The sequence below is a fragment of the Pseudomonas sp. C9D1 genome (assembly GCF_056491235.1).
Genome location: NZ_JBSZIE010000002.1, coordinates 3,562,304 through 4,014,325, shown reverse-complemented (window position 1 = coordinate 4,014,325; position 452,022 = coordinate 3,562,304). Strand labels below are relative to the sequence as shown.

Here is a 452,022-nt window from a genome sequence, read left to right as displayed (position 1 = left end):
TACATGCATGGCGAGCCGCACGGCCGGCGGAATCATTCGGCAAACGCGATCTCCGTCCGCCCGCCGAGCGCGACGCAGCGCACCTCGACCTGCTGGTAGCTGGGGTCGTCCGGATCCTGTTCCGGCAGTTGGTAGTCGACTCGACAGGCCTTGTCCGGCCCTTCGCCCCAACGGACGATCAGCACACCCTCACGAGACAGCCCGCGCAGGAATGCCCGCCCCCCCTGCCCCACCATGGCCAGGGAAACGCCCTGGGCATCGATGACGTCGGAGCCCAGCGGCGCGATCTGGCCGTCCTCGCGAAGGATGCGCAGCAACACCGGCACGCCGGTGATGGTCGGGTAGCTGAGCATCACCACGGCACCATGGCGCGGGGCCACCGCCTGCTCGGTGATCTGCAACTCGACGTTGCGCAGGGTACCGATCGGGTCGATCGCCACCTGGTTGTGGCGATAGGGGGCGAGGCCGCCGACCACCGCGTAACCGTTGCTGCCGACACGGGCGTTCATGTCGTTGCTGACATAGGCCCCTTCCGCCCCCTTGGCCTCGACGACGGCAAAGGTTTCGCTCTGGCTCTGGGTGAAGTTGATCCCACCCGGGTGGGCCACCAGGCTGCCACCAATGCCGACGCTCTGCTGGCGGTAACCGGTGCCTTCGCTGTAGCTGGCGTTGAGCGACGCCGCCGGTGCGAAGTAGTGGACGCTGCCGCCGGCGTTGCTCGACCGGTCGCCCTGGTCGCTGCTGCGCGAGCCGTAGAGGCTGTAGTTCATCTGCGAGCGCTCGCCCGCGACGCCGCTGAGGCTGGCCTGGGTGTTGCTGCGCTTCCCGGACTGGCTGACCGAGCTACTGAGGAAGGGCGAGCGTACATCGCGCCCCAGGGGCACGCTGAAGGACAGCAGGTACTGGTTCTCGTATCCCGAGCCCAGGCGCGTCCTGCCGGCCGAGGTGCTCATGGTTCCCCAGTTGAAGCCGTTGGAGTAGCCGGCCTGGAAGGTCATGTCGCTACGCTGTCCGGCGTTCCAGTAGTTCTGTGCCGAACCGCTCAGGTAAAGGCTGCCGAAGTTCGACCCCAGGGGCTGACTGATGTTGGCCTGCAATCGGCTGCGCTGGCGGTAGAGGCGGCTGTCGGGGTTGCCGACGGACTGCGCGTAGTCGCCGAACTCGAGATATCCCTCGCTGGAGAAGCGGTAGGCAGCCAGGGTGAAGTTGGTCTGGGTGCTGTCCAGCAGCTTGCTGTAGGTGACCCGGTAGCTCTGGCCGCTCCTGGGGGCGGAGTCGGCGACGGGACGCTCGGCGACATGCGAGCGGGTGACATCGAACGCGACGGCCCCCAGCCCGGTACTGATCGCGACACCACCCTGGGCGGCCATGTACTTCTCGGCCACGATGCTGCCCAGGTAGCCGGTGAAGGCGTTGGTCACTCCGCGCTGGTAGGTACCCATGACGAACTTCGGCGATGCGTCCAGGCTGCGGTCCCGGTACTCGCCGGCAGTCACGCTGAAACGGGATACACCGGGGCGCAGCAACTGCGCCACCGAGGCATAGGGCACGACGAAGGAACGCTGGCGGCCGTCGGCCTCGGTCACCGTCACCTCGATGTCACCGGAGTAACCCGAGTCGTAGAGGTCGTCGATGCTGAAGGGCCCGGGTGCCACCGTCGCCTCGTAAAGCACCGATTGCCCCTGGCGCACGGTGACCTTGGCGTTGGTTTCCGCAACGCCCCGGATCACGGGGGCGAAACCGCGCTGGGAGTCGGGGAGCATGCGGTCGTCGGAACTGATCTGCACACCTCTGAAAGGCACGCTCTCGAACAGCTCGCCGGGCGTGTAGTAGTCACCGACCGTGAGTTGCGAGCGCAGGCCGGTGAGGTCGCGCTGGGCATAGGTGCTGGCGTTGCTGTAGTGGCTGCGGGTAGGCCCGCCATCCTGGCTGGAGCGGTTGTAATAGCCGTTGGAGCGCAGGCGCCACTCACCGATATTGAGACCGTTGTTGAGCCCCAGGGACAGCTGGTTCGAACCGACGCCGCCGCTTTGGCTGCGGTAGCCGCTGGCGTTGTAGCCGATGAAGCCGGCCGTGACGCCGGCATCCCAGTCACGGGGGTCCACGTGCCCGCGTGCCTGTCGCCCCAGGTACGCCTGCGGGATGCTCAGCTGGGCGCGCAGCTCGGACAGATCAACCTCGACCTGCGCCTGCGGCACCAGGCGATCGAGTTCGACACAAGCCTCGTTGTCCATAATCGACTGCCGTGCGGCCTGGGGGTCCGGCAGGTTCGCCAGCTCGATGCCGAAGGTGCCGACGTGCTCGGGCTTGAAGCAGTAGCGCTGGATGACCGCAGCGCCCTCGCCCTCGCTGAGCACCCGCAACTCGTGCCGCCCCTTCCAGGCCTGGTTGACGTAGATATCCAGGAGATAGGTGCCGGGAGGCAGGACGTTTGCGTTGGCGAAGCGTGACAGGTCGACGGCCTCTTCCGCACCGCTACCGAAGAACGCCGGGTTGAAGACGGCATAACGGGCCGGGGAAACGCCTTCGTCCGCGTCCACCTGGCTCCAGTCGCTGAGCGCCAGGGAGGCGGCAAGGACCACGGCCGTGACCTTGAGCCGTCCACTACCGCGCGCGAGACGCACCCTGCGGGTGCCGCGCGTAGCCGATCCCGGATACCTGTCTGAAAGAGCTTTCATAGTCGTACCTGGCGCATCGATGAATGGCGCGCGAACGATCGAGCGGCATCAGCGCCTTGCGCGCACGAGCCGCCGGCTCACGGCTCCAGCCTCGCCTCGTGCCCAATGGATGAGCCGTAGTCGTTGATCCACTTCGTCACCACCGTGGCGGCCGATCCCCGCTGCACCGCACCCGGCAGGGGGAAGTCGCGGCTCCCGAGCGGCGGCACCATCCCATCGCCGGCCTCGTGCGCCCGCCCGCCGACATTCAGCGAGACGTCGCTGAACGACACATGGAAGGCGCTGGGGTTGCTCGCTCGCAGCACGCTTTCCGCGCCGTTCTGCACCAGCCGCCAGCTGATCTGCTGGGCCGCTCCGGACGCGCTACCCGGCAAGCCGGACGGCCGATAGAAGAGTTTCAGGCGGGTGCGGATGGCGAACTGCATGGAGTTGCCGCTGTCCGCCGTGGGTTGTGGCGGGACATCCAGGAGGTTGAGCCAGAACACCGTCTCGCGGTCAGTGGGCAGTGCCTCGCCCGTGAACGCCAGGCGCAGGCTCTGCCCCTTGCCCGGGTCGAGACGGAAGATCGGCGGCGTGAGCAGAAAAGGCGCATCGGCCTGGTCCGGCTTGCTCGACGGGTCGCCGCGATCGATCCAGGCCTGCACCAGGGAAGGCTCCGTACCGTCGTTGCTCACCCGTACGCTGATTTCCTGCTGCTTGGCGGGATAGATGAAACGGGTGCCGTTCACCACCATGCCGGCCTGCACGCTCGGCAGGAAGGTGGCGATGAAGAGTGCGGCGATCAATCGGGTGATCCTAGCAGTGGGATGCATCGGTTTTTCCTGAATGGCCGCCGCCCGGGGCGGGCCGGGCGGGTGGCGATTGGTCCTGATTCGTGGCGGGGAAGGCGGGAACGAAGGCCGCAGTGGCGGCGTGCCTTTTCCCGGGGGAGGATGATATCGAGCGACACACCCGCCATCCGGCTTCGAGCACCAGGGAAAACCGTAGGAAAAGTCCTTAAAAAGCCAGGAAAAAGCCGTCAACTGCAAAAATGAGGCAGGGGTCGAATCAGCGGACGCGCAAAGTCAGAGCGCGGGAGTACGCAGGGGAGGCCCTTCACCAGGGAAGGACCCCGGCTAGGAAGCGGTGCTGTTGGCCAGGTCGTTGCGCCGGGCGAATTCGATCAGCTCCAGCAACGAGCCGAGGTTGAGCTTCTGCTGGATGCGACTCTTGTAGGTACTGACGGTCTTGTTGCTGAGCAGCATCAGGTCGCCGATCTGCTTGTTGGAGAGACCCGACGCCAGGTACTGCAGCACCATCAGCTCCTGGTTGGACAGACGTGCGACCAGCTCGGCCTCGCTGGTCAGGGCGGTCTGGCCCGCCTGCAACGCATCGGCTGGGTAGAAGGAAAACCCCGCGCTGATCGAGTTGATCGCGATGACGAGGTTCTGCAGGTCCTCCTCCTTGCTGACGAATCCCTTGGCGCCCGCCTGCATGCAGCGCTGGCAGAAGCTCTCGGCGGGTTGCGACGTGAGCACCAGCACATGGCTGTCGAGCTCCAGGGCGCGGATGCGGGCGATCACCTTGAGCCCGTCCAGGCGCGGAATGCCGATATCGAGGATGACGATGTCGGGCTCGTGCTGGCGAATCAGTTGCAGCGCATCGACACCGTTGTCCGTCTCCGCAAGCACCTGGATGCCATTGCGTTCCAGCAGCATGCGCACGGCGAGGCGGATGACGGGATGATCGTCGACTATCAGGGCACTTCTCATGTCGATATCTTCCGAGGGACACGGGCACAACGCCAAGGCACGGCAGGTGGGGCTGCGCGCTGGCGTTGATGAACTTTCCTACAAGCCAAGGGGAAGGTTCGCCTAGCTCGGCGACCGCCCCCCTAAGTAACGTAATCGGCCACGCGATTCTGCCGAGTAAAACCGATGAAGAACATAAGCATTCTGGTTCTGGAAGACGAACCCTTCCAGCGTCTGTTGGCCATGGCCGCCTTGAAAAAGCTCGGCCTGAAGGACATCTGCGGCGCCGGGGACGGCACCGAAGCACTGGCCATGCTTCAGGAACGCGGTGGCGTCGATATCGTGCTTTGCGACCTGCGCATGGCCGGCATGGACGGCCTGGCCTTCCTGCGCCACGCCAGCCAACGGGGCCTGGCACGCGCTGTAGTACTGAGCAGCGCGGTGGAGCCGGTGCTGCGCCAGGCCACCATCTCGATGATCCGCTGCCTGGGTCTGGAGTTCCTCGGCGACCTTGGCAAGCCCTTCGATATCGGTCGCGCCAACCAGTTGCTGCGCGCCTTCGATCCCGCCGTAGAACTGCCACCCGGTAAACCGGAGGTGGTTGAGATCCCCTCCCTGAGCGACTTGCTCGACGGCTTCGAGCGCGGCGAGTTCGAAGCCTGGTTCCAGCCAAAGTTCGATATGCGCAGTGGTGCACTGCAAGGTGCGGAGCTGCTCGCCCGCTGGCGCCACCCGCAATACGGCGTCCTCAGCCCGGCGCACTTCCTGGCCCAGGTCGAAAGCAATGGCCTCATCGACCGCCTGTTCTGGCAGCTCTTCGAGCAGGGCCTGACACTACAGCGTGACCTGGCCATCGTGGGGCAGCGCATCGAGTTGGCGTTCAACATCCAGCCCAGCCAGTTGAGCGACCAGAAAATGGTCGAACGTATCGCCCGCCGCCTGCAGGAAAGTGGCCTGCCCGCCGATGGGTTGAACTTCGAAGTGACCGAAACGGGCCTGCTGCGGGCACCCGCTGCCAGCCTTGAAAACCTCGTCAGGTTGCGCCTGATGGGCTGCGGCCTGGCCATGGATGACTTCGGCGCTGGCTACTCCTCGCTCGACCGCTTGTGCGAACTGCCCTTCAGCCAGATCAAGCTCGACTCTTCATTCGTGCGCAAGCTGCAGAGCCACCCACGTTGCGCCGCGGTGGTCAGAAGCGCTGTAGCCCTGGCTAGCACGATGGACATTTCCCTGGTGGTGGAAGGGGTAGAAAGCAAGGAGCAGAAGACGCGCCTGCTGGAGCTGGGCTGCTCCCTGGCGCAAGGGTTTCTCTTCGCCCGCCCCATGGACGGCGCCGCCTTGAAGCGCCATATCGCGCAACGATGAACCGCGCTGCAGCGCAGCTCAAGCCTCCTGCAGGTGCTCGCGCAGCCCGCTCTCCAGCTCTGTCAGCGCCCGCGCAAGCGCATCGCCCGCCTGCCGCAGCCGAGCCCCATCGGGCGGCGCATCGGCAGTGGCCGCCATCAATTGCCGGCAGGCCGCTATCACCCCCGCCGCCTTGACGACCCGCGCCGCGCCGATCAGCCGGTGAGCCAGCTCGGCAAGCCCCTCGGCATCGCCCGCCTCCAGCAACGGGGCCAGGGCCACGAGATCCTTGCGGTTGGTCGCCAGCAACTCACCCAGCAGGTTTCTCACCAGCGCTTCATCGCCCCCGGTGAGTGGCTGCAGGGGGGCCAGGTCGAACAACGCCCCCTCATCCAACGGTTCCGCGCCCTGCTGGCGCTCCCGGGCATGGACCCCAAGCGCCCGCTGCAGGGCATCCAGGCCGATGGGTTTGATCAGGCATTCATCCATGCCGGCGGCCAGGCCCCGCTCGATCTCCTCGGGCTGAGCGTCGGCGGTCAGCCCGATGATGCACACCGCCGCCAGGCCCCGCTCGCGTTCCTCCAGGCGTATGGCAGCCGCCAGCTCGGCACCGCTCATGCGCGGCATGTGGCAGTCGGTGGCCACGGTATCGAAGTGCCCTTCGCGCCAGCGCTGCAAGGCTTCTTCGCCATCGCCCGCTTCCTCCACCTCATGGCCGAGGAAGACCAATTGCTGCTGCAGGATCTGCCGGTTCACCGGGTGATCGTCCACCACCAGTACGCGCAACCGCCGTGAGGCCACCACTGCAGCGACCGGCGCCGCCTCCATGGGCGGTACGGGGTCCAGGCGGTGCAGGCGCAAGCTCACATCCACCCGAGTACCGCGCCCCGGGACGCTGTCGAGGCTCAGACGCCCGCCCATCATTTCGCAGAGCGAGCGGCAGATGACCAGGCCCAGCCCGGTACCGTCCACCGGCTGGCCTGCCCGCTCGATGCGGGAGAAGGGCCGGAACAGGCGCGCCTGGTCCGCTGGCGAGATGCCGATGCCGCTGTCCTCGATGCTCAGGCTGACCCTGAGCATCCCCGCCTCCGAGGTATCTCCGTCAACGCGAACGCTGACCCGCCCATGGGTGGTGAACTTGATGGCGTTGCTCACGAGGTTGGACAGGATCTGCTTGAAACGCTGCCCATCCACCAGCACATCACCCTGGATGCTGCCGTCGATCTCCAGCGCCAGCTCCAGGCGCTTCTGGCGCGCCAGGCCATCGAACACCCGGGCCACCGACTCGACCAGTTCGCGCAGGTTGGCGCGCCCGGGCGCAAGGCTGAGCCGCCCCGACTCGATGCGCGCGATATCGAGGATGTCGCCGATCAGCGTCAGCAGGCTCCTGGCGGAGCCGTAGGCGACCTGGATGCCGGCCGGGTCGATGGGCCCGCTCTCGGCGCGTTTCAGGGCCAGCTCGAGGATGCCGATCACCGCGTTCATCGGCGTGCGGATCTCGTGGCTCATGGTGGCGAGGAATGCCGTCTTGGCGCGACTGGCGTCGTCGGCCTGGCGCTTCGCAGCCTCCAGCTCGCGGACCAGGTGATGGTGCTCGGTAATGTCCAGCCAGCCGCCAATCACACCCTTTATCGCGCCGGTGGAGTCCTGGAAGGGCTGGATCCAATGCTCGATCCACAGCCGCCGACCACCCAGCTCCAGTTCGTGCGTGCCCTGGATCAGACCCCCGCCCTCCATAGCCTGGAGGTAGCTCTCGTGGAAGAGCGGCGCGGCCTCGAAGGTCAGTGGCAGCTCCGCCACCGTGCAGCCCAGCACCTGCTCCCGCTCCAGGCCAAGGGTCTGCAGGTAGCTGCGGTTGCAGGACAGCATCCGGCCAGCCGTGTCACGCACATAGACAGGGGGCGGCATGCTGTCGATCAGGGTTTCGATGAAGCGCAACTCGTCGTTGAGCTGCCGCTCCGCTGCCCGCCGCTTGCGCACCTCACGACGCAGGCGCAGTCCCCAGGCGAGCACCAGCCCCAACAGCACCAGGGCACCGATGACGATCTGCAGGATCAGTTGGTTGTAGTCGCGCCAGGTCTGCGCGCTCATGGCCGGGCTGCCGCGCCAACGATTGGCGGCGGCATTCAGCTCATCCGGCGCCAGGCTGCCGAGCGCCTTGTCGAGGATCGACTGCAACTCGACATCGCCGCGGCGCATCGCAAAGTTCGCGGTGGCCGGGTCGATGGGCACCAGGGACGACACCGCCAGCCGATTGCGGAACAGCCGCACCACGTAGTAGCGAGCAGTGGGCAACGACACCAGCGCCGCATCGGCGTCGCCGCTGTAGACCAGGTTCATGGCATCCAGCGACGAGGCCGCCGCCAGCAGCTCCGCGCCTGGGTAGATGCCCCGGGCCTCCTCGGTCGCCACATGCCCAGCGGCGATGGCCAGACGCTTGCCATCGAGGCCGTCGAGCGGCTCGGCAAGGCCGTCTTGCGCCCTTCTCGCCACCAGCACGAAGGGATTGGTGACCACCGGCCGGGTGAAGCGCAGCGTGCTTTCACGTTCACGTCCCTGGGTGAGGATGGCCAGATCGAAACGCCCCTGGCGCAAGCTCTCCATCTGGTCGGCAAGGCTGCCCCGGCGGCTGACCGCCTCGAACTGCAGGCCGGTGCGCAGGGACACCATCTCCAGCAGGTCGGCGGCGATGCCGCGGAACTGGCCCTGGGCATCGAAGAACGCCATCGGCGCCATGTCGTCGTCGATCACCAGACGCACGCGCGGATGGCGCTCCACCCAGCGCCGCTCCTCCGCCGTCAGCGGCAACGGCTCCAGCGCCGGCATCACGCCGCTGCCCACCCAGCGCTTGGCGATGCCCTCCAGGCGCGAGCGGCCCAGAGCGCGCAGGGCCGCATCCAAGCCGCGAAGCAATTGCGGGTCCCCAGGGCGAACGATGAAGGCCACGCCATCGGCCTGGAGCTCGGCGAAGCGCTCGAAGCGCACCAGACCATAGAAACCCCGGTTGATCCGGTAGTAAGCGGTCAGCACGTCGCCCAGGTACAGATCGGCCTTGCCGAAGGCCACCGCGGCCAGTGCCTCATCCACCGAGCCCGCCGCCACCAGGTGCGCGCCGGGGAAGCCCTGGCGCAACGCGGGATCGGTGAGGTATTCGGTGGTGGTGGCGATGGTCAGCCCGGCCATGTCGGCCGGGAATTCGCGGCCATCCTCCTGGCGGCGGAACAGCGCGGCGTGCTCGATGGCGAACGGCTGGCTGCGTGCCACGGCAGCCCCACGCAGGCCGTGACTGGATGCGCTGGCCATATCGATCTCGCCCTCCTCCAGCGCCCGGGCCACGGCGGCCTGGTCGGGCAGCCTGCGCAGGACGACGCGCATGCCGAGCATCTGGCCGACCAGCGCCACCACATCCGCCGTCATGCCCTCGAAACTGCCATCGCGCTGCAGCATCGCCAAGGGCGCCTCGATGTCGCCCGCCACCCCCAGCACCAGCTCGCGCTTCTGCCGCAGCCAGTGCCAATCGCTTTCGCCAAGAGTGAGTTCCTGCTGGTCCACCCGCAGCTGGCTGGCCAGGCGCAGGGGGATGGTTTCCTGGGAAGCGGCCCGTGCCGACAGGGCGAGCGGCAACAGCCAGAGGCTCAGGCAGAAGTACTGCACAAGTACGCGGAGTGAAATATGACGGAACACCGGGCCGACCTGTTTCTAGGCGTTGGATGAAAGGAACATTAGTTGAAGAGCGGCAGGTCGTTAATCGTCTGAGTGCATTTAAAACTGCCTACATAGGCTGTAGGAAACTTCCCAAACACCCGGACCCGGCCTTCACCGCGAATATACTTCCCGCCTCACGTATTCAGCCAACTCCCCAGGCGTCACGGCCAAAAGACCCGTGGCCGCTGGCGTGACCCACTGGGATCACGTCAGGAATATTAGGAATTGTCTGAAAGACTTCAACATAACTTCCGAAGAAATATCCCATAGCGTCGGATCGACCTACAGCGGTTATTGATCCGCCTTGGGTAACTTGTTTGCGCTGCGCCCACCGGCAATTGCGCAAACACTCACCACGAAAACTTGCCCTTTAATCGAACGGCTTTGCGTGCGCGCCGTAGACCATTGGGAAACTCGCTAAGGAGTACTGAATAGATGAGTAAGATTCTGCTTATCGACAACCAACCGATGATCCGCTTCGCCACCCGCGTGCTGCTGGAGCGCGAGGGCTACGACATGGTCGGCGAGACCGAGAACGGTGTGGAAGGGCTGAGCCTGGCCCGCTCGCTCAAGCCGGACCTGGTCATCCTCGACATCGCCATCCCCAAGCTCGACGGCATGGAAGTGCTGACCCGCCTCGCCGCCATGGACGTCAACCTCAAGCTGCTGGTACTGACTTCGCTGCCCGCCGCGCTCTACGCCAACCGCTGCCTGCAGGCCGGCGCCACGGGCTACCTGTCCAAGCAGGAGCAGGCGGTCAGCCTGATCGCCGCGACCAAGTCGGTGCTCTCCGGCTACAGCCTGTTCCCCAGCACCGTGCACCTGCCGGTGCCGTCCCAGGCCGGCGAAGACACCCAGTTGCTGGACAGCCTCTCCGACCGTGAACTGGCGGTGCTGCAGAACCTGGCCAATGGCAAGAACAACAAGGAAATCGCCGAGCAGCTGTTCATCAGCCACAAGACGGTGAGCACCTACAAGTCGCGCCTGATGGACAAGCTCAAGACCCGCAACCTGGTCGACCTGATCGACTTCGCCCGCCGCTACGCCCTGCCCACTCCCTGACCGCTCCCTGACCGCTCAACCCGCCGCTCGCGCGGGCGGCAGGCCGATCACCCGTGCCACATGCACGGGTGGCGGCAGCTGCCGATGCGCCGCCGCCAGCCCGCCGACCCTCTCGGCGACCGTGCTGGCGAACGGCGCCGAGCGCGCACTCGCACTGTCCACGTTCATCAGCATCTGCTCACTGGCCGCCAGCAAATCATCGCCACCCTCGGGGTACAGCCCGTGGTGGATGTGCAGGCGCTTGGCGTCGTGGGCGAGCACCTGGGTGCGCACCTCCACCCCGGCACCGAGCTTCACCTCGGCGAGAAAGTTGAGGTGGCACTCCAGCGTGTAGAGGGTGTGACCGCTGCTCGCCCGCCCCGCCTCGTCCAGGCCGATATGGTCCATCAGCGCATCGGTGGCGTAGCTGAAGATCAGCAGGTAGAACGCGTCGCGCAGGTGGCCGTTGTAGTCCACCCATTCGGCGGGAATGGCGGTGCGGTAGGTGGTGAGGGCTTGGCTCATGGCGATTCCTGGCGATGGCCCTCTCCCAGGGAGAGGGCCGGTTCGAAGTAGCGGGAGGTCCGTGGGGCGTCAGTCGGCGAAGGCGAAGCCGTGCTTCTCCTTGGTCGCCTTCACCGCGTCGAGCACCGCCAGCAGGCAGTCATCACGATAGCGCTCCAGCTCGGCGATGCTGCGCGAGCCCTGCTGCTCGCTGGTGCCTTCCACCACGCTGTCGATCAGCGCTTCGGTCAGCTCCGGGGCCGGCAGGTAGGTCCAGGGCAGCTGCAGCGCCGGGCCGAACTGCGCCATGAAGTGGCGCATGCCGGCATTGCCACCCGCCAGGGTGTAAGTGAGGAAGGTGCCCATGAAGGACCAGCGCAGCCCCGCGCCAAAGCGAATCGCATCGTCGATCTCGCCAGTGCTGGCAACGCCGTCGTTGACCAGGTGCAACGCCTCGCGCCACAGCGCTTCCAGCAGGCGGTCGGCGATGAAGCCGGGCACTTCCTTGCGCACGTGCAGGGGGCGCATGCCCAGCGCGGTGTAGATCTTTATCGCTGCCTGCACGGCCTCCGGCGCGGTCTTCTCGCCGCCCACCACTTCCACCAGCGGCAGCAGGTAGACCGGGTTGAACGGGTGGCCCACCACGCAACGTTCCGGGTGCACGGCGTCGGCGTAGAACTCGCTGGGCAGCAGGCCCGAGGTGCTGGAGCCGATGATCGCCTCCGGGCGCGCCGCCGCGCTGATGCGGGCGTGCAGGTCGAGCTTCAGGTCGAGCCGCTCGGGCGCGCTTTCCTGGATGAAGTCGGCGTCACGCACGCACTCCTCGACCGTCTCGACGAAGCGCAGGCGCTCCTGGGAGGCGCCCGGCGCCAGGCCCTGCTTCTGCAGCGCCGGCCAGGCGTTGGCGATGCGGGTGCGCAGGGCGGCTTCGGCACCGGGCGCCGGGTCCCAGGCGACGACGTCGAGGCCGTGGGCCAGGGCGCGGGCGACCCAGCCGCTGCCGATGACGCCGCTGCCGAGGGCGGCGAAGGTCTTGATGTGGGTGATGAAGGCCATGGTGGCTCCTGGTCCTGTGTCCGATATGGGGGGTTCCCGGGCTGAAGCCCGGGCTAGGGGAGAAACGTCAGCCGCGGCGCTTGAGGTTCATCTTCTCGCGGCCCTCGGCCGGGCTCAGGGCACGGCCACCAAGGCGCTCGATGATCTCCACCGCCCGCTCCACCAGCTGGCCGTTGCTGGCGTGCACGCCACGGTCGAGCCAGATGTTGTCCTCCAGGCCGACGCGCACGTTGCCGCCCAGCAGCATGGCCTGGGCGACCATGGGCATCTGCGAACGGCCGATGCCGAAGCCGGCCCAGGTGGCGCCCGTCGGCAGGTTATCGGCCATGGCTTTCATGGTGGTGGTGTCCGCCGGGGCGCCCCAGGGGATGCCCAGGCAGATCTGGAACAGCGGGTCGTCCAGCAGGCCTTCCTTGAGCATCTGCTTGGCGAACCACAGGTGCCCGGTGTCGAAGATTTCCAGCTCGGCCTTCACCCCCAGCTCGGTGATGCGCTTGGCGCCGGCGCGCAGTTGCGCGGGGGTGGAGACGTAGATGAAGTCGCCATCGCCGAAGTTGAGCGTGCCGCAGTCCAGGGTGCAGATCTCCGGCAGCAGCTCTTCCACATGCTTGAGCCGCTCCAGCGGGCCCACCAGGTCGGTGCCGGCGCCGAACTCCAGGGGCTGCTCGCCCTTGCCGATCTCCAGGTCGCCGCCCATGCCGGCGGTGAGGTTGATGATCACGTCGGTGTCGCTTTCGCGGATGCGCTCCACCAGCTCGCGGTAGAGCGCCACGTCGCGGCTGGGCTTGCCGGTGCGCGGGTCGCGCACGTGGCAGTGGGCGACCGTGGCGCCGGCCTTGGCCGCTTCGATGGCGGCGGCGGCGATCTCCTTCGGCGTGACCGGGATGGCCGGGTGCTTGCCGATGGTATCGCCGGCGCCGGTTACCGCACAGGTGACGATGACTTCATGGTTCACGGTTGCAACATCCTTTCTTGGAGGCGATCGGGTGCCGTGCGCGGCGAACCGCGCACGGGAGGAAGCGAAGCGTTGGTAACGGCAGCGAAGCTGCAGGAGCTACTTGAGCGAGGCGATGGCCGTCTCGGCGCCGTTCTTGCCGTCGAAGGTGGTCACCCCGGCGAGCCAGGCCTTGACCACTTCAGGGTTGGCCTTGATCCACTCGCGGGCAACCTTGGCCGGCGCCTCGCGCTCCATGATCGGCTGCATCAGGCGGCTCTCCTGCTCGCTGGTGAAGCGCAGGTTGGTGAGCAGGCGGTCGGCGTTGGGGCAGCGCTGGGCGAAGTCCGGCGCGGTGACGGTGGAGACGGTGGCGGCGCCGTCGTTGGGGCCGAACACGTCATGGCTGCCGGTGAGGTAGGTGATCGGCATCTGGATGTTCATCGGGTGCGGCTTCCAGCCGAAGAACACCACCGGCTTGTGGTTCTTCACCGCCCGCGACACGGCGGTGAGCATGGCCGCTTCGCTGGACTCCACCAGCTTGAAGCCGCCGAGGCCGAACTGGTTCTCGTCGATCATCTTCTTGATCGCCATGTTGGCCCCGGAACCGGATTCGATGCCGTAGATCTTGCCGTCCAGCTGGTCCTTGTAGCGGGCGATGTCGGCGAAGGTCTTCAGCCCCTCCTCCGCCGTGTAGGTGGGCACCGCGAGCACGGCCACGGCATCCTCCAGGGACGGCTTGGGCGCCACCTTCACCGACGCGCTGTCGAGGAAGGGCTGGATGTTGTCGTCCATGATCGGCTTCCAGTAGCCGAGGAACACGTCCACCTGCTTCTTCTGGATGCCGGCGAAGATGATCTGCTGCGACGCCTGGGTCTGGGTGGTTTCGTAGCCGAGGCCGGCCAGCAGCTCGGACGCCACGGCGGTGGTGGCGACCACGTCGGTCCAGCCGACCGCGCCGATGCGGATCTTCTGGCAACTGACGTCGTCCGCCGCCAGCAGGGTGGAACTGAACAGGGTGAGAAGACAGCAACCCGCGAGTGCGTTGAGACCTTTCATCGAATGCTCCCCTACAGCCATACGGTTATCGGGCCACGCGGCCCGTCTGTTGTTGTGCCGGGGCTCTTGGCGCCCCGCCGTTCGCGGGCCCTGTTGCGCCCGTGGCAGCCAGATTACGCAGCGCCAAACCGGCCAAATCGAACTAAAACGACCGAATGTTGAACGGGAGCGACCTCCTGCATTGCCTTGCGCGCCATCCTGCCTTCTAGTGTGGCGATGCCCCGAGAGGATGCCTTCCATGCCCCAGACCCTGTGGTTCCTCCTGCTGCCCGGTTTTTCCATGATGGGCCTGATGTCCGCCATCGAGCCGCTGCGCGTGGCCAACCGCTTCCGTGGCGAACTCTACCGCTGGCGCCTGCTGAGTGTGGACGGCGGTGCGGTGCAAGGCAGCAACGGCATGTCCCTCAACGTCGACGCGGGGCTGGAGCGCCCCGGCGCCAGCGACAGCCTGTTCGTGGTGGCCGGCTTCGAACCCCTGGCCAGCTTCACCCCGCGCCTGGCCCACTGGCTCAAGCGCACCGACCTCGACGGCGCCACCCTCGGCGGCATCGACACCGGCAGCTTCGTGCTCGCCGAGGCCGGCCTCTTCGCCCGCCAGCGCCTGACCCTGCACTGGGAAGCCATCGACGCCTTCCAGGAACGCTACCCCGGCCTGTTGCCGACCCAGGAGCTGTTCGAAATCGATGGCCGTCGCATCACCAGCGCCGGCGGCACCGCCACCCTCGACCTGATGCTCACCCTGATCGGCCGCGACCACGGCGACGAACTGGCGGTGGGGGTCTCCGAGCAGTTCGTCCTCGGTCGCATCCGCACCCGCCAGGATCACCAGCGCATGCAGATCACCCGCCGCTACGGCGTGCACAACCGCAAGCTGGTGCAGGTGATCGGCGAGATGGAGCGCCACAGCGAGCAGCCCCTGGGCTCCGCCGAACTGGCCGCCCTGGTGGGCGTCACCCCGCGCCAGCTGGAGCGCCTGTTCCGCCTGCACCTGGATGACACGCCGTCCGGCTTCTACCTGGCCCTGCGCCTGGAGAAGGCCCGCCAGCTGCTGCGCCAGACCGACATGGGCGTGCTGGAGATCGGCCTCGCCTGCGGCTTCGAATCCTCGTCCTATTTCTCCCGCTGCTACCGCAACCGCTTCGCCGCCTGTCCCAGCCAGGACCGCCACGAACACCCGGCCAGCGAAGCGACGCCACCCGGCACGCACACGCAACGCCCGACACGATCAACGACGGATCAGCGCATCTGAGCGCAGATCGGCGCCGTTCACCTCGCACTCCCCATCGCATCCAAGCGCATCGGCCAGCCCCGCTGCCAACCGTCTTGCCCATCCACGACCCCGCATTGACGCTTTCGGCAATACCCCGGTCGTTTTTGCGCGATAGCGCCGAAAGCCCCGGCGATATGCTCGGTTCAAAGCGCCGGCAGAAGATTCGGCGCGCCAAGAATCAAAAGGGGACAGCCTGATGAGCCCAGCCGAATTGCACGCCGACAGCATCGTCATCGATGGCCTGATCATCGCCAAATGGAACCGCGAACTCTTCGAGGACATGCGCAAGGGCGGCCTGACTGCGGCCAACTGCACCGTCTCCGTCTGGGAAGGCTTCCAGGCCACGGTGAACAACATCGCCGCCAGCCAGAAGCTGATCCGCGAGAACAGCGACCTGGTGATGCCCGTGCGCACCACGGCGGACATCCGCAAGGCCAAGGAACAGGGCAAGACCGGCATCCTCTTCGGCTTCCAGAACGCCCACGCCTTCGAAGACCAGATCGGCTACGTCGAGGTGTTCAAGCAGCTCGGCGTCGGCATCGTGCAGATGTGCTACAACACCCAGAACCTGGTGGGTACCGGCTGCTACGAGCGCGATGGCGGGCTCTCCGGCTTCGGTCGCGAGATCGTTGCCGAGATGAACCGCGTCGGCGTCATGTGCGACCTATCCCACGTCGGCTCCAAGACCTCCGAGGAAGTCATCCTCGAATCGAAGAAGCCCGTCTGCTACTCCCACTGCCTGCCGTCGGGCCTCAAGGAACATCCGCGCAACAAGTCCGATGAAGAGCTGAAATTCATCGCCGACCACGGCGGCTTCGTCGGCGTGACCATGTTCGCGCCCTTCCTCGCCAAGGGCATCGACTCCACCATCGACGACTACGCCGAGGCCATCGAATACACGATGAACATCGTCGGCGAGGACGCCATCGGCATCGGCACCGACTTCACCCAGGGCCACGGCCAGGACTTCTTCGAGTACCTGACCCACGACAAGGGCTACGCCCGGCGCCTGACCAACTTCGGCAAGATCATCAACCCGCTGGGCATCCGCACCGTGGGCGAATTCCCCAACCTCACCGAAACCCTGCTCAAACGCGGCCACAGCGAACGCGTGGTGCGCAAGATCATGGGCGAGAACTGGGTGAATGTCCTGAAGGACGTCTGGGGCGAGTAACGCCAGCCCGAACCGAACACGAACGTAGGGTGGATGACGCACTTTTCATTCACCCATCCACCGCACGGTGGCTCATCTCTGCGGTGGATGAATGAAGCGCCATCCACCCTGCATCTGACCTGAATTCGGAGTTATCCACATGGCCAAACACGCCCCCGAACTGCCCATCGAAGTCGACAGCGAAACCGGCGTCTGGACCAGCGACGCGCTACCCATGCTCTATGTGCCGCGGCATTTCTTCGTCAACAACCACATCGGCATCGAAGAGGTGCTGGGCGCCGACGCCTATGCCGAGATCCTCTACAAGGCCGGCTACAAGTCCGCCTGGCACTGGTGCGAGAAAGAAGCCGAATGCCACGGCCTGGAAGGCGTCGCGGTGTTCGAGCACTACATGAAGCGCCTGTCCCAGCGCGGCTGGGGCCTGTTCAAGATCCAGGACATCGACCTCGACAAGGGCACCGCCAGCGTCAAGCTCGAGCACTCCGCCTTCGTCTACGTCTACGGCAAGGTCGGGCGCAAGGTCGACTACATGTTCACCGGCTGGTTCGCCGGGGCCATGGACCAGATCCTGGCCGCGCGCGGCAGCAGCATCCGCACCGTCGCCGAGCAGGTCTACAGCGGCTCGGAAGCAGGCCACGACGATGGCCTGTTCACCGTCAAACCCCTCTGAGGCGAGGCACGGCATCATGGCGTTCGAAGCAATGTTCCAGCCGATCCAGATCGGCAAACTGACCATCCGCAACCGCGTGCTCAGTACCGCCCACGCCGAGGTCATCGCCACCGATGGCGGCATGACCACCGAGCGCTACGTGAAGTACTACGAGGAGAAGGCCAAGGGCGGCATCGGCCTGGCCATCTGCGGCGGCTCGTCCGTGGTCTCCAGCGACAGCCCGCAGCAATGGTGGAGTTCGGTGAACCTCTCCACCGACCGCATCATCCCGCACTTCCAGAACCTCGCCGACGCCATGCACAAGCACGGCGCCAAGATCATGATCCAGATAACCCACATGGGCCGGCGTTCGCGCTGGGACGGCTTCAACTGGCCGACCCTGATGTCGCCTTCCGGTATCCGTGAGCCCGTGCACCGCGCCACCTGCAAGACCATCGAGATCGAAGAGATCTGGCGCGTCATCGGCGACTTCGCCCAGGCTGCGCGCCGCGCCAAGGCCGGCGGCCTGGACGGCGTCGAGCTGTCCGCCGTGCACCAGCACATGATCGACCAGTTCTGGAGCCCGCGCGTCAACAAGCGTACCGACGAATGGGGTGGCACCTTCGAAGGCCGCATGAAATTCGGCCTGGAAGTGCTCAAGGCGGTGCGCGAGGAAGTCGGCCCCGACTTCTGCGTGGGCCTGCGCATCTCCGGTGACGAATTCCACCCGGACGGCCTGTCCCACGAGGACATGAAGCAGATCGCCAAGTACTACTGCGACACCGGCATGCTCGACTTCATCGGCGTGGTCGGCTCCGGCGCCGACACCCACAACACCCTGGCCAACGTCATCCCCAACATGAGCTTCCCGCCGGAGCCCTTCCTGCACCTGGCGGCCGGCATCAAGGAAGTGGTCAACGTCCCGGTGCTGCACGCGCAGAACATCAAGGACCCGAACCAGGCCACGCGCATCCTCGAAGGCGGCTACGTCGACATGGTCGGCATGACCCGCGCCCACATCGCCGACCCGCACCTGATCGCCAAGATCAAGATGGGCCAGGTGGACCAGATCAAGCAGTGCGTCGGCGCCAACTACTGCATCGACCGCCAGTACCAGGGCCTGGACGTGCTGTGCATCCAGAACGCCGCCACCACCCGTGAGTACATGGGCCTGCCGCACATCATCGAGAAGACCACCGGCAAGAAGCGCAAGGTGGTCATCGTCGGGGGCGGCCCGGCCGGCATGGAAGCGGCACGCGTCGCCGCCGAACGCGGCCACGACGTCACCCTGTTCGAGAAGAAGGACCAACTGGGCGGGCAGATCAGCATCGCCGCCAAGGCACCGCAGCGCGACCAGATTGCCGGCATCACCCGCTGGTACCAGCTGGAGATCGCCCGCCTCGGCGTCGACCTGCGCCTGGGCACCGGTGCCGATGTCGACACCATCCTCGATCTGCGCCCGGACATCGTCGTCCTGGCCAACGGCGGCCATCCCTTCATCGAGCAGAACGAACACTGGGGCGCAGCGGAAGGCCTGGTGGTCAGCGCCTGGGACATCCTCGACGGCAAGGTCGCGCCCGGCCGCAACGTGCTGGTCTACGACACCATCTGCGAGTTCGGCGGCATGTCGGCGGCGGACTATCTTTCCGAGAAGGGCTCCCAGGTCGAGATCGTCACCGACGACACCAAGCCCGGCGTCGCCATGGGCGGCACCACCTTCCCCACCTACTACCGCAGCATGTACCCCAAGGAAGTGATCATGACCGGCGACCTGGTGCTGGAGAAGGTCTACCGCGAGGGCGACAAGCTGGTGGCGCTGCTGGAGAACGAATACACCGGCGCCCGCGAGGAACGCGTAGTCGACCAGGTCGTCATCGAAAACGGCGTGCGCCCCGACGAGAGCCTGTACTACGCGCTCAAGCAGGGCTCGCGCAACAAGGGCCAGATCGACGTCGACGCACTGTTCGAGATCCGCCCGCAGCCCTGCCTGGCCGAAACCGGCGACGGCTACCTGCTGTTCCGCATCGGCGACTGCGGCGCACCGCGCAACGTGCACGCGGCGATCTACGACGCCCTGCGGTTGTGCAAGGACTTCTAAGAAGCTTGAAGCTGGAGGCCTGAAGCCTGAAGCCAAGAGCGGCACACACCGCTTCCAGCTTCCAGCTTCCGGCTTCCAGCTCCCCAACCGGGTGAGCTGCAATGCTGAACACTATTCTCCCCATCCTGCTCTTCGTCGCCCTGGCACTGGCCGTACTCGGCGCCGCCAAGCGCTTCCTCATGTGGCGCCGGGGCCGGCCGGCGAAGGTCGACTGGCTGGGTGGCCTGCTGGCCATGCCGCGCCGCTACCTGGTGGACCTGCACCACGTGGTCGAGCGCGACACGTACATGTCCAAGACCCACGTGGCCACGGCCGGCGGCTTCGTCCTGGCGGCGCTGCTGGCGATCCTCGTGCATGGCTTCGGGCTGCACAGCCGCATCCTCGGCTTCGCCCTGCTGGCGGCCACGGCGCTGATGTTCGTCGGTGCCCTGTTCGTGGCCAAGCGTCGGCGCAACCCGCCGGCGCGGCTGTCGAAAGGCCCGTGGATGCGCCTGCCGAAGAGCCTGCTGATGTTCGCCGCGAGCTTCTTCATCGCCACCCTGCCGGTGGCCGGCATCCTCCCGGCCGGCTTCGGCGGCTGGTTCCTCGCGGCCATCCTCGCCGTCGGCGTGGCCTGGGGCGTGTCCGAGCTGTTCTTCGGCATGACCTGGGGCGGGCCGATGAAGCACGCCTTCGCCGGGGCCCTGCACCTGGCCTGGCACCGCCGCGCCGAACGTTTCGGTGGCGGCCGTTCCACCGGCCTCAAAGCCCTGGACCTGGCCGACCCGAGCGCGCCCCTGGGCGTGGAAAAGCCCACCGACTTCACCTGGAACCAGCTGCTCGGCTTCGACGCCTGCGTGCAGTGCGGCAAGTGCGAGGCCATGTGCCCGGCCTTCGCCGCCGGCCAGCCGCTGAACCCGAAGAAGCTGATCCAGGACATGGTCATCGGCCTGGCCGGCGGCAATGACGCCAACTTCGCCGGCAGCCCTTACCCAGGCAAGCCCCTGGGCGAACACAGCGGCGGCCCGCACCAGCCCATCGTCGCCCTGCAGGGCAAGGCCCTGGTGGACGCCGAGACGCTCTGGTCCTGCACCACCTGCCGCGCCTGCGTCGAGGAGTGCCCGATGATGATCGAGCACGTCGACGCCATCGTCGACATGCGCCGCCACCTCACCCTGGAAAAGGGCGCCACCCCGAACAAGGGCGCCGAGGTGCTGGAAAACCTCATCGCCACCGACAACCCCGGCGGCTTCGCCCCCGGCGGGCGGCTCAACTGGGCGGCGGACCTGAACCTGCCGCTGATGAGCGAGAAGAAACAGGCCGACGTGCTGTTCTGGGTCGGCGACGGCGCCTTCGACATGCGCAACCAGCGCACCCTGCGGGCCTTCGTGAAGATCCTCAAGGCCGCCGAGGTCGACTTCGCGGTGCTCGGCCTGGAAGAGCGCGACAGCGGCGACGTGGCCCGTCGCCTGGGCGACGAAGCCACCTTCCAGCAGCTGGCCCGGCGCAACATCGCCACGCTTTCGCAGTACCGCTTCACGCGCATCGTCAGCTGCGACCCCCACAGCTTCCACGTGCTGAAGAACGAATACGGCGCCCTCGGCGGCCACTACCAGGTGCTGCACCACAGCACCTTCATCGACGAACTGGTACAGGGCGGCGCGCTGAACCTCGGCCAGAGCAAGGCCGGTGCCGTGACCTACCACGACCCCTGCTACTTGGGCCGCTACAACGGCGAGTACGAAGCCCCGCGCGCCGTGCTCAAGGCCATCGGCATCGAGGTGAAGGAAATGGCCCGCTCCGGCTTCCGCTCCCGCTGCTGTGGCGGCGGCGGTGGCGCACCGATCACCGACATCCCCGGCAAGCAACGCATCCCCGACATGCGCATGGTCGACATCAAGGAGACCGGCGCCGAGGTGGTGGCCGTGGGTTGCCCGCAATGCACCGCGATGCTCGAAGGCGTGGTCGCGCCGCGCCCGGAGATCAAGGACATCGCCGAGCTGGTGGCCGAGGTGCTGGTCGAGGCCCCGGCAGAAGCGAAGAAGCCGGCAGCGGCGAAACGCGAAGCCGTGGCGGAGGTGCATTGATGCAACACCTTGCCCACCTGCGCCCCTCCCGCACGGAGATACAACGATGAGCGACATCATCCGCCGCGACCCGCGTGCCGAGCGTATCGCCCGCAATCGCCTGCACCCCCTGCACGCCGCAATGCAGCAGCAGGGCCAGACCCGCTGGATGGGGCCCAACGGCGTCATCCGCAAGAACCCCCACGCCATCGCCGTCGGCTTCATCGGCCCCGCCGGGATCAAGCGCATAGACCGCAGCGGCGCCCAGCAGGGCACCAGCGGCAAGCGCAGCGGTGCCAGCGAGGCGGTGCAACTGCCGCTGCATGTGGTGGCGCAACCGGCGTTCTACATCGCCGTGGTGCCGGACATGGTCGGCGGCCGACTCGGCAGCCACGACAAGGACCTGCTCGGCCTGGCCAGCAAGCTCGCCGGCCAGGACGGCGCGGTGGTCGCGGTGCTGTTCGGCGACGACAAGGAAACCGCCTTCGACAGCGCGGGCGTCGACCGCATCCTGCGCATCCAGGGCGAGGCCTTCGACGGCTACGCGCCGGAAGCGCGGGTGCTGGCCCTGAGCGCCGTGGAAAGCCAGCTCGCCCCGCGCCACTGGTTGCTGCCCGACAGCCGCAGCGGCGGTGGCGAACTGGGCCGGCGCCTGGCCGCCAAGCTCGGCGAGCGCCCCGCCACCCGCGTCTGGCAGGTGGATGGCGAGCACTGCAGCGGTCGCGCCGGTGCCGGTCGCGAGGACCTGGTGCGCGCCACGCCGCGGCTGATCCTGGCCGCCGCCGAGTGCGCCGAGCCGGTCAGCGAGACCCGCCACGAAGCCAGCCCCATCGAGCTGCAGGCCAGCATCGCCCGCAGCCTGCCGCGCATCGAGGACCTCGGCGCGGTGGCCGTGGACCCGGCGCAGATTCCCATGGCCGAGGCCGAATTCATCCTGTCCGGCGGCAACGGCGTGAAGGACTGGGCGCAGTTCCACGAAGCGGCCAAGGTACTGGGCGCCACCGAGGGCGCCTCCCGCGTCGCGGTGGACGACGGCCACATGCCGCGCAACCGCCAGGTCGGCGCCACCGGCACCTGGGTCACCGCACGGGTCTACCTGGCGGTGGGCATCTCCGGCGCCATCCAGCACCTGCAGGGCATAGGCGCCTGCGACAAGGTGATCGCGGTGAACATGGACCCGGGCTGCGACATGATCAAACGTGCCGATCTCTCGGTGATCGGCGACTCCGGCGCCATCCTCGCCGCACTGATCGAACGGATCACCGCACACCGTCAGGGAGGCGCACGCGATGCCGCATGACGCACTGAACATCGTCGCCCTGGTCTCGGTCGGCGCTCACCCCACCTCCGGCCGCCCACGGCGTGCGGAGCAGGACGCGCGGGCCGTGGAACTCGGCCTGCGCCTGGGTGGCGAACGCCTGCAGGTGCTGCACGCCGGCAACCCGCGCGAGGAGGCCCTGCGCGCCTACCTGGGCATGGGCCTGGCGCAGATCGCCGTGCTCGAACAACCCGCCCAGGCCGACGCGCTACCCGCCCTGGCCGATTACCTCGCCGAGGCCGGTGCGCAACTGGTGCTCACCGGCAGCCAGGCGGAAACCGGCGAAGGCTCGGGCATGCTGCCCTTCCTGCTGGCCGAGCGGCTCGGCTGGCCGCTGGTGGTGGGCCTGGCCGAAGTGGAGAAGGTGGAGAACGGCGTGGCCCAGGTGCTGCAAGCCCTGCCCCGTGGCCAGCGGCGCCGCCTGCGGGTGCGCCTGCCGTTTCTCGCCAGCGTCGACAACGCCGCCCCGGTGGGACGCCAGAGTGCCTTCGGCCCGGCGCGGCGCGGCACGCTCAAGGCCTGCGACGTCGAGGTGGTTGAAGACGCGCTGCTGGCCGAGGCACGCTTGCAGCCGGCACGGCCCAGGCCCAAGCGCCTCAAGGTGATCAAGGCCAAGACCGGCGCCGAGCGCATGAAGGCGGCCACGGCCAAGGCTTCAGGCGGGGGCGGCAAGGTGCTCAAGGACCTGTCGCCAGACGAGGGTGCCGAGGCTATCTTCAAGCTGTTGATGGAAGAAGGAGTGCTGCGCTGACGCGCAGCCCGATGACCGGAGGAGACAGGCCATGATGCATGCCGATCTGATCGACCAGGAAGATTTCCGCGAGCGCCTGGTGGCGCTGGGGCTGGCCATTCCCTCGGGGGTGAGCGCCGAACAGGCCTGCGAACACGCCGTAAGCGGCCTCAGCCCCGAACGCGCCGTGGCCCTGCGGCGCCTGGTGGAGGAACTGCTGGGAGGCCGCGCCACCCTGCTGCCCAACGTGCGCGAGGCCATCTCCCGTACCCTGCTGCCGGCGCTGGTACCGCGCTGATCCACCCGCAACGAAAAAGGGCGCCGATGGCGCCCTTTTTCATGCCCGGAACCCATGCACACAGCCCCGTAGGATGGCGTAGAGCGAAGCGAAACCCATCACTCTCGGGCACAGACATGACCCTGGCGCTGGCCGGGCAGCATGGGTTTCGCGGAGCTCGCGGAACGCCGCCCGACCCATCCTACGAATTGCGCTCGGAACTGGCCTCCGGGGTAAAAGGGGCCGCTGTGCGGCCCCGGGAGGTTTTACAACCGCACGCTGGCGAAGGTGGACTCACCCTGGGCGCGGGTGAGGGCCGCCATGGCGGTGGAGGACGAAGGCCGCATCAGGTCCTCGGGCATGGGCACCAGGGCGACCACGTTGGCGTTCTGGTTGGCGCGCTCGTCACGCGGCGGGATGCCGAAGTACTCGCGGTAGCACTTGGAGAAGTGCGGCGTGGAGACGAAGCCACACACCGAGGCCACTTCGATGATCGACATCGCCGTCTGCTTGAGCAGCTGGCGCGCGCGGATCAGGCGCAGCTTCAGGTAGTAGCGCGAGGGCGAGCAGTGCAGGTACTTCTGGAACAGGCGCTCCAGCTGGCGGCGGGACACGTCGACGTAGCAGGCCAGTTCGTCCAGATCGATGGGCTCCTCGAGGTTGGCCTCCATCAGCGCGACGATTTCCTGCAGCTTCGGCTGGTTGGTGCCGAGCATGTGCTTGAGCGGCACGCGCTGGTGGTCCTGCTCGTTGCGGATGCGCTCGTAGATGAACATCTCGGAGATCGCCGCCGCCAGTTCGCGGCCGTGCTCGCGGGCGATCAGGTGCAACATCATGTCCATCGGCGCGGTGCCGCCGGAGGAGGTGTTGCGGTTGCGGTCGATGGAGAACAGGCGGGTGGTAATGGCGGCGCGGGGGAAGGCCTCCTGCATCGCCGCCAGGCATTCCCAGTGCACGCTGCAGTCGTAGCCATCGAGCAGGCCGGCCTTGGCCAGCGCCCAGCTGCCGGTGCACACGGCGCCGAGTTGGCGGCCCTGGCGCGCCTGGGATTGCAGCCACTGCAGGTGTTCACGGGTAACGCTGTGCTGGATATCGACTCCGCCGCAGACGATCACCGCATCCAGTGCCGGGGCGTTCTCCAGGCCCGCATCGGGAGTGATCTGCAAGCCATCGCTGGCGCTTACCGGCAGGCCCGTCTGGGTCAGGGTGAACCAGCGGTACAGCTCCTTGCCGGACAGCTGATTGGCCATGCGCAGCGGTTCCACTGCCGAGGCCAGGGAGATCAGGGTGAAGTTGTCCAGCAGCAGGAAGCCGATGGATTGGGGTGCGCGGTTCTGGGGCTGGGAGCCCTGGTTGGACTGTGACATCTGAAAACCCTCACGCTAAACACGCTGTGAACCTTCGTTGCGAGGTTCTCTTCTTATGGTTCTGGTACGACGACTGACCCAGACGGTTGCCCCTGATACGAGGCAAAGGTCATGCCTAAATTGTTCAGCCGTTCAATAAAAATGCATAAGCGCATCCAAACCCCATGCCAGCGGGGCTAGGCGAGAGCGACAGAAATATTCTGTTAACGACCGCCAGGCCGCGTGACTCCTGGGGTCTGGGGCATTAGGTAGCACCCGCTGGTGGTGCCGTTGTCACCCCGCTACATCCAGGAATACCGGGCGTAACAGACGGACGGCAGCGCAGGTGACCGAATGGTCACGCGGGGCGCTGGCAGCGCCCCGGAGCGTCGCACCAAAAGCTGGCAAGGCGACGCGCCGGGGAGCGAAAGCGGGTCAGCATTCGATGGCGCTGACGGCCAGGCCGCCGCGCGAGGTTTCCTTGTACTTGTCGTGCATGTCCGCGCCGGTATCGCGCATGGTGCGGATCACCTGGTCGAGGGAGATGAAGTGCTCGCCGTCGCCGCGCAAGGCCATCTGTGCCGCGTTGATGGCCTTCACCGCTGCGATGGCATTGCGCTCGATGCAGGGCACCTGCACCAGCCCGCCCACCGGGTCGCAGGTGAGCCCGAGATTGTGCTCCAGGCCGATCTCGGCGGCGTTCTCCAGCTGTTCCGGGGTAGCACCGAGCACTTCGGCCAGGCCGGCGGCGGCCATGGCGCAGGCCGAGCCGACCTCGCCCTGGCAGCCCACCTCGGCGCCGGAGATGGACGCGTTCTTCTTGCACAGGATGCCCACGGCGGCGGCGCCCAGCAGGTAGTCCACCACGTCGCCGTCGGAGGCCTCGGGGTTGAACTTCATGTAGTAGTGCAGCACCGCCGGGATGATGCCCGCCGCGCCATTGGTGGGCGCGGTGACCATGCGCCCGCCGGCGGCATTCTCCTCGTTCACCGCCAGGGCGAAGAGGTTGACCCACTCCATGGCGCTCATGGTCGAGCCGATGACATTGGGTTTGCCCAGCTCCTGCAGGCTGCGGTGCAGCCTGGCGGCGCGGCGACGCACGTTGAGGCCGCCGGGCAGGATGCCTTCCTGGCTCAGGCCGTTGTCCACGCATTCGCGCATGGCGTCCCACAGGCGCAGCAGCCCGGCGCGGATATCCGCCTCGCTGCGCCAGGCCTTCTCGTTGGCCAGCATCAGTTCGGAAACCCGCAAGCCATGGCGCTTGCACAGCTGCAACAGCTCCTCGGCGCTGGAGAAGTCGTAGGGCAGCCGGGTGTGATCCTGGTCGAGCTGGCCGGCGGCGGCCTGCTCGGCGTCGACGACGAAACCGCCGCCGACGGAATAGTAGGTGTCGCGGTGCAGCTCGCCGCTCTCACCGAAGGCCACCAGGGTCATGGCGTTGGGGTGGTAGGGCAGGTTCTCGTCGAGCAGGCGCATGTCACGCTGCCAGTCGAAGGGCACCGGCAGGCGACCATCCAGCGGCAAGGTGCCGCTGGCGAGCAGCTCGGCGATACGCGGGGCAATCTGCTTGGGGTCGATGCGGTCCGGCCACTCGCCCATCAGGCCCATGATCACGGCACGGTCGGTGCCATGGCCGATGCCGGTAGCGGAAAGCGAGCCGTAGAGGTTCACCTCCAGGCGCGTCACCCGCTCCAGCAGCTGGCGCTCACGCAGAGCGCCGACGAAGAGCACCGCAGCGCGCATGGGGCCGACGGTATGGGAACTGGAGGGACCGATACCGATCTTGAACAGGTCGAACACGCTGATAGCCACGATGGTCTCCGCGACGGGTGATGGGGCGTGGCCGACATCATCTGCATTTCCACCGCGAGCCGGCGTCCCACACCGACCCGCTCGTGTCCAAATACGCCGCGGCGTCATGGATGAAAAAGCGACAGCACCTTCCTGCTTGCGACCTGCTTCGTAGAAGCCCGCCCGACTTCGTCACATGATCCGGGCGCACCCGCACCGGCCAGCAGCAGTCCGTTCGCCGCGCGGACAGGCGATCGCCATCCCCTCGACTCTGCTGTGGAAGTCCCCATGAACCCATTGATCCCCCGGTTCCTGGCCGTAGCGCTCTGCACCCCGCTGCTGGCACAGGCCGCCGTTGAACCGGAATCCTGCAAGACCGTCCGTTTCGCCGATGTCGGCTGGACCGATATCACCGTCACCACCGCCGTCACCCGCTACGTGCTCGCCGAGCTCGGCTACAGCACCCAGGTCAAGCGGCTCTCGGTGCCCGACACCTACAAGGCGCTGTCGGAAAAGAAGATCGACGTGTTCCTCGGCAACTGGATGCCGAGCATGGAAAACGACATCGCGCCCTACCGCGAGAACGGCAGCGTGGACACCCTCGGTGCCAACCTCAAGGGCGCCAAGTACACCCTGGCGGTCAACCAGGCCGCCTATGACGGCGGCCTGAAAAGCTTCGCCGACCTGGCAAAGTTCAAGAAGGAACTGGGCGGCAAGCTCTACGGCATCGAGCCTGGCAACGATGGGAACAAGTTGATCCAGAAGATGATCGACGACAAGGCGTTCGGCCTCGCCGACTTCAAGCTGGTGGAGTCCAGCGAGAGTGGCATGCTGGCCCAGGTGAAGCGCGCCGAACACCTCAAGCAATGGGTGGTGTTCCTCGGCTGGGAGCCGCACCCGATGAACAACCAGTTCCAGATGCATTACCTGGCTGGCGGCGACGATTACTTCGGCCCCGACTTCGGCGGCGCCACTGTCTACACCAACACCCGCGCCGGTCTGGCCAAGGAATGCCCCAACCTCGGGCGCCTGCTGGGCAACCTGGAGTTCAGCCTGGATATGGAGAACCACCTGATGGGGGCCATCCTCAACCAGAGCACCAACCGCCGGCGCGAAGCCAAGGCCTGGCTGAAGGCGCATCCGGAGCAATTGGAGAAGTGGCTGGTGGGCGTCACCACCCGCGACGGGAAAATGGCGAATGCCGCCCTCGGGCTCGCCGCAGCGCCATGAATTTCGCTTTTTCTCGAATCCGCTGTAGCCCCCGGCAGCTCTTGCCTGAGGCCGTGTCAACCCCTGAAACCCGCGCCCTGCGCGGGTTTCAGCATCCCCAACAGGTGAAAAATTTCTGTTATGGTTTTTTTCGGCAACCGGCCTTGTGTCGTCGCCCAACACGTCAGGGTCGTAAACCGACAATTGCCCGGCTACCGAGGCTATATCGTTGACTCAGCCGATTTCGTCGCTGTCCTTTCAAGCCTGAACTGACAGACCTGGGCCCTCAGCCCTGGACCGAAGAACAGAAAACGGCGGAGCCAATGTCTAAGGCGCCCGCCCTACAAGAAATTTCGGATGTACGCACACCTCAGGACGAGGTGTTGATCGACCCAAGGACAGGGTTTCGTAGCACTGCCAGAGGGTTTGGAAAGCGGTTTGCAAAACAGCGGAATGATGGTTAGGAACTCAAGGAATCGAACGCTCGTCCATACACCCCAGGTGTCATGGCGAATCCTCGAATCCGTGCAGTGCCTAGCCCGCTCCGCCGGTCGCGCGATTCTCCTGCCAAGCCCTGGAACCAGTAAACCCACACAGGCAATAACAGTCGGCATCGCCTGTCGGCGCGTCCCCGTGGCGCCCGTCCGGTCCCGTGTAGCTGATCTGGATGTCTACTGAAGGGGAACCATCCCATGCAGTCTGGAAAAATCGTTGTCCAGAACCTCTACAAGGTTTTCGGCCAACAGCCACAAGAAGCCATCGACTTGCTCAAGCAAGGCTGGAGCAAGGAAAGGATCCTCGCCGAACGTGGCGCGGTGATCGGCGTCAGCGACGTGTCGTTCAGCGTCGAGGAAGGCGAGATATTCGTGCTCATGGGCCTCTCCGGTTCGGGCAAGTCCACGCTCATCCGCCTGATCAACCGGCTGATCGAGCCCACCGCCGGTGACGTGTTCATCGACGGCCAGAACGTCGCCAAGCTGCCCAAGGCGCAACTGATCGACCTGCGTCGCCGCGACATGAGCATGGTCTTCCAGTCCTTCGCCCTGATGCCTTCGCGCACCGTGCTGGACAACGCCGCCTTCGGCCTCGAAGTGGCCGGCAAGGGCAAGAAGGAACGCGAGCAGCGCGCCATGGAGGTGCTGGAGCAGGTGGGCCTGGCACCCTTCGCGCAGAAGTACCCCCACGAGCTGTCCGGCGGCATGCAGCAGCGCGTCGGCCTGGCCCGCGCCCTGGCGGTCGACCCCTCGATGATCATCATGGACGAGGCCTTCTCGGCCCTCGACCCGCTCAAGCGCCGCGAGATGCAGGACGTCCTCCTGGCGCTGCAGAAGACTCACCGTCGCACCATCATCTTCGTCTCCCACGATATCGAGGAGGCCATGCGCATCGGCACCCGCATCGGCATCATGGAAGGCGGCAAGCTGGTCCAGGTCGGCACCCCGCAGGAGCTGATCGAGAAGCCCGCCAACGACTACGTGCGCAACTTCTTCGACACCGTCGACACCAGCCGCTACCTCACCGCTGGCCAGCTCAAGTCCGATAGCGTCCCGCTCTACGTGCATAACGGCAAGGCGCCCAACGCCCAGCAGGTGTGCCAGGAGCTGCAGGCGCTGGACAAGCACTACGCCTTCATCGTCGACGAGGACAACAAGTTCCGCGGCTCCATCAGCCTGGAGAAGATCGCCCTGCTGGTGGAAGAAGGCCAGAACAAGTGCCTGGAGCCTGAACTGCTCAAGCACATCGTGCCGGTACCCGAGGACCTTCCGCTGGAACAGGTGATCGAACGCCTGGTGGACAACGAAGGCCCCATCCCTGTCGTCGATCAGGACGGCCATTACTGCGGCGCCATCAGCAAGGGCCGCCTGCTTAGCCGTCTGCAGGGAGAATGACCATGAGCGAGAAACTGGATCTGGGCAGCTGGGTCAACGACGTCGTCCAGCACCTGCTGGATAACTACAGCGGTGCCTTCGAGAACATCGGCGCGGTGGTCAGCGGCTTCTCCGAGCTGATCGAACGCTTCCTCATGTGGCCGCCGGCCTGGCTGGTGATCGCCGTCTTCGTCGGCCTCGGGCTGTGGCGCATCGGCGTCAAGTTCGCCCTGTTCACCGCCGCCGCCTTCGTGCTCATCGTGCTCACCGGCTTCTGGGAACAGACGGTGGTCACCCTCGGGCTGACCTTCTCCTCCACCCTGATCAGCCTGTTGCTGGGCGTGCCCCTGGGCATCTGGGCGGCGAAGAGCGAACGGGTCGCCTACATCATCCGTCCCATCCTCGACTTCATGCAGACCATGCCGGCGTTCGTCTACCTGATCCCCGCCGCCATGCTCTTCGGCCTCGGCCGCGTGCCCGGGATCATCGCCACGGTGATCTTCGCCATGCCGCCGGCGGTGCGCCTCACCAGCCTCGGCATCCGCCAGGTGAACAAGGAAATCGTCGAGGCCGGGCAATCCTTCGGCTGCACCAGCTGGCAGCTGCTATACAAGGTGCAGCTGCCGAACGCGATGCCCTCGATCATGGCCGGGGTCAACCAGACCATCATGATGGCGCTGTCGATGGTGATCATCGCCTCGATGGTCGGCGCCGGCGGCCTGGGCAACGACGTGCTCGCCAGTATCCAGCGCCTGGACATCGGCCTGGGCTTCGAAAGCGGCATGGCCGTGGTGCTGCTGGCGATCATCCTCGACCGCATCACCGAAAGCTTCGGCACCCCGCAAACCGCTTCCCGCGGCCGTCTGTTCGGCTGGCTGAGCGCGCGGGCCAAGCTGCAACGGCAATAACGTATACCTAGAAAACAGAAGCCATCACTTTCCAGTAGCAGGGAGTTGCAGATGATGAACATGAAGAAGATCGCGGGTGCCGGCTTGCTGGCCTGCGCGCTGGTGCAAGGCGCGTGGGCACAGGACCCGGAGAGCTGCAAACAGGTGCGTTTCGCCGAGATCGGCTGGGCCGACATCTCCGCCACCACCGGCGTCGCGATGGTCCTCACCGAGGGCCTGGGCTACACCCCGCGCAAGATCATGGCCTCTGTACCGATCGCCTTCACTGGCGTGAAGAACAAGCAGATCGACGTGTTCCTCGGCTACTGGGCGCCCTCCATGGACGCCGTGATCGAGCCTTTCACCAAGGGCAACGGCGTGAAGGTGCTGCCGACCGCCAACCTCGAAGGCGCCAAGTACACCCTGGCCGTGCCCACCTACGCCGCCGAAGCGGGCCTGAAGAGCTTCCAGGACATCGCCAAGTTCAAGGACCAGCTGGGCGGCAAGATCTACGGCATCGAGCCGGGCAACGACGGCAACCTGCTGATCGACAAGATGATCAAGGGCGACCAGTTCGGTCTCGGCGGCTTCCGCATGGTCGAGTCCAGCGAGGCCGGCATGCTGGTCCAGGTGCAGCGCGCGGTGAAGAAGAAGGAGCCGGTGGTCTTCCTCGGCTGGGCCCCGCACCCGATGAACACCCAGTTCGACCTCACCTACCTCGCCGGTGGCGATGACGTGTTCGGCCCGGACTTCGGCGCCGCCAAGGTCTACACCGTGGTACCGCCGGATTACGAGGCGCGCTGCGGCAACGTCGGCAAGCTGCTGAACAACCTGCAGTTCAGCGTCGAGATCGAAAGCCAGCTGATGGACCGCGTCCTCAAGAAGGAAGACCCGGTCGTGGTCGCCAAGGACTGGATCAAGGCCAACCCGGCGATCCTCGACAAGTGGCTGGCCGGCGTCACCACCCTCGATGGCCAGGACGGCGCCGCCGCCGTCAAGAAACACGTCGGCCTCTGATTTTCCGCTTCCCGTCTCCTGCCGCCACGGCCCCGTCGGGCCGTGGCGTGCAGCGCCACCCAGCCCGCCCGAGAACGGGCCCGTGGCATCCAACGTAGCTAGCTGCCAATCCCACCTGATGGAGCATTACGTATGCGAAAGCTGAAGTCCCTGTGTCTGCAATCCATCGGCATCGCCGCCCTGGCCATTGGCCTCGGCGCCCACGCCGCTGACAAACCCACCCTGAAGATCGGTTACGTCAACGGCTGGGACGACAGCGTCGCCGCCACCCACGTCGCCGGCGAGATACTCAAGGAGAAACTCGGCTACGGCGTCGAGCTCAAGCCGGTGGAGCCCGCCATCATGTGGCAGGGCATCGCCCGCGGCGACCTGGATGGCACCCTCTCCGCCTGGCTGCCCGCCACCCACGGCGAATACTTCGAGAAGCTGAAAGACAAGGTCGTGGTCCTCGGCTCCAACTACAAGGGCGCCAAGATCGGCCTGATCGTGCCCGACTACGTGCAAGCCAAATCCATCGAAGACCTGAACAAATACAGCAAGGACTTCGACGGCAAGATCACCGGCATCGACGCCGGCGCTGGCGTGATGCGCCGTACCGAAGACGCCATCAAGCAGTACAACCTCGACATCAAGCTGATGCCCAGCTCCGGCCCGGCCATGGCCACCGCCCTGACCCGCGCCGAGAAGGCGCAGAAGCCCATCGTCGTCACCGGCTGGATTCCGCACTGGATGTTCGCCAAGTGGAAACTGCGCTTCCTCGAGGACCCGAAGAAGGTCTTCGGCGACGACGAGCACGTCGACACCGTGGTCAACCCGGGCCTGGAAGCCAAGGCGCCGGAAGCCACCGCTTTCCTCAAGAAATTCTCCTGGAACGGCGAGGAAGTGGGCGCCGTGATGCTGGCCATCCGCGAGGGCGCCAAGCCCGAAGAGGCCGCCAAGGCCTGGATCGCCAAGAACCCCGAGCGCGTGGCCGAATGGCTTAAATAAGCGCTGGCAACCTCTCGACGGCGATGCGTGCCCCCGGTGCGCATCGCCGTTTTTCGTTATGCCTCCCGCCTTTTCCAACGCTTCACGGCGCATGTCTTTGACCGACGGGTCATCCCTGAAGCGACCTTCTTGATTGATCGATCAATTTGATACGCCCTAGACTGCGCGCTTTCCTTCGTCCGAATTCGTCGTCTGGAGTGCCTGATGCCCAAGGTCGGAATGCAGCCGATCCGCCGTTCGCAACTGATCAACGCGACCCTCGAAGCCGTCGACCAGGTCGGCATGGGCGATGCCAGCATCGCCTACATCGCCCGCCTCGCCGGTGTCTCCAACGGCATCATCAGCCACTATTTCAAGGACAAGAACGGCCTGCTCGAAGCCACCATGCGCCACCTGATGCAGGCCCTGAGCACGGCCGTGCGCGAACGTCGCGCGGCCCTGGGCGACGACTCCGCCCGGGCGCACCTGCGCGCCATCATCGACGGCAACTTCGACGACAGCCAGGTCAACGGCCCGGCCATGAAGACCTGGCTGGCATTCTGGGCCACCAGCATGCACCAGCCCGCCCTGCGCCGCCTGCAACGGGTCAACGACCACCGCCTCTACTCCAACCTGTGCTGCGAATTCCGCCGCGTGCTGCCCCAGGAACCCGCCCGCGCCGCCGCCCGTGGCCTGGCCGCGCTGATCGACGGCCTGTGGCTGCGCAGCGCCCTCACCGGCACCACCTTCAACGCCCGGCAGGCGCTGCAGATCGCCTACGACTACCTCGACCTGCAGCTGGCCAAGGCGACCGGCTGACGCGCGTAATGGCGGCGCTGCGCGCCGCTTGGCGATTGAAATCGCCCCTACGAGTCATCCTTCATCCGCCACAAACGAAAACGCCCCGGGGTTTCCCCTGGGGCGTTGCTCATTGCGGGCCGGTCAGACGGGGCCGGGCGCGATCACCGGTGAGTGCCGGTTCATCTCCTGCGCCTCCAAGTCGGTGCGCATGGCCTTGAGCAGGGCGAACATGTAGAGCAGCAGCACCACCGAGAACGGCAGGCCGGCCAGCACCACCACCGTCTGCATGGCGGTGAAGTTGCCGGCGAATAGCAGGCCGATGGTCACCAGGGTGATCAGCACCGACCAGAAGATGCGCAGCCAGTTGGGCGCGTCCTCGTCCAGCTCGCCCCCCTTGCGCGACAGGTTGGCGAGCATCACCGAGCCGGAATCCGCCGGGGTCAGGAACAGCACGAAGCCCACGCAGATCGACAGGCCGATCACCGCCTTGGCCCAGGGGTAGTGCTCCAGCAGCAGGTAGATGGACATCGCCGGCTGCTCCAGCGCGGCCTTGCCCAGCTCGGCCGCGTTCTGGTCCATCACCAGGTCCAGGGCGCTGTTGCCGAAGATCGACAGCCACGCCAGGGTGAAGCCCAGGGGGATCAGCAGCACGCCGCAGACCAGCTCGCGCACCGTGCGGCCGCGGGAGATGCGGGCGATGAACATGCCGACGAAGGGCGCCCAGGAAATCCACCAGGCCCAGTAGAACAGGGTCCACAGGCCCATCCACGCCTCGCTCTTGCCGGACTGGCCGGTGTAGACGTACAGGTCGAAGGTCTTCAGCACCAGGCCGTTGAGGTAGTCGCCGAGGTTCTGCACCAGGCCGTTGAGCAGGTGCAGGGTGTCGCCGGCCAGCAGCACGAACAGCAGCAGGCCGCTGAACAGGATGATGTTGAGGTTCGACAGGCGGCGGATGCCCTTCTCGATCCCCGACACCGCGGCCAGGGTCGCCACCGCGCTCATCACCAGGATCACCGTCAGCAGCGCGCCCTGGCTGTGGGGATAGCCGAACAGGTACTCCAGGCCCGAGGAGACCTGCAGCGAGCCGATGCCGAGGTTGGTCACCAGGCCCAGCAAGGTGACGAAGATGCCGAAGCAATCCACCGCGTTGCCCACCGAGCCCTTCATCAGGCGCTCGCCGAACAGCGGATAGAGCGCCGAGCGCAGCGCCAGCGGCTGCTTGTGGCGGTAGGCGAAGTAGCCCACAGCAAGGCCCACCAGCGCGTAGATAGCCCAGCCGTGCACGCCCCAGTGGAGGAAGGTCAGCTGCAACGCCTGGCGCGCCGCGTGCTCGGTGCCCGCCTCGCCTTCCGGCGGGTTGTACAGGTGGTCGATGGGCTCGGAGGCGGCGAAATACAGCAGCGAGATGCCGATGCCCGAGGAGAACAGCATCCCCGCCCAGGCGCCGTAGCTGAAGTCCGGCCGGTCACCGTCCGCCCCCAGGCGCAGGTTGCCATAGCGGGAGAAGGCCACGTAGAGCACGAAGAACAGGTAGGCCCCGATGGCCAGCATGTAGTACCAGCCAAAGCTGCGCGAGAGCCAGCTCTGCGCCTTGTTCAGCCAGAGCCCGGCCCCCTCGGGGAAGAGGATCAGGGCGACGGTGAGGATCAGGATCAACGCGGTGGAACCGAAGAACACCACGGGGTTGAGCCGCGCACGCGACTCGGGATGCAGCGCAAGGGAAGCGGTACTCATGTGGAGAAGAGCTCCAGGGCAGTGAAAGCACGCGCCTGACGGCGCAACGACAGACCCGCGCCGCCCTGCCGACCCGCTCATGTAACCCGGCGAAGCCTCTGCAATGCGGCCTGAAGAGGTGCGGCGAACTGCCGCAGCCCCGTTCATGGAGCGCAGCTTATTCTTTGTTGTTTGAACGTTCAATAAAAATAAAGTAGGCTCGTTTTCACGCTTCCGGGCACCTTCGCCGTGCCCGGGATTCCGACAAAGGGCCCGCCCCGAGCGCGGCCCGCCTTGCGCAAACGAGACCTGAGAGGACGAACCCCATGGCCCGATTCGAAGACCAGAAGCTCTACATCGGCGGTCGCTACGTCGACTCCACCAGCGGCGCCACCTTCGAGAGCATCAACCCGGCCAACGGTGAGGTCCTCGCCAACGTCCAGCGCGCCGGCAAGGAAGACGTCGAGCGCGCCGTCGCCAGCGCCATCGAAGGGCAGAAGGTGTGGGCGGCGATGACCGCCATGCAGCGCTCGCGCATCCTGCGCCGCGCCGTGGAGATTCTCCGCGAGCGCAACGACGAGCTGGCCGCCCTGGAGACCCTGGACACCGGCAAGCCCCTGGCCGAGACCCGCGCCGTGGACATCGTCACCGGCGCCGACGTGATCGAGTACTACGCCGGCCTGGTGCCCGCCATCGAGGGCGAGCAGATCCCCCTGCGCGAAACCAGCTTCGTTTACACCCGCCGCGAACCCCTGGGCGTGGTCGCCGGCATCGGCGCCTGGAACTACCCGATCCAGATCGCCATGTGGAAATCCGCCCCGGCCCTGGCCGCCGGCAACGCGATGATCTTCAAGCCCAGCGAAGTGACCCCGCTGACCGCCCTCAAGCTGGCCGAGATCTACACCGAAGCCGGCGTGCCGGACGGCGTGTTCAACGTTCTCACCGGCAGCGGTCGCGAAGTTGGCCAGTGGCTGACCGAGCACCCGCAGATCGAGAAGATCTCCTTCACCGGCGGCACCGCCACCGGCAAGAAGGTAATGGCCAGCGCCTCCAGCTCCTCCCTCAAGGAAGTGACCATGGAACTGGGCGGCAAGTCGCCGCTGATCATCTTCGAGGACGCCGACATCGACCGCGCCGCCGACATCGCCGTCATGGCCAACTTCTTCAGCTCCGGCCAGGTCTGCACCAACGGCACCCGCGTGTTCATCCCGCGCGTGCTGCAGGCCCGCTTCGAGGCCAAGGTGGTCGAGCGCGTCAAGCGCATCCGCCTGGGCAGCCCGCAGGACGAGAACACCAACTTCGGCCCGCTCACCAGCTTCCCGCACATGGAAAGCGTGCTCGGCTACATCGAGTCCGGCCGCAAGGAAGGCGCGCGCCTGCTGATCGGCGGCGAGCGCGTCACCGACGGCGAGTACGCCAAGGGCGCCTACGTGGCCCCGACCGTGTTCACCGACTGCACGGACGAGATGACCATCGTCCGCGAGGAAATCTTCGGCCCGGTGATGAGCATCCTCGTCTACGACACCGAAGAAGAAGCCATCCGCCGCGCCAACGACACCGACTATGGCCTGGCCGCCGGCATCGTCACCCGCGACCTGGCCCGCGCCCACCGGGTTATCCACAAGCTGGAAGCCGGCATCTGCTGGATCAACACCTGGGGCGAGTCGCCCGCCGAGATGCCCGTCGGCGGCTACAAGCAGTCCGGCGTCGGCCGCGAGAACGGCCTCACCACCCTCGCCCACTACACCCGCATCAAGTCGGTGCAGGTCGAGCTCGGCGACTACTTCTCCGTCTTCTAAACGGCAACCCGAAGCGGGAAGCCAGGAGCCCTGAGCCCTGGCTTCCAGCCCCCAGCCATTTAAAGAGAGAGCCTCATGTCTCAAGAATTCGACTACATCATCATCGGTGCCGGCTCAGCCGGTAACGTACTGGCCACCCGCCTGACCGAGGACGCCGGCACCAGCGTCCTGCTGCTCGAAGCCGGCGGCCCTGACTACCGCCTGGACTTCCGCACCCAGATGCCCGCCGCCCTCGCCTATCCGCTGCAGGGCCGCCGCTACAACTGGGCCTACGAGACCGACCCCGAACCGCACATGAACAACCGCCGCATGGAATGCGGGCGCGGCAAGGGCCTGGGCGGCTCCTCGCTGATCAACGGCATGTGCTACATCCGCGGCAACGCCCTAGACTTCGACAACTGGGCCAAGGCGCCCGGCCTGGAAGACTGGACCTACCTCGACTGCCTGCCCTATTTCCGCAAGGCCGAGACCCGCGACATCGGCCCCAACGACTACCACGGCGGCGACGGCCCGGTGAGCGTCACCACGCCCAAGGCCGGCAACAACCCGCTGTTCCACGCCATGGTCGAGGCCGGCGTGCAGGCCGGCTACCCGGCCACCGACGACCTCAACGGCTACCAGCAGGAAGGCTTCGGCCCGATGGACCGCACCGTGACCCCGGAAGGCCGCCGCGCCGCCACCGGTCGCGGTTACCTGGACCAGGCCCGTGGCCGGCCCAACCTGACCATCGTCACCCACGCCACCACCGACCGCATCCTCTTCACCGGCAAGCGCGCCAGTGGCGTCGCCTACCTGCACGGCGACGGCAACGAGCCAATCACCATCAACGCCCGCCGCGAAGTACTGCTGTGCGCCGGCGCCATCGCCTCGCCGCAGATCCTCCAGCGCTCCGGCGTCGGCCCGAGCGCCCTGCTGCGCGAGTTCGACATCCCCCTGGTGCACGACCTGCCCGGCGTCGGCGAGAACCTGCAGGACCACCTCGAGCTGTACCTGCAGTACGCCTGCAAGGAGCCGGTGTCCATCTACCCGGCCACCAAGTGGTGGAACCAGCCCGCCATCGGCGCCAACTGGCTGTTCCGCGGCAAAGGCCTGGGCGCCAGCAACCAGTTCGAGGCCGGCGGCTTCATCCGCACCCGCCCCGAATTCGCCTGGCCCAACATCCAGTACCACTTCCTGCCGGTGGCGATTAACTACAACGGCAGCAAGGGCGTGCAGGAGCACGGCTTCCAGGCGCACATGGGCTCCATGCGCTCGCCGAGCCGCGGCCGCATCCGCCTCAAGTCCCGCGACCCGCGCGAGCACCCGAGCATCCTGTTCAACTACATGGCGTCCGAGCAGGACTGGCAGGAGTTCCGCGACGGCATCCGCATCACCCGCGAGATCATGGCGCAGCCGGCCCTGGACAAGTACCGCGGCCGCGAACTGAGCCCCGGTGCCCAGGTGCAGACCGACGCCGAGTTGGACGACTTCATCCGCAACCACGCCGAAACCGCGTTCCACCCTTCCTGCTCCTGCAAGATGGGCAGCGACGAGATGGCGGTGGTCGACGGCCAGGGCCGCGTGCACGGCATGCAAGGGCTGCGCGTGGTGGATGCGTCGATCATGCCGGAGATCATCACCGGCAACCTCAACGCCACCACCATCATGATCGCCGAGAAGATCGCCGACCGGATCCGTGGCCGCCAGCCGCTGCCCCGCAGCACCGCCAGCTACTACGTCGCCGGCGACGCCCCGGTACGCACCCAGCCGCAGCGCAAGGCCGGCTGAACCCCAGGGGCGGCCAGTACCGCCCCTTCATTCCCACAGACCGGGCTCCGGCCCGGGAGCCCCGCCCTACTCCGGCAGCTCCTGACGGATCATCCAGTGCCCACCCGGCGGCATCAGCCGGCTGATATCGAAATGCTCCAGGCTTTGCCGGTCCAGCATTTGGATGCGCGGGCTGACCCAGCGCGCCTCACCCTTGCCCTCCAGCGCCCGCACCGCCAGGTCGATGGCGATGCGCGCCTGGATCACCGGCGAATCCGTCGGTGCCGCCAGCACCAGCCCCTGGCGAATGTCCTCCACCACCCGCTCGGTGGCATACAGCGAGACCACCTGGGTCTGGAAGCGCGACGGCGACCCCTTGACCAGTTGCGCGGCGAAGGCGGCCGCTTCGGCATTGGCCAGCAGGTAGTCCAGGCGTGACTCACGCCCCAGCAGCCCGCGCACCAGCGCCGCCTGGGTCGAGCGGTCCACCGGCCCGTAGCCGCCATCGGCCAGGCGCACCGACGTGCCGTCCATGGCCGTGCGCAAGCCGCGCTCGGCGTCCAGCACCCAGCCCGCGTCCCTGGGGCCCGGCAGCCAGCCGAGGTTGATCGGCCCGCCCCCCGCCCTCTCACCGATGTAGCCCAGGGCCTCCCGCGCCATATCGGCGAAATCCACCCGCGCGTGCGCGGTCACGCCATCGCAGTCGATGCCGTTCACCAGGTCGATCACCGGCGTGCCGTTTCTTTTCAACTGCTCGATCTCGTGGCACAGGCCACGGGCCTCGATGGCGCCGATGACGAAGGCGTCGGCACCGAGCTGGATGCAGCGGGCCAGCTGGGCGCGCTGCATCGCCGGGAACTGGTAGCCGCCCGCTTCGTAGATGCCCAGCTGCACGCCCTGGCGCCGGGCTTCCTCGTCCAGCCCCCAGGCGACGCCCCACCAATAGCGGTCGATGCCATGGGGCAGCAGGGTGCAGATGCGCCAGGGCCGGCTGGCATGGTCGAGGGGCACGTAGTCGCGGGCCTGCCCGTCGGCGATCACCGGTACCGGGAACCACTGCGCCCCATGGCAGGGCGCCAGGACCAACAGGGAAAGCAGCAGCGCACAGCAGATCCGCATAGGGGCCATTCCGCAGCAAACGCGAGGGGGGAGTGAACCAAGCCTAGCAGCCGTCGCCGCTCGCGGCGGGATGACAGCCCGGCCGGCGGCGCCTAAAGTCCGCAAGGTCGCACGCCCAAGGAATCCCATGGCCGATCTGCCCAGCCTCGACGCCCGCACCGCCCGCCTGCTGCCCTGGCTGGTGGCCGTCGCCTTCTTCATGCAGGCCCTGGACGGCACCATCCTCAACACCGCCCTGCCGGCCATGGCCCGCGACCTGGCCGAAGACCCGCTGCGCATGCAGTCGGTGATCATCGCCTACATGCTCACGGTGGCCCTGTTGATTCCCGCTTCGGGCTGGATCGCCGACCGCTTCGGCACCCGCCGGATATTCTTCGGCGCCATCGTCCTGTTCAGCCTGGGCTCGTTGTTCTGCGCCCTCTCCGCCACCTTGCCGCAGCTGGTCGCCGCCCGCGTGGTGCAAGGCCTGGGCGGTGCGCTGATGATGCCGGTGGGGCGCCTGGTGGTGCTGCGCGCCTACCCACGTACCGAGCTGGTGCGGATCATGAGCTTCATCACCCTGCCCGGCCTGTTCGGCCCGCTGATCGGCCCCACCCTCGGCGGCTGGCTGGTGGAATACGCCACCTGGCACTGGATCTTCCTCATCAACCTGCCCGTCGGCCTGATCGGCGGCTGGGCCGCCTGGCGCTTCATGCCCGACCTGCGCTCCAGCGGCCCGGTGCGCCTGGACGTCTACGGTTTCCTGCTGTTCGGCACCGCCATGGTGCTGATCACCATCGCCCTGGAGGGCCTGGGCGAACTGCACCTGCCCCATGTGCGGGTGATGCTCCTGCTGCTCGGCGGCCTCGCCTGCCTGGCCGCCTACTGGCTGCACGCGGTGCAGGTGGAACAGCCGCTGTTCGCCCCCTCGCTGTTCCGCACCCGCACCTTCGCCGCCGGCATCCTCGGCAACCTCTTCTCGCGCCTGGGCAGCGGCGCCCTGCCCTTCCTCACGCCCCTGTTGCTGCAGGTGGCGCTGGGCTTTCCGCCGGCCCAGGCGGGGATGACCATGATCCCTCTGGCGCTCTCGGCGATGATCGCCAAGCCCCTGGCCAAGCCACTGCTCGACCGCCTCGGCTACCGCCGCCTGTTGCTGGGCAACACCCTGCTGCTCGGCGGCATGATCGCCAGCCTGGCGCTGATCGACGCCGACACGCCCTACCCGCTGCTGCTCCTGCACCTGGGCGCCCTGGGCGCGGTGAACTCCATGCAGTTCACCGCCATGAACACCGTCACCCTGCTCGACCTCGACGACCACCAGGCCAGCAGCGGCAACAGCCTGCTCTCGGTGGTGATGCAGCTGTCCATGAGCCTCGGCGTGGCGGTGGCCGCGGCGCTGCTGGGCGGCTTCGGCAAGCCCGATGCGCCCTCGGTGCTGGCGGCCTTCCAGGCCACCTACCTGTGCGTCGGCACCCTCACCTTGCTGGCGGCGGCGATCTTCTTCCAGCTGCCGCCGGACAGCGGTCGCGCCGTGCGTCGGGTACCCGACGATATCGGCCACTGATAAGGCGCTGCGACACCGGGACGGCAAGGTGGCCCGGCGCCATCCTGCTAAACTGCGCGCCTATCCGATTGCCAGGCCCCGCCCGTGACCACCAACGCCTTTTCCGCCCTGCCCCTGTCCGCCGCCATGCTGGCCAACCTCGACGCCCTCGGCTACCACGAGATGACGCCCATCCAGGCCCTGGGCCTGCCGGTGATCCTCAAGGGCCAGGACCTGATCGCCCAGGCCAAGACCGGCAGCGGCAAGACCGCCGCCTTCGGCATCGGCCTGCTCGACCCGCTCAACCCGCGCTTCTTCGGCTGCCAGGCCCTGGTGCTGTGCCCGACCCGCGAGCTGGCCGACCAGGTGGCCAAGGAAATCCGCCGCCTGGCCCGTGCCGCTGACAACATCAAGGTGCTGACCCTCTGCGGCGGCGTGCCCTTCGGCCCGCAGATCGGCTCCCTGGAGCACGGCGCGCACATCATCGTCGGCACCCCGGGGCGCATCCAGGAGCACCTGCGCAAGGGCACCCTGAAGCTCGACGGCCTCAACACCCTGGTGCTGGACGAAGCCGACCGCATGCTCGACATGGGCTTCTACGACAGCATCGCCGACATCATCGAGCAGACCCCGGCCAAGCGGCAGACCCTGCTGTTCTCCGCCACCTACCCCAAGGGCATCGCCGAACTGGCCGGGCGCTTCCTGCGCAACCCGCAGCAGGTGAAGGTCGAGGCCCTGCACGACGACAGCCAGATCGAGCAGCGCTTCTACGAGATCGACCCCAACCAGCGCATGGACGCGGTGGTCCACCTGCTGCTGCACCATCGCCCGCAGTCCAGCGTCGCCTTCTGCCACACCCGCCAGCAGTGCCAGGAGCTGGTGGAACACCTGCAGGCCAACCGCATCTCGGCACAGACCCTGCACGGCGAGCTCGAACAACGCGACCGCGACCAGGTGCTGACCATGTTCGCCAACCGCAGCTGCAGCGTGCTGGTGGCCACCGACGTTGCCGCACGCGGCCTGGACATCGCCGGCCTGGAAGCGGTGATCAACGTCGAGCTGTCCCGCGACCCGGAAATCCACGTGCACCGTGTCGGCCGCAGTGGCCGGGCCGGCGAGAAGGGCCTGGCCCTGAGCCTGGTGGCGCCCGCCGAAGCCAGCCGCGCCCAGGCCATCGAGGACCTGCAGAAGGCCCCGCTGAACTGGCAGCGCCTGGATGAACTGGTCTTGAAGAACCGTGACCCGCTGCTGCCGCCAATGGCTACGCTGTGTATCAACGGTGGACGCAAAGAGAAGGTGCGCCCGGGCGACATCCTCGGCGCGCTGACAGGTGAAGCTGGCATTCCGGGTGCACAGGTTGGCAAGATAGCCATCTTCGATTTCCAGGCTTTCGTGGCCGTGGACAGGAACATCGTCAAACAGGCCTTGAAACGCCTGAGTGACGGCAAGATCAAGGGCCGCTCGTTCAAGGTGCGCGCCCTCTAGTAACGCCCCGGAAAGGTTCGCCCTGTATGACAGCGCTGGCGGGAGGCCCCCGCCACGCATCAATGGAGTAGGTCGTGCGCAATATTCTGGTCGTCGAAGACAGCCCGCTGGTCCTCAAGATCCTCGAACACCTGTTCCGCCAGGAGCCGGACCTGCAGCCCGTGTTCTGCGCCTCCTGCGCCGAGGCCGAGGTGCTGCTGGAAACCTCCGCCGCCTTGTTCTTCGCCGCCATCGTCGACCTCAACCTGCCGGATGCGCCCGACGGCGAGATCGTCGACCTGGTGCTGCGCTACGAACTGCCCTGCGTCGTCCTCTCCGGCTCCTACAAGGAGCAGCGCCGCGACGAGCTCCTGCTCAAGGGCGTGGTCGACTACGTGCTCAAGGAAAGCCAGCACTCCTACGAATACGTCTTCCGCCTGCTGCACCGCCTGGTGCGCAACTGCGGGGTGAAGATCCTCGTCGCCGAGGACTCCGAGGCCACCCGCAACTTCGTACGCCGGGTGCTCACCCCGCACCTCTACCAGATCATCGAGGCCCGCGACGGCGACGAAGCCCTGCACATTCTCCAGGAGCAGCCGGACATCGACCTGCTGCTGGTGGACCACGGCATGCCCGGCATCAGCGGCTTCGACCTGGTGAAGATGCTGCGACAGAAGCTGCACCGCACCGAGCTGATCATCCTCGGCCTCTCGGCAGACCAGAAAGGCTCGCTCAGCGCCATGTTCATCAAGCACGGCGCCGACGACTTCCTGCGCAAGCCCTTCTGCACCGAGGAGCTCAATTGCCGGGTGATGTCGACCCTGGAGCGCCGCGACCTGATGCGCGCACTGAAGCAGGCGGCGCTGTTCGACTCGCTGACCAACCTCTACAACCGCCGCGCCTTCTACGAACAGGGCCTGCAGCTGTTCCAGCAGGCCCAGCGCGCCGGCCAGGAGCTGAGCGTGGCGATGCTCGACCTCGACTTCTTCAAGCTGATCAACGACAAGTTCGGCCACGCCAGCGGCGACACCGCCCTGGTGATGTTCTCCCGGGTGCTGGCCCACGCCCTGCCCGACGCCCTGCTGGGCCGTCTAGGCGGTGAAGAGTTCGCCGTGGTCAGCAAGAGCGACGCGACCACCCTCAAGGCCACCCTCGACCAGCTGCGACGCAACTGCGCCCGCCTCAAGTACGCCGCCGATGCACCGCCGCTGTCATTCAGCGCCGGCATCTACCAGGGGCCGCCGGAAGACCTGGAAAGCCTGCTTCACGAAGCCGACCAGCGCCTCTACCAGGCCAAGCACGAAGGCCGCGGGCGGACCATCGCCAACCGCTAGAAGCCGTGGCGCTCGAAGATGCGCTGGTAGGTCCCGTCGTCGCGCATCGCCTGCATCGCCCGGTCGAAGTCCTCCACCACCTGGCGATGCATCGGGTGGCTGCGCCGCACCAGGATCGCCAGGTTGTTCTCGCTGAGCGGTCGCGGCAGGAACTCCAGCTGGCCCTTGAGCTCCTTCAGCTCGCGGTTGAGGTGATAGCGCGCCACCAGTTCGTCCTCCAGGGTCAGTTGCACGCGCCCGGCGGCGAGCATGCGCGCGCCCATCTCGAAGCCCATCACCGGCACCCGGTCGAGGGTCGGGTCATGGTCGAACTCGGCGGAGTAGGCATAGCCCCGCACCACGGCGATGCTGTAGGGGCGCAGGTCGGCCAGGGTCTCGAAATTCACCTTCGCGCCGCGATGACGGAGGAAGCGCACACGGTTGACCAGGTAGGGCTTCGAATACAGGCCGTAGACAGCGCGAGCCTGGTCGTACCAGGCGTTGACCACCACGTCGTAGTCGCCCACCTCTAGCCCGCGCAGTGCCCGCGCCCAGGGCACCTCCACATACTCGGAGGTGTGCCCGGCGCGCTGCAGCGCGGTCACCACCAGGTCCACCGCCAGGCCACCCTGGGGCAGGTTGGCGTCGGTGAACGGCGGCCAGGTGTTGGCCACCAGTCGCAGGTGCTCGGCACGCAGCGGGCCCGAGCACAGCAGAACGAGCAACAACAGGACACTGCAGGTCTTTTTCATCCATGGCTTCCACTGGGGCGGGGACGGTCGGCATCGCCGGACTGCACGCATTTCCCTTGCCAGCCAGCGGAGAGCGCTGGTCGCGGCACCTCCATAGGGTAGACTTCGCCACCGGCGCGCGCCTTGGCCGATTCGACTTCTGAGGGTGGTTTCTTGTTCGTGACTGATGTGGTGATTATCGGGGCCGGCGCCGCCGGTTTGTTGTGCGCCTCCAAGGCCGCCGCGCGCGGTCGCAAGGTGCTGCTGCTCGATCACGCGAACAAGGCCGGCAAGAAGATCCTCATGTCCGGCGGCGGCCGCTGCAACTTCACCAACCTCTACACCGAGCCGGCCAACTTCCTCTCCGCCAACGCCCACTTCTGCAAGTCGGCCCTGGCCCGCTACACCCAGTGGGACTTCCTCGAGTTGGTGAACAAGCACGGTGTCGCCTACCACGAGAAGAAGCTCGGCCAGCTGTTCTGCGACCACAAGGCCAGCGACATCCTCGCCATGCTCCTGGCCGAGTGCGACGAGCACGGCGTCGACCTGCGCTTGGACACAGCCGTCAGCGCCATCGCCTGCGACGAGGCCGGCTACGCGCTGCAGACCGCCATCGGCCCGGTGCGCTGCCAATCCCTGGTGATCGCCACCGGCGGCCTGTCGATTCCCACCCTGGGCGCCACCGGCTTCGGCTACCAGGTGGCCCGCCAGTTCGGCCACGAAGTGCTGCCGACCCGCGCCGGCCTGGTGCCCTTCACCATCACCGATCAGCTCAAGGCGATGTGCACCGAACTCTCCGGCACCTCGGTGGACGCCCTGGTGAGCTGCAACGGCGCCAGCTTCCGCGAGAACATCCTGTTCACCCACCGCGGCCTCAGTGGCCCCGCCATTCTGCAGATCTCCTCCTACTGGAACCCCGGCGAGGCGATCTCGATCAACCTGCTGCCCCATCTCGACGTGCCCGCTTGGCTGGTGCAGCAGCAGGGCGAACGCCCCAATGCCGAGCTGAAGACCCTGCTGGGTGAACTCTTCACCCGCAAGTTCGCCACCCTGCTGGCGGAGCGATGGTTCGCCTCGCGGCCGATGAAGCAGTACAGCCTGGCCGAGTTGCAGGCCATCGCCGAAGCCCTCACCGACTGGCAGCTCACGCCATCGGGCACCGAGGGCTACCGCACCGCCGAAGTCACCCTGGGCGGGGTCAGCACCCACGAGGTGTCGTCCAAGACCATGGAATCGCAGAAGTCCCCCGGGCTGTACTTCATCGGCGAAGTGCTGGACATCACCGGCCACCTCGGCGGCTTCAACTTCCAGTGGGCCTGGGCCTCGGCGCACGCCGCCGCGCAGTTCGTCTGAGCCCGGGGCATGCCTGAGGGCGGCAGCACCTGTGCATTCCCGCCAGCGGGTGTAACCCGCCTCGCCCGGGCGGCATCCAAACGGTAACCTCTTGCCGATCGGCCCCCGCACACCCGCGCGGGCCGAGCCCCTGGAACGCACGCCCACAAGGCCGCCATGTCATCGACCTCGCTCCGTCATTCCCTGCGCCGTCTCTGGGCCCAGGACAAGTTCAGCTACAGCCTGCGGGTGTTCGTCGCCCTGACCGGGAGCATGGCGCTCTGCTGGCAGCAGGACCGCATGGACCTGCTGATCCCGCTGTTCCTCGGCATCATCGCCAGCGCCCTGGCCGAGACCGATGACAGCTGGCAGGGCCGCCTCAACGCGCTGCTGGTGACCCTGGGCTGCTTCAGCGTCGCCTCCTTCTCGGTGGAGCTGCTGTTCCCCTACCCCTGGCTGTTCGTCTCTGCCCTGGCGCTGGCGGCCTTCGGCCTGACCATGCTCGGCGCCCTGGGCGAGCGCTACGCCACCATCGCCTCGGCGACGCTGATCCTGTCGATCTACAGCATGATCGGCGTCGACCAGCGTGACGGCATCGGCCATGACCTGTGGCGTGAACCGGCGCTGCTGGTGGGCGGCGCGGCCTGGTACGGGTTGCTCTCGGTGATCTGGCAGGCGCTGTTCACCCACCAGCCGGTGCAGCAGAGCCTGGCCCGGCTGTACCGCGAGCTGGGGCGCTACCTCAAGCTCAAGGCCAACCTCTTCGAGCCGCTGCGCGAGCTGGATGTGGAAGCCAAGCGCCTGGAACTGGCGCAGCAGAACGGCAAGGTGGTAGCGGCGCTGAACGCGGCCAAGGAGATCATCCTGCACCGGGTCGGCAATGGCCGCCCCGGCCCCAAGGTGAGCCGCTACCTGAAGCTGTACTTCCTCGCCCAGGACATCCACGAACGCGCCAGCTCCTCGCACTATCCCTACAACCAGCTGGCCGAGGCCTTCTTCCACAGCGACGTGCTGTTCCGCTGCCAGCGCCTGCTGCGCCAGCAGGGCGGTGCCTGCCAGGCCCTGGGCCAGGCCATCCAGATGCGCCAGCCCTTCGACTACAACGACGGCACCCAGGCCCTGGACGACCTGCACCGCTCCCTGGAGCACCTGCGCATCCAGAGCAACCCGGCCTGGCGCGGCCTGCTGCGCTCGCTCAACGCCCTGGCCGGCAACCTCTCCACCCTCGACCGCCTGCTGACCGACGCCAGCAACCCCGACGCCCTCGCCGAAGCCCAGGACAGCAGCCTGCTGGACCGATCGCCCAAGGGCCTGAAGGACGTCTGGGAGCGCCTCAAGCAGAACTTCACCCCCACCTCCCTGGTGTTCCGCCACGCCCTGCGCATGGCCATCGCCCTGTCCACCGGCTACGGCGTGCTGCACCTGATCCACCCCAGCCAGGGCTACTGGATCCTGCTCACCACCGTATTCGTCTGCCAGCCCAACTTCGGCGCCACCCGGCGCAAGCTGGTGCAGCGGATCATCGGCACCGTCATCGGCCTGGCCCTGGGCTGGGCGCTGTTCGACCTGTTCCCCAGCGCCCTGGTGCAATCGCTGTTCGCGGTGGTGGCCGGGGTGATCTTCTTCGCCAACCGGGCCACGCGCTACACCCTGGCGACGGCGGCGATCACCCTGATGGTGCTGTTCTGCTTCAACCAGATCGGCGACAGCTACGGCCTGTTCGTGCCGCGTCTGGTGGATACCCTGCTGGGCAGCCTGATCGCCGCCCTGGCGGTAATCTTCATTCTCCCCGACTGGCAGGGCCGCGGCCTGCACCGCGTGGTCGCCAACACCCTGGCCTGCAACGCCCGCTACCTGCGCCAACTGGTGCAGCAGTACAGCGGCGGCAAGCGCGACGACCTGGCCTACCGCCTGGCCCGGCGCAACGCCCACAACGCCGACGCGGCGCTGTCCACGACCCTGGCCAACATGCTCATGGAGCCGGGGCACTTCCGTAAGGAGGCGGACATCGGCTTCCGCTTCCTGGTGCTCTCCCACACCCTGCTCAGCTACCTCTCCGCCCTCGGCGCCCACCGTTCCAGCGAGCCCATGGCCCTGGAAGGCAACCTGCTGGGCGACGCCGCCGAACGCATCGCCACCGCCCTGGAAGAAATCGCCACCGACCTCGCCGCGCGCAAGCCGGTGACCATCCACAGCGACCCGGAAGAAGCCCTGGCCAAGGAGCTGGAGCAACTGCCCGAGGACATGGACGAACGCGCCCGCCTGGTACAGACCGAGCTCGGCCTGATCTGCCGCCAGCTCGGCGCCCTGCGCACCCTGGCGGCGCACCTGGCGAGTGGGAAGAAGGTGGAGTGAGGGCCCCTGCCGCCCAAGGAACCCTGCGCTCGGACAATCGCGAATGAATTCTCCCACAGAAAAGCACGGTGCCCCGTGGGAGCGAATTCATTCGCGAAGCAGGCCTCAGGACTGCCACCCGCTCACAGCCACACCGCGTCCCAATGCGGGTAATCACCAAGGCGCCGCACCAGCCCCGCCCTCAGCGGATTGGCGACCACATAGCGCGCAATCGGCAGCAATTCATCCTCGCGCCTCAGCGCCCGGTCATGGAACCCTGGCTGCCAGACCTTCCCTCCAGCGTCCAGCGACAGGCCCAGGCGCCTTGCGGTGCGGCCCTTCAGCGCCTTGACCACCGATGACAAAGGCATTGGCCCGCTGAGCCGCATCAGCCAGTGGAAATGATCGGGCATCAGCACCCAGGCCAGTGACTGCGCCAGGTTGTTCTGCTCCAGGCGCCTCAGCTCGTCGACCAACAACCAGGCACGTGCAAAGTCGGCGAAGAGCGGGCGCCGCTCGGCCGTGGTCGCAGTGATGAGATAGACCCTGCCGAGTTCGGAAACGCGCCCTTTGCGCAGATCGCGACTGCCCATGAGCCTGCCCTCCTTCCATGGAAAGCAGGGACTCTAACCAGCGGTGGCAAGCATGGCCGCGCGAGCGTGCCCAGGAAAACGCCGGTCTATGGGTAGCCGAAGACCGCCGAGTTCAAAGCATCGCGAATGAATTCGCTCCCACGGCCGTCTCCGCCGCCATCTCCGCCATCAACGCCTTCACCGTCTCGCCCACCTTGCGCACGGCGGCTTCCTGCTCGGCATCGGGCTTGCGCGAGTAGTTCATGCGCAGGCAGCTGCGGTATTTGCCGGAGGCGGAGAACAGGCTGCCGGAAGCGATCTGTACGCCCTTGTCGAGCAGGGCGCGATTCAGCCGCAGGGTGTCGAAGCCCTCGTCCAGCTCCACCCAGAGCATGAATCCACCCTGGGGCCGGCTGGCGCGGGTGCCTTCGGGGAAGTACTTCATCACCCAGTCGATCATCTGGTCGCGGCCGTTCTGGTACTGGCTGCGCATGCGCCGCACGTGCGGCTCGTAGGCGCCGCTGGCGAGGAATTCGGCCAGGGCGATCTGCGGCTGGGTGGCGGTGGCGCCGGTGGAGATGTACTTCATGTGCAGCAGCCGGTCGAAGTAGCGGCCGGGGGCGATCCAGCCGATGCGGATGCCCGGCGCCACGGTCTTGGAGAAGGAGCTGCACAGCAGCACGCGGCCGTCCTCGTCGAAGGACTTGATGGTGCGCGGGCGCGGGTAGCGATAGGCCAGGTCGCCGTAGACGTCGTCTTCGATGATCGCCACATCGTAGCGTTGGGCCAGGGTCAGCAGGGCGCGCTTACGGGCCTCCGGCATGATGTAGCCGAGGGGGTTGTTGCAGTTGGGGGTGAGCTGGATGAGCTTGATCGGCCACTGCTCCAGGGCCATTTCCAGGGCCTCCAGGCTGATGCCGTTGATCGGGTCGGTGGGCAGTTCCAGGGCCTTCATGCCGAAGCCCTTCAGCGCCTGCATGGCGCCGTGGAAGCTGGGCGAATCCACCGCGACTATGTCGCCCGGCTGGCAGATGGCGCGGATGGAGGCGGACAGCGCCTCGTGGCAGCCGGTGGTGATGATCAGGTCGCTAGCGGGAATCTGGCAGCCCGCATCCACCAGCAGCCGCGAAACCTGCTCGCGCAGCGGCAGCGAGCCCTGGATGGCGTCGTAGTAGAGGCCCCCCAGGTCCGGGCGCCGGGCGACCTGCGCGAGGCTGCGCAGCAGCGGCCGCAAGGTGGGGCTGGAGACGTCGGGCATGCCACGGCCCAGTTGCACCAGGCCGTCGCGGGCGCCGCGCTTGACCAGCTCCAGCACGTCGCTCCACTGCGACACGTCCACCGGGCGCTGCGCCGCGCGGGTCATGGCCGGCAGCGCCGGGGCCTCGCGGCGGGGCGGTACGAAGTAGCCGGACTTCGGCCGTGGCACGGCGAGGCCGCCGTCCTCCAGCAGGCGATAGGCCTGCTGCACGGTGCTGAGGCTGACGCCGTGCTCCTGGCTCAGGGCGCGCACCGAGGGCAGGCGGTCGCCCGGGCGGTAGTAGCCCTGCTCGATGCGCTCGGCGAGGGTTTCGGCGAGCTGGGTGTAGAGCTTCATGACAGTTCCCCTTGCGCAGGGCGGGTTGCGCACAGACCGGTACAGATAACGGGTAAATTGTGGATTCAGACGCACAGCCGCGCAATCTGTATGAAAAAAATATCAGCACCGTGAATCTGTAATGCTTTTCGTCGCCCATTCATCATGTTCTCCATACACCCGCCCCCCAGCATGAGGAGAACGACATGAACGGCCTGAGCGATACGCGGCTGAGCCTCCACGGGAAAGAACTGGAGCTGGAGCACCTGTGCGTCCGCGCCAATGCCAGCTTTGCCGAAGACGGCCGCTGGCATCGCTTCTGGCGCCGCCTGCACACCCGCAAGGCGCTGCTGGACCTGGACGAGCAGGCGCTGCGCGATATCGGGCTGACCCGCGAACAGGCCCTGGAAGAGGCGCTGAAGCCGTTCTGGAAGCTGTAAGGAAGGCCGGCCGCCCGCAGGCGGCCGGTTGTCCGGCGATCAGGACAGGCGGAAGCGCGCGGTGTTCTGGTTCAGCGCCTGGCTGCCGCGATGCAGTTGCTCGGCGGCGGCCTGCACCGACTGGGCACCATGCAGCAACAGGCTGGCAGCCTGGTCCACCTGCTGGATATTGCCGCTGACCTCGTCCGCCGTGGCGGCCTGTTCTTCGGCGGCGGTGGCGATCTGCGCCAGGCGATCACTGACCCGCTGTACCGCATCGGCGATGCCGGAGAGGTCGTCGCCCATGCTCAGCACACTGCCCACATCACCCTCGGCCTGCTTGAACGCGGCCTCCATCAACGCCACGGCCTGGCCGACCACCCCTTGCAGGCTGGCGACGGTGTCGCCGATTTCCTTGGTCGAGTCCTGGGTGCGCTGGGACAGGCTGCGCACCTCGTCGGCGACCACGGCAAAACCACGGCCCTGCTCGCCCGCGCGCGCGGCTTCGATGGCGGCGTTGAGCGCCAGCAGGTTGGTCTGCTCGGCGATGCCCTTGATCACATCCACCACGCGGTTGATCTGCTGGGCCTGGTCGCGCAGTTGCTGCAACGAGGAGACGGTGTCCCCCAGGCGCGTGCTCAGCTCACGCATGCTGGCCCCGGTGCGGGCGCTGCGCTGGTTGCTCTGCATGGCGATTTCGCGGGTCTGCTGGGCATCCTGGGCGGCGCCCTCGCAGCTTTCGGCCACGCTCTGGGCGGTGGCCGCCAACTGGTGCGCGGCGGCGGCGATCTGGCTGACCTGGCCCTGCTGCTGCTCCACCGAGGTAAGGGTGTCCTGGGCCTGGGCATTGAGTTGCTGCACGGTGCCACCCAGTTGGCCGCTCTCGAGGTTCACGCCCTCCAGCGAACTGCGCAGCTGCGCCAGCGCGGCGTTGAGGGCTTCGGCGATCTGCGCCAGGTCGTCGCTGCCATGCACGGTGGCGGCCACGCGCAGGTCACCGGCACGCAGGCCTTCGGCGGCTTCGGTGATGGCGGCGGTACCCCGGCGGATGGCCGCGTTGAGGCATAGCAGCATGTACAGGGCCAGCAGGGTGAGCAGGCTGAAGCCGCCGATCACCTGGACCATGCTGCGCAGCGCCTGGGTACGGAAGTCGCCGAGGCGCGCCTGGAAGCGCTCGGTCAGCGCCTGTTGCAGGGCCACCAGTTGGCCGTCGAGGCGCTCCACCTGCTGGATGAACTCGGCGGTGCCGAGGGTGAAGGGGTTGGCTTCGAACATGCCCTTGTCGACCCGGGCGAGGAAGTCGTTCATGGCCTGGTCGGCCTGGCGGAACGGGGCATCCAGCGCGGCGTTGACGTCGGATGCCTGGGCGATGGCGTCCTGGGCCTTGCGCAGTTGCCGCGACGTGTCATCGAGGGAGCGGCGCAGGTCACGCACGGCGACCCGGCTCTGCAGGGTGAAGTGCTGCGACACCACCGCGCCATGGGCGTTGGCGGCGAAACTGCCGAGCAGCTCCTGGGCGCGCGGCTGCACGTAGGTGAGCTGCTCCATCATCAGGTAGGTGTCCATGCCCGGGTCGAGGATCAGCCCGGTCTCGGTGGCCACCTGCTCACGCAAGGATTGCAGGCTCTGCAGTACGTCCTGGAAACGCTCCAGTGCATCCGGCAGCGCCAGCGGCGCCAGGGCCTGGAAGCTGATGCGCTCGCTGCGCGAACGGGCTTCCTCGAACAGCTTGCGGCTCTGCTCGCCGAGCTGCTCCGTCTTCAGCTGTGCATCGACCTTGGCCAGGGCTTCCTGCAGGCGGCCGCTGCGCTGCTCGAGCAGGGACTTGGCGGCACCCTCGGTGCCCTTCCAGCGGGCCAGCAGCAGACGCTGGGTGCCGACCTCATGCTGGGCATCGGCCAGCGTGGCGATCACCCGCATGCCACTGAGCTCGCCCTCCACCAGGCCGAGGCGGTCCAGGTAGGAGGTGGTGATCACCCACAGGGCATAGCCTAGGGGCAGGATGAACAAAAGGAAGAGCAGCTGGAATTTCCGCGCGAAGCTGAACCCTTCGAGCAGACGCACGCCCGGCGTGAGTAATGCTGTCATGACGACACCTCATTGGACCCGGATCGGCCAGGAGGCCGAAAACAAGCCCCATGCAAAAGCCGAACCTGGGGGTTACCCCTTTGTCGCCGGCAGCACCCCGGGGTGCTGCACGACGCATGGCGAGGCACTCCGGCCAGCAGAACCCCGCAGCGGCCCTGCGACGGGAAGGCATTGCACCAGAACGGTGCGACTACTGAAGCAGCGACTCCACCCGCTGGATCTCGGCGCGCTGGCTGGCCACGAGGGCCAGGCCATTGCCGCTGGGGTCCAGGGCATTCAGGGGGGCCTGCAACTTACGATAGGCGACAAGATCCACCAGCGGTGGCAGCAGAGCGGTAGGGCCGGCATCACGCAGGGCGTGGAACAGGCCGAGGTTGATCAGGTCGGCCAGTTCGACGCCCGGGCCTGAGGACTCGTCCCAGGCGCCCAGGTTGCGCACCACGGAGATGTAGCTTTCATCCACCGACCATTTCTTCAGCACGATCACCCCGAGGGATTTGCCGTATTCCCGGCACAGGCGGGTGTAGAGCTCGGGGGATGGGATCTGCTGGGCATCCTTGAACGCCGAGAGGATGGCCAGGGCGCCGATGTCGCTGAGCACGCTGGCCAGCAGCACATGGTCGGACGAGGCGTGGCCGATCAGCCGCGCCAGCACGGCGCTGATGCTGCCGCGCCGGGCCAGGCGGCCCCAGGTGTCGACGAAGAGCTTCTTGTGCGCGGCGCTGTGCAGGGTGAACAGGCTCTTGATGCTGTGGACCATGGTGATGCGGTCCACCTCCAACATGCCAAGGGTGCGGATCACATCATCCAGGGTCTTGGGCGGCGGCGCGGTGCGCAGGCGCGTGCTCGCCGCGTGCTTGACCAGGGTGGCGCTGAGGGCGGGGTCCTTGTTGATGACCCGCGCCAGGGTAGCGGTGCTGGCATCCGGATTGGCCAGCACGCGGCGAATTTCCAGGGTGATCATGGGGAGGCTGGGGAGCTGCTCTTCACCGCTCATCAACTGTGAAACCAGACGCCTATAGATCGAATAACCCGACTCTTCAGTACTCACGACAGTCCCCACATGGCCTTGTGCCAGTGTAGCCATCGCCAAGGTCGGCAAACAGTGCCGCGACGCTCTGCCGACGAGCGACATGCGGGCGCGGGGAACCGAACCCGGGCCGCCAGGCTCCACTCTAGTGGCGAACACCATCCCGCTCCCCATTCCGATGCGCAGAGGCCCTTCCGTGGAAACCGAACGACTGTCCAAGACCCTGAACTTCATGCGCACGCAGCTACTTCCCCTTGGCTTTTCCGGCCACATGGACAGCGACCGCAGCCTGCACGTGCTGATCTACGACCAACGCACCCGCAAGACCATCCTCGAGACCGCCGGCATCCCGTTTTCCGCCACCTGCGGCAAGGCCGAGGCGCTGCACCTGGTGCAACGCCTGAAACGCGATATCGACGAGCAGTTCATCCGCACCCACCCCTGAACCGCCTCAGGGGATGGTGACGCCGTGCCGGGTCGCCATCTCATCCAGCCGGCCGTCGCTGATCAGGCTGGCGAAGGCGCGGTCGAAGTCGGCACGCAAGGCCGCGTGGTCCTCGGTCCTGGGGAAGGCGAAGTAGCCATCCTGGATGTCGATGATCGGGAGCAGCTGGTGCACGGTGCCGCGCTCCAGGGCTTCGATGCGCGGCCGGGTGTTGCGCTCGTTGCTGGCCAGCAGGTCGATGCGCCCCAGCACCAGCATGCGCAGGGCGTTGTCGACGCTCTCGATGCTGTGCAGGTCCATCGCCTCGCGGCCTTCGTCGAAGTGGGGGCCGTAGGTCCAGCCACGGATGATGCCGACACGCCGGCCGGCCAGCGTGGCGTAGTCCCCTTTCCAATCGACATCCACGCCATCACGGGCATAGAACACGATGCGATCGCGATAGAAGGCGTGCTGGCTGAAGAGGAAATGCTGCTCGCGCTCCGGCGTGCGGTAGGGGCCGATCAGGATGTCCGCGCGCCCCTGCGCCACCATCTTCTGCGCCCGCGCCCAGGGGTAGACCTCGAAGCGCACCGAGTCGCCCATGCGCTGCGCCACCTCGCGCAGGACATCAGGGCCGAGGCCGATGAAACGGCCATCCAGGGTCTGCCCGAACAGGCGCGGGAACTCGGCTCCCACGGCCAGCCATTCGCGGGCCGACGCGAACGGCACGACCACCAGGCACAGCAGCACTGGACACAGCATCCGTAGGTAGCGGCTCATGCCCGCGAATACTCGACGACAGGAATGGGGCTTGAGCCTAGCAGGCTTTTTCTGCGCCAGGTGAGCCGGCAAAGCGGGGCTGCGGAGGGCCGACCGGAGCATTCGCCAAGGCCTTTGGGACACCGCCTACAGATGCACCCTGGAGCCGGGGCTATAGTCGGTCCCGTCATGCCCGCCTCAGGACTGCGCTTATCCTGCAGCCCTCCACAGCTGGGGTTGGGCATGACCCCCTCCCTCCTTACTCTCTCAATTCCCCTCGCCCAGCTCGCGCCAGATCAGGTAGAGCCGCAGATCGAACTCCAACTGGTGGTAACCCGGCAGCATGTGTTCACACAGCTGGTAGAAGGCCTTGTTGTGGTCGCGCTCGCGCAGGTGCGCCAGCTCGTGCACCACGATCATCCGCAGGAACTCGGGCGCCGCCTCCTTGAACAACGAGGCCACGCGGATCTCCTTCTTCGCCTTGAGCTTGCCGCCCTGCACGCGGGAGATCGCGGTGTGCAGCCCGAGGGCCTTCTGCACGATATCCAGCTTGTTGTCGTAGATCACCTTGTCGATGGCCGGCGCGTTGCGCAGGTGCTCCTGGCGCAGGGCATTGGTGTAGCCGTAGAGCGCCTTGTCGCTCTGCACCTCATGCCGCTCCGGGTAGCGCTTGGCGAGGTACTCGCCCAGGCGGCGCTGCTCGACCATCAGGCGCACCTGGTCCTGCAAATGGGCGGGGTAGGACTGGATGTAGCGAAGCGGGTTCATGGCAGATCGAAGCGGCAGAAAGAAAGCCGACATTCTACCGCCGGTGACACTATGCGACGCAGCCTGTCAGCGCAGCGGCAGACGCCCGGCGACCGTTCATCGGATGCCCTCGAAGCCCCTGCCCGCCCCCAGCGAAACGGGGTTGCCGCTGCGCTTACAAAAAAATGACGCCAATGATTCGGCGCAAGCCGCATTCCACCTGAAGGCGGCATTCCGGACATGAACCATCCGGTTAGTTTTTGCGATTGCACCTTGATGGCAAAGCTCGGTCCAGACGGCTTTTTGACAGGCCCGACGGCGACGATCGGTGATTAACAAGGGGCTTGCGCAACCCTATAAAGCGTTCCGCGAGACGGCGTAAATGCCTTCGGACGACACGGCAGCCCCCTGCCACTCCCTAGCTTTCACTTTTAGTTCGTGTGCAGTTGGCCGGATGCCGCAGTAAGTGATTACGTCTCGTGGATGAGATAGCACCCGACTGAAAGTTCTCTTAGAGAACTCAGTCAAAATGATCGATCTCGGAACCTGGAACCTCACCATCCCCGTCGGTAGCCCTTCGGTGACCATCGAAACCCCCGCCCTGATGGGCGGCTATCAGGACAACTACTTCAAGGCGGCCAACGGCACCCTGTTCTTCTGGACCCCGGTGAACGGCAGCGCCACCGCCAATGCCGTCTACCCGCGCAGCGAGCTGCGCGAGACCTACGCCAACGGCAAGCTGCGCAACTGGACCTATGGCGCCGCCGACAACTACATGAGCGCCAACCTGGCGGTCGGCCAGGTCCCGTCCACGGGCAAGATCGTCATCGGCCAGATCCACGCCTACGGCAGCACCAGCCCCCTGCTCAAGCTGGAGTACCAGTTCAAGACCAAGACCGGCACCGGCAACATCGTCGCCAAGGTGCGCAACACCCCCACCGACGAGGACGGCGCAGTGGTCACCCTGCTCAGCGGCGTGAAGCTCAACCAGCGTTTCACCTACGTCATCAACATGTCGCCCACCGGGCAGTTGAGCATCCTGGTCAACAGCACCCTGTTCACCCAGCAACTGGCTTCCAGCTGGGCGCCCAAGCCGCTGTACTTCAAGGCCGGGGTCTATGCCCAGGACAACGTCGGCGACGCCAGCGAAGCCGGCAGCGCCACCTTCTACAACCTGAAGCTCGAACACCGAGCCCTGGCGACCACCGCCCAGTAAGGAAACAGCATGTGGGTTCCAGGCCCCGAAAAGCAGAAAGCCCCGCGAATGCGGGGCTTTCCGTTTACAGCGAAGGGAAGACTCAGTTGACCTTGGCGGTCAGCTCACCCTTGGCGTAGCGCTGGTACATGCCTTCCAGGGAGATCGGCTTGATCTTCGAGGCGTTACCGGCGGTGCCGAAGGCTTCGTAGCGGGCGATGCAGATGTCACGCATGGCGACGATGGTCTTGGCGAAGAACTTGCGCGGGTCGAACTCGCTCGGCTGCTCGGCCATCATGCGGCGGATAGCACCGGTGGAAGCCAGGCGCAGGTCGGTGTCGATGTTGACCTTGCGCACGCCGTGCTTGATGCCTTCGACGATTTCCTCGACCGGCACGCCGTAGGTTTCCTTGATGTCGCCGCCGAACTCGTTGATCACCTTCAGCCACTCTTGCGGCACCGAAGAGGAGCCGTGCATCACCAGGTGGGTGTTGGGGATGCGCTTGTGGATTTCCTTGATGCGCTCGATGGAGAGCACGTCGCCGGTCGGCGGCTTGGTGAACTTGTAGGCGCCGTGGCTGGTGCCGATGGCGATGGCCAGGGCATCGACCTGGGTCTTCTTGACGAAGTCCGCAGCCTCTTCCGGATCGGTCAGCAGCTGGCTGTGATCCAGCACGCCCTCGGCGCCGACGCCGTCTTCTTCGCCGGCCATGCCGGTTTCCAGGCTGCCCAGGCAACCCAGTTCGCCTTCCACGGACACGCCGCAGGCGTGGGCGAAGGCTACGGTCTGCTGAGTCACGCGGACGTTGTAGTCGTAGTCGGCCGGGGTCTTGCCGTCTTCACGCAGGGAGCCGTCCATCATCACCGAGGAAAAGCCCAGCTGGATGGAGCGCTGGCACACGTCCGGGCTGGTGCCGTGGTCCTGGTGCATGCACACCGGGATGTGCGGGAATTCTTCGATGGCCGCGAGGATCAGGTGGCGCAGGAAGGGCGCGCCGGCGTATTTGCGGGCACCGGCGGAAGCCTGGACGATCACCGGGGAATCGGTCTTGTCGGCCGCTTCCATGATGGCGCGCATCTGTTCCAGGTTGTTGACGTTGAAGGCCGGGACGCCGTAGCCGAATTCGGCGGCGTGGTCCAGCATCTGGCGCATGCTGATGAGTGCCATGGTGTTTCAGTCTCCCGAGTGGGTGGGCATTCGAAATGCGAAGCCTGCCGCAGGGGCAGGCCATGTTCAAGTTCCATGAAGGACGGCGAACGTCCTCCCGTAAAAACCGGCCGGCGATGAAGCCGGCCCGGTGAAATCATCGGCGCCGGTTCAGGGCGCCTTGCAGCCGCGGCCGATCAGGTCATCGGTGGCGACCCAGTAGACCAGCCCTTCGTCACCCTTGGTGTGGAAGGCCAGGCGGCTGTCGCTATAGAGCACGCCGGACCCCGAAGGTTCTCGGGTCAGGCGGTAGACGATATCGCCACCGCCCAGGCGCAGGTCCACCTGCTCCTGGTTGGCATCGGCGAAGCGCCACAGCACCTCGGCCTGGCTGTCGCAGACCCAGCGGGTCCACTCGTCGGCCGGCGCCTGGGCGCCCGCACAGCCGCCCAGCGCCAACAGCGCCGCGAGGGCGAACATGCCTTTCATCCTTTCACTCCCTTGGCCAGAAGGCCGTTCACCCGCAACGGGTCATGGACAGTGCTGCTCCTGGCTGCCGTTGACGGTGGGGTCACCGCTGCTCTGGGCCTCGACGCGCTGGTCATCCTGGGATTGCGGCAGGATGACCTGGGGCGGGCTCATCACCTCGCAGGTGGACGGCGCGGAAGCACCGCCCGCACAGCCGGCGAGCATCGCGAACAACGACAGCAGGATCAGGTTGGTACGCATGGCGGCAACTCCTTTTCTCGGGTCCTGTTCAAGGGACCACGAGCCACCGCCATGGTTTAGCCGCTATTTCAGGCCCTGGTTCAGGCCTTGGCGCGTTGCTCCAGCACTTCAACGGCCGGCAGCACCTTGCCCTCGACGAACTCGAGGAACGCACCACCGCCAGTGGAAATATAGGAGATGCGCTCGCCCACGCCGTACTTGTCGATGGCGGCCAGGGTGTCGCCACCGCCAGCGATGGAGAAGGCCGGGCTCTCGGCGATGGCCTGGGCCAGTACCTGGGTGCCGTTGCCGAACTGGTCGAACTCGAACACGCCTACCGGGCCGTTCCAGAGGATGGTCTTCGACGACTTCAGCAGCTCGGCGAACTGGGCGGCGGTCTGCGGGCCGATGTCGAGGATCATGTCGTCGTCGGCGACGTCGCCGATGGCCTTGACGGTGGCTTCGGCGGTTTCGGCGAATTCCTTGGCCACCACCACGTCAACCGGCAGCGGCACGCTGACCTTGGCGGCGATGGCGCGGGCGGTTTCCAGCAGGTCGGCTTCGTGCAGGGACTTGCCCACCTTGTAGCCGGCAGCGGCGAGGAAGGTGTTGGCGATGCCGCCACCGACGATCAACTGGTCGCAGATCTGGCTCAGCGAGTTGAGCACGTCGAGCTTGGTGGAGACCTTGGAGCCGGCGACGATGGCCGCCATCGGGCGGGCCGGGTTGCCCAGGGCCAGGCCCAGGGCTTCCAGTTCGGCGGCCAGCAGCGGGCCGGCAGCGGCGACCTTGGCGAACTTGGCCACGCCGTGGGTCGAGCCCTCGGCGCGGTGGGCGGTGCCGAAGGCGTCCATCACGAAGACGTCGCACAGGGCGGCGTACTTCTGCGCCAGCTCGTCGGCGTTCTTCTTCTCGCCCTTGTTGAAGCGCACGTTCTCGAACAGCACCACCTGGCCGGGGGCGACATCGACGCCGTCCAGGTAGTCGGCCACCAGGGGCACGTCACGGCCCAGGGCCTTGGCCAGGTACTCGGCCACCAGCGCGAGGCTGTTCTCTGCGGAGAATTCACCTTCGGTGGGACGACCCAGGTGCGAGCAGACCATTACCGCCGCGCCCTTCTCCAGTGCCAGCTTGATGGTCGGCAGGGAGGCGAGGATGCGCGCATCGCTCTTCACGACACCGTCCTTCACCGGGACGTTGAGGTCTTCGCGAATCAGTACGCGCTTACCCTGGAGGTCGAGGTCGGTCATTTTCAACACGGTCATGGGGGTCAGTCCTTCACGGGGCTGGATGTTGTGGAAGCAGCGGAAACCCGCAGATAGTGGCCTGCGGTGTCGAGCATGCGGTTGGCGAAGCCCCATTCGTTGTCGAACCAGGCCAGCAGGTTGACCAGGCGCGGGCCGGACACGCGGGTCTGGCTGCCGTCGACGATGGCGGAATGGGGGTCGTGGTTGAAATCACAGCTGGCGTGGGGCAGCTCGGTGTAGGCCAGCAGGCCCTTGAGCGGGCCGCTTTCGGCAGCCTCGCGCAGCACGCGGTTGATCTCGGCGGCACTGGTGTCCCGCGCGGTCTGCAGGGTGATGTCGAGGCAGGACACGTTCACCGTCGGCACGCGGATGGCCTTGGCCTGGATGCGCCCGGTCAGTTCCGGCAACAGGCGCTCGATACCCCGGGCCAGGCCGGTGGAGACCGGAATCACCGACTGGAAGGCCGAACGCGTGCGGCGCAGGTCTTCGTGGTGATAGGCGTCGATTACGGGCTGGTCGTTCATCGCGGAGTGAATGGTGGTGATGGAGACGTACTCCAGACCCACCGACTCATCGAGAAGTTTCAGCAGGGGCACACCGCAGTTGGTGGTGCAGGAGGCGTTGGAGACCAGGGTCTCGGTGCCGACCAGGCTGTCCTGGTTGACGCCATAGACGATGGTGGCGTCGATATCCGCCTCGCTGGCCATGGGCTGGGAGAACAGCACCCGGGGCGCGCCGGCCCGCAGGAAGCGCTCGGCCTGGGCACGGTTGGTGTACTGGCCGGAGCACTCGAGCACCAGGTCGACGCCCAGCGCCGCCCAGTCGATCCCCTCGGGCGATGGGTTGCGCAGCACCTTCACGCAGTCGCCGTTGATGTGCAGGCAGTCGCCATCGACCTTCACGTCACCTGGGAAGCGGCCGTGGGTGGAGTCGAAGCGCGTCAGGTACTCGATGCTGGCCTGATCGGCCAGGTCATTGAGGGCGACGATCTCGAAGCCATCACGCCCGCCGCGCTCATGCAGGGCACGCAGGACGCAACGACCGATACGACCGTAGCCGTTCAGGGCAACGCGGAAGGGAGTGCTGGGCATCTGATCGCGAAGAGCTTGAAGCCGGAAGCTTGAAGCCGGAAGAAGAGCACACGGGGCACTCCAGCTTCCAGCTTCCGGCTCTCGGCTTCCGGCTCAGTCCTCCAACAGTTCTTCAGCAGTGGCGACGACGTTCTCGACGGTGAAGCCGAAGTGCTCGAACAGGGCCGGGGCCGGGGCGGATTCGCCGAAGCTGGTCATGCCGATCACGCGGCCTTCCAGGCCCACGTACTTGTACCAGTAGTCGGCATGGGCGGCTTCGATGGCGATGCGCGCACCGACTTCCAGCGGCAGCACGGACTGCTTGTAGGCGGCGTCCTGCTGGTCGAACAGGCTGGTGGACGGCATGGAGACGACGCGGACCTTGCGGCCAGCGGCGGTCAGTTGGTCGAACGCCTGCACCGCCAGGCCGACTTCCGAGCCGGTGGCGATGAGGATCAGTTCCGGCTCGCCGTCGCAGTCCTTGAGCACGTAGCCGCCACGGGCGACATTGGCCAGCTGGGCCGCATCGCGTGCCTGGTGAGGCAGGTTCTGGCGCGAGAAGATCAGCGCGCTCGGGCCGTCCTTGCGCTCGATGGCCGCCTTCCAGGCCACGGCGGATTCCACCGCGTCAGCGGGGCGCCAGGTGTCCAGGTTCGGGGTGCTGCGCAGGCTGGTCAGCTGCTCGATCGGCTGGTGGGTCGGGCCGTCTTCGCCCAGGCCGATGGAGTCGTGGGTGAAGACGTAGAGCACGCGCTGCTTCATCAGGGCGGACATGCGCACGGCGTTGCGGGCGTATTCCATGAAGATCAGGAAGGTCGCGCCGTAGGGGATGAAACCGCCGTGCAGGGCGACGCCGTTCATGATGGCGCTCATGCCGAACTCGCGCACGCCGTAGAACATGTAGTTGCCGGCGGCGTCTTCGGCGGAAACGCCCTTGCAGCCTTTCCACAGGGTCAGGTTGGAGCCGGCCAGGTCGGCGGAGCCACCGAGGAACTCGGGCAGCAGCGGGCCGAAGGCGTTCAGGGCGTTCTGGCTGGCCTTGCGGCTGGCGATGGTCTCGCCCTTAGCGGCGACTTCGGCGATGTAGGCGGCAGCCTGGGTGGCGAAGTCGGCGGGCAGCTCGCCCTTCACGCGGCGCTGGAATTCAGCGGCCAGCTCGGGGTGGGCGGCGGCGTAGGCGGCGAAGCGCTCGTTCCAGGCGGCTTCACGGGCGGCGCCGGCTTCCTTGGCGCTCCACTCGGCGTAGATGTCGGCCGGGATTTCGAAGGGCGCGTGGTTCCAGCCCAGGTTGGCGCGGGTCAGGGCGATCTCGTCGTTGCCCAGGGCAGCGCCGTGGCACTCTTCCTTGCCCTGCTTGTTGGGCGAGCCGAAGCCGATGATGGTCTTGCAGCAGATCAGGGTCGGCTGCGCGCTCTTGCGAGCGGTCTCGATGGCGGTGCGGATCTCGTCGGCGTCATGGCCGTCGACATTGCGGATCACCTGCCAGCCGTAGGCTTCGAAGCGCTTCGGGGTGTCGTCGGTGAACCAGCCATGGACTTCGCCATCGATGGAGATGCCGTTGTCGTCGTAGAAGGCGATCAGCTTGCCCAGGCCCAGGGTGCCGGCCAGGGAGCAGACCTCGTGGGAGATGCCTTCCATCATGCAGCCGTCGCCGAGGAAGGCGTAGGTGAAGTGGTTGACGATCTCGTGGCCTTCGCGGTTGAACTGCGCACCCAGCACCTTCTCGGCGAGGGCGAAGCCCACGGCGTTGGCGATGCCCTGGCCCAGCGGGCCGGTGGTGGTCTCGACGCCGGCGGTGTAGCCGTATTCCGGGTGGCCCGGGGTGCGGCTGTGCAGCTGGCGGAAGTTCTTCAGGTCGTCGACGGTGACGTCATAGCCGCTGAGGTGCAGCAGCGAGTAGATCAGCATCGAGCCGTGGCCGTTGGACAGCACGAAACGGTCGCGGTCGGCCCACTGCGGGTTGTTCGGGTTGTGCTGCAGGTAATCCCGCCACAGCACTTCGGCGATATCGGCCATGCCCATGGGGGCGCCGGGGTGGCCGCTGTTGGCTTTCTGCACCGCATCCATGCTGAGGGCACGAATGGCATTGGCACGCTCACGACGGCTGGGCATCGCTGATCTCCTGCGGGTCTGAAAAGACGCTGAACGAAAAAAGGCGGCTATTTTCGCCCAGCGGGCAGGCATCGGGCAATGACAGATGGTCGAAGATGCGCCTCCTTGTCCTTTCAGCCCCGCGCCGGGCCCGTCAGCGGGCACAGGCAGGGCGCGCGGAACAGCTCGCCATGCCAGGCACCGGCCAGGGTGCGACGCATCACCAGCAGCCAGACGGCGGCCAGTTGCAGCGCCAGCAGGGCACCGACGGCGCCAAAGAACACCAGGCCGGTCTGCCGCTGCAACTCGAAAGTGGCCAGGGCGAACACACCCAGCGGGAAGGTAAAGCCCCACCAGCCCAGGTTGAAGGCCATGCGCTGGCGAATGTAGCGGCGGGTGAACAGGCAGGCCGTCACCCACCACCAGAAGCCTGCGCCCCAGAGCGCCAGCCCGCCCACCAGGCCGATGCCCGGCAGCAGCTCAGCCAGGCCCTGCAGGGGCGAACCGGCGAGTGCGTCCGGCGCTGCATGCCCTAGCGCCAGCAGCCCCAGGCAGCCGGTGGCCAGGGGGCCCAAAGGCAGCCAGCTGGTGGCGGCGAAATCGGTATCCGGCAGCTTGTGCAGGGCCAGGCGCAGCAGCACCAGGGTGATCAGCGAGAAGGCCAGGGTCATCGACAGGCCCCACAGCAGGTAGCCCATCACCAGCAGCAGGCGCGCGTCGGCGGCATCCAGGTGCGGGGCGATGACGCCCGCGCTGGCGGCAGCCACCTCGGGCGCGACGATGGGCAGCAGCCAGACGGCGGTGAGCTTCTCAAGCGCATGCTCCTGGCGGGTGAACATCAGGTAGGGCACCAGCAGCGCCGCGCCCAGGGCCAGGGCCACGTCCAGCCACCAGAGGCCATGGGCCACGGCATAGGCGGTGGCGCCCCAGTGCGGGCCGCCATAGAGCACCAGGCCGTTGACCAGGGTGGCCAGGCCCATGGGGATGGCGCCGAGGAACATCGACTGCACCGGGTGCGCCAGCATCGGCTCGATGGTGTCCGGGTGCAGCAGCAGGCGCGCCAGGAACAGCCCGGCACAGGTGGCGAACAGCAGGGCATTGAACAACCACAGGGCCTCGCCGAGGCGGTGTAGCAGCGGCACCTGCCAGGGCAGCGTGCCCAGCACCAGGGCCAGCACACCGGTGCCCATGGTCACGGCGAACCAGCCGGGGATGAAATGGCGCACCAGGGCGCGAGGGTCGGAAAGGCGGGTCATTGGGCGAGGCATGGTGGCTCCGGTCGGGTGGTCCCGTTGCAGACGATGACTGCACAGTAGATCCGCCACGTGCTATACGAAAAATACATCCTTGATATGCACGACATGCCTTTTATTTATGAATCTCCATCACCTCAAGGTTTTCCTCGCCGTGGCCGAGAGCGGCAGCATCAGCGGCGGTGCCGAGCGCCTGCACATCAGCCAGCCGGCGGTCACCCGTGAAGTGCGTGAACTGGAAGCCCGCCTCGGGATCACCCTCTTCGACCGTCAGCCCCGCGGCGTGACCCTGACCGAAGGCGGCCTGCGCCTGCACCGCTATGCGCAACGCATCTTCGCCCTGGAACAGGCCGCCGAGGCGGACCTGCGCAGCTTCGCCGGCCTCGACGACGGCGAACTGCGCCTGGGCGCCAGCGCCACCCTGGGCAGCTATCTGTTGCCCGACCTGATCGCCCGCTTCCATGCCCGGCACCCGGAAATCCGCGTGGATCTGCAGGTCAGCAACACCCGCGAGATCACCCAGGCGCTGGCCGACGAACGCATCACCCTGGGCTTCGTCGAGGGCGACTTCGATCGCACCACCCATGCTTTCCAGCTGCTGGAACGCGATCGCCTGCTCCCGGTCTGTAGCCCCACCCACGCCCTGGCGGACCGAGGCTGCCTGGCCGCGGCCGAGCTGGCCGGCCAGGCGTTGTACCTGCGCGAGGAGGGCTCGGGCACCCGCGCCAGCATCGAGCAGGCCTATGCCCAACAAGGCTTGGAGGTGCGGGCGCGCATGGCCATCGCCAGCACCGAAGCGCTGAAGCGCCTGGTGCGCGACGGCCAGGGCATCGCCTGGCTGTCCCAGCGGGTCATCGACGACGACCTCGCTGCCGGTCACCTGGTCGCCCTTGAGGTGGAAGACCTGCGCATCGAGCGCGAACTGCACCTGCTGTGGCACCCGACCCGCACCCTGAGCCCCGCACCAGCGGCGTTCCTGGCGGCGATCCTGGACAAAAAATAACCACCTATCGGCAATATCAAAACTTTTTGATATTGCCGTTGCGAGCGGTTGGAGCGGGGACTAGACTGCGCTCCCTATGAACCTGCGCGTACCCCAGATCCGCCACGACGACTGCGATGAGCTGGCCGCACTGTGCAAGGCCGGGGGCGACCCCCTGCGCCTGAACGTGCTGCGCGCCCTGGCCAACGACTCATTCGGGGTGCTGGAGCTGGCGCAGATCTTCGCCACCGGTCAGTCCGGCATGAGCCATCACCTCAAGGTGCTGTCCCAAGCAGGGCTGGTGGCCACGCGCCGCGAAGGCAACGCAATCTTCTACCGCCGCGCCATCGCCCGGGGCGAGCGCTTCGGCGGCACCCTGCACGGGGCGCTGCTGGACGAGGTGGACAGCCTGCAGCTGCCACTGGACGTACTGGCGCGGATCGCCGAGGTGCATGCCCAGCGCGAGGCGGTGAGCCGCGAGTTCTTCGCCCGCTCGGCGGAGAAATTCCAGGCCCAGCAGGACCTGATCGCCGGCCTGCCGCAGTACCGCGACAGCGTGCTGGCCCTGCTGGATGCACTGAACCTGCCGGCCAGCGCCTGCGCCCTGGAAGTGGGCCCGGGCGACGGGGGTTTCCTTCCCGACCTGGCCCGACGCTTTGCCCGCGTCACCGCGCTGGACAACAGCCCGGCGATGCTGGAACTGGCGCGCAGCCGTTGCGCCACCGAAGGATTGGGCAACGTCGAGCTCAAGCTCGCCGACGCCCTGGATGACGAACACGAGGCCGCCGACTGCGTGGTGCTGAACATGGTCCTGCACCATTTCGCCGCCCCGGCCGAGGCCCTGAAGCAGCTGGCTCACCACCTCCTTCCGGGGGGCAGCCTGCTGATCACCGAGTTGTGCAGCCACAACCAGAGCTGGGCCAGGGAGGCCTGCGGCGATCTCTGGCTCGGCTTCGAACAGGACGACCTGGCCCAGTGGGCCGGCGCCGCAGGGCTTGCGCCCGGCGAGAGCCTCTACATTGGTTTAAGAAACGGCTTTCAGATTCAGGTGCGGCACTTCGCCAAGCCGGATTCGAGAAGCGAACTCACCCACCGGTATTAAAGGAACCGTTAGATGAGCGAATACTCCCTCTTTACCTCCGAATCCGTCTCTGAAGGCCATCCGGACAAGATTGCCGACCAGATCTCCGATGCCGTCCTCGACGCCATCATCGAGCAGGACAAGCACGCCCGCGTGGCTGTGGAAACCCTGGTCAAGACCGGTGTCGCCATCGTCGCCGGTGAAGTCACCACCAGCGCCTGGGTCGACCTCGAGCAGATCGTCCGCGACGTCATCTGCGACATCGGCTACACCAGCTCCGACGTCGGCTTCGACGGCGCCACCTGCGGCGTGATGAACATCATTGGCAAGCAGTCCCCGGACATCAACCAGGGCGTCGACCGCGCCAAGCCGGAAGACCAGGGCGCCGGTGACCAGGGCCTGATGTTCGGCTACGCCAGCAACGAAACCGACGTGCTGATGCCGGCCCCGATCCGCTTCTCCCACGCCCTGGTCGAGCGCCAGGCCGAAGCCCGCAAGTCCGGCCTGCTGCCGTGGCTGCGCCCGGACGCCAAGTCCCAGGTCACCTGCCAGTACGCGAACGGCAAAGTGGTCGGCATCGACGCCGTGGTGCTGTCCACCCAGCACAACCCGGAAGTCTCGCTGGCCGACCTGCGCGAAGCGGTGATGGAACTGATCATCAAGCACAGCCTGCCCGCCGAGCTGCTGCACAAGGACACCCAGTTCCACATCAACCCGACCGGCAACTTCGTGATCGGCGGCCCGGTGGGCGACTGCGGCCTGACCGGTCGCAAGATCATCGTCGACTCCTACGGCGGCATGGCCCGTCACGGTGGCGGCGCCTTCTCCGGCAAGGACCCGTCCAAGGTCGACCGCTCCGCTGCCTACGCCGGCCGCTACGTCGCCAAGAACATCGTTGCGGCCGGCCTGGCCGAGCGCTGCGAGATCCAGGTCTCCTACGCCATCGGCGTGGCACTGCCCACCTCCATCTCGATCAACACCTTCGGCACCCACAAGATCGCCGAAGAGAAGATCATCCAACTGGTGCGCGAAGTGTTCGACCTGCGTCCCTACGCCATCACCAAGATGCTCGACCTGCTGCATCCGATGTACCGCGAAACCGCGGCCTACGGCCACTTCGGCCGCACCCCGGAGCAGAAGACCGTCGGCAACGACAGCTTCAGCACCTTCACCTGGGAGAAGACCGACAAGGTCGACGCCCTGCGTGCCGCCGCCGGCCTGTAAGGTCCCGCGATACGAAAAAGCCCGGCCCAGTGCCGGGCTTTTTCATGTGCACGGCCCCACTCTGGCGGCCCCGGATGGAGTGGCACGCCAACCACTTGCCGCATTCGTGAATCGGTCGAGTTTTCCCCTGCCCCCCGCATAGGCACCGCTGCTAGAATCCGCGCCCTCTCGCCCCTCCCTCACGGATGACTCAAGCGCCCGGGGCGAGCAAGCATTGGCGCTGGAGCCCAAGGAGATACCCATGCGCATCACGTCCATTCTTCCCGCCGCCCTGTTCGCAGCCCTGTTCGCCGCCCAGGCGCAGGCCGTCGACCTGGGCAACCCCCTGGGCGACAAGCTCAGCAAGGGCTGCGAGGAAAAGAGCGCGGAAGCACAGGCCAAGCTGGATGAGGCCAAGAAAGAACAGAGCGGCCTGGGTTCCAGCCTGCTCGGCTCGGTGGCCGACAAGGCCGAGAAGCAACTGTCCGAAGGCTGCGAGAAACTCGACGAAGCCCAGAAAGGCTGAGTCGCGGGGGCCGGCGCGAGTCGGCCCTTCCTGTCAGCCAGCGCCCCACGCCCACCTTCCCCGACGCAACGCCCACCGCTCGGATCCGCCGCTTTAGCGCCCCGCCCTATGCCGCCGCCCATCACGGTAGCCGGCTCCAGTCCCGCCAGTTTTGTTCCCATCCAGGCGCCCTGCCGCCTTCCGTGGCTCAACACACACCCGCCTGCCGCCCAGGCACTCGCCCAAAGCGAAGCCACCAAGGATGTTCTGCTACCTCCTTTCGGGCATGGAGCCCGTCCCACCCGCACGGAGGCCCGCATGCCCACTCCCCTGCCCACCCGCCTGCTCACCCTGATCCTTTGCCTGCCCGTCTTCGCCCTCGCTGATTGCCCAGTCTGGAGCGATGCCCGCGCCGAGCGCGAACTGCTTGCCCTGCACAAACAATTGACCGGCTGGGAACACAGCTACCACCGCGACCGCCTGTCACCCATCCCCGACGAAATCTACGACCAGGTGCGTGCGCGCTTCGCCGAACTGCGCCAGTGCTTCCCCGCTGCCGCCGTGGAAGACACCAAGCCATTGGCTGGCGTCGATGGCAAGCACCCGCACCCCGTGGCCCAGACCGGCCTCGACAAGCTCGCAGGCGCCAAGGCCCTGCAGGACTGGATGCGCACCCGCAACGACCTGTGGGTGCAACCCAAGGTGGACGGCGTGGCGGTCACCCTGGTCTACCGGGCCGGGCGCCTGCAGCAGGCCATCAGCCGGGGCGACGGCGAGCGCGGCGAGGACTGGACCGCCAACGCCCGGCGCATCCCCGCCATTCCCGAGCGCCTCACCACCTCCAGCGACCTGTTGTTGCAAGGCGAGCTCTACTGGCAGCTCCCCGGGCACATCCAGGCCCAGGCCGGCAGCCGAGGCGCACGCGGCACGGTTGCCGGGCTCATGGCCAGGCACAACCTGGGCGCGGAGGAGGCCCGGGGCATCGGCCTGTTCATCTGGGACTGGCCCGGTGGGCCGGAGGGCATGCTGCAGCGCCTGGACGGCCTGGCGCGCCTGGGCTTCACCGATACCCAGCGCTACACCCTGCCGGTACGGGACGCCGAGCAGGTGGCCCAATGGCGCGAACGCTGGTACCGCAGCGCCCTGCCCTTCGCCAGCGACGGCGTGGTGATCCGCCAGGGCGGGGCGCCTGCCGCGCACACCAGGCAGGCGCGACCTCCGCACTGGGCCATCGCCTGGAAATACCCCTTCGCCCAGGCCCTGGCCGAGGTGCGGCGGGTGGAGTTTCTCGTCGGTCGCACCGGCCGCGTTACCCCGCGCCTGCTGCTGTCAGCGGTGACCCTGGATGATCGGCGCATCCAGCGCGTCAGCCTGGGTTCACTGGAGCATTGGCGCGACCTGGATATCCGCCCCGGTGACCAGGTGGCCATCGCCCTGGCCGGGCTGACCATTCCGCGCCTGGAATCGGTGGTGCTGCGCGCCAGCGAGCGTGTGACCCTGGAGGTGCCGGACCAGACGGCCCTGCACGCCCTCAGCTGCTGGCGGCCAACACCGGGCTGCCAGGCGCAATTCCTCGCCCGGCTGGAGTGGCTGTCCGGCCGCGGTGGCCTGGCCATGCGCGGTGTCGGTCCGGGCACCTGGGAGCGCCTGCTGGCGGCCGGCAAGCTGGACGGCCTGCTGGATTGGCTGGAGCTGGAAGCCGAGGAGCTGCAGGGCATCCCCGGGTTTGCCCAGCGCAACGCCGCGCGCTTCAGCCAGGCGAGCGCCACGGCGAAACGCCAGGGTTTCCAGCGCTGGCTCAAGGCCCTGGGCCTGCCACCCAGCGGCGATGCGCCACTGGATGGTGGCTGGGAGCAACTGGCACGCCGCACACAGGCCGAGTGGCAAGCCACCCCGGGCCTGGGACCGGTCCGCGCACAGCAGCTGGAAGCGTTTTTCCGCCACCCGGAGGTGCAGGCCCTGCGCGAACGCCTGGCGGCGGCGGGCGTCGAGGGCTTCGCTCCGCCTCAGTAGGCGCGGAATTCCTTGTGGCACGCCTCGCAGGCGTCCTCAGCCTTCTGCACCAGCGGCGCCATGGCGTCCGGGTCCAGCGGGCGGGTTGCACTGGCGGCGGCGAGCTGGCCGGTGGCGGCTTCCAGTTCGCGGGCCAGGGTCTGGAAACGCTCCTGGCGCTGCCAGACTTCGTCACGGGCGTCGCTGTCGCCTTCGTCACGCACCTTGGGGAAGTGCTGCCAAGGCTGGTGGGACAGCTGGTCGAGCTTCACCGCGTTCTCGGCGAATTTCTGCTCGTTGAAGTCGACACGGCCACGCAGCATGCCGCCCATGTCTTCACTGGTGTGCAGCATCTGCTTGAAGATCGCCTGGCGTTTGCCCAGGGGCGAATTGGGGTCGACACCGCCGCAAGCGGCGAGCGTCAGGCAGGCGGATAGCAGGATCAGGACAGTCGTTCTTTTCATGGCGAATCACGGGGTACTACGGCGGGCGGGGCGCACAGTATCGGTAGATGCCTGGCAAATACCAAGGGTGGCGACAGTTTGTCGCAGATCATTGCAAGGCTGATAAGCCGGGCGCGAGCGCCCATCCGCAACCACAATGACAACCAACCGAAACCACCCGAGCGAGGCGATTCCATGCACCTGCCCACCCTGCTTCTAGCCACTGCCGGCCTCGCGCTGGCAGGCACCGCCGCTGCCGCCGACGCACCACTCACCGGTTGCGCGGCCAAGCGCCAGGCCATCGAATCACGCATCGAACAGGCCCGCACCCACGGCAACGATGCACAGGTCGCCGGCCTGCAGAAAGCCCTGGACGAAGTGAAGGCCCACTGCACCGACGCCGGCCTGCGCCAGCAGCGCGAGGACGACATCGCCAAGCGCCGCGCCGAGGTGCAGGAGCGCGAAGCCGACCTGCGCGAAGCCCAGGCCAAGGGCGATGCCGGGAAGATCGCCAAGCGCGAGGCCAAGCTGACCGAAGCGCGCCGGGAACTCAGCGCCGCCGAGGCGGAACTGCAGCGCTGACCCCGGCACCCGCCTCAGGCGGAGACGAAGAAGAAGCTGGCGATCAGCCCCATGCCGGCGAACCAGACCAGCGAGCGCAGTGCCGCCCAGTCGGCCAGGTAGCAGACAAAATAAGCGATGCGACTGGCGACGAAGGCCATGGCCAGGGTGTCCAGGGTGCCTTGCTCGGCGCCGCTGGCGAGGTGGCCGATGACCACGGCGATGCCGAATGCCGGGGTGACTTCGAAGGCATTCAGCTGGGCGTTGTTGGCGCGCTTGCGCCAGCCCTCCAGGCCCGCGAGGAAGGTGCGCGGGTCATGGTTCTGCCGGGGGCCGAAATCCCCTCCGGTGAACTTCGCCGCGGCAGTGGACAGGTAGGGCAGAAACAGCGCGACCAGCACGCACCAGTAGGCTAGGGTCATTGAAGGCTCCAAGGGGACAGGGAAAGCCCCGAGGCTGCGCCAGGTACCGTTCGTCGTCCATGGCCGATAAAAACGTGCCGATCGGCACATCGGCCAATGGCCACGACTGTCCGTCGACGAGGTCGCCTGTTCTAATCACCCCTTTTTCAAGGACGAGAAAAGCCCATGCCCCGCCTTGCCATCCTCCTGCTCACCGCCCTGCTGCTCAGCGGCTGCGGCTATAACGCCATGCAAAGTGCCGACGAACAGGTCAAGGCCGACTGGTCCGAGGTGGTCAACCAGTACCAGCGCCGCGCCGACCTGATCCCCAACCTGGTCAGCACGGTGAAGGGTTACGCCGCCCACGAACAGGCCGTGCTCGCCCAGGTGGCCGAGGCCCGCGCCCAGGTCGGCAGCGTTCGGCTCGACGCTGGCCAGCTCACGGACGAGCAGGCGGTGAAGAACTTCCAGAACGCCCAGGGCCAGCTCAGTTCCGCGCTGTCGCGCCTGCTGGCGGTCAGCGAGAACTACCCGCAGCTGAAGGCGGACAGCCTGTTCCAGGACCTGCTGGCGCAGCTCGAAGGCACCGAGAACCGCATCACCGTGGCACGCTCGCGCTACGTCAAGTCCGTGCAGGCCTATAACGTGCTGGTCCGCCAGTTCCCCGGCAACCTCACCGCCATGGCCTTCGGTTACCAGCCCAAGGCCAATTTCAGCGTCGCCAACGAGGCCGAGGTGTCGGTGGCACCCAAGGTGGACTTCAACACCGCTCCGCACCGGGAGGGCTGACCATGCGCGCCCGCCTGGTCGCCCTGCTGCTGTCGTTGGCCTGCCTCTGCGCCAACGCCGACCAACCGGTACCCGCCCTCAAGCAGCGGGTCACCGACCTCACCGCCACCCTGGACGCCAGCCAGAGCGCAGCCCTCGACGCACAGCTCGCGGCCCTGGAGGCGGAGAAAGGTGCACAGGTCGCCGTGCTGATCGTCGCCAGCACCGGCGCGGACAGCATCGAGGCCTATGCCACGCGCGCGTTCGAGCAATGGAAGCTGGGGCGCAAGGGCGTGGACGACGGCATCCTGCTGCTGGTGGCCAAGGACGACCGCGCGTTGCGCATCGAGGTGGGCTACGGCCTGGAAGGCGCGGTGACCGATGTGCAGGCCGCGCGGATCATCCGCGAGCGCATCACCCCGGCCTTCCGCGAGGGCGATTTCTTCGGCGGCATCCAGGCCGGCACCGACGCCCTCTCGGGCCTGGTGCGTGGCGAACCGCTGCCGGAGCCCAGTGCACGGGAGCGCCAGCCGGACACCATCAACCTGTTCAGCCTGTGCCTGTTCTTCGCTCAGTTCTTCATCGTGCCGGCACTGGTGAAACGCATCCCCAGGCCCTGGGCACGCCAACACAGTGGCCGTCGCTACTTTTCCTGCGTCGGCCTGGTGACCGTCGCCACCCTGGTCTACTGCCTGGCCACCGGCACGGCGCTCGACCTGCTGCTGTTCTTCACCCTCACGGCGGGCTTTATCAGCCTGTTCGTGTTCATCTTCATCGTCGCGCCGCTGTCCACCTGGAAGGTCAGCACCGGCTCGAGCGGCTCGTCCGGCTACTCGTCCAGCAGCGACTCGAGCAGCTCGTCCAGCAGCTCCGGCGGAGGCTTCAGCGGGGGTGGCGGTTCCAGCGGCGGGGGCGGAGCCTCCGGGCGCTGGTAGCCGGTCAGTCCTTGAACTGGTCGCGGATGTAGCTGATCTCGGTCTTGCCATGGGGGGCGGGCTTGCCGTCCTCGCCGAGGTTGACGAAGACCATGCGGTCGATGGTGAGGATGCTCTTGCGGGTGATCTTGTTGCGCACTTCGCAGCGCATGGTCAGGGAGGTGCGGCCGAATTCGGTGGCGGTGATGCCCAGTTCGATGATGTCGCTCTGGCGCGCCGAGCTGACGAAGTTGATCTCCGACATCAGCTTGGTCACCACGCGCTGGCTGCCGAGCTGGATGATGGCGTAGATCGCCGCCTCCTCGTCGATCCACTTCAGCAGGCTGCCGCCGAAGAGGGTGCCGTTGGGGTTCAGGTCCTCGGGCTTGACCCATTTGCGCGTATGGAAATTCATCTGTCGTTCTCCTCGCTTCGTTGACGCGAAGGATGATGGCAGAGCCCCGTTGCGCTGTCCCGGCAGCGAAATCAATCACGTCGATAGCGTGCTCGCCGCACGACGGAAAGCCTTGGGCAGATCGCCTCACACGGCTATAATCCCCCGGTTTCACGCGGCTTCATGGCCGCGCCCGCCACCTGTCCGAGGGGCGCTGCAGCAGACCTGTTCCAGAAAGGGTCTGTCAGGCTCGGATGGGGCGTTACCCAAACGCATCAACGGCGCCCATTCGCACACAACGAATGGAGAGTTCGCATGAGCGCTGTTATCACGCCTGCCGATTTCAACGATTACAAAGTCGCCGACATTTCCCTCGCTGCCTGGGGCCGTCGCGAACTGATCATCGCCGAATCCGAAATGCCCGCCCTGATGGGCCTGCGCCGCAAGTACGCCGCCAGCCAGCCGCTGAAAGGCGCAAAGATCCTCGGCTGCATCCACATGACCATCCAGACCGGCGTGCTGATCGAGACGCTGACCGCCCTGGGCGCCGAAGTGCGCTGGTCCTCCTGCAACATCTTCTCCACCCAGGACCAGGCCGCTGCCGCCATCGCCGCCGCCGGTACCCCGGTATTCGCCTGGAAAGGCGAGACCGAGGAGGAGTACGAGTGGTGCATCGAGCAGACCATCCTCAAGGACGGCCAGCCCTGGGACGCCAACATGGTGCTGGACGACGGCGGTGACCTGACCGAGATCCTGCACAAGAAATACCCGCAGATGCTCGAGCGCATCCACGGTGTCACCGAAGAGACCACCACCGGCGTGCACCGCCTGCTGGACATGCTCAAGGCCGGCACCCTGAAAGTCCCGGCGATCAACGTCAACGACGCCGTGACCAAGAGCAAGAACGACAACAAGTACGGCTGCCGTCACAGCCTCAACGACGCCATCAAGCGCGGCACCGACCACCTGCTGTCGGGCAAGCAGGCCCTGGTGATCGGCTACGGCGACGTGGGCAAGGGCTCCGCCCAGTCCCTGCGCCAGGAAGGCATGATCGTCAAGGTGTCCGAAGTCGACCCGATCTGCGCCATGCAGGCCTGCATGGACGGCTTCGAGCTGGTCTCCCCCTACAAGAACGGCCTCAATGACGGCACCGAAGCCAGCGTCGACGCCGCCCTGCTGGGCAAGATCGACCTGATCGTCACCACCACCGGCAACGTCAACGTCTGCGACGCCGGCATGCTCAAGGCCCTGAAGAAGCGCGCCGTGGTCTGCAACATCGGCCACTTCGACAACGAGATCGACACCGCCTTCATGCGCAAGAACTGGGCCTGGGAAGAGGTCAAGCCGCAGGTGCACAAGATCCACCGCACCGGCGCCGGTTCCTTCGACCCGGCCAACGACGACTACCTGATCCTGCTGGCCGAAGGCCGCCTGGTGAACCTGGGCAACGCCACCGGCCACCCGAGCCGCATCATGGACGGCTCCTTCGCCAACCAGGTCCTGGCACAGATCTTCCTGTTCGAGCAGAAGTACGCCGACCTCTCCGCCGAGAAGAAAGCCGAACGCCTGACCGTCGAAGTACTGCCGAAGAAACTGGACGAGGAAGTGGCCCTGGAAATGGTCAAGGGCTTCGGTGGCGTCGTCACCCAGCTGACCAAGCAGCAGGCCGACTACATCGGCGTCACCGTCGAAGGCCCGTTCAAGCCGGACAGCTATCGCTACTAACCAATCAAGCCAGAAGCTGGAAGCCGGAAGCTGGAAGCGCACATGCTCCACTTCCGGCTTCAGGCTTACGGCTTCAAGCTTGGAATTCTCCATGTCTCAAGAACGCCGCTACAGCTTCGAGTTCTTCCCCACCAAGACCGAAGCCGGGCATGAAAAACTGCTGAACAACGCGCGTCAGCTGGCTGCCTACAAGCCGGACTTCTTCTCCTGCACCTACGGTGCCGGCGGCTCGACCCGTGACCGGACCCTCAACACCGTGCTGCAACTCGATGGCGACGTGAAGGTGCCGACCGCGCCGCACCTCTCCTGCGTCGGCGACAGCAAGGCCGACCTGCGCAGCCTGCTCGAGCAGTACCAGGCCGCCGGCATCAAGCGCATCGTCGCGCTGCGTGGCGACCTGCCGTCCGGCATGGGCATGGCCAGCGGCGAGCTGCGCCACGCCAACGAGCTGGTGGAGTTCATCCGCGCCGAGACCGGCGACCACTTCCACATCGAAATCGCCGCCTACCCGGAAATCCATCCGCAGGCGCGCAACTTCGAGGACGACCTGGCCAACTTCGCCCGCAAGGCCAAGGCCGGTGCCAACAGCGCCATCACCCAGTACTTCTTCAGCGCCGACTGCTACTTCTACTTCGTCGACCGCGTACGCAAGCTGGGCGTTGACCTGCCGATCGTCCCGGGCATCATGCCGATCACCAACTACAGCAAGCTGGCACGCTTCTCCGACGCCTGCGGCGCCGAGATCCCGCGCTGGATCCGCAAGCAGCTGGAAGCCTACGGCGACGACCTGGACAGCATCCAGGCCTTCGGCGAGCAGGTGGTGACCGAGATGTGCGAACGCCTGCTCCAGGGCGGCGCCCCGGGTCTGCACTTCTACACCCTGAACCAGGCCGAACCCAGCCTGGCCATCTGGAACAACCTCAAACTGCCACGTTGAGGCGAAGGGCCGGCGGCAGGATGCGCCGGCCCCTTCACTCAAGGAAGAGACCATGACGATCACGCCACGCCTCGCTCCGCTCGCCCTGCTCATCGGCTTCGCCAGCCCCAGCGCCTTCGCCAGCTTCGACTTCGTCTGCAGCCCCACCTGGGCCATCGCCGGCGACCGCCTGCTGGGTTGCAGCAACCTGCCCTTCCTCAGCCCCGGCAACGACAGCCGCGCCAACCTGCAGCTGCTGCTGGCCGATGCCGGCCGCCTGCGCCTGCCGGAAACGCTGAAGTCCACCAGCGGCTACGAGGACGGCTACGCCCAGGTGCCCTTCACCCTGGAGATGCTCGACCCGGGCAATGCCGAGGCAGCCGCCAGCGAGAGCAGCGGCGAAGGCGAAGAGAGCAATGCCGAGAACACCGAGGCCGAGCAGAAGGACCCGCGCAAGGAGAACCTCACCCTGGCTCTCGAGCAGGTAGGCGTGCAACTGGAAGAGAACGGCCTGGCCGAGCATTACTTCGCCGAAGGTGAGGGCAACCGCTGCCGCACCAACGACCTCGACAGCACCCAGGCCTTCGTCGACCAGCTGGCCGGCACCGAGGCGCTCTCAGCCGCCGAGCGCAAGGCCCTGGCCGATGCCCGGGTCAACCTGATGACCATCTGTGGTGAAGGCGACCCGCAACCCGAGGACGTGCTGCCCGCCGCTGGCGCCCTCACCTCCCCGGTCGCCCAGGCCTTCGGCGCCTACCTGACCGGTGCCGACGCCTTCTACCGCGGCGACTTCGCCGGTGCCGGCCAGCAGTTCGCCGGCCTCGCCTCCAGCGACCAGCCCTGGCTCAAGGAAACCGCCCTGTACATGCAGGCGCGCGTCGCGCTGAACCAGGCCCAGCAGGACGCCTTCGACGAGTACGGCATTCCCGACCTGGCGAAGATCGACCGCAACGCCATGACCAGCGCCGAGTCGGGCCTCAAGGCCTACCTGCAGGCGTACCCGGAAGGGCTATACCGCGCCTCCGCCCGTGGCCTGCTGCGCAAGGTCTACTGGCTGCTGGACGATCCGCGCAAGTTCGCCGCCGAATACGCCTGGCAGTTCGCCCAGGACGAGGACAGCGACCAGCGCAACATGAGCGCTCGCGACCTGATCGAGGAGCTCGACGTCAAGCTGCTGCCGGCGCTCAAGCCCGACGATGTCCAGGACCCGACCCTGCTCGCGGTGATGGACCTGATACGCCTGCGCAAGCCCGGCAGCGACCTCAGCCCGACCATCACCCTGGAACAGCTGCAGGCACAGAAACAGCGCTTCGCCAGCCAGCCCGGCCTGCACGACTACCTTGTCGCCTCCTGGCACTTCTACCGCGGTGGCGATGCCGCCAAGGCCCTGGCCGCCCTGCCGGCCGCAGACAACCAGGCGCCCATGGGCCTGCTGGTGTTCAGCCAGGAAACCCTGCGCGGCCTGGCGCTGGAAGCCACCGGCAAGCCCGATGCGGCACGCGAGCTCTGGCAGCAACTGCTGGCCCGCCAGCCTTCCGCGCTGCAACGCGGCCAGCTGGAACTGGCCCTGGCCCTGAACCTCTCGCGCAACGGCAAGGTGGCCGAGATCTTCGCCGCCGACTCGCCAATCCGCACCGCGCCCATCCGCGAGATCGTCCTGCGCAACCTCGCCTCCGCCGACCTGCTGCGCCAGCAGGCCAAGGACAGCGCCGCCCCCGCCGCCGAACGTGACAACGCCCTGTTCACCCTGCTCTACAAGGAGCTGCTGTTCAGCGACTACGCCCACTTCCGGCAGGACCTGGCCCTGCTGCCGAACCCGGCGCCCAAGGTGGAAGAAGGCGATACCTGGGCAGTGGGACGCTTCGCCTGGGCCGGCCAGTCCGCTCCCGGCGAGTACGCCTGCCCGCCGCTGGCCAAGGTGGCCGAACGGCTGGAGGAAAACGACGGTGATGGCCTGGCCCTGAACTGCCTGGGCGACTTCGTCCGCACCAACGGCCTGGACGGTTTCAGCCTCAACAGCCAGCCACCGGCAGACGAACTGGGCGGCTCGACCACCGACTTCCCCGGCCAGCCCTGGTCGCGCCTGGTCGGCTACCAGCGGACCATCGACGACCCTCACGCCAGCGCCGACGAGATGGCCTACGCACTGTTCCGCGCGGTGAACTGCTTCGCTCCCGCCGGCTACAACACCTGCGACGGCCAGGACATCGACAAGGCCCAGCGCAAGCAGTGGTTCCAGGACCTGAAGAAGGACTACCCGGGCAACCCCTGGGCGCAGAAGCTCAAGTACTACTGGTAAGCGACGCGTGATCGCCAGGGCACTGGCCCTGCTGCTGGCCCTGGCGAGCCTCCCCGGTATCGCCGGGGAGCGGGTGGATGCTGCCGACTACGACGCCTTCTGGGTCTGGAGCGGCGTGCGCTCCCAGGCGGTGCTGGCCGAAGCCCGCACACTGTACATCCTCCAGGGCCAGATCGACGGGCCACGCCAGCCCGGTGACCCGCAGGCGCGCTTCATCGCCCAGGGCATGGCAGTGCCGCGCCTGTCCAAGGGTGAAGTCTGGGTGGTCTACCGCGCCCATACCCTGCGCTGGACCGAGCCCATCTACGCCACCCTGCTCGCCCAGCTGGAACGCTGGCGCCGCGCGGGCAACCCGGTGGTCGGCGTGCAGATCGATTTCGATGCCCGCACCCTGCACCTGGACGGCTACGCCGACTTCCTCGAACAGCTGCGCCAGCGCCTGCCCCGGCAATACCGCCTCGGCATCACCGGGCTGCTGGACTGGGGCAGCAACGGCGACCCGGCGGTGCTCAACCGCCTGGGCAAGGTGCTCGACGAGGTGGTGGTGCAGACCTACCAGGGGCGCCACAGCATTCCCGACAACGCCCGCTACCTGCCACGGGTCGCGAAGCTGCAACTGCCCTATCGCATCGGCCTGGTGCAGAACGGCGAGTGGGAGCCACCGGACTACCTGGAAGACAGCCCCTGGTTCCGCGGCTACGTGGTGTTCCTGCTCAATCCCTGACCAGCCGAACGGCACGCCGGGTCACTTCCCAGCGTGGGGGCCCCCGCGTATTCTGGCCCTATGCCAGCATCCCGCCGCCTCTTCGTCCTGTTGCTGTTCACCTGCCTCGGCGCCTTCGCCCACGCGGGGCCGCTGCGCATCGTCACCGATCCCTGGGCGCCCTATGTCTTCGTGGAGAACGGCCAGGCACGCGGCCTGGACTATGACGCCAGCGTCGAGGTGTTCAAGCGCCTGGGCGTGGAGGTGCACTGGGACTTCATGCCCTGGAAGCGCTGCCTGATCGAGATGGAGAACGGCCAGGCCGACGCCGTGCTGGATATCTTCATGACCGAAGAGCGCCGTCCCCGCCTGCATTTCGCCGACGAGCCGCTGTCCAGCGCCGAGTTCGTGCTCTTCTATGACCGCGCCCGCGCCTATCCCTTCAACCGCCTGACCGACCTCCAGGGCCTGAAGGTCGGCACCTCACCGGGCTACTGGTACAGCGACAGCGACTTCCGCACCTCCGAGCTGTTCACCCGCGAGCCGGCGCCGAGTCACGAAGCCAACCTCGGCAAGCTGGTGCGCGACCGCGTCGACCTGGTGGTCAACGACCGCCGCGCCGGGCTGTGGCTGGCGCAGCACCTGGGGCTCGCCGAACAGGTCGCCCACCACCCCCGTCCGGTGGGCGAAGACCCGCTCTACCTGGCCTTCCGCCGCACCCCCGAACTGGGCGAGTTGGCCCAGCGCTTCGCCGAGGAACTGCGCCGCTTCAAGCGGGAGCCGGCCTACGCCACGCTGCAGGCGCGCTACCCGGTACGCGAACAGGCCTGGGCCGACGGCCTGGATCGCAGCACACCGTTGAGCAGTCGATAGGCTGCACGCCGGAAATGCTCTGTTATACTCCCGGCTCCCGCCAGGTATACGCCCGGATGTTGGCCCCCCAAGCCAGCAGGACCGGACGGGAATCGCGCCTCCCCGCTGCGATTTTCTAGCCAGGCAGACACTCCCCCGGGCCAAGCCCTAACTAGACAGGATTTCCCATGTCCTTTGCCTCCCTCGGTCTCTCCGAGGCTTTAGTCGGCGCTGTGGAAGCAGCCGGCTATAACCAGCCCACTCCGGTGCAACAGCGGGCCATTCCCGCCGTGTTGCAAGGTCGCGATCTGATGGTTGCGGCACAGACTGGCACTGGCAAGACCGGCGGCTTCGCCCTCCCGGTTCTCGAGCGCCTGTTCCCCAATGGTCACCCGGACAAGTCGCATCGCCATGGCCCACGCCAGGCCCGCGTCCTGGTCCTGACCCCGACCCGCGAGCTCGCCGCCCAGGTCCACGACAGCTTCAAGGTCTATGCCCGTGACCTGCCGCTGGCCAGCGCCTGCATCTTCGGCGGTGTCGGCATGAACCCGCAGGTCCAGGCCATGTCCAAGGGCGTCGACGTCCTGGTCGCCTGCCCCGGTCGCCTGCTGGACCTGATAGGCCAGGGCAGCATCGACCTCTCCCACGTGGAGATCCTGGTACTCGACGAAGCCGACCGCATGCTCGACATGGGCTTCATCCACGATGTGAAGAAGGTCCTCGCCCGCCTCCCGGCGAAACGCCAGAACCTGCTGTTCTCGGCGACCTTCTCCAAAGACATCACCGACCTCGCCGGCAAGCTGCTGCACAACCCCGAACGCATCGAAGTGACGCCGCCGAACACCACGGTCGAGCGCATCGAGCAGCGGGTGTTCCGCCTCCCGGCCAACCACAAGCGCGCGCTGCTGGCCCACCTGGTCACCGTCGGCGCCTGGGAACAGGTCCTGGTGTTCACCCGCACCAAGCACGGCGCCAACCGCCTTGCCGAATACCTCGACAAGCATGGCCTGCCGGCCGCCGCGATCCACGGCAACAAGAGCCAGAACGCGCGCACCAAGGCCCTGGCCGACTTCAAGGCCAACAGCGTGCGCATCCTGGTCGCCACCGACATCGCCGCCCGCGGCCTGGACATCGACCAGTTGCCCCACGTGGTCAACTACGAGCTGCCCAACGTCGAGGAAGACTACGTGCACCGCATCGGCCGTACCGGTCGTGCCGGTCGTAGCGGCGAAGCCATCTCCCTGGTCGCCCCGGACGAAGAGAAGCTGCTCAAGGCCATCGAGCGCCTGACCAAGCAGCGCATTCCCGATGGCGACATGCAGGGCTTCGACGCCTCCGCCGTCGAGGCCGAGCGCCCCGAAGTACGCCCGCCGCAGCCGGCCCGCCAGCCCCGCGCCGACCGTCCGAAGCGCGAAGCGGCCACCCCGGCCGCCGCCGATGGCGAAGGCAAGCCGCGTAAGAGCCGCAACCGTCGCGGCAAGGGCAAAGGCAAGGACGGCGAGAACGCCCAAGCCACCGCCTCCGCCAACAACAACCAGCAGCAGGCTCGCCCGCAGCGTCCGCCGCAGCCCGCGCGTGATCGCGACCCGGAAGAGTTCCTCGACGACGACGTGGACAACTTCGGCAACCGCGCCGATTACGTCAGCCCCTACCCGGACAAGACCCAGAGCCGCAACCGCCGTGGCGGTCAGGGCCAGGGTCAAGGCCAGAACCAGGGCAGAAGCCAGGGTCAGGGCCAAGGCGCCGGTGCACGTGGCCAGGGTCAAGGCCAGGGCCAGGGCAAGAGCCGCAGCGGTGGCGGCGGTGGCGGCCAGGGTGCTGGCAACGGTCAGCGCCGTAGCGGTGGTGGCCAGGGTCGCAGCAACGGTGGCCAGGCCCGCCGTGACGAGCCCCGCGCCTCCCGCGGCCGCGAGGAGCCTGCCGTGCAGGAACCGCGCAAGCCGCAGCCGAAGATCATCCACAAGGAATCCAAGGGTGATCGCTTCCCCACCGCGGAGCAGTTGGACCAACTGTCCAACAGCAACCGCCCCCGTGGCGAGAAGCCGGCGCTGCTGACCCGCAACCGCTGAGCTGCAACGCCATGAAAAACGCCGGCCCCAGGGCCGGCGTTTTCATTTGTGCCTCGGAGCACCGCATCGTAGCCCGGGAAGAGGCACCCAGTTCCGACACGGCACTGCGTTGTGCCGGAAATGAAAAACGCCGGCATCAGCCGGCGTTCTTCGTCATCCGCGCAATCTTACTTGCGCACACCCTCGAAGGAGATGATCAGCTCGACTTCCTGGGAAGCCGGGCCGAGGTCCTTCTGGATGTCGAAGTCCTTCAGCTTCAGGGTGGTGGTGCCTTCGAAGCCGGCACGGTAGCCGCCCCACGGGTCGTCGCCTTCACCGATGAACTTGGCCTTGACCACGACCGGCTTTGTCACGCCGTTCAGGGTCAGGTTGCCGGTTACGTCGGCGGTGCCGTTGCCGGTGGATTTCACGCCAGTGGACTCGAAGGTGGCGGTCGGGTTCTTGCTCACATTGAGGAAGTCGCCGCTCTTGATGTGCTTGTCGCGCTCGGCGTGGTTGGTGTCGACACTGGCGGTCTGCAGGGTGACCTTGATCTTGCTCGCTTCCGGCGCCTTGGCGTCGAAGCTGAAGGAGCCGTCGAAGTCCTTGAAGGTGCCGTACAGCCAGCTGTAGCCCAGGTGGCTGATCTTGAAGTTGACGAAGGCGTGCTGGCCTTCTTTGTCGATGGCGTAGTCGGCGGCCATGGCCTGGCCGGCGAACAGGGCGGCACCGAGGGTCAGCGCGGCGAGGGATTTCTTCAGCATCGGTATTTCTCCTTGTGAGGGTGCAGCTTATTTGGCGGCGCGCCCGAACATGCGGGTCAGGGTGGCGTCGCGATCGATGAAGTGGTGCTTGAGCGCAGCGAGCGCATGGACGCCCGCGAAGATCACCAGGCCCCAGGCGAGGTATTCGTGAATGACGCCGGCGACGTCTTCCTGGTCGGGAATGCTGGTCAGGGTCGCCGGCACTTCGAACAGGCCGAACACGGCAATGCCGCGACCGTCGGCGGTGGAAATCAGGTAACCGGAAACCATGATGGCGAACAGGCCCAGGTAGAGCGCCAGGTGACCCAGTTTGGAGCCCAGGCGGGTGAGCTGGCCGTGGTTGGGCAGGGCCGGCGGCGGCGGGCTGACGAAGCGCCAGAGCACGCGAGCGAGCATGACTAGGAACAGCAGGATGCCGATGCCCTTGTGGATGTCAGGGGCGGTCTTGTACCAGCCGCTGTAGTAGTCGAGGCCGACCATCCACAGCCCCAGCCCGAACAGGCCGAAGACGACCAGGGCAACGCCCCAGTGCAGGACGATGCTGACGAGGCCGAAGCGGTTGGGAGTATTGCGCCACTGCATCAGGAGGTTTCCTTGAAAAACGGATGGGCCAAGCCTAGCGGCAAAAATATCGAAGAAAAGTAGAAAATGTCGCTTTGAAATATCGGGCAATACGATAGGTAGGACGAATTGGCCCGAGCGGGAATTAGGCGTGGGAAGGGGCTTTAAGTTCTGTCCGAGGTGCACGAACGGCACCCCGGAGGCGACTGGAGGTCACGGGCATTGCGCCCGTGGCGCCATCAGTTGAACAGGCGGGAGAAGAAGCCCTTCTTTTCTTCCTTGGCATCGGCCTTGGCCGGAGCCGGGGCGGCGGCAGCAACCTGCTCGACCGGTTCCAGGCTCTTGCCGGCGAACAGGTCACGGGCCTGGCTGGCGGCGCGCTGGCCACTGCGCAGGGCGCCTTCCAAGGTGCCCGGGTAGAGCGCGTCGGTGTGCTCGCCGGCGAAGATCACCCGGCCCAGGGGCTTCTCCCACATGCGCCAGTAGAGGCTGATTTCGCCCGGGCCATAGGCCAGGTAGGCGCCGCCCACCAGGGAGTCCTTGCCGTAGCGGCGCAGCTCGTAGCCGGTGAACTGCTCGCGGGCGCCGGGGAACAGCTTGTCGAAGCGGATCAGCACCTGGTCGACCATCTGCCGGTCACCGAAGGCCTGCAGCAGGCGCGCGTTGTCGCCGGAGATATTCACCAGCAGGTTGGCACCGCCCTTGAGCGCGGGCTCGACCCACATCATGCCCAGGCCCTGGTCGCTATAGACCTCACCGGAGAGGCGCGACTTGCCCCACACGGGCTTCTTGAACTTGAGCAGCATCTGGTCGCGCCAACCGTAGTTGATGTCCTTCAGCGAGCGCAGCTGCAGGGCAGACAGCGACGGGGTGAGGCTGATTTTGTCCAGCGCCGGCAGCGGCACGGCGAGCACCACGTAGTCGGCGCTGTAGCCGGCGCCGCCCACTTTCACGGTGACGCTGTCCTTGTCCTGGACGATGGCGGAGACCCGCGCATTGGTCTTGATGGTCTTGATCTTCTTGGCGAAGGCCTGGGCCAGGGCCGCACTGCCACCCGGCAGGCGGGCAGCGCGCAGGTCGCCTTCCGGCAGGCCGCGATAGACCCGGCCCTGCTGGGCGAGGTAGAGCAGCGACAGGCGCGAGGGCTCGTCGTAGCGCGAACGGATGCGCTGGTCCACCAGGGCGCGGGAGGTGGGCGGCAGCGCCAGCTTGTCGAGCCAGCGCGCCACGCTGATGGAGTCCAGGGTCTGCAGGGTGTGGTTGACCAGCGGCTGCAGCGGATCCTCGATGGAGGCGGCGAGATCATCCAGGCTCTTGTCGAAGCGCTTCAGCCCCTCGACAGTGCTGGGCGCTTCCTTGAGCAGGTCCGCCTCGTTGAAGTAGCGCCCGGCGATCAGGTAGCCCGGGGTGCGCACGTACTCGGGCGCGGCCACGGTCGCCAGCTTGAACCCCTTGAGGTAGGCATTCAGGGTCGGCTGCAGCTTGTCGGAGCCGATCCACTCGGTGCTGGCCAGGCCGGAGCGCCCGCCGATGCTCGGCTTGGCCTCCAGCAGGGTCACCTGCCAGCCTTGCTGCTGCAGCTCATAGGCCGCCGTGAGGCCGGCCATGCCACCGCCGACCACGATGGCGGCCGGTTGCTTTTCCTTGCCCTGCGCAACGGCACTGAGCACTCCCAACACAACAAACGCACAGATGCGCAGCCAGGCAGCAGACATTGGATTCCCCCGAGGAACGGTCGTATTTCTTGAATGGCGCGCAGGATACGCCAGGCACCCGGCAGCCACCAGAGATGCCCGTCGGCGCCGGCCATTGTGCCGGCGCGGCGCGCTTGTCCATCTCACCCCTATTGCATAGTCTTCCCCGACCCTTTCCGGAGACCACCCCATGGGCCTCAACGCCGACTGGATGAAGCGCGACCTCGACGTGCTCTGGCATCCCTGCACCCAGATGAAAGACCACGAACGCCTGCCGGTGGTGCCCATCCGCCGTGGCGAAGGCGTCTGGCTGGAGGATTTCGAAGGCAAGCGCTACCTGGATGCCGTCAGCTCCTGGTGGGTCAACGTCTTCGGCCACGCCAACCCGCGCATCAACCAGCGCATCAAGGACCAGGTCGACCAGCTCGAACACGTGATCCTCGCGGGCTTCAGCCACCAGCCGGTGATCGAACTCTCCGAGCGCCTGGTGAAGCTCACGCCCGCGGGGCTGGACCGCGTGTTCTACGCCGACAACGGCTCCTCGGGCATCGAGGTGGCGCTGAAGATGAGCTACCACTTCTGGCGCAACCAGGGCCGCGAGGGCAAGACGCGCTTCATCACCCTGACCAACAGCTACCACGGCGAGACCATCGCGGCGATGTCGGTGGGCGACGTGGCGCTGTTCACCGAGACCTACAAATCCCTGCTGATGGACACCCTCAAGGTGCCCAGCCCCGACTGCTACCTGCGCCCCGAAGGCATGTGCTGGGAAGAACACTCGCGCACCATGTTCGCCCACATGGAGCGCACCCTCGCCGAGCACCACGGGGAGGTCGCCGCCGTCATCGTCGAGCCGCTGATCCAGGGTGCCGGCGGCATGCGCATGTACCACCCGGTGTACCTCAAGCTGCTGCGCGAGGCCTGCGACCGCTACGGCGTGCACCTGATCCACGACGAGATCGCCGTCGGCTTCGGCCGCACCGGCACGATGTTCGCCTGCGAACAGGCCGGCATCGCACCGGACTTCCTCTGCCTGTCCAAGGCCCTCACCGGCGGCTACCTGCCCATGGCCGCGGTACTCACCAGCGAGGCCGTCTACCAGGGCTTCTACGACGACTACCAGACCCTGCGCGCCTTCCTCCACTCGCACACCTACACCGGCAACCCGCTGGCCTGCGCTGCCGCCCTGGCGACCCTGGACATCTTCGAGCAGGACAAGGTGATCGAGGCCAACCGCGCTCTGTCGGTGCGCATGGCGCAATCCACCGCCCACCAGGTGGATCACCCCCATGTCGCCGAAGTGCGCCAGACCGGCATGGTGCTGGCCATCGAGATGGTCCAGGACAAGGCCAGCCGCGCGCCCTACCCCTGGCAGGAGCGCCGTGGCCTCAAGGTCTTCCAGCACGCTCTGGAACGCGGCGCGCTGCTGCGCCCGCTGGGCAACGTGGTGTACTTCCTGCCGCCCTACGTGATCACCCCGGAGCAGATCGACTTCCTCGCCGAAGTGGCCAGCGAAGGCATCGACATCGCCACCCGCGACTCGGTGAGCGTCAGCGTCGCCAGCGACCTGCATCCCAATCACAGGGATCCGGGCTAGAGGAGCAGCCGGAAGCTGGAAGCTGGAAGCGCCGCACGGGTAGACTTCAGGCTTTCAGCTTCAGGCTTCCAGCTCCCATGCGCCTTTCCCGCTTCTTCATCGACGCCCCCCTTTCCATCGGCCAGCACGAGCTGCCGGAAACCCAGGCCCATTACATCGGTCGCGTGCTGCGCCTGGCCGTGGGCGATGCCGTGCAGCTGTTCGACGGCTCCGGCCAGGAGTACCTCGGCGAGCTGGTGGAGGTGGGCAAGAAGAATGTGCGCGTCGAGCTGCGTGAGGCCTTCGCCGGCCAGGCCGAGTCGCCGTTGCGGGTGCACCTGGGCCAGGGGCTGTCGCGGGGCGAGCGCATGGACTGGGCGATCCAGAAAGCCACCGAACTGGGCGCCGCCGAGATCACCCCCATCGTCAGCGAGCGCTGCGAAGTGCGGCTTAAAGATGAGCGCGCCGACAAGCGCCTGGCCCACTGGCGCCAGGTGGCGATCAGCGCCTGCGAGCAATGCGGCCGCTCGGTGCTGCCGGTGATCCACGCCCCCGTCAGCCTCGCCGACTGGCTGAAGCAGGTCGACGCCGACCTCAAGCTGGTGCTGCACCCGGTGGCCGAACCCCTGGCCAGCCACGCCAAGCCCGGCACCCTGGCCTTCCTCATCGGCCCCGAAGGCGGCCTCAGCGACGCCGAAGTCGCCCAGGCGCAAACCGCCGGCTTCCATTCGGCACGCCTGGGACCCAGGGTGTTGAGGACGGAGACAGCGCCGGTGGTGGCGCTCAGCGTGGCGCAGCAGTTATGGGGGGACTTCTAGCTGGAAGTGTTTTTAGCTTGAAGCTGGAAGCAAAAGCCAAGGCACCGGCCACCGCTTCCAGCTTCCAGCTTCCAGCTTCCAGCTTCCAGCTTCCAGCTTCCAGCTAGATGATCCCCGCATCCTCGAGCATCTGCTCGAGCGCGATGAGGTCGGGGATGCGCGCGATGTCGTTGCCCAGTTGTACGGCGTCCAGCTCCAGGGGAGCGAGGGGGACGGCGGCGCGGGGGAGGTCTGAGTCGACCTTGAGCGAGCGCGGGATGCCCTGCACCAGCAGGGCGATGAACTTGACGTGACCACGGCCGCCCAGGGCGTTGAGCACCACCACGCGGGCGCCGGCGCCGGTCTGGGGCTGGCCGTCGGAGGCGGCTTCGAAGGACAGCAGCGGCAAGCGCAGGTCACGCCAGGCCACCTGGCCGAGGAACCAGGCCGGCATGCCCGCCGATACCTGCGGCGCGCGATAGGGGATCAGCTCGGCCACCGCCACGTTGGGCACCAGCAGGGTGCGGTCGGACAGCGGCACCAGCAGGCCGGTGAGGCTGTTGGCGCTGTTCGGGTTGGTGACGGCTTGGCTCATGGTTCTTCCTTCAACGATTCTTCATTCCCGGCGTTGTCGCCCTGGGCCCTCGGGCCTCAGGCGCACTGCTCCGCCAGGTGGTTCACCAGCGCCTGGGCCAGCTCGCGGGGATCGGCGCTGAAGGTGCTGTAGCCACCCTCGCGCAGGCTGTCGGGCATGCTGGCGCAGGCGCAGCTGTCGCCACGCTGGGTCCAGATCGGCGCGCCCTGGCGGCGTACATAGGCGGCGGCTGCACTGCCGTCGCTGCCCATGCCGCTGAAGGCAATGACCCCGCACTGGGCACCGTAGTGCTGGGCGAGGTTGAGCATCACCTGGTCGATGGACGGGCTGTAGGGCTCCGGCCACGGGCGTTCGCCCACCAGCATGGCGCCGTCTTCGGCAAAGCTGAGTTCATGGCTGATGGGCACCACCACCACTTCACCGGCACGCACCGCATCACCGGGGCGGGCCAGGTTGACCGGCCACTGGCTGTGACGGCCGACGGCCTGGGGCAGTGCCGTTTCGAAAGTCGGGTCGATGTGCTGGGCGTATATGAAGCCGACGGGCAGGCCGCCGGGCAGGGCGTCGAGGAAGGCCTTCACCGCAGCCGGGCCTCCGAGGGACGCCGCCAACAGCCACACCTGGCGTGCCGGCTCGCCGGCCACCAGCGGCGTGTCGGCCAGGGCGCGGGGCAGGTCCAGGCGCGCCGGGCGCTGTGCATCGCTGAGCAGGGCTTCGAGGCTGGGACCGACAGCCACGGCCGGGTCGCCCACCAGGCGCTTGAGCTTGCCGAACAGGCGACGCTCCCAGCGCGGGTAATTCTCCGAGTGGCGCTCGGGGGCATGGCCCTCGCCGAACAGCACCGGTGCGCTGGCGCGTTCCATCAGGTTGTCGACCAGGGGCGAGTCGTCCGACTGCGCCAAGTCCACCAACCACAGGTCCACTTCGCAGGCGCTCAGGGTTTCTTCATCCAGCCGTGCCGGATCGCTGTTGAGCACCACCTGGTAGCCGTTGCCCGCCAGCGCCTGCTGCAGCACATGGCGCTGCAGCGAGGTGTCGGCGATGACGGCGATACGCGCAGAGGTTTTCTCAGTCATTTCCCTTGACCAGTCGCTGGATGGTTTCAAGCAGCAGGGATTCCTGGTACGGCTTGCCCAGGTAGTCGTTGACGCCGATGGTCATGGCCCGCTCACGGTGTTTCTCACCGGTACGCGAGGTGATCATGATGATCGGCAGGTCTTTCAGTCGCTCGTCGTGGCGCACCAGGGTGGCCACTTCGAAACCGTCCATGCGCGGCATCTCGATGTCCAGCAGCATGATGTCCGGGCGGTGTTCCTGCAGTTGCGAGATCGCGTCCACCCCATCCTTGGCGGTGAGTACGTTCATGCCGTTGCGTTCCAGCAGGCGGCTGGTGACCTTGCGCACGGTGACCGAGTCGTCCACCACCATCACCAGCGGCGGACGGTCGTGGTCGAGCTCCGCCGGCAGCGCGGCCTGGGTCGCGGAACGCGGCAGCATCTGCACCAGGTGCGCATGCATGGCGCGGATGGTCGCCAGCAGGTCGAGGATCACCACCACGCGGCCGTCGCCGAGGATGGTCGCGCCGGAGATGCCATGCACCCCGGCGAACTGCGGGCCGAGGCTCTTCACCACGATTTCGCGGGAGCCCGCCAAAGAGTCCACCTGGACCGCCACGGCGTGATCGGTGGAGCGCACCAGAATCACCGGCAGCGGCAGGCTCTGGCCCACCAGCTTGGGTTGCTGGCCGTTGTTCAGCAGGTCGCCCAGGTACTTCAGTTCATAGGCCTGGCCGGCGTACTCGAAGCGCGGTGCGTCCGGCTGGTAGTAGGCCTCCAGCTCGTACGGGGAGACCCGCACGATACCTTCGATGGTGTTCAGCGGGATGGCGTAGAGGTCCTCGCCGGAAAGCACCATCAGCGCACGGTTCACCGACACGGTGAACGGCAGGCGGATGAGGAAGCGGGTGCCCTCGCCCGGCGTCGAGTCGATGCTCATGGAGCCGCCGAGCTGTTTCACCTCGGAGTGCACCACGTCCATGCCCACGCCACGACCGGATATCTGCGTGACCTTCTCGGCGGTGGAGAAACCGGCCTCGAGGATGAACTGCAGCACGTCGTAGTCGGAGAGGTCGGAATCGGCGTCCATCATCCCGCGTTCGATGGCCTTGCGGCGCACGGCGTCGAGGCGGATGCCGCCGCCGTCATCGGCCAGGGCGAGGACGATGTCGCCGCCCTCGCGGCCGAGGGTCAGGCGGATGGTGCCAGCCTCGGACTTGCCGGCGGCGCGGCGCACCTCGGCCGGCTCGATGCCATGGTCGACCGCGTTGCGCAGCATGTGCTCCAGCGGCGCGACGATGCGTTCGAGCACGGTACGGTCCATCTCGCCCTCGGCGTTGCCGACGACGAATTCGACCTGCTTGCCCAGCTCGCTCGCCACCTGGCGGACGATCCGGCGCAGGCGCGGCACCAGGCGGTCGAAGGGCACCATGCGTGTGCGCATCAGGCCTTCCTGCAGCTCGGTGTTCACCCGTGCCTGTTGCAGCAGCAGGGTTTCGGCGTCGCGGTTACGCGCCGCCAGGGTTTCCTTGAGGTCCAGCAAGTCGGACGCGGACTCGAACAGCGCACGGGACAGCTGCTGCAGCTGCGAGTGGCGGTCCATCTCCAGCGGGTCGAAGTCCTCATAGCCGGCACGCTCGGCCTCGGCCTGGTAGCGGCTGAGGATCTGCGCCTGGGTCTCGGTGTCGAGGCGGCGCAGCTGGTCGCGGACCCGTTCGATGGTGGCTTCCATCTCGCTCAGGGTGAAGCTGAAGTCGCTCACCTGCTGCTCGACACGACCACGGAAGATCGAGGTTTCACCGGCCAGGTTGACCAGGCCTTCGAGCAGGTCCGCCGGTACCTTGACCAGCTCCTGGGGTGCGCGGCGGGAGGCGGCGTCCAGTGCGGCTTCCTGGGCCTTGCGGACGAAGGGCAGGACCTTGTTCTCGGCCACGACCTGCGGCACGGCGCTGGCAGCGACCATGGGCGCGGCGAGGGTGGGCACGGGGGCAGGAGCTGCCGGGGCCGGCTCGTGGGCTTCCGGTTCCTGGGTTTCTTCGGCGAGCACCGCGTTCAGGCGCTCGCGCAGTTGGTCGAGCTCGGCCTGCAGGCCTTCGAAGCCGGACTGCACGTCGAGGAACAGGCTGTCCGGCCAGGGCGCCCCTTGTTGCTGCGCTTCGGTCAGGTGCTGCTCGAGGTCATGGCTGAGGTCGCCCAGGCGTTTCTGCCCGGCCAGGCGCGCACCACCCTTGAGGGTGTGCAGCAGGCGCAGCAGCTCGTCGATCTGGGCACCGTCCTCGCGCTGCTCTTCCCAACGACCGATGGTGCGCTCCATGGCTTCGAGCAGGTCGTCGGCCTCTTCGAGGAAGATGTCGAGGATGTCGTCGCTTTCGCTGGCATCGTCATCGACCACCTGGGCAGCCGGCTGCAGGTGCACGCTGGAGGGCATGCTCAGCTGCTCGTCCGGGTTGGCCCGGAAGCGCTTGATGGCGTCGATCAGGGCATCGCCGCTGGGCACGCCACGCTTGTCACGCACCGCTTCGAGCATCTCGGCGAGGCGGTCATGGCAGGCCTGGAGCAGGGCGAACAGACCCGGGCTGGCGCGCAGGCGCCCGCCGCAGAGGCCTTCATAAAGGAATTCGAGTTCGTGGGCGAGGTCGCCGATCTCACGGATCTCGGCCATGCGCGCACCACCCTTGAGGGTGTGCAGGTCACGTTGCAGAGCTTCGACTTCGAGGATGTTGTTGACGTCGTCCATCCAGCGCTGCAGCGAGGCGCCGGCGCTGTCGATGATGTCGAAACCTTCCTCGAGGAAGATTTCCACCAGTTCCGGATCGCGATCATCGAAGGCGCTGGAGACGGGCTCGACGGCGCGGGGGGCTTCGATCACCGGTGCCGGCACGAACTCGGGCTCGATGGCAGCAGGCACTTCGACCTCGGACAGGTCCAGCACTTCCGGCTCGGCTTGCAGCTCGATCACGGGCTCAGCTTCAAGCTCGGCTTCGGCTTCGGCCGGCGCGCTTTCCTGGGCCTCGTCAACCAGCCACTGGTCGAGCTCGGGCTCGTCGTCGCTCACCGGTTCGGCGTGCAGCACGTGCAATTCGGGGTCGACGTCCTGAGGGGCGCCGGGCAGCAGCTCGGCCACGGCTTCCGCCGGCAGCTCCTCCGCCACCGCGTCGATGGTTTCGATGGTCACCAGGGTGTCCAGCGGGTCGGCTTCGTCGATCAGCGCCAGGGGCGGCTGTTCTTCGTCGATGACGATGCTCTCACCGAGTTCGGCGCTTGGGGCGTCGTCAGCCAACTCGATCGCGTCGACCTCGGCGAGGTCTTCGATGTCGTCGAGCGGCAGCGCCACCGCTGCTGCGGAAAGGCTCAGCCCACCGTTCTGGCGAAAGGTGCGGATGGCCTGGATCAGTTGCTGCGGATCGTTCAGCGGCAGGCGGGCCTGCAGCTGGTCGAGCAGCACGGCGAGGCTGTCGTGGCTCTGCTGCAGCAGGCCGCCGAGAGCCGGCGAATAGCTGAAGCGGCGATCCACCAGGCCTTCGTAAAGGGATTCGAGTTCATGGGCGAGATCACCGATGGGGGCGATCTCGGCCATGCGCGCACCACCCTTGAGGGTGTGCAGGTCACGCTGCAGCGACAGCAGCGAGCCATGGTTGTCGGGCTCGCCCAACCAACGGTCGAGGGATTGCCCGGCGCTTTCCAGGATATCCACCGCCTCTTCGAGGAAGATGGCGACCATTTCCTCGTCGAGGGATTCATAGACGCTGGGCGTGTGGGCCGCAGGAGCCCCCACCACCGGCTCCGGCTCGACGGTCGGCGAGGACAGGTCCTCCTCCAGGCCGGCAGCGGTCAGCTCGGGCAGGGTCACCTCGTCGAACGGTGCGGGCTCTTCCATCAGCTCCGCCAAAGGCGGCAGCTCGGCGTCGGTGGCGTTCCAGTCGATCAGGCCTTCCAGGTCCGTCTCATCGAGTTCCTCGATGGTCAGCCCGGTGGTCAGCTTGGGATCGAGCAGCGCCAGGGCAGCGGGGTCGACCGCTTCCTGCAGCAGCTCGCGCAGGGCCTGCACGCGCTCGGGCTGGGGCGTGACCTGAAGGGCCGCGGCCACCTGGTCCATCATGCCGATCAGCGCTTCGTGGGCACGCTCGGCTTCGGCGAAGAAGCGCTCGCTGACGGCGAGGCTGCCTTCTTCCACGGAACCGTAGGTGTCGAGCAGGGCTTCGCAGAGCTCTTCGATCTGCGGCAGCTCGGCCATCTCGGCACCGCGGCCGAGGGTGTTCAGCTCTTCCAGCAGGGCACCCAGTTCCTGGCGCTCGGACGGGTGCTCGCGCCAACGGCGCAGCAGGTCTTCGGCATCCAGCAGGATGTCCATGCCTTCAGCGAGGAAGATGGAGATCAACTGCGGGTCGCGTACCGCCTCGCCCCGCTCACCCAGGCGCGCGGCTTCGGCGGCGCCGAGGCGATCCTGATGCAGCTGCTGTACACGCTCGAGGAACTCGGCGGTGCCGGGGATCCCCCGCCAGCGGCGTGGTTTCCAGTTGCTCCAGCCCGGCGCGGAACAGGTGTTCGGCGTCGCGCAGCAGCTCGGCCTCGGCCAGGTCCATCTGCACCAGGTTGGTCTTGTATTCCTTGGCCAGCTTTTCCAAGGGCGTAGCGATCTCGGCGATCGGCAGGATGCCCGCCATGTGCGCACTGCCCTTGAGGGTGTGCAGGGCACGCTGGAGGCTGTCGGTGACCGGCTGCGGCAGGGACTGGGCGCAGTCGGCGAGGAAGCCCACCAGGCTGTCGAGGTGCGTCTCGGCCTCGTTGCGGAAGATCTCCAGCAACTGCGGGTCGAGCGGCTCTTCGTCGCTTTCGACGGCGACGGGGGCTTCCGCGATGACGGTTGGCTCCGCGACGACCGGTGCTTCCGGCTCGCCCTCGGGCTCGACTGCCTGTGCTGAGTCCGGGGCTTCAGATTTTGGGAGTCGTTGCCCCTTCGCCAGGGCGTGCGCCTCGGCGGCCAGGTGGTCGACATCGTCGCGCTGGCGCTGGGCTTTGGCGGCGAATTCGTCGACCAGCTGCGGCAGCAGGGCGACCACGTCCTGGATTACGCCACGGACATCTTCGTCGGGCTGGATGCTGCGATCCAGCACGCGGTTGAGCAGGTTCTCGATGGACCAGGAGAGTTCGCCGATGACCAGCGCGCGCACCATGCGACCACTGCCCTTGAGGGTGTGGAAGGCGCGGCGGATTTCGGTCAGGGCTTCCTTGTTGTCGGTGTCGGCCAGCCACTGGGGCAGGAAGTCACCGATGGTCTCCAGGACTTCGCCGGCCTCTTCGATGAAGACTTCCAGCAACTCGTCATCCACCGGCTCTTCGTCGGCGGGCGGCGGCAGCAGGCTGGGCGGCACGTCGCCGGCAGGCGGGTTGATGGCCTGGGTGGGCGCGGCCATGACATCGGCCATGGACAGCGGCTTGTGCTCTTCGACAGCGGGCGCCTGTGGCTCGACGGGCGCAGCGGGCAGCTCGACCTCGGGGAGGTCGAGGCCGGTGAGCTCCATGTCGTCCCAGCTCATCGTGGACTCGGGCAGCGGTTCCAGGCTGAGGACTTCGCCTTCGAGCGGTTCGAGGCTTTCCAGCGGCGTGGCGTCCGGCAGCGGCTCCAGGTCGTCCAGATCGAAGCTCTGCAGAGGCTCCAGGCTCTCTTGGGGTTCCTGGGCAGCATGCAGCTCCAGCGGCACATCGAGGCTGAAGTCGATGACTTCGGGCGCTTCGGTCGGCAGCTCGCCGAGGTTCCAGTTGTCGTCGGAGACCAGCAGCTCGGCGTTGTCGGCAGCGGGCGCTTCGAGGCTCAGTTCGTCCAGGGCCGGCAGGGCGTCCAGCTCGCCGAGGGCGGCGGGCTCGGTGAGCGCGTCCAGTTCGGGCAGCGGGTCGAGGTCCGGCAGTTCGTCGAGGTTGGCGACAGGTTCGGCAACCCGCTCGGGCTCGGCGTCGATGGCCGGTTCCAGCTCGGCGAGGGGCTCGAGCTCGGGCAGCGGCTTGAGTTCCGGCAGGGCGTCGAGGGCGGCTGGCGGTGTTTCCCCGGTGCTCTCGGCGGCGACCGGCTCGGCAAATTCGGCGGCGACCAGTACGTCGTCACCAGCGGCCAGGGGCTCCAGGTCAAGCGGCTCGACCAGCTCCGATTCCTCGGCGGCCAGCACTTCGATTTCCTGCAGCGGGTCGGCCAGGGGCAGCGGTTCTTCTTCCGGCTCAATGCGGTCGAGGATCGAGGGCTTTTCCTTCAGCGGGTAGCCCAGTGCTTCCAGGCTTTCCTCGGCCACGTCGAGAATCAGGTCGCCCTGGGTCGCGTGGTCTTCGGAGAGACGCTCGAGGTAGTACTCGACGCTGGTGATGGCGTCGGCGAGGGTGTCCAGGCTCTGCCAGTTGGGCACGGCCTTGCGCGCCAGGAGCTGCTCCTGGATATAACGATTGCAGGCTTCCAGCAGGGTCGCGGCACGGCTCAGCGGGATCATCGCCAGGCCACCACGGACCTGGGTCAGCAGCTCGGGGACGCGAGCCAGGTGCTCGTGGTTCCACTGCGAGGCGATGAACTCGATGATCGCGTCCTTGGCCTGTTCCAGGCCATTGCGCGCTTCCTTGATCACCAGCTGGTGGATCTGCGCCACGTCGGTGGTGGGCAGGTGGCTTTCTTCGGCGCGGCGGTCATCGGCCGGGCCGACCATGCCATTGAGCGTGGCTTCGACATAGAGCAGCGCACCGGCGACGTCCATCACACGGCGTCATTGGGTTCGCGCTGGCCGAGGGACAGGCTGTGGACCACGTCGATCTGGTCGAGGATGACCCGGCGCGGCTGGCCGAAGCCCAGCACGGCGAGGGTGTCGGCGATCTGCTTGAGGGGGGCCAGCAGGGAATCCAGCTCGGCGACGCCACGGCGATCGCTGCGCACGAAGATGTCCAGGCTGTCCTTGACCCGTACCAGCTCCTCGCAGAGGGCGGTGACCACCCAGCGCATGGCGTCGCGGTCGGGGCCGGCGAGGCGGGCGCGCCCCCGTCCACCACTTCGGTGTCGGGCAGCGCTTCGTCGAGGCGGTACTGTTCCTTCAGCGCGCGGATACGCGGCGACTGGGCCGGGGCCTTGGCGATGTAGAACAGCAGGTTCTTGACCAGCTCCTCGGGAGCCGGCTGGTTGATGCCGTCGGCGCCCTGGTCGAGCAGGCGCTTGAGTTCCTTGTCGATCTGCCGCAGCAGGGTGCGCACGGAAGTGCCGTTGACCACGCTGCCGTTGGCCAGGCCTTCGACCATGCCGGAGGCGATCGGCCAGAGCGTGCCGAGGGGCGCTTCCTTGCACAGGGATTCGAGGCGGGCGAAGACGCGCGCCATGTAGCCGAGGTTGGTGGCCAGGTCCTGGTTGCGGATGATCCCCACCAGGGCCAGCTGCAGCATCTGCCGCAGCTTGCGCAGCAGCACCGGCAGTTCGGCGGTGCGCATCTGCGCCAGGGCGTCCATGGACAGCGCGGGCAGGCGGCTGGAGAGGTCCGGGGAGAACAGGCTGGTTTCCGACAGCAGTTTCTCGCCCCGCGCGGCGCGCAGGTCGTTGAGCAGCGGCAGCACCACCATGGGCAGGTCGCGGCGCGCACTCTGGATGCGGTCGAGGTAGACCGGCAGCTGCAGGATGGCCTGCATCAAGCACTTCCAGGGCTTCGCCCTGGTTGGTCACGCGACCTTCCATCAGCGCCTGGGCAAGCTGTTCCATTTCTTCGGCGAGCAAAGCCGCGCCGTAGAATTCGACCATCTGCAGGGTGCCGTGGACCTGGTGCACGTAGGTCAGGCAGAAACGCATGCGCGTCGGGTCCTGGGTGTTCTCGACGAACGCCTCCAGAGCCTGTCGCGCCTGCTTCAGGGTTTCCGCGATCTCGCCCTTGACCCACTCAAGGGCGACATAATCGTGCCGATCACTCATAGCCGTCTGCTATCCCTTCCGGGTGAATGCCAGAACCTGATCGTTGGCCACCGGAACCAGGTCCGGATGGTGCCAACCCACTACTTCGCCCACGCCCACCACCATCAGGCCTCCCGGCGCCAGGCGCTCGGCCAGGCGGTTGAGGATTTCACGGCGACGCCAGCGGCGAAAATAGATCAACAGGTTCTGACAGAAGATTACGTCCATGCCGGACATTGGCGCCTTCGCCAGTTCCAGCACATTGAGCCGGGCGCAGCAAACGCGCGCGGCCAGGCTCTCAACAACTTTGAAGCGGCCATCGTCCATGACCTGGAAATAACGTTCGCCTTGGTCAGCATCCAGCTGTTCCAGGCGGCGTGCCCCGTACACCCCTTCCCGCGCCTTGTTCAGGGCGCTGAGGCTGATGTCGGTACCGGTCACACCGAAGAATTCCGGCCGGTCGCTGTCCTGCAGCGCCTCGGCGGCGGCAATCGCCAGCGAATAAGGCTCCTCGCCGCTGGAACAGCCGACGCTCCAGAGCGCCAAAGGGCTGTCCAGGCCCGCAGCGACCCGCTCACGCAAGTAGGCGTCGAGCAGGTCGAAGGAGGGGCGATGGCGAAAGAACCGGGTTTCCTGAACGGTGAGGCGGTCCAGCAGCGTGGACCACTCCACAGCACCACGCGGGCCGTCTGTGACCTGGCGGTAGTAGATGCTGTAGTCGTCAACGCCCAGTTCGCGCATCCGTGCAGTGAGATTGGTCTGCAGGAAGGCGCGACGCTGTTCGTTGATCACCACACCCGTGCGCTCCTCGAGCAGTGACTGCCAGTCGTGGAACTGCGCGGGCGTCATGTCGGCCAGGGGTTTCAAGGCCCACACGCCGCTTGGCTGCATGTCGTGCCTCTCGCTCATGGCCGCTGCGCCGCGGCGTCAAGCCGCGGCATCTCCCTTGGTCAGGCCTGTTCCGGAGTGTCCGGCAGGTTGAAGCCGGATACCGATTTGCGCATCTCGCTGGCCATCTTGGCCAGGTTACCAATGCTCTTGGCGGTAGCAGTGGTACCTGCGGAGGTCTGCGAGGTGATCTCCTGGATCACGTTCATGGTGTTGGAGATGTGGCCCGCCGAGGACGCTTGCTGACGAGCGGCGTTGGAGATGTTCTGGATAAGGGCCGCGAGGGTCTTGGATACCTTCTCGATCTCTTCCAGTGCCACACCGGCGTCCTGCGCCAGACGCGCACCACGTACCACCTCGGAGGTGGTCTGTTCCATGGAGATAACCGCTTCGTTGGTGTCGGTCTGAATGGTTTTTACCAGGGCCTCGATCTGCTTGGTCGCGGCGGAGGAACGTTCCGCGAGTCGCTGGACCTCGTCCGCTACCACGGCGAAGCCGCGGCCCGCGTCACCGGCCATGGACGCCTGGATCGCGGCGTTCAGTGCGAGGATGTTGGTCTGGTCGGCAATGTCGTTAATCAGGCTAACAATGTCACCGATCTCCTGGGACGATTCACCGAGGCGTTTGATCCGCTTCGAGGTGTCCTGGATCTGCTCACGGATGTTATCCATGCCGGTGATGGTGTTGTGCACCACTTCGTTGCCCTTGTTGGCGATGGCTACGGAACGTTCCGCTACCGCGGAGGATTCCGAGGCGTTCGCCGATACCTGGTCAATCGACACCGCCATCTCGTTGATGGCCGCCGAGGCGCCGGCGATTTCCTGCGCCTGGTGCTCGGACGCTTCGGCGAGGTGCATTGCAGTGGCCTGGGTTTCCTGGGCCGCCGCCGCTACCTGCACGGCTGTCAGGTTGATGGTCTCTACGAGGTCGCGGAGCTGGTCGATCGAGTAGTTGATGGAGTCCGCGATCGCACCGGTGAAGTCCTCGGTTACGGTCGCGGCCACTGTCAGGTCACCGTCCGCAAGGTCGGCGATTTCGTCGAGCAGTCGCAGAATCGCCGCCTGGTTACGTTCGTTCTTCTCGGCGGTCTCGGCCAGTCGGCTGCGGGTTGTCTGAACCATGACCAGGCCGATCAGGATGATCGAACCCAGGGCCAGGGCGCCCAGCAGGTAACCGGCGAGGGTGTTGAAGCTACGGCCTTCGGCCTGCTTCTCGAAGCCGCCGGCCAGGGTGGAGGCCTTGTCCAGCAGGGTCTGCGAACCGGTGAAGATGGTGTTGGCGGATTCACGGACCTGGAACAGTTCGGGCGAGGTTTCGAGAATCTCGTCCACGGAACCGGAAACGAACTCGAACAGCTCGGAGATCTCCTGCAGACGCTCCAGGGCTTCGTTGTCGGTCACCTTGGAGATTTCCATCGCCGCGTTGCCTTCCAGCATCGCGTTCAGTACGCGGCCGAAGAGGCTGGCGTCGCGGCCGAACATGTCGGCGGCCTGTACGGAGTCTTCGTCACCGGCCAGTACCTTGTTCACCGAGCCGAGGATACGTTCGGCCAGCAGCGACTGGCGCTGGGCTACCGAGACCTGGTCGGCGGGCGCGCCGCTTTCCAGCAGGATGTCGACCACTTCCTCGTACTCGACCTGCAGCTGCGGAATGGTTTCCGCCAGGGTCGCGGCTACCTGGTGCAGGGAGAGAACGGTCTGTTCGCTGGCAAGGATGGCGTCGGAGTTCTGCCGCAGGCTGTTCCAGTCGGCCTGCACGGCGTCCATCTCGGCCTTCACGCCTTCCGGAGCGGGCGGCAGACCGGTGTTCTCGTCGCCATTGACGAGGATGTTCCAGCGCTTCTCGAAGTCGTTACGGGCGTCTTTCAACAGGGCGAAGGCCTCGGCCTTGCCCGCCGCCGCTTCGGTGGCGTTCTTGGCGATACGCTGGGACAGTACGCGCAGCTCACCGGAGTGGCTGAGGTATTCCTTGTCGTAGTTCGCCTGGGTGTTCAGGTATGCGAAGTTGGCGAACAACAGCACGATGGACACGATCAGGACCACGAACAGCCCTGCGATCAACGTACTACTGCGCGTTCCCGCAAGTAGATTGCCTGCGTTAAGTTTTTTCATTATCGGGCCCCCGCCTGGACCAACAACACAACGATTTCCATGTAACGCCAAAGGGCCGGCATGAACCGGCCCAACCTTGAATCAACGGCACCACCGGCGCCGCATGCGTACCGGGGAATCGCCCCGCCACGCTGAACCGCCCCTCCCGGAAACGGCCCGCCGCACCCGGCCCTGAGGCCGGATGCGGATAAAGCTATACCGCCACGTCGAGGAACACCTGGTGCTGCGCCAGCACGTGAGGGCTGAACACCAGCCAGGGTTGCTCGCGCTGGAACACACCGTGGATGAACGGCTGGATCGCCGCCTCCAGGGGAGGCAGTTCCTCGGAGAACGAATCCACCGGGAAATGCTGCATGCCGTAGACCTCGTCGACGATCAGCCCGGCGAAGATTTCCTGGTGGTCCACCACCAGCACCCGGCGCTGCTTGCGCAGGGGCGACAGTTCACCACCGAAGAACCCGCACAGGTCCATGATCGGCAACAGCCGGCCACGCACGTTGGCCACGCCCTTGACCCAGGACTTCACGCCCGGCAGCAGCGTGTGCCGCGGCTCGTGAAGCACCTCGCCGACCTCGCCCATGGGCGCCACGAACAGACGCTCGCCCATGCGGAAGCCGATGCCGCTCCAGGTCTGTACGGTTTCCTGCTGCGCAGGGAGGCCCGCCGCCAGCGCACGGCAGCGCTGGTCGATCTCGAGGAGAAGCTGGAAAGGGGTCTGCGCGTCCGACATGCCGGCCAGGGCCTTCTTTCTTCTAGTTATCGACGGACTGTTCCGGCATCAGCCGGCCAGTACTGCGTTGAGGGTTTTCAGCAGGGTGTCTTCGTCGATCGGCTTGGTCAGGTAGTCTTTCGCGCCCTGACGCTTGCCCCAGACCTTGTCGGTTTCCTGGTCCTTGGTGGTGACGATGATCACCGGAATGTGGCTGGTCTCGGCGTCCTTGGTCAGCTGACGCGTGGCCTGGAAGCCGTTGAGGCCGGGCATGACGATGTCCATCAGCACGGCGTCGGGTTTTTCCTGGCGAGCCAGGGCAACGCCATCGGCGCCATTCTCGGCCTTGAGTACCTGATGGCCGTGCTTCTCGAGCATGGCGGTCAGTTTGTACATCTCAGTCGGCGAGTCATCAACAATCAGAATACGAGCCATGTTTGTCCCCAAAACGGAAAGGCATCACCGGCCATGGGAGGCCGGACTTCAGGAGGCTTGTTCCACCGGGGTGAAATCAGGCACGTGAGTCTTGATCGCGCCGAGCAACTCTTCCTTGCTGAAAGGCTTGGTGAGGTATTGATCGGAACCAACGATGCGACCCTTGGCCTTATCGAACAGGCCGTCCTTCGAGGACAGCATGATCACCGGGGTGGACTTGAAAGCACTGTTGTTTTTGATCAGGGCGCAGGTCTGATAGCCATCGAGCCGCGGCATCATGATGTCGACGAAAATGATATTGGGGTGAGTATCGGCGATCTTGGCCAATGCGTCGAAGCCGTCGACGGCCGTAATGACCTCGCAACCCACCTTCTTCAGCAGAGTTTCAGCGGTGCGACGAATCGTTTTCGAATCGTCGATCACCATGACCTTCAAACCCTCGGAATGCTGTTCCATGTTCGCCCTACCATCGCCTCGGTGAGTCGTTATTTTGCTTAGTTCAGTGCGCCTGAGGCCCTGTCAGCGACGGGCTACGACCCAATCGTCGGGCCTTTTTAGCACACTCTCCGGACGCAAGCTACAAAGCGCCAGCCTCCGGGAATCCTAGTCCATGCGGCGAGGTTTCCCTTGACCGCGACAACCTCCAGCGCCAACCTGAGCGCCTCGTTACCGGGCCCGGAATTCTCCAGTGCCCCTCTTTATTAAACAGTCGCGGAGAACACACCCATGAGCGTTCGCCTCGGGATCGTCATGGACCCCATTGCGCACATCTCCTTCAAGAAGGACAGCTCCCTGGCCATGCTGCTGGCAGCCCAGGCCCGCGGATGGTCCCTCTACTATATGGAGCAGCAGGACCTGTACCAGAAGGCCGGCGAAGCCCGCGCCCGCATGCGGCCGCTGAACGTGTTCGCTGATCCTCAACGCTGGTACGAGCTGGAAGACGAGAGCGACGCCCCGCTGGCCGAGCTGGATGTGATCCTGATGCGCAAGGACCCGCCCTTCGACAACGAGTTCGTCTATTCGACCTACCTGCTGGAACAGGCCGAACGCGCCGGCGTGCTGGTGGTGAACCGCCCGCAGAGCCTTCGCGACTGCAACGAGAAGTTCTTCGCCACCCTGTTCCCTCAACTGACCCCACCGACACTGGTCAGTCGCAGGGCTGATATTCTGCGCGAGTTTGCGAAAGAGCAGCGTGACATCATTCTCAAACCCCTTGATGGCATGGGCGGATCGATGATTTTTCGCCACCGCGAGGGCGATCCGAACCTTTCCGTCATTCTCGAGACCCTGACCCGTCACGGCGCCGAGCAGATCATGGCCCAGCGTTACCTGCCCGCGATCAAGGACGGCGACAAGCGCATTCTGATGATAGACGGTGAACCGGTACCCTACTGCCTGGCTCGCATTCCCGCCGCCGGCGAGACCCGGGGCAACCTGGCGGCCGGCGGCCGTGGCGAGGCGCGACCACTGTCCGAGCGCGACCGCGAGATCGCCGCCACCGTGGGCCCGACCCTGCGCGAACGCGGCCTGCTGTTCGTCGGCCTGGACGTGATCGGCGACAGCCTCACCGAAATCAACGTCACCAGCCCGACCTGCATCCGCGAGATCGACGCGGCCTATGACACGCGCATCGGCGACCGCCTCATGGATGTCATCCAGACCAAGCTCGCCGAGAACGGGCGCAAGCCCCAAGCTTGATGCAGCTAACAGCTTTGGACATGCAACTTGCAGCCTGCCGCCCCAGTTCGGCAGACTGCGCGCCATCCTGAGCAGACCCGATGTGCGATGAACGCAGCCGCTGATTTTTCCGACTTCCCCTCCTCCGGCGTGCGCCCGGCGGACCGGCTGGGTTTCACCCTGTTCCTCGCGGCCGTGCTGCACATCGCCTTCATCCTCGGGGTAGGCTTCACCTTTGCCGACCCCAGCCAGATCAGCAAGACCCTGGAAGTCACCCTCGCCAGCTTCAAGAGCGACAAGAAGCCGGAGAAGGCCGACTACCTGGCGCAGATGAACCAGCAGGGCAGCGGCACCCTGGAACACAAGGACACGCCCAAGACCACCGAGCAGGCGCCCTTCCAGGACCAGGAGATCAAGAAGGTCACGCCGCCGGCCGCGCCGCAGCAGGCCGCGCGCCAGGAAGCCCCCAAGGCCGCCGTCGCCACCACCGCGCCCAAGGTGCAGAAGACCCCGGTCAAGCACGAGGAAGCCAAGCCCGAACCCGAAGCCCGCCCGGCACCGGTGTTCGACAGCACCCAGCTGTCCTCGGAGATCGCCAGCCTGGAGGCCGAGCTGTCCCAGGAGCGCCAGCTCTACGCCAAGCGCCCGCGCATCCACCGCCTCAACGCGGCCTCGACCATGCGCGACAAGGGCGCCTGGTACAAGGACGACTGGCGCAAGAAGATCGAGCGCGTCGGCAACCTCAACTACCCCGAGGAAGCCCGCCGCCAGCGCCTCTACGGCAGCCTGCGCCTGCTGGTGTCGATCAACCGTGACGGCACCCTCTATGAAGTGCAGCTCCTGGAATCCTCCGGCCAACCGGTGCTGGATCAGGCCGCCATGCGTATCGTCCGCCTCGCCGCCCCCTTCGCCCCCTTCACCGGCGACCTGGCCGACATCGACCGCCTGGAAATCATCCGCACCTGGCGTTTCGAGCGCGGCGACCGCCTGTCGAGCAACTGACCGGGCGGGTGCGGCGCAACCGCGCTTGAAGCTTGCGGCGCGAAGGTCGAAACTAGCGCCCATGAAAAGCACCGCGCCCACCTACCTCAAGCACCACTTCCTGATCGCCATGCCGCACATGGACGATCCCAATTTCGCCCAGACCGTCACCTACCTCGTCGAACACAACGAGCAGGGCGCCATGGGCCTGGTGATCAACCGCCCCAACGGCCTCAACCTCAGCGATGTGCTCGAGCAGCTGCGCCCGGAGATCGACCCGCCCGCCCGCTGCCAGACCCTGCCGATCTACGCCGGCGGCCCGGTGCAGACCGACCGCGGCTTCGTCCTCCACCCCAGCGGCCTGACCTTCCAGGCCACCCTGGAGCTGGGCGACCTGGCGCTCTCCACCTCCCAGGACGTGCTCTTCGCCATCGCCGAAGGCCAGGGCCCGGAAAAAAGCCTGATCACCCTCGGCTATGCAGGCTGGGATGCTGGCCAGCTGGAAGCCGAGCTGGTGGACAACGCCTGGCTCACCTGCCCGGCCGACCCGGCCATCCTCTTCGACACCGCCGCCGACCAGCGCCTCGCCGCTGCCGCCGCGCGCCTCGGGATCAACCTCAACCTGCTCACCACCCAGGCCGGGCACGCCTGATGGCCGCCAAGCCACTGCGCCTGCTGCTGGGCTTCGACTACGGCACCAAGCAGATCGGCGTCGCCGTCGGCCAGGCCGTCACCGGCCAGGCCCGCGAACTCTGCGTGCTCAAGGCGCAGAACGGCGTACCGGACTGGCAGAAGGTCGAGGCCCTGCTCAAGGAATGGCAGCCGGACGCCATTGTCGTCGGCCTACCCCTGAACATGGACGGCACCCCCAGCGACATGAGTGAACGTGCGGAGAAGTTCGCGCGCCGTCTCAACGGTCGCTTCAACCTGCCGGTCTTCACCCATGACGAACGCCTGACCACCTTCGAAGCCAAGGGCCAGCGGCTCGCCCAGGGCCAGCGCGGCGGTTACCGCGACAACCCCGTCGACGCCCTGGCTGCCGCCCTCCTGCTGGAAGGCTGGCTGGCGGAACACCCCGGACACGAATAGCGAGGAACGCCCATGACCCTGCCCAACCCGGCCGAACTGCTGCCGCAGATGGCCAGCGCGCTGAACGCCCACCTGGCCGCGCGCGGCATCGCCAACCCCCGTTTCATCGGCATCCGCACCGGCGGTGTCTGGGTTGCCCAGGCCCTGCTGGCGGAGCTGGGCAGCGAAGAGCCCCTGGGCACCCTGGACGTTTCCTTCTACCGCGACGACTTCACCCAGAACGGCCTGCACCCGCAGGTGCGCCCGTCCGAGTTGCCGTTCGAGATCGAAGGCCAGCACCTGATCCTCATCGACGACGTATTGATGAGCGGCCGCACCGTGCGCGCCGCCATGAATGAGCTGTTCGACTACGGCCGCCCGGCCAGCGTGACCCTGGTCAGCCTGCTGGACCTCAACGCCCGCGAGCTGCCGATCCGCCCCGACGTGGTCGGCGCCACCCTGTCGCTCGCCGCCGATGAACGGGTAAAATTGCTCGGCCCCGCGCCGCTCGCCCTCGAGCGCCAGGTCCTCACCCCCGCTTCCTGAAACTCCCGACCCCCAGGGCCTGCCCCATGCCGACAGACGCCAAGCGCCCGCTGCAGCTCAACGATCAGGGCCAGCTGCGCCACTTCCTCTCGCTCGACGGCCTGCCCCGCGAGCTGCTGACGGAAATCCTCGACACCGCCGACTCCTTCCTCGAAGTCGGCGCCCGCGCCGTGAAGAAGGTCCCGCTGCTGCGCGGCAAGACCGTGTGCAACGTGTTCTTCGAGAACTCCACGCGCACCCGCACCACCTTCGAACTGGCGGCCCAGCGGCTGTCCGCGGACGTGATCACCCTCAACGTCTCCACCTCCTCCACCAGCAAGGGCGAGACGCTGTTCGACACCCTGCGCAACCTGGAGGCCATGGCCGCCGACATGTTCGTGGTGCGCCACGCCGACTCCGGCGCCGCCCACTTCATCGCCGAGCACGTGTGCCCGGACGTGGCCATCATCAACGGCGGTGACGGGCGCCACGCGCACCCGACCCAGGGCATGCTCGACATGCTCACCATCCGCCGCCACAAGGGTGGTTTCGAGAACCTCTCGGTGGCCATCGTCGGCGACATCCTGCACTCCCGCGTGGCGCGCTCGAACATGCTCGCGCTCAAGGCGCTGGGCTGCCCGGACATCCGCGTGATCGCCCCCAAGACCCTGCTGCCCATCGGCATCGAGCAGTACGGCGTCAGCGTCTACACCGACCTGGCCGAAGGCCTCAAGGACGTCGACGTAGTGATCATGCTGCGCCTGCAGCGCGAGCGCATGCAGGGCGGCCTGCTGCCCAGCGAAGGCGAGTTCTACCGCCTCTACGGCCTCAGCACCCAGCGCCTGGCGCTGGCCAAGCCCGATGCCATCGTCATGCACCCCGGCCCGATCAACCGTGGCGTGGAGATCGAATCGGCGGTGGCCGACGGCGCCCACTCGGTGATCCTCAACCAGGTCACCTACGGCATCGCCATCCGCATGGCCGTGCTGTCCATGGCCATGAGCGGCCAGAACACCCAACGCCAGATCAACCAGGAAGCCGAGGTGCAGAACTGATGCGTACCCACATCATCGGCGCCCGCCTCATCGATCCCGCCAGCGGCACCGACCAAGTCACCGACCTGTACCTGGAAGCCGGCAAGGTGGCCGCCATCGGCCAGGCGCCCGCCGGCTACGAAGCCGAACACAGCATTGACGCCAAGGGCCTGGTGGCCGCGCCCGGCCTGGTGGACCTCAACGCCGCCCTGCGCGAGCCGGGCTACAGCCGCAAGGGCAGCATCGACAGCGAAACCCGTGCCGCCGCCGCCGGTGGCGTCACCAGCCTGTGCTGCCCGCCGCTGACCCGCCCGGTGCTGGACACCCCGGCCGTGGCCGAGCTGATCCTCGACCGCGCCCGAGAAGCCGGCCACACCAAGGTCTTCCCCGTCGGCGCCCTGAGCAAGGGCCTGGCCGGCGAGCAACTGGCCGAGCTGGTGGCCCTGCGCGACACCGGCTGCGTGGCCTTCTCCAACGGGCTGGCCAGTTTCGACAGCAACCGCACCCTGCGCCGCGCCATGGAATACGCGGCCACCTTCAACCTGACGCTGATCTTCCACGCCCAGGACGCTTCGCTCGCGGACGGCGGCATGGCCCACGAGGGCGCCACCGCCGGCTTCCTCGGCCTGGCCGGCATTCCCGAGAGCGCGGAAACCGTGGCCCTGGCCCGTGACCTGCTGCTGGTGGAGCAGAGCGGCGTGCGCGCGCACTTCAGCCAGCTCACCAGCGCCCGGGGCGCACAGATGATCGCCGAGGCCCAGGCCCGCGGCCTGCCGGTGACCGCCGACGTGGCGCTGTACCAACTGCTGCTCACCGACGAGGCGCTGATCGACTTCTCCAGCCTCTACCACGTGCAACCGCCGCTGCGCACCCGCGCCGACCGCGACGGCCTGCGTGAAGCGGTGAAAAGTGGCGTGATCGGCGCCATCGCCAGCCACCACCAGCCCCACGAAGCGGACGCCAAGCTGGCCCCCTTCGCCGCCACCGAGCCGGGCATCAGCAGCGTCGAGCTGTTGCTGCCGCTGGCCCTGAGCCTGGTGGAAGACGGCCTGCTCGACCTGCCGACCCTGCTCGCCCGCCTCACCGCCGGCCCGGCCCGCGCCCTGCGCCTGCCGGTGGGTCGCCTCGCCGTGGGCGCCCCGGCCGACCTGGTGCTGTTCGACCCGCAAGCCCGCACCCGCGCCGGTGAGCAATGGCTGTCCAAGGGGCGCAACAGCCCCTTCCTCGGCCAGGACCTGCCCGGCAAGGTGCGCTACACCCTGATGGACGGGCACATCACCTATCAGGCCTGAGCCGCCCGGTCACGAAAAAGCCCGCCAGATGGCGGGCTTTTTCATGCCTGGCCGCAGGCTCAGCGACGGGCGTTGAGCACCGAGACCTGGGTGTTCAGGGTCCAGAAGTCGTAGAGCACGCCGAGCAGGAAGAAGCCGCCGGTGAACAGGTAGAGGATGCCAGTGATCCACTTGCCCTGGTACATGCGGTGCACGCCGAAGACGCCGAGGAAGGTGAGCAGGATCCAGGCGACGGTGTAGTCGTGGGAGCCGGCGTTGAAGCGCAGCGAGGCTTCGCGGTCCATGGACGGGATGAGGAACAGGTCGATGATCCAGCCGATGAAGAACAGGCCGAAGGTGAAGAACCAGAGGGTGCCGCTCACCGGCTTGCCGTAGTAGAAGCGGTGGGCTCCGAGGAAACCGAATATCCACAGCAGGTAGCCGATCAGCATGTTGTGGGTGTCAGGGCGTTGCATGCGTACTCCTTCAGATCACGACCATCCGTCGACGACGGACTTGCGCAGGCTTCAGGGCCGACAAATACTGTATGCACATACAGCTATTCGCAGCCCTTTCCATGGAACTCATCGACAAACTAACCGTGCTGGCCGACGCCGCCAAGTATGACGTTTCCTGCGCCAGCAGCGCCGCCCCCAAGCGCAGCTCGGCGGGCAAGGCCGGCGTCGGCGCCACCAACGGCATGGGCATCTGCCACAGCTTCACACCCGATGGCCGCTGCGTGGCGCTGCTGAAGATCCTGCTGACCAACTTCTGCCTCTACGACTGCCAGTACTGCGTCAACCGCCGCTCCAGCGACGTGCCCCGGGCGCGCTTCACCCCCGAGGAGGTGGTGACCCTGACCCTGGATTTCTACCGGCGCAACTGCATCAGCGGGCTGTTCCTCAGCTCCGGCATCATCCGTTCCTCCGACTACACCATGGAGCAGTTGATCCGCGTGGCCCGCCTGCTGCGCGAAGAGCACCAGTTCCGCGGCTACATCCACCTGAAGACCATCCCCGACGCAGCGCCGGAGCTGATCGCCGAGGCGGGGCGCTACGCCGACCGCCTCAGCGTCAACATCGAGCTGCCCACCGAGGACGGCCTCACCCGCCTGGCCCCGGAGAAGCGCGGCGCGCCGATCCGCCGCGCCATGGGGCGCATCCGCCTGGGCGTCGAGGAGGCCAGCGCGGAGAAGCACGCCCCGGCCTTCGCCCCCGCCGGGCAGAGCACGCAGATGATCGTCGGCGCCGACGACACCGACGACCGCACCATCCTCGACACCGCGCAGACGCTGTACGGCGCCTATCGCCTCAAGCGCGTCTACTACTCAGCCTTCAGCCCCATCCCGCAGAGCCCGAAGACCGTGCCCTTCGAAGCCCCGCCGCTGCTGCGCGAGCACCGCCTGTACCAGGCCGACTTCCTCCTGCGCGGCTACGGCTTCGCGGTGAACGAGCTGATCGCCACCCCCGGCAACCTGCCGCTGGACATCGACCCCAAGCTGGCCTGGGCCCTGGCCAACCGTGCGCAGTTCCCGCTCGACCTGAACCGCGCGGAACCCGCGATGATCGCCCGCGTGCCCGGCATCGGCGTGCTCAGCGCCAACCGCCTGGTGGAACTGCGGCGCGAACGGCGCATCCGCTACGCCGACGTGGCCCGCCTGCGTTGCGCCATGGAAAAGGCCAGGCCCTTCATCGTCACCCAGGACTACCGCCCCCGCGACGCCACCCTGGAGTCCGCCGTGCTGCGCCAGCGCCTGGGCGATGCGCCGGCCCAGCAGATGGCGCTCTGGTGATGCGTGCCATCCGCTTCGACGGCAGCTTCGCCGGCTGGCGCGAACAGGCCCGGCAGCTGCTGCTAGAAGGCGTGGAGCCCCAGGCCGTCGACTGGGCGCCCGGGTTGTTCGACGGCGTCGAGCCGACGCCCGCTCCCGCCGGTGCGGCCACGGTCTCCATTCCCCGCGAGCTGCCGGGGTTGCTGGCCGATGCCGCGCGCTTTCGCGCGGGCGACCGCTGGGCACTGCTCTACCAGGTGCTCTGGCGCGTGGCCCAGGGGGATCGCAGCGCCATGCTTGCCGGCGATCGCGACGGCTCCGAGCTGCAGCGGCGGATCAAGGCGGTGCGCCGCGAGGCCCACCACATGCACGCCTTCCTGCGCTTCCGCCCTGGCGACAAGGGGCAAGGCGCCCCGGATTACCTGGCCTGGCACGAACCCGCCCACGACGTGCTGGACCTGGGCGCCGAGCACTTCGTGCCGCGCATGGGCCGCCACAGCTGGCTGATCGGCACGCCGGAAGGGCTCGCCCACTTCGACGGCGAGCACCTGGCCTACCAGTCGCCCTGCCCGCCTGGCCTGCGCGAGGCCATCGAAGGTCACCACGACCCGAGCGAATCCCTGTGGACGGCCTATTACCGCAGCACCTTCAACCCGTCCCGCCTGAACCCCGAGGTGATGCGCAGCCATATGCCGGCACGCTTCTGGAAGCACCTGGCGGAAGGCGCGCTGATCCCCGAACTGGTGGCCGACGCCCGCACCGGCCGGCAGCGCCTGGCCCAGGCGCCGGAGGTGGGCGCCCGCCAGGGCAAGGAGGTGCTGATCGCCAGCGACGCCGCGCAACCGGAACGGGCACCCGACACCCGCCTGGACCAGTGCCGGCGCTGCGATATCTGGCGCAACGCGACCTGCGCCGTGCCGGGCGAAGGTCCGGCGCAGGCCCGGATCATGCTGGTGGGCGAACAGCCGGGTGACCAGGAGGACCTGGCCGGGCGCCCCTTCCTCGGCCCCGCCGGGCAGGTGCTGCAGCGCGCCCTGGCAGAAGCCGGGCTGTCACGCCAGGCGGTCTACCTGACCAACGCGGTGAAACACTTCAAGTGGGAGCCCCGGGGCGGCGCACTGGGCCGCGCGGCGACGCGCTGGCACGCCACGCCCAAGCCGGCGGAGATCCGCGCCTGCCACCCCTGGCTGGCCCGTGAACTGGAGGAGCGCCAGCCGCAATGGGTGGTGGCCCTGGGGCGCACCGCGCTGGCTTCGCTGCTGGGCCTGCATGACCCACAGCGCATCCGCCTGGCCGATTACCTCGGCAAGCCGTTGCGTCATGAAGGCCGGTGGATTTCAGTGGCACCGCACCCGGCGGCGGTGCTGCGCAACCGCGACGGCGGCGAGCAGCTCTACCGGGAGCTGGTGGACGCCCTGCGGCAGGCGCAGCAGGGCGAAGGGGCGGTCAGCGGAAGCGACGGCCCGGGTCTTCCTCGGACACTTCCAGCGACAGGCCACCGCTCATGCTCGTGAGGTGGTCGCCGTCGGTTTCGGAACCGAGCTTGATCATCAGGCGCAGGTCGTTCGCCGAGTCGGCGTAGAGCAGCGCGTCTTCGTAGGTGATTTCGCCCTGGGAGTAGAGGGTGTACAGCGCCTGGTCGAAGGTCTGCATGCCCTGCTCGGTGGAGCGCTTCATCAGCGGCTTGAGCTCGTGGACCTCGCCCTTGCGGATCAGGTCGGCGGCCAGCGGGGTGTTGATCAGCACCTCGATCACCGCGCGGCGACCCTTGCCGTCCGGGGTCGGCACCAGTTGCTGAGCGACGATGGCCTTGAGGTTGAGGGACAGGTCCATCCACACCTGCTGCTGACGGTCGGCAGGGAAGAAGTTGATGATCCGGTCCAGCGCCTGGTTGGCGTTGTTGGCGTGCAGGGTGGCCAGGCACAGGTGGCCGGTTTCGGCGAAGGCCACGGCATGGTCCATGGTTTCGCGGGTCCGCACCTCACCGATGAGGATCACGTCCGGCGCCTGGCGCAGGGTGTTCTTCAGCGCCACCTCGAAGGACTCGGTGTCGATGCCCACTTCACGCTGGGTGACGATGCAGCTCTGGTGCTGGTGGATGTACTCGATCGGGTCCTCGATGGAGATGATGTGGCCGCTGCTGTTCTTGTTGCGGTAGCCGATCATCGCCGCCAGGGAAGTGGACTTGCCGGTACCGGTGGCGCCGACGAAGAGCACCAGGCCGCGCTTGGTCAGTGCCAGCTTCTTGAGGATTTCCGGCAGCTTGAGGTCATCCAGGGTGGGGATGTTGGTCTCGATGCGGCGCAGCACCATGCCCACCAGGTTGCGCTGGTAGAAGGCACTGACGCGGAAACGGCCGATGCCCCGGGCGCTGATGGCGAAGTTGCACTCGTGGTTCTCGGCGAAGTCACGGCGCTGCTGCTCGTTCATCACCGCGAGAACGGTTTCACGGGTCTGCTCCGGGGACATGGCGTTCTTGGTCACGGGCATGATCTTGCCGTTGACCTTCATCGACGGGGGGACGCCGGCGGTGATGAACAGGTCGGAGCCGCCCTTCTCGACCATCAGGCGCAACAGTTTCTCGAATTCCATGGTCTTTCTCGCAGTGAACGTGCCGGTCGCCTGGGGCGACGCCGAAAGCCCCGATGACCGGGGTTGCCGTCGCGGCATGGCGCCGCGCTACGGCGAAACGGGCACCCCGACCGGGGCACCCGCCGCTGGTTAGAAGTTTTCCGGGCTCTTGGCCTTTTCGCGCGCGCTTTCGCGGCTCACCAGGCCCTTGGCCACCAGCCCCTTGAGGCAGCTGTCCAGGGTCTGCATGCCGAGGCCGCCGCCGGTCTGGATGGCGGAATACATCTGCGCCACCTTGTCCTCGCGGATCAGGTTACGGATGGCCGGGGTGCCGATCATGATCTCGTGGGCCGCCACGCGACCGCCGCCGATCTTCTTCAGCAGGGTCTGGGAAATGACCGACTGCAGGGATTCGGAGAGCATCGAACGGACCATGGACTTTTCCTCGGCCGGGAACACGTCGACCACGCGGTCGATGGTCTTGGCGGCGGAGGTGGTGTGCAGGGTGCCGAACACCAGGTGACCGGTTTCCGCGGCGGTCAGCGCCAGGCGGATGGTCTCCAGGTCGCGCATCTCACCCACCAGGATGATGTCCGGGTCTTCCCGCAGTGCCGAGCGCAGGGCTTCGTTGAAGCCGAGGGTGTCGCGGTGCACCTCGCGCTGGTTGATCAGGCACTTCTTCGATTCGTGAACGAATTCGATGGGGTCTTCGACCGTGAGGATGTGGTGGTACTTGGTGCCGTTGAGGTAGTCGAGCATCGCCGCCAGGGTGGTGGACTTGCCCGAGCCGGTGGGGCCGGTCACCAGCACCAGGCCGCGCGGCACGTCGGAGATCTTCTTGAAGATATCGCCCATGCCCAGGTCTTCCATGCTCAGTACCTTCGAGGGAATGGTACGGAACACGGCGCCGGCGCCACGGTTCTGGTTGAAGGCGTTGACCCGGAAACGCGCTACGCCGGGCACTTCGAAGGAGAAGTCGGTCTCGAGGAACTCCTCGTAGTCCTTGCGCTGCTTGTCGTTCATGATGTCGTAGATCAGCGCGTGCACCTGCTTGTGGTCCATGGCCGGCAGGTTGATGCGGCGCACGTCACCGTCGACGCGGATCATCGGCGGCAGGCCAGCAGAGAGATGCAGGTCCGACGCGCCCTGCTTCGCGCTGAAGGCAAGCAGCTCAGTAATATCCATGGGACTCCCCAATTCCAAGCGGTTAGAATGCCGCAGACCCACTCAGGCCGGGCTGTAGAGCGCAGGTAATGTCCACGATAGCAGAGAATATTGCAAAGGTTCGCGCGCGTATCCGTGAGGCGGCGCAAGCCTCGGAGCGTGATTTTTCCGCCATCGGCCTGCTGGCCGTGAGCAAGACCAAACCGGCGGCCGCGATCCGCGAGGCCCATGCCTGTGGCGTGGTCGATTTCGGCGAGAACTACCTGCAGGAGGCTCTGGCCAAGCAGCAGGAACTGGCCGACCTGCCGCTGACCTGGCATTTCATCGGCCCCATCCAGTCGAACAAGACCAAGCCCATCGCCGAGCACTTCCACTGGGTGCACTCGGTGGACCGGCTGAAGATCGCCGAGCGCCTCTCCGCCCAGCGCCCCACCCACCTGCCGCCGCTGAACATCTGCCTGCAGGTGAACGTCAGCGGCGAGGCGAGCAAGTCCGGCTGTGCCCCCGAGGAGCTGCCGGCCCTGGCCGCCGCCGTGGCGGCCCTGCCCAACCTGCACCTGCGCGGGCTGATGGCCATCCCCGAACCCACCGAGGACCGCGCCCAGCAGCACGCTGCCTTCGCCCGCCTCCAGCAACTGTCCCATTCACTGAACCTGCCGCTGGACACCCTGTCCATGGGCATGAGCCACGATCTCGAAGCGGCCATAGCTGAGGGCGCCACCTGGGTCCGCATCGGTACGGCCCTGTTCGGCGCCCGCGACTACGGCCAGCCCGCACAGCAATAAGAAGGAAGCATCCATGAGCACTACCCGCATCGCGTTCATCGGCGCCGGCAACATGGCCGCCAGTCTGATCGGCGGCCTGCGCGCCCAGGGCGTACCGGCCAGCCATATCCGCGCCAGCGACCCCGGCGCCGAGCAGCGCGCCAAGGTGGCCGCCGAGCACGGCATCGAGGTGGTGGAAAGCAACGCCGAGGCGGTGCGTGACGCCGACGTGGTGGTGCTGGCCACCAAGCCCCAGGTGATGAAGGCCGTGTGCGAAGCGCTGGCACCGAGCCTGTCCGCCGGCCAGCTGATCGTTTCCATCGCCGCCGGCATCCCCAGCGCCAGCCTCGCGCGCTGGCTGGGCGTCGACTCCATCGTGCGCTGCATGCCCAACACCCCGGCACTGCTGGGCGAAGGCGCCAGCGGCCTGTACGCCACCGCGGCGGTCAGCGCCGAGCAGCGCCAGCAGGCCGAGCAGTTGCTCAGCGCCGTGGGCATCGCCCTGTGGCTGGACGAGGAAAAGCAGATCGACGCCGTGACCGCCGTTTCCGGCAGCGGCCCGGCCTACTTCTTCCTGCTCATGGAAGCCATGACCGCCGCCGGCGAGAAGCTCGGCCTGGCCCCGGACGTCGCCGCCCGCCTGACCCTGCAGACCGCCCTCGGTGCGGCGCGCATGGCGGTGGCCAGCGATGTCGGCCCGGATGAGCTGCGCCGCCGTGTGACCTCGCCCAACGGCACCACCGAAGCGGCCATCAAGTCCTTCCAGGGCAACGCCTTCGAGTCCCTGGTGGAGCAGGCGCTGCAAGCCGCCGACAACCGCTCCGCCGAACTGGCGGAACAGCTGGGCCAGTGACCGCCATGCGCCCGTCGCCGACGCGTTGCCCGCGCTCCCCGCTGGAGCGCGTCGCTGCGGGCGCCACCCTGCTTGCCCTCATGCTCGCCGGCAGCGCCGCCCGGGCGGCCGAATGCCCCGTTCCGGTGACGCTGGAGCACGCGGTGGCCAGCGCGCAGCAGGAACTGCAGCGTCGCCTCGACGAACGCACGGGCGAGATGGACGACAGCCTCGCCCCGCCCCTGGTGGCAGCGCTGGACGCCTATAAGGAAAGCCTCGCCGCCGCCATCGACGCACAGCTGGCATGCAGCGACGAAACCGTCGCTGCCGACGCGCTGCAGGCAACGCTGGCCGCGCACCTGGCGCCGAGCAATGGCGCCCGCGAAGCCGGCGACGACAGCCTCCGCCTGGTGGTGCGCCGCGAGGACACCCCCGATCCCATGCTGCTGGTCAACGCCGGCTTCGACATCCCCTGCGGCGATGACAACCTGCTGCTCGGCTACAGCCGCGAGAACGGCCACTGGGTGCGCAGCCTGGACTGGCGCAGCAAGGGCTATACGGAGATTTCCGGGGCCAACGGCGACTTCTTCCGTCACCTGCGCCTGCCCGGTGGCCAACTGGTGATCGCCCATGGCACCCCCTGGTGCACCTCGCGCTGGAGCCGCCTGAGCATCGACATCGTGCAGCCGCGCCAGGGCGACACGCCCCAGCGCGTGCTCGACCATGTCGAGCACGGCTATGTGCGTGACGAAGTGGAAACCCGCCTCAAGCCCAGCCCGGGCGGTTTCGAGCTGCGCACCGAAGTCGGCATGCTGGATGTGGACCTCCTCACCCGCCCCGGCATCCTGCGGTACCGCCTGGATGGCGAGGCGCTGCACCGCGTGCAGCCCGCCGCCAAGAGCGGCCGCGACTTCGTCGACGAGTGGTTGCAGGTCGGCGCCGACACCGCCCGCGAATGGAGCGAGCCGGACAACGCCAGCGAATCCCTGCTCGCCCGCGAGCACCTGCTGGCCCTCGAAGCCCGCCGCGACGTGACCCTGAACTACGGCGCCGTGCGCGGCTGCCAGGCCGAGCCGGAGCGCTTCCAGGTGGAACTGGAGCTGACCAGCGAACAGCCCCTGGAAGGCGGCGCCCATCGCTACCTGGCGATCCGCCAGGAGCCCGGTGGCTTCACCCTGCTCTCGGTAAGCGATGCCGCCGACCCGGCCTGTCAGGGCCCGGACCTGATGGCCAGGCGCTGAGGAAACCACCGTGCATACAGCCCGCAACAGATTTCCGCGACCGCGCGCCCCGAATTCCCTACATTATCTCCACGCAACGCCGTCGCCCGCCGACCGCGCCAAGCGCCCCGTAGCGAGCCCCGACTTCGCGACCGGGGTCCCAACGCCCACAAGGAACGCCTAATGACCGGACTTTCCACCGCCGCCATCTACGTCATCCAGACCCTTGGCAGCCTCTACCTGCTGATCGTGCTGCTGCGCTTCATCCTGCAGCTGGTGCGCGCCGACTTCTACAACCCGCTCAGCCAGTTCATCGTGCGCGCCACCAAGCCGCTGCTGAACCCGCTGCGCAAGGTCATCCCCGGCTTCGCCGGGCTGGACGTGGCGTCCCTGGTGCTGGCCATCCTCATTCAGCTGCTGCTGATGATCGTCACCCTGGTCCTCATGGGCTACGGCGTCGGTGGCTACCTGCTGCAACTGCTGGTGTGGGCGCTGATCGCCGTGACCTCGCTGTTCATCAAGGTGTTCTTCTTCGCCATGATCATCAGCGTGATCCTCTCCTGGGTCGCCCCCAACAGCTACAACCCCGGCGCCCAGCTGGTGAACCAGATCTGCGAGCCGCTGCTGGCGCCCTTCCGCAAGCTGCTGCCCAACCTCGGCGGCCTGGATATCTCGCCGATCTTCGCCTTCATCGCCCTGCGCCTGATCGACATGCTGGTGATCGGCAACCTGGCGGTGATGACCGGGATGCCGAAGATCCTCAGCCCCTTCATGTAATGAGCTTCTTCCGCTGGGACGGCGAGGACCTGATCCTCGACGTCCACCTGCAGCCCAAGGCGAGCCGCGACGAGTTCGCCGGGCTGCATGGCGAGCGCCTGAAGATCCGCCTCACCGCGCCCCCGGTGGAAGGCAAGGCCAATGCGCACCTGCTGGCCTTCCTCGGCCAGGCCTTCGGCGTCGCCAAGAGCCTGGTGAGCCTGGAGAGCGGCGAGCTGAACCGGCAGAAACGCGTGCGCATCCGCGCCCCGCAGAAGCTCCCGGAGCTCCCCGGACTGACCGCTCGGTCGCCCTGACAGACCTTAAGGCGGGACCGCCGAGCGGGCCGATTGACGGCGCCGTTGGGCCCCGGATAATGCGAGCCATTCCTCCGCTCGCGCCACCACAGGCGGCGGGCCCGCCCGGCCAGGGCAAACGGCAGCCGCCAGGTCGCCGTCGCATCGATGTCGAGTTCCCACATTTCTGTACGCAGGACGCGCTACCGGAAGGAGAGCCAGGATGAGCATGGAACGTCTCAGTCAACAGGTTGACGCCTACGTCGCCTGGAAACGCGAGCTGATGCGCGAGATCACCCGCTATCGCAGCTGGCTGGAACACAACCGCCTCAATTCCGATGCGGTGCAGGACAAGCTCGAGCGCACCCTGCGCCTGCTGCGCACCGACCACATCACCCTGGCTTTCGTCGGCGAGTTCTCACGGGGCAAGACCGAGCTGATCAACAGCCTGTTCTTCTCCGAGTTCGGCCAGCGCATGCTGCCGTCCCACGCCGGCCGCACCACCATGTGCCCCACCGAGCTGTTCTTCGACCCGCGCTCGGAGCGTTCCTACATCCGCCTGCTGCCTATCGAAACGCGCACCGCCTCGGCCAGCGTCGCGCAGTTCAAGCGCATCCCCCGGCACTGGGTGAACATCCCGCTGGATATCAGCGACCCGGACAACATGGTCCAGGCCTTCACCCAGGTGGCCAAGACCAAGCCGATGCCGGTGGAACAGGCCATCCAGCTCGGCTTCCACCCCGACACCCTGGAATCCGCCGGCCGCCCCGGCATGGTGCTGGTGCCGGCCTGGCGCCACGCCATGGTCAACTTCGACCACCCGCTGCTGCGCCAGGGCCTGCGCATCCTCGACACCCCGGGCCTGAACGCCCTGGGCAGCGAGCCGGAACTGACCCTGTCGATGCTGCCCAGCGCCCAGGCGATCATCTTCCTGCTGGCCGCCGACACCGGCGTCACCGCCAGCGACATGGACATCTGGCAGCAGCACATCCGCCAGCTCGACGAAGACACCCAGACCAGCCTGTTCGCCGTGCTGAACAAGGTCGACGTGCTCTGGGACGACCTCGCCGGCGAGACCTTCGTGCAGAACGCCATCCGCCAGATCCAGGAATCCACCGCCCGCCAGCTCGGCATCCGCCGCGAAGACGTGCTGCCGCTGTCGGCCAAGCAGGCCCTGCTGGCCAAGGTGCGCAAGGACCACGAGCTGCTGGAACGCAGCCAGATGGCCAACCTCGAGACCCTGCTCTGCGAGCGCATCGTCGCGCAGAAGGAACGCCTACTGCAGACTCGCGTGGTCAACCAGGTGCTGGCCCTGCTGCAGAACAGCCAGCACGTGCTCAACCTGCGCCTGGAGAAGGTGCGCGAGCAGCAGGAACTGCTCAGCAACCACCAGCAGGACAACGGCCAGATGCTCTTCGAGCTGACCGCCCGCACCAAGGAAGACCACGCCCGCCACCATCGCCGGCTGCTCGGCCTGAAGACCAACCAGCGCCTGCTCAAGCGCCAGGGCGACATGCTCCGCGCCGCCGCCCGCCCCGAACGCCTGGAAGAACACCTGGCCCGGGTGCGCCGCAACCTCACCAGCAGCTGGACCACGGTGGGCATCAACCAGGCCATCCTGCACTTCTTCCGCTCGGTGGAAGCGGACCTGCACAGCCTCGAACACGAGGCGGACACGGCCAACAAGATGGTCTCGGCCGTCTACCGCCGGCACAACGAGGAAAACCCGCTGCAGGGCGTCGACGCCCCGCAGTTCGATGTCACCCGCTACCAGCGCGAGCTGCGCCAGCTGCGGGGCAAGGCCGACCAGTTCCGCCTGCACCTGAAGACCCTGCTCACCGAGCAGCGCCTGCTGACCCGCCGCTTCTTCGCCACCCTGGTGCAGGAGGTGATCGGCATGCACCAGCGCCTGCGCCAGGATGCCGCACAGTGGGCCAACGAAGCGCTGATGCCGCTGATGCAGAACACCCTGGAGCACAAGCAGCTGCTGGAAACCCACATGCTGCGCCTCAAGGCCCTGGCCCAGGACACCCAGCAGGCGCGTCAGCGCGTGCTGCAGCTGTCGCGCTACACCGGCGAGCTGGAAAAGCAGCTGGCCCAGGCCAACGACATGCTCCGCGTGCTGCGTCGCCCGGCGCCCATCCAGCGCCAGGGCAAGGTGGTCAGCCTGCCCGGGCTGGTACGTCAGCAACACGAAGCCTGAGCCTTTCCATTCAAGGGTTTGGCCACCGTTCCGCCTGTTGCCGGGGGGGACGGTGCTCTTTAGACTGGCGCCCTTCCCAGATAAAGAGCAGCGGCTGCGATGCCCACCGTCATCCCCGAAGATTCCGTCGGCCTGGTCACGCCCCAGGTGCAGCGTTTCAGCGAACCGCTGCCGCTGGCCTGCGGTCGCAGCCTGGCCGAGTACGAGCTGGTCTATGAAACCTACGGCGAGCTGAACGCCAGCCGCAGCAACGCCGTGCTGATCTGCCACGCCCTCTCCGGCCATCACCACGCCGCCGGCTACCACAGCATGGAAGACCGCAAGCCGGGCTGGTGGGACAGCTGCATCGGCCCCGGCAAGGCCATCGACACCCGCCGCTTCTTCGTCGTCAGCCTCAACAACCTCGGCGGCTGCAACGGCTCCACCGGCCCCTCCAGCACCAACCCGGCCACCGGCAAGCCCTTCGGCGCCGACTTCCCGGTGATGACGGTGGAGGACTGGGTGCACAGCCAGGCACGCCTGGCCGACACCCTGGGCATCGGCCAATGGGCCGCCGTGGTCGGCGGCAGCCTCGGCGGCATGCAGGCCCTGCAATGGACCATCAGCTACCCCGAGCGCGTGCGCCACTGCCTGGCCATCGCCTCGGCGCCCAAGCTGTCTGCCCAGAACATCGCCTTCAACGAGGTGGCGCGCCAGGCCATCCTCACCGACCCGGAATTCCATGGTGGCCATTTCCAGGACCAGGGCGTGATCCCCAAGCGCGGCCTGATGCTGGCGCGCATGGTCGGCCACATCACCTACCTCTCCGACGACGCCATGGGTGAGAAATTCGGCCGGGGCCTGAAGAGCGAGAAGCTCAACTACGACTTCCACAGCGTCGAATTCCAGGTGGAGAGCTACCTGCGCTACCAGGGTGAGGAATTCTCCGGCCGCTTCGACGCCAACACCTACCTGCTGATGACCAAGGCCCTGGACTACTTCGACCCGGCCGCGGCCCACGACGGCGACCTGGCCAGGACCCTGGCCGGCGCCACGGCGGACTTCTGCGTGATGTCCTTCACCACCGACTGGCGCTTCTCCCCGGCCCGCTCGCGGGAGATCGTCGACGCCCTGACCGCCGCGCGGAAGAACGTCTGCTACCTGGAGATCGACGCGCCGCAGGGCCACGACGCCTTCCTCATGCCGATCCCGCGTTACCTGCAAGCCTTCAGCGGTTACATGAACCGCATCGCCGTCTAAGGGAGCCACCGTGCGCGCCGACCTCGAAATCATCCAGGACTGGATCCCCGCCGGCAGCCGTGTGCTCGACCTCGGCTGCGGCGACGGCGAACTGCTGGCCTGGCTGCGTGACCACAAGCAGGTCACCGGCTACGGCCTGGAGATCGACCCGGACAACATCGCCCAGTGCATCGGCAAGGGCGTCAACGTCATCGAGCAGGACCTGGACAAGGGCCTGGGCAACTTCGCCAGCAACAGCTTCGACGTGGTGGTGATGACCCAGGCACTGCAGGCCGTGCACTACCCCGACCGCATCCTCGAAGAGATGCTGCGCGTCGGCCGCCAGTGCATCATCACCTTCCCTAACTTCGGCCACTGGCGCTGCCGCTGGTACCTCGCACGCAACGGCCGCATGCCGGTGTCCGAGTTCCTGCCGTACACCTGGTACAACACGCCGAACATCCACTTCTGCACCTTCAAGGACTTCGAGGCCCTGTGCCGGGACATGAAGATGAAGGTGCTCGACCGCCTGGCGGTCGACCATGAGCACCGCCACAACCTGGGAAGCCGTCTATGGCCTAATCTCCTGGGTGAGATCGGCATCTATCGCGTCAGCGGCCCCAGCGTGCTGGAAAGCCGTATCGCGATCTGAACCGGAGGACCCCCACCATGCGCCGCCTGACCCTTTTCCTCCTCGCCCTGTGCCTGGCCCTGCCGGCCGTGGCCGAACGCAAGCAGACCTTCGGTGACCTGGACGTGCACTACAGCGCGTTCAACTCGAGCTTCCTGCAGCCCGATGTCGCCGCGGCCGTCGGCCTGATCCGCAGCAAGACCCAGGGCGTGGTCAACATCGCCGTGCTCAAGGCCGGCAAGGCCAGCACCGCCCAGGTCAGCGGCCAGGTCAAGGACCTGCTCGGCAAGGTCACCCCGCTGGCCTTCAAGCAGATCAACGAAGGCGGCGCCATCTACTACCTGGCGCAGTTCCCCTTCAGCCAGCGCGAAATGCTCAACTTCACCCTGACGGTGCAGCAGGGCGACAACGCGCCCAATACCTTCAACTTCGACCAGGAATTCTTCCCAGACGAATGATGCCCTTCAAAGAACTGGTGCTGGCCAGCCACAACGCCGGCAAGCTCAAGGAACTCCAGGCCATGCTCGGCGACAGCGTGCGTGTGCGCTCGATCGGCGAATTCAGTGACGTCGAACCCGAGGAAACCGGCCTGACCTTCGTCGAGAACGCCATCCTCAAGGCCCGCAACGCCGCCCGCGTGTCCGGCCTGCCGGCCCTGGCCGACGACTCCGGCCTGGCGGTGGACTTCCTCGGCGGCGCCCCCGGCATCTACTCGGCGCGCTATGCCGACGGCCAGGGTGACGCGGCCAACAACGCCAAGCTGCTGGCGGCCCTCAAGGACGTGCCGGAAGCCCAGCGCGGCGCGCAGTTCATCTGCTCCCTGGCGCTGATGCGCCACGCCGACGACCCGCTGCCGATCCTCTGCGAAGGCGCCTGGCGCGGCCGCATCCTCTTCGAGGCCCGTGGCGAGCACGGCTTCGGCTACGACCCGCTGTTCTGGGTGCCCGAAGGCGACTGCTCCAGCGCCGAGATGCCGCCCGCCGAGAAGAACCGCTTCAGCCATCGCGCCCGCGCCATGGCTCTGCTGAAGCAGCGGTTGGGGATATGAAAGCCGAAAGCCGGAAGCTGGAAGCTGGAAGCGACTTCAAGCTTCAAGCTTCGGGCTTCGAGCTGCCTCCCCTGGCGGCTTACATCCACATTCCGTGGTGCGTGCGCAAATGCCCGTACTGCGACTTCAATTCCCACGCTGCCGGCCCCGAGCTGCCTGAAGAGGCCTATGTCGATGCCTTGCTGGCAGACCTCGACGCCGATCTGCACCACGTCCATAGCCGCGAGCTGACCTCGATCTTCTTCGGCGGCGGCACCCCCAGCCTGTTCAGCGCCAAGGCCCTCGGCCGCCTGCTGGAGGGCGTCGAGCGTCGCGTGCCCTTCGCCCGCGACATCGAGATCACCCTGGAAGCCAACCCGGGCACCTTCGAGCAGGCCAAGTTCTCCGCCTACCGGCAGCTGGGCATCAACCGCCTGTCCATCGGCGTGCAGAGCTTCCAGGAGGCCAAGCTCAAGGCCCTGGGGCGCATCCACGACGGTGGCGAAGCGATCCGCGCCGCCGATATGGCCCGCCAGGCCGGCTTCGACAACTTCAACCTGGACCTGATGCACGGCCTGCCGGACCAGTCCATCGAGGACGCCCTGGGCGACCTGCGCATCGCCATCGACCAGGGGCCGACGCACCTGTCCTGGTACCAGCTGACCATGGAGCCGAACACGGTGTTCTGGACCCAGCCGCCGGAGCTGCCCGAGGACGACATCCTCTGGGACATCCAGGAAGCCGGGCAGGCACTGCTGGCCGAGCACGGCTACGCCCAGTACGAGGTTTCCGCCTATGCCCGCGAAGGCCGGCGTGCGCGGCACAACCTCAACTACTGGACCTTCGGCGACTTCCTCGGCATCGGTGCCGGCGCCCATGCCAAGCTCAGCGACCCGGCCGGGCACATCGTGCGCACCTGGAAGACCCGCCTGCCCAAGGATTACCTGGATGCAGCCAAACCCTTCCAGGCCGGCGAGCGGGTGCTGGATGCGGGCGAGCTGCCCTTCGAATTCCTCATGAACGTGCTGCGCCTCACCGATGGCGTGCAGGCCGAGCTGTTCACCTCGCGCACCGGCATGCCGCTTTCCGGCCTCGCCGAGGCGCGCAGCGAGGCCCAGGCCCGCGGCCTGCTCGATACCGACCCGGCGCGCCTGGTGGCGACCCGGGAAGGCCAGCTGTTCCTCAACGACCTGCTGCAACACTTCCTGCCCTGAGGGCTAAGGACAACGGATGGACCTGCTTCTGGACCTGGTCGCGACCCTCTCCCGCTGGAGCCGCAGCCACCTCTACGACATCTCCCTGGCGATCATGGCAACCCTGCTGGTCTTGCTCGGCCCCGGCATCAACGCCTGGGTCCAGCAGCGCATCGGCGGCCTCAACTTCCTCTTCCGCACCCTGCTGTTCGTCGCCCTATGCGCCCTGGGCTACGGCCTGGCGATGATCTTCCTCACCCCCTGGCTGGCCAAGGGCCTGGGCTACTTCAACAACTACACCCTGGCCCCCGTCCTGCTACTAGTCTTCTTCCTGATCGGCGTCCTCGCCGACCGCAACTGAGGCCCAGGCCCGCTCCGGCGGCCACTGGCCGCCACGTCATCGACAAGGAGCACGCCATGAAGCCGATCAAGCACCTCTACCTGCACTTCCAGGACGGCCAGCGTCTGGCGCTGCGCTTTCCCCAGCAGTCCAGCGACCCGGTGGAGGTCGCGCGCGGCCTGCGCAAGCAGATGGAATCGGCCTTCGTCAGCATCGAGGTGGACGGCGACCTGCTGCTCATCCCTCGCGAAAGCATCAAGTACATGCAGATCAGCCCCGCGCCGCCGGCCCTGCCGGAGCAGACCATCCTCGGCGCCGAGATGATCAACTAGAAAGGGCCCACCCCTACCCGCATCGCAGGATGGGTAGAGCGAAGCGAAACCCATCACCTCGACGCACATGCCACCCAGCCGACGCTTTTCCCGCGCCCAATAAAAAGCCGCCCCGAAGGGCGGCTGGAGTGGCCAGGCAGGCCGGAATATCAGTTGCCTTCGCGGCGCAGCGCCTGCGGCGTGAAGTCACGCGGGCCCAGCGGGGCGTTGAAGTCGTACATGGGCTCGTTGTTGTCGAGGCCATCGGCGAAGTAGCGGCCGCCCTTGAAGTCGTAGATGGTTTCCAGGGTGCTGCCGAACATCGGTACATCGTAGTAGCTGATCGGGTGGCTTTCCTGCAGGCCGATCAACTGACCGTCCTTGTCATACAGGTCCACCGCGAGGATCTGCCAGCTGTCTTCGTCGATGTAGAAGCGACGCTTGGCGTACGGGTGGGAGAAGCCCTTACGCAGGTTCGCCTCGACCACCCAGGTACGGTGCAGCTCGTAGCGCAGCAGGTCCGGGTTGACGAACTTGGTCTTGAGGATCTGATCGTAGGGGATGCCTTTCTGGTGCACGGCATAGCTGTTGTAGGGGACCAGGGTCTCCTGCTTGCCCACCAGCTTCCACTCGTAGCGTTCCGGCGCGCCGTTGTAGGAGTCGACGACGTCGGCGGTGGCCATGCCGTTGGTATCCGGCTGCAGGGTGTCATAGGCCAGCATCGGCAGGCGGCGCACGCGGCGTTCGCCACGGTTGAAGCGCCAGGCCTTGCGGATCGACAGCACCTGGTCGAGGGTCTCCTGCACCACCAGCGCGGAACCGGCCAGCTTGGCCGGGGCCACGACCGCGTACTTGTAGTAGAAGATGGTGTTTTCCAGGTCCTTCGGCTGCACGCCATCACGGCCGTAGACGAAGTAGATGTTGCGATCCAGCTTCTGCAGGTTGTAGCTGCCGTTGGCCAGTACCGCCGCCTGGTTGGTGACGAAATGGATCTGGTCGCCACGGTAACGCAGGATGTGGTTCCAGATGACTTCCAGGCCGCTGGAGGGGATCGGGAACGGAATGCCCGCCGCTACGCCCTGTACGCCGTTGCCGCCGGCGATCAACTCGCCGTTGACGGCATTGGCACGGGTCGCCTCATAGATGCGCTGCGGAGCGGCGGCGCTGCGGTGGGTGGGGAAGACGCGCACGGAGTAATCCGGGTAGGTCTCCACCAGTGCCTTGAGGCCTGCCGGCATCTGCGCCGCATACTGGCCGGCGTTCTTGCTGGTGATGATGTACTTGGGCGCTTCGCCAGCGAAGGGATCGGGGTGGTGCATGCCGGGCTGGTAGCTGGCCGGCGGAGTCGCCAGGCCGCCGTCCCAGGCCGGAATCGAACCCTCGGCATTGCCCGCACGCTCGCCGCCCAGCGGCGTGAGCTCCCCGCCCAGGCGCGCAGCATCGTCAGCACCGACCTTGGCCTGCGCCTGCAGGGCACAGGAGGCCAGAAGCAGAATTGCAAACTTTCTCAACACAGCCTTCTCCTCGCGGCGCGCTCGGGTCGCGCCGCTATTGTTCTTGTGCCACCACCACTATAGGCGGGGCTCTTTATTTCCGTCGGATCAGGTGAGGGGGCCGTCCTGGCGCCGGGTGGTCCCGGTCTATGGTTGTGCTCGTCCGTGGCATTCGCGGCCGGGGCCGCGAAGGGTGGATCAGTCGACGCGTTGGAACTTCAGGTCCCACACGCCATGGCCGAGACGCTCGCCACGACGTTCGAACTTGGTGATCGGGCGCTCTTCAGGGCGTGGCACGTAACGCCCATCCTCTGCCAGATTGCGGTAGCCGGGGGCGACGTTCATCACCTCCAGCATGTGTTCAGCATAGTGCTCCCAATCGGTGGCCATGTGCAGCACGCCGCCGATCCGCAGCTTGCTGCGCACCAGCTCGGCGAAGGCCGGCTGGACGATACGGCGCTTGTGGTGACGCGACTTGTGCCAGGGGTCCGGGAAGAACAGCAGCACGCGTTCGAGGCTGGCGTCGGCCACGCAGTCGCGCAGCACTTCCAGGGCGTCGCAGCTGTAGACGCGGATGTTGCTCAGGTTCTGGGTCATGGCGCCGTTGAGCAGCGCGCCGACGCCGGGGCGATGCACCTCGACGCCGATGAAGTCCTGCTCCGGCGCGGCGGCGGCCATCTCCAGGGTGGCGTGGCCCATGCCGAAACCGATCTCGAAGGTGCGCGGCGCAGTGCGGCCGAACAGGGCATCGAAATCACGAGGGCCGTCGGCCAGCTCGAGGCCGAATTTCGGCCAGCCCTGGTCGAGCCCGCGTTGCTGGCCTTCGGTCATGCGCCCGGCGCGCATCACGAAACTCTTGATGGTGCGGTGACGCACTTCGCCGGCTTCTGCCGGCGAGTCCTGCTGTTCAGTCATGGTTTATCTCAGCGGATCAGACCATCCAGCGGCGACGAGGCGCTGGCGTAGAGCTTGCGCGGCATGCGCCCTGCCAGGTAGGCGAGGCGGCCGGCGACGATAGCGTGCTTCATGGCCTCGCCCATCATCACCGGGTCCTGGGCATGGGCGATGGCGGTGTTCATCAACACGGCCTCGCAACCCAGTTCCATGGCGATGGTGGCATCGGAGGCGGTGCCCACACCGGCATCCACCAGCACGGGAACCTTGGCTTCCTCGAGGATGATGCGCAGGTTGTAGGGGTTGCAGATGCCCAGGCCCGAGCCGATCAGCCCGGCCAGGGGCATCACCGCGATGCAGCCGATCTCGGCCAGCTGGCGGGCGATGATGGGGTCATCGCTGGTGTAGACCATCACGTCGAAACCTTCCTTGACCAGCACTTCGGCGGCCTTGAGGGTTTCGATCACGTTGGGGAAGAGGGTCTTCTGGTCGGCCAGTACTTCCAGCTTCACCAGGTTGTGGCCATCGAGCAGCTCACGGGCCAGGCGGCAGGTGCGCACGGCTTCCACGGCGTCATAGCAGCCGGCGGTGTTCGGCAGGATGGTGTAGCGGCTCGGCGGGATCACGTCGAGCAGGTTGGGCTCGCCGGGGTTCTGGCCGATGTTGGTGCGGCGCACCGCCACGGTGACGATCTCGGCGCCCGAGGCTTCGATGGCGCGGCGGGTCTCGTCGAGGTCCTTGTACTTGCCGGTGCCGACCAGCAGGCGCGACTCATAGGTACGACCCGCCAGGGTGAAAGGCTTGTCGATCGGCGTTTGGCTCATGAGGACTCCTAGCGGGCGGCCTAGCCGCCACCGATGGCGTGTACCACTTCGACCTGGTCGCCTTCGCTGAGCGCGGTGGCGGCATGCTGGCTGCGCGGCACGATATCGAGGTTGAGTTCGACCGCGACGCGGCGGCCAGTCAGGTCCAGGCGCACGATCAGGTCCGCGACGGTCTGGCCGTCGGGCAGCTCGAAGGGTTCGCCGTTCAACTGAATGTGCATGACGATGCGGTCACAACTTGAGGGGTCGGCATTCTAGCCCGATCCATGCCGATGACCAAGGCTGAATGGCGCCATTCGTCCTCATTTTTGACGCCAGGGTCAGACTTGGGACGATCAGCGTGCCGACAGTTGCCAAGCCGCCAGACCCAGGCACAGCCAGCCGCCGAGGAAGGCCACGCCGCCGAAGGGCGTGATGATGCCGAGCTTGCTGACACCGGTGAGGGTGAGCACGTAGAGGCTGCCGGAGAACAGCAGGATGCCGAGGGCGAACAGCCCGCCGGCGGCGTTGACCAGGCGCCCCGGCAGGTGCAGGGACAGCAGCCCGACGCCGAACAGCGCAAGGGCGTGGATCAGCTGGTAATGGGTACCGGTCTGGAATACCGCCAGGTGCTCGGGGCTGAGGCGGGCCTTGAGGCCATGGGCGGCGAAAGCGCCGAGGGCGACGCCTGTGAACCCGGCGAAGGCGGAAAACAGCAGGAACAATCGGGCCATCGAAGACTCCAGACAAGTAGGAAGCGCCCGCTATAATGGCGCGCAAACCAGTCTCCGGCCAGCCCACGCATGTTCCGATCCCTCAGCCGTCGCCTGTTCAAACTGCTGCTCTGGTTCGCCGCCGGCTCGGTGCTGCTGGTGCTGGTTTTCCGCTGGGTGCCGCCACCGGGAACCATGCTGATGGTGGAGCGCAAGATCGAGTCCTGGGTCGACGGCGAGCCCATCGACCTGCAACGCACCTGGCGCCCCTGGAAGGAACTGCCGGACGACCTGAAGATCGCGGTGATCGCCGCCGAGGACCAGAAGTTCGCCGAGCACTGGGGCTTCGACGTCCCGGCCATCCGCGCCGCCCTCGCCCATAACGAGCGCGGCGGCTCGCTGCGCGGCGCCAGCACCCTGAGCCAGCAGGTGGCCAAGAACGTCTTCCTCTGGTCCGGCCGCAGCTGGCTGCGCAAGGGCCTGGAAGCCTGGTTCACCGGGCTGATCGAACTGCTCTGGTCGAAGCAGCGGATTCTCGAGGTCTATCTCAACAGCGCGGAATGGGGCAACGGCGTGTTCGGCGCCGAAGCCGCGGCCAAGCACCACTTCGGCATCGCCGCACCCTACCTGTCACGCCAGCAGTCGAGCCTGCTGGCCGCCGTGCTGCCCAACCCCCGCGAATGGAATGCCGGCCGCCCGGGGGGCTACGTCGCCCGCCGTGCCGGCTGGATCCGCCGGCAGATGGCCCAGCTGGGCGGCACTCACTACCTGGAGCAGCTCAAGCCGGCCACGCCGATCTGAGTCAGTGTTTCATCGCGCTGCGGGGCACCACGCGGACCAGATGCAGCTGTTCGTCCAGCACATGGGCGGTCAGCCCCTCGGTCGGATAGACCCAGGCTTCCCCCTCCCCCAACTGCAGGCGCAGGCGCGGCTGGCCGATGCTGGCGGCGAGGCGCTCCGCCGCCGGAGGCTGCTGCGGGCGTAGCTCCAGGGCGGCGATGCGATGGCCGGCCAGCTGCTCCAGCAGCTTCGGGCTCAGGGGCTGTTCGCCCTGGTTGCCGCCATCGCCCAGCGCCTTGAGCAGGCTTTCCCGCTCGCCCTCATCCAGCGCCAGCTCGGCTTCCAGGTTGCAGGCATCGGCACCCGCCCCCGTACTGCGGAACAGCAGGCGCGGCCCGGTACTGGCCGACTGCAGCCACAGCTCACCCGGAGCCTGGCCGTTCAGGGCGCCCAGGGTCAGGTTGCCCTCGGCCATGGGCTCCAGCAGCGGTTGCTGCCAGGCCGCGACCCAACCCAGGGGCTCCGCCGGGCCGGTGCTGCGCTGCAACCACAGCGCCAGGGAGAAGAACAGCAGCGCCACGGCGGTGAACAGCAGCCAGTGTTTCGGGCGGAAGGCGGGCATCGGCATGGTTTGCTCCGGGCAGAAAAAAGCCGCCCGTGGGGGCGGCTTCGGATGGGTCGCTGGCTTACGCCTGGATGAAGCCCTTGAGCTTGTTCATCGCATTCTTCTCCAGCTGGCGGATACGCTCGGCGGAGACGTTGTACTTGGCGGCCAGGTCATGCAGCGTCGCCTTGTCCTCGGCCAGCCAACGCTGCTGGAGGATGTCACGGCTGCGCTCGTCCAGGCCTTCCAGCGCTTCGTGCAGGCTGGCGGTGGAGCTGTCGCTCCAGTCCGCTTCCTCCAGCTGGCGAGCTGGGTCGTAGCGATGGTCTTCCAGGTAGTGGGCCGGCGACTGGTAGGCAGCGTCGTCGTCGGCATCCGCCGCCGGGTCGAACGCCATGTCATGACCGGTCAGCCTGCTTTCCATCTCCCGCACTTCACGCGGTTCCACACCCAGGCTCTCGGCCACGGCATGGACTTCGTCATTGTTCAGCCAGGCCAGACGCTTCTTCTGGCTGCGCAGGTTGAAGAACAGCTTGCGCTGCGCCTTGGTGGTGGCGACCTTGACGATGCGCCAGTTGCGCAGGATGAACTCGTGGATCTCGGCCTTGATCCAGTGCACCGCGAAGGACACCAGACGAACGCCCATTTCCGGGTTGAAGCGTTTCACGGCCTTCATCAGGCCGACGTTGCCTTCCTGGATCAGGTCGGCCTGTGCCAGACCATAGCCGGAATAGCTCTTGGCGATATGTACAACGAAGCGCAGGTGCGCCAACACCATTTGCCGCGCCGCTTCCAGATCCTGTTGGTAGAAGAGGCGTTCGGCCAATTCGCGCTCCTGCTCGGGGGTCAGCAGCGGAATGCCGTTGACCGCATGCACGTAGGCATCCAGGTTCGCACCGGGAGCCAGGGCATAGACAGGTTGCAGGGAAGTGGTCATGCGAATCCTCCGATTCACTAAGCTCGCGCAGTTTAGCACTGGCTTTTATGACTGCAAGGGGGCGTAAAAGTTTCGTTACACCCCATCCATGGGCAGCCTTTAACAAGGGGTTTCTAGCGCGGCGCCAATTCGCTGAGATGACGCGCCACGGCCAGCCAGGCGCCAATGTATCCCAGCAGCACGGCCCCCAGAAGCAGGGATAGACCATCGGCTAATGGCACGCCGCCCAGGGCGAAGTCGCTGCCGTACAGGCCGGCCAGGCGGACAACTGCATCGTTCAGCCAGTTCAGGCCGAAGGCCAGCACCAGCCAGGACAGCAGCCCGGCGCCGATGCCATAGAGCGCGCCCATATAAAGGAAGGGACGCCGCACGTAGGCATCGGTTCCACCGACCAGCTTGATGACTTCGATCTCGGTGCGGCGGTTCTCGATGTGCAGGCGGATGGTGTTGCCGATCACCAGCAGCAGCGCCGACACCAGCAGCAGGGTCAGACCGAAGACGAAACGCTCACCCAGCTTGAGGATCGCCGACAGGCGCTCCACCCAGACCAGGTCGAGCTGGGCCTGCTGCACCTTGGGCAGCTCGGCCAGGCGCAGGCGCAGGGCTTCGAGGGTGGTCTTATCGACTTCCTTGGGCGTCACCAGGATCACCCCGGGCAGTGGGTTCTCCGGCAGCTCCTTGAGCGCCTGCCCCAGGCCGGACTGCTGCTGGAACTCGTCCAGCGCCTGTTCACGGCTGATCCACTCGACCTCGGCGACATCCGCCATACCGGTGATTTCTTCGCGCAGCCTCTGGCCGTCGGCTTCGCCGGCGTCCATCTGCAGGAATAGCGAGATCTGCGCGGCGCGCTGCCAGGAGCCACCCAGGCGCTCGACATTGTTGAGCAGCAAAGACAGGCCCATGGGCAGGCTCAGGGCGATGGCCATCACCAGGCTGGTAAAGAAACTGCCGATGGGCTGGCGGCCCAGGCGGCGCAGGCTGTCCACCAGGCTGGCGCGGTGCGCTTCCAGCCAGGCGTGCAGCAGGGCACTGAAATCCGGGCCTTCCTCGCCGTCTTTCTGCGGTTCGGTCGGCTTGGCGGTGGCGCCCACGCGCTCGGCGGGTTTGGGCGGCGGCATGCGGGTGGCACTCATCAGCCGGCCTCCCCGTCGCCGATCAGGCGGCCACGTTGCAGGGTGAGCATGCGGTGGCGCATGCGCGCGATCAGTGCCAGGTCGTGGCTGGCGATCAGAACCGTGGTGCCCAAACGGTTGATGTCCTCGAAGACGCCCATGATCTCGGCCGCCAGGCGCGGGTCGAGGTTGCCGGTGGGTTCGTCCGCCAGCAGCAGGGCCGGGCGATGCACCACCGCGCGGGCGATGCCGACGCGTTGCTGCTGGCCGGTGGAAAGGTCGGCCGGGTACAACTCGGCCTTGTCGGCCAGGGACACCCGCTCCAGTGCCACGCCGACGCGCTTGGCGATCTCGGGCTTGGCCAGGCCGAGGATCTGCAGCGGCAGGGCGACGTTGTCGAACACGGTGCGGTCGAACAACAACTGGTGGTTCTGGAACACCACGCCGATCTGCCGGCGCAGGAAGGGGATCTGCGAGGTGGTGATCTGCGACAGGTCCTGGCCGGCCAGTAGCAGCTTGCCGGTGGTCGGGCGTTCCATGGCCAGCAACAGGCGCAGCAGGGTGCTCTTGCCGGCGCCGGAGTGGCCGGTGACGAAGAGGAACTCGCCGCGACGCACGCGGAAGCTCAGTTCATGCAGGCCGACGTGGCCATTGGGATAGCGCTTGCCCACCTGCTCGAAACGGATCATGCGCGCTCCCGCTCCGCGAATAGCGCACGCACGAAGGACTCGGCTTCGAAGTCGCGCAGGTCGTCGATGCCCTCGCCAACGCCGATATAGCGGATCGGCAAGGCGAACTGCTTGGCCAGGGCGAAGATCACCCCGCCCTTGGCGGTGCCGTCGAGCTTGGTCAGCGCCAGGCCGGAGAGGTTGACCGCCTGGTGGAACTGCTTGGCCTGGTTGATGGCGTTCTGGCCGGTGCCGGCGTCCAGCACCAGCAGCACCTCGTGGGGAGCGCTTTCGTCCAGCTTGCCGATCACGCGGCGCACCTTCTTCAGCTCCTCCATCAGGTTGTCCTTGGTGTGCAGGCGGCCGGCGGTGTCGGCGATGAGCACGTCAATGCCACGGGCCTTGGCGGCCTGCACGGCATCGAAGATCACGGAGGCGGAATCGGCACCGGTGTGCTGGGCGATCACGGAGATATTGTTGCGCTCACCCCAGACCTGCAGCTGCTCCACGGCAGCGGCACGGAAGGTGTCGCCCGCAGCGAGCATGACCTTCTTGCCCTCCAGCTGCAGCTTCTTGGCCAGCTTGCCGATGGTGGTGGTCTTGCCGACGCCGTTCACGCCGACGACGAGGATCACGTAGGGGCGCTTCTCGGCCTCGATGCGCAGGGGCTGCTCCACCGGTTTGAGCAGCGCGGCGAGTTCGTCCTGCAGGGCTTTGTACAGGGCATCGCTGTCGGCCAGCTGCTTGCGCGCGACCTTCTGGGTCAGGCTCTGGACGATGGCGGTGGTGGCTTCGACGCCGACGTCGGCGGTGAGCAGGCGGGTTTCGATCTCGTCCAGCAGGTCGTCATCGATGGCCTTGCGCCCGAGGAACAGGCTGGCCATGCCTTCGCCCAGGCTGGCGCTGGTCTTCGACAGGCCCTGCTTGAGGCGGGCGAAGAAGCCGGCCTTGGCGGTCTCGGCCACCGGCTGCGGCTGGGCCGGCGCGGCGACGGGGGCTTCGACTACGGGCTCTGGAATGGGCTCGGCAACCGGAGCGGGAACAGGTACTTCGACCACCGGTGCCGGAGCGGGCGCTTCGACGACGGGCCCAGGCGCGCTGGCGATCGGCTCGACCGGCGCCGCAGGTGCAGGTGCAGGTGCAGGTGCAGGTGCAGGTGCAGGTGCAGGTGCAGGTGCAGGTGCAGGTGCAGGTGCAGCAGGCTCGGCGAGAGCCGGCGCCACGTCAACCGGCGCTTGCGGCGCAGCGGGTGTCGCCTGGGGCTGCGGCTCTGCCACTGGGGCAGCGACCGGCGCGACCTCGGCAACGGGCTCGACCACCGGTGCAGGCGCAACCGGCTGAGCCTCGGCAGCGGGCAGCTCGGGCTGGGTGGGTTCTGCGGGCGGCACGGGGGCCGCTTCCTGCGGTTTCTTGCGCAGCCAGCCGAACAGGGATTTTTTCTCAGCGGCCTCGGCCGGCGTCTTCTTGTCGTCGTTGGAACCAAACATGGGTAGCTTGTATCTCAAGGAGCGGCCGCTCTGGGCCTGGCCCGGTAGCGTCGCCGTGCCGGAAAGGGATGGAGTATCCTAGCACCTCTTCGCCCGCAGGCGGTACGTCCGCCGGGGCCGTCCGAAAGGTCAAAATCATCGATGAAAGCGATTGCCCGCCACGCCGCCGGCCTGCTGTTCGGCGCCCTTTGTCTGCCGATGGCTGTCCATGCCGCAGAAGCTCAACCCACCCATGAATACACCCTCGAAAACGGCCTGAAAATTGTCGTCAGAGAAGACCACAGAGCCCCGGTAGTAGTTTCCCAGCTCTGGTACAAGGTCGGCTCCAGCTACGAGACGCCCGGCCAGACCGGCCTCTCCCACGCCCTCGAACACATGATGTTCAAGGGCAGCCGCAAGCTCGGCCCGGGCGAGGCTTCCCTGGTGCTGCGCGACCTCGGCGCCGAGGAAAACGCCTTCACCAGCGACGACTACACCGCCTATTACCAGGTCCTGGCCCGTGACCGCCTGAACGTCGCCTTCGAACTGGAAGCCGACCGCATGGCCAGCCTGCGCCTGCCGCCGGAAGAGTTCGAGCGCGAGATCGAGGTGATCAAGGAAGAGCGCCGCCTGCGCACCGACGACCGCCCCACCGCCAAGGCCTTCGAGCGCTTCAAGGCCATGGCCTATCCCGCCAGCGGCTACCACACTCCCACCATCGGCTGGATGGCCGACCTGGACCGCATGAAGGTCGATGAGCTGCGCCACTGGTACGAATCCTGGTACGTGCCCAACAACGCCACCCTGGTGGTGGTCGGCGACGTCAAGGGCGAAGAGGTCAAGGCCCTGGCCCAGCGCTGGTTCGGCGGCATCCCCAGCCGCGCCGTGCCGCCCTCGAAGAAGCCCCTGGAGCTCGCCGCACCGGGTGAGCGCCGCATCGTCCTGCACGTGAAGACCCAGCTGCCGAGCCTGATCATGGGCTTCAACGTCCCCGGTCTCGCCACCGCCAAGGAGCCGCGCCAGGTCCACGCCCTGCGCCTGATCTCCGCGCTGCTCGATGGCGGCTACAGCGCCCGCCTGCCCAGCCGCCTGGAACGTGGCGAGGAGCTGGTCAGCGGCGCCTCGGCCAACTACGACGGCTACCCGCGCGGCGACAGCCTGTTCATGCTCAGCGCCACGCCCAACGTGCAGAAGGGCAAGACCCTGGAGCAGACCGAAGCCGGCCTGTGGAAGGAGCTGGAAGACCTGAAGAACAACCCGCCGAGCGAGGAGGAACTCAAGCGCGTGCGCGCCCAGGTGATCGCCGGGCTGGTCTACGAGCGCGACTCCATCACCAGCCAGGCCACCACCATCGGCCAGCTGGAAACCGTCGGCCTGTCCTGGAAGCTGATCGACCAGGACCTCGCCGCCCTGGAAGCCGTCACCCCGGCCGACATCCAGGCCGCCGCCAAGACCTTCTTCACCCGCGACCGCCTCAGCGTCGCCCACGTCCTGCCCGAGGAGGCTAGCCATGAGTGAGCGCAACGGCCTGCGATACGGCCTGCTCGGCCTGGCCCTGATCGCCCTGCTGGGCGTCCTGCTGTTCATCGTCGTCGACCGCACCCCGCCGGCGCTGGCCGCCGAGGCCGATGAGCCGCCGAAGCTCGAATCCATCACCGAGCTGGACGGCAAGGCCCCGGCCCGCCGTGACCTGGACATCCAGACCTGGGAAACCGCCGAAGGCGCCAAGGTGCTCTTCGTCGCAGCCCCCGAGCTGCCGATGTTCGACCTGCGCCTAACCTTCGCCGCCGGCAGCAGCCAGGACGGCGACACCCCCGGCCTCGCCACCCTGACCAACGCCATGCTCAACGAAGGCGTGAAGGGCAAGGACGTCACCGCCATCGCCGAGGGCTTCGAAGGCCTCGGCGCCGACTTCAGCAATGGCGCCTACCGCGACATGGCCGTGGCCGGCCTGCGCAGCCTGACCGACCCGAAACTGCGTGACCCGGCCCTGGAACTGTTCACCCAGGTCATCGGCGCGCCGACCTTCCCCGAGGACTCCCTGGCGCGGATCAAGAACCAGATGCTCGCTGGCTTCGAGTACCAGAAGCAGAACCCTGGCAAGCTCGCGGGCCTGGCGCTGTTCGACAAGCTCTACGGCAAGCACCCCTACGCCCACTCCAGCGAGGGTGACGAGAAGTCCATCCCCGGCATCGGCGTCGCCCAGTTGCAGGCCTTCCACAAGAAGGCCTACGCCGCCGGCAACGTGGTGATCGCCCTGGTCGGCGACCTCTCCCGCGCGGACGCCGAAGCCATCGCCAAGCGTGTGTCCGAAGCCCTGCCGAAAGGACCGAAGCTGGCCAAGGTGGCCACGCCCGAAACGCCCAAGCCGGGCACCACGCACATCGAGTTCCCCTCGGCGCAGACCCACCTGATGCTGGCCCAGCTCGGCATCGACCGTAACGAGCCCGACTACGCCGCGCTCTACCTGGGCAACCAGATCCTCGGCGGCGGCGGCTTCGGCACCCGGCTGATGGAAGAGGTGCGCGAGAAGCGCGGTCTGACCTACGGCGTCAGCTCCGGCTTCACCGCCATGCAGGTCGCCGGCCCCTTCATGATCGGCCTGCAAACCCGCGCCGAGCTGAGCGACGGCACCCTCAAGCTGGTCAAGGACATCGTCCGCGACTACCTGGCCAAGGGCCCAACGCAGAAGGAACTGGACGACGCCAAGCGCGAACTGGCCGGCAGCTTCCCGCTGTCCACCGCGAGCAACGCCGACATCGTCGGCCAGCTCGGCGCCATCGGCTTCTACGGCCTGCCGCTGACCTACCTGGAAGACTTCATGAAACAGGTGCAGGGGCTCGATGTCGAACAGGTCAAAGCCGCCATGGACAAGCACCTGAACCCGGACAGCTTCGTCATCGTCACCGCCGGCCCGACCGTTCCCCAGAAGGAGCTGCCGGCACCGACCGAGAAGCGTTTCAAACCCAGCTTTGGCATCCCGGAGCACTGATGGCCGCACGTTCGCCGAAGAAAGCCCCAGCCCCCCACGGGGGCCAGGGCCAGTTGCGCATCATCGGTGGCGAGTGGCGTTCGCGCCGCTTCGCCTTCCCCGACGGCCCGGGGCTGCGCCCGACGCCCGACCGGGTGCGCGAGACCCTGTTCAACTGGCTCGCCCCCTACGTGGAGGGCGCGCGGGTGCTCGACCCCTTCACCGGCAGCGGCGCGCTGTACCTGGAGGCGTTGTCCCGTGGTGCCCAGGAAGCCCTGGCCCTGGACCTCAACCCCGACTCGGTCGCCGCCCTGCGCACCACCCTCGACACCCTCGGTTGCGGTGCCGGCCAACTGCTGCAGGCCGACGCCTTGCGCTACCTGGCCACCCAGACGCCGCGCCCCTATGACCTGGTGTTCCTCGACCCGCCCTTCAACCTCAACCTGCTGCAGCCGGCCTGCGCGCTGCTGGAGGAGAACGGCTGGCTGGCCGCCGACGCCTGGATCTACACCGAGAGCGAGAGCGCCCCGTCCAGCCTGGACCTGCCCGGCAACTGGCGCCTGCACCGGGAGAAGAAGGCCAGCACCGTGCACTACGCCCTGTGGCATCGTCAGGCGTGAGCGATTTCAACCCCGCCTGGTGGCTGCCGGGCCCGCACCTGCAGACCCTCTGGTCGCCCTTCTGCCGCAAGCCCCCGCAGCTGGAACGCCGGCGCGAGCGCCTGTGGCTGGAGGATGGCGACTTCCTCGACCTCGACTGGCACGGCCCCCACGGCGCCGAGGCGCCGCTGGTGCTGGTGCTCCACGGCCTCACCGGCTCGTCCAGCTCGCTCTATGTGCTCGGCCTGCAACAGCAGCTCGCCACGCGCGGCTGGCCCAGCGTGGCGATCAACTGGCGGGGCTGCTCGGGCGAGCCCAACCTGCTGCCCCGGGGCTACCACTCCGGGGCCAGCGAAGACCTCGCCGCCACCGTCGAACACCTGCGCCGCGTGCGGCCGCTGGCACCGCTGTACGCCGTCGGCTACTCCCTGGGCGGCAACGTGCTGCTCAAGTACCTGGGTGAAAGTGGCGAAGGCTGCGCCCTGAGCGGTGCCGTCGCGGTCTCGGTGCCCTTCCGCCTGGACCAGTGCGCCGACCGCATCGGCGCCGGCTTCTCGCGGGTCTACCAGCGCCACTTCATGCGCGAAATGGTCGCCTACGTGCGCGACAAGCAGCGCCTGTTCGCCCATCAGGGCCAGGCCGACCGCCTCTCGGTGCTGGAGAAGCTCGGCCCGCTGGACGGCATGCGAACCTTCTGGGACTTCGACGGCCGCATCACCGCGCCCCTGCACGGTTATGCCGACGCCGACGACTACTACCGCCGTGCCTCCAGCCGCTACTTCCTCGGCGAGATCCGCGTGCCGGCGCTGCTGATCCAGGCCGCCGACGACCCCTTCGTGTTCCGCCACAGCATCCCCGAGACCCACGAGCTGTCCGCCAGCACGCGCCTGGAACTGCATGAGAAAGGGGGTCATGTCGGCTTCATCGGCGGTACGCCGGGTACGCCCGACTACTACCTGGAACGGCGCATCCCGCAGTGGCTGGCGGGGCTGGCCCGCTAGCCCTGCACCACCAGGTCGAGGGGCACGTAGAGCTTCTCGTAGAGCGCCGCCACCGCCTCCTGCGCCTCGGCGGCGATATAGCCCCCCTCCAGCGCCAGCACCTGGTAGATGCCACGGCGCAGCATCTCTTCGTTGAGGTCGCCCGGGTCGCCCCGCGTGGTGCAGAGGAAGCGCACCCAGGAAGTCATGATGATCCAGCTGTTCAAGGCCAGCGCCTCGATCTGCGCGTCGTTCATCAGCAGGATGCCGACCTCGACGAAGCCCCGGTAGATGGCCTGGGCATGCCCCAGGCAGCGCTGGGCGAAGACCCGGTAGCGCGCCGCCAGCTCGGCGTCGGACTCCAGCAGGTGCTCGAGGTCGCGGTGCAGGAAGCGGTAATGCCACATCGCCGCCAGCAGCGCCTCCAGGTAGAAGGTCTTGTCCTCCACCGTCAGGGCGCGGTCCTGGGGCAGGCGCAGGAAGGCGTCGACCCGTGATTCGTACTCGGCGAACAGCTCGGCGATGATCACCTGCTTGTTGCGGAAGTGGTAATAGAGGTTGCCCGGCGACATCCCCAGGTGCGCGGCGATGTGGTTGGTGGTGACGTTGCGCTCCCCCTGGGCGTTGAACAGCTCCAGGCTGGATTGCACGATTCGCTCGCGGGTCTTGATACGTGGGGCCATGCGCGGATCGGTCTCACTGCTGCCGGAAGTCGGCGAGGGTAACAAAACTACACAGAGTCCCGGAACAGACAGTACTTCTGCAGCGTTCCGCGTGCCGTTTCGCGCCCTGTTTGTGTGGTCTCCGCGCCCCGTGCCCAGGCCGTCTGGAGGTCAGCCCAACTTTTCGTTTGGTAGGCAGGCCGGCCCTGTCGCGGCATGCTATTTGACACACTAGAGCAATTACTCTAAAAATCCAGCACCGGTTCTCAACAATAACTAGAGAGGTGTCGTTCATGGTCGCCGACGTAGCTTATCTGCAGCAGGCCCAGCAGCAGATCAACCAGCTCGAAGAGCTGTTCGCCCGCCAACGTGCCGCCTATGGCGACAATCCGATGCCCAGCGCCGACCAGCGCATCCAGTGGCTCAAATCCCTGCGTGATCTGATCTTCAACGAGCAGGACGCGCTGATCCGCGCCATCAGCCAGGACTTCAGCAACCGCTCGGCGGACGAAACCCTGCTGGCCGAGATCATGCCCAGCCTGCACGGCATCCATTACGCCAAGAACCGCGTGCGCCGCTGGATGAAGCCCTCGCGCCGCTCCGTCGGCATGGCCTTCCAGCCGGCCTCCGCCAAGGTCATCTACCAGCCCCTGGGCGTGGTCGGCGTCATCGTCCCCTGGAACTACCCGCTGTTCCTCGCCCTCGGCCCCCTGGTGGGCGCGCTGGCCGCCGGCAACCGGGTGATGGTGAAGATGAGCGAATCCACCCCCGCCACCTCCCAGCTGTTCAAGGAGCTGATGGCGCGCATCTTCCCCGAGGACCTGGTCGCCGTGTGCCTGGGCGAAGCCGATGTCGGCGTCGCCTTCTCCAAGCTGCCCTTCGACCACCTGCTGTTCACCGGCGCCACCAGCATCGGCCGCCATGTGATGCGCGCCGCCGCCGAGAACCTCACCCCGGTGACCCTGGAGCTGGGCGGCAAGTCGCCGGCCATCGTCTCCCAGGACGTGCCCCTGGACCACGCCGCCGAGCGCATCGCCTTCGGCAAGACCATGAACGCCGGGCAGACCTGTGTCGCCCCCGACTACGTGCTGGTGCCCAAGGACCGCGTCGAGGGCTTCGTCGAGGCCTATCGCGCTGCGGTGAAATCCTTCTACCCGCAGCTGCAGAACAACCCGGACTACACCGCCATCATCAACGAGCGCCAGGTGCAGCGCCTCAACGGCTACCTGCAGGACGCCGAAGCCAAGGGCGCGCGCCTGGTCCCGCTGTTCCCCGAAGCCCAGGGCCGGCGCCTGCCGCACACCGTGGTGCTCAACGTGAAGGACGACATGAAGCTGATGCAGGACGAGATCTTCGGCCCGCTGCTGCCCATCGTCCCCTACGAGCGCCTCGACCAGGCCTTCGCCTACATCAACCAGCGCCCCCGCCCGCTGGCGCTCTACTACTTCGGTTACGACAAGCGCGAGCAACAGCGCGTTCTGCATGAAACCCACTCCGGCGGCGTGTGCCTCAACGACACCCTGCTGCACGTGGCCCAGGACGACATGCCCTTCGGCGGCGTCGGCCCCTCGGGCATGGGCCACTACCACGGGCATGAAGGGTTCCTCACCTTCAGCAAGGCCAAGGGCGTGTTCATCAAGCAGCGCTTCAACGCCGCCCGGATGATCTACCCGCCCTACGGCAAATCGATCCAGAAACTGGTCTACAAGCTTTTCGTGCGCTAAAGCCCCCCTAAGGATTAGACGGGTACATAACAACAATGACCGAGACCACCCTGAACGCGCCGGGACTTTCCCGGCGCAGCCTGCTGAAAGTCGGCCTGTTCGGCTCTGCCTTCCTCGCCACGGCCGGCGTCACCGCCACCCTTTCCGGCTGCTCCGCCAGCGTCCCGGCCAACGGCCTGGCGATCCTGCGGGACTCCGACCTGCCGTTCCTGCGCGCCCTGATCCCGGTGATGCTCGATGGCGCGGTCAGTGCCGAACAGATGCCGCAAGCCGTGGCCGGCACCATCCAGAGCCTGGACTACGCCCTCGATCGGCTGTCCCCGGAGATGCTCAAGCTCACCGTGCAGCTCTTCGACGTGCTTGCCCTGCCCATCACCCGGGGGCCGCTCACCGGCGTCTGGGGCAGCTGGGAAAACGCCAGCGCCGAGGACGTGAGCAACTTCCTACACCGCTGGCAGAACAGCTTCATCGGCCTGCTGAAGATGGGGCACGCCTCCCTGCTGCAGCTGGTGATGATGGCCTGGTACAGCAGGCAGGAAGCCTGGGCGCATTGCGGCTACCCCGGTCCGCCGACCGTCTGACCGCGCGCCCCCACAACGACAAGAAACACCACTCGACCCGGCGCCGGCCATCACCGGCCGCTGTCGGCGAGACCGAGGATTGACTGATGCCCGTACCCGATCTGTTCGCCGAAGGCATGGCCCGCGGCTGGAAAACCCACAATGGCTCGCGACTCGAGCAGGACCTGACCCTGGAGGCCGACGTCGCCATCGTCGGCTCCGGCGCGGGCGGCGGCACCACCGCCGAAATCCTCAGCGCCGCCGGCTACAAGGTGCTGATCATCGAGGAAGGCCCGCTGAAGACCAGCAGCGACTTCAAGATGCAGGAAGCCGAGGCCTACCCGAGCCTCTACCAGGAAGGCATCGGCCGCATGACCAAGGATGGCGCGGTGACCGTCCTCCAGGGCCGCGCCGTGGGCGGCACCACCCTGATCAACTGGACCTCCAGCTTCCGCACCCCCGACCCGACCCTGGAACACTGGGCCAAGGAGCATGGCGTCAAGGGCCACAGCCCAGCCGAGATGGCGCCCTGGTTCGAGAAGATGGAGCAGCGTCTCGGCGTCGCGCCCTGGGCCATCCCGCCGAACCCCAACAACGACGTGCTGCGCAGCGGCTGCGAGAAGCTCGGCCTGCACTGGAAGGTCATCCCGCGCAACGTGCGGGGCTGCTGGAACCTCGGCTATTGCGGCATGGGCTGCCCGACCAACGCCAAGCAGTCGATGCTGGTCACCACCATCCCCGCCACCCTCGAGAAGGGTGGCGAACTGCTCTACCTCGCCCGCGCCCACCGCCTGCTTATCGACGGCGACAAGGTCACCGGCATCGAATGCCAGGGCATGGACGAGCGCTGCGTGGCGCCCACCGGCCGCACCATCACCGTCAAGGCGCGGCACTACGTGCTGGCCGGCGGCGGCATCAACACCCCCGGCCTGCTGCTGCGCTCCGACGCACCCGACCCCCACGGCCGCACCGGCAAGCGCACCTTCCTGCACTTGGTGAATTTCTCCGCCGCGCAGTTCGAACAGGTGATCAACCCCTTCTACGGCGCGCCGCAGTCCATCTACTCCGACCATTACCAATGGGACGACGGCACCACCGGGCGCATGTCCTACAAGCTCGAAGTGCCACCGCTGCAGCCCGCGCTCACCGCCACCCTGCTCGGCCGCTTCGGCATCGACAACGCCCTGCGCATGGAACAGCTGCCCCACACCAACGTGATGCTCGCCCTGCTGCGCGACGGCTTCCACCCGGACAGCGCCGAAGGCACGGTGGAGCTGCGCGGCGACGGCAGCCCGGTGCTCGACTACCGCATGACCGACTACACCTGGGATGGCGTGCGCCGTGCCTTCCAGGTGATGGCCGAGATCCAGTTCGCCGCCGGGGCCAAGGCCGTGCTGCCGCTGCACGCGGACGCCGGCTACGTGAAAACCGCCGCCGAGGCCCGCACGCTGATCGACGGCCTGTCACTGGAGCTCTACCGCACACGCCTCGGCAGCGCCCACGTCATGGGCGGCTGCGCCATGGGCGAGGATCCGAAGCAGGCGGTCACCGACAGCCTCGGGCGGCACCATCAGCTGGCCAACCTGTCGATCCACGACGGCTCGCTGTTCCCCACCAGCATCGGCGCCAACCCGCAGCTGTCGGTCTATGGCCTGACCTCGCAGCTTTCCAGCGCACTCGCCGAGCGCCTCAAGAGCGCCTGAGCGAGATAAACCGGCATGCTCCGGCGTCTTGGCCGCTGGAGCATGCTGCGCTACCATCCGATTCCCTTACGGACCCCTGCCAGGACGTAGCGATGAACCGAGTGTTGTATCCGGGTACCTTCGACCCGATCACCAAAGGCCACGGCGATCTGATCGAACGTGCCTCCCGCCTGTTCGATAGCGTGATCATCGCGGTCGCCGCCAGCCCCAAGAAGAACCCCCTGTTCTCCCTGGAGCAGCGCGTCGAGCTGGCCCGGGAAGTCACCAAGCACCTGCCCAACGTCGAGGTGGTGGGCTTTTCCACCCTGCTGGCGCATTTCGTCAAGGAGCAGAAGGCCAATGTCTTCCTTCGTGGCCTGCGCGCGGTCTCCGACTTCGAATACGAGTTCCAGCTGGCCAACATGAACCGCCAGCTGGCGCCGGACGTGGAGAGCATGTTCCTCACCCCGTCGGAAAAGTACTCCTTCATCTCCTCCACCCTGGTGCGCGAAATAGCGGCCCTGGGCGGGGACATCACCAAGTTCGTCCACCCCGCGGTGGCCGACGCCCTGGCCGAGCGCTTCAAGCGCTGAGCCCCGCGATACGGCGGTCGGCGCGCGCAAAAGGTGCGCCGATCGCGCCATTCCGGCACAATTCCGCCATTGTCTGCTGAACACCGCCGCCGCACGGCGACGGTAGGAGTTGTTCCATGTCCCTCAAGATCACCGACGACTGCATCAACTGCGACGTCTGCGAACCCGAGTGCCCCAACGGCGCCATCTCCCAGGGCGAAGAGATCTACATCATCGACCCGAACCTGTGCACCGAGTGCGTCGGCCACTACGACGAGCCGCAGTGCCAGCAGGTCTGCCCGGTGGACTGCATCCCCCTGGACGACGCCCGCGTCGAAACCCGCGACCAGCTGATGGACAAGTACCTCAAGCTCACGGGCAAGGCCTGACGCCATGGGCCGCCAGCTCCGTGACACGGCCTGGCGCCCCGCCCTGCTCGCGGCGCTGCTGCTGTTCAGCGTCGCGCTACGGGCGGCGCCTCCCCAGCAGGCCGCGGTAGCCAGCGCGCAACCCTCGGCCACGGTCGCCGGCCTGGAAACCCTGGCCATGGGCGGCAACGCCTTCGACGCTGCGGTGGCCATCAGCGCCGCCCTGGCAGTGGCCGAGCCCCACGGCTCCGGCCTCGGTGGTGGCGGCTTCTTCCTCCTGCGCAAGGCCGGCGACAAGCAACCCACCTATCTGTTCCTCGACGCTCGCGAACGCGCGCCCTTGGCCGCACGCCCCGATCTCTACCTGCGCGACGGCAAGGTGCAGCCTCAGCTCTCCATCAACGGCCCGCTGGCCGCCGCCATTCCCGGGCTACCCGCCGCGCTGGTGGACCTGGCCCAGCACCACGGCCGCCTGCCCCTGGGCGACTCCCTGGCCCCGGCCATCCGCCTGGCCCGCGACGGCATCTCGGTCGACCGCGTGTACATCGAGCGCGCCGGCTTCCGCATCGCCGCCATGCGCGACGATCCCGAGACCGCGCGCATCTTCCTCGACGACAAGGGCGAAGTGCCCGAAGAGTTCAGCCTGCTGCGCCAGCCCGACCTGGCGCGCACCCTGGAGCGCATCGCCCGCTACGGCAAGGCCGGCTTCTATGCCGGCGAGACCGCCGACAAGCTGGTCAAGGGCGTACGCGCCGCCGGCGGCATCTGGACCCAGCAGGACCTGGACAGCTACCGGGTGGTGGAACGCCAGCCGCTGCGCTACACCCTGGCCGATGGCCGCGAGCTGATCGGCGCACCGCCGCCCTCCGCCGGTGGCGTGGCCCTGGCCCAGAGCCTGGCGATGCTGCAGCAGCTGCCCTGGCGCGAAGGCGACAAACTGCAGCGCACCCACTACGTAGTGGAAGTGCTGCGCCGCGCCTACCGTGACCGCGGCCTGCTGGGCGACCCCGACTTCATCGCCAACCCGGTGAGCCAGTTGCTGGCGCCCGACTACCTGAAGGGCCTGGCCGCCGGCATCGCCCCCCAGCGCGCCACGCCCAGCGCCAGCCTGCCGCCCGCCCCCGCCTGGCGCGAAGGCGACCACACCACCCATTTCGCGGTGATCGACAAGGACGGCAACGCCGTCGCCGCCACCCTCTCGGTGAACCTGCCCTTCGGCGCCGCCTTCGTCGCCCCGGGCACCGGCGTGCTGCTCAACGACGAGATGGACGACTTCGCCGCCGATACCCACGGTGCCAACGCCTACGGCCTGGCGGGCAGCCAGGCCAACGCGGTGGCCGCCGGCAAGCGCCCGCTGTCGAGCATGAGCCCCACCTTCATCGAGAGTGCGAAGGAATTCACCGCCTTCGGCACCCCGGGCGGCAGCCGCATCCCCAGCATGGTGCTGCTGTCGATCCTCGAATACCTCGATGGCCAGCCCGTGGCCCGCTGGCCGGCGGTGCCGCGCTATCACCACCAGTACCTGCCCGACGTCATCGAGCACGAGCCGAGCACCTTCAGTGACGCCGAGATCGCCGCCCTGCAAGCACGCGGCTACAGCCTCAAGCGCGTCGAGCGCGGCTATGGCAACCAGCAGGTGCTGTTCTGGGACAAGGACGGCGGCCGCGTCGAAGCCGCCAGCGACCCGCGCGGCGTGGGCCTGGCCAAGACCCTGCCGGAGCAGCGCTGAGCCACGCAGTGGCTCAGGACAGCTCGATCAGCCCTTCGTCTTCCTGCGCCAGGTCCTTGCGGAACATCCCCTGGCCCTGGCCGATCATCAACACGTTGCGCAGGCTCTGGATGATGCGGCTGGCATAGCCCAGGTCGTTCATCAGCGAGCTCATCTGCAACCCATCCAGCTGGCCGCTGCGTACCGCCGCGAACAGGCGATTGCGGAAGTCGCCATCGAAATCCGCCGCCTTCTCGTCCAGCCATTGCAGGTGCTGTGACCAGACTTCGTCCGGCAGCTCCGAGCGGCTCAGCTCGCGCACCTGGTGCAGGGTCGCCAGCAGATGCCGGCGCAGCTCCACGTAGGCATCCCGCGTAGCCGACGGCCCGCCTTCCAGGTAGTGGCCGAGGTTCTTCTGCAGGTGCTTGGCATCCTTCACCGCATCCACCAGTTGCAGCGCCGCCACCTGGCAACTGACCCAGAACTGCTGGTGCGCCTCGTCCAGCGTCACTTCCAGGCGCCCCATGAAGCTCAGCAGGTCGCCGTACACGCCCTTGATGTGGCGCTGGTAGAGCGTCTCGGCATCCAGGTGATGACGCACCGGCGGCGCCTGCAAGGCGGCCTCGTCGGGGCGGTCCTTGCTCAGCAGGTCCACCGGCAGGAACAGCGCGTGGCAGATCACCTCCAGGCTCAGGCGCCCGAGGTGGCGCAGCTCCTGCACCACCGCGCTGGCCGCTGCATCGGCGGAATCCAGGGCTCGCTCGCTGAGGTAGCGCGCGCGCACCCGTTCCGGTTCCGCCGGCCCGGCCGCCAGCTCGGTGATCAGCACCTGGGGCTCGCTGCGCTCGGGGAGCCAGCGCACCAGCAGGGTCGCCAGGCGCCCCTGCCAGGGCCAGAACAGCGCCACGCCAAAGGCGTTGAACAGGGTGTGGAACATCGCCAGCTGGATCAGCGGGTTGCCGCCCAGGCCCATCGGCTCCGCCAGGGCATGCACCAGCCAGGTCAAGGGCCCGAGCAGGATGAAGGCGAGCACCCCGGTGACGACGTTGAACAGCACATGGGCCAAGGCCAGGCGCTGGCCGCTGCGGTTACCGCCGAGGGAGCCGACGAAGGCCGTAGTGACGCTACTGCCGACGTTGGAGCCGATGGCGATCGCCAGGCTCTGGCCCAGCTCCAGTTGGCCGCTGGCCAGGGCCGCAAGGGTCAGCATCAGGGCAGCGTGGCTGGACTGCAGCACCACGGTCACCAACATCCCCACCGCCACGAACAGCAGGCTGCCGAGCAGGCCATCGACCTGCAGGCCGGTCATGTCGAAGCCATCGTCAAAGGTCGAAAAGCCGTCCTTGATCTGGTCGATGCCAAGGAACACGAAGGCAATGCCCAGCACGATGCGCCCAGCGGCCTTGCTGCGCGGACCGACGAAGCCGGCGAGCACGCCGAACACCAGCAGCGGCAGGGCCAAAGGCGAGAGGCTGAGGTTCTGCCCGGCCATGGCCAACAGCCAGATACCGCTGGTGGCGCCCAGGTTGGCGCCGAACAGAATGGCGATGCCTCCGGCCAGCTGGATCAGCCCGGTGCTGATGAAGGCGATGGTGAGCAGGGACACCAGGGTGCTGGATTGCAGCAGCAGAGTGCCGCACACACCGAACATCAGGCCCTTGAACGGCGTCGCGGTGCTGCGCCCCAGCAGTTGCTCCAGCTTGCCGCCGGCCAGGTCGCGCAGCCCTTCCTCCAGGCACTGCATGCCAAAGAGGAACAGCGCCAGCCCCGCGCAGAGCTGCAACCAGCCCGCGCTCATCCAGAAGCTCCCGGCCAACCCGGCCGCCGCCAGCGCCACCAGCGCGATCAATGGAAAGCCTTTCACGTCATCCCCCTTCCCTGGCAGGCACCAAAAAGGGCGCCCCAAATGCAAACGGCCCCTTGCTCATCACTGGGCAAGGGGCCGTTTCCGGCTCGAGGAGCCGAGAATAGCGCGATCAGTCTTTCTGGTAACCGCTGGTGGTGCAGCCCAGGCAACGCACGAAGGCTTCTTTGCCCGGATCGACCACCAGGGCCTTGCCGGCGGCGCCGACATTGCCGCCCAGGGCGCTGAAGGGCAGGCTCACCACGAACAGGCCGGCACCGACGACGGTGGCGCCGATCAGCAGCGGGCGGGCGATCAGCAGGTCGCCGACCATGGAGTACGCAGGCGGCGCATCGGCGGTGTACATCGGGTCGCCACTGGAGTTCTGCTGCACAACCTCAGCCTGCGTCGGCAGCGCCATGAGGCCAGAGGTCAGCGCCAAGACAGCAGCGGAAGTGCGGAACAGGTTCATGATGCAATCCTTCGGCTATTAGAGGAGTAATGCGGCTAACTATAACAGTGCTCGTGCGCTTTTCAGCGTGACGGCCTTCAATCGCCGTTAAAAGCGTAGTCGGGTTTTTTCGGCTCGTACGGCAGGTAGAACGCCAGCAGCCGGCGCAGGTCGGCCGTGGCATCGCCGGTGGTGTGGAACGGCTCGCCGATGACGATGCGCCGATTGCGGTAATCCAGCGCCGCCGGCACCACCGGAACGCCCGCGCCCCGGGCGATGTGATAGAAGCCCATCTTCCAGCGCTCCACCCGCTTGCGCGTGCCCTCCGGCGACAGCACCAGGATGAATTCACGGTTCTCGGCGAAGGCCTGCACGGCCTGCTCCACCTGGTTGAGCGTGAGGTGGCGCTGGATGGGAATGCCGCCCCAGCGCCGCATCAGCCCGGCGAAGGGCCAGCGGAAGATGCTGTGCTTGCCGAACCAGCGGGCGTTCAGGCGGAGGATGAACTTGACCGCGATGAACAGCACGAAATCCCAGTTGGAGGTGTGGTGGGCGCCGATCACCACGAACTTGTCGAGGGGCGGCAACTGCCCCTCGATGCGCCAGCCCATGAGCCGGAAGACCCCATGGCCGATGGCCTCCGCAACCGCGTTGCGGGGCAGGTAGTTGCCGGACATCCTTCACCTCTTCTTATTGTTCTCGGCATTTCTCGACGTTCGCGACCGCAGGCCGACAGGGCCTCGCCGGCTTAGCGCTGGCAGCGCGGGCAGTAGACGCTGGCCCGCTGCCCCAGCTTCACCTCGCGCAGGGTGGAACCACAGGTCTTGCAGAACTCGCCGCCACGCCCATAGGCGAACAGCTCCTGCTGGAAGTAGCCCGGCTGGCCGTCGCCGCCGACGAAGTCGCGCAGGGTGGTGCCGCCACGCTCGATGGCATGAGCGAGAATGCGCTTGATCTCCTCGGCGAGCTTCAGGTAGCGCGCCCGCGACACCGTGCCCGCCTCGCGGCGCGGGTCGATGCCGGCAGCGAACAGCGCCTCGGTGGCGTAGATGTTGCCCACGCCCACCACCACGGCGTTATCCATGATGAAGGGCTTCACCGCCATGCTGCGCCCGCGGGACAGCTGGTACAGGCGCTCGCCATCGAACAGCCCGGTCAGCGGCTCGGGGCCCAGGTTGCGCAGCAATTCATGGTTGTGCGGGTCCTGGCTCCAGAGCATGGCACCGAAGCGGCGCGGGTCGGTGTAGCGCAGCGAAAGGCCCGACTCCAGCTCGATATCCACATGCTCGTGCTTGGCCGCCGCCGTACCCGTTTCCACCAGGCGCAGGTTGCCGGACATCCCCAGGTGGCTGATCAGCGTGCCCGCCTCGGCCTGCAGCAGCAGGTACTTGGCGCGGCGTTCGACGACCACGAAACGCTGGCCGGAGAGGCGCACGTCGAGGTCTTCGGGGATGGGCCAGCGCAGGCGGCGCTCACGCACCACCACGCGGCTCACGCGCTGGCCTTCGAGGTAGGGCGCGATGCCCCGCCGCGTGGTTTCGACTTCAGGTAATTCAGGCATGGGGGTCTCGGCGTGAAGCGCTGCGGGCGATCAGTGGGCGCCCAGTTCGCGGATGCTTTCCTTGAGGTTCTCGAAGTCGTACTCCGACAGACCGACATAGTCGAGCACCAGCGCGCGGATGCTGTTCCACTCGTGGTCGTCGGCCTGGTTGCCCAGCACCAGGTGCGAGGCGCAGACGTGCTCGGCCATCTTCAGGATCGCCAGCAGCGTCTTCAACGGCGCATCGCGGCCGGAGTCGTCGCTGAAGATCGACAGCGCGTTGTGGTGGTTGGCGATGGCCTCGCAGAGGTGCTCCGGCAGGCGCCAGGAGCGCGCGGTGAAGTAGCCCACCACCGCATGGTTGGTGTTGAGCAGGCGGTTCTCGGTGTCGACGATGCGGCGCTCGACGCTGGCGCTGGCATAGGCCTCCTCCAGCACCGTCATGTAGTCGGGGAAGCGCTTGAGCATCAGCGGGATGCCGCAGTTGTGGAACAACCCCAGCGCATAGGCCTCGTCGGCCTGCTGGTGGCCGATGCGCTTGGCCAGGGTCAGGCAGGTCATGGCCACGTCCTGGGCGGTGTCCCAGAAGCGGTTCAGGGTGACGATGGTCTCGTCGGTCATCTCGCCCTTGATCGACTGCGCGTTGATCAGGTTGATCACCGTGTTGCAGCCCAGCAGGTTGACCGCCTGCTGGATCGAGGCGATGCGGTTGGTCAGCCCGTAGAACGGCGAGTTGACGATCTTCAGCAGCGCGCCCGACAGGCCCGGGTCCTGGCTGATGAGCTTGGCGATGGTGCGCAGGTCAGGGCTGGGCATGACCTGCTCCATCTGCAGGTCGACCATGATCTGCGGCTGGGGCGGCACGCTGATGCCCTGGAGGAAATGACGGATCTGTTCAGCAGAGAGTTCTTGGGCCATGACAGCGAGACTGGGACGGAAAATAAGGCTGACAGTCTAACCCCAGGCAGCGGCGAACTGGCCAGCGTTTTAGCTGAACTTTCGCCTAACGGTCGGCTCGGAAAGCGACCGATTCGCGACTGCGTCGGCACTGCTGTGCCAGCACCGGGAAAAGCACTCGCGGGTGGTGCGGAGAACGCCCGCCGGTAGCAGGTTCGGCGGGCGCCTTCGGTTATAATCCCGCTCTTTTTCCGGAGAGCGACCCATGTCCCTGCCCAGCCTGCGCCTCAAAGCCAACGCCGATCGACGCCTGCGCGCCGGCCACCTGTGGGTCTACAGCAACGAGATCGACGTGGTCGCCACTCCGCTGAACGCCTTCCAGCCCGGCGACCAGGCCATCCTCGAAGCCGCTGGCGGCAAGGCCCTGGGCGTGGTCGCGCTGAGCCCGAACAACCTCATCTGCGCGCGCCTGGTGTCCCGCGACGTCAAGCACAGCCTCGACAAGTCGCTGCTGGTGCACCGCATCAACGTGGCCCTGAGCCTGCGCGAGCGCCTGTTCGACAAGCCCTACTACCGCCTGGTCTACGGCGACTCCGACCTGCTTCCGGGCCTGGTGGTGGACCGTTTCGGCGACCATATCGTGGTGCAACTGGCCTCCGCCGCCATGGAGCGCAACAAGGACGCCGTGCTCGAAGCCCTGGTGCAGGTGCTCAAGCCCCGTGGCGTGCTGTGGAAGAACGACTCCGCCGCCCGTGACGCCGAAGGCCTGGAGCGCTACGTGGACACCGCCTTCGGCGTGGTGCCCGAGTGGGTCGCCCTGGAAGAGAACGGCGTGAAGTTCGAAGCCCCGGTACTGGAAGGCCAGAAGACCGGCTGGTTCTACGACCACCGCATGAACCGCGCGCGCCTGGCGCCCTACGTCAAGGGCAAGCGCGTGCTCGACCTGTTCAGCTACATCGGCGGCTGGGGCGTGCAGGCCGCGGCCTTCGGCGCCAGTGAAGTGTTCTGCGTCGATGCCAGCGGCTTCGCCCTCGACGGCGTCGAGCGCAACGCCACCCTCAACGGCGTGGCCGAGCAGGTCACCTGCGTCGAAGGCGACGTCTTCGAAGCCCTCAAGGAACTGAAAGCCTCCGAAGAGCGCTTCGACGTGGTGGTGGCCGACCCGCCCGCCTTCATCAAGCGCAAGAAGGACCTGAAGAACGGCGAAGCCGCCTACCGCCGCCTCAACGAACAGGCCATGCGCCTGCTCAACAAGGACGGCATCCTGGTCAGCGCCTCCTGCTCCATGCACCTGCCCGAGGACGACCTGCAGAACATCCTGCTCGGCAGCGCCCGCCACCTGGACCGCAACATCCAGTTGCTGGAACGCGGCGGCCAGGGCCCGGACCACCCGGTGCACCCGGCCATCCCGGAAACCCGCTACATCAAGAGCATCACCTGCCGCCTGCTGCCCAACAGCTGAGGGTCCGACGGCGCCCCGGCCCTGGTGCCGGGGCGCCCGTCATCCGCCTGCCGCAAACCTTTCACCAAAACTTCATCCCCTCCCGCCCCGCTGTCATTCCCCCGCAACTCGGCCACGCTGGTATAGACCACCGCGAGGCAAGCCCGTCGTCTGCGTCGCATCGCTGCAACCACAACAATCAAGGATGCGTCATGACAACAATGAAACGCGCGGGGCGCCTGCTGGCCCTCGCTACCGCCTCGCTGCTCGCCTTGCAGGCCCAGGCCGGCACCAACAAGGTGCTGTTCTTCGGTATCGACGGCTTCAAGGCCGATGCCATTCCCGCCGGCAACATGGTCAACCTCGAGCAACTGATCGCCAGCGGCGTCTACACCGACGGTGGCTGGTCGCCGGACACCTCCATGAGCGGCCCAGGCTGGTCGACCCTGTTCATGGGCGTCGAGCGCGACAAGCACGGCGTGCGCGACAACAACTTCACCGGGCAGAACTACGCCCAGTACCCGCACTTCCTCACCCTGCTGGAACAGCGCAAGCCCCAGCTGGTGACCGCCTATGCCTACAACTGGTCGCCGCTCTACGCGCAGATGAAGCCCCGGGCCGACCTCAAGTTCGACGGCCCCGAAGCCAATGACCCGGTGCTGATCGCCCAGGCCGAGGACTGGCTGCGCAACCGCGCCGACCTCGACGTGCTCAGCGCCTACTACTACGGCGTCGACGAAGCCGGCCACAGCCACGGCTTCCACTCCGACACCCCGCAATACGTCCAGGCCATGGGCCAGGCCGACGCCGCCCTCGGCCGCCTGCTGCAGGCGATCAAGTCGCGCCCCACCTACGCCCAGGAGAACTGGCTGATCGTGGTCAGCACCGACCACGGCGGCAGCAGCACCGGCCACGGCGCCAACCGCCCCGAACACCGCAAGGTGGCGGTGGTGCTCAGCGGCGCCGGCATTCCCGCCCTCGGCCGCAACCGCCTGGCCACCCCGCTGCGCCAGGTGGACGTGGTGCCCACCCTGTTCGAGCACCTGGGCGTCTCCACCCAGGGCCTGGCCCTGGACGGCCGCTCGCGCCTGCACCCCGTGGCGCGCACCTTCGCCTTCGGCCAGAACCTGCTGGCCAACCCCGGCGCCGAGTACGGTGCGGCCCACACCGACCTGGCCTACGACCCGGACATCGCCGGCTGGACCAAGGGCGGCCTGCAGACGGTGATGCGCTACGGCGCCCGCAGCGAACTGCCCGCCGGCCAGGGCCAGCTCTTCGTCGGCCAGGGCAAGGGTTCCCTGACCCAGCGCATCGAGCTGCCGCCGGAGGCCGCCGGCCGGCCCTTCCAGCTCGACGCCCTGCTCGGCGCCAGCGCCGGCAGCAGCCATGACGCCCGTGTGCTGGTGCGCTTCCACACCGCAGAGAAACGCAGCTCGGTGTACTGGAACGACGACACCGGCTACTTCTTCGCCGGCGACCGCTACTACCGCTACAACTACCGCGACGACAAGGTCGACGCCGGTTATCCACAGCCCATCGCCGGCAACTGGATCGGCTTCGAAGGCTTCGAGGGCGGCGCACGGGATATCGACGCCGGCTTCAACGCCGGCAACGGCAAGGCGTACTTCTTCAAGGGCACCCAGTACGTGCGCTTCGACATCGCCAGCGACCGCGTCGACCCCGGTTATCCCAAGCCCATCGCCGGCAACTGGGCCGGCCTGGAACGCTTCAGCGGCGGCGCCCGCGACATCGACGACGTGCTCGAGGTCAGCGGCTCCAAGCTGTACTTCTTCAAGGGCAGCCAGTACATCCGCTACAACCTGACCACCGGTGACAAGGCGGACAAGAACTACCCGCTAGACGTCTCCGGCGCCACCTGGTCCGGCGTGCAGCAGTGGCCCCTGGGCCTGGACGCGGCGGTCAAGCGCAACAGCTCCATCGCCTACCTGTTCAACGGCGGCGAGTACGTGCGCTACAACCTGATCACCGACAAGGCCGAGAGCGGCTACCCGCGCCCCGTGGACGGCGCCACCTGGCCGGGCCTAACCGGCTTCGTCGAAACGGGCACCGCCTTCGCCACGCCGGCCCTGACCGCCGCCGAGCGCAACGGCCAGCCGCTGGCCCGCAACCTCTACGGCACGGTGCCGGCCGGCGCCACCTCGGTGGAAGTGGAACTGCGCTTCGAGAAGGGCAGCGGCGCCGGCTTCCCCTTCGCCGATGAGCTGAACTTCCGCGTCGACTGACCCCCGGTCACCCAGGTGCGCGCCGACCGCTCGGCCCCCGGCCTTCCGCCCGGAGCGCACCTGGGATTAGAATCCGCTCTTCCCTGCCACACCCTCAGGCGGGCCAGTGAGCCCCGGCCGAGCGCGCGGTGATCCCGCGATGCCCTCACGCCACCCCCGGACGCAACGACCACATCCGTTTGCCAACGGCACCCACCACGCTCACGATACGACCTATAACCTGATCAGCCTGCAGGACAGAAGACATGCCTGATTACCGCTCGAAGACCTCCACCCACGGCCGCAACATGGCCGGCGCCCGCGCCCTCTGGCGCGCCACCGGGATGAAGGACGAAGACTTCAAGAAGCCGATCATCGCCATCGCCAACTCCTTCACCCAGTTCGTGCCCGGCCACGTGCACCTGAAGGACCTGGGCCAACTGGTCGCCCGCGAGATCGAAAAGAACGGTGGCGTGGCCAAGGAATTCAACACCATCGCGGTCGACGACGGCATCGCCATGGGCCATGACGGCATGCTCTATTCCCTGCCGAGCCGCGAAATCATCGCCGACTCCGTGGAATACATGGTCAACGCCCACTGCGCCGACGCCATCGTCTGCATCTCCAACTGCGACAAGATCACCCCCGGCATGCTGATGGCCGCCCTGCGCCTGAACATCCCCGTGGTGTTCGTCTCCGGCGGCCCGATGGAAGCCGGCAAGACCAAGCTCGCCAACCACGGCCTGGACCTGGTGGACGCCATGGTGGTCGCCGCCGACGACTCCTGCTCCGACGAGAAGGTCGCCGAGTACGAGCGCAGTGCCTGCCCCACCTGCGGTTCCTGCTCCGGCATGTTCACCGCCAACTCGATGAACTGCCTGGTCGAAGCCCTGGGCCTCGGCCTGCCGGGCAACGGCTCCACCCTGGCCACCCACTCGGACCGCGAGCAGCTGTTCCTGCGCGCCGGCCGCCTGGCCGTCGAGCTGTGCCAGCGCTACTACGGCGAAGGCGACGATTCCGTGCTGCCGCGCAACGTCGCCAGCTTCAAGGCGTTCGAGAACGCCATGACCCTGGACATCGCCATGGGCGGTTCCACCAACACCATCCTGCACCTGCTGGCTGCCGCCCAGGAGGCGGAGATCGCCTTCGACCTGCGCGACATCGATCGCCTGTCGCGCAAGGTGCCGCAGCTGTGCAAGGTGGCGCCGAACATCCAGAAGTACCACATGGAAGACGTGCACCGCGCCGGCGGCATCTTCAGCATCCTCGGCGAGCTGGCCCGTGGCGGCCTGCTGCACACCGACGTGCCCACCGTGCACAGCCCGAGCATGAGCGACGCCATCGCCCAGTGGGACATCACCCAGACCGCTGACGAAGCCGTGCACACCTTCTTCAAGGCGGGCCCGGCCGGCATCCCGACCCAGGTCGCCTTCAGCCAGAGCACCCGTTGGGACACCCTCGACGACGACCGCGCCGAAGGCTGCATCCGCAGCGTCGAGCACGCCTACTCCCAGGAGGGCGGCCTGGCCGTGCTCTACGGCAACATCGCCCTGGACGGCTGCGTGGTGAAAACCGCCGGCGTGGACGAATCCATCCACGTGTTCGAAGGCACCGCGAAGATCTTCGAAAGCCAGGACAGCGCCGTGAAGGGCATCCTCGCCGACGAAGTGAAGGCCGGCGACATCGTCATCATTCGCTACGAAGGCCCGAAAGGCGGCCCGGGCATGCAGGAAATGCTGTACCCCACCAGCTACCTGAAGTCCAAGGGCCTGGGCAAGCAATGCGCCCTGCTCACCGACGGCCGCTTCTCCGGCGGCACCTCGGGCCTGTCCATCGGCCACGCGTCCCCGGAAGCCGCCGCCGGTGGCGCCATCGGCCTGGTGCAGGACGGCGACAAGGTGCTGATCGACATCCCCAGCCGCAGCATCAACCTGCTGGTTTCCGATGAAGAACTGGCCACCCGCCGCGCCGCGCAGGACAAGAAAGGCTGGAAGCCCGCCGCCCCGCGTACCCGCAAGGTGACCACCGCCCTCAAGGCCTACGCCCTGCTCGCCACCAGCGCCGACAAGGGCGCCGTGCGCAACAAGGCGATGCTGGAAGACCTGTAAGCGCTAAGCGCGAACGAAAAAGCCCGGCCATGTGCCGGGCTTTTTATTGAATGCTCCGTCAGCTCGGCAGCTTCACCCGCACACACCGTAGGATGGCGTAGAGCGCAGGGAAACCCATCACCGCCCCACGCAGACACCGCAAACGTCGGGTTGCACCCGACCTACACGCTGCTCATAGGAGCTCGCCAGACTTCATGCAAAGCCTGAAGCTCGAATTCGAAGAGAGTGCCGCCGAGTTCTACATCGCCTCGCTTGCGAGGGGAATTCTCGAAGGCATCAAGAGCGGCGCCCTGACTGCCGAGACCGGCATCTGGTCCCTGGGCCGCCCCGTATTCCGCAACACCCTCACGACCCTGCCCATCAGCGCAGAGTTGAAAGAGGTTCTGGAAAGCTTCGACGAGCTCGATGCCCTCACAGAACTCGGTATCGACCTGCAACCCAGGCTACAACGCATGATCGACACGCTGGACCGCTGTCAGCGCTCGATCAATGTCGACACGAGCCTGATTATTCGCGCCATCAGCCCGTAGGGCGGGTGAAACCCGCAGCGGCCCTGCACCGCACATGTCGGGTTACACCCGACCTAGGTCTTCGCAGCGCCCGCCAAGCCACTGACCAGCGCCCCTCGCCGCCCCCGGCCATTCAGGTAGAATCGCCGCTTTTTTGCGGACCATCGCCATGAGTTCACTGGAAAACCCGGCCACTTCCACCTCCCGCAACGAGCTGGTCTACGGCCTCGACGACAAGCCGCGCCCGCTGGTGGCGCTGCTCGCTGCACTGCAGCACCTGCTGGCGATCATCGTGCCCATCGTCACCCCCGGCCTGCTGATCTGCCAGGCCATCGGCGTCTCGGCGCGCGACACCAACCTGATCGTCTCCATGTCACTGGTGATCTCCGGCATCGCCACCTTCGTCCAGTGCAAGCGCTTCGGCCCGTTCGGCGCCGGGCTGCTGATCGTCCAGGGCACCAGCTTCAACTTCGTCGGCCCGCTGATCGCCGGCGGCGCGCTGATGGTCAAGCAGGGCACCCCAGTGGAAGCGGTGATGGCCGCCATCTTCGGCGTGGTGATCGCCGGCTCCTTCGTGGAGATGGGCATCTCGCGCATCCTGCCCTTCGTCAAACGCCTGATCACCCCGCTGGTGACCGGCATCGTGGTGCTGATGATCGGCCTGACCCTGATCAAGGTCGGCCTGATCAGCATGGGCGGCGGCTTCGGCGCCATGGCCAACGGCACCTTCGCCAATGGCGAGAACCTGCTGCTGTCCGGCACCGTGCTGGCGATCATCGTGGTGCTCAACCGCATTCCCGTGGTGTGGATGCGCAGCTGCGCCATCGTCATCGCCCTGGCCGTGGGCTACGCCCTGGCCGGCTACCTGGGCCGCCTGGACTTCACCGGCATGCACCAGGCCGAGCTGTTCCAGGTGCCGATGCCGCTGCACTTCGGCCTGGGCTTCTCCTGGAGCCTGTTCATCCCGATGCTGGTGATCTACCTGGTCACCTCGCTGGAAGCCATCGGCGACGTCACCGCCACCAGCAAGGTCTCGCGCCAGCCGGTGGAAGGCCCGCTGTGGATGCAGCGCATCAAGGGCGGCGTACTGGTGAACGGCGCCAACTCGCTGCTGGCCGGCGTGTTCAACACCTTCCCCAGCTCGGTGTTCGCGCAGAACAACGGCGTGATCCAGCTCACCGGCATCGCCAGCCGCCACGTCGGCCTGTGGATCGCCGTGGTGCTGGTGATCCTCGGCCTGTTCCCGGCGGTGGCCGGCGTGATCCAGGCAGTGCCCGAACCGGTGCTCGGCGGCGCGGCCATGGTGATGTTCGGCGCGGTGGCCGCCTCGGGCATCAACATCCTCGCCGGCATCGAACTGGACCGCCGCGCGCTGCTGATCATCGCCGTGTCCCTGGCCCTGGGCCTGGGTGTGTCGCAGGTGCCGGAGTTCCTCGCGCACATGCCGGCGGCGCTGCGCAACGTGCTGGAATCCGGTGTCGCCACCGGCGGCATCTGTGCGCTGCTGCTGAACTGGTTCCTGCCGGAATCCCCGCGCCACGCCGAGTGATGCAGAATGGGCCTCGCATTCCAACGAGGCCCCTTCCATGACCCTGCGCATCGGCCTGATCGCCGACACCCACGGCCTCCTGCGGCCCCAGGCGCTGGCCGCCCTGCAAGGCTGTGACCACATCCTCCACGCCGGCGACATCGGCAAGCCCGAGATCCTCGACGCCCTGCGCCGCCTGGCACCCCTGACCGTGGTACGCGGCAACAACGACACCGAGCACTGGGCGCAACGCATCCCTCACGACGCCACCCTGCGCTCCGGCGGCACCTGCCTCTATCTGGTCCACGACCAGGCGGACATCCCCGCCGACCTCGCCACGCGCGGCATCGACGCCATCATCACCGGCCACTCCCACAAGCCGCTGATCACCCACCGCGACGGCATCCTCCACATCAACCCGGGCAGCGCCGGGCCTCGGCGCTTCAAGCTGCCGATATCGGTGGGGTTGCTGTTGATAGGGGACGATGGGGTGCGGGCGGAGCTGCGAACCCTGAGTACCTGAGGCCACGTACTGATGCAGAATAACGCCGTCACCCACCCACCACCGATACGACGCCCATGAATCCTGCCGTGCCCCTGGAGGACCTGCCCGCCACTGCCCGGGCGATTCTCTACCAGTTGGCGCTGTGCCCCGAAGGCCGGGGTCGGACCGCTTTGCATAAGCACCTGCAACAGTGCCCTTTCGCCCGCACCGAATCCCGGGCCCTCTCGGTCGATGAAGTGGACGCCTGGCTGGATAGCCTCGAACGATCACATTGGCTGACGCGCGAGCAGACCTCACGCGGGCGGACCAACCGGCTTGAGCTCACCCGGCGCAACAACGTGCTGTTGCACCTGTTCAATGCGCCGGAAGCGCCCCTCTGCCTCGGCCTGACCCAACACCACCTCGCAACGCTTAACATCTGGTATGACCCGAAACCGGAGTTCATTCTGCAAGCCCTGTGGTGCACCCTGCTCGACGGCAACCCGGATGAACTCAAGCGCCTCTTCACCCGTTACCCGCACCACACCTATTCGTCCGGCATGCTGCACATGCATCCGACCCACCAGTTGCTGGAAACCGACGAAGCCGGCAAGCAACTGTTCCAGCTGCTACCCGACCCCATACAGCGCTGCTTGCTGACCCACTATCTGCAGCAGACCAATCTCCGCCTCGCCCCGGCCACGACAGCCTATGAGCAGGGCCTGGCTCTGGCCCGCCAGCAGCGCGACGACGAACTGGCCCTGGAACTCCTGCTGCAAGCCCTCTGGCGCGGTCACTGGTCCAGCCTGGCTCACCTCCGCCAGCCCACGCTCGTGATGTTCGAGAAGGTCATCACCCACTGCATCAAGGGAGAGACGCCCGCAGCGCTGAGTCATCTGGAAACCTGGCGCGCCCATCTGCGCAAACAGACCGGCCAGCGCAACCCGTTGTGGCACCCGGTGTTGAATGGTCTCTACAGCCTCGCACTGATCAGCAACTATGAGCCGTCCCGGCGCAACGCCCTCAAGCAGGCGCTAGTCCAGAACGAGAAGGAAGATTGCGGCCAGGCCTACCTGGTGCTCCGGGTGCTCCACGAACGCCTGCAAGGCACAACCCCCAAGCACAGCATCTACCGTCCCGCCGCCCCCGAGGGCCTGGACGGCCTGATGCTGGCGCTGGGGCTCTACTGGCTGGATGAATCCAACACCTCCACATGGCGGCAGACACTGAGCGACTACCGTCAGTCCCTCACCGAGGCGGGCTATCTGTGGCTGGCGGCTGAGTTCGATGCCCTGTTGGAAAAACAGTTCGGACAAATCCGCCAGCTCACCTGGGTCCACCAGGAGGCGGGGCTACGCCCCCTGGTGGAGTCGTATCAGCGCCAGGAATCCTGGCAACTGGCCCTGCAGGCACTGCTGCAACTGAAGGCCCCCAATGGGCAAGGCAAGCCCGCGTCAAGAACAACTCGCCTGGCCTGGTTGATCAGCCTGGGCGGCTACTACGACCAGGTCGAGCCACGGGAGCAGAAGCTCAACGCCAAGGGCCAGTGGAGCAAGGGGCGAGTCGTCGCCCTGCAGCGCCTGGTGACAGAGCTTGGCAGCCTGGACTTCCTCAATGATCAGGACCGTCAGGCCATAGGCCATATCCAGATCACGACCGACTACTACGGCCGTGAACGCTATGAGTTGCCGGTGCACGAAGCGCTGCCTGCCCTGGTCGGCCACCCGGCCCTGTACCGCGCCGAGCAGCCCGACCTGCGCCTCGACCTGGTCCTCGGCCAGCCCGCCCTGCACCTGGACGTCGGCAACGACGGGCGCCTGCATCTGCGCCTCAGCCCCTGGGAGGTGGATACCCACAATCGCGTGGTGGTCGAGGAGGAAACGCCGACCCGGGTGGTGGTGTATCCGATCAGCCCGGGTATCCGCCAGGTGGCCGCGATCATCGGCACGGGCCTCGTCATGCCGATGACGGCCAAGCCACAGCTGCTGGACGCCATCGGCAATCTCGCGCCGTTGCTACCGATCCACTCCGACCTGCCGGAGCTGACCGCGCAGATCCCTGCGGTGGAGGCGGATGGCACGCTCTACGCACACCTGGTGCCGCTGGAACAGGGGCTGCGCCTGCAACTGCTGGTACGCCCGCTGCCGGATGGCAGTTGGCTGCGCCCCGGGCAGGGCAGCGCCAACCTCCTGGGCGAGCAGTCCGGACAGACGATCCAGGCCCGGCGGGACCTCGACGCCGAGCGCAAGGCCCAGCAACGGGTGCTGGACGGCTGCCCCGGACTGGCCCAGGGCAACACCGATGGCGTGGAGTGGCGCCTGGTCGACCCACAGGATGCGCTGCAGGTACTCGATGAATTAAAGGCGCTGGAAGGGCAAGGCCTACAGTGCGTCTGGCCCGAAGGCGGGCAGATCCACCACAAGGGCCGCGTCGGCTTCGGGCAAATGCGCCTGGGGCTCAAGCAGCAGGGCGATTGGCTGCTCCTGCAGGGCCAGCTCACGCTGGACGATGGCAAGGTCGTGGAACTGCGCCGCCTGCTCGACCTGCAGCAGGCCTCGCCAGGCCGTTTCGTCCACCTGGGCGAGCGCGACTGGCTGGTCCTGGACGAGCGCCTGCGGCGTCAGTTGGAAGAACTGCAGCACCTGGCCGACCGTTCATCCGACACAGGCCTGCAGCTCACATCCCTCAGCGCGCCCCTGCTGGAAGCGCTGGCCGAGGAGGTCGCCGACTTCAAGGCCGATCACCACTGGCAAGGCCACCTTGAGCGACTCGCGAGCATGCGGGCCCACCAGCCGACGCCCCCCAGGACCCTGCTCGCGCAGCTGCGCGACTATCAGCACGAGGGGTTCTGCTGGCTGTCCCGCCTCGCACACTGGGGCGTAGGGGCCTGCCTGGCCGACGACATGGGCCTGGGCAAAACGGTGCAGTTGCTCGCGCTGTTGCTGGAGAGAGCCGGGCAGGGACCACAACTGGTGGTCGCCCCCACGACGGTCACCCTGAACTGGCAGGCCGAATGCGCCCGCTTCGCCCCCAGCCTGAAGACCCGCCTCTACCATGAAGATCGCCGTCTGGACGCGCTTGGCCCCTGCGATCTGGTGATCGTCAGCTACGGCCTCCTGCACCAGGACAGCGAGGCCTTCGCGGCCCAGCGCTGGACCAGCGCGGTGCTGGACGAGGCACAAGCCATCAAGAATGCCCAGACCAAGCGCTCCCAGGCTGCAATGGCCCTGCAGGCCGACCTCCGCGCCGTGGCCACCGGCACCCCGCTGGAAAACCACCTGGGCGAGCTGTGGAACCTGTTCCGCTTCATCAACCCCGGCCTGCTGGGCAGCCAGGAGAGCTTCAACGCGCGCTTCGCCATCCCCATCGAACGGGGCGACGGTGCTGCCCGCCGCACCTTGCGCAAACTGATCCAGCCCTTCCTGCTGCGCCGCCTGAAAAGCCAGGTGCTGGAGGAACTGCCGCCGCGCACCGAGATCACCTACCGCGTGCCCCTGTCCTCGGAAGAAGCACACCTCTACGAAGCCCTGCGCCAGCAGGCGCTGAGCAATCTCGAGCCTTCGCCAAGCGGCAGCGCCAACCCCGTCCAGGTACTGGCGGAAATCACCCGCCTGCGGCGCTTCTGCTGCCACCCCTCACTGTCGGTACCGGGCAGCACGCTGGAGGGCAGCAAGCTGCAGGCTTTCGCCGAAATCACCGAGGAGCTGCTGGCCAACGGGCACCGCGCGCTGGTGTTCAGCCAGTTCGTCGATCACCTGCAGATCGTCCGGGCATGGGTCGAGCAGAACGGCATCGGCTACCAGTATCTGGATGGCTCAACCCCGGCCAAGGATCGTCGTACCCGGGTCGATGCGTTCCAGGCCGGGGAGGGTGAACTCTTCCTCATCAGCCTGAAGGCGGGGGGCACTGGCCTCAACCTGACGGCGGCCGACTACGTGATCCACCTCGACCCCTGGTGGAACCCGGCCGTGGAGGACCAGGCCAGCGATCGGGCACACCGTATGGGGCAGCAACGGCCCGTTACCGTCTACCGGTTGGTGACGGAACAAACCATCGAGGAACAGATCGTCGCCCTGCACCAGAAGAAGCGCGCCCTGGCGGACAGCCTGCTGGAAGGTGGCGAGATGAGCGCCCGGCTGGACGCCGAAGCGCTCCTCAAGCTATTGCGCGGAGAAGAGCTGAAGCGGCCTTAGCGCCGCTCCCACACCTGGAAGGCATAGGCAGGGCTGGTGTCGCTGGCCTCATGCTCGATGCTGGAAGCCAGGTGCCAATCGGCATCCGGCACTTCCGGGAAGAAGGCGTCGCCTTCCGGGGCCAGTTCGACGCGGGTCAGGTAAAGACGGTCGCCGTGCTCCAGGCCCTGGGTGTAGAGCTGGGCACCGCCGATCAGCATCACTTCCTCGGCCTCTTCCTCGCGGGCCCAGGCTTCGGCGCGCACCACGGCCTCTTCCAGGCTGGCGAACACCTCGGCGCCCTCCAGTTGCAGGCCGGCCTGGCGGCTGACCACCAGGTTGAGGCGCCCCGGCAACGGGCGGCCGAGGGAATCCCAGGTCTTGCGGCCCATGATGATGGGCTTGCCCAGGGTCAGGGCCTTGAAGTGCTTGAGGTCCGCCGGCAGGTGCCAGGGCAGTTGGTTGTCACGGCCGATCACGCGGTTCTGCGCGAGGGCGGCGATCAGGGAGAGGGGCAGGGTCTTTTTCATGGCGGCGAGAATACCAGAGCGAAGCGGCCAGGCCAGCCGGCCTTTCTTTCTGTCCGTCGGGCCGGTCACGCCTCGCAACACTTGCCGCGCGGCGCACCACAAACCGTCATCTATCCTGCGGCAGGCTTGCGCTTCCCCTACCGCAAGGAGACGCCCCATGGCATCCATTTCCACCCTGCGGCATTGGCTGGCGGTCTGCAGCCTGACGTTGCCCCTCTGTTCATTCGCCGCGCCGGACCCGGTGCAATCCGCCATCGACTGGGCCGCCCAGCAGCCCCGCGCCGCCAAGGGCCATGCCCAGGGCGAGGGCAAGCCGCTGGTGGTCGGCCATCGCGGCGCCAGCGGCTACGTGCCGGAGCACACCCTGGCCTCCTACGCCCTGGCCGCCCTGCAAGGCGCCGACTTCGTCGAGCCGGACCTGGTGATGACCCGCGACGGCCAGCTGGTGGCCCGCCACGACAACGAACTGGGGCTGACCACCGACGTCGGCAAGCACCCCGAGTTCGCCGACCGCAAGCGCACCCAGAACATCGACGGCGTGGCGCTCACCGGCTGGTTCAGCGAAGACTTCACCCTGGCCGAGCTGAAGACCCTCAAGGCCATCGAGCGCATCCCCCAGGTGCGCCCGGGCAACGCGCGGCTGGACGGCGCCTTCGAGATTCCCACCCTGCAGGAGATCATCGACCTGGTGAAAAGCCTGCAGCTCAGCCAGCAGCGGCGCATCGGCCTGTACATCGAGACCAAGCACCCCACCCACTTCCAGCAGCTCGGCCTGGCCATGGAGAAACCGCTGCTGCGCACCCTGCAGCGCAACGGCTACACCGACCGCCGCTCGGCGGTGTACATCCAGTCCTTCGAGGTGGACAACCTGCAGCGCATCGCCCGGCAGAGCAGCATCCGCCTGATCCAGCTCTACGGCGCCGGCCAGCCCTATGACCAGCAGGTGCTGGGCACTGGCCTGACCTACGCCAAGATGGCCAGCGCCGCCGGCCTCAAGACCGTCGCCCGCTATGCCGCCGGCGTCGGCCCGGACAAGGCCTACGTGATCCCCCGCGACGCCGCCGGCAACCTGGGCCAGCCCACGCGCTTCGTCGCCGACGCCCACGCCGCCGGGCTCAAGGTGCACCCCTACACCTTCCGCGCGGAGAACGCCTTCCTCCCCACCAACCTGCGCAACGGCAGCGACCCGCAGGTGCGCGGTGATATCGAGGCGGAGATCAACGCCTTCCTCGACGCCGGCATCGACGGCCTGTTCATCGACCAGCCGGACATCGCCGTGCGCGTCAGGGAGCAGCGGGCCACCCACTGACCCGCACGCCGCGACACCCCGGCCCAGACGGCCGGGGTTCCACCTTCCCGCCGTTCAGCGGTTATGCTTCTGCCTCGTCCCACCGGAAGAGAACCCGCGTGACCGAGAGCCCACCGCCGAACCTCACTCCCCTGCAACGCCTCTGGCTGACCGAAGCCGTGCGCCTGCGCGAAGAACACGCCGGCCCGCTGGAAGACGGCGAAGCCAACCGCCGCGCCAATGCCGCTGGCGGCGACCTCGCCCAGCGCATCCAGACCCGCGCCCTGTGGCTCGCCGAACGCGACGGCCAACTGGCCGCCCTGCTGCACTGGTTGCAGGGCGCACGCCTGGCCTTCGCCGCGTTGTTGCTGGTGGCCCTCGCCGCCGGCAGCGCCATGGCAGTGGCCGCACTGGGTGACGGCCAGCGCCCGGTCAATGTGTTCTGGGCCCTGGGCAGCCTGCTCGGCCTGCACCTGTTGATGCTCCTTGGCTGGCTGCTGGGCCTGGCCTTCGGCGGCCACGCCAGCGTCCTCGGCCGCCTCTGGTGGTGGCTCAGCGGCAAGCTCGCCCGGGACGCCGCCGCCGCGCAACTGGGCCCGGCGCTGCTGGTGCTGCTGCAACGTCGCCGTCTCGCCCGCTGGGGCCTGGGCGCACTGGTCAACGGGCTCTGGAGCCTCAGCCTAGGCACTGCACTGCTCTGCCTGCTGGCGCTACTGGCCACCCGGCGCTACGGCTTCGTCTGGGAAACCACCATCCTCGGCAGCGACACCTTCGTCGCCCTGACCCAGGCCCTGGGCGCCCTGCCCGCCCTGCTCGGCTTCGCCCTGCCGGACGCCGACACCATCCGCGCCAGCAGCGACGTGGTGGCCGCTGCCGATGCGCGCCAGGCCTGGTCCGGCTGGCTGCTGGGGGTGTGCCTGGTCTACGGCCTGCTGCCGCGCCTGGCACTGACGCTGCTGTGCCTGTGGCGCTGGCGCGGCGGCCGCGAACGGCTCGACCTGGACCTCGCCCTGCCCGGCTACGGCCTGCTGCGCGAGCGCCTGCAACCGGCCAGCGAACGCCTTGGCGTGCTCGACGCCGACCCCGGCCTGGCCCCGGCCGACGCCGCCCAGGCCCACCCCGACAGCGGCAGCGGCGCCTTGCTGGTGGCCATCGAGCTGGACGATAGCCGCCCCTGGCCGCCGACCCTGCCGCGCGGCGTGGGCGATGCCGGCATCCTCGACAGCCGCGAGCAACGCCAGCGCCTGCTGGAGCAGCTCACCCGCTTCCCGCCGCAACGCCTGGCCATCGCCTGCGACCCGCGCCGCTCGCCGGACCGCGGCACCCTGGCACTGATCGGCGAACTGGCGCGCTGCGCCGCCGCCACGCGCGTCTGGCTGCTGCCGGCCCCACCGGGCGCGGCGCTGGACAGCCTGCGCCTGGGCGAATGGCACCAGGCCCTGTCGCGTCTGGAGCTGGAGCATGCCGACAGCTCGCCCCTCGCCTGGCTGGAGAAGGGCCATGACTGATGCACTGAAACTGGCCGTGGTCGGCCACACCAACGTCGGCAAGACCTCGCTGCTGCGCACCCTGCTGCGCGACCGCGGCTTCGGCGAGGTGTCCCACCGCCCCAGCACCACCCGCCATGTCGAGGGCGCGCGCCTGTCGGTGGACGGCCAGCCGCTGCTGGAGCTCTACGACACCCCCGGCCTGGAAGACGCCATTGCCCTGCTCGACTACCTGGAACGCCTGGAGCGCCCCGGCGAGCGCATGGACGGCCCGGCGCGGCTGGCACGTTTCCTCGACGGCAGCGAGGCGCGCCAGCGCTTCGAGCAGGAAGCCAAGGTGCTGCGCCAGTTGCTGGCCTCCGATGCCGGCCTCTATGTGATCGACGCCCGCGAGCCGGTGCTGGCCAAGTACCGCGACGAGCTGGCGGTGCTAGCCATGTGCGGCCGGCCGCTGCTGCCGGTGCTGAACTTCGTCGCGGTGAACAACCACCGCGAAGCCGAATGGCGCGATGCCCTGGCACGCCTGGGCCTGCACGCGCTGGTGCGCTTCGACAGCGTGGCGCCGCCCCTGGATGGCGAGCGCCGCCTCTACGAAAGCCTGGCCCTGCTGCTGGAACGGGCACGCCCGCAGTTGCAACGGTTGATCGAGGACCACGAGGCCCAACGCGGCCTGCGCCAGCGGGCCGGGGCACGATTGATCGCCGAGCTGCTGCTGGATGTCGCCGCCTGCCGCCGCAGCGTACCCGCCGACGAGGCCAGCCTGGCCCGGGCCACCGAGGCCCTGCGCCAGCAGGTGCGCGCCCGCGAACAGGCCTGCGTCGATGCCCTGCTGCGCCTGCATGCGTTCCGCCCGGAGGATGCCGCCGCCGGCGACCTGCCGCTGCTGGACGGGCGCTGGGGCGATGACCTGTTCAACCCCGAAACCCTCAAGCAGCTCGGCGTGCGCCTGGGCAGCGGCCTGGCGGCCGGTGCCGCCGCCGGGGCTGGCGTCGACCTGCTGGTGGGCGGCCTGACCCTGGGCGCCGCGGCAGCCCTGGGCGCCATCGCCGGGGGTGCCTGGCAAACCGTCGGCCACTACGGCGAGCGCCTGCTGGGCAAGATCCGTGGCCAGCGCGAGCTGACCGTGGACGATGCCATCCTGCGCCTGCTCGCCCTGCGCCAGCGCCAGCTGCTGCAAGCCCTGGACGCACGCGGGCACGCCGCCGTCGACGCCATCCGCATGACGGCGCCGGAGGAGAAGCAATGGCGCCAGGGCAAGTTGCCCCCGGCATTAGGCAAGGCGCGGGCGCACCCGGAATGGTCATCGCTCAACCCCGGCGCGGAGCTGGAGCAGGCGGAGCGGCAGGAACAGGTGAAGGCGCTGGCGGCGGAGTTGGGGTGATTTGGGCAGGCACGGCGAAGAATGCCTGAGGCTCCGCGTGATGGGTTTCGCGTAGCTCTACCCATCCTACGAAAGCAGCCGCCACGTAGTGTGTGCCGCGCGCCTAGAGGTGATGCGCACATCGATGCGGGGACTCGGGCGAGTCAAAGTTGGAGCAGCCGCCAAACGCCCCTTTCAGAAGGCCGAGCGAATCGTCGTGGAGGGGGTTGAGCGACATGGATGTCGCGAGAGCCGCGATGGGCCAGGGATGGCCCTTCGCGGCGTGCCCCTGGAACGATGATGGAGCGAGGGAAGTCTGGCTTCAGCCAGACCCGTATGGAGGGGCAAGCCCTTTTGGTTCCTTTTCTGGCGATTGAGAAAAGGGACTCGCCCGGGGGGGCGAAACCAGAAGCACCAGCAAAGCTCGGCAATCAGCTGGACTCCACTCTTCTAGCAACACTTAACGCAGACAGAGCCAATGAATTCGCCCCTCAAGAGCCACGCCCCCACGGTATCCATGCCCGGGCTTCAGCCCGGGGATCGGGGTAAATTCTTCGCGAATGAATTCGCCCCCACCCGGCGGGCGACCACAGGTAGGTGCCTGGGGCCGCGCCTGGGGGAGCCCGAGCGGGTCAGACCGCGACCGGCGCCTTGATGTGCGGGTGCGACTGGTAGCCCACCAGCTCGAAGTCCTCGAACTTGAAGGCCAGCAGGTCCTTCACTTCGGGGTTGAGCTTCATGGTCGGCAGGGGCAGCGGCTCGCGGCTGAGCTGCAGGTCGGTCTGCTCGATGTGGTTGGCGTAGAGGTGGCAGTCGCCGCCGGTCCAGACGAAGTCGCCGGGCTCCAGGCCGCAGACCTGCGCCACCATCAGCGTCAGCAGGGCGTAGCTGGCGATGTTGAAGGGCACGCCGAGGAAGATGTCCGCCGAACGCTGGTACAGCTGGCAGCTGAGCTTGCCGTCGGCCACGTAGAACTGGAACAGCGCGTGGCAGGGCGGCAGGGCCATCTGATCCACCAGGGCCGGGTTCCAGGCGGAGACGATCAGGCGGCGCGAGTCCGGGTTCTTGCGGATCATCTCGATCAGCTTGCCGATCTGGTCGATCGACTCGCCATTGGGCGCCGGCCAGCTGCGCCACTGGTAGCCGTAGACCGGGCCCAGGTCGCCGTTCTCGTCGGCCCATTCGTCCCAGATGGAGACGCCGTTTTCCTTCAGGTAACGGATGTTGGTGTCGCCCTGGAGGAACCACAGCAGCTCGTGAACGATGGACTTCAGGTGGCACTTCTTGGTGGTCACCAAGGGGAAGCCATCGGCCAGGTTGAAGCGCATCTGGTGGCCGAACACGCTGTAGGTGCCGGTGCCGGTGCGGTCGCTCTTGAAGGTGCCGGTCTCGCGCACCAGGCGCATCAGGTCGAGGTACTGTTTCACGAGGCGACTCCTTGGACGGGCTGGCGACGGTGGGCCCAGACGATCAGGCCGAGGCCGCCGAGGATCATCGGCACGCAGAGCACCTGGCCCATGGTCAGCCAGCCGAAGGCCAGGTAACCGAGCTGGGCATCCGGTACGCGGACGAACTCGACGATGAAGCGGAAGATGCCGTAGCACAGCGCGAACATGCCGGAGACGGCCATGGTCGGGCGCGGCTTGCGCGAGTAGAACCAGAGGATGGCGAACAGCGCCACGCCTTCGAGGGCGAACTGGTACAGCTGCGACGGGTGACGCGGCAGCGGGCCGCCATTGGGGAAGATCATCGCCCAGGGCACGTCGGTGACCTTGCCCCAGAGCTCGGAGTTGATGAAGTTGCCGATGCGCCCGGCGCCCAGGCCGATGGGCACCAGCGGGGCGATGAAGTCCATCAGCTGGAAGAAGCTCTTGCCGTTGCGCCGGCCGAACCACAGGGTCGCCAGCATCACGCCGATCAGGCCGCCGTGGAACGACATGCCGCCCTTCCACACCTCGAGGATCAGCAGCGGGTTGGCGAGGTAGGCCGACAGGTCATAGAACAGCACGTAGCCGAGGCGGCCACCGGCGATCACGCCCAGGGCGACCCAGAACACCAGGTCGGAGAGCTTCTCGCGGCTCCAGGTCGGGTCGAAGGCCTTGAGGCGGCGCGAGGCCAGCCACCAGGCACCGCCGATGCCGATCAGGTACATCAGGCCGTACCAGTGGATTTTCAGGGGTCCGAGGCTCAGGGCCACCGGATCGATCTGGGGATAAGCCAGCATCACGACTCCTTAGATCAGAAAACTCAGCCCGACCGAGAACAGCAGCAGGGCGAACAGGCGCTTGAGCAGACGCGGCGACAGGCGGTGAGCCAGGCGGGCGCCGAAGCGGGCGAAGAACATGCTGGTCAGCGCGATGCCGGCCAGCGCGGGCAGATAGACGAAACCGAAGCTCCACTGCGGCAGGTGCGGCTCGTTCCAGCCCAGCACCATGAACGACAGGGCGCTGGCCAGGGCGATGGGCAGCCCACAGGCGGAGGACGTGGCCACCGCCTGCTGCATGGGCACGCTGCGCCAGGTGAGGAAGGGCACGGTCAGCGAGCCGCCGCCGATGCCGAAGATCGCCGAGGCCCAGCCGATGAAGGCACCGGCGACGGTCAGCCCCGGCTTGCCGGGCACGTCGCGGCTGGCCTTGGGCTTGAGGTCCAGGGCCATCTGCAGGGAAACGAAAATGGCGAAGCAGCCGATGATCTTCTGCAGCATGGGCCCCTGGATCGCCTTGGCGGTCAGCGAACCCAGCGCCGCGCCGAGGAGGATGCCGAGGGTCATCCAGGCGAAGATGTGCCAACGCACCGCACCCTTGCGATGGTGCTCGCGTACGGCGTTGATCGAGGTGAAGATGATGGTCGCCAGGGAGGTACCGACGGCGAGGTGGGTCAGGATGCTGGGGTCGAATCCCTGGGCAGTGAAACTGAAAACCAGCACCGGCACGATGATCATGCCGCCACCGACGCCGAACAGACCGGCGAGCACGCCGGCGCAGGCGCCGAGTACCAGGTAGAGCAGGAATTCCATCGACACCCCCGAAAACAAAGCGGCATGTTAACGGAAGCCCGCCCGAGGCTCCAACGACTCGATGGCGAGCCGCCGAGCGGCTGCTAGACTCGCGACAACAAAAAGGAGACGACTCCAGATGTGCCTCATCGCATTCGCCTGGCAACCCGGACAGGAAGTCCCGCTGGTACTGGCTGCCAACCGTGACGAGTTCTACGCCCGCCCCACCCAACCCCTGGCCCACTGGCCAGACGCCCCCGGCCTCTACGCCGGCCGCGACCTCGAAGCCGGCGGCACCTGGCTGGGCCTCGGCCCCGACGGCCGCTTCGCCGCCCTGACCAATATCCGCGACCCGCGCCTGCCCCCGGTGGGGCGCTCCCGTGGCGAGCTGTGCGTGCAGTTCCTCAACGGCACGCTGGGCCCGGCCGAGTTCCTCGCCGACGCCCAGCGCCGCGCCGCCGACTACGCCGGCTTCAACCTGCTGGTGGGCGACAGCCGCGAGCTGTGCTTCCTCAACCCCCGCAGCGGCGGGCCGAGAACGCTGGCCGCCGGCATCTACGGGCTGTCCAACGCCGACCTCGACACGCCATGGCCAAAGGTCGAGCGGGCCAAGGCGGCCCTGGCGGAGTGCCTGCAAGGCGTCACCACCGACACCCTGCTCAACCTGATGCACGACCCCGAGGCGGCGCCGGACGCGATCCTTCCCGATACCGGCGTGGGCCTGAACACCGAGCGCATGCTGTCCCCGGTGTTCATCGCCACCCGCACCTACGGCACCCGCGCCAGCACGGCGCTGATCGTCCATGCCAACGGCCGCCGCGAACTGGTGGAGCGCAGCTACGGCCCCCACGGTGAGCAACTGGGGCAGGTGGAGATGGTGCTCTAGGGCAGACCCCTGCCGTGCGCCGGGGATGCCCACGGCACAGCAAGGCACCCGCGCGGGTTGATCGCGGGTGCTGCCATGGGAAGGAAAACGAGATGCAGCGTGGCCAAGCCCCGGAAGCGGGGCTCAGGCCTGGATGGTGGCGGCCGGGTTGATCACGCGGCCCAGGCCCAGGTTGCGCAGGGCCAGGTGCAGGGAGCTGTGGATAACCTGCGGGTTGTCGATGCCCATCAGCTGCTCCAGCAGCTCGCGCGCCTTGCTGATGCTGACCTGGCGCAGCAGCCACTTCACCTTGGGCAGGTTGGTGGCGTTCATCGACAGGCTGTCGAAGCCCATGGCCAGCAGCAGGACGGCAGCGGCGGGATCACCGGCCATCTCGCCGCAGATGCTCACCGGCTTGCCTTCGGTGTGGGCATCGTTGACCACCTTGACCAGCGCTTGCAGCACCGCGGGGTGCAGGTAGTCGTAGAGGTCGGCGACGCGCGGGTTGTTGCGGTCCACCGCCAGCAGGTATTGGGTCAGGTCGTTGGAGCCCACCGAGAGGAAGTCCACCTGGCGCGCCAGCTCGCGGGTCTGGTACACGGCCGCGGGGATCTCGATCATCACGCCCACCGGGGGCATGGGAATGTCGACGCCCTCGTCACGCACCTCGCCCCAGGCGCGGTGGATCAGGTGCAGGGATTCTTCCAGCTCCTGCACGCCGGAAATCATCGGCAGGAGGATGCGCAGGTTGTTCAGGCCTTCGCTGGCCTTGAGCATGGCGCGCACCTGCACCAGGAAGATTTCCGGGTGGTCGAGGGTGACGCGGATGCCGCGCCAGCCGAGGAAGGGGTTGCTTTCCTTGATCGGGAAATACGACAGCGCCTTGTCGCCACCGATGTCCAGGGTGCGCATGGTCACCGGCAGCGGATGGAAGGCGGCGAGCTGCTCGCGGTAGATGGCGAGCTGCTCCTTTTCGCTGGGGAAGCGCTCGTTGATCATGAACGGCACTTCGGTGCGATACAGGCCGACGCCTTCAGCGCCGCGCTCCTGGGCACGGGTCACGTCGGCCAGCAGGCCGGTGTTGACCCACAGCGGCATGCGGTGGCCGTCCAGGGTTTCGCAGGGCAGGCTGCGCAGGGCGTCGAGCCCCTTGACCAGCTGGCGCTCCTCCTCGACCACTTCGCTGTACTGCTTACGCAGCTCGGCGGAGGGGTTGGTGAAGACTTCACCGTGGTAGCCGTCGACGATCAGCTCGATGCCGTCGACCTTCGAGTACGGCAGGTCGACCACGCCCATGACCGTGGGCACACCCATGGCGCGAGCGAGGATGGCGACGTGGGAGTTGCCGGAGCCGAGTACCGAAATCAGGCCCACCAGCTTGCCTTCGGGCACTTCGCCGAGCATGGCCGGGGACAGTTCTTCACTGACCAGGATGGTGTTGTCCTGGTACACCAGGTTCTGCTTGCGCTCTTCCTGCAAGTAGGCGAGCAGGCGGCGGCCGAGGTCCTTGACGTCGGAGGCGCGCTCGCGCAGGTAGGCGTCGTCCATCAGTTCGAAGCGCTTGACGTGCTCCATCACCACCTGGCGCAAGGCACCCTGGGCCCACTGGCCGGAGCGGATGACCTTCTTCACTTCCAGGCCGATGGAGGCATCGTCGAGCATCATCAGGTAGACGTCGAACAGCGCCCGCTCCTCGGGGCGCAGCTGGCTGGCCAGCTTGCTCGACAGGCGGCGCATGTCTTCGCGCACCGCTTCCAGGGCCTGCTTGAAGCGCTCGACCTCGGCCTCGATGTCATCGACGGCGCGGTCGGGCACCACTTCCAGGTCGGCCGGCGGCAGCACCACCACGGCGGTGCCCACGGCAGCGCCCGGCGCACCGGGCACGCCGACGAACTTGGCTTCCTGGATACCCTTGCCCTGGCGGCCCAGGCCACGGATCGAACCGGTGGCCTCGGCATGGGCGATGACGCCCGCGAGCTGGGCGCTCATGGTCACGAGGAAGGCTTCCTCGCCCTCGTCGAACTGGCGGCGCTCCTTCTGCTGCACCACCAGAACGCCCATCACCCGGCGGTGGTGGATGATCGGTGCGCCGAGGAAGGAGGCGTAGCGTTCCTCGCCGGTTTCGGCGAAATAGCGATAGCGGGGGTGGTCGGCGGCGTGTTCCAGGTTGAGCGGCTCCTCGCGGGTGCCGACCAGGCCGACCAGGCCCTCGTTGGGGGCCATGCTGACCTTGCCGATGGAGCGTTTGTTCAGGCCCTCGGTGGCCATCAGCACGAACCGGTTGGACTCGGGGTCCAGCAGGTAGACGGAGCAGACCTGGCTGCCCATGGCTTCCTTGACCCGCAGCACGATGATCGCCAACGCCGCCTTCAGATCCTTGGCGGCGTTCACTTCCTGGACGATCTTGCGCAGCGTATTGAGCATGGCCTTGTAGCCTTTCTCCGGGTCAGTCTTGCGCCAGCAGGCGCGGGGCTAATTCCTTGAGGGCACGGCGGTAGACTTCTCGCTTGAAGGTCACGACCTGTCCCAGCGGGTACCAGTAGCTGACCCAGCGCCAGCCGTCGAACTCAGGCTTGCCGGTCAGGTCCATGCGAACCCGGTTCTCGTCCGATTGCAGGCGCAGCAGGAACCACTTCTGCTTCTGCCCGATGCACAGGGGTTGGCTATGGGTCCGCACCAGACGCTGCGGCAGACGATAGCGCAACCAGCCCCGGGTGCATGCAAGTATTTTCACATCCCGTTCCTCGAGCCCGACCTCTTCGTTCAGCTCGCGGTACAGCGCCTCTTCCGGCGTCTCACGGGGGTTGATGCCCCCCTGGGGGAACTGCCAGGCGTCCTGATTGATACGCCGAGCCCACAGCACCTGCCCGACCTCATTGGCGAGAATGATGCCGACATTGGGGCGAAAACCATCGGGATCGATCACGGCGAACAACCTCGCATACGCATGTTCCGGCATTGTTCCATAAAGCCTGTAAACGCGGCAATGCGGGCTTTTAGCGCAATGGGCAGGCCGGGGAAAAGTGGTTATTCTGGCCGCCCTCCGTAGTTTCGATTCAAGGTAAAAGACGTGCGCCTGGCCCTTTTCGATCTCGACAACACCCTCCTCGGCGGCGACAGCGATCACGCCTGGGGCGACTACCTGTGCGAACGCGGCATTCTCGACGGCGATGCCTACAAGAGCCGCAACGACGAGTTCTACCAGGATTACCTCGCCGGCCGCCTGAACATCACCGACTACCTGAACTTCAGCCTGGAAATCCTCGGCCGCACCGAGATGGCCCAGCTGGAGCAGTGGCACCGCGAGTTCATGCGTGATTGCGTCGAGCCGATCATCCTGGCCAAGGGCGAGGCCCTGCTGGCCGAGCATCGCGCCGCGGGCGACAAGCTGGTGATCATCACCGCCACCAACCGCTTCGTCACCGGCCCCATCGCCGCGCGCCTGGGGGTCGAGACCCTGCTGGCCACCGAATGCGAGATGGAGAACGGCCGCTACACCGGGCGCACCACCGACGTGCCCTGCTTCCGCGACGGCAAGGTCACCCGCCTGGAGCGCTGGCTCGCCGAAACCGGCCTGAGCCTGGAAGGCGCCAGCTTCTACAGTGATTCGCTCAACGACCTGCCGCTGCTGGAGCGGGTGACCCGCCCGGTGGCGGTCGACCCCGACCCCAAGCTGCGCGCCGAGGCCGAGCGTCGCGGCTGGCCGGTGATCTCCCTGCGCTGAGCCGCCTCAGAGCGAGAGCGGCTTGGCCACCATCAGGAAGAAGATGCCGACGAAGGCGATGAAGGCCGGCCAGCCCAGGATGAACCAGACCTTCATATAAAGGTGCGCCCTGGCCGGCAGTTCCCCGCCGTCGGCCAGCGCATCGCGCGCCATGTCGCGCACGCGGATCTGCAGCCACACCACCGGCAACCAGCAGAGCCCGGCGAACACGTACAGGCCCACGCTCCACAGCAACCACACCTGGTTCAAGGGCCAGCCCGCCAGCTTGGCCAGGGCCAGGCCGCTGAACGGCTGGAACACCGCCGTGGTGGCGATGAACAGCCAGTCGGCGGTGACCAGGTGGCGGAAGGTCACGGCGATCACCTCCAGCCGCTGGCTGCGCCAGGCGCGCAGGGCGTAGTAGGCCGAGCCCAGCCCGGTGCCGAACAGCAGGGTGGAGGACATGATGTGCAGGGTCTTCAGCAGCAGGTACAGGCTCATCCGGTTTTCCGTTGCGAGGGCTCCAGCCACAGCACCCAGAGGGTGGCGACCATGAGCACGAGGTTCTTGCCGACCGCAGCATAAGGGTCGGCCCAGTAGTGCGGAAGCAGCAGGCTGATCAGCAGCGTATAGGCCAGCATCAGGCCCAGCTGCGCGAGCAGCGCGTGGCGCCGCCAACGCCGCAGCAGCAGGCCGATGCCCAGCAGCGCATCCAACAAGGCACCGCCCACCACCGCCAACGTGGCCAGCAGGCCGGAAACACCCATCTCCGCCATGATCCGCAGCCCCCAGTCGAACCCGGGGCCGAGGCAGACCAGCGCGGTGCCCAGCCAGATCAGCACCAGGGCCGCCAGCATCAGGGGATGCAGCCAGCCGTTCACCGCCCGGGCCTTCTGCGGCCAGGTGGAATCCAGGCGCTGGCCTAGCGCTGCCGGGCGATGGCCACTGAACTGTTCCAACGGTGCGGCATCGCCCAGGTTGTCCTGCCGCGCCAGGGCCGGCAGTTGCGGGTCCAGCAGGTGCAGGCGAGTGGCGATACCCGCCAGCATGGGCGGCAGTCGACGGTAACGCGCGGGGCTCCAGCCCATGTGGGCGCGCAGGCGGTCAAGCAGCTCGCCCTGGGTCAGCGCTTCGGGGCCGACCAGCTCCAGCACCCCGGGCTGTTCGGGCCAGTGCCGCAGCACGGCCGACACCGCGCCGACCAGGTCATCCACATGCAGCGGCATGCTCCGCGCCCGGGTATCCAGCAGGGGCGCCAGGGGCAATGCGGCGAGGCGCTCCAGCCAGGCGCTGCTGGCGCCACCCTCGCCCAGCACCAGGGACGGCCGCAGCACCACGGCGGGAATGCCCAGGGCCAGCAGGTGTGCATCCGCCCGCGCCTTGCTGGCGAGGAAGGGCAACCCGCCCGCCTCACCCGCGCCCAGGGCGGACACCTGCAACACCGCCGCGCCGTGGCGGGCGGCAAGGTCGAACAGGGCGCAGGCGCCATCGGCCTGCACACGGGTTTGCCGCGCCAGGTCGCTGTCCAGCACGCCGGCGGCGTTGATCACCAGGTCGATGCCATCGGGCCAGGGGAAGAGCTCGGGCTTTTCAGCCAGGCACTCCAGGTCCAGCGGCTGCCAGGCGACGCCGGGCAACTGCGGCCCAGTGCCCGAGCGGGAGGTGGCGACCAGGCTGTGGCCGCCGGCAGACAGGGCGCGCAGAAGGTGACGACCGATAAAGCCGCTGGCACCGACCAGCAGGATGCGCCTGGCCAAGCTCAGGCCGGCTTGGCCAGGGTCAGCACGAGGATGATCAGCAGCAACAGGAAGCCGACCGCGCCGTAACCCAGGCTGAAGCCGAGGAAGCGGCTGCGCGGGTCGGCGCTGGGCGCATCCCCGGCATGCAGCACCAGCAGGCGCCGGGTGAAGGCCAGCCAGGCGATGCCGGCCAGCAGGTAAAGGATGGCGCTGCCCAGCACCCAGGTCAGGCCGAAGGGGATTTCCGCCAGGGCCAGCAGCCACCAGCCGGTGATCGGCAGGGCCACGCCCAGGGCCAGCAGCGCCGGCACGCCGAACAGCACGGACTGGCGCAGGCTCGGTGCCCAGCCACGCAGGCCGCCGTGCCAGGCACGCAGCACGAACCACAGCAGGCCGCCGGCGACGACGAACAGGAGGAAGGTCAGCAAGCCGTGAAGTATCTGCAGCATCAGGTAGTCATCCATTCCTTTTCACTCCATCCGGGCGACGAGCAGAGTGTAGATGGCCGCCATCGCGGGCGGCCGCCGCCGTCAACCGAGGAACAGCCGATAGGCCGGGTTGTCGCTCTCGTCCCAATAGGGGTAGCCGATCTCTTCCAGCGCCGCGGGGATCAGGTGGCGCTCGTCCGCCGGCACCTGCAGCCCGGCCACCACGCGACCGTCGGCGGCGCCGTGATTGCGGTAGTGGAACAGGGTGATGTTCCAGCGCCCGCCCAGCTTGTTGAGGAAGTTGAACAGCGCGCCGGGGCGCTCGGGGAATTCGAAGCGGAAGACCGACTCGTCCTCCACCCGCGCCGCGTGGCCGCCGACCATGTGGCGGATGTGCAGCTTGGCCAGTTCGTTGTCGGTCAGGTCCAGCACCGGGAAGCCCTGGTCGCGCAGGCTCTGCACCAGCACCTCGCGCGGATCGTTCTCCGGGTGGGTCTGCACGCCGACGAAGATGTGCGCCTCGGCATCGGTGTTGTAGCGGTAGTTGAATTCGGTGATCTGGCGCTTGCCGATGGCCTCGCAGAAGGCCTTGAAGCTACCCGGGCGCTCGGGAATGGTCACGGCGATGATCGCCTCGCGCTTCTCGCCCAGTTCGGCACGCTCGGCCACATGGCGCAGGCGGTCGAAGTTGATGTTGGCGCCGGAGTCGATGGCCACCAGGGTCTGCCCGCTGCTGCCTTCGCGCTCCACGTACTTCTTGATCCCGGCCACGGCCAGGGCGCCGGCGGGTTCGGTGATGGAGCGGGTGTCGTCGTAGATGTCCTTGATCGCCGCGCAGATCTCGTCGGTGCTGACGGTGATCACCTCGTCCACGTGCTCGCGGCAGATGTCGAAGGTGTGCTGGCCGATCTGCGCCACGGCCACGCCGTCGGCGAACAGCCCCACCTGGCCCAGCACCACGCGCTCGCCAGCGGCCATGGCGGCCTGCAGGCAATTGGAGTCGTCCGGCTCGACGCCGATCACCTTCACCTCGGGGCGCAGGTACTTCACGTAGGCGGCGATGCCGGCGATCAGGCCGCCGCCGCCCACCGGCACGAAGATGGCGTCCAGGCGGCCCGGGTGCTGACGGAGGATCTCCATCGCCACGGTGCCCTGCCCGGCGATCACGTGCGGGTCGTCGTAGGGGTGGATGTAGACGAAGCCCTTCTCGTCCACAAGCTTCAGCGAATAGGCCAGCGCCTCGGGGAAGGCGTCGCCGTGCAGCACCACCTTGCCGCCCCGGGCGCGCACGCCCTGGACCTTGAGCTCGGGGGTAGTGCGCGGCATCACAATGGTCGCCTTGATGCCCAGCTCGCGGGCCGCCAGGGCCAGGCCCTGGGCGTGGTTGCCGGCCGAGGCGGTGACCACGCCGCGCGCCAGTTCCTCGGCGCTGAGCTGCGCCAGCTTGTTGTAGGCGCCGCGAATCTTGAAGGAGAACACCGGCTGCAGGTCCTCGCGCTTGAGCAGCACCTGGTTGCCGAGGCGTTCGGACAGGCGCAGCGCGGGTTGCAAGGGGGTTTCCACCGCCACGTCATAAACGCGCGAGGTGAGGGTCTTCTTCACGTAGTCTTCGAGCATCACGGCTTCACTGGCGGGGCTTGCGGGGATGGGCGAGTCTACCCCAGGGCTTCGTCGCCCGACCACAGAGAATGCGGGGTTTTGCCGCGCTGAACGGCTATAATCCGCGCCCTCGCATTTCCTTTCATACGTGGACCACCAGCATGACCCAGGACCAGCTCAAGCAGGCAGTCGCCCAGGCCGCAGTCGACCATATCCTCCCGCTGCTCGACAGCAAGAGCGTCGTCGGCGTCGGCACCGGCTCGACCGCCAACTTCTTCATCGACGCCCTGGCTCAGCACAAGATGGCCTTCGACGGCGCGGTCGCCAGCTCCGAAGCCACCGCCCAGCGCCTCAAGGGCCACGGCATTCCGGTCTATGACCTGAACGCGGTGGACGCCCTGGAGTTCTACGTCGACGGCGCCGACGAGAGCGACGCGCACCTGAACCTGATCAAGGGCGGCGGCGCTGCCCTGACCCGCGAGAAGATCGTCGCCGCCGTGGCACGCACCTTCATCTGCATCGCCGACGGCAGCAAGCTGGTGCCGGTGCTCGGCGCCTTCCCGCTGCCGGTGGAAGTCATCCCCATGGCCCGCAGCCACGTGGCGCGCCAGCTGGTGAAGCTGGGCGGCGACCCGGTCTACCGCGAAGGCGTGGTCACCGATAACGGCAACATCATCCTCGATGTGTACAACCTCTCGATCACCGACCCGGTGACCCTGGAGGCGCAGATCAACGCCATCGTCGGCGTGGTCACCAACGGCCTGTTCGCCGCCCGCCCCGCCGACCTGCTGCTGCTCGGCACCGCGGAAGGCGTGAAGACGCTGAAGGCGTAAGAAACCGAGCCCGGCATGCAAGGTGCCGGGCTCCTGTCCTGCGACAACCCACCGCTCCCCGACACCTAAGCATCAAAATGCCATCAGGCATTCGCCTCTGATAGGCTCTGCGCCGCGAAATACCCTCCCCCCATCAAGGAATGCCATGAAGAAGGAAGCCTTCATCACGCTGTCGCTGTGCCTGCTGCTCAGTGGCTGCTTCGAAACCCCCGTCGAGAAGACCGACAAGGCCATCGGCCTGTACCGCCCCGAGACCACCGCACCGCAGCAGATGCAGGAAGCCCACGAGCTGCTGGAAAGCGCCGCCGAGGACAAGGAGCCCCGCGCCCAGTACATGCTGGCCAAGATGTACGAACGCGGCGACGGCGTCGCACAGGACTTCAACAAGGCCTTCGAGCTCTACACCCAGTCGTCCCTCAACGGCAACGGTGATGCCTCCTACATGCTGAGCCGTTACCTGGAAGACGAGCAGTTCGGCCAGAAGGCCGATCTGCAGCAGTCGAAGGGCTTCCTGGAGAAAGGCGCCGCCCAAGGCTCCTACACCGCCAAGCTGCTGCTGGGCCTGGCCCTGCTCAACGGCAATGCCCCCTTCCAGCAGGACCTCGACAAGGCGGAGAGCCTGCTGCAGGAAGTCGCCGAGAAAGCCACCGTCGAAGGCCATCGCCTGCATGCCCAGCAGGGCCTTGCCACCCTGTATGGCGATGCCACCCTGGGCAAGCTCGACCAGGAAAAGGTCGTGAAGGCCTACGAATACCTGGCGCAGCACGGCCCTTCCGGCTACCCGTCGGTGCTGATGGGGCTGTTCGACGGCCACATCCCCACACTGGAGGATCCGGCCCGGCGCAAGGCGGTCTACGAGCAATACGGCCAGAGCAACGCCCAGGTGAAGATGCTTTATCTCGCCGGGGCCTTTGGCGAGGGTGAGGGTGCGCTCATCAGCGAGGCGGACTACCGCAAGCTGCTCGCTGACGCGTCCGCCAAGGGCGATCGCCTGGCATCGAGCCTGGGTTGCCGCATCTTCGCGCCGGGCCTGAAGCGCAGGAATGGTGGCGGGGACCCCGCACAGGCCGCGCAGGTACTGGCCTGGTGCGAAGCCGAAGCCCGGACAGGCGCCCCCTTCGGCCAGAGCAATACCGCCGCCCTCTACCTGCTCAAGGGCGAGCACAAGCAGGCGTTCATCTGGGCATCCATCGCCTTGGCAGAAGGCAACCGGGAGGGCGCGGCGATAGCCGTCCTGCTCGCCACTGCCGGATTCAAACCCACCCAGGCAGAAGTGAACGACCTGGTGCTGGAAGCGAAGGCACTGCATACGGACATCAAGGCCGCCCAGGCCAACTACCGCGACAAAACCCTCAGCCTGCCCCTGGTCGAGCGTCCCTGGTATTGATCCCGGGCCACGGGGCGCGTCGTTTGCGAAGCGCCTCGTGGAACATCGAGCGTCACTCCCCCGCCGGCTTGCTGAACCTGTAGAACAGGTTCGGCTCGCTGACCAAATACAGATTCCCCTCGTTATCCATCGCCACGCCCTCGGCCTGGGGCACGCTGCGTTTCAGGCCGTGCATGCCGCGCAGCAGCGACAGGCTACTGATGGGCTTGCCGTCGGCGTTGATCTCCAGCACCAAGCGTGACTCGTCGGACAGCGCCAGCAGGTGGCCGCTGCGGTCATCGTATTGCAGGCTGGAGAGGTCGCGGACGAAGAGCCCGGCATCACGCTCGGGGTCGTCCACCACGTGCACCGCGAAGGGCTTGTCCGGGTTGCTGTGGGGGAAGCCGTGGATCTCGTAGATGCGCACCGGGTCGCGCTCCTTGGCCACGAACAGGCGCTGGCCGGCAGGGTCGTAGGCCAGGCCCTCGAAACCCTTGTTGCCGTTCAGACCGATGCCCAGGGACAGTTGCTGCGATTCGCTGGCGTCCAGCTGTTGGGTGTCCTCTTCCAGGCGCACCTTGACCAGGCGTTGCAGGCGCTCGTCGGTGATGACGTAGACGCCCTTGCTGACGTACTCGATGGCTTCCGGGTCGCCGAAGCCCTGCAGGTCGATGCGCCGGACTATATGGCCGTCCAGGGACATTTCGATGATCTGCGGGCGCTGGTTGGTGACCGTCAGCAGGCTGTGGCGGTCCGGGTCATAGGTGAGGGCCGAGACATCGTCGTCCAGCCCCTCGATGGGCTGCGCCTCGAGGGTCACCCGGTAGTCCGGCAGCCAGATCGAACGTTCGCGCCATTCCGAGGCGTGGCGCCATTCTTGCACTATGAACCAGCCACGCTCGAACAGGCGGAACTCCTGTGCGGCGATGCCGAGCACCAGCAGCACACAGAACAACAGGCCGGAAACCAGCCAACGGGGAGTCAGGAAGGATCGCATCGGGTCAAACTCTGGGATTCAGGGGCGCGCCGAGAATACAAGAGTGCGCCATTCTGATGCCTGAATCGAAACTTAATGCACAGGCCCATGCATTCTCCCGGCACCCCACCGTTACCAAAGGGGACGAACCATGGCGGCGCCATTGCTACCCGAACGGGTCATGACCACCCTACACACCATCGCCCTGGCGGTGGAGAGCCTGGCCGAGGAAGTGCCGCGCCCGCGCCTACTCGACGGCAGCGGCGTGGCCTGCAGCGACCTCGACACCCCGGACAAGCTCATCAGCCACGCCCAGGAGCTGCGGGTGTTCGCCAACGCCCTGAGCTGCACCCGCGACCCGGCGCTGGGCCTGTCCCTGGGCCTGCGCATGCACGTCTCGGCCTACGGCATCCTCGGCTACACCATGCTCGCCAGCCGCACCCTGCGCGATGCACTGAACATCGCCCTGGCCAACGCCTCGCTGCTGGGCAGCTACTTCACCCTGACCCTGGAAGAGGACGGCGCCGAGGCCCGCCTGGTCGCCACCGGCTACCGCTACGCGCCGGAGCTGATGGTGTTCAACAGCGAGCTGTGCCTGACCTCGCTGCTCACCGTGATCCAGGACCTGCTCGGCGAAGCCGTGCGCCCGCGCCGGGTACGCCTGCCCTACCGGCCGCCCCTGCACGCGGCGGCCTACACGGAGAAGCTGGGCTGTCCGGTGGATTTCGGCGATTCGCGCACGGCCCTCTGCTTCAACGCCGCACTGCTCGACCGCCCCCTGCCCCTGGCCGACCCGGTGACCTGCCACCACGGCCTGCAGCAGTGCCAGAAGCTCGATGCCCAGCTGACCAGCCGCCACGACGTGCTCGACCAGATCCGCGAGCACCTGGCCGGGCACCTGAGCGAGGCCAGCAACCTGGATCGCGTGGCCCGCAGCCTGCACCGCTCCGAGCGCACCCTGCGCCGCCACCTGCAGCGCCTCAACACCAGCTACCAGCGCCTGCTGGACGAGGTGCGCTACGACAAGGCGCGCCAGTTGCTGCTGCAGACCGACCTGCCCATCTACCTGATCGCCGAGCAGCTCGGCTACGCCGAGACCGCCAGCTTCCGCCACGCCTTCCAGCGCTGGAGCGGCCAGCCGCCGAGCCAGTACCGGCGCTGAACCGAGCGCTTCAGCGGTAGTAGGCGTCCCACAGCTTGTTGCGGAACTTGCCGGTCGGGTCCACCCGCTGCTTGAGGGCGAAATACTCCGGCGCCCGCGGGTAGGCGGCGAGGAACTGCTCGCGGGTGGCGTGGATCTGGTACGGCAGGTAGTAGGTGCCGTCGCTGGCCAGGGCCGCGTCGATCAGCTCCCGCGTCCAGGTGCCCACCGCCGCGCGCGCCTCCTCCGAGGTGCCCTGGCGGTAATAGAGCACCAGGGCGAAGGTGTCCCCCCGGGACCAGGCCAGCAGCGTGCCCGGGTCCGCCTTGGCATGGCGGATGGAGATGTTCGCCACCTTCACCCCGTGCTTCTGCAGCACGTCGCGCATCCGGGCGATGAACACCTCCAGCTGAGCCTCGGGCACGAAGTATTCCTGCAGCACATAGCTGTAGTCGGCCCCGGAGATGGGTTGCAGCTCGCGCACATCGAGGCTGGCCTCGTGGTTGCGCCACTGCACCTGCTCGCCCCGGAAGTTCAGCGGGTCAAGCACCGCCTCGCGCAAGACGGCGCCGCTCTTGCTGGAGGCCGCACCGAGCGCGGCGCGCATGACCTTGTAGTTGCGCCCGGCATCCACCAGCCGCTCTTCCACCGTGAGCGGCGCATCGGTGCGCAGGTAGGAAACGGCACGCACCGTCCTGTAGTCGTCGGTGTAGAGGATGCCGTTGTGCATGACCATGTCCGGGTTGCCCCGCACCTGCTCGGCGAAGAAGCGCCGGTATTGCTCCACCGGCATCACCTCGGTCTTGCGCGCCAGGCGGGTGTTCTCGGTCAGCGCCAGGGTCGCCTCGGCGATCACGCCGATACCGCCATAGCCGCCAATGGCGCCGTAGAAAAGTTCACTGTTCTGCGTGGGGCTGGCCTCCACCGTACTGCCGTCGGCCAGCACCAGCAGGATGGACTTCACTGCCAGCACCAGCGGCCCCTGGCCGACATAGCGGCCATGGGCATTCACGCTCAGGGAGCCGCCCACGGTGAAGTTGGCGTAGGACTGCATGATCTGCGGCGACAGGCCGTGGGGGTCGATGTACTCGAGCACCTGCCGCCAGGTGATGCCCGCCTGCACGCGAAGGGTCTTCTGCTGGGGATCGAAGGCGAGCACCCGGTTGAAGCTGCGCATGTCCAGTTGCAGCGCACGTTCGGTGGCGGTCTGCCCGCCCATGCTGAAGCGCCCGCCGCCAATGGCGATGGGGCCATCGTGCTCACGCACGGCGCGGCTGATCTCGTCCAGGGTGGTGGGCGCCAGCACCCGCTCCACCTCGATGGGGTTGAGGCCGGTGACGTCGTTGACGGTTTCGCCGGCCAGGGCGGGCCCCGCCGCCAGCAACAGGAGCAGCAACAGTCTGTACATGGGAAATCCTTCTCCGTGGTTCGCTTGCACCGTGCCGGCCCGGGGGCCGGCACGGTTTGCATCAGGGCCTGGGCACCAGCTTCAGCGTGCCCTGGGTGTTGGCTTTCACATCCTCTTCGCTCATGTGCATGGGCACGTACTCGCCCTCGACGTAGCGCTTGGCCTGGTCGTCGTAGTGGCGGTCGAAGACCACACCGCTCTGCCCCACCGGGTTGATGCCGATGCCGTGGGCCGGGTCGGCCATGTCGATCAGGCGACGGGTGGAGGGGCCATAGGCCACTTCCCAGGGTGCCGGGCCGACGCGGTTGGACAGGTTGTTGGGCACCTCGTGGCCACCGGGGGCGGCGAAGGGGCCGACGTTGAACAGCTTGTCCAGGGGCTTCTGCATGCCCAGCGGGTGCCCGTGGGTGAGCGTGTGGGCGCGGCCCCAGGCCCATTTGGCGCTGTCGTCGCCGAGGGTCTTCTTCAGGTGGGCGAGGCTCGCCTGCCAGGCAGCCTTGACGGTGTCGGCGCGGGTTTCGCGGGCATCGGTGCTGCGGTCGTCCCACCAGGGCGAGTCGGCGTCGGCGGCCAGGCGCGGCAGGGCCACGTCGAGCACGCGGGTGGACAGCAGGCTGTCGAAGAAGGCATCGCCCAGCTCGTCATGGAAGGCGCTGCGGGCCAGCTCGTAGACCAGTTGTTCGGCGACGGTGGCGGCGGTGGAATCCAGCGGGTGGTCGCCCTGCCAGGCGGCGAGCTGGTCCACCAGGGCACGCTCGGCATCGTCCGCCGCCGCGGCCCGCAGGTCGTCCAGCAGCGGGGCGAGCAGGCGCGGGCCGTAGCCGGTGGCGGTTTCCAGCTGCAGCGCACGGCTGTTGTCCTGGTCCCACTTCACGTCCTTCTGCGCCAGCAACTGGTCCAGGCGCTGGCCGCGGTCCGGCAGGTTGTAGTAGCCGGGGATGGCCACGCCTGTGGGCGACAGCGGCTGGAAGTTGGCCGAGACGATGTAGCCGCGCTCCGGGTTCTCCTCCTGGGGGTTGGCGCTGAAGGGCAGGTAGCCGGGCTTGTCCGCCTCGGCGCTGCTGCCGTCGAGGATGAAGGCGGGGTTAACCCCGTCCGGGCGCTGCGGCAGCTTGGCCGAGGCCCACCAGCCGATGTCGCCGGCGGCGTTGGCCCAGACCACGTTGAGGCCGGGGGCGTGGATCTTCTCGGCAGCGCTGCGGGCCTTGTCCAGGGTGTCGGCGCGGTTCAGCTGGTAGAAGGCGTCGAGGATAGGGTTCTCGGTTTCGAGGAAGGCCCACCACATGGCGATGGGCGTCTTGCCGGGGGTGGCACCGAGGGCGTCGTTGACGATGGGGCCATGGGGCGAACGGCGCAGGGTCAGCTTCACCGGCTCGGCGTCCTTGACCTGGATGGTCTCCTCGCGGCTCTGCATGTCCGCCCACTGGCCCTGGTACCAGACCTGGTTGGGGTTGTCCGGGTTGACCTTCTCGGCGACCAGGTCGAGGTCGTCGTTCTGGAACATGGTCAGGCTCCAGGCGAACTGCCCGTTGTGCCCCAGGGACGCGGTGGGGTTGAGCGCCTGGTAGTGACCGTAGAGCTCGAAGCCGGGGTAGGAGGCCTGGGCCTCGTACCACACCGCCGGCACGGCGAAGCGGATGTGCGGGTCGCCGGCCAGCAGGGGCTTGCCGCTGGCGGTGCGGCTGCCGGACACGGCCCAGGCGTTGCTGCCCTCGAACTGCGGCAGGCCGGCTTCCACCAGGGCCTGGTGGCTGAGGCGGGCGAGGCCGTTGAGGGCCTGCCAGTCGCTGGCGGCGAGCTTCTGCCCGACCACGCCCTCGGGGTGCCAGTCGAGGTCGAAGACCTTGAGGTAATCGGCGCCCAGCTCGTCACGCACATAGGTCAGCACCGGCTCGGTGCGGAAGGCAGCGGCAAAGCTGTAGGCCATGTAGCCGGCGACCGAGAGGGTGTCTTCCACCGTGAAGGGGCGCTTGGGGATGCCCAGCAGGTCGAACTCCACCGGCGCCGGGCGGCTGTCCTGGTACTGGTTGATGCCATCCAGGTAGGCGGCCAGCGCCTTGGCGGAGGGGCTGTCCATGTCCATCTTCTTCGCATAGACGGCGGCGTGCTGGCGCAGCTCCAGGGTGCGGAACATGCGGTCGGTATCCACCAGGCGGGCGCCCAGCACCTCGGCCAGCTCGCCACGGGCCAGGCGGCGCAGCATTTCCATCTGGAACAGGCGGTCCTGGGCATGTACGAAGCCCAGGGCGCGGTACATGTCGGCCTCGTTGGCGGCCTGGATGTGGGGCACGCCACGCTCGTCATAGCGGACGCTGACCGGGGCCTGCAGGTGGGCGATGGCCAGTTCGCCGTCGCGCAGGGGTTTCTTGCTCTGGGCGTACCAGGCGCCACCGGCGGCCACGGCGGCAACCACCACGGCAAGGACAGTCAGGGTGCGTTTCATGAAGGGATTCTCCTTGTTCTAGTGCCTGGCATTTTCCTCAGCGCCATGGAACTCGGCATTGACCAAATACCGCAGAGCTGAAAGTCTTCGGTCAATTCAGAGAAACTCCCGATGCCCACGCCCGACGCCGACTCCGCCACCGCGCTGCCCCTGACCCATTCCCCCACCCTGCGCCGCCTGCTCTACGAGGCGCTGGGCGATCTCGGGCTGGACCCTGCCGATATCTACCGCCGCGTATTCCAGCACCGCCGGCATCTGTTCATGCCCGCCGACGGGCGCCTCAAGCACGACGATGCACCGCTGTTCTGGGAGGCCGCCGAGGCCATCACCGGCGACCGCGACATCGGCCTACACCTGGGCGAGCAGATGAAACCGCGCATGCTCGACGTGGTGGGCTACCTGCTGCTGGCCAGCCGCGACCTGCGCGAGGCGCTGGACAGCTTCGTGCGCTTCCAGCACATCCTCTCCGGCGGTTTCGTCGCCCAGCTGGACGTGCGGGGCGAGCAGGCGCGCCTGGTGATCGACCTCAACTACACCGGCGTCGCGCCGCTGCGCCAGCAGATGGAGTGCCTGGCGCTGCTGTTCATCAAGCTGATGAAGTCGATCACCGACGACGAGTTCAAGGTCGACGCCCTGGAGTTCCGCCACGCCCAGCCGCGCCGGCTGGTGGAGCACCGCCGCCTGTTCGGGCTGCAACCCACCTTCGGCTGCCCGCACGATGCCCTGCTGTTCCCCAGCAGCCTGTTGCGACGCCCCTCGCGCACCGCCAACCCGCAGATGCATGCGCTGCTCTGGCAGCACGCCGAGGCGCAGCTGGGCGAGCTGGCGGAAAACCAGCTGCTCAACCGCCTGCACTACCTGCTGGGCGTGCGCCTGGGCCAGGCGGACTGCTCCCTGGCCGCCTGCGCGGCGGAGCTGGGGCTGGCCCCCGGCGCCCTGCAGCGGGCCCTGGCCGAACAGGGCAGCAGCCTGCGCAAGGCGCGCGATGCGGTGCGCCAGTCCCGCTCGCTGGAACTCCTGGCCGGGGGCATGCCGATCCGCGAGGTGGCACGGGCCTGCGGCTTCGCGGAGCTGTCGCCCTTCTACCGGGCCTTCCGCCGCTGGCACGAGATGACGCCGGAAGCCTATCGGCAGCGGCTGCAGGGCACGACCGGCACCGGAACCCGTGCGATTCGCCACGGCTGATCTAGCCTTGGGGAGGGCCTGGAGGTGCGATGAACAGAATCATTGCGGGGTGCCTGCTGGCAGGATGCTGCGGGGTGGAAGCGGCGGAGCCCGTGAAGATCTGTCTCGGCGATGGCAACGAGTGGCCGCCCTATACCTACTGGGAGCGCCATGACGGCAAAATCGACCACACCCGCCTCAGCGGCTCGGCGACCACCCTGGTGCTGACGGCGCTGCAACGCCTCGACCTTCCCTATGAGCTGCACTACCTGCCCTGGGCGCGGGTGCAGCAGGAGCTGGCCGACTTCGCCCGCTCCGGTCACTGCGAGGTGACCTGGGACGCCAGCTACACCGAGGAGCGCGCAACCTTCGCCCACTACAGCGAGCCGCTCTACCGCACGCGCCTCGGCCTGTTCTATTCCACCCAGCGCTTCGCCGAGGCACCGGCGGTCACCGACGCCACCAGCCTGGCCAACTACCGGGTGTGCGGGGTCATCGGCTACAACTACGCGCCCTACGGCATCACCCAGGACGTCCTGCGGGTGAAAAGCGTGCAACAGAACCTGGGGTTGCTGCAGCTGCAACGCTGCGACTTCTTCCCCAGCGAGATCGAACCGCTCTACGGCGGGCTGTCCCTGGGGGCCTACCAGGGCGACGAAACGCTGCGCCATCTCGAGCTGCCGGCGAGCAAGGCCTTCTACCTGCTGGTGAGCAAGGGTTCGCCACGGGGGGCGTCGTTGAGCCAGGCGCTCGACCGGGAGTTGCAGACCCTGCGTGACAGCGGCGAGGCCGAGGCCATCTTCCGCCGCTTCCAACCGTCCGCGCTAAGTGCTCAGCCCGCCGGCGCCCAGTCGCAGTAGCAACCCACCGCCAGGGTGTGGGTGGCGTCCACCGGGCGGCCATCCTGCAGCGCCTCGAGGATGGGTTCGATGAAGCTGTTGGCCGAGTTGCACACCGCCCCTTCGCTGTAGGGGCCGAAGTAGGCCAGGCGGCCTTCGCGGTCCCAGATGCCGACGGCGGGCGTGGCCGGGATGGCCGCGGCACCGGGCAGCTCGGCGAGCAGGGTCATGCGTTGCAGGTTCTGCGGCAGCTGGCCCTTGCTCCCCGGTTTCTGCACGGCATAGAAGGCCACGCCCCGGTCGGCGAAGCGCTCGATCAGCTCGCCCAGGTGCTGCTGGTTGCCGACGTTGCAGGGGCAGGCGGGGTCGAAGAAATGCACCAGGCGGATCGGCCCCGGCCCGGCCAGTTCAGCGGGCAATTGCAGGCCATCGCCGGAGAACAGCGTGGTGCGCTCGCTGAACGGGCGGACGAAGCGCGCGTCGTACCAGCGGTAGGCGGCGACCATGGCGATGATCCAGGCGATGACGAGCAGGCTGGCGAACAGGGTTCTACGGGAAGGCGAGCGCATGGGGAGAGACCTTTTGCAGGACGCGTAGCTTGCCACGGCGCGCCCCGCAGCTGAATATCGGCAACCTTTATCGCCGGCCGCCCGGCCCCCCGGCCACTGCCCCGTTCGAATGGATACCCCCGATGCCAGACGCCTTCCAGCCCGATCAACTGCGCTCGCTCCTGCGACCCTTGGCCGCAGCGGCACCCGACCTGCAGTTGGCCGGCCTCTACCGGGCCTTCTACGGGCTGGACTTCTCGGCGCGGATTCCCGGCGTGCAGACGCGCCTGGGGGTGATGCAGGTGGAGTCCTACACCCTGGCCACCCAGGCCTGGTGGCCGGCACAGCCGCGCGCGACCCTGGTGCTGCTGCACGGCTACTACGACCACATGGGCCTGTACCGCCACGTGATCGAGTGGGCGCTGGGGCTGGGCCTGGCGGTGATCGCCTGCGACCTGCCGGGACACGGGCTGTCCAGCGGCGCCCGCGCCAGCATCCTCGACTTCGCCGAATACCAGGCGACCCTGCGCGGCCTGCTGGCCGAGGCGCGGACGCTGGACCTGCCGCAGCCCTGGCACCTGGCCGGGCAGAGCACCGGCGGCGCGATCATCCTCGACTACCTGCTGACCGGCGCCCCCGAGGCCTGCATCGGCGAGACCCTGCTATTCGCCCCCCTGGTACGCCCGCGCGCCTGGGGCTGGTCGAAATTCAGCTACCGCATGCTCAAGCCCTTCGTCGAAAGCATCCCGAGGCGCTTCAGCGTCAACTCCAGCGATGCCGAGTTCATCGACTTCGTCCACCACCACGACCCGCTGCAGCCGCAGAACCTGCCCACCGCCTGGGTTGGCGCGCTGTCGCGCTGGGTGCCGCATATCGAGGCCGCACCACGCTCATCGCGCCGCCCGCTGGTGATCCAGGGCGACGGCGACATGACGGTGGACTGGCGGCACAACCTCAGGGTGCTGGACGATAAGTTCGCCCAACCCGAGGTGCTGATGCTGGAGGGGGCCGGGCACCACCTGGTGAACGAGGCACCGGCCTATCGGGAGCGTTACTTCGCCTTCCTGCGGGAACGCCTGGGGTACTGAGCCAGGCCCGCAGCGCCGGGCTAGTAGCTCTGCTGCGCGGGCGCCAGGCTCGCGGCATCCTGCCCCACAGCCAGGCCCGCACGCACGGCGGCCAGGGCGGCCTGGTAATAGGCCTTGCCCTCGCCGGACTCGGCGAAGGTGACGAACTCTTCCAATTCCGGATCGGACAGGTCGCGATAGACATACAGCAGGGTGTTGTCGAGATCGTTGCTGATCTGCTCCATCACCCGCTGGCGCTGGCTGTCGAGCAGGCCCTGGGCCTGGCCGCCACCGAGCAGGCCGGGGAGCATCTGGCTGAGGCTGTCGGCTGCCACGCCCGCCAGGGCCAGGCTGACCTCGGCACCGGCTTCCTTGGCCGGCAGCGCCTGGGCCAGGTGGCGCACCTGCAGGCGGCGGGTGGCGCTGGCGTCGATGCGCGGCAGGCCGTTGGCGTTCTTCGCCAGCTGGTCGCGGCGGGTAGCGAGCACTTCGGCGGCGATGATCTTGCGCCCCAGCGGCGACTGGAAGAAGCCCAGGGCCGGGCGCGGGTCGTTCAGTGCGTTACGCAGGGCAGCCTGGGCGCGCTGGTCGATGGCCTGGGCCTGGAAACGCTGGTTGCTGTTGTTCACCAGGGCCTGGTACACGGCCGGCGGCAGGGTCTTCTGGTAGCGCTGCTGGGCCGCCGTCAGGGCATCGTTGAAGTGCGCCCGCTGTTCCGGCCAGCCCGCCGCCTGGTACAGGCTGGCGTGGTCGTCGGCCAGCGCCGGCAGACCGATGAGCAGGAAGGTGACGGCAAGAAGCAGGCGCATGGTGACTCCTGGAGGGCGCGATCCGGTGTTGTTCTAGACCCGGGGCTGCGGGTTCGGTTCGGTCGGGGTGCGGGCTGCATGGGCGGAGGGCACGGCGGCTGGGGCTCCGGCCATGGTGGCGCGGGGGCTATTCTCCGTGCTGGCGGGCGGGCTTGTCGAGGAGCTGAGAAGGCCTCGTCATAAATTTAACCGAACGCTGTAGGCGGCATTCTGCGGCCTGATTAGAATGCGCCGATCATGCCGAATCCCGACGCGTTCATCCCCTTCGAGCCCATCAGCGACGACGTTGCCCAGCGCGGCTGGTCGTTGCAGCCCGGCGCCATCGCGGCCGACCTGGTCGCCGCCCTGGCGCGGGAATGCCGCGCCCGCGCGGCGGCCGGCGAGCTGAGCCCGGCGGGCATCGGCCGGGGCGATGGCCAGCAGGTGCGCGAAGGCATCCGTGGCGACCGCATCGATTGGCTGGAACCCGGCCAGGCCGCGCCCTGCGACCACTACCTGGAACTGATGGATGAGCTGCGCCTGCGGCTGAACCGCGAGCTGTTCCTGGGGCTGGAGGATTTCGAGGCGCATTTCGCCCTCTATCCGCCGGGGGCGTTCTACCAGAAGCACCTGGACCGCTTCCGCGACGATGATCGCCGCGCGGTCTCGGCGGTGCTCTACCTCAACCCCGACTGGCAGCCCGGCGAGGGCGGCGAACTGCGCCTGTACCTGGCCGACGGCGCCACCCACGACGTGCTCCCCGAAGCCGGCACCCTGGTGGTGTTCCTCTCCGGCGACCTGCCCCACGAGGTGCTGCCGGCCAGCCGCGAGCGCCTCTCCCTCACCGGCTGGTTCCGCCGCCGCGGTGACGGCCCGCTCTGAGCCGCCCGGGGCCTTAGTGGCCCCAGACCTTGAAGGTGCCGCGCAGGTCGACGATGTCGCGGATCTCGATATTGCCCAGGCTGCTGTCGCCCACGTACATGTCGCTGCTCACCCGCATGCGGATGCGCTGGGCGGGCAGGCCCGACTGGATCAGTTGGTCGTTGATGGTGGTCAGGTCCGGCAGGGTGAGAACCAGCTGGTCCTTGCCGCTGGCGTTCTTCACCACATCGACCATCAGGGTCGGCTGGTCGATGTTGAAGATCGGCAAGGTCAGGCCGAGCTGCGCCGGGCCCAGGGCGAAACTGCCGCCGGCGCCATTGGGGCAGGCGCTGGGGCTGTCGCAGCCGTTGTCGATGCGGATATTGCGCAGCGAGACGCTGTTGCCGCTGTCGGTCCAGCTGAGCTTGTCGATGCGCGCCATCACGTCCAGGCGGATGCTGATGCCGGCCTGGCCGGTGACGTCGGAAAGCTGCTGGTTATCGAGTGTTTCCATGGCTGCCTGGCTGGAGGCGCAGAACAGCAAGGCGGTGCAGGCGAGGAGCGGGATCGTTCTTGTTATGGGCATGGCGGCTGTCCTTCGCGGGTTGGCCGCCGCAGTCTGGGGAGCCCCTTGCCGCTGCGCCAGTGCCCCTCGCCGCTTCCCGCCTAAGGATGGGCCAGCCAAAGACTGGTGCGGCGCAAGGAACTTCACGGGTGTTACGCGCGGTGACCCTGGCAGCGACGCGGAGTAGGCTGGCAGCCTTCGAGGAGTGATTCATGCAGAAAATTCTGGTCAGCCGCTGCCTGCTGGGGCAACGGGTGCGATACGACGGCGGCGCCCACGGCCCCTATGACCTGCTGCAACGCTGGCAGGACGAGGGGCGCATCATGCCGGTGTGCCCGGAAGTCGCCGGCGGCCTGCCGACGCCCAGGGCGCCGGCGGAGATTCCGGGCGGCCAGGGCACGCAGGTGCTGGAAGGGCGAATACCGGTGGTGACCGACAGCGGCGAGGACGTCACCGCCGAGTTCGTCGCCGGCGCGGGCATCGCCCTAGAGCTGGTGCGTCGCCATGGCATCGGTGTTGCGGTGCTCAAGGCACGCAGCCCTTCCTGCGGCAACGAAGAGGCCTATGACGGCACCTTCAGCGGCACCCGCGTGCCCGGCGAAGGCGTGACGGCGGCGCTGCTGCGCGCCGAAGGCGTGCGGGTGTTCAACGAAACGCAGCTTGAGGCCGCAGCCGCCTGGCTGGCGGTGCGGGAAGCCGCAGCAGCCGGCTAGGGCTGCTCGGGGTCCGCTTCGGGCTTGGATTCGGGCTGGGGCGACGGCTGCGGTTTCTCGCCCTCCGACGCCGCCTGGGAAGGCGCCTGGCCCTCCAGCCATTTGCGCGACAGCTCGTCCAGGCGCCCGCTGCTCTTGAGCTTGTTCAGGGCATTGTTGAGGGCACTGCGGAACGCCGGGTTCTCCTTGAGGAAGGGGATCGCCTGCTCCTGCGGGCCCTTCTCGCTGCCCTCCGCGCTCTTGTCCTGGGCCTGGCTGGGCGCCAGCGACTGGGTCAGCCCGCCGCTGTCGGTGCCGCCGGCGATCTGCTGGCCGCCACCGACGCCATAGGGCTCGCTGAACTCCAGTTGCTGATCATCACGGGCGGCCTGGGCCTCGCGGCTGAGCACGATGTCTACACTGCCACTGCGCAGGCCATCGAGCAGCTTGTCGCGCGGCACGGGAATGAAGTCCGCCTTGACGTTGAGCTCATCGGCCAGGGCGTGGCCAAGCTCCACCTCGTAGCCGGTGAGCTTGTCGTCCTGGCGGAAGCTGTAGGGCGGCGCGTCGTCAACCAGGGCAATCCGCAGGCTGCCACGCTCCCAGACATCGTCGATCAGGTCGGCCCGGGCCAGCGGCGCGGCGACCAGGGGAATGAGGGCGAGCAGGCAGTGCAACAGGCGCATTTCAGGTAAACCTCTGGTTCTTCTTGATCGATGACCCGGGACGGTGGGTTCAGCGTAGACACAACCGGCAACGTCGGCCGCTGAACCTAACCCCCCATGCAGGGTCTGTGTGTTGCTTACCAACAAGGAGTCAGTCATGAAGCTTGCGTACGCTCCCCTGGGCCTTGCGGCCCTGCTGGCGGTGGTTTCCACCGCGTCGTTCGCCGAGATGCCACGCACCCCGGCCCCCGAAGGCGCCAAGGTCTATTTCATCGAGCCCGCCGACGGCGCCACTGTGGACAAGACGTTTAGCGTCAAGTTCGGTTTGCAGGGCATGGGTGTAGCACCCGCCGGGGTCGATTCCCCCGCCACCGGCCACCACCACCTGCTGATCGATGTCGACAAGGAACCGGCGATGAACATGCCGCTGCCGATGACCGACAACCTCAAGCACTTCGGCAAGGGCCAGACGGAAACCCAGGTCACCCTGCCGCCGGGCAAGCACACCCTGCAGCTGCTGGTGGGCGACAAGAACCACGTGCCGCTGGACCCGCCGGTCATCTCCGAGAAGATCACCGTCACCGTGAAATGATCGTGAAATCGCGGGCATGAAAAAGGGAGGCCGAGGCCTCCCTTTTTACTGTCCAGCTTCGTCGTCAGGGCCCTAGGGCACGCATTCATCCTGTCGAACCTCAGCTCGAATCGTTCAGATGAACCTGAAATCCCAGGCATGAAAAAGGGAGGCCAAAGCCTCCCTTTTTACTGTCCATCTCCATCGTCAGGGCTCGCGAGCCAGAGCGAGACAAGGCGGGAATGGCCGAGAAGCGCGGAGTTCACATCTGTGAATGAGCACGTCGAGACCGTTCCCAACGCCGTATCGCCGACGCGCAGCAGCCCTGGGTTAGAAGAGGACGCGGCTGCGAATGGTGCCGTTGACGTGCTGCAGCTTCTCCAGCGCCAGATCCGAGTACTCGGCGTCGACGTCGATCACCACGTAGCCGACCTTGGCATTGGTCTGCAGGTACTGGCCGGAGATGTTGATGCCATTGTCGGCGAACACCTTGTTGATTTCGCTCATCACGCCGGGAACGTTGGCGTGGATGTGCAGCAGGCGGTGCTTGCCGGGGTGCGACGGCAGGGCCACTTCGGGGAAGTTGACCGAGGACACGGAGGTGCCGTTGTCGCTGTACTTGACCAGCTTCTCGGCCACTTCCAGGCCGATGTTGGCCTGGGCCTCGGCGGTGGAACCACCGATGTGCGGGGTCAGGATCACGCGATCCAGGCCACGCAGCGGGCTTTCGAACTCTTCGTCGTTGGACTTCGGCTCGACCGGGAACACGTCGATGGCGGCGCCGATCAGGTGCTCGTCCTTGATGGCGGCGGCCAGGTGGTCCAGCTCGACCACGGTGCCGCGCGCGGCGTTGATCAGGATGCCGCCCTTCTTGATGGCGCGGATTTCCTTCTCGCCGATCATCCACTGGGTGGAGGGCAGCTCGGGAACGTGCAGGGAGACGATGTCGGACATGCCCAGCAGCTCGTGCAGGCTACCGATCTGGGTGGCGTTGCCCAGCGGCAGCTTGGTCAGGGTGTCGTAGAAGAACACCTGCATGCCCAGGGCCTCGGCCAGTACCGAGAGCTGGGTGCCGATGGAGCCGTAACCGACGATGCCGAGCTTCTTGCCACGGATCTCGAAGGAGTTGGCCGCCGACTTGATCCAGCCACCACGGTGGCAGGAGGCGTTCTTCTCCGGGATGCCGCGCAGCAGCAGGATGGCTTCGGCCAGAACCAGCTCGGCGACCGAGCGGGTGTTGGAATAGGGGGCGTTGAACACCGCGATACCGCGTTCGCGGGCGGCGTTCAGGTCGACCTGGTTGGTACCGATGCAGAAGCAGCCCACGGCGATGAGCTTCTTGGCGCAGTCGAACACTTCCTCGGTCAGCTGGGTGCGGGAGCGGATGCCGATGAAATGGGCATCAGCGATCTTTTCCTTCAGTTCGTCGTCCGAGAGCGCGCCCTTGAGGTACTCGATGTTGCTGTAGCCGGCGGCCTTCAGGGTGTCCACGGCGTTCTGGTGGACGCCTTCGAGGAGAAGGAACTTGATCTTGCTCTTGTCGAGGGAGGTCTTGCTCATCTGCGTACCTATTTGTCCCGGTAGAAAAGTTCAGAAGGCTGTGCTGCAGCTACCCCGCAAAACGCCTGTAAGGCATGATTCACGGGGTGCGTATGCTAGCATGTTCTCCTTTTTCCTTGCTCGGTTGCGACCTGAAACGTTCTCAGGGCGACCATGAATGATTCGAGAGTTCCCTTGATGACCAATGTTGCCCTGATCGAAGAGCTGAAGACCCTGGTTGAGCCTGGCAAGGTGCTGACCGACGCTGATTCCCTGAACGCCTACGGCAAGGACTGGACCAAGCACTTCGCGCCAGCGCCTACCGCCATCGTCTTCCCCAAGACCACCGAGCAGGTGCAGGCCATCGTCCGCTGGGCCAACCAGCACAAGGTCGCCCTGGTGCCCTCGGGCGGCCGTACCGGCCTCTCCGCTGCCGCCGTCGCCGCCAATGGCGAGGTGGTCGTGGCCTTCGACTACATGAACCAGATTCTCGAATTCAACGAATTCGACCGCACCGCCGTGTGCCAGCCGGGTGTGATCACCGAACAGCTGCAGAATTTCGCCGAGGACAAGGGCCTGTACTACCCGGTGGACTTCGCATCCGCAGGTTCCAGCCAACTTGGCGGCAACATCGGCACCAATGCCGGCGGGATCAAGGTCATTCGCTACGGCATGACCCGTAACTGGGTCGCCGGCCTCAAGGTCGTCACCGGCACCGGCGAGCTGCTGGAGCTGAACAAGGACCTGATCAAGAACGCCACCGGCTACGACCTGCGCCAGCTGTTCATCGGCGCCGAAGGCACCCTGGGCTTCGTGGTCGAGGCCACCATGCGCCTGGATCGTGCGCCGAAGAACCTCACCGCGATGGTCCTCGGCACCCCCGATTTCGATTCGATCATGCCGGTGCTGCACGCCTTCCAGAGCAAGCTGGACCTCACCGCCTTCGAATTCTTCTCCGACAAGGCCCTGGCCAAGATCATGGCCCGTGGCGACGTGCCGGCGGCCTTCGAGACCGAATGCCCCTTCTATGCGCTGCTGGAGTTCGAAGCCACCACCGAGGAAGTGGCCAACGACGCCCTGGCCACCTTCGAGCACTGCGTGGAGCAGGGCTGGGTGCTGGACGGCGTGATGAGCCAGAGCGAGCAACAGCTGCAGAACCTGTGGAAACTGCGCGAGTGCATCTCCGAGACCATCTCCCACTGGACGCCCTACAAGAACGACATCTCGGTGACCGTTTCCAAGGTGCCGGCCTTCCTCAAGGACATCGACACCATCGTCGAAGCCAACTACCCGGACTTCGAAGTGGTCTGGTTCGGCCACATCGGCGACGGCAACCTGCACCTGAACATCCTCAAGCCGGATGCCCTGTCCAAGGACGAGTTCTTCGCCAAGTGCGCGACCGTCAACAAGTGGGTGTTCGAGACCGTGCAGAAATACAACGGCTCGATCTCCGCCGAACACGGCGTGGGCATGACCAAGCGCGACTACCTCACCTACAGCCGCTCGGAGCCCGAGATCGCCGTCATGAAAGCCATCAAGGCGGTGTTTGATCCGAACGGGATCATGAACCCCGGCAAGATTTTCAATTGAGCAGGCAGGCGGTGGAGCGATCCCCCGCCTGTTTTGCATCCACACCGTTCAGGAGTCGGTAAATGAGCTATCAGCACCAGTACGTCGACGGCACCCGCATCCATTTCCCCCTCGGCAAGGTCGTGTGCATCGGCCGCAACTACGCCGAGCACGCCAAGGAACTGAACAACCCGGTGCCCACCGAGCCGCTGCTGTTCATCAAGCCGGCCTCCAGCGTGGTGCCCATCGAAGGCGGCTTCTCCATTCCCGAGGACCGTGGCGTGGTGCATTACGAAGCGGAGATCGCCGTGCTGATCGGCAAGCCGCTGTCGCGCAACCCCAGCCTGGAAGAAGCCCGTGACGCCATCTCCGGCTTCGCCCCGGCCCTGGACCTGACCCTGCGCGACGTGCAGGCCAAGCTCAAGGAGAAGGGCTGGCCCTGGGAAGTCGCCAAGGCCTTCGACGGCGCCTGCGTGCTGGCGCCCTTCGTGCCGGGCGATGCCATCGAGGAGCTGAGCGACATCGGCATCCGCCTGACCATCAATGGCGAAGTGCGCCAGGACGGCAACAGCAGCGACATGCTCAACCCGGTGCTGCCGCTGCTCCAGGCCATCAGCCAGCATTTCAGCCTGCAGCCGGGCGACGTGGTGCTGACCGGCACCCCGGTGGGCGTCGGCCCGCTGAACAAGGGCGATGCCCTGGTGCTGGAACTGGTCGGTCATTCTTCGTTCGACAGCGGCGTCATCTGAAGCCGCCAGGGAACTTCGGCGGTGGCAGACGATCTTACCGCCACCAGCCGAAGCCGTAGCCAATGGCCATGACCTTTCCCCGCCCCAATCTCCGCACCTGCACCCTCCTGGTCCTGTTCGCGGCCTGCGTCGCCTCCATCCGCTATCTGCACCTCGACGATCGCGCCTCCCTCTGGCTCAGCGAACGCAACCTGAGCAAGGGCGAGCGCGCCGCCAGCATCTGGCTGCCGGGCTACAAGGCGGTGCTGCAGGGCAAGCCCCTGGCGGGCCTGGAGAACGACGAAACCTCCGACCTGGCCTACAACCCGGTCACCGGCACCCTGTTCACCGTCACCGGCAAGGTGCCGCAACTGGTGGAGCTGACCCGTGAAGGCGACGTGCTGCGGCGCATTCCGCTCAAGGGTTTCTCCAACCCCGAAGGCGTGGCGGTGCTGGAGAACGGCAACGTCGCGGTGACCGACGAGCGCCGCCGCAGCCTGTCGATCTTCCGCCTCGACCCGTTGACCCGCGAGCTGGACGTGACCCAGGGCGACGAGTTCGACCTGGGCTTCCCAGATTCCGGCAACAAGGGCTTCGAAGGCATCGCCTGGGACCCGGCGCAAAGCCGCCTGCTGCTGGGCAAGGAACGCACGCCGGAGATGTTCAGCCTGAACAGCGACGGCAGCCGTCGCCTGGAAGGCGCCCTGCGCCCGCTCCCCGGCTACGGCCTGGGCATGCGCAACCTCTCGGCCCTCAGCGTCGACCCGCGCACCGGCCACCTGCTGGTGCTCTCGGCGCAATCGAACCTGCTGCTGGAGCTGGACGAGACCGGCGAGCCGGTGAGCTTCATCAGCCTGCTGGGTGGGCTCAATGGCCTGGCCAAGCGCATCCCCCGGGCCGAAGGCGTGGCCATGGACGAGCGCGGCGACATCTACATGGTCAGCGAGCCCAACCTCTTCTACGTGTTCCGCAAGGCCGACAACGCCGACGCTCCTGAGCGTGGCTAACGGCATTCAGCTTCGCTTAAGGCTGTTTTAAGCCTGGCTTCAGCGCCGCGCCATAGCCTGATCCCGTCAACCACATCGAACGGGATCAACCCCATGAACGCCAAGTACCTCGCCCTGCTCATCGCCCCGCTGTTCTCCACCGCCGCCCTGGCCTCCAGCTACACCGGCCCCGGCTCCACGCCCCAGGTCACCACCGTGGCCGCCGCCATGGAAGCCGCCGACGACGCCGCCGTGGTGCTCCAGGGCCAGATCGTCAAACGCATCAAGGGCGATATCTACGAATTCAAGGACGCCACCGGCACCATCAAGGTCGAGATCGACGACGAAGACTGGCCGCCCCACGCCATCGACGACAAGGCCCAGGTCAAGCTCACCGGTGAAGTGGACCGCGACCTGATGGGCCGCGAGATCGACGTCGAGTTCGTCGAGCGGGTCAACTGATCCAACCCCCGCCCTCCAAACGGCCCCATTGCGGGGCCGTTTTTCGTTGGGGATTTGCTGTTGCGAAAGAGAGGAGGCGCATGCCGGGTAGGACCCAACGTGCCTGTGCATGATGGGTTTCGCTTCGCTCTACGCCATCCTACGAAAGCGATCATCCGGGGCCCTAGCCGCGACGACCTCACGCCACCCCATCGAACCCCTGCAACACATTGATCGCGTTGATGCCGATCTCCTCCACCGCATAACCCCCCTCCATCACGAACAGGGTCTGCAGGCCGAGCTGGCCGATGATCTCGCCCATGCGCAGGTAGTCCGGGCTGTCGAGCTTGAACTGCGAGATGGGGTCCTCCTTGAAGGTGTCCACACCCAGGGACACCACCAGCGCGTCCGGGGCGAAGGCGGCGATCTGCCGGCAGGCGTCGGCCAGGGCCTGGCTCCACACCGCCCAGTCGCTGCCCTCGGCCAGCGGGTAGTTGAAGTTGAAGCCCCTGCCCGCGCCCTCGCCCTTCTCGTCGGCGAAGCCGAGGAAGTAGGGGTACTCGAAGCGCGGGTCGCCGTGGATCGAGGTGAACAGCACATCGGCACGGTCGTAGAAGATGTCCTGGGTGCCGTTGCCGTGGTGGTAGTCGACATCGAGCACCGCCACGCGCTTGGCGCCCTTGTCCAGCATGGCCTGCACGGCGATGGCGGCGTTGTTCAGGTAGCAGTAGCCGCCCATGTAGTCGGCGGCGGCGTGGTGGCCCGGCGGGCGGCACAGGGAGAACACCCCGCGCGCGCCCTTAGCCAGTTCGGCCTGGCCGCTGAGGGCGACATTGGCCGAGCTGATGATGGCCTGCCAGGTACCGGCGGTGATGGGCGCGCCGGCGTCGAAGGAGTAGTAGCCCAGGCGACCGTCGATGTCGGTGGGCTCCACTTGGCGCAGGCGCCGCGTCGGCCAGGCGATGGGCAGCATGTCGTGGCTGCGACCCTTGGCCTGCCAGTCGGCCCAGGCGTTCTGCAAAAAGCGTACGAAGCCTTCACCGTGTACCCGCAGGATCGGCGCCAGGCCGAAGTCCTGCGGCGCCTGGATGGCGCCGAGCTGCACGGCCTTGGCGCGGTCCAGGACCATGTCGGCGCGGCTGGGCTTCTCGAAGCAGGGGGTGAACTGGCCGCCGATGAGTTCGTGCTTGCCGTGGTGCAGGTGATGGTCGTCGCTGTAGAGGGTCAGCATGTCCGGCTCCTTGGGAGGCTTGGTTGGAGGGTCGATTCGATCAGTGTTCGGAGAACTGCACCTGGGGCGCCGGCCGCCTGAAGCCGCCGGTGTGCCAGGCCAGGTAGATGAAGCCTGTGGCGAACCAGGCCAGGCCGATGCCCAGGGTCAGCGCCGAGAGGCTGGTCCACAGCCAGGCGATCAGGCCGAAGCCGATCAGCGGCATCAGCCCGTAGCGCAGCCTGTCGCCGAGGCCGTGGGGCTGGCCGTCCAGCAGGTGGCTGCGGATCACCGCCAGGTTCACCACCGAGAAGGCCACCAGGGCGCCGAAGCTGATCATCGAGGCCAGGGTGGTGAGGTCGATGACGATGGCCAGCAGCGAAACCAGGGACACCAGGAGGATCGACAGGGCGGGCGTGCGGTAGCGCGGCGAGAGGCGGCCGAACACGCGGCGCGGGAGGATGCCGTCGCGGCCCATGCTGAACAGGATGCGCGACACCGAGGCCTGGGACGCCAGGGCAGAACCGGCGGCGCCGGCCACGTAGGCCGCGGTGAACAGCGCTTCGAGTAGGCCGCCGCCGGCCTTGAGCATCACCTCGGTGGCGGCTGCGTCCGGGTCCTTGAAGGCGCTGCCGGGGAACACCAGCTGGCTCACCAGGGCCAGGAGGATGAACAGCAGCCCGGCGGTGACGGTGGTCATGACGATGGCGCGGGGAATATCGCGGCGGGGGTCGCGGGCCTCCTCGGCCAGGGTGGACACCGCATCGAAGCCGAGGAAGGACAGGCACAGCACCGCCGCGCCGGCCATCAGCGGCGCCAGGCCGGGCTGGGTGCCATCGCCCAGCAACGGCGCCATGAGGTCCACCTCGCCGCCGCCCAGGCTGCGCACGGACATCGCCAGGAACACCACCACGAACACCAACTGCGCGCCGACGATGGCGTTGCTCATGCCCGACACCGAGCCGATGCCGCGCAGGTTGAGCAGGGTGACCAGGGCCACCGCCGCCACCACGAAGGCCCAGGCCGGCACGGCGGGGAAGGCGATGTTGAGGAACAGGCCGATCACCAGGTAGTTGATCATCGGCAGGAACAGGTAATCGAGCAGCAGCGACCAGCCGGCGAGGAAGCCCACCGCCGGCCCGAAGCTCAGGCTGGCATAGGAATAGGCCGAGCCCGCCACCGGGTACTTGCGCACCATGAAGCTGTAGGAGAAGGCGGTGAAGATCATCGCCGCCAGCGTGGCCACGTAGGCCAGCGCAGTGCGCCCGCCGGTGATCTCGGTGACCACGCCATAGGTGGTGAACACCGTCAGCGGCACCATGTACACCAGGCCGAAGAACACCAGGGCGGGCAGGCCGAGGATGCGCCGCAGGTGGGTGCCCTGGGCACTGTGGGTGAAATCGTCGAAGGCTTTGCTCATGGAAATACCTCGCGGGCACCTGCCAGGCAGGCGCTCAGGGGTGGATCGTCGGGCGCGTCGTGCGTCGAGGGGCGGGCCGTATCGGCCCCGGGTCAGCTGGCGGGCAAGCGGCCGCTGCGGGGGATGGCGCTAAGGCAGGTGATGCGGGGCATGGCGGTTCACTCTCTTGTTCTTGTGCATGGGCGCCGGAGGGCGCAGGTGGCCGGCGCGTCGCTCCCGTCGACGCGCCAGGGGGCTCGGGGTGGTCCGGCCCGCCCGGCGGCGGGCCGGAAGCCGGTCATTTCTTCAGTTTGGTCCACACCTTGCTGCGCAGGCTCAGGGCCTTGGGCGAGCAGAGCTTGAAGGTCTTCAGGCGCTCCAACTTGTCCTGCGGGGTGTTGATCGCCGGGTCGTCGAACAGCTCCTTCTCCATGAAGGTGGCCGAGCCCTCGATGGCGTTGTTGTACTTGGCGAAGTTGGAGGCCGCGGCGATGTTCTCCGGCAGCATCATCCAGTTGATGAAGGCGTGGGCTTCCTCGACGTTGGCCGCGTCCTTGGGGATCACGAAGTTGTCGATGAACACGTGGATGCCCTCCTTCGGGTAGACGTACACCAGGCTGTCGCGCTGGGCGTGGGCGCGGTGGTAGGCGCCGTTCCACTGCATGTGCATGGCCACCTCGCCGGCGGCCATGCGCTCGATGGTGCCGTCGCTGTTGTACATGGCCAGCAGCGGTTTCTGCGCCAGCAGCAGGTCCTGGATCTTCTTCGCGTCCTTCGGGTCCTCGGTGCACTGGTCGATGGCCAGGTAGTGGGACGCGGCGATGTACAGGTCTTCAATGGAGTTGAGCGCCACCACCTTGCCCTTGAGCTCGGCCGGCGGTTCGAAGAAGGGCTTCCAGCTCTCCTCCAGGCTGCCGCCGGGCACCTGCTTGCTGTCGTAGCTGTAGCCGGTGGTGCCCCAGAGGTAGGGCACGCTGTAGTCGTGGCCCGGGTCGAAGTCGAGGTTCTGGAAGTTGGCCTTGAGGTTCTTCAGGTTGGGCAGCTTGGTCTTGTCGAACTTCTGCAGCAGGCCGTCGGTGGCCATGATCTGGATGAAGCTGTCCGAGGGCACCACCACGTCGTAGGCGCCGCCGCCGGCCTTGAGCTTGGCCAGCAGCGTCTCGTTGCTGTCGTAGGCGTCCAGGGTGGCCTTGATACCGGTGTCCTTCTCGAATTTCTTCAGCAGTTCCGGCGGGAAGTAGTCCGACCAGTTGGCCAGGTGCAGGGTGCCGGCGGCCTGGGCGGTGCCAGACAGGCCCAGTGCGAGCAGCAGGGAGAGCGCGAGCGGTGTGGTACGGGTCATGACGGGCTCCTTGGGGCTCAGCGCTTGCGCTGGCCGATGTAGTAGGACAACGCAACGAACGCTATGGAAATCACCAGGATGATCGAGGAAATCGCATTGATCTTCGGCGAGATGCCCATCCTGATGGAGCTGAAGATGTACACCGGCAGGGTGGTCGCGCCGGCCCCGGCAACGAAGTAGGTGATGACGAAGTCATCCATGGAAATGATGAACGCCAGCATCGCCCCCGAGAAAATGCCGGGCATCAGCAGGGGGAAGGTGATCTTCCAGAAGGCTTTCCAGGGCGAGGCGTAGAGATCGGCGGCGGCTTCAGCCAGGCGCGGGTCCATGCCCTCCAGCCGCGCACGGATCGGCAGGTAGGCGAAGGGGATGCAGAACACCACGTGGGCGATGAGGATGGTGAACAGCGACAGCTTCAGGCCGATGAAGGCGAAGAACATCAGCGTGGCCACGGCGGTGACGATCTCCGGCACCAGCAGCGGCAGGCCGAGCACGCCGCTCATGGCGGTCTGCCCACGGAAGGCGCGGCCGCGCATGCCCAGGGCGGCGAGGGTGGCCAGGGTGGTGGCGATCAGGGTGGCGAAGGTGGCCACCAGCAGCGAGTTCTTCGCCGCGCGGACGATCTCCGGGTCGTTGGCCACCACCGCGTACCACTTGAGGCTGAAGCTCTCCCAGATGGTCGCCGACTGGCCGCCGTTGAAGCTCAGCGCCACCAGCACCAGGATCGGCACGTAGAGGAAGGCGAAGAACAGCCAGGCAGTGGGGCGCACGCCGGTGAAGCGCCAGAGCGGGCCTTGCAGGTTCATGGGTGGCCTCCGGCGGTGCCCGGCTTGAAGCGCAAGCTGTAGAGCAGCATCGCCAGCAGCACGAAGCCGAGCAGGGCGAAGGACAGCGCCGCGCCCAGCGGCCAGTTGTGCGAGGCGCCGAACTGCAGCTGGATGAGGTTGCCGATCATCAGCGACTTACCGCCCCCCAGCAGCTCGGGAATGATGTAGTTGCCCAGGGAGGGGATGAACACCAGGATCACCCCGGCCATCACCCCCGGCATCGCCAGCGGCAGGATGATCCGGCGCAAGGCCTGGAAGCGGTTGGCGCCCAGGTCGAAGGCCGCCTCCACCAGGCGCCAGTCGAGCTTCTCCAGGCTGGTGTAGATGGGCAGCACCATGAACGGCAGGAAGGTGTAGAGCAGGCCGATGATCACCGCGCCGTCGGTGTAGAGGATGCCCAGCGCCTTGTCGGTCAGCCCCAGCCCGTGCAGGCCGCTGTCCACCAGGCCGCCGTTGCGCAGCAGCAGGATCCAGGCGTAGACCCGCACCAGCAGGTTGGTCCAGAAGGGCACGGTGACCAGGAACAGCAGCAGGTTGCGCTTGCGCTCGTTCTGCAGCGCCAGGTACAGGGCGGTGGGGAAGCCGATCAGCAGGCAGCCGGTAGTGGTCATCACCGACAGCCAGAAGGAGCGCTGGAAGATCTGCAGGTAGTCGGTGTTGAACACCAGGCTGTCGTCCAGGTCGCGCTCGTAGAGGAAGTTGACGTAGGCCTCCAGCGAGTACTGGCCCCACTTCACGCCGCCGTAATCCCCCGATTGCAGCAGCGAAACCAGCAGCATGATGCCCAGGGGCAGCAGCAGGAACAGGCCCAGGGTGAACATGGCCGGCGCGGCCAGCAGCAGGCGCCGGCGCAGCTGGCGGGCCTCGGCCTGGGCGCGCAGGCTGCTCATCGCGGCAGCACCCGCACCGCGCTGGCGGGTACCTGCAGGCGCACCCGGGTGCCGGCCTCCAGGCAGCCACCGGCGCCGTCGCGGTTCTGCCGGCGCACGCGGAAGCCGCTCTGCCCGGCCACGCGCAGCAGGTAGAGGGTGTCGGTGCCGACGTAGACCACCGTCTCCACCTCCCCTTCGAGGTTGCCGTCCAGGTCGATGGCGATGCGCTCGGGGCGGATGGCCAGGGTCACCGGGCCACGGCGCTCGCCGGGAGCATCGAGCACCTGCCCGTCGGCCAGGCGCACGCCGCTGTCCAGCGCCTCGGCATCGAGGAAGTTGGTCTCGCCGATGAAGTCGGCCACGGTGCGGTCCACCGGTGCTTCGTAGATCTCGGTCGGGCTGCCGACCTGGAGGATGCGCCCCTTGTGCATCACCGCGATGCGGTCGGACATGGTCAGGGCTTCTTCCTGGTCGTGGGTGACGAAGATGAAGGTGATGCCGGTCTCGTGCTGCAGGCGCTTGAGCTCGATCTGCATGTCCTTGCGCAGCTTCTGGTCCAGCGCCGAGAGGGATTCGTCCAGCAACAGCACCTTGGGCCGGCTGGCCAGGGCGCGGGCCAGGGCGATGCGCTGCTGCTGGCCGCCGGAGAGCTGGTCGGCGCGGCGCCGGCCCACGTCCGGCAGCTTCACCAGCTCCAGCATGCGCTGCACCGTGGCCTCGATCTCGGCCTTGGGGCGGCCCTGCATCTCCAGGCCGAAGCCGATGTTCTGCGCCACCGTCATGTGCGGGAACAGCGCGTAGCTCTGGAACACGGTGTTGACCGGGCGGCGGAAGGGCGGCAGGCCCTGCATCTCCTCGCCGTACAGGCGGATGGCACCGGAGCTGGGCTGCTCGAAACCGGCGATCAGGCGCAGGAGGGTGGTCTTGCCGCAGCCGGAGGGGCCGAGAAGGGTGAAGAACTCGTTGGCGCGGATTTCCAGGGAAACCTCGTCCAGGGCGCGGACGCCCTGCCCCGGATCGCCGAACTCCATGCAGACACGGTCGATGCTGATCGCACTGGACATGCTTATCGCAAGCTCTAAGAGATTGTTCTTATTGGGCTTTTTCGCATGACGCAAAGGCCCTCGACGCCTTTGATTCTGTCAGCGGGGGCGAAGGGGCAGAACGATATAAACGGACAAAAGGGGATAATTCCGGACAACTTGCGCAGCCACCCCCGGCTGGGCGCCAGCCGGGGTGAGCCGTGCCCGGCTCGGGCAACCGGGGTATCAGGTGCGGTACAGCTGCAGGCTTTCCACCCGTGCGCGATAGGCGCCGAGGCGCTCCTTCAGCTCGCCCTTGCGCTGGGCGGCGACGCAGTGCAACAGCACGTTGAGGGCACTGGTGAGGCCGCCGGTGGATTCGAGGATCAGCCCCGTCTTGGTCTTCATGGTGACGATCCAGGGCGTGGAGATGTGCCGGGCGATGCCGTATTCGTCGGTGAACACCACCAGGTCGGTGTCCTCCTTGAGGGTGTTGGCGAAGGCGATGCCGACATCGGCATAGGGCGCGATATCGATCAGCACCACGCAGCAGCGCTCGTCGCGGCTGTCCACCCACTGGCCCAGCACGCCGCGGTAGAGGTCGAGAAACTCCACCCCCGAACGCACCAGGGACAGGCGGCTGGCAAAGTCCTCGGCCAGGCCGCGGATGGTCTGGAAGCCGCAGACGAACACGCGCTCGGCGCCGGCCACGCGGGTGACGATGTCCTGCCAGTGCTGGCTGTTGAGCTGGCTGCCGAAGCTGACCAGCGCATCGATCTCCTCGTTGAGGTGGGCGAGCAGGTCGTCCGGCTGCTTCTCCACCCGCTCGATCAGCGTGGTGTTGAGCAGCGACTGCACGCGGATGTCGTCGCGCAGCTCTTCCTTAAGGCTCTTCAGCCCCTTGTAGCCGAGGCGCCGCAGGAAGCGGCTGACGGTGTTGGGGCTGACCCCGCTCTTCTCCGCCAGGCTGGCGCCGCTCTCGAAGGCGATGGTCTCCAGGTTCGCCTGGATATAGGCCCACAGGGTGCGTTCGTTCGGCGTGAGCTTGCCGTCGATCTGCTCCACTTTGCTGTCCAGCATGCCCGGTTCCCTGTCGATTATTGGAAGATTAATGTCAACGTATTGATCAATGGAAGAAACATACTTTATGCTCCACGGCGAGGCAAAAAATAAAAACACCGATTCTTCCGCTTTCACTTCGGCCGCAAGGCCATGCAAGAGCTGCCCCAGCCAGGCCCGAGCCAAACCGCGCAGGGCCCAGAACGGAGAACAGGAACATGCCCGCTCCAACCTCGCGCCACCCCCTGCGACGCCTCGCGTCACGCCTGCTCGCAGGCTCCCTGCTGCTGGCCGCCGGCAGCAGCCAAGCCGCCGAAGAACTGCACCTGTACAACTGGGGTGACTACATCAACCCCGAAGTCCTCAAGCGCTTCACCGCCGAAACCGGCGTCAAGGTCTCACTGGACACCTACGGCAGCAACGAGGAGATGCTCGCCAAGCTGCAGGCCGGTGCCACCGGCTACGACATCGTATTCCCCTCGGTGCACATGCACGACACCATGTCCGCCCTGGGCCTGCTGGAGAAGACCGACATCGGCGCCAGCCCGGCCTTCGCCAACATCGACCCGGCCTTCCTCCGCGCCAAGTCCGACCCCAAGGGCGAGCAGTGCCTGCCCTACGCCTGGGGCACCGTCGGCATCTTCTACAACAAGACCAAGGTGGATCGGCCGATCGAATCCTGGGCGGATTTCTTCGCCCTGGCCGAGTCCGGCAAGAAGGTCATCATGCTCGACGACATGCGCGAAACCCTCGGCGTCGGCCTGATCGTCAACGGCAAGTCGGTGAACACCACGGACGCCGCCGACCTCAAGGTCTCCGAGCAATGGCTGCTGGAGCGCAAGCCGCTGGTCTCGGCCTTCACCTACGACAGCGTGCCCATGGTGCAGTCGGGCGACGTGGCCGCCGCACACTACTTCGTCGGCGCCATGATGTACGTGAAGCAGGACCCGAAAAACCTCGCCTACGTCATCCCCAAGGAAGGCGCGACGATGTACCAGGAAGACATGTGCGTACTCAAGAGCGCGCCGAACAAGGCCAACGCCAAGCGCTTCATGGAGTTCTTCCTCACCCCCGAGATCGCCGCCCTCAACACCCAGCAGCAGATGAACGGCACGCCCAACCGCGAAGCCCTGAAACTGCTGCCGGCCGAGCTGCGCGACAACCCGCAGGTCAACCCGCCGGCCGACGTCATGGCCAAGCTGCAGATCTTCAATGACCTGGGCAAGGACCTGAAGAAATTCGACCGCGCCTGGACCCGCGTGCGCACCGCCAACTGAGCCAGCAAGAGAGCGGGTGCGCCAGCACCCGCCGGAGTTCTCCATGACCTGCATCGTCAACAGTGCACCGGTGGTCCAGATCACCGCTGCGGTGAAGCATTACCGTGCCCCGGAGGGCCACGCCGTGCGCGCCCTCGATGGCGTCGACCTGTGCGTCGGCGGCAATGAATTCGTCACCCTGCTGGGCCCCTCCGGCTGCGGCAAGACCACCCTGCTGCGGGTGATCAGCGGCTTCGAGGCCCTCGACGGTGGCGAGCTGCGCATCCAGGGCCAGCTGATGAACGAGGTGCCCCCGCACCTGCGCCCGGTGCACACGGTGTTCCAGAACTACGCCCTGTTCCCCCACCTCAGCGTCGGCGACAACGTCGGCTACGCGCTGGACATCCGTGGCGTCGCCAAGGCCCAGCGCAACCGCCAGGTGGCCGACGCCCTGGAGCTGGTGGGCATGGCCGGGCTGGAGAAGCGCAAGCCCGGCCAGCTCTCCGGTGGCCAGCAGCAGCGCATCGCCCTGGCCCGCGCCATCGTCAACAAGCCGGCCCTGCTGCTGCTCGACGAGCCGCTCTCGGCCCTCGACCGCCAGTTGCGCCAGAGCATGCAGCGCGAGCTGAAGAACCTGCAGAGCGAGCTGGGCATCGCCTTCGTCTTCGTCACCCACGACCAGGAAGAAGCGCTGACCATGTCCGACCGCATCGTCGTGCTCAACGGCGGCCACGTGCAGCAACTGGGCAGCCCGGAAGACATCTACGACCGCCCGGCCAACGCCTTCGTCGCCGGTTTCATCGGCGAGAGCAACCTGTTCGACGGCAGCGTCACCCGCCACCACGGCGACGCCGTGGAATTCCTCACCGCCCAGGGCGACACCCTGCGCCTGCGCCGCGCCGACCTGGCACCGGGACAGAAGCTCCAGGCCATGCTGCGCCCCGAGCAGTTCCACCTCACCTGTCCGGGCGACCCGGCACGCCACGCCTGCCTCGAAGGCCGCGTGCTGCAACAGGTGTTCATCGGCAAGGACTTCGAACTCAGCGTGCGCACCCAGCACGGCAGCCCGGTGAAGGCGGTGCTGCGCGCACCCTCGCGGGAGCTGATGGGCACGCTCGAAGCCGGTGCCCGGGTGCAGCTGTGGTACGCCACCGACGCCCCGCACCTGCTGCTGGCCCAGGAGAACCGCCCATGACTTCGTTTTCCCTCGCGGCCCGCACGCGCCTGCGCCTGGTCGGCCTGCTCAGCCCGGCGACCCTGGTGATCGTCGGTTTCTTCCTCGTGCCCATGGCCATCATGGCGCTCTACAGCCTGCTGGAGCCGGGCCTGTACGGCGGCGTGGAATGGTCCTTCTACCCGGACAACTTCGGCCGCATCCTCGGCTGGGCCGACGGCAGCAACGAAGAGTTCGACATCGTCTACCTGGAGATCCTGCTGCGCTCGTTCAAGCTGGCGGCGATGACCGTCGTGCTGACCCTCGCGGTCTGCTACCCGGCGGCCTTCTGGGTGGCGCGGCAGCCGGAACGGCGGCGCAACTTCTTCCTCTTCCTCATCACCCTGCCGTTCTTCACCAGCCTGATCGTGCGGCTCTACGCCTGGGTGCTGATCCTGCGGCCCACCGGCTTCCTCAACCTGGCGCTGCAGGCCCTGGGCCTGGCCGACCAGCCGCTGAACCTGATCTACAGCGAAACCGCCGTGCTGATCGGCATGACCTACATCTTCATCCCCTTCATGTTCATGCCCATCTACGCCAGCGTGGAGAAGCTCGACCGCAAGCTCCTGGAAGCCTCCGCCGACCTCGGCGCCAGCCGCTGGCAGAGCTTCTGGCGCATCGTCTTCCCGCTGACCCTGCCGGGCATCGCCGCCGGCTCGATCATCGTCTTCATCCCCAGCCTGGGTAACTTCATCGTGCCCTCGCTGCTGGGCGGCGCGCGGGTGGTGATGATCGGCAACCTGGTGGAGCAGCAGTTCCTCGCCGCGCGCAACTGGCCCTTCGGCGCCGCCCTGGCGATGCTGATCATGGCCGCGATGCTGGTGTTCCTGCTGCTCTACGTGCGCTGGCAGTCACGCGCCCAGGGCAGGGAGGGTCTGGTATGAATGCCCTCATCGCCCGCCTGGGGCGCGGCCTGCTCGGCGGCTACAGCCTGGCCTTCTTCGCCTTCCTGTACCTGCCCATCGCGCTGATCGTCGCCTACTCGTTCAACGCCAACCCGGTGAACATGATGATCTGGAGCGGCGCCAGCCTGGACTGGTACCGCACCCTGTTCGGCTTCTCCAGCTCGCTGAACGAGAACGCGCTCTACGTGGAATCCACCGACCAGCTGGTGGCCGCCCTGCGCACCAGCCTCACGGTGGCCCTGAGCACCACGGTGATCTCCACCCTGATCGGCACCCTCACCGCCCTCGCCCTGGCGCGCTACCGCTTCCGCCTACAGGGCTTCTACCGGGTGCTGCTGTTCCTGCCGATGCTGATGCCGGACATCGTCCTCGGCATCGCCCTGCTGATCTTCTTCGTCAACAGCGGCATCCCCCTGGGCAAGACGTCGATCATCATCGGCCACTGCACCTTCCTCATCAGCTACGTGTTCCTCATCGTCAGCGCCCGCCTGGCGGGGATGGACACGCGCCTGGAAGAAGCCTCGGCCGACCTCGGCGCCTCGCCCTGGACCACCTTCCGCCGCATCACCCTGCCGCAGATCCTCCCCGGCGTGCTCGGCGGTGCGCTGCTGGCCTTCATCATCTCGATGGACGACCTGGTGATCACCTACTTCATCTCCGGGGTCGACTCCACCACCTTGCCGGTCTTCATCTACGGAATGATCCGCCGCGGCATCAAGCCCGAGATCAACGCCATCGCCACCCTGCTGCTGATCGCCTCGCTGGTCATCGCTTCCCTCGGGCTCTACCTGCGCAACCGCAAGCCCGCCACTTCCCCTGCCGAGAATGCCCATGGCTAAACCACGCGCCCGTGAACTCGGGCTGGCCGTCCCCGGCCGGCCCGGCCCCAACAACGCCATCACCGACGTACCCGGCGTGCGCGTCGGCTATCGCACCCTCGACGGCGTCGCCGCCAACGGCAAACCCATCAAGACCGGGGTCACCGCCATCCTCCCCCGTGGCCTGGAGCCCGAGCCGCAACCCGTGTGGGCCGGCTTCCACGCCCTCAACGGCAACGGCGAGATGACCGGCACCCACTGGATCGAGCACGGCGGCTACTTCGTCGGCCCGCTGTGCATCACCAATTCCCACAGCGTCGGTATCGTCCACCATGCCGCCGCACGCTGGACCATCGACCACTACGCTGGCGCCTGGGAGGCCAACCACCTGTGGGCGATGCCGGTGGTGGCCGAGACCTACGACGGGGTGATCAACGACATCAACGGCCAGCACGTCACCGAGGCCGATGCCCTGGCCGCCCTGGCCGACGCCCGCGACGGCGCCATCGCCGAGGGCAACGTCGGCGGCGGCAACGGCATGATCTGCTACGGCTTCAAGGGCGGCACCGGCACCGCCTCGCGGGTGCTGGAGATCGACGGCCAGGCCTACACCCTGGGCGCCCTGGTGCAGGCCAACCACGGCCAGCGCGACTGGCTCAAGGTGCTCGGCGTGCCGGTGGGCAAGGCCCTGGGCGAGCAGCCCCAGGGGCTGGACCGCGAGCGCGGCTCGATCATCGTCGTGCTCGCCACCGACGCCCCGCTGCTGCCCCACCAGCTGCGCCGCCTGGCCCAGCGCGCCGGCCTCGGCGTCGGCCTGGGCGGTACCCCGGGGGGCAACAACTCAGGGGACATCTTCCTCGCCTTCAGCGTCGCCAACCCGCGCGCCCTGCCCCAGCTCACCCCCGGTGGGCGCTTCAGCCTGGAATGCCTCAACGACGAGCACATCGACGCCCTCTACCTGGCGGCGGTGGAAAGCACGGACGAGGCCATCCTCAACGCCATGCTCGCCGCCGAGGATGCCGTGATGCAGAAGCCGCAAGGCATCTGCCCGGCGCTGGATGGCGAGCGGTTGAAGGCGTTGCTGGAAGATGCGGGGCGGGTTGAGGCCTAGCCCCAGGCACCGGCGCTCTTCGTAGGATGGGTAGAGGTACGAAACCCATCAATGCGGAGTGCGCCCGGCCGTCAATCCGGGGAGGGCACCGGCGCGCTGCCGCCGGGCAGGTGTTCCTTGCAGTAGTCGACGAACATCTGCGCCGGCTTGGTCAGCTGGGCGCGCTTGAGCCAGGCGGCCACCAGGCCGGAGCCGGTCACGGCTTCGGCGATGTCCACCATCACCACCTTCTTGCCGTCGTAGGTGCATTCGGAATGGGGCCGGGTGACCAGCACCGAGAAGCCGAAACCCTGGCCGACCATGCCGCGCACCATCTCGATGGAGGGCGAGCTGAAGCCGATATTCGGGGTCAGGCCGAGCTCCTCGAAGAGGCTGACGAAGTAGGTCCGGCTGGGCTGCACGTCCAGCAGGATCATCGGCTCCAGCACCAGGTCACGCAGGGAAACCTCGGCCTGGCGGGCGAAGCGGTGGTTCTCCGGCAGCAGCGCATAGGGCCGCTGCGGCGGCATCAGCGGGTCGGTCTCGATGGTGGCGTCGAGTTCGTGCTGGTAGAGGATCGCCAGGTCGAAGCGCCCGGCGGTGAGCCCCTGCACCAACTCCTGCTGCTCGCCGTCGCCGATGCGGATCTCCACCCCCGGGTAGCGCTCGCGGAAGCCCGCGATCAGCCCCGGCAGGTACAGCGGCGCCACCGTCTCGAAGCAGCCGATGTCGATCTGCCCGGCCACCACGTCGTTCACCGCCAGGGCGTTCTGCTCGAACTCCCAGGCCATGCGCAGCAGGTCCTGGGCCTTGCGGTAGAAGCGCGAGCCGCTGGGGGTCAGCGACACGCCCTGGGCGTGGTGACGGATGAACAGCTGCACGCCGAAGCTTTCCTCCAGCCCCTTGATGGCGGTGGAGATGGACGGCTGCGCGATGTACAGCTTGCGCGAGGCCTCGGCCACGCTGCCGCACTCCACCGTCGTCACGAAGTACTTGAGTTGTCGCAGGGTGTAGTTCGCCACGGGGCACCTCGGCATGTCGCTCGCCGCCTCGGTCATGGCCGTGCGGCTGGTTCTTATGGGTGGGAGCAATCCCTCGGTGAAACATACCCCAGGCGCCGCTGCGGAAGGGTCTGCCCTGCCGAGCTTTTTCTTATCCAGCGAGCATATTTTTAATAATTTTCCTCGGCACCGCTCTATCGCACCATCCACTGCACTCGACTCACAAAGCCTGGACCGCGCAGACGGTCGACGAGGACGTGCAGCATGCCCCCCACCCGCGCCCCGTCGTTCCTCCCGCCCCCGGCCCGCGTCACCGTCGAACCCGCTTCCGGCACTGAACAGCGTGCACGCAGCACCGACCCGACCACCGCGAATCGCCTGCAGAAGGACAGAGACATGACAGTTGAAACCATAGAAATCGATACGCTCGTGGTTGGCGCGGGCCAGGCCGGCGTGGCCATGAGCGAACACCTGGGCAAGCTCGGCGTGCCGCACCTGGTGCTGGAGCGCAAGCGCATCGCCGAAGCCTGGCGCACGGGCCGCTGGGATTCCCTGGTGGCCAACGGCCCGGCCTGGCACGACCGCTTTCCGGGGCGCGAATTCGACGTCGGCCCGGACGACTTCCCCGGCAAGGAGCAGGTGGCGGACTACTTCGTCGCCTATGCCCAGCAGATCAACGCGCCGATCCGCACCGGCGTCGAGGTGAAGAAGGTGGTGCGCAACCCCGACCGCCCCGGTTTCACCGTCGAGACCTCCATCGGCGTGATTCAGGCCAACCGCGTGGTCTCCGCCACCGGCCCCTTCCAGCGCCCGGTGATCCCCGCCATCGCACCGGCGGAAGGCAGCATCCACCAGCTCCACTCGGCCGCCTACTACAACCCGCAGCAGCTGCCCGCCGGCGCCGTGCTGGTGGTGGGCGCCGGCTCCTCCGGCGTGCAGATCGCCGACGAGCTGCAGCGCGCCGGGCGCCAGGTCTACCTCTCGGTGGGCGCCCACGACCGTCCGCCACGTTCCTACCGCAACCGTGACTTCTGCTGGTGGCTGGGGGTGCTCGGCCTGTGGGACGCGGAAGCCGCGCAGCCGGGTCGCGAGCACGTCACCATCGCCGTCAGCGGTGCCCGCGGCGGCCACACCGTGGACTTCCGCGCCCTGGCCCAACAAGGCATCACCCTGGTCGGCCTGACCCAGTCGTTCGCGGGCGGCAAGGTGCGCTTCCAGGCGGACCTGGCGGAGAACATCGCCCGGGGCGACGAGAACTACCTGTCGCTGCTGGACGCCGCCGACGCCTACATCGCCCGCAACGGCCTCGACCTGCCGGAAGAACCGGAGGCGCGGCGCACGCTGCCGGACCCGGAATGCATCACCCGGCCGATCCTCGAACTGGACCTGGCCGAGGCCGGCATCACCTCGATCATCTGGGCCACCGGCTACGCCGTGGACTTCAGCTGGCTGCAGGTGAACGCCTTCGACGACAAGGGCAAGCCCAAGCACCAGCGCGGCGTCTCCAGCGAGCCGGGCGTGTACTTCCTCGGCCTGCCCTGGCTGTCGCGCCGGGGCTCCACCTTCATCTGGGGCGTGTGGCACGACGCCAAGCACATCGCCGGCCACATCGCCACGCAACGCAAGTACCTCGAATACCGCGACGCCTCGCAGCGCCAGGCAGACGCCGGCCTCAACGGCAGCAGCCAGGACGGCTACCGCGAGCCGCAACCCTCTAAAGCCAGCATCATGGGAGTCAGCTGATGCCCACCCACACCCGCATCCGCATGTTCAACACCAAGGACACCTACCCCAACCAGACCCTGGACAACGACCTCTGCCAGGCCGTGCGTGCCGGCAATACCGTGTACGTGCGCGGCCAGGTCGGCACCGACTTCGAGGGCAACCTGGTGGGCCTGGGCGACCCGCGCGCCCAGACCGAGCAGGCCATGAAGAACCTCAAGCAGCTGCTGGAGGAAGCCGGCAGCGACCTCTCGCACATCGTCAAGACCACCACCTACCTGATCGACCCGCGCTACCGCGAGCCGGTGTACCAGGAAGTGGGCAAATGGCTGAAGGGCGTGTTCCCCATCTCCACCGGCCTGGTGGTCTCGGCCCTGGGCCAGCCCCAGTGGCTGATGGAGATCGATGTGATCGCGGTGATCCCGGACGACTGGCAGCCAAAGGGCTGAGGAGCGAACCATGACCTTCTCCATCGTTGGCCGCTGCGCGGAAACCGGGCAGCTGGGCATCGCCATCAGCTCCTCCAGCATCGCCGTCGGCGCGCGCTGCCCCTGGGTGCGCGCCGGCGTCGGCGCCGTGGCCACCCAGAACATCACCCTGCCGGCCCTGGGCCCGCAGATCCTCGACCTGCTGGAGCACCAGCACCTGGAGCCGCAGGCGGCCCTGAGCAAGGCGCTCGGGAGCAACGGCTGGAGCCAGTACCGCCAGGTGACGGTGATCGACGGCACCGGGCGCACCGCCCTGTTCAGCGGCAAGGAGGCCCTCGGCCTGCACAACGCCGTGGCCGGCGAACAGTGCGTGGCGGCCGGCAACCTGCTCTCCGGCACCGAGGTGATCGACGCCATGGTCCACGCCTTCGAGCAAACCCCGGGCCTGCTCGCCGAGCGCCTGCTGGCGGCCATGCACGCGGCGATGGCCGCCGGTGGCGAAGCCGGGCCGGTGCACTCGGCGGCGCTCAAGGTGGTGGACGACCTCACCTGGCCCATCGTCGACCTGCGCGTGGACTGGGCCGACGAAGACCCCATCGGCCAGCTCGACGGCCTCTGGCAGGCCTACCGCCCGCAGATGCAGGACTACGTGACCCGCGCCCTGGACCCCACCGCAGCGCCCAGCTACGGGGTGCCCGGCGATGAATGAGACGAACAGCCGCGACCTGCTGGAGCGGCTGATCGGCTTCGCCACCGTCAGCCGGGACTCCAACCTGGAGCTGATCGCCTTCATCCGCGACTACCTGGCCGCGCACGGGGTGGAGAGCGAGCTGTTCCACAACCCCGAAGGCACCAAGGCCAACCTCTTCGCCACCCTCGGTCCCCGCGACCGGGGCGGCGTGGTGCTGTCCGGCCACACCGACGTGGTGCCGGTGGATGGCCAGGCCTGGACGGTGGAGCCGTTCCGCCTCAGCGAGCGCGACGGCCGCCTGTACGGGCGCGGCACCGCCGACATGAAGGGCTTCATCGCCTCGGTGCTGGCGGCGGTGCCGCGCTTCCTCGAACGCCCGTTGAAGCTGCCGGTGCACCTGGCCTTCTCCTATGACGAGGAGATCGGCTGCCTCGGCGTGCGGCCCATGCTCGCGGAGCTGGAAAAGCGCCCGCACAAGCCGCTGCTGTGCCTGATCGGCGAGCCCACCGAGCTCAAACCGGTGCTCGGCCACAAGGGCAAGCTGGCCATGCGCTGCCAGGTGCGTGGCGCGGCCTGCCATTCCGCCTATGCGCCCTATGGGGTCAACGCCATCGAATACGCCGCGCGGCTGATCGGCAAGCTGGGCGATATCGGCACACGGCTGGCCCATGTCGAGCACCATGACCCGCGCTTCGACCCACCCTTCTCCACGGTGCAGACCGGGGTGATCAAGGGCGGCCGGGCGCTGAACATCGTCCCGGCGGAATGCGAGTTCGACTTCGAGGTGCGCGCCCTGCCCGGCTTCGATGCCCAGCAGGTGGCGGACGAGTTGCAACGCTACGCCGAAGGCGAGCTGCTGCCGCAGATGCAGGCCGTGCAGGCCGACACCGGCATCCAGCTGCAGCCCCTGAGCGCCTATCCCGGCCTCGCCACCTCCCCCGACAGCGACGCCGCGCGGCTGCTGGCGCGGATCGCCGGCTCCAGCGCGTTCGGCACCGTCGCCTTCGGCACCGAGGGCGGGCTGTTCGACCAGGCCGGCATCCCCACCGTGGTCTGCGGGCCCGGCAGCATGGACCAGGGGCACAAGCCCGACGAATTCATCAGCCTCGAACAGCTCCACGCCTGCGACGCCATGCTTCTGCGCCTGGCCGACTACCTGGAGAACCCGGGCTGACCGCCAGCGACCGTAGGGTGGGCCGGGCGGCGGGCGAGTGAGTTGTCCACCTCCACCGCGTGGGTTTCGCTCCGCTCTACCCACCCTACGAAAGCCCATGCGCACCGCGTGATGATGCGCCGGGCGAATAACGTTGGAGCAGCCGCCAACGCCCCTCCAGGCCCCCTTTTTTCCGGTGTTTCTGCACCCCGATGGCGCACCCTGCAGGCCCGCCGCCCCAGGCTGGAGCCAAGGGCGGGAGGGTGCTGCGCGCGTGGTTCCGCTACTGAGCTTTTTCTTATCCACCGAGCATATTTTTAATAATTTTCCTAAGCCGAACTCTGTCGCACCATCAAGCCCAGTCACGAATAACAACCAGACCGCGAAGACGGTCGAGTGGGAGTGCAGCGTGTTCGATCTCGATTACTGGCAGCAGCGAGCTGCCCGGCAGGCATTCATCGACAAGGCACTGATCGGCGGCCATCAGGTCTCGGCCGCATCCGGTGCCACCTTCGACTCCATCAACCCCGCGACCAACCAGCTGCTGGCCCGCGTCGCCGCCTGCGGCGAGGCCGAGGTGGACCTGGCCGTGCGCAGCGCGCGCCGCGCCTTCGACCAGGGCCCCTGGGCACGCATGGCGCCGGTGGAGCGCAAGAAGGTGCTGCTGCGCCTCGCCGAGCTGATGATGGCCCACCGCGAGGAGCTGGCCCTGCTGGACTCCCTCGACATGGGCAAGCCGGTGATGGACGCCTACACCATCGACGTGCCCGGCGCCGCCAACGTCTTCGCCTGGTACGGCGAGGCCCTGGACAAGCTCTACGACCAGGTGGCCCCCACCGCCCCCGGCAGCCTGGCCACCATCACCCGCGAAGCGCTGGGCGTGGTCGCCGCCGTGGTGCCCTGGAACTTCCCCCTCGACATGGCCGCCTGGAAGCTGGCCCCGGCCCTGGCCGCCGGCAACAGCGTGGTGCTCAAGCCCGCCGAGCAGTCGCCCTTCTCCGCCCTGCGCCTGGGCGAGCTGGCCCTGGAGGCCGGCATCCCCGAGGGCGTGCTCAACGTGGTGCCGGGCCTGGGCGAAAGCGCCGGCAAGGCCCTCGGCCTGCACCCGGACGTGGACTGCCTGGTGTTCACCGGCTCCACCCAGGTGGGCAAGTACTTCATGGGCTATTCGGCCCAGTCCAACCTCAAGCAGGTGTGGCTGGAGTGCGGCGGCAAGAGCCCGAACCTGGTGTTCGAGGATTGCCGCGACCTCGACCTCGCCGCCGAGAAGGCCGCCTTCGGCATCTTCTTCAACCAGGGCGAGGTGTGCTCCGCCAACTCGCGCCTCTACGTGCAGCGCTCCATCCAGGACGAATTCATCGAACGCCTGCTGGCCAAGGCCCGTGACTGGATGCCCGGCGACCCGCTGGACCCCGCCAGCCGCGCCGGCGCCATCGTCGACGCCGCGCAGACCGGCCGCGTCATGGGCTTCATCGAAGGCGCCCAGGGCGAGGGCGCACGCCTGCTGGCCGGTGGCCGGCGCCTGACCTTCAACGGCTCGAGCAATTTCGTCGAGCCCACCCTGTTCGCCGACGTGCGCGGCGACATGACCCTGGCCCGCGAGGAAGTCTTCGGCCCGGTGCTGGCCATCAGCGCCTTCGACAGCGAGGAGGAAGCCATCCGCCTCGCCAACGACAGCGTCTACGGCCTGGCCGCCTCGCTGTGGAGCGACGACCTGCACCGCGCCCACCGTGTCGCCCGCGCGCTCAAGGCAGGCACCGTATCGGTGAACACCGTGGACGCGCTGGACGTCACCGTACCCTTCGGCGGCGGCAGGCAATCCGGCTTCGGCCGCGACCTCTCGCTGCATTCCTTCGACAAGTACAGCCAGCTGAAGACCACCTGGTTCCAGCTGCGCTGAGGTCGCGATGACGACCCGGCCGCGCCTCGCCGCGCGGCCGCCATGACAAGAAAACCATCCGCGCCCGTGCACGCGCGGATACCCGGCCACCAGGCCACAACTGCCTCGACAACTGAACACAACTGAAAAGTAGTGAGGGAGTTCTCATGTCCAGATCCTTGCGTACCACCCTGCCCGCCACCCTCGGCCTCGCCCTGCTGACCACGGTCGGCGCGGCCCAGGCCCAGCCCGGGACGCTCACCGTGATCTCCTTCGGCGGCGCCACCAAGGCCGCCCAGGATGCCGCCTATTTCCGCCCCTTCGAACAGAGCGGCGCGGCCAAGGTGGTGGCTGGCGAATACAACGGCGAGCTGTCCAAGGTGAAGGCCATGGTCGACATCGGCCAGGTCAGCTGGGACCTGGTGGAAGTGGAAAGCCCCGAACTGCTGCGCGGTTGCGAGGAGGGCCTGTTCGAGCCCATCGACCCGGCCCTGCTCGGCGATGCCGCGCACTTCATCCCCGGCACCCTCAGCGAGTGCGGCGTGGCCAGCTACGTGTGGTCCATGGTGCTGGCCTACGACGCCGGCAAGCTGGCGGCGGCGCCCACCTCCTGGGCCGATTTCTGGGACGTGCAGCGCTTCCCCGGCAAGCGCGGCCTGCGCAAGGGCGCCAAGTACACCCTGGAAGCCGCGCTGCTGGCCGACGGGGTGAGGCGCGAGGACCTCTACACCGTGCTGGCGACCCCGGAGGGCGTCAGCCGCGCCTTCGCCAAGCTCGACCAGATCAAGCCGAACATCCAGTGGTGGGAGGCCGGTGCCCAGCCGCCGCAGTGGCTGGCGGCCGGCGACGTGGTGATGTCCGCCGCCTACAACGGCCGCATCGCCGCCGCGCAGAAGGAGGGCTCCAAGCTCGCCATCGTGTGGAACGGCAACCTCTACGACCCGGACCACTGGGCCATCGTCCGTGGCAGCCCGAACAAGGCCCTGGCCGAACGCTTCATCGCCTTCGCCAGCCAGGCCGAGCCGCAGAAGAGCTTCTCCAGCCAGATCCCCTACGGCCCGGTGCACAAGGACGCCCTGGCGCAGCTGCCCGCCGCCACCCAGGCGCAACTGCCCACCGCGCCGGCGAACCTGGCCGAAGCCCAGTTGGTGGATGCGGAATTCTGGGTCAACCACGGCGAGGAGCTGGAGGAACGCTTCAACGCCTGGGCGGCGCGCTGAGCCATGGTTCCGTCCGCGCCGGGGAAGCCGTGCGCGGGCGGGGCTGAACGACGGGTGCACCCCGTCACACCAGCCGGCGGCCCCTGAGCCGCCGGCGGATAACAAGAAAATCGGGAGAGCGTCATGAGTGCGAGTGTTTCCATCCCTGCCACGGGGCAAACCAGCGGCCTGCGCCGCGTTCTCGGGCTGGGCCCGCTGGTGGCGGTGGCCGTCGGCCTGGTGGTGTCCCAGGGCGTGATGGTGCTGATGCTGCAAGGGGCCGGCCTGGCCGGGCTGGGCTTCATCATTCCCCTGGGCATCGCCTACCTGCTGGCGCTGACCTATGCCCTGTCGTTCTCCGAACTGTCACTGATGATCCCCCGCGCCGGCAGCCTGAGCAGCTACACCGAGGTCGCCATCGGCCACTTCCCGGCCATCCTCGCCACCTTCTCCGGCTACATGGTGGTGGCCATGTTCGCCCTCTCGGCGGAGCTGCTGCTCCTCGACCTGATCATCGGCAAGGTCTACCCCGGCGCGCTCCCGCCCATGCTGGTGGCCTATGGCGTGCTCGCCCTGTTCACCGTCTTCAACCTGCTGGGCATCGACGTCTTCGCCCGCCTGCAGAGCGCCCTGGCCCTGGTGATGGTGGTGACCCTGCTGGCCCTCGGCCTGGGCGCCATCAGCAGCGACCTGGCCACCCTGGCCACGCCCCTGGACCAGGGCTGGAACCCGCTGGAAGCCGGCGCGCTGACCCTGGCGGCCATGGCCATCTGGGGCTTCGTCGGCGCCGAGTTCGTCTGCCCGCTGGTGGAGGAAACCCGCCGCCCGGAGCGCAACATCCCGCGCTCGATGATCATCGGCCTGACCCTGATCTTCGGCATCATCATCCTCTACTGCCTGGGCGCGCTGCTGTGCATCCCCCGCGAGCAACTGGCCGCCGACCCGCTGCCACACTTCCTCTTCGCCACAACCGTGTTCGGCGAGGCCGGCAAGCTGTTCCTGGTGGCCGCTGCGGTGACCGCCACCTGCAGCACGGTGAACTCCTCCCTCGCCGCCCTGCCGCGCATGCTCTACGGCATGGCCCAGAACGGCCAGGCCTTCCCGCAGTTCAAGCGCCTCAGCCAACGCACCCGCACGCCCTGGGTGGCGGTGCTGTTCATCGCCGGCATCACCGGCCTGCCGATCCTCCTGCTGGGCCAGGACCCGGACTCCATCAGCCTGTTGCTGCTGGCCGCGGCACTGGCCTGGCTGCTGGCCTACATCATCGTGCACATCGACGTGATCGCCCTGCGCCGCCGCTACCCGCACATGGCCCGGCCGTTCCGTTCGCCCTTCTACCCCTGGCCCCAGGTGCTCGGCATCGTCGGCATGCTCTTTGCCATCTACCACGTCTCCCCGGCCCCGGAGATGACCGCGAAGATCTTCGGCACCGCCGGCGTGGTGCTCGGCCTGATCTCGGTGATCGCCATCGCCTGGATCAAGCGGGTGATGCGCAAGCCGCTGTTCGTGCCCGAGCCACTGACCCCTTCCGAGCCGGCGCCAATCATCCGCGCCGCCCTTTCCCCCGAACCTCTTTGACGAGCAGGAGAAGACCATGACCGCTCCCATCACCCCGCCGCGCAGCACCGAGGACTACCAGGCAGCCGATGCCGCGCACCACATCCACGCCTTCCTCGACCAGAAGGCGCTGAACGCCGAAGGCCCGCGCGTGATGGTGCGTGGCGAAGGCCTGCACCTGTGGGACAACGACGGCAAGCGCTACCTCGACGGCATGTCCGGCCTGTGGTGCACCAACCTGGGCTACGGCCGCAAGGACCTGGCCGCCGCCGCCAGCGCCCAGCTGGAGCAGCTGCCGTACTACAACATGTTCTTCCACACCACCCACCCGGCAGTGGTGGAGCTCTCCGAGCTGCTCTTCAGCCTGTTGCCGGCCCACTACAGCCACGCCATCTACACCAACTCCGGTTCCGAGGCCAACGAGGTGCTGATCCGCACCGTGCGCCGCTACTGGCAGATCCTCGGCAAGCCGCAGAAGAAGGTGATGATCGGCCGCTGGAACGGCTACCACGGCTCGACACTGGCGGCCACCGCCCTGGGCGGCATGAAGTTCATGCACGAGATGGGCGGGCTGATCCCCGATGTCGCCCACATCGACGAGCCCTACTGGTTCGCCCAGGGCGGCGACCTGACCCCGGCCGAGTTCGGCCTGCGCTGCGCCCGCCAGCTGGAGGAGAAGATCCTCGAACTGGGTGCCGACAATGTCGCCGGCTTCATCGCCGAGCCCTTCCAGGGCGCGGGCGGGATGATCTTCCCGCCGGAAAGCTACTGGCCGGAGATCCAGCGCATCTGCCGCCAGTACGACGTGCTGCTGTGCGCAGACGAGGTGATCGGTGGCTTCGGCCGCACCGGCGAATGGTTCGCCCACCAGCACTTCGGCTTCCAGCCCGACACCCTGTCCATCGCCAAGGGCCTGACCTCCGGCTACATCCCCATGGGTGGCCTGGTGCTGGGCAAGCGCATCGCCGAGGTGCTGGTGGAACAGGGCGGCGTGTTCGCCCACGGCCTGACCTACTCCGGGCACCCGGTGGCCGCCGCCGTGGCCATCGCCAACCTCAAGGCGCTGCGCGACGAGGGCGTGGTCACCCAGGTGAAGAACGACACCGGCCCCTACCTGCAGCAATGCCTGCGCGAGGTGTTCGGCAAGCACCCGCTGATCGGCGAGATCCAGGGCACCGGCCTGGTGGCGGCCCTGCAGTTCGTCGAGGACAAGGCCACGCGCAAGCGCTTCGACAACGAGAACGACATCGCCTGGCGCTGCCGCACCCTGGGCTTCGAGGAAGGCGTGATCATCCGCTCCACCCTGGGCCGGATGATCATGGCGCCCGCCCTGGTGGCGACCCGCGCGGACATCGACGAGCTGATCGACAAGACCCGCCGCGCGGTGGAGCGCACGGCCCAGGAGATCGGCCGCAGCTGACCTCCAGGTAGCACCTTAGGGTGGGCCGGGCGGCGCTCCGCTTCAGCCCACCAGCGATGCAGCAGATGAACCGGGGGCATCTCCAGGCCCCGGTGCAGGAGGTGGCGGTGGGCTGAAGCCCACCCTACGACTGGGAACCCACGCAGGTGGCGGCCAAAAGGGGCCGGCGCCGCGATGACCCGGTCCCGCTCCACGGCGATACGCCGCATCAGACGCACCCAACGACACAGGGCCCATGGAAGGGGCCGCAGCAGAACAGGACCCCGAGCCCACGCAGGCCCGGGGCGCGGAACGAATTCGGCCAATGGCCCGTACTGCCCAGCAATTCCAACAACTAATGCGGGAGTGTTCCATGATCAAGTCCTTGCTACGTCGCTTCACCCTTCCCCTCACCTGCACCGCGTTGGCGGTCGGCGCCGCCGGCGCCCAGGCGGGCACCCTGTCCATCGGCCATACCACCTGGGTCGGCTACGGCACGCTGTACCTGGCCCGCGACCTGGGCTACTTCAAGGAGCTAGGCCTGGACCTGGAGCTGACCACCATCGAGGAAGCCTCGATGTACATGGCCGCCCAGGCCTCCGGGAAGCTGTCCGGCTCGGCCTCCACCATCGACGAGGTGCTCAAGTACCGCTCCAAGGATTTCTGCTTCAAGGCGGTCGCCGCGCTGGACGAAAGCTACGGCGGCGACGGCGTGCTGGTGGGCAAGGAGGTCACCAGCCTGAAGGACCTCAAGGGCCAGTCGGTGGCGGTGAACGAGGGCTCGGTCTCGCAGTTCTGGCTGTCCTACCTGCTCAAGCACAACGGCATGACCATGGCCGACCTGGATATCCAGAACATGACGGCCGACGACGCCGCCACCGCCTTCATCGCCGGTCGCGTGCCCGCCGCCGTGACCTGGGAGCCGCACCTGTCGCTGGTGCGCCAGAAGGGCGAAGGCAAGGTGCTGGTGGACAGCAGCACGACCCCCGGCGTGATCGTCGACGTGGTGGCGCTGTCCTGCGATGTGATCGACAAGCAGCCCGAGGACGTGAAGGCGCTGATCAAGGGCCTGTACAAGGCCGTGCAGTTCACCCAGGACAACCCCGAGAAGGCCCACGAGATCATGGCCAAGGGCGTCGGCGGCTACCTGGCCGACCCGGTGGAGCTGGCCAACGCCGCCAAGGGCGTTCGCTTCTACGATCAGGCCATGAGCGAGAAGCTGCTTGGCGTGCCCGGCAAGCCCGGTGACATCAAGGGCGTGATCCGCCTGGCCAACGAGACCTGGAGTGCCCTGCAGGGCAAGCGCTACGAGGTCAGCTACGACGACCTCGTCGACACCCGCTTCGTCAGCCAGTAAGGGAGCCGACCATGCCTTCTCGACACTCCTGGCTGAACCGCTGCCTGACCCCCAAGGTCGAGCTGCCGGCGAAGCTGATACTCGGTGCGGGCAGCCTCGGCTGGCTGCTGGTGCTCGGCCTCTGGGCCGGGCTTTCCTACGGCGGCGTGGTGCCGGCGATGTTCCTGCCCACCCCGGGCGCGGTGCTGGAGGCGGCCGCGCGCCTGGCCGGCGACGGCACCCTCGGCAAGCACGTGCTGGCGAGTGTCGAGGTGGTGCTCATCGGCTTCGCGGTGTCGTCCCTGGTGGCGGTGCCGCTGGGGCTGCTGATGGGCAGCTTCCGCATCGTCCAGGCCTTCCTCGAACCGCTGGTGAACTTCGTCCGCTACCTGCCGGTGACCTCCTTCGTGCCGCTGTTCATCCTGTGGATCGGCATCGGCCTGGAGCAGCGGGTGACGGTGATCATCTTCGGCGTGTTCTTCCAGCAGCTGGTGATGATCGCGGACGTTTCCAAGGGCGTCTCGCGGGACCTGATCAACGCCTCCTACACCCTGGGTTCGAGCCGCCGCGACGTGGTGCTCCATGTGCTCGGCCCGGCCTCCCTGCCCGGCGTGCTGGACACCCTGCGGGTGACCATGGGCTGGGCCTGGACCTACCTGGTGGTGGCCGAGCTGGTGGCCGCCAGCAGCGGCCTGGGCTACATCAGCCTGAAGGCCATGCGTGGCTTCCAGGTGGACGTGATCTTCCTCGCCATCGCCATCATCGGCCTGCTCGGGCTGGTGACCGATCAACTGTTCCGACTCCTCCGACTGAAGGTGGCCTCATGGGCGCAGTAGCAGCCATGCACGATCAGACCCTGGCCGCCCCCGCTGCGGCCGCAACCCCCACTGAACGCCTGCGGGTGGAGAACGTCTGCCTGCGCTACCAGAGCCCGGGCGGCAAGACCTTCGCCGCGCTGGAGAACGTCTCCCTGAGCGTGCCGGACCAGCAGTTCGCCGTGCTCGTGGGCCCCTCCGGCTGCGGCAAGTCGAGCCTGCTGTACCTCACCGCCGGCCTGGCCGAACCCACCTCGGGGGAGATCTACGTCGGCGGCAAGCGGGTCGACGGGCCCGGCGCCGATCGCGGCATGGTGTTCCAGGGCTACACCCTGTTCCCCTGGCTCAACGTGCGCGAGAACATCGAGTTCGGCCTCAAGCGCAAGGGCATGCCCAAGGGCGAACGCCAGGAGATCGTCGACTTCTACCTGGCCGAAGTGGGCCTGGCGCCCTTCGCCGGGCATTACCCCAAGCAGCTTTCCGGCGGCATGATGCAGCGCGTGGCCATCGCCCGCGCACTGGCCAACGACCCGCAGATCCTGCTGATGGACGAGCCCTTCGGCGCCCTCGACAGCCAGACCCGCATGCAGATGCAGAAGCTGTTGCTGCGGGTGTGGGAGCACAGCAAGAAGACCGTGGTGTTCGTCACCCACGACATAGACGAAGCCATCCTGCTGGGCGACCGCATCTACGTCATGGGCGCCCGCCCCGGCCACATCAAGCGCGAGCTCGACGTGCCCATCCCCCGCCCGCGCGAGCTGGACATGGTGATGGACCGCGCCTTCATCGAGATGAAGCGCGAGATCCTCGGCCTGCTCCACGACGACCTTGAAGAGATGCACTGACCGCCCTGGGGCGGCGCGCCCGCCCCGGCACCATCGCAAGGAGGGCCCCATGCCCGCTTCGACTCCATCCCCCCAGCGTTACGACTACCTGGTGGTCGGCGCCGGATCGGCCGGCTGCGTCCTGGCCAACCGCCTCAGCGCCGATCCCGGCGTGCGCGTCTGCCTGATCGAGGCCGGCGGCAGCGACGCCAGCCCGCGCGTGCAGACGCCGGCCGGCACCATCACCCTGTACAAGAGCCGGCGCTTCAGCTGGAACTTCTTCTCCGCGCCCCAGCCACGCCTCAACGGCCGCCAGCTGCACTGCCCACGGGGCAAGGCACTGGGCGGCTCCAGTTCGATGAACTCGATGATCTACATCCGTGGCGACGCCTCCGACTACGACCGCTGGGCCGAACTCGGTTGCGACGGCTGGAGCTGGCGCGAAGTGCTGCCGCTGTTCAGGAAATCCGAGGGCAACCGCCTGGGCCAGGACCTGGCCTACCACGGCACCCGGGGCGAGCTGCTGGTGGACCGCGCCCGCGATCCCAACCCGCTGTCGTCGCTGTTCATCAAGGCGGCGGAAGCCATCGGCCTGAAACGCAACGACGACTTCAACGGCGGCCAGCTGGAAGGCGTCGGCCTCTACAACCTGACGCAGAAGGACGCACAGCGGCTGTCCAGCTACCGCGCCTTCGTCGCGCCGGTGCGCGAGCGGCCGAACCTGCAGGTGCTGACCGGCTGCAAGGTGCTGTCGCTGCTGCTGGAAGACGGCGCCGCCAAGGGCGTGCTGATCGAACGTGACGGCGTGGAGCAACGCCTGGAGTGCGGGCGCGAGGTGATACTCGCCGCCGGCGCCATCGGCTCGCCGCAGGTGCTCCTGGCTTCCGGCATCGGCCCCAGGGCGGAGCTGGAGGCCGCCGGCATCGAGGTGCGTCACGACCTGCCCGGCGTCGGCAAGAACCTGCAGGACCACCTCGACGGCCTGGTCACCGTGCGCTCGCCGAGCCCGCTGACCCTGGGCTTCTCCTGGGGCTCGCTGCCCAGCGTGCTGCTGTCGCCCTTCAAGTACCTGGCGCAGCGGAAGGGCTGGCTGACCACCAACTACGTGGAGGCCGGCGGCTTCGCCCGCACGCCCCTGGCCGGTGCGCTGCCGGACGTGCAGTTCCACTTCGTGCCGGGCTACCGCAGCCACCGCGGCCGCCTGTTCGAGTGGGGCCACGGCTACGCGGTGCACACCTGCGTGCTGCGCCCCGGCAGCATCGGCGAGCTGCGGGTGAAGGCGCGAGGGGAGATCGAGATCGACTACAACTTCCTCGCCGACCCCCAGGACGCCCGGGTGCTGGTGGAGGGCATCCGCCTGGCGCGGCGCATCCTCGCCGGTGCCGCCTTCGATGGCCTGCGTGGCCAGGAGATGCTGCCCGGCGCCGAGGTGCAGAGCGACGAGCAGTTGCTGGCGTACATCCGTGAGCACGCCGCCACGGTGTTCCACCCGGTGGGCACCTGCAAGATGGGCGTGGACGCCATGAGCGTGGTGGACCCGCAGCTGCGGGTGCGCGGCGTGAGGGGCCTGCGCGTGGCCGATGCCTCGATCATGCCGACCCTGGTCAGCGGCAACACCAATGCGCCGTGCATCATGATCGGCGAGAAGGCCGCGCAGATGATCCTGCAGGGTGGAGCGGCCGAGGTGGAAGCCGTGGAGGATGTCGCGGTGGCGGTCTAGGCCGTGCCGGTGGTTCCCGGGCTGAAGCCCGGGCTACGGCTGGCGCTGCGAACGGAAATGAAAAGGCCACCCGAGGGTGGCCTTTTCCGTTACCGCGAGGCTCAAGCCGGTTGGCTGGCCCCACCGCGCTTGTTGCTGGACGCGGCTTCGGCAGCCATGGATTCCATGGCCTCCTGGATGGCGCGCTTGCGGCGCTCTTCGGCCTGGCGGCTGAAGTACCAGGCGAAGAAGGTGAACAGCGACACGGTCAGCAGGATCAGGCTGGCCACGGCGTTGATCTCCGGTTTCACCCCCAGGCGCACGGCGGAGAACACTTCCATCGGCAGGGTGGTGGAACCGGGGCCAGAAACGAAGCTCGCCAGCACCAGGTCGTCCAGGGACAGGGCGAAGGACATCATGCCGCCCGCCGCCAGCGACGGCGCGATCATCGGGATGGTGATCAGGATGAACACCTTCCACGGACGCGCCCCGAGGTCCATGGCGGCCTCCTCGATGGACAGGTCCAGCTCACGCAGGCGCGCCGACACCACGATGGCCACGTAGGCCGAGCAGAAGGTGGTGTGGGCGATCCAGATGGTGACGATGCCACGCTCCTGGGGCCAGCCGATCAGTTGCGCCATGGCCACGAACAGCAGCAGCAGCGACAGACCGGTGATGACCTCGGGCATGACCAGCGGCGCGGTGACCAGGCCGCCGAACAGCGTGCGGCCACGGAAGCGCGGGATGCGGGTCAGGACGAAGGCCGCCAGGGTGCCCAGCGCCACCGCCGCGATGGCGGTGTAGCAGGCGATCTCCAGGGAGCGCATCACCGAGTTCATCAGCTGGGAGTTGTCCAGCAGGCCGACGTACCACTTCACCGACCAGCCGCCCCAGACCGTTACCAGCTTGGAGGCGTTGAACGAGTAGATGACCAGGATGAGCATCGGCAGGTAGATGAACAGCAGGCCGACCCAGAGCATCACGTTGGAGAAACTGAAGCGCTTCATACCTTGCCCTCCAGTTCCTTGGCTTGGTTACGGTTGAACAGGATGATCGGGACGATGAGGATCGCCAGCATCACCACTGCCAGCGCGGACGCCACCGGCCAGTCGCGGTTGTTGAAGAACTCCTGCCACAGCACCTTGCCGATCATCAGGGTCTCCGGGCCGCCGAGCAGTTCGGGGATGACGAACTCGCCCACCACCGGGATGAACACCAGCATGCTGCCGGCGATGATGCCGTTCTTGGACAGCGGCACGGTGATCTTCCAGAAGCTGTTGAAGTTGCTCGAACCGAGGTCCGATGCGGCTTCTAGCAGGCTCTGGTCGTGCTTCACCAGGTTGGCGAACAGCGGCAGGATCATGAACGGCAGGTAGGAATAGACCACGCCGATGTAGACCGCGGTGTTGGTGTTGAGGATCTGCAGCGGCTCGCTGATCAGGCCGATGCCCATCAGGAAGCTGTTGAGCAGGCCGTTGTTGCTGAGGATGCCCATCCAGGCGTAGACGCGGATGAGGATGGCGGTCCAGGTCGGCATCATGATCAGCAGCAGCAGCACGGTCTGGGCTTCCTTGCCGGCACGGGCGATGGCGTAGGCCATCGGGTAGCCGATCAGGAGGCACAGCAGGGTGCTGAAGAAGGCCATCTTCAGGGAGCCCAGGTAGGCGGCCAGGTAGAGTTCGTCCTCGCTCAGCATGAAGTAGTTGCCGAGGTTGAGGACGATCTGCAGCTGGTTGTCGGCCCAGGTGTAGATCTCGGTGTAGGGCGGGATCGCCACGTCCGCTTCCGCGAAGCTGATCTTCAGCACGATGGCGAAGGGCAGCAGGAAGAACAGGAACAGCCAGAGGAACGGGATCCCGATCACCGCGTGCCGGCCCGTGGGCAGGCGTTTCTTCAGTCTGGAGATTTTCATGAGCGCAGCACCACCCCGCTGTCGTCCTCCCACCATACGAAGACTTCATCGTCCCAGGTCGGACGCGCGCCGCGACGCTCGGCGTTGGCGACGAAGGACTGGACGATGGAGCCGCCGGGCAGCTTGACGTAGAACACCGAGTGACCGCCGAGGTAGGCGATGTCGTGGATCTTTCCGCGCGACCAGTTGTACTCGCAGGTGGGCTGCTCGGTGGTGACCAGCAGCTTCTCGGGGCGCAGGGCGTAGGTGATGCGCTTGTCCTGCACCGAGGTGGTCACGCCGTGGCCGACGTAGATCGGGCGCTCCAGCTCGGGGCAGGCGATCAGGGCGTGGGCCTCGAGGTCCTCCACCACTTCGCCGTCGAACAGGTTGACGTTGCCGATGAACTCGCACACCAGGCGGCTGATGGGGGTCTCGTAGATGTCCACCGGGCTGCCGATCTGCTCGATGCAGCCCAGGTGCATGATGGCGATGCGCTGGGCCATGGTCATGGCCTCTTCCTGGTCGTGGGTCACCATGACGCAGGTCACGCCGACGCGCTCGATGATCTCCACCAGCTCCAGCTGCATCTGCGAACGCAGCTTCTTGTCCAGGGCGCCCATGGGCTCGTCGAGCAGCAGCAGCTTGGGACGCTTGGCCAGCGAGCGGGCCAGGGCCACGCGCTGACGCTGGCCACCAGACAGCTGGTGCGGCTTGCGCTTGGCGTACTGGGTCATCTGCACCAGCTTGAGCATCTCGCTGACGCGCTCATCGATCTCGCTGCTGGAGAGGCGATCTTGTTTGAGTCCGAAGGCGATGTTCTGCGCAACAGTCATATGCGGGAAGAGCGCATAGGACTGGAACATCATGTTGATCGGCCGCTCGTAGGGCGGCATGTCGGTGATATCGACGCCGTCGAGGAAGATGCGACCTTCAGTGGGACGTTCGAAACCCGCCAGCATGCGCAGCAGGGTTGACTTGCCCGAGCCGGAACCACCCAGCAGGGCGAAGATCTCGCCCTTGTTGATGGTCAGCGAGACGTCGTCCACCGCAAGGGTCTCGTCGAACTGCTTGGTCACCCGGTCGATCTTGACCAGCACCTCTTTGGGTTGCTGGTTGCCCTCGAGGGCTTTCTTGTAGGCACCGGAGGCTATTGCCATTACCACACTCCCAATTCTTGCTAGCCGACCATTATGGCCGGTTGCGTTGAGTATCGCTCGTTAGGCGCGAGACGCGCGTCCAGACCCGCTCGTCGCCCGCTCTGGCGCAAGCTGCGCGAGCCCTGCCCGCGCGGCTCGCCCCCGATCACTTGCCCGACTTGACCTTGGTCCAGCTCCGGGTCATCAGCCGTTGCACCTTCGGAGGCAGTTCCTCCGAGACATACAGCTTGTCCAGCACCGCTTGTGGCGGGTACACGGACGCGTCGTCACGCACTTCCTGATTCATGAATTCGCCCGACTTGGTGTTCGGGTTGGCGTAGCCCACGTAGTCGCTGACCTTGGCGATGACTTCGGGGCGCAGCAGATAATCGATGAAGGCGTGGGCTTCCTTGGCGTTGGCAGCATCGGCCGGCACGGCGACCATGTCGAACCACAGGTTGCCGCCCTCTTTGGGGATCGCGTAGGCGATTTCCACGCCCTTGCCGGCTTCCTCGGCGCGCGCGGCGGCCTGGAAGATATCGCCGGAGAAGCCCGCCGCGACGCAGATGTCGCCGTTGGCCAGGTCACCGATGTACTTGGAGGAGTGGAAATAGGTGATGTAGGGACGAACCTCCATCAGCTTGGCCTCGGCTTTCTTGTAGTCGTCCGGGTTCTTGCTGTTGGGGTTCAGGCCCAGGTAATTGAGCATGGCCGGAATCATTTCGTCGGCCGAGTCGAGGAAGGCCACGCCGCACTGGCTGAGCTTCTTGATGTTCTCGGGTTCGAAGATCACCGACCAGGAGTCGATCTTGTCGACGCCGAGCACGGCCTTGACCTTCTCGGCGTTGTAGCCGATGCCGTTGGTGCCCCAGAGGTAGGGGACGGCGTACTGGTTGCCGGGGTCATTGGCTTCCAGGCGCTTGAGCAGCACGGGATCGAGGTTGTCCCAGTTCTTCAGCTGGCTGCGGTCCAGTTTCTGGAAGGCGCCGGCCTTGATCTGCTTGCCGAGGAAGTGGTTGGAGGGGACTACCACGTCATACCCGGTGCGACCGGCCAGGAGCTTGCCTTCGAGGGTTTCGTTGGAGTCGAAGACGTCATAGACGGGCTTGATGCCGGTCTCTTTCTGGAAGTCCGCCAGGGTGGTCTCGCCGATGTAGTCGGACCAGTTGTAGATGTGCACCGTCTGCTCGGCGTGGGCCTGTGAAGCCAGGGTCAGCACGGCGGCGGTGATCAGGGTTTTGCAGAAGGAAACTCGCACACTTTAATCCTCTTGATATGCCGGGCCGCTGGCGCACCGGGGCGCGCTGCGGAGTGTCTTATCGGGTTGTCGCTTCAACGACCACTTTTTATCCGGGTCCAGTCACGGGTCAGCCAGCGCTGGACATCGCGCGGGCGCTCCCGGGCCACGTAGAGCTTGGCCATCACTTCCGGCGAGGGGTAGACGCCGGGGTTCTCGCGCACGCTGGCATCCACCAGCGCGGTCGCATCCTTGTTGGCATTGGCATAGGAAACGTAGTCGCTGATCTTGGCGATCACATCCGGGCGCATCAGGTAGTTGATGAAGATATGCGCCTCTTCCACGTGCTTGGCGTCCCGGGGGATGGCCAGCATGTCCGCCCACATGGCGGTGCCTTCCTTGGGGATGACGTAGATGATCTCGTCCTTGCGCCCGGCCTCTTCGGCGCGGCTGGCGGCCTGGAGCATGTCGCCGGAGTAGCCGAAGGCGATGCAGATGTCGCCGTTGGCCAGGTCGCCGATGGACTTGGAGGAGTGGAAGTAGGTGATGTACGGGCGCACCTTGAGCAGCTGGGCGGTGGCCTTGTCGTAGTCGGCGCGCTCGTGGGTGTGGGGCGAGCCGCCGAGGTAGTTGACCATCTGCGGCATGACTTCATCGCCGGAATCGATCAGGGCGACGCCGCACGGGGTGAGCTGCTTGACCACCTCGGGGTCGAACAGCAGCGACCAGGAGTCGAGCTTGGCATCGGCACCGAGGATGGCGCGCACCTTGGTGGCGTTGAGGCCGATGCCGTTGGTGCCCCACATGTAGGGCACGGAGTATTCGTTGCCCGGATCGCCGCCCGCGAGGTTCTTCAGCACGGCAGGGTCCAGGTGGGAGAGGTTCGGCAGCTTGGACTTGTCCAGCTTCTGGTAGGTGCCGGCCTTGATCTGCTTGGCCAGGAAGTGGTTGGTGGGGACCACCACGTCGTAGCCGGATTGCCCGGTGGCGAGCTTGCCGTCGAGGGTTTCGTTGGAGTCGAAGACGTCGTAGACCACCTTGATCCCGGTTTCCTTCTGGAAGTTCTCCAGGGTGTCCGGTGCGATGTAATCGGACCAGTTGTACACGTGCACGACACGCTCCTGCGCCTGTGTCATGGACACGACGAAGAAACTGGCCAGCAACCCGTACAGCCAGGGGCGATTGCGCATGAGGAGGTCCTCTTGGGGTGGTTCACCCTCCGGCGAGCGCCGGAGGGTGGGTGGCGGCTTACTTGCCCGACTTGATGGTGGTCCAGGTACGGGTCATTACGCGTTGCACCTTGGCCGGCAGGTCCGGGAAGGCGTAGAGCTTGGCCATGGTCTCCTTGCTCGGGTAGATGCCCGGGTCGGTGCGGATCGCCTCGTCCACCAGCGGGGTGGCGGCGGCGTTACCGTTCGGGAACTGCACGAAGTTGGTGATCTCGGCCATGATTTCCGGCTTCATCAGGAAGTTCATGAAGGCGTAGGCGGCGTCCGGGTTGGCGGCGTCGGCAGGGATCGCGACCATGTCGAAGAAGGTGCCGGCACCTTCCTTCGGAATGTTGTACGCGACCTTCACGCCAGCCTTGGCCTCGTCGGCACGGGACTTGGCCTGGTACACGTCACCCGAGTAGCCCACGGCCACGCAGAGGTTGCCGTTGGCCAGGTCGGAGATGTACTTGGAGGAGTGGAAGTAGGTCACGTGCGGACGGATCTTGAGGAACAGCGCCTCGGCTTCCTTGAGCTGCTTGGGGTCCTGGCTGACCGGGCTGTAGCCCAGGTAGTGCAGGGCGATCGGCAGGATTTCGGTCGGCGAGTCGAGGAAGGAAACACCGCAGGATTTCAGCTTCTCGATGTTCTCGGGCTTGAACAGCAGGTCCCAGGAATCCACCGGGGCCTTGTCGCCGAGCACGGCCTTGACCTTGTCGACGTTGTAGCCGATGCCGATGGAGCCCCACATGTAGGGGAAGGCGTACTGGTTGCCCGGGTCGGAGACTTCGACGGTCTTCAGCAGGTTCGGGTCCAGGTTCTTCCAGTTCGGCAGCTTGGACTTGTCCAGCGGCTGATAGACCTTGGCCTTGATCTGCTTGGCCAGGAAGTTGTTGGACGGCACCACGATGTCGTAACCGGATTTGCCGGCCAGCAGCTTGGCTTCAAGGGTTTCGTTGGAATCGAAGACGTCGTAGACGACCTTGATGCCGGTTTCCTTGGTGAACTTCTCGACGGTTTCCGGGGCGATGTAGTCAGACCAGTTATAGACGTGCAGCACCTTGTCTTCTGCCTGCGCCACACCAGCCACAGCGCCAGCGAGCGTCATGGCGAGCAAGGTCTTGCCGAAGGTTTTGAACATGCGGGTAGCTCCATTTGTTGTTTAAGTGTCCGAGCGGCGTCGCCACCGCCCGGTGAGCCTGGCCAACGCACTGGCGCAGTCTGGCAAGGTCAGGGGCGCGCTTACAACAGCTCGCGGGATGCGATTGTTTGCAAACTCGCCCAATTGCTCAACCCAGAACTGCACTCGCGGTGAGGTCGAGGCACTTGCGAGCCTTGGTCACCAGTTCGTCGATCTCGTCCTTACTGATCACCAGCGGCGGCGACACAATCATAGTGTCCCCAACCGCACGCATGATCAGGCCATTGCGGAAGCAGTGCTCGCGGCACTGCATGCCCACGCCCAGATCGGTGAAACGCTCACGGGTCTTCTTGTTCTTGACCAGTTCCAGGGCGCCAACCATGCCGACCCCACGCGCTTCGCCAACCAGGGGATGGTCAGCCAGCTCCTGCCAGCGTTGTTGCAAATACGGTGCCGTTTCCGCCTTCACTTTCTCGACGATCTTCTCTTCGCGGAGGATGCGGATGTTTTCCAGTGCCACCGCGGCGGCCACCGGGTGACCGGAGTAGGTGAAGCCGTGGTAGAACTCGCCGCCCTGGTTGAGCACCTCGACCACCTCGTCACGGACAATCACGCCGCCCATGGGGATGTAGCCGGAGGTCAGGCCCTTGGCGATGGGCATCAGGTCCGGGGCGTTGCCGTAGTACTGGCTGCCGAACCACTCGCCGGTACGGCCGAAGCCGCAGATGACTTCGTCGGCGATGAACAGGATGTCGTAGCGGGCGAGGATCTCGCGGATCTTCGGCCAGTAGGTTTCCGGCGGCACGATCACGCCGCCCGCGCCCTGGATGGGCTCGGCGATGAAGGCGGCGACGTTCTCTTCGCCGACTTCGAGAATCTTCTTCTCCAGCTGCTCGGCGGCCCAGACGCCGAACTCCTCGGGGGCCATGTCGCCACCCTCGCCGAACCAGTAGGGCTGGGCGATGTGGGTGATCCCCGGGATCGGCAGGTCGCCCTGCTCGTGCAGTGCCTTCATGCCGCCGAGGCTGACGCCGGCGACGGTGGAGCCGTGGTAGCCGTTCCAGCGGCCGATGACGACTTTCTTCTTCGGCTGGCCCTTGGTCGCCCAGTAGTGGCGGACCATGCGCAGCACGGTGTCGTTGGCCTCGGAACCGGAACCGGTGAAGAACACGTGGTTCATGCCCTCGGGCGCCAGCTCGGAAATGGCCTTGGCCAGTTCGATGACGGGCGGGTGGGCAGTCTGGAAGAACAGGTTGTAGAAGGGCAGCTCGCGCATCTGGCGGGTGGCCGCCTGCACCAGTTCCTCGCGGCCGTAGCCGACGTTGACGCACCACAGGCCGGCCATGGCGTCGAGGATCTTGTTGCCCTCGCTGTCCCAGATGTAGACGCCGTCGGCTTTGGTGATGATCCGCGCGCCCTTGGCATTCAACGCCTGGTAGTCGGTGAACGGCGGCAGGTGGTGGTCGCGACTGAGTGCCTGCCACTCAAGGGTCTGGGGGTTGGTCACTGGGCTCTTCATTATCTACACCTCTATGCAAATCTGGGTTGGCGTGCCGCGCCACGAACGCGGCACGCCGTTTGGATCAGACGGAAAGCAGCAGGAACTCACGCTCCCAGGAGCTGATGACGCGCTTGAAGTTCTCGTGCTCGGCGCGTTTCACCGCGACGTAGGCACTGATGAACTTGGTGCTCAGGTACTTCTCCAGGGGCTTGCAGTTCTCCAGGCGCTCGAGGGCGTCCTCGAGGGTCAGCGGCAGGCGCAGGTTGCGGCGCTCGTAGCCACGGCCCTTGACCTGCGCGCTCGGCTTGATCTGCTCGACCATGCCGATGTAGCCGCACAGCAGGCTGGCGGCGATCGCCAGGTAGGGGTTGGCGTCGGCACCGGCCAGGCGGTTCTCCACGCGGCGGTTCTGCGGGGTGGCGTCCGGCACGCGCAGGCCCACGGTGCGGTTCTCCTCGCCCCACTCCACGTTCACCGGCGCCGAGGTATCGGGCAGGAAACGGCGGAAGGAGTTCACGTTCGGCGCGAACAGCGGCAGCAGCTCGGGGATGAACTTCTGCAGGCCGCCGATGTGGTGGAGGAACAGCTCGCTCATGGAGCCATCTTCGTTGGAGAAGATGTTCTTGCCGGTCTTGATGTCCACCACGCTCTGGTGCAGGTGCATGGCACTGCCCGGCTGGTCGGTGATCGGCTTGGCCATGAAGGTGGCGGCGACGTTATGTTTCAGCGCGGCCTCGCGCATGGTGCGCTTGAACACGGTGATCTGGTCGGCCAGGGACAGGGCTTCGCCGTGACGGAAGTTGATCTCCATCTGCGCCGGGCCTTCCTCGTGGATGAGGGTGTCCAGGTCGAGGTCCTGCGCCTCGCACCAGTCGTACATGTCCTCGAACAGCGGGTCGAATTCGTTCGCCGCGTCGATGGAGAAGGACTGGCGGCCGGTCTCGGGGCGACCGGAGCGGCCGATCGGGGCCTGCAGCGGGTAGTCCGGGTCGTCGCTTCGCTTGGTCAGGTAGAACTCCATCTCCGGCGCGACGATCGGGCGCCAGCCCTTGTCGGCGTAGAGCTTGAGCACTTTCTTGAGGATGTTGCGCGGCGACAGCTCGATGGGGTTGCCCATCTTGTCGAAGGTGTCGTGGATCACCATCGCGGTGGGTTCCAGCGCCCAGGGCACGAGGAACACGGCGTTCTCGTCCGGGCGGCAGACCATGTCGATGTCGGCAGGGTCCAGCAGCTCGTAATAAACGTCGTCCTCGACATAGTCGCCGGTGACAGTCTGCAGCAGCACACTCTCGGGGAGGCGCATGCCCTTCTCGTCGAGGAACTTGTTGGTCGGCGAAATCTTGCCCCGGGCAATGCCGGTAAGATCGCTGATCAAGCATTCAACTTCGGTGATTTTGCGTTCTTTCAACCAGCTTGTGAGCTGGTCCAACTTGGTAGTCATAAAGACCTCAGGGTGTGAGAGCTGCAACTGGTATAGCTGAGCTCAGCGTTGCCCCGCCCTCTTCCTGCAAGCCTCACCAAAGGCCTGGAAGATGGCGAGATAATCGGGATTGGAACGAACCTGCCACTCGGGGTGCCACTGTACCCCGAGCGCGAAACTCTTCGCGCCGACGACCGAGCAGGATTCGACCAACCCGTCAGGCGCCAGCGCTTCTACGTGAAGGCCCGGCGCCAGACGTTCAACGCCCTGGCCATGAATGGAATTTACGAGAATCTCCGCGGGCAAGCCGATGCCCGCGAGGATGCCACCCGGCTGGATCTGCACGGGGTGGCGGGGTGCATACTGCACCTCGAGCGGCTCATCGGCCGGCTCGCGGTGATCCATGAGGCCTACGACCGCATGCACCTTCTGGTGCAGGGTGCCGCCGAAGGCCACGTTCATTTCCTGGAAGCCCCGGCAGATGCCGAGCACGGGCACACCGGCGGCCACGGCGGCGCGCATCAGCGCAAGCGTGGTGCCATCGCGCTGCGGGTCGTGGAGGGTGCCGGGCTCGCTGGCCGGGCCTGAATAAAGATGGGGTTCGACGTTGGAAGGTGAACCGGTGAACAGCAAGCCGTCTAGACTGGCCAGAAGGGATGTCGTGTCGAGGAGCTCGCCGAGAGCCGGAATAATCAGCGGAACCCCGCCGGCGCCAAGGGCTACCGCACGAAGATACTTGTCACCCGCTATATGGTAGGGATGCAGACCGATCTGCTTGGTGCAGGCGGTGACGCCGATGAACGGCAGGCGAGACATGAGACACCCGTTTTATTGCTGTTATGGGTTGCGACCGAGCTTAGCGTTGTTCATTTTTTTACACAATAGGGCTGTAAAAAATCGAACACACCTCGCTGAGCGCCGCGTGCGCCATGGCCCCGAGAGGGGTCAGATGCCCCTCAAACGCCCCAAAATTGGCCATATGGCCCTGTTTTAGGGCAAAATGGGGCGCTATTGACATCGTTAGGGGATTCCGATTGACTCTCACCCTAGCGAACGTGTGATTGATATTTTTAACAAGAAAGGTGTTGCATCATGTCGGTACCCCCGCGTGCCGTTCAGCTTCAAGAAGCGAACGAGTTCCTTAAGGAACATCCTGAGGTCCAGTTCGTCGACCTCCTGATCGCAGATATGAATGGAGTAGTCCGAGGCAAGCGAATCGAACGCGCCAGCCTCCACAAAGTTTACGAAAAAGGCATCAACCTCCCCGCTTCCTTATTCGCCCTCGATATCAACGGCTCTACCGTTGAAAGCACCGGCCTCGGCCTGGACATCGGCGACGCCGATCGTATCTGCTACCCGATCCCCGGCACCCTGTGCGACGAGCCCTGGCAGAAGCGCCCCACCGCGCAACTGCTGATGACCATGCACGAGATGGAAGGCGAGCCCTTCTTCGCCGACCCGCGCGAAGTGCTGCGCCAGGTCGTCGCGAAGTTCGACGATCTCGGCCTGACCATCTGCGCCGCGTTCGAGCTCGAGTTCTACCTGATCGACCAGGAGAACGTGAACGGCCGTCCGCAGCCGCCGCGCTCCCCGATCTCCGGCAAGCGTCCGCAGTCCACCCAGGTCTACCTGATCGACGATCTCGACGAGTACGCCGACTGCCTGCAGGACATCCTCGAAGGCGCCAGGGTCCAGGGCATCCCGGCCGACGCCATCGTCAAGGAAAGCGCCCCGGCCCAGTTCGAGGTCAACCTCCACCACGTGGCGGACCCGATCAAGGCCTGCGACTACGCCGTGCTGCTCAAGCGCCTGGTGAAGAACATCGCGTATGACCACGAGATGGACACCACCTTCATGGCCAAGCCCTACCCGGGTCAGGCCGGCAACGGTCTGCACGTCCATATCTCGCTGCTGGACAAGCATGGCAAGAACATCTTTGCCAGCGAGGATCCCGAGCAGAACGCCGCATTGCGCCATGCGCTCGGCGGTGTGCTCGAGACCCTGCCCGCTTCCATGGCCTTCCTCTGCCCGAACGTGAACTCCTACCGCCGCTTCGGCGCGCAGTTCTACGTGCCGAACGCACCGAGCTGGGGTCTGGACAACCGTACCGTCGCCCTGCGCGTGCCCACCGGCAGCGCGGACGCAGTGCGTATCGAACACCGCGTAGCCGGTGCCGATGCCAACCCGTACCTGATGATGGCGTCGATCCTGGCGGGCGTGCACCACGGCCTGACCAACCAGATCGAACCCGGCGCCCCCATCGAAGGCAACTCGTACGAGCAGTTGGAGCAGAGCCTGCCGAACAACCTGCGTGATGCCCTGCGCGAGTTGGACGACAGCGAGATCCTGGCCAAGTACATCAGCCCGGATTACATCGACATCTTCGTCGCGTGCAAGGAAAGCGAGCTGGAGGAGTTCGAACACTCCATCTCCGACCTCGAATACAACTGGTACCTGCATACCGTGTAAGCGAGTCGAAAGACGCCGGCCCCAGGGCCGGCGTTTTTTTGTCTGCGATTCATCCCTTCCTCCCACCCGCGATCTCGGAAGGGCGCTGTGAGAACCGCGCAAAGGCCCGTTCCAGAGAGGCCCAGCCGATGACATGCATCAACCTGCTGAAACATTTGCGCCGCAATAATGCGGCGTCAACCATCAGGGAGGACTCCATGCCCCGCTTCCTCGCACCGCTGCTGTTCGCGCTGCTGCCGACCCTGGCCAGCGCTGAAGACACCATCCGCGTCTACAACTGGAACGACTACATCGCCCCCCAGGTGCTCAAGGACTTCGAGCAGCAGACCGGCATCCGCGTGGACTACCACACCTTCTCCAGCGCCGAAGAGCTGCAGAAGATCATGGCAAGCGGCGAGGCCATCGACATCGTCGTGCCCTCCCACAACAACCTCCCCGAACTGATCAAGGCCGGGCGCCTGCAGGCCCTGGACTTCAGCCGCCTGCCCAACCGCCAGCACCTGGACAAACAGCTGCTGAGCAAGCTCGCCGCCGTCGACCCCAACAACCAGCACGCCGTGCCCTACCTCTGGGGCGCCGTGGGCCTCGCGGTGAACACGCCCCAGGCCGAGAAGGCCTATGGCGGCCCGCTGCCGCCGAGCTGGAGCGTGCTTTTCGAGCCGGAGCAGAGCAAGCGCCTGGCCAGCTGCGGCATGAGCGTGCTCGACGCCCCGGACGAAGCCCTGTCCATTCTCATGACCTACCAGGGCCGCACCCTCGCCCGCACCGCCCCCAGCCGCCTCAAGCGCTCCGCCGAACTGCTCACCGGCCTGCGCCCGAACCTGCGCTACATCGACAGCGAGCGCTACATCGAAGACCTCAACAAGGGCCGGCTGTGCGTCGCCATGGCCTGGGTCGGCGACGCCCTCAACGCCGCGGCCGCCGGCCAGCCGGTGCGCTTCGTGGTGCCCGACGAGGGCTCGGTGCTGTTCATCGACAACCTCGCCATCCCCACCAGCGCCAACCGCGCCGACCTCGCCCACCGCTTCATCGACTTCATGATGCAGCCCAAGGTCGCCGCGCAGATCACCACTGAAACCCTCTACCCCAACGGCAATGCCGACGCCCGCGAATTCCTCGCCGCCGGCCTGCGTGACCAGCCCGGCCTCTACCCGGACAAGGAAACCAAGCGCCGCCTGTTCGCCCTGGAATCCCTGCCCGACAAGCTCGGTGCCACCCGTGACCAGGTCTGGGCCGAGTTCCGCGACGGCCACTGATCCCGTCAGCGCAGGCAGGCGCGCAAGCCGCTCTCCAGCGCCTCGCGCCCGGCGAACCCACGCCGGGCGATGAACACCAGGCGCATGCCGTCGTCCACCGTCCCGCTCACCGGGCTGAACTGGCTGCGCCGGCCCACCTGCTGCAACCACAGCGGCCCCTCGCCAGCCTCCAGGCGCACCCAGCCCTTGAGGCGGAACAGCGCATCCGGCAGGCCCGCCAGCCAGGCCCTCAGGCGCTGGGCCTCGAAGCGCCCCTCGCCTTCCCAGACCCAGGACTCGAACAACTGCCCATGGTCCGCCGTCGCCACCGGCGTCAGTGCGCCGGGCGTACGGCTCGGCGCGCCAGCGTCCAGCCACAGCGCATCCGGCAGATCGGCCTGCACCCCGACATGCAGCAACGCCCGCGCCGGCAACGCCTCGCGCAGGCGTTCCAGTTCCTCCGCATCCACCAGGTCGGTCTTGTTCAGCAGCAGCACATCGGCTGCCGCCACCTGGGCGCGGGCCAGCCGCGCGTATTCGCCGTCCAGCTCCAGGTGCCGGGTGGCGTCCACCAGGGTGATGACCAGGTCCAGCCGCAGCAGGCTGCGCAGCTGTGGATAAGCCAGGGTCTGCACGATGCGTTGCGGGTCGGAGACGCCGCTGCACTCGATGACGATGCGCTGCAGGCGCGGCTGCAACCGCGCCAGGCTGGCGAGCTGGGCCAGCAGGTCCTCCTGCACCGTGCAGCAGATGCAACCGTTCTGCAGGCTGTACACCGCATCGGTGACCTCGGCCACCAGCGCCGCATCGATGTTCAGCGCGCCGAAGTCGTTGACGATCACCGCCAGCCGGCTATCCCCCGCGCGCTGCACCATGCGATTGAGCAAGGTGGTCTTGCCGGCGCCGAGAAAGCCCGCCACCACCGTGACCGCGATGCGCTCGTCCATCATGGCTGTGCCTCGATCACCGGCGGCTCGCCGCTCCACACCGCCTTCAGGCCAAGCCCGGCCAGCGCCTCCTCGCGGTCATAGACCAGCTGCCCCTCGACGAAGGTCAGCTGCACCTGGGTGCGGTGGATGTAGTTGCGCGGCGGCTGGGCGAACAGGTCGCGGTCGAGCACGATCAGGTCCGCCGCCTTGCCCGCTTCGAGGCTGCCGGTGCTGCCCTCCAGGCCCATGGCGATGGCACCGTTGCGGGTGGCCACGCGCAGCGCCTGCTGCAGGGTGATCGGCTCGCCGAAGCAGGCCGGGTCGTCGTTCCAGGGGTTCTGCCGGGTGACCATGGTTTCCAGCGCCAGCCAGGGGTCGATGGACGCCACCGGCCAGTCGGTGCCGAACACCGCCGTACCGCCCGCCTCCAGCACGCCCTTGAAGTCGTAGATGCGCTTGAGGCGCTCCTGCCCATAGCCCGAACGGGCGCCGGTGGCGAAGGGCGTCGGGTACCAAGCAGCGGGCGAGAACTCGGCGATCACCTGCAGCTCCTGGAAGCGCTTGAGGTTGCCGGGGTGCAGCAGCGTGCTGTGGGCGCACTGGTGGCGCACGCCACTGAAACCGTTGCGCCGCCGCGCCTCGGCCACCGCATCGAGGAACACATCGGAGGCGCCGTCGCCGGTGCAGTGGGCGATGACGCGGATGCCCCGGCTGTCCATGTCCACCAGCATGTCGGTGATGTGCTCGGGGGTGAGGTTGAGCTTGCCGCGCCAGTCCGCTTCGTTGGGCCAGGGCGTGAGCAGGAAGGACGAGCGCGGCTCCACGGTGCCGTCGAAGTGGAACTTCACCGCGTTGGCGCTCAGCCGTGCGCTGCGGTAGTAGTGACGCTCGCCGCTGAGCAGCTCCCAGCGCCGACGCACCGGGAAGATATCGTCCTGCCAGCTGATCGCCGCCTCGATGCGCACCGTCAGCTCACCGGCGTCATCCAGTTCCTTCAGCGCCTGCAGGCGATGCTCGCAGACGTGCACGTACTTGCTCGCCGTCACCCCCCGCGTGCTCTGGAAATGCACGCCATCGCGGTAGGCCCGGCGCAGTACCGCCACCGGAGTCGGCGGCATGGCGGCGTGGATCATCGCGTAGGCGCCGTCGATCATCAGGCCGGTGGGTTCGCCGGTGAGCTCATCCCGCTCCAGGTAGCCGTTGCGCGGGTCGGGGGTATGGCGATCGATGCCGGCCAGCTGCAAGGCCTTGGAGTTGACCATCATGGTGCCCCACATGCGGTCCAGCAGCGCCACCGGGCGGTCCGGCATTACCTGGTCGAGCCAGGCCCGCCCGGGCACCAGCCCCGCCTCGCGGAAGGTGTAGCGCACCCAGTACTGGCCGTGGATCCAGCCATCGCCGGGGTGGGCGTCGGCGTAGGCATGGATCGCCGCCTCCAGCTGCGCGGGCGTCGGGTCTTCGATGCCGACGTCCAGGTCATCGCTGTAGCGCGGCGCCAGGGCCAGGTCCGGGTGGGTGTGCATGTCGTGCAGCCCGGGCATGCAGAAGGCGCCGCCGAGGTCATGCACGCGGGTGGCCGGCCCCTTGAAGGCCTGCACGGCGGCGCGGCTGCCCACGGCGAGCAGGCGGCCATTGCGGATGGCCACCGCCTCGGCCCAGGGCTGCGCCGGGTCCATGGTGCAGATGCGACCGTTATCGAGGATCAGGTCGGCAAAATGGCCAGTGGCCGAATGGGTCGAGGTGAAGTTGTCGGCGTCAGTCATGGCGGCACCTTGTGATTTTCGGGCGTGGCCAGGCCCGACGCAGAAATGCGCCGTGAGCCTGGTTCGGTCAGGGGTTGCGGTGGGTCAGCGCTGGCGTTGCAGGCGCTCGATGAAGCCGGCGATGCGTCGGCAGGCCTCTTCCAGCTCGGCATCGGAGACGGTGAACGAGAGCCGCACGAAGCCCCGGCAGCTGGCGCCGAAGGCTTCGGCGTCGAGTACCGAGACCCCGGTCTCGCGGAACAGCTGCCAGGCGAAGTCCATTCCCGAGAGGCCGGTGCCGCGCACGTCCACCAGCATGAACATGCCGGCCTCCGGCACCTTGCAATGCAGCAGCGGCACATCGGCCAGCGCGCTGGCCGCCAGGTCGCGGCGGCGGCGATAAAGCGTGCGGGCCGCACCGACGATCTCCTCGTCCAGCTCCAGGGCCTTCAGCGCGGCGGCCTGGATGAAGCCCGGCAGGCCGTAGATCATGCACAGCATCAGGTTGTCGAGGTGGCCGATCAGCTCGCTGGGGGCCACCACCCAGCCCACACGCCAACCGGTCATGGCGTGGGACTTCGACAGGCTGTTGAGCACCACGGTGCGCTCGGCCATGCCGTCCAGGGTGGCGATGCTGCGGTGCGGGCGGTCGTAGGTGAGCTGGCCGTAGACCTCGTCGGACAGCACCCAGAGATCATGGCGCCGGGCGACCTCCGCCACCGCCTCCAGCTCCTCCAGGGTGTAGACGTTGCCGGTGGGGTTGTTCGGCGTCGCCAGGGCGATGCCCCGGGTGCGTTCGGTAAGCACCGCCTCCAACGCCTCGACGGTAAGGCGGAAGTCCCCCTCCGCCGGCTGCGCGATGCTCACCAGGCGCGCGCCGGATGCCTGGATGCTGGCGGCGTAGGTCAGGTACATCGGTTCCGGCACCAGCACCTCGTCACCGCCCTCGAACAGGCACATGGCGGTGGCATAGAGGCCGTTCTGCGCCCCGGCGACCACGGCGACGTTGTCCACTTCCACGGGGATGCCCAGCAGCTGGCGTTGCTTGGCGGCGATGGCCTCGCGCAGCGGCGTGCGGCCGATCACCGCGCTGTAGTGGGTGTCGCCCTGGCCCAGGGCCTCGACGGCGGCGGCGCAGATCGGCTCGGCGGTGGCGAAGTCCGGGTCGCCGATGCTCAGCACGATGGCGTCCTCGCCCCGCTCCTGGGCTTCGCAGGCGGCGTAGTGGATATCCCAGGCGCTGACGGTTTCGCCACTGATGCGCTGGACCAGGGATGAGTAGTTCATGCAATGCTCCTCGCCGGCTCGCGCCGGCGTGCAAATGGGTTCAGGCCTGGCGCTGCGGCGTCCTGCCGACGCGCGCGAAGCCCTGTTCGATAAGGAAGGCCAGGACGATGTAGACCACCGCCACCACCAGCAGCGGCTCGTAGACGCGCAAGGTCTGCGAGCGCACCAGGTTGGCCGCGCCGAGCAGGTCGGTGACCGCCACGGTGGACGCCAGGGCGGTGGACTTGAGCAGCATCACGCTCTCGCCAGCCAGGGTCGGGCGCAGCATCTGCAAGGCGCGGGGCATCCACACCCGGCGCAGCACCTGCCAGGGGCGCATGCCATAGGCCCGCGCCGCCTCCAGCTCGCCCCGGGGCACCGCGCGCAGGCCGCCGCGCAACACCTCGCCGACATAGGCGCCGACGCTCAGGGTCAGGGCGAAGGCGACATACCAGAAGCCCTCGCGCAGGTAGGGCCAGAGCAGGCTGTGGCGGATCAGCGGGAAGGTGGCGAAGACGCTGCCGACGCCGTAGTAGAGGATGTAGATCTGCACCAGCAGCGGCGTACCCCGCAGCACGCTGGTGTAGAAGCGCGCACCACCCGACAGCAGCGGGTTGCGCGACAGCCGCGCCAGGGCCACGGCCATCGCCAGCAGGAAGCCGAAGAAGGCCGAGATCAGCAGCAACTGCAGGGTCAGCACCGCGCCGCGTGTCAGCTCACCGGTAAAGCCATTCAACCAGGTGAAATCCATGAGCCCTCCTAGGCGAGCCGCGGCATCCAGCGTTCGAAGCGAGCCTCGAAGCGCCGGAACACCAGGCTGGAGACCAGCGTGATGAGGTAGTAGAAGGCCGCCACCGCCAGGTAGAACATCAGGTAGTGCTTGGTCGACGCGGCGGCCTGGCGACCGGCGCCCAGCAGCTCGCTATAACCCACCACGCTGATCAGCGCGCTGTCCTTGACCAGCACCAGCCACAGGTTGGACAGGCCGGCGACCACGTGGGGCAGCATGCTCGGCACCAGCACCCGCCGCAGCACCATGAAGGGCTTCATGCCATAGGCCCGCCCGGCCTCGATCTGGCCCACGGGGATGGCCTCGATGGCGCCACGGATGATCTCCGCCGAATAGGCGCCCTGGACGATGCCCAGCACCACGATGGCGGCGAGGAAGCCATTGACCTCCACCGGCGGCTGGCCCATGGAGGCCATCAGCAGGTTGAGCAGGTCGGAGCCGGCGTAGTACAGCAGCAGGATCAGCAGCAGCTCGGGCACCGCGCGGTACAGCGTGGTGTAGCAGTTGGCCCAGATCACCAGCCAGCGCGGCCCCCAGAGCTTGACCAGGGCGACGACCAGGCCCAGGGACAGGCCGAGCACGAAGGCCCCGACCGAGATGCCCAGGGTCTTCACCGCACCCTGGGCCAGGGCCTGCAGCCAGCCATCGGCGAACAGCAGCCGTTGGATTTCGATAGCGGTCATGAATGCACCTGCGAGGAAAAGGACCGAGTGCGCATCACTGCCGGGCCGAGATGTCGGCCTTGAAGTAGCGCCCGCGAATGGCGTCGTAGGTGCCGTCGTCGCGCAGCGCCTGCAGGGCCTGGTTCAGGCGCTCGCGCAGGGCGTCGTTGCCCTTGCGCACCGCAGCGCCCACGCCCTCGCCGAACAGCGGGTCATGGGGTGCCACGCCCTTGCTGGCGAGCATCGAGTTGTCCGGCAGGTCGAGCAGCGGCTCCACGGCCAACTGGTCGGCGAGCATGATGTCGATGCGGCCGCTGCGCAGGTCGGCGAGGATATCGTCCTGGTCGTTGTAATAGCGCACGGTGGAGTCCTTGCCGAAGTACTGCTTGGCGTAAGCGGAGTGGGTGGTCGAGCCCTGCACACCGATGATCAGGCCCTTCAGGCCTTCGGGGGTGGGCTGCACGTCCAGGCTGCTGTCGGCGACCCATAGGGCGGGCGTGAAGAAATAGGGCTCGCTGAAGTCCACCACCTGGCGCCGCTCGGGGGTGATCGACAGCGAGTTCAGCACCACATCCACCTGCTGCGCCTTGAGCGCGGGGATGAGGCCGTCCCAGGCCATCTCGTTGAGCGGGCACTGCGCCTGCAGGCGTTCGCACACGGCCCGGATCAGCTCCGGCTCGAAGCCGCTCCACTCACCCTTGCCGCTCTTGAAGGAGAAGGGTGGGTAGGGCTCCAGGGCGATGCCGAAGACGATCTTTTCCTGGGCCACGGCGGCACTGGCGATGCTGGCCAGCAAGGCGGCCTGTAAAAAAGCGAGAAGGCTGTTTTTCATGGTGGGTCCCTCGTTGTGTTTTTTGTATTGGCTAAGGGTTCAGCGGTTGTCCTGGGCCATCACGAACTGCCGGCAGCGCTCGCTGCGCGGGTCCAGCAGCACCTGGGAAGGCGGGCCCTGTTCCTCGATGCGGCCCTGGTGGAGGAACACCACCTGGCTCGAAACGTCCCGGGCGAAGGCCATCTCGTGGGTCACCAGGATCATGGTGCGGCCCTCTTCGGCGATGCCGCGGATCACCCGCAGCACATCGCCCACCAGCTCGGGGTCGAGGGCCGAGGTCGGCTCGTCGAAGAGCAGCACCTGCGGCCGTACCGCCAGCGCCCGGGCGATGGCCACGCGTTGCTGCTGGCCGCCGGAGAGGAAGGCCGGGTAGACGTCGCGCTTCTCCGCCAGCCCCACCCGCTCCAGCAGTTGCTCGGCGTGGCCGATGGCGTCCTGGCGCTTTTCGCCGAGCACATGCACCGGCGCCTCGATGACGTTCTCCAGCACCGTGCGGTGCGGCCACAGGTTGAAGTTCTGGAACACCATGCTCAGGCGGGTGCGCAGGCGCTCCACCTGGCGCGGGTCGCCGATGCGACCGTGGCCGGCGCGGTCACGCTTGAGCGCCACCTTCTCGCCGTTGATGTGCAGACTGCCGGCATCCGGGATCTCCAGCAGGTTGATGCAGCGCAGCAGGGTGCTCTTGCCCGAGCCGCTGGCGCCGATCAACGACACCACGTCGCCCTCGCGGGCCGCCAGGGAAATGCCCTTGAGCACATGGTGCTCGGCGTAGCTCTTGTGCAGGTCGTCAATGGCGACCACGGGTGAAGTCGGCGCCACGGCGGCGGCAGGTATCGGGTTCATCTCGTTGCTCCCCATCATTCGTCGTCCCGTGCGGGAATCCACCACTCTTCGCCCCGCACCGTGCGGATGTACTCCGGCCAGCGGAAGCGATGGGGTGCCTGGAAGTCCTTCGGCAGCAGCGGCGCCTGCCACTGCTCGCCACCGATGCCGCCGCCGGTGCGCTGCTCGAACTCGGCCCTGGCCGCCGCCAGCAGCTCGGGCCGGGTGAACAGGTCGACCAGGGTCGCGGCGATGGTGCTGGCGGCCACCTGGACCATCGGGTCGATGGTTTCGCGGATGCCGCCCAGGGCATTGGCGACCCAATCCGGGTAGACGTAGCCCGCGGGGGCCGAGAGCATCGGCCGGGCCACCAGCAGGCGCACGGTGGGGCAATGCCAGGTGTATTCGGGGTAGTCGTCCGAGGTCAGGTGCTTCTGCCAGGCCGGCATCTGCAGGCGCAGCTGGCGCTCGCATTCCTGGGGCTCGATCAGTTCCTCGGTGGCCGGGAGGAAGGGCCGGTCCATGGGCTCCAGGCCCAGGTTGGCCTGGATCTCGCGGCCCACGGCTATGGCCTCCTCGCCCCAGCGCGGCGCGCCGATGGCGGCCAGGTTGTCGTAGGTGGCCTGGGCCAGCACGTGGTTGGCCAGGCCGCCACGGGACTTGCACACCCAGGTCTTCTTCCACTGGCAGCCGGTGGCCAGCGCGGCAGCGGCGGCGTTGTTGTCCATCACCTTGGCGACGGTCTCGGCCTGCTCGATGGAGTCGCAGCGCAGCAGGTACTGGATCTGCGCCAGGTGCGGCGGCAGGTTGTCGGCGGTGGCCTGGCCGGCGGTGAGGATCGCCTCGTTGTAGCTCCACAGGCCGGTGAACGGCAGGGTCGAGCGGCGCAGGCTCTCGTTCAGGGTGTAGAAGTGCACCAGCGCGTCGTTGGCGCCGGGCGCCCGCGCGGCCAGGTGGTTCTGCGGGATCGGGCTGTAGCTGTCGGCGGCGATCCAGTTCTGCGGGTCAGCGCAAGTGAAGCTGTAGATGTAGGCGTAGGCGATGCCGCAGTGGGTGTCCCAGGTGGTGGTGTTGTTCAGCGGCAGCATGTAGGTGGGGTGGAAGCTGATGGCCGCGTCGAGGTCGTCGTAATAGCCCTTGGCGGCGTGCACCGGCTTGGAGGCGCGCAGCTTTTCCGCCGGCTCGCCGAAGAAGCGGAGGGTGCCCTGGATGCCGAACTCCAGCATCGCCGCCTTGGCCGCCAAGACTCCGCCCAGGGCACTGATGCCCAGCGCCGAATGCGGGTCGGTGTGGCCGGGGGCGAAGCGCGACAGGCCATCCCTGGGCATCTGCCGGGTGGTGGCGGCCTGGCAGTTGCCCGGCACCGCGTCGTACTCGGCGTAGGTCGCCAGCAGCGGGCCCTCGCCATTGCTGAAGGTGGCGCAGAAGGCGGTGGGCATGCCGCCGCTGCCCTCTTCCACGGTGAAGCCTTCCTCGCGCAGCTTCTCGACGTACCAGGCGCAGGACTTGTACTCACGGAAAGCCGGCTCGGCGAAATGCCAGATCACCTGGTGCCAGTCGGACAGCTGCTGGCCGTGGCGCTCGACCCAGTCCAGGGCGAACTGCTTGTGGGGCATGTGCGGAATCCTCGTTGTCAGGGCGACGGGCTCAGGCCGGCAGGAAGTCGGCGGCGTCGAGCTCGATCAGGTGCGGTTCGCGGGTGTCGGCCAGGCTGCCGAGCAACTCGCGCAGGCCATCCAGGCTGCGCACCGCGTGGTGCTGCACGTGGCAGGCCCGGGCCAGGGCGGGGAAGTCCGGGGCGAGGATGTCGACGCCCAGGGGCGGCACCTCGCGGGCCACCATGTAGTCGCGGATTTCGCCGTAGCAGTGGTTGTTCCACAGCACCAGCAGCACCCCGATCCCCGCCTCGCGGGCGGCGATCAGTTCGGCGCTGGAGAACTGCACGCCACCGTCACCGGCCAGGGCCAGCACCGGGCGCGCGGGCAGCGCCAGCTTGGCGCCGATGGCCGCCGGCAGGGCGTAGCCGAGGGTGCCGTAGCCGGTGCCGGCGTTGAACCAGCTGCCGGGAGCCGGGGCGCGGTAACCCAGGGCGCCCTGGTACACCGGCTGGGTGGAGTCCCCCACCAGCACCGGTGCCGGCAGGCTGTCACGCAGGGTATCGAGCAGCGCTTGCATGGCCCGCTGCCGGGGGCTCCAGCCCTCCCGTTCGGCGGCATTCACCCGGCGCACGCCGGCAAGGGCCCAGTCGCTGTCGCGCAGGGTTTCGGGCAGCGCCTCCAGCAACGCGTGCAGACCGAGAGCGGCATCCCCCAGCAGGCCGACTTCGGCCCGCTGCACACCGAGGATCTGCAGCGGGTCGATGTCCAGGCGGATCACCGGCACAGCGAGCGAGAAGGGCCCGAGGCCGAAGAAGTCGTAGTCGGTCTCACCCAGTTCGGTGCCCACCGCCAGCACCACGTCGGCCTCGGCGAACAGGGCACGGCCATGGGCGGATGACTGCACGCCATCGAGCAGCAGCGGGTGGGTCGGCGCCAGCAGACCACGGGCATTGGTGGTCAGCGCCACCGGCGCCTGCAGGCGCTCCGCCAGGGTGCGCAGGGCCTCACCGGCACCGCGCGCGCCACCGCCGGCGAGGATCAGCGGCTTGCGTGCCTGCTGCAGCAGGGCAGCGGCTTCGGCCACGGCAGCGGGCGCCGGGGCGGCGGCCTGGGGTAACGCGCGGGGGCGCAGGTCGAGGCCGTCGGCGGGCAGCTCCAGCACATCCAGGGGGATTTCGATATGCACCGGGCGGGGCCGGGCGCAGCGGAACAGGGCAAAGGCCCGGGCCAGCACTTCCGGCAGCTCCGCAGGGCGCTGCAGGGTGTGGCTGAAGGCGCAGACGCCGGCGACCATGGCGCGCTGGTCCGGCAGCTCGTGGAGGAAGCCGTGGCCCAGGCGCTGGTGCTCGCGGCGGCTGGTGGTGGAGATCACCAGCATCGGCACCGAGTCGGCATAAGCCTGGCCCATGGCGGTGAGGATGTTGGTCATGCCCGGGCCGGTGATGATGAAGCACACCCCCGGCTTGCCGCTGGCACGGGCGTAACCATCGGCCATGAAGCCGGCACCCTGTTCGTGGCGCGGGCTGATATGACGCAGGCGACTGCCGTCGAGGCCGCGATAGAGCTCCACCGTGTGCACGCCGGGGATGCCGAAAACGGTCTCCACGCCATAGCCTTCGAGCAACTGGACGAGCGCCTGGGCGCAACTGGTCATGCGAGCACCTCTTGTTATGGGTATGGGCTCCCGACGCAGGGCCGGAGGGCAAGCCGGGCCAAAAAGGCGCGGCGGAATGGCCCCCAGTATTGGTGAATCTCGCGCTACAACAATCGAATTGTTTTTGCCGTATTGTTCAATTCAGCTCAACATTCGAACCCCTGGCCACGCTCCCGGAAGGAGACCCCATGCGCTTCCCCTCGATGACCGCCATCCGCGCGCTGGACGCCATCGCCCGGCTGGGCAGCGTCTCCGCCGCCGCCCGCGAGCTGAGCCTCACCCGCAGCGCCATCAGCCACCAGGTCAGCAGCCTGGAGCAGAGCCTCGGCTTCGCCCTGACCGAGCGCATCGGCCGCGGCATCGGCCTCACCTACCAGGGCGTGCGCTACGCCCGGGAAGTGCACCGGGCGCTCTCCACGCTTCAGGAGGCGGCCCTGGGGCTCGACGAGCAGCAGGTCTCCGGCCGGCTCTGCGTGAGCTGCAACCCGGGCTTCGCCACCTACTGGCTGTGCCACCACATCGGCGCCTTCCACCGCCAATACCCCCAGGTGCAGTTGCAGGTGATCTCGCCCCGGGCGCCAGACGACACCAGCAACACCAGTGCCGACCTGTTCATCGCCTACGGCATCGGCGACTGGCCGGACCAGTGGGTGGAGCAGATCGTCGCGCTGCGCTTCTTCCCGGTGTGCAGCCCGCGCCTGATCAACGCCCAGGGCGGGCTCAAGAGCCCCCAGGAGCTGGGTGCCCTGCCCTTGCTGCACATGAACGATCACACCGACTGGCGGGTTTGGCTGGCCACGGCGGGCGCCTCGAACATCGACGCCTCCACCGGCATCGTCTTCTCCGATGCCCACTGCGCGCAGTCGGCCTGCATCGCCGCCCAGGGCGTGGCCATCGGCGACAACCTGCTCAGTGGCGACGCCCTGGCCCGTGGCCTGCTGGTGCGCCCCTTCGAAACCAGCATCGACTCCCACCGCGGCTATTACCTGGTGGCCGACCCGCTGAAAGCCGAACGGCCTGCCGTGCAGGCCTTCAGCAACTGGGTGAAGCACCAACTGCAGGTCAGTATCCCGGGGCTGAAGAAACGCAATGACGCGCTGCTGGATCACGCCCGCTGAGGCAGGCCGGGGCACAGGGGGAGGCGCAGCGGTTGCGCGGGATGGGCGGGCGGGTTACCAGAGCACCGAGGACCAGAACACCTGCCCGATCACCTGGATTCCGGCCAGGGGGCGCTCTTCGTCGGGGTATTCCTCGCGCTTATAGCTGCGCAAGCGGATCTGCCCGGCCGGAAGGCGGTGCAGGACCTTGATCCTCAGCATGCCCTCGTCGACCAGGGCATAGACCTTGCCATCCACCACCTCGCAACGCCCACGGTCGATGCCGAGGACCGCGCCGTCGGGAAAGACGGGTTCCATGCTGTCGCCGCTGACGATGACGCAGGCCACCTGTTCCGGTTCTATCTGGCGCTGCTTCAAGGCATGTCGGCTGAAGCGAATTCCCGAGTAGTCCAATTCCTCCAGCGCGGAGGCCGGGTCCGGATCGCCCTCGGCCTCGCGCAGCAGCGGAAGCTCGATCTCGTACTCGTAGCGGGATGAATCCGATTCTCTGATGGTCATAGGGGCCACGCCATCCGGGGCGTCTGCGTCCTGCCTGCCATCGTCGGGCGCCATGGACGACTGCACGGCCTGCCCGCCGATGCTCAGCGGAGGCATGTGCAGCGCGCCGAGTATCTGGTTGATCCGGTTCAGCCCGGGCTCCCGGCGCCCTCCCAGCCAGTGCGCCACGGCGCCCTGGGTCACGTGCAGGCGTTCGGCCAGTTGCTCCTGGGTGACACCGAGATCTTTCATCCTGGCCTTGGCCAGCAGGTTCCATTTCTTCATGGGCGCGACATTACGCGCCGTATTGCCGGCGGCCAGTAACCCAATGTAATACAGGCTATAGGACGTAATTACTATATGTAGTATGCGCACCCAGGGCACTCCTCTGCGCCAGCGTTCGGACGCCACTCCGACGGTGGCTCGCGGGATGCCCCGGGTTTCCCTCCCTCCGCCCGAGCGCGCGGCCATGATCCACTTGTGGCCCGGCCGCCAGAACGGCCAAGCGCCAGGAAGAGCGCAGGCCGTCGGCTCGGTCCAATGGCCCCCACATGGACGCGCAGGGCGGGGGGAGGTTTTTCACGTGCTATCGGCCCGGATGGGCAGGTGCCCGAAGGCACCCTCGCGCAATAAGGAGATGCGACATGCAGTTTCAACTCACCGTTCTATGCCTCGGTATCTATCGTCACGTCGTCGAGGGGCAGGACCAGTGTTATGCGGTCATCGCCAGGCAGCCTGAGAACGAGGATGAGCGTGACCAGCATCGGGGCTACCTGGTGCAGCAGGTGACCGCCGAACCCCGCCTGTTCGAGCAGATGACCTGGCTGAACGCCCCGGCCACGCTGAGTTTCCTCTGCACCATCAGCGCAGAACCCGGCAGCCACTACCGGCCGCACCTGCTGGGCCTCTGCCACTGAGCGTCGCCCTGGCCGGCAAGGAAGGCAGGGCGCCAAGCGGCGCTGGTTTGACAGCTTCGGGCGCATTCACGGAAGCTGCGTGCTTCCGTGAGTCCATGCACCACAGCGGACGTCTGCATGCCGAAACACCCGAACGCCCCCGATTCCCCCGCGAGTCCGCCCAGCCGCCCCAGTTACGTCCTGCCCGTGCTCGCCGCGCTGCTGTTGCTGGTGGGCCTGGGCGGCTGGCTGTGGGTGCAGGGCGGCAAGCCCTACGTGCCGACGCGGGGTCCGGGGCCGAGCCTGGCGGACCAGGGGCCGGCGCAGATGGTCGACGAGCAGCAATGCGGCACCTGCCACGCGCCCCAGGCGAAGGCCTGGAAGGGCTCGCACCATCAGCTGGCGATGCAGGACGCCTCGCCGCGCTCGGTGCAGGGGGACTTCGACGACGCCCGCTTCGAGGCCGAAGGGGAAAGCACGCGCTTCTTCCGCAAGGACGACGGCTACTGGGTCAACACCCCCGGCCCCGACGGCCAGCCGGCGGACTTCAAGGTGGCCTACGCCTTTGGCGTGGAGCCGCTGCAGCAGTACCTGCTGGAACTCCCCGGCGGGCGCCTGCAAGCCTTCGGCATCGCCTGGGATACGCAGAAGAAGGCCTGGTTCCACCTCGCGTCCGGCCAGGGCATCGACTTCCGCAACCCGCAGCACTGGAGCAAGCCGTCGCAGAACGCCAACTTCCAGTGCATCGACTGCCATAGCACCGGCTACGTCCGTGGCTATGACGACGCCACCGGTACCTACGCCAGCCACTGGGCCGCCCCCGGCGTCGGCTGCCAGGCCTGCCACGGCCCGGCCTCCCTGCACCTGGAATGGGCGCGTTTCAAGGGCCTGCACTCCCAGGCCGGCTTCACCCTGGACCTGGCCCGCACCAGCAACCGCCTGCAGGTGGAAACCTGCGCCCGCTGCCACGCCCGCCGCGTGCCCCTGGATGGTGACCACGCCTTCGGCAAGCGCCTGATGGACGACTACCTGCCCAGCGCGCTGACCCGCGAGCTGTACGAGCTGGACGGCAAATTCAAGGAGCAGGTCTACGAGTACGGCTCCTTCACCCAGAGCCGCATGTACGCGCGCGGGCTCAGCTGCAGCACCTGCCACGACCCCCACAGCGGCGGCGTGCGGGTGGAGGGCAACGGCCTCTGCACCCAGTGCCACAACCCCAGCGGCAAGAGCACCGTGGCCGGCATCGACGACAAGGGCCTGAAGGCACGCGACTACGAGGCCCCCGAACACCTGCACCATGCCGCCGGGCAACCCGGCTCCCAGTGCGTGGACTGCCACATGCCGGGCAAGACGCTGCTGGGCAACGACTACCGCCACGACCACGGCTTCAGCCTGCCCAACCCGGGCCGCGCGCTGAAGCTGGGCACCCCCGATGCCTGCCTGGGCTGCCACAAGGATGTCGCCGGCCAGGCCGTGGCCGAGCAGTTCGAACACTGGTACGCCCAGGGCAAGGACCCGGCACCCCGCTACGACGAGAGCCTGGCGCTGATCCGCAACGGCCGCCCGGGCGCCTCGCGGGCCTTGTTCCAGCAACTGGAGCGTGGCGACCTGCCGGCCATCCGCCGCGCCACCCTGCTCGCCGAGCTGCCCGGCTACCCCAGCGAGCGCGCGCTGAACCTGGCCGCCAACGACCTCAACCACGCCGCGCCCCAGGTACGCGAAGCGGCGGTGCGCGCGGTCAACGCCCTGTTGCCGCCCGAGCAGCGCCGCGACCTGCTGGCGCCCTTGCTCACCGACCCGGTGCGGGCCGTGCGCATCATCGCCGCCCGTGGCCTGCTGGGCATGGGCAGCACCGGCCTGGGCAACTACGAGAAGGCCTGGGACAAGGCCATCGCCGAATACGAGGCGGTACAACTGAGCCTGGCCGAGCGCGCCGAAGCCAACCTCAACCTGGCGTCCCTCTACCAGAGCAACGGCCGCGCCGACCAGGTAGAAGGGCGCCTGCGCACCGCCATCGAACGCGACCCCGACTTCCTCCCCGCGCGGGTCGCCCTGGTGCAATGGCTCGACGCCAACTACCGCTGGGAAGAGGGCCAGAAGGTGCTGGCCGAGGCGCTGCGCGAACACCCCGAGGCAGCCCTGCTGCACCACGCCCAGGGGCAGGCGGCCCTGCGCAAGGGGGAGCGCCAGGCCGCCATCGCCGCGTTCCGCGAAGCGGTGCGCCTGGAACCCGGCAACGCCCGCTACGGCCACGCCCTGGCGGCCGCGCTGCACGATGACGGCAAGCTGGAGGAAGCCTGCCGCCGCCTGGAGCTGGTATTGGAGAGCAACCCCGTCAACCGCGAGGCACGCCTGGCGCTGATCGGCTACTGGCGCGAAGCGGGGCAGATCCAGAAGGTGCAGGCCCTGCTCGCCGAGCTGGAGCAGCTCAACCCCGACGACCCGGCGCTGAAGCGGGAATAGCGGCCGCTGGGCCGAACCACTGGCCAGCTGCCATGACCGGTCGGCGGCCACTTGGCCTGTATACGGAACTCCCCGGGGCCGCCCGGAATCTCAGTTGCAGGTCCCCCACAACAACCTGGAGTCATCCCATGCGTACCACAGTAGCTGCCGCTGTCATCGCCCTGGCCGCCATCCCTGCTGGCTCGGCCATGGCGGATACCTTCTGGCGCAACGTGCTGTCCTCCGGCGCCACCACCGCCTCCACCTACGTGACCTTCAAGGACCACAAGCTGATCGTCGCCGCCCGCGAAGATGCCAGCAGCTTCGTCGCCAGCGACGGCGCCATCCGTGGCCCCTTCCTGGAAGCAGCGCTGAAGCAGGTGCGTGCCGACAACCCCGGCATCCAGGCCAGCGACGAGGAACTGGCGACCGCCATCCTCGCCAACGAATAAAGGGAAACCCGCAGGCGTGGGCGCTTGCAGCGCGGCATGGAATGCATCGAGGGCCCCCAGCCCGGCCAGGTTGGGGGCCCTTTCTTGTCCGGGGTTCGAAAGCGCTACCCAGGCCGCATCCAGTGAACGCCGGGCTTGCGGGAAGTCCGGCGCTCGGGCACAACCTTCCTGCCGGCGTCACCGCTACCGGCCCCCTTCTTCTCACCTACAAGGACGTCCCCCATGGGTAACCCCATCCCCACGCTGAAGATCGTGCTGATCCTGATGATCGTCATCGACCTGTTCTGGTTCAGCGAGCGCGTGCTCTCCCTGATCGACTTCAGCGTCTTCGATTTCCTCCCGTCCAAGCTGATCAGCGTCGTCGGCCTGGCCAGCAGCCTGCTGCTGATCGTCTTCAACGTGCTGCTGATCGGCCTGCTCGGGCGCCTGCAGCTCAAGGCCGAGTGAACTCCGCGCCCAGGAGTGACTGCTGGGCACCTCTAAAAGAGATGCCCTACTCGCGATAGTCCTCCAGGGGCACGCAAGCACAGAACAGGTTGCGGTCGCCGTAGACGTTGTCGACGCGGTTTACCGTCGGCCAGTACTTGTGCGCCCGGGTGTGGGCGGTGGGCGTCACTGCCTGCTCGATGCTATAGGGCCGCTCCCAGAGGCCCACCACGTCGGCCAGGGTGTGCGGCGCGCGCTTGAGCGGGTTGTCCTCGGCCGGCCACTCGCCGGCCTGCACCTTGGCGATCTCCGCGCGGATGCCGAGCATGGCTTCGATGAAGCGGTCCAGCTCGTGCTTGGACTCGCTCTCCGTGGGCTCGACCATCAGGGTGCCCGGCACCGGGAAGGACATGGTCGGTGCGTGGAAGCCGTAGTCCATCAGGCGCTTGGCCACGTCCTCCTCGCTGATGCCGGTTTCCGCCTTGAGCGGGCGCAGGTCGAGGATGCACTCGTGGGCGACCCGCTCGTTGCGCCCGGTGTAGAGCACCGGGTAGGCGCTGCCGAGGCGCTTGGCCAGGTAGTTGGCGTTGAGGATGGCCAGCTCGGTGGCATCCGCCAGCTGCGGGCCCATCATGGCGATATACATCCAGCTGATGGGCAGGATGCTGGCGCTGCCCCAGGGCGCCGCGCTGACCGCGCCATTCTCCGGGTTCGGCCCCTTGAGCTCGATCACCGGGTGGTTGGCGACGAAGGGCGCCAGGTGCGCGCGCACGCCGATCGGCCCCATGCCCGGGCCACCACCGCCGTGGGGGATGCAGAAGGTCTTGTGCAGGTTCATGTGCGAGACGTCGGCGCCGATGTCCGCCGGGCGCGCCAGGCCGACCTGGGCGTTGAGGTTGGCGCCGTCCATGTAGACCTGCCCGCCCTGGGCATGGATCACCTCGCAGATCTCGCGGATGCCCTCCTCGTACACGCCGTGGGTCGATGGGTAGGTGGCCATCAGGCAGGACAGCTGCGTCCCCGCCTCCGCCGCCCGGGCCTTGAGGTCGTCGAGGTCGACGTTGCCGGCCTTGTCGCACTCGACTATCACCACGCGCATGCTCGCCATCTGCGCCGAGGCCGGGTTGGTGCCGTGGGCCGAGGCGGGGATCAGGCAGATGTTGCGGTGCGCCTCGCCCCGGCTCTCATGGTACTTGCGGATCGCCAGCAGCCCCGCGTATTCGCCCTGGGCGCCGGAGTTGGGCTGCATGCAGATGGCGTCGAAGCCGGTGATCGCCCGCAGCCATTCCTCCAGCTCGGCGATCATCGCCTGGTAGCCCTGGGTCTGCTCCAGCGGCGCGAAGGGGTGGATGGCGGCGAACTCCGGCCAGGTGATGGGGATCATCTCGCTGGTGGCGTTGAGCTTCATGGTGCAGGAGCCGAGGGGGATCATCGACTGGTTGAGCGCCAGGTCCTTGTTCTCCAGCTGCTTGAGGTAGCGCAGCATCTCGGTCTCGCTGTGGTGGGTGTTGAACACCGGGTGCTGCAGCACGGCCGAGCTGCGCGCCAGCTCCGCCGGAATGCCCGGCACCAGCACCCCGGCGTCCAGCTCGTCCACCGACAGGCCGTGGTCGGCGCCGAGGAAGACGCTCCACAGCTGCTCGACGGTGGCGGCGTTGCTGGTCTCGTCGAGGCTCAGCCCGAGCCGGCCACGACCGAGGATGCGCAGGTTGATGCGCGCCGCCTTAGCCGATTCGATGATCGCCGTCTGGCTGCCGCCCACCTCCAGGGTGAGGGTGTCGAAGTAGTGCTGGTTGAGCCGCTGCATGCCCTTGCGTGCCAGCCCCTCGGCGAGGATGGCGGTGAGCCGGTGCACGCGCTGGGCGATGCGCTTGAGCCCTTCCGGGCCGTGGTAGACGGCGTAGAAGCCGGCGATGTTGGCCAGCAGCACCTGGGCCGTGCAGATGTTGGAGTTGGCCTTCTCGCGGCGGATGTGCTGCTCGCGGGTCTGCAGCGCCATGCGCAGGGCGAGGTTGCCACGGGCGTCCTTGGAGACGCCGATGATGCGCCCGGGCATGGCGCGCTTGAATTCGTCGCGGGTGGCGAAGAAGGCCGCGTGGGGGCCGCCGTAGCCCATGGGCACGCCGAAGCGCTGGGCCGAGCCGAACACCACGTCGGCACCCAGCTCGCCGGGGGGCGTCAGCAGCAGCAGGCCGAGCAGGTCGGCAGCCACGCAGGCCAGCGCCTGCTGGCTGTGCAGGTGCTCGATCAGCGGGCGCAGGTCGCGGATCTCGCCGTGGGTGTCCGGGTACTGCAGCAAGGCACCGAACACCTGGTGCGAGGGCAGGTTCTCCACCGCGTCCACCACCAGCTCGAAACCGAAGGCCTCGGCGCGGGTGCGCACCACGGAGAGGGTCTGCGGGTGGCAGTTCTGGTCGGCGAAGAACAGGTTGCTCCTGGCCTTGGCCACGCGCTTGGCCAGGGCCATGGCCTCGGCGGCGGCGGTGGCTTCATCCAGCAGGGAGGCACTGGCCAGCTCCAGGCCGGTGAGGTCGATGGTCATCTGCTGGAAATTCAGCAACGCTTCCAGGCGGCCCTGGGCGATCTCCGGCTGGTAGGGCGTGTAGGCGGTGTACCAGCCGGGGTTCTCCAGCACGTTGCGGAGGATCACCGCCGGGGTCAGGGTGCCGTGGTAGCCCATGCCGATCAGGCTTGTCCACACCTCGTTGCGCTGGGCATGGGCGCGCAGTTTCGCCAGGGCAGCCTCTTCGTCCAGGGCGGCGGGCAATTCCAGGGGGCGGTTGAGGCGGATCGCCGGTGGCACCGTCTGCACGATGAGCTCATCACGGTCGGCGAGGCCGAGGGCTTCGAGCATGGCCTGCTGTTCGGCCTGGTCCGGGCCCAGGTGGCGGCGGAGGAAGGCGTCAGGCTGTTGCAGCTGGGACAACGGGGGGATGTGCGACATGGGATCGGCCTCTGGAAATGGCCCAATAAGCTTAGGCAAGCATTTCCAGGATGGCCGGCCGGCTGGTCGGAGGACCGGCCGGGCGAGCATCGGCCGCCACCCCGGGCGGGGCGGCGAGCCGTTGTAGCGTCAGGCGTCGGAGTCGGCGGATGCCTTGTAGGCGGCGGCGTCCAGCAGCTTGTCCAGCTCGGCGGTGTTGGCCGGCTTGAGCTTGAAGAACCAGGCGCCGTAGGGATCGTTGTTGACCTCTTCAGGGGAGTCGGTCAGCAGCTGGTTGACGGCGATCACCTCACCGGAAACCGGCGAGTAGATGTCGGAAGCGGCTTTCACCGACTCGACGACACCGGCTTCCTGGCCCGCAGCCAGGGTCTTGCCGACATCCGGCAGCTCGACGAAGACCACGTCGCCCAGGGCTTCCTGGGCATGGTCGGAAATGCCCACGGTAACGCTGCCATCGGCTTCCAGGCGGGCCCACTCGTGGCTGGGGGCGTAACGCAGATCGGCGGGGATATTGCTCATTGTTCAGGCTCCTCAAGGACGGCGGCGGTCGGCCCGCCAGGAAAATTTAGATCAAGGCTTTGCCATTGCGTACAAAGTTCGGCTGGACGACGCGAACCGGGTACCACTTACCGCGAATTTCCACTTCGGCGCGCTCGCAGGTCCCCGCCGGCAGGCGGGCCAGGGCGATGGACTTGCCCAGGGTGGGCGAGAAGCTGCCACTGGTGATTTCACCGTCGCCCACGCCTTCCACCCGCACCACCTGGTGGGCGCGCAGCACGCCGCGCTCCTCCAGCACAAGGCCGACCAGCTTGGGCTGGGCACCACCGGCGCGCTGGGCCTCCAGCACGTCACGGCCGATGAAGTCGCGGCCGGCGGGCTCCCAGGCGATGGTCCAGGCCAGGTTCGAGGCCAGGGGCGAGTTGTCTTCGTCCATGTCCTGGCCGTAGAGGTTCAGGCCCGCTTCCAGGCGCAGGGTGTCGCGGGCGCCGAGGCCGATGGGCGCGATACCGGCACCCACCAGCTCGTTGAGGAAGCCGGCCGCCTGGTCACGGGGCAGCATGATTTCCAGGCCATCCTCGCCGGTATAACCGGTGCGGGCGATGAACCAGTCGCCCTCGGGCAGGCCCTGGAAGGGCTTGAGTTCGTGGATCAGGGAGGCGCGGGCGCTGCTCACCAGCTCGGCGGTGCGGTGGCGGGCGGCGGGGCCCTGGATGGCGAGCATGGCCAGTTCACTGCGCTCGTCGAGGCGCACGTCGAAGCCGTCGGCCTGCTTGTGCATCCAGGCCAGGTCCTTGTCGCGGGTGGCGGCGTTGACCACCAGGCGGTAGCCGCTGGTGGTGAGGTAGACGATGAGGTCGTCGACCACGCCGCCACGCTCGTTGAGCATCGCGCTGTAGAGGGCTTTGCCGGGGGTCTTGAGGCGCTCGACGTCGTTGCTCAGTAGGCGCTGGAGATAGGCCTGGGCCTGGCTGCCGGCTACGTCCACCACCGTCATGTGGGACACATCGAAGACGCCGCAATCGGTCCGCACCTGATGGTGCTCATCGACTTGCGAGCCGTAGTGCAGCGGCATGTCCCAGCCACCGAAATCGACCATCTTGGCCCCCAACGCCAGGTGCAGATCGTAGAGGGGGGTACGCTGTCCCATGGGTTTCTCCTTCCGGGCTTGGCGAAGATGCGGACGGGCGCTGGAACCCTTGTCGGGCCTGGCTTTCCGTGGCCTCGACGGCAGGTCGTGGCGCCCTTTCAGGCAGACGCGCCGCAACGAATGGCGCGCATTGTAGCCGCAAGGCGGAAGACTGGACACCCGACGGCTGACCCAGCGGTCACGTCATGTTTCAGCGCCCGAAGCCCCGGGCGGAACGGCGGATCAGGCCGATGACCGGCAGCAGCCCGACCAGCACCAGGCTCAGGGCCGGCAGCGACGCGCGGGCCCATTCGCCTTCGCTGGTCATCTCGAAGATGCGCACCGCCAGCGTGTCCCAGCCGAAGGGGCGCATCAGCAGGGTGGCGGGCATTTCCTTGAGTACGTCGACGAACACCAGCAGCGCCGCACTCAAGGCGCCGGGCACCAGCAGCGGCAGGTAGACCCGCAGGAACAGGCGCGGGCCACCCACGCCGAGGCTGCGCGAAGCCTCCGGCAGCGACGGCCGGATGCGCGCCAGGGCACCTTCCAGCGGCCCGTGGGCCACCGCCATGAAGCGCACCAGGTAGGCCAGCAGCAGCGCCGTCAGGCTGCCCAGCAGCAGCGGCTTGCCGGCGCCACCGAGCCAGCCGGAAAGCGGCACCACCAGCTCGCGGTCGAGCCAGCTGAAAGCCAGCATGATGGCCACCGCCAGCACCGAGCCCGGCAGCGCGTAGCCCAGGTTGGCCAGGCCCACGGCGGCGCGGATCGGCCGGGTCGGCTCCAGGCGCCGGGCGAACACCAGCAGCAACGCCACCGAGACCGTGATCAGCGCGGCCATGGCGCCCAGGTAGAGGCTGTGCAGCACCAGCCCCAGGTAGCGCTCGTCGAGGTCGAAACGGCCGCGCTGCCAGCACCAGGCGAGCAGCTGCAGCAGGGGGATGACGAAGGCGCAGGCGAACACCAGGCCGCACCAGGCGCTGGCCGCCCAGGCACGAACGCCGCGCAGGTGATACAGGGCGGCGCCACGGGGCCGTTCGCTGGCCGGCCGGGTCACGCCCCGAGCGCGGCGTTCGCCGTAGAGCACCAGGCACACGCCGAGCAGCAGCAGGCTGGCCAGCTGGGCTGCGGTGCCAAGGCTGAAGAAGCCGTACCAGGTCTTGTAGATGGCGGTGGTGAAGGTGTCGAAGTTGAACACCGAGACGGCACCGAAATCGGCCAGGGTCTCCATGATTGCCAGGGCCAGCCCGGCGCCGATGGCTGGCCGCGCCATGGGCAGGGCCACGCGCCAGAACGCCTGCCAAGGGCTGAGCCCGAGGGTGCGTGCAGCTTCCATCAACCCGCGCCCTTGGGCCAGGAAGGCGCTGCGCGCCAGCAGGTAGACGTAGGGGTAGAACACCAGCACCAGCACGGTGATCACGCCGCCGGTGGAGCGCACCCGGGGCAGGCGCACGCCGCTGCCGAACCACTCGCGCAGCTGGCTCTGCACCGGCCCGGAGAAGTCGAACAGGCCGATGAAGACGAAGGCCAGCACGTAGGCGGGGATGGCGAAGGGCAGCATCAGCGCCCAGTCCAGCCAGCGCCGGCCGGGAAACTCGCAGAGGCTGGTGAGCCAGGCCAGGCTGACGCCCAGCAGCGTGACCCCAAGGCCGACGCCGAGCACCAGCACCAGGCTGTTGCCCAGGAGGCGCGGCAGTTGGGTGTCCCACAGGTGCGCCCAGATCTCGCGATCCACCTCGTGCCAGGACAGCACCAGCACGCAGAGCGGCAGCAGTACCAGGGCGGCGATGGCGAAGGTGACGGGGTACCAGCGGCACTGGGCGGGACGCTTCAAGCGGAACTCTCGGGCAGAGCGGGAAGGGGGATGACACGGGGCGCCCGGGTGAGCGCCCCGTGGAGGGGTCAGTGCCAGCCGACCCGGTCCATCATGCGGATGGCTTCGGCCTGGCGCTTGCCGGTGACTTCCACCGGTACGTCATCAGCCTTGAAGGCCCCCCAGGCGGCCACTTCGGCCGAGGGCTTCACCGCCGGGTTGGCGGGGAATTCCTGATTGACCCCGGCGAACAGGCTCTGCGCCTCGGGGGTGGTCATCCACTCCACCAGTGCCTTGGCCGCTTCGGGATGGGGCGCGTGGCGGGTCAGGCCGATGCCGGAGAGGTTGACGTGCACGCCCCGGTCGGCCTGGTTGGGCCAGAACAGCTTGGCGCGCAGTTGCGGGTTCTGCTGGTGCAGGCGCCCGTAGTAGTAGGTGTTGACGATGCCGACGTCGCACTGGCCGGCGTCCACCGCCTGGATCACCGCGTTGTCGTCGGCGAAGGGGTCGGTGGCCAGGTTGTTGACCCAGCCCTTGAGCACCTTCTCCGCCTCGGCGGCGCCGCGGGCCTCGATCAGGGTGGCGGTCAGCGACTGGTTGTAGACCTTCTTCGAGGAGCGCAGGCACAGGCGGCCTTCCCAGTTGGCGTCGGCCAGGGCCTCGTAAGTGGAAAGTTCTTCCGGCTTCACCCGGTCGGTGGAGTAGACGATGGTGCGCGCGCGCAGCGAGAGGCCGGTCCAGCTGTCGCTGCCGGAGCGATATTGCGCGGGGATGTTGGCCTTGATGGCGGGGGAGCTGAAGGGCTGCAGGATGCCCATCTGTTCGGCCTGCCAGAGGTTGCCGCCGTCCACGGTGAGCAGTAGGTCTGCCACGCCGTTCTCGCCCTCAGCCTTGATGCGCTGCATCAGCGGGGCTTCCTTGTCGGTGATGAACGTGATGGGGACGCCGGTCTTCGCGGTGTAGGCGTCGAACACCGGCTTGATCAGCTCGTCGATGCGTGACGAATAGACCACCACTTCATCGGCCGCCTGGACGGAGGTGGCACCCAGGCCGATGGCCAGGAGCGTGAGCAGGGAGTTGCGCGCCTTCATTTGCGAATGCCTCGCGGTAGCCAAAAAGGAGCCAGATGATAATCAACCTCAGTTGGCATCCGGCTCCGCTTTGTATGACGAGGTGTTTCGCCCGGGCCGCGAGCGCGGCCCGGGATCAGACGCGAGCGAGCTCCGGCAGGTCGCCGGACAGGCCCAGGGCCTGGCGCACGAACAGCGCCTTGGCCTCGGGCAGGCCGTCCACCAGGCCCAGCCCGGCGTTGCGCAGCCAGCGCAGGGGCAGCGGGTCGGCCTGGAACAGGCGCTGGAAGCCTTCCATCGCCGCCATCATCCCCAGGTTGTGCGGCATGCGTCGGCGCTCGAAGCGGCTGAGCACACGTTCATCGGCCAGGCGCTCGCCACGTCCATGGGCGTGCAGCAGCACCTCGGCCAGCACGGCGGCGTCGAGGAAGCCGAGGTTGACGCCCTGCCCGGCCAGCGGGTGGATGGTGTGGGCAGCGTCGCCGACCAGTGCCAGGCCCGGTTCCACGTAGCGCTTGGCGTGGCGCTGGCGCAGCGGGATGCACAGGCGCGGGTCGGCGGCCTCGATGCGGCCGAGGCGATGCTCGAAGGCCTTGCCCAGTTCAACGCGGAAGGCCTCGTCGTCCAGCGCCATGAGGCGCGTGGCCTGCTCGGGCGTGGTGGACCAGACGATGGAGCACCAGTGCTCGTCGCCCTGGCGGTCCAGGGGCAGGAAGGCCAGCGGGCCGTCGTCGGTGAAGCGTTGCCAGGCGGTGCGGCGGTGCGGTTGCTCGCAACGCACGCTGGTGACGATGGCGTGGTGCAGGTAATCCCACTCGCGGGTGGCGCAGCCGGCCAGGCGGCGCACGGCGGAGTTGGCGCCGTCGGCGGCGATCACCAGCGGGGCGCGCAGTTCGCGGCCGTCCACCAGGGTCAGCAGCCAGTCATCGCCGGAGCGGCGCAGGTTTTCCAGGCGGGCATTGGGCAGCAGGCCGACGCCGCTGTCGTGCAGGGGCTCCAGCAGGGCCTCCTGGATCACCCGGTTCTCGACGATGTGGCCGAGCACCTCGGCATGCACGCTGGCGGCGGAGAAGTGGATGTTGCCGGTGCCGGAACCGTCCCAGACCTGCATCTCGCCATAGGGGCTGGCGCGGCGCGCGGCGACGCCGTCCCAGGCGCCGAGGCGCTGGAGGATGCGCTGGCTGGCGACGGACAGGGCGCTGACCCGGGGCTCGAAGGCGGCCTCGGCGTCGAAGGGCTTGATGCTCAGGGGGCTGCCGTCGATCAGGATGATCTCCAGGCCGCTGTCCTTGAGCGCCAGGCCGAGGGCACTGCCCACCATGCCGGCACCGACGATGATCAGATCCGCTTGCATGTGCATTCCTTAGGCGGCTTGCCGCGCGCGCGGCTTGAGCCGCACATAGAGTGTCTTGTGCACCCTGGCGACCAGGGTGCCTTCGCCGTCGTGCACGTCGACGTGCAGCTCGGGCAGGTATTTGTCACCGTCAGCGGTGTGCTGGCGGATGCGTTCCAGCAACCCGTCGTCGACCCGGAACTCGGCGTAGACCGGGCCTTTGCCGGGGGAGACGAAGTCGATGCTGGCGGCCTTGTCCCAGACGATGTAATCGCGCCCGAGCAGGTTCATCAGCATCAACATGAAGAAGGGGTCGGTCATGCTGTAGAGCGAGCCGCCGAACTGGGTGCCGACGTAGTTGCGGTTGTACCAGCCCAGCGCCAGTTTGACTCGTACCAGACGGAAGTCTGCGCTGATCTGCCGCACGCGAACACCCGCCCCGAGGTAGGGCGGGTAGATGTTCAGCGCCCAGCGCAGGAAGCGCGCCTTGCGCGCCATTGAACGGTCGTGCATGACGCGGCTCAGATGGGGCGGGTGCCCAGGCCCATGGCCTGGCGAGCGAACCAGCGCTTGGCGGGCGGTAGCAGGTCGAGCCCGAGCAGCCCCAGGTTGCGCCCGCTGGCCAGCAACGGCTCCTTGTTGGAAAACAGGCGGGTCACCTGGTCGGAGAAGCCGACGGTGAGGTCCTGGTCCAGGCGCTGGCTGTCGAGGTAGCGCTGCAGGGTGGCGAAGTCGCCCAGGGGCGCCTCGCTGGCCAGCAGCGTTTCGGCCAGGGCCACGGTGTCACGCAGGGACAGGTTGTAGCCCTGCCCGGCGATGGGGTGCAGGCTGTGGGCGGCGTTGCCCAGCACCACCAGGTTGGCGCGCACCTGCTCCTCGGCTTCCACCAGGGTCAGCGGGTAGAGGTGCCGCGCCCCCACCTGGTTGAAGGCGCCCAGGCGGTAGCCGAAGGCTTCCTGCAGCTCGGCGAGGAAGGCACGGTCGTCGAGGCGCGACAGGCGCTCGGCGTCCTTGCCCGGGCGGGTCCAGACCAGCGCGCAGCGGTTGTCCGCCACCGGCAGCATGGCCATCGGGCCTTCGTCGGTGAAGCGTTCGAAGGCCTGGCCGCGATGGGCTTCCATGGGGCTGACGTTGGCGATCAGCGCGGTCTGCCCATAGGGGTTGCGCTTGACGCCGATGCCCAGCTGCTCGCGCAGGCCGGAGCGGCCGCCATCGGCCAGCACGGCCAGGTCGCAATCGAGCTGGGTGTCATCGTTGAGGCTGAGGCGATAGCCGTCCGCCAGGGGCTCCATGCGCACCACCTCGGCGGGGCATTGCCAGGTGACCACATCGGCATCCAGCGCCTGCCACAGGCACTGGCCGAGCCAGGCGTTCTCCACCACGTAGCCGAGCGCCGGGACGCCCTCCTCGATGGCCGCCAGGCGCGCGGCGCCGAAGCGGCCGCGATCGGACACGTGGATCTGCAGGATCGGCTCGGCACGGCGGGCGATGGCCTGCCAGAGGCCGAGGCGCTCGTAGATCTGCCGGGTGCCGAAGGACAGCGCGGAGGAGCGGGCGTCATAGCTCGGCTGGTAGCTGTCGCCCGGGGCGAAGGGTTCGATCAGGGTGATCTTCCAGCCCCGCGCCTTGGCGCCTTCCTGCAGGGCCAGGGCCAGGCTGGCGCCTACGAGGCCGCCGCCGATGATTGCCAGTTGGGTGCGTTGCATCATGCGGCCTCGGTACGTGCGGCGGCCATCAGGGCCTCGATTTCGGCGACCGTCTTGGGTACGCCACCGGTGAGGATCTCGCAGCCCTTCTTGGTCACCACCACGTCGTCCTCGATGCGCACGCCGATGCCACGCCACTTCTTCGCCACGTTCTGGTTGTCCACGGCGATGTAGATGCCGGGCTCGACGGTCATGGCCATGCCGGGCTCCAGCACGCGCCACTCGCCGCCGACCTTGTATTCGCCGACGTCGTGCACGTCCATGCCCAGCCAGTGGCCGGCACGGTGCATGTAGAAGGGTTTGTAGGCTTCGCTGGCGATCAGTTCGGCAACATCGCCCTGGAGCAGGCCGAGTTCCACCAGCCCGGCGGTGATCACCCGCACGGTGGCTTCATGGGCTTCGTTCCAGTGCTTGCCGGGGGCGATCTCGAGGAAGGCGGCTTCCTGGGAGGCCAGCACCAGCTCGTAGATGGCCTTCTGCTCGGGGCTGAAGCGGCCGCTGACGGGGAAGGTGCGGGTGATGTCGCTGGCGTAGCAGTCCAGCTCGCAGGCGGCGTCGATCAGCACCAGGTCGCCGTCCTTCAGCTGCGCGTCGTTCTCGCGGTAGTGGAGGATGCAGGCATTGCGGCCCGCCGCGACGATGGAGCCGTAGGCCGGCATCTTCGCGCCGCCCTTGCGGAACTCATATTCCAGCTCGGCTTCCAGGCTGTATTCGTAGAGGCCGGCACGGGCGGCCTGCATGGCACGCACATGGGCACGGGCAGAGACCTCGCCGGCCTCGCGCATGACCTTGACCTCGGCGGCCGACTTGTACAGGCGCATGTCGTGCAGCAGGTGGTCGAGGGCGACGAATTCGTTCGGCGGCTGCGCACCCTGGCGCGCCTTGGAGCGGATCACGTTGACCCACTCCATCAGGTGCTGGTCGAACTCGGGGTTGGTGCCGATGGAGTAGTAGACGCGCTCGCGGCCTTCGATGAGGCCGGGGAGGATGTCGTCGATATCGCCGATGGGGAAGGCGTCGTCGGCACCGTACTCGCCGATGGCGCCGTCCTGGCCGGCACGCAGGCCGTCCCACAGCTCGCGCTCCGGGTCACGCTCGCGGCAGAAGAGCACGTACTCGCCGTGCTCGCGACCGGGGATCAGCACCAGCACCGCCTCGGGCTCGGGGAAGCCGCTGAGGTACTGGAAGTCGCTGTCCTGGCGGTACACGTGCTCGACGTCACGGTTGCGGATGTGAACCGGCGCCGCCGGCAGGATGGCGATGCTGTTGGGCACCATCTGCGCCATGAGGGCCTTGCGACGACGGGCGAATTCGGACTTCGGGATACGGGTCATGCGCGCTCCTTACCAAGGGGCGCCCATGCGCCCGTGACGCGGGTTCAATGCAGAGAGGTTTTCGGCGCTGGAGCCACCGGCGCGGGCTTGCGGGCACACTCGCTGAACAACAGCAGGGGCGCCACGCGCAGGTACTCCATCACTTCCATGTAGTCGGTCTCGCCGTCCTCGGAATCTTCCAGGGCGCTTTGCACCTGGGCGATGGAGGCGAGGTCCTGAAGCACTTCGACCGCCTCGCCGGACAGTGCGCCTTCGCGAGCGGTCAGGCCGAAGCCGCCGAGGAAGCCCTGGCACCACTGGCCAAGGGCGGCGGCGCGATCGGCCAGCGGCGTTTCGTCGTCGGGCAGCAGCAGCACGACAGCCATCTCGCTGCCGGTGAGTTCGTCCTTGACCATCTCCTGCAGGCCGATCAGGGCCTGGCGCAGGTTGTCCTGTGGCTCAGCGCCGAGCAGCTCGGCGGCATCCTCCAGCCAGGGCTCGGGATCGAAGCCGGCGCCGGCGCAGCTGCGCCCCAGCAGAAGGCCATGGAGCTCGGCAGGGGAGACGGGCTGACCGCTGGTGGCGAGCAGGGTGGCGAAGGCGGAATACGGGGAATTGGAACTGGGCATGGGTGGCTAGGCGCCAGACGGCGCAATCACTAGAATGACGGCCTCGTATCCTAGCATCGGCACGCGCGCCAAGACCATCGACCGCCGCCGACGGGTTTGACCCTGGATCGGGCCGTTCCTATATAGTCCGACCCTTCATCGCCCAAGTAGAGAGCCCATGGAAGACGCGGAACTGCAAGCCCTCACCGCCAAGCTGGAGCTCCTGATCCAGCGCGTTGAGCAGCTCAAGTCGCAAAACCGGCAACTGCAGGCGGCTGAAAAAGCCTGGAAAGAAGAACGCGCCCATCTGATCGAAAAGAACGAAATGGCCCGGCAGAAGGTCGAAGCGATGATTTCGCGCCTGAAAGCCCTGGAGCAGGATTCATGACCCAGCCGAATACCGTCACTGTCCACATCATGGACAAGGAATATTGCATCGCCTGTCCTTCGGACGAGCGCGCCAACCTGGAGAGCGCAGCCCGCTACCTGGACGGCAAGATGCGCGAGATCCGCACCAGCGGCAAGGTCATCGGCGCCGACCGCGTCGCCGTGATGGCGGCTCTCAACATCACCCACGAACTGCTGCACAAGCAGGAGCGCCTCGACCAGGAAGCGACCTCGACCCGCGAACGCGTGCGTGACCTGCTGGAGCGTGTCGATCATGCGCTCGCCGCTGATCCGGATGGACACGAAGCCTGACGCCAGAGCCTTCTGTTGGGGTATACTCGCCGGCAGCTCCCTGGTGTGTTTGCCAGTCGGTGATGTCCCTGAGCCGATACGCACAACCACGGGGGTTGTAAGTGGGGCCGGTGTGCATGTCCGCCTGACGGAAAGCCTTAACGCCTCCTGCAACCTCCACCTTGAACTTTCGGGTTCAAGGGCTAAACCGACAGCGGCATAACCGGGGAGTCGTACCCTTCATGATCAGCGCCGGCACTCTCTCCCGCCCGGCCCTGCGGCGCCTACTCAGGCAGACACGCCGCACTCTCTCTCCTCTCGAACAGCGACGCGCCGCCCGCGACCTCTACCGCCAACTGGCCCAGCATCCGCTGTTCCGCCGTGCGCGCCATGTGGCGCTGTACCTGCCGGCCGACGGCGAGATCGACCCGCGCCCGCTGCTGCGCGAGGCCCAGAAGCGCGGCAAGGCCACCTACCTGCCGGTGCTCAAGGCCTGGCCGCCGACGCGCATGGTGTTCCAGCGCCTGCGCCCGGGCGAGAAACTGGTGCGCAACCGCTTCCGTATTCTCGAGCCCCGCGCCAATCAGTCGCAGCAACGGCCGGTCTGGACACTCGACCTGGTGCTGTTGCCGCTGGTGGGTTTCGACGAGGAAGGCGGGCGCCTGGGAATGGGGGGCGGTTTCTATGACCGCAGCCTGGCGTACCGCGCGCGGCGCAAAAATTGGCAGAAGCCGACGCTGCTGGGGCTGGCCCATGAATGCCAGAAGGTGGATCGCTTGCCGTTGGCCAGCTGGGATGTGCGCCTGCAGGCGACGGTGACGGACGGGGACTGGTATCGCGGAAACTGAAGCGGCGCCGCGTTCCTTGCGGCGCCCTCGGAAATCAGGGCTGCTGGATGCTGACCGGCGCGCCTTGGCGCTGTTCCCACAGGCTCTGGGTGTAACCCGTGGTAACCACGCCCAGGCCGAAGAGTATGACCAGTACCCAGAGAAGATCGGGTTTGCGTTTCATCGGATTGCCTCCCCCTTCAAGGCAAACGTGCCGCGATGACTTGCGGCGGGTGCTTTTAATTATGGGCTGCCTGGCGGCATCCGGCTTAAAGTGCGGCATTCTCCGGCAACGATGGGGAACACGCAATTTATGACGCCAGCCGACCGTCGGCCCGTTGGTGATTTTTCGTCCGCGACAAGGACCGGACGGCAGGAGCAAAGTTCATGCCTTATTGGTTGATGAAATCGGAACCCGACGAACTGTCGATCCATGACCTGCAACGACTGGGTCGTGCACGCTGGGATGGGGTGCGCAATTACCAGGCGCGCAACTTCATGCGTGCCATGCAGGAGGGCGAATTGTTCTTCTTCTACCACTCCAGCTGCCCGGAACCGGGCATCGCCGGGATCGCCCGCATCGTCGGCGCCACCTACCCGGACCCGACGGCCCTGGACCCGCAAAGCCACTACTTCGACGCCAAGGCCAGCCCCGAGAAGAACCCCTGGAGCGCCCTGGACGTCGAATTCGTCGAGGCATTCCCTACGGTCATCCCGCTGGCGACGCTGAAGGCGCAAGCGGCACTGGATGCGATGCCGCTGGTGCAGAAGGGGTCGCGCCTCTCGGTGATGCCGGTGCGCGACGAGGAATGGCAGGCGATGCTCGCGCTGCGCTGAGCGCGAGCTCAGGCCCGGTCAGCTCAGGGCTGGATGATCAGGTTGTTGAACAGCAGGTCGTCCACCAGGGGCTTGCCTTCTTCCTGCTGCAGCACCTGCTGCACCTGCTTGAGCGCTTCCTGGCGCAGCTTCTCCTTGCTGTCCGGCGTGGCCAGGCTGTCGTCGGTCTGCTGGGAGAAGAGCATCACCAGCTGATTGCGGATCAGCGGCTCGTGGTACTCCACCGACTTGGCCGCGTCCGCGCCCGCCACCTGCAGGGAGATATCGGCCTTGTAGTACTTCAGCTTGGGGCCCGCCCCGTAGTTGCCCACCAGCGCTGGCGTCAGGCCGACGTAGGCGATCTTCGGGGCTTCGCCCTCCTTGGGTTCTTCCTTCTCCTCGTTGGCCAGGGCGGCGAAGGGGATGAGCAGGGCCAGCAGCAGTGCGAGGGTGGTTTTCACGGGTGTGATTCCTGAATAAGCGTGCGACTAGCATAGCCAGACCTGCTCGCCGGCCCAAGCCCGACGCTTATGCACGGCTATCAGGCCAGGCCATGCTCGTTGACCCACCGGGCGGGCTACCTACACTGCCAAGCCATCAGGCCAACCTGCCGCGCCCTTCGCGCCGGCATCCACGTTGAGGAAGCGTCCATGAAAGCCGTCCTGTGCAAAGCCTTCGGCCCAGCCGAAACCCTGGTGCTCGAAGAGGTTGCCAGCCCCGAGCCGAAGAAGAACGAAGTGCTGATCGACGTGCATGCCGCCGGGGTCAACTTCCCCGATACGCTGATCATCGAGGGCAAGTACCAGTTCAAGCCGCCGTTCCCCTTCTCCCCGGGTGGCGAAGCGGCCGGCACCGTTGCCGCCGTCGGCGAGAAGATCACTCACCTCAAGCCCGGCGACCGGGTCATGGCGCTGACCGGCTGGGGCAGCTTCGCCGAGCAGGTGGCCGTGCCCGGCTACAACGTGATGCCGATCCCCAAGGGCATCGACTTCAATTCCGCCGCCGCCTTCGGCATGACCTACGGCACCTCCATGCACGCCCTCAAGCAGCGCGCCAACCTGCAGCCGGGCGAGACCCTGCTCGTGCTCGGCGCCTCCGGCGGCGTCGGCCTGGCGGCGGTGGAGATCGGCAAGGCCATGGGTGCCAAGGTGATCGCCGCGGCCAGCAGCGCCGAGAAGCTGGCAGTGGCCAAGGCTGCCGGCGCCGACGAGCTGATCAACTACAGCGAGTCGAGCCTCAAGGAGAAGGTCAAGGAACTCACCGGCGGCCAGGGCGCGGACGTGATCTACGACCCGGTGGGCGGCGATCTGTTCGACGAAGCCATCCGCTCCATCGCCTGGAACGGCCGCCTGCTGGTGGTCGGCTTCGCCAGCGGCCGCATCCCCGAGCTGCCGGTGAACCTCACCCTGCTCAAGGGTGCCGCAGTGGTGGGCGTGTTCTGGGGCTCCTTCGCCCAGCGCCAGCCCCAGGACAACCTGGCCAACTTCCAGCAACTGTTCGCCTGGCACGCCGAAGGCAAGCTCAAGCCGCTGGTCTCCCAGGTGTTCCCCCTGGAGAAATCCGCCGACGCCATCAACGCCCTCGGCCAGCGCAAGGCTGTCGGCAAGGTGGTCGTGAAGGTCCGCTAGTTCGACGAGCAGTACTGGGCCCGCCCCCGCCACGAAACGGGGGCGGGCCCTTTTCTTTCCGGGTGCCTTAACCAGCCGCCAGCAGCGGTGCCGGACGACGGCGGAACCAGTCGCTGGCCTGCTCGTAGGCGTGGGCCAGTTGCAGCACCGCCATGTCCTTCTGGTGCGGGCCGATGATCTGCAGCCCCATGGGCAGGCCGTCGCCGTTGAACCCTGCCTGCACGTTGGCCACCGGGCAGCCCGACAGGGTTCCGGGGATCACCACTTCCATCCAGCGGTGGTAGGTGTCCATCGCCACGCCTTCGATCACCTGTGGCCAGTGTTGCGTCTTGTCGAAGGGGAACACCTGGGCGCTGGGCAGCAGCAGGTAGTCGAAGCGCTCGAACAGCCGGCTGATGGCGCGGTACCAGTCGCTGCGGGCCGCCGAGGCGCGGTAGACCTGCTGGCCGGTCAGGCGCTGGCCGTTCTCCACTTCCCAGCAGGCTTCCGGCTTGAGCTGCACGCGCGTCGTCGGGTCGTCATAGGCCGCCCCCAGGCCGCCGGCCACCAGCCAGTGGCGCAGGGTCAGCCAGGTGTCCCAGAGCCGCTCGCGGGGGAAGCCGAGGCTCGTCTCCTCCACCACGCAGCCCAGCGTCTCGAAATCCTTCAGAGCGGTGCGGCACAGCTCCAGCACGCCACGCTGCATCGGCAGCTGGCCGTCGAGGTCGCCCAGCCAGCCCAGGCGCGCACCCTTGAAGTCGCGCTGCAACGAGCCGGCGAAGGCCGCGCCATCGCCGGGGATGGACAGCGGCGCGCGGGCATCGCCGCCGGCCTGCACCGAGAGCAGCAGGGCCACGTCTCGCACGCTGCGGCCCATCGGGCCCTCGTAGCCGAGCTGGTCGAAGAACAGGTCGGCGCTGTCGTCGAAGGGCACGCGGCCCTGGGACGGGCGGAAGCCGATGATATTGTTGAAGGCCGCCGGGTTGCGCAGCGAGCCCATCATGTCGCTGCCATCGGCCACCGGCACCAGGTGCAGCGCCAGGGCCGCCGCCGCGCCGCCGCTGCTGCCGCCGGCCGTACGGCTCGGGTCGAAGGCGCAGCCGGTGGCACCGAACAGCGGGTTGTAGCTCTGCGAGCCGAGGCCGAATTCCGGCGTGTTGCTCTTGCCGATGAAGATCGCCCCAGCGGCGCGCAGGCGCTCGGCCATGATGCCGTCACGCGCCGGCACATGGTCGCGGAACAGCGGCGAGCCGTAGGTGGTGGTGATGCCCTTGACTGCCGAGAGGTCCTTCACCGCATGGGGTAGCCCGTGCATCCAGCCCCTGTGGGTGCCACGCGCCAGCTCGGCGTCGCGCTCGTCGGCCTGGGCCAGCAGCGCGTCCGCCGGCTGCAGGCTGACCAGCGCATTGACCGCCGGGTTGAAGCGCTCGATATGGGCCAGGTAATCCAGCATCACCTCGCGGCAGGACACATCGCGCGTGCGGATGCGCTCGGCCAGCTCGGCGGCCGGCAGCCGCACCAGTTCGCTGATCGGGGTTGCATGACTCATGGGCAGTGTTCTCGTTCCGTCTCGTTCTGGTTATGCGCCCCCGCACCGGCGGGGGCGGTGTTCATCAACGCATCAGGTTGGTCCACAGGCGGTCGGCCAGGCGGATGGCGCCAGCGCCGCAGGTCTGGCTGAACACCACCTTGGTGCCCTCGGGGATGTGCAGCTCGGGCGCGTCCTTGAGGCCCGGCTCGAGGTAGGGCTCGACGCCCTGCACCGGGCTCTGGTGCTTGAGGAAATTCTGCGTCAGCGCGGCGTTCTCCGGCTGGCTGAGGAAGGCGATGAAGGCTTTGGCGTTATCGAGGTTGCGCGCGCCCTTGGGGATCACCAGGTTATCCACCCAAGCCATCACGCCTTCCTTCGGGTACAGGTATTCGAGGCTCGGCTTCATCTCCCGCGCGCGCAGCGAGGAACCGCCCCAGAACATCGACATGTCCAGCTCGCCGGCCGCCAGGCTCTCGCGGATGGCACCGGCCTTGGAGCTGTAGGTGCGCACATGGGGTTTCTGTTCCTTGAGCAGCGCCAGCACCTGCTGCATCTGCTTGGGGTCCTCGCTGCACAGCGGGATGCCCAGGTAGAGGCTGGCGGTGTCGATCACCTCGCTGACCGAGTCGAACATGTTGATGCGCCCCTGCAGCTCCGCCGGCGGCTTGAACAACAGTGCGTAGCTGTCCGCCTCGCCCTGGTAGCGCTCGCGGTTGACCACCACGCTGGTGGTGCCCCAGATGAAGGGCGCGGCATAGGCGCCCTGCGGGTCCCAGGCGGGCTTCTGCAGGTTGGCGGTGAAGCCCTGGTAGTAGGCCTCCTTGCCGGGTTCGAAGCGCTCCAGCAACTGCTCCTGGATGAGGATCGGCACGAACTGGTGCGAGGGTATGGCGACGTCGTAGCCGGCGCCGCCCTGCTTGAGCTTGGCCAGCAGCGTCTCGTTGGAGTCGTAGGAGTCCACCGTGACCTTGATGCCGTTCTCCTTCTCGAACTTCTCCAGGATCTGCGGTGAGAAATAGCCGCTCCAACTGATGACGTTGAGCGTGCCGGCGGCCTGCGCGTCGGCAGCCAGGGCGAGGCCCAGCGAAGTACCCAGAACAGCGATCAGCTTTTTCATGCGTCAATTCTCCAGGGTCAGGTTCTTGCCCGGCCAAGCAGCCAGGACAGGGTCACGAAGAGCACGGAAACGCCGAGGATCAGCGTCGACACGGCGTTCACGTCGGGCGTCACGCCCATGCGCAGCAGGCCGAAGATGAAGATCGGCAGGGTGGTGGTGCCGGCCTGGGAGACCATCATCGAGATCACGAAGTTATCCAGCGAGACGATGAAGGCCAGCATCAGCCCGGAGAGGATCCCCGGCATCAGCAGCGGCAGGGTGACCTTGCGCAGGGTGCGCCAGGGCCCGGCGTAGAGGTCCGCGGCGGCCTGCTCCAGGGACAGGTCCATGTCGTTGAGCCGCGCGCGGATCGGCAGGTAGGCGAAGGGGATGCAGAACACCGTGTGGGCGATGATCAGGTTGCCGTAGCCCAGGGACAGGCCGAGGGTGGAGAACAGCGCCAGGGTGGCGACGCCAACCACGATCTCGGGCAGCACCAGCGGCAGCATGATCGCCCCCATCGACAGCCGCAGCCCCTTGAAGCGCGCCCCGCGCGAGGTGGCCAGCGCCGCCAGGGTGGCGATGACGGTGGCGATCAGGCTGGCGCACAGGGCGATCAGCAGGCTGTTGCCGGCGGCCTGGCGCAGCGCCTGGTTGGCGAAGGCGGCGCGGTACCAGTCGAGGCTGAAGCCGCTCCAGACCGTGGCCGACTGGTTGGCGTTGAACGACAGCACCACCAGCACCAGGATCGGCGCGTAGAGGTAGAGATAGAACAGCAGGCTGAAGCCGCCGAAGCCGGGGAAGTGGTGGACGCCGAGGCGGCGCTTGAACAGGTTCATCACACACCTCCCCGGGCGATGCGCACGCGCTCGGCGCGCAGTGCGTAGAGGGTCAGCACCAGCATCACCGCGGCCATCAGCACCAGCGCCAGGGCGGAGCCGAAGGGCCAGTTACGGGCATCGCTGAACTGCCGGAAGATCAGGTTGCCGAGCATCATCCGCGTGCCGCCGCCGAGCAGCTCCGGGGCCACCATGGCGCCGAGGCAGGGCACGAAGGTGAGGATGGCGCCGGCGAGGATGCCCGGCCGGGCGATGGGCAGCACCACCTTGCGCAGGGTGCGCCAGCGGCCGGCGTAGAGGTCCTGGGCCGCCTCCAGCAGGCGCATGTCCATCTTCTCCAGGGTCGCGTAGATGGGCAGCACCACGAAGGGCGCGTAGGTGTACACCAGCCCCAGCAGCACCGCGCCGTCGGTGTAGAGCAGCTGCAGCGGCTGGTCGACCAGCCCCAGGCCCACGAGCGTGCCGTTGACCACGCCGGTTTCGCGCAGCAGCAGGATCCAGGCGTAGGTGCGGATCAGCAGGTTGGCCCAGAACGGCACGGTGATGAGGAAGATCAGCAGGCCGCGCTTGTGCGGCGGCTGCATGGCCAGCCACACCGCCACCGGGAAGCCGATCAGCAGGGTCACCAGCGTGGTCGCCGCGGCGATGCCGATGGAGCGCAGGGCGATCAGCAGGTAGGCGTCGACGAAGGCCAGGCTGTCGTCCAGTTGTCGCTCGAACAGCAGCGACAGGTAGGCCTCGGTGCTGAACACCGGCTCGACCCCGCCGTAGGGGTTGGCCTCCATCAGCGAATAACCGACCACCAGCAGGATGGGGACGATCAGGAACAGGCCGATGGCCAGGAGTGCCGGGCTGACGCCGAGCAGGTTGCGCAGGGATTGCCGGCGCGCGTGCAGGGCCGCGCCGGAGCGTGTCGATCGATGCATGTCTGCCTCCGGGCTCAGTCCAGCAGGACGCTGGCGCTGCCGTTCTCGAACTGCAGCGCGGCCCGCTCGCCGACGCCGAAGCGCTGGTGGCGCTCCAGGCTGTTGGGCATGCGCACGGTCAGCCGGGTGCCGTCGTCGAGGCTCACCCGGTACTGCAGGTCGGTGCCCAGGTACACCTGCGCCTCCACCCGGCAGGGCAGCGCGCCGGCGGTGTCGACGCCGCCCAGGTGCACGCGCTCGGGGCGGATCGACAGGCTGACCCAGCTGCCCGGCAGCACGCCGTCGACGGATTCGGCCTGGAACGGTTGCCCGCCCGGCCCCTGGCACAGCGCCCGGGTGCCATCGAGGCTAAGCACCTGGGCATCGAGGAAATTGGTTTCGCCGATGAAGTCGGCGACGAAGCGGTTGCGTGGGCGCTCGTAGATTTCCTGCGGGGTGCCCACCTGCTGCACCTGGCCCTCCGAGAACACCGCGATGCGGTCGGACAGGGTCAGGGCCTCTTCCTGGTCGTGGGTGACGAAGATGAAGGTGATGCCGGTCTTGGTCTGGATCGCCTTGAGCTCCTCGCGCATCGCCTGGCGCAGCTTGAGGTCGAGGGCCGAGAGCGGCTCGTCCAGCAGCAGGACGCGGGGATGCGGCGCCAGTGCGCGGGCCAGGGCGACGCGCTGCTGCTGGCCGCCGGAAAGCTGCGTCGGGCGACGGTCGGCGAAGCGCTCCATCTGCACCAGGGCGAGCATCTCGGCCACGCGCTCGGCGACCTGCGCGCGGCTCATGCTCTTGCCCAGCGGCCGGGATTCGAGGCCGAAGGCGAGGTTCTCGGCGATGGTCATGTGGGGGAACAGCGCGTAGTGCTGGAACACCGTGTTGACCGGGCGCTCGTAGGGCGGCAGGTCGGCGATGTCCTCACCGTAGAGGTGGATGCTGCCGGCGCTGGGGTATTCGAAGCCGGCGATCATCCGCAGCAGGGTGGTCTTGCCGCAGCCGGATGGGCCGAGAAGGGTGAAGAACTCGTTGTCGCGGATTTCCAGGTCGACGTGCTTGAGGGCGACGGGCCCGGATTGCGGATCGCCGTAGACCTTGCGTACCGAGCGGATGGATACCGCTGCGGTCTGCACTGCATGCAGGGCGTTCATGGCCTTACCTCCGTGTCCTCGCCGCGTGTTGTCCGCGGGCGGGACTTCTCGTTGTTCTGGGCAGGACTGAGGGCTCGTGGCGAGCGGGTGGAGCGGGCGCGCGGGTTGTCGTTATGGCGCTGCCTGGGCCGGATACTCGGCCAAATACCCGCGACAGGAAACTTCAATTTCCTTACATTGGCTGTTAAGAAAATTAACAGCCAGGAGCCCGTGATGGCCGAACCACGCCTGCCGCCGCTCAACGCCCTGCGCGCCTTCGAAGCGGCCGCACGCCTCGGCAGCTACGTTGCCGCGTCACGGGCGCTGCATGTCACCCAGCCGGCCATCGGCCGCCATGTGCGCTTGCTGGAGGACTGGCTGGGCGTGCAGCTGCTGGAGCGCACGCCGCGTGGCGTGGTGCTCACCGAGGCCGGGCGGCGCTACCACGCCAAGGTGTCGCGGGCGCTGCGGCAGATCGCCGAGGCCGGCGCCGAGGTAGCGGCCAGCGACGCCCCGCGCTGGTTGCGCATCCTCGCCGTGCCGGCCTTCGCCAAGCGCTGGCTGATGCCGCGCATGGAGTCGCTGCGCCAGCTGCGGCCGGGTCTGAAGATCGCCATCGAACCCAACCCCACCTTCACCGCCGTGGACGGCCAGGGTGCCGACCTGGGCATCGTCTACGGCATGCCCGGGCAGTACCCGCAGTGCCAGGCCACCCTGCTGCAACCCAATGTGTTCCCGGTGTGCTCGCCGGACTACCTCGCCGCCCACGGCCCCATCGCCGGACCGGACGAACTGGCGCGGCACAAGCTGATCCACGTGGACGACGGCGAATGGTGGAACGCCTGGTTCGCCGCGGTAGGTTGCAAGGTACGGGTCAGTTCCGATGTGCTCTACGTGAGCAACGACCACGCCCTGAGCATGGCCGAGAAGGGCCACGGCATCGCCCTGGCCAACGAGGTGCTGGTGAGCCAGGAGCTGGCTGCCGGCCTCCTCGTACGCCCCGTGCAGCGCCAGGCGCCGCTGGAGAGCTACCAGGCGCTGCTGCCCACCGAGCAGGCCAGCGCCGATATCCAGTGGTTCCTCGACTGGCTCGCGGCCGAGTTGCGCGCGGAATTCCCCGAGCTGGCGTGATCCCCGGCCGGTTGACCGTAGGATGGGTAGAGGTACGAACCCCATCAAGCAGCCTTCCCGGCGAGCACCCTGCCCGGGCTTACCGCATGGGTTTCGCTTCGCTCTACCTATCCTGCGGGCCGTCCGGCTTATGCCGGATTCGGTGCGCCCCAGGCTGACGACAACGATGGATGTCGCCAACCCGGGACCCGGAAGTACCGGTTAGCACACGCCGATCGGCGCGCTACCGGTCAGCGGAGCGCATCAGTTGCAGGAGCCCGCATCCCGCCAGACCTTGCCGCTGCCTTCGCCACCGACAGTGGCGGCAGTGGGCTCGTTGCCTTTGGTCCACCAGCGGGCGATGTAGAAGCGGCCCTTGTGGCTGACCTTGTCATTGAGCCAGTAGGTGCCCTGAGCGCTCCAAGCGCCCTGGCAGCCGGCGGGGGTTTCCACCTTGTCCGCCAGGACAGTCACGCTGTGCTCACGGCGGGCCACGTGGGTGCCGTTGCTCAGGTTCAGGGTGAAGTGATAGCTGATGTCCATGTCGCTCTTGGGTGCGACAAAATTCAGCTTCGACCCCGAGGCCTGGAAGGCGACACTGGGCGTCACACTCCACTGGTAGCTCAGCGCCAGGCCGGCTGGATCGCTGGAGCCCGCGGCGTCCAGGGTCACCGTTTCACCGCCCTTGGCCTGGCTGGCGCCAGCGATGTTCGCCAGCGGCGGCTTGACCGTTTCCACTGTCTCCGCCAGTACCTTGACCTGATGGGTGCGGGTTGCGCTGTGCTTGCCGTTGTTCACCGTCAGGCTGACGCTGTAGGTCACGTCCTGTGCGGCCCTCGGGGCGACGAACTTCATCAGGTTGCCAGCGGCCTCGAAGGCCACGCGGGGGCTGACGCTCCAGCTGTAGCTGAGCTTCAGCCCGGCCGGATCGCTGGACCCCGAGGCGTTGAGGTGGACGGTTTCGCCCGGCTTGGCCTCGTTTGCACCGCCAATCACCGCTACCGGCGGCTTGACCTCTTCCACCGGCGGCTCGACCGGCTTCTCGCCGCCGCTCTGGCAGGAACCCAGGTCACGCCAGACCTTGCCGGCGCCGTCCGGGCCGGTGGTGCTGGCCAGCCCCGGCTCGGCACCGGAGGTCCACCAGCGGGCCTGATACTGACGCCCTTTCCACTGCACCGTGTCGTTGCCGACATAGGTGCCCCTCACGGTCCATTCCGGCTTGCAACTGGCGCTGGCGGCCTTGCCCTTGATCAGCACTTCGTGGGTCCGGGTGCTGCTCTGCTTGCCGTTGCTCAGGGTCAGGGTGAAGCGATAGCGGGTGTCTGCCTGCAGTTCCGGCGCGGTGAAGCTGATGCGCGCACCGTCGTAGTCGAAGTCCAGGTGCGGCGAGGCCTCCCAGGCGAAGCTCAGGGCATTGCCCTGGGGATCGCCGGAAGCGGAGGCATCCAGGACGATCTTGTCCCCGGCGTTGGCTTCGGTCTTGCCGCTGATCATCGCCAGCGGAGGCTGACCGGCGTTCACCGGCTTGAGGGATGCGGCCTTGACGTCGTTGTCGGCGCTGAATTCGCCATCGGCCAGCAGGTTCCAGCCGCCGTTGACGCTGCTGCTGCCGTAGACCTGATAGCCCTTGATGTTGCCGCTAAGGCCCGCGTCCTGGCGGGGCAGGTAGTGCAGTTGCGAGAAGCGGCTAGCGGCACCCAGGTCGATCACCATTTCATGGGGGTAGCGTGCACCTGCGGCCGTGCTCCAGTAGGAGTTGGGGTTGCCATCGATCGCGTGGTTGCCGACCGCCGCGCCAGGCACCGCACTGCTGGTGGACAGGATTGTCCAGCTCTCGCGGGGCAGGGCCTTGCCCTTGGCATCCATCAGCAGCAGCTCGGCGACACTGGCGGTGTCCTTGCCATCCACCGCCGAGGTGGCGACGAATTTCAGGTAGCGGCCCTGGGCGCTGTCCTGGGTCAGGCCATAGGCGTGAACCTCAAGCACCTGGTCCTGGGTGGCGAGGTTGTCGGTGTTGATCGCCAGGTACCAGCGCCCCGGCTGCGGGTCGTTCACCCCCAGGGAGACGTTGTGGCTACGCGCCGAGCGGTAGTCGAAGCTGGCGCCGCTGGGCTGGGCGCCGCGCTTGAGCAGCAACTGGACCTGGCCGGCCTTCTCGGTGAGCTCGCCGTCCACCACGCTGAACACCAGGCGTCGGGTGCCTTCGGGGACGTCCACCGGGAAGTAGCGCGTCTGTTTGCTGCTCAGGCTCACCTTCTGGCTGAGGATCGAGGTGCCCTGTTCCTCTTCCAGGGGCACGACGGAAGGGCTGTAGGCCGACATCCGCGCCGCCCTTTCCCGCCAGACCCGGGCCATGTTGGCGGTGTCCGCGTCGCCCAACGGCACGCCCCGGCTGTCCTTGACGTCCGGGTTGGAGAAGTAGCCGACATGGTTGCCGCAGAGGATGGTGCCGACCCGGCCGTTGTTGTAGCCCCAGGTGTAGCTCTTGCCATCGGAGCAGTGGCCGCCGCCGATGTTGTGGCCCAACTCGTGGCGGAACACGGTGGACGACTTGATGGAGTTGATGGTGTAGCGCCCGGGCATGTGGCCCCAACCCACGGCAGTGTCCACGCCAGGGGTGCCAATGACGAAGCTGGCGACCACGTCCGGGCTGTAGCGACGCATGCCTTCGGCGAAGACGTTGCGCACCTGGCTCAGGCTGGAGCCGGTGATGGGAGCGTCCTGGGCCACCACCTGGGTGCCCACCAGGCGCAGGCGCACGCCCTGTACCTGGGACTGTCGCAGTGCACGGTTGACCGAGGCCACCTGGGCCAGGGCAAAGGCCTCGTGGTCACCGATGTAGTCCGCGGCCTTTTGCGAGAAACCGGCCAACAGGTCGATCACGGTTTCGCCCTGGATGTTGCGGTTGACCTGGAATGTGCGCTGGCCGCTGCGCGACTCCTTCAAGGCCGGCATCTCGCTGTCATCACCGGCGATGTAGTCGACGCCATCCGGCGCGAAGGCAGCGCCCGGGTCGAAGCGGATCATCGACTGCTGGCCACTGGCGTCGCCGCGGATGATGGCGTTGGCGTCCGGCAGCAGCGCAACGAAGCTGCCATCGGGCCGCGCGGCCAGCGTCATTTCCCCGGGGGCGCTGAGAGTGCGCGCGCGCCCCTCGAGCTGCCCGGTCATGACCTGCAGGTTCTTGAATGCATCGCCGGCTCGCGGGGTGAGGCTGCGCACGCGCATCCCGGTTTCCTGCTCCAGTTGCTCGGTTCCGGCCTCGGCGGCGCTGAACGGGGTCGCCCTGGCATTCGATGACTGGAGGTTGATGAAATGCCCCTGGATGACTGATTCGGTGCCTTGCTGGCTGTCATCGGCCAGCGCCATGCCGCTCGGCAGGAGCAGGGCCGCACCCAGGCTGGCACTCCATAAGCGGGTGGCTCGGGAAAGGGCGTTCAATCGGAAGCTCGACATAACTGTTCCTCGATAGTCACGGCGCGGCACGAGCCCAGGCGAACAGGACCGCTGAAGCGGCCGCGCGAGTGATGAGATAGGGAGTTTTGCCGGCAGCCGGGATCATAGGCAGGGCGCGTATGGCCGTACATAAAAAGGCGGTGTTTTCGTACCTGTCCTAGGCGGATAGGTGCGGACGCCGTGGCAGGCGTCGCGTCGAGAGCGGGCAGTTCGTGGCCGAGACGGGCCCGCTGGAGGCAATGCACGTCAAATCGGCCACCGCCAGAAGTGCGCAGGCCCTCGCGAGGGTGGCTGGGGTGGGGATCACGCCCTGGGGGCGTAGGCGAAGACGTCAGCGCGCATCTGGTGGGGGTCCATCCCCGCCGCCACCAGGGCGTCGAGGGTGCCGTAGACCATGGCGGGCGAGCCGCTGGCGTAGACGTGCAGCGGCTTGAGGTCGGGGAAGTCCTCGCTCACCGCTTCGTGCAGCATTCCGCAACGGCCTTGCCAGCCACATTGGTCGCTGACCACCTGGTGCAGGGTGAGGTTGGCCAGGCTTTGCCAGTCCGCCCAGTGCGGCAGTTCGTAGAAGTCCTCCGGCCGCCGCGCGCCCCAATACAGGTGAACCGGGTGGGGGAAACCCGTGGCGCGGCAGTGCTCGATCAGGCTGTGCATCTGCGCCATGCCGGTGCCGGCAGCGATCAGCACCAGGGGGCCGTCGGGCAGCTCGGCAAGGTGGGTATCGCCGAAGGGCAGCTGGACCCGGGCGATGCCGGTGCGCTGCAACTGCTCCAGCAGGGCCAGGGCGCTGGGCTCACGGGCGAGGATGTGCAGTTCGATGTCGCGCCCTTCGCTGGGCGCCGAGGCCAGGGAGAAGGCCGAGGATTCGCCATCCTCGCGCTCCACCAGCAGGTATTGCCCGGCGTGGTAGCGCGGTGGCTTGCCAGCCGGGGCACGCAGGCGCACGCGCCAGACGTCGCCACCGGCGTCGATGCAGGCACTGACCTGGCAATTGAGCTTGCGCAGCGGCAACTCGCCCGGGGCGAGCACGCCATCCCAGTGCAGCACGCAATCTTCCAGAGGCTCGGCCAGGCAGGTGAAGAGTTCGCCGTGGTCGAGTTCGGCGCCGGCCTGGCGCACCCGGCCCTCCACCAGCAGGGCGGCACAGATGTGGCAGTTGCCGTTGCGGCAGCTCTGCGGGCATTCGTAGCCGAGACGGCGGGCGCCAGCGAGGATGTTCTCGCCGGCCTGGATCTCCAGCACCGCGCCGGATGGTTGCAGCGTGACCCGCATCAGTCGATACCCAGGCTGGACCAGAGTTCGTCCACGCGACGGGTCACCGCCTCGTCCTTGACGATGACACGACCCCACTCGCGGGTGGTCTCGCCCGGCCATTTGTGGGTGGCGTCCAGGCCCATCTTCGAGCCCAGGCCGGAAACCGGCGAGGCGAAGTCGAGGTAGTCGATGGGCGTGTTGTCGATCATCACCGTGTCGCGCTTGGGGTCCATGCGCGTGGTGATGGCCCAGATCACGTCGTTCCAGTCGCGGGCGTTGATGTCGTCGTCGGTGACGATGACGAACTTGGTGTACATGAACTGCCGCAGGAAGGACCAGACGCCGAGCATCACGCGCTTGGCGTGGCCGGGGTACTGCTTCTTCATGGTCACCACCGCCATGCGGTAGGAGCAGCCTTCGGGGGGCAGGTAGAAGTCGGTGATCTCGGGGAACTGCTTCTGCAGGATCGGCACGAAGACTTCGTTCAGCGCCACGCCGAGGATGGCCGGCTCGTCCGGCGGGCGGCCGGTGTAGGTGCTGTGGTAGATCGGGTCGCGACGGCGGGTGATGCGCTCGACGGTGAATACCGGGAAGCGGTCCACCTCGTTGTAGTAGCCGGTGTGGTCGCCGTAAGGGCCTTCATCGGCCATCTCGCCGGGGTGGATCACCCCTTCGAGGACGATCTCGGCGCTGGCCGGCACCTGCAGGTCGGAGCCGATGGCCTTGACCAGTTCGGTGCGGTGCCCGCGCAGCAGGCCGGCGAAGGCGTATTCGGAGAGGGTGTCCGGCACCGGGGTGACCGCGCCGAGGATGGTGGCCGGGTCGGCACCGAGGGCGACGCAGACCGGGTAGGGCTGGCCGGGATGCTTCTCGCACCACTCGCGGTAGTCCAGCGCACCGCCACGGTGGCTGAGCCAGCGCATGATGACCTTGTTGCGGCCGATCACCTGCTGGCGGTAGATGCCGAGGTTCTGCCGCTCCTTGTTGGGACCACGGGTGATGGTCAGGCCCCAGGTGATCAGCGGTGCCACGTCGCCCGGCCAGCAGTGCTGGATGGGCAGCTTGCCGAGGTCGACGTCGTCGCCTTCCTCGATCACCTCGTGGCAGGGGGCATCCTTGAGCACCTTGGGCGCCATGCTGATGACCTTCTTGAAGATCGGCAGCTTGGACCAGGCGTCCTTGAGGCCCTTGGGCGGCTCGGGCTCCTTGAGGAAGGCCAGCAGCTTGCCGATCTCACGCAGTTCGGAGACGTCGTCCGCACCCATGCCGAGGGCCACGCGGCGCGGCGTGCCGAACAGGTTGCCGAGCACGGGGATGTCGTAGCCGGTGGGCTTCTCGAAGAGCAGCGCCGGGCCTTGCTTGCGCAGGGTGCGGTCGCAGATTTCGGTCATCTCCAGCACCGGGGACACCGGGGCGGCGATGCGTTTCAGCTCGCCGCGCTCTTCCAGGCCACGGATAAAGTCGCGCAGATCGCGATACTGCATGCTTGAGCCTCGCATGGGGCGTGCAGGTCGGGGCGCAAAGTTTAGCGCCGAACTGGGTTATTCAGAAGGCCGCGCGAATCGCGCAAACGCAAAGGCCGGGTTTCCCCGGCCTTTTTGCTGCGAACCAAACGTTACTTGCGCTTCATGGACATGAAGAATTCGTCGTTGGTCTTGGTGTCCTTGAGCTTGTCGAGCAGGAACTCGATGGCGGCGATCTCGTCCATCGGGTGCAGCAGCTTGCGCAGGATCCACATGCGCTGCAGCTCGTCGTCGGCAGTCAGCAGCTCTTCGCGGCGGGTACCGGACTTGTTGATGTTGATGGCGGGGAACACGCGCTTCTCGGCGATGCGGCGGTCCAGCGGCAGCTCCATGTTGCCGGTGCCCTTGAATTCCTCGTAGATCACCTCGTCCATCTTCGAGCCGGTCTCGACCAGCGCGGTGGCGATGATGGTCAGCGAACCGCCTTCCTCGATGTTACGGGCGGCACCGAAGAAGCGCTTGGGCTTCTCCAGAGCATGGGCGTCGACACCACCGGTCAGCACCTTGCCGGAGCTCGGGATCACGGTGTTGTAGGCACGCGCCAGGCGGGTGATGGAGTCCAGCAGGATGACCACGTCCTTCTTGTGCTCGACCAGGCGCTTGGCCTTTTCGATCACCATCTCGGCGACCTGCACGTGGCGGGTCGGCGGTTCGTCGAAGGTGGAGGCGACCACTTCGCCGCGCACGGTGCGCTGCATCTCGGTCACTTCTTCCGGGCGCTCGTCGATCAGCAGGACGATCAGGTGGCACTCGGGGTTGTTGCGGGTGATGTTGGCCGCGATGTTCTGCAGCATGATGGTCTTGCCCGCTTTCGGCGGGGCGACGATCAGGCCGCGCTGGCCCTTGCCAATCGGCGCGCAGAGGTCGATCACGCGGCCGGTGAGGTCTTCGGTGGAGCCGTTGCCGGCTTCCATCTTCAGGCGCTCGTTCGGGAACAGGGGCGTCAGGTTCTCGAACAGGATCTTGTTCTTGGCGTTTTCCGGACGATCGAAGTTGATCGAGTCCACCTTGAGCAGGGCGAAGTAACGCTCGCCTTCTTTCGGCGGGCGGATCTTGCCGATGATGGTGTCGCCGGTACGCAGGTTGAAGCGGCGGATCTGGCTGGGCGAGACGTAGATGTCGTCCGGGCCGGCCAGGTAGGAAGAGTCTGCGGAGCGCAGGAAGCCAAAACCGTCCTGGAGAATCTCCAGCACGCCGTCACCGGAGATTTCCTCGCCGCCTTTCGAGTGCTTTTTCAGCAGGGCGAAGATCACGTCCTGCTTGCGCGAACGGGCCATGTTCTCGAGGCCCATCTGTTCGGCCATTTCCAGCAGATCGGCAATCGGCTTTTGCTTGAGTTCGGTCAGATTCATAGGAATGACGTAAGTATCAGAAATGATAGGAAGGAAAGCGTTGAGCTTTAGAGGCCGCGCCGCAGAGATGCGACAGGATCGCTGTGCTTATTCGAGTTGGAATGCGTCGGCGGCGGCTTGCGAAGGGCAACGGAATAGCGTTGCGGACCCGAATTTAACACCAGCATTCGGGGGAGTCTAGTGCCGATTCATCAAAAAACCCCGCAAAGTGCGGGGTTTCTCGAAACAGTCCGAAGGCTCGCCGGAGACCCGGACAGGCTCAGATGTTGGCGTCGAGGAAGGCCGCCAGCTGGGACTTCGACAGGGCGCCGACCTTGGTCGCTTCGACGTTGCCGTTCTTGAACAGCATCAGGGTCGGGATACCGCGTACGCCGTATTTCGGCGGGGTGTCCTGATTCTCGTCGATGTTCAGTTTGCAGATCTTCAGCTTGCCCTGATAGTCCTTGGCGATCTCGTCGAGGACGGGGGCGATCATCTTGCACGGGCCACACCACTCGGCCCAGTAATCGACCAGCACAGCGCCTTCGGCCTTGAGCACGTCCTGCTCGAAGCTGGCGTCGCTAACGTGGGAGATGAGTTCGCTCATGGATGTTCTCCGTGGGTTCGGATGCGGAAATTGGCGGCCATCATAGCCCGGCTTTTCCCGGACCGAAAGCCGCTGGCAATTGAGCCTTTCTATGGATGCACCCGGGAAAACTGATGGATAACTGGTTCCGCGTCAATCCGCCGCGGCCATTTATCGCCTCGCTCGGCAGCCATCGCGAATGCCCCTGCGCCGATGCCTGCACGCCGCCTATAGTAAGGAGGCGGCCGTCATGAAGCGGAAACTTCACCGTGGCATTCTGCGCAGCCGCCTTCCTTTCCCTTGCACGAGCGTTCCACGACTCGCGTTGGCGCAACGTGACGATCGTGGCAGGATGGCGCCGTTCAGAAACGAGACACCAAGACCATGCCCTCGACCCGTCGCGCCGAAACACCTTCCCTGATCGCAGCCATCGACCTGGGCTCCAACAGCTTCCACATGGTCCTGGCCAAGGCCGATCACGGGGAGATCCGCATCCTCGAGCGCCTCGGCGACAAGGTGCAGCTCGCCGCCGGCCTGGATGACGAGCGCATGCTCAGCGAGGAGGCCATGCAACGCGGCCTCGACTGCCTGCGTCGCTTCGCCCAGATGACCAACAGCCTGCCCGAAGGCGCCGTGCGCGTCGTCGGCACCAACGCCCTGCGCGAGGCCCGCAACCGCGCCGACTTCATCCGCCGCGCCGAGGCCATTCTCGGCCACCCGGTGGAAGTGATCTCCGGCCGTGAGGAAGCGCGCCTCATCTACCTGGGCGTGTCCCACAGCATCGCCGACACCCCCGGCAAGCGCCTGGTGGCCGATATCGGCGGCGGCAGTACCGAATTCATCATCGGCCAGCGCTTCGAATCCCAGCTGCGCGAAAGCCTGCAGATGGGCTGCGTCAGCTACACCCAGCGCTACTTCCGCGACGGCAAGATCACCCCCGCCCGCTATGCCCAGGCCTATACCGCAGCGCGTCTGGAACTGATGGGCATCGAATACAGCCTGCGCCGCCTCGGCTGGCAGCAGGCGGTGGGCGCCTCGGGCACCATCCGCGCCGTCGGCCTGGCGATCCAGGCGGCGGGCATGGGCAGCGGCGAGGTCAACCCGGAAGGCCTGGCCTGGCTCAAGCGCAAGCTGTTCAAGCTGGGCGAGGTGGAGAAACTCGACCTCGACGGCATCAAGCCCGACCGCCGTGCCATCTTCCCGGCCGGGCTGGCGATTCTCGAGGCGATCTTCGACGCCCTCGAACTCAAGCACATGACCCACTCCGAAGGCGCCCTGCGCGAAGGCGTGCTCTACGACCTGCTGGGCCGCCACCACCACGAGGACGTGCGCGAGCGCACCCTCAGCGCGCTGATGGAGCGCTGCCACGCCGACACCGAGCAGGCCGCCCGGGTCGAAGCCAAGGCCCTGGAGGCCCTGGAGCAGGTGGCGGACGACTGGCAGCTGGATGACGAGTGGCACCGCGACCTGCTGGTCTGGGGCGCCCGCGTCCACGAGATCGGCATGGACATCGCCCACTACCAGTACCACAAGCACGGAGCCTACCTGATCGAGCATTCCGACCTGCCGGGCTTCTCCCGCCAGGACCAGCAGATGCTGGCGCTGCTGGTTCGCGGCCACCGCCGCAACATCCCCAAGGACAAGTTCGCCGAGTTCGGCGACGAAGGCGTCAAGCTGATCCGCCTTTGCGTGCTGCTGCGCTTCGCCATTCTCTTCCACCACATCCGCACCAGCCACGAGACCCCGGCGGTGCAGCTGAAGGTCGGCCCGCAGAGCCTCGCCGTGCAGTTCCCCGACGACTGGCTGGCGGCCAACCCGCTGACCCAGGCCGACTTCGAGCAGGAAGCCGAATGGCTCAAGCGCATCGACTTCAGCCTGCAGGTGAGCTGAAGCGGAACGCTGCGAGCGGACATGAAAACGGGGCCCCAAGGGCCCCGTTTTTCATTGCAGCGGTTTCGTCGGCAGCGCGCCGACCCGCGACCGATCAGCGAGCGCTGACCGGCGGGTTGAGCAGCTTGTCCAGCAGGATGGCCTGGGCGTTGCGCGGGTTCTGGTTGCCGCTGGGGCTGTTGCGCAGGTATCGGCCGTCGGCCTGCAACGCCCAGCTGTGGGTGTTGTCGGCGAGGTAGGTTTCCAGCTCCTTCTTGACCCGGGTGATGAGCTTCTTGCCCTCCACCGGGAAGCAGGTCTCCACGCGCATGTCGAGGTTGCGCTCCATCCAGTCGGCGCTGGAGAGGTAGAGCAGCTCGTCGCCCTCGTTGAGGAAGTAGTAGATGCGGCTGTGCTCGAGGAAGCGGCCGATGATCGAGCGCACCTGGATATTGTGCGAAACACCGGGGATGCCCGGGCGCAGGCAGCACATGCCGCGCACCACCAGGTCGATCTTCACGCCGCTCTGGCTGGCCTTGTACAGCGCGCGGATGATCTTCGGGTCGGTCAGCGAGTTGACCTTGGCCATGATGTGCGCCGGCTTGCCTTCGACGGCGTGCTGGGCCTCCTTGGCGATCATGTCCAGCAGCGACTTCTTCAGGGTGAAGGGCGCGTGCAGCAGCTTCTTCATGCGCAGGGTCTTGCCCATGCCGATGAGCTGGTTGAACAGCTTGTGCAGGTCCTCGCAGAGCGCGTCATCGGCGGTGAGCATGCTGTAGTCGGTGTACAGGCGCGCGTTGCCGGCGTGGTAGTTGCCGGTGCCCAGGTGGGCGTAGCGGCGCAGCTCGCCGTCCTCGCGCCGCAGGATGAGCATCATCTTGGCGTGGGTCTTGAAGCCGACCACGCCGTAGATCACCACGGCACCGGCAGCCTGCAGGCGGCTGGCCAGCTGCAGGTTGGATTCCTCGTCGAAGCGCGCGCGCAGCTCGATCACCGCGGTGACCTCCTTGCCGTTGCGCGCCGCTTCCACCAGGGCGTCGACGATCTCGGAGTTGGCACCGGCGCGGTACAGGGTCTGCTTGATGGCCAGGACGTTGGGGTCCTTGGCGGCCTGGCGCAGGAAGTCCACCACCGGGGTGAAGGACTCGAAGGGGTGCAGCAGCAGGATGTCCTGCTTGCCCACCACGCTGAACAGGTTCTCGGCCTTCTGCAGCAGCTTGGGGATCACCGGGGTGAAGGTGGGGTGCTGCAGCTCGGGGTGGCTGTCGAGGCCGGTGATGCTGAACAGGCGGGTCAGGTTGACCGGGCCGTTGACCTGGTACAGCTCGCTCTCCGCCAGGCCGAACTGCTTGAGCAGGTAGTCGGACAGGTGTTTCGGGCAGGTGTCGGCCACCTCCAGGCGTACCGCATCGCCGTAGCGGCGGGAGAACAGCTCGCCACGCAGGGCGCGGGCCAGGTCTTCGACGTCCTCGGTGTCCACCGAGAGGTCGGCGTTACGGGTCAGGCGGAACTGGTAGCAGCCCTTGACCTTCATGCCGGGGAACAGGTCGTCGGCATGGGCGTGGATCATCGACGACAGGAACACGAAGTTGTCGCCGGGGCCGCTGATCTCTTCCGGCACGCGGATCACCCGCGGCAGCAGGCGCGGCGCCGGGATGATCGCCAGGCCGGAGTCGCGGCCGAAGGCATCGACGCCCTCCAGCTCGACGATGAAGTTGAGGCTCTTGTTCACCAACAGCGGGAAGGGGTGCGTCGGGTCGAGGCCGATGGGGCTGATGATCGGCGCGATCTCGTCGCGGAAGTAACGGCGCACCCAGGTCTTCAGCTTCGGCGTCCAGTAGCGACGGCGGATGAAGTTGACCTGGTGCTTGGCCAGCTCCGGCAGCAGCACGTCGTTGAGGATGCTGTACTGCCGCGCCACCTGCTCGTGCACCAGCTCGCTGATGCGCGCCAGGGCCTGGTGCGGCAGCAGGCCGTCGGCACCGGCCTGTTCGCGGGCGAAGGTGATCTGCTTCTTCAGCCCGGCGGCACGGATCTCGAAGAACTCGTCCAGGTTGCTGGAGAAGATCAGCAGGAACTTCAGGCGCTCGAGGAGCGGGTAGGACTCGTCGAGCGCCTGCTCCAGGACACGGATGTTGAACTGCAGCTGCGACAGCTCCCGGTGGATGTACAGGCTGCTGTCATCCAGGCCCGGAATCACCGGCGCCGGCACGGGGGCGGGCGGCGGCGTTTCGACGGGGGCCGGAGCGGGGGCCTCGGCGACCGGTTGCTCCGGTACGGGCTCTTGTTCGGGGTTCGACGCTTGGTTCAGACCATCGGTGTTCATCTGGTTTCCTGCTGGGGAGTCAGGCTCCCGCTTTGAGCATTTCTGCGGCACGCACGGCGAAGTAGGTAAGGATGCCATCAGCGCCCGCACGTTTGAATGCGGTCAGTGATTCGAGTATGACCGCCTCGCTCAGCCAGCCGTTCTGGATGGCCGCCATGTGCATGGCGTACTCACCGCTGACCTGGTAGGCGAAGGTCGGCACGCGGAAGGCTTCCTTCACGCGCCAGACGATGTCCAGGTAGGGCATGCCCGGCTTGACCATGACCATGTCGGCGCCTTCGGCGAGGTCGCTGGCCACTTCGTGCAGGGCCTCGTCGCCGTTGGCCGGGTCCATCTGGTAGCTGGCCTTGTTGGCCTTGCCGAGGTTGGCGGCGGAGCCCACCGCATCGCGGAAGGGGCCGTAGTAGGCGCTGGCGTACTTGGCCGAGTAGGCCATGATCCGCACGTTGGGAAAGTCGGCCAGTTCCAGGGCCTCGCGGATCGCCTGGATGCGGCCGTCCATCATGTCCGAGGGCGCCACGACCTGGGCACCGGCGGCGGCGTGGGACAGCGCCTGCTTGACCAGGGCGTCCACGGTGATGTCGTTCTGCACATAGCCGTCGGCGTCGAGGATGCCGTCCTGGCCATGGGTGGTGAAGGGGTCCAGGGCCACGTCGCTGATCACCCCCAGCTCCGGGAAGCGCTCGCGCAGGGCGCGGATGGCGCGCTGGGCGATGCCTTCGGGGTTCCAGGCCTCGGCGCCGTCGAGGGATTTGTTCTCCAGCGGGGTCACCGGGAACAGCGCCAGCGCGGGGATGCCCAGCGCCACCCAGCCAGCCGCCGCTTCCAGCAGCAGGTCGATGGACAGGCGCTCGACGCCCGGCATCGACGGCACCGCCTCGCGGCGGTTCTCGCCGTCCAGCACGAACACCGGCAGGATCAGGTCGTCGACGGTCAGGGTGTTTTCACGCACCAGGCGGCGGGAGAAATCATCACGGCGGTTACGGCGCAGGCGGGTGGCGGGGAACAGGCGATTGGCGGGGGTAAAGCTCACGACAGACTCCAGGGTCCAAAGGAGGACACAGTGCGACATTTATAAGCGGCAATTATGACCGAATGGTAACAATGCGTGACAGCGACGCTCTGTCGCGTTAAAGGAAATTTCCGAGGCCCCACTAGGGCTGGCCGTGAACCAGTCGACCCTCGACTGGCGGTTCGCCACCCTTTAGAGCTTTTCCCGCGCGTTCAACCCGGTTAGGCTTCGCGTTCATTTTTGCCGCGCTGCCAAACTGATGCTGCAACAATTTCTCCAGGACTTCGGCTATTTCGCCCTCTTCCTCGGCACCTTCTTCGAGGGCGAGACCATCCTGGTCCTGGCCGGCTTTCTCGCGTTCCGCGGCTACATGGATATCAATCTGGTGGTGATGACGGCGTTCTTCGGCAGCTATGCCGGCGACCAGCTGTGGTACTACCTCGGCCGCCAGAAGGGCCGCCAGATCCTGGCCAAGCGCCCGCGCTGGCAGGCCATGGGCGACAAGGCCCTGGAGCACATCCGCCGCCATCCCGACATCTGGGTGCTGAGCTTCCGCTTCGTCTACGGCCTGCGCACCGTGATGCCGGTGGCCATCGGCCTGTCGGGCTACCCGCCGCTGCGCTACCTGATCCTCAACGGCATCGGCGCCATCGTCTGGGCCCTGGCCCTGGGCTTCGCCGCCTTCCACTTCGGCGCCGTGCTCGAAGGCATGCTGGGCAACCTCAAGCGCTACGAGCTGATGGTGCTTGGCGCGCTGGTGGTGATCGGCGGCCTGCTCTGGCTGCGTCGCCGCCTGCGCAACAGCCGCGAAGCCAAGGCGAACGCCGAGCAACCGCCGCAGCCTTAACCCGGGCCTCAGCCCGGGAACACCCCCGCTTCAGACCGCCAGCGCTGCCTGCCGCCGCCCCAGGGCGACCAGCGCCAGCACGCTGACCAGACCATGCACACCCAGCACCAGCCAGGCCAACGGGCTGGCCGGCAGCATGCCGAGGGTGTCTGCCAGCCAGAGCACCGGCAGGTTCAGCGCCAGCCGTGCCAGCTCCAGGCGCAGTGCCCAGGGGCGGTTCTCCAGCCAGGCACCGATGACGAACAGGCCGAACGCCACCCAGCCCCAGCCCAGCAGCACGGCGCCCAGTGACATGCCTTCGCCGGCGCCCAGCAGGTAGCTGCCGCCCACTACATAACCGACGAACTGCAATGCCGCATATAGGGTGCGACCGCCCGACAACGGCACCTCGAACTTGGTGAAACGGCTCAGGTCCGGCTTCGCCTGGGGGTATTTGCGCGCCACATCCTCGGGGCGCCAGCCGGTGCGCATGAACCAGATGCGCAGGCGATCCCACCAGGACTCGGCGCGCACCGCGTCCTGCCACAGCACCGAGTAGAACTGCAGGTTGGCCCAGAGCGGGTTCCAGCTGGCCAGTGGCGTGGTCACGCCGAACACCACCGGCTCCTCGTCCAGCTCCTCCTGGAAGGTGCCGAACAGACGGTCCCAGAGGATGAACACGCCGCCGTAGTTGCGATCCATGTACACCGCGTTCTGCGCATGGTGCACACGGTGGTTCGACGGGCTGATGAAGAACCACTCGAACCAGCCGAGCTTGGGCACGTGGCGGGTGTGCACCCAGAACTGATAGAGCAGGTTCAGCGCGGCGACGGTCAGGAACACCAGCGGCGGTACGCCGGCCACCGCCATCGGCAGGTAGAAGATCCAGCCGAAGAGGAAGCCGGTGCTGGTCTGGCGCAGGGCGGTGGAGAGGTTGTACTCCTCGCTCTGGTGGTGCACCGAATGGGCGGCCCAGAGCACGTTGCGCTCATGGCCCAGGCGGTGGTTCCAGTAGTAGCAGAAGTCGTAGAAGACGAAGGCGAACAGCCAGACCCAGAGGCTGTCCGCGCGAAGCTCGAACAGCGCCAGGTGCTGCCAGGCATAGGTGTAGGTGAGCAACCCGACCGCCTTGGTCAGCAGCCCACTGGTGGTGGACAGCACGCCGGCGCTGAGGCTGTTGATGGCATCGGCGGTGCGGTAGGTACGCACCCCGCGCCAGCGATCGGCCAACAGCTCGATGCCGATCAGCAGGAAGAAGAAAGGGACCGCGTAGAGGACGTAATTCATGATGTCAGCCGTATCGTTATGCCGATCAAGGGACTAGGATTGCCAGGCTCGATGCTACGCCCGTGCCTCCCCGGAGCCCCTGGCGCCGCATGCCAGCCCAACCGGCATATGACGACACATGCGCATAACCACAAGACGCACGCTCTCCATCCTGTTGATCCTGATCGCCGCAGCCGCCCTCCTGGGACTCTATCCCTATCGTGCCGCGCTGTTGCCGGCCGCCGACGACCTGGCGGCGGCGAAAACCCGACTGGCGCCCCACGTCAGCCTGTTCACCCCCGAGGGTGAAGGCCCATTCCCCACCGTGCTGGTGTTCCACGGTTGCAGCGGGCAGAGCCCCGGCTTCGTGCGTAACGTCAGCGACTGGCTGCTGCCCCAGGGCTTTGCCCTGCTGTTCGTCGACAGCCTGGCCGCCCGGGGCATCGACGACTGGCACCCGGTGTGCGACGGCAAGCGGCTGTGGGGCAACGAACGCGCCCTGGACGTCTACGCCGCCCTCGACCTGGCCCGCGCCATGCCGCAGCTGGACCACCAGCGCATGGCCCTGCTCGGCTACTCCCACGGCGGCTGGAGCATCCTCGACGCCCTGGCCTACGACGGCGCCGCCGGCCACGGTTTCCCCGGCATCGGCCAGCAGGCGCTGGACGGTGTGCGCGGCGCCATCGCCTTCTACCCTTACTGTGGGTTCCCCGCGCACCTGCGCCAGGGCAAGGGACGTGACCTGCCGGTGCTGATGTTTCTCGGTGGCAAGGACAGAATCACTGACCACCTTCAGTGTCTATCAGCTATGGACGCGCTCGATTTCGAACAACTGCAACTGGTGCAATATGGCGGAGCCGACCATGTTTTCGATCAGCGCAGCGACCTGAATACCTACCAACCCAGGCTGGCCAAGGATGCCCACCAGCATGCCCAGGCATTCCTCCAGGAGACCCTGAAGGCGGCCCAGTGAAGCGGAGAACGCTATGAACAAAAAAGTTGCTGTGATCCTTTCCGGCTGTGGCGTGTACGACGGCGCGGAGATCCACGAAAGCGTGATCACCCTGCTGCGCCTGGACCAACGGGGTGCACAGGCACAGTGCTTCGCGCCCAACATCGCCCAGCACCACGTGATCAACCACCTCACCGGCGAAGAGATGCCGGAGAGCCGCAACGTGCTCACCGAATCCGCGCGCATCGCCCGGGGCGCGGTCAAGGACGTGCGTGAGCTGAAGGCCGAGGACTTCGATGCGCTGATCATCCCCGGCGGTTTCGGTGCGGCGAAGAACCTCTCCGACTTCGCCATCAACGGCGCCGACTGCAGCGTGCAGCCCGACGTGCTGGCCGCCGCCCAGGGCTTCGCCGCCGCCGGCAAGCCGGTGGGGCTGATCTGCATCGCCCCGGCCATGGCCGCGAAGATCTACGGCGAGGGCGTGGTCTGCACCATCGGCGACGACGCCGACACCGCCAGCGCGCTGCAGAAGATGGGCGCCGAACACGTCGAGTGCGTGGTCAGCGAGATAGTCGAGGACAAGCCGCGCAAGCTGGTCACCACCCCCGCCTACATGCTCGCCCAGTCCATCAGCGAAGCCGCCTCGGGCATCTACAAGCTGGTCGACCGCGTGCTGGAACTGACCCACGCCGACCATTGACGGTGCAGGCGGGCGGCCCCGGTCGCCCGCCTCTGCAAGCCGCTCCCGCCAATCCGCGTGCCATTTGGGCCGCGCCCCTGTTCAAGCGCCCCGCGCTGCGTCAGCGTCGCCTTTTCGACCGAGATGCAGGTGCAGCATGAGCGATAACGAATTCGTCCTGACCCCGGAACTGCAACAGGCGGTCCGACGCTTCTTCGAACGCATCCCCTTCAACCAGGTGCTCGGCATCCAGCTGGGCGAGCTGTCGCCGCAGCAGGTGACCATGCACCTGCCGATGAAGGACGAACTGATCGGCAACTTCGTCCACGGCATCCTTCACGGTGGGGTGATCTCCTCGCTGCTGGACGTCACCGGCGGCGCCATGGCGCTGATCGGCGCCTTCGAACGGCACCAGGGCCTGTCCACGGGTGAGCGCATGGAGCGCCTGTCCAAGCTGGGCACCATCGACCTGCGTATCGATTACCTGCGTCCGGGGCGGGGCCGCTCCTTCACCGCCACGGCGGTGTTGCTGCGCTCGGGCAACAAGGTCGCGGTGGTGCGTTCGGAACTGCACGCCGACGACGGCACCCTGGTGGCGGTCGGCACCGGCACCTACCTCTGCGGCTGAGGGATTCCGGCCTCAGCCCCGGCTGAGGCGAGTGAGCAACCGATCCAGCGAATTGGAGAAGGCCTGGCGGTCCTTCTCGCTGTAGGCCGCCTGGCCGCCGCCCATCTGCCCCTGGTCGCGCAGGTCGGTGAACAGGTTGCGCACCGCCAGCCGCTCACCCATGTTGCGCTCGTCGAACTCCCGGCCACGGGGGTCGAGCGCCGCCACCCCCTTCTTCACCAGGCGATCGGCCAGCGGCACATCGCTGCAGATCACCAGGTCACCGGGCTCGGCCTGCTCCACCAGGTGATCGTCCGCCGCATCCGGCCCGCTCGGCACCACCACCAGGCGCACGCAGGCGAAGGCCGGTTTCACCTGGCTCTGCCCGGCCACCAGCACCACCTCGAACTTGCGCTTGAGGGCGAACTTGATGACCTGGTCCTTGGCGGCACGGGGGCAGGCGTCGGCGTCGATCCACACACGCATGGGCTTGGGCTCCGGAAAAGTGGCGGGCGCGCAGTATGCCAGCCGCCACCCTGGCCCGCTCGCTGCGCCACCATGCCGCAGCCTGGGCAAAGTCAAAATGATCTCATTGCGCCAGCTATTTTCGCCGAAATCCCCCTATAATCGCCCGCCCTTCCCGCACCTTCGGGTCCCGAGGGAGGCCCCACGGGGGATTGGCAGGACGCCGCTACATGCCAGTGCACGCCTGGATCAGCCGGAAACGGTTGGCAGTATCAAGGACTCGACGAGGAACACATGGCATCCCGCGCCGTTACCGCCCTGGCGGTCTGCTTCGCCCTGCAGCTTGCCGGCTGCTCGGCCTTCCGCAGCTACGAACACGAACTCACCGAGACCAGCCAGCACCTCGCCCGCGGCGAAATCGATGCCGCACTGGGCGTGCTGGAAGCCAACAACGACAGCGCCGACAAGGACCTTCTCTACTGGTTCGAGAAGGGCGAACTGCTGCGCTCGAAGGGTGACCTGGCGGCCAGCCAGAAGGCCTGGCGCCAGGCCGACGGCATCATCTTCCAGTGGGAAGAGGCGATGAAGGGCGACCCCGGCCGCTACCTGGCCGAAGCCGGCGCCTACCTGGCCAACGACCGGGTCCGCCGCTACCAGGGCTACGACTACGAGAAGGTGATGCTCACCACTCAGATGGCCCTCAACGACCTGGCGCTGAACGACTTCGACGCCGCGCGCACCGAGATCCGCAAGACCCACGAACGCGAAGCGCTGATCGCCGAACTGCGCGACCAGCAGTACCTCGACAGCGAAGAGGAAGCCGAGCGCCAAGGCATCAGCACCCGCTTCGAAGACCTGCGCGGCTACCCGGTGGCCTCCCTCGACGCCCCCGAGGTGGTCAACCTGAAGAACAGCTACCAGAGCGCCTTCAGCCACTACCTCGCCGGCTTCGTCTACGAGGCCCTGGGCGAGAAGGGCCTGGCCGCTCCCGGCTACCGCCAGGCCGCCGAACTGCGCCCCGGCACCCCGCTGCTGGAACAGGCCCTGCTGGACCTGGACGCCACGCCCGCCGCAGACGCCGGCAGCGACGTGCTGCTGGTGCTGCAGAGCGGCCTGGCGCCGGCCCGCGACTCGCTGCGCATCCCGCTGCCGGTGCCCCTGGACTCCGGGATGATCATCAGCACCCTGTCCTTCCCGCTGCTGCGCGACGACACCAGCACCCTGACACCGGGCTTCATCGAGGTGGATGGCGCGCCCGCCGCCCTCACCGAACTCAGCAGCCTGCGTGCCATGTCGCACCGCGCCCTGCGCGACGACATGCCCGGCATCATCCTCCGCACCACCATCCGCGCGGTGACCCGGGGCGCCCTGCAGAAGCAGCTCAACGACAACGGCAACCCCCTGGCCAGCCTGGCCGTGGGCATCATGTCGGTGGCCAGCGAAGGGGCCGACGAACGCACCTGGCGCACCCTGCCCGGCAGCATCAGCGTCGCGCGGGTGCGCCTGGCCATGGGCGAACACCGCCTGGCCCTGCCCACCGCCTATGGCGTGCGCGAATTCACCCTGAAGATCGATCGGCCCCACCAGGTGGTCCCGCTGCGGATGGTGGCCGGCCAGGTCTACGCCCAGGGCGCCGTCACCCCGACCCTACCTGGCCCACGTACCCTGGCCAGCAACCAGACTCCCTGAGGAACACACATGCGCAAGCTGCTCGTCGCCGGGCTCGCCCTGGCCCTGCTCGCCGGCTGCTCCAGCCGCGAAACCGCCTCCAGCAAGGTGGCGCCCATGGGCGATGTGGAAGACATCGAAGTGGACACCATGCGGGTCGCCCGCGAGAACGGCTTCCTCACCGTCAAGGTGAAGCTGACCAACACCTCCAGCCATAACCGCACCCTCTACTACCGCTTCGCCTGGCTGGACAGCGACGGTTTCCCCGTCGCCGACGAGGAGAGCTGGAAGGCCCTGCCCATCTACGGCACCCAGACCACCTACCTGCCGGCCATCGCGCCGGTGCCCAAGGCGACCGACTTCCGCCTGGAAATGAACACCCCCGACTGATCACGAGAAAGCGAGTATTCCCATGCGCCTTGTCCGCACCACTTGCATCGCCGCCCTGGCCCTGGCCGCCGCCGGCTGCTCCAACAACCCGTCGCCGGTGCTCGGTGGCGGCAACATCAGCTACGGCGACAGCAAGGCCGTCGAACTGATCACCAACGAGTTCGGCTCCACCGACCTGCAGATGATCGCCGAATCCATGACCCGCTCCCTGGCCCAGTCCGGCGTGCTCCAGGGTCGCCCGGTGGTCCAGGTCTACGACGTGAAGAACAAGACCAGCGAGTACATCGATACCCGCGAGATCACCACCTCGATCAAGACCCAGCTGATGAAGACCGGCACCGCCCGCTTCGCCAGCGACAACACCGACATGCAGAGCCAGGTCGACCAGCTGAAGCTGCAGAACCAGAGCGGGCTGTACAAGAACTCCACCGTGGCCAAGACCGGCAACATGATCGCCGCCAAGTACCGCCTGGAGGGCTCCATCAGCTCAATCGTCAAGCGCAGCAGTGACTACAAGGACGTCTTCTACAAATTCAGCCTGCAACTGGTCGACGTCGAAAGCGGCCTGGCCGAGTGGATGGACGAGAAAGAAATCCGCAAGACCACGGAGCGTTGATATGCGCGCATTGATCGGCCTGTTCGTCGCCAGCCTGGCATTCGCCAGCCAGGCGGCCCCCAAGGTGGCGGTGACCGACCTCGCCTACGAGGAACGCGTCCGCGAGTACATCCACACGGTGAACGCCCAGAGCGCCTCGCAGGTGAGCGGCTTCTCCGGCAGCGCCTCCAGCAGCTACTCGGAAGAAGAAGGTACCTACAGCTACATCGAACGCGGCGAGCTGCGCAAATTCACCGGCGACATCAAGGGCGAGATCCTCAAGTCCGGCACCTTCCAGTTGATCCAGGGCCGCCCCTTCGCCAGCGACAACGAAGGCCTGCACGACGTGATCGGGCGCATCGCCCAGGGCCAGTTCCAGGGCGCGGACTATGTATTGTTCGGCTCGGTCTCGGACGCCGACTTCCGCCAGGACGTCAACGCCATCGACAACACCGACAGCTACTCCACGGTGCTGGGCCTGACCCTGGTGGCCGACTTCAGCCTCATCGACACCCGCACCCACGAGGTGAAGGCGGCGTTCACCGCCATGGGCGAAGCCCAGGACGTGAAGCTGGTGAAGGGCAACGACAGGCGCGTCACCCCAAACCGCGGGCGCGTGGTGCGCGAGGTGTCGAAGGCCCTCGGCGAAGACGTCGCGCGACAGCTGCAGGAACAGCTCGGCGTCGGCCCGGCAGCGGTCACCGACAACGGCCGCTACGGCGCGCTGCCACCGGATGAGCCGGCGAAGATACTGCATTGAACCAAGCGGCCTGCGGGCCGCTTTTCTTTTGCCGCAACCTGGGCTCAGCGCTGGTAGAACGCCTCGCAGCGCTCGCGCAAGGCGCGGGACAGGCTGTCGTCGTCCAGTTCGATGAGATCGAGTTCGAGGTCGTCGGGCAGCAGTTCGGCGACCAGCGCAGCGAGGCGGCGGCGACCGGCGAGATCGGTGCCGGAAACGCCCAGCAGCAAGCGCGGCTGCGGGCCGAGCGCGGGGTCGCGCAGGGCGGCGAGAAAGGCTTCGTGGATATCGAGCTCGCTGCAGGCGGCGCTCAAGGCCTGCTCCAGCGGAGGGTGACGCAGGGGTGCGATGGCGAGGTCCGGCGAGTCGCCGTAGACCCCGTCCCGGCTGTTGGATGGCGGCATGCCGATGCTCCTTGTGGGAAGACCGGCAGCCTATTGCCCAGGCACCGCGCTGTCGCGGCGCCGGGTCACGTTCAGGCCATCGACTGGGTCACGCCGGGACGCGGCGCACCGTGGCCAGCAGGGCGGCGGCGCCGACGAAGAGCACGGCGAAGCCCCGGTTCATGGAACGCTGCTGGCGCGGCGAGCGCAGCACCCGCAGGACCTTGGCGGCGAGCCCGGTGTAGCCGGCCATGACGATCAGGTCGACGGTGATCATGGTCGCGCCCATCACCAGGTACTGCTGCACCAGCGGCGCGTGCGGGTCGATGAACTGCGGCAGCACGGCGAGCATGAAGACGATCGCCTTGGGGTTGCTGACGTTCACCAGGAAGCCGCGCAGCACCATGGTCAGCGGCCGGCCCAGGGGGCGCTCGGCGGAGTCGGCGGCCAGGTCGCTGGGCAGCGCACGCCATTGGCGCACGGCGAGGTACACGAGGTAGACGACGCCGAACCACTTGATCGCGCTGAAGGCCAGGGCCGAGGTGGCGAGGATGGCACCGACGCCGGCGGCGACGATGGCGATCTGCAGGGCCAGGCCCAGTTGCAGGCCGATGGCGTTCCAGTAGCCGCGCAGGAAGCCGTACTGCAGCCCCGAGGACATGGAGGCGATGGCGCCGGCGCCAGGGGAAAGGCTGATCACCCAGCAGGCGACCAGGAATGCGAGCCAGGTGTGCATGGCCATGGCGTGGTCCTCGGAAATACGGAAGGGGGCCAGCAGACTACCCGCTGCGCCTTGCGCTGCACAGCCCCGGCCGGCGCCTCAGCGCCAGCGGCGTACCGCCTTCTGGAAGAACAGGCTGTTGGGCACCTGCACCAGCGCGCCGTCGGCGTTCTCGCTGAGGTCCTGCAGGGTGGTGTAGAAGAGGTTGATGGCCACCACGCGCCCCTTCACGCCGGGCTTGTCGGCGCTTTCCACCACTTCCACCACATCGCCCATGCGGAACGGCCCGAGGGAGAAGATCAGCACCGCGCAGAACATGTTGGACAACACGCTCCAGATGGCGAAGAACGCTACTGCGGCGACGGCGGTGAAACCGGTCAGCGCTGCCCAGAGCACCTCGGCAGAAACCCCGAGGCGTTCCAGCACCAACATGAAGGCGCTGCCGAGAATCAGCCAGCGCAGCAGGCCGCGCAGGGGCAGCAGCAGCTCCTGGGGCAGCTGTGGATAACGTGCGCCGAGGCGGGTGATGCCACGGGTGAGAACGCGTTGCGCGAGCCAGGCGAGGAACAGCACCAGGAGCACCTGCGCCGCACGGATCAGCGGCTCGCTCCAGGCCGTCAACAGGACCAGGTCTTCCATCAGTCACTGGCCTCCAGCTGGCTCTGCAGGTTTTCCAGAAGCTCGAGGGCCTCCAGCCATTTCTCTTCCAGTTCGGCCTCACGGGTCTTGAGCTTCGCCTGCTCGGCGAGCAGGTCGCGCAGCTCGTCCTTGCGCGAGGCCTCGTAGACACCGGCGTCACCCAGGCGGGTTTCCACGGCAGCGAGCTTCTCGTGCAGGGTGCCCAGTTCCTTCTCCAGCTTCTCGGCTTCGCGCTTGTGCGGCGCCAGTTGCTGGCGCAGCGCCGCAGCGGCCTGGCGCTGGGCACGCTTGTCGGTGCCGGCACCGCTGCCACCGGCCGGGTTGCTCACCGGCGCCTGACGGGCGCGGTAGTCCACCAGCCAGCGGGCGTAGTCGTCGAGATCGCCATCGAAGGGCTGGATGCGCCCGTCCGCCACCAGGAGGAATTCGTCGGTGGTGCTCTTGAGCAAATGACGATCGTGGGAAACCACCAGCACCGCGCCGGCGAAATCCTGCAGGGCCATGGTCAGCGCCAGGCGCATTTCCAGGTCCAGGTGGTTGGTGGGTTCGTCGAGCAACAGCAGGTTGGGCTTCTGCCAGGCGATCAGCGCCAGGGCCAGGCGCGCCTTCTCGCCACCGGAGAAATTCAGCACCGGCTCGTCGCAGCGGTCGCCACGGAAGTCGAAGCCGCCGAGGAAGTCGCGCAGGGTCTGCTCGCGCTCGGTCGGGGCCAGGCGCTGCAGGTGCAGCAGCGGGCTGGCCTTGGGGTCGAGGGAGTCCAGCTGATGCTGGGCGAAGTAGCCGATGGCGAGGTTCTCGCCCCGGGACAGGCGCCCGGCGACAGGCGCCAGCTCACCGGAAAGGGTCTTGATCAGGGTCGACTTGCCCGCGCCGTTGGGACCGAGCAGGCCGATGCGCGCACCGGGAACGAGCTGCAGCTTGACCTGCTGCAGCACCACCTTGTCGCCATAGCCGAGCTGGCCTTCGGCGACATCCAGCAGCGGGCTGGAGATCTTGTCGGCTTCGCGGAAGACGAAGTCGAAGGGCGAATCCACGTGGGCGGGCGCCAGCTCTTCCAGGCGCTCCAGGGCCTTGATCCGGCTCTGGGCCTGGCGGGCCTTGGTGGCCTGGGCCTTGAAGCGGGCGATGTACTTCTCCATGTGCGCACGCTGGGCCTGCTGTTTCTCGTAGGCCTGTTGCTGCTGCGCCAGGCGCTCGGCACGGGTGCGCTCGAAGGCCGAGTAACCGCCCCGGTAAAGGGTCAGCTTCTGTTGCTCGAGGTGGGCGACGTTATCCACCACCGCATCGAGGAAGTCGCGGTCGTGGGAAATCAGCAGCAGGGTGCCCGGGTAGCCCTTGAGCCACTCTTCGAGCCAGAGGATGGCGTCGAGGTCGAGGTGGTTGGTGGGCTCGTCGAGCAGCAGCAGTTCGGACGGGCACATCAGCGCTTGGGCCAGGTTGAGGCGCATGCGCCAGCCGCCGGAGAAGTCGCCGACGCGGCGGTCCATCTGCTCGCTGGTGAAGCCGAGGCCGGCCAGCAGCTTGCGCGCGCGGGCATCGGCCGTGTAGCCGTCGGCGCTGTCCAGTTCGATGTGCAGGCGGGCGATGGCGGTGCCGTCATGGCCCGCCTCGGCCACGGCCAGCTCGGCCTGCACGCGACGCAGGTGCAAGTCGCCATCGAGGACGTAGTCCACCGCCAGGCGGTCGAGAGTGTCCACCTCCTGGCGCATGTGCGCGATGCGCCAGTCGGCCGGCACGAAGCAGTCGCCCGCGTCAGGGCCGAGCTCGCCGCGCAGCAGGGCGAAGAGGCTGGATTTACCGGCACCGTTGGCGCCGATGAGGCCGACCTTCTGGCCGGTGTGCAGGGTCAGTTCGGCGCCTTCGAGCAGGCGCTGAGGACCACGCTGTAGTGTGAGGTTCTGGAGTCGGATCATAATGGCGGCGGAGTTTATCAGCTTCATTCCCCCACCGCCCGGTATGCGCCATGCCCCCCGATCTATGGAGTTTCGCCCTCGACCTCTATGCCCGCCCCGGCGTCGAAAACGCCTGCCTGCGCCTGCAGGAACAGGGTGCCGATGTGTGCCTGTTACTGGCTGCAGCCTGGCTTGGAAGGCGCGGCGTCCACTACGACCCCGTTTGCGCGGAACAGCTGCAAGGCATCGCCGGCCCCTGGCAACGGGATGTGGTGGAACCCTTGCGCAGGCTCAGGCAGGCATGGCGTGAAGCAGCGGGGACGGATACGGGATTGTGCGAGCTGCGCGACGGCGTGAAGCGCTTGGAGCTGGACGCAGAGCGACGCCTGCTGGCGCGCCTGGAAGAGATCGCTGCACCCTGGCCGGAAGCCAATGGGCAGGATTGGAGCTGGCTGGACGTGCTCGCGGGAACGGCGAGGGATGACCGCGACGCGCTGCAATCGCTGCGCGCCGCGGCTATCGAGGCTTAAGCCGACGGCGTGGTCGGTGCGGCCGCGCCATTGGCGGCCGACGGCGCCGGAGCAGCAGGCGCGGCGGCCGGAGCCGGTGCAGCAGGCTTGGCAGCCGGAGCGCTCACCGGAGCGGCGGGCTTGGCAGCGGCCTTGACCGGCGCTTTCGCAGCAGGCTTGGCAGCGGCCTTGGGTGCCGGCTTGGCAGCGGGTTTGGCAGCTGGCTTCGCAGCAGCCGGTTTGGCCGCGACGGGCTTGGCGGCAGGCTTGGCAGCAGCGGGTTTAGCGGCGGCGGCGGGCTTGGCGGCTGCGGGTTTTGCAGCGGCTTTCACCGGAGCCTTGGCCGCGGGTTTGGCAGCGGGCTTGGCGGCCGGTTTAGCAGCCGGCTTGGCGGCAGCGGCAGGCTTGCTGGCAGCAGCTTTGGCCGGCGCTTTCGCGGCAGGCTTGGCAGCCGGTTTGGCAGCAGCCTTCGGAGCGGCCTTGGCAGCAGCCGGTTTAGCGGCGGGCTTGGCGGCGGCTTTGGCTGGAGCCTTTGCAGCAGGTTTGGCGGCGGGCTTGGCAGCCGGTTTGGCGGCAGCGGCGGGCTTGCTGGCAGCAGCCTTGGCCGGTGCTTTCGCAGCAGGCTTGGCAGCGGGTTTGGCGGCAGCTTTCGGAGCGGCCTTGGCAGCCGGCTTGGCGGCAGGCTTGGCAACCGGTTTGGCAGCAGCGGCCTTGGCTTCACGGGTGACCAGCGCCTTGGCGGCCGCTTCCTTCACCTTGCCAACGCCCTGGGCCAGCTTGAGGCTTTCCTGGGCATCACGCTTGAGGTCGGCGATGTAGGCACGGGTTTCGGCCTGACGTGCCTTCAGCGCATCGAGCAAGCCTTCCAGCTCGGCGATGGCTTCCTTGGATTTGTTCTGCGCTTTCGCTTTGCCGGCCTTGGCAGCGTCCTGCAGTTTGGTCCGTGCACCGTGGAGTTTTTCCTGGGCCTTGCCGCGCTGCTTCTCCAGCTTGGTGAGCAGTTTTTCGGCATCGACCAACGCTTGGCTGCAAGCGTTTTCGAGGTGTTCGATCAGGCTGTGGGAAAGTTGCTGCAACAGGTGCAGCGGGGTGCTTACGGGCTTCTTCTTGGCCGACATGGTGCGCCTCCGGGCGGACGTGGTTGCGCCCATACTAGTCGCCTGTTTGAGCCGTCGCTAGTTCCCCGTTATTCCAAACTGCATGGCTGGCATACTCGCCGGCATTTCACCCTGGGAGAATGTCCGATGCGCGCTGTCGTTTCACTGTGTCTGTGCCTGCTTGCGCTCACCGCCCAAGCCGCTGATGAAGAGAAGGATCTCGCCTACAGCATGGGCGTAAAACTGGGCGAGCGGCTGCGTGAAGAAGCACCGCAACTGCAACTGGAATCACTGCTGCGGGGCCTTACCCAGGCCTATCGCGGAGAGAAGCTGGAGCTGGATGCACAGCGCATGGAGCACCTGCTCGATGCCCATGAAGCGAGCATGGAACAGAGCGGCCAATCCACCCAGAAAGCCATCGCCGCGGAGAAGCGCTTCATCGCCCTGGAGCGTGGCAAATACGGTGTGCGCGAACTGACCGACGGCGTGCTGGTAACCGAGCTGCGCGCCGGCAGTGGAGCGAAGCCGGGTGCGCATTCGCAGGTGCGGGTCAACTATCGTGGGCAGCTGGCAGACGGCAGCGTTTTCGATGCGAGCGAAAAGCCCCAATGGTTCCGCCTCGACAGCGTGATAGCCGGTTGGCGAAGCGCCTTGCAGGAGATGCCGGTGGGGGCCAAGTGGCACCTGGTGATTCCATCATCCCAGGCCTATGGCGAAGAAGGCGCAGGGAATCTGATTCCGCCCTACGCCCCCTTGGTGTTCGACCTCGAATTGCTCGAGGTCCGGTGACTCACGCGAGCTGCGCGCCCTGGTTCTGGTGGGCGTTGTGCAGCACTTCGATGAGGCAGTCCTCCAGTTCGAAGCGCTCGTGCAGCAATGGGCCGAGTCGTTTGAGTTCGGTGGCCAGGCAGACTTCGCGGCTGTCGCTGCCATCGCAGCAATCGTTGAAGCCCAGCGCGACCTCGGTGATGGCCTCGATGCGGGGGTAAATCTGTTTGGCCAGATCCAGGCCGCGCTGATCACCGAAGGCCTTGGCCTCGTTGAGCAGCTGTTCGTAGACCTCGAAGTGGCCCGCCGACACGTAGTCGACCAGTACTTCGCAGAACCCTTGCAGGTCTTCCACCGCAGGCGCTTGTGGCCTGTCATTGACACTGGTGAAGACCCGGACCAGTTCCTGGCGCTCCAGCAACCAGCGATCGATCAACTGGTGCACCCCACCCCAACGTTCCTGAGCGTTCTGGCAACTCTCGAGCATGATGTCCTCGCTTCCCTTTCGGTAATGCCTTGTTCGTCTGCTCCGAGACGGTTTTTTGTCGATCGGTGCAAAAACGGGGAAGGCGACGCGGAAACGGCAGCTTTCCGGCGTCACGTGCGGGCCAGATTATGCCCGTGACTGTTTGCCAGCAAGGCACCTGGTCGGGAAAATTTCATACGAGCGTTTAATCGTCACGCCGCAGCCGGCGTGGCTTCTGCATCAGAGGCGGGGAGGTGCGGCAGGGACGCGCGCCCGGACACGAGCCGGGCGCGGCGCGGGAGGCGGTCAGCTGCGACGCAGCATCTGGTAGAGCGAGAAGAGGATGCAGCCGGCGAAAGCCAGCAGGCTCCACTCGGGAATGCTCATGCCGAAGAGGGTCCAGGTGACTTCCGCGCAATCGGCGGTGCCGTGCAGCATCAGCTTGATGATTTCCTGAAAGGGCAGCGCATCCATCATGTATTCCAGGCTCGGCAGGCAGGCCGGGAGCTGGTCGGCGGGCACGCCCTGCAACCACACCTGGCGGCCGGCGGTCGCGGCACCACCGGCGGCGAACAGCAGCGCCAGCCCGGAGTAGACGCGACGGCCACGGGCCTGGGGTGCGTGCAGCGCAGCGATCAGGCAGACCACGCCGAAGAGGATGATGAAGATCCGCTGCACGATGCACAGCGGGCAGGGCTCCAGGCCCATCGCATGCTCCAGGTAGAGCGCACCGCCCATGACGGCGACACAGGCGAGGAAGGCGGCGAAGAACAGGGAACGCGGGCTGGCCAGGGTCATGGCGGCTCCGAGGAGTGATGAGAGGCCGCTACGGTAGAGGAAGCCCCTTGGCCTTTCAAGACGACCGGCTAGTCTGCTGCGGGTACCCATCCGGAGAAGAACGCCATGCGTCGGTTACTGGCACTGCTGTTGTTCCTGCCCCTCATCGCCCTTGCCCAGGCGCCCCTGGAGAAGATCCGCCTGCCCCCGGGGTTCCGCATCGAGGTGCTCAGCGACCAGGTGCCCAGCGCCCGGGAAATGACCTGGGGCGCCGAGGGCACGTTGTTCGTGGGCAGCAATGCCGCCGGCAAGGTGTATGCCCTGGACACCCGCAGCGGCAAGGTCCGCACCCTGGCCAGCGGCCTGAAGATGCCGGTCGGCGTGGCCTTCCACGAGGGCGACCTGTATGTGTCGGCGATCAGCCGCATCCTGCGCCTGCGCGACATCGAGTCGCAGCTGGACGCCCCGCCCCAGCCCGAGCAGGTAGGCCCGGCCTTCCCCGCCGAGACCCACCACGGCTGGAAATTCATCGCCTTCGGCCCCGACGGCAAGCTCTACGTGCCGGTGGGCGCGCCCTGCAACGTCTGCGAGCGCGACCCCGACACCTACGCCGCGCTGCACCGCATGAACCCCGATGGCAGCGGCCTGGAGCTGGTGGCCCGGGGCATCCGCAACACCGTGGGTTTCGACTGGCACCCGAAGACCGGCGAGCTGTGGTTCAGCGACAACGGCCGCGACCTGCTGGGCGACGACACCCCGGACTGCGAGCTCAACCGCATCACCACGCCCAACCCGCATTTCGGCTTCCCGTACTGCCATGCCGGCAGCGTCGCCGACCCGGAGTTCGGCAAGCGCCCGTGCAAGGAATTCGTCGCCCCGGTGGCCAAGCTCGGCCCCCATGTGGCGCCCCTGGGGCTGCGCTTCTACACCGGCAACCAGTTCCCGGCCGAGTACCGCGACAACCTGTTCATCGCCGAGCACGGCTCGTGGAACCGCAGCGAGAAGATCGGTTACCGCATCAAGCGTGTGGAGCTGAACGAGGACGGCAGCCTCAAGCGCCAGAGCGTGTTCGCCGAGGGCTGGCTGGAGAATGGCGAGGTCTGGGGGCGCCCGGCGGATGTGCTGGTGGCGCCGGATGGCTCGTTGCTGGTCAGTGACGACCAGGCCGGAGCCATCTACCGCATCAGCTACCAGGGCTCGTGAGAAACGCGCCGCCAGGACGGCGGCGCGGCATCAGGCGACGCGTTCGCCGGGCAGGGGCAGGGCTGGCAGGTGCTGCACCAGGCCTTCCTGGAACAGCTGGTTGCTGCGCTCCATCTCGCCCATCTGTGCCAGCAGGCGGGCCTGCTCGGCGCAGAGTTCCGGCTCGCGGGAGAAGCTCAGGCCGGTGTCGAAATACTCCCGTGCCTTGCCCCACAGGCTGTTCTGCAGGCACAGACGGCCCAGGGTGAGGAACAGCGCCGGGTCGGTCGGGTGATCCTTGAGGAAGGCTTCGGCGGTCTGCAGCTGGCGAGCCGGATCGGCACCACGCAGGCGCCCGTAGAAGCGCACCAGGGATTCGTCATAGCTCCGCTTGAGGGCGATGCGTACCGCCTCTTCGGCCTCGGGCTCGGCGCCCAGCTGGCGCAGCTGATTGGCGAAGGCCAGCACCAGGCGTGGCTCGGCACGCTGCGCAGCCGAGAGATGCTGCCAGGCCTGGATCAACGGGTTGAGCGCGGTCTCGCCCTCGTTGAGGCCGGCCTGCCCGGCGTGCACCAGGCGATCACTCCACACGCTCAGTTCCAGCTGGTTGAGCTCGGACTCAGACAGCGCCTTGTTCTTGCGCAGCTCCGGCAGCAGGCCCACCAGGGCCGCCGAATCGCCACGCTGACGATGCAGCTGCAACAGCTGGCGCAATACCTGGTGATGGCGCGGGTGACGCTCATGCATGACCTTGAGCGTTTCCAGCGCGGCGTCGGTTTCACCGCGCTCCTGCTGCAGCTCGGCGTGGGCCAGGGCGATGGCCAGCTCGGCCTGGGGCTGACGCTCGAGGGCGCGTTCGAGCATCTGGTCGCTGTCCTCGTACTGGCCGATGCGGTTGGCCGCCCGGGCGGCGCCGAGGTAGTACATCAAGGGTTGCGGATCGGCCTCGGCGGCGCGGCGCAGGTGGCGCAGCGCGCGGGCCCAGCGACCTTCGGCCAGGTCCAGCAGGCCCTGTTCGGACGCCAGGCGCACACGGCGCCGGGCGTTGCGCCGGGACCAGGGGTTGACCACGCCGCTGGAGACGAACACCAGGGTCAGCAGCGCGCGCACCAGCCACAGCAGCAGCCAGACCACGGCCACCAGGGCGAGGAAGGCCCAGAGGCTGGATTCGTAGCGGAAGCCCTTGTAGGCGAACAGGACATAGCCCTGGTGTTGGACGACGGCCATGCCGATCAGGGTGCCGGCGGCGGCCAGGAGCAACAGGATCAGGAGGGTGCGTCTCATTGGCCCTGGCCCTCCACCGGCGGTGCGGCTTCAGGGTCCTGGGAGGCATCGACTTCGGGCTCGGCAGCGGCCTTGGCAGCCTTTGGCTCGGCGAGGCGCTGGCTGCGCTGCAGATAGGCCTGGAGCGCTTCGAGGGAGGCGCCGAGGTCGGGCGTCTTCACTTCCACCGGCTGGGTGGCGAGCTCATCGATGCGTGCCAGCAGCGCACGGCTTTCGGGGTTCTCGGCGTTGAACTGCGAATCCAGCACCTCGCGGGCCTGCTTCAGCGACTGGCGATAGACCTGGGTCTGGCCATGCAGGGCAGCCCACTGGGCCTGCTCGAGGGCGAGGGACAGGGCCAGGCGTACCTGGGACAGGCCCTGGCCGGCGAGCAGCGGCTTGATGTTCTGATCGGCGTCGAACTGGATACGGAAGTAGTGGGAGAGCTTCTCCAGCCACTCGGCCCACCAGCTGCCGCCATCGCCTTCGGCGGCCATGTTGCGCAGCACGCCGCCCTTGTCTTCGAAGGCCGGGGCCAGGGGGTTGAGCTGAGCCGCCTGCTCACGCAGCGCGCCGAGTTGCAGGAACAGCCCGGTGCGGTCCGGCTGCGGCGTGGTGCGCAGCGCTTCAAGGCTACGCGAGAGTTGCTCGCGGGCGGCGAAGGCGGCGGGGTCGTCCTGGTCACGGAGGATGTCATCGGCCGCTTCCACCAGGGCCTTGGCACTGGTGATGTCCTGCAGCGCGGAGAGGCGCAGGCTGGCCAGGCGCAAGAGGTGTTCGGCCTCGGCCAGGCGCCAGTCCTTGCGGCTGGCACCGAGCACGGTTTCCAGGCGCTGGCTGAGGCGCTGCTGGTCGCCCTGCAGGTTGCCCAGCAGGCGGCGGCGCTCATCCAATTCCTCGGCACTGGGCAGCTGGTCGAGGCGCTCGGTGAGCTTCTTCTCGCGCTGCTGCAGCGACTGGGCCTGGCCACGGGCGTCCTCGACCAGGCTCAGCTGCTGCTGGTCACGGGCTTCGAGGCTGCGGATCTGCCACAGGCTCCAGCCGGCGACGGCAACACCGGCGGCGCCGACCAGCAACGCCAGGATGGCCAGGCCACCACCCCGGGAAACCGGCTTGGCGGTGGGAGAAATGACGGGCTCGGAAGCCGGGGGTTGCTGCTCGGTTTTCGCCAGTTCTGCTTCGCTCACGTATCCATCCTTTGCATCAGGGGGCCGGGGCCGGATGATTTTCCAGCGCCGCCAGCAAAGCCGAGGCGCTGGCGCCCCGGCAGTCCACAACGATTTGCGCGCCCGCATCGCGGGCCAGTTCGGCCACGCGCGGGCTCGGTACGAACAAGGGTAGACGGGCCAGGGCGGGCCAATCATCCCCGGCCAATGTGTTCAGGTGCTCGAAACCCTGCCCACTGCTGACCACCAGCCCGTTCAGGCGTTCCGCTTGAATCACCCGCTGCAGGCTGCGCGGCGGGTAGTCGGGCAGGCGGCGGCGGTAGAGTTCCAGATAGTCCACTGCAACGCCTTGGCCGCGCAAACGCTCGGCGAGGAATTCTCGGCCACCCTCGCCACGCATGATCAGCACGCGCTTGCGCGGCGAGGCCAGTGCCTCGGCGAACGCCGGCAGCGCCAGCAGGGCCTCGCTGTCATCGCCGCCTTCCGGCCAGTGGGTATCGAGGCCGGCCGCTACCAGTAGCTCGCCGGTGGCGGCGCCGACGCTGAACCAGCGCACGGCGGCAGGCGGCTGCGGCCAATGCTGGGCGAGACGCTCCAGGCCGAGGCGGGCAGCGGGCTTGCTGACCACGATGACCGCAGCGTAGCGGTCGAGGCCGAGGAGGGTGGTGCGCTGTTCGGGGGTTTCAGCCAGCGGCTGGATGTCCAGCAGCGGCAGGCTGGCACTGTGCACGCCGCATTGGGCGAGGGTCTCGCCCAATGCCGCGCTGTCGTCGGCGGGGCGCGTCAGCAGCAGGCGCCAGCCGGTCACGGATGACCGGCCTCACCATAGACGGCCAGGAGGATGGCTTCGGCGCCCTGGCCGAGCAGGTCCTCGGCGACGCGCACGCCGAGGCTTTCGGCATCACTGGCCAGCGCGCGGGATTCGGCACGCAGCAGGGTGCCGCCGTCGGGCTGGCCGACCAGGCCGCGCAGCCACAGCTGGTCGCCCTCGAGGATCGCGTAGCAGGCGATGGGCACCTGGCAGCCGCCATTGAGGCGCTTGTTCAGGGCGCGCTCGGCGGTGACGCGCAGGGCGGTATCGCGGTGGTGCAGGGGCGCCAGCAGGGCGTGGATCTCGGTGTCGGCGGTGCGGCACTCGATGCCCACCGCGCCCTGGCCACCGGCCGGCAGGCTGTCGTCGACGCTGATGGAGGAGCGGATGCGGTCCTGGAAGCCGAGGCGGATCAGGCCGGCGGCAGCGAGGATGATGGCGTCGTATTCGCCGGCATCGAGCTTGGCCAGGCGGGTGTTCACGTTGCCCCGCAGGAACTGGATCTTCAGGTCCGGGCGGCGCGCCAGCAGCTGGGCCTGGCGACGCAGGCTGGAGGTGCCGACCACGGCACCGGCGGGCAGCGCGTCAAGGCTGTCGAAGGTGTTGGAGACGAAGGCGTCGCGCGGGTCTTCGCGTTCACAGATGCAGAACAGGCCAAGGCCATCGGGGAAGTCCATGGGCACGTCCTTCATGGAGTGCACGGCGATATCGGCCTCGTCCTCCAGCAGGGCGGTTTCCAGTTCCTTGACGAACAGGCCCTTGCCGCCGATTTTCGCCAGGGGCGCGTCGAGCAGCTTGTCGCCGCGGCTGACCATGGGCACCAGGCTGACCTTGAGCCCGGGATGGGCCTTCTCCAGGCTGGCTTTGACGAACTCGGCCTGCCACAGGGCCAGGGCACTCTTGCGGGTGGCGATGCGAATCTCGCGGGACATGGATGATGACTTCCGGAAGCAGGACTGCCCGGAATGATAACAGGCAAGACAGCCGCCGGCGCGCGGGTGGAAAACCCGGCGCCTGCGGCTATCCGTCCTAGAGGTTGTGCATCAGCTTGCGCACGCCGGCGACATGGCGGCGGCTCACCGTCAGGGCATCGCCGTTGAGGCCCTTGAGGAACAGCTGGAAGTGCCCCAGCGGGGTGCGCTGAAGACGCTCGATGCGCTCGCGAGCGACCAGGGCGTTGCGGTGGATGCGCACGAAGCGGTCGCCGAACTCGTCTTCCAGCGCCTTCAGGGGTTCATCCAGCAACACCTCGCCGTGCTCGTGACGCAGGGTCACGTACTTGTGGTCGGCGATGAAGTAGATCACCTGGTCCAAGGGGATCAGCTCGATGCCCTTGCGGGTCCGCGCGCTGATGTGGGAGCGGGGCCCGGTGCCGCTTTCGGCAGCGGGACGGGTCAGCGCCGCCAGTTGCACCCGGTTCGGGCGCTCGGCCTTCTTCAGGGCTTCGGCCAGGGACTCCGGCCGCACCGGCTTGACCAGATAACCCACGGCGCTGACCTGGAAGGCATCCAGGGCGAATTCGTCATGGGCGGTGCAGAAGATCACCGCCGGCGGTGCCTCCTTTTCACAGAGCCGCGCGGCCACCTGCAGGCCATCGAGCCCTGGCATGCGGATGTCGAGCAACACGACATCCGGTTTCAGGCTGTCGATCAGGGTCAGAGCCTCTTCGCCGTTGGTGGCGGCGGGCTCCAGAACTCGGTATCCGTCGAGGTCGCAGACCAGGCGGCTGAGACGCTCTCGGGCAAGGGGTTCGTCATCGACGATCAGGACATTCATATTGCTCGGGCTTCCTGCGTGAGTCTCGCACAAGGATAGCGTAGACAGGTGAAGTGGCGACCGTCACGGCGCTCCACGCTGAGACTGGCTCTGGAGCCGAAAAGTGCCGTAAGTCGAGCATCGATATTCGTCAGTGCCTGATGGGTTCCGCGTGAAGGCTGGGGTTCCGCACCCGCATCGAAGGGGTTGCTCACGCAGAGCAGGAACACACCATCCCTGTACTCCGCTTCCACCCTGACCAGACCACCCTCTATACGCGGTTGAATGCCATAGATCAGGGCATTCTCCAACAGGGGTTGCAGGGTCAGTTGCGGAATCGGCAAATCATCGGGCACATCATCAACCTGCCAATCCAACTGTAGCCGTTCTCCGAGACGATATTGCTCGATCGACAAATATCGTTTCGACAGCTCCAGCTCCTCGGCCCAGCTGACCAGGGTGCCGGGCTTGGCCAGGCTGGCGCGGAACAGGTCGGAAAGGTCGAGCACCGCCTGCTCGGCCTTGTAGGGGTCGATGACCACCAGGCTGGCGATGCTGTTGAGGCTGTTGAACAGGAAGTGCGGGCGGATGCGCGCCTGCAGCGATTCGATGCGCGCCCGCAGCTCGGCCTGCTGCTGCCTGCGCCATTGACTCTGCAGGAAGAAGTAGCGCAGCAGCAGCGCCGACATGATCAGGCTGATCAGCCCGTGACGCAGGTAAAGGTTGACCTCGCCGGCGCGCGGCAATGGGCCGCCCAGGTCGAAGTAGTCGGCCACGGCGGTGCAGGACAGGGTCAGCCCGACCACGATCAGGCAGCAGATGATCCCGGCCAGCGCCGCGCGGATGCGGGCCAGCAAGGGCCGTAGCTGGCACAGCAGCGCGGCGGAAAGCAGCACGATCCATTGCACGAAAAGCGAGGTCAGCGCCAGGCGCACCCAGTCGAAATTCGGCAGCATGGGCTCGGCCAGCACCAGCACCATCACCAGCAGTTCGGCGAGCAGCACGAGGCCCAGCAGCGCCTCGGGCAGGCACAGCTCCGGCAGGAAGAAATCATCGATGGACGCAGCGGCGCGCGCTTTGTTGCGATTGTCTGGAGGCATTCGGCCAGTTTCCGTAAGCGCCCGCCGGGCGGCAAGCCAGAGCGCTCCGACCGGGCGAAATAAAGCACTGAAATGCTGTTGGCGATGAAAAACTGTGAAGCAGGCGACAATCGCCGACCGGCAGGTCAGTCGGACGGGACACGCCGGTTTTATGAGCAACGCTGTTATTATCGCCGGTAATTTTTCGGCCATCGGCCTTCTTTCACCGCCAACACCGAGCCCACTCATGAGCACCGACAAGACCAACCAGTCCTGGGGTGGCCGCTTCAGCGAGCCCGTCGACGCCTTCGTCGCCCGCTTCACCGCCTCCGTCGACTTCGACAAGCGCCTGTATCGCCACGACATCATGGGCTCCATCGCCCACGCCACCATGCTGGCCGAAGCCGGGGTGCTGACCGGCGATGAGCGCGACGCCATCGAGAAGGGCCTGAAGGAAATCCAGGCCGAGATCGAGGCCGGCACCTTCGACTGGCGCGTCGACCTGGAAGACGTGCACATGAACATCGAGGCACGCCTGACCGACCGCATCGGCATCACCGGCAAGAAGCTGCACACCGGCCGCTCGCGCAACGACCAGGTGGCCACCGACATCCGCCTCTGGCTGCGCGACGAGATCGACATCATCCTCGGCGAGATCACCCGCCTGCAGCAAGGCCTGCTGGAGCAGGCCGAGCGCGAAGCGGACACCATCATGCCCGGCTTCACCCACCTGCAGACCGCGCAACCGGTGACCTTCGGCCACCACCTGCTGGCCTGGTTCGAAATGCTCAGCCGCGACCACGAGCGCCTGGTGGACTGCCGCAAGCGCGTCAACCGCATGCCCCTGGGCAGCGCTGCCCTGGCCGGCACCACCTACCCGATCCAGCGCGAAGTCACCTGCCGCCTGCTGGGCTTCGACGCCGTCGGCGGCAACTCCCTGGACGGCGTGTCCGACCGCGACTTCGCCATCGAATTCTGCGCCGCCGCCTCCCTGGCGATGATGCACCTGTCGCGCTTCTCCGAAGAGCTCGTGCTCTGGACCAGCGCCCAGTTCCAGTTCATCGACCTGCCCGACCGCTTCTGCACCGGCTCCTCGATCATGCCGCAGAAGAAGAACCCCGACGTGCCCGAGCTGGTGCGTGGCAAGTCCGGTCGCGTGTTCGGCGCGCTGATGGGCCTGCTGACCCTGATGAAGGGCCAGCCGCTGGCCTATAACAAGGACAACCAGGAAGACAAGGAACCGCTGTTCGACGCCGCCGACACCCTGCGCGACTCCCTGCGCGCCTTCGCCGACATGATCCCGGCGATCAAGCCGCGCCATGCGGTGATGCGTGAAGCGGCCCGTCGCGGCTTCTCCACCGCCACCGACCTGGCCGACTACCTGGTGCGCAAGGGCCTGCCCTTCCGTGACTGCCACGAGATCGTCGGCCATGCGGTGAAGTACGGTGTCGAGTCCGGCAAGGACCTGGCCGAGATGAGCCTCGACGAGCTGCGCACATTCAGCGACCAGATCGACGACGACGTCTTCGCCGTACTGACCCTGGAAGGCTCGGTCAACGCCCGCGACCACATCGGCGGTACCGCGCCGAACCAGGTCCGCGCCGCCGTCACCCGTGGCAAGGCACTGCTCGCCGCACGCTGATACAAGGTCGCCCCGGCGACCGGCAGGGATGCCCATGCAGGACCACACCCCCGATAACTGGCCGACGCAAGTCGGCCAGCGCATTTCCATCGTCGGTTGCTCGGGCGCCGGCAAGACGCGCCTGGCACAGCGCCTGGCCGCGCGCCTGGGCTGCCCGCACATCGAGCTCGACGCCATCTTCCACCAGCCCGGCTGGCAGCCTCTGCCCCGCGCCGAATTCCGCGAGCGGGTCGAGACGGCCCTGCAGGCGCCGCGCTGGATAGTCGAAGGCGCCTACTCGGCCGTGCGCCCGCTGACGCTTTCCCGGGCCGATACGGTGATCTGGCTCGACCTGCCGCGCCCGGTGGTGATGCGCCAGATCATCACCCGCACCCTGGGCCGCCTGCTGCTGCGCAAGGCGCTCTGGAACGGCAACCGCGAGAGCCTGCGCAACCTGCTAAGCCTGGACCCGGAGCGCTCGATCATTCTCTGGGCCTGGACGCGCCATGCGCTCTACCGCGAGCGCTTCGCCGCCGAGCGGACGGACCCGGCCAACGCCGGCATCCGCTTCATCAGGCTCGGCTCCAGGGCGGAGCTCGACGCCTGGCTGGATCAACTGCCCGGCTGAAACGCAGCCTCAGCCCCGTGCCCGGGCCTTGACCGCCTCGAGGAAGCTCGGCATCTCCCGCGCCTTGTCGGCGGCGATGCGCTGCACGTGCGGCTCGGCGCCCAGCTTGGCCAGCAGCGCGCGGGCGCTCGGCAGCTCGGCCAGCAGGTCGGTGTCGAACAGCTTCTGCGCCACTTCGCCGGCCAGGTCGATGCTGTAGAGGAAGTACAGGTCGGCGATGCTCAGCGCATCCCCCGCCACATAGGGCGCGAAGCGGCCATGACGCGCCAGGGCGGCGACGCCGGCCAGCAGCTCGGCCTTGCCCTTCTCGCGGATCGCCTCCGGCAGCGGCATGCCGAAGAACGCCTGTGGATAACAGCTGCGCGCCGGCAGCTCGATGTACAGCTCGATCTCGCGCACCAGCGCACGGACCACGCCACGCTGGTAGGGGTCGGCCGGCAGCAGCGGGCGCTGGGGGAAGCGTTCTTCCAGGTATTCGAGGATGGCGCCGGTCTCGTTGATGAAGCCCTGCTCGGTCTCCAGCACCGGCACCTTGCCGCGCGGGCTGATGGCGAGGAAGGCCGGCTCCTGGCTGCCGTGGACCAGCACCTCTTCGAAGGGAATGCCTTTGGTCAGCAGCGCCAGCTTGACCATGTTGTAGTAGTTGCTGACGGAAAATCCGTGGAGCTTGAGCATCGGGGGCCTCCTGGCCGTGCGGGGTGGGCGTCCGTCGTTATAGACCCGGGTACCCGGCCGGCGCCAGTTGGATCAAGGCAGTGAATGCAGCGGCACGCCGTGGCAAACTGCGGGCCTGCACAACGAGGACCCCCCATGAGCGAGCATGACGACAGCGAAGAAGCCTTCGCCGAGGAAACCCTGATCCAGGCCATCGAGAACCAGCTGGAAGCCGGTAGTCCAGCGGCGGCCCAGGCGACGCTCAACAAGCTGACCCTGGTGGGCTACGAGCGCGAGGAGAGCGTCCAGCTCATGGCACTGGTGCTGGCACGGGCCATCAGCCGGCTGGAGCAGGACCAACCCTTCGACCTGGCCTGGTACGAAGCCGCCCTGAGGGCGCTGCCCGACCTGCCGGACGACGAAGAGTAAACTTGATCCACGCCGGGTTCCGCCGTCACGACAGGCACTAGCATCGCGCCAACCACCCGAGCGCCGTAGAGGTCCAGCCCCATGAGCCCGAGTCCGCTGCGCATCGCTCCACCGCTCCGCCGCCTGCTGTTCGCCCTGGCGCTGTTGCTGCCCGCAGCCAGCTTGGCCGAGACGCTGCAGATCGGCGCCGAGGACGACTGGTACCCCTTCACCGCCTTCCGCGACGGCGCGGTGCGGGGGATGTCGGTGGAGATCGTCCAGGCTGCGTTCGCTGCCGCCGACACGCCGGTGGAGCTGGTCCCCTATCCCTATTCCCGCTGCATGCAGCTGGCCCTCCAGGGCAAGCTGGCCGGCTGCTTCAATACCGCGCCGGACGCCCGCATCGCCGAGGCCTACCGGCTGCCCCGGCACCCGCTGTTCCGCGATGACATCCTGCTCTGGTCCCGCGTCGACAAGGCCACCCCGGTGGACGACCTGCAGCGCCTGGAAGGCGCACGGGTGGCGGTCACCATCGGCTATGAGTACGGCGCGCCCTTCGATGCCCTGCGTGGCCTGGAACGGGTCCCGGTGCGCAAGGACATCAACGGCTTCCTCATGCTCCAGCACGGGCGCGTCGACTATGTGGTGGCCTATCGCGCCACCACCGCCGAGCTGCTGCGTGAACACCCCGAACTCGCAGGCGCCTTCCAGGCCGTGGGCACCGTGCACCGGCCCGAGCTGTTCCTCTCGTTCTCGCGCCAGGCCCCGGGGGCCGACCGCTTGCTGCAGCGCTTCGACCAGGGCATGCAGCGCATCCAGGAAGACGGCCGCTACCAGGCAATCCTTGACCGCTGGCAATACGGCGAGCCGATCTACCCGGCAGACTGAGCCGGGCGGACTACACTGATCCGTCACACCCGCCCGCACGAAGGCGGGCCCACCAGAAGCCCAGGAGTCACCATGTCGTATACCCCCGAGCTGATCGCCGAGTTGGAACTGCTGACCCTGTTCAACCTGGACAACACCCAGGAAGGACTCAAGGTGCACAACACCGCCTCATCCGCGGTCATAGGCGCGGTCACCCGCCTGCACCAGAAAAAACTGATCACCCTGCCCGATGGCGGCTACCTCACCAGCCTGGGGCTGGATGCCGCTGAACACGCCCAAAGCCTGCTCACCATCCTCACCACAGAACCCGTTACCTCAAGCTGAACCGCGTCCGCGCCGATAACCCGGGCACAACCCTGCCCGGCCGCTTCGCCGGCTGGTAGGCTGTGCCCATCCATCCGGCAGAAGCTCCATGACGCGCACCCAGGAAATCCGCCCCGACATCGATGACGGCATCGACCGCAAGGTCCTCGCGCAGTTGCGTGCGCGCTTCCTCAAGGTCAACAGCGGTCGCCTGGAACGCGCCATGCAGGGCCTTTCCACGCGCCAGCAGTTGGTCCTGCGCCTGCTGCCGCTGCTGTTCCACGTCAACCACCCGCTGCTGCCCGGCTACGTCTCGGGGCAGACCCCGGCCGGCCTGGCCAACTACGAGCCGGATGAAAACGAGCTGGCCGAAGTCCAGCGGCTGACCCGCTCCTTTGCCTACAAGGCACGCCGGGGCAACCCGCCGATGCCCATCCACGGCCTGTTCCTCATGGGCAGCCTGGGCACGGTGGCGCAGGCCGAGCAGAGCGACATGGACCTGTGGGTCTGCCATGCACCGGACCTCTCCGCCAGCGAAGTGGCCGAACTGCGGCGCAAGTGCGAGCTGCTGGAGGCCTGGGCGGCGACCCTGGGCACCGAGGCGCACTTCTTCCTCATCGACCCCAAGCGCTTCGTGGTCGGCGACCGCGAGGCGCAGCTCACCTCCGACGATTGCGGCACCACCCAGCACTACCTGTTGCTGGACGAGTTCTATCGCACCGCCATCTGGCTGGCCGGGCGTACGCCCCTGTGGTGGCTGGTGCCGGTCTACGAGGAAGGGCGCTACGCCGAGTACACCGAGAAACTGCTGTCGCGCCGTTTCATCCGCGCCGACGAAGTGCTCGACCTGGGGCACCTGGCGCATATCCCTGTAGGCGAGTTCATCGGTGCGGGCATGTGGCAGCTGTTCAAGGGCATCGAGTCGCCCTACAAGTCGGTGCTCAAGCTGCTGCTCACCGAGGTCTACGCCAGCGAGCATCCCCAGGTGCATTGCCTGTCGCTGCGTTTCAAGCAGGCGGTCTACGCCAATCATCTGGACCTCGATGAACTCGACCCCTACATAGTCGTGTACCGCCGCCTGGAGGAATACCTCACCGCCCGCGGCGACCGCGAGCGCCTGGAGCTGATCCGGCGCTGCCTGTACCTGAAGGTCAACAAGAAGCTCAGCCGACCGCCGCGCAATCGCCGCAAGAGCTGGCAGCGCCTGCTCTTCGAACGGCTGACCCGGGAGTGGCAATGGGATTCGCGCCAACTGGTCATGCTCGACAGCCGCAGCCAATGGAAGGTGCGCCAGGTGGGCGCCGAGCGCCGCGCGCTGGTCAACGAGCTGACCTACAGCTACCGCTTCCTCTCCGAGTTCGGCCGCAGCCAGCACGCGATCAGCTCGCTCAATAGCCGCGACCTCGGCGTGCTTGGCCGGCGCCTCTACGCCGCCTTCGAGCGCAAGGCCGGCAAGGTGGAGTTCATCAACCCCGGCATCGCCCCGGACCTGGCCGAAGACACCCTGACCCTGGTGCAGCACCCCAGCCCGGAAGCACCGAGCGAGGCCCAGTGGGCGCTGTTCCCCGGCAGCCTGAATGCCCAGGAATGGCGCGACTTCGCGCCGATCAAGCGGGCTCGCGAGCTAATCGAGCTACTCGCCTGGTGCCACCGCAACGGCGTGATCGACCCCAGCACACGGCTGTCGCTGAACCCCGGCAGCAGCGACCTGACCGAGTTCGAGCTGTCCAACCTGATCAGCAGCCTGCAGCAAAGCATCCCGCTGCCACTGCCGCCGGTGGGCGAAGCGGCGCTGCTGCGCGCCAGCGCCCCGAGCGAAGTGCTGCTGCTGATCAACGTCGGTGTCGACCCGCTCAAGCAGCACAGCCAGATGAACGTGCACATGACCACCGAGCGCACCGACTCCCTCGGCTACTCCGGCGTGCGTGACAACCTGGTGCTGACCATCGACCAGGTCACCCTGAACAGCTGGAACGAGTTGCTGGTGACCCGCTACGACGGCCCCTTCGCGCCGCTGGATTGCCTGCGCGACTTCCTCAACGCTACCCCCGTGGACCAGTTGCCGAACCTGCGCGTGCGCTGCTTCTGCCGCAACCGGGCCCAGGCCATCGCCCAGCGTATCGAGGAACTGTTCCGCGACGCCCTGGCGCACCTGGGCAGCCCGGACACCACCCGCTACCTGTTGCAGGTGCGCCAGCAATACCACGTGCTCGAACTGCTCCCCGGCCAGGTCAGCCACACCGCCCTGGACGACCTGCCGACGCTGCTGGAACACCTGGGCGAAGACCTGCCGGCCTACAGCCCGCTGTTCCTCGACCGCTACGCCCTGGAAGGCGAGGACCTGGCGCTGATTCTGCCGCTGGGCCGGCCGAACTGCATCCAGGTGTTCTTCCGTCAGGAGGGCGACAGCGCCGAGCTGACCCTGCTCGACGAGCACAACGCGCTCTGGCGCCAGCGCCAGCCGTTCCGCGACCAGCAGAGCCTGCTCACGCCGCTGCAACGCTTCCTGCAGTCGGTGCTCTACCGGCGCAACGCGTTGCTGCCGCTGGACAGCCCGACGCCACCCAGCAACCTGGAAATTCTCTATTACGAAGTGTTGCCGTCACCGCCGCAGCGTGCCCAGCAGGTAGAACGCCGCGCCGCGCCCCAGGCGCCAGTGAGCCATCCGTTCTACGACGTGCAGGCGATCGTCGAGCCGGCAGACGCCGATCGCGTTCATGTCACGCTCTACTGCAACCATCGGGAATTTTCGGAACTGGAATACGGCGGCGAGCTGTTCGCCTCCGTGGCCCGGCACATCCTCGCCCAGCGCAGCGAGGCCGAACGCTACCCCTGCTACATCACCGACTTGGACCTGTCGCGGGTCCTCGGCGAGGGCCATGCGCAGACGGTGCACTACCTGCGCTACAAGGCCGAGCTGGAGAAACAGCTCAACCAGGCCCTGAACAAGGCCTGACCGCCGGGGAGGCGGTCAGGGTCGTGGATCAGCGGTCGTATTCGCCAGCCGCTTCGGGCTGGTACTCCACTTCCAGCAGTTGCAGCTTGAGGGTCTTGCCACCCGGCGCCGGCCAGTCGATGTGCTGGCCGACGGACAGGCCCAGCAGGGCGCTGCCGATGGGCGCAAGGATGGAGACGGTGCCTTCGCCACCGGCGTCCTTCGGATAGACCAGGGTCAGGTGGTAGTCCTTGCCGCTGGCCTCTTCACGGCAATGCACGCGGGTATTCATGGTCACCACGCCCGGCGGCACTTCGTCATGACCAACCACCTGGGCGCGCGCCAGCTCGCTCTCCAGTGCCTGGGCACCGGGACCGAAATCCTCCAGTTCATCGAGCAGTCGCTCCAGTCGCTGCAGGTCGAGACGGGTGATGATGATTGACGGTTGAGTGCTCATGGCAAATCCGGAACTCCTGAATCCTTGGCTCGAAAAAGCGAAACCCCGCCCGAAGGCGGGGTTTCAGAATTGTGGGCCGGTGCATTCGACACCAGCCCGACCGACACTACGTCAGTGGATGCGCTGTTGGCAAGACCGACCGGTCAGCGCGGCCTGGAACGCACGCGCTGAGCGGCCTGCTCAAGGATCTGCCGGCGGCGATCCGCGCCTGCTTCGTTCCATTCCAGGATCTCACCCAGGGTGCGACCGCATCCGACGCAGACGTCGGCGTCATCCAGGCAGCACCTGCGAATGCAGGGCGAGCCCGGGGAAGGAGGGGCAGGGGGTTCAGAGTTCTTCGAACTCAAGGTCTTCGCCCGCCTGTTCGCGGGTTACGCGGCCCAGCAGCTCGCCGAGAGGCTCTTCGCTGGTGTCGCAGATCCACAGGCCGCTGGCCTGGTCATAGTCGAAATGGAAGCCACCGGAGCGGGCCGCGACCCACAGCTGGCGCAAGGGCTCCTGGCGGCTGAGGATGACCTGGGTGCCATTTTCGAAACGGATGGTCAGCACGCCCGCGCTGTTTTCCAGGTCAACGTCCAGATCGCTGCTGTCGAAAATGTCTTCGACGGCTTCCTGGGCGGCATCGACCAGATCGTGGAAACGCGCTTCGCTCAAACTCATTGGGGGGTCCTCAGGGAAAGGGTGACAGGTGACGCCGATACTCGCCGGGGCTCTGCCCGGTCCAACGGCGGAACGCACGGGCCAGCGAACCGGGCTCGCTGAAGCCGACAAGGAAGGCGATATCGGCGAGCTCCAGCGCCGGGTCGCGCAGATAATGCAGCACCAGCTGCTGGCGCGTCTCGTCCACCAACTGGCTGAACGATAGGCCAGCCTCGCGCAATCGACGCTGCAGTGTACGCGGACTCAGCGCCAATGCCTCGGCCAGGCGCTCTAGGTCCGGCCCCTGCTCCGACAGTTGGCCGGCGAGAACCACCCGGGCGCGGTCGAGCACGCTGTTGCCCCGGTTGATCTCGCCTAGCAGCCGGTCGGCGTAGGCATCGAGCATCTGCCGCACCTGCGCATCGGCCTGGCCGAGCGGCGTGGCCAGCAATCGGCGGGGGAACACCAGCGCATTGTCGGCCTGGCCGAACAGCACCGGGCAACGGAAGATCCGCTGGTACTCGCTGAGGTCGGCCGGGGCAGGGTGCTGGAAACGCACCTCGGTGGGCGGGATGTCCAGGCCACTGATCCAGCGGCCGAAGGTCACCCAGCCGGCGAGGGACTCCTCCGCCACCTGCTCGCGCTGCTGGGGCAGCAAGGGCTCCCAGCTGTGCACGACGAGCGGTTCATGGCCGGGCCGCTCCGGCTCGTCGGCCAGGTCGACCCGCCCCAGGTTGCCCACCAGCGCCGCATAGCGGGCCTGCCGGTGCAAGGCATCGGCGAGGGTCGCGCAGCTCATCAGCAGGTAACCGAGCACACCGTAATAACCGGGCCGCACCGCTTCGCCCAGGTGCAGGCCGAGGCGCGTGTCACCGGTCAGGCGGATGCCCTGGGCGAGCAGCTCCAGGTAGGCACTGGCGGCGATGCGCTGGTCGCGCTGGCCGAGGATGGCGGGCGTCAGCTGGACGTGCGCCAGCAGCTCGGCGGGCTCGATTCCCTGGCGCGCCAGGTGGTCGACCAGGCCTTGCAGGTAGGCCACCGAAACCGAGCTGGCCATGGGCGTGGATGGTTCCATCGGACCTCCGTTTTTGGGCGCCAATCCTAGGCTTCGGAAGGCTCGATTGGCTAGCCGAAAGCCACGTCCGGCGGCTTTTCCAGCGCATAGGCAAGGCGCCGGGCGGTCGGTATACTCCCGGGCAATTCACGTTTTCTTCAAGGATTTCGCCATGAAGCGACTGCTCACCCCTCTCGTCGCGCTCGTCGCCGTCGCCTGCCTGCTCGCCGGTTGCGGCCAGAAGGGCCCGCTGTACCTGCCGGACGAATCCAAGCCGTCTTCCGCCGAACATTCGCACTAAGGGGGCGCTGATGGACGCCTTCACTTACCGCGATGGTGAGCTCTTCGCGGAGGGCGTGGCATTGTCCGCCATCGCCGCGCGCTTCGGCACACCCACCTATGTCTACTCGCGCAGCCACATCGAAGCCCAGTACCGCTCCTACGCCGATGCCCTGGCAGGCGTACCGCACCTGGTCTGCTACGCGGTCAAGGCCAACTCCAACCTCGGCGTGCTGAACCTGCTGGCCCGCCTGGGCTCGGGCTTCGACATCGTCTCCAGCGGCGAGCTGGAGCGTGTGCTCGCCGCCGGCGGCGCGGCCGACCGCATCGTCTTCTCCGGCGTCGGCAAGAGCCGTGACGACATGCGTCGCGCCCTGGAAGTCGGCGTGCACTGCTTCAACGTCGAGTCCACCGAGGAGCTCGAGCGCCTGCAGGTCGTCGCCGCCGAAATGGACATGAAGGCACCGGTCTCGCTGCGGGTTAACCCCGACGTCGACGCCGGCACCCACCCGTACATTTCCACCGGCCTCAAGGAAAACAAGTTCGGCATCGCCATCGCCGCTGCCGAAGCCGTGTACCTGCACGCCGCCTCGCTGCCGAATCTGGAAGTGGTCGGCGTCGACTGCCACATCGGCTCCCAGCTGACCACCCTGGCGCCCTTCCTCGATGCCCTCGACCGCCTGCTGGCGCTGATCGACCGCCTCGCCGAACAGGGCGTGCACATCCGCCACCTGGACCTCGGTGGCGGCCTCGGCGTGCGCTACAAGGATGAAGAGCCGCCGCTGGCCGGCGACTACATCAAGGCCGTGCGTGAGCGCATCGGCGTGCGCAAGCTGGCGCTGGTCTTCGAGCCGGGCCGCTACATCGTCGCCAACGCCGGCGTGCTGCTGACCCAGGTCGAGTACCTCAAGCACACCGAGCACAAGGACTTCGCGATCATCGACGCGGCCATGAACGACCTGATCCGCCCGGCCCTGTACCAGGCGTGGATGGACGTGGTGCCGGTGGAGCCCCGCGAAGGCGAGAAGCGCCGTTACGACCTGGTCGGCCCCATTTGCGAAACCGGCGACTTCCTCGCCAAGGACCGCGACCTGGCCCTGGCCGAAGGTGACCTGCTGGCGGTGCGTTCCGCTGGTGCCTACGGCTTCGTCATGAGCTCCAACTACAACACCCGCGGTCGCGCCGCCGAGGTGCTGGTGGATGGCGAGCGGGCATACGAGGTCCGCCGTCGCGAGACCGTCGAGGAACTCTACGCCGGCGAAAGCCTGCTACCGGAGTAAACCCATGCTGCTGCGTTTCACCAAGATGCACGGCCTGGGCAACGACTTCATGGTCCTCGACCTGGTCAGCCAGCACGCGCACATTCAGCCCAAGCACGCCAAGCAATGGGGCGATCGCAACACCGGCATCGGCTTCGACCAGTTGCTGATCGTCGAAGCGCCGACCAACCCGGACGTCGACTTCCGCTACCGCATCTTCAACTCCGACGGCTCCGAGGTCGAACAGTGCGGCAACGGCGCGCGCTGCTTCGCCCGCTTCGTGCTGGACAAGCGCCTGACGGTGAAGAAGCAGATCCGCGTCGAGACCAAGAGCGGCATCATCGAGCTGGACGTCCGCGCCGATGGCCAGGTCCGCGTCGACATGGGCCCGCCACGCCTGGCGCCCCAGCAGATTCCCTTCGTCGCCGAAGGCGAGGCGCTGAACTACAGCGTCGAGGTCGAAGGCCGCCCGATCGAACTGGCCGCCCTGTCCATGGGCAACCCCCATGCAGTGCTGCGCGTCGAGGACATCGACAAGGCGCCGGTCCACGAGCTGGGCCCGAAGATCGAACACCACTCGCGCTTCCCGCAGCGGGTCAACGTCGGCTTCCTCCAGGTGATCGACCGCAACCAGGCGCGCCTGCGCGTGTGGGAGCGTGGCGCCGGGGAAACCCAGGCCTGCGGTACCGGTGCCTGCGCCGCCGCCGTGGCCGCCATCCGCCAGGGCTGGATGGACTCGCCCGTGCAACTGGAGCTGCCGGGTGGCAAGCTGTCCATCGAATGGGCCGGCCCCGACCAGTCCGTGATGATGACCGGACCCGCCGTGCGCGTGTATGAAGGGCAGGTCCGCCTATGAGCGAGCAGCGAGCATGAGTGACAAGCACCAGGAACCGCCTCAGCACCTCGACTCCGAAACGGTCGCCGCCTACCTGCGGCACCACCCGGAGTTCTTCGTCGACCACGAAGAGCTGATTCCCGAACTGCGCATCCCGCACCAGCCGGGCGAGGCCGTGTCCCTGGTGGAACGCCAGGTCAAGCTGCTGCGCGAGCGCAACATCGAGATGCGCCATCGGCTGTCGCAGCTGATGGACGTGGCCCGGGACAACGATCGGCTGTTCGACAAGACCCGTCGCCTGGTGCTCGACCTGCTCGACGCCGGCACCCTGGAAGAAGTGGTCAGCGCGGTGGAAGACAGCCTGCGCCACGAGTTCCAGGTGCCCTTCGTCAGCCTCATCCTGTTCAGCGACAGCACCCTCCCGGTCGGCCGCAGCGTCACCAGCGTGGAGGCCCAGCAAGCCATCGGCGGCCTGCTGGTGGCCGGCAAGACCATCTGCGGGGTGCTCCGCGCCCACGAGCTGGAGTTCCTCTTCGGCAAGGAAGAAGGCCCCAAGGTCGGCTCCGCCGCCGTGGTGTCCCTCAACCATCAGGGCCAGCATGGCGTCCTCGCCATCGGCAGCCACGACCCGCAGCACTACAAGAGCTCGCTGGGCACCCTGTTCCTCGGCTACATCGCCGAAGTCCTGGCCCGCGTGCTGCCCCTCTTCGCCTCCCCGCTGCGCTCCGTGAGGTAGGCGGCGGGCGACGCACAGCGGCAGGAGTAGACGGATGAACGCCGATCTGGACCGCTACATCGAACACCTGCGCAGCGAACGCCAGGTCTCGCCCCACACCCTCGACGGCTACCGCCGTGACCTGGGCAAGGTCGTCGCCCTGTGCGAGACCTTCGCCATCGCCGACTGGCCCGCCCTCGACCCGCGCACCCTGCGCAGCATCGTCGCCCGCCTGCACCAGCAGGGGCAGTCAAGCCGCAGCCTGGCGCGCCTGCTCTCGGCGGTACGCGGGCTCTACCGCTACCTGGTGCGTGAAGGCGTCTGCCGCCACGACCCGGCCAGCGGCCTCAGCGCCCCCAAAGGCGAGCGCCGCCTGCCCAAGACCCTGGATGCCGACCGCGCCCAGCAACTGCTGGATGGCGCCGTGGAAGATGACTTCATCGCCCGCCGCGACCAGGCCATCCTCGAACTCTTCTATTCCTCCGGGCTGCGCCTGTCGGAGCTGGTGGGGCTGAACCTCGACGGCCTGGACCTCAATGACGGCAGCGTGCGCGTGCACGGCAAGGGCAACAAGGTGCGCGAACTGCCGGTGGGCCGCATGGCGCGGCAGGCACTGGAGCAATGGCTGCCACTGCGCGCCCTGGCCAACCCACAGGACGGCGCGGTATTCATCGGCCGCACCGGCCGCCGCCTAGGGCCTCGCGCCATCCAGCTGCGGGTGCGGGCCGCCGGGGTCCGCGAACTGGGCCAGCACCTGCACCCGCACATGCTGCGCCACTCCTTCGCCAGCCACATGCTGGAATCCTCCCAGGATCTGCGCGCGGTGCAGGAGCTGCTCGGCCACGCCGACATCTCCACCACGCAGATCTACACCCACCTGGATTTCCAGCACCTGGCAGCGGTCTACGACAAGGCCCACCCACGGGCCAAGCGCAACAAGGCGAACGACGAATGAGCATCCAGCTGATCACCTTCGACCTCGACGACACCCTCTGGGACGTCGCCACCGTGATGCACGGCGCCGAAGCGGCCCTGCGTGAGTGGCTGGCCATGCAGGCGCCGAAGCTCGGGCCGGTGCCCATCGAGCACCTGTGGGCCATTCGCGCACGCCTGCTGGCGGACGAGCCGGCACTCAAGCACCGCCTCAGCGAGCTGCGCCAGCGCATCCTCTTCCATGCCCTGGAAGAGGCCGGCTACCCCCGGGACGAAGCGGGCACCCTGGCCACCCGGGGCTTCGACGTCTTCCTCGACGCACGTCACCGCATCGACCTGTTCCCCGAGGTGCACCCGACCCTGGAGATACTCGCCAACCGCTATCGCCTGGCGGTGATCACCAACGGCAACGCCGACGTGCGCCGCCTGGGCCTGGCCGACTACTTCCAGTTCGCCCTGTGCGCCGAGGAGCTGGGCGTCGGCAAACCCGACCCGCACCCGTTCGAGGAGGCGCTGAAACGCGCAGGCGTCGCAGCCGCGCAGGCGGTGCACATTGGCGACCACCCCAGCGACGACATCCACGGCGCCCGTAACGCCGGCATGCGCGCCATCTGGTTCAACCCCCAGGGCAAGGCCTGGGACGGCGAAAGCGCGCCGGATGCGGAAATCCGCAACCTGGCCGAGCTGCCGGCCCTGCTCGGCCGCTGGAACACCCCGGGCTGAGTGGTCGACAGCCATGAAAAAGCCCGCTGATAGCGGGCTTCTTTCATGTGACGGCATGCCTTAGATGGGGCGGCTGCCGTACTTGCTGTCCGGCTTCTTGGGCGGGTCGGCAACCACATTGGGCTCGACTTCCTGCACCTTGCCACCGCGCGCCAGGAAATCTTCCATGGCCCGCGCGAGTGCATCGCGCTCCTTCTGCTTGGCTTCGATGCTGGGCAGTTCTTCGACTTCTACCGCCGCCTTCTTGCCCTTGCTCTTGCCGCCGGACGCTGGGGATTCGCTGTCGCTGTCGCTATCGCCGTCATCGCTGTCTTCGGCCGCCGCAAGCTCCTCGCCCTCATCCTCGTCGGATGCCTCGAGCTCGTCTTGTTCCAGATCTTCGTCGCTCATGTTCTACCTCTTGTCTTGCCAAAGCAGGTTAGTTATAGCCCAGCCGCGCCAGCGTGCTAACGCCACTGGAAAAAAATCAGATCGCCTCGCCGTTCAGCGTGGCGACGACCCGGCGCACGCCGCCATGATCGCGGTGTTCGCCCAGGTAGATCCCCTGCCAGGTTCCCAGCGCGAGCCGCCCTTCCTGTATCGGCAGCATCAGCTGGCAGCCCAGCAGGCTCGACTTGAAATGCGCCGGAAGGTCATCCGGGCCTTCATAGTCATGTTCGTAGCCACCCTCGCCCTGGGGCACGAGGCGATTGAAGAATCGCTCGAAATCGCGCCTCACCGAGGGGTCGGCATTTTCATTGACGGTCAGTGATGCCGATGTGTGCTGCAACCACAGGTGCAACAGACCGACGCGGTAGTCTCGCAGTTCCGGCAAATTCGCCAGCAGCTCATCGGTCACCAGATGAAAGCCGCGTGGCCGTGCGCGCAGGCTGATCAGGGTCTGCTGCCACATGCACGTCTCCCGCTTCGAACTCGTCGGCGCGCATTCTAGCGCGGCTCCAGAAAAAGCAAAGGGCGCCTTGCGGGCGCCCTTTGCGGCTCGTGTTGCATCTTCTGCAGACGCCTTGCGGCGACAGCGACCTCGAGCGAGCCAGAGCCCCAGGTACGACGGCCCATGGCCGCCTCGACAGGGCCCGGCGCGGAGCCGGGCCATGGCGCTTAGAGGTTGTAGCCGCGCTCGTTGTGCTGAGCCAGGTCGAGGCCTACGGTCTCTTCCTCTTCGCTGACGCGCAGGCCCATCACCAGGTCCAGCACCTTGAGGATCACGAAGGTGACGATGGCGGTGTAGATCACGGTGAAGGCGACGCCCTTGAACTGGATGAACACCTGGCTGGCGATGTCTTCGACGGCGCCGAAGCCACCCAGGGCCGGGGCCGCGAACACGCCGGTCAGCAGGGCACCGATGATGCCGCCGATGCCGTGTACGCCGAAGGCGTCCAGGGAGTCGTCGTAGCCCAGCTTGCGCTTCAGGCTGGTGGCGCTGAAGAAGCACAGGACGCCAGCGGCCAGGCCGATGATCAGGGCGCCCATCGGGCCGACGGTGCCGGCAGCCGGGGTGATGGCGACCAGGCCGGCGACCACGCCGGAAGCGATGCCCAGGGCGCTCGGCTTACCGTGGGTCAGCCACTCGGCGAACATCCAGCCCAGGGCAGCGGCGGCCGTGGCGATCTGGGTGACCAGCATGGCCATGCCGGCGGTACCGTTGGCGGCAACGGCGGAGCCGGCGTTGAAGCCGAACCAGCCGATCCACAGCATGGCGGCGCCGACCAGGGTGTAGCCCAGGTTGTGCGGGGCCATCGGAGTGGTCGGGTAGCCCTTGCGCTTGCCCAGTACCAGGCAGGCCACCAGGCCGGCGACACCGGCGTTGATGTGCACCACGGTACCGCCAGCGAAGTCCAGTACGCCCCAGTCCCACATCAGGCCACCGTTGCCGCTCCACACCATGTGGGCGATCGGTGCATAGACGAGGGTGAACCAGATGGCCATGAAGATGAGCATTGCGGAGAACTTCATGCGCTCGGCGAAGGCACCGACGATCAGGGCCGGGGTGATGATGGCGAAGGTCATCTGGAAGGTGATGAACACGCTTTCAGGGAAGGCGGAGGTCAGGCTGTCGACGGTCAGACCGGACAGGAAGGCCTTGCCGAAGCCACCGACGAAGGAGTTGAAGTTGACGACGCCCTGCTCCATCCCGGTGGTGTCGAAGGCCAGGCTGTAGCCGAAGACGACCCAGAGGATGCTGATCAGGCCGGTGATGGCGAAGCACTGCATCATCACCGAGAGGATGTTCTTGGAACGCACCATGCCGCCGTAGAACAGCGCCAGGCCGGGAATGGTCATGAACAGCACCAGCGCGGTAGCGGTCAGCATCCACGCGGTATCACCGCTGTTCAGCACGACCTCGTCAGCGGCCATGGCGAGGCCGGGGGTAACGAGGGACAAAAGGGCTCCTAGCCCTGCGGCTTTACGCAGAGTCATGTTGTTTTCTCCTGGGGCGTTGGGGTTCGGAGGCTTAGATCGCGTCTGTGCCGGTTTCGCCGGTACGGATGCGGATGGCCTGTTCCAGATTGACGACGAAGATCTTGCCGTCACCGATCTTGCCGGTGTTGGCTGCCTTGGTGATGGCCTCGATCACGCGATCCAGTTGATCGTCGGCGATGGCGACATCGATCTTCACCTTGGGCAGGAAATCGACCACGTATTCCGCGCCACGGTACAGCTCGGTATGACCCTTCTGCCGACCGAAGCCTTTGACTTCAGTAACGGTGATGCCCTGCACGCCGATCTCGGACAGCGACTCGCGCACGTCATCGAGTTTGAACGGCTTGATGATGGCAGTGACTAGCTTCATGAAACTCTCTCCCGTATTTGGTGGACTTGCCCCAGGAAAAACGAACCCGGCTCAAGTCTAAGCGCAGTGTCTGGCTTTGTAACGCGTCGAACCGCCCTGGCTCGGCCACTTCGAACGCAGACCAACCGCTTCCGGCGAAACACTCCCCCGCCTCGCCCGACACACCGGTACTGCATCGGTGCATGCGTCGTATGGCCTAAAGCAGAAAGCTTGCCAGCTCCACCAAAAGCGCAGTTTTTCAAGCAGATACTGGCCGTATGCCCCCTCGGCGCCGGAAGACGCCCCGGTATCGCGCACCAAGATGGCGCACGCGGCGAATGGCCATTGCTCAAAAATTGTGCGCCGCCCATCGGGATCGGCCATTCACCCCGCGTGGTAGACTGCCCGCCGCCTGACTATGGAAGCCCATCATGCTGCCACCCAAAGCCCTGCTAGACGCCCTCGGTGCCCACGCCTCCCGCTTGTTCAGCGGTGATACCCCGCTGCCCCGCGCCGAATTCGAAACCCAGTTCAAAGCCCTGCTGCAGAGCGCCTTCAGCAAGCTCGACCTGGTAAGCCGCGAGGAATTCGACAGCCAGATGGCCGTCCTCGCCCGTACCCGCGCCCGCCTCGAGGCCCTGGAAGCCAAGGTCGCCGAGCTGGAAGCCACGCCCACCCCTCCGCCGAACGAGTGACCCGGCGGGCGGGTGACGCGATCAAGGAGCGATCATGTCCCTGGCCCTCGTTCACAGCCGCGCCCAGGTAGGCGTCGAAGCGCCTGCCGTAACCGTGGAAGCGCACCTCACCAACGGCCTGCCGTCCCTGGCCCTGGTCGGCCTGCCGGAAGCGGCGGTCAAGGAAAGCAAGGACCGCGTGCGCAGCGCCATCCTCACCAGCGGCTTCGAGTTCCCGCTGCGGCGCATCACCCTGAACCTGGCGCCGGCCGACCTGCCCAAGGACGGCGGGCGTTTCGACCTGGCCGTGGCCCTCGGCATCCTCGCCGCCAGCGGCCAGGTGCCGGTCGCCAGCCTGACCGAGGTGGAATGCCTCGGTGAGCTGGCCCTCTCCGGCGCGCTGCGCCCGGTCCAGGGCGTCCTCCCCGCTGCCCTTGCCGCCCGCGCGGCAGGGCGCACCCTGGTGGTGCCGAAGGACAATGCCGAAGAAGCCAGCCTCGCCAGCGGCCTGCGGGTGATCGCCGTCGGCCACCTGCTGGAACTGGCCGCGCACCTCACCGGGCAAACGCCCCTCGAACCCTATGCCTCCGCCGGCCTGCCGAACCGCGCCGACGCCTACCCGGACCTCGCCGAAGTACAGGGCCAGGTGGCCGCCAAGCGCGCCTTGCTGGTGGCCGCCGCCGGTGCCCACAATCTGCTGCTCTCCGGGCCGCCCGGCACCGGCAAGACGCTGCTCGCCAGCCGCCTGCCCGGCCTGCTGCCGCCCTTGCAGGAGCAGGAGGCACTGGAAGTCGCCGCCATCCACTCGGTGGCCAGCAACACCCCGCTGGACAGTTGGCCGCACCGCCCCTTCCGCCAGCCGCACCACAGCGCCTCCGGGCCCGCCCTGGTGGGCGGCGGCTGTGACAATTCTAAATAGATGCAAAAAATGAGGAATAGATGCGGCGCTCTCGCTGCCTCTCATGAGGGATAACTAAAGAAATTTTGCGCCCAGAAGCACCTTGTTCGATTGCGGCTGGTCTGTGAAAACTCAAGGGCTGTCGTCCACGCTGAAGCACGAGCCATCCGTCTTCAGGCACTGGTCCTCCCACCCTCCGGATCGTTCTCACCCGCCGACCGAAAAGCAGCGCTGCATTCTCTCAGCCCCTAGCCTCCCGACACTGAACATCAACATTGTGAATCGATACGCCTACTCAGCTCGTCTGAGCAGCTAGGATTGAGTTGGCGCGCATATGCTATAATTTAGCCCATTAACATAACCATATTAATTACTTATTTATCAGTGACTTAGAATGGCATCGGACGAAAAAGAAATTGTTGCAACCGATCTAGCCCAGGTCGCCCGGCTCGCACTAGGCGAGAAAACAGATGACGTACGTCTATTCGTAGCCCGACTAGTGAGGAAGTACCGCGGCACGGAGCCAAAGCTGTCCGAACAGCTTGAGGAGCACTTGCGACTGAATGCTCCGAAGTCATCTACGAACCTGATGCGCAGAGAACAACCCTTTCCAAACAGCTCCGATAACCCCGTTCCGGTGGATGACGAATCGCGTCTTTCACTTCTTAAAATTTTTCAGGACGAGCCCTCAAGGCCTAGCCCCCTGCTGGCCCAGTCGACCAAAGATGGGCTTGAGCAACTCATCCACGAACGCAAACAGATCAAGAAGCTGGCCAGCCTGGGGCTTCACCCCACGAAGTCGGCCATTTTTGTAGGCCCTCCCGGGGTAGGAAAGACCATCACTGCTCGATGGATCGCCTCACAGCTGGGCGTGCCGCTCTACGTTCTGGACCTGACGGCTGTAATGAGCAGCTTCCTAGGGCGCAGCGGAACCAACTTGAGAGCCGCACTCGACTTCGCCAAACGAACTCCATGCGTCCTGCTTCTGGATGAGATTGATGCCATAGCAAAGCGTCGTAGTGACGACAGCGATATTGGCGAGCTAAAGCGTCTTGTCACCGTAATCCTTCAGGAGGTGGATGAATGGCCTGCCACAGGGCTTCTATTGGCAGCGACCAATCACCCAGAGCTGATTGATCCTGCTCTATGGCGCAGATTCGATTTGGTTGTTGAGTTCAATTCACCCGACCCAGAAGCAGTTAAAGCCGCTATTCAACGCTTCCTAGATAGAGACGCAGCTGAGTTCGAAAGCTGGACGGACATACTTTCGTATGCTTTCCAGGGCCAATCTTTTAGTGATATAGAACGAGAGATACATCGCTTCAGGCGTGCTCTTGCCCTCGGCAGCGCAACCGCTAAAAGCCTTGTTGAAGATGCAGTGCGCACCAGATCTGCGACCCTGGATCGCCCGTCACAGATTGAGTTCGCGCTACTGCTAGACAGTCAGACGGACCTATCTCAGCGCGCAATTCATGAAATAACTGGCGTAAGCCGCGACACCATTCGAAAGCACAGGAACACAGACAAGCAATCCCCATCACGAACCTCAAGGAAGAGAAGTAGCCCATGAGTCAAACGAACTTTCTCATTGGTCGCGGCGAGCTATTAACAAGTGATATCAAGGGCCCCCGAAGGAACCCTGATAAGTCAGAGGTCTACACCCTTCACCAAGCTCTTGGACGGCTACAACCCGAGGCAGCCGAGACAGCAAAGGCGCTCGACAAGCTTCCCGATATAGCGTGCCCCCATGATTTTGGCGTCGCTCGGCTCATCATGAACCCGAGCTATATCGCGCGCTCCTATTTCCCAGCCTATCTGCTAAGAGCCACAGGGCTCGAATCACTGGGCAGCAAGCAGATCTGCATCACGCCTGAAAGCTGGAAGCGGAAAGGCGAGCCTCGGGAATGTGCGACCACTGAGATTTTCGTTGCAGGTAAGCGCCAGGCCTTCCGCTCACTAGGTGGCTGGATGGCTGGTCTAGAAGAAGACAGTGATGAGGCACTAGACCTGCGCCGCATTGAGCACATATCAGTCTTTGCGCGAAATCAGCGCATCGCGAATGCCGGCAGCGCGAAGGACAAGTTCTTTGAGTTCGGTGTCCACCTATTACCTGACGAAGGTAGCAGCTTCATCCAGCGCTCATTTGCGCAAATGGCAGAGTCACTAGGTCTGGTCGTACACGGCGGACACAGCTTCGAAGCAGGCAGCCTTTGGTTCGTACCCGTTGAAGGGCCTCAGCAAGCAGCAATGCAACTCGCAGACTTTGTATTTGTTCGAGTGGTTCGCCCCGTAGCCAAAATGCGCAGCCTGCTGCCGAACCTTCGCCGTGGCGGCCCGAAAGTCGAATGTGTTCTCCCAACTCAGGACCCGCTGTCCTTAGAACCTCGTGTCGCGATCTTAGATGCAGGCCTGCCGGCGCAACACACGATTGGGAGATGGCTCAAGAACTATTACGTGATGGATGCGGATGCGGCTGATGATCCACTGGGCCCCGACCACGGTCTAGCGGCAACGTCAGCGTTTCTGTTTGGCCCGCTCCAGCCAGAAGATGTAGCAGCGCGCCCATATGCTTATGTGGATCACTTGAGGGTCCTCGACAACGAGTCCAACAAAGAGAATCCCCTCGAGCTCTATCGGACCTTGGGTCATATCGAGGAAGTCCTGCTGTCCAGGCAGTATGAGTTCATCAACCTCAGCGTCGGCCCTGAAATTCCGATCGAAGATACTGAGGTTCACCCCTGGACCGCGGTCATCGATGAGCTTCTCAGCGATGGCAATACGTTCATGACAGTAGCTGTCGGCAACAACGGCACCATGGACACCAAAACCAGAAATGATCGAATTCAGGTCCCCTCCGACTGCGTGAACGCAATAGCGATAGGCGCAGCAAACAGCACTAATAACAACTGGAGCCGAGCCCCCTACAGTGCTACAGGTCCCGGCAGAAGCCCAGGCCTAATTAAGCCCGATCTCGTGGCATTTGGAGGCAGCGCCAAGGAGTACTTCCATGCTTTGGCTCCGGGAAAAGCTCCCGAGCTGGTCCCCCTCTTAGGCACTAGCTTCGCCTCTCCCTACACCCTCCGCAGCGCCGTCGGCGTGCGCGCCGTCCTTGGCCAAGATCTTTCTCCGCTCGCCATCAAGGCGTTGCTGATTCATGCCGCCAATCAAAATGGCCACGACGCGAAAGACGTTGGCTGGGGAAAGATCCCCGATGACCTCATGGAGATCATCACCTGCCCCTCTGGCGTAGCGAGGATTGTTTATCAAGGTGAGCTGAAGCCCGGGAAGTACATCAAGGCGCCGATCCCGTTACCCGATGAGGGTCTTTCGGGCATGGTCACGCTGAAGGCGACCTTTACCTTTGCCAGCGCTACGGACCCACAAGACTCCTCCTCCTACACCCGCGCCGGACTTGAGGTCACGTTCAGACCCAACGAGGAGCGGATCAAGGAAGGGAAAAGCAACGCGGAAACAACCACGTTCTTTAAGAAGAAAAAATTCGCTACAGAGGCGGAGTTACGTGCTGACTCCGGCAAATGGGAAACCGTGCTCCATGACGAGAAGCGGATGCGAGGGAGTAGCCTCAATAAAGCGGCTTTTGACATCCACTACATCGCCCGAGAAGGCGGCGGTAATGCCAGCCGAGCCAAGAAGATCAAGTACTCATTGATCATCACCGTGGAGGCTCCGAAGCACCCGCAGCTCTATGCCGACATTCTTCGAGCCTACGCCGAGCTGATCCCGATACAACCACAGATCTCGCTGCCGGTACGGCTATAGCTCAACGAGACATCACAAGGAGGTGTGTTATGGAAAAGTACATCGTACTTCGCCAGCCAAAAGATTCTGGCTCGAAGACCTTCAACTTCACGACTAGAAATCTCGGCCTTACAAGGGGCGTAAGCGCCAGCCCAGAGCTCGCCATCGAGCGTATTCCATCTCACGCTGTCGCTGGCTTGCAGAGAGATCCACACGTACTAGCTTTGGCCCGCGCCATGCCGACCAAGCTCATTCAACCCTTCGCTAGCAGCCAAGCTGCTGCAGATGGCGCTTGGGGCGTAACTGCCGTCAGCGCGGACAAGTCCCAATACACAGGTGCTGGCGTAACCGTGGCAGTGCTTGATACCGGAATCGATGCCAAGCATCCGGCTTTTTACGGAGTAACCCTTGAAGAGAAAGACTTCACCGGCGAAGGAAAGCTCGATGTCAATGGACATGGCACGCATTGCGCAGGAACCATTTTTGGTCGAGACGTAAATGGCACGCGAATAGGTGTTGCACCAGGTGTGCAACGTGCGTTGATTGGAAAAGTTCTCGGAGAAAAAGGCGGTAGCTCCGACATGCTTTTCGATGCACTTCATTGGGCGATGAGCTCAGGTGCAAACATCATCTCCATGTCGCTCGGATTTGACTTCCCTGGCTTGGTCAGTCAACGCGTCCAGGAAGGGTACCCAGTTGAGATGGCCACCTCCGATGCGCTTGAGTCCTATCGCGGTAATCTCCGCATGCTCGACGCAATCATGCGAATGATCAGTGCGCGCTCAGCATTCGGCGACAGCCCTATTGTGATTGCGGCCGCTGGCAATGAAAGTCGCCGGGAGATCCGCGAAGACTTCAAGATTGCCGCCTCACTCCCTGCAGCTGCGGATGGCGTCATCTCCGTCGCTGCCGTTGGAAGGCAAGGGGGCCAATACGGCATCGCCCGGTTCTCTAACACCTTCCCGAAGGTGAGCGCGCCTGGTGTAGATATCCTCTCAGCTTGGCCAGGAGGAACACTTAAGTCGCTAGACGGCACAAGCATGGCCTGCCCCCATGTTGCAGGTGTAGCAGCGCTTTGGTGGGAGTTTGCACAAACAAGCAAGGCAATGTCGGCGTCAGCAGTGACCACTGCGCAGCTCACTGCTACGGCGAACGACCAAGGCTTCTCGAGTGAGTTCGACCACCTGGATTACGGTTTTGGCCTCGTAGCAGCGCCCCATTAACCCAAAGCGACCTGCCACTTCAAAAGTTGCCCTGCAGGCTGTCATCACTGTCGGCGGGGCGGTTCAACTGCCATAGAAATCCCAAATCAGCCAATGACCACAACTGAGTTTTTATCCGTAGCGTCCCAAATTAAAGTGTATGCGTCTTGGGTAAGCCCCCTGATCGCGCTGTTCGTTGCCTATTTCTATATCTATACGAGAACAGGCTCCGCAGGATTCATACATGATCTCGTATGGCGGATCGCAGGCGGGAGGGCGCAGTTTCATAACAAGACGCTGCAAGCCGAGCAGACTCGGATCGTTGACTATGAGCGGTTCAAATACAAAACAGGCATAAAGTTCACGAGCTATAACAACATTACCGACACCAGAGCATGGCTACGTGAGCACAACCTCGGCATCGAGGAACTCATGCAAGTTCGAAAACACTTTAATTGCGAAGAAGTATCTCTTCGGGAACCTAACCTAAAGAAGGCGCACAAACGCGAGCAACTCGCTTTAACAGCTTTCCTCGTTGGCGCTTTGGTCTTTCTCCTGATGGGAATGCCAGCAGCGCTTCTAACCGTTAAGAAGACAAATACGATGTTCTGGGCGACAGAGACGAGCGTCAGGTCGTGGAATGCCTTCGCTTGGGAAATAAATAAAGAGGACTGCCCAAATCCTGAGGTCAACCTAATAGAGCATGACCTCACAGCCCTATGCGAAATTTTCACCGACAAGGGCTCCAAAGAGTTTCTGAGAGAGGCGATGTTTAACCAAAAGCTGCTTGGATTTGGGGCTCTTGGGTTGACCGCAGTTTTGCTTTTTTACGCCCTAGTGCTAGGACGACAAGCTGCACATGCAAGCAAGTTGTATAAAAGAATTTACAAAGAGCCTTCTACTGATGAGTCCCGCAGTGCTCCGGCAGCAGGAGTTGTGGGCGAAAAGGTGCCGAACGATGAAGAAGGTACTTCCGAAGACTCCAGTCAACCGGCCTCAACATCAGTCGCATCGACAAGCTAAGCACTCCGGGCCAACAGCACGGGTAGGGTAACCATGAGCGCAGACTACTACCGACGCCAAATTGCACAACTCAAAACCAAGTTATCTCGGCTGTCGGCGGACAAGGGCAAGATTGCCATCAAAGCCGCAGACTCAAGAAAGAAGGCCCTTGATGCTGAAAATGCAGGTGCTCGATCTAAGTCTGCATCCATTCAAGCCTCGAAGGCTCGCGAAGCGCAACGCCATCGCACGGAAGAAGGCCGGCAACAGAATGCCTTGAAGCAAGTCGAAGGCAAAATCTTGGCGGAAGAAAAGAGGTTACTTGCTGCGGAGAAAAACCTCTCCTCCGCTGAGACTACCGAGGCCAAGAAAGAACAAAGGCTCCAACATCGTGCGAACCAGGAGCACGAGCGCGAGATGTCTAGCATTCATCACAGCCTTGATCACCACGCTTACCTTCATCAGGAGACCGCCAGAGAGATCGACAAGCTCAAGGCTCTTCCTGATGAAATCGTGGTCGCGTTCTTCGCCTCAGACCCGGGTAGCACCAACGACAACAAGCTAGCTCTTGACGAGGAAGCGCGACTTATCAGCATTCAGATCCGCGCCTCCAAGCATCGCGACGCGGTGAAGCTGGAATCACGCTGGGCCGTCAGGCCAATGGACCTACTGCAGGCGGTAAACGAACTTCGACCCACAGTTGTGCACTTCAGTGGCCACGGCTCTGCACTTGAGGAACTGGTCCTTCAGGATGAGTTCGGCCAGCCCAAGCGCATTCCAAAAGAAGCCATTGTCCAGACGTTGTCGCTGACATCTGACAGTGTTCAATTGGTTTTCTTCAATACCTGCTTCTCTCGAAACCAAGCACAAGGGTGCGTCCAGAAATTGAATGCCGCGATTGGTATGAATCGCGAAATCCAGGATGTTGCCGCTAGGATCTTCGCCGCCCAGTTCTATTCAGCGATCGGTTTTGGGCTATCCATCCCCACTGCATTTGAACAAGCAGTTTCTTTGCTCCGGATGGAACGTCCAGATCAAGCAGACATACCTGCTCTGTACCTTAAAGAGGGAGTGACTGAAGAAGACTTGATACTCGTAAGGCCTCCGACTGCCTAATCCGAAAACAGACTGAACCCACCATAACTTATGCGTCTTCTTATGGTGCCAGCACGGCATACCATGCGGACATACCCTTCGATTTCCAACTGGACTAAGCCGCACATGGAAAGCTTGCCTCAGACAGGCTCGCGCTTGGCGCTAGCTAGCGCGCCGTCTCTGCATCGACTCCTGTGTGTTCGTTACAACGTCCGCAAACGTACGGCGAGATCGGTCTGCCACCGCCATGCCAAGAAAAAGAAACACCGGATATTCTCCCTCGCTTAACAGGCCACTACTCCTCTCCCGATGAAAGAAAGTCTCATTAATAACTGCTTCTTTGTAACTTTCATCTAGTCGTATCACTTCATCCATAATCAGGCTAAAAACTGAGCTACCAAATTCAAAAGCTTCCTCTCCACTTGGAAAGTACCCTTTGTGAATAACCAAGTTACGGAATTTTATTTGAGATTGACTTAACATCGGAGGCGTCTTGCCTTCTTTCAAGGTGCGCACTCCGATGTACATACCCAGCTGCCGCTCCGACTGAACAGAGACCAGCTTCCACATACGCTCTAACTCTTCAGAGTCGACCCCCTCAGATCCAAGCTGTATACGAATTGAGAATTCGTATAAGCGCTCGAGTGCAGCCGCAAAACTGCTAACAGACTCTCGAAAATAGCCATCCACGAGAGCCTCCAGAGCACTCTCGAACAGCAACTGGAAGGGAAGATTATCGAGAATCACCACAAGCTGATGCCCTGCTGGGCAGGTGGCTCGATATAAGCTGTGATCTTGGACATGCATGGCCCTAGTCAGGATCTCTATGCCATCAGGACCAAAGTCTCCATTCTTTTCAGCTGCTGCTGAACACTGGGCGCAGGGAATTATGATCTCCATAATGTTTCCTTCTTCAGCTTTTGCTCTATCTACAGCCGGCCAGGCAGCACAACTGAACCTGGAAAATTTCGTTGGGCTTTGGCTATCTGTCGCCATTGTGCTAAATCTGTCAACTAAATTTTTACGCTATATTATCAGCAACCCTACTTATCCCCATCTGGCGTCTACCCAATATGGCAATCAACTTCTTCCCAGGCGCACTCGCCGAACAACTCTCTGAAATGGCTGGCTATAAAGCAGGCTTGGCTCTCTCAATTGAGGAGATCTGCGATCATCTCTCTGGCCCTGGTCAGATGGCTGACATGGTGCGTCGCTCTGAGACAAATGGTATCCGGATCCGCTCCGAAGTATATGAGGAGATCCATTACAGATTACTGCACCGCATCGGCTATACGGAATCTGAGTATGACGGCTTGCCACCTGGGGCCAGGGAATATCACAAATACAAAGGTACGCCAGAGTTACTTTCTGAGTATGAAGCAATGAGCGCTATATTCCTTCAGATGATCGGAGATATGATTGAGACAGCTAAGACTAAACCTGATAAAAGGCTTAATCCTTTGCCTTTCTTTGAGCGGTGTAGAGCCGAGTTAAGTCCGGTAGGGCTTAAGATGGCCCGGGACCACATTACTGCTTGGGGAAATGCACTACGTGCAAGCCCTTACAATCAGGGCCGCTGTAGAGAATGGTATAGCCCATTGGAACTCAATATGCTCTTTACCGGTACAGCGCACCCTCCTGAAGGGGGGACCTTCATTGATCAGCGCTATCTTGACTATCTCTCAAATAACACCCATCGATTGCCAGAAATGCACTGGCGAAAATTTGAGGAGATGACAGCGGAATATTTTTTGCGCGAAGGATTCCGCGTAGAAATTGGGCCAGGCAGTAATGATGACGGAGTTGATGTTCGGCTCTGGAAACCAGAGGCGCCTGAGGATGCGAAGCCTACGTGCCTTATCCAATGCAAACGGCAGAAGGCGAAAGTCGAGAAAGTGATCATCAAGGGCTTAGCCGCAGATGTTCAATTTATGGAAGCAGACTATGGCCTGATCGTTACCACATCAACTCTCAGCCTTGGCGCTGAGGCAACGATTACAGCACGAGGCTACCCGATCCAGGCCGTTGAGCGGGATGCGCTCAGCAAATGGCTTGAGCGGCTACGCACGCCAGGTACAGGAATCGTTCGTTTGTAATGGCCAGTCTATCTAAAGGCATTGACCGATGCCGCCCACATCCACATGAGTTGAAACTTGCAGGCAGATGAGCGGGCAACTGGCTCTCTACATCTGTTGATCCAAATACTGATCAGTTTTTTCTACTAGCATTTTGAGGAACCGAATTGCACGCTCCAGATCGTCTCTGCGCACAAGGTGTGCCGCTGGCGGCCCGCTGAGCATCACTTTTGAGCGGTGCACAGCACTTCCTCGTTTACTTATCCAGCCATCGAGAGCCTTTCTGTTCGTTGCAGCATCAGCGTTGATGCTGACCCAAGCCTCTGTGACGTCCACACCCAGGTAGTCCAAGAAAAGCTGCTTGGTTTTGCTGGCATCAGGATTGTGAAAGCGTTTGAGCTCAGTTTCGAGCTTCTTGCGTATGAAGTCTCCACAGTGGCTGCCGGCGATCAAACGAAGTTGAATGCGAAGCGCTTCGTTGATGCGATCTTCAACATAGGTTTCCCAGGCAGTGAGAGCCATCACCAGCCCTGCTCGCTTCAGCACCTCTGCATTCGCTGGAGGCGCACTACTGTTGAGCGCATCGAAATGCTCAAGCAGTTCTTCGGCATCCTTGATCGAGTACTGGAAAGCCTGCATCGCGTTGGACATAGAAGCTCCTTTTCTATCAGAGGGTAGGTTCAGGCCGGCAGTATGGATAACCTGAGACGACCTCAGGAGGCCGCTCTATCTGGGACACGCCCCCCATACTGGACTAGGTTCATCTTACGGAGTCAAAGCATGACCACATCCGAAGCTTGGCAAGTAGTACGCCAAGATCCAGGGGATGGTAGCGAGGACGCTATCGTTGATCTCCCCCAGAGGTTTTGGAGACGACCTGGCAATCGAACGCAACGAGGAAGGTATAACTCTAAGGCTCAAGCCCCGAATGACAATGTCGCCAAATCGGCCGGCCTGACTGTTGCAGGTCTGCGCGCCCCCCCCCCTGCCGAACCGGCTTTTAATCAGCCTTCTGATAGCGCGCCTGGTTGTTAGGCAAACCACGTAACGTGGTCGCCTCGCAGGATAGAGCCGTCCCCGGCCCTGCATTCCATGAGCCTCCTTGATCGATCTGGCCATAGCCTTTGGGAATTATCTGTAATTATCTCGCCACAGATAATTGATCATTTTTCATCCACACCGCGTTTTCCTGACCCCGCGGGAGACGCAATTCACTACCTTGACCGCCAGCAAGAAGGCACAGAAGACCTTGCCGAGAAGATATACATCATCGCTCGGCTGTCCTGCGCTAAGGAGCACTTGAGTGCGGGCAGATAGAACACCACAACTGCACCAAGCACTGAGTAACCCCGAGCGAGAACCTCTCATTTTCTCGTCCTGCGCTGCCCTGACCCTTCTGTGGATTGCTGCAGTTGAGAGTTCTCCATTCTCTCGATGTTGATCGTATTGTGGGTGATCGATTGCGCGAGCTGCTCTTCAGCTTTACTGAAGCGGATGCCCTCGCCAAGAATCCCCCGTGCCTCTAGGTCTAGGGCAAAATCCATGATCTTGGTTTTGGTTATGTCTAGGATACGAACCAGTTTGTGCACAGGCACATGCACAGCAGGCTCAAAATCTACTCTCATAAGATTTCTGAAAGCTGCGTTGAGACCGGCAGGAAATTTCACCATCACTGCCCCAGTCTCTGTACGCTCTACCAGATCAACGATTTGGCTCACTGAGTCACGTACAGGGTGTTCACACATGGAAGCGTGGAGTTCGCCACCCATATCCACAGGGATCCAACCCTGGTATGGATTGAAAGCCTTCAGCTCGCCCGAGATGATCCGGTAGCTAGGCACTGATCGTGTCTCGTATCCGTTTAACTCGTCGCTGAGCCACTCCTCAATGTCTTTGATCTTGAGCTTTCTGGACACGAGCAATGCTTTACGCAGCAGATCTGGAAGGGGGATCGACCGGTCAAGCACGTCTCTTTGCAGTTCCAGTACAAGACTGTCCATCGTCTCAGAGAGCTCCCATCAAGGTGATCACTGCAGGCAAGTATGAAGCGAGTACGTTGCCAGTAGTGCCTTCCAAGACAGTTTTGATTGAGCCTAAGCACTCCTTGATGATGCCTTTCTTGGGGGTCGGCGAACTGTTCTGCACTCTGATGGTCTCGACATCAGATCGCAGGCCCTGAGCCGCTATCTGATCACTGATCCTCGAGATGTCTTGAGAAAAGGCCTCCAGAAACGCGTCCAGATCAAGATGATGAATGCTTTGCTCGAAATACTGGCTGGAACGCTGGGCGTCTTGTTGCACCTGAGAGTTGTGCATGAAACTGATCGAGAGAGTATTCGTCTTTTTCATAGGGCGGTCTAACTCCGAGATGGCGTCTTGAAACGCCATCATCCAATTTCGTCAGAAACATGGCAACTTGGAGGCGATATCGGACCGTCTTTCGCCTCCGTGAAAAAGCGGGCTTCCGACCAGCCCAACGGGATGGTGAACGGTCCGTCAAGCCTCATTTTGAATATATCGTCGCCCACAGTACACACAACTCTCTTCTTTCAAAAAAAGAGCTCGCGACGTGAATGGACCTTGCGAATCCTGCCCATTTAACCCACAGCCGCCTTGCTGTTGTGACTGTTTCTACCCAGCCGTAATCCGCAAGCCCTCAAGAAGGCAATTGGAAATCGTTGATTCCCAAGTGCTGGCAGATCTCAGTGCACAGCTTTTCTGCTGAAGCCCACCCACCGCTGAAGCCACCGTCGTCAGGGGTGAGACAGATCGTCAGGACCTTGATCCGACCATTGTTCAAGTTCTTCTTGATCACCAGGCAGAGGTCTTGCACATAGCCCTCGGCAAGGAATCGCCGGCAGTGCCCATCATTCATCTCGCAAAAAAAATAGTCCAAGTCAATGTTTACGACCCAGTTATCTCCCTGCTCTAAGTAATGGTCAATATTTTTAGTTAGCTCCCAAGGAGCTGGCTCATACCATGAGCCCGAGGGGAGATTTGGAGTGTCACCGTCATTGTGCGTCGCAAAGTAGACACTTCCGAGATTATTTTGCTCGTATTCAAGAAAGAGACTGAGGTAGTTGTCCCATCGGATCGTAACCGACTCTGTTCCGTGTATTGAAGTTCGATAACCCAAGTAGTCACTCAGGGGAACACCATGCATGCTGGTGGGTAAATTTTTCTTCCAGAGCGGCAAATTGCTGGTCAGCGTATCGGTATGTCGATCAATATGAAAAAGATCGATTGGCTTGCCAGGTACGAGATGCCGTAACCAGCACCACCAAGCAGCCCGATGATTGTCCATGATGTAGACGGGACCGTTTTGCCAAAGAAAATTCTGGGTTCCGTGGCCAGAAATTCCGCGACGCGACAAGGGGATATGCCAAATACTCGTCAAGACCCGCCTCCAATAATAATCACAGCCGCCCAAATCTCCGCCCAATTCAGCCATCATTACAAGTCTAGTGTTGCCGTAAAGCCATGTGCATCTTTATTTGCACTACTCCTCGATACATGGAATGGGCTTGGCGTTTAATCAACCACTCTAGACTAGATTCGATACCCGTGAATGCCGAAGGCTCGTCGCGATAGGACGGTCTGATGCAGTAGTATGCGGCCCTAGGACAACATGGAGGTTCGGTAGTGGTCGGATCAACAGGCCCATTTCAAGATATGCAGACATCACCGCTAGAACGGCAAGAGCTAAGGCAGACATTCGCGCGTTGGTTATCTTGGTCTCACCACTCTCGCTACATCTCCGATGCAGACATAGTCGATGAGCTGAGCATTCTCGATTTGAGTCAGCATTATCGACTGGAGTATCAAGGCGGCGCGAAGGATCTAGCCAAGAACTGGGACGAATCGGAGCAGCGTATTGCAGATGGCGGCCCAACTTTCGATGCCCTGGAGCATGAGGGCTGGGTGTTCTTCGACGGGCTTCGCTGGACTATGCCTAGCGCCCCTCAAGGCACTCGTTCGTACATCACCTACCCAAGCCCAAGCACGGAAGCCTTCCTAAAGGGGTTGGATCGAGTTCGACTTGTCGCGAAAACGAAGACCCCTCCTCTCCACATCCAGGAGCTTGCAAATAGAGTTCTGGATGAGGGCTTGCATGGACTGCATATTAAAACCAAAGGCACGAACTGGCTTATACGCCGCCTTTGGGAACAACTGTGCCCAAAACCTCAGCATCAAACCAGCGGCGATGACGGCACGATTGCAATCGGAAATGATGCTGATGAAACGTTGGCCACGCTGGAAACTCACACCGAGGAAATCGACAGGGCCTTCTTAGATTGGTCTGCTTGGTGTTACGCCCTAGATAGTTACGGCACATGGGACACTGACTGGGGGGCAACTGAGATGAGGTGCTGTCGAGAAGCAGCTCATCGCACCTTGGCCCGCCAGACCGTTTGGGGTGACTGGGCTAACGATGTCGCACAGTACTTGGCGGTAATTGAAAAGACGTTTGCACTTCCACTGAACCAGATACGATATGCCGGAGGCCCAGAGACAGCGCCACCTGAAACGCTGGTTTCGAGGGCCGACTGGCTAATGCAGCCTGGCTTAGAGCATCTCATGATGGGACGGTCCCACTCTGACACGACCAGCTTTGCATTCAGGCTGCTCTGCTCCGAGCTCGAGGAATCCGACATGGGGCCGGGCATTCCGGCGGCGGCGGCGAAGGTTCTATCGTTTGCAGCCGACCATCCAGTGGCATTACAGCGCCTTCTATTCCACGTTGGATCGTCACCAAAGCTGTTGGTCGACATGCTGATGCAGCAACGTACAGCTTGCCTAGCAACAAAATTAGCCATTGAGTGGCGACCAAGCACCCCTCGATATAATGATCGTAACTTGAGTCGCGAAGCCCAGACGAGAGACTTTGCGGTCCAAGACTCGCTTTCTCATCTGGCTTGTCATGTGTTCGAAAACACGGTGGAGATTGCTGAATACGCGTCATTGATAACTTGGTGCTATTCCCGTGGCACTACCGGACGAACTGCATTTCCAGACTCAAGAAGGGCCGTTGGACGGCAGCTTCTTGAGATAGCGGCTAAGGGAACGAAAGACCTGCAAATAGCACTGCTGAAGCACCTCGTGGACCAAGCCGCCTACGAAGACAACGTACCGCGAGCTTGCTTTGCCGGGGTCCTTGAGGCATTGAACTGGCTTTCGTGCGTACCGATTGCCAATGCACTCCCAATCGTGGAGCTGTATTCAACGTTTGCTCACAAGATGCAACTGGACTGGACTGACGCGCCAAGTCTTCCGGCACCTCTAGCCGCAAAACTCGTTTCTACAGCACTTGCTCACTCCGCATCCGCTCGAGATGCGCTACTAACGCCATTCGACAGCGTTTTTCTGCTGAAAAATACGCCGGCCAATAATGAAAAAATATCCATGCACCTCAACATTGCCAAAACGCTCAGAGCTCATGTGCGTTTTCTCGCTCGTGCAATTGCCGGCTGGCCCAGTGGGGCGATATCACCAGAGCTCTGCGACACCCTTCAAAAACTCATACCGCTTAGTGTCATCGAGCATAAAGAGAAAGGGAGCGTTGGGGCACTCACGGGTAGGTATCAAAACCTTCTAGTTCAGCAGGAAAAATCATCGCCAGCTGAAGATCTGGCTGCCGCATGGCGGCGACTGAACAGCAGTTACCAGAATGCCATGTTGCGAGCGCTTACCCAGTCCGATGATCCGGCACTACTCGCCCAACTCTGCCAACACCTACCTACAGAGGCAAAGCCAAGCATCCGAGCGAGACTGCAGCAACTGGGGCCTGCAGAGGCGTCGTCACTTTGGACATGGCCTGAGTTGCAGCAACGCATAGAGTCCTTGTTGGTTGCCGGCGAATACGCCCTTGCCCGCGAACACCTCGATGATATCCAAGAGGAATTAGATCGCGCTCCGCCGCAGTTCAGGATTGCAATTTTTGACCTCGAGCTCCGGCTGCTCATGAAGGAGAAGAACTGGTCTGCACTCGATAACGTCGCTATCCCGCCTACTCTGGAGCACGCTGCAAAACACCAAGCTCAAAACAAACTCGAGTTCTACAAGGCAACCTCCCATCTGCTGCGCCCGAAAGGAAATCTGGAAGATGCTCGAATTGCGTTACAGCGCCTGGCAGCAAGTCCCGGTGCAGCTCCTGCATATAAGGAGAATGTCTTCGCGATTGCTATACACCAGCTTCTCGGTCCCACCCTGCGTCCCCTGAGCGGAGAGGACCTGTCGATCGGTGAAAGCTTGCTAGTGGACATAAATGAAGAGATTTTTAAGGACGAGCAATCTGCCAGTAGTAGCCTGCTCGCCAACCGCGCGCTGCTCATATTTGCCCTGCGAAGGCCAGAGGATGCCTTGCGAAGCATTGCTGCACGTCGCCAGGATACGCGCCATCCAGACCTTGAACGTATCGCCGTTCTTTCGATGCTCGAAATGGGGCGCAAGGCCGAGGCGATGGCGACTCTAGATACAGCCATCGCAGAGTTTGATACAGATGACGAACTCGTCGCACTTAAGCATGACCTTCAAGCGGGCATTGCTACGCCCACGGCTACCTCGCCAACAGTCATAGTGGATCCGGTCACGTCTGTTAGAGCGTCCTTGCAGCAGTTGACCGAGCTTCTGCCTTCCGAGGTGGGCAACATATTGGGCCCTCCTGGACGTGGGCTTCGAGGCTTTCTCATACGTCAAGTGTCTCGCTCTGTTGCCGCTCTACAGCATATGTCAGCGATACTGCGTGACCGGTCTAACCCGAGGAATTCCGCCAAGTTTGAGGATGACCTGAACACAGCAGTGCGGGAAGTCCTTGGAGCCTTACTCGCAGTGACTAAGTGGGACGTAGCTGACCAATCACTTGGCGGAGCAACGTCAATGGGAAATCCTGGAGAAAGGGACGCCGTGATTCGTATGTCGGGCCAGGAGCTCTCTGTATTCGAAGCACTGGTATGCGATAAGGTTGATCGGACCAACATCAAGAGCCACTTCGACAAGCTAGTGTCATACGGCACCTGCGATCTCTACTTCCACGTCATTTATTCCTACGCTAAGAAGCCGGAAAAACTCCTCGAATATGTCAGCGAAATGCTCGAAAAAGAGGTTCCTGCGGGTCTCGCCTATCTGAGCCGTGATTCGCTATGCCCTCCCGACTACGAAACATGTGGCCATGTGGCGACCTATCGGGCCGGTCATAGAGAGATCGCGGTTGCGTTCCTGCTGGTTGACCTTCGGCTTGGCTTGGGCAGATAAATTGGGGTGTCTAGCCCACATACTTGAGATAAAACCCGTCAAGAAATTTGACTCTGACAGGCTCGCTCTTAGGGGCAATGCTATGCAATGGCTAGTCACTTGTACCCTTGCCGGCCTCGTCCGTCGATAACTCGTGAGAGCATAGAGTCCAGGCTCGTGGCATATGGCGCTTGCTCAACGTAAACCTGAGCAACCTCATAGCTGATTATAGGCGTCTTGAAACTGCCAAGACTCCATAAGGGCTTCTGCAAAAGCTAGATAATTAGCTAGACTGCTCGATAGAATTTTTCATCACCAGTATGATCACAGCACAGTAGCGCAGTGCTACCCCTTCAAACAAAAGGCTAACGTATGTCCAAACTTGCTGAATTCAAAGCACTCGAAGCAAAGCTCGCCGCGCAACTTAAGCAGCTGGACGAGTTGAAGAATGATAAAGAGCTGAAGCGCGAAATCGAGTTCGAAGAAAAGCTTCGCAGCTTGATGACTGAGTATGGTATCGGCTTGAAAGGCATCATCGCTCTGTTAGACCCACAAGCCAGCTCGAACGGAGTCACCTTCGGCTCTGTAGCACGCCCCCAACGCCGCCAGCGCCAAGTGAAGGTTTATAAGAACCCGGAGACCGGCGAAGTGGTTGAGACGAAAGGCGGGAACCACAAGGTTCTGAAAGCGTGGAGAGAGCAGTATGGCGCCCAGAAGGTAGAAGGCTGGCTGCAATAACGCAATCGCCTCATACGCTAAAGAAAAGCCAGGCACTGCCTGGCTTTTCGTTCTGTATGCTTTGAGCCAGCGAAGCTCGTACATCAGCTACACCGACAGTATGGATCAGGCCGGTTCGTATCTTTTAATCACTCGTTGAGTCCAAAGCGCTTGAAACTCTCCAAGGCCTTGCCGCACTCAGGCGACCCATGCCGTAGCCCACACGACAAAGCAGCTTTGAGACTGGTAATCCCGGCCACAAAACCCAGTTGTTTACCGGCTTCAATCCCATCCATCACGCCGTTGTCGTAGGCCATCTCAGCCATCATGTTGAAGAACGCGAGTGCTTGCTTCTTTCGGGTATCGTTTTCCATCGTGTTACTCCATGAGCAAGAAGCTCATATCGCTTGATTAGATGGCGGGGCCTTCAGGTTTGGGGTAAGCGATCCCCACTCCCATAGCCAGTCTCTAAGAGGTGTGCACAACCCCACCACCGTAATGGAGACTCAGCTAGTGAGAGCAGACGGTTTTTGCTCATCGCTCGCGCCAGCCTCGACGCAGAGACAATGAGTAGGTATGCCCGGATGTCCGACAACCTTGTCGATGAAGAGCATCCGACACGAGTTGCAGCCGTGGATACGCGGTAGGGATTCGAGCCCGTTCGGAAGTACGTCACGCAGGCACTCTCGGGTCCAATATGCCCCGTCGTGAATAGTCGAGCGAAGGATGCTTCCAAGGCTCCAGGTGCTTTCCGGGGCTCTCCACGACCACATGGGGGCGTAGAGGGAATACCGCGTGTAGGTCTCAGCATCGGCCCTGCGTTGCAGCGGAAACTTTGGTCGGGACCAGCCTGCCTGAATGATGCTGAACCCCATACCCATTTCAGCGCTTGGGTTGAGTTGCTCACCGAAAAAGCGGTCCCGAGTTGCCGCGGCTGTTGCTTGATGGTCTGCAGGTGGAAGCACCCACAGATAGCACTCGCTTTTCGTAACAAGATCTACGAGTTCGCTCGCTCCGCGCAAGGGGAAGGCTGTTGCAAGCGTGAACCGGCTTTTCCAAGACGTGTCCAGTTGCGGCGTAAGCCGTGCAGCCAGCGCCAGAGTGGCGGTTCTGGGAGAAAACTTCGCTCCCTCCTCGTTCAGATCGAGGTTCTTGCAAAGCGCTCTGAAGGCTTCTTTCTTTACCTTTGTGAGCGCAGGGTCGAGTAAGAGCTGAACCTGGTTGACCCCAATGCCGGCTCCACGAAGCGACTCAATGATTTCCTCTGCCACACCAACTGCCTGAAGATCGCTCAGACCAAGGCACACCTTTGCACGCTCAATGGTCGCAAAAAGGTTGTACTGCCGAGTTTCGGGGGCATCGCAAACCTGAATGGGAAGATTTTTGGTAGAAGCGACTTCCGGGGAAACGGTCCCAATCGCAGCATGAAAAAGCTGGTGAAGTATGATCGGGTGACACGGACGACCGGGCTTGCCGAAGCGGGTGCTCAACTGAGCGGCAAGAGGCTGGAGCAGTTTTTTTGCAGGCATGACTATCCCCTAATGATCGACGTTTGGGTTAGCTACGCTTGTAGGGCCGTTATACGCGAAGCTGGACGTCGAATCAGGTTCAATCATGAGAGAGTTCGTCAGGTTGTCTGCTTGCACGGCCACCATGCATCAACGACTGACGCGCAAATAACACCAGATTGCTCTGGCTTTGGCAAGTCGACGCTAGCAGACCGAGTCACTTGGCAACGTGATCTGCAGACTTGATCATCTGTAAATCCCACCTGATGTTCGTTCTCTTCCAAGCGTCTGCCCGTTCGTCCAAGATGTGTTCGTCTTCCAAGGGAGGGAGAAGCATGAATCTCGACTTGCTCATGGACCCACACTGGGCTGGCCCGCTCATTATCGAAATGCAGAAGGCCATTGAGGCTGAGTTCTCCGCTGAGGACTGGCGCACATTGGGGCATCTGACGGGTCATTCGAGCTACATTCAGCAGCACAAAAGACTACTACGTAGCCTGGATTGGGGAGATCCCGATTATGGTGACTGCATCTACCAAGTGATCGAGGTCATTCTCCAAAATAATCCTCAAGGCCTGCGTCATATTATTGAGCACCCTCAGATTAAGACTCGCCTGGAGCTCAATCAGCCTGAGAGGCTGATTGCACTCGGCTTCCAAATTGGCCACGTACGACACGTCCCACAGCTCCCTACTGCGACTGAAGTGGTGCGACGAGCTTTAGCTGATGCTGAGCAACTACTCGGTAGTTCTGGGCCGGCTAGTGCAATTGATCGTATGCATACGGCCTTGCACGGTTACCTCAAAACGGTTTGCCGCGAGCAGGGTATCGAGCTTCCCACCGATGCTACTCTGACTTTGGCGTATAAGACCCTGAGAAAGCAGCATCCGGGTTTTCAGTCGCTTGGCGATCATGAAAATGAGGCCGGGAAGATTCTGAGTTCGTTCGCCTCAACGCTGGATGCCCTGAACACTCTTCGTAACCACGCAAGTGTTGCTCATCCGAACGAGCAGCTTGTCGGCGTTGCAGAAGGGATGCTGGCAATCAACGCAGTGCGTACGATTTTCCACTACCTCAATCAGAAAATTCCGTCCTGAGAGAATCAAATTCATATGATCTATTTCGGACTGGTCGATAGGTAGCTAAGAGCCATTTTCCGGTATGGGCCGCGGCTGCGCTGCCAATGAGATCGACCTTTCATGCTACAGAGCAGGAAGTGGCAGCTGTGGGAAGCCTCGAAATGGGGCTTGTAAACTGATTATTCACAATGTAAACCAGCATGGTCTACAAGAAAAAATGGTTTACAAGTCCGCCCAGGCTGAGGTCTGAGGAAAGAAACCGCAGAGGCGGTTTCTTTATCCGGCGGCTAATCAAATTAGGCTTGGGGTACAGGAGAGGCTTTGAGTTTTGCGCTCGCTGCTTCTGCCTGTTTTGCAGCAAGCTCAGCCTCCGCTTTGGCCAGTTCAGCTTTAACGGGCTCTAGGTATGCCTGTAAAGCCTCGCCAGGGCAAACACGCTGTACTTCGGCGTAATACTCGTCCTCTCTGAAGCCCCGCTGGATGACACGCTGTTTGCAAGGCTCCATATAGAAATCGACTTCCCTTGAGGACGCCGCTGGACTTAGCCTTTCCTTCACCTCATCGCGTTTGATGGTCAACAGCCCTACCTGGATCACCGCAAGGTGATACGCGTACGCATCGGCTGGTGCGGCAAAACACGTTTCCCCGCTCCCAGCTTGTCCACTTTCGCAGACCACCCCCTCTTCAAATGCGCGCTTCGCAGCCATGTGTTCAGCACCTTGTGGACAGACGTTCGCATAACCATTGCACGTGTCCGCGCGTCGCTTATCTTCAAGAAGCGCTTCTAGCTCAAGGTAATAGGGTGTCTTAGCTTCTGTGACGATTCGGGTCTGGAGGACGGCAGCTTCTGGAGTTGTGTCAGATCCACAGCTATTCATAACTGCCCGTACAGCGTCTTCAAAATTGGTCTCAAGAGCCTTTTCGAAGGCCTCACGCTGGTACTGTTTCTCGGGGCGAGGCATATCCGCTACGGTTGCCCTCAAGCCGACCAGGAACGTAGGACTGTCTTCGTCAGAAGAGTAAGAGGCCCACTGAGCTTGCTCACGGAAGTTGTCGCAGCTGGCCGTTCTCGATGCGTACAGACTGCTGGAGTAGCGAGCGAGCCGACTAGCGCGTTCCTCCTCAAGCTTCTTCTTACGCTCGACCTCTGCAGCTTCGCTTGCCTCACGATAAAGCTTGTTGGCAACAGGCGCTGAAACCTCACTGAAGGCGTTCCAGAGGCGTTTGTCTGGCGCGGCCTCACAGTTGGTCTTAACCTCTTTCTTGAGGTAGTCCAGGCCATAACCCTTCGCGTTATAAACGACCGACACGTAGCTTGCGACGGAGTCGCCACCAATAACCAACGTTGTCGGCTTATTCATTTCCTGAATCACGCCATCAATGTTGACGTCTCCGTCCAGGTACGCGGTGCATGTAGCCCAGCGGGGCTCCCTCATGGCTCGGACATACATCGAGTTGAGACCATCAGTAGCTGCATCGTTCACGCCCTTGTCGGAATGGCCACTACAGGCAGCCAGTGTCTCCCTGTGATGCTGGAACGCGTAGTCCAGATCCTTCCTAACGAGTCCGCGGTAGAAACGCTGGATGGAAGTGTCTTCTACATACTCGTTGTCCAGTTGCTTGAAGGCAGATTTGAGAATGGAGTTAGTCGTCGCAGTGTCACCCAATGCGTCACTTCGATTGAGTTGATCGCAGGTGAACGTCGAGTCAGCCGAGACGTAGGACACCTCAGAGTCAGAGCTTCCACATCCTGAGAGTGTTGCTGTCGCTAGGGCCAGAACAGAAAGTCGCTTGAACATGCCTTGTGATTTCCTTATGCGCGAGGTAATAGCATAATGATGCCATATTGAGTTGGAGTTCTCGACGCTCTACCTCCCCTTTAGGGAGGCCTCGTCCGTGCGCTCAACCAGGCGGAGAAGACGGCCGAAGATTGGTCAATCTTCGATCAGCCCATGGCGAGTGCCACTTTGTCTGTCTTGAAGCCGTACTCGAGGCTGGCCGTTTATGGTCCTTTGCGGCCATTTACGATGGACCTCGATAGGGCCGCGAGTAGACTAGATTCGCCTATTTACACCCGTTAAAGCATCATGCTCCTTAGTAAGGTACCCATCGCAATGGAATACGATGAAGATGCAGCACGTGCAATATGGAACAAGCTTCTAACCTATGCGGCGCAAAGCCCAGCTGGATCAATTCTTGACGAGGAAGCACGGCTCCGCCTAGTGAAAGCTTTCGCTAGGATCACTCCCCCTCAAGCGCCAGAAGCGACGTTCGCGCTAGTAACGATCAACTCTCGACACGACTCTCCGAGTGCGCGGTCTCAAAAGCCTGGCAACCTTGTGCTGAACTGGAGGAAGCTGCTCGACATTGTCCCTGACGTGTCGATTGCAGGCTTCGGCGCAGTGTCACTACCAGTCGATCCGCCAGTCGCCATCGTTCTAGCTGGCCTCTACATCTGGAACAAAGTTCGGCGGGGAGTTGTTGAGGAATTCTCGGACATAGAGGCTGTCACGATACTTGCACTTTGGAAGCATCAGAACGACAAGTGTAGGATTGCAGAGCCGGCAGGTTTTGTACACGTTAATGCACTCAGGAAAAGTTACGCGCTGCCTCCCGTGACGTCTGGTCAGTACGCACAAGCGATAGAACGGCTTGTGGAGTTAGGCTGCATCCAGCTCGATAACGGCATCATCTGGCTGCGCGAGCAGATCAAGGTAAACTACTCATAAACTGCCAGGCGACAGCAGCACCAACCGCCCTAGATCCAATCGACACCTTAGCTTAGGCCCAGATACTTGGGCTTCTTACCGACCACTATGCAAAGTGATCTTGAATCGATGAAAGCAATACAGTGGACAGTATTTATCGATATGCTGGGCTTCAAAAAGCTGAACTCCTCAGTCACAACTGACGATCAAGCTCAAGACCTCATCAATTTCATGACTACAAATAGGGACGTGTTGGTGCACTTAGAGGCAAACGTCGAAAAGCACTACAAACAAAACGAAATATTCAACCTATACGACTGGTACGAACCGAAAAGTGCATTTATCTCAGACTCTATTGTTGTCACGTTCAAACCCAAGGAAGTGGACTGGGAAAAAGATGCTGATAGGGTACTTATGCATTCAGCCAATGCTCTGATGATCATTCTCATGCGCTTAGGAGTTCTGATGCAGAAGTGCTTACTAGAGAAAGAGATAACCTTCCGTGGCGGTCTCTCCACAGAATATTGCGACATCAGTGAAAGCTTTGCGGTCGGCGCCGGCCTTAGTTCGGCTAATGAGGCGGAAGGAAAGGCCACCTATGCCCGGCTAGCATTGGCAGATGATGTGGTGTGTAACACGAAATTAATGAAACAGATCCGCATACTTTTCAGACGAATGTACGGCAATACAGAATTCCTAGTCCAAGATGGCTCAGTGACATATGTTAACGCGCTCGATTTCATGCTTGCAGCTGCCGATACGCGCTTTCCGGCTGTGGCAAATGCAATGAATACCTATCAGGGAAGAGCGACAGTAATTAACTCCCGCTCGCAGGCAGAATTATTCTTAACGGCGCAGAAAGACTTAATAATTAAGTCAGTGAAAGAATTTTACACCGCGTACCGCAGGGACTATGGAAACATTAGCCTTAGGGAAAGTCACCGCCGCGTCCTGAAAAAATACTTCTGGCTGCGCCGATACCACAACGCCAATGCTAAAAACCGACAGTTCCAAAAATATATTTGCTGAGAATCTTGCTGCGACAGACTGCAACGCAATGCAACCTTACCTATGTAGTTAGCTCCTACGAAATTCAACTGCGAGAAACTATAGTTGGGAAGGTACAGCTTTTTCCAGAGGAGTATTTTATGAGCACAGCAGAAATACAAAGAGAAATAGAGTGCTGGGCATCTCGCCCTACTTGGTTCAGCTCACACCCAAGTGATGCAAAGGAGCTTCGCAAAGCGATATCGAATCTGAAGCGCTTACCTTCACCACCAAGTGAAGAGGAGCTGACCGAAGCTATATATGAGCGGGTTAAAAAGCTGCCTGCAATGCTAGGCACACCCAAAGATATAAAGAGAAGTTCTAGGGAATTTGCTGCAAAAATCATCTCAAAGCTGTAGACATCAAAGGTAACGGCGCCGGACACGTATTAAGGTATCTCACTGTTGAAAGGAGTCACAGCCTCCCCCAGGCGGGGCATGCCCGACACGTCCTCCCCATGCAAACCTAGTTTCAGGTTAGGCGCCGACGATTCCAAGCCGGATGCCCCCATACGCTGAGTAGCCTTCTGACCACACTGTTACTCATAGGATGGGGGGATGATCTCGGCAGCAGCATGAAACTTGTACTCTGCAGCACGCATACCATTAATGCACCAAACCACGGCCGCCAACAGCAACAGCGCCCCCTTCAGCCCCTGAAAAAGCGCTTGACGCATTCTTGTTGAAGACAAAAAGGCTCTGTCAGCTTATCGCAATTGCTGATGCTCCTAGGAAAGGTACGCAAAGGCGGTGGGCACCTCCTCTTCGCTCGGAGAGTGGGGCCGCTGATCAAATTGCGAGGCTCAGCCCTCCAAGCAGAATGGAGGAGAACCAAGAAACTTAGTTTTACGGCTAAATTAGCCTCATAAATAGCCAGACGCTTGCTTAGTCGGCTATACAGAACCTAGTTTTTTCCACCACTACTTCGCGCAACACGCCGCCTATCCGCGCCCTACCTGCAGCAAAACCCGAACCAGCACATGGCGAGCCGGTTTTGAGTTGCAGCATTAGCTGCAAATATCCCAGCCTATCGTGAGTTTGGCACATCGATGACTTCTGATGTCTATAGAGCGCACACGAAAGCGGCATGGATTGGGAACCTACTCGTCCGGAGAGGGTAGATTTTGGGAACATGAAGGGGATTTGGTCGCTTGGTGGCCAGGAGGGCTATTGCCAGGACCGCATACTCCAGGAATACCAATGGCCGAGATGATATTCCGCAAAATAAGCAAAGACAACCAGCTAGGTACTTACTATGTATTTCCTATAGAGCTGGCCCTCATAGGGATATTTAGACATGGCACCATTTGGTCAAAGGGACACTGCATAGGAGAAATAAATACACCAACAAAACATACAGCAAGAGCCGACTACAACAACATCATCCTTACTCACGCAAATGAAGTAATCAAGAACTCCACCATAAATGCCAGTCACTTTTCATTACCATCAAGATATAAACAATCGTGGTTAATAGAATTTCCTCCCGCAAAAAGCTCCGGAGCTACGCTATTCATCCCATGCACTGAATTTTTTATTCGATGCTACGGAAGCTCCAAGCACCTAATAGCAACAATCATTGAGTCATATAAACCAGACTTATCACTAAGCTCATTTGCAAAGAAATTAGTCTGCAATGAAGAGTTTTGGTCGATAAAAGTCAGCAAAAACACCAATATTGGCGATCATCAATTCCTTGCACACCTCCTCTACGATAAGCACGCCTTCAGCACCTGCAAGCGTATCAATGCCGAAGCCGTCACAGCTCGCGCCAAACGTGAGCTGTATCACCCCAAGATAACCCCCTGGTTCAAAGGGGAACTTCAGATTGGAGGAAACGGCATCTGGATAGAACCTGCTAAGAAATTTCTATGTTTAGACATAACCAGTTTTGAGATGCCACTGCATCCACCGCTGACCGTGGTTCGCGCTTACCTTGATCATATTGGCGATGATTCAACCCTGAGGCTGCCAAAAGCATCAGGTGCATCCGGAGCTGATATGCCATCAGAATCAGATGAGTACCAGAACGAGGCCCCGATCACCAGTAAGGACCAGCCTAACAATACTCGAAAGCCTATAAATAAGGCGGATGGCACTTTGCGAATTGCAGGACTAAAGAGGAACGTGAACTACCTTAAGGAGTCGCGACCTCATGGTGGGACTATCTCTACCCCTCCAAGAGGTCCTGCGGAGAAATTATCTACTGGCCATCCTACTAACTCTCGCGGAGAGATCGATAGACTTTACGTACACACTGAACTCACCGAGGCTACATCAAACTTTCTTTGGAGTATTTGGACCGCACTGCATGATTTAAAACGCTGCAATCCATGCATTGAATCTATCGAGTCTTACGTCATTGCTAATCAGACTGAAAAAAACAAACCGAAGATGATGAATTTTCCTCTCGGAATAGTCAGCAGCCGGTCCAAGACCGGCCGCTGGATAAGCCTCAATAATAACGAGAAAAGAAGCAGAGGATTTATGGTAATTAGGCTAATTACGTCTAACCGAAAGCTCTACATCTTAGAAATAGAAAAGATCATAGGTGGGAACAATGGAACCGAAAAATCAGAGCATCTGAGCGGATTAATATTTGAATTGAACGATAGTGAGCAGATAGACAAAGTCATAACGCGAGCTTTAATGGGGCTAGCCAAAAACTACGGGCGGTATGACAAGGAGTGCTTGCCTTCACAATACGAGCTTTATTCCCATAGCCGTGCCCATGGTAGACCAATCGGAAAGTCAGCGCTTAATGCGTTCTCACAAATGGGATTGCCTCTAAATACGGTCCCCAGCGGAGCGACAGAAGTGCCTTCTAGGTAACGCACTAGATAAGCTGGAAGATACTTCATTGCCCAATGGATCGATCCTGCCAAGGGTATAAGTCGAGCTTTCTAGGCCATCGCAGCAAAAGCCGATTTTACTGCTCCCGCTTAGGTCCCAAAGCTGAGGGAATCCAATAGTTGTTTTTCAACACCTGTACTTCATAGCCAGACTGTCCTCCCTCCACTGCTGGGCTGTATACCAGGTGCTTCTTCCCAACCTTTACCCCATGAAAATAGTGCAGTGCTGTAGAAACCCAAGCACCTTCATCCCTGCCATCCATTAGCTCATTAAGCTTTCGCTCCAACCGCCGTCTCTTAGCTTGAGCTATGGACCGCTCACTAAGCCCAGACCTCAAACGCTCGCCTTGCTCTTGAGCAAGGAATCCGATAAAGCCAGCAAGAGATGCGCTTTGTCCCGACTTATTAAGCAGAAAACGATCGAGGTCGCGCTGAACTGGTAACGCCTGGCCTGTTGAAGAGACAGAAGCTAACAATCCCTTAGCCACACCTAATGCGAGCCGGAGCGAGCGCAAGGTCAGCTTTCCACTGCCGAGACGAGAGGTAAGATAATCGTGATAACGCATTAGCAAATCGGCAGCCGGCCCAGAGGGAAGCGAAGACAAGGTCTTTTCAATTCTCCGTCGATCGGCAAACTCTTCACGCATCACAGAGTCAGCAACGACACCATATCGCAGCTCTAACCAACTCATTACTAATCGCATACGTCGGAGGCCCTCAGGTTCATAGCTCCTCAGCAGATCCCGATAGGAAGGAATGCCTTCTCCGGACTGCTCTATGAAATTGAAAAGGCCCACGTAATTTTTTAGTTTCAAAGCGGCCTTTTGAGCCCCGATCTTTGTGATCAACCATTCCCCATACTCACGAAATAGTTCCCGCGTGCGAAGGGATCCGAACTGCTCAACCTCTTTGTCCAAGCGCTGCTGAAAAGACCTCTTCCATGAGCACTCTTCACAACTGCTGCCACGACCAGCCGGAATAGATAAGCCACAGGACTCGCACAATCCTTGGTCCTGCTCGGCACAGGGACGACAACGCCTCACACCATCGCTGGTATCAACAAGAAGGCGATGGCGCCGGCAGGATGGGCATGTTTCATGGTCTCTGGATGCACATCTTGGACAGCACCTGGCTGTGCTATCCAACCTAAGGACTCGGGTCAATCGTGGGGATGGAGCCCCACAAAGATCGCATGGCTTAGGATCGCGGTAGTGGGGAGAGCAGCTGTTGCAAACAGGCCCATGTTCAGTGAGCCGGCCAATAGTTCGCCCCCCCCTAGCGCAGCGGATGCAGGGCTGCGTGCCAACACAGCTATCACACTGCACAGTCGGTAGAAAAATAGGGAGTCGTTTAAAGCTCCCGCACCCTGAACACAGCCGCCGTGTGAACAGGCGTGCATAGCAAGTCGCGCAATAGCGCTTCCCGTGATATCGACGGTGAGCTTTGATCATCTCACCGCCACATTCATCGCAGCATTGCTGCACGCTTAAAGCCGTCATCTCTGGATCTTTCGTAATAGCCGATGCCACATCTTCAAGACAGAAGACGGTGAACGTGGCGCCACTATAGCCGGCCTAGCTAATGCTCTGCAGCGGTGGTCTCCCAAGAGCTTCATTAGGTCATCAACGAGCGTGGGAACGCAGCCTTGAGGCAGGGAGAACATAGAGTGGGGAAGTCCCGCATGCATGACCGCGCTTTCCAGTCGGCCAGGCCCTGCCTGCAGGATGCGCCAGCAGATCGATAGCTGTTGGGCCCGCTCAAAAGGTGGAAGCATCTCAAACGGAAGACCGGACGCTGGAGGAATGAGCCAACCGAGATCGATCCCAAGCTCTTGTAGAAAATGTTGAGCATGGGAGGTGGGGTGCCTCGCTGCGCTGCGCAGAAACCCAATTATCAAACGCGCTAGGTAAAACCATTCGGACGTCTTGAGCTGCTGATCGCCGAAACGGCCATGCCCGTCGGCAACTACTTGATCGGCAAATGCCTGGAAATAATGCGCATCCCTTGCGCCCTCGCGGGTATCGGCCTCTGACAGTATTCGTCGGCAGCGGTGGCAATGCAAAAGGTTACTCGCGGGAGGCTCTAGCAAATGAGGGCACAATGGTGCTTCGCAATGAGGGCACCGGTCTTCTAGAAGGATTTGATGACGGGCACAGACGGTGTGCCAGGAAATTCGGCTGCACCGACGATAGTAGGGGGTCTCCTCGGCAAAGCAGCGTGGGCAATACTGGAGCCCACCAGCTCTCCGCCGATTGCGCGCTCCAAGGCAAAGAATCCAGGGGTAGCATCCAAGTGAGCCAGGTGACTCTCCGCGCACACCATCTATGAATACCCGGAGCAAAGTTTCTCTCAGCGCCTGCTCTGAAATGCCAGACCTAATAGATAAGCGACAAAGGCGTTCCTCACTCAGGGACACATCTGGATCAGAGGACCAGTATCTCCAACCGGGCCAAAGGTCCCCCGTGAGAGCCAACGCAGAACAACTATGGCGAAGGGCAGTTCGAACCAGCCATGAGGAGAGCACCTCTTCCTCAAGAATCGGAGGAGCTAAAGGCCACTGGCCTAATAATTGATGTACCGATGCCCGCTTTGCTTGTTCGGCTTGATCCATTCATTTTTCTTCAGCAAAGAGATGTCAATTTTCTCAGCCCCGGAGCGTATCGCTTCTTTAGCGCAAGCCTTCAATAGCTTGCCAACATTCCCCGTAAGACCACCAGAAATTTCGTGAACCAGCACTGTACTTTCTTCGCTGTAAAGCAGTGATGGTTTCTTTAAAGGCAAAGCACTTTCATATTTCTTTAAAAATGCCTGGAATTTACCGTCCAACTCCCACGGTACTAGGTCAATCACATCAAAACGGCTTGCGTACTGCGGATCAATGCTCAGGAGCTGTAAGATTGTTTTGACCCCGGCGCATACGACAACAAGCCTAAGCTGATTGCAGATCCACTTAATCTCATTCATGACGTCTGCTTTGGTCCTAGCGCTCGCAGTGTTCAATACTTGGCACTCGTCAATTATCAACATGCGAGTCCCAACCGCCCGAACTACCTCAGCACACTGTTCCTTCAAGACAGCCAGTGAAGAAGTCCGCGAGTAAGGTGCTCCAATTTGATAGAGGATACTTCTATAAATCTGAGCAGTACCTCCCGTATCTAACTCTATCAAAATAACTGGAATAACTGATTCCGAGTCAATACTCACATATGGACAGGCGCGCGTATCTCGGAAGCGCTGAAACAAAGTGGACTTCCCATAGTTAGAGTCACCCACAATGAACAAATTGGGCATCCTAGTCTGAGGCACAACACGCAGCAGACTAGCCAAGTGATCTATCAGTCGAGTACCCGCAGAATAATCAACCCAAAATGGGGAGTCGATGGAGTAGATTCTATCTACATCCGAGAGAGACATATTCTCAAGTATTGACGAATCGAGGTGACTATATTCCAAAGTCCACCCCCCCTAAGTCTTCCACTTGATCGACAGGAACCAATTTTGATAGTTTCTGACGAGGTGGTACGACCATAGGCGACTTCGTAACCGCATCATCTCCAACGTTGACCTTTTGGGACCTACTATCATTTCGTACACGCTGAGCATTTCTCCTCGCTGCCTTTGTTTTAGCTGCCGCCTCTGCCTCCTGCTTTCTATCTTCAACAATTAATCGTTCAAGCAAATTAGTATTAATGTTGTTCAAGCCATCACGTCTTGCCTGCCGCTTGGCAGCTACATACTCCCGAACCGATACCCGCTCCTCCATATACCCATCTATTGACGCCTCAAAGTATTCTTTTAGATTTGGCTCATAGAACCAAATCCTCCGCACGTCACGGGGATCTCGGCGAAATATAAATTTCCTCGACCTCTTAGTTTTTTCATCAACGACCCCCATCCATGGGCGCATTGCATCGCAAAAATAATGGGCATCCCACTCAACCCCCTTATTCTGGATGGTGCGCATTTTGGATGGCAAAAAGTCAAGTTGGAAGAGAAACGGGTCAGCAATTCTTGCAAGAGGCTCACAAATCTTTCTATCTCCAAAGAATGCTGCTCTCCACTTATTCAAAGGAGACATCAAAATGGCTTCATGAAATTCATTGTTATACGCCAGAATCCTGCGAACCAAGCGAGTTTCATAATCATCAAATGTATATACTGCTTCTTTCTCAGCATCATATCCTTTGCGATCTTTTGGGGTGCTTTGTGTCGCCCCCTTCTCCTTCTTCGCCTTAACCGCAAAAGTACCCATCAAGCGCTCAATATGCCCTCCCCAATGGGGAGACTCTTGCGGGCGAAACTCTCTTGCAATCCCATGTAGCGCACATGACTTGATCAAACTGCCAGTACGAAAATCCGAGCCATTGTCGCTATGAACTACTCCAGGCTTGCCCCAAACAGGCCATTCTTCATGCAGCCCATGCCTTGCAAGTAGGGACTCTTTCGGCAGACAGGTATTAACAATGCACATCGCAACTGACAATGCAGATGGTGCTTCCAAAGAAAAATAGTAGCCAACGATCATACGGGTATAGACGCATATTGCTAGAGTTACCCACGGCCGCCCAATTGACTCACGGTGTATGTCATCGACCAAAAAAACATCCAGCGGCGTATGATCAATCTGGACGATTTGAAGTGGGTACTCAGCCTCCAATCCACCAGGGCGCGCCTCATGCATACGTGCCTTGTCCGCCTGCCCCCGGCTCATATACAGATCTCTTAGTGGAAGCTTCTTTACCCTAGATCGAACAGTCGTAATATTTGGAGCGGGAATGCCTAGAGCCTTGCAGGCATCTTTCACACTGCCATGAGCATCCGTTGTCGTTACTCCTCGATTTTCGGAAAAAGAACCCTTTAGGACATCATCAATTAGCCTCTCAACCTCTGCTGAAATGCGACTTTTTCCTTTAGTCCATCCACGGCGCATAGGAACTAGTGCGGAAATATTCCCGTAGTCCCGGTATCGCTCTAGCCATCTATAAACGGTCGCAGCATTTACACCGGCTTCTTTAGCACGAGCTGCAACTGCGCCTTTCACAGCATAATCTCCACTAAGGAGCGGCCTGATCACAGAATATCGATGCTCTGCGATCTTCCAGTTCTCATCTCCAATGTCCTCTAGGTCATGGCTTACATAGAGTCCTTTGGTGTCTTGCCGAGCCGGCCGTAAATCCCGAACTCCGAGAACACTGGAAGCACCAGTTTCAACATGAACACCTACGACATCATTGAAGTTCAAAGTCTGGACTATGCGGTAGGTCCCGGAGTGGTGCTCTACGAGACTGTCTTTCTCGAGACTAATCATCGATCGGACTGACTTCATATCGTCACTCATAAGCCCTCCAGATGATTGTGAACTCGTCAATTGGGGCGGCTATGTCGCAGTCAATACGGCGGGTAGCTAGTAGATGACAAACGTAAGAATGCCCAAGCATGGGGTCATGCCCGAAAAACCGAGTTTTCAGGTAGTGAATGGGCGCATGACCCATTTCATGAAGCGTCGACAGAATCGCCTCACACACCTCAGGGGCAGCATCCATCCGAGCAAAGCGCTCTAGGTATGTGATGTTTTCCAAGGCCGAACCACGAATACGAGACTCATCAAAGATGTGGAAAGCCCATCCTCGGTCACGAGCAAATCGCCAAGCCGCTTTCCACTTTGGCAGCCATTCCCGCCAATGCTCACGCCAATCTTCCTCTGGCTTCACTTCGACTAGGATCGGGCGGTGGCCAGTCGCTTTATCAAAGCGAAGCAGATAGTCCGGCACATAGGTATACCCACGACCATTTCGAGCCGTGAACGGGATCTTCACTGGTTGCGAAACCACGTTTTCTACACCTGAGAATGTCCAACGCCTTAAGAAATCCCGCTCTAGCTTGGACTCAAACGGGATGGCTTCCCCGCGAAACACAACCATTCCAGAGAGGCTTCTCCAGGTCGGCTTGATCGAGCGAACCTGCTCAAAATTTTCTTCGCACCTATTTCTATCCATATCTAGGATTCTTGCGCCTATTTATAGGAATTCGTTGCATCTTTTGCTCATCGAGCATATGGCACTCTGCGGGCTGCAAGCCATCCAAAATGCATCTATTGAAAATTGTCACAGCGGCAGCAAGCCCCGCCCCGGAGAAATCACCCTGGCCCATCAGGGCGTGCTGTTTCTCGACGAGTTGCCGGAGTTCGACAGGAAGGTTCTCGAGGTCCTGCGCGAGCCCCTGGAAAGCGGCGAGATCGTCATCGCCCGGGCCAACGACCGGGTGCGCTTCCCGGCGCGTTTCCAGCTGGTCGCCGCCATGAACCCCTGCCCCTGCGGCTACCTGGGCGACGTCACCAACCCATGCCGTTGCACCCCGGAGCAGATCCAGCGCTACCGCGCCAAGCTCTCCGGCCCGCTGCTCGACCGCATCGACCTGCACCTCACCGTCGCCCGCGAAGCCACCTCGCTGGACGACCCCAAGCCCGGCGGCCAGGACAGTGCAAGCGCCGCGAAAACCGTGGCCCAGGCCCGCCAGCGCCAGCTCGATCGCCAGGGCTGCGCCAACGCGTTTCTCGATCTCCAGGGCCTGCGTCGCCACTGCCCGCTGGTGGTGGAGGACCGTCGCTGGCTGGAAAACGCCTGCGAACGCCTCGGCCTGTCGTTGCGCGCCGCACACCGCATCATCAAGGTCGCCCGCACCCTCGCCGATCTCGATGGCACCCCGGCCATTGCCCGCCAGCACCTGGCCGAGGCGCTGCAGTACCGCCCGGCCACCGAGCCCTGAGTCCCGTAAAGCAGGGAAACACTTGCGCCGCCGGGCCACGCCAGGGCCGATGGCATACTGCGGCCCCACCCGCCAAGCCACCTGGTCCACCTCGATGAACAGCCTGCAAATCGGCCCTGTCGCCCTTTCCGCCTCCCAGGCGCTTTTCTACCTGGGCTTCTTCGCCGCACTCGGTTGTGGCTGGTGGCTGGGGCGCAAACGAGGCGCCAATCCCGAAGGCGCGCTATTCGCCATGCTGGTCGCCGGGGGGCTGGCGGCGCGTCTCGCCTTCGTCGCTTTCTATTTCGCCGAGTACCGTGCCGAACCCTGGCGCATGCTGGATATCCGCGACGGCGGCTTCCTCCTGCTGCCCGGCCTGGCAGCCGCGGCGCTGGTCGGTTTGCTGCAGGCTCGCCGTCACCCAGCCGCGCGCCGGCCACTGGGGGTCGCCCTGCTGGTGGGCGCCACGCTCTGGGGCGGGGGCAGTGCGCTGCTGGGGGCACTGGAACGTGGCCGGCTGCTGCCGGAGGTGGCGCTGAGCGACCTCGACGGCAAGCCCGTGGATATCCGTGAGCTGGATGGTCGGCCGCTGGTGATCAACCTCTGGGCCACCTGGTGCCCGCCGTGCCGCCGCGAGATGCCGGCCCTGCAAGCGGCCCAGCAGGCCCGGCCCGACCTGCGCTTCGTGCTGATCAACCAGGGCGAGAACGCCGAGCACGTGAAACGCTTCCTGCAGGAGCAGGGCCTGGAGGTGCAGGACGTGCTGATCGACGGCGGCAACCGCTTCGGCGCGCTGACCGGTTCCTACGGCCTGCCGACCACACTGTTCTACGACGGCCAGGGGCGGATGCTGAAGAGCCACATGGGCGAACTGTCCCGCGCCAGCCTCAACCGGGAGCTGGAGAGCCTCGCCACCGAGTGAGCGCCCTGGCAGAACGCGACCCAAAGAAAAGGCGCCCATCGGGGCGCCTTTTTCATTGCGGCGGAACGGCCGGACTCAGCGGAAGCGCCCCACTTCCTGGCGCAGTTCCTCGGCCAGGCGGTCCAGCTCTTGGGCGGTCTGCGCCAGGTTGGCGACCACTTCGCGCTGCTCGCTGTTGGCCAGGGCGATGCTCTGCAGGTTGCTGCTGAGCAGGGTCGCGGTGCTGCTCTGCTCCTGGGTGGCGGTGGTGATGGCGGCGAATTGCTCACCAGCAGCGGTGCTCTGCTGGGCGATCTGCGCCAGGGCGGCGGCGACCTTGGCGTTGCGCTCCAGGCCGTCCTGCATCAACGCCTTGCCGTGCTCCATGGTGCTGATGGCACTGGCGGTCTCATCCTGGATGCTGCCGATCATGCTGGAGATCTCGGTGGTCGCCTCGCGGGTACGGGCCGCCAGGTTGCGCACCTCATCGGCCACCACAGCGAAGCCCCGGCCCTGCTCGCCGGCACGCGCCGCCTCGATGGCGGCGTTGAGCGCCAAGAGGTTGGTCTGGTCGGCGATGGCGGTGATGACCCCGACGATGCCGCCGATTTCCTGGGAGCGCTGGCCGAGGGTGTTGATCACTTCGGCGGTGCCGTTGAGGGCTGTGGATATCTGCTCCAGCGCCGCAGAGGCCTCGCCCATGGAGCTCTGGCCGATGCGGGTCTGCTGGGCGTTGTCGCTGGCCATGCGCTCGGTGGCGCGCATGTTGTCGGCGATGTTCAGCGAGGTGGCGCTGAACTCCTCCACCGCGCCGGCCATGCTGCTGATCTCGCCGGACTGCTGCTCCATGCCTTCATAGGCACCGCTGGAGAGACCCGACAGCACCTGGGAGCGGCTGCCGACCTGCTGCGCCGAGCTGCGGATGTGCGCCACCATGGTCGACAGCGCCTCGCCCATCTGGTTGAAGCTGCGCGCCAGCTCGCCGATCTCATCGTTGCTGGATACATCCAGGCGCACGCTAAGGTCGCCCGCGCCCAGCGCCCGGGCCTGCTCCACCAGTTCGCCCAGCGGACGCAGGCGCTTGCGCAGCAGCCAGATCACCGAGGTTACCGCCAGCACCATGGCCAGCAGGCTGCCGAAGGCCAGCTGGCCGCCGACGCTCCAGGTCACCTCGCGGATTTCCGCCTTGGGCATGCTCGCCACCACCTGCCAAGGGCCATCGGCGAAGGACACGGCAACGCTGAAGAAATCCTCTTCGCCATCGCTCCAGAAGCGCCCATGGCCAGGCTCGCGGGCCAGCGCGGCGAGGGTGTCGCCGATGGCTTCCGGGCGGCGGACGCCGGCCGGGGTCACCAGCCACTTGCCGGTCTCGTCCATCAGCGCCAGGGAACCGGTCTTGCCGATGCGGAAGCGCTGCAGGTTGGCAAACTGGGCATTCTGCGCGTCGGTGTAGTCGAAGCCGACGAAGAGCACCGCGATGACCTGGCCGCCGTTGTCGCGCACCGGCGTGTACTGGGTCATGTAGTAGCGGTCGAAGAGCAGCGCGCGGCCCACGTAGTTCTGCCCGGACAGCAGGCGCTGGTAGGCGGGGTGGGCGTGGTCGAGCACGGTGCCGATGGCACGGGTGCCGTCCTGCTTGTTCAGCGAGGTGGTGACGCGGACGAAGTCGGCGCCATCGCGGACGAACACCGTGGCCACGCCGGCGGTGAGGTGGCGGAACTCGTCCACCAGGGTGAAATCGTTGTTCAGCACCTGGCCGTTGAGGTACAGGGCCGGCGGGCTCAGTGCGGCGACCGGCACGCGCTCGTCGGCGTGCAGCGCGAGGCCGCTGGCGAAGCGCTGCTCGAACAGACTGGCGAGGCGCTGGGTGCTTTCGCGCAGGCTGCCGTGGAAGGTGCTGAGCTGGTCGGCGAGCAGGCGGGCCTCGCTGGCCAGGTGCTCTTCGCGGGTGGCCAGGTTGGCCTGGTCCAGGGAGCGCAGGGCGAAGAGCGTGCTGCCACTGATCAGCAGCACGAGGATCAGGGCGAGGGCGGCGGCGAGCTGCCAGGCGATACGAGACCTGGGCGGGTTCATGGGGTTTCTCCAGTTTTTTGCAGGCAGGGCTGACGAGGAGCTTCTGGGGCTCCTTCGGCGGGCGGCGAGAATACTTGACCGTCCTACTGAGGTATAGGACGCATCTGCCGAAAGCACCGGAAAATTGTGTAAGCGCAGGCCACGCCGCTCTAGCGCTTGAAGCTCACCGGCGGCAAACGCATCGCCGCCACCTCGGCCAGCAGGTAATCCCGCAGGCGACGCAGGCGATCCTGGCCGCTGCGTGCCTTCGGCCACACCAGGTAGTAGCTCTGGCCGCTGGGCACGGCGCTGGGCCAAGGCAGGCCAATGCGCCCTTCCTCCACATCCTCGGCGACCATCACCAGGTCGCCGATGGAGATGCCATAGCCCCGCGTCGCCGCGACTATGCCCAGCTCCAGGGTGTCGAACACCTGGCCGCCCTTGAGCGGCACGTCCTGCTCCAGGCCCATGGCGTGCAACCAGCGCCGCCAGTCGCGGCGATCCGGCGTGGGGTGCAGCAGCTCGGCGCCGCGCAGTCGCGCCAGGTCCCAAGGCCCCTCGGCGGCGGCCGACGGCGCGCTGACCGGGATCAGCCATTCGGCGAACAGCTCGACGCTCTCCCATTCATCGCTGAAGCCGCCGCTGCTCAACAGCACCGCGCAGTCGAAAGGCTCGTGGTTGAAGTCGACCTTGTCCACATCCATCCAGGCGCTGGTCAGCTGCACCTCCACGTCCGGGTTCTGCAGGCGGAAGCGCGACAGCCGTGCCAGCAACCAGCGCATGGTCAAGGTCGAGGGCGCCTTGAGGCAGAGGATGCTGTCGTCCACCCGCAGCGTGGCGCAGGCACGCTCCAGGGAATCGAAGCCCTCGCGCAGGCCGGGCAGGATCATCCGCGCCGGCTCAGTGAGCTGGAGGCTGCGCCCCTTGCGCTCGAACAGGCGGCAGGCGAAATGCTCCTCCAGGGTGCGGATATGCCGGCTCACCGCGCTCTGGGTGATGGCCAGCTCCTCGGCGGCACGGGTGAAGGAGGCATGGCGCGCCGCGGCTTCGAAGGCACGCAGGGCGTAAAGCGGTGGCAGGCGACGCGTCATGGTTGAGCCCATTCATGAGTCAGAGTCATGGAAGGCATCATTTTTTTCCCTTTGTGGCGCGGATTCAAGCGCTGGAGAATCCACCGTCTCTGGCCCGATGCGTTTTCGGGCCCGCCATGACAAGTGATCCAGACTCATGCCACAGCAGATCCGCTCCGAACTCCTGGCCATCCTCCGCCTCGCCGGCCCGCTGATCGCGGCGCAGCTGGCCAACGTGCTGATGGTGTTCACCGACACGGTGATGATGGGCCTGCTCGGCCCGGCGGAGCTGGCGGCCGGCGGCCTGGGCGCGGCGAGCTATTCATTCGTGTCTATCTTCTGCGTCGGGGTGATCGCCGCCGTGGGCAACCTAGTCGCCATCCGCCACGGCGCCGGGGATATCGCCGGCGCCGCGCGCCTGACCCAGGCCGGCCTGTGGCTGGGCTGGAGCCTGGCCCTGGGCGCAGGGCTGCTGTTGTGGAACCTAGGCCCGCTGCTGACGCTGTTCGGCCAGGAGGCCCACAACATCGAGGGCGGCATGCGCTTCCTCTCCACCCTGGTATTCGCCTTGCCCGGCTACATGAGCTTCATGGCCCTGCGCGGCTTCACCAGCGCCATCGGCCGCCCCGGCCCGGTGATGGCCATCAGCATCGGCGGCGCGCTGGCCAACTTCGCCCTCAACTACATGCTGATCCATGGCTGGTTCGGCCTGCCGTCGCTGGGCCTGGCCGGCATCGGCCTGGTCACCGCCCTGGTGATGAACGTCATGGCGCTGCTGCTGGCCTGGCACGTCACCCGCCACCCGGCCTACGCCGCCTATTCCCTGCGCCAGGGCCTGTTCCAGCCGCGCCTGGACGACCTGCGCGAGCTGCTGCGCCTGGGCCTGCCCATCGGCGGCACCTATGCGGTGGAGTCCGGCCTCTTCGCCTTCGCCGCGCTGTGCATGGGCGCCCTGGGCAGCCTGTCGCTGGCGGCGCACCAGATCGCGATCATGTCGGTGTATGTGGCCTTCATGGTGCCGGTGGGCATCTCCTACGCGGTGACCTTCCGCATCGGCCAGCACTTTGGCGCCGGTCGCCTGGAAGACGCACGCCGCGCCGGGCGCCTGGGCATCGCCGTGGGCGCCGGCTGCATGCTCAGCTTCGCCGCGCTGTTCTGGCTGGCGCCGGAATGGGTGGTGGGCCTGTTCCTCGACCGCACTGCCGGCGAGTACCAGGAGGTGGTCGCCCTGGCGGTGAGCCTGCTGGCCATCGCCGCACTGTTCGAGCTGTTCGACGGCATCCAGACCATCGCCATGGGCGCCATCCGCGGCCTCAAGGACGCCAAGACCACCTTCCTCGTCGGCCTCGGCTGCTATTGGCTGGTGGGCGCGCCCGCGGCCTGGCTGCTGGCCTTCCCCCTGGGAATGGGCGCCCAGGGCGTGTGGTGGGGCCTGGCATCGGGCCTGGCCTGCGCCGCAGTCGGGCTGACCCTGGGGTTCGAGTGGAAGACCTTGCGCATGTTGCGCCCGCAGGCACCGCTCGGCGACGCCTGCAAGGCGGGCTGAGCGGGGTGCGCTAGAGGTTGGGCTGGCTGCTGAACAGCGGTTGGCGCACGCCGAATACCAGGAAGCGCGCCAGGTCGGCCAGGGGCAGCGGCTTGCTGATCCAGTAGCCCTGCACCTGGTCACAGCCGAACTGGCGCAGCAGGGCCAGTTGCTCGGCGGTTTCCACCCCTTCGGCCACCACCTCCAGGTTGAGGTTGTGCGCGAGGTTGATCATCGCGCGTACCAACTGGCGGTTCTCGGGGCGATCCTGCATGCCGCCGACGAAGCTCTTGTCGATCTTCAGCAGGGTGATGGGCAGGCTGTTGAGGTGGACGAAGGACGAGAAGCCGGTGCCGAAATCGTCCAGGGAGAAGCGCACGCCGACCTTGCCCAGGGCCTGCATGGTCTGCTGCACCTGTTCGCTGCGGCGCATCACCGCCGTCTCGGTCAGCTCGAACTCCAGCCACTGGGCGTCGACCCCGCGCTCGCTGATGAGGCGGTTCAGGGTCGGCAGCAGCTGGCTGTCCTGGAACTGGCGGAACGACAGGTTCACCGCCATGTGCAGGGCCGGCAGGCCGCGCCCGCGCAGCCACTGCATGTCGCGCAGGGCTCGGGAGATGACCCAGTAGCCGAGGGGAACGATAAGCCCGCTTTCCTCGGCCAGGGGCACGAATTCATTGGGCGACAGCAGGCCACGCTCGGCATGGCGCCAGCGCACCAGAGCCTCGAGGCCGACGATGCGGCCGGTCTCCAGGCACAGGCGCGGCTGGTAGTGCAGCTCCAGCTCGTCGCGGCGCAGAGCACGGCGCAACTCGCTTTCCAGGTCGGCCAGGCTGCGCGCGCTGCGGTTGATGCGTTCGTCGAACACATGGAAGGTGCAGCCCTGCACGGCCTTGGCCTGTTGCATGGCGATGTGCGCGTGCCACATCAGCGGGTCGGCGCCTTCGTCGGAGCGGGCATGGGCGATGCCCAGGCTGCAGCCGATGAGCAGGCTCTCGCCGTCGACCCAGTAGGGCTCGCCGAGGGCTTCGGCGATGCGTTCGGCGACCTTCTCGGCACGGGACGGGTCGCGGCGGGTATCCAACAGCAGGGCGAACTCGTCGCTGCCCAGGCGGGCCAGCTGGTCGCCGGCAGCCAGTTCGCCCTTGAGCCGCGCCACCACCTGGAGGATCAGGCGGTCGCCGGCCTGGTAGCCGAGGGCGTCGTTGGCGTGGCGGAAATTGTCCAGGTCCAGGTGGCCGAGGGCCAGGCCGCGCCCGGCGAATTCGGCCAGGCGCCCCGCCAGCAGGGTCTGGAAGCCCTGGCGGTTGGCGATGCCGGTGAGCGGGTCCTGCTCGGCGAGGCTTTGCAGGGTGTTCTGCAAGGCGCTGCGCTCGCGCATGTAGCGCAGGCTGCGACGCAGCACGTCGGGGCCCAGTTGGTCACGCACCAACCAATCGCAGACGCCGGCCGGCGCTTCATCGGGCTCCTGTTCCAGCAGCAGGATGGTGGGCAGGTGGCAACGGCCGGGGGCCGGCAGCAATTGCGGGGTGCAGAGCAGCAAGCCGCCCTCGCTGTCGTCGAACAGGCTGCTGGCGGCCTCCCAGGAGGGGGCGGTGATCAGGGGTGAAAGGCTGCCCAGCGAGCTGAGCAGCTCGCGTAAGGATTCCGCCCAGCCAGGCGATTCCGCCAGCAGGAGCATGCGCATGGGCTCGGCAAGCGCGGACAAATGACCTCCCCGGGGTCACAAAAACAGTGGGCAATTGGCCCAATTCGCGTCGTGATCGACGTCGTTCTTTTAGGTGTGCTCTTGAGGCGACTTGGCGAACTTTGCGCCAAATGTGAACAGCCATCAACAGTGTGTGTCGGAACAATCGTACTTGATGGTTCGAAATAGCCAAGCGCCAAGCTTCACCAAAGGGCGCTACGTCACACTGTTCGGCGTGCATCGGCAGATCGGGGCCGGCCTGTTAGAATGCGCGGCCATTCCCCCGCGAAAAATCGACCCGCATGTCCCGACTCAATCCCCGGCAGCAGGAAGCCGTGAACTATGTCGGCGGCCCGCTCCTGGTGCTCGCCGGTGCCGGCTCCGGCAAGACCAGCGTGATCACCCGCAAGATCGCCTACCTCGTCCAGCAGTGCGGCGTCCGCGCGCAATACATCGTCGCCGTGACCTTCACCAACAAGGCCGCCCGCGAGATGAAGGCCCGCGTCGGCACCCTGCTGCACGGCGCCGAAGGTCGTGGGCTGACGGTGTCCACCTTCCACAACCTGGGCTTGAACATCATCCGCAAGGAACATGCGCGGCTGGGCTACAAGCCGGGCTTCTCGATCTTCGACGAGACGGACATCAAGGCGCTGCTGACGGACATCATGCAGAAGGAGTACGCCGGGGACGATGGCGCCGATGAGGTGAAAAACTACATCGGCTCCTGGAAGAACGACCTGATCCTGCCCGAGGAGGCGCTGGCCAACGCGCGCAACCCCAAGGAGCAGACGGCAGCGGTGGTCTACCTGCACTACCAGCGCACCCTCAAGGCCTACAACGCGGTCGACTTCGACGACCTGATCCTGCTGCCGGTGAAGCTGTTCCAGGAGAACCCGGACATCCTCGAAAAATGGCAGCAGCGCGTGCGCTACATGCTGGTGGATGAATACCAGGACACCAACGCCAGCCAGTACCTGCTGGTGAAGATGCTGGTGCAGCACCGCGCGCAGTTCACCGTGGTGGGCGACGACGACCAGTCGATCTACGCCTGGCGGGGTGCGCGGCCGGAGAACCTGATGCAGCTGAAGGAGGACTTCCCCTCGCTGAAGGTGGTGATGCTGGAGCAGAACTACCGCTCCACCAGCCGCATCCTCAAGTGCGCCAACGTGCTGATCGCCAACAACCCCCACGTGTTCGAGAAGCAACTGTGGAGCGAGATGGGCGTCGGTGACCCGATCCGGGTTATCCGCTGCCGCAACGAGGACGCCGAGGCCGAGCGCATTGCCATGGAGATCCTCACGCTGCACCTGAAGACCGAGCGGCCCTACAGCCAGTTCGCCATCCTCTACCGCGGCAACCACCAGGCCAAGCTGATGGAGCTGAAGCTGCAGCACCACCAGGTCCCCTATCGGTTGTCGGGCGGCACCAGCTTCTTCGGCCGCCAGGAAGTGAAGGACCTGATGTCCTACTTCCGCCTGCTGGTGAACCCGGACGACGACAACGCCTTCCTCCGGGTGATCAACGTGCCGCGCCGCGAGATCGGCTCCACTACCCTGGAGAAGCTCGGCAACTACGCCACCGAGCGCAAGATCTCGATGTACGCCGCCGCCGACGAGATCGGCCTCGGCGAGCACCTGGACAGCCGTTACACCGAGCGCCTGCAGCGCTTCAAGCGCTTCATGGACAAGGTCCGCCAGGACTGCGCGCAGACCGACCCCATCGCCGCCCTGCGCAGCATGGTAATGGACATCGACTACGAGAACTGGATCCGCCAGAACGCCTCCAGCGACAAGGTCGCCGAGTTCCGCATGGGCAACGTCTGGTTCCTCATCGACGCCCTGAAGAACACCCTGGAGCGCGACGAAGAAGGCGAGATGACCATCGAGGAAGCCATCGCCAAGCTGGTGCTGCGCGACATGCTCGAGCGCCAGCAGGAAGAGGAGGAGGGCGCTGACGGCGTGCAGATGATGACCCTGCACGCATCCAAGGGCCTGGAATTCCCCTACGTGTTCATCATGGGCGTTGAGGAAGACATCCTGCCGCACCGCTCCAGCATCGAGGCCGACACCATCGAGGAGGAGCGCCGGCTGGCCTATGTCGGCATCACCCGTGCCCGGCAGAACCTGGCCATGACCTTCGCCGCCAAGCGCAAGCAGTACGGCGAGATCATCGATTGCTCGCCGAGCCGCTTCCTCGACGAACTGCCCCAGGAAGACCTGCAATGGGAAGGCATGGAAGACACGCCGGTGGAGGTCAAGGCGGTGCGCGGCAACACCGCGCTGGCGGACATCCGCGCCATGCTCAAGAAGCCCTGAGGCCGGCGGCCAACGGGCAACCGGGGGTCGCGGTGCGACCTGTCAGAAGGGCATCGCGCGATGCCCCCGCGCCGAGGTAGAATGCCGCGCTTCATCAGCGACAGCAGCTTCGCAGGAAGCCCCTCCCGTGAACATTCTCAAAGAAAAGATCCTCTCCGAAGGCATCGTGCTTTCCGACCAGGTGCTGAAGGTAGACGCCTTCCTCAACCACCAGATCGACCCGCAGCTCATGAAGCACATCGGCCATGAATTCGCCGAACGCTTCCGTGGCCAGGGCATCACCAAGATCGTCACCATCGAAGCCTCGGGCATCGCCCCGGCGGTGATGGCCGGCCTTGAGCTGGGCATCCCGGTGATCTTCGCCCGCAAGTTCCAGTCGCTGACGCTGAAGAACGACCTGCTGATCTCCAAGGTGTTCTCCTTCACCAAGCAGACCGAGAGCACCATCGCCATCTCCGCCAAGCACCTGACGGCATCCGACCACGTGCTGGTGATCGATGACTTCCTCGCCAACGGCCACGCCGCCAAGGCGCTGATCGACCTGATCGGCCAGGCGGGCGCGAGCATCGCCGGCATGGGCATCGTCATCGAGAAGTCCTTCCAGGAAGGCCGCACCCTGCTGGAAAGCGAAGGCTACCGGGTCGAGTCCCTGGCGCGGGTCCAATCCCTGGCCAACGGCACCGTGACCTTTATCGATTGAGTGCCCGGCGCTGCGACAATAAGCCGCAGCAGCCAGACACGAAAAAGCCGCCCGAGGGCGGCTTTTTCGTTGATGCCGGGTCCCTGTTACAGGCCGGACATCTTCTTGATGGTCGCTTTCAGCTCATCATCGGTGCAGTCGGCGCAGGTGCCTTTCGGCGGCATTGCGTTGATACCGGTGATGGCCTTGGCCAGGATGCCGTCGAGGCCGCCCTGGTGGTCGGCACGCTCTTTCCAGGCGGCGGTGTCGCCGATCTTCGGAGCGCCGAGAACGCCGGCGGTGTGGCAGGCGCCACAGTGCTTGGCGATGATGTCGTCCGGCGTCTTGGCGCCGCCGCCTGCGGAGGCTGCTACAGCTTCCACACCCTTGCACTCCTGGCCCTGGACACAGACTTCGCCTACCGGCTTGATACGCTCGGCGATGGCGTCATCGGTCGCGGCCTGGGCGCTAACAGCCCAAAGGGCCAATACGGCAACATGCGCTGCCAGCATCTTATTTATCAGGTTCACCCTTACACCCTCATCCTGGCTAGTGACGCCCGCGGCCACGGTTTCGCGGGCGGGCGCCAGTATAACGGTTAGCCCGCCATGCTGAAACAACCCTACTTGTCGCACGACTAAAGCATGAGCGCCTTGCGACCAGAGGCTGATCAGCCCGATACCTTCGCCCTCTCGACCGCACGCACATAGGTGCCGAAGACGTGGTCCCAGAGCGGCGAGGAAACCCCGAAGTTCTTCTCCACGCCCTTCTGGTGGTGCAGGTCATGGTTGAACACCAGCCCAGGGATGAAACGGTAGAACCAATGCCCGGGGCGGTGCATCACGTAGTGCAGCGAGATATAGAGAAAGTAGCCGGCAACCAGCCCGGCGAACAGCGAAGCCAGACCCAGGTAGGCACACAACGGCAGCAGCAGCGCATAGACCGCACTGGTCTTCCAGCTGGAGATGCCGATGAACGCCAGCACGTCGAGATGGTGGGTCCAGTGTTCACGGCGATACAGCGAGTGGAACAGGAAGCGATGCACCCCGTACTCGATGAGCGACCAGAGCAACAGGCCGGCCAGCAGTTGCCAGGGCAGGATCGGGCCGACGAACAGGGCGATGAGGATGAATAGCGGAGCGGTGAAGAAGTCCAGGTAATAGGCGAGCGAGGACATCAACCATTTGTTCGAGGCAGCCACGGGACCTTCCTTGTCATGCGCCGTTGCGCTGGGCACGGCCTTGAGTGGATGAGCACGCCGCCTTTGCGGCGACGCGTGCGCAAACCTAGCATGCCGGCGCCGGTCCGATGACCGGCTCGGGTGAAGACCGCGCAGTGGCTCACGAAGCCACGCGCCGGAGGCTGGAACGGACTAGAAGTTGGCCGGCGTGGTCGCGCTGATCAGGCGGGCCGGAACGTCGAAGGGATTGCTGAAACGGTGCGGCTTGCTGCTTTCGAAGTAGTAGCTGTCGCCCGGTTCGAGGATGAACAGCTCGTTGCCGACGGTGAGCTCGAGGCGGCCCTCCACCAGCATCCCGGCCTCTTCGCCCTCATGGGCGTACATCTCGTCACCGGTGTTGGTGCCCGGCGGGTAGGTTTCGTCGAGGAAGGCGATCGCGCGGCTCGGATGGGCCTTGCCCACCAGCTTCATGGTGATCGCACCACTGCAGATATCGGTAAGTTCGGAAGCCCGGTAGACCACCTGAGTCTGGTTGTCCTGTTCCAGATCGAGGGAAAAGAATTCCACCAGCGACATGGGGATGCCCCCGAGCACCTTCTTCAGCGAACTGATGGAGGGGCTGACGCTGTTTTTTTCGATCATGGAAATCGTGCTGTTTGTTACGCCTGCACGTTTGGCGAGTTCACGCTGGGAGAGGCCTTTGAGCTTGCGGATGGATTGCAGTCGAACACCGACGTCCAATGGTGGGATCCTCCTTGGGATTCTTGTTGAGGGGGGTGGTCACGGTGGCCGTATGATGCGGCCAGCGTTCAGTATTTACAACACTTCGGCCGTAAATCCTGCGCAAACTTTCACCACCCCGGAAAACCCCGAGGAAAATCAATTATTTGAACCATCATCAGCTGCGTAGATGGCTCTTTCAGAGCCGCTTCAGCGGTAGATCAACGGCACCCGGCGCAGGTTGCAGAAGATCTGGTAGGGAATGGTGCCGGCCTGGATGGCGACATCGCTGGCCAGGACCTGGCCACCCCAGAACTCGACCCGGCTGCCGAGCCCGGCCTGGGGCAGGTCGGTGAGGTCGAGAGTGAGCATGTCCATGGACACTCGGCCAATCAGCCGCGACAGCTGCCCGTCGATGGCCACCGGGGTGCCGGTGGGCGCATGGCGGGGATAGCCGTCGGCATAACCCATGGCGACCACGCCGACGCGCGTCGGGCGCTCGGTGATGAAGCGCGCGCCGTAGCCGACCGGTTGGCCGGCGGGCAGTTCGCGCACGCTGATGACCTTGGACTCCAGGGTCATCACCGGCTTCAGGCGCGAGGCCAGCTCATGGGCCTGCTCGAAGGGCGTTGCGCCGTAGAGCATGATGCCGGGGCGCACCCAGTCGCTCGGCACCTGCGGCCAGCCGAGCACGGCGGGCGAGTTGCGCAGGCTGATCTCGGCGGCGAGGCCGGCACGGGCCTGCTCGAAGACCGCCACCTGCTCGGCGGCGCTGTCGCTGTCCAGTTCGTCGGCACGGGCGAAGTGGCTCATGAGCACGATCTTGCCGACCTTGCCGCTGGCCATCAGGCGCTGGTAACCGTCGCGGTATTCCGCCGGGTGCAGGCCCACGCGGTGCATGCCCGAATCCATCTTCAGCCACACCGTCAACGGGCGGCTCAGGCTGGCGCGCTCGATGGCCTCGAGTTGCCAGGTGGAATGCACCACGCACCAGAGGTCGTAGCGCTCGATCAGCGACAGCTCATCGGCTTCGAAGAAACCCTCCAGCAGCAGGATGGGGCCGACGATGCCGGCATCGCGCAGCTCCAGTGCTTCCTCTATGCAGGCCACGGCGAAACCGTCGGCTTCCGCCTGCAACGCCTGGGCGCACCGCACCGCGCCATGCCCGTAGGCATCCGCCTTGACCACGGCCAGTGCCTTGGCACCGGTGGTTTCGCGGGCGAGACGGTAGTTGTGGCGCAGCGCTTCGAGGTCGATCAGGGCACGGGCGGGACGCATGGCAAAGGCTTCTTCTGGTTATATGAAAAACCCGGCGCGGACGCCGGACAGAGCAAGGGTTCAGGGCAGGGCGGCGACCACGGTCATTTCCACCAGCACCTCGGGCGAGTACATCTTCGCCTCGACGCAGGCACGGGCCGGGGCAGCGCTCTTGGCGACCCAGGCGTCCCACACGGCGTTCATGCCGGCGTAGTCCGCGTCGATGTCCTTCAGGTAGATGGTCACCGAGAGGATGCGGCTCTTGTCGGTGCCGGCCTCGGCGAGCATGCGGTCGACGGCATCCAGGGTTTCGCGGGTCTGGCGCTCGATGCCCGGGTTCAGCCCTTCATCCAGCTGGCCCGCCAGGTAGACAGTGCCGTTGTGGATGACGATCTCGCTGTAGCGGGCTTCAGTGCGCAGGCGCTGTAGTGACATGTTTCTGGCTCTCCTTGGTGTTGCCATAACGGAAGATATCCAGGCCTTCGGCGCTGATCTGCGGACGCTTGCGCGCCATCAGGTCGGCGAGCAGGCGGCCGGAACCGCAGGCCATAGTCCAGCCAAGGGTACCGTGTCCGGTATTCAGGAACAGGTTGCGGAACGGGGTCGCGCCCACGATCGGCGTGCCGTCCGGGGTCGCCGGGCGCAGGCCGGTCCAGAACTCGGCGCGAGTCAGGTCGCCGCCCTGGGGGTAGAGGTCGGCGGTGATCATTTCCAGGGTTTCGCGGCGACGCGGGTTAAGCGACAGGTCGAAACCGGCGATCTCGGCCATGCCGCCCACGCGGATGCGGTCGTCGAAGCGGGTGATGGCGACCTTGTAGGTCTCGTCGAGGATGGTCGAGGCGGGCGCCATGTCCGGGTTGGTGATGGGCACGGTCAACGAGTAACCCTTGAGCGGGTACACCGGCGCCTTGATGCCCAGCGGTTTGAGCAGCTGCGGGCTGTAGCTGCCGAGGGCCAGCACGTAGCGGTCGGCGGTCTCCAGCTTGCCGTCGATCCACACGCCGTTGATGCGATCACCGGCGAAGTCCAGGCGCTGGATGTCCTGGCCAAAGCGGAATTCCACGCCCAGGCCACGGGCCATCTCGGCGAGGCGGGTGGTGAACATCTGGCAGTCGCCGGTCTGGTCGTTGGGCAGGCGCAGGGCGCCGGCCAGCTTGTCGGTGACCTTGGCCAGGGCCGGCTCGGCACGGGCGATGCCGGCACGGTCGAGCACTTCATAGGGCACGCCGGAGCTTTCCAGCACGGCGATGTCCTTGGCGGCGGCGTCGAGCTGGGCCTGGGTACGGAACAGCTGGGTGGTACCGAGCTGACGGCCTTCATAGGCGATGCCGGTTTCGGCACGGAGTTCGTCGAGGCAGTCGCGGCTGTACTCGGACAGGCGCACCATGCGCTCCTTGTTCACCGCGTAGCGGGCGGCGGTGCAGTTACGCAGCATCTGCGCCATCCACAGGTACTGGCCGATGTCGCCAGTGGCCTTGATGGCCAGGGGCGCGTGCTTCTGCAGCAGCCACTTGATGGCCTTCAGCGGCACGCCGGGAGCGGCCCAGGGCGAGGCATAGCCAGGGGAGACCTGGCCGGCGTTGGCGAAGGAGGTTTCCATGGCGACGGCGCTCTGCCGATCGACCACCACGACTTCGAAGCCTTCCCGGGCCAGATAGTAGGCACTCGCCGTACCGATCACACCGCTGCCCAGCACCATCACTCGCATGTCTGCCTCCAGCGCAAACGGGGGTAACCGCTGCGTTTGTTATTTTGAGCGTAGATGCCGCGCAGTATATGAAGAGCGCCCCAGTGATATTCACTATATAGCCAGCTATATTTGGCGATAATTCTTGGCCAATACGGCTTTTGCGGAGGGGCATCCACCATGCGTACCCAGCATCAATCGCGTCGTGAGTTAGACAAGATAGACCGGAATATTTTACGAATTCTCCAGGAGGACGGACGTATCTCCTTCACCGAGCTGGGCGAACGGGTCGGCCTCTCCACCACTCCCTGCACCGAACGCGTACGTCGCCTGGAGCGTGAGGGGATCATCATGGGCTACAACGCCCGGCTGAACCCGCAGCACCTCAAGGCGAGCCTGCTGGTGTTCGTCGAGATCAGCCTGGACTACAAGTCCGGCGATACGTTCGAGGACTTCCGCCGAGCCGTGCTGAAGCTGCCCCATGTACTCGAATGTCACCTGGTTTCCGGCGATTTCGACTACCTGGTTAAGGCGCGGATCAACGAAATGGCCTCCTACCGCAAGCTGCTCGGCGACATCCTGTTGAAGCTGCCGCACGTGCGCGAGTCGAAGTCCTACATCGTGATGGAAGAGGTCAAGGAATCCCTCAACCTGCCCATTCCCGAGTGAAGCCGGGGGCGCCGACGCCCCTGCCGATAGTTGCCTGCGAGGCACAGGGATTTTTCCTGGACGCCCCTTGGCGGTTGGCGTGCTTCGTGCTTATCCTCCGTCAAATTTTCCAAACATAATAATCAGGATTCCGCACATGAACGCCCGCGTTCGCCATCCGGTCCACAGCGACCAGCACGCCCCCTCCTACTACGCCGCGACCGCCAATCGTCGTATCGAACATCCGCCGCTGGCGGGCGAGGAGGTGGCCGACGTCTGCGTCGTCGGCGGTGGCTTCTCCGGGCTGAACACGGCCATCGAACTGGCCAAGCGTGGCTTCTCGGTGGTGCTGCTGGAGGCGCACAAGGTGGGCTGGGGTGCCAGCGGGCGCAACGGCGGCCAGCTGATCCGCGGCGTCGGCCACGATGTCGAGCACTTCGAATCGGTGGTGGGCAAGGACGGCGTCCGCGCCCTCAAGCTGATGGGCCTGGAGGCGGTGGAGCTGGTGCGCCAGCGGGTGGAAGAGTTCGCCATCGACTGCGACCTGACCTGGGGCTATTGCGACCTGGCCAACACCGCCCGTGACCTCGCCGGCTTCGCCGAAGACCTGGAAGACCTGAAGAGCCTCGGCTACCGCCATGAAATGCGCCTGCTGCAACCGGGCGAGATGCGCAGCGTGGTGGGCTCCGATCGCTACGCCGGCGGCCTGATCGACATGGGTTCCGGCCACCTGCACCCGCTCAACCTGGCCCTGGGCGAAGCCGCCGCCGCCAGCTCGCTGGGCGTGCGCATCTTCGAGCACTCGGCGGTACTGCGCATCGATTACGGCCCGGAAGTGAAGGTGCACACCGCCCAGGGCCAGGTCCGCGCGAAGACCCTGGTGCTCGGCTGCAACGCCTACCTCAACGACCTCAACCCCACACTCGGCGGCAAGGTGCTGCCGGCGGGCAGCTACGTCATCGCCACCGAGCAACTGCCCGAGGCACTCACCCGGCAGTTGCTGCCGCAGAACATGGCGGTGTGCGACCAGCGCGTGGCCCTGGACTACTACCGTCTTTCCGCCGACAACCGCCTGCTGTTCGGCGGCGCCTGCCACTATTCCGGCCGCGACCCCGCGGACATCGCCGCCTATATGCGGCCGAAGATGCTGGACGTCTTCCCCCAGCTGGCCGATGTGCGCATCGACTACCAGTGGGGCGGGATGATCGGTATCGGTGCCAACCGCCTGCCGCAGATCGGCCGCCTGCCGGACCAGCCCAACGTCTACTTCGCCCAGGCCTACTCGGGCCACGGGGTCAACGCCACCCACCTGGCGGGCAAGCTGCTGGCCGAAGCTATCAGCGGCGAGCAGAGCAACGGTTTCGACGTGTTCGCCAAAGTGCCGCACATCACCTTCCCCGGCGGCAAGCTGCTGCGCTCACCCTTGCTGGCTCTCGGCATGCTCTGGTACCGGATCAAGGAAAACGTCGGCAACAGCCTGGCGAAATGACCCTCGCCCCGCGCCACACGCGGGCTGCCTGAATCTTCCGGCTGCGCTGGCGTCTGAGCTCAAGGACCCGGCGAGTCGGAGGCCGACGTGCGCATTCCCCTGCTATTCATCTGCCTGCTGGCCGCACTCGGCGGCTGCGCCAGCCCGCCCCCGGCCCCCCCGAGCCAGGCGATCGCCGCTGCAGCGTCGCCCTTCGGCCAGCGCCTGCAGGCACTGGCGGCCGCGCACCCGGGGCAATCCGGCTTCCGCCTGCTGCCCGCCAGCAACGAGGCGTACAGCGCCCGCGCCGAGCTGATCCGCTCGGCCCGCAGCAGCCTCGACCTGCAGTACTACATCGTCCATGACGGCCTCTCCACCCGTGCCCTGTTCGACGAACTGCTACGCGCCGCCGACCGCGGCGTGCGTGTGCGCCTGCTGCTCGACGACACCAGCAGCGACGGCCGCGACGCCAGCATCGCGCTGCTGACCGCACACCCGAATATCCAGGTGCGGCTGTTCAACCCCCTGCACCTCGGCCGCGTCACCGGCGTCACGCGGACCCTCGGCAGGGCGCTGGACCTGGGCCAGCAGCACCGGCGCATGCACAACAAGCTGTGGCTGGCCGACAACGCGGCGGCTATCGTCGGCGGGCGCAACCTGGGGGATGAATACTTCGACGCCGAGCCCAGCCTCCACTTCACCGACATCGACCTGCTGGCCATCGGCCCGGTGGCGGAACAGCTGGGGCAGAGCTTCGACCAGTACTGGAACAGCGCGCTGAGCAAGCCCATCCAGCAGTTCCTCTGGCGCCAGCCGCAACGCCAGGAGCTGGACGAGGCGCGCCAGCGCCTGCGGGGCTACCTGGCCGAAGCGCGAGTACAGCAGAAGACCCTGTACGACCGGCTGCATACCTACCGCGACGACCCGCGACTCGACCTCTGGCTGCGCGAACTGATCTGGGCACCGGCCAGCGCCCTGTGGGACGCGCCGAGCAAGGTCCTGGCCAGTGGCACACCCGACCCGCACTTGCTCCTGGCCAACCAGTTGCAGCCGGTGCTGGCCGGGGTGAAGCAGGACCTGGTGCTGATCTCGGCCTACTTCGTGCCCGCCCGGGAGGGCATGGACTACCTCGTCGGCAAGGCCGACGCCGGCGTCGACATCCGCCTGCTGACCAACGCCCTGGAGGCCACCGACGTGCCCGCCGTGCATGGCGGCTACGCGCCCTATCGCCAGCGGCTGCTGGAGCATGGCGTCCGCTTGTTCGAGCTGCGTCGCCAGGCCGGGGATGGCGCCGGCAGCGGCGAGTACAGTTTCAGCGGCTCTTCCAACTCCAGCCTGCACAGCAAGGCGATGATCCTCGACCAGCGCCACGCCTTCATCGGCTCCTTCAACTTCGACCCGCGCTCGGTGCTGTGGAACACCGAGGTCGGTGTGCTGATCGACAGCCCGGAACTGAGCGCACACCTGCGCCGCCTGGCCCTGGAGGGCATGAGCCCCGGGCGCAGCTACCAGGTGCGCCTGCGGCCGGACGGCGGCATGGAGTGGATGACGGAGGAGGGCGGCCGCCAGCAGGTACTGCGGCAGGAGCCGGGTAGCCTGTGGCGGCATTTCAATGCCTGGTTCGCCGAGCGCGTGGGCCTGGAGCGGATGCTCTGAATCAGGGGTTGCCGGTCACGGCCGGCTCGCCACCCTCGTCGCCGAACAGCTCGCGGGTCCAGGCCAGCCAGACGAAGCCGGCTGCGCCGATGGCCATCATCAACGGCAGAGCATGGCCGCTGATCCACTGGCTGGCAGCGCCGGTGACCAGTGGGCCGATCAGGCAACCGATACCCCAGAGCTGCGCGACGTGGGCATTGGCGCGGACCAGTTCATCATCCCGATAGCGCTCGCCGATAAGGATCAGCGCCAGGGTGAAGAGCCCGCCCGCGCTGGCACCGAATATCACCCAGATCGGCCAGATCAGCGGCGTGTGCAGGAACAGGGGAATACTCAGGCTGGACAGCAGCAGAGCCAGCCCGCAGCCGCGGAACAGCGTACGTCGCGACATGTGGTCCGCCAGCAGGCCGATGGGCAGCTGCAAGGCGGCATCGCCGACCACCACCACGCTGGCCATCAGCAACGCCACTTCCTGGTTGAAGCCCTGGCGCAGGCCGTAGATGGGCAGCAGGGTCAGCATCATCGCCTCGAAGGCGGCGAACAGCACCACCGCCCAGGCGATGGTCGGCAACCGCGCACAGAAGGTCAGCAGGCCGCGCCCCGAGGCGCTGTGGGCGTCCACGCTGGGCGCGCCGGTGCGCCCCAGCAGCAACAGCGAGCCGCCCACCAGCAGGCCGGTGCCGGTCCAAAAACCGAGGTCGTTGCCGGTACCCAGCACGCTGAGCAGCAGCGGCCCGGACAGCTGGCTCAGGGCGTAGCCGGTGCCATACAACGCCACCAGGCGCCCGCGCCACTTTTCCACGGCCAACTGGTTGATCCAGCTCTCGCCGAGGATGAACACCACCGTCAGCGCCACACCGATGAACAGGCGCAGGGCCAGCCAGATGGGGTAGCTCTGCACCAGCGCCAGCATCGCCACCGAAACGGCACTGACCAGCAGGCACAGCTGCATCAGGGGAGTGGTGCCGAAGCGCGCGGCGAGGCGCCCGGCCAGGGAAGCGCCGAGCAGCACGCCCACCGCCGGGGTGCCGGCCATCACGCCGATGGCGAAGGCGTCATAGCCCCAGCTTTCCAGGCGCAACGAGACCAGGGGCATGGTCACGCCCAGCGCGAGCCCGATGCTGATCACCGCGCCACAGACGGCGAAGTAGGTCCCCCAACGCATGGCGGTGTCCTCCATTCCATGGGCCAGCATCCCGGGGGATTCTGGCAGGCAGAAAAGCAAAAGCGGCCGGGCTCCTGTGAAGGAAACCCGGCCGCAGGTGTGGCTCCAGGGGAGCCGGCCTCCCGAAGGAAGGCGGACCTTGTCAGGCGGTCATGCCGCCCTTATTCAGAGCTTGATCCAGGTGGATTTCAGCTCGGTGTACTTGTCGAACGCGTGGAGCGACTTGTCGCGGCCGTTGCCCGACTGCTTGAAGCCGCCGAAGGGCGCGGTCATGTCGCCACCGTCGTACTGGTTGACCCAGACGCTACCGGCGCGCAGCGCCTTGGCGGTCAGGTGGGCCTTGGACAGGTTGCTGGTCCAGACCGCGGCGGCCAGGCCGTAGACGGTGTCGTTGGCGATGGCGATGGCATCCGCCACGTCGTCGAAGGCGATGACCGAAAGCACCGGGCCGAAGATCTCTTCCTTGGCGATGCGCATGGCGTTGTCCACGCCGTCGAAGATGGTCGGCTCGACGTAGGTGCCGCCGGTCTCTTCCATCACGCGCTTGCCGCCGGCCACCAGCTTGGCGCCGTCGTCATGGCCGGCCTGGATGTAGGACAGCACGTTGTTCATCTGGGTGGTGTCGACCAGCGCACCGACGTTGGTTTCCGGGTCCAGCGGGTTGCCCGGCTTCCAGGTCTTGATCGCCGCGACCACCATCGGCACGAATTTGTCCTTGATCGAACGCTCCACCAGCAGGCGCGAGCCAGCGGTGCAGACCTCGCCCTGGTTGAAGGCGATGGCGCCCGCGGCGGCCTCGGCGGCGGCCTGCAGGTCAGGCGCGTCGGCGAAGACGATGTTCGGGCTCTTGCCGCCGGCTTCCAGCCAGACGCGCTTCATGTTGGATTCGCCGGCATAGATCATCAGTTGCTTGGCGATCTTGGTGGAGCCGGTGAACACCAGGGTGTCGACGTCCATGTGCAGGGCCAGGGCCTTGCCCACGGTGTGGCCGAAACCCGGCAGCACGTTGAACACGCCGGCGGGGATGCCGGCCTCGATGGCCAGCTGGGCGATGCGGATAGCGGTCAGCGGCGACTTCTCGGACGGCTTGAGCACCACCGAGTTGCCGGTGGACAGCGCCGGGCCGAGCTTCCAGCAGGTCATCAGCAGCGGGAAGTTCCAGGGCACGATGGCGGCGACCACGCCCACCGGCTCGCGGGTCACCAGGCCCAGTTCGTTGTGCGGGGTGGCCGCGACTTCGTCGTAGATCTTGTCGATGGCCTCGCCGCTCCAACGGATGGCGCGGGAAGCGCTGGAGACGTCGATGTTCAGCGAGTCGCTGATCGGCTTGCCCATGTCCAGGGTTTCCAGCAGCGCCAGCTCTTCGCCATGTGCGTCGATCAGGTCGGCGAAGCGGATCATCACTTCCTTGCGCGCGGTGGGCGCGAGGCGCGACCAGACACCGGACTCGAAGACGGCGCGGGCATCCTTCACCGCCAGCTCGGCATCGGCCAGGTCACAGCTGGCGACCTGACCCAGCACGCGCCCATCCACCGGGCTGATGCAGTCGAAGGTCGCGCCGGAAACGGCGTGGGTGTACTCGCCATGGACGAAGGCACGGGTTTCGATCTGCAGGGACTTGGCGCGCTGTTCCCAGTCGGCACGAGTCAGGGTGGTCATGGGGCATTCCTCTTATTAGTAGAAAAGTGCCGGATCCTGGCTCCGGCACTGTCAAGAATTCTGCAAGGCCAGCATGCGGCCGAACCTGATCGCAACCCTAAACCAGAGGGCCCTGGGTTTTCAATATTTTTGACAAAATTCCAGCAAACGCCCTTGTCATGTTCGTTTTATTAAACATAGACTGCGGATCGGATCGCCCGGGCGTTTTCCCTCCCTCCCACGGGCATAGGGGAAGCCGCCGACAACTGGGCAGAATAAAAAACAGGTCCGCCGGGCGCGGACCACCCGCCAGCTGCAACGGAACCGCCATGAACATCGAATCCATCGTCGACTTCGCCAACAGCCCAGCCGCCGCCGAGCGCTACCGCCCAGCCCCCGAGAAAGTCCTCAAGGGCGACCCGGAGCAGAGCGTGCGCAACCACTACGGCAGCCCCTGCGGGCAGTTCAACGTGGGCATCTGGGAAGGCGCAGTCGGCCACTGGACCGTCAGCTACACCGAACACGAATACTGCGAGATCCTCCAGGGCGTTTCCGTCCTGCGTGACGCCGACGGCAACGCCAAGACCGTTCGCGCCGGCGATCGCTTCGTCATTCCCGCCGGCTTCTCCGGCACCTGGGAAGTGCTCGAGGCCTGCCGCAAGGTCTACGTGATCTTCGAACAGAGCAAATGATCCACCGCTTCACCTCCAGAAGCTCGTAATCCCCTTGAGCCCGCGAAAGCGGGCTTTTTTATGGGCGCGGCACAGGCCGGACGACAAATCGCGGGCATGAAAAAGCCCGCCATGTAGGCGGGCTTCTTCGACAAGGGCCGGATCAATTACTTGATCTTGGCTTCCTTGTAGATCACGTGCTTACGCACGACCGGATCGAATTTCTTGATTTCGATCTTGTCGGGAGTAGTGCGCTTGTTCTTGTCGGTGGTGTAGAAGTGGCCGGTACCGGCGCTGGACACCAAACGGATCAGTTCACGCATGATTAGCTCCTTATACCTTCTCGCCGCGAGCACGCAGCTCGGACAGGACTACGTCGATACCACGCTTGTCGATGATGCGCATGCCCTTGGCGGAAACGCGCAGACGCACGAAGCGCTTCTCGGACTCGACCCAGAAGCGGTGGTGCTGCAGGTTCGGCAGGAAACGACGACGGGTTTTGTTGTTAGCGTGGGAAACGTTGTTCCCGGTAACCGGACCCTTACCGGTTACTTGACAGACTCTAGACATGCCTCAGCCCTCTAAACCTCATGCCCAACCCGGCATGGGTTGGCCGCTTGAACTCTCACTTGTGGGCGTTTTAGCGCCCGTCTCGTCAGGGTCTTACCGGCCACACACAGACTGCGAAAGACCGGGCCCCTAGAAAAGAGCGCTGCTTTATATCAGAAACCCCCTAGTGCAGCAAGGACTGCACCACTTTGCCGAAAGCGGTGCCCAACCGCGAGGGGCCTGCAACCGCAGCGACGCGGGCTGCGCAGAAAACAACCGCTCGTCGCCAAAAGCGCATTGCCCCGCTCCTGGCCATGGTCTAGCGTAGGGCCTCCGCCCGCCGCCACCGGCCAGGGCCACCGCAAATGGAGCCTGCCCATGCGATTCGCCGCCCTTCCCCTGCTGCTCGCCCCGCTGTTCGCCCAGGCGGCCAGCCTAAGCGTCTGCACCGAGGCCAGCCCCGAAGGCTTCGACGTGGTGCAGTACAACTCGCTGACCACCACCAACGCATCCGCCGATGTGCTGATGAACCGCCTGGTGGAGTTCGATGCCCAGCGCGGCGAGCTGGTGCCCGGGCTGGCGCAGAGCTGGGAGGTCTCCCCCGACGGCCTGGCCTACACCTTCACCCTGCGCCCCGGCGTACGCTTCCACGCCACCGAGTACTTCAAGCCCGGCCGCGAACTGGATGCCGATGACGTGCTGTTCAGCTTCCAGCGCATGCTCGATGCGGCCAACCCCTGGCACAAGGTCGCCCAGAGTGGCTTCCCCCACGCCCAGTCGATGCAGCTGCCGCAACTGATCAAGTCCATCGACAAGGTCGCGCCACTGCAGGTGCGCTTCACCCTGAACAAGCCCGACGCCACCTTCCTCGCCACCCTGAGCATGGGCTTCGCCTCCATCTATTCGGCCGAATACGCCGAGCAGCTGATGAAGGCCGGCACGCCGGAGAAGCTCAACGCCCAGCCGATCGGCACCGGCCCCTTCGTCTTCAAGCGTTTCCAGAAGGACGCCGTGGTGCGCTACAGCGCCAACCCGGACTATTTCGCCGGCAAGCCGGCGGTGGACGGCCTGATCTTCGCCATCACGCCGGACGCCAATGTGCGCCTGCAGAAGCTGCGCCGCGGTGAATGCCAGATCGCCCTGTCGCCCAAGCCACTGGATGTCCAGGCCGCAAGCAAGGACGCCGCGCTCAAGGTGGTGCAGACACCGGCCTTCATGACCGCCTTCATCGGCATCAACAGCCAGCACCCGCCGCTGGACCAGGCCAAGGTGCGCCAGGCCATCAACCTGGCCTTCGACAAGCAGAGCTATCTCAAGGCCGTGTTCGAAGGCAGCGCGAGCGCCGCCAACGGCCCCTATCCGCCCAACACCTGGAGCTATGCCAAGGACCTGCCCGGCTACGCCCATGACCCGGAGAAGGCCCGCGCGCTGCTGGCGGAGGCCGGTTTCAAGGATGGTTTCAAGACCACGATCTGGACCCGTCCTTCCGGCAGCCTGCTGAACCCCAACCCCAGCCTCGGCGCCCAGTTGCTGCAGGCGGACCTGAGCAAGGTGGGCATCCAGGCCGAAATCCGCGTGATCGAATGGGGCGAGCTGATCCGCCGCGCCAAGGCCGGCGAGCATGATCTGCTGTTCATGGGCTGGGCCGGCGACAACGGCGACCCGGACAACTTCCTCACCCCGCAGTTTTCCTGCGCCTCGGTACAGTCTGGGCTCAACTTCGCACGCTATTGCGACGCCGAATTGGACAAGCTGATCAGCGACGGCAAGGGCCTCGCTGACCAGGCCGAACGCACGGCCCTCTATATAAAGGCGCAGCGCATCATCCAGGAACAGGCGCTGTGGCTGCCGCTGGCCCATCCCACCGCCTTCGCCCTGACCCGCGCCGGCGTCGAGGGCTACCAGGCCAATCCCTTCGGTCGCCAGGACTTTTCCCACGTCAGCGTGAAACCCTGATGGAGCTGAGCCAGCGCTACCTGCCGCAGTTCCAGTTCGTCGAGCGGCACCAGCTGCCACTGCGGGCAACGCCACGCCAGGCACTGGATGCGGTCGGCGAACTCGCCGTGCATGACGACCCGCTGGTGCGCACCCTGCTGCACATCCGCGAGGCACCGGCCCGCCTGGCCGGCGCGCTCGGGCTTAACAACAGCCTCAAGGGCCGCGCCACCTTTGGCCTGCACGAATTCACCCTGCTGGAACGGGACGCCGATCGCGCCCTGGCCTATGGGCTCATCGGGCGCTTCTGGCGCGGCGACTTCGGCCTGCAGCCGGTCAGCGACGCCGCCGCCTTCGACGCCTATGCCGAGCCCGGCGTCGCCAAGCTGGTTCTGAGCTTTCACTGCAGCTCCGGCGCGGATGGCCGCACGACCCTGCACACCGAAACCCGGGTCTATTGCCCGGACCGGCGCAGCCGCCTGCTGTTCACGCCCTACTGGCTGGCCATACGTCCGGCCAGCGGGCTGATCCGCCGGCGTTTGCTGGCCGCCATCCAGCGCCGGGTCGACGACACGCGCTAGAGCCAGCCGTACTCGGCCATCGACAACGGCTCGCCGTCCCCCACCACGAAGTGGTCGAGCACCCGCACCTCGACCAGTGCCAGGGCCTCCTGCAGACGCTGGGTCAGCAGGCGATCCGCCTGGCTGGGTTCGGCAACCCCGGAAGGGTGGTTGTGGGTGAGGATCAGCGCGGCCGCGTTGTGCGCCAGGGCCCGCTTGACCACCTGGCGCGGATAGACGCTGGCTCCGTCGATGGAGCCATGGAACAGCACCTCGAAGGCCAGCACCCGGTGCTTCGAGTCGAGGAACAGGCAACCGAACAGCTCATGGGGTTCATGGCGCAGCTGCGCCTTCAGGTAATCGCGCACCGTCTGCGGACTTTCCAACACCGAATTGCGGCGCAGCCCTTCGGCCAGGTGCCGACGCGACATCTCCAGCACCGCCTGCAACTGGGCGTATTTGGCCGGCCCGAGGCCGAGGCGGCTGCAGAAGGAATCGATGTCCGCTTCCAGCAGCAGGCGCAGGCCACCGAAGTCGTTGAGCAGATGGCGGGCGAGGTCCACCGCGCTCTGCCCGGCCACCCCGATACGCAGGAATATGGCGAGGAGTTCGGCGTCGGTGAGGGCCGCCGCGCCCTGCTCTAGAAGCTTCTCCCGCGGCCGCTCCGCCGCAGGCCAGTGACGAATGCTCATGGCACCTCCGTGGTTGAGCGCACCGCTGTTCCCATGCGGTCGCTGTGCTATCTTAATCCACCTTTTTTGCGCGGCGATTGGCCTGGGGAGGCGTCGTCGCCGCTGCGCAATCTAAACATCCATAAGGCAGGCCTATGCAGCGGCTCTATCGGAAACGCATCGTACTGGGCGTGGGCGGCGGCATTGCGGCCTACAAGAGCGCGGAGCTGGTTCGCCGCCTGCGCGACCAGGGCGCGGAAGTACGGGTCGTGATGACCCATGGCGGGCGCGAATTCATCACCCCGCTGACCCTACAGGCCCTTTCCGGCCACCCGGTGCACCTCGACCTGCTCGACACCGCTGCCGAAGCGGCCATGGGTCATATCGAGCTGGCACGCTGGGCCGACCTGGTGCTCATCGCCCCTGCCACCGCCGACCTCATGGCCCGCCTGACCCAAGGCGTGGCCGACGACCTGCTGACCACCCTGGTGCTGGCCACCGACGCACCGGTTGCCCTGGCTCCGGCGATGAACCAGGCCATGTGGCGCGACCCGGCGACCCAGGCCAACGCCGAAGCCCTCGCCAAGCGTGGCCTGCACCTGTTCGGGCCGGCATCCGGCAGCCAGGCCTGTGGCGACGTCGGCCTCGGCCGTATGCTCGAACCCGACCAGCTCGCCCAGCTGGCCGCCGACCTGTTCCAGCACAAGGCCCTGACCGGCCGCCACGTGCTGATCACCGCCGGCCCGACCCAGGAAAACATCGACCCGGTGCGCTACATCACCAACCACAGCTCCGGGAAGATGGGCTTCGCCCTCGCCGAAGCCGCGGTGGAGGCGGGCGCCAAGGTCACCCTGATCACCGGCCCCGTGCACCTGCCGACGCCGGACCGGGTCAACCGCATCGATGTGGTCAGTGCCCGCGACATGCTCGCAGCCTGCGAAGCGGCGATGCCCTGCGACCTGCTGATCGCCGCGGCCGCCGTGGCCGACTACCGCCCGGAAGTGGTGGCGGCGCACAAAATGAAGAAGGACCCCACCAGCGGCGAAGGCCTGCTGCTGCAACTGGTGCGCAACCCGGATATCCTCGCGACCCTCGCCGGGCGCGCCGATCGCCCCTTCAGCGTCGGCTTCGCCGCCGAGACCGAGAATCTGCTCGAGTACGCCTCGCGCAAGCTCAAGGACAAGAACCTCGACCTGATCGTCGCCAACGATGTGGCCAACCCCAGCATCGGCTTCAACAGCGAGGAAAACGCGATCACCATCATCGATCGCGCGCTGCACCAGAACAGCTTCGCCCAGACCAGCAAGGGCAAGATCGCCCGCCAGCTGATCGCCTTCATCGCCGATCGCCTCAACCAGGCCTGAGACCTCATGCACTCATTGCAAGCCAAGATCCTCGACCCCCGCATCGGCCGCGACTTCCCGCTGCCCCAGTACGCCACGCCGGGCTCCGCCGGCCTCGACCTGCGCGCCATGCTCAAGGAAGACCTGACCCTGGAACCGGGCCAGACCGTGCTGATCCCCACCGGCCTGTCCATCTACATCGCCGACCCGGGCCTCGCCGCGCTGATCCTTCCGCGCTCGGGCCTGGGCCACAAGCACGGCATCGTGCTGGGCAACCTGGTCGGCCTGATCGACTCCGACTACCAGGGCGAGCTGATGGTCTCCTGCTGGAACCGTGGCCAGAGCGCCTTCACCATCGCCATCGGCGAGCGCATCGCTCAGCTAGTCTTGGTGCCAGTCGTGCAGGCGCACTTCGAGCTGGTCGACGAGTTCGACGAGAGCCAGCGCGGCGCGGGCGGCTTCGGGCACTCCGGCAGCCACTGATCCGGAACGACTTCAGGATGATCCGCGGGGGAGACCTTCAGTGAAACTCTTCAAGCGCAGCGCCAAGGATGCCGACACCGAGATCCTGGCCAGCCCTGCCGAAAAGAACAAACCGGTCCGTGACAAGGGCCTGGGCGACCTGCTGCCCGGCGCCATCGCTGCGGCACTGGGCGTGGCCGCCGCCGGCGTGCTGCTCTGGGCCGCACTGATCAACGGCGCCCAGCAGACCCAACGCAACCAGCTCAGCCAGGCCTGGGGTGAAAGCCAGGCCAGCGCCCTGCGCCAGGCCCTGGCGCAACTGGTCGCCGACACCGCCGCCGCCGCCCGCAACCCGGCGCTGGCCGAAGCGCTCAACAGCGCCGACACCGCCCAGGTGCAGGCGGCCGAGCGCGGCCTCGGCTACTGGAACGCCGTGGTCGACGCCCACCTCAACCTGCCCGGCCAGGCCCAGCAGAACAGCCAGCGCGCGGCACCGATGAACTTCGCCGCCCTGGACATGCTGCGCCGTGTCGAGGCCGGCCAGAAACCCGCGCCGGAAGCCTACCGGGTCGGCCAGCGCTGGCTGGTCTACAGCGCCGCACCGCTGCGCCTGACCGACAGTTCGCCGATCCAGGGCACCCTGCTGCTGGTGGTCGACCTCGACCGCCTGCTCGGCGCCCTCGCACCGCTGCCCGACGGTGTCGGCCAGCTGCAGTTCACCCAGCAGTTCGGCAACGCCCCGGCCCAGACCCTGACCCTGCGTGGCGCCCAGGCCGAAGGCGTACCCATCGCCCTGAACACCGGCAACCCCAACTGGAAACTGTCGTTCATTCCCGGCCCGCAACTGAGCGATTCGGGCATGTCCCCCATCCTGCTGGCGGTGGCCGCGCTCCTGGCCCTGGCCGGCGCCCTGATTGGCTTGTATCTGCTGCGTGGCGGCTTCAATCGCAAGCTGCATGCAGATGTGATCCAGCTCAACCAACTGGTGCAAGAACTCTCCAGCGGCAAAAGCGTCAAAGCCTTCAGTCTGCGCCTGTCGGCGCTTGACGCCCTGGCCCAGTCGCTCACCCGGCAGTCACGGCGCAAGCCGGAGCCGGCGGCGGGCAGCGCTAACGGCGATCGGCAACCCGGCCCGGCGGTTACCCCTGCCCCGGCCAAGATGATCGAGCCACCCGTGTTGGCCGATCCGCTTTTCCAAGATACCGACATCCTCGATATCGACATCCTCGACGAAGACCAGGACCTCCTGGGATTGGAGCAAGCCCCCGTCATGAGCACCCCGCAAGCCGCACCCAACCTGCCCGCCAGCATCTTCCGCGCCTACGACATCCGTGGCGTGGTCGGCGACACCCTGACCGCCGAAACCGCCTACTGGGTAGGCCGTGCCATTGGCTCCGAAAGCCTCGCCCGCGGCGAGCCCGCCGTATCGGTCGGCCGTGACGGCCGCCTGTCCGGCCCCGAACTGGTGCAGGCATTGATCCAGGGCCTGCTGGACTGCGGCTGCCAGGTCACCGACGTCGGCATGGTGCCGACCCCGGTGCTCTACTACGCCGCCAACGTGCTGGCCGGCAAATCCGGCGTGATGCTCACCGGCAGCCACAACCCGCCGGACTACAACGGCTTCAAGATCGTCGTCGCCGGCGAGACCCTGGCCAACGAGCAGATCACCGCACTGCACACCCGCATCAAGGAAAACGACCTGGCCAGCGGCGTCGGCAGTGTCGAGCAGGTCGAGATCCTCGACCGCTACTTCAAGCAGATCCGCGACGACATCGCCATGGCCAAGCCCATGAAGGTGGTGGTGGACTGCGGCAACGGCGTGGCCGGCGTGATCGCCCCGCAACTGATCGAAGCCCTGGGCTGCACCGTCATCCCGCTCTATTGCGACGTGGACGGCACCTTCCCCAACCACCACCCGGACCCGGGCAAGCCCGAGAACCTGGTCGACCTGATCGCCAAGGTGAAGGAAGAGAAGGCCGACCTGGGCCTGGCCTTCGACGGCGACGGCGACCGCGTCGGCGTGGTGACCAACCAGGGCACCATCATCTACCCCGACCGCCTACTGATGCTCTTCGCCAAGGACGTGGTTTCGCGCAACCCGGGCGCCGACATCATCTTCGACGTCAAATGCACCCGCCGCCTGACCGCCCTCATCAGTGGCTACGGCGGCCGCCCGGTGATGTGGAAGACCGGCCATTCGCTGATCAAGAAAAAGATGAAGGAAACCGGCGCACTGCTGGCCGGCGAGATGAGCGGCCACATCTTCTTCAAGGAGCGCTGGTTCGGCTTCGACGACGGCATCTACAGTGCCGCCCGCCTGCTGGAGATCCTCAGCCAGGACAAGCGCGACGCCGAGCACGTGTTCTCCGCCTTCCCCAGCGACATCTCGACGCCGGAGATCAACATCACCGTTACCGACGAGAACAAGTTCCGCCTGATCGAGCGCCTGCAGCGCGACGGCACCTGGGGCGACGCCAACCTCACCACCCTGGACGGCGTGCGCGTCGACTATCCCAAGGGCTGGGGCCTGGTGCGCGCCTCCAACACCACGCCGGTGCTGGTACTGCGCTTCGAAGCGGACACCGAGGAGGAGCTCGAGCGCATCAAGGAAGTGTTCCGCGCCCAGCTCTACACCGTAGCCCCCGATATCAACCTGCCGTTCTGATCCACCGGAGCCCTGCATGACCCTCAGCCGTGACGCCGCATCCCAAGTCGCCCAGGTCCTGTCCGAAGCGTTGCCGTACATTCGCCGCTTCGTCGGCAAGACCCTGGTCGTGAAATACGGCGGCAACGCCATGGAAAGCGACGAGCTGAAAGCCGGCTTCGCCCGCGACATGGTCCTGATGAAGGCCGTGGGCATCAACCCGGTGGTCGTGCACGGCGGCGGGCCGCAGATCGGCGATCTGCTCAAGCGCCTGTCCATCGAGAGCCACTTCATCGACGGCATGCGCGTCACCGACGCGCAAACCATGGACGTGGTGGAAATGGTCCTCGGCGGCCAGGTGAACAAGGACATCGTCAACCTGATCAACCGCCATGGCGGCAGCGCCATCGGCCTGACCGGCAAGGACGCGGAGCTGATCCGCGCCAAGAAGCTCACCGTCAGCCGCAAGACGCCGGAGATGACCCAGCCGGAAATCATCGACATCGGCCACGTGGGCGAGGTCACCGGGGTCAATATCGAGCTGCTGAACATGCTGGTGAAGGGCAACTTCATCCCGGTCATCGCCCCCATCGGCGTTGGCCCGGAAGGCGAGTCCTACAACATCAACGCCGACCTGGTGGCCGGCAAGGTGGCGGAAGCGCTGAAAGCCGAGAAGCTGATGCTGCTGACCAACATCGCCGGTCTGATGGACAAGCAGGGCCAGGTGCTCACCGGGCTCTCCACCGAGCAGGTCAACGAGCTGATCGCCGACGGCACCATCTACGGCGGCATGCTGCCGAAGATCCGCTGCGCCCTCGAAGCGGTGCAGGGGGGCGTGACCAGCGCGCACATCATCGATGGCCGCGTGCCCAACGCGGTGCTGCTGGAGATCTTCACCGACAGCGGCGTCGGCACCCTGATCAGCAACCGCAAGCGTCACTGAGCCTTCAGCAGGCCCAGGCGGTACCCGAATAAGCCGGAGCGATCCGGCTTATTCACATCCGCGATCCAGCCATACCGCTCTTGCCGGCCCGCCTCCTTGCGCAGAAGCTGACTGCTCACTGCAAGGAGCACGAGATGGCCGCAACCCCCTCCCTGAACGACTTCACCTTCTTCATGCCGCTGCGCGTGCGCTGGGCCGAAGTGGATCCGCAAGGCATCGTCTTCAACGGCCACTACCTGACCTACGCCGACGTCGGCATCACCGAGTACTTCCGCGCCCTGGGCGTGCGCTACCCGGAGGACCTGGCGCAGGACGGTGGCGACTTCTTCGCCGTGCGCACGCTGCTGGAATACCTGGCCCCGGCGCGCTTCGACGATGAGCTTTCCATCGGCGTAAGGGTAGGGCGGCTGGGTGGCTCGAGCCTCACCTTCAATATCGGCATCTGGCACGGCGAAGCGGCGCTGACGGCAGGCGAGATCGTTTACGTCCACGCGGATGGTGCGAGCCGCAGCAGCAAGCGGCTGCCGGACTGGCTGCGGGAGAAAGTCAGGGCATTCGAGCGGCACCCCGCCGAGGAATGAAGCTCAGCGCTGCAGCAGCTGGGCCAGGCGGGCGCGGTCGGCGGCGAAGCCGGCCTGGGCGTTCTTGCGATCCTGCTGGTAGCGGGCGATGTCCTGCTCCAGGCGCTGCTGCTCGGCACGCAGGTCGCTGATCTGCGCCACCAGATGCTCGGGAACCTGGCGGCCGGCACGCTCGTTGTCGGCGGCCTGGGCCTGCAGGTTGGCCTGCTGGGTACGCAGGGACTGCTGGTTGCCACGGGCGACGCTGATCACCCCGTCGAGCTCCGCCAGCTTGCGCTGCAGGGCACGGTCGACGTCTTCGACGCTGGTGTACAGGCGCAGCAACTGGGCGTCGGAGCCGGCACGGGCCTTCTCTTCCTGCATGCGCTTGCGCTCTTCCAGGGTGGGCGCCGGCGGTACCGTCTTGGTCACCCGGCCCTGGTCGTTGAGGACTTCGTAGCCCTTGTCGATGTACTGCGAGGGCACGCCAAGGCGATCGAGCACAATCACGCCCTTGTCATTGGTGTAGCGATAGAGCTCGGCTTGCGCCAGAGCAGGCATCAGCACACCCATGAGCAAGGCAAAACGGACTGCACCCGATTTCGGCATGAAGACACCCTGTCGTTGTTGGCGAATCAGATTCCGTAGTTCGCGCGGTAGCTTTCCACTGCCGGCAGATACTTCTTCAGTTCAGCATCACCTGCGAGATATTCCAGCACCTGCTCCAGGGAAACGATGCTCACCACCGGCATGCCGAAGTCACGCTCGACTTCCTGGATCGCCGAAAGCTCGCCCTTGCCGCGCTCCTGGCGGTTCAGCGCGATGAGCACGCCGGCGGCCTGGGCCTGCTGGCCCTGGATGATCTGCATGACTTCGCGGATGGCGGTACCGGCGGTGATCACGTCGTCGATGATCAGCACGCGGCCGGCCAGCGGCGCACCCACCAGGGTGCCGCCCTCGCCATGGTCCTTGGCTTCCTTGCGGTTGAAGCACCAGGGGATATCGATCGCGTGATGTTCGGCCAGCGCCACGGCCGTGGCCGCAGCCAGCGGGATGCCCTTGTAGGCGGGCCCGAAGAGCACATCGAAGGGAATGCCGCTGTCGACCACTGCCGCCGCATAGAAGCGGCCCAGCTGGGACAGCGCGAGCCCGCTGTTGAACAGGCCGGCATTGAAGAAATAAGGGCTGGTACGCCCGGATTTGAGAGTGAACTCACCGAAACGCAGCACACCGCGTTCGATGGCGAAGCGAATGAAATCGCGTTGATACGCCTGCATGTAAAAGCCCCGGACGGCACGGATTTAGCTAAATAGAAAGAGCTCGGGTATCATACACGCACGAGTTTTTGGGGGCCATTTATGCGGATCATCAGTGTGAACGTGAATGGTATTCATGCCGCAGCCGAACGAGGACTCCTCAGTTGGTTGCAAGCACAGAATGCCGACGTGATCTGCCTGCAAGACACCCGTGCCTCTGCCTTTGATCTGGACGACCCAGCCTTCCAACTGGACGGCTATTTCCTCTATGCCAGCGATGCTGAAGTGCCAAGCCAAGGCGGCGTGGCGCTTTATTCGCGTTTGCAACCCAAGGCAGTGATCTGGGGTCTCGGTTTCGAGACCTGTGATCGTTATGGGCGCTACCTGCAGGCGGATTTCGACAAAGTGAGTATCGCTACCCTGCTGCTGCCTTCGGGCCAGGGCGGCGATGAGAACCTGAACCACAAGTTCAAGTTCATGGACGACTTCACCCACTATCTGAACAAGCAGCGCCGCAAGCGCCGCGAGTACATCTATTGTGGTTCGCTTTACCTCGCCCATCAGAAGCTGGACGTGAAGAACTGGCGCGACTGCCAGCAGCTGCCCGGCTTCCTCGCGCCCGAACGCGCCTGGATGGACGAAGTGTTCGGCACCATGGGTTACGTGGACGCGCTGCGCGAAGTCAGCCGCGAAGGCGACCAGTACAGCTGGTGGCCCGACAGTGAACAGGCCGACATGCTCAACCTCGGCTGGCGTTTCGACTACCACATCCTCACGCCGGGCATGCGTCGCTCCGTGCGCAGCGCTCGCCTGCCGCGCCAACCGCGCTTCTCCCAGCACGCGCCGCTGATCGTCGACTACGACTGGCTGCTGAGCATCTGAGAAGTCGCACCCGTAAAAAAGCCGGCTGATGCCGGCTTTTTCGTTTCTCGCGCTCCTACTTCACCGGACGCCAGGTGAAGGGATAGCGATAGGCCTGGCCTTCGTTGGCCTTGATGCCACCGATGATGGTCAGCACCAGCGCAACCAGACCCACCAGGGGCAGCAGCACGAAACCGATCAGCACCAGCATCAGCAGCATGCACACCAGGCCGGCGAGGGTGACGGTGATCTGGAAGTTCAGCGCTTCCTTGCCCTGCTGGTCGATGAAGGGATCGACGTCCTTCTTCACCTGCCAGAGGATCAGCGGGCCCAGCAGGTTGCCGAAGGGCAGCACCACACCGAGGAAAGCGGCGAAATGGCAGAACATCGCCCATTGCCTAACTTCCTGGTTGGGCTGTGGAACTTGGGTTGGCTCATTCATGCGGGTTTCCTCGGGTGGGTGATCAGTCGACCAGCGCGGCGCGCTGCAGCTCGAACAGCTCGGTGACGCCTTTCTTGGCCAGGGCCAGCATGGCGTTCAGCTCTTCCGGCTGGAAGGGCGCGCCTTCGGCGGTGCCCTGTACCTCGATGAAACCGCCGGCATCGGTCATGACCACGTTCAGGTCGGTCTCGGCCGCGGAGTCTTCCAGGTAGTCGAGGTCCAGGACCGGCTCGCCCTGGTAGATGCCAACGGACACGGCGGCAACCATCTGCTTCAGCGGCTCGCCCTTCAGCGCGCCACGCTTCTTCAGGACCTTCAGCGCATCCATCAGGGCCACCATGGCACCCGTGATGGAGGCAGTGCGGGTGCCACCGTCGGCCTGGATCACATCGCAATCCAGGTAGATGGTGTTCTCGCCCAGCTTGCTCATGTCCAGCGCAGCGCGCAGCGAACGGCCGATCAGGCGCTGGATCTCCAGGGTGCGACCACCCTGCTTGCCACGGCTGGCCTCGCGCTGGTTACGCTCGCCGGTGGCGCGCGGCAGCATGCCGTACTCGGCGGTCAACCAACCCTGGCCCTGGCCCTTGAGGAAACGCGGGACACCGGATTCGACGCTGGCGGTGCAGATCACCTTGGTATCCCCGAATTCGACCAGCACCGAGCCTTCGGCATGCTTGGTGTAGTTGCGGGTGATGCGGATCGAACGCAGCTGGTCAGCCACTCGGCCACTGGGACGTTTCATCTGGGTATACCTGTCAGGGGGGAAAACTGCCGGGCATTATAGAGGGCTGCCGGCCACTGGGACATCGCCGCGTTGGGAGGGCCGCCGCTCTGGGCTACAATCGCCCTCTTCGAACCTGCCATCACCGAGAGGAAACCCCATGGTGCACAGCATGACCGCCTTTGCCCGCGTCGAGCAGGCCGGCACCCACGGCACCCTGAGCTGGGAACTGCGCTCGGTCAACCATCGCTACCTCGAACCCCACCTGCGCCTGCCCGAGTCCTTCCGCGACCTCGAAGGCGCGGTGCGCGAAGCCCTGCGCCAGGGCCTCTCCCGCGGCAAGGTGGAGTGCACCCTGCGCTTCGCCGAAGAGAACGCCGGCAAATCCCTGCAGGTCGATCGCGAACGCGCCGCCCAGTTGGTCGAAGCCGCCGAAGCCGTCGCCGCACTGGTCAAGCAGCCGGCACCGCTCAACCCCCTGGAAATCCTCGCCTGGCCCGGCGTGCTGGTGGCCGATGCGGCCGACCCGCAAGCACTGAATGCCGCCGCCCTGGAGGTCTTCGCCAAGGCCCTCGACGAACTGCGCAACGGCCGCGCCCGTGAAGGTGCCGACCTGGCTCGCCTGCTCAATGAGCGGCTCGACGGCATCCTCGAAGAGGTCGAAGCCCTGCGCAAGCTGGTGCCGCAGATGCTCACCACCCAGCGCCAGAAGATCCTCGACCGCTTCGGCGAGATGAAGGCCGAGCTGGACCCGCAACGCCTGGAACAGGAACTGGTGCTGCTGGCACAGAAAAGCGACGTCGCCGAGGAGCTGGATCGCCTCAGCACCCACGTCAGCGAAGTCCGTCGCGTACTCAAGGCCGGCGGTGCGGCGGGCCGTCGCCTGGACTTCCTGATGCAGGAACTCAATCGTGAAGCCAACACCCTGGGCTCCAAGGCCTTCGACTCGCGCTCCACCCAAGCAGCGGTCAACCTCAAGGTGTTGATCGAGCAGATGCGCGAACAAGTGCAGAACATCGAGTAAGAGACAGACAAATGAGCGTCACTCCCGGCACCCTCTACATCGTTTCCGCGCCCTCCGGCGCCGGCAAGACCAGCCTGGTCAAGGCCCTGATCGACGCTGAGCCGCAGATCCGCGTCTCGGTCTCCCACACCACCCGCGACATGCGCCCGGGCGAGGTGGACAGCGTCAACTACCACTTCGTCAGCCGCGAACAGTTCGTGCAGATGCTCGAGCACGGTGACTTCCTCGAGCACGCCGAGGTCTTCGGCAACCTCTACGGCACCTCCCAGCGCTGGCTGCAGAGGACCCTCGCCGAAGGTTTCGACCTGATCCTCGAGATCGACTGGCAGGGTGCCCAGCAGGTGCGCCACCTGATGCCCCAGGCCAAGTCCGTGTTCATCCTCCCGCCGAGCCAGGAAGCCTTGCGCCAGCGCCTGGACAACCGTGGCCAGGACAGCGCCGAGATCATCGACCGGCGCATGCGCGAGGCCGTCAGCGAGATGAGCCACTACGTCGAGTACGACTACCTGGTGATCAACGACGACTTCACCGTGGCCCTGGAAGACCTCAAGGCGATCTTCCGCGCCAACCGCCTGCAGCAGCCGCAGCAACAGCTGGCCCACGGCACGCTGCTGGCGCAGTTGCTGGACTGACCGCCTGGAAGCGCTGTTAAATCAGCGCTTCCATAAATGCTGGTGATTTTTTAGACTATTCAGTCCGCTCGCCCACTCGGGCAAAAGCTTCCGCATCCCAATCTAGTGCTACGAGGAACACCATGGCCCGCGTTACCGTTGAAGACTGCCTGGACAACGTCGATAACCGCTTCGAGCTGGTCATGCTCGCGACCAAGCGTTCCCGTCAGCTCGCTACCGGCGGCAAAGAGCCCCGCGTAGCCTGGGAAAACGACAAGCCCACCGTTGTGGCCCTGCGTGAAATCGCTGCCGGCCTGGTGGACTATGACGTGATCGCCCAGGACGACATCGTCGAAGACGAGCCGCTGTTCGCTGCATTCGATGACGAGGCCAACGAGGCCCTCTAAGTCCATGCCGGGTCGACGTCGTACGGCGCAGGGCCGCAGCAGCCGGGAAGGAGTAACGCCTTGCCGAGCATAGAGGCCTTCGCCGAACGCCTTTCGACCTACCTCGGCAACGACCAGGTCAACCTGGTCCGCCGAGCGTATTTCTACGCCGAGCAAGCCCATGACGGGCAGCGCCGCCGCAGCGGCGAGGCCTACGTCACCCACCCGCTCGCCGTCGCCAACATCCTCGCCGACATGCACATGGACCATCAGAGCCTGATGGCCGCGATGCTGCACGACGTGATCGAGGACACCGGCATCGCCAAGGAAGCGCTCACCGCGCAATTCGGCGACACAGTCGCGGAGCTGGTGGACGGGGTCAGCAAGCTGACCCAGATGAATTTCGAGACCAAGGCCGAGGCCCAGGCCGAGAACTTCCAGAAGATGGCCATGGCCATGGCGCGCGACATCCGCGTGATCCTGGTCAAGCTGGCCGACCGCCTGCACAACATGCGCACCCTGGAAGTGCTGTCCGGCGAGAAGCGCCGGCGCATCGCCAAGGAAACCCTCGAGATCTACGCCCCCATCGCCAACCGACTGGGCATGCACAGCATGCGCATCGAGTTCGAGGACCTGGGCTTCAAGGCGATGCACCCGATGCGCTCCGAGCGCATCCGCGCCGCGGTCCGCCGCGCCCGTGGCAACCGCAAGGAAATCGTCAACAAGATCGAGGAGTCGCTGACCCATTGCCTGGCCCGCGAAGGCATGGAAGGCGAAGTGATCGGCCGCGAGAAGCACCTCTACAGCATCTACAAGAAGATGCGCGGCAAGCGTCGAGCCTTCAACGAGATCATGGACGTCTACGCGTTCCGCATCATCGTCGACAAGGTCGATACCTGCTACCGCGTGCTCGGCGCCGTGCACAACCTGTACAAGCCGCTGCCCGGCCGCTTCAAGGACTACATCGCGATTCCCAAGGCCAACGGCTACCAGTCGTTGCACACCACGCTGTTCGGCATGCACGGCGTGCCCATCGAGATCCAGATCCGCACCCGCGAGATGGAAGAGATGGCCAACAACGGCATCGCCGCCCACTGGCTGTACAAGTCCGCCGAGGACGACCAGCCCAAGGGCACCCACGCCCGCGCCCGCCAGTGGGTGAAAGGCGTGCTGGAGCTGCAGCAACGTGCTGGCAACTCCCTGGAATTCATCGAGAGCGTGAAGATCGACCTGTTCCCGGACGAGGTCTACATCTTCACCCCCAAGGGCCGCATCATGGAGCTGCCCAAAGGCTCCACGGCCGTCGACTTCGCCTACGCGGTTCACACCGACGTCGGCAACACCTGCATCGCCTGCCGCATCAACCGTCGCCTGGCGCCGCTGTCCGAACCGCTGCAGAGCGGCGAAACGGTGGAGATCGTCACCGCCCCCGGCGCGCGCCCGAACCCGGCCTGGCTCAACTTCGTGGTCACCGGCAAGGCCCGCACCCACATCCGCCACGCCCTCAAGCTGCAGCGTCGCTCCGAGTCCATCAGCCTCGGCGAGCGCCTGCTGAACAAGGTGCTGGCCGGCTTCGAGAGCGGTCTCGACCGCATCGCTCCGGAACGGGTGCAGGCCGTGCTCGCCGAGTACCGCCTCGACGTCATCGAGGACCTGCTGGAAGACATCGGCCTGGGCAACCGCATGGCCTATGTGGTCGCCCGGCGCATGCTGGCCAGCGAAGGCGAGCAGCTGCCCAGCGCCGAAGGCCCGCTGGCCATCCGCGGCACCGAGGGCCTGGTGCTCAGCTACGCCAAGTGCTGCACGCCAATCCCCGGCGACCCCATCGTCGGCCACCTGTCCGCCGGCAAGGGCATGGTCGTGCACCTGGAAAGCTGCAAGAACATTGGCGACATACGCCATAACCCGGAGAAGTGCATCCAGCTCTCCTGGGCCAAGGACGTCGCAGGCGAATTCAACGTCGAACTGCGCGTCGAGCTGGAACACCAGCGCGGCCTGATCGCCCTGCTGGCCAGCAGCGTCAACGCCGCCGACGGCAACATCGAGAAGATCAGCATGGACGAGCGCGACGGCCGCATCAGCGTCGTCCAGCTGGTGGTCAGCGTGCACGACCGCGTGCACCTGGCCCGTGTGATCAAGAAGCTGCGTGCGCTGAAGGGGGTGATCCGCATCACCCGGGTGCGCGCGTAGCAGAACCCTCAGGACCAAGGAGTTCCGCATGAGCAAGACCGTGATCAACAGCGACAAGGCCCCTGCCGCCATCGGCACCTACTCCCAGGCGATCAAGGCCGGCAACACCGTCTACATGTCCGGGCAGATCCCCCTCGACCCCAAGACCATGGAACTGGTGGAAGGCTTCGAAGCCCAGACCGTTCAGGTCTTCGAGAACCTGAAGGCCGTGGCCGAAGCCGCAGGCGGCTCCTTCAAGGACATCGTCAAGCTCAACATCTTCCTCACCGACCTGTCGCACTTCGCCAAGGTCAACGAAGTGATGGGCCGCTACTTCGAACAGCCCTATCCCGCCCGTGCCGCCATCGGCGTCGCCGCCCTGCCGCGCGGCTCGCAGGTGGAAATGGACGCCATCCTGGTGATCGAATAACGATCACCCGTGCGGGGCTCCGGCCCCGCCGCTCCACCGTTTCATGAAGGAACCCGTCATGCGCTCGACCCTCGCCCTGCTGATCGCCGCAGCCGTACTCGCCGGCTGCTCCAGCGCCCCCACCGATCCCAGCGGCATCTGGATCAACCAGGCCGCCATCGATGAAGCGGCGAAGGAAGGCAAGCTGCGCGAATCCCTTCTCGCCTACGGCCCCAACCTGGAATGGCAGATCGACGCCAAGGCCGGCACCGCCAACTACAGCAACGGTTTCGAGCTGGGCGAAGGCCGCCTGGTCAGCCAGGGCAAGGCGAACTGGCGCGTCGACTTCTATGGCGATGAATTCCACGAACAACTCGGCCTCGACGGCAAGGAGCTGGTGCAGAAATCCAGCGAGAACCTGCCCGAGCAGCGCTTCGTCCACCCGGCCAAGCCCGCCGCAGCCGATGCCCCCGAAGGCAGCAGCTTCGAGTACGCCCTCTACGAGGCCTACCTCGGTGGAACCTGGAAGATTCTCGAAGGCATGGGCCAGGGTGGCCTGGTGCTGTTCCACCCCGACGGCAGCCTCGAAGGCCTGCCCGGCGCCGACCGCTTCGCCCTGTGTCTAGCCGGTGATTGTGCGGCCATGAGTGGCGAAAACGACAGCATCTGGCTGCAACTGGGCGCCCAGGGCAGCCCGTGGATCTTCGTCCACGACGGCAATCGCCTGGAGATCCTCGAAGCCGGCAACCGCGCACAGATCGACGAGATGCCCGAGTACGCCCCCGGCAAGCGCGCCTGGTTGCTGGAACGCCAGTAACCAGCCGACTCAGAAGGCGCTGGCCACCAGCCAGGCGCCCAGCGCCGCCAGCAAGGCCCCGCAGCCCCTGTCCAGCAGCGCCACCCGGCGTTGCAGCCACAGCCGCCAGCGCGAGTGCCCCAGCAGGCGCACCAACCCCATGTCCCAGCCCAGCACCACCAGGGTCATCCACAACATGGACAGCCCCAGCCCCCACGCGGGCATGGCCGAATTACGCAACACGCCGAACAGCCCTGCATAGAAGATCGGCAGCTTGGGATTCAGGCTGCTCGCCGCCAGCCCCTCCAGCAGCCCCTGCCGCCAGCAACCCTCGTGCCCGGCCTCGCCGCCTTCCGGCAATTGCAGGCGCCGGTGCGCCATCAGGGCCTGCCCGCCGAGCCAGAGAAAATAGGCGCCGCCCAGCAACTGCAGGGCTCGCCACAGCCAGCTGCCATCGGCCGGTAGAAAGCTCAACGCCAGCAGCACCAGCAGCATGCTCGCCAGATTGGCCAGGGCGATGCCCGCCGCACAGCCATCGGCATGGCGGAGGCCACGGGTCAGCGCCGCACGCAGCAGCAGGAAGAAATCCGGGCCCGGGGAAAGCAACGCGGCGAAATGGGTGCCGGCAACCAGCAGGAACAGGGCGAACATCGACGGGGCCTCCAGGGAACGAGGCGCCAGTGTCGTGGCCCGGTGGCGGCCCGGTCTTGGAGAAAACTCAGGTGCGCGCGGCGCGACGGAACTGCCCCGGCGTCACGCCGGTGAAACGCTTGAAGGTGCCGGAGAAATGCGCCTGGTCGTAAAAACCGAGGCCGAGCGCCACCTCCAGCGGTGACTGGTCACCCAGCAGCAGGCGCTTGGCTTCGCGCACCCGGCGTTGCAGCAGGTAGGTATGGGGCGGCACGCCATAGGCGCGGCGGAAGGCCTCGATCAGGTGGCGCGGGTGGCGCTGCACCAGGGCCGCCAGCTGCTCCAGGCTCACCGCCTCGGCATGGTGGGCCTCCAGATAGTCCCGCAGGAAGGCGGTCATGCCGCCATCCCGGCTTGCCGGCGCTGCCGCACGCAGCCCGCCATGGCGCACGAAGACCCGCTCCAGCAGCGCCAGCAGCTCGCTCTCCAGGGCCAATGGGTCATTGCGCCCGAACTCCTCGGCCAGGCGCGCCAGCCCCGCCGCCACGGCGCCATCGTCCCCTGGGTTGAGCGTGGTGAAACCGGTAGGCAGGCGCTTGCGCCCCAGCAACGCAGGCAACCGGGACTCTTCGATGTAGAGCATGCGGTAGACCAGGCGCTCGCTGATGGCGTGCCCGGTATGGGGCTCCTCGGGGTTCATCAGCGACAGCGTGCCAGCGGCCAGCGCATGGCGGGCACCCCGGCACTGATAGCCACCCACGCCCTCGAGAATGGCGCCGATGGCGAAGGCATCATGGCTGTGGCGGCCGAAGGGCTGCCCGGAAAAATCCGCATGGAACAGCTCCACCCCTGGCAGCCAAGGGCGGGCAAGCATGCGGTTGGCGTCCAGCCTCAGGCGCCTTTCAGCACGGCGGCATAGCCTTCGCGGTAGCTGGGGTAGAGCGGTTCCCAGCCGATGGCGCGGGCGCGGGCGTTGCTGCAACGCTTGCTGCCGGAGCGGCGCACGGTGGATTCCTCCGCCCACTCGGTGACGCCCAGGGTCTCGCGCAGCCAGCCCACCACTTCGTGCAGCGGTGCCGGTGCGTCGTCGACGCCCAGGTAGTCCTCGGCCAGTTCGACGCCACGGGCATCGGCCTGGAGCAGGAAGGCCAGCAGGCCGGCGGCGTCCTCGGCATGAATGCGGTTGGCGAACAGCGGTGGCTCGCTGACCACGCGGTAGCCCATGCGCACCTGCTTCAGCAGCCACTCGCGGCCGGGGCCGTAGATGCCGGTCAAGCGCACCACGGTCGCCGGAATGCCGCTCTCGCGGGCCAGGCGCTCAGCATCCAGCATGATGCGCCCGGAATAGCCCTCGGCCTCGGCCGGCGAGGTCTCGTCGACCCACTCGCCATCCTTCTGCGCGTACACGCCGCTGCTGGAAACGAAGAACAGGCGGCGCGGGCGCTGGCCGGACTGCTCCAGCCAGGCCAGCACATGGCGCAGGCCCTCGACGTAGGCGGAGCGGTAGCCGGCCTCATCGTGCTGGGTGGCGGCAGCGCAGTACACCAGGTAATCCAGCTGGCCCTCGGGCCAGGCGGCCGGGCACTCGGGCACCTCCAGGTCACCGGCCACCGGCAGCACGCCTGCAGGCAGCGCCGAGGCATTTCGTCGCAGCCCATGGACCGGCCAGCCAGCCTCGAGCATCCGCAGGGCGAGACGGCTGCCAACATCGCCGCAACCGGCGATCAGCAAGGAGGGAGAAGCGGACATAGGGGGCGTACTCCAGGGAAAAGTGCAGAGCATAGGGGCCGGCGGACCAATCGCCAAACCCCTGCCGCCCGGCCGAACAAAGGTAATAAAGTTACATTGTCACTTTTATAAACAAGAATTACTTGCAATAATGTTCGCCCTTTTGTCCGTGACCTCTCCATCGAATACGGACGAAACCGCAATTTTCTCGTCAGGTCCGGCCATGAAACCTATTGCATCCCTCGCCCAGCCCACCATCGTCTCCCGCTTTTCCCGCCCCGTTGCGGCACTGATGATCAGCCTGATGCTGCTCCCGGCTGGCGCGGCGTTCGCAGAGGAGCCGACCACTCCGGCACCGGCCGCTGCCGAAGCACAGGCCCCCGCTGCAACACCCGTCGCCGCGCCGGTGGCTGGCGAACCGGTTGCCGCCCCCGAGTCCGTCGGCCTGATCGCCCTGCGTGAGTCGATCGAAACCCTCGGCCCGCAGGCCACCCCGGAGCAGATCCGCGAAGCGACCCGCCAGAAGATGCAGGAACGTGGCGCCTCCCCCGAGGAAATCACCACCACCATGGACCGCCTCACCGAAGGCGAGAAGCTCGGCCAGGACCTGGCCGCCGCGCTGAGTGGCGGTGCCCTGGACGGCGCGCTGGCTGGCGAGGAAGCCGACAACGGCCTGGGCCACGACCTGTCGCCCTGGGGCATGTACCAGAACGCCGACATGGTGGTTAAGGGCGTGATGATCGGCCTGGCACTGGCCTCGATCCTCACCTGGACTGTCTGGGTCGCCAAGGGCATCGAACTGCTGGGCGCCAAGCGTCGCCTGCGCCAGGAGCTGGCCAACCTGAGGGCCGCCCGCAACCTGCCGGAAGCCGCCGAAAGCGCCAGCCGCGAAGGCAGCCTGTCGCGTGTCCTGGTGCACGACGCCCTGGAAGAAATGAAGCTTTCGGCCAATACCCGCGAGAAGGAAGGCATCAAGGAACGCGTCAGCTTCCGCCTGGAGCGCCTGGTCGCCGCCAGCGGCCGCCAGATGAGCCAAGGCACCGGCGTGCTTGCCACCATCGGCTCCACCGCACCCTTCGTCGGCCTGTTCGGCACCGTGTGGGGCATCATGAACAGCTTCATCGGCATCGCCAAATCCCAGACCACCAACCTCGCCGTGGTCGCCCCCGGTATCGCCGAGGCCCTGCTGGCCACCGCCATGGGCCTGGTCGCGGCCATCCCCGCGGTCGTCATCTACAACGTCTTCGCCCGCTCCATCGCCGGCTACAAGGCCCAGGTGGCCGACGCGTCCGCCCAGGTCCTGCTGCTGGTCAGCCGCGACCTCGACCACCTGCCTGCCGATCGCAGCCAGGCCCCGCACATGGTCAAGGTGAGCTGATCCGATGGGCCTGCATCTGAACGAAGGCGGTGACGATCTCCAGGAAACCCACGAGATCAACGTCACCCCATTCATCGACGTCATGCTGGTGCTGCTGATCATCTTCATGGTCGCAGCGCCCCTGGCCACCGTCGACATCAAGGTCGACCTGCCGGCCTCCACCGCCAAGCCCGCGCCCCGTCCGGACAAGCCGATCTACCTGAGCATCAAGGAAGACCAGAGCCTGTACCTGGACAACATCCAGGTCCCGCAGGAAAGACTGGGCGCCGAACTGGACAAGCTGACCAACGCCGACAAGGACAAGACCATCTTCGTCCGCGGCGACAAGTCGGTCGATTACGGCAAGCTGATGGAAGTGATGGACGCCATGCGTGGCGCCGGTTACCTGAAAATCGGCCTGGTGGGACTCGAGACGGTCGGGAAGTAAATGAGCGAGGTCAAACGCACCCTCTCGTGGTCCACCAGCTTCCTCGTGATACTGGGCATCCATGCCCTGGTGTTCTGGTGGGCGCTGTTCTGGCATGCCACCGTTGAGCCCATCGAACTGCCGCCGGCGGCGATGATGATCGAGCTGGAGCCGCTGCCCGCACCAGCCCCGATGCCCACTCCGCCGCCGCCCCCGCGCGTCGAGCCGGAGCCGGACCCGCTGCCCAAGCTGGCCGAGGCGCCCAAGCCGACCATCGCCATCGCACCCAAGCCGAAGCCCAAGCCGAAGCCGCCGAAACCCAAGCCCCCGGAGCCCAAGCCCGAGCAGAAGCCCCAGGAGCAGGAGTCGGTCAAGGAAACGGTCTCCGCGCCGACCACCGCCGCCCCCAGTGACGACAAGCCGGCCGCACCGCAGCAGAGCATGGCCAGCGCGCCCTCCCAGGCCAAGGAAACCTGGCAGAGCAAGCTGATGGCTCACCTGGCCCGCTTCAAGAAGTACCCGGAAGACGCCCGTCGCCGGAACTTCGAAGGCGTCAACCGCCTGCGCTTCACCGTGGATGGCGAAGGCAAGGTCACCGCCTACAGCATCACCGGCAAGTCGGGCAGCGCCTCCCTGGATCGCGCCACCCTGGAAATGATCCGCCGCGCCCAGCCGCTGCCGCCGCCACCGCCGGAGCTGCTGACCAACGGCGTGCTGGAAGTGACGGCGCCCTTCGTCTACTCGCTGGACCGCCGCCGCTGAGTGAATCCGCCCCCGCAAAGGGGGCGGCTGCTGTTGGTTCCATTGAGAGCAGCCGCTATGCTTGGGCCACTCCAATGGAATAAGACTATGACCCTCACCGAACTGCGCTACATCGTCACCCTCGCCCAGGAACAGCACTTCGGCCGTGCAGCGGAACGCTGCCACGTCAGCCAGCCGACCCTGTCGGTGGGTGTGAAGAAGCTCGAGGACGAGCTGGGCGTGCTGATCTTCGAGCGCAGCAAGAGCGCCGTGCGCCTGACCCCGGTCGGCGAGGGCATCGTCACCCAGGCACAAAAGGTCCTCGAACAGGCCCAGGGCATCCGCGAACTGGCCCAGGCCGGCAAGAACCAGCTCACCGCACCGCTCAAGGTCGGCGCCATCTACACCGTCGGCCCCTACCTGTTCCCGCACCTGATTCCCCAGCTGCACCGCGTCGCCCCACAGATGCCGCTGTACATCGAAGAAAACTTCACCCACGTGCTACGCGACAAGCTGCGCACCGGCGAGCTGGATGCCATCATCATCGCGCTGCCTTTCGCCGAAGCCGATGTACTGACCAAACCGCTCTACGACGAACCCTTCTACGTGCTGCTGCCGGCTAACCACCCCTGGACGGCGAAGAAGACCATCGACAGCGAGCTGCTCAACGACAAGAGCCTGCTGCTGCTCGGCGAAGGCCACTGCTTCCGCGACCAGGTGCTGGAAGCCTGTCCCACCCTGCGCAAGGGCGGCGAGGACAGCGCCAAGCACACGACGGTCGAATCCAGCTCCCTGGAAACCATCCGCCACATGGTCGCCTCCGGCCTCGGCGTATCGATCCTGCCGTTCTCCGCCGTCGACAGCCACCACTACGCCCCCGGCGTGATCGAGATCCGCCCGCTGACGCCGCCGGTGCCGTTCCGCACCGTCGCCATCGCCTGGCGCGCCAGCTTCCCGCGTCCGCGCGCCATCGAAGTGCTGGCCGACTCCATCCGCCTCTGCTCGGTCGCACGTCCGGAGCAGGCACAGGCCGAACCGCAACCGGCATGACCGAGCTCGCGCAAGTCCCCGTCACCGTGCTCAAGGGCGTCGGTGACGCCCTGGCGGAAAAGCTCGCCAAGGTCGGCCTGGAAAACCTTCAGGACATCCTCTTCCACCTCCCGCTGCGCTACCAGGACCGCACCCGCGTGGTGCCCATCGGCGCCCTGCGCCCGGGCCAGGACGCGGTGGTCGAAGGCACCGTCACCGGCGCCGACGTGGTCATGGGCAAGCGCCGCAGCCTGCTGGTACGCCTGCACGACGGCACCGGCGCGCTCAGCCTGCGCTTCTACCACTTCAGCAATGCGCAGAAGGAAGGCCTCAAGCGCGGCACCCAGCTGCGCTGCTACGGCGAAGCCCGCCCCGGCGCCTCGGGCCTGGAGATCTACCACCCCGAGTACCGCGCGCTGAATGGCGAGGAACCGGCCCCGGTGGAGCAGACCCTGACGCCCATCTACCCGACCACCGAAGGCCTGACCCAGCAGCGCCTGCGCCAGCTCAGCCAGCTGGCCCTGGCGCGCCTGGGGCCAGAGAGCCTACCGGACTGGCTGCCGGAGGAACTGGCCCGCGACTACCGCCTGGGCCCGCTGGACGAAGCCATCCGCTACCTGCACCGGCCGCCGCCGGACGCCGACCTCGACGAACTCGCCGAAGGCCAGCACTGGGCCCAGCACCGCCTCGCCTTCGAAGAGCTGCTCACCCACCAGCTCTCCCTGCAGCGCCTGCGGGAAACCCAGCGCGCCCAGCAGGCACCACAACTGCCGCCTGCGAAGAAGCTGCCGCAGCGCTACCTGGCGAATCTCGGCTTCACGCCCACCGGCGCCCAGCAACGGGTCGGCGCCGAAATCGCCTACGACCTCGCCCAGCCCGAGCCCATGCTGCGCCTGGTGCAGGGCGACGTCGGCGCCGGCAAGACGGTGGTCGCGGCCCTGGCCGCCCTGCAGGCCCTGGAGGCCGGCTACCAGGTCGCCCTGATGGCGCCCACCGAGATCCTCGCCGAGCAGCACTTCCTCAACTTCAGCAAGTGGCTGCAGCCGCTGGGCATCGAAGTCGCCTGGCTCGCCGGCAAGCTCAAGGGCAAGGCCCGCGCCGCCGCGCTGGAACAGATCGCCGCCGGCACCCCCATGGTGGTCGGCACCCACGCGCTGTTCCAGGACGAGGTGCAGTTCAAGCGCCTGGCCCTGGTGATCATCGACGAACAGCACCGCTTCGGCGTGCAGCAGCGCCTGGCCCTGCGCAAGAAGGGCATCGACGGCCGCCTCAGCCCGCACCAGCTGATCATGACCGCCACGCCCATCCCGCGAACGCTGGCCATGAGCGCCTACGCCGACCTCGACACCTCGATCCTCGACGAGCTGCCCCCCGGGCGTACGCCGGTGAACACCGTGCTGGTAGCCGACAACCGTCGCATCGAAGTGATCGAGCGCGTCCGCGCCGCCTGCCAGGAAGGCCGCCAGGCCTATTGGGTCTGCACCCTGATCGAAGAATCCGAAGAGCTCACCTGCCAGGCGGCGGAAACCACCTTCGAAGAGCTGTCTTCCGCCCTCGGCGAGCTGCGCGTGGGGCTGATCCACGGCCGCATGAAAGCACCGGAAAAAGCGGCAGTGATGAACGAGTTCAAGGAAGGCAAGCTGCAGCTGCTGGTCGCCACCACCGTCATCGAGGTGGGCGTCGACGTGCCCAACTCCAGCCTGATGATCATCGAGAACCCCGAGCGCCTCGGCCTCGCCCAGCTGCACCAGTTGCGCGGGCGTGTCGGGCGGGGCAGCGCCGCCAGCCACTGCGTGCTGCTCTACCACCCGCCGCTGTCACAGCTCGGACGCGAGCGACTGGGCATCATGCGGGAAACCAGCGATGGCTTCGTCATCGCCGAGAAGGACCTGGAACTGCGCGGCCCCGGCGAAATGCTCGGCACCCGGCAGACCGGGCTGCTGCAGTTCAAGGTTGCCGACCTGATGCGCGACGCCGACCTGCTGCCGGCGGTGCGCGACGCCGCGCAAGCCTTGATGGAACGCTGGCCGCAGCATGTGAGTCCGTTATTGGAGCGCTGGTTGCGACACGGCCAGCAATACGGTCAAGTGTGACGCAGCGCACACTGCGCTGGTCGCCTGACCCATCAGTCACCCAGGCCGCTCGTTATACTCCGGGCAGTCGTTTTTTCGCTGGATGCTACCCATGACCGAAGTCGCTCTCGCTCCAGATACAGAACCCCAAGCCCCGTCGGTGATCCTGCAATTGCTGGACAAGCTGGGCCTGCCCTACCAGATACGCCTCGAAGAGCCCTCCCTGGAGCCGGCCCGCCGCGTACAGGCAGTTCTGCTGGAAGACGCCGTCGGCACTCTGCTGGTGTTCTACCCGCGCAACCAGTTGCTGGACCTCAACCGCCTCGCCGAACTGACCGGGCGCAAGCTGGTGGCCGTGAAGCCGGAGCGCTTCGAGCGCATGCTCGGCAAGCACGACCTCAACACCCTGCCGGCCCTGCCGCCGCTGACCAGCTCGCCCTGCCTGTACGACGAGCGCCTGCTGCAGGAGCCGCTGCTGCTGATCGAGTCCGGGCACGCCGGCGTGTTGCTGGAACTGGCGGCCGAAGACTTCCGTCAGCTGCTCAGCAAGGCCAGCGCCGCCCGTTTCGGCGTGCCGCTGAGCAGCATCCGCCTCAACCTCGATCGCCCTGACGACGACCGCGCCGAAATCACCCAGGCGGTCCAGGCCTTCACCGCCCGCCGCATCCAGCAGCGCCTCGAGGAAACCATCGAGATTCCGCCGCTGCCGGAAACCGCGCAGAAGATCATCAAGCTGCGGGTCGATCCCAACGCCACCGTCGACGACATCACCGGCGTGGTCGAAACCGACCCGGCCCTGGCCGCCCAGGTGGTGAGCTGGGCCGCGTCGCCCTACTACGCGGCCCCCGGCAAGATCCGCTCGGTGGAAGACGCCATCGTCCGCGTGCTGGGCTTCGACCTGGTGATCAACCTGGCCCTCGGCCTGGCCCTGGGCAAGACCCTCAGCCTACCCCGCGAACAGCCGCAGCACGCCACGCCCTATTGGCACCAGGCGATCTACACCGCTGCAGTGATCGAAGGCCTGACCCGCGCCATTCCCCGCGCCCAGCGTCCCGAAGCCGGCCTGACCTACCTCGGCGGCCTGCTGCACAACTTCGGCTACCTGGTGCTGGCCCACGTCTTCCCGCCGCACTTCTCGCTGATCTGCCGCCACCTGGAGGTCAATCCGCACCTGGCCCACGGCTATGTCGAGCAGCACCTGCTGGGCATCACCCGCGAGCAGATCGGCAGCTGGCTAATGCGCTTCTGGGACATGCCCGAAGAACTGGCCACCAGCCTGCGCTTCCAGCACGACCCGCACTACGACGGCGACCATGCCGCCTACCCGAATCTGGTGTGCCTGGCGGTCAGCCTGCTGCGCTCCCGTGGCATCGGCACCGGCCCGGTGGAGGAAATCCCTGACGAGCTGTTCGAGCGCCTGGGCCTCTCCCGCGACAAGGCCGAGGAATCGGTGAGCAAGGTGCTGGAAGCCGAAGCCGCACTGCGCGAACTGGCTTCCCAGTTCACGCCCCACTGAGTGGCGTGAAGCGGTTGTAGAAAAGGGGCCTCGCGGCCCCTTTTTCATGGGTTCAGTTTCATGGCTGCACCCCGCAGCCCGTCCCGCACTACTTCAACAACGCCCGGCGCTTGGCGAAGACACCGGGAAAGGCCTCCAAGCTCAATGCCAGCAGCTGCTTGATCGCCGGGCGCTCGTAGAGCTCCGCGTAAGCCTGTACCTGGTCGCTGGGCATCTGCCGGTAGGCATAGAGCATGAAGGACTCCACCGCCTGCTCGCTGCTGGCGCGGATGCCTTCGGCCTGCTTGGCGGTCTGCTCGGCCAGGGCCTTCTCGCTGATCTTCTCGCCGCGCTGGCGCAGGGTCAGCATCGCCAGGGTCTTGCCCACCTCATAGCGCAGCAAGGACGCCAGGTCGGTGGTCCGTGCGGCCTTGTCGAGCCGGCGCACCAGACCCAGCCGATCGGCCCGGGGCGGCTTGTCGGCCAGTTGGGTGCGGTAGGCGGCCAGGCCTTCACCCACATCGCGCTCGGCGGCGGTGAAGCGCTGCGCCAGGGGGCTGTCGAGGGCCGCCTCCACCTGGGCGAGCTGCTCGGCACTCACCTTCGGCGCAATGGCGCTGGCGAGGTCACGGCACATGGCATCGGCTTCGAAGGCCTTGTTCAGCTGCTTCAGGTAACGCTCCGGCGCGCTGCGCTGCAACAGCGGCCCGCTCTGCTCGCAGAGCAGGCGCACACCGGCCAGTTCGAAGGCCTTGGTCAGATCATCGGGTTTCGGGGCCGCAAAGGCGGCGAGGCTGCCAAGCAGCAGCGGAAGAGCGAGAAGGGCGCGCATGGACTGGATTCCGTCAGGACGAGCGCCCTCGACAGAGAAGGGCGCACACGGATCAGCCTAGCGAAAGGGCCGCGCGCCGACCAGCAGCGCAGCGACCGAATGCGGATCAGGCAGCCTTTTTGGCGGCGGCTTTCTTCTTCGGCACCAGGTACTTGATCAGGCCCTGGAACCAGATCACCAGCGCAGGGTTGCCCTGGATCTGGATGTCCTTGTTCTGGATGCCCTGCATGAAGGCCAGCTGCTTGTTCTTGGCGTTCATGGTGGCGAAACCGTAGGCACCATCCTTGAAGCCGATGGCGAAGGCCGGAGCCTCGGCGGTGCCGCGCTTGCTGGTCACACGCTGGTCCTTGACGATGAAATACCGCGCGACCTTGCCGTCCAGGGTATGCAACTGGAACACCAGGTCCTTGCCGGCGAGCTGCTCCTGAAAAGCGGCGTTGTCACGGCTGGCCTTGGCCATCAGGCGGCCCAGCATCCAGAGGAGAAGACGGAATTTCATGCGCACGAGCCTCGGCTGAAAATGGAACGGCGGCGCATTGTAGCGGTTTGCGAGCGGGACTACAGCCAGACTTGGGATGGGTGAAAGGGCTGTCAGATCACGCCCGGAGCCTGGCGGCCCCGGGCGTCCATGGCCTCAGTTGACCGCGTCCTTCAGGGACTTGCCCGGCTTGAAGGCAACGGTGTTGCTGGCCTTGATCTTGACCGGTTGACCGGTCTGGGGGTTCTTGCCAGTGCGAGCACCGCGGTGGCGCTGCAGGAAGGTGCCGAAACCGACCAGGGTCACACTGTCCTTGCGGTTCAGCGCGCTGGTGATTTCTTCGAGAACGGCGTTGAGTACACGATTGGCCTGATCCTTGGTGAGATCGGCCTTTTCGGCGATGGCGGCGGCGAGTTCCGGTTTACGCATAGATGCCTCTTTGACGGTTTGTTGTTTTTGTGTCCGTGCTGTTCATCCAGAACAGCGCCCAAGGCGCCGCAACAGCTCTGCGCTGCGGCAGACCAGAGGGAGGATGGCATGCTGCAAAGGGCCGCGCCAGTGTTGTCCGACAGTTTTGGGCGCGAACCCGAGGGCTAATCCGACAGAAGGACGGCGATTCACGCCAGCAGGGGAGGCAGTTCCCGGTTCAGGGCCAGCTTCTCCTGCACCGCCGCGCCGGTCAGGGCGTAGCCCAGCAGGCGGCCGCCGGCATCGCGGCACAGCGCCTTGATGTCGGCGCCAGAGCCCTCCACGCTCCAGGCCCCCTCCGTACCACGGGGCGGCGGCGATACCACCAGGGGGCAGGCCGGGGTCTTCACCGTCACCGGCATCGGCCCGTAGCTCACCGCCGTGGCATTGCCCGCCAGGGTCTGCGCCAGGGCACGGGCACAGGCCATCAGCGGCATCACATAAAGCAGGTTGATGCCATCCACTTCGGCGCAATCGCCTAGGGCGTAGACGTTGGCGTGGGAGGTCTTCAGGTGGCGGTCCACCATCACCCCGCGATTCACATCCAGCCCGGCCGCGGCGGCAAGGGCGATGCGCGGGCGCAGGCCGACCGCCGAGATCACCAGATCACAGGCGATGCGGGTGCCATCGGACAGGTGCGCGTCCAGGCCGTCACCGGCGTGGTTGAGGCTGGCCAGCACCGGGCCCAGGTGGAAGCGCGTGCCCAGGCCTTCGAGGCCGGCCTGTACCGCCGCTGCGGCCGCCGGGTGCAGCAGGCCGGGCATGACCTGCTCGCAGGGGGCCACGAGCTCCACTTCGAAGCCACCCAGGGTCAGGTCGTTGGCGAACTCGCAACCGATCAGGCCGGCACCGAGGATCAGCACGCGCTTCTTGCCCGCCGCCGCCACGCGGAAGCGGGCGTAGTCTTCGAGGTCGTTGATCGGGAACACCGCGTCTTCGGCGTCGCCTTCCACCGGCACGCGGATCACCTCGGCGCCCCAGGCCAGCACCAGGTCGCGGTACTCCACCGCTTCCTCGCCTATCCACAGGCGACGGTGGCCCGCGTCGATGCCGGTGATGCGGGTGTGGGTGCGGATCTCGGCCTTCAGCTGGTCGGCCATGGCACCGGCTTCGGCCATGGCCAGGCCGTCGGCGTCCTTGTTCTTGCCGAAGCCGGTGGACAGCATCGGCTTGGAGTAGGAGCGGCCGTCGTCGGCGCTGATCAGCAACAGCGGGGTTTCGCTGTCCAGCTTGCGGAATTCCTTGGCCAGGTTGTAGCCGGCCAGACCGGTCCCGACTATCACCACGGGTGCACTCATCACTCACTCCTCAGCTGCAAAACGACACGACGGCCCACGGGCCGTCGCTGAATATCGGGGGTTGTCGCGGATCAGGCGATCTCGATCATCTCGAAGTCGACCTTGCCCACGCCGCAATCGGGGCAGACCCAGTCCGGCGGGATGTCTTCCCAGCGCGTGCCCGGGGCGATGCCCTCGTCCGGCAGGCCCTGGACCTCGTCGTAGATGAAGCCGCAAACCACGCATTGCCACTTGCGCATAAGCACCTCCGCCCGGCGGAAAAACCGTTGAGACCCTACTCCAATTGCGAACCCCTCGCCAAGGCTTGGCGCGGCCCGCCCGACGGAGGTTGGGCTCGGGTGGCGGTAAGAAAGGAGACACCATGGGCGTCGATGAATCCGAGGCTTCGCGGTGGGCAAGCAGGGCGAGGGCCTGGAGCGCTTCTTCAGCCACGCGGGCCGGAAGCAGGGGATACGGGCCCGCCACAGAACGTGGGGGCCCGGGAGGGATCAGCCGATTTCGATCATCTCGAAGTCCAGCTTGCCGACGCCACAGTCGGGGCACAGCCAGTCGGCCGGCACGTCTTCCCAACGGGTGCCCGGCGCGATGCCGTCATCCGGCCAGCCCTGGGATTCGTCATAGATCAGACCACAGACCACGCATTGCCACTTTTTCATTATCGTCCTCGGCGGAACTCACGGTTTGGCGCGCAACCTATACCAAACGCGGCACAGCGCCAAGACGCCGGGCGACGGGATGAAGCCCGCCTGCGGCAACCCGCCGCCCCACGAAACGCCCCTGGCGCCGTGTTAGACTCCCGCGCCGCCCAAACCGCCAGGACCATCGTGCCAGACGCCGCCCTCGCCCATCCGCCCCGCTGGCTCAGCGCCACGCAACTGCATCCCGCGCCCCCCGCCGGCCTGCGTGACTGGCTGTTCGACCAGGGCTCGCTGACCCGCCGCCTCACCGCCCTCTCGGCCGACGCCTTCAGCGTCACCCCGCTGGTGGAAGGCTGGCAGGTGCTGCGCAATGACGAATGCATCGCCCTCGGCGTGCCCGACGGCAGCCAGGGCTGGGTCCGCGAGGTCTACCTGCGCGGGCACGGCGAAGCCTGGGTATTCGCCCGCAGCGTCGCGGCCCGCAGCGCCCTGGAAGGCTCCGGCCTGGCCCTGGGCGAGCTGGGCAGCCGCTCCCTGGGCGAACTGCTGTTCAGTGACCGCGCCTTCGCCCGCGGCACCATCGAGGTCACCCGCTATCCCGCTGCCTGGTTGCCCGCCGAGGTGCGCGCCGAACGCCTGTGGGGGCGTCGCTCCTGCTTCCGCCGTGGCGAGCTGGCGGTGCTGGTGGCCGAGATATTCCTGCCAACCCTGTGGCAGCACGCCGGCATCGAAACCCTATAATCCGCCCACGCCCAGCGGAGACCGCCGATGTACCTCAAGCTCCTGCAATCGCTCAACCGCCTGCACCCCCGCGCCTGGGACTTCATCCAGCTGACGCGCATGGACAAGCCCATCGGCATCTACCTGCTGCTCTGGCCCACCCTCTGGGCGCTGTGGGTCGCCGGTGAGGGCCGCCCGAGCCTGAAGAACGTGCTGGTATTCGTCGTCGGCGTGGTGCTGATGCGTGCCGCCGGCTGCGTGATCAACGACTACGCCGACCGCAACTTCGACGGCCACGTCAACCGCACCAAGGCCCGGCCCCTGGCCAGCGGTGCGATCAAGCCGCGCGAGGCGCTGGTGTTCTTCGCCGTGCTGGTGGCCCTCAGTTTCGGCCTGGTGCTGCTGACCAACGCCACCACCATCTGGCTGTCCTTCGGCGGCCTGGCCCTGGCCGCCTGCTACCCCTTCATGAAGCGCTACACCTTCTACCCCCAGGTGGTGCTCGGCGCGGCCTTCTCCTGGGGCATGCCCATGGCCTTCACCGCCGAGACCGGCGAGCTGCCGGCGGCGGCCTGGCTGCTGTACATCGCCAACCTGCTGTGGACCGTGGCCTACGACACCTACTACGCGATGACCGACCGCGAGGACGACCTGAAGATCGGGGTGAAATCCACCGCCATCCTCTTCGGCGACGCCGACCGCATCATCATCGCCACCCTCCAGGGCATGGCGCTGCTGTGCCTGCTCCTGGCCGGCAGCCGCTTCGAGCTGGGCCTGTGGTTCCACCTCGGCCTGCTCGGCGCCGCCGCCTGCTTCGCCTGGGAGTCCTGGAGCACGCGCACGCGGGACCCGCAGGCCTGCTTCAAGGCCTTCCTGCACAACCACTGGGCGGGGATGGCGATCTTCATCGGCCTGGTGGCCGACTACGCGCTGCGCTGAGCCAGCGCAACGCGGGTCGCGGGGACAGGGGCGGGCTCAGGGCTTGGCCAGGTGCCAGACCTGCATCTTGCCGTCGCCGGTCTTGTCGCCGGCCTGCTTGTCCATGATGAAGGTGTAGAGCGGCTTGCCGTCATAGGCCCACTGGCTGGTGCCGTCATCGCGCTTGACCAGACTCCACTTGCCCTCGGCCTTGGCACCGGCCTCGGCCATCAGCGGCGGCCAGTTCTTCGCGCATTCGCCGCTGCAATGGGACATGCCCATGGCGTCCTTGTCGAAGGTGTACAGCGTCATGCCGTGGTGATCCACCAGCACGCCATCCTTCTCCATCGCCGGCTCCGCCGCCAGCAGCGGCCAGGACAGCAATGCCCCGGCCAGCAGGGCCAGCGCCTGTGGATAAGTTCTGCTCATCGCATTTCTCCTCGCAAGGGTCCGCTTCGGCCCGGCAACCACCGGCCCGGGACGGGGTGCGGCGGGCAGGCAGCCGGTGCCCTGGCAGGGCATCGCGTCAGGCCGGCTCCGGCTGTGCGCCGGTGGCCCGTTGAGCATAGTCGAGGCCACCCGGCCGCCCGTCGCTGCCCGGGCGAGGCCATCCCGCTACATGCCGGTGTCATATAGCTGCAATAATTCCGTTATCTAATGCGCGCAAACCAGCTGAACAAGCGACCCGAGGCGGATACATGGTTGGCAAGAACATCCTGATAGTCGACGACGAAGCGCCCATCCGCGAAATGATCGCGGTAGCCCTGGAAATGGCCGGCTACGAGTGCCTGGAAGCGGAGAACACCCAGCAGGCGCACGCCATCATCGTCGACCGCAAACCCGACCTGATCCTCCTCGACTGGATGCTTCCCGGCACCTCCGGCATCGAGCTGGCCCGGCGCCTGAAGCGCGATGAGCTGACCGGCGACATCCCGATCATCATGCTCACCGCCAAGGGCGAAGAGGACAACAAGATCCAGGGCCTGGAAGTCGGCGCCGACGACTACATCACCAAGCCCTTCTCGCCTCGCGAGCTGGTGGCCCGCCTCAAGGCCGTGCTGCGCCGCGCCGGCCCCACCGACAGCGAAGCGCCGATCGAAATCCGCGGCCTGCTGCTGGACCCCATCAGCCACCGCGTGACCATCGACGGCAAGCCCGCCGAGATGGGCCCCACCGAGTACCGCCTGCTGCAGTTCTTCATGACCCACCAGGAGCGCGCCTACACCCGTGGCCAACTGCTGGACCAGGTCTGGGGCGGCAACGTCTATGTCGAGGAGCGCACCGTCGACGTGCACATCCGCCGCCTGCGCAAGGCGCTGGGCGATGCCTACGAAAACCTGGTGCAGACGGTACGCGGCACCGGCTATCGTTTCTCCACCAAAGGCTGACCCCGCACAAGGACGCACCCGTTGAACCAGGACTGGCGTCGCGCCGTAATCCGCCGTTTGCTCCTCCTGCTAGCCGTCTGCCTGATCGCCGGAGCCCTCTCCGGCGAATACGGCTGGGCCCTGGCCGTCGGCCTCGGTGGCTACCTCGGCTGGACCCTCAGCCAGCTCCTGCGCCTGCACAAGTGGCTCAAGGAACACAAACCCGACGAGCCGCCGCCGGATGGCTACGGCCTCTGGGGCGAAGTGTTCGACAGCATCTATCACCTGCAGCGCCGTGATCAGCGCGTGCGCGGCCGCCTGCAAGCGGTGATCGACCGCGTGCAGGAATCCACCGCCGCCCTCAAGGACGCCGTGGTCATGCTCGACAGCGAGGGCAACCTCGACTGGTGGAACCGCGCCGCGGAAAACCTGCTGGGGCTGAAGACGCCCCAGGACAGCGGCCAGCCGGTGACCAACCTGATCCGCCACCCGCGCTTCAAGGAATACTTCGAGCAGGAAAACTACCGCGAGTCCCTCGACCTGCCGTCGCCGGTCAACGACCGCTTGCGCCTGCAGTTCCACATCACCCAGTACGGCAACCGCGAGCACCTGATGCTGGTGCGCGACGTCACCCGCATCCACCAGCTGGAACAGATGCGCAAGGACTTCGTCGCCAACGTCTCCCACGAGCTGCGCACCCCGCTGACGGTGATCGCCGGCTACCTGGAAACCCTGCTGGACAACGTCGAGGACGTGAACCCCCGCTGGACCCGCGCCCTGCAGCAGATGAACTCCCAGGCCGGGCGCATGCAGAACCTGCTCAACGACCTGCTGCTGCTGGCCAAGCTGGAAGCCACCGACTACCCCTCGGACAACCAGCCCATCGCCGTCGACACCCTGCTGCAGAGCATCCGCAACGACGCCGTCGCCCTGTCCGGCAGCCGCCAGCACAGGATCACCCTCGAAGCCGACGCCAGCTACCAGTTGCGCGGCAGCGAGGCCGAGTTGCGCAGCGCCTTCTCCAACCTGGTGTTCAACGCGGTCAAGTACACCCCCGATGGCGGCGACGTGCGCATCCGCTGGTGGGGCGACGAACTGGGCGCGCACCTGGCGGTGCAGGACTCCGGCATCGGCATCGAGGGCAAGCACCTGCCGCGCCTGACCGAGCGCTTCTACCGGGTCGACTCCAGCCGCGCCAGCAACACCGGCGGCACCGGCCTGGGCCTGGCCATCGTCAAGCACGTGCTGATCCGCCACCGCGGCCGCCTCGACATCAGCTCGGTGCTCAACCACGGCAGCACCTTCACCTGCCATTTCCCGCCCAGCCAGGTCGCGCCGCGCGCTTGAACGCGGCACCGGGCCCGGACAGGGCCCGGCGTCTTGCAAACTGCGGTCCCAGCCCTCACCCTTAGCCGATCATTCGCTGACCAAAGCCCCCAATGGACCCGTCCCCTGCTAGTTCACTCTCTTCCTATTTCGCCGACTTCGGCCTCGTTCTGTTCGCCCTGTTCCTCGTCGTGCTCAACGGTTTCTTCGTGGCCGCCGAGTTCGCCATGGTCAAGCTGCGCGCCACCCGCGTCGAAGCCATCGCCGACAAGCACGGCTGGCGCGGCAGCATCCTGCGCACCGTGCACAACCAGCTGGACGCCTACCTCTCGGCCTGCCAGCTGGGCATCACCCTCGCGTCCCTCGGCCTCGGCTGGGTCGGCGAACCGGCCTTCGCCCACCTGCTCGGCCCGCTGCTCAGCGCCTTCGGCATCGAGTCGGAGAAGCTGGCCCACGGCATCTCCTTCTTCACCGCCTTCTTCATAATTTCCTACCTGCACATCGTGGTCGGCGAGCTGGCACCCAAGTCCTGGGCCATCCGCAAACCCGAGCTGCTGTCGCTGTGGACGGCGGTGCCGCTGTACCTCTTCTACTGGCTGATGTACCCGGCCATCTGGCTGCTCAACGCCAGCGCCAACGCCATCCTGCGTATCGCCGGCCAGGGCGAGCCCGGCCCGCACCACGAGCACCACTACAGCCGCGACGAGCTCAAGCTGATCCTCCACTCCAGCCGCGCCCGCGACCCCAGCGACCAGGACATGCGCGTGCTCGCTTCCGCCGTGGAGATGGGCGAACTGGAAGTGGTCGACTGGGCCAACTCCCGCGAAGACCTGATCTACCTGGAGCACGATGCCCCGCTGGCCGACATCCTCAGCGTGATCCGTCGCCACAAGTACAGCCGCTACCCGGTGCACAACGCCCAGACCGGCGAGTTCATCGGCGTGCTGCACATCAAGGACCTGCTCCTGGCCCTCTCCGCCCTGGACAGCCTGCCCGAGTCCTTCGACCTGGCCGAGCTGACCCGCCCGGTGGAGCGCGTCACCAAGCACATGCCGCTGTCGCGGCTGCTGGAGCAGTTCCGCCAGGGTGGCGCGCACTTCGCCCTGGTCGAGGAGGCCGACGGCAAGGTGGTCGGCTTCCTGACCATGGAAGACGTGCTCGAAGTGCTGGTCGGCGACATCCAGGACGAACACCGCAAGACCGAACGCGGCATCCTCGCCTACCAGCCCGGCAAGCTGCTGGTGCGCGGCGACACCCCACTGTTCAAGGTCGAGCGCCTGCTGGGCATCGACCTCGACCACGTCGAGGCGGACACCCTCGCCGGCCTGATCTACGAAACCCTCAACCGCGTCCCCGAGGAAGAGGAAGTGCTGGAGACCGAAGGCCTGCGCATCATCGTCAAGAAGATGAAGGGCCCGAAGATCGTCCTCGCCAAGGTGGTCAGCATCGACTGATCCACCACTCGCTACGAAATACGGGGCCCACGGGCCCCGTTCTCGTTCCCGCCTGGGCACAGGATGGGCGTAGGTGCGGCGTAGGGTGGGCCGGGCGGCGCTCCGCTTCAGCCCACCGCTCTCCATCGATCCCCCACCTCAACCGCCCCCCGACCGCCCTTCCCTGATCTAGAGTTCACCTGCACCCGCCGTTTCGCTTGCGCCTGGTCCCTGAACCCCGGCGCTGGCGTGCGATGCCGTCGGCCTCCCGTGCTGAATCCCCCTCATCAACGCTGCGGTGTCTCACGGGTTCCGGTCACGGCCGCACATCGCCGGGCCGTGGCCGGCCCCTCGCCGCAAGGAACGCGGAGTCGCTCATGATCATCATCAGTTCACGCAAGGACTTCTCCAACCCGGACCAGCTCTCCGAGACCGGCCACCTGATACGCGAGGTGGACCTGGCCAACGACACGGTCACGGCGGTGCTGGACTTCAAGGACCTGCTGCACCTGGTAAAGGGCAAGCGCCTGCTCCTGCTGGTGCACGGCTACAACAACGAGCAGTTCGAGGTGTTCGACTCCTACCAGGTGATCGAGCAACAGGCCATGGTCCACCTCGCCGACGCCTACGACATGGTGCTCGGCTACTCCTGGCCCGGCGGCGACCAGAAGCTCGACTGGTGGCAGGCGAAGAAACGCGCCAATGCCGTGGCGCGGATGTTCCGCTTCCTGCTGGACAACCTCTACGGGGATGCCGCAGCCGTGGACGTGATGTCCCACAGCCTCGGCGCGCGGGTCACCCTCAAGGCCCTCAAGGGCTCACCCGGGCGCATCGTGCGCAACTACTTCTGCACCGCGCCGGCTGTGGATAACGAATGCTTCGAAAGCGACGAGGAGTTCGCCGACGCCATCCCCTCCTGCGAGCGGGTGTACATCTTCCACTCCTCGCGGGACGAGGTGCTGCGCTTCGCCTACGCCTCCTCCGAGCAGGACCTGGCCCTGGGCCTCTACGGCCCCGAAGACAAGACCTACATCGAAGTGGCCACCAGCACGGTGTTCGTCGCCAACTGCAAGAAGGTGGTCTCCAACCATGGCGGCTACAAGCGCGCGGGGGCGGTGTACAGCTACATCCAGGCCAGCTTCGCCGGTGGCCTGCAGCGCTTCGTCACCCTGTGAGGGAGGCCGTTAGAACAGGTCCAGCTGCCCACCCGCCGGAGGCGCGGGCGGTGCGGCGGGTGGCGGCGCCATGACGGGTGCCGGCTCCGCGCTGGCCAGGCGCGCGGCCAGCCCGGCCGCCCGCTCGGCGCGGGTATTCACCGCCTCGCCCAGGCGCTGCGGCAGGCCCCAGATCTCCACCCGCTGCTTGGCGCGGGTGATGCCGGTGTAGAACAGCGAGCGGCTGAGCAGCGGGCTCGGCTGCTCCGGCAGCGCCAGCAGCACCTCGCGGAACTCCGAGCCCTGGCTCTTGTGCACCGTCATGGCGAAGGCGCTGTCGTGGCTGGGCAGGCGCGCCGGGGCGAAGGGCCGGTGGCCGCCTTCCCCCTCGAAGAACACCCGCAAGCCATGGGGCGTGGGCAGGCAAATGCCGATGTCGCCGTTGAACAGGCCCAGGGCGTAGTCGTTCTGCCGCACCATGACCGCGCGGCCCGGGTACCAGCGCTCGCGGCTGGCGATGCCCAGGCGGCGCTTGATGCGCGCCTCCAGCGCCTCGTTGATGCCGTTCACCCCCCAGGGCCCCTCGCGCTGGGCGGTGAGGGCGCGGAAGTCGGCGAAGGCGGCGAAAGCGGCCTCGGCATCACCGGTACGCGCGGCGACGATGAAGGGCGCGTAGCCGGCGTCCAGGCGCTCCAGCAGCGGGCCTTGCAACGGGCCGGGGTTCCAACCCAGATCGGGCCGTGCCTCGCGCAGCAACTCCAGGGTGCCGCGCGCGTCGCCCGCATTGATGCGCCGCGCCAGCTCGCCGATGCCGCTGTCGCCGGCGAAGCGGTGGCTGTGGGTCAGCAGCACCACGGCATCGCCGAGGCGCGAGCGCGGCTGCTCCACCGGCACGCGCTGGCCGGTGATGCGCTCCAGGTCGGCACTGGCAGTGGCGTCCAGGCCACGGCCCTCGCAGAGCTCGGCGAACACCGCGCCGGCCTCCACCGCCGAGAGCTGGTCCTTGTCGCCCAGCAGCACCAGGCGCGCGCCGGGGGGCAGGGCGTCGAGCAGCTTGGCCATCAACGCCAGGTCCACCATCGAGGCTTCGTCCACCACCAGCACATCCAGCGGCAGCGGGTTGTCGGCGTGGTGGCGCACCTGCGGGCTGTCGCCGCGGCTGCCCAGCAGGCGGTGCAGGGTGCGCGCCTCCTCGGGCAGCAGGGCCTTGATGGCGTCGTCCACCGGCAGCTCGGCCTTGGCATTGCGGATGGCCTCGGCCATGCGCGCGGCGGCCTTGCCGGTGGGTGCGGCGAGGCCGATGGCCAGGCGCTCGCCACCGGGTTGTTCGAGCAGCGCGGCGAGCAGGCGTACCACGGTGGTGGTCTTGCCGGTGCCGGGGCCGCCGGAGATCACCGCCAGGTTGCGCCGTACCGCCTGGGCGGCGGCCAGGCGCTGCCAGTCCGGCTGCTGGGTGTTGCGGGCGAACAGCCGCGCCAGGGATTCCGCCAGGCGCGCCTCGTCCACCGGCGGGCGGGCGCCGGCCATGGCCAGCAGGCTGGCGGCCAGGCGCGTCTCGTAGGCGTGGTAGCGGCTGAGGTAGAGGCGTTCGCCGTCCAGGGTCAATGGCGCGTATCCGCCGGGCTCCGCCACCAGGGGGGACGCACGCAGGGCGGCGAGCCAGGTGGGCAGGGCGGGCAGGTCGAGGCCCGCGACGCCCTCGTCGAACACCCGCTGCCCGGCCAGGCGCGCCAGGGGCAGGCACACGTCGCCATTGGCCAGGGCCTGGCAGCACAGCGCGGCGGCGGCGGTGACCGCCTCGCCGGCATCCGGGTCGAGGCGCAGCAGGCTTTCGGCGAAGAAACGCTCCAGCGGGCCCAGCGGCCATTCGGCGAGCGTCATGGGCGGCCCTCCTCGAACAGGCGATCCAGGGCATCGAGCAACGCATCGTCGGGGCGGTGGAAATACACGCCGGCCTCCGGCATGCCGCGCAGGAACAGGTAGTAGGCGCCGCCCAGCTGCTCGCTGGCGAAGCCGTCCAGGCGCAGGCGCAGGAAGCGCCGCAGCGCCACCAGGTAGATCAGGTACTGCAGGTGATAGTGCTCGGCGGCGATGGCCTGCTCCAGGCGTTCGCCGCCGTAGTAGCTGGCGTCCGGGCCGAGCCAGTTGGATTTGTAGTCGGCGATGTACCAGCGCCCCTGGTGCTCGAAGGTCAGGTCGATGAAGCCCTTCATGAAACCGTTCAACTGATCGAATTCCAGGTGCTCGGCGGCCAGGCGCATGGGCTCCGGCAAGCCATGGGCGGGGTCGGCCAGCACCGCGCGCAGGCCCTGGATGTCCAGCTGCGCCACGGGGAAGGTGAAGCCCAGCTCCGGCAGGCGCCGGCTCGGCTCCAGGGCGGCCAGGCTCAGGCCCTGGCCGTCGAGGTCGGCGTCGAGCACCTTGCGCAACTGCTCGATGGCGATCGCCGCCCAGTCCTCGGGCAGGCCGTGGCCCAGCAGGTGCAGTGGCACCAGGTCCTCCAGCTCACCCTCGCCGCGCACCCAGTCCTCGAGGATGGCGTGCAGGCAAGTACCGGTACGGGCGCCCCGGGGGAAGCCGTAGAAGCCGGCACCCGGGTCGGTGGCCGGGGGCACGAAGAAGGCGTCGCGGTCTGGCGCCTCCATGTGCATGCCGGCGGCCAGGCCGGAGAAGCTGCCCACCCGCCAGGCGCTGTGCAAGCCGCGTTGCAGGTGCGACAGGGCGGCCGGCGGTGCAGCGCGGGTCTCGCCCTGGGCGCTGGCCTCGGCCTCGCGGCAGGCCACCAGGGCGATGGTGCCTCCGCTGGCGTCGGCCAGGTCCTGCAGCTCGCGGCGCAGGCCGACGCCATCCAGCGCGGCGAGGTGGCTGCCCAGTTCGCTGAGCAAGGCATCGCCGGGCAGCTCGCGGCCGTGCAGCAGCCAGGCGAGGGCGCTGCTGTGCAGGCCGTCCTCGGGCAGCTCGCCGTCCTTCTTCGCCTTGGGCAGGGCCACCGGCCCCCAGTGCAGCCAGAGGCGATCACGGGCGCGGGTCAGCGCCACATAGGCCAGGCGCAGGCGCTCGGCGAAGCGCTCACGGCGGGCGCGCTCGCGGTTGTCGTCGTAGTCGGCGCCGCCCAGGTCCAGCAACGGGGTGCCGTCCTCGGCGTGGCAGGTGATGTCTTCGTCGCGGCGCAGCAGCGCGCCGTCCCAGAGGTAGGGGCAGAACACCAGCGGGTATTCCAGTCCCTTGCTGGTGTGCACGGTAACGATCTGCACCCGCTCGGCATCGCTTTCCAGGCGCAGCAGGGCGTCGTCGCCGTGGCTCTCCGCCGCGCGCTGGGCGTTGAACCAGGCCAACAGCGGTTCCAGGCCGGGGCGCTGGAGGCTCTCAGCCTGCAACAGCTCGGCGAGGTGCAGGAGGTTGGTCAGGCGGCGCTCGCCGTCGGGCAGGGCGATCAGTCGTTCAGCCACGCGCTGCTCGTCGAGCCAGGCGCGGAAGGCGCGCATGAAGCCCTGCTGCTGCCAGAACTGGTGGTAGCGCTCGGCGTCCTCGCGCTCCTGGTCCCAGGCGTGCTCGTCGTCCTGGCAGCGCGCCAGGGCCTGGGCGTCGCGGCCCAGCAGGCGGGTGGCCAGGGCGTAGCGCAGCACGCCTTCGCGGCCGGGCTCGGCATAGGCAGCGAGCACCGCGGCCAGCTCCTCGGCCTCAGCGCTGTGCCAGACGCTGTCACGCCCCCGGCGCACGCTGGGCACGCCGCGCGCGGCCAGTTGCTCGGCCACATCGCCAGCCTGGCGGTGGCTGGCCACCAGCACGGCGATGTCACCGCCGCGCAGGGGCGTGCGCACGCCGGCCTCGTCGAAATAGGCTTCGCCCCGGCCACTGGCGGCCAGCAGGGCGGCGATGCGTCGGGCGGTGTCGAGGGCCACGGCGTTGCCGGCCTCGCCCTTGCCCATTGGTTCGTCGCCCAGCCACACCAGCTCCAGCGGCGCCCCCGCCTCGGGCAGCACCAGCTGGGCGCGGGCCTTGTCGCTGGCGCCCACGGGCGGGTAGGTCAGCCCCGGCTCGGCGAAGGGCAGGGGCCGGTCGAACACCTGGTTGAGCGCGGCGATCAGCGCCGGCACCGAGCGGTGGTTGGTGTTCAGGCTGTACTGCCGCGCGGCCTCGTCACGGGCCTTGAGGTAGGTGGCCAGGTCGGCGCCGCGGAAGGCGTAGATCGCCTGCTTGGGGTCGCCGACGAAGCACAGGTCGCCGCCTTGCTCGCCGCCCGGGTAGATGCAGCGGAAGATGGCGTACTGCACCGGGTCGGTGTCCTGGAATTCGTCGATCAGCGCCACCGGGTAGCGCTCGCGCAGGGCGGCGGCCAGCGTTTCGCCGGCGGGGCCCTGCAGCGATTGGTCGAGGCGGTTGAGCAGGTCGTCGAAGGCCAGCATGCGCTGCGCCGCCTTGCGCGCCGGCAGCTCGCGGTTGAGGGTGTCGAGCAGGCGCACCTGCAGGTCGATCAGCCGCGCCTCACCGGCGGGCTTGGCCTCTTCCAATGCATCGAACAGCCCCTGCAGCGCAGCGCAGAGGGCGTGCTCGGGCAGCTCGAAGCCCTTCTTGCAGGCCTTTAGCAGCGCCTCACGGCCGAGCTTTTCCAGGCCTGTGGGCGCCGCGAACAGCGCCGCCGGGTCGGCGAAATAGGCGTCCAGCTCACCCTGCCAGAGGGCGAACTTGGCGGCGTCGTAGCTGCGCTTGTTGAGCCCGTCGAAGGCCGCCAGGTCGGCGAGGCAGGCCTGGGCATCGCGCAGCCAGGTATCCCGGGCGTGGTTCCAGGCCTCGCCGGCCGCGCCCAGGTCGCCCAGCTCGGTTTCCCGAGGTTCGATACGCAGGTAGGGCTTGCCCAGGTGCGAACGCAGGCGCTGGCGCAGGACCTGCGGGGTGAGGCGCTTCTGCGCGAGGAAGCGCGCCCAGGCCGGCTCGGCGGCTGCCAGCTCGGCACGCCAGAGGTCGGCGAGCAGGCCGTCGAGCACCTCGCGGTCGTCTGCCGTCAGCTCACTGTCGAAATCGCCACCGGCCTCGAACGCCGCGTCCTGCAAGGCGCGCTGGCAGAAACCGTGGATGGTGAAGATCGCCGCCTCGTCGAAGCCGTGCACCGCCAGCAGCAGGCGGCGGTGGGCGTCCTCGCCCGGGTACTGCGCATGCAGGCCGGCCAGCACCGGGTCGGGCGCCGGCGCGCCTTCGTACATGGCCAGCAACGCCGCCAGTCGCGCGCGGATGCGTTCGCGCAGCTCGGCCGTGGCTGCGGTGGTGTAGGTCACCACCAGGATCTGCCCCACGCCCAGCTTGCGCTCCAGCAGCAGCCGCGCGTAGAGCGCGGTGAGGGTCCAGGTCTTGCCGGTGCCGGCGCTGGCCTCGATCAGGCTGCGCCCGGTGAAGGGGTCGTTGAGCAGGTCGAGGCTCATGCTCCATCCCTCAGATCGTCGCCGGTGAGTACCGCGTTGAGCGCCAGATTGCTGTAGTAGTTGGAGCGGCCGATTCGGCGCTTCTCAAGGAAACCGCTATCGGCGAGTTCCTGCAGGTAACGAGTGGCGGTGAGGCGAGAGACCCCAAGGTCGCGCATGACGAACTCGATCTTGGTGTACGGATGAGTGAACAGGTTGTTGATCAGGTCCTGGCTGTAGAACCTGTGCTGCGCCCTTATCCGATGCTTGTAATCGAGCAATGCCACCTTGATCGCCTCAATGGTGCCGATTGTCTGGCGCGCGGTTTCCTCGACGGCAGCCAGCATGAACAGCACCCAGTCCTCCCATTGCTCCTCATCACGCACCGCCTGCAGCAAGCGGTAGTACTCGGCCTTGTGGCGAACGATGTAGCGGCTCAGGTAGAGCACCGGGATGTCGAGCATTTTGCACTTGAGCAGGTAGAGCACATTGACGATGCGACCTGCCCTGCCATTGCCATCGTAGAAAGGATGGATGCTTTCGAACTGGTGATGGATAAGTGCCATCTTCACCAGCGGATCGGCGTCGAACAGCTCATCGTCGTTGATGAAACGCTCCAAGTCCCGCATCAATTCGATTACACGCTCGGCATCTTGCGGCGGCGTATAGACCACTCTTCCCAGTCCGTCCTTCAGCGTGGTCCCCGGGAGGCGACGCAGCCCTGCGTTGTTGCGCTCCAGCTCAGCCTGGATATCGATGATCTGGTTGGTCGTCAGCAGCCCGGTATCGCGCACGGACGCATAGCCGACATGGAGTGCCTGTCGATAGCGCAGGACCTCCTTGGCAGCAGGGCTGTTGGAGGCATCCGGAAATGCATCGTCCCGGAAAAGATCGTCGTGGGTAGTGACGATGTTCTCGATGGCCGAGCTGTCCTTCGCTTCCTGCATGCCCAGCGTATTGATGAGGATGCCTTGGTGGGGAATGGAAGAGGCGACACCCTTGAGCTCGGCCAACGCTCGGCTGGCCGTGGTCAGCTTGCGAAGTATCGACCGAGACTCGAAACGGAGCGGATCGAGTTCGTGCAACCCGCGCAGATCAGTCATGACGACCGACTCCCTTCATGCATAGGAAGTCGCGATTTTCCGGCATATCAATACACATACGTATAGAAAAGGGCCGATTCCTATACATGTCGCGTCTGACCTGCATAGGGATATGCACAAACGCATCGCTATCAACACGGCTCATGCGTCGTCCTCCTCGTCGTTCGCCAGGGCATCCAGCGCCGGGCCGAGGAGGGTTTCGGCGAGGCGTTCGAAGCGTTCGTCCAGCGGATCACGGTCGCGGAAGGCGAGGGCGTACCAGGGGTCGCGGGATTCGCCCACGGGACCGAAGTCGATGCCGTCCCAGGCGATGCGCGCCTTGCTGCGGGCGGCGTCGATAGGCTCCTTGCGCCCGGGCTTGCGCCAGCCGGAGGCGAAGCCGTGGCTGGCCTTGGTCAGCAGCGGCAGGGGTTCGCACAGGGCTTCGCGGTAGGCATGCAGCCAGGGCTCCAGCAACGCGGCGGCATTGGCCAGGGGGCCGGCCTGCCAGTCGCCGGCGGGCGAGAGCAGGCGGCTTTCACGGGCGATGCCGGGAGTGGCCGAAAGGTTGAGCAGCAGGTGGCGCAGCCAGAAGGGCGCCAGCTCCCATTCGCCGAGGCGGTTGAGGCGCCAGCCGAACAGGCCGTCCTCGGTGACGCCGTCGAGCCAGCCGTGGATGCGCACGCCGGCCAGGCTGACGTCCACCAGCAGCGGTTGCGGCGCGCTGTCCGGGCGCGCCTCGAACAGGCGCGGGGCGAAGGCGCGCACCGGGCCGCGCAGCTGGCCCCAGAGCGCATGGCCCAGCTCGCCGGTGGGCAGCCAGCCGGCGGCACGGGCGATGCGGCGTTCGTCCAGCTCCGACCAGCCGCGTTCCACCGCGTCCAGGGCCAGCTGGCGCAGGCCGCGCCATGCAGGGCCTTCCAGGGCAAAGGGCTCGTCGCTGGCCAGGGCCTCCTCGGCTTCGGCCAGGCGCAGGCCCAGGCGCTGTTCGAGGAGGAAGCGCGCCGGGTGGCGGAAGCATTGGATCAGTTGCGCCGGCTCCAGGGTCAGCCAGTCGGCGTCCGGCTCCGGCAAGGGCAGGGCGAAGGGTGCGTCCGGCTCCCGGGGCACCTCCGCCAGGCGCTGGGCGGCACGGAACCAGGGGGCGGAGAAGCCGGCGTGGCGGCCGCCGGCGAAGTTGCCGGAGGCGAAGGGCTGCAGCGGGTGGCTGATGAGCACCCGCTGGCTGGCCTTGGTCTCACCGGCGGTGGCGGTGAGGTCGATGGTTTCCAGCAGCTCGCTGATCAGCACCGAGGGCGGCAGGTGCGCGTTGTCGCGCGGGTCGCGGCCCACGTAGCTGAGGTAGAGGCCATCACGCGCCGATTGCAGGGTCTCCAGCAACAGGTAGCGGTCGTCGAGGCGCCGCGCGCGGTCGCCACGGCGCGGCTTGCGGGTGATCAGGTCAAAGCCGGCGGCCGGGGTGCGCCGGGGGAAGGCGCCGTCGTCCAGGCCCAGCAGGCACACCAGGCGGAACGGCAGGCTGCGCATGGGCACCATGGTGCAGAAGGTCACCGCGCCGGTGAGGAAGCCCGAGGCGCCGCTGCCGGCGTCCAGCGCGGCCACCAGTTGCTGGCGCACCAGGTTCATGTCGATGGGCCGTTCGATGCCCGCCGCCTCGGCCTGCTTGCGCAGATCGCCACAGGCCTGGGACAGCAATAGCAGGGTATCGCCGGCCTCGCGCTCGTCGAACAGCTGGTCGATCAGGCCCTGCAGGGTCTCGGCCCAGTCCGCCAGCGGGCGCGGGCGGGCCAGGTCGTCGGCGAGATGGCCGAGGCGCTGGATGAAACCGGCCAGGCGCCCGAGCAGCTGGGCACGGGCGCCTTCCAGCGCATCCAGCGGCCAGCTGTCGCCGAGCAGGGGCGGAGCATCGCCGGCCAGTCGCGGCGGCGCGGCGAAACCCAGCACCAGGCGCTCCAGACCCTGGCGCCAGCTGAAGGCGTCCTCTTCCGGCAGGCCCAGGCGGGCGCGGTGGCGGCCATCACGGCCCCAGCGCACGCCGGCCTCACGCAGCCAGTCGCGCACCAGCGGCAGGTCCTCGGCCTCGATGCCGGCGCGCACGGCCAGGGCCGGCTGCTCCAGCCAGCCGAGCAGTTCCTCGGCGGCGAAGCGGCTCTGGGCCAGATCGAGCAGGGCGAGGAAGGCCTCCACCAGCGGCAGCTCGGCGCGCAGGCTGCGGTCGGCGAGGCTGAAGGGGATGCGCGGCACGCCCTCGCGGGGGGCGAACACCGCTTCGATGTAGGGGGCGTAGCGCTCGATGTCGGGGGTCAGCACCACCACCTGGTCGGGGGTCAGCCCGGGGTTGGCGGCGAAGCGCGCCAGCAGTTGGTCGTGCAGCACCTCCACTTCGCGCAGGGGCGAGTGGCAGACGTGCACTTCCAGGGAGCGGTCGTCCTCGCGCAGGGCCAGGCGCTCGTCGGCGTGGCGGGTGCGCAACCGCAGGATGTCGTTCTGGATGGCCTGCAGCAGACTGCCGTCGGCCAGGTCTTCGTTCTCGGCATAGATGCCGACTTCCTGGCCGCCGAGGGTGAACAGGGCATCGAAGAAGTCGCGCCCCTGCTTGCCCAGGCTGGCCAGCAGCGGGTGGCCGACGTCGAGGTACCAGTCGTCGATGCCGGGCTCCGGCAGGGCGGCCAGTTCGCGGATGTCGCGGATATCGCCCCAGGCCTCACGGCAGGGGTTGAGGGCGAAGAGGATGACTTCGCAATGCCGCGACAGCCCTTCGAGCACCCGCATGTGGTGCGGCGGCAGGCTGCTGATGCCGAAGACGATGAGGCGCTCCGGCAGCCCCTCGATGGGCGCGTCGTCGTGCAGCCGCGCCAGCAGGTCGCCGAGCAGGCGCGCGCGGTGCGGGTGGCCGTCGGCGGTCAGTTCGCGCCAGAGCAGCGCCTGCCACTGTTCGTCGTTGCCCAGGCCGAGCAGCTCGCCGCGCTCCCAGGCGGCCAACCAGTCGTCGCGGTACAGCAGGTACTGGTCGAGCACGTCGGCGATGCGCGCCGCCAGGGTCAGGCGCCGGCGCTCGTCGCCGCCCTCCAGGTATTGGGCGAGACGCGGGGTACGTTCGAGGTTATCCGGCTCGCACAGCCAGTCGTAGAGGCGCCAGGTCAGGGTCACCGGGTTGAACGCCGATTGCGGTGGCAGTTCGCCGAGGGCCTGGCGGGTGAGGTCCCAGATGAAGCGCGCCGGCAGCTGGATATCGAGCTGCATGGCGATGCCCTGGCGCCGGGCCAGTTGCAGCGTCAGCCAGCGCCCCATGCCCTGGCTCGGCACCACCACGCGGGACGGCGCCAGCGGGTCGCGCTGGGGCTGCACGAGCAGGCTGCAGGCCAGCTCGCCGAGGCTTTCCAGGTCATTGGCGTGGTAGAGGTTAAGCATCGAAAGGTCGCGTCCGCCGGGTCGGTACAGGTTATCAGTTCGACGAGGCTACAGGCAGCGGGCGACAGGGCCTGTCGCCTGCGATGGGCAAGGCAAGGCTGCGGTTTTACGACTTAACTTGCAGGTAGAAAAGGTGACGGGCACGGGTGAACGGGACGCGGGCTGGCAAGTCAGAATATGACGATCATGTTACAACCCCACCCCTAGCCGCCCCACCTCCAGGAGCGGCTCATGTCGTTGCCTTAAGGAGGGAACCGATGCTGACACTGCTCAACCTGCTCTCCGCCGTGGCCTTGCTCGTGTGGGGCACCAATATCGTTCGCACCGGCATCCTCCGGGTCTTCGGCAGCGACCTGCGCCGCTGGCTCAGCCACAGCATGAAGCGCGCGCCCCTGGCCTTCGCCGCCGGCATCGGCGTCACCGCCCTGGTGCAGAGCAGCAACGCCACCGCCCTGCTGGTCACCTCCTTCGTCGCCCAGGGGCTGATGGGGCTGTCCTCGGGCCTGGCGATCATGCTCGGCGCCGACGTCGGCACGGCACTGATGGCGCGGGTGCTGACCTTCGACCTGTCGTGGCTGTCGCCGCTGCTGATCTTCTTCGGGGTGGTGTTCTTCCTCTCGCGCAAGCAGACCCGCATCGGCCAGCTCGGCCGCGTGGCCATCGGCCTGGGGCTGATCATCCTCGCGTTGCAGCTGATCGTCGCCGCCGCCGAGCCCATCACCACCGCCAAGGGCGTGAAGGTGCTGTTCTCCTCGCTCACGGGCGACGTGATGCTCGACGCCCTGACCGGCGCGCTGTTCGCCATGGTCACCTACTCCAGCCTGGCTGCCGTGCTGCTCAGCGCGACCCTGGCCGCCGCCAAGGTCATCCCGCTCAAGGTCGCCCTGTGCCTGGTGATCGGCGCCAACGTCGGCAGCGGCATCCTCGCCATGATCAGCGCCACCTCGCAGAACGCCGCCGGCCGCCGGGCGGCCCTCGGCAGCCTGCTGTTCAAGCTGGTGGGCTGCCTGCTGGTGCTGCCGGTGGTGGGGCCGGCGGCGGAGTGGCTGGACAGCTGGGCCTTCTCCACCGCCGAGCTGGTGATCGCCTTCCACGTTCTCTACAACAGCGCGCGCTGCCTGCTGATGCTGCCGCTGACGCCCTACATGGCGCGCTTCTGCGACTGGCTGCTGCCGGACCGCGAGCAGGCCACGGACGTGGCCAAACCCCGCCACCTGGACAAGAGCGCCCTGGACACGCCCAGCCTGGCCCTGGCCAACGCCGTGCGCGAGACCCTGCGCCTGGGCGATATCGTCGAGCAGATGCTGCACCACCTGCTCACGCTGATGCGCGGCGGTGACGCCCTGCTGGGCAAGGAGATCCACCGCCTCGACGACGACATCGACGCCCTCTACACCGCCATCAAGCTGTACCTGGCGCGCATGCCCCGGGAAGACCTGAGCGAGCGCGACAGCCGCCGCTGGGCCGAGATCATCGAGCTGACCATCAACCTGGAGCAGGCCGGCGACCTGATCGAGCGCATGGTCGGCGACGTGCAGCACAAGAAGACCTCGCAGCAGCGCTCCTTCTCCGAAGCCGGCCTGGCGGACATCGCCGAGCTGCACCAGCAACTGGTGAACAACCTGCGCCTGAGCCTGTCGGTGTTCCTCAACGGTGACCTGGAGAACGCCAAGCGCCTGCGTCGTGCCAAGCAGCGCTTCCGCATCCTCGAGCGGCGCCTGTCCCACGCCCACGTCGAGCGCCTGCACCACCAGGTGGTGCAGAGCATCGAGACCAGCGCCCTGCACCTGGGCTTGATCAGCGACATGAAGCGCCTCAACTCGCTGTTCTGCGCCATCTCCTATGCGGTGCTGGACAACCCTGACGCGCCGCCGGTGGCCCTGGAGGACGGTGGCGTCGAGCCGCTGGTGGAGGACGATGTGGACTATCAGCCGGATGTCGGCTCCCATCGCTGAACAGGGCCCTTCCTGAGTCACGGCGGCTTGGGCAGAATCCTCCCATGAGCCCAACCGCCGCAGCACCCGACCAGGCCTCGGTCAGCGCCAGCCTGACCCAGGCCATCCTCCACGCCGCCGAGAGCCTTGGCCTGCCACGCGCCCAGCTGTTGGCCGCCAGCGGCCTGGACGACGCCCAGCTGCGCGACCCCGACGCGCGCATCCCCTTTCCCGCCCAGGAAGCGCTGTGGAGCGCCATCGAATCGCGCCTCGCCCATCCCGAGCCCGGCCTGGTGCTGGGCCAGGCCCTGGCGCCCGGCCAATTCAGCGTGCTCGGCTACCTGCTGCAGAGCAGCCCGACCCTCGGCGACGCCCTGGAGGCCGAACTGCGCTACCAGCGCCTGGTGGGCGAGGGCGGCACCCTGGCGGTGGAAATCCGTGGCGACGAACTCTGGACCCTCTACCGCCCGCTGCACCCGCAGCTGCCCGCCACCCGTGCGCGGGTGCTGGCGCTGATGGCCTTCTGGATGCGCCTGATGCAACCGCTGCTGGATGACTTCCGCCTGCTGCGCGCCTGCTTCATCCATTCGCAGCCTGAAAGCCTGGCCGCCTATGAGGACTGCTTCGCCTGCCCGCTGGAGTTCGACGCCACCGACTACGCCCTGGTGCTGCCGCTGAAACTGCGCGGCGCCGCCCTGCGCCAGGCCAACCCGCCCCTCCAGGCGCTGCTGCGCCAGCACGCCGAAGCCCTGCTCGCGCGGCTGCCCAGCGAAGGCCTGCGGGCCCGTGTGGTGGCCCTGCTGAGCGCCCAGCTGGCCCATGGCGAGCCGGACCGCGGCGCCCTCGCCTCTGGCCTCGGCCTCAGCGAGCGCACCCTGCAACGGCGCCTGGCCGAGGAGGGCAGCAGCTACCAGCAACTGCTCAGCGACACCCGCCTGCAACTGGCCGAGCGCCACCTGCAGGAGGGCAGCCTGCCCATCGCCGAGATCGCCGTGCTGCTGGGCTATTCCGAACCCAGCGTGTTCTTCCGCGCCTTCCGCCAGTGGACCGGCAAGACGCCGGGGGAATATCGCCAGCAGCTGGTGGCTGATTCGGCCAGGACCTAGGGAGCGCTGCGCGCCGCCGGAGTCAGGTACGCGGCAACACGCCCCGCGCATCGAGGAACGCCAGGAAGGCTTCGCGGCTGGAGTACTGCGGCTGGTAGCCGAACTCCTCCTTCAGGCGGCGGTTGTCGAGCACCGGGCGGTAGCGCAGGAAGTCCAGTTGCTCGGGGCCGTAGCGGGTCAGGCCGAGGGGCCTGAGCAGCGCCAGGGTGGCGAGGATCAGCGTCGCCGGCAGTGGCCGGTAGGGCTTGCCGAGGATGGCGGCGATCTCGGCCATGCTCAGCGCACCGTCGCCGGCCAGGTTGTAGATGCCTTCGGCACCGCGCTCCAGGCCCTGGAGGATGATCGCCACCACGTCCTGGTCCCAGATGAACACGAAGCGGCTGTCATGGCCGCGCACGCCCATCACCGAAGGTTTGTCGAAGAGCGCGGTGATCTGGTTGTCCACCCGCCGGCCGAGGATGGTGCCCGGGCGCAGCACCAGCTGGCGCAGCTGCGGGTGGCGTTCGCGTGCCTCGGCTAGCAGCTCTTCCACCTCGCGCTTGTGGCGGGCATAGGCGAAGGCGTCATGGCCGCGCAGTGGGTCGGCTTCGTCGATCCATTCGGCGTTTTCCGGGTAGTAGCCGTAGGCGGCGCCGGAGCTGGTCACCACCAGCTGCCCGACGCCGTGGGCGGCGGCGGCCGTGACCACCGCGCGGGTGCCTTCGACGTCGATGGCGTGCAGGGTCGCCTCGCTCATGCCCGGCGGCGGCGTCACCACCGAGGCCAGGTGGACGATGGCCTGGGGCTGCCAATGGGCGATGCAAGCGTCCACCGCCTCGGGCTGGGCGATGTCCAGCTGCACCTCCTCGACGTTCGCCGCGCGGGCAGACGCCGGCAGCGGGCGGATGTCCGCAGCCACCAGGCGCCAGTCGGGGTGGCGGGCGGCCAGCGCCTCCAGCAACTGATGGCCGATGTAGCCGGCGGCGCCGGTGATCAGGACGCGCATGGCACACCCTCCTCGGCGACGGGCAATGGCCGGTTGCGCCAGAAGGCCACCAGCAGCAGGCCGCTGACCAGGTGCCAGGTGCCCCAGAAGGCCGCCACCAGGGCCATGTTCGGCTCACCGCCGAACTGGGCGAAGATCAGCCCCAGGGCGAGACCGGAGTTGTGCATGCTGATCTCGATGACCATGGCCCGCAGATTGGCCCCGTGCTGGCGGGCGAGCTTCGCCATGGCCCAGCCGAGGACGATGGCGCTGGCGTTGTGCAGCACAACGATGAAGAACACCAGGCCGAGGTTGTCGACGAACATGCGCCAATTGCCGGCCACCGCGCCGCCGACGAAGACCACGAAGGCCAGCAGCGAGAAGCGCTTGAACCAGGGCGTCACCCGCTCGGCCAGGCGCGGCCACAGGTTGCCCACCAGCATGCCCGCCAGCAGCGGCAGGCCCAGCAGCACCACCACGCTGACGAGAATGCTGCCGCGGTCCATCTGCAAGGCGCTGAGGCGCCCGGCCAGGTAGGCGGAGGCTTCCGGGTTGAGGCCGCTGGTGAGGGCGAAGTTGAGCGGCAGCAGCACCAGCGCCAGCAGGCTGGAGAGCGCCGTCATGCTCATCGACAGCGCGGTGTTGCCGCGTGCCAGGTGGGTCATCACGTTGGACAGGTTGCCCCCCGGGCAGCAGGCCACCAGCAGCAGGCCCAGTTCCAGCCCGGGGTGCAGGTCCACCAGCAGGGTCACCGCCAGGGTGGCCCAGGGCAGGATCAGGCACTGCCCGAGCATGCCGGCGAGCACCGGCTGCGGCTGGCGCAGCACGGCGAGGAACTGGCCGATGCGCAGTTCCAGGGAAACACCGAAGATCATTACCGCCAGCACCAGCCCGAGGATGAGCTGCTGGTTCGCGTCGTAGTTCATGGCAAGGCGCCCGTGGTTCTTGTTATGGCCGCCACTTTAGCGGCAGCCACGGCGCACCGGCAGTGGCCGAGCCCGCCAGGCGGCGTGGCGATTCGCGACAGACTGACGCCGGTCAATGCCCGCCAACCGGGCGATGGCTAGAGTTCATAGCCAATTGCCATCAGCCGTAGCCCCCGACCATGGACAGCTCCGATCCGCCGATCGCCGCCATCACCGATCCTGCGCTCGCCTGCCTGCTGCGCGAGATGCTGCCCGCCATGGGCGTCGTCTGCGAAGTGCTCACCGAGACCGGCCAATGCCAACGGGCCCCCCTGTGCCGATGGCTCAAGGACGCACCCCTCAGCGAGACGACCCGATTGCGCATGCTCCTCGACGAGACGGTGACGGTGCTCGACCGCACCCGCCACGCCTTCAAGTCCCGTGAACTCGGACGCTTGCGCCGGCGCCTGGAACAGGCGCTGGAAGAGTTGTCGCGCCCGGCCTGACTGGTGTACAACCTCGCGCTGCAAGGTTCCGCCAAGGGCGGGAACCGGCTTTGCCGGGCAGGACGCAAGGGCCTGCAAGACAAGGCGCCACGCGTGGCAGTTCACCCAGAACTGCCACCCGTGGCGCCTTTTTTATTGCCTGCAGGTTTTCACGAGGGATTGAGGGATGGGGCTGGAAACACAACTCAAGGGGATGCTCGGCAGAATCGGCCTCGGCCGTCGCGAAATCGACCAGCGCTGCCGCTACCTAGACTGGCAGGCGCTCGACGCCGCGCGCCTGAACCGCCAGGCGGAGGCGGTCGAGGCCCTGCATGAGGTGTTCGTCGAGCGCCTCTACGCGCACCTCGACCACTTCGAGCCAACCGCCAGCATCCTCCGCGACCCGGCGACCCTGGCGCGCCTGAAGGCCAGCCAGCTGGACTACTACCAGCGCCTGTGGAAGGGCCCCTATGACCGCGACTACGTCCTGCACCGGCTCAAGGTCGGCCTGGTGCACCAGCGCGTGGGCGTCGAGCTGAAGTGGTACCTGGGCGCCTACCGCCTGTACCTCGACCAGATGCTCACCGGCCTGCTCGGCGACAGCGAAACCACCCGCACCCTGGGCAGCCTCATGAAAGTCGTGTTCTTCGACATCGCCCTGGCCATCGACACCTACAGTGCCGCCCAGCACCAAGCCCTGGAGGACAGCGAGGCGCGCTTCGCCCGGGCCCTGCGCGGTGCCAACGACGGCCTCTGGGACTGGGACCTGGAGCACGACCGGCTGTACATCTCCGAGCGCTGGGCGAGCATGCTCGGCCGCTCACGCGATGCCTTCGGCGAGAGCAGCGCCGGCTGGTTCGCCCGCGTCCACCCCGACGACCTGCCGGCCCTGCGCCAGGCCATCGACACCCACCTGCGGGGCGACAGCCCCTGGCTCAGCCACGAGTACCGCATGCGCCAGCAGGACGGCAGCTACCTCTGGGTGCTGGTGCGCGGCGTCGCCGAGGGCCAGCGCATGGCCGGCTCGCAGACCGACATCAGCCAGCGCAAGGCCACCGAGCACCAGCTCAACCATGCCGCGCGCCACGACCCGCTCACCGGCCTGGCCAACCGCCTGCGCCTCGACGAACTGCTGCAGCACGCCCTGCAGCGCCAGCTCAAGCCCGGCGCGCGCCAGGCGGCGCTGCTGTTCATCGACCTCGACCGCTTCAAGCTGATCAACGACAGCCTCGGCCACGCCGTCGGCGACCGCGTGCTGGTGGAAGTGGCCCACCGCCTGGAGCGTTGCCTGCGTCCGGGCGACCACCTGGCACGCTTCGGCGGCGACGAGTTCGTCGTGCTGCTGGACGACCTCGCCTGCCTGGGCGATGCCGAAGTGGTCGCCCAGCGCATGCTCGACAGCCTGCACCAGCCCCTGCACCTCGACGAGCGCACCCTGGTGGTCAGCGCCAGCATCGGCATCACCGGCCTCCAGGCCGAGGGCCAGACCATCGACGCCCTGCAGGCCGCCGACCTCGCCCTGTACCGCGCCAAGGAAGCCGGCAAGGCGCAGATCGCCCGCTACAGCAGCGAGCTGCAGGCCGCGGCGAAGAACCGCCTCGACCTGGAAAGCGCCCTGGCCCAGGCCCTGGCACGCGACGAGTTCGAACTGCATTACCAGCCCATCTGCCGCACCGACCAGGGCCAGCCGCTGCTGGTGGGCGTGGAGGCCCTGCTGCGCTGGCGCCAGGGCGACCGCCTGGTGCAGCCGGCGCAGTTCATCCCGGCGCTGGAGGAGTCCGGCGAGATCATCGCCGTCGGCGACTGGGTGCTGCGCGAAGCCTGCCGCCAGACCCGCGCCTGGCAACTGGACGGCCAGCGCGGCCTGCGCTGCTCGGTCAACCTCTCCAGCCGCCAGCTGCACCAGCCGGGCTTCGCCGCGCGGCTCGAGTCGATACTCGAGGAATCGGGCCTGCCCCCTTCCAGCCTGGTGCTGGAGATCACCGAAAGCCTGCTGATGCAGGACGGCGCCGACACCCTCGCCTGCCTGCGCGAACTGGCCTGCCAGGGCGTGCGCCTGGCGCTGGACGACTTCGGCACCGGCTACTCCTCCCTCGGCTACCTCAAGCGCTTCCCGCTGCACATCCTCAAGGTCGACCGCAGCTTCATCGACGGCGCCCCCGAGGACCCCGAGCTGCGCGCCATTTCCCGCGCCATCATCGGCCTGGGCGCCAGCCTGGGGCTGGAGGTGATCGCCGAAGGCGTCGAGCGCCCCGAACACCTGGACTTCCTCGCCGCCGAGGACTGCCACTACGCCCAGGGCTACTGGTTCAGCCGGCCGCGCCCGCCCCAGGCCCTGCAACGCCTGTTCAACGGCGAAGAATGTTTCGACGGGCACTGGTGCCTGCTGCCCGAAGCCACCACGAGAGCGACCTCATGAAACGCAACCTGCCGGTCAGCGGACGCGCCGTCGTCTTCGCCGACGACGCCAACATCCTCTCCACCACCGACCTCAAGGGCGTGATCACCCACGTCAACCAGGACTTCGTCGACGTCAGCGGCTTCAGCCGCCCGGAGCTGATCGGCCACAGCCACAACCTGGTGCGCCACCCGGACATGCCCGCCGCTGCCTTCGCCCACCTGTGGCAGACGCTCAAGGCCGGGCGCAGCTGGATGGGCCTGGTGAAGAACCGCTGCAAGAACGGCGACCACTACTGGGTCAGCGCCTTCGTCACCCCGGTGGTGCACGACGGCCAGGTGCTGGAATACCAGTCGGTGCGCACCTGCCCGAGCGCCGAGCAGGTGCTGCGTGCCGAACGGGTCTACGCCCAGCTCGAGGCCGGCCGCATGCCCGCCCACACGCGCCTGCCGCTGCACCTGCGCCTGCTCGCCGGCCCGGCCCTGGGCATGGCGCTGGGCATCGCCCTGTACCAGGCCCTGGCGCCCTACGGCCTGCTCGCCGCCGTGCCGGCCTGGGGCCTGGCGCTGGGCTGCGCGGGGCTGGCCCTGCACCGCCAGCTGCGCCCGCTGCGTGAACTCCTGGGCCGCGCCCGGGGCATTGCCGACAACCCGCTGAGCCAGGCGGTCTATGGCCAGCGCAGCGACGAATTCGGCCAGCTCGGCTTCTGCCTGCAGATGCTGGAGATGGAGACCGGCGCGCTGGTCGGGCGCATCGCCGAATCCTCGCGCCAGCTCGCCGAGCACGCCGAGGAGCTGGCCACCGCCGTCGCCCACGGCAGTGCCGGCAGCCACCGCCAGCAGCAGGAGACCGACCAGGTGGCCACCGCCGTCGGGCAGATGGCCGGCAGCGTCCAGGAAGTGGCGCGCAGCGCCCAGCAGAGCGCCTGCGCCGCCGACCAGACCGACGACGCCGCGCGCATCGGCCAGCACGAGGTGAGCGCCACCCGCGCCCGCATCGCCGAGCTGGACGAGGACGTGCGCAACGCCACCCGCGTGGTGCGCGAGCTGCAGGACCACAGCAGCGCGATCGGCCAGGTGCTGGACGTGATCCAGGGCGTTGCCGAGCAGACCAACCTGCTGGCCCTGAACGCCGCCATCGAGGCCGCGCGCGCCGGTGACGCCGGGCGTGGCTTCGCCGTGGTCGCCGACGAGGTACGCGCCCTGGCCGGGCGCACCCAGCAGTCCACCGCGCAGATCAACCAGATGATCAACAGCCTGCAGAGCGGCGCCGAGCAGGCCGTCGCGGCCATGCAGCGCAGCTGCGCCCAGGCCGAGAGCAGCCTGGCCCAGGCCCAGCGCGCGGCCGAGTCCCTGGAGCGGATCAACCAGCAGGTCGGCGCCATCAACGGCATGAGCCTGCAGATCGCCAGCGCGGTGGAGCAGCAGAGCGCCGCCAGCGAGGAGATCCAGCGCAGCCTGGCCACCATCCGCCGCGCCGCCGACGACAACGCCAACAGCGGCCTGTGCAGCCAGCGCAGCGCTGGCGAGGTGGCCGGCCTGGCCGCCGACCTGCGCCAGCTGGCCCTGCAGTTCTGGAGCAGCCGCCGCGGCCTGGGGTGATTGCGCAAGGGCGGGGGCGATCCGCTATGCTCGGCGCTTCCTCCCAGCCAGACCCTCGCCATGCGCTACCTGCTCTGCCTGCTGCTTTTGCTCGGTGCCTCGGCACAGGCGTTCGACCGCGACCGGGTCGAGGGCTACGACCTGCAGAACGGCTTGCAGGTGATCCTCAAGCCCACCCCCGAGCGCGGCCATGTCGCCATCCGCCTGGTGGTGGGTGTCGGTTTCGACGACTTCGCCTGCCCGGACAAGGAGCTGCCGCACCTGCTGGAACACCTGTTCTTCAGCGGCCTGGGCGGCGCCGGCGAGGCGGACCTGGAAGCGCGCATGCAGGCCCTGGGCGGCGAATGGAACGCCTTCACCAGCGCCAGCGACACCGCCTTCGTCATCGAGGCGCCGGCGCAGAACCAGCGCAAGGTACTCGACCTGCTGCTGCAGGTGCTTGACGACACCCAACTGACCGACGCCCGCATCGCCACCGCCAAGCAGGTGGTGCAGCGCGAGGGCGGCGGCCACTACTCGCACCTGGAACGCCTGCTGGACCGCCAGGACCTCGGCCGCGAAGCCCACGACCAGCTTGCCGTCGAACTGGGCCTGGCCTGCGCCGAGCGCCCCCAGGTGGAGCACCTGCAGCGCGAGGCCCTGGAGGCCTTGCGTCGCGACTGGTACGCCCCCAACAACATGAGCCTGATCGTGGTCGGCGACCTCGACCGCCTGCTGCCGGCCTTCATCGAGCGGCGCTTCGGCGCCCTGGCGCCGGTGGAAGTACGCGAGCACCCGGCCCTGCCGGAAAGCAACGACAACGCCACCGAGCGCCGCACCCTGCGCCGCGGCCTGGTGGGCCAGAGCGCCACGCTGCACTGGATCTACCGCGAGCCGGAGGTAGACGGCGCCGACTACGCCGCCTGGGAGCTGCTCAAGGACTACCTGGACTGGGAGCTCTACCAGCAGCTGCGCATCCAGAACGGCCTCTCCTACGGGCCCTGGACCGAGCGCCGCGCCTTCGGCGGCGAAACCTTCCTCAGCCTCAACGCCGACCTGGAGCGCAGCGACGTGGAACCGGCGCTGCAGGTGCTGCGCACACTCACCACGCGCCTGCGCGACCAGGGGCTGGACCGCGACAGCTTCGAGCGCCTGAAGAACCTCGCCATCAGCCGTCAGGCCTGGGCGGCACAGGGCAACTCGGCGCTGGCCGACTACTACTGGAACTCCCTGGGTGACTACCAGGAGGGCCGCTTCGGCAACGAGGCCGACGCCCTGCGTGCGGTGACCCTGCAGCAGGTCAACGCCATTGCCCGTGAGCTGTTCCACGAACCGGGCTACATCCGCATCGAGCAGCCCCTGCTGGGCTACGACCAGTTGGCCTGGCTGCTGCCGGCCCTGCTGGGCCTGGCCCTGCTCGCCGCCCTGCTGTGGCGCGGCCGGCGCCCGGGTACGCGACCCGCGCCCGCCTGAGGCACTGGCCGTCGGCTGCGGCGCCTGGCGCCTTCTCAGGCCGGCGGGCGGGCAGTATCCTGCGGCCCCCGCAGCTTTCGCCGACGTGCCCATGTCGATCTGGAAAAACCGCCTGCTCGCCCTGATCGCGCTGATCCAGCGCCACCCGCGGCTCATCGCGCTCTACGGCTTCTGCTCGGGCGTCGGCAGCTTCCTGCTGGTGGATCGCGGCGCGCGCCTGGCCAAGGTGATCGCCATCGTCATGCTGGTGAGCTGGGTCTGGCTGCTGCTGGAGAACCTGTTCCGCAGCAGCATCGAGCGCCTGTTCAAGATCGAGCTGCCGCCGCCGCTGACGCGCTTCCTGACCCAGCTGATCCACCAGGAAAGCCTGTTCTTCGTGCTGCCCTTCTTCCTCATCACCACCAGCTGGAACAGCGGCCAGTCGCTGTTCACCGGGCTGCTGGCGGTGGCGGCGTTGATCTCCATCGTCGACCCGCTGTACAACCGCTTCCTCGCGCCGCACCGCTGGCTGTTCCTCGCCTACCACACCCTGACCCTGTTCGCGGTGCTGCTCACGGCGCTGCCGATCATCCTCCACCTGACCACCGCGCAAAGCTTCGAGTGGTCCCTCGGCATCGCCGTGCTGCTGTCCTTCCTCAGCCTCTACAGCACCATCCGCGTGCAACGCTGGTGGCGGGGCCTGGCCCTGGTCGGCCTGACCCTGGCCCTGGGCGCCACCGGCTGGCTGACCCGGGTGATGGTGCCGCCGGCCACCCTGTGGCTGACCGAAGTGGCGGTGACCCCGGAGCTGGACGACCACCAGCGCACCCCGGGCAAGGGCGTGGAAACCGTGACCGCCGCCGAGCTGCGCAGCGATGGCCTCTACGCCTACACCGCGATCAACGCGCCGCGCGGGCTGAACGAACGCATCTACCACCTGTGGCGTTTCGAGGGCCAGGAAGTGGACCGCATCGCCCTGGACATCCACGGCGGCCGCGACAAGGGCTACCGCGCCTGGACCCACAAGCAGAACTTCCCCGCCAACCCGGTGGGCCGCTGGCAGGTGCGCGTGGTCACCGAAGCCGGGCAGATGATCGGCACCCTGCGCTTCGAGGTCACCGACGACCCGCTGCCGCCCAAGCCGCATTGACCTTGGCGCCATGACCGCATAGCCGTATGACCGTAGGAGCGAGCTCTGCTCGCGAAGCCTTTGGCGGTGCTACGCACCGCTTGGCGACTGAAGTCGCCCCTACAGGTGCCTCGACACACCGATGGAAGAGCGTCGCGAATGAATGTTCCCACAGGCTCAGTGCCTGTAGATTGCGGACGCTCACCCCCCCAAGGAAGACCCATGGCCATCATCAACAACTGGGCGAAGTCCATCGCCCGGGTGCTGGAGACCAGCTTCAGCGTCAGCAGCAGCATCGCCAATCACCCGACCGTACTCGGCGATGCACGCGAGAGTTTCATCCGTGATGTCCTCAAG

The 452,022-nt window shown here is 66.1% G+C and carries 408 protein-coding genes, 1 other RNA gene, 6 pseudogenes and 1 riboswitch (1 of these 416 running past the window's edge); of the genes and pseudogenes, 213 read left to right on the top strand and 202 right to left on the bottom strand.

Translation table 11 applies throughout. The features are described from left to right. Window positions 1-32: 32 nt before the first annotated feature. From ACXI0U_RS26355 to ACXI0U_RS26345, 3 genes are all read right to left on the bottom strand, one after another. On the bottom strand, window positions 33-2,582 hold the full coding sequence (locus tag ACXI0U_RS26355; protein WP_479551029.1) for a fimbria/pilus outer membrane usher protein: 2,550 nt from the start codon (window positions 2,580-2,582) through the stop codon (window positions 33-35). 173 nt (window positions 2,583-2,755) lie between these two features. Next, the gene (locus ACXI0U_RS26350; RefSeq protein WP_271659738.1) at window positions 2,756-3,463 is read right to left on the bottom strand and encodes a fimbrial biogenesis chaperone; all 708 of its coding nucleotides are present in this window, start codon (window positions 3,461-3,463) and stop codon (window positions 2,756-2,758) included. A 330-nt stretch (window positions 3,464-3,793) separates the two neighbouring features. Next, window positions 3,794-4,429, bottom strand: coding sequence for a response regulator (locus ACXI0U_RS26345; protein ID WP_021218154.1), 636 nt, complete (start codon window positions 4,427-4,429; stop codon window positions 3,794-3,796). Window positions 4,430-4,594: 165 nt separating this feature from the next. Between ACXI0U_RS26345 and ACXI0U_RS26340 the strand changes: the two genes are divergently transcribed. Continuing rightward, window positions 4,595-5,773: an EAL domain-containing response regulator gene (locus ACXI0U_RS26340; protein ID WP_021218155.1), complete on the top strand. Its 1,179-nt coding sequence runs from the start codon at window positions 4,595-4,597 to the stop codon at window positions 5,771-5,773. A gap of 18 nt (window positions 5,774-5,791) precedes the next feature. On the opposite strand, the gene ACXI0U_RS26335 is transcribed toward ACXI0U_RS26340, so the two are convergent. Further along, a complete protein-coding gene (locus tag ACXI0U_RS26335) occupies window positions 5,792-9,436 on the bottom strand; it encodes a transporter substrate-binding domain-containing protein (protein WP_479551028.1) in 3,645 nt (1,214 codons plus the stop codon). A 456-nt stretch (window positions 9,437-9,892) separates the two neighbouring features. Between ACXI0U_RS26335 and ACXI0U_RS26330 the strand changes: the two genes are divergently transcribed. Further along, window positions 9,893-10,519: a response regulator transcription factor gene (locus tag ACXI0U_RS26330; protein ID WP_021218157.1), complete on the top strand. Its 627-nt coding sequence runs from the start codon at window positions 9,893-9,895 to the stop codon at window positions 10,517-10,519. Between the two features lie 15 nt (window positions 10,520-10,534). Here the strand turns inward: ACXI0U_RS26330 and ACXI0U_RS26325 are convergent, their stop codons facing one another. The 4 genes from ACXI0U_RS26325 to choX all read right to left on the bottom strand — a co-directional run bounded on the left by ACXI0U_RS26325 (window position 10,535) and on the right by choX (window position 14,051). Further along, window positions 10,535-11,023, bottom strand: a complete 489-nt coding sequence (locus ACXI0U_RS26325) for a thioesterase family protein (RefSeq protein WP_479551027.1) — start codon at window positions 11,021-11,023, stop codon at window positions 10,535-10,537. Between the two features lie 69 nt (window positions 11,024-11,092). Further along, a complete protein-coding gene (locus ACXI0U_RS26320) occupies window positions 11,093-12,058 on the bottom strand; it encodes an L-carnitine dehydrogenase (protein ID WP_043240731.1) in 966 nt (321 codons plus the stop codon). A 67-nt stretch (window positions 12,059-12,125) separates the two neighbouring features. Next, a complete protein-coding gene (gene cdhC, locus ACXI0U_RS26315; protein ID WP_479551026.1) occupies window positions 12,126-13,013 on the bottom strand; it encodes a 3-dehydrocarnitine:acetyl-CoA trimethylamine transferase CdhC in 888 nt (295 codons plus the stop codon). A gap of 99 nt (window positions 13,014-13,112) precedes the next feature. Continuing rightward, window positions 13,113-14,051 (bottom strand): choline ABC transporter substrate-binding protein, encoded by a 939-nt coding sequence (gene choX / locus ACXI0U_RS26310; RefSeq protein ID WP_479551025.1) that lies wholly within the window; start codon window positions 14,049-14,051, stop codon window positions 13,113-13,115. A gap of 238 nt (window positions 14,052-14,289) precedes the next feature. On the opposite strand from choX, the gene ACXI0U_RS26305 reads away from it, so the two are divergent. The 8 genes from ACXI0U_RS26305 (at window position 14,290) to ACXI0U_RS26270 (ending at window position 23,633) form a co-directional block, all read left to right on the top strand. Further along, complete coding sequence (locus tag ACXI0U_RS26305; RefSeq protein WP_479551024.1) at window positions 14,290-15,300, top strand: GlxA family transcriptional regulator; 1,011 nt, start codon at window positions 14,290-14,292, stop codon at window positions 15,298-15,300. 217 nt (window positions 15,301-15,517) lie between these two features. Beyond that, on the top strand, window positions 15,518-16,495 hold the full coding sequence (locus ACXI0U_RS26300; protein ID WP_043240736.1) for a dipeptidase: 978 nt from the start codon (window positions 15,518-15,520) through the stop codon (window positions 16,493-16,495). A 139-nt stretch (window positions 16,496-16,634) separates the two neighbouring features. Continuing rightward, window positions 16,635-17,165, top strand: coding sequence for a DUF5943 domain-containing protein (locus tag ACXI0U_RS26295; protein ID WP_374979630.1), 531 nt, complete (start codon window positions 16,635-16,637; stop codon window positions 17,163-17,165). 16 nt (window positions 17,166-17,181) lie between these two features. Further along, window positions 17,182-19,242: a dimethylglycine demethylation protein DgcA gene (dgcA, locus tag ACXI0U_RS26290; RefSeq protein ID WP_031287283.1), complete on the top strand. Its 2,061-nt coding sequence runs from the start codon at window positions 17,182-17,184 to the stop codon at window positions 19,240-19,242. A gap of 101 nt (window positions 19,243-19,343) precedes the next feature. After that, window positions 19,344-21,308 (top strand): dimethylglycine demethylation protein DgcB, encoded by a 1,965-nt coding sequence (dgcB, locus tag ACXI0U_RS26285; protein ID WP_479551023.1) that lies wholly within the window; start codon window positions 19,344-19,346, stop codon window positions 21,306-21,308. A gap of 46 nt (window positions 21,309-21,354) precedes the next feature. Further along, window positions 21,355-22,587, top strand: coding sequence for an electron transfer flavoprotein subunit alpha (gene etfA, locus ACXI0U_RS26280; protein WP_479551022.1), 1,233 nt, complete (start codon window positions 21,355-21,357; stop codon window positions 22,585-22,587). Next, window positions 22,577-23,356: an electron transfer flavoprotein subunit beta gene (gene etfB, locus ACXI0U_RS26275; RefSeq protein WP_021218168.1), complete on the top strand. Its 780-nt coding sequence runs from the start codon at window positions 22,577-22,579 to the stop codon at window positions 23,354-23,356. Before etfA ends, etfB begins: the two co-directional genes overlap by 11 nt. A 31-nt stretch (window positions 23,357-23,387) precedes the next feature. Next, the gene (locus ACXI0U_RS26270) at window positions 23,388-23,633 is read left to right on the top strand and encodes a hypothetical protein (protein ID WP_021218169.1); all 246 of its coding nucleotides are present in this window, start codon (window positions 23,388-23,390) and stop codon (window positions 23,631-23,633) included. A 245-nt stretch (window positions 23,634-23,878) separates the two neighbouring features. On the opposite strand, the gene gbdR is transcribed toward ACXI0U_RS26270, so the two are convergent. Together gbdR and ACXI0U_RS26260 are read right to left on the bottom strand one after the other, a co-directional pair. After that, window positions 23,879-24,979, bottom strand: coding sequence for a choline metabolism transcriptional regulator GbdR (gene gbdR / locus ACXI0U_RS26265; RefSeq protein ID WP_021218170.1), 1,101 nt, complete (start codon window positions 24,977-24,979; stop codon window positions 23,879-23,881). Between the two features lie 414 nt (window positions 24,980-25,393). After that, window positions 25,394-26,770 carry an L-serine ammonia-lyase gene (locus ACXI0U_RS26260; protein WP_043240747.1) on the bottom strand — a complete coding sequence of 459 codons (1,377 nt, stop codon included), beginning with the start codon at window positions 26,768-26,770 and terminating at the stop codon, window positions 25,394-25,396. A 267-nt stretch (window positions 26,771-27,037) separates the two neighbouring features. Here ACXI0U_RS26260 and ACXI0U_RS26255 point away from each other — a divergent pair, with 267 nt between their 5' ends. From ACXI0U_RS26255 to betI, 6 genes are all read left to right on the top strand, one after another. Continuing rightward, window positions 27,038-27,979, top strand: coding sequence for a choline ABC transporter substrate-binding protein (locus ACXI0U_RS26255; protein ID WP_043240749.1), 942 nt, complete (start codon window positions 27,038-27,040; stop codon window positions 27,977-27,979). A 671-nt stretch (window positions 27,980-28,650) separates the two neighbouring features. Further along, window positions 28,651-29,847, top strand: coding sequence for a quaternary amine ABC transporter ATP-binding protein (locus ACXI0U_RS26250; RefSeq protein ID WP_021218173.1), 1,197 nt, complete (start codon window positions 28,651-28,653; stop codon window positions 29,845-29,847). A 2-nt stretch (window positions 29,848-29,849) separates the two neighbouring features. Continuing rightward, entirely contained in the window at window positions 29,850-30,734 is an 885-nt protein-coding gene (locus ACXI0U_RS26245; RefSeq protein ID WP_021218174.1) for an ABC transporter permease, read from the top strand. A 51-nt stretch (window positions 30,735-30,785) separates the two neighbouring features. Continuing rightward, the gene (locus ACXI0U_RS26240; protein WP_021218175.1) at window positions 30,786-31,730 is read left to right on the top strand and encodes a choline ABC transporter substrate-binding protein; all 945 of its coding nucleotides are present in this window, start codon (window positions 30,786-30,788) and stop codon (window positions 31,728-31,730) included. Between the two features lie 132 nt (window positions 31,731-31,862). Continuing rightward, a complete protein-coding gene (locus tag ACXI0U_RS26235; protein WP_021218176.1) occupies window positions 31,863-32,717 on the top strand; it encodes a glycine betaine ABC transporter substrate-binding protein in 855 nt (284 codons plus the stop codon). Between the two features lie 204 nt (window positions 32,718-32,921). Next, the gene (gene betI / locus ACXI0U_RS26230; protein ID WP_021218177.1) at window positions 32,922-33,515 is read left to right on the top strand and encodes a transcriptional regulator BetI; all 594 of its coding nucleotides are present in this window, start codon (window positions 32,922-32,924) and stop codon (window positions 33,513-33,515) included. Between the two features lie 123 nt (window positions 33,516-33,638). Here the strand turns inward: betI and ACXI0U_RS26225 are convergent, their stop codons facing one another. After that, window positions 33,639-35,174: a BCCT family transporter gene (locus tag ACXI0U_RS26225; RefSeq protein WP_184488570.1), complete on the bottom strand. Its 1,536-nt coding sequence runs from the start codon at window positions 35,172-35,174 to the stop codon at window positions 33,639-33,641. A gap of 362 nt (window positions 35,175-35,536) precedes the next feature. Here ACXI0U_RS26225 and betB point away from each other — a divergent pair, with 362 nt between their 5' ends. Next, window positions 35,537-37,009 carry a betaine-aldehyde dehydrogenase gene (gene betB, locus ACXI0U_RS26220; protein ID WP_374979623.1) on the top strand — a complete coding sequence of 491 codons (1,473 nt, stop codon included), beginning with the start codon at window positions 35,537-35,539 and terminating at the stop codon, window positions 37,007-37,009. Between the two features lie 75 nt (window positions 37,010-37,084). Beyond that, window positions 37,085-38,776 carry a choline dehydrogenase gene (gene betA, locus ACXI0U_RS26215; protein ID WP_374979622.1) on the top strand — a complete coding sequence of 564 codons (1,692 nt, stop codon included), beginning with the start codon at window positions 37,085-37,087 and terminating at the stop codon, window positions 38,774-38,776. A gap of 66 nt (window positions 38,777-38,842) precedes the next feature. Here the strand turns inward: betA and torT are convergent, their stop codons facing one another. Next, window positions 38,843-39,874, bottom strand: a complete 1,032-nt coding sequence (torT, locus tag ACXI0U_RS26210; protein WP_043240760.1) for a TMAO reductase system periplasmic protein TorT — start codon at window positions 39,872-39,874, stop codon at window positions 38,843-38,845. A 127-nt stretch (window positions 39,875-40,001) separates the two neighbouring features. Between torT and mdtD the strand changes: the two genes are divergently transcribed. The 3 genes from mdtD (at window position 40,002) to ACXI0U_RS26195 (ending at window position 44,194) form a co-directional block, all read left to right on the top strand. Continuing rightward, window positions 40,002-41,417, top strand: coding sequence for a multidrug transporter subunit MdtD (mdtD, locus tag ACXI0U_RS26205; RefSeq protein WP_374979621.1), 1,416 nt, complete (start codon window positions 40,002-40,004; stop codon window positions 41,415-41,417). 84 nt (window positions 41,418-41,501) lie between these two features. After that, the gene (gene dbpA / locus ACXI0U_RS26200) at window positions 41,502-42,881 is read left to right on the top strand and encodes an ATP-dependent RNA helicase DbpA (RefSeq protein WP_021222592.1); all 1,380 of its coding nucleotides are present in this window, start codon (window positions 41,502-41,504) and stop codon (window positions 42,879-42,881) included. Between the two features lie 74 nt (window positions 42,882-42,955). Then, a complete protein-coding gene (locus tag ACXI0U_RS26195; protein ID WP_021222593.1) occupies window positions 42,956-44,194 on the top strand; it encodes a diguanylate cyclase in 1,239 nt (412 codons plus the stop codon). Here the strand turns inward: ACXI0U_RS26195 and ACXI0U_RS26190 are convergent. After that, entirely contained in the window at window positions 44,191-44,925 is a 735-nt protein-coding gene (locus tag ACXI0U_RS26190; RefSeq protein WP_374979620.1) for a substrate-binding periplasmic protein, read from the bottom strand. The two genes, ACXI0U_RS26195 and ACXI0U_RS26190, sit on opposite strands and share 4 nt — an antisense overlap. 153 nt (window positions 44,926-45,078) lie before the next feature. Here ACXI0U_RS26190 and ACXI0U_RS26185 point away from each other — a divergent pair, with 153 nt between their 5' ends. Together ACXI0U_RS26185 and yccS are read left to right on the top strand one after the other, a co-directional pair. After that, a complete protein-coding gene (locus ACXI0U_RS26185) occupies window positions 45,079-46,257 on the top strand; it encodes a BaiN/RdsA family NAD(P)/FAD-dependent oxidoreductase (protein ID WP_479551021.1) in 1,179 nt (392 codons plus the stop codon). 156 nt (window positions 46,258-46,413) lie between these two features. After that, window positions 46,414-48,591 carry a YccS family putative transporter gene (yccS, locus tag ACXI0U_RS26180; RefSeq protein ID WP_021222596.1) on the top strand — a complete coding sequence of 726 codons (2,178 nt, stop codon included), beginning with the start codon at window positions 46,414-46,416 and terminating at the stop codon, window positions 48,589-48,591. Between the two features lie 122 nt (window positions 48,592-48,713). Here the strand turns inward: yccS and ACXI0U_RS26175 are convergent, their stop codons facing one another. Beyond that, window positions 48,714-49,163 (bottom strand): REP-associated tyrosine transposase, encoded by a 450-nt coding sequence (locus ACXI0U_RS26175; protein WP_431483201.1) that lies wholly within the window; start codon window positions 49,161-49,163, stop codon window positions 48,714-48,716. A 112-nt stretch (window positions 49,164-49,275) separates the two neighbouring features. Further along, the gene (locus ACXI0U_RS26170; protein WP_043240777.1) at window positions 49,276-50,736 is read right to left on the bottom strand and encodes an aminotransferase-like domain-containing protein; all 1,461 of its coding nucleotides are present in this window, start codon (window positions 50,734-50,736) and stop codon (window positions 49,276-49,278) included. Between the two features lie 185 nt (window positions 50,737-50,921). Here ACXI0U_RS26170 and ACXI0U_RS26165 point away from each other — a divergent pair, with 185 nt between their 5' ends. Further along, the gene (locus tag ACXI0U_RS26165; RefSeq protein WP_316924015.1) at window positions 50,922-51,155 is read left to right on the top strand and encodes a DUF1127 domain-containing protein; all 234 of its coding nucleotides are present in this window, start codon (window positions 50,922-50,924) and stop codon (window positions 51,153-51,155) included. A 39-nt stretch (window positions 51,156-51,194) separates the two neighbouring features. Here ACXI0U_RS26165 and ACXI0U_RS26160 read toward each other — a convergent pair whose 3' ends face one another. Next, entirely contained in the window at window positions 51,195-53,222 is a 2,028-nt protein-coding gene (locus ACXI0U_RS26160; protein ID WP_435634929.1) for a methyl-accepting chemotaxis protein, read from the bottom strand. 190 nt (window positions 53,223-53,412) lie between these two features. After that, window positions 53,413-54,219: an HDOD domain-containing protein gene (locus ACXI0U_RS26155; protein WP_021222601.1), complete on the bottom strand. Its 807-nt coding sequence runs from the start codon at window positions 54,217-54,219 to the stop codon at window positions 53,413-53,415. Window positions 54,220-54,448: 229 nt separating this feature from the next. Between ACXI0U_RS26155 and ACXI0U_RS26150 the strand changes: the two genes are divergently transcribed. Continuing rightward, window positions 54,449-54,697, top strand: coding sequence for a DUF1652 domain-containing protein (locus tag ACXI0U_RS26150; RefSeq protein WP_021222602.1), 249 nt, complete (start codon window positions 54,449-54,451; stop codon window positions 54,695-54,697). Between the two features lie 6 nt (window positions 54,698-54,703). Here the strand turns inward: ACXI0U_RS26150 and ACXI0U_RS26145 are convergent, their stop codons facing one another. Together ACXI0U_RS26145 and ACXI0U_RS26140 are read right to left on the bottom strand one after the other, a co-directional pair. Then, window positions 54,704-55,456, bottom strand: a complete 753-nt coding sequence (locus ACXI0U_RS26145) for a substrate-binding periplasmic protein (RefSeq protein WP_051241951.1) — start codon at window positions 55,454-55,456, stop codon at window positions 54,704-54,706. 246 nt (window positions 55,457-55,702) lie between these two features. Next, the gene (locus ACXI0U_RS26140) at window positions 55,703-56,203 is read right to left on the bottom strand and encodes a YgjP-like metallopeptidase domain-containing protein (RefSeq protein ID WP_021222604.1); all 501 of its coding nucleotides are present in this window, start codon (window positions 56,201-56,203) and stop codon (window positions 55,703-55,705) included. A 508-nt stretch (window positions 56,204-56,711) separates the two neighbouring features. Between ACXI0U_RS26140 and ACXI0U_RS26135 the strand changes: the two genes are divergently transcribed. Beyond that, a complete protein-coding gene (locus ACXI0U_RS26135) occupies window positions 56,712-57,398 on the top strand; it encodes a polysaccharide lyase family 7 protein (protein WP_431483200.1) in 687 nt (228 codons plus the stop codon). A gap of 82 nt (window positions 57,399-57,480) precedes the next feature. On the opposite strand, the gene fba is transcribed toward ACXI0U_RS26135, so the two are convergent. The 7 genes from fba to ACXI0U_RS26100 all read right to left on the bottom strand — a co-directional run bounded on the left by fba (window position 57,481) and on the right by ACXI0U_RS26100 (window position 64,908). Continuing rightward, entirely contained in the window at window positions 57,481-58,545 is a 1,065-nt protein-coding gene (gene fba / locus ACXI0U_RS26130; protein ID WP_021222606.1) for a class II fructose-bisphosphate aldolase, read from the bottom strand. A gap of 150 nt (window positions 58,546-58,695) precedes the next feature. Then, complete coding sequence (locus ACXI0U_RS26125; protein ID WP_184488443.1) at window positions 58,696-59,013, bottom strand: MliC family protein; 318 nt, start codon at window positions 59,011-59,013, stop codon at window positions 58,696-58,698. A 42-nt stretch (window positions 59,014-59,055) separates the two neighbouring features. Further along, entirely contained in the window at window positions 59,056-59,253 is a 198-nt protein-coding gene (locus ACXI0U_RS26120) for a hypothetical protein (RefSeq protein WP_021222608.1), read from the bottom strand. 80 nt (window positions 59,254-59,333) lie between these two features. Continuing rightward, entirely contained in the window at window positions 59,334-60,497 is a 1,164-nt protein-coding gene (locus ACXI0U_RS26115; protein WP_479551020.1) for a phosphoglycerate kinase, read from the bottom strand. A gap of 5 nt (window positions 60,498-60,502) precedes the next feature. Beyond that, window positions 60,503-61,570 (bottom strand): erythrose-4-phosphate dehydrogenase, encoded by a 1,068-nt coding sequence (gene epd / locus ACXI0U_RS26110; RefSeq protein ID WP_021222610.1) that lies wholly within the window; start codon window positions 61,568-61,570, stop codon window positions 60,503-60,505. A 93-nt stretch (window positions 61,571-61,663) separates the two neighbouring features. Next, window positions 61,664-63,661 carry a transketolase gene (gene tkt, locus ACXI0U_RS26105; RefSeq protein ID WP_043240790.1) on the bottom strand — a complete coding sequence of 666 codons (1,998 nt, stop codon included), beginning with the start codon at window positions 63,659-63,661 and terminating at the stop codon, window positions 61,664-61,666. Window positions 63,662-63,774: 113 nt separating this feature from the next. Next, a complete protein-coding gene (locus ACXI0U_RS26100) occupies window positions 63,775-64,908 on the bottom strand; it encodes a TDT family transporter (protein ID WP_479551019.1) in 1,134 nt (377 codons plus the stop codon). Between the two features lie 106 nt (window positions 64,909-65,014). Between ACXI0U_RS26100 and ACXI0U_RS26095 the strand changes: the two genes are divergently transcribed. From ACXI0U_RS26095 to ligB, 5 genes are all read left to right on the top strand, one after another. Beyond that, complete coding sequence (locus tag ACXI0U_RS26095) at window positions 65,015-65,896, top strand: LysR family transcriptional regulator (protein WP_431483198.1); 882 nt, start codon at window positions 65,015-65,017, stop codon at window positions 65,894-65,896. A 76-nt stretch (window positions 65,897-65,972) separates the two neighbouring features. Next, window positions 65,973-66,977 (top strand): ArsR/SmtB family transcription factor, encoded by a 1,005-nt coding sequence (locus ACXI0U_RS26090; RefSeq protein ID WP_431483197.1) that lies wholly within the window; start codon window positions 65,973-65,975, stop codon window positions 66,975-66,977. Between the two features lie 12 nt (window positions 66,978-66,989). Next, window positions 66,990-68,180 (top strand): methionine adenosyltransferase, encoded by a 1,191-nt coding sequence (gene metK / locus ACXI0U_RS26085; protein WP_431483196.1) that lies wholly within the window; start codon window positions 66,990-66,992, stop codon window positions 68,178-68,180. Between the two features lie 241 nt (window positions 68,181-68,421). Continuing rightward, on the top strand, window positions 68,422-68,685 hold the full coding sequence (locus tag ACXI0U_RS26080) for a hypothetical protein (RefSeq protein ID WP_021218398.1): 264 nt from the start codon (window positions 68,422-68,424) through the stop codon (window positions 68,683-68,685). Between the two features lie 297 nt (window positions 68,686-68,982). Continuing rightward, window positions 68,983-70,677, top strand: a complete 1,695-nt coding sequence (gene ligB, locus ACXI0U_RS26075; protein WP_431483195.1) for an NAD-dependent DNA ligase LigB — start codon at window positions 68,983-68,985, stop codon at window positions 70,675-70,677. Here the strand turns inward: ligB and ACXI0U_RS26070 are convergent. Further along, window positions 70,671-71,120, bottom strand: coding sequence for a c-type cytochrome (locus ACXI0U_RS26070; RefSeq protein ID WP_265170296.1), 450 nt, complete (start codon window positions 71,118-71,120; stop codon window positions 70,671-70,673). The genes ligB and ACXI0U_RS26070 overlap by 7 nt on opposite strands. Before the next feature lie 174 nt (window positions 71,121-71,294). Here ACXI0U_RS26070 and ACXI0U_RS26065 point away from each other — a divergent pair, with 174 nt between their 5' ends. Then, on the top strand, window positions 71,295-71,681 hold the full coding sequence (locus ACXI0U_RS26065; protein ID WP_431483194.1) for a DUF1090 domain-containing protein: 387 nt from the start codon (window positions 71,295-71,297) through the stop codon (window positions 71,679-71,681). Between the two features lie 14 nt (window positions 71,682-71,695). Here the strand turns inward: ACXI0U_RS26065 and ACXI0U_RS26060 are convergent, their stop codons facing one another. Further along, window positions 71,696-72,082: an MAPEG family protein gene (locus ACXI0U_RS26060; RefSeq protein WP_431483193.1), complete on the bottom strand. Its 387-nt coding sequence runs from the start codon at window positions 72,080-72,082 to the stop codon at window positions 71,696-71,698. A 165-nt stretch (window positions 72,083-72,247) separates the two neighbouring features. Between ACXI0U_RS26060 and ACXI0U_RS26055 the strand changes: the two genes are divergently transcribed. Together ACXI0U_RS26055 and ACXI0U_RS26050 are read left to right on the top strand one after the other, a co-directional pair. Further along, a complete protein-coding gene (locus ACXI0U_RS26055) occupies window positions 72,248-72,850 on the top strand; it encodes a LemA family protein (protein WP_431483192.1) in 603 nt (200 codons plus the stop codon). Window positions 72,851-72,852: 2 nt separating this feature from the next. Beyond that, window positions 72,853-73,764, top strand: a complete 912-nt coding sequence (locus tag ACXI0U_RS26050) for a TPM domain-containing protein (protein ID WP_431483191.1) — start codon at window positions 72,853-72,855, stop codon at window positions 73,762-73,764. A gap of 4 nt (window positions 73,765-73,768) precedes the next feature. Here the strand turns inward: ACXI0U_RS26050 and ACXI0U_RS26045 are convergent, their stop codons facing one another. After that, window positions 73,769-74,158, bottom strand: a complete 390-nt coding sequence (locus ACXI0U_RS26045) for an acyl-CoA thioesterase (protein ID WP_021218391.1) — start codon at window positions 74,156-74,158, stop codon at window positions 73,769-73,771. 179 nt (window positions 74,159-74,337) lie between these two features. After that, window positions 74,338-74,431: riboswitch (S-adenosyl-L-homocysteine riboswitch) on the top strand. Between the two features lie 21 nt (window positions 74,432-74,452). Here ACXI0U_RS26045 and ahcY point away from each other — a divergent pair. From ahcY to ACXI0U_RS26015, 6 genes are all read left to right on the top strand, one after another. Next, window positions 74,453-75,862: an adenosylhomocysteinase gene (gene ahcY / locus ACXI0U_RS26040; protein ID WP_423498514.1), complete on the top strand. Its 1,410-nt coding sequence runs from the start codon at window positions 74,453-74,455 to the stop codon at window positions 75,860-75,862. Window positions 75,863-75,953: 91 nt separating this feature from the next. Beyond that, on the top strand, window positions 75,954-76,799 hold the full coding sequence (gene metF, locus ACXI0U_RS26035; protein WP_184488430.1) for a methylenetetrahydrofolate reductase [NAD(P)H]: 846 nt from the start codon (window positions 75,954-75,956) through the stop codon (window positions 76,797-76,799). A 52-nt stretch (window positions 76,800-76,851) separates the two neighbouring features. Next, on the top strand, window positions 76,852-79,077 hold the full coding sequence (locus ACXI0U_RS26030; RefSeq protein WP_431483190.1) for a PA5441 family protein: 2,226 nt from the start codon (window positions 76,852-76,854) through the stop codon (window positions 79,075-79,077). Window positions 79,078-79,087: 10 nt separating this feature from the next. After that, window positions 79,088-79,801, top strand: a complete 714-nt coding sequence (locus tag ACXI0U_RS26025) for a DUF3142 domain-containing protein (protein WP_431483541.1) — start codon at window positions 79,088-79,090, stop codon at window positions 79,799-79,801. Between the two features lie 60 nt (window positions 79,802-79,861). After that, window positions 79,862-80,653, top strand: coding sequence for a substrate-binding periplasmic protein (locus tag ACXI0U_RS26020; protein ID WP_271659706.1), 792 nt, complete (start codon window positions 79,862-79,864; stop codon window positions 80,651-80,653). 167 nt (window positions 80,654-80,820) lie between these two features. Further along, window positions 80,821-82,701 carry an RNA helicase RhlE2 gene (locus ACXI0U_RS26015; RefSeq protein WP_271659705.1) on the top strand — a complete coding sequence of 627 codons (1,881 nt, stop codon included), beginning with the start codon at window positions 80,821-80,823 and terminating at the stop codon, window positions 82,699-82,701. 167 nt (window positions 82,702-82,868) lie between these two features. Here ACXI0U_RS26015 and ACXI0U_RS26010 read toward each other — a convergent pair whose 3' ends face one another. From ACXI0U_RS26010 to ACXI0U_RS26000, 3 genes and pseudogenes are all read right to left on the bottom strand, one after another. Next, window positions 82,869-83,444, bottom strand: coding sequence for a YceI family protein (locus ACXI0U_RS26010; RefSeq protein WP_271659704.1), 576 nt, complete (start codon window positions 83,442-83,444; stop codon window positions 82,869-82,871). A 27-nt stretch (window positions 83,445-83,471) separates the two neighbouring features. Continuing rightward, complete coding sequence (locus tag ACXI0U_RS26005) at window positions 83,472-84,026, bottom strand: cytochrome b (protein WP_021218383.1); 555 nt, start codon at window positions 84,024-84,026, stop codon at window positions 83,472-83,474. A gap of 224 nt (window positions 84,027-84,250) precedes the next feature. After that, window positions 84,251-85,720 (bottom strand): annotated as a pseudogene (locus tag ACXI0U_RS26000) (flavin monoamine oxidase family protein); the annotation flags it as partial. A gap of 169 nt (window positions 85,721-85,889) precedes the next feature. On the opposite strand from ACXI0U_RS26000, the gene ACXI0U_RS25995 reads away from it, so the two are divergent. After that, on the top strand, window positions 85,890-87,296 hold the full coding sequence (locus tag ACXI0U_RS25995) for an adenosylmethionine--8-amino-7-oxononanoate transaminase (protein WP_479551018.1): 1,407 nt from the start codon (window positions 85,890-85,892) through the stop codon (window positions 87,294-87,296). 77 nt (window positions 87,297-87,373) lie between these two features. Further along, complete coding sequence (locus ACXI0U_RS25990; RefSeq protein ID WP_021218380.1) at window positions 87,374-88,093, top strand: 16S rRNA (uracil(1498)-N(3))-methyltransferase; 720 nt, start codon at window positions 87,374-87,376, stop codon at window positions 88,091-88,093. 103 nt (window positions 88,094-88,196) lie between these two features. Here the strand turns inward: ACXI0U_RS25990 and ACXI0U_RS25985 are convergent, their stop codons facing one another. The 10 genes and pseudogenes from ACXI0U_RS25985 to pilG form a co-directional block, all read right to left on the bottom strand. Next, entirely contained in the window at window positions 88,197-88,667 is a 471-nt protein-coding gene (locus tag ACXI0U_RS25985) for a chemotaxis protein CheW (RefSeq protein WP_021218379.1), read from the bottom strand. A gap of 56 nt (window positions 88,668-88,723) precedes the next feature. Then, entirely contained in the window at window positions 88,724-89,743 is a 1,020-nt protein-coding gene (locus ACXI0U_RS25980) for a chemotaxis protein CheB (RefSeq protein ID WP_021218378.1), read from the bottom strand. Next, entirely contained in the window at window positions 89,736-94,073 is a 4,338-nt protein-coding gene (locus tag ACXI0U_RS25975; RefSeq protein WP_479551116.1) for an Hpt domain-containing protein, read from the bottom strand. Before ACXI0U_RS25975 ends, ACXI0U_RS25980 begins: the two co-directional genes overlap by 8 nt. A 55-nt stretch (window positions 94,074-94,128) precedes the next feature. Continuing rightward, window positions 94,129-95,136 carry an Hpt domain-containing protein gene (locus tag ACXI0U_RS25970; protein ID WP_479551115.1) on the bottom strand — a complete coding sequence of 336 codons (1,008 nt, stop codon included), beginning with the start codon at window positions 95,134-95,136 and terminating at the stop codon, window positions 94,129-94,131. 708 nt (window positions 95,137-95,844) lie between these two features. Continuing rightward, a pseudogene (locus tag ACXI0U_RS25965) lies at window positions 95,845-97,643 on the bottom strand (FimL-related protein); the annotation flags it as partial. Between the two features lie 9 nt (window positions 97,644-97,652). Further along, entirely contained in the window at window positions 97,653-98,513 is an 861-nt protein-coding gene (locus ACXI0U_RS25960) for a CheR family methyltransferase (protein ID WP_031287350.1), read from the bottom strand. Between the two features lie 59 nt (window positions 98,514-98,572). Beyond that, a complete protein-coding gene (locus ACXI0U_RS25955; protein ID WP_479551017.1) occupies window positions 98,573-100,621 on the bottom strand; it encodes a methyl-accepting chemotaxis protein in 2,049 nt (682 codons plus the stop codon). A gap of 193 nt (window positions 100,622-100,814) precedes the next feature. Continuing rightward, on the bottom strand, window positions 100,815-101,351 hold the full coding sequence (locus ACXI0U_RS25950; protein WP_021218374.1) for a chemotaxis protein CheW: 537 nt from the start codon (window positions 101,349-101,351) through the stop codon (window positions 100,815-100,817). A 48-nt stretch (window positions 101,352-101,399) separates the two neighbouring features. Further along, window positions 101,400-101,765, bottom strand: a complete 366-nt coding sequence (gene pilH / locus ACXI0U_RS25945) for a twitching motility response regulator PilH (protein WP_003458790.1) — start codon at window positions 101,763-101,765, stop codon at window positions 101,400-101,402. Between the two features lie 48 nt (window positions 101,766-101,813). Beyond that, window positions 101,814-102,221, bottom strand: a complete 408-nt coding sequence (pilG, locus tag ACXI0U_RS25940) for a twitching motility response regulator PilG (protein ID WP_021218373.1) — start codon at window positions 102,219-102,221, stop codon at window positions 101,814-101,816. Window positions 102,222-102,491: 270 nt separating this feature from the next. Here pilG and gshB point away from each other — a divergent pair, with 270 nt between their 5' ends. The 7 genes from gshB (at window position 102,492) to ACXI0U_RS25905 (ending at window position 108,342) form a co-directional block, all read left to right on the top strand. Then, window positions 102,492-103,463, top strand: coding sequence for a glutathione synthase (gene gshB / locus ACXI0U_RS25935; protein WP_021218372.1), 972 nt, complete (start codon window positions 102,492-102,494; stop codon window positions 103,461-103,463). 87 nt (window positions 103,464-103,550) lie between these two features. Continuing rightward, the gene (locus ACXI0U_RS25930) at window positions 103,551-104,444 is read left to right on the top strand and encodes an energy transducer TonB (protein WP_021218371.1); all 894 of its coding nucleotides are present in this window, start codon (window positions 103,551-103,553) and stop codon (window positions 104,442-104,444) included. Between the two features lie 61 nt (window positions 104,445-104,505). Further along, window positions 104,506-105,075 carry a YqgE/AlgH family protein gene (locus ACXI0U_RS25925; protein WP_021218370.1) on the top strand — a complete coding sequence of 190 codons (570 nt, stop codon included), beginning with the start codon at window positions 104,506-104,508 and terminating at the stop codon, window positions 105,073-105,075. Continuing rightward, window positions 105,072-105,512: a Holliday junction resolvase RuvX gene (gene ruvX / locus ACXI0U_RS25920; protein WP_031287348.1), complete on the top strand. Its 441-nt coding sequence runs from the start codon at window positions 105,072-105,074 to the stop codon at window positions 105,510-105,512. The genes ACXI0U_RS25925 and ruvX overlap by 4 nt, the downstream gene beginning before the upstream one ends. A 12-nt stretch (window positions 105,513-105,524) precedes the next feature. Further along, window positions 105,525-106,037, top strand: coding sequence for a bifunctional pyr operon transcriptional regulator/uracil phosphoribosyltransferase PyrR (gene pyrR, locus ACXI0U_RS25915; RefSeq protein ID WP_021218368.1), 513 nt, complete (start codon window positions 105,525-105,527; stop codon window positions 106,035-106,037). Between the two features lie 26 nt (window positions 106,038-106,063). Continuing rightward, window positions 106,064-107,071 (top strand): aspartate carbamoyltransferase catalytic subunit, encoded by a 1,008-nt coding sequence (locus ACXI0U_RS25910; RefSeq protein WP_021218367.1) that lies wholly within the window; start codon window positions 106,064-106,066, stop codon window positions 107,069-107,071. After that, complete coding sequence (locus ACXI0U_RS25905) at window positions 107,071-108,342, top strand: dihydroorotase (protein WP_265170288.1); 1,272 nt, start codon at window positions 107,071-107,073, stop codon at window positions 108,340-108,342. The genes ACXI0U_RS25910 and ACXI0U_RS25905 overlap by 1 nt, the downstream gene beginning before the upstream one ends. A gap of 59 nt (window positions 108,343-108,401) precedes the next feature. On the opposite strand, the gene ACXI0U_RS25900 is transcribed toward ACXI0U_RS25905, so the two are convergent. Beyond that, window positions 108,402-108,797, bottom strand: coding sequence for an NINE protein (locus tag ACXI0U_RS25900; RefSeq protein ID WP_021218365.1), 396 nt, complete (start codon window positions 108,795-108,797; stop codon window positions 108,402-108,404). 101 nt (window positions 108,798-108,898) lie between these two features. On the opposite strand from ACXI0U_RS25900, the gene ACXI0U_RS25895 reads away from it, so the two are divergent. Together ACXI0U_RS25895 and ACXI0U_RS25890 are read left to right on the top strand one after the other, a co-directional pair. Further along, window positions 108,899-110,113, top strand: a complete 1,215-nt coding sequence (locus tag ACXI0U_RS25895; RefSeq protein ID WP_021218364.1) for a putative DNA modification/repair radical SAM protein — start codon at window positions 108,899-108,901, stop codon at window positions 110,111-110,113. Continuing rightward, entirely contained in the window at window positions 110,113-111,606 is a 1,494-nt protein-coding gene (locus tag ACXI0U_RS25890; RefSeq protein WP_431483183.1) for a UdgX family uracil-DNA binding protein, read from the top strand. Before ACXI0U_RS25895 ends, ACXI0U_RS25890 begins: the two co-directional genes overlap by 1 nt. Here ACXI0U_RS25890 and ACXI0U_RS25885 read toward each other — a convergent pair. After that, window positions 111,539-112,684: a PilT/PilU family type 4a pilus ATPase gene (locus ACXI0U_RS25885; RefSeq protein WP_021218362.1), complete on the bottom strand. Its 1,146-nt coding sequence runs from the start codon at window positions 112,682-112,684 to the stop codon at window positions 111,539-111,541. The genes ACXI0U_RS25890 and ACXI0U_RS25885 overlap by 68 nt on opposite strands. Before the next feature lie 129 nt (window positions 112,685-112,813). Continuing rightward, a complete protein-coding gene (locus ACXI0U_RS25880; protein ID WP_021218361.1) occupies window positions 112,814-113,848 on the bottom strand; it encodes a type IV pilus twitching motility protein PilT in 1,035 nt (344 codons plus the stop codon). 68 nt (window positions 113,849-113,916) lie between these two features. Between ACXI0U_RS25880 and ACXI0U_RS25875 the strand changes: the two genes are divergently transcribed. From ACXI0U_RS25875 to ACXI0U_RS25815, 13 genes are all read left to right on the top strand, one after another. Next, on the top strand, window positions 113,917-114,612 hold the full coding sequence (locus ACXI0U_RS25875) for a YggS family pyridoxal phosphate-dependent enzyme (RefSeq protein ID WP_479551016.1): 696 nt from the start codon (window positions 113,917-113,919) through the stop codon (window positions 114,610-114,612). A 13-nt stretch (window positions 114,613-114,625) separates the two neighbouring features. After that, window positions 114,626-115,444 (top strand): pyrroline-5-carboxylate reductase, encoded by an 819-nt coding sequence (proC, locus tag ACXI0U_RS25870; RefSeq protein ID WP_021218359.1) that lies wholly within the window; start codon window positions 114,626-114,628, stop codon window positions 115,442-115,444. 5 nt (window positions 115,445-115,449) lie between these two features. Beyond that, window positions 115,450-116,664, top strand: coding sequence for a hypothetical protein (locus ACXI0U_RS25865; protein WP_479551015.1), 1,215 nt, complete (start codon window positions 115,450-115,452; stop codon window positions 116,662-116,664). 162 nt (window positions 116,665-116,826) lie between these two features. Beyond that, on the top strand, window positions 116,827-117,420 hold the full coding sequence (locus ACXI0U_RS25860; protein WP_265170282.1) for a YggT family protein: 594 nt from the start codon (window positions 116,827-116,829) through the stop codon (window positions 117,418-117,420). Beyond that, the gene (locus ACXI0U_RS25855; protein ID WP_021218356.1) at window positions 117,420-117,716 is read left to right on the top strand and encodes a DUF167 domain-containing protein; all 297 of its coding nucleotides are present in this window, start codon (window positions 117,420-117,422) and stop codon (window positions 117,714-117,716) included. The genes ACXI0U_RS25860 and ACXI0U_RS25855 overlap by 1 nt, the downstream gene beginning before the upstream one ends. Window positions 117,717-117,918: 202 nt before the next feature. Further along, window positions 117,919-119,898 (top strand): dynamin-like GTPase family protein, encoded by a 1,980-nt coding sequence (locus ACXI0U_RS25850; protein ID WP_021218355.1) that lies wholly within the window; start codon window positions 117,919-117,921, stop codon window positions 119,896-119,898. A gap of 99 nt (window positions 119,899-119,997) precedes the next feature. Beyond that, the gene (metX, locus tag ACXI0U_RS25845) at window positions 119,998-121,137 is read left to right on the top strand and encodes a homoserine O-succinyltransferase MetX (RefSeq protein ID WP_111262605.1); all 1,140 of its coding nucleotides are present in this window, start codon (window positions 119,998-120,000) and stop codon (window positions 121,135-121,137) included. Between the two features lie 10 nt (window positions 121,138-121,147). Next, window positions 121,148-121,768 (top strand): methionine biosynthesis protein MetW, encoded by a 621-nt coding sequence (metW, locus tag ACXI0U_RS25840; protein ID WP_111262606.1) that lies wholly within the window; start codon window positions 121,148-121,150, stop codon window positions 121,766-121,768. A gap of 17 nt (window positions 121,769-121,785) precedes the next feature. Further along, window positions 121,786-122,205, top strand: coding sequence for a DUF4426 domain-containing protein (locus ACXI0U_RS25835; RefSeq protein WP_479551014.1), 420 nt, complete (start codon window positions 121,786-121,788; stop codon window positions 122,203-122,205). Beyond that, complete coding sequence (rdgB, locus tag ACXI0U_RS25830; protein WP_043240865.1) at window positions 122,202-122,795, top strand: RdgB/HAM1 family non-canonical purine NTP pyrophosphatase; 594 nt, start codon at window positions 122,202-122,204, stop codon at window positions 122,793-122,795. The genes ACXI0U_RS25835 and rdgB overlap by 4 nt, the downstream gene beginning before the upstream one ends. Beyond that, a complete protein-coding gene (gene hemW, locus ACXI0U_RS25825) occupies window positions 122,792-123,988 on the top strand; it encodes a radical SAM family heme chaperone HemW (protein WP_479551013.1) in 1,197 nt (398 codons plus the stop codon). Before rdgB ends, hemW begins: the two co-directional genes overlap by 4 nt. Window positions 123,989-124,004: 16 nt before the next feature. Beyond that, window positions 124,005-124,328 carry a DUF3392 domain-containing protein gene (locus ACXI0U_RS25820; protein WP_021218349.1) on the top strand — a complete coding sequence of 108 codons (324 nt, stop codon included), beginning with the start codon at window positions 124,005-124,007 and terminating at the stop codon, window positions 124,326-124,328. 56 nt (window positions 124,329-124,384) lie between these two features. Further along, window positions 124,385-124,639, top strand: coding sequence for a hypothetical protein (locus ACXI0U_RS25815; protein ID WP_021218348.1), 255 nt, complete (start codon window positions 124,385-124,387; stop codon window positions 124,637-124,639). 149 nt (window positions 124,640-124,788) lie between these two features. Here ACXI0U_RS25815 and ACXI0U_RS25810 read toward each other — a convergent pair whose 3' ends face one another. The 5 genes from ACXI0U_RS25810 to ACXI0U_RS25790 form a co-directional block, all read right to left on the bottom strand. Next, the gene (locus tag ACXI0U_RS25810; RefSeq protein WP_350447498.1) at window positions 124,789-126,132 is read right to left on the bottom strand and encodes a DUF1329 domain-containing protein; all 1,344 of its coding nucleotides are present in this window, start codon (window positions 126,130-126,132) and stop codon (window positions 124,789-124,791) included. A gap of 177 nt (window positions 126,133-126,309) precedes the next feature. Further along, entirely contained in the window at window positions 126,310-127,026 is a 717-nt protein-coding gene (gene trmB, locus ACXI0U_RS25805) for a tRNA (guanosine(46)-N7)-methyltransferase TrmB (protein ID WP_184488404.1), read from the bottom strand. A gap of 8 nt (window positions 127,027-127,034) precedes the next feature. Further along, a complete protein-coding gene (locus ACXI0U_RS25800) occupies window positions 127,035-127,829 on the bottom strand; it encodes a thiazole synthase (RefSeq protein ID WP_043240872.1) in 795 nt (264 codons plus the stop codon). Window positions 127,830-127,849: 20 nt separating this feature from the next. Next, complete coding sequence (gene thiS, locus ACXI0U_RS25795; protein WP_043240875.1) at window positions 127,850-128,050, bottom strand: sulfur carrier protein ThiS; 201 nt, start codon at window positions 128,048-128,050, stop codon at window positions 127,850-127,852. 114 nt (window positions 128,051-128,164) lie between these two features. Then, on the bottom strand, window positions 128,165-128,542 hold the full coding sequence (locus ACXI0U_RS25790) for a DUF423 domain-containing protein (protein WP_021218343.1): 378 nt from the start codon (window positions 128,540-128,542) through the stop codon (window positions 128,165-128,167). 69 nt (window positions 128,543-128,611) lie between these two features. On the opposite strand from ACXI0U_RS25790, the gene mtgA reads away from it, so the two are divergent. Continuing rightward, window positions 128,612-129,322, top strand: coding sequence for a monofunctional biosynthetic peptidoglycan transglycosylase (mtgA, locus tag ACXI0U_RS25785; RefSeq protein ID WP_043240881.1), 711 nt, complete (start codon window positions 128,612-128,614; stop codon window positions 129,320-129,322). Window position 129,323: 1 nt separating this feature from the next. On the opposite strand, the gene ACXI0U_RS25780 is transcribed toward mtgA, so the two are convergent. The 5 genes from ACXI0U_RS25780 to ftsY form a co-directional block, all read right to left on the bottom strand. Next, window positions 129,324-129,929 (bottom strand): hypothetical protein, encoded by a 606-nt coding sequence (locus ACXI0U_RS25780; protein WP_271659692.1) that lies wholly within the window; start codon window positions 129,927-129,929, stop codon window positions 129,324-129,326. A gap of 58 nt (window positions 129,930-129,987) precedes the next feature. Continuing rightward, on the bottom strand, window positions 129,988-130,842 hold the full coding sequence (gene rpoH, locus ACXI0U_RS25775) for an RNA polymerase sigma factor RpoH (RefSeq protein WP_021218340.1): 855 nt from the start codon (window positions 130,840-130,842) through the stop codon (window positions 129,988-129,990). Window positions 130,843-130,955: 113 nt separating this feature from the next. Then, a complete protein-coding gene (ftsX, locus tag ACXI0U_RS25770; protein ID WP_021218339.1) occupies window positions 130,956-131,975 on the bottom strand; it encodes a permease-like cell division protein FtsX in 1,020 nt (339 codons plus the stop codon). Beyond that, window positions 131,975-132,643, bottom strand: a complete 669-nt coding sequence (ftsE, locus tag ACXI0U_RS25765) for a cell division ATP-binding protein FtsE (RefSeq protein ID WP_021218338.1) — start codon at window positions 132,641-132,643, stop codon at window positions 131,975-131,977. The genes ftsX and ftsE overlap by 1 nt, the downstream gene beginning before the upstream one ends. Beyond that, window positions 132,640-134,109 (bottom strand): signal recognition particle-docking protein FtsY, encoded by a 1,470-nt coding sequence (gene ftsY, locus ACXI0U_RS25760; protein ID WP_479551012.1) that lies wholly within the window; start codon window positions 134,107-134,109, stop codon window positions 132,640-132,642. Before ftsY ends, ftsE begins: the two co-directional genes overlap by 4 nt. Before the next feature lie 68 nt (window positions 134,110-134,177). Here ftsY and ACXI0U_RS25755 point away from each other — a divergent pair. The 4 genes and pseudogenes from ACXI0U_RS25755 to ACXI0U_RS25740 all read left to right on the top strand — a co-directional run bounded on the left by ACXI0U_RS25755 (window position 134,178) and on the right by ACXI0U_RS25740 (window position 138,659). Then, window positions 134,178-135,606: pseudogene (locus ACXI0U_RS25755) on the top strand (M16 family metallopeptidase). Then, window positions 135,599-137,080, top strand: a complete 1,482-nt coding sequence (locus ACXI0U_RS25750) for a M16 family metallopeptidase (protein ID WP_374979591.1) — start codon at window positions 135,599-135,601, stop codon at window positions 137,078-137,080. Before ACXI0U_RS25755 ends, ACXI0U_RS25750 begins: the two are co-directional and overlap by 8 nt. Next, entirely contained in the window at window positions 137,080-137,679 is a 600-nt protein-coding gene (gene rsmD / locus ACXI0U_RS25745; RefSeq protein ID WP_479551011.1) for a 16S rRNA (guanine(966)-N(2))-methyltransferase RsmD, read from the top strand. Before ACXI0U_RS25750 ends, rsmD begins: the two co-directional genes overlap by 1 nt. Then, window positions 137,676-138,659, top strand: a complete 984-nt coding sequence (locus tag ACXI0U_RS25740; protein WP_479551010.1) for a hydrolase — start codon at window positions 137,676-137,678, stop codon at window positions 138,657-138,659. The genes rsmD and ACXI0U_RS25740 overlap by 4 nt, the downstream gene beginning before the upstream one ends. Here the strand turns inward: ACXI0U_RS25740 and ACXI0U_RS25735 are convergent. After that, window positions 138,656-139,321: a TetR/AcrR family transcriptional regulator gene (locus ACXI0U_RS25735; protein ID WP_021218332.1), complete on the bottom strand. Its 666-nt coding sequence runs from the start codon at window positions 139,319-139,321 to the stop codon at window positions 138,656-138,658. The two genes, ACXI0U_RS25740 and ACXI0U_RS25735, sit on opposite strands and share 4 nt — an antisense overlap. 272 nt (window positions 139,322-139,593) lie before the next feature. On the opposite strand from ACXI0U_RS25735, the gene ACXI0U_RS25730 reads away from it, so the two are divergent. The 6 genes from ACXI0U_RS25730 to ggt all read left to right on the top strand — a co-directional run bounded on the left by ACXI0U_RS25730 (window position 139,594) and on the right by ggt (window position 145,935). After that, the gene (locus tag ACXI0U_RS25730) at window positions 139,594-141,024 is read left to right on the top strand and encodes a coniferyl aldehyde dehydrogenase (RefSeq protein ID WP_021218331.1); all 1,431 of its coding nucleotides are present in this window, start codon (window positions 139,594-139,596) and stop codon (window positions 141,022-141,024) included. Window positions 141,025-141,059: 35 nt separating this feature from the next. Beyond that, window positions 141,060-141,605, top strand: a complete 546-nt coding sequence (locus tag ACXI0U_RS25725; RefSeq protein ID WP_021218330.1) for a hypothetical protein — start codon at window positions 141,060-141,062, stop codon at window positions 141,603-141,605. A gap of 86 nt (window positions 141,606-141,691) precedes the next feature. Beyond that, window positions 141,692-143,287, top strand: a complete 1,596-nt coding sequence (locus tag ACXI0U_RS25720; protein ID WP_265170271.1) for a GMC family oxidoreductase — start codon at window positions 141,692-141,694, stop codon at window positions 143,285-143,287. Between the two features lie 92 nt (window positions 143,288-143,379). Then, on the top strand, window positions 143,380-143,859 hold the full coding sequence (coaD, locus tag ACXI0U_RS25715) for a pantetheine-phosphate adenylyltransferase (RefSeq protein WP_021218328.1): 480 nt from the start codon (window positions 143,380-143,382) through the stop codon (window positions 143,857-143,859). 116 nt (window positions 143,860-143,975) lie between these two features. Further along, window positions 143,976-144,227, top strand: a complete 252-nt coding sequence (locus ACXI0U_RS25710) for a YfhL family 4Fe-4S dicluster ferredoxin (protein WP_021218327.1) — start codon at window positions 143,976-143,978, stop codon at window positions 144,225-144,227. 4 nt (window positions 144,228-144,231) lie between these two features. Then, complete coding sequence (ggt, locus tag ACXI0U_RS25705; protein ID WP_479551009.1) at window positions 144,232-145,935, top strand: gamma-glutamyltransferase; 1,704 nt, start codon at window positions 144,232-144,234, stop codon at window positions 145,933-145,935. Between the two features lie 13 nt (window positions 145,936-145,948). Here the strand turns inward: ggt and ACXI0U_RS25700 are convergent, their stop codons facing one another. From ACXI0U_RS25700 to ACXI0U_RS25680, 5 genes are all read right to left on the bottom strand, one after another. Continuing rightward, window positions 145,949-147,778, bottom strand: a complete 1,830-nt coding sequence (locus ACXI0U_RS25700) for a Na/Pi cotransporter family protein (protein WP_271659686.1) — start codon at window positions 147,776-147,778, stop codon at window positions 145,949-145,951. A 112-nt stretch (window positions 147,779-147,890) separates the two neighbouring features. Beyond that, window positions 147,891-148,229 carry a multidrug transporter gene (locus ACXI0U_RS25695; protein ID WP_271659685.1) on the bottom strand — a complete coding sequence of 113 codons (339 nt, stop codon included), beginning with the start codon at window positions 148,227-148,229 and terminating at the stop codon, window positions 147,891-147,893. A 77-nt stretch (window positions 148,230-148,306) separates the two neighbouring features. Then, complete coding sequence (locus ACXI0U_RS25690; protein ID WP_479551008.1) at window positions 148,307-148,885, bottom strand: lysophospholipid acyltransferase family protein; 579 nt, start codon at window positions 148,883-148,885, stop codon at window positions 148,307-148,309. 71 nt (window positions 148,886-148,956) lie between these two features. Further along, window positions 148,957-149,769 (bottom strand): bifunctional DNA-formamidopyrimidine glycosylase/DNA-(apurinic or apyrimidinic site) lyase, encoded by an 813-nt coding sequence (gene mutM, locus ACXI0U_RS25685; protein WP_021218322.1) that lies wholly within the window; start codon window positions 149,767-149,769, stop codon window positions 148,957-148,959. Window positions 149,770-149,799: 30 nt separating this feature from the next. Next, on the bottom strand, window positions 149,800-150,612 hold the full coding sequence (locus ACXI0U_RS25680) for an HDOD domain-containing protein (protein ID WP_162164706.1): 813 nt from the start codon (window positions 150,610-150,612) through the stop codon (window positions 149,800-149,802). A gap of 298 nt (window positions 150,613-150,910) precedes the next feature. Between ACXI0U_RS25680 and ACXI0U_RS25675 the strand changes: the two genes are divergently transcribed. The 7 genes from ACXI0U_RS25675 to ACXI0U_RS25645 all read left to right on the top strand — a co-directional run bounded on the left by ACXI0U_RS25675 (window position 150,911) and on the right by ACXI0U_RS25645 (window position 163,130). Then, the gene (locus tag ACXI0U_RS25675; RefSeq protein WP_021218320.1) at window positions 150,911-152,107 is read left to right on the top strand and encodes a class I SAM-dependent rRNA methyltransferase; all 1,197 of its coding nucleotides are present in this window, start codon (window positions 150,911-150,913) and stop codon (window positions 152,105-152,107) included. Window positions 152,108-152,298: 191 nt separating this feature from the next. Continuing rightward, window positions 152,299-154,329 carry a hemopexin repeat-containing protein gene (locus ACXI0U_RS25670; RefSeq protein ID WP_081711421.1) on the top strand — a complete coding sequence of 677 codons (2,031 nt, stop codon included), beginning with the start codon at window positions 152,299-152,301 and terminating at the stop codon, window positions 154,327-154,329. A 245-nt stretch (window positions 154,330-154,574) separates the two neighbouring features. Further along, window positions 154,575-156,416: a dihydroxy-acid dehydratase gene (gene ilvD / locus ACXI0U_RS25665; protein ID WP_374979586.1), complete on the top strand. Its 1,842-nt coding sequence runs from the start codon at window positions 154,575-154,577 to the stop codon at window positions 156,414-156,416. A gap of 194 nt (window positions 156,417-156,610) precedes the next feature. Further along, complete coding sequence (locus ACXI0U_RS25660; protein ID WP_479551007.1) at window positions 156,611-156,946, top strand: hypothetical protein; 336 nt, start codon at window positions 156,611-156,613, stop codon at window positions 156,944-156,946. Window positions 156,947-157,094: 148 nt separating this feature from the next. Next, the gene (locus ACXI0U_RS25655; protein WP_184488389.1) at window positions 157,095-158,474 is read left to right on the top strand and encodes a nucleobase:cation symporter-2 family protein; all 1,380 of its coding nucleotides are present in this window, start codon (window positions 157,095-157,097) and stop codon (window positions 158,472-158,474) included. A gap of 37 nt (window positions 158,475-158,511) precedes the next feature. After that, on the top strand, window positions 158,512-158,976 hold the full coding sequence (locus ACXI0U_RS25650; RefSeq protein ID WP_271659679.1) for a metallophosphoesterase family protein: 465 nt from the start codon (window positions 158,512-158,514) through the stop codon (window positions 158,974-158,976). Window positions 158,977-159,032: 56 nt separating this feature from the next. Then, window positions 159,033-163,130, top strand: coding sequence for a DEAD/DEAH box helicase (locus ACXI0U_RS25645; RefSeq protein WP_479551006.1), 4,098 nt, complete (start codon window positions 159,033-159,035; stop codon window positions 163,128-163,130). On the opposite strand, the gene ACXI0U_RS25640 is transcribed toward ACXI0U_RS25645, so the two are convergent. Next, complete coding sequence (locus ACXI0U_RS25640; protein WP_479551005.1) at window positions 163,127-163,639, bottom strand: dihydrofolate reductase; 513 nt, start codon at window positions 163,637-163,639, stop codon at window positions 163,127-163,129. The genes ACXI0U_RS25645 and ACXI0U_RS25640 overlap by 4 nt on opposite strands. A 157-nt stretch (window positions 163,640-163,796) precedes the next feature. On the opposite strand from ACXI0U_RS25640, the gene ACXI0U_RS25635 reads away from it, so the two are divergent. From ACXI0U_RS25635 to ACXI0U_RS25625, 3 genes are all read left to right on the top strand, one after another. Continuing rightward, window positions 163,797-164,948 (top strand): glycerophosphodiester phosphodiesterase, encoded by a 1,152-nt coding sequence (locus ACXI0U_RS25635; RefSeq protein ID WP_043245815.1) that lies wholly within the window; start codon window positions 163,797-163,799, stop codon window positions 164,946-164,948. Between the two features lie 98 nt (window positions 164,949-165,046). Continuing rightward, on the top strand, window positions 165,047-166,435 hold the full coding sequence (locus ACXI0U_RS25630; protein WP_350447491.1) for a DUF2868 domain-containing protein: 1,389 nt from the start codon (window positions 165,047-165,049) through the stop codon (window positions 166,433-166,435). Next, window positions 166,428-167,795, top strand: a complete 1,368-nt coding sequence (locus ACXI0U_RS25625) for a GTPase/DUF3482 domain-containing protein (RefSeq protein WP_431483164.1) — start codon at window positions 166,428-166,430, stop codon at window positions 167,793-167,795. The genes ACXI0U_RS25630 and ACXI0U_RS25625 overlap by 8 nt, the downstream gene beginning before the upstream one ends. Before the next feature lie 611 nt (window positions 167,796-168,406). Here the strand turns inward: ACXI0U_RS25625 and ACXI0U_RS25620 are convergent. From ACXI0U_RS25620 to ACXI0U_RS25610, 3 genes are read right to left on the bottom strand one after another with little or no spacing between them, the layout of a single operon-like run. Then, complete coding sequence (locus ACXI0U_RS25620; RefSeq protein WP_184488374.1) at window positions 168,407-169,201, bottom strand: thymidylate synthase; 795 nt, start codon at window positions 169,199-169,201, stop codon at window positions 168,407-168,409. Then, entirely contained in the window at window positions 169,198-169,998 is an 801-nt protein-coding gene (lgt, locus tag ACXI0U_RS25615; RefSeq protein WP_479551004.1) for a prolipoprotein diacylglyceryl transferase, read from the bottom strand. Before lgt ends, ACXI0U_RS25620 begins: the two co-directional genes overlap by 4 nt. A gap of 9 nt (window positions 169,999-170,007) precedes the next feature. Then, on the bottom strand, window positions 170,008-170,790 hold the full coding sequence (locus ACXI0U_RS25610) for a sulfite exporter TauE/SafE family protein (RefSeq protein WP_021218308.1): 783 nt from the start codon (window positions 170,788-170,790) through the stop codon (window positions 170,008-170,010). Between the two features lie 118 nt (window positions 170,791-170,908). On the opposite strand from ACXI0U_RS25610, the gene ACXI0U_RS25605 reads away from it, so the two are divergent. Further along, window positions 170,909-171,655 carry an NRDE family protein gene (locus ACXI0U_RS25605; RefSeq protein ID WP_271659673.1) on the top strand — a complete coding sequence of 249 codons (747 nt, stop codon included), beginning with the start codon at window positions 170,909-170,911 and terminating at the stop codon, window positions 171,653-171,655. Between the two features lie 123 nt (window positions 171,656-171,778). Here ACXI0U_RS25605 and ptsP read toward each other — a convergent pair whose 3' ends face one another. Together ptsP and ACXI0U_RS25595 are read right to left on the bottom strand one after the other, a co-directional pair. Continuing rightward, window positions 171,779-174,058, bottom strand: coding sequence for a phosphoenolpyruvate--protein phosphotransferase (gene ptsP, locus ACXI0U_RS25600; protein WP_021218306.1), 2,280 nt, complete (start codon window positions 174,056-174,058; stop codon window positions 171,779-171,781). Between the two features lie 22 nt (window positions 174,059-174,080). Continuing rightward, the gene (locus tag ACXI0U_RS25595) at window positions 174,081-174,560 is read right to left on the bottom strand and encodes an RNA pyrophosphohydrolase (RefSeq protein ID WP_081672122.1); all 480 of its coding nucleotides are present in this window, start codon (window positions 174,558-174,560) and stop codon (window positions 174,081-174,083) included. Between the two features lie 144 nt (window positions 174,561-174,704). Here ACXI0U_RS25595 and ACXI0U_RS25590 point away from each other — a divergent pair, with 144 nt between their 5' ends. Then, the gene (locus tag ACXI0U_RS25590; protein ID WP_021218304.1) at window positions 174,705-175,358 is read left to right on the top strand and encodes a histidinol-phosphatase; all 654 of its coding nucleotides are present in this window, start codon (window positions 174,705-174,707) and stop codon (window positions 175,356-175,358) included. Window positions 175,359-175,364: 6 nt separating this feature from the next. Here the strand turns inward: ACXI0U_RS25590 and ACXI0U_RS25585 are convergent, their stop codons facing one another. The 4 genes from ACXI0U_RS25585 to ilvA all read right to left on the bottom strand — a co-directional run bounded on the left by ACXI0U_RS25585 (window position 175,365) and on the right by ilvA (window position 179,151). Next, window positions 175,365-175,838 (bottom strand): DUF2269 family protein, encoded by a 474-nt coding sequence (locus tag ACXI0U_RS25585; protein ID WP_021218303.1) that lies wholly within the window; start codon window positions 175,836-175,838, stop codon window positions 175,365-175,367. After that, complete coding sequence (locus ACXI0U_RS25580) at window positions 175,835-177,094, bottom strand: SDR family oxidoreductase (protein WP_479551003.1); 1,260 nt, start codon at window positions 177,092-177,094, stop codon at window positions 175,835-175,837. The genes ACXI0U_RS25585 and ACXI0U_RS25580 overlap by 4 nt, the downstream gene beginning before the upstream one ends. 2 nt (window positions 177,095-177,096) lie before the next feature. Then, window positions 177,097-177,540 (bottom strand): DUF2269 family protein, encoded by a 444-nt coding sequence (locus tag ACXI0U_RS25575; protein WP_374979580.1) that lies wholly within the window; start codon window positions 177,538-177,540, stop codon window positions 177,097-177,099. Between the two features lie 66 nt (window positions 177,541-177,606). Beyond that, window positions 177,607-179,151 carry a threonine ammonia-lyase, biosynthetic gene (ilvA, locus tag ACXI0U_RS25570; RefSeq protein WP_265170521.1) on the bottom strand — a complete coding sequence of 515 codons (1,545 nt, stop codon included), beginning with the start codon at window positions 179,149-179,151 and terminating at the stop codon, window positions 177,607-177,609. A gap of 113 nt (window positions 179,152-179,264) precedes the next feature. Here ilvA and rpiA point away from each other — a divergent pair, with 113 nt between their 5' ends. Both rpiA and ACXI0U_RS25560 read left to right on the top strand, forming a co-directional pair. Further along, complete coding sequence (rpiA, locus tag ACXI0U_RS25565) at window positions 179,265-179,936, top strand: ribose-5-phosphate isomerase RpiA (RefSeq protein ID WP_043245808.1); 672 nt, start codon at window positions 179,265-179,267, stop codon at window positions 179,934-179,936. Between the two features lie 145 nt (window positions 179,937-180,081). Further along, window positions 180,082-181,323, top strand: a complete 1,242-nt coding sequence (locus ACXI0U_RS25560; RefSeq protein WP_374979579.1) for a tetratricopeptide repeat protein — start codon at window positions 180,082-180,084, stop codon at window positions 181,321-181,323. A gap of 52 nt (window positions 181,324-181,375) precedes the next feature. Here the strand turns inward: ACXI0U_RS25560 and ACXI0U_RS25555 are convergent, their stop codons facing one another. Next, window positions 181,376-182,299, bottom strand: a complete 924-nt coding sequence (locus ACXI0U_RS25555; RefSeq protein ID WP_043245807.1) for an SdiA-regulated domain-containing protein — start codon at window positions 182,297-182,299, stop codon at window positions 181,376-181,378. A gap of 160 nt (window positions 182,300-182,459) precedes the next feature. Between ACXI0U_RS25555 and ACXI0U_RS25550 the strand changes: the two genes are divergently transcribed. Next, window positions 182,460-183,440, top strand: coding sequence for an AraC family transcriptional regulator (locus ACXI0U_RS25550; protein ID WP_021218297.1), 981 nt, complete (start codon window positions 182,460-182,462; stop codon window positions 183,438-183,440). Between the two features lie 10 nt (window positions 183,441-183,450). Here ACXI0U_RS25550 and ACXI0U_RS25545 read toward each other — a convergent pair whose 3' ends face one another. Together ACXI0U_RS25545 and ACXI0U_RS25540 are read right to left on the bottom strand one after the other, a co-directional pair. Continuing rightward, on the bottom strand, window positions 183,451-184,827 hold the full coding sequence (locus tag ACXI0U_RS25545; RefSeq protein WP_374979578.1) for an FAD-binding oxidoreductase: 1,377 nt from the start codon (window positions 184,825-184,827) through the stop codon (window positions 183,451-183,453). Window positions 184,828-184,888: 61 nt separating this feature from the next. Beyond that, a complete protein-coding gene (locus ACXI0U_RS25540) occupies window positions 184,889-187,270 on the bottom strand; it encodes a penicillin acylase family protein (RefSeq protein ID WP_374979577.1) in 2,382 nt (793 codons plus the stop codon). A gap of 111 nt (window positions 187,271-187,381) precedes the next feature. On the opposite strand from ACXI0U_RS25540, the gene ACXI0U_RS25535 reads away from it, so the two are divergent. Together ACXI0U_RS25535 and ACXI0U_RS25530 are read left to right on the top strand one after the other, a co-directional pair. After that, the gene (locus ACXI0U_RS25535) at window positions 187,382-188,455 is read left to right on the top strand and encodes an AraC family transcriptional regulator (RefSeq protein ID WP_479551002.1); all 1,074 of its coding nucleotides are present in this window, start codon (window positions 187,382-187,384) and stop codon (window positions 188,453-188,455) included. A gap of 29 nt (window positions 188,456-188,484) precedes the next feature. Continuing rightward, window positions 188,485-189,294: a substrate-binding periplasmic protein gene (locus ACXI0U_RS25530; protein WP_479551001.1), complete on the top strand. Its 810-nt coding sequence runs from the start codon at window positions 188,485-188,487 to the stop codon at window positions 189,292-189,294. On the opposite strand, the gene ACXI0U_RS25525 is transcribed toward ACXI0U_RS25530, so the two are convergent. Next, complete coding sequence (locus ACXI0U_RS25525; protein ID WP_271659664.1) at window positions 189,267-189,842, bottom strand: DUF6436 domain-containing protein; 576 nt, start codon at window positions 189,840-189,842, stop codon at window positions 189,267-189,269. The two genes, ACXI0U_RS25530 and ACXI0U_RS25525, sit on opposite strands and share 28 nt — an antisense overlap. 122 nt (window positions 189,843-189,964) lie before the next feature. Here ACXI0U_RS25525 and bipL point away from each other — a divergent pair, with 122 nt between their 5' ends. Next, entirely contained in the window at window positions 189,965-190,909 is a 945-nt protein-coding gene (gene bipL, locus ACXI0U_RS25520; protein ID WP_184488361.1) for a phospholipase BipL, read from the top strand. Window positions 190,910-190,929: 20 nt separating this feature from the next. Here the strand turns inward: bipL and ACXI0U_RS25515 are convergent, their stop codons facing one another. Then, the gene (locus ACXI0U_RS25515) at window positions 190,930-191,697 is read right to left on the bottom strand and encodes a hypothetical protein (protein ID WP_263401608.1); all 768 of its coding nucleotides are present in this window, start codon (window positions 191,695-191,697) and stop codon (window positions 190,930-190,932) included. 237 nt (window positions 191,698-191,934) lie between these two features. Here ACXI0U_RS25515 and ACXI0U_RS25510 point away from each other — a divergent pair, with 237 nt between their 5' ends. Continuing rightward, the gene (locus ACXI0U_RS25510) at window positions 191,935-192,558 is read left to right on the top strand and encodes a 2OG-Fe(II) oxygenase (protein ID WP_374979573.1); all 624 of its coding nucleotides are present in this window, start codon (window positions 191,935-191,937) and stop codon (window positions 192,556-192,558) included. A 13-nt stretch (window positions 192,559-192,571) separates the two neighbouring features. On the opposite strand, the gene ACXI0U_RS25505 is transcribed toward ACXI0U_RS25510, so the two are convergent. Continuing rightward, the gene (locus ACXI0U_RS25505) at window positions 192,572-193,123 is read right to left on the bottom strand and encodes a DUF6160 family protein (protein WP_043245801.1); all 552 of its coding nucleotides are present in this window, start codon (window positions 193,121-193,123) and stop codon (window positions 192,572-192,574) included. Between the two features lie 191 nt (window positions 193,124-193,314). Here ACXI0U_RS25505 and ACXI0U_RS25500 point away from each other — a divergent pair, with 191 nt between their 5' ends. Continuing rightward, window positions 193,315-193,815, top strand: coding sequence for a 2-thiouracil desulfurase family protein (locus ACXI0U_RS25500; RefSeq protein ID WP_479551000.1), 501 nt, complete (start codon window positions 193,315-193,317; stop codon window positions 193,813-193,815). On the opposite strand, the gene ACXI0U_RS25495 is transcribed toward ACXI0U_RS25500, so the two are convergent. Next, window positions 193,812-194,480 carry a transporter substrate-binding domain-containing protein gene (locus ACXI0U_RS25495; protein ID WP_158545626.1) on the bottom strand — a complete coding sequence of 223 codons (669 nt, stop codon included), beginning with the start codon at window positions 194,478-194,480 and terminating at the stop codon, window positions 193,812-193,814. The genes ACXI0U_RS25500 and ACXI0U_RS25495 overlap by 4 nt on opposite strands. 136 nt (window positions 194,481-194,616) lie before the next feature. Between ACXI0U_RS25495 and ACXI0U_RS25490 the strand changes: the two genes are divergently transcribed. Further along, complete coding sequence (locus ACXI0U_RS25490) at window positions 194,617-195,051, top strand: DUF4399 domain-containing protein (protein ID WP_021218285.1); 435 nt, start codon at window positions 194,617-194,619, stop codon at window positions 195,049-195,051. Window positions 195,052-195,360: 309 nt separating this feature from the next. On the opposite strand, the gene serA is transcribed toward ACXI0U_RS25490, so the two are convergent. Then, window positions 195,361-196,590: a phosphoglycerate dehydrogenase gene (gene serA, locus ACXI0U_RS25485; RefSeq protein WP_043246955.1), complete on the bottom strand. Its 1,230-nt coding sequence runs from the start codon at window positions 196,588-196,590 to the stop codon at window positions 195,361-195,363. 177 nt (window positions 196,591-196,767) lie between these two features. Here serA and ACXI0U_RS25480 point away from each other — a divergent pair, with 177 nt between their 5' ends. The 4 genes from ACXI0U_RS25480 to ACXI0U_RS25465 all read left to right on the top strand — a co-directional run bounded on the left by ACXI0U_RS25480 (window position 196,768) and on the right by ACXI0U_RS25465 (window position 200,314). Beyond that, window positions 196,768-198,159 (top strand): FAD-binding oxidoreductase, encoded by a 1,392-nt coding sequence (locus ACXI0U_RS25480; RefSeq protein WP_479550999.1) that lies wholly within the window; start codon window positions 196,768-196,770, stop codon window positions 198,157-198,159. Between the two features lie 62 nt (window positions 198,160-198,221). Next, window positions 198,222-198,887 (top strand): fumarylacetoacetate hydrolase family protein, encoded by a 666-nt coding sequence (locus ACXI0U_RS25475; protein WP_021218282.1) that lies wholly within the window; start codon window positions 198,222-198,224, stop codon window positions 198,885-198,887. 68 nt (window positions 198,888-198,955) lie between these two features. Further along, window positions 198,956-199,873, top strand: a complete 918-nt coding sequence (locus ACXI0U_RS25470) for an SdiA-regulated domain-containing protein (RefSeq protein ID WP_169708372.1) — start codon at window positions 198,956-198,958, stop codon at window positions 199,871-199,873. Window positions 199,874-199,966: 93 nt separating this feature from the next. Next, window positions 199,967-200,314 carry a NirD/YgiW/YdeI family stress tolerance protein gene (locus ACXI0U_RS25465; RefSeq protein WP_021218280.1) on the top strand — a complete coding sequence of 116 codons (348 nt, stop codon included), beginning with the start codon at window positions 199,967-199,969 and terminating at the stop codon, window positions 200,312-200,314. A gap of 178 nt (window positions 200,315-200,492) precedes the next feature. Here the strand turns inward: ACXI0U_RS25465 and ACXI0U_RS25460 are convergent, their stop codons facing one another. From ACXI0U_RS25460 to ACXI0U_RS25430, 7 genes are all read right to left on the bottom strand, one after another. Beyond that, window positions 200,493-201,524, bottom strand: coding sequence for a histone deacetylase family protein (locus ACXI0U_RS25460; RefSeq protein WP_479550998.1), 1,032 nt, complete (start codon window positions 201,522-201,524; stop codon window positions 200,493-200,495). A 40-nt stretch (window positions 201,525-201,564) separates the two neighbouring features. Then, window positions 201,565-202,923: an APC family permease gene (locus ACXI0U_RS25455; protein WP_479550997.1), complete on the bottom strand. Its 1,359-nt coding sequence runs from the start codon at window positions 202,921-202,923 to the stop codon at window positions 201,565-201,567. Window positions 202,924-203,200: 277 nt separating this feature from the next. Continuing rightward, window positions 203,201-204,244, bottom strand: coding sequence for an ABC transporter substrate-binding protein (locus ACXI0U_RS25450; protein ID WP_374979566.1), 1,044 nt, complete (start codon window positions 204,242-204,244; stop codon window positions 203,201-203,203). A 17-nt stretch (window positions 204,245-204,261) separates the two neighbouring features. After that, the gene (locus ACXI0U_RS25445) at window positions 204,262-205,050 is read right to left on the bottom strand and encodes an ABC transporter permease (RefSeq protein WP_021218276.1); all 789 of its coding nucleotides are present in this window, start codon (window positions 205,048-205,050) and stop codon (window positions 204,262-204,264) included. Continuing rightward, entirely contained in the window at window positions 205,047-205,961 is a 915-nt protein-coding gene (locus ACXI0U_RS25440; RefSeq protein ID WP_021218275.1) for an ABC transporter permease, read from the bottom strand. The genes ACXI0U_RS25445 and ACXI0U_RS25440 overlap by 4 nt, the downstream gene beginning before the upstream one ends. Then, entirely contained in the window at window positions 205,958-207,007 is a 1,050-nt protein-coding gene (locus ACXI0U_RS25435; RefSeq protein ID WP_184488351.1) for an ABC transporter ATP-binding protein, read from the bottom strand. Before ACXI0U_RS25435 ends, ACXI0U_RS25440 begins: the two co-directional genes overlap by 4 nt. 204 nt (window positions 207,008-207,211) lie before the next feature. Beyond that, entirely contained in the window at window positions 207,212-208,045 is an 834-nt protein-coding gene (locus tag ACXI0U_RS25430) for a MurR/RpiR family transcriptional regulator (protein WP_021218273.1), read from the bottom strand. A 197-nt stretch (window positions 208,046-208,242) separates the two neighbouring features. Here ACXI0U_RS25430 and ACXI0U_RS25425 point away from each other — a divergent pair, with 197 nt between their 5' ends. The 5 genes from ACXI0U_RS25425 to ACXI0U_RS25405 are packed head-to-tail and all read left to right on the top strand — an operon-like array spanning window position 208,243 to window position 213,327. Then, window positions 208,243-209,301 (top strand): polyamine ABC transporter substrate-binding protein, encoded by a 1,059-nt coding sequence (locus ACXI0U_RS25425; protein WP_374979564.1) that lies wholly within the window; start codon window positions 208,243-208,245, stop codon window positions 209,299-209,301. 43 nt (window positions 209,302-209,344) lie between these two features. Beyond that, entirely contained in the window at window positions 209,345-210,475 is a 1,131-nt protein-coding gene (locus ACXI0U_RS25420; RefSeq protein ID WP_431483148.1) for an ABC transporter ATP-binding protein, read from the top strand. Then, a complete protein-coding gene (locus ACXI0U_RS25415; protein WP_479550996.1) occupies window positions 210,472-211,377 on the top strand; it encodes an ABC transporter permease in 906 nt (301 codons plus the stop codon). Before ACXI0U_RS25420 ends, ACXI0U_RS25415 begins: the two co-directional genes overlap by 4 nt. Beyond that, window positions 211,374-212,237: an ABC transporter permease gene (locus ACXI0U_RS25410; RefSeq protein ID WP_043244902.1), complete on the top strand. Its 864-nt coding sequence runs from the start codon at window positions 211,374-211,376 to the stop codon at window positions 212,235-212,237. The genes ACXI0U_RS25415 and ACXI0U_RS25410 overlap by 4 nt, the downstream gene beginning before the upstream one ends. Continuing rightward, window positions 212,230-213,327: a DmpA family aminopeptidase gene (locus tag ACXI0U_RS25405; protein ID WP_021218268.1), complete on the top strand. Its 1,098-nt coding sequence runs from the start codon at window positions 212,230-212,232 to the stop codon at window positions 213,325-213,327. The genes ACXI0U_RS25410 and ACXI0U_RS25405 overlap by 8 nt, the downstream gene beginning before the upstream one ends. Before the next feature lie 71 nt (window positions 213,328-213,398). Here ACXI0U_RS25405 and ACXI0U_RS25400 read toward each other — a convergent pair whose 3' ends face one another. Beyond that, a complete protein-coding gene (locus ACXI0U_RS25400; protein WP_021218267.1) occupies window positions 213,399-214,328 on the bottom strand; it encodes a LysR substrate-binding domain-containing protein in 930 nt (309 codons plus the stop codon). A 375-nt stretch (window positions 214,329-214,703) separates the two neighbouring features. Between ACXI0U_RS25400 and ACXI0U_RS25395 the strand changes: the two genes are divergently transcribed. From ACXI0U_RS25395 to ACXI0U_RS25340, 12 genes are all read left to right on the top strand, one after another. Beyond that, window positions 214,704-216,050 (top strand): flavin-containing monooxygenase, encoded by a 1,347-nt coding sequence (locus ACXI0U_RS25395; protein ID WP_431483539.1) that lies wholly within the window; start codon window positions 214,704-214,706, stop codon window positions 216,048-216,050. Further along, on the top strand, window positions 216,050-216,478 hold the full coding sequence (locus tag ACXI0U_RS25390) for a RidA family protein (protein ID WP_021218265.1): 429 nt from the start codon (window positions 216,050-216,052) through the stop codon (window positions 216,476-216,478). The genes ACXI0U_RS25395 and ACXI0U_RS25390 overlap by 1 nt, the downstream gene beginning before the upstream one ends. A gap of 10 nt (window positions 216,479-216,488) precedes the next feature. Further along, on the top strand, window positions 216,489-217,166 hold the full coding sequence (locus ACXI0U_RS25385) for a DUF1028 domain-containing protein (protein ID WP_265170243.1): 678 nt from the start codon (window positions 216,489-216,491) through the stop codon (window positions 217,164-217,166). Beyond that, the gene (gene argE / locus ACXI0U_RS25380; RefSeq protein ID WP_350447479.1) at window positions 217,159-218,322 is read left to right on the top strand and encodes an acetylornithine deacetylase; all 1,164 of its coding nucleotides are present in this window, start codon (window positions 217,159-217,161) and stop codon (window positions 218,320-218,322) included. Before ACXI0U_RS25385 ends, argE begins: the two co-directional genes overlap by 8 nt. A gap of 388 nt (window positions 218,323-218,710) precedes the next feature. Next, window positions 218,711-220,201 carry an aldehyde dehydrogenase gene (locus ACXI0U_RS25375; RefSeq protein ID WP_479550995.1) on the top strand — a complete coding sequence of 497 codons (1,491 nt, stop codon included), beginning with the start codon at window positions 218,711-218,713 and terminating at the stop codon, window positions 220,199-220,201. Window positions 220,202-220,347: 146 nt separating this feature from the next. Next, window positions 220,348-221,400: an ABC transporter substrate-binding protein gene (locus ACXI0U_RS25370; protein WP_479550994.1), complete on the top strand. Its 1,053-nt coding sequence runs from the start codon at window positions 220,348-220,350 to the stop codon at window positions 221,398-221,400. A gap of 123 nt (window positions 221,401-221,523) precedes the next feature. Then, window positions 221,524-222,957: an APC family permease gene (locus ACXI0U_RS25365; RefSeq protein WP_479550993.1), complete on the top strand. Its 1,434-nt coding sequence runs from the start codon at window positions 221,524-221,526 to the stop codon at window positions 222,955-222,957. 16 nt (window positions 222,958-222,973) lie between these two features. Next, entirely contained in the window at window positions 222,974-224,356 is a 1,383-nt protein-coding gene (locus tag ACXI0U_RS25360) for an aspartate aminotransferase family protein (protein WP_479550992.1), read from the top strand. Between the two features lie 352 nt (window positions 224,357-224,708). Beyond that, window positions 224,709-225,692 carry an ABC transporter substrate-binding protein gene (locus ACXI0U_RS25355; protein ID WP_479550991.1) on the top strand — a complete coding sequence of 328 codons (984 nt, stop codon included), beginning with the start codon at window positions 224,709-224,711 and terminating at the stop codon, window positions 225,690-225,692. A gap of 11 nt (window positions 225,693-225,703) precedes the next feature. Beyond that, window positions 225,704-226,507 carry an ABC transporter permease gene (locus ACXI0U_RS25350; protein ID WP_021218256.1) on the top strand — a complete coding sequence of 268 codons (804 nt, stop codon included), beginning with the start codon at window positions 225,704-225,706 and terminating at the stop codon, window positions 226,505-226,507. Beyond that, window positions 226,495-227,331 carry an ABC transporter ATP-binding protein gene (locus ACXI0U_RS25345; RefSeq protein ID WP_316924098.1) on the top strand — a complete coding sequence of 279 codons (837 nt, stop codon included), beginning with the start codon at window positions 226,495-226,497 and terminating at the stop codon, window positions 227,329-227,331. The genes ACXI0U_RS25350 and ACXI0U_RS25345 overlap by 13 nt, the downstream gene beginning before the upstream one ends. Window positions 227,332-227,380: 49 nt before the next feature. Continuing rightward, window positions 227,381-229,030 (top strand): GMC family oxidoreductase, encoded by a 1,650-nt coding sequence (locus ACXI0U_RS25340; protein ID WP_479550990.1) that lies wholly within the window; start codon window positions 227,381-227,383, stop codon window positions 229,028-229,030. Between the two features lie 101 nt (window positions 229,031-229,131). Here ACXI0U_RS25340 and ACXI0U_RS25335 read toward each other — a convergent pair whose 3' ends face one another. The 9 genes from ACXI0U_RS25335 to ACXI0U_RS25295 form a co-directional block, all read right to left on the bottom strand. Beyond that, complete coding sequence (locus ACXI0U_RS25335; protein ID WP_021218253.1) at window positions 229,132-230,016, bottom strand: ABC transporter permease subunit; 885 nt, start codon at window positions 230,014-230,016, stop codon at window positions 229,132-229,134. After that, window positions 230,013-230,894 carry an ABC transporter permease subunit gene (locus ACXI0U_RS25330; protein WP_479551114.1) on the bottom strand — a complete coding sequence of 294 codons (882 nt, stop codon included), beginning with the start codon at window positions 230,892-230,894 and terminating at the stop codon, window positions 230,013-230,015. The genes ACXI0U_RS25335 and ACXI0U_RS25330 overlap by 4 nt, the downstream gene beginning before the upstream one ends. Window positions 230,895-230,917: 23 nt before the next feature. After that, a complete protein-coding gene (potA, locus tag ACXI0U_RS25325) occupies window positions 230,918-232,060 on the bottom strand; it encodes a polyamine ABC transporter ATP-binding protein (protein WP_184488326.1) in 1,143 nt (380 codons plus the stop codon). A 145-nt stretch (window positions 232,061-232,205) separates the two neighbouring features. Beyond that, window positions 232,206-233,297 carry a polyamine ABC transporter substrate-binding protein gene (locus tag ACXI0U_RS25320; RefSeq protein ID WP_043244879.1) on the bottom strand — a complete coding sequence of 364 codons (1,092 nt, stop codon included), beginning with the start codon at window positions 233,295-233,297 and terminating at the stop codon, window positions 232,206-232,208. Between the two features lie 74 nt (window positions 233,298-233,371). Beyond that, a complete protein-coding gene (locus tag ACXI0U_RS25315) occupies window positions 233,372-234,466 on the bottom strand; it encodes a polyamine ABC transporter substrate-binding protein (RefSeq protein ID WP_410478740.1) in 1,095 nt (364 codons plus the stop codon). Between the two features lie 58 nt (window positions 234,467-234,524). Beyond that, window positions 234,525-235,625 carry a polyamine ABC transporter substrate-binding protein gene (locus ACXI0U_RS25310; protein ID WP_021218248.1) on the bottom strand — a complete coding sequence of 367 codons (1,101 nt, stop codon included), beginning with the start codon at window positions 235,623-235,625 and terminating at the stop codon, window positions 234,525-234,527. A gap of 148 nt (window positions 235,626-235,773) precedes the next feature. Then, window positions 235,774-237,144: an aspartate aminotransferase family protein gene (locus tag ACXI0U_RS25305; protein WP_316924103.1), complete on the bottom strand. Its 1,371-nt coding sequence runs from the start codon at window positions 237,142-237,144 to the stop codon at window positions 235,774-235,776. 64 nt (window positions 237,145-237,208) lie between these two features. Further along, on the bottom strand, window positions 237,209-238,567 hold the full coding sequence (locus tag ACXI0U_RS25300; RefSeq protein WP_111263694.1) for a glutamine synthetase family protein: 1,359 nt from the start codon (window positions 238,565-238,567) through the stop codon (window positions 237,209-237,211). A 42-nt stretch (window positions 238,568-238,609) separates the two neighbouring features. Further along, window positions 238,610-239,362 (bottom strand): gamma-glutamyl-gamma-aminobutyrate hydrolase family protein, encoded by a 753-nt coding sequence (locus ACXI0U_RS25295; protein WP_021218245.1) that lies wholly within the window; start codon window positions 239,360-239,362, stop codon window positions 238,610-238,612. Between the two features lie 276 nt (window positions 239,363-239,638). Here ACXI0U_RS25295 and ACXI0U_RS25290 point away from each other — a divergent pair, with 276 nt between their 5' ends. After that, entirely contained in the window at window positions 239,639-241,015 is a 1,377-nt protein-coding gene (locus ACXI0U_RS25290; protein WP_021218243.1) for a glutamine synthetase family protein, read from the top strand. A 197-nt stretch (window positions 241,016-241,212) separates the two neighbouring features. Beyond that, window positions 241,213-242,271: a polyamine ABC transporter substrate-binding protein gene (locus tag ACXI0U_RS25285; protein ID WP_479550989.1), complete on the top strand. Its 1,059-nt coding sequence runs from the start codon at window positions 241,213-241,215 to the stop codon at window positions 242,269-242,271. A 5-nt stretch (window positions 242,272-242,276) separates the two neighbouring features. On the opposite strand, the gene ACXI0U_RS25280 is transcribed toward ACXI0U_RS25285, so the two are convergent. The 9 genes from ACXI0U_RS25280 to ACXI0U_RS25240 form a co-directional block, all read right to left on the bottom strand. Next, window positions 242,277-243,200 carry a CobW family GTP-binding protein gene (locus tag ACXI0U_RS25280; RefSeq protein WP_479550988.1) on the bottom strand — a complete coding sequence of 308 codons (924 nt, stop codon included), beginning with the start codon at window positions 243,198-243,200 and terminating at the stop codon, window positions 242,277-242,279. Further along, window positions 243,197-244,942 (bottom strand): amidohydrolase, encoded by a 1,746-nt coding sequence (locus tag ACXI0U_RS25275; protein ID WP_479550987.1) that lies wholly within the window; start codon window positions 244,940-244,942, stop codon window positions 243,197-243,199. The genes ACXI0U_RS25280 and ACXI0U_RS25275 overlap by 4 nt, the downstream gene beginning before the upstream one ends. A gap of 84 nt (window positions 244,943-245,026) precedes the next feature. Further along, on the bottom strand, window positions 245,027-246,208 hold the full coding sequence (locus ACXI0U_RS25270) for a pyridoxal phosphate-dependent aminotransferase (protein WP_479550986.1): 1,182 nt from the start codon (window positions 246,206-246,208) through the stop codon (window positions 245,027-245,029). 40 nt (window positions 246,209-246,248) lie between these two features. Then, entirely contained in the window at window positions 246,249-246,938 is a 690-nt protein-coding gene (locus ACXI0U_RS25265) for an ABC transporter permease (RefSeq protein ID WP_021218237.1), read from the bottom strand. A gap of 8 nt (window positions 246,939-246,946) precedes the next feature. Beyond that, window positions 246,947-247,660 carry an ABC transporter permease gene (locus ACXI0U_RS25260; protein ID WP_021218236.1) on the bottom strand — a complete coding sequence of 238 codons (714 nt, stop codon included), beginning with the start codon at window positions 247,658-247,660 and terminating at the stop codon, window positions 246,947-246,949. Between the two features lie 34 nt (window positions 247,661-247,694). Further along, window positions 247,695-248,471, bottom strand: a complete 777-nt coding sequence (locus ACXI0U_RS25255) for a transporter substrate-binding domain-containing protein (RefSeq protein WP_350447468.1) — start codon at window positions 248,469-248,471, stop codon at window positions 247,695-247,697. 39 nt (window positions 248,472-248,510) lie between these two features. Beyond that, a complete protein-coding gene (locus ACXI0U_RS25250) occupies window positions 248,511-249,314 on the bottom strand; it encodes an ABC transporter ATP-binding protein (protein WP_479550985.1) in 804 nt (267 codons plus the stop codon). A gap of 14 nt (window positions 249,315-249,328) precedes the next feature. Beyond that, complete coding sequence (locus tag ACXI0U_RS25245) at window positions 249,329-250,909, bottom strand: zinc-binding metallopeptidase family protein (RefSeq protein WP_021218233.1); 1,581 nt, start codon at window positions 250,907-250,909, stop codon at window positions 249,329-249,331. A 31-nt stretch (window positions 250,910-250,940) separates the two neighbouring features. Beyond that, window positions 250,941-252,545, bottom strand: coding sequence for a 5-guanidino-2-oxopentanoate decarboxylase (locus tag ACXI0U_RS25240; RefSeq protein ID WP_316924109.1), 1,605 nt, complete (start codon window positions 252,543-252,545; stop codon window positions 250,941-250,943). 188 nt (window positions 252,546-252,733) lie between these two features. On the opposite strand from ACXI0U_RS25240, the gene ACXI0U_RS25235 reads away from it, so the two are divergent. Beyond that, complete coding sequence (locus ACXI0U_RS25235) at window positions 252,734-253,663, top strand: LysR substrate-binding domain-containing protein (RefSeq protein WP_021218231.1); 930 nt, start codon at window positions 252,734-252,736, stop codon at window positions 253,661-253,663. A gap of 54 nt (window positions 253,664-253,717) precedes the next feature. Here the strand turns inward: ACXI0U_RS25235 and ACXI0U_RS25230 are convergent, their stop codons facing one another. Further along, window positions 253,718-254,425 (bottom strand): XRE family transcriptional regulator, encoded by a 708-nt coding sequence (locus tag ACXI0U_RS25230; RefSeq protein ID WP_021218230.1) that lies wholly within the window; start codon window positions 254,423-254,425, stop codon window positions 253,718-253,720. Between the two features lie 359 nt (window positions 254,426-254,784). On the opposite strand from ACXI0U_RS25230, the gene ACXI0U_RS25225 reads away from it, so the two are divergent. The 4 genes from ACXI0U_RS25225 to ACXI0U_RS25210 all read left to right on the top strand — a co-directional run bounded on the left by ACXI0U_RS25225 (window position 254,785) and on the right by ACXI0U_RS25210 (window position 258,377). Then, window positions 254,785-255,057 carry a hypothetical protein gene (locus tag ACXI0U_RS25225; protein ID WP_021218229.1) on the top strand — a complete coding sequence of 91 codons (273 nt, stop codon included), beginning with the start codon at window positions 254,785-254,787 and terminating at the stop codon, window positions 255,055-255,057. 117 nt (window positions 255,058-255,174) lie between these two features. Continuing rightward, entirely contained in the window at window positions 255,175-257,499 is a 2,325-nt protein-coding gene (locus ACXI0U_RS25220) for a multiheme c-type cytochrome (protein ID WP_431483133.1), read from the top strand. Between the two features lie 128 nt (window positions 257,500-257,627). Next, window positions 257,628-257,930: a DUF2388 domain-containing protein gene (locus tag ACXI0U_RS25215; protein ID WP_021218227.1), complete on the top strand. Its 303-nt coding sequence runs from the start codon at window positions 257,628-257,630 to the stop codon at window positions 257,928-257,930. 222 nt (window positions 257,931-258,152) lie between these two features. Beyond that, a complete protein-coding gene (locus ACXI0U_RS25210) occupies window positions 258,153-258,377 on the top strand; it encodes a hypothetical protein (RefSeq protein WP_021218226.1) in 225 nt (74 codons plus the stop codon). Window positions 258,378-258,423: 46 nt separating this feature from the next. Here the strand turns inward: ACXI0U_RS25210 and gcvP are convergent, their stop codons facing one another. From gcvP to ACXI0U_RS25160, 10 genes are all read right to left on the bottom strand, one after another. Next, a complete protein-coding gene (gene gcvP, locus ACXI0U_RS25205; protein WP_479550984.1) occupies window positions 258,424-261,300 on the bottom strand; it encodes an aminomethyl-transferring glycine dehydrogenase in 2,877 nt (958 codons plus the stop codon). A gap of 129 nt (window positions 261,301-261,429) precedes the next feature. Beyond that, the gene (gene gcvH, locus ACXI0U_RS25200; protein ID WP_021218224.1) at window positions 261,430-261,819 is read right to left on the bottom strand and encodes a glycine cleavage system protein GcvH; all 390 of its coding nucleotides are present in this window, start codon (window positions 261,817-261,819) and stop codon (window positions 261,430-261,432) included. 46 nt (window positions 261,820-261,865) lie between these two features. Continuing rightward, window positions 261,866-262,948, bottom strand: coding sequence for a glycine cleavage system aminomethyltransferase GcvT (gcvT, locus tag ACXI0U_RS25195; protein ID WP_479550983.1), 1,083 nt, complete (start codon window positions 262,946-262,948; stop codon window positions 261,866-261,868). A 190-nt stretch (window positions 262,949-263,138) separates the two neighbouring features. Further along, window positions 263,139-264,758 carry an ABC transporter permease gene (locus tag ACXI0U_RS25190; RefSeq protein WP_479550982.1) on the bottom strand — a complete coding sequence of 540 codons (1,620 nt, stop codon included), beginning with the start codon at window positions 264,756-264,758 and terminating at the stop codon, window positions 263,139-263,141. Between the two features lie 68 nt (window positions 264,759-264,826). Then, the gene (locus tag ACXI0U_RS25185) at window positions 264,827-265,828 is read right to left on the bottom strand and encodes an extracellular solute-binding protein (protein ID WP_021218221.1); all 1,002 of its coding nucleotides are present in this window, start codon (window positions 265,826-265,828) and stop codon (window positions 264,827-264,829) included. A 115-nt stretch (window positions 265,829-265,943) separates the two neighbouring features. Further along, the gene (locus tag ACXI0U_RS25180) at window positions 265,944-267,161 is read right to left on the bottom strand and encodes a 2-octaprenyl-3-methyl-6-methoxy-1,4-benzoquinol hydroxylase (protein ID WP_043244231.1); all 1,218 of its coding nucleotides are present in this window, start codon (window positions 267,159-267,161) and stop codon (window positions 265,944-265,946) included. Between the two features lie 9 nt (window positions 267,162-267,170). Then, window positions 267,171-267,653, bottom strand: coding sequence for a DUF4442 domain-containing protein (locus ACXI0U_RS25175; RefSeq protein WP_184488304.1), 483 nt, complete (start codon window positions 267,651-267,653; stop codon window positions 267,171-267,173). An 8-nt stretch (window positions 267,654-267,661) separates the two neighbouring features. After that, window positions 267,662-268,846 (bottom strand): 2-octaprenyl-6-methoxyphenyl hydroxylase, encoded by a 1,185-nt coding sequence (gene ubiH, locus ACXI0U_RS25170; RefSeq protein ID WP_043244252.1) that lies wholly within the window; start codon window positions 268,844-268,846, stop codon window positions 267,662-267,664. Beyond that, on the bottom strand, window positions 268,846-270,180 hold the full coding sequence (gene pepP, locus ACXI0U_RS25165; protein WP_021218217.1) for a Xaa-Pro aminopeptidase: 1,335 nt from the start codon (window positions 270,178-270,180) through the stop codon (window positions 268,846-268,848). The genes ubiH and pepP overlap by 1 nt, the downstream gene beginning before the upstream one ends. A gap of 44 nt (window positions 270,181-270,224) precedes the next feature. Further along, a complete protein-coding gene (locus ACXI0U_RS25160; RefSeq protein WP_431483129.1) occupies window positions 270,225-270,788 on the bottom strand; it encodes a YecA/YgfB family protein in 564 nt (187 codons plus the stop codon). Between the two features lie 157 nt (window positions 270,789-270,945). Here ACXI0U_RS25160 and ACXI0U_RS25155 point away from each other — a divergent pair, with 157 nt between their 5' ends. From ACXI0U_RS25155 to ACXI0U_RS25140, 4 genes are all read left to right on the top strand, one after another. Then, on the top strand, window positions 270,946-271,155 hold the full coding sequence (locus ACXI0U_RS25155; RefSeq protein ID WP_021218215.1) for a TIGR02449 family protein: 210 nt from the start codon (window positions 270,946-270,948) through the stop codon (window positions 271,153-271,155). Further along, window positions 271,152-271,466, top strand: coding sequence for a cell division protein ZapA (locus ACXI0U_RS25150; protein ID WP_021218214.1), 315 nt, complete (start codon window positions 271,152-271,154; stop codon window positions 271,464-271,466). Before ACXI0U_RS25155 ends, ACXI0U_RS25150 begins: the two co-directional genes overlap by 4 nt. Window positions 271,467-271,500: 34 nt before the next feature. Next, window positions 271,501-271,679: non-coding RNA, 6S RNA (gene ssrS, locus ACXI0U_RS25145), on the top strand. 8 nt (window positions 271,680-271,687) lie between these two features. Further along, window positions 271,688-272,293 carry a 5-formyltetrahydrofolate cyclo-ligase gene (locus ACXI0U_RS25140; protein WP_431483128.1) on the top strand — a complete coding sequence of 202 codons (606 nt, stop codon included), beginning with the start codon at window positions 271,688-271,690 and terminating at the stop codon, window positions 272,291-272,293. Between the two features lie 34 nt (window positions 272,294-272,327). Here ACXI0U_RS25140 and ACXI0U_RS25135 read toward each other — a convergent pair whose 3' ends face one another. Then, window positions 272,328-272,456 (bottom strand): hypothetical protein, encoded by a 129-nt coding sequence (locus tag ACXI0U_RS25135; RefSeq protein WP_021218212.1) that lies wholly within the window; start codon window positions 272,454-272,456, stop codon window positions 272,328-272,330. 203 nt (window positions 272,457-272,659) lie between these two features. Here ACXI0U_RS25135 and ACXI0U_RS25130 point away from each other — a divergent pair, with 203 nt between their 5' ends. Then, window positions 272,660-273,109, top strand: a complete 450-nt coding sequence (locus ACXI0U_RS25130) for an EVE domain-containing protein (RefSeq protein WP_479550981.1) — start codon at window positions 272,660-272,662, stop codon at window positions 273,107-273,109. A gap of 23 nt (window positions 273,110-273,132) precedes the next feature. Here ACXI0U_RS25130 and ACXI0U_RS25125 read toward each other — a convergent pair whose 3' ends face one another. Further along, window positions 273,133-273,549, bottom strand: a complete 417-nt coding sequence (locus ACXI0U_RS25125; protein ID WP_021218210.1) for a flagellar basal body-associated FliL family protein — start codon at window positions 273,547-273,549, stop codon at window positions 273,133-273,135. Window positions 273,550-273,738: 189 nt separating this feature from the next. Between ACXI0U_RS25125 and ACXI0U_RS25120 the strand changes: the two genes are divergently transcribed. Beyond that, window positions 273,739-274,716 (top strand): NADPH:quinone oxidoreductase family protein, encoded by a 978-nt coding sequence (locus ACXI0U_RS25120; protein WP_021218209.1) that lies wholly within the window; start codon window positions 273,739-273,741, stop codon window positions 274,714-274,716. Window positions 274,717-274,783: 67 nt separating this feature from the next. Here ACXI0U_RS25120 and ACXI0U_RS25115 read toward each other — a convergent pair whose 3' ends face one another. The 5 genes from ACXI0U_RS25115 to ACXI0U_RS25095 all read right to left on the bottom strand — a co-directional run bounded on the left by ACXI0U_RS25115 (window position 274,784) and on the right by ACXI0U_RS25095 (window position 280,220). Next, window positions 274,784-276,244, bottom strand: coding sequence for an amidase (locus ACXI0U_RS25115; protein WP_479550980.1), 1,461 nt, complete (start codon window positions 276,242-276,244; stop codon window positions 274,784-274,786). A gap of 64 nt (window positions 276,245-276,308) precedes the next feature. Then, window positions 276,309-277,343, bottom strand: a complete 1,035-nt coding sequence (locus ACXI0U_RS25110) for an ABC transporter substrate-binding protein (protein WP_479550979.1) — start codon at window positions 277,341-277,343, stop codon at window positions 276,309-276,311. 17 nt (window positions 277,344-277,360) lie between these two features. Continuing rightward, window positions 277,361-278,161 carry an ABC transporter permease gene (locus ACXI0U_RS25105; protein ID WP_236208256.1) on the bottom strand — a complete coding sequence of 267 codons (801 nt, stop codon included), beginning with the start codon at window positions 278,159-278,161 and terminating at the stop codon, window positions 277,361-277,363. Continuing rightward, window positions 278,161-279,087 (bottom strand): ABC transporter permease, encoded by a 927-nt coding sequence (locus ACXI0U_RS25100; protein ID WP_479550978.1) that lies wholly within the window; start codon window positions 279,085-279,087, stop codon window positions 278,161-278,163. The genes ACXI0U_RS25105 and ACXI0U_RS25100 overlap by 1 nt, the downstream gene beginning before the upstream one ends. Window positions 279,088-279,101: 14 nt before the next feature. Further along, entirely contained in the window at window positions 279,102-280,220 is a 1,119-nt protein-coding gene (locus ACXI0U_RS25095) for an ABC transporter ATP-binding protein (protein ID WP_479550977.1), read from the bottom strand. A gap of 213 nt (window positions 280,221-280,433) precedes the next feature. Between ACXI0U_RS25095 and ACXI0U_RS25090 the strand changes: the two genes are divergently transcribed. Next, a complete protein-coding gene (locus ACXI0U_RS25090) occupies window positions 280,434-281,330 on the top strand; it encodes a LysR substrate-binding domain-containing protein (protein ID WP_043244242.1) in 897 nt (298 codons plus the stop codon). A gap of 243 nt (window positions 281,331-281,573) precedes the next feature. On the opposite strand, the gene ACXI0U_RS25085 is transcribed toward ACXI0U_RS25090, so the two are convergent. From ACXI0U_RS25085 to trxA, 5 genes are all read right to left on the bottom strand, one after another. Then, window positions 281,574-284,765 (bottom strand): discoidin domain-containing protein, encoded by a 3,192-nt coding sequence (locus ACXI0U_RS25085; protein WP_479550976.1) that lies wholly within the window; start codon window positions 284,763-284,765, stop codon window positions 281,574-281,576. Between the two features lie 303 nt (window positions 284,766-285,068). Then, window positions 285,069-286,037, bottom strand: a complete 969-nt coding sequence (locus ACXI0U_RS25080) for a CDP-6-deoxy-delta-3,4-glucoseen reductase (RefSeq protein WP_021218201.1) — start codon at window positions 286,035-286,037, stop codon at window positions 285,069-285,071. Then, window positions 286,037-287,503, bottom strand: a complete 1,467-nt coding sequence (gene ubiD / locus ACXI0U_RS25075; protein ID WP_184488293.1) for a 4-hydroxy-3-polyprenylbenzoate decarboxylase — start codon at window positions 287,501-287,503, stop codon at window positions 286,037-286,039. Before ubiD ends, ACXI0U_RS25080 begins: the two co-directional genes overlap by 1 nt. 131 nt (window positions 287,504-287,634) lie before the next feature. After that, entirely contained in the window at window positions 287,635-288,894 is a 1,260-nt protein-coding gene (gene rho / locus ACXI0U_RS25070) for a transcription termination factor Rho (protein WP_021218199.1), read from the bottom strand. Window positions 288,895-289,153: 259 nt separating this feature from the next. Next, complete coding sequence (trxA, locus tag ACXI0U_RS25065; RefSeq protein ID WP_021218198.1) at window positions 289,154-289,480, bottom strand: thioredoxin TrxA; 327 nt, start codon at window positions 289,478-289,480, stop codon at window positions 289,154-289,156. Window positions 289,481-289,843: 363 nt separating this feature from the next. On the opposite strand from trxA, the gene ppx reads away from it, so the two are divergent. Further along, window positions 289,844-291,349, top strand: coding sequence for an exopolyphosphatase (gene ppx / locus ACXI0U_RS25060; RefSeq protein ID WP_021218197.1), 1,506 nt, complete (start codon window positions 289,844-289,846; stop codon window positions 291,347-291,349). A gap of 94 nt (window positions 291,350-291,443) precedes the next feature. On the opposite strand, the gene ppk1 is transcribed toward ppx, so the two are convergent. Both ppk1 and hemB read right to left on the bottom strand, forming a co-directional pair. After that, complete coding sequence (gene ppk1, locus ACXI0U_RS25055) at window positions 291,444-293,654, bottom strand: polyphosphate kinase 1 (RefSeq protein WP_479550975.1); 2,211 nt, start codon at window positions 293,652-293,654, stop codon at window positions 291,444-291,446. Between the two features lie 19 nt (window positions 293,655-293,673). Then, the gene (gene hemB / locus ACXI0U_RS25050) at window positions 293,674-294,687 is read right to left on the bottom strand and encodes a porphobilinogen synthase (protein WP_263400375.1); all 1,014 of its coding nucleotides are present in this window, start codon (window positions 294,685-294,687) and stop codon (window positions 293,674-293,676) included. A 235-nt stretch (window positions 294,688-294,922) separates the two neighbouring features. Here hemB and ACXI0U_RS25045 point away from each other — a divergent pair, with 235 nt between their 5' ends. After that, complete coding sequence (locus ACXI0U_RS25045; protein WP_162164732.1) at window positions 294,923-295,513, top strand: DedA family protein; 591 nt, start codon at window positions 294,923-294,925, stop codon at window positions 295,511-295,513. A 30-nt stretch (window positions 295,514-295,543) separates the two neighbouring features. Here the strand turns inward: ACXI0U_RS25045 and ACXI0U_RS25040 are convergent, their stop codons facing one another. After that, a complete protein-coding gene (locus ACXI0U_RS25040; RefSeq protein WP_479550974.1) occupies window positions 295,544-296,779 on the bottom strand; it encodes a sterol desaturase family protein in 1,236 nt (411 codons plus the stop codon). 118 nt (window positions 296,780-296,897) lie between these two features. Here ACXI0U_RS25040 and ACXI0U_RS25035 point away from each other — a divergent pair, with 118 nt between their 5' ends. The 3 genes from ACXI0U_RS25035 (at window position 296,898) to ACXI0U_RS25025 (ending at window position 299,017) form a co-directional block, all read left to right on the top strand. Continuing rightward, window positions 296,898-297,731 carry a dienelactone hydrolase family protein gene (locus ACXI0U_RS25035; RefSeq protein ID WP_263400373.1) on the top strand — a complete coding sequence of 278 codons (834 nt, stop codon included), beginning with the start codon at window positions 296,898-296,900 and terminating at the stop codon, window positions 297,729-297,731. Window positions 297,732-297,744: 13 nt separating this feature from the next. Continuing rightward, window positions 297,745-298,410 (top strand): isoprenoid biosynthesis glyoxalase ElbB, encoded by a 666-nt coding sequence (gene elbB, locus ACXI0U_RS25030; protein ID WP_479550973.1) that lies wholly within the window; start codon window positions 297,745-297,747, stop codon window positions 298,408-298,410. Between the two features lie 136 nt (window positions 298,411-298,546). Continuing rightward, a complete protein-coding gene (locus tag ACXI0U_RS25025) occupies window positions 298,547-299,017 on the top strand; it encodes a thioesterase family protein (RefSeq protein ID WP_263400371.1) in 471 nt (156 codons plus the stop codon). 12 nt (window positions 299,018-299,029) lie between these two features. Here the strand turns inward: ACXI0U_RS25025 and ACXI0U_RS25020 are convergent, their stop codons facing one another. Beyond that, the gene (locus ACXI0U_RS25020; protein WP_021218189.1) at window positions 299,030-299,482 is read right to left on the bottom strand and encodes a YaiI/YqxD family protein; all 453 of its coding nucleotides are present in this window, start codon (window positions 299,480-299,482) and stop codon (window positions 299,030-299,032) included. Window positions 299,483-299,755: 273 nt separating this feature from the next. On the opposite strand from ACXI0U_RS25020, the gene ACXI0U_RS25015 reads away from it, so the two are divergent. From ACXI0U_RS25015 to ACXI0U_RS25000, 4 genes are read left to right on the top strand one after another with little or no spacing between them, the layout of a single operon-like run. Next, entirely contained in the window at window positions 299,756-301,150 is a 1,395-nt protein-coding gene (locus ACXI0U_RS25015; RefSeq protein WP_479550972.1) for a COG3014 family protein, read from the top strand. Window positions 301,151-301,159: 9 nt separating this feature from the next. After that, window positions 301,160-301,519, top strand: a complete 360-nt coding sequence (locus tag ACXI0U_RS25010; protein ID WP_021218187.1) for a YcfL family putative periplasmic lipoprotein — start codon at window positions 301,160-301,162, stop codon at window positions 301,517-301,519. 22 nt (window positions 301,520-301,541) lie between these two features. After that, window positions 301,542-302,135 (top strand): penicillin-binding protein activator LpoB, encoded by a 594-nt coding sequence (gene lpoB / locus ACXI0U_RS25005; protein WP_021218186.1) that lies wholly within the window; start codon window positions 301,542-301,544, stop codon window positions 302,133-302,135. 1 nt (window position 302,136) lies between these two features. Continuing rightward, a complete protein-coding gene (locus ACXI0U_RS25000; RefSeq protein WP_021218185.1) occupies window positions 302,137-302,874 on the top strand; it encodes a hypothetical protein in 738 nt (245 codons plus the stop codon). A gap of 44 nt (window positions 302,875-302,918) precedes the next feature. Here the strand turns inward: ACXI0U_RS25000 and ACXI0U_RS24995 are convergent, their stop codons facing one another. The 4 genes from ACXI0U_RS24995 to ACXI0U_RS24980 form a co-directional block, all read right to left on the bottom strand. Then, complete coding sequence (locus ACXI0U_RS24995) at window positions 302,919-303,257, bottom strand: enhanced serine sensitivity protein SseB C-terminal domain-containing protein (RefSeq protein ID WP_021218184.1); 339 nt, start codon at window positions 303,255-303,257, stop codon at window positions 302,919-302,921. Window positions 303,258-303,345: 88 nt separating this feature from the next. After that, window positions 303,346-303,978, bottom strand: coding sequence for a homoserine/homoserine lactone efflux protein (gene rhtB, locus ACXI0U_RS24990; RefSeq protein WP_043244249.1), 633 nt, complete (start codon window positions 303,976-303,978; stop codon window positions 303,346-303,348). Between the two features lie 78 nt (window positions 303,979-304,056). Beyond that, window positions 304,057-304,596, bottom strand: a complete 540-nt coding sequence (locus ACXI0U_RS24985) for a mechanosensitive ion channel family protein (protein ID WP_184488287.1) — start codon at window positions 304,594-304,596, stop codon at window positions 304,057-304,059. Next, entirely contained in the window at window positions 304,596-306,509 is a 1,914-nt protein-coding gene (locus tag ACXI0U_RS24980) for an ATP-binding cassette domain-containing protein (protein WP_431483538.1), read from the bottom strand. Before ACXI0U_RS24980 ends, ACXI0U_RS24985 begins: the two co-directional genes overlap by 1 nt. Window positions 306,510-306,559: 50 nt before the next feature. Between ACXI0U_RS24980 and ACXI0U_RS24975 the strand changes: the two genes are divergently transcribed. Further along, window positions 306,560-307,018 carry a TIGR02444 family protein gene (locus tag ACXI0U_RS24975; RefSeq protein ID WP_431483119.1) on the top strand — a complete coding sequence of 153 codons (459 nt, stop codon included), beginning with the start codon at window positions 306,560-306,562 and terminating at the stop codon, window positions 307,016-307,018. Here the strand turns inward: ACXI0U_RS24975 and ACXI0U_RS24970 are convergent. Beyond that, complete coding sequence (locus ACXI0U_RS24970) at window positions 307,015-308,115, bottom strand: AlgP family protein (RefSeq protein WP_431483118.1); 1,101 nt, start codon at window positions 308,113-308,115, stop codon at window positions 307,015-307,017. The genes ACXI0U_RS24975 and ACXI0U_RS24970 overlap by 4 nt on opposite strands. A 126-nt stretch (window positions 308,116-308,241) precedes the next feature. Here ACXI0U_RS24970 and ACXI0U_RS24965 point away from each other — a divergent pair, with 126 nt between their 5' ends. Beyond that, entirely contained in the window at window positions 308,242-308,883 is a 642-nt protein-coding gene (locus ACXI0U_RS24965) for an FKBP-type peptidyl-prolyl cis-trans isomerase (protein ID WP_431483117.1), read from the top strand. Between the two features lies 1 nt (window position 308,884). Here the strand turns inward: ACXI0U_RS24965 and ACXI0U_RS24960 are convergent, their stop codons facing one another. Together ACXI0U_RS24960 and ACXI0U_RS24955 are read right to left on the bottom strand one after the other, a co-directional pair. Next, window positions 308,885-309,349 carry an Rsd/AlgQ family anti-sigma factor gene (locus ACXI0U_RS24960; protein ID WP_031287543.1) on the bottom strand — a complete coding sequence of 155 codons (465 nt, stop codon included), beginning with the start codon at window positions 309,347-309,349 and terminating at the stop codon, window positions 308,885-308,887. Window positions 309,350-309,634: 285 nt separating this feature from the next. Beyond that, window positions 309,635-310,126, bottom strand: a complete 492-nt coding sequence (locus ACXI0U_RS24955; protein WP_021218982.1) for a disulfide bond formation protein B — start codon at window positions 310,124-310,126, stop codon at window positions 309,635-309,637. 105 nt (window positions 310,127-310,231) lie between these two features. Here ACXI0U_RS24955 and ACXI0U_RS24950 point away from each other — a divergent pair, with 105 nt between their 5' ends. Further along, window positions 310,232-311,308 carry a PQQ-dependent sugar dehydrogenase gene (locus tag ACXI0U_RS24950; RefSeq protein ID WP_431483116.1) on the top strand — a complete coding sequence of 359 codons (1,077 nt, stop codon included), beginning with the start codon at window positions 310,232-310,234 and terminating at the stop codon, window positions 311,306-311,308. 30 nt (window positions 311,309-311,338) lie between these two features. Here ACXI0U_RS24950 and ACXI0U_RS24945 read toward each other — a convergent pair whose 3' ends face one another. The 6 genes from ACXI0U_RS24945 to ACXI0U_RS24920 all read right to left on the bottom strand — a co-directional run bounded on the left by ACXI0U_RS24945 (window position 311,339) and on the right by ACXI0U_RS24920 (window position 317,382). After that, on the bottom strand, window positions 311,339-312,571 hold the full coding sequence (locus tag ACXI0U_RS24945; protein WP_431483115.1) for a heme biosynthesis HemY N-terminal domain-containing protein: 1,233 nt from the start codon (window positions 312,569-312,571) through the stop codon (window positions 311,339-311,341). Further along, window positions 312,568-313,737, bottom strand: coding sequence for a uroporphyrinogen-III C-methyltransferase (locus ACXI0U_RS24940; protein ID WP_431483114.1), 1,170 nt, complete (start codon window positions 313,735-313,737; stop codon window positions 312,568-312,570). Before ACXI0U_RS24940 ends, ACXI0U_RS24945 begins: the two co-directional genes overlap by 4 nt. Before the next feature lie 16 nt (window positions 313,738-313,753). Further along, on the bottom strand, window positions 313,754-314,524 hold the full coding sequence (locus ACXI0U_RS24935) for a uroporphyrinogen-III synthase (RefSeq protein ID WP_431483113.1): 771 nt from the start codon (window positions 314,522-314,524) through the stop codon (window positions 313,754-313,756). Beyond that, window positions 314,521-315,459, bottom strand: a complete 939-nt coding sequence (gene hemC / locus ACXI0U_RS24930) for a hydroxymethylbilane synthase (RefSeq protein WP_479550971.1) — start codon at window positions 315,457-315,459, stop codon at window positions 314,521-314,523. The genes ACXI0U_RS24935 and hemC overlap by 4 nt, the downstream gene beginning before the upstream one ends. Window positions 315,460-315,556: 97 nt before the next feature. Further along, the gene (locus ACXI0U_RS24925; protein WP_021218976.1) at window positions 315,557-316,303 is read right to left on the bottom strand and encodes a LytR/AlgR family response regulator transcription factor; all 747 of its coding nucleotides are present in this window, start codon (window positions 316,301-316,303) and stop codon (window positions 315,557-315,559) included. Next, the gene (locus ACXI0U_RS24920; protein WP_021218975.1) at window positions 316,300-317,382 is read right to left on the bottom strand and encodes a sensor histidine kinase; all 1,083 of its coding nucleotides are present in this window, start codon (window positions 317,380-317,382) and stop codon (window positions 316,300-316,302) included. The genes ACXI0U_RS24925 and ACXI0U_RS24920 overlap by 4 nt, the downstream gene beginning before the upstream one ends. 226 nt (window positions 317,383-317,608) lie before the next feature. Between ACXI0U_RS24920 and argH the strand changes: the two genes are divergently transcribed. Together argH and ACXI0U_RS24910 are read left to right on the top strand one after the other, a co-directional pair. Continuing rightward, the gene (argH, locus tag ACXI0U_RS24915; RefSeq protein ID WP_021218974.1) at window positions 317,609-319,003 is read left to right on the top strand and encodes an argininosuccinate lyase; all 1,395 of its coding nucleotides are present in this window, start codon (window positions 317,609-317,611) and stop codon (window positions 319,001-319,003) included. 34 nt (window positions 319,004-319,037) lie between these two features. Beyond that, window positions 319,038-319,610, top strand: a complete 573-nt coding sequence (locus tag ACXI0U_RS24910) for a P-loop NTPase family protein (protein ID WP_431483111.1) — start codon at window positions 319,038-319,040, stop codon at window positions 319,608-319,610. 9 nt (window positions 319,611-319,619) lie between these two features. Here ACXI0U_RS24910 and ACXI0U_RS24905 read toward each other — a convergent pair whose 3' ends face one another. Beyond that, complete coding sequence (locus ACXI0U_RS24905; protein ID WP_021218972.1) at window positions 319,620-320,285, bottom strand: glutathione S-transferase family protein; 666 nt, start codon at window positions 320,283-320,285, stop codon at window positions 319,620-319,622. A gap of 135 nt (window positions 320,286-320,420) precedes the next feature. Here ACXI0U_RS24905 and ACXI0U_RS24900 point away from each other — a divergent pair, with 135 nt between their 5' ends. The 4 genes from ACXI0U_RS24900 (at window position 320,421) to ACXI0U_RS24885 (ending at window position 324,819) form a co-directional block, all read left to right on the top strand. Beyond that, window positions 320,421-320,693: a hypothetical protein gene (locus ACXI0U_RS24900; protein ID WP_043241118.1), complete on the top strand. Its 273-nt coding sequence runs from the start codon at window positions 320,421-320,423 to the stop codon at window positions 320,691-320,693. 81 nt (window positions 320,694-320,774) lie between these two features. Continuing rightward, window positions 320,775-321,560, top strand: a complete 786-nt coding sequence (locus ACXI0U_RS24895; protein WP_043241115.1) for a substrate-binding periplasmic protein — start codon at window positions 320,775-320,777, stop codon at window positions 321,558-321,560. A 72-nt stretch (window positions 321,561-321,632) separates the two neighbouring features. After that, a complete protein-coding gene (locus tag ACXI0U_RS24890) occupies window positions 321,633-321,884 on the top strand; it encodes a TIGR02647 family protein (RefSeq protein ID WP_021218969.1) in 252 nt (83 codons plus the stop codon). An 88-nt stretch (window positions 321,885-321,972) separates the two neighbouring features. Continuing rightward, on the top strand, window positions 321,973-324,819 hold the full coding sequence (locus tag ACXI0U_RS24885) for a class I adenylate cyclase (RefSeq protein WP_265170220.1): 2,847 nt from the start codon (window positions 321,973-321,975) through the stop codon (window positions 324,817-324,819). 28 nt (window positions 324,820-324,847) lie between these two features. On the opposite strand, the gene rnk is transcribed toward ACXI0U_RS24885, so the two are convergent. The 4 genes from rnk to ACXI0U_RS24865 all read right to left on the bottom strand — a co-directional run bounded on the left by rnk (window position 324,848) and on the right by ACXI0U_RS24865 (window position 326,969). Continuing rightward, window positions 324,848-325,255, bottom strand: coding sequence for a nucleoside diphosphate kinase regulator (gene rnk / locus ACXI0U_RS24880; RefSeq protein ID WP_021218967.1), 408 nt, complete (start codon window positions 325,253-325,255; stop codon window positions 324,848-324,850). A 143-nt stretch (window positions 325,256-325,398) separates the two neighbouring features. Further along, complete coding sequence (locus ACXI0U_RS24875) at window positions 325,399-325,602, bottom strand: DUF1289 domain-containing protein (protein WP_271659599.1); 204 nt, start codon at window positions 325,600-325,602, stop codon at window positions 325,399-325,401. Beyond that, window positions 325,583-325,915, bottom strand: a complete 333-nt coding sequence (gene cyaY, locus ACXI0U_RS24870) for an iron donor protein CyaY (RefSeq protein ID WP_021218966.1) — start codon at window positions 325,913-325,915, stop codon at window positions 325,583-325,585. The genes ACXI0U_RS24875 and cyaY overlap by 20 nt, the downstream gene beginning before the upstream one ends. 10 nt (window positions 325,916-325,925) lie before the next feature. Next, entirely contained in the window at window positions 325,926-326,969 is a 1,044-nt protein-coding gene (locus ACXI0U_RS24865; RefSeq protein WP_031287538.1) for an AraC family transcriptional regulator, read from the bottom strand. Window positions 326,970-327,120: 151 nt separating this feature from the next. On the opposite strand from ACXI0U_RS24865, the gene lptM reads away from it, so the two are divergent. The 6 genes from lptM to ACXI0U_RS24835 are packed head-to-tail and all read left to right on the top strand — an operon-like array spanning window position 327,121 to window position 331,692. Next, window positions 327,121-327,249, top strand: a complete 129-nt coding sequence (gene lptM, locus ACXI0U_RS24860) for an LPS translocon maturation chaperone LptM (RefSeq protein WP_021218964.1) — start codon at window positions 327,121-327,123, stop codon at window positions 327,247-327,249. 10 nt (window positions 327,250-327,259) lie between these two features. Continuing rightward, window positions 327,260-328,507: a diaminopimelate decarboxylase gene (gene lysA, locus ACXI0U_RS24855; RefSeq protein ID WP_021218963.1), complete on the top strand. Its 1,248-nt coding sequence runs from the start codon at window positions 327,260-327,262 to the stop codon at window positions 328,505-328,507. Between the two features lie 4 nt (window positions 328,508-328,511). Further along, window positions 328,512-329,342, top strand: coding sequence for a diaminopimelate epimerase (dapF, locus tag ACXI0U_RS24850; RefSeq protein ID WP_021218962.1), 831 nt, complete (start codon window positions 328,512-328,514; stop codon window positions 329,340-329,342). Window positions 329,343-329,355: 13 nt separating this feature from the next. Next, on the top strand, window positions 329,356-330,057 hold the full coding sequence (locus ACXI0U_RS24845) for a DUF484 family protein (RefSeq protein WP_350447439.1): 702 nt from the start codon (window positions 329,356-329,358) through the stop codon (window positions 330,055-330,057). 34 nt (window positions 330,058-330,091) lie between these two features. Next, window positions 330,092-330,991: a tyrosine recombinase XerC gene (xerC, locus tag ACXI0U_RS24840; protein ID WP_431483110.1), complete on the top strand. Its 900-nt coding sequence runs from the start codon at window positions 330,092-330,094 to the stop codon at window positions 330,989-330,991. Then, window positions 330,988-331,692, top strand: a complete 705-nt coding sequence (locus tag ACXI0U_RS24835; protein ID WP_431483109.1) for an HAD family hydrolase — start codon at window positions 330,988-330,990, stop codon at window positions 331,690-331,692. The genes xerC and ACXI0U_RS24835 overlap by 4 nt, the downstream gene beginning before the upstream one ends. A 60-nt stretch (window positions 331,693-331,752) precedes the next feature. Here the strand turns inward: ACXI0U_RS24835 and sutA are convergent, their stop codons facing one another. The 4 genes from sutA to glnK form a co-directional block, all read right to left on the bottom strand. Continuing rightward, a complete protein-coding gene (sutA, locus tag ACXI0U_RS24830; RefSeq protein ID WP_021218958.1) occupies window positions 331,753-332,082 on the bottom strand; it encodes a transcriptional regulator SutA in 330 nt (109 codons plus the stop codon). A gap of 76 nt (window positions 332,083-332,158) precedes the next feature. Then, window positions 332,159-332,584 (bottom strand): secondary thiamine-phosphate synthase enzyme YjbQ, encoded by a 426-nt coding sequence (locus ACXI0U_RS24825; protein WP_350447436.1) that lies wholly within the window; start codon window positions 332,582-332,584, stop codon window positions 332,159-332,161. 206 nt (window positions 332,585-332,790) lie between these two features. Then, window positions 332,791-334,110, bottom strand: coding sequence for an ammonium transporter (locus tag ACXI0U_RS24820; RefSeq protein WP_350447435.1), 1,320 nt, complete (start codon window positions 334,108-334,110; stop codon window positions 332,791-332,793). A gap of 34 nt (window positions 334,111-334,144) precedes the next feature. Continuing rightward, window positions 334,145-334,483 carry a P-II family nitrogen regulator gene (glnK, locus tag ACXI0U_RS24815; protein ID WP_003457590.1) on the bottom strand — a complete coding sequence of 113 codons (339 nt, stop codon included), beginning with the start codon at window positions 334,481-334,483 and terminating at the stop codon, window positions 334,145-334,147. 410 nt (window positions 334,484-334,893) lie between these two features. Between glnK and ACXI0U_RS24810 the strand changes: the two genes are divergently transcribed. The 7 genes and pseudogenes from ACXI0U_RS24810 to ACXI0U_RS24780 all read left to right on the top strand — a co-directional run bounded on the left by ACXI0U_RS24810 (window position 334,894) and on the right by ACXI0U_RS24780 (window position 343,113). After that, complete coding sequence (locus tag ACXI0U_RS24810; protein WP_021218955.1) at window positions 334,894-335,157, top strand: accessory factor UbiK family protein; 264 nt, start codon at window positions 334,894-334,896, stop codon at window positions 335,155-335,157. A gap of 34 nt (window positions 335,158-335,191) precedes the next feature. Next, window positions 335,192-336,037 (top strand): annotated as a pseudogene (locus ACXI0U_RS24805) (YifB family Mg chelatase-like AAA ATPase); the annotation flags it as partial. A 391-nt stretch (window positions 336,038-336,428) separates the two neighbouring features. Beyond that, window positions 336,429-337,604 carry an AAA family ATPase gene (locus ACXI0U_RS24800; RefSeq protein WP_479550970.1) on the top strand — a complete coding sequence of 392 codons (1,176 nt, stop codon included), beginning with the start codon at window positions 336,429-336,431 and terminating at the stop codon, window positions 337,602-337,604. After that, window positions 337,601-339,814 carry a S8 family peptidase gene (locus ACXI0U_RS24795; RefSeq protein WP_479550969.1) on the top strand — a complete coding sequence of 738 codons (2,214 nt, stop codon included), beginning with the start codon at window positions 337,601-337,603 and terminating at the stop codon, window positions 339,812-339,814. The genes ACXI0U_RS24800 and ACXI0U_RS24795 overlap by 4 nt, the downstream gene beginning before the upstream one ends. Window positions 339,815-339,843: 29 nt before the next feature. Beyond that, complete coding sequence (locus ACXI0U_RS24790) at window positions 339,844-341,016, top strand: S8 family peptidase (RefSeq protein WP_479550968.1); 1,173 nt, start codon at window positions 339,844-339,846, stop codon at window positions 341,014-341,016. Window positions 341,017-341,109: 93 nt separating this feature from the next. After that, window positions 341,110-342,018 carry a DUF6216 family protein gene (locus ACXI0U_RS24785; protein WP_479550967.1) on the top strand — a complete coding sequence of 303 codons (909 nt, stop codon included), beginning with the start codon at window positions 341,110-341,112 and terminating at the stop codon, window positions 342,016-342,018. A gap of 33 nt (window positions 342,019-342,051) precedes the next feature. Further along, window positions 342,052-343,113 (top strand): CHAT domain-containing protein, encoded by a 1,062-nt coding sequence (locus tag ACXI0U_RS24780; protein ID WP_479550966.1) that lies wholly within the window; start codon window positions 342,052-342,054, stop codon window positions 343,111-343,113. 141 nt (window positions 343,114-343,254) lie between these two features. Here the strand turns inward: ACXI0U_RS24780 and ACXI0U_RS24775 are convergent, their stop codons facing one another. After that, window positions 343,255-343,992 (bottom strand): hypothetical protein, encoded by a 738-nt coding sequence (locus tag ACXI0U_RS24775; RefSeq protein ID WP_479550965.1) that lies wholly within the window; start codon window positions 343,990-343,992, stop codon window positions 343,255-343,257. Between the two features lie 173 nt (window positions 343,993-344,165). On the opposite strand from ACXI0U_RS24775, the gene ACXI0U_RS24770 reads away from it, so the two are divergent. Next, window positions 344,166-345,188 carry a restriction endonuclease gene (locus ACXI0U_RS24770; RefSeq protein WP_479550964.1) on the top strand — a complete coding sequence of 341 codons (1,023 nt, stop codon included), beginning with the start codon at window positions 344,166-344,168 and terminating at the stop codon, window positions 345,186-345,188. Window positions 345,189-345,275: 87 nt separating this feature from the next. Here ACXI0U_RS24770 and ACXI0U_RS24765 read toward each other — a convergent pair whose 3' ends face one another. The 4 genes from ACXI0U_RS24765 to ACXI0U_RS24750 all read right to left on the bottom strand — a co-directional run bounded on the left by ACXI0U_RS24765 (window position 345,276) and on the right by ACXI0U_RS24750 (window position 348,621). After that, entirely contained in the window at window positions 345,276-345,818 is a 543-nt protein-coding gene (locus tag ACXI0U_RS24765; RefSeq protein WP_479550963.1) for a HEPN domain-containing protein, read from the bottom strand. A 713-nt stretch (window positions 345,819-346,531) separates the two neighbouring features. Continuing rightward, a complete protein-coding gene (locus ACXI0U_RS24760) occupies window positions 346,532-347,167 on the bottom strand; it encodes an AbiTii domain-containing protein (RefSeq protein WP_479550962.1) in 636 nt (211 codons plus the stop codon). A gap of 4 nt (window positions 347,168-347,171) precedes the next feature. Next, window positions 347,172-347,555 (bottom strand): hypothetical protein, encoded by a 384-nt coding sequence (locus ACXI0U_RS24755; protein WP_479550961.1) that lies wholly within the window; start codon window positions 347,553-347,555, stop codon window positions 347,172-347,174. 268 nt (window positions 347,556-347,823) lie between these two features. Beyond that, window positions 347,824-348,621, bottom strand: coding sequence for a peptide arginase family protein (locus ACXI0U_RS24750; protein WP_479550960.1), 798 nt, complete (start codon window positions 348,619-348,621; stop codon window positions 347,824-347,826). Window positions 348,622-348,809: 188 nt separating this feature from the next. Between ACXI0U_RS24750 and ACXI0U_RS24745 the strand changes: the two genes are divergently transcribed. Together ACXI0U_RS24745 and ACXI0U_RS24740 are read left to right on the top strand one after the other, a co-directional pair. Further along, window positions 348,810-352,418, top strand: coding sequence for a hypothetical protein (locus tag ACXI0U_RS24745; protein ID WP_479550959.1), 3,609 nt, complete (start codon window positions 348,810-348,812; stop codon window positions 352,416-352,418). Window positions 352,419-352,769: 351 nt separating this feature from the next. After that, window positions 352,770-353,135, top strand: a complete 366-nt coding sequence (locus ACXI0U_RS24740; protein ID WP_479550958.1) for a histone-like nucleoid-structuring protein, MvaT/MvaU family — start codon at window positions 352,770-352,772, stop codon at window positions 353,133-353,135. A gap of 128 nt (window positions 353,136-353,263) precedes the next feature. Here the strand turns inward: ACXI0U_RS24740 and ACXI0U_RS24735 are convergent, their stop codons facing one another. Together ACXI0U_RS24735 and ACXI0U_RS24730 are read right to left on the bottom strand one after the other, a co-directional pair. Next, window positions 353,264-353,488 (bottom strand): hypothetical protein, encoded by a 225-nt coding sequence (locus ACXI0U_RS24735; RefSeq protein WP_479550957.1) that lies wholly within the window; start codon window positions 353,486-353,488, stop codon window positions 353,264-353,266. A 132-nt stretch (window positions 353,489-353,620) separates the two neighbouring features. After that, complete coding sequence (locus ACXI0U_RS24730; RefSeq protein ID WP_479550956.1) at window positions 353,621-354,643, bottom strand: hypothetical protein; 1,023 nt, start codon at window positions 354,641-354,643, stop codon at window positions 353,621-353,623. 314 nt (window positions 354,644-354,957) lie between these two features. Here ACXI0U_RS24730 and ACXI0U_RS24725 point away from each other — a divergent pair, with 314 nt between their 5' ends. After that, complete coding sequence (locus tag ACXI0U_RS24725) at window positions 354,958-355,719, top strand: abortive infection family protein (RefSeq protein WP_479550955.1); 762 nt, start codon at window positions 354,958-354,960, stop codon at window positions 355,717-355,719. Window positions 355,720-355,997: 278 nt separating this feature from the next. Here ACXI0U_RS24725 and ACXI0U_RS24720 read toward each other — a convergent pair whose 3' ends face one another. Then, a complete protein-coding gene (locus tag ACXI0U_RS24720) occupies window positions 355,998-357,500 on the bottom strand; it encodes a hypothetical protein (protein ID WP_479550954.1) in 1,503 nt (500 codons plus the stop codon). Between the two features lie 315 nt (window positions 357,501-357,815). On the opposite strand from ACXI0U_RS24720, the gene ACXI0U_RS24715 reads away from it, so the two are divergent. The 4 genes from ACXI0U_RS24715 to ACXI0U_RS24700 all read left to right on the top strand — a co-directional run bounded on the left by ACXI0U_RS24715 (window position 357,816) and on the right by ACXI0U_RS24700 (window position 362,287). Then, on the top strand, window positions 357,816-358,430 hold the full coding sequence (locus ACXI0U_RS24715; RefSeq protein WP_479550953.1) for a hypothetical protein: 615 nt from the start codon (window positions 357,816-357,818) through the stop codon (window positions 358,428-358,430). A gap of 108 nt (window positions 358,431-358,538) precedes the next feature. Next, window positions 358,539-359,438, top strand: coding sequence for a hypothetical protein (locus ACXI0U_RS24710; protein ID WP_479550952.1), 900 nt, complete (start codon window positions 358,539-358,541; stop codon window positions 359,436-359,438). A gap of 119 nt (window positions 359,439-359,557) precedes the next feature. After that, window positions 359,558-359,815: a hypothetical protein gene (locus ACXI0U_RS24705; RefSeq protein WP_479550951.1), complete on the top strand. Its 258-nt coding sequence runs from the start codon at window positions 359,558-359,560 to the stop codon at window positions 359,813-359,815. Between the two features lie 840 nt (window positions 359,816-360,655). After that, the gene (locus ACXI0U_RS24700; RefSeq protein WP_479550950.1) at window positions 360,656-362,287 is read left to right on the top strand and encodes a hypothetical protein; all 1,632 of its coding nucleotides are present in this window, start codon (window positions 360,656-360,658) and stop codon (window positions 362,285-362,287) included. Between the two features lie 97 nt (window positions 362,288-362,384). Here ACXI0U_RS24700 and ACXI0U_RS24695 read toward each other — a convergent pair whose 3' ends face one another. From ACXI0U_RS24695 to ACXI0U_RS24675, 5 genes are all read right to left on the bottom strand, one after another. Then, window positions 362,385-363,155, bottom strand: coding sequence for a hypothetical protein (locus tag ACXI0U_RS24695; RefSeq protein WP_479550949.1), 771 nt, complete (start codon window positions 363,153-363,155; stop codon window positions 362,385-362,387). A 647-nt stretch (window positions 363,156-363,802) separates the two neighbouring features. Beyond that, on the bottom strand, window positions 363,803-364,918 hold the full coding sequence (locus ACXI0U_RS24690) for a TniQ family protein (protein ID WP_479550948.1): 1,116 nt from the start codon (window positions 364,916-364,918) through the stop codon (window positions 363,803-363,805). Further along, window positions 364,870-365,721, bottom strand: a complete 852-nt coding sequence (locus tag ACXI0U_RS24685) for a TniB family NTP-binding protein (protein WP_479550947.1) — start codon at window positions 365,719-365,721, stop codon at window positions 364,870-364,872. The genes ACXI0U_RS24690 and ACXI0U_RS24685 overlap by 49 nt, the downstream gene beginning before the upstream one ends. A gap of 28 nt (window positions 365,722-365,749) precedes the next feature. After that, complete coding sequence (locus ACXI0U_RS24680) at window positions 365,750-367,645, bottom strand: transposase (RefSeq protein ID WP_479550946.1); 1,896 nt, start codon at window positions 367,643-367,645, stop codon at window positions 365,750-365,752. Beyond that, window positions 367,638-368,303 carry a TnsA endonuclease N-terminal domain-containing protein gene (locus tag ACXI0U_RS24675; RefSeq protein WP_479550945.1) on the bottom strand — a complete coding sequence of 222 codons (666 nt, stop codon included), beginning with the start codon at window positions 368,301-368,303 and terminating at the stop codon, window positions 367,638-367,640. The genes ACXI0U_RS24680 and ACXI0U_RS24675 overlap by 8 nt, the downstream gene beginning before the upstream one ends. A gap of 115 nt (window positions 368,304-368,418) precedes the next feature. Between ACXI0U_RS24675 and ACXI0U_RS24670 the strand changes: the two are divergent. Then, window positions 368,419-369,072, top strand: a pseudogene (locus tag ACXI0U_RS24670) (ATP-binding protein); the annotation flags it as partial. 94 nt (window positions 369,073-369,166) lie between these two features. Then, the gene (locus tag ACXI0U_RS24665; RefSeq protein WP_431483099.1) at window positions 369,167-369,973 is read left to right on the top strand and encodes a TlpA family protein disulfide reductase; all 807 of its coding nucleotides are present in this window, start codon (window positions 369,167-369,169) and stop codon (window positions 369,971-369,973) included. 75 nt (window positions 369,974-370,048) lie between these two features. On the opposite strand, the gene ACXI0U_RS24660 is transcribed toward ACXI0U_RS24665, so the two are convergent. The 3 genes and pseudogenes from ACXI0U_RS24660 to ACXI0U_RS24650 form a co-directional block, all read right to left on the bottom strand. Beyond that, on the bottom strand, window positions 370,049-370,771 hold the full coding sequence (locus tag ACXI0U_RS24660) for a methyl-accepting chemotaxis protein (protein WP_371877126.1): 723 nt from the start codon (window positions 370,769-370,771) through the stop codon (window positions 370,049-370,051). A 132-nt stretch (window positions 370,772-370,903) separates the two neighbouring features. After that, window positions 370,904-372,025, bottom strand: a pseudogene (locus ACXI0U_RS24655) (Cache 3/Cache 2 fusion domain-containing protein); the annotation flags it as partial. Between the two features lie 149 nt (window positions 372,026-372,174). After that, the gene (locus ACXI0U_RS24650; RefSeq protein ID WP_043241005.1) at window positions 372,175-373,095 is read right to left on the bottom strand and encodes a LysR substrate-binding domain-containing protein; all 921 of its coding nucleotides are present in this window, start codon (window positions 373,093-373,095) and stop codon (window positions 372,175-372,177) included. A gap of 136 nt (window positions 373,096-373,231) precedes the next feature. Here ACXI0U_RS24650 and ACXI0U_RS24645 point away from each other — a divergent pair, with 136 nt between their 5' ends. After that, window positions 373,232-374,620, top strand: coding sequence for a NorM family multidrug efflux MATE transporter (locus ACXI0U_RS24645; RefSeq protein ID WP_431483098.1), 1,389 nt, complete (start codon window positions 373,232-373,234; stop codon window positions 374,618-374,620). Window positions 374,621-374,630: 10 nt separating this feature from the next. Here the strand turns inward: ACXI0U_RS24645 and ACXI0U_RS24640 are convergent, their stop codons facing one another. Beyond that, a complete protein-coding gene (locus ACXI0U_RS24640; protein ID WP_031287534.1) occupies window positions 374,631-376,307 on the bottom strand; it encodes a putative bifunctional diguanylate cyclase/phosphodiesterase in 1,677 nt (558 codons plus the stop codon). A gap of 281 nt (window positions 376,308-376,588) precedes the next feature. Between ACXI0U_RS24640 and rep the strand changes: the two genes are divergently transcribed. Beyond that, window positions 376,589-378,601, top strand: coding sequence for a DNA helicase Rep (gene rep, locus ACXI0U_RS24635; protein WP_031287533.1), 2,013 nt, complete (start codon window positions 376,589-376,591; stop codon window positions 378,599-378,601). A gap of 127 nt (window positions 378,602-378,728) precedes the next feature. Further along, complete coding sequence (locus ACXI0U_RS24630; protein ID WP_021218946.1) at window positions 378,729-379,301, top strand: xanthine phosphoribosyltransferase; 573 nt, start codon at window positions 378,729-378,731, stop codon at window positions 379,299-379,301. 86 nt (window positions 379,302-379,387) lie between these two features. Here ACXI0U_RS24630 and ACXI0U_RS24625 read toward each other — a convergent pair whose 3' ends face one another. The 6 genes from ACXI0U_RS24625 to dadA all read right to left on the bottom strand — a co-directional run bounded on the left by ACXI0U_RS24625 (window position 379,388) and on the right by dadA (window position 384,145). Further along, on the bottom strand, window positions 379,388-379,810 hold the full coding sequence (locus ACXI0U_RS24625; RefSeq protein ID WP_263400337.1) for a c-type cytochrome: 423 nt from the start codon (window positions 379,808-379,810) through the stop codon (window positions 379,388-379,390). Between the two features lie 140 nt (window positions 379,811-379,950). After that, window positions 379,951-380,481, bottom strand: coding sequence for a sterol desaturase family protein (locus ACXI0U_RS24620; protein ID WP_031287531.1), 531 nt, complete (start codon window positions 380,479-380,481; stop codon window positions 379,951-379,953). 171 nt (window positions 380,482-380,652) lie between these two features. Then, window positions 380,653-381,201: a cupin domain-containing protein gene (locus ACXI0U_RS24615; RefSeq protein ID WP_021218943.1), complete on the bottom strand. Its 549-nt coding sequence runs from the start codon at window positions 381,199-381,201 to the stop codon at window positions 380,653-380,655. 189 nt (window positions 381,202-381,390) lie between these two features. Beyond that, window positions 381,391-382,458, bottom strand: coding sequence for an alanine racemase (alr, locus tag ACXI0U_RS24610; protein ID WP_431483097.1), 1,068 nt, complete (start codon window positions 382,456-382,458; stop codon window positions 381,391-381,393). 60 nt (window positions 382,459-382,518) lie between these two features. Beyond that, window positions 382,519-382,872 carry a RidA family protein gene (locus ACXI0U_RS24605; RefSeq protein WP_431483096.1) on the bottom strand — a complete coding sequence of 118 codons (354 nt, stop codon included), beginning with the start codon at window positions 382,870-382,872 and terminating at the stop codon, window positions 382,519-382,521. Further along, window positions 382,847-384,145 carry a D-amino acid dehydrogenase gene (gene dadA, locus ACXI0U_RS24600; RefSeq protein WP_184488261.1) on the bottom strand — a complete coding sequence of 433 codons (1,299 nt, stop codon included), beginning with the start codon at window positions 384,143-384,145 and terminating at the stop codon, window positions 382,847-382,849. The genes ACXI0U_RS24605 and dadA overlap by 26 nt, the downstream gene beginning before the upstream one ends. A 159-nt stretch (window positions 384,146-384,304) precedes the next feature. Here dadA and ACXI0U_RS24595 point away from each other — a divergent pair, with 159 nt between their 5' ends. From ACXI0U_RS24595 to ACXI0U_RS24585, 3 genes are all read left to right on the top strand, one after another. Next, a complete protein-coding gene (locus tag ACXI0U_RS24595) occupies window positions 384,305-384,793 on the top strand; it encodes a winged helix-turn-helix transcriptional regulator (RefSeq protein ID WP_031287530.1) in 489 nt (162 codons plus the stop codon). Between the two features lie 136 nt (window positions 384,794-384,929). Next, a complete protein-coding gene (locus ACXI0U_RS24590; protein WP_021218938.1) occupies window positions 384,930-386,261 on the top strand; it encodes an NAD(P)/FAD-dependent oxidoreductase in 1,332 nt (443 codons plus the stop codon). An 87-nt stretch (window positions 386,262-386,348) separates the two neighbouring features. Next, window positions 386,349-387,896: a phospholipase D family protein gene (locus tag ACXI0U_RS24585; protein WP_021218937.1), complete on the top strand. Its 1,548-nt coding sequence runs from the start codon at window positions 386,349-386,351 to the stop codon at window positions 387,894-387,896. Between the two features lies 1 nt (window position 387,897). On the opposite strand, the gene ACXI0U_RS24580 is transcribed toward ACXI0U_RS24585, so the two are convergent. Both ACXI0U_RS24580 and ACXI0U_RS24575 read right to left on the bottom strand, forming a co-directional pair. Further along, window positions 387,898-389,061 (bottom strand): MFS transporter, encoded by a 1,164-nt coding sequence (locus tag ACXI0U_RS24580; RefSeq protein ID WP_431483095.1) that lies wholly within the window; start codon window positions 389,059-389,061, stop codon window positions 387,898-387,900. Window positions 389,062-389,226: 165 nt separating this feature from the next. Beyond that, window positions 389,227-390,720 (bottom strand): aldehyde dehydrogenase, encoded by a 1,494-nt coding sequence (locus ACXI0U_RS24575; protein ID WP_350447429.1) that lies wholly within the window; start codon window positions 390,718-390,720, stop codon window positions 389,227-389,229. 308 nt (window positions 390,721-391,028) lie between these two features. Here ACXI0U_RS24575 and ACXI0U_RS24570 point away from each other — a divergent pair, with 308 nt between their 5' ends. After that, window positions 391,029-391,391, top strand: a complete 363-nt coding sequence (locus ACXI0U_RS24570; RefSeq protein WP_021218934.1) for a cupin domain-containing protein — start codon at window positions 391,029-391,031, stop codon at window positions 391,389-391,391. A 146-nt stretch (window positions 391,392-391,537) separates the two neighbouring features. On the opposite strand, the gene rpmG is transcribed toward ACXI0U_RS24570, so the two are convergent. Together rpmG and rpmB are read right to left on the bottom strand one after the other, a co-directional pair. Next, on the bottom strand, window positions 391,538-391,693 hold the full coding sequence (rpmG, locus tag ACXI0U_RS24565; RefSeq protein WP_003457707.1) for a 50S ribosomal protein L33: 156 nt from the start codon (window positions 391,691-391,693) through the stop codon (window positions 391,538-391,540). Between the two features lie 10 nt (window positions 391,694-391,703). Further along, window positions 391,704-391,940: a 50S ribosomal protein L28 gene (gene rpmB, locus ACXI0U_RS24560; RefSeq protein ID WP_021702024.1), complete on the bottom strand. Its 237-nt coding sequence runs from the start codon at window positions 391,938-391,940 to the stop codon at window positions 391,704-391,706. Window positions 391,941-392,297: 357 nt separating this feature from the next. On the opposite strand from rpmB, the gene ACXI0U_RS24555 reads away from it, so the two are divergent. Next, window positions 392,298-393,875, top strand: coding sequence for an ABC transporter substrate-binding protein (locus tag ACXI0U_RS24555; protein WP_479550944.1), 1,578 nt, complete (start codon window positions 392,298-392,300; stop codon window positions 393,873-393,875). Next, complete coding sequence (locus ACXI0U_RS24550) at window positions 393,875-394,435, top strand: hypothetical protein (RefSeq protein ID WP_479550943.1); 561 nt, start codon at window positions 393,875-393,877, stop codon at window positions 394,433-394,435. The genes ACXI0U_RS24555 and ACXI0U_RS24550 overlap by 1 nt, the downstream gene beginning before the upstream one ends. Here ACXI0U_RS24550 and radC read toward each other — a convergent pair. Continuing rightward, window positions 394,432-395,106: a RadC family protein gene (gene radC / locus ACXI0U_RS24545; RefSeq protein WP_021218927.1), complete on the bottom strand. Its 675-nt coding sequence runs from the start codon at window positions 395,104-395,106 to the stop codon at window positions 394,432-394,434. The two genes, ACXI0U_RS24550 and radC, sit on opposite strands and share 4 nt — an antisense overlap. Window positions 395,107-395,240: 134 nt before the next feature. Between radC and coaBC the strand changes: the two genes are divergently transcribed. The 5 genes from coaBC to ACXI0U_RS24520 all read left to right on the top strand — a co-directional run bounded on the left by coaBC (window position 395,241) and on the right by ACXI0U_RS24520 (window position 401,058). Next, on the top strand, window positions 395,241-396,449 hold the full coding sequence (gene coaBC, locus ACXI0U_RS24540) for a bifunctional phosphopantothenoylcysteine decarboxylase/phosphopantothenate--cysteine ligase CoaBC (RefSeq protein ID WP_479550942.1): 1,209 nt from the start codon (window positions 395,241-395,243) through the stop codon (window positions 396,447-396,449). 6 nt (window positions 396,450-396,455) lie between these two features. Beyond that, on the top strand, window positions 396,456-396,911 hold the full coding sequence (dut, locus tag ACXI0U_RS24535) for a dUTP diphosphatase (protein ID WP_021218925.1): 456 nt from the start codon (window positions 396,456-396,458) through the stop codon (window positions 396,909-396,911). Between the two features lie 40 nt (window positions 396,912-396,951). Continuing rightward, window positions 396,952-399,555: a phosphomannomutase/phosphoglucomutase gene (locus ACXI0U_RS24530; protein WP_479550941.1), complete on the top strand. Its 2,604-nt coding sequence runs from the start codon at window positions 396,952-396,954 to the stop codon at window positions 399,553-399,555. A 16-nt stretch (window positions 399,556-399,571) separates the two neighbouring features. Next, window positions 399,572-400,477 (top strand): acetylglutamate kinase, encoded by a 906-nt coding sequence (gene argB, locus ACXI0U_RS24525; RefSeq protein WP_021218923.1) that lies wholly within the window; start codon window positions 399,572-399,574, stop codon window positions 400,475-400,477. Window positions 400,478-400,611: 134 nt separating this feature from the next. Continuing rightward, window positions 400,612-401,058, top strand: a complete 447-nt coding sequence (locus tag ACXI0U_RS24520) for an acyl-CoA thioesterase (protein WP_479550940.1) — start codon at window positions 400,612-400,614, stop codon at window positions 401,056-401,058. A 3-nt stretch (window positions 401,059-401,061) separates the two neighbouring features. Here ACXI0U_RS24520 and ACXI0U_RS24515 read toward each other — a convergent pair whose 3' ends face one another. Next, window positions 401,062-401,646 (bottom strand): hypothetical protein, encoded by a 585-nt coding sequence (locus ACXI0U_RS24515; protein ID WP_043240978.1) that lies wholly within the window; start codon window positions 401,644-401,646, stop codon window positions 401,062-401,064. A gap of 26 nt (window positions 401,647-401,672) precedes the next feature. Beyond that, entirely contained in the window at window positions 401,673-402,314 is a 642-nt protein-coding gene (gene pyrE, locus ACXI0U_RS24510) for an orotate phosphoribosyltransferase (RefSeq protein WP_021218920.1), read from the bottom strand. An 81-nt stretch (window positions 402,315-402,395) separates the two neighbouring features. Between pyrE and ACXI0U_RS24505 the strand changes: the two genes are divergently transcribed. Beyond that, window positions 402,396-403,175, top strand: coding sequence for an exodeoxyribonuclease III (locus tag ACXI0U_RS24505; RefSeq protein WP_031287526.1), 780 nt, complete (start codon window positions 402,396-402,398; stop codon window positions 403,173-403,175). Between the two features lie 55 nt (window positions 403,176-403,230). Here ACXI0U_RS24505 and ACXI0U_RS24500 read toward each other — a convergent pair whose 3' ends face one another. Continuing rightward, window positions 403,231-403,596, bottom strand: coding sequence for a DUF4870 domain-containing protein (locus tag ACXI0U_RS24500; RefSeq protein ID WP_031287525.1), 366 nt, complete (start codon window positions 403,594-403,596; stop codon window positions 403,231-403,233). Window positions 403,597-403,618: 22 nt separating this feature from the next. Further along, the gene (gene rph, locus ACXI0U_RS24495; RefSeq protein WP_021218917.1) at window positions 403,619-404,338 is read right to left on the bottom strand and encodes a ribonuclease PH; all 720 of its coding nucleotides are present in this window, start codon (window positions 404,336-404,338) and stop codon (window positions 403,619-403,621) included. A gap of 139 nt (window positions 404,339-404,477) precedes the next feature. Here rph and ACXI0U_RS24490 point away from each other — a divergent pair, with 139 nt between their 5' ends. The 6 genes from ACXI0U_RS24490 to ACXI0U_RS24465 all read left to right on the top strand — a co-directional run bounded on the left by ACXI0U_RS24490 (window position 404,478) and on the right by ACXI0U_RS24465 (window position 409,733). Further along, window positions 404,478-405,341: a YicC/YloC family endoribonuclease gene (locus ACXI0U_RS24490; protein ID WP_043240974.1), complete on the top strand. Its 864-nt coding sequence runs from the start codon at window positions 404,478-404,480 to the stop codon at window positions 405,339-405,341. Between the two features lie 11 nt (window positions 405,342-405,352). After that, the gene (gmk, locus tag ACXI0U_RS24485) at window positions 405,353-405,973 is read left to right on the top strand and encodes a guanylate kinase (RefSeq protein WP_316924175.1); all 621 of its coding nucleotides are present in this window, start codon (window positions 405,353-405,355) and stop codon (window positions 405,971-405,973) included. Between the two features lie 122 nt (window positions 405,974-406,095). Further along, window positions 406,096-406,359 (top strand): DNA-directed RNA polymerase subunit omega, encoded by a 264-nt coding sequence (rpoZ, locus tag ACXI0U_RS24480; RefSeq protein WP_021218914.1) that lies wholly within the window; start codon window positions 406,096-406,098, stop codon window positions 406,357-406,359. A 60-nt stretch (window positions 406,360-406,419) separates the two neighbouring features. Next, the gene (gene spoT, locus ACXI0U_RS24475; protein WP_021218913.1) at window positions 406,420-408,528 is read left to right on the top strand and encodes a bifunctional GTP diphosphokinase/guanosine-3',5'-bis pyrophosphate 3'-pyrophosphohydrolase; all 2,109 of its coding nucleotides are present in this window, start codon (window positions 406,420-406,422) and stop codon (window positions 408,526-408,528) included. Window positions 408,529-408,556: 28 nt separating this feature from the next. Continuing rightward, window positions 408,557-408,937 carry a RidA family protein gene (locus tag ACXI0U_RS24470; protein WP_021218912.1) on the top strand — a complete coding sequence of 127 codons (381 nt, stop codon included), beginning with the start codon at window positions 408,557-408,559 and terminating at the stop codon, window positions 408,935-408,937. Window positions 408,938-408,995: 58 nt separating this feature from the next. Further along, a complete protein-coding gene (locus ACXI0U_RS24465) occupies window positions 408,996-409,733 on the top strand; it encodes a hypothetical protein (RefSeq protein ID WP_265170206.1) in 738 nt (245 codons plus the stop codon). 9 nt (window positions 409,734-409,742) lie between these two features. Here the strand turns inward: ACXI0U_RS24465 and ACXI0U_RS24460 are convergent, their stop codons facing one another. The 3 genes from ACXI0U_RS24460 to ACXI0U_RS24450 form a co-directional block, all read right to left on the bottom strand. Further along, window positions 409,743-410,363 (bottom strand): LysE family translocator, encoded by a 621-nt coding sequence (locus ACXI0U_RS24460; protein ID WP_021218910.1) that lies wholly within the window; start codon window positions 410,361-410,363, stop codon window positions 409,743-409,745. Between the two features lie 67 nt (window positions 410,364-410,430). Continuing rightward, complete coding sequence (locus ACXI0U_RS24455) at window positions 410,431-411,231, bottom strand: helix-turn-helix transcriptional regulator (RefSeq protein WP_031287550.1); 801 nt, start codon at window positions 411,229-411,231, stop codon at window positions 410,431-410,433. A 2-nt stretch (window positions 411,232-411,233) separates the two neighbouring features. Next, the gene (locus ACXI0U_RS24450; protein WP_374979505.1) at window positions 411,234-412,091 is read right to left on the bottom strand and encodes an NAD-dependent epimerase/dehydratase family protein; all 858 of its coding nucleotides are present in this window, start codon (window positions 412,089-412,091) and stop codon (window positions 411,234-411,236) included. Between the two features lie 202 nt (window positions 412,092-412,293). Here ACXI0U_RS24450 and exbB point away from each other — a divergent pair, with 202 nt between their 5' ends. The 6 genes from exbB to ACXI0U_RS24420 all read left to right on the top strand — a co-directional run bounded on the left by exbB (window position 412,294) and on the right by ACXI0U_RS24420 (window position 419,212). After that, window positions 412,294-413,448 carry a tonB-system energizer ExbB gene (gene exbB, locus ACXI0U_RS24445; RefSeq protein WP_479550939.1) on the top strand — a complete coding sequence of 385 codons (1,155 nt, stop codon included), beginning with the start codon at window positions 412,294-412,296 and terminating at the stop codon, window positions 413,446-413,448. A gap of 4 nt (window positions 413,449-413,452) precedes the next feature. Next, entirely contained in the window at window positions 413,453-413,875 is a 423-nt protein-coding gene (gene exbD / locus ACXI0U_RS24440) for a TonB system transport protein ExbD (RefSeq protein WP_021218906.1), read from the top strand. After that, window positions 413,876-414,616: an energy transducer TonB gene (locus ACXI0U_RS24435; RefSeq protein ID WP_021218905.1), complete on the top strand. Its 741-nt coding sequence runs from the start codon at window positions 413,876-413,878 to the stop codon at window positions 414,614-414,616. Between the two features lie 87 nt (window positions 414,617-414,703). Further along, complete coding sequence (locus ACXI0U_RS24430) at window positions 414,704-415,645, top strand: hydrogen peroxide-inducible genes activator (RefSeq protein WP_021218904.1); 942 nt, start codon at window positions 414,704-414,706, stop codon at window positions 415,643-415,645. Then, entirely contained in the window at window positions 415,642-417,717 is a 2,076-nt protein-coding gene (gene recG, locus ACXI0U_RS24425; protein WP_043240961.1) for an ATP-dependent DNA helicase RecG, read from the top strand. Before ACXI0U_RS24430 ends, recG begins: the two co-directional genes overlap by 4 nt. Before the next feature lie 91 nt (window positions 417,718-417,808). Then, window positions 417,809-419,212, top strand: a complete 1,404-nt coding sequence (locus ACXI0U_RS24420) for an aminoacyl-tRNA deacylase and HDOD domain-containing protein (RefSeq protein ID WP_184488248.1) — start codon at window positions 417,809-417,811, stop codon at window positions 419,210-419,212. 88 nt (window positions 419,213-419,300) lie between these two features. Here ACXI0U_RS24420 and ACXI0U_RS24415 read toward each other — a convergent pair whose 3' ends face one another. The 6 genes from ACXI0U_RS24415 to ACXI0U_RS24390 all read right to left on the bottom strand — a co-directional run bounded on the left by ACXI0U_RS24415 (window position 419,301) and on the right by ACXI0U_RS24390 (window position 422,923). Continuing rightward, window positions 419,301-420,023: a hypothetical protein gene (locus tag ACXI0U_RS24415; protein WP_479550938.1), complete on the bottom strand. Its 723-nt coding sequence runs from the start codon at window positions 420,021-420,023 to the stop codon at window positions 419,301-419,303. Between the two features lie 106 nt (window positions 420,024-420,129). After that, window positions 420,130-420,522, bottom strand: coding sequence for a helicase (locus ACXI0U_RS24410; protein WP_479550937.1), 393 nt, complete (start codon window positions 420,520-420,522; stop codon window positions 420,130-420,132). Window positions 420,523-420,657: 135 nt separating this feature from the next. After that, a complete protein-coding gene (locus tag ACXI0U_RS24405; RefSeq protein ID WP_021218870.1) occupies window positions 420,658-420,930 on the bottom strand; it encodes an HU family DNA-binding protein in 273 nt (90 codons plus the stop codon). Window positions 420,931-421,118: 188 nt separating this feature from the next. After that, a complete protein-coding gene (locus tag ACXI0U_RS24400; RefSeq protein ID WP_431483087.1) occupies window positions 421,119-422,267 on the bottom strand; it encodes an NAD(P)/FAD-dependent oxidoreductase in 1,149 nt (382 codons plus the stop codon). A 71-nt stretch (window positions 422,268-422,338) separates the two neighbouring features. Beyond that, window positions 422,339-422,506, bottom strand: a complete 168-nt coding sequence (locus ACXI0U_RS24395; protein WP_431483086.1) for a rubredoxin — start codon at window positions 422,504-422,506, stop codon at window positions 422,339-422,341. A 249-nt stretch (window positions 422,507-422,755) separates the two neighbouring features. Then, window positions 422,756-422,923 carry a rubredoxin gene (locus ACXI0U_RS24390; RefSeq protein ID WP_021218867.1) on the bottom strand — a complete coding sequence of 56 codons (168 nt, stop codon included), beginning with the start codon at window positions 422,921-422,923 and terminating at the stop codon, window positions 422,756-422,758. Between the two features lie 168 nt (window positions 422,924-423,091). On the opposite strand from ACXI0U_RS24390, the gene ACXI0U_RS24385 reads away from it, so the two are divergent. Both ACXI0U_RS24385 and ubiA read left to right on the top strand, forming a co-directional pair. Continuing rightward, window positions 423,092-423,646, top strand: a complete 555-nt coding sequence (locus ACXI0U_RS24385; protein WP_043240947.1) for a chorismate--pyruvate lyase family protein — start codon at window positions 423,092-423,094, stop codon at window positions 423,644-423,646. A 27-nt stretch (window positions 423,647-423,673) separates the two neighbouring features. Further along, the gene (ubiA, locus tag ACXI0U_RS24380) at window positions 423,674-424,564 is read left to right on the top strand and encodes a 4-hydroxybenzoate octaprenyltransferase (RefSeq protein WP_479550936.1); all 891 of its coding nucleotides are present in this window, start codon (window positions 423,674-423,676) and stop codon (window positions 424,562-424,564) included. A 36-nt stretch (window positions 424,565-424,600) separates the two neighbouring features. Here the strand turns inward: ubiA and ACXI0U_RS24375 are convergent, their stop codons facing one another. Further along, window positions 424,601-424,972 (bottom strand): COG4315 family predicted lipoprotein, encoded by a 372-nt coding sequence (locus tag ACXI0U_RS24375; protein WP_021218864.1) that lies wholly within the window; start codon window positions 424,970-424,972, stop codon window positions 424,601-424,603. A 269-nt stretch (window positions 424,973-425,241) separates the two neighbouring features. Here ACXI0U_RS24375 and phoB point away from each other — a divergent pair, with 269 nt between their 5' ends. The 4 genes from phoB to ACXI0U_RS24355 all read left to right on the top strand — a co-directional run bounded on the left by phoB (window position 425,242) and on the right by ACXI0U_RS24355 (window position 429,844). Further along, entirely contained in the window at window positions 425,242-425,931 is a 690-nt protein-coding gene (gene phoB, locus ACXI0U_RS24370) for a phosphate regulon transcriptional regulator PhoB (RefSeq protein WP_021218863.1), read from the top strand. 21 nt (window positions 425,932-425,952) lie between these two features. Beyond that, window positions 425,953-427,257, top strand: coding sequence for a phosphate regulon sensor histidine kinase PhoR (gene phoR / locus ACXI0U_RS24365; protein WP_435634829.1), 1,305 nt, complete (start codon window positions 425,953-425,955; stop codon window positions 427,255-427,257). A 92-nt stretch (window positions 427,258-427,349) separates the two neighbouring features. Beyond that, window positions 427,350-428,690: a hemolysin family protein gene (locus tag ACXI0U_RS24360; RefSeq protein WP_043240946.1), complete on the top strand. Its 1,341-nt coding sequence runs from the start codon at window positions 427,350-427,352 to the stop codon at window positions 428,688-428,690. A gap of 356 nt (window positions 428,691-429,046) precedes the next feature. Then, entirely contained in the window at window positions 429,047-429,844 is a 798-nt protein-coding gene (locus ACXI0U_RS24355; RefSeq protein ID WP_271659573.1) for an alpha/beta hydrolase, read from the top strand. Window positions 429,845-429,853: 9 nt separating this feature from the next. On the opposite strand, the gene recD is transcribed toward ACXI0U_RS24355, so the two are convergent. The 4 genes from recD to recC form a co-directional block, all read right to left on the bottom strand. Next, complete coding sequence (gene recD / locus ACXI0U_RS24350) at window positions 429,854-431,704, bottom strand: exodeoxyribonuclease V subunit alpha (RefSeq protein WP_479550935.1); 1,851 nt, start codon at window positions 431,702-431,704, stop codon at window positions 429,854-429,856. Next, window positions 431,701-435,240 (bottom strand): exodeoxyribonuclease V subunit beta, encoded by a 3,540-nt coding sequence (gene recB, locus ACXI0U_RS24345; protein WP_479550934.1) that lies wholly within the window; start codon window positions 435,238-435,240, stop codon window positions 431,701-431,703. The genes recD and recB overlap by 4 nt, the downstream gene beginning before the upstream one ends. After that, window positions 435,237-436,322: a Fic family protein gene (locus ACXI0U_RS24340; protein WP_271659570.1), complete on the bottom strand. Its 1,086-nt coding sequence runs from the start codon at window positions 436,320-436,322 to the stop codon at window positions 435,237-435,239. The genes recB and ACXI0U_RS24340 overlap by 4 nt, the downstream gene beginning before the upstream one ends. Window positions 436,323-436,463: 141 nt before the next feature. Further along, complete coding sequence (gene recC, locus ACXI0U_RS24335) at window positions 436,464-439,712, bottom strand: exodeoxyribonuclease V subunit gamma (RefSeq protein ID WP_435634827.1); 3,249 nt, start codon at window positions 439,710-439,712, stop codon at window positions 436,464-436,466. Between the two features lie 257 nt (window positions 439,713-439,969). On the opposite strand from recC, the gene ACXI0U_RS24330 reads away from it, so the two are divergent. After that, window positions 439,970-441,667: a Na/Pi cotransporter family protein gene (locus tag ACXI0U_RS24330; protein WP_479550933.1), complete on the top strand. Its 1,698-nt coding sequence runs from the start codon at window positions 439,970-439,972 to the stop codon at window positions 441,665-441,667. Window positions 441,668-441,711: 44 nt separating this feature from the next. Continuing rightward, window positions 441,712-442,752: an AraC family transcriptional regulator gene (locus tag ACXI0U_RS24325; RefSeq protein ID WP_479550932.1), complete on the top strand. Its 1,041-nt coding sequence runs from the start codon at window positions 441,712-441,714 to the stop codon at window positions 442,750-442,752. A 22-nt stretch (window positions 442,753-442,774) separates the two neighbouring features. On the opposite strand, the gene ACXI0U_RS24320 is transcribed toward ACXI0U_RS24325, so the two are convergent. Together ACXI0U_RS24320 and ACXI0U_RS24315 are read right to left on the bottom strand one after the other, a co-directional pair. Next, complete coding sequence (locus tag ACXI0U_RS24320; protein WP_479550931.1) at window positions 442,775-443,737, bottom strand: NAD-dependent epimerase/dehydratase family protein; 963 nt, start codon at window positions 443,735-443,737, stop codon at window positions 442,775-442,777. Further along, window positions 443,725-444,642, bottom strand: coding sequence for a bile acid:sodium symporter family protein (locus ACXI0U_RS24315; protein WP_431483081.1), 918 nt, complete (start codon window positions 444,640-444,642; stop codon window positions 443,725-443,727). Before ACXI0U_RS24315 ends, ACXI0U_RS24320 begins: the two co-directional genes overlap by 13 nt. Window positions 444,643-444,821: 179 nt before the next feature. Between ACXI0U_RS24315 and ACXI0U_RS24310 the strand changes: the two genes are divergently transcribed. The 6 genes from ACXI0U_RS24310 to ACXI0U_RS24285 form a co-directional block, all read left to right on the top strand. Beyond that, window positions 444,822-445,127: a hypothetical protein gene (locus tag ACXI0U_RS24310; RefSeq protein ID WP_431483080.1), complete on the top strand. Its 306-nt coding sequence runs from the start codon at window positions 444,822-444,824 to the stop codon at window positions 445,125-445,127. 166 nt (window positions 445,128-445,293) lie between these two features. Next, window positions 445,294-447,525 carry a putative bifunctional diguanylate cyclase/phosphodiesterase gene (locus ACXI0U_RS24305; protein ID WP_431483079.1) on the top strand — a complete coding sequence of 744 codons (2,232 nt, stop codon included), beginning with the start codon at window positions 445,294-445,296 and terminating at the stop codon, window positions 447,523-447,525. Further along, complete coding sequence (locus ACXI0U_RS24300) at window positions 447,522-449,105, top strand: methyl-accepting chemotaxis protein (protein WP_021218850.1); 1,584 nt, start codon at window positions 447,522-447,524, stop codon at window positions 449,103-449,105. Before ACXI0U_RS24305 ends, ACXI0U_RS24300 begins: the two co-directional genes overlap by 4 nt. A gap of 60 nt (window positions 449,106-449,165) precedes the next feature. Next, entirely contained in the window at window positions 449,166-450,557 is a 1,392-nt protein-coding gene (locus ACXI0U_RS24295; protein WP_479550930.1) for a M16 family metallopeptidase, read from the top strand. 91 nt (window positions 450,558-450,648) lie between these two features. Next, entirely contained in the window at window positions 450,649-451,686 is a 1,038-nt protein-coding gene (locus ACXI0U_RS24290; RefSeq protein ID WP_374979493.1) for a DUF5924 family protein, read from the top strand. A 201-nt stretch (window positions 451,687-451,887) separates the two neighbouring features. After that, window positions 451,888-452,022: the 5' end (the start) of a DUF6602 domain-containing protein gene (locus ACXI0U_RS24285; protein WP_374979492.1), read on the top strand. The gene runs 891 nt beyond the window's last position; only the first 135 of its 1,026 coding nucleotides appear in the window; the start codon lies at window positions 451,888-451,890; the stop codon falls past the right edge of the window.

Coding starts and splice junctions, on each gene's coding strand:
- ACXI0U_RS25240 (WP_316924109.1), bottom strand. CDS start 252,545: ATGACCAGTTGCGCCCAGGCGCTCGTCCAGTTGCTCGAAGGCTATGGC.
- ACXI0U_RS24450 (WP_374979505.1), bottom strand. CDS start 412,091: ATGTCCGCTTCTCCCTCCTTGCTGATCGCCGGTTGCGGCGATGTTGGC.
- mutM (WP_021218322.1), bottom strand. CDS start 149,769: ATGCCTGAATTACCTGAAGTCGAAACCACGCGGCGGGGCATCGCGCCC.
- ACXI0U_RS24520 (WP_479550940.1), top strand. CDS start 400,612: ATGGCCGCAACCCCCTCCCTGAACGACTTCACCTTCTTCATGCCGCTG.
- recB (WP_479550934.1), bottom strand. CDS start 435,240: ATGAGCCTCGACCTGCTCAACGACCCCTTCACCGGGCGCAGCCTGATC.
- ACXI0U_RS25310 (WP_021218248.1), bottom strand. CDS start 235,625: ATGTTCAAAACCTTCGGCAAGACCTTGCTCGCCATGACGCTCGCTGGC.
- ACXI0U_RS24865 (WP_031287538.1), bottom strand. CDS start 326,969: ATGGAACCATCCACGCCCATGGCCAGCTCGGTTTCGGTGGCCTACCTG.
- ACXI0U_RS26330 (WP_021218157.1), top strand. CDS start 9,893: ATGAGTAAGATTCTGCTTATCGACAACCAACCGATGATCCGCTTCGCC.
- ACXI0U_RS26295 (WP_374979630.1), top strand. CDS start 16,635: ATGGCCAAACACGCCCCCGAACTGCCCATCGAAGTCGACAGCGAAACC.
- ACXI0U_RS25160 (WP_431483129.1), bottom strand. CDS start 270,788: ATGCCCAGTTCCAATTCCCCGTATTCCGCCTTCGCCACCCTGCTCGCC.
- ACXI0U_RS25670 (WP_081711421.1), top strand. CDS start 152,299: ATGACAACAATGAAACGCGCGGGGCGCCTGCTGGCCCTCGCTACCGCC.
- potA (WP_184488326.1), bottom strand. CDS start 232,060: ATGGCAATAGCCTCCGGTGCCTACAAGAAAGCCCTCGAGGGCAACCAG.
- ACXI0U_RS25505 (WP_043245801.1), bottom strand. CDS start 193,123: ATGCCCATAACAAGAACGATCCCGCTCCTCGCCTGCACCGCCTTGCTG.
- ACXI0U_RS25885 (WP_021218362.1), bottom strand. CDS start 112,684: ATGGAATTCGAGAAACTGTTGCGCCTGATGGTCGAGAAGGGCGGCTCC.
- ACXI0U_RS25280 (WP_479550988.1), bottom strand. CDS start 243,200: ATGATGGACGAGCGCATCGCGGTCACGGTGGTGGCGGGCTTTCTCGGC.
- ACXI0U_RS25960 (WP_031287350.1), bottom strand. CDS start 98,513: ATGCAGCCAAGCGGCGTGTGGGCCTTGAAACCCCTGGCCGACATGACG.
- dadA (WP_184488261.1), bottom strand. CDS start 384,145: ATGCGAGTGATGGTGCTGGGCAGCGGTGTGATCGGTACGGCGAGTGCC.
- ggt (WP_479551009.1), top strand. CDS start 144,232: ATGGGCCGCCAGCTCCGTGACACGGCCTGGCGCCCCGCCCTGCTCGCG.
- rph (WP_021218917.1), bottom strand. CDS start 404,338: ATGAAACGTCCCAGTGGCCGAGTGGCTGACCAGCTGCGTTCGATCCGC.
- ACXI0U_RS24820 (WP_350447435.1), bottom strand. CDS start 334,110: ATGACTCTGCGTAAAGCCGCAGGGCTAGGAGCCCTTTTGTCCCTCGTT.
- ACXI0U_RS26045 (WP_021218391.1), bottom strand. CDS start 74,158: ATGAATTTCCATACGCGCAAATGGGTCAAGCCCGAGGACCTGAACCCC.
- ACXI0U_RS26055 (WP_431483192.1), top strand. CDS start 72,248: ATGCCCCGCCTTGCCATCCTCCTGCTCACCGCCCTGCTGCTCAGCGGC.
- ACXI0U_RS25155 (WP_021218215.1), top strand. CDS start 270,946: ATGGAAGACGCGGAACTGCAAGCCCTCACCGCCAAGCTGGAGCTCCTG.
- ACXI0U_RS24795 (WP_479550969.1), top strand. CDS start 337,601: ATGAGTCAAACGAACTTTCTCATTGGTCGCGGCGAGCTATTAACAAGT.
- ppx (WP_021218197.1), top strand. CDS start 289,844: ATGCCCTCGACCCGTCGCGCCGAAACACCTTCCCTGATCGCAGCCATC.
- proC (WP_021218359.1), top strand. CDS start 114,626: ATGAGCACTACCCGCATCGCGTTCATCGGCGCCGGCAACATGGCCGCC.
- rpoH (WP_021218340.1), bottom strand. CDS start 130,842: ATGACCACTTCCCTGCAACCTGTCTATGCCCTGGCTCCCGGTGCGAAC.
- ACXI0U_RS25345 (WP_316924098.1), top strand. CDS start 226,495: ATGGGCGCAGTAGCAGCCATGCACGATCAGACCCTGGCCGCCCCCGCT.
- rsmD (WP_479551011.1), top strand. CDS start 137,080: ATGGCCGCACGTTCGCCGAAGAAAGCCCCAGCCCCCCACGGGGGCCAG.
- ACXI0U_RS25300 (WP_111263694.1), bottom strand. CDS start 238,567: ATGACTACCAAGTTGGACCAGCTCACAAGCTGGTTGAAAGAACGCAAA.
- mdtD (WP_374979621.1), top strand. CDS start 40,002: ATGGCCGATCTGCCCAGCCTCGACGCCCGCACCGCCCGCCTGCTGCCC.
- pepP (WP_021218217.1), bottom strand. CDS start 270,180: ATGACCCGTATCCCGAAGTCCGAATTCGCCCGTCGTCGCAAGGCCCTC.
- ACXI0U_RS24810 (WP_021218955.1), top strand. CDS start 334,894: ATGCTGCCACCCAAAGCCCTGCTAGACGCCCTCGGTGCCCACGCCTCC.
- ACXI0U_RS25585 (WP_021218303.1), bottom strand. CDS start 175,838: ATGAGCCTGTACCTGCTGCTGAAGACCCTGCACATCATGTCCTCCACC.
- ACXI0U_RS26135 (WP_431483200.1), top strand. CDS start 56,712: ATGATCGATCTCGGAACCTGGAACCTCACCATCCCCGTCGGTAGCCCT.
- exbD (WP_021218906.1), top strand. CDS start 413,453: ATGGGCCTGCATCTGAACGAAGGCGGTGACGATCTCCAGGAAACCCAC.
- ACXI0U_RS25490 (WP_021218285.1), top strand. CDS start 194,617: ATGAAGCTTGCGTACGCTCCCCTGGGCCTTGCGGCCCTGCTGGCGGTG.
- ACXI0U_RS25450 (WP_374979566.1), bottom strand. CDS start 204,244: ATGACCCGTACCACACCGCTCGCGCTCTCCCTGCTGCTCGCACTGGGC.
- ACXI0U_RS25435 (WP_184488351.1), bottom strand. CDS start 207,007: ATGTCCAGTGCGATCAGCATCGACCGTGTCTGCATGGAGTTCGGCGAT.
- ACXI0U_RS25275 (WP_479550987.1), bottom strand. CDS start 244,942: ATGACTGACGCCGACAACTTCACCTCGACCCATTCGGCCACTGGCCAT.
- ACXI0U_RS26030 (WP_431483190.1), top strand. CDS start 76,852: ATGACGATCACGCCACGCCTCGCTCCGCTCGCCCTGCTCATCGGCTTC.
- ACXI0U_RS24685 (WP_479550947.1), bottom strand. CDS start 365,721: ATGTCTCTCTCGGATGTAGATAGAATCTACTCCATCGACTCCCCATTT.
- rdgB (WP_043240865.1), top strand. CDS start 122,202: ATGATGCCCTTCAAAGAACTGGTGCTGGCCAGCCACAACGCCGGCAAG.
- ACXI0U_RS25640 (WP_479551005.1), bottom strand. CDS start 163,639: ATGAAAAAGACCCTGCCCCTCTCCCTGATCGCCGCCCTCGCGCAGAAC.
- argH (WP_021218974.1), top strand. CDS start 317,609: ATGAGCACCGACAAGACCAACCAGTCCTGGGGTGGCCGCTTCAGCGAG.
- ACXI0U_RS25150 (WP_021218214.1), top strand. CDS start 271,152: ATGACCCAGCCGAATACCGTCACTGTCCACATCATGGACAAGGAATAT.
- ACXI0U_RS25750 (WP_374979591.1), top strand. CDS start 135,599: ATGAGTGAGCGCAACGGCCTGCGATACGGCCTGCTCGGCCTGGCCCTG.
- ACXI0U_RS26080 (WP_021218398.1), top strand. CDS start 68,422: ATGCGCATCACGTCCATTCTTCCCGCCGCCCTGTTCGCAGCCCTGTTC.
- ftsX (WP_021218339.1), bottom strand. CDS start 131,975: ATGAGTGCCACCCGCATGCCGCCGCCCAAACCCGCCGAGCGCGTGGGC.
- etfA (WP_479551022.1), top strand. CDS start 21,355: ATGAGCGACATCATCCGCCGCGACCCGCGTGCCGAGCGTATCGCCCGC.
- recG (WP_043240961.1), top strand. CDS start 415,642: ATGACCGAGCTCGCGCAAGTCCCCGTCACCGTGCTCAAGGGCGTCGGT.
- coaBC (WP_479550942.1), top strand. CDS start 395,241: ATGCAGCGGCTCTATCGGAAACGCATCGTACTGGGCGTGGGCGGCGGC.
- ACXI0U_RS25860 (WP_265170282.1), top strand. CDS start 116,827: ATGACCGGACTTTCCACCGCCGCCATCTACGTCATCCAGACCCTTGGC.
- ACXI0U_RS25610 (WP_021218308.1), bottom strand. CDS start 170,790: ATGGAATTCCTGCTCTACCTGGTACTCGGCGCCTGCGCCGGCGTGCTC.
- dgcA (WP_031287283.1), top strand. CDS start 17,182: ATGGCGTTCGAAGCAATGTTCCAGCCGATCCAGATCGGCAAACTGACC.
- ACXI0U_RS25255 (WP_350447468.1), bottom strand. CDS start 248,471: ATGAAAAACAGCCTTCTCGCTTTTTTACAGGCCGCCTTGCTGGCCAGC.
- ACXI0U_RS26160 (WP_435634929.1), bottom strand. CDS start 53,222: ATGACAGCATTACTCACGCCGGGCGTGCGTCTGCTCGAAGGGTTCAGC.
- trmB (WP_184488404.1), bottom strand. CDS start 127,026: ATGACTGAACAGCAGGACTCGCCGGCAGAAGCCGGCGAAGTGCGTCAC.
- etfB (WP_021218168.1), top strand. CDS start 22,577: ATGCCGCATGACGCACTGAACATCGTCGCCCTGGTCTCGGTCGGCGCT.
- rpmB (WP_021702024.1), bottom strand. CDS start 391,940: ATGTCTAGAGTCTGTCAAGTAACCGGTAAGGGTCCGGTTACCGGGAAC.
- ACXI0U_RS24955 (WP_021218982.1), bottom strand. CDS start 310,126: ATGACCCTGGCCAGCCCGCGTTCCCTGTTCTTCGCCGCCTTCCTCGCC.
- ACXI0U_RS25290 (WP_021218243.1), top strand. CDS start 239,639: ATGTCGGTACCCCCGCGTGCCGTTCAGCTTCAAGAAGCGAACGAGTTC.
- ACXI0U_RS25130 (WP_479550981.1), top strand. CDS start 272,660: ATGCCTTATTGGTTGATGAAATCGGAACCCGACGAACTGTCGATCCAT.
- ACXI0U_RS24675 (WP_479550945.1), bottom strand. CDS start 368,303: ATGGATAGAAATAGGTGCGAAGAAAATTTTGAGCAGGTTCGCTCGATC.
- mtgA (WP_043240881.1), top strand. CDS start 128,612: ATGTTCCGATCCCTCAGCCGTCGCCTGTTCAAACTGCTGCTCTGGTTC.
- ACXI0U_RS25335 (WP_021218253.1), bottom strand. CDS start 230,016: ATGAAGCGCTTCAGTTTCTCCAACGTGATGCTCTGGGTCGGCCTGCTG.
- elbB (WP_479550973.1), top strand. CDS start 297,745: ATGAACAAAAAAGTTGCTGTGATCCTTTCCGGCTGTGGCGTGTACGAC.
- ACXI0U_RS25180 (WP_043244231.1), bottom strand. CDS start 267,161: ATGCAAGCGGATCTGATCATCGTCGGTGCCGGCATGGTGGGCAGTGCC.
- ACXI0U_RS26165 (WP_316924015.1), top strand. CDS start 50,922: ATGAACGGCCTGAGCGATACGCGGCTGAGCCTCCACGGGAAAGAACTG.
- ACXI0U_RS25285 (WP_479550989.1), top strand. CDS start 241,213: ATGCCCCGCTTCCTCGCACCGCTGCTGTTCGCGCTGCTGCCGACCCTG.
- ACXI0U_RS25305 (WP_316924103.1), bottom strand. CDS start 237,144: ATGAAGAGCCCAGTGACCAACCCCCAGACCCTTGAGTGGCAGGCACTC.
- ACXI0U_RS25955 (WP_479551017.1), bottom strand. CDS start 100,621: ATGAAAAAACTTAACGCAGGCAATCTACTTGCGGGAACGCGCAGTAGT.
- ACXI0U_RS26250 (WP_021218173.1), top strand. CDS start 28,651: ATGCAGTCTGGAAAAATCGTTGTCCAGAACCTCTACAAGGTTTTCGGC.
- ACXI0U_RS25365 (WP_479550993.1), top strand. CDS start 221,524: ATGAGTGCGAGTGTTTCCATCCCTGCCACGGGGCAAACCAGCGGCCTG.
- ACXI0U_RS25720 (WP_265170271.1), top strand. CDS start 141,692: ATGCCCGTACCCGATCTGTTCGCCGAAGGCATGGCCCGCGGCTGGAAA.
- ACXI0U_RS25115 (WP_479550980.1), bottom strand. CDS start 276,244: ATGAGTCATGCAACCCCGATCAGCGAACTGGTGCGGCTGCCGGCCGCC.
- thiS (WP_043240875.1), bottom strand. CDS start 128,050: ATGCACATTCAGTTGAACGGCGAACCCTTCGAGCTGCCCGACGGCCAG.
- metK (WP_431483196.1), top strand. CDS start 66,990: ATGAGCGAATACTCCCTCTTTACCTCCGAATCCGTCTCTGAAGGCCAT.
- betB (WP_374979623.1), top strand. CDS start 35,537: ATGGCCCGATTCGAAGACCAGAAGCTCTACATCGGCGGTCGCTACGTC.
- coaD (WP_021218328.1), top strand. CDS start 143,380: ATGAACCGAGTGTTGTATCCGGGTACCTTCGACCCGATCACCAAAGGC.
- ACXI0U_RS24665 (WP_431483099.1), top strand. CDS start 369,167: ATGAACAGCCTGCAAATCGGCCCTGTCGCCCTTTCCGCCTCCCAGGCG.
- ACXI0U_RS24925 (WP_021218976.1), bottom strand. CDS start 316,303: ATGAATGTCCTGATCGTCGATGACGAACCCCTTGCCCGAGAGCGTCTC.
- ACXI0U_RS26100 (WP_479551019.1), bottom strand. CDS start 64,908: ATGCCTCGCCCAATGACCCGCCTTTCCGACCCTCGCGCCCTGGTGCGC.
- ACXI0U_RS25990 (WP_021218380.1), top strand. CDS start 87,374: ATGCGCCTTTCCCGCTTCTTCATCGACGCCCCCCTTTCCATCGGCCAG.
- ACXI0U_RS26065 (WP_431483194.1), top strand. CDS start 71,295: ATGCACCTGCCCACCCTGCTTCTAGCCACTGCCGGCCTCGCGCTGGCA.
- ACXI0U_RS26175 (WP_431483201.1), bottom strand. CDS start 49,163: ATGGGCAGTCGCGATCTGCGCAAAGGGCGCGTTTCCGAACTCGGCAGG.
- epd (WP_021222610.1), bottom strand. CDS start 61,570: ATGCCCAGCACTCCCTTCCGCGTTGCCCTGAACGGCTACGGTCGTATC.
- gcvP (WP_479550984.1), bottom strand. CDS start 261,300: ATGTCGCACATCCCCCCGTTGTCCCAGCTGCAACAGCCTGACGCCTTC.
- ACXI0U_RS24885 (WP_265170220.1), top strand. CDS start 321,973: ATGACGCGCACCCAGGAAATCCGCCCCGACATCGATGACGGCATCGAC.
- radC (WP_021218927.1), bottom strand. CDS start 395,106: ATGAGCATTCGTCACTGGCCTGCGGCGGAGCGGCCGCGGGAGAAGCTT.
- ACXI0U_RS25100 (WP_479550978.1), bottom strand. CDS start 279,087: ATGCATCGATCGACACGCTCCGGCGCGGCCCTGCACGCGCGCCGGCAA.
- ACXI0U_RS25315 (WP_410478740.1), bottom strand. CDS start 234,466: ATGCGCAATCGCCCCTGGCTGTACGGGTTGCTGGCCAGTTTCTTCGTC.
- argB (WP_021218923.1), top strand. CDS start 399,572: ATGACCCTCAGCCGTGACGCCGCATCCCAAGTCGCCCAGGTCCTGTCC.
- ACXI0U_RS25510 (WP_374979573.1), top strand. CDS start 191,935: ATGCCGAATCCCGACGCGTTCATCCCCTTCGAGCCCATCAGCGACGAC.
- ACXI0U_RS25735 (WP_021218332.1), bottom strand. CDS start 139,321: ATGGCCCCACGTATCAAGACCCGCGAGCGAATCGTGCAATCCAGCCTG.
- ACXI0U_RS24700 (WP_479550950.1), top strand. CDS start 360,656: ATGGCCGAGATGATATTCCGCAAAATAAGCAAAGACAACCAGCTAGGT.
- ACXI0U_RS24395 (WP_431483086.1), bottom strand. CDS start 422,506: ATGCGCAAGTGGCAATGCGTGGTTTGCGGCTTCATCTACGACGAGGTC.
- ACXI0U_RS24430 (WP_021218904.1), top strand. CDS start 414,704: ATGACCCTCACCGAACTGCGCTACATCGTCACCCTCGCCCAGGAACAG.
- ACXI0U_RS25875 (WP_479551016.1), top strand. CDS start 113,917: ATGTCCACGATAGCAGAGAATATTGCAAAGGTTCGCGCGCGTATCCGT.
- ACXI0U_RS26070 (WP_265170296.1), bottom strand. CDS start 71,120: ATGAAAAGAACGACTGTCCTGATCCTGCTATCCGCCTGCCTGACGCTC.
- cyaY (WP_021218966.1), bottom strand. CDS start 325,915: ATGAGTTTGAGCGAAGCGCGTTTCCACGATCTGGTCGATGCCGCCCAG.
- ACXI0U_RS25095 (WP_479550977.1), bottom strand. CDS start 280,220: ATGAACGCCCTGCATGCAGTGCAGACCGCAGCGGTATCCATCCGCTCG.
- ACXI0U_RS25090 (WP_043244242.1), top strand. CDS start 280,434: ATGGCCGAACCACGCCTGCCGCCGCTCAACGCCCTGCGCGCCTTCGAA.
- ppk1 (WP_479550975.1), bottom strand. CDS start 293,654: ATGAACACCGATGGTCTGAACCAAGCGTCGAACCCCGAACAAGAGCCC.
- ACXI0U_RS24960 (WP_031287543.1), bottom strand. CDS start 309,349: ATGCTCGAGAGTTGCCAGAACGCTCAGGAACGTTGGGGTGGGGTGCAC.
- ACXI0U_RS26340 (WP_021218155.1), top strand. CDS start 4,595: ATGAAGAACATAAGCATTCTGGTTCTGGAAGACGAACCCTTCCAGCGT.
- alr (WP_431483097.1), bottom strand. CDS start 382,458: ATGCGTCCCGCCCGTGCCCTGATCGACCTCGAAGCGCTGCGCCACAAC.
- ACXI0U_RS24800 (WP_479550970.1), top strand. CDS start 336,429: ATGGCATCGGACGAAAAAGAAATTGTTGCAACCGATCTAGCCCAGGTC.
- ACXI0U_RS25550 (WP_021218297.1), top strand. CDS start 182,460: ATGACCACCCTACACACCATCGCCCTGGCGGTGGAGAGCCTGGCCGAG.
- ACXI0U_RS25645 (WP_479551006.1), top strand. CDS start 159,033: ATGAATCCTGCCGTGCCCCTGGAGGACCTGCCCGCCACTGCCCGGGCG.
- rep (WP_031287533.1), top strand. CDS start 376,589: ATGTCCCGACTCAATCCCCGGCAGCAGGAAGCCGTGAACTATGTCGGC.
- ACXI0U_RS24435 (WP_021218905.1), top strand. CDS start 413,876: ATGAGCGAGGTCAAACGCACCCTCTCGTGGTCCACCAGCTTCCTCGTG.
- ilvD (WP_374979586.1), top strand. CDS start 154,575: ATGCCTGATTACCGCTCGAAGACCTCCACCCACGGCCGCAACATGGCC.
- ACXI0U_RS25815 (WP_021218348.1), top strand. CDS start 124,385: ATGAAGCCGATCAAGCACCTCTACCTGCACTTCCAGGACGGCCAGCGT.
- ACXI0U_RS25355 (WP_479550991.1), top strand. CDS start 224,709: ATGATCAAGTCCTTGCTACGTCGCTTCACCCTTCCCCTCACCTGCACC.
- gmk (WP_316924175.1), top strand. CDS start 405,353: ATGAGCGTCACTCCCGGCACCCTCTACATCGTTTCCGCGCCCTCCGGC.
- ACXI0U_RS25850 (WP_021218355.1), top strand. CDS start 117,919: ATGAGCATGGAACGTCTCAGTCAACAGGTTGACGCCTACGTCGCCTGG.
- ACXI0U_RS25460 (WP_479550998.1), bottom strand. CDS start 201,524: ATGCTGACCCTCTACAGCGACGACCATCACCTGCACCACGGCAAGCAC.
- ACXI0U_RS24550 (WP_479550943.1), top strand. CDS start 393,875: ATGGAGCTGAGCCAGCGCTACCTGCCGCAGTTCCAGTTCGTCGAGCGG.
- trxA (WP_021218198.1), bottom strand. CDS start 289,480: ATGAGCGAACTCATCTCCCACGTTAGCGACGCCAGCTTCGAGCAGGAC.
- ACXI0U_RS24845 (WP_350447439.1), top strand. CDS start 329,356: ATGAGTGACAAGCACCAGGAACCGCCTCAGCACCTCGACTCCGAAACG.
- ACXI0U_RS26345 (WP_021218154.1), bottom strand. CDS start 4,429: ATGAGAAGTGCCCTGATAGTCGACGATCATCCCGTCATCCGCCTCGCC.
- ACXI0U_RS25105 (WP_236208256.1), bottom strand. CDS start 278,161: ATGAACCTGTTCAAGCGCCGCCTCGGCGTCCACCACTTCCCCGGCTTC.
- ACXI0U_RS25525 (WP_271659664.1), bottom strand. CDS start 189,842: ATGCGCTCGCCTTCCCGTAGAACCCTGTTCGCCAGCCTGCTCGTCATC.
- ACXI0U_RS26145 (WP_051241951.1), bottom strand. CDS start 55,456: ATGAGCCGCTACCTACGGATGCTGTGTCCAGTGCTGCTGTGCCTGGTG.
- ACXI0U_RS26245 (WP_021218174.1), top strand. CDS start 29,850: ATGAGCGAGAAACTGGATCTGGGCAGCTGGGTCAACGACGTCGTCCAG.
- ACXI0U_RS24400 (WP_431483087.1), bottom strand. CDS start 422,267: ATGAGTGCACCCGTGGTGATAGTCGGGACCGGTCTGGCCGGCTACAAC.
- xerC (WP_431483110.1), top strand. CDS start 330,092: ATGAACGCCGATCTGGACCGCTACATCGAACACCTGCGCAGCGAACGC.
- metF (WP_184488430.1), top strand. CDS start 75,954: ATGTCTCAAGAACGCCGCTACAGCTTCGAGTTCTTCCCCACCAAGACC.
- ACXI0U_RS24390 (WP_021218867.1), bottom strand. CDS start 422,923: ATGAAAAAGTGGCAATGCGTGGTCTGTGGTCTGATCTATGACGAATCC.
- ACXI0U_RS25675 (WP_021218320.1), top strand. CDS start 150,911: ATGTCCCTGCCCAGCCTGCGCCTCAAAGCCAACGCCGATCGACGCCTG.
- ACXI0U_RS25910 (WP_021218367.1), top strand. CDS start 106,064: ATGCCGACAGACGCCAAGCGCCCGCTGCAGCTCAACGATCAGGGCCAG.
- ACXI0U_RS24775 (WP_479550965.1), bottom strand. CDS start 343,992: ATGGAGATCATAATTCCCTGCGCCCAGTGTTCAGCAGCAGCTGAAAAG.
- ACXI0U_RS24505 (WP_031287526.1), top strand. CDS start 402,396: ATGCGGATCATCAGTGTGAACGTGAATGGTATTCATGCCGCAGCCGAA.
- ACXI0U_RS24790 (WP_479550968.1), top strand. CDS start 339,844: ATGGAAAAGTACATCGTACTTCGCCAGCCAAAAGATTCTGGCTCGAAG.
- ACXI0U_RS26005 (WP_021218383.1), bottom strand. CDS start 84,026: ATGCAGTGGCGCAATACTCCCAACCGCTTCGGCCTCGTCAGCATCGTC.
- ACXI0U_RS26050 (WP_431483191.1), top strand. CDS start 72,853: ATGCGCGCCCGCCTGGTCGCCCTGCTGCTGTCGTTGGCCTGCCTCTGC.
- ACXI0U_RS25895 (WP_021218364.1), top strand. CDS start 108,899: ATGGAACTCATCGACAAACTAACCGTGCTGGCCGACGCCGCCAAGTAT.
- ACXI0U_RS25900 (WP_021218365.1), bottom strand. CDS start 108,797: ATGCAACGCCCTGACACCCACAACATGCTGATCGGCTACCTGCTGTGG.
- ACXI0U_RS25540 (WP_374979577.1), bottom strand. CDS start 187,270: ATGAAACGCACCCTGACTGTCCTTGCCGTGGTGGTTGCCGCCGTGGCC.
- ACXI0U_RS24330 (WP_479550933.1), top strand. CDS start 439,970: ATGCTGACACTGCTCAACCTGCTCTCCGCCGTGGCCTTGCTCGTGTGG.
- ACXI0U_RS24595 (WP_031287530.1), top strand. CDS start 384,305: ATGCGTACCCAGCATCAATCGCGTCGTGAGTTAGACAAGATAGACCGG.
- ACXI0U_RS25890 (WP_431483183.1), top strand. CDS start 110,113: ATGCGTGCCATCCGCTTCGACGGCAGCTTCGCCGGCTGGCGCGAACAG.
- ACXI0U_RS25080 (WP_021218201.1), bottom strand. CDS start 286,037: ATGCGGGTCACGCTGCAACCATCCGGCGCGGTGCTGGAGATCCAGGCC.
- pilG (WP_021218373.1), bottom strand. CDS start 102,221: ATGGAACAGCATTCCGAGGGTTTGAAGGTCATGGTGATCGACGATTCG.
- sutA (WP_021218958.1), bottom strand. CDS start 332,082: ATGAGCGACGAAGATCTGGAACAAGACGAGCTCGAGGCATCCGACGAG.
- lpoB (WP_021218186.1), top strand. CDS start 301,542: ATGCGCCTTGTCCGCACCACTTGCATCGCCGCCCTGGCCCTGGCCGCC.
- ACXI0U_RS25445 (WP_021218276.1), bottom strand. CDS start 205,050: ATGAACCTGCAAGGCCCGCTCTGGCGCTTCACCGGCGTGCGCCCCACT.
- ACXI0U_RS24660 (WP_371877126.1), bottom strand. CDS start 370,771: ATGGCCGGCGCGGTGGAGGAGTTCAGCGCCACCTCGCTGAACATCGCC.
- ACXI0U_RS25085 (WP_479550976.1), bottom strand. CDS start 284,765: ATGTCGAGCTTCCGATTGAACGCCCTTTCCCGAGCCACCCGCTTATGG.
- ACXI0U_RS24470 (WP_021218912.1), top strand. CDS start 408,557: ATGAGCAAGACCGTGATCAACAGCGACAAGGCCCCTGCCGCCATCGGC.
- metX (WP_111262605.1), top strand. CDS start 119,998: ATGCCCACCGTCATCCCCGAAGATTCCGTCGGCCTGGTCACGCCCCAG.
- ACXI0U_RS25495 (WP_158545626.1), bottom strand. CDS start 194,480: ATGCGCCTGTTGCACTGCCTGCTCGCCCTCATTCCCCTGGTCGCCGCG.
- ACXI0U_RS24975 (WP_431483119.1), top strand. CDS start 306,560: ATGCCCCCCGATCTATGGAGTTTCGCCCTCGACCTCTATGCCCGCCCC.
- ACXI0U_RS24500 (WP_031287525.1), bottom strand. CDS start 403,596: ATGAATGAGCCAACCCAAGTTCCACAGCCCAACCAGGAAGTTAGGCAA.
- ACXI0U_RS25410 (WP_043244902.1), top strand. CDS start 211,374: ATGAATGCCCTCATCGCCCGCCTGGGGCGCGGCCTGCTCGGCGGCTAC.
- ACXI0U_RS25865 (WP_479551015.1), top strand. CDS start 115,450: ATGCGCCCGTCGCCGACGCGTTGCCCGCGCTCCCCGCTGGAGCGCGTC.
- ACXI0U_RS25295 (WP_021218245.1), bottom strand. CDS start 239,362: ATGTCTCGCCTGCCGTTCATCGGCGTCACCGCCTGCACCAAGCAGATC.
- ACXI0U_RS25140 (WP_431483128.1), top strand. CDS start 271,688: ATGATCAGCGCCGGCACTCTCTCCCGCCCGGCCCTGCGGCGCCTACTC.
- rpoZ (WP_021218914.1), top strand. CDS start 406,096: ATGGCCCGCGTTACCGTTGAAGACTGCCTGGACAACGTCGATAACCGC.
- ACXI0U_RS26320 (WP_043240731.1), bottom strand. CDS start 12,058: ATGGCCTTCATCACCCACATCAAGACCTTCGCCGCCCTCGGCAGCGGC.
- ACXI0U_RS24690 (WP_479550948.1), bottom strand. CDS start 364,918: ATGGATCAAGCCGAACAAGCAAAGCGGGCATCGGTACATCAATTATTA.
- ACXI0U_RS24490 (WP_043240974.1), top strand. CDS start 404,478: ATGGTGCACAGCATGACCGCCTTTGCCCGCGTCGAGCAGGCCGGCACC.
- ACXI0U_RS24360 (WP_043240946.1), top strand. CDS start 427,350: ATGGACCCGTCCCCTGCTAGTTCACTCTCTTCCTATTTCGCCGACTTC.
- ACXI0U_RS25650 (WP_271659679.1), top strand. CDS start 158,512: ATGACCCTGCGCATCGGCCTGATCGCCGACACCCACGGCCTCCTGCGG.
- ACXI0U_RS25500 (WP_479551000.1), top strand. CDS start 193,315: ATGCAGAAAATTCTGGTCAGCCGCTGCCTGCTGGGGCAACGGGTGCGA.
- lgt (WP_479551004.1), bottom strand. CDS start 169,998: ATGCTGGCTTATCCCCAGATCGATCCGGTGGCCCTGAGCCTCGGACCC.
- ACXI0U_RS24760 (WP_479550962.1), bottom strand. CDS start 347,167: ATGGACAGTCTTGTACTGGAACTGCAAAGAGACGTGCTTGACCGGTCG.
- ACXI0U_RS24970 (WP_431483118.1), bottom strand. CDS start 308,115: ATGTCGGCCAAGAAGAAGCCCGTAAGCACCCCGCTGCACCTGTTGCAG.
- ACXI0U_RS25425 (WP_374979564.1), top strand. CDS start 208,243: ATGCCCGCTCCAACCTCGCGCCACCCCCTGCGACGCCTCGCGTCACGC.
- ACXI0U_RS24785 (WP_479550967.1), top strand. CDS start 341,110: ATGACCACAACTGAGTTTTTATCCGTAGCGTCCCAAATTAAAGTGTAT.
- ACXI0U_RS24825 (WP_350447436.1), bottom strand. CDS start 332,584: ATGTGGCAGCAGACCCTGATCAGCCTGCGCGCACGGCCACGCGGCTTT.
- rho (WP_021218199.1), bottom strand. CDS start 288,894: ATGAATCTGACCGAACTCAAGCAAAAGCCGATTGCCGATCTGCTGGAA.
- ACXI0U_RS25415 (WP_479550996.1), top strand. CDS start 210,472: ATGACTTCGTTTTCCCTCGCGGCCCGCACGCGCCTGCGCCTGGTCGGC.
- ACXI0U_RS25515 (WP_263401608.1), bottom strand. CDS start 191,697: ATGCGCCTGCTTCTTGCCGTCACCTTCCTGCTCATCGGTCTGCCGGCG.
- ACXI0U_RS24720 (WP_479550954.1), bottom strand. CDS start 357,500: ATGTTCAAGCGACTTTCTGTTCTGGCCCTAGCGACAGCAACACTCTCA.
- ACXI0U_RS25135 (WP_021218212.1), bottom strand. CDS start 272,456: ATGAAACGCAAACCCGATCTTCTCTGGGTACTGGTCATACTCTTCGGC.
- argE (WP_350447479.1), top strand. CDS start 217,159: ATGAATGAGACGAACAGCCGCGACCTGCTGGAGCGGCTGATCGGCTTC.
- ACXI0U_RS25660 (WP_479551007.1), top strand. CDS start 156,611: ATGCAAAGCCTGAAGCTCGAATTCGAAGAGAGTGCCGCCGAGTTCTAC.
- ACXI0U_RS25925 (WP_021218370.1), top strand. CDS start 104,506: ATGAAAAGCACCGCGCCCACCTACCTCAAGCACCACTTCCTGATCGCC.
- ACXI0U_RS25855 (WP_021218356.1), top strand. CDS start 117,420: ATGAGCTTCTTCCGCTGGGACGGCGAGGACCTGATCCTCGACGTCCAC.
- ubiA (WP_479550936.1), top strand. CDS start 423,674: ATGTACCTCAAGCTCCTGCAATCGCTCAACCGCCTGCACCCCCGCGCC.
- ACXI0U_RS24305 (WP_431483079.1), top strand. CDS start 445,294: ATGGGGCTGGAAACACAACTCAAGGGGATGCTCGGCAGAATCGGCCTC.
- lysA (WP_021218963.1), top strand. CDS start 327,260: ATGGACGCCTTCACTTACCGCGATGGTGAGCTCTTCGCGGAGGGCGTG.
- ACXI0U_RS25040 (WP_479550974.1), bottom strand. CDS start 296,779: ATGAATTACGTCCTCTACGCGGTCCCTTTCTTCTTCCTGCTGATCGGC.
- ACXI0U_RS25390 (WP_021218265.1), top strand. CDS start 216,050: ATGCCCACCCACACCCGCATCCGCATGTTCAACACCAAGGACACCTAC.
- ubiD (WP_184488293.1), bottom strand. CDS start 287,503: ATGCAGTATCGCGATCTGCGCGACTTTATCCGTGGCCTGGAAGAGCGC.
- ACXI0U_RS24680 (WP_479550946.1), bottom strand. CDS start 367,645: ATGAGTGACGATATGAAGTCAGTCCGATCGATGATTAGTCTCGAGAAA.
- betI (WP_021218177.1), top strand. CDS start 32,922: ATGCCCAAGGTCGGAATGCAGCCGATCCGCCGTTCGCAACTGATCAAC.
- ACXI0U_RS24835 (WP_431483109.1), top strand. CDS start 330,988: ATGAGCATCCAGCTGATCACCTTCGACCTCGACGACACCCTCTGGGAC.
- ACXI0U_RS26060 (WP_431483193.1), bottom strand. CDS start 72,082: ATGACCCTAGCCTACTGGTGCGTGCTGGTCGCGCTGTTTCTGCCCTAC.
- ACXI0U_RS26155 (WP_021222601.1), bottom strand. CDS start 54,219: ATGAGCGGTGAAGAGCAGCTCCCCAGCCTCCCCATGATCACCCTGGAA.
- ACXI0U_RS25575 (WP_374979580.1), bottom strand. CDS start 177,540: ATGGATGACTACCTGATGCTGCAGATACTTCACGGCTTGCTGACCTTC.
- ACXI0U_RS26015 (WP_271659705.1), top strand. CDS start 80,821: ATGTCCTTTGCCTCCCTCGGTCTCTCCGAGGCTTTAGTCGGCGCTGTG.
- ACXI0U_RS26305 (WP_479551024.1), top strand. CDS start 14,290: ATGCCCCAGACCCTGTGGTTCCTCCTGCTGCCCGGTTTTTCCATGATG.
- ACXI0U_RS24355 (WP_271659573.1), top strand. CDS start 429,047: ATGATCATCATCAGTTCACGCAAGGACTTCTCCAACCCGGACCAGCTC.
- ACXI0U_RS24920 (WP_021218975.1), bottom strand. CDS start 317,382: ATGCCTCCAGACAATCGCAACAAAGCGCGCGCCGCTGCGTCCATCGAT.
- phoB (WP_021218863.1), top strand. CDS start 425,242: ATGGTTGGCAAGAACATCCTGATAGTCGACGACGAAGCGCCCATCCGC.
- ACXI0U_RS25555 (WP_043245807.1), bottom strand. CDS start 182,299: ATGCGATCCTTCCTGACTCCCCGTTGGCTGGTTTCCGGCCTGTTGTTC.
- pyrE (WP_021218920.1), bottom strand. CDS start 402,314: ATGCAGGCGTATCAACGCGATTTCATTCGCTTCGCCATCGAACGCGGT.
- ACXI0U_RS24770 (WP_479550964.1), top strand. CDS start 344,166: ATGGCAATCAACTTCTTCCCAGGCGCACTCGCCGAACAACTCTCTGAA.
- ACXI0U_RS24910 (WP_431483111.1), top strand. CDS start 319,038: ATGCAGGACCACACCCCCGATAACTGGCCGACGCAAGTCGGCCAGCGC.
- lptM (WP_021218964.1), top strand. CDS start 327,121: ATGAAGCGACTGCTCACCCCTCTCGTCGCGCTCGTCGCCGTCGCCTGC.
- ACXI0U_RS24705 (WP_479550951.1), top strand. CDS start 359,558: ATGAGCACAGCAGAAATACAAAGAGAAATAGAGTGCTGGGCATCTCGC.
- recD (WP_479550935.1), bottom strand. CDS start 431,704: ATGACGCTCGCCGAATGGCCGCTGGGCCCGCTGGAGCGTTTCTTCGCC.
- ACXI0U_RS25230 (WP_021218230.1), bottom strand. CDS start 254,425: ATGAAGAAATGGAACCTGCTGGCCAAGGCCAGGATGAAAGATCTCGGT.
- ACXI0U_RS25690 (WP_479551008.1), bottom strand. CDS start 148,885: ATGTCCGGCAACTACCTGCCCCGCAACGCGGTTGCGGAGGCCATCGGC.
- ACXI0U_RS25780 (WP_271659692.1), bottom strand. CDS start 129,929: ATGCCGATGCCCGCCTTCCGCCCGAAACACTGGCTGCTGTTCACCGCC.
- ACXI0U_RS25350 (WP_021218256.1), top strand. CDS start 225,704: ATGCCTTCTCGACACTCCTGGCTGAACCGCTGCCTGACCCCCAAGGTC.
- yccS (WP_021222596.1), top strand. CDS start 46,414: ATGTCATCGACCTCGCTCCGTCATTCCCTGCGCCGTCTCTGGGCCCAG.
- choX (WP_479551025.1), bottom strand. CDS start 14,051: ATGAAAGGTCTCAACGCACTCGCGGGTTGCTGTCTTCTCACCCTGTTC.
- ACXI0U_RS24965 (WP_431483117.1), top strand. CDS start 308,242: ATGCGCGCTGTCGTTTCACTGTGTCTGTGCCTGCTTGCGCTCACCGCC.
- ACXI0U_RS25110 (WP_479550979.1), bottom strand. CDS start 277,343: ATGAAAAAGCTGATCGCTGTTCTGGGTACTTCGCTGGGCCTCGCCCTG.
- ACXI0U_RS24750 (WP_479550960.1), bottom strand. CDS start 348,621: ATGATGGCTGAATTGGGCGGAGATTTGGGCGGCTGTGATTATTATTGG.
- ACXI0U_RS25605 (WP_271659673.1), top strand. CDS start 170,909: ATGTGCCTCATCGCATTCGCCTGGCAACCCGGACAGGAAGTCCCGCTG.
- ACXI0U_RS26140 (WP_021222604.1), bottom strand. CDS start 56,203: ATGAACCCGCTTCGCTACATCCAGTCCTACCCCGCCCATTTGCAGGAC.
- gcvH (WP_021218224.1), bottom strand. CDS start 261,819: ATGAGCAATATCCCCGCCGATCTGCGTTACGCCCCCAGCCACGAGTGG.
- ACXI0U_RS24410 (WP_479550937.1), bottom strand. CDS start 420,522: ATGAAATTCCGTCTTCTCCTCTGGATGCTGGGCCGCCTGATGGCCAAG.
- ACXI0U_RS25245 (WP_021218233.1), bottom strand. CDS start 250,909: ATGCCCCACAAGCAGTTCGCCCTGGACTGGGTCGAGCGCCACGGCCAG.
- ACXI0U_RS25430 (WP_021218273.1), bottom strand. CDS start 208,045: ATGCTGGACAGCAAAGTGGAGCAGATCGACGGCAAGCTCACGCCGAAC.
- ACXI0U_RS25695 (WP_271659685.1), bottom strand. CDS start 148,229: ATGAACCTGTTCCGCACTTCCGCTGCTGTCTTGGCGCTGACCTCTGGC.
- ACXI0U_RS26325 (WP_479551027.1), bottom strand. CDS start 11,023: ATGAGCCAAGCCCTCACCACCTACCGCACCGCCATTCCCGCCGAATGG.
- ACXI0U_RS25185 (WP_021218221.1), bottom strand. CDS start 265,828: ATGAAGGCGCGCAACTCCCTGCTCACGCTCCTGGCCATCGGCCTGGGT.
- ACXI0U_RS24985 (WP_184488287.1), bottom strand. CDS start 304,596: ATGGAAGACCTGGTCCTGTTGACGGCCTGGAGCGAGCCGCTGATCCGT.
- gbdR (WP_021218170.1), bottom strand. CDS start 24,979: ATGTCACAGTCCAACCAGGGCTCCCAGCCCCAGAACCGCGCACCCCAA.
- ACXI0U_RS25480 (WP_479550999.1), top strand. CDS start 196,768: ATGACCAATGTTGCCCTGATCGAAGAGCTGAAGACCCTGGTTGAGCCT.
- ACXI0U_RS24295 (WP_479550930.1), top strand. CDS start 449,166: ATGCGCTACCTGCTCTGCCTGCTGCTTTTGCTCGGTGCCTCGGCACAG.
- serA (WP_043246955.1), bottom strand. CDS start 196,590: ATGAGCAAGACCTCCCTCGACAAGAGCAAGATCAAGTTCCTTCTCCTC.
- ubiH (WP_043244252.1), bottom strand. CDS start 268,846: ATGCAACGCACCCAACTGGCAATCATCGGCGGCGGCCTCGTAGGCGCC.
- ACXI0U_RS24725 (WP_479550955.1), top strand. CDS start 354,958: ATGAATCTCGACTTGCTCATGGACCCACACTGGGCTGGCCCGCTCATT.
- ACXI0U_RS26120 (WP_021222608.1), bottom strand. CDS start 59,253: ATGCGTACCAACCTGATCCTGCTGTCGTTGTTCGCGATGCTCGCCGGC.
- hemW (WP_479551013.1), top strand. CDS start 122,792: ATGAAAGCCGAAAGCCGGAAGCTGGAAGCTGGAAGCGACTTCAAGCTT.
- dapF (WP_021218962.1), top strand. CDS start 328,512: ATGCTGCTGCGTTTCACCAAGATGCACGGCCTGGGCAACGACTTCATG.
- ACXI0U_RS25535 (WP_479551002.1), top strand. CDS start 187,382: ATGCCCACGCCCGACGCCGACTCCGCCACCGCGCTGCCCCTGACCCAT.
- rhtB (WP_043244249.1), bottom strand. CDS start 303,978: ATGGCCATGCACACCTGGCTCGCATTCCTGGTCGCCTGCTGGGTGATC.
- ACXI0U_RS25725 (WP_021218330.1), top strand. CDS start 141,060: ATGACCGAGACCACCCTGAACGCGCCGGGACTTTCCCGGCGCAGCCTG.
- ACXI0U_RS26240 (WP_021218175.1), top strand. CDS start 30,786: ATGATGAACATGAAGAAGATCGCGGGTGCCGGCTTGCTGGCCTGCGCG.
- ACXI0U_RS25265 (WP_021218237.1), bottom strand. CDS start 246,938: ATGGATTTCACCTGGTTGAATGGCTTTACCGGTGAGCTGACACGCGGC.
- ACXI0U_RS24590 (WP_021218938.1), top strand. CDS start 384,930: ATGAACGCCCGCGTTCGCCATCCGGTCCACAGCGACCAGCACGCCCCC.
- ACXI0U_RS24415 (WP_479550938.1), bottom strand. CDS start 420,023: ATGCGCGCCCTTCTCGCTCTTCCGCTGCTGCTTGGCAGCCTCGCCGCC.
- ptsP (WP_021218306.1), bottom strand. CDS start 174,058: ATGCTCAATACGCTGCGCAAGATCGTCCAGGAAGTGAACGCCGCCAAG.
- ACXI0U_RS24900 (WP_043241118.1), top strand. CDS start 320,421: ATGAGCGAGCATGACGACAGCGAAGAAGCCTTCGCCGAGGAAACCCTG.
- ACXI0U_RS25880 (WP_021218361.1), bottom strand. CDS start 113,848: ATGGATATTACTGAGCTGCTTGCCTTCAGCGCGAAGCAGGGCGCGTCG.
- dgcB (WP_479551023.1), top strand. CDS start 19,344: ATGCTGAACACTATTCTCCCCATCCTGCTCTTCGTCGCCCTGGCACTG.
- bipL (WP_184488361.1), top strand. CDS start 189,965: ATGCCAGACGCCTTCCAGCCCGATCAACTGCGCTCGCTCCTGCGACCC.
- ACXI0U_RS24710 (WP_479550952.1), top strand. CDS start 358,539: ATGAAAGCAATACAGTGGACAGTATTTATCGATATGCTGGGCTTCAAA.
- ACXI0U_RS24575 (WP_350447429.1), bottom strand. CDS start 390,720: ATGACCACCCTGACTCGTGCCGACTGGGAACAGCGCGCCAAGTCCCTG.
- ACXI0U_RS25530 (WP_479551001.1), top strand. CDS start 188,485: ATGAACAGAATCATTGCGGGGTGCCTGCTGGCAGGATGCTGCGGGGTG.
- ACXI0U_RS26125 (WP_184488443.1), bottom strand. CDS start 59,013: ATGAAAGGCATGTTCGCCCTCGCGGCGCTGTTGGCGCTGGGCGGCTGT.
- ACXI0U_RS25000 (WP_021218185.1), top strand. CDS start 302,137: ATGCGCGCATTGATCGGCCTGTTCGTCGCCAGCCTGGCATTCGCCAGC.
- ACXI0U_RS24905 (WP_021218972.1), bottom strand. CDS start 320,285: ATGCTCAAGCTCCACGGATTTTCCGTCAGCAACTACTACAACATGGTC.
- ACXI0U_RS24310 (WP_431483080.1), top strand. CDS start 444,822: ATGGACAGCTCCGATCCGCCGATCGCCGCCATCACCGATCCTGCGCTC.
- ACXI0U_RS25225 (WP_021218229.1), top strand. CDS start 254,785: ATGCAGTTTCAACTCACCGTTCTATGCCTCGGTATCTATCGTCACGTC.
- ahcY (WP_423498514.1), top strand. CDS start 74,453: ATGAGCGCTGTTATCACGCCTGCCGATTTCAACGATTACAAAGTCGCC.
- rpiA (WP_043245808.1), top strand. CDS start 179,265: ATGACCCAGGACCAGCTCAAGCAGGCAGTCGCCCAGGCCGCAGTCGAC.
- ACXI0U_RS26090 (WP_431483197.1), top strand. CDS start 65,973: ATGAACCTGCGCGTACCCCAGATCCGCCACGACGACTGCGATGAGCTG.
- ACXI0U_RS25560 (WP_374979579.1), top strand. CDS start 180,082: ATGAAGAAGGAAGCCTTCATCACGCTGTCGCTGTGCCTGCTGCTCAGT.
- ACXI0U_RS24460 (WP_021218910.1), bottom strand. CDS start 410,363: ATGTTCGCCCTGTTCCTGCTGGTTGCCGGCACCCATTTCGCCGCGTTG.
- ACXI0U_RS24945 (WP_431483115.1), bottom strand. CDS start 312,571: ATGAGACGCACCCTCCTGATCCTGTTGCTCCTGGCCGCCGCCGGCACC.
- ACXI0U_RS24465 (WP_265170206.1), top strand. CDS start 408,996: ATGCGCTCGACCCTCGCCCTGCTGATCGCCGCAGCCGTACTCGCCGGC.
- ACXI0U_RS24405 (WP_021218870.1), bottom strand. CDS start 420,930: ATGCGTAAACCGGAACTCGCCGCCGCCATCGCCGAAAAGGCCGATCTC.
- ACXI0U_RS26095 (WP_431483198.1), top strand. CDS start 65,015: ATGAATCTCCATCACCTCAAGGTTTTCCTCGCCGTGGCCGAGAGCGGC.
- ACXI0U_RS25370 (WP_479550994.1), top strand. CDS start 220,348: ATGTCCAGATCCTTGCGTACCACCCTGCCCGCCACCCTCGGCCTCGCC.
- tkt (WP_043240790.1), bottom strand. CDS start 63,661: ATGCCCAGCCGTCGTGAGCGTGCCAATGCCATTCGTGCCCTCAGCATG.
- ACXI0U_RS26115 (WP_479551020.1), bottom strand. CDS start 60,497: ATGACCGTGTTGAAAATGACCGACCTCGACCTCCAGGGTAAGCGCGTA.
- pyrR (WP_021218368.1), top strand. CDS start 105,525: ATGACCCTGCCCAACCCGGCCGAACTGCTGCCGCAGATGGCCAGCGCG.
- ACXI0U_RS26235 (WP_021218176.1), top strand. CDS start 31,863: ATGCGAAAGCTGAAGTCCCTGTGTCTGCAATCCATCGGCATCGCCGCC.
- ACXI0U_RS25270 (WP_479550986.1), bottom strand. CDS start 246,208: ATGAACTACTCATCCCTGGTCCAGCGCATCAGTGGCGAAACCGTCAGC.
- torT (WP_043240760.1), bottom strand. CDS start 39,874: ATGCGGATCTGCTGTGCGCTGCTGCTTTCCCTGTTGGTCCTGGCGCCC.
- ACXI0U_RS25440 (WP_021218275.1), bottom strand. CDS start 205,961: ATGAGCAGCCTGCGCGCCCAGGCCGAGGCCCGCCAGCTGCGCCGGCGC.
- gshB (WP_021218372.1), top strand. CDS start 102,492: ATGAGCGTTCGCCTCGGGATCGTCATGGACCCCATTGCGCACATCTCC.
- ACXI0U_RS25730 (WP_021218331.1), top strand. CDS start 139,594: ATGGTCGCCGACGTAGCTTATCTGCAGCAGGCCCAGCAGCAGATCAAC.
- ACXI0U_RS25385 (WP_265170243.1), top strand. CDS start 216,489: ATGACCTTCTCCATCGTTGGCCGCTGCGCGGAAACCGGGCAGCTGGGC.
- ACXI0U_RS24645 (WP_431483098.1), top strand. CDS start 373,232: ATGCCACAGCAGATCCGCTCCGAACTCCTGGCCATCCTCCGCCTCGCC.
- ACXI0U_RS24740 (WP_479550958.1), top strand. CDS start 352,770: ATGTCCAAACTTGCTGAATTCAAAGCACTCGAAGCAAAGCTCGCCGCG.
- ACXI0U_RS24890 (WP_021218969.1), top strand. CDS start 321,633: ATGTCGTATACCCCCGAGCTGATCGCCGAGTTGGAACTGCTGACCCTG.
- ACXI0U_RS26010 (WP_271659704.1), bottom strand. CDS start 83,444: ATGCTGAAGAAATCCCTCGCCGCGCTGACCCTCGGTGCCGCCCTGTTC.
- ACXI0U_RS24730 (WP_479550956.1), bottom strand. CDS start 354,643: ATGCCTGCAAAAAAACTGCTCCAGCCTCTTGCCGCTCAGTTGAGCACC.
- ACXI0U_RS25470 (WP_169708372.1), top strand. CDS start 198,956: ATGACCTTTCCCCGCCCCAATCTCCGCACCTGCACCCTCCTGGTCCTG.
- ACXI0U_RS24780 (WP_479550966.1), top strand. CDS start 342,052: ATGAGCGCAGACTACTACCGACGCCAAATTGCACAACTCAAAACCAAG.
- ACXI0U_RS25360 (WP_479550992.1), top strand. CDS start 222,974: ATGACCGCTCCCATCACCCCGCCGCGCAGCACCGAGGACTACCAGGCA.
- ACXI0U_RS24325 (WP_479550932.1), top strand. CDS start 441,712: ATGAGCCCAACCGCCGCAGCACCCGACCAGGCCTCGGTCAGCGCCAGC.
- ACXI0U_RS25250 (WP_479550985.1), bottom strand. CDS start 249,314: ATGAACCCGATACCTGCCGCCGCCGTGGCGCCGACTTCACCCGTGGTC.
- ACXI0U_RS24895 (WP_043241115.1), top strand. CDS start 320,775: ATGAGCCCGAGTCCGCTGCGCATCGCTCCACCGCTCCGCCGCCTGCTG.
- ACXI0U_RS25025 (WP_263400371.1), top strand. CDS start 298,547: ATGAGCGATAACGAATTCGTCCTGACCCCGGAACTGCAACAGGCGGTC.
- betA (WP_374979622.1), top strand. CDS start 37,085: ATGTCTCAAGAATTCGACTACATCATCATCGGTGCCGGCTCAGCCGGT.
- ACXI0U_RS24765 (WP_479550963.1), bottom strand. CDS start 345,818: ATGTCCAACGCGATGCAGGCTTTCCAGTACTCGATCAAGGATGCCGAA.
- ACXI0U_RS24570 (WP_021218934.1), top strand. CDS start 391,029: ATGAACATCGAATCCATCGTCGACTTCGCCAACAGCCCAGCCGCCGCC.
- fba (WP_021222606.1), bottom strand. CDS start 58,545: ATGGCACTCATCAGCATGCGCCAGATGCTGGACCACGCCGCCGAATTC.
- ftsY (WP_479551012.1), bottom strand. CDS start 134,109: ATGTTTGGTTCCAACGACGACAAGAAGACGCCGGCCGAGGCCGCTGAG.
- ACXI0U_RS25420 (WP_431483148.1), top strand. CDS start 209,345: ATGACCTGCATCGTCAACAGTGCACCGGTGGTCCAGATCACCGCTGCG.
- ACXI0U_RS25790 (WP_021218343.1), bottom strand. CDS start 128,542: ATGGCCCGATTGTTCCTGCTGTTTTCCGCCTTCGCCGGGTTCACAGGC.
- ACXI0U_RS24315 (WP_431483081.1), bottom strand. CDS start 444,642: ATGAACTACGACGCGAACCAGCAGCTCATCCTCGGGCTGGTGCTGGCG.
- rnk (WP_021218967.1), bottom strand. CDS start 325,255: ATGAGCACTCAACCGTCAATCATCATCACCCGTCTCGACCTGCAGCGA.
- ACXI0U_RS25970 (WP_479551115.1), bottom strand. CDS start 95,136: ATGGCCGCGCCCACCCAGGCCATCAACCCGCCTGCCGGCGACGTGCCG.
- ACXI0U_RS24995 (WP_021218184.1), bottom strand. CDS start 303,257: ATGCCGCCATCCAACAGCCGGGACGGGGTCTACGGCGACTCGCCGGAC.
- ACXI0U_RS25215 (WP_021218227.1), top strand. CDS start 257,628: ATGCGTACCACAGTAGCTGCCGCTGTCATCGCCCTGGCCGCCATCCCT.
- recC (WP_435634827.1), bottom strand. CDS start 439,712: ATGCTTAACCTCTACCACGCCAATGACCTGGAAAGCCTCGGCGAGCTG.
- dut (WP_021218925.1), top strand. CDS start 396,456: ATGCACTCATTGCAAGCCAAGATCCTCGACCCCCGCATCGGCCGCGAC.
- ACXI0U_RS25950 (WP_021218374.1), bottom strand. CDS start 101,351: ATGTCGGACGCGCAGACCCCTTTCCAGCTTCTCCTCGAGATCGACCAG.
- ACXI0U_RS26020 (WP_271659706.1), top strand. CDS start 79,862: ATGCCAGCATCCCGCCGCCTCTTCGTCCTGTTGCTGTTCACCTGCCTC.
- ACXI0U_RS25980 (WP_021218378.1), bottom strand. CDS start 89,743: ATGACTGAGAAAACCTCTGCGCGTATCGCCGTCATCGCCGACACCTCG.
- ACXI0U_RS25475 (WP_021218282.1), top strand. CDS start 198,222: ATGAGCTATCAGCACCAGTACGTCGACGGCACCCGCATCCATTTCCCC.
- hemC (WP_479550971.1), bottom strand. CDS start 315,459: ATGTCCCGCGAGATTCGCATCGCCACCCGCAAGAGTGCCCTGGCCCTG.
- ACXI0U_RS25710 (WP_021218327.1), top strand. CDS start 143,976: ATGTCCCTCAAGATCACCGACGACTGCATCAACTGCGACGTCTGCGAA.
- ACXI0U_RS25985 (WP_021218379.1), bottom strand. CDS start 88,667: ATGAGCCAAGCCGTCACCAACCCGAACAGCGCCAACAGCCTCACCGGC.
- ACXI0U_RS25020 (WP_021218189.1), bottom strand. CDS start 299,482: ATGCGTGTGTGGATCGACGCCGACGCCTGCCCCCGTGCCGCCAAGGAC.
- ACXI0U_RS25835 (WP_479551014.1), top strand. CDS start 121,786: ATGCGCCGCCTGACCCTTTTCCTCCTCGCCCTGTGCCTGGCCCTGCCG.
- ACXI0U_RS26300 (WP_043240736.1), top strand. CDS start 15,518: ATGAGCCCAGCCGAATTGCACGCCGACAGCATCGTCATCGATGGCCTG.
- ACXI0U_RS25975 (WP_479551116.1), bottom strand. CDS start 94,073: ATGGACATCCTGCTGGATGCCGAAGACCTGCTGCGCCGTTGGCGCGAG.
- ACXI0U_RS25260 (WP_021218236.1), bottom strand. CDS start 247,660: ATGACCGCTATCGAAATCCAACGGCTGCTGTTCGCCGATGGCTGGCTG.
- ACXI0U_RS26190 (WP_374979620.1), bottom strand. CDS start 44,925: ATGAAAAAGACCTGCAGTGTCCTGTTGTTGCTCGTTCTGCTGTGCTCG.
- ftsE (WP_021218338.1), bottom strand. CDS start 132,643: ATGATCCGTTTCGAGCAGGTGGGCAAGCGCTATCCCAATGGCCACGTC.
- ACXI0U_RS24300 (WP_021218850.1), top strand. CDS start 447,522: ATGAAACGCAACCTGCCGGTCAGCGGACGCGCCGTCGTCTTCGCCGAC.
- pilH (WP_003458790.1), bottom strand. CDS start 101,765: ATGGCTCGTATTCTGATTGTTGATGACTCGCCGACTGAGATGTACAAA.
- ACXI0U_RS24735 (WP_479550957.1), bottom strand. CDS start 353,488: ATGGAAAACGATACCCGAAAGAAGCAAGCACTCGCGTTCTTCAACATG.
- ACXI0U_RS25545 (WP_374979578.1), bottom strand. CDS start 184,827: ATGTACAGACTGTTGCTGCTCCTGTTGCTGGCGGCGGGGCCCGCCCTG.
- ACXI0U_RS24605 (WP_431483096.1), bottom strand. CDS start 382,872: ATGTCACTACAGCGCCTGCGCACTGAAGCCCGCTACAGCGAGATCGTC.
- ACXI0U_RS25340 (WP_479550990.1), top strand. CDS start 227,381: ATGCCCGCTTCGACTCCATCCCCCCAGCGTTACGACTACCTGGTGGTC.
- ACXI0U_RS24290 (WP_374979493.1), top strand. CDS start 450,649: ATGTCGATCTGGAAAAACCGCCTGCTCGCCCTGATCGCGCTGATCCAG.
- ACXI0U_RS24420 (WP_184488248.1), top strand. CDS start 417,809: ATGACCGAAGTCGCTCTCGCTCCAGATACAGAACCCCAAGCCCCGTCG.
- ACXI0U_RS26170 (WP_043240777.1), bottom strand. CDS start 50,736: ATGAAGCTCTACACCCAGCTCGCCGAAACCCTCGCCGAGCGCATCGAG.
- ACXI0U_RS25220 (WP_431483133.1), top strand. CDS start 255,175: ATGCCGAAACACCCGAACGCCCCCGATTCCCCCGCGAGTCCGCCCAGC.
- ACXI0U_RS25905 (WP_265170288.1), top strand. CDS start 107,071: ATGCGTACCCACATCATCGGCGCCCGCCTCATCGATCCCGCCAGCGGC.
- ACXI0U_RS25395 (WP_431483539.1), top strand. CDS start 214,704: ATGACAGTTGAAACCATAGAAATCGATACGCTCGTGGTTGGCGCGGGC.
- ACXI0U_RS25010 (WP_021218187.1), top strand. CDS start 301,160: ATGCGCAAGCTGCTCGTCGCCGGGCTCGCCCTGGCCCTGCTCGCCGGC.
- glnK (WP_003457590.1), bottom strand. CDS start 334,483: ATGAAGCTAGTCACTGCCATCATCAAGCCGTTCAAACTCGATGACGTG.
- ACXI0U_RS24715 (WP_479550953.1), top strand. CDS start 357,816: ATGGAATACGATGAAGATGCAGCACGTGCAATATGGAACAAGCTTCTA.
- ACXI0U_RS25035 (WP_263400373.1), top strand. CDS start 296,898: ATGCGCATAACCACAAGACGCACGCTCTCCATCCTGTTGATCCTGATC.
- ACXI0U_RS25655 (WP_184488389.1), top strand. CDS start 157,095: ATGAGTTCACTGGAAAACCCGGCCACTTCCACCTCCCGCAACGAGCTG.
- ACXI0U_RS24375 (WP_021218864.1), bottom strand. CDS start 424,972: ATGAGCAGAACTTATCCACAGGCGCTGGCCCTGCTGGCCGGGGCATTG.
- ACXI0U_RS25625 (WP_431483164.1), top strand. CDS start 166,428: ATGACTGATGCACTGAAACTGGCCGTGGTCGGCCACACCAACGTCGGC.
- ACXI0U_RS25455 (WP_479550997.1), bottom strand. CDS start 202,923: ATGAGCAAAGCCTTCGACGATTTCACCCACAGTGCCCAGGGCACCCAC.
- ACXI0U_RS24515 (WP_043240978.1), bottom strand. CDS start 401,646: ATGCCGAAATCGGGTGCAGTCCGTTTTGCCTTGCTCATGGGTGTGCTG.
- ACXI0U_RS25175 (WP_184488304.1), bottom strand. CDS start 267,653: ATGCACGACCGTTCAATGGCGCGCAAGGCGCGCTTCCTGCGCTGGGCG.
- ACXI0U_RS25800 (WP_043240872.1), bottom strand. CDS start 127,829: ATGAGCCAAACGCCGATCGACAAGCCTTTCACCCTGGCGGGTCGTACC.
- ACXI0U_RS24340 (WP_271659570.1), bottom strand. CDS start 436,322: ATGACTGATCTGCGCGGGTTGCACGAACTCGATCCGCTCCGTTTCGAG.
- ACXI0U_RS25635 (WP_043245815.1), top strand. CDS start 163,797: ATGGCATCCATTTCCACCCTGCGGCATTGGCTGGCGGTCTGCAGCCTG.
- ACXI0U_RS24950 (WP_431483116.1), top strand. CDS start 310,232: ATGCGTCGGTTACTGGCACTGCTGTTGTTCCTGCCCCTCATCGCCCTT.
- ACXI0U_RS25015 (WP_479550972.1), top strand. CDS start 299,756: ATGGCATCCCGCGCCGTTACCGCCCTGGCGGTCTGCTTCGCCCTGCAG.
- gcvT (WP_479550983.1), bottom strand. CDS start 262,948: ATGGGACAGCGTACCCCCCTCTACGATCTGCACCTGGCGTTGGGGGCC.
- ACXI0U_RS24980 (WP_431483538.1), bottom strand. CDS start 306,509: ATGATCCGACTCCAGAACCTCACACTACAGCGTGGTCCTCAGCGCCTG.
- ACXI0U_RS25465 (WP_021218280.1), top strand. CDS start 199,967: ATGAACGCCAAGTACCTCGCCCTGCTCATCGCCCCGCTGTTCTCCACC.
- ACXI0U_RS25930 (WP_021218371.1), top strand. CDS start 103,551: ATGAACGCAGCCGCTGATTTTTCCGACTTCCCCTCCTCCGGCGTGCGC.
- ACXI0U_RS26255 (WP_043240749.1), top strand. CDS start 27,038: ATGAACCCATTGATCCCCCGGTTCCTGGCCGTAGCGCTCTGCACCCCG.
- ACXI0U_RS24650 (WP_043241005.1), bottom strand. CDS start 373,095: ATGACGCGTCGCCTGCCACCGCTTTACGCCCTGCGTGCCTTCGAAGCC.
- ACXI0U_RS25995 (WP_479551018.1), top strand. CDS start 85,890: ATGGGCCTCAACGCCGACTGGATGAAGCGCGACCTCGACGTGCTCTGG.
- ACXI0U_RS25820 (WP_021218349.1), top strand. CDS start 124,005: ATGGACCTGCTTCTGGACCTGGTCGCGACCCTCTCCCGCTGGAGCCGC.
- ACXI0U_RS24755 (WP_479550961.1), bottom strand. CDS start 347,555: ATGGCGTTTCAAGACGCCATCTCGGAGTTAGACCGCCCTATGAAAAAG.
- ACXI0U_RS25405 (WP_021218268.1), top strand. CDS start 212,230: ATGGCTAAACCACGCGCCCGTGAACTCGGGCTGGCCGTCCCCGGCCGG.
- ACXI0U_RS26270 (WP_021218169.1), top strand. CDS start 23,388: ATGATGCATGCCGATCTGATCGACCAGGAAGATTTCCGCGAGCGCCTG.
- ACXI0U_RS24320 (WP_479550931.1), bottom strand. CDS start 443,737: ATGCGCGTCCTGATCACCGGCGCCGCCGGCTACATCGGCCATCAGTTG.
- ACXI0U_RS25210 (WP_021218226.1), top strand. CDS start 258,153: ATGGGTAACCCCATCCCCACGCTGAAGATCGTGCTGATCCTGATGATC.
- exbB (WP_479550939.1), top strand. CDS start 412,294: ATGAAACCTATTGCATCCCTCGCCCAGCCCACCATCGTCTCCCGCTTT.
- ACXI0U_RS25120 (WP_021218209.1), top strand. CDS start 273,739: ATGAAAGCCGTCCTGTGCAAAGCCTTCGGCCCAGCCGAAACCCTGGTG.
- ligB (WP_431483195.1), top strand. CDS start 68,983: ATGCCCACTCCCCTGCCCACCCGCCTGCTCACCCTGATCCTTTGCCTG.
- ACXI0U_RS25235 (WP_021218231.1), top strand. CDS start 252,734: ATGCGCTTCCCCTCGATGACCGCCATCCGCGCGCTGGACGCCATCGCC.
- rpmG (WP_003457707.1), bottom strand. CDS start 391,693: ATGCGTGAACTGATCCGTTTGGTGTCCAGCGCCGGTACCGGCCACTTC.
- ACXI0U_RS24555 (WP_479550944.1), top strand. CDS start 392,298: ATGCGATTCGCCGCCCTTCCCCTGCTGCTCGCCCCGCTGTTCGCCCAG.
- ACXI0U_RS24580 (WP_431483095.1), bottom strand. CDS start 389,061: ATGCGTTGGGGGACCTACTTCGCCGTCTGTGGCGCGGTGATCAGCATC.